General features: G+C 66.6%; 420 protein-coding genes, 7 tRNA genes, 3 rRNA genes, 2 pseudogenes and 1 riboswitch (2 of these 433 only partly in view). Of the genes and pseudogenes, 203 read left to right on the top strand and 229 right to left on the bottom strand.

Annotated elements, in window-relative coordinates:
* The 4 genes from ACI766_RS05030 to rocR form a co-directional block, all read right to left on the bottom strand.
* Positions 1-55: the 5' end (the start) of a GNAT family N-acetyltransferase gene (locus ACI766_RS05030; RefSeq protein WP_076938850.1), read on the bottom strand. It extends 524 nt beyond the left edge of the window; only the first 55 of its 579 coding nucleotides appear in the window; it begins with the start codon at positions 53-55; its stop codon lies beyond the left edge, outside the window.
* 26 nt (positions 56-81) lie between these two features.
* Positions 82-672, bottom strand: a complete 591-nt coding sequence (locus ACI766_RS05025; RefSeq protein WP_003106016.1) for a GNAT family N-acetyltransferase — start codon at positions 670-672, stop codon at positions 82-84.
* 214 nt (positions 673-886) lie between these two features.
* Complete coding sequence (locus ACI766_RS05020) at positions 887-4,525, bottom strand: transporter substrate-binding domain-containing protein (RefSeq protein ID WP_003106014.1); 3,639 nt, start codon at positions 4,523-4,525, stop codon at positions 887-889.
* A gap of 101 nt (positions 4,526-4,626) precedes the next feature.
* Positions 4,627-5,805: a two-component system response regulator cyclic di-GMP-specific phosphodiesterase RocR gene (rocR, locus tag ACI766_RS05015; RefSeq protein WP_003106013.1), complete on the bottom strand. Its 1,179-nt coding sequence runs from the start codon at positions 5,803-5,805 to the stop codon at positions 4,627-4,629.
* Positions 5,806-6,086: 281 nt separating this feature from the next.
* Between rocR and ACI766_RS05010 the strand changes: the two genes are divergently transcribed.
* Together ACI766_RS05010 and ACI766_RS05005 are read left to right on the top strand one after the other, a co-directional pair.
* Positions 6,087-6,716, top strand: a complete 630-nt coding sequence (locus tag ACI766_RS05010) for a response regulator transcription factor (protein ID WP_003106011.1) — start codon at positions 6,087-6,089, stop codon at positions 6,714-6,716.
* Positions 6,717-7,075: 359 nt separating this feature from the next.
* Positions 7,076-8,251: a TIGR03862 family flavoprotein gene (locus ACI766_RS05005; protein WP_031628444.1), complete on the top strand. Its 1,176-nt coding sequence runs from the start codon at positions 7,076-7,078 to the stop codon at positions 8,249-8,251.
* A 22-nt stretch (positions 8,252-8,273) separates the two neighbouring features.
* Here ACI766_RS05005 and ACI766_RS05000 read toward each other — a convergent pair whose 3' ends face one another.
* The 3 genes from ACI766_RS05000 to ACI766_RS04990 all read right to left on the bottom strand — a co-directional run bounded on the left by ACI766_RS05000 (position 8,274) and on the right by ACI766_RS04990 (position 10,983).
* Entirely contained in the window at positions 8,274-9,623 is a 1,350-nt protein-coding gene (locus ACI766_RS05000) for a DEAD/DEAH box helicase (RefSeq protein WP_023085948.1), read from the bottom strand.
* 77 nt (positions 9,624-9,700) lie between these two features.
* Entirely contained in the window at positions 9,701-10,204 is a 504-nt protein-coding gene (locus ACI766_RS04995) for an NYN domain-containing protein (protein ID WP_003093104.1), read from the bottom strand.
* 65 nt (positions 10,205-10,269) lie between these two features.
* A complete protein-coding gene (locus tag ACI766_RS04990) occupies positions 10,270-10,983 on the bottom strand; it encodes a DUF2076 domain-containing protein (RefSeq protein WP_019726682.1) in 714 nt (237 codons plus the stop codon).
* A 99-nt stretch (positions 10,984-11,082) separates the two neighbouring features.
* On the opposite strand from ACI766_RS04990, the gene ACI766_RS04985 reads away from it, so the two are divergent.
* The 4 genes from ACI766_RS04985 to ACI766_RS04970 all read left to right on the top strand — a co-directional run bounded on the left by ACI766_RS04985 (position 11,083) and on the right by ACI766_RS04970 (position 14,157).
* Positions 11,083-11,664 carry a cysteine hydrolase family protein gene (locus ACI766_RS04985; RefSeq protein WP_003106834.1) on the top strand — a complete coding sequence of 194 codons (582 nt, stop codon included), beginning with the start codon at positions 11,083-11,085 and terminating at the stop codon, positions 11,662-11,664.
* A gap of 157 nt (positions 11,665-11,821) precedes the next feature.
* Positions 11,822-12,916: a dimethylsulfone monooxygenase SfnG gene (gene sfnG, locus ACI766_RS04980; protein WP_003093107.1), complete on the top strand. Its 1,095-nt coding sequence runs from the start codon at positions 11,822-11,824 to the stop codon at positions 12,914-12,916.
* An 83-nt stretch (positions 12,917-12,999) separates the two neighbouring features.
* Complete coding sequence (locus tag ACI766_RS04975) at positions 13,000-13,656, top strand: hypothetical protein (RefSeq protein WP_003106831.1); 657 nt, start codon at positions 13,000-13,002, stop codon at positions 13,654-13,656.
* Between the two features lie 66 nt (positions 13,657-13,722).
* Positions 13,723-14,157, top strand: a complete 435-nt coding sequence (locus tag ACI766_RS04970) for a VOC family protein (RefSeq protein WP_003106829.1) — start codon at positions 13,723-13,725, stop codon at positions 14,155-14,157.
* Between the two features lie 6 nt (positions 14,158-14,163).
* Here ACI766_RS04970 and ACI766_RS04965 read toward each other — a convergent pair whose 3' ends face one another.
* Positions 14,164-15,000, bottom strand: coding sequence for an SDR family oxidoreductase (locus ACI766_RS04965; protein ID WP_003106828.1), 837 nt, complete (start codon positions 14,998-15,000; stop codon positions 14,164-14,166).
* A 61-nt stretch (positions 15,001-15,061) separates the two neighbouring features.
* Here ACI766_RS04965 and ACI766_RS04960 point away from each other — a divergent pair, with 61 nt between their 5' ends.
* From ACI766_RS04960 to ACI766_RS04950, 3 genes are all read left to right on the top strand, one after another.
* Positions 15,062-16,201 (top strand): endonuclease/exonuclease/phosphatase family protein, encoded by a 1,140-nt coding sequence (locus ACI766_RS04960; RefSeq protein WP_003106827.1) that lies wholly within the window; start codon positions 15,062-15,064, stop codon positions 16,199-16,201.
* A gap of 89 nt (positions 16,202-16,290) precedes the next feature.
* Complete coding sequence (locus ACI766_RS04955; protein ID WP_003093112.1) at positions 16,291-17,025, top strand: substrate-binding periplasmic protein; 735 nt, start codon at positions 16,291-16,293, stop codon at positions 17,023-17,025.
* A gap of 23 nt (positions 17,026-17,048) precedes the next feature.
* Positions 17,049-17,456 (top strand): hypothetical protein, encoded by a 408-nt coding sequence (locus tag ACI766_RS04950; RefSeq protein WP_003093113.1) that lies wholly within the window; start codon positions 17,049-17,051, stop codon positions 17,454-17,456.
* A 10-nt stretch (positions 17,457-17,466) separates the two neighbouring features.
* On the opposite strand, the gene hrpB is transcribed toward ACI766_RS04950, so the two are convergent.
* Positions 17,467-19,983 carry an ATP-dependent helicase HrpB gene (hrpB, locus tag ACI766_RS04945; RefSeq protein ID WP_023087007.1) on the bottom strand — a complete coding sequence of 839 codons (2,517 nt, stop codon included), beginning with the start codon at positions 19,981-19,983 and terminating at the stop codon, positions 17,467-17,469.
* A 141-nt stretch (positions 19,984-20,124) separates the two neighbouring features.
* Here hrpB and ACI766_RS04940 point away from each other — a divergent pair, with 141 nt between their 5' ends.
* Both ACI766_RS04940 and fieF read left to right on the top strand, forming a co-directional pair.
* Positions 20,125-20,541 (top strand): hypothetical protein, encoded by a 417-nt coding sequence (locus tag ACI766_RS04940; RefSeq protein ID WP_003093116.1) that lies wholly within the window; start codon positions 20,125-20,127, stop codon positions 20,539-20,541.
* An 88-nt stretch (positions 20,542-20,629) separates the two neighbouring features.
* A complete protein-coding gene (gene fieF, locus ACI766_RS04935) occupies positions 20,630-21,526 on the top strand; it encodes a CDF family cation-efflux transporter FieF (RefSeq protein ID WP_003093118.1) in 897 nt (298 codons plus the stop codon).
* On the opposite strand, the gene ACI766_RS04930 is transcribed toward fieF, so the two are convergent.
* A complete protein-coding gene (locus ACI766_RS04930) occupies positions 21,519-22,202 on the bottom strand; it encodes a DUF6515 family protein (RefSeq protein ID WP_087823831.1) in 684 nt (227 codons plus the stop codon). The genes fieF and ACI766_RS04930 overlap by 8 nt on opposite strands.
* A 447-nt stretch (positions 22,203-22,649) precedes the next feature.
* On the opposite strand from ACI766_RS04930, the gene ACI766_RS04925 reads away from it, so the two are divergent.
* From ACI766_RS04925 to ACI766_RS04915, 3 genes are all read left to right on the top strand, one after another.
* The gene (locus ACI766_RS04925; RefSeq protein ID WP_003119210.1) at positions 22,650-23,159 is read left to right on the top strand and encodes an Lrp/AsnC family transcriptional regulator; all 510 of its coding nucleotides are present in this window, start codon (positions 22,650-22,652) and stop codon (positions 23,157-23,159) included.
* A 201-nt stretch (positions 23,160-23,360) separates the two neighbouring features.
* Positions 23,361-23,570, top strand: a complete 210-nt coding sequence (locus ACI766_RS04920) for a DUF2788 domain-containing protein (protein ID WP_003093125.1) — start codon at positions 23,361-23,363, stop codon at positions 23,568-23,570.
* Between the two features lie 100 nt (positions 23,571-23,670).
* Complete coding sequence (locus ACI766_RS04915; RefSeq protein WP_003093127.1) at positions 23,671-24,063, top strand: globin; 393 nt, start codon at positions 23,671-23,673, stop codon at positions 24,061-24,063.
* Positions 24,064-24,096: 33 nt separating this feature from the next.
* Here the strand turns inward: ACI766_RS04915 and ACI766_RS04910 are convergent, their stop codons facing one another.
* Positions 24,097-24,666, bottom strand: a complete 570-nt coding sequence (locus ACI766_RS04910) for a pseudouridine synthase (RefSeq protein ID WP_003114324.1) — start codon at positions 24,664-24,666, stop codon at positions 24,097-24,099.
* A 138-nt stretch (positions 24,667-24,804) separates the two neighbouring features.
* Between ACI766_RS04910 and ACI766_RS04905 the strand changes: the two genes are divergently transcribed.
* Positions 24,805-25,890: an MBL fold metallo-hydrolase gene (locus ACI766_RS04905; protein ID WP_003118263.1), complete on the top strand. Its 1,086-nt coding sequence runs from the start codon at positions 24,805-24,807 to the stop codon at positions 25,888-25,890.
* Here the strand turns inward: ACI766_RS04905 and ACI766_RS04900 are convergent.
* The 6 genes from ACI766_RS04900 to ladS all read right to left on the bottom strand — a co-directional run bounded on the left by ACI766_RS04900 (position 25,848) and on the right by ladS (position 33,348).
* A complete protein-coding gene (locus tag ACI766_RS04900) occupies positions 25,848-26,414 on the bottom strand; it encodes an SEC-C metal-binding domain-containing protein (RefSeq protein WP_003106057.1) in 567 nt (188 codons plus the stop codon). The genes ACI766_RS04905 and ACI766_RS04900 overlap by 43 nt on opposite strands.
* A 150-nt stretch (positions 26,415-26,564) precedes the next feature.
* On the bottom strand, positions 26,565-28,064 hold the full coding sequence (amn, locus tag ACI766_RS04895; protein WP_003119204.1) for an AMP nucleosidase: 1,500 nt from the start codon (positions 28,062-28,064) through the stop codon (positions 26,565-26,567).
* 54 nt (positions 28,065-28,118) lie between these two features.
* Positions 28,119-28,550: a PaaI family thioesterase gene (locus tag ACI766_RS04890; RefSeq protein WP_003093139.1), complete on the bottom strand. Its 432-nt coding sequence runs from the start codon at positions 28,548-28,550 to the stop codon at positions 28,119-28,121.
* A gap of 11 nt (positions 28,551-28,561) precedes the next feature.
* Positions 28,562-30,211, bottom strand: coding sequence for an acyl-CoA dehydrogenase family protein (locus tag ACI766_RS04885; protein ID WP_003119203.1), 1,650 nt, complete (start codon positions 30,209-30,211; stop codon positions 28,562-28,564).
* Positions 30,208-30,855 (bottom strand): TetR/AcrR family transcriptional regulator, encoded by a 648-nt coding sequence (locus tag ACI766_RS04880; RefSeq protein WP_003093144.1) that lies wholly within the window; start codon positions 30,853-30,855, stop codon positions 30,208-30,210. Before ACI766_RS04880 ends, ACI766_RS04885 begins: the two co-directional genes overlap by 4 nt.
* A 105-nt stretch (positions 30,856-30,960) precedes the next feature.
* On the bottom strand, positions 30,961-33,348 hold the full coding sequence (gene ladS, locus ACI766_RS04875; protein WP_076938844.1) for a hybrid sensor histidine kinase/response regulator LadS: 2,388 nt from the start codon (positions 33,346-33,348) through the stop codon (positions 30,961-30,963).
* A gap of 210 nt (positions 33,349-33,558) precedes the next feature.
* Between ladS and ACI766_RS04870 the strand changes: the two genes are divergently transcribed.
* The 4 genes from ACI766_RS04870 to ACI766_RS04855 all read left to right on the top strand — a co-directional run bounded on the left by ACI766_RS04870 (position 33,559) and on the right by ACI766_RS04855 (position 37,074).
* On the top strand, positions 33,559-34,356 hold the full coding sequence (locus tag ACI766_RS04870; protein ID WP_003100335.1) for a hydroxymethylpyrimidine/phosphomethylpyrimidine kinase: 798 nt from the start codon (positions 33,559-33,561) through the stop codon (positions 34,354-34,356).
* A gap of 10 nt (positions 34,357-34,366) precedes the next feature.
* On the top strand, positions 34,367-34,996 hold the full coding sequence (gene thiE / locus ACI766_RS04865) for a thiamine phosphate synthase (protein ID WP_003093148.1): 630 nt from the start codon (positions 34,367-34,369) through the stop codon (positions 34,994-34,996).
* Between the two features lie 37 nt (positions 34,997-35,033).
* Positions 35,034-36,317, top strand: coding sequence for a glutamate-1-semialdehyde 2,1-aminomutase (gene hemL, locus ACI766_RS04860; protein ID WP_003093150.1), 1,284 nt, complete (start codon positions 35,034-35,036; stop codon positions 36,315-36,317).
* 208 nt (positions 36,318-36,525) lie between these two features.
* A complete protein-coding gene (locus ACI766_RS04855; protein ID WP_003093155.1) occupies positions 36,526-37,074 on the top strand; it encodes a tetratricopeptide repeat protein in 549 nt (182 codons plus the stop codon).
* Between the two features lie 15 nt (positions 37,075-37,089).
* Here ACI766_RS04855 and ACI766_RS04850 read toward each other — a convergent pair whose 3' ends face one another.
* On the bottom strand, positions 37,090-37,422 hold the full coding sequence (locus ACI766_RS04850) for a DUF1820 family protein (RefSeq protein WP_003093157.1): 333 nt from the start codon (positions 37,420-37,422) through the stop codon (positions 37,090-37,092).
* A 128-nt stretch (positions 37,423-37,550) separates the two neighbouring features.
* Here ACI766_RS04850 and miaB point away from each other — a divergent pair, with 128 nt between their 5' ends.
* The 5 genes from miaB (at position 37,551) to lnt (ending at position 43,111) form a co-directional block, all read left to right on the top strand.
* Positions 37,551-38,891 (top strand): tRNA (N6-isopentenyl adenosine(37)-C2)-methylthiotransferase MiaB, encoded by a 1,341-nt coding sequence (gene miaB, locus ACI766_RS04845; protein ID WP_003093158.1) that lies wholly within the window; start codon positions 37,551-37,553, stop codon positions 38,889-38,891.
* 168 nt (positions 38,892-39,059) lie between these two features.
* On the top strand, positions 39,060-40,082 hold the full coding sequence (locus ACI766_RS04840) for a PhoH family protein (RefSeq protein WP_003093159.1): 1,023 nt from the start codon (positions 39,060-39,062) through the stop codon (positions 40,080-40,082).
* The gene (gene ybeY / locus ACI766_RS04835) at positions 40,072-40,554 is read left to right on the top strand and encodes an rRNA maturation RNase YbeY (protein WP_003093160.1); all 483 of its coding nucleotides are present in this window, start codon (positions 40,072-40,074) and stop codon (positions 40,552-40,554) included. Before ACI766_RS04840 ends, ybeY begins: the two co-directional genes overlap by 11 nt.
* Entirely contained in the window at positions 40,551-41,390 is an 840-nt protein-coding gene (locus tag ACI766_RS04830) for an HlyC/CorC family transporter (RefSeq protein WP_003093161.1), read from the top strand. Before ybeY ends, ACI766_RS04830 begins: the two co-directional genes overlap by 4 nt.
* A gap of 185 nt (positions 41,391-41,575) precedes the next feature.
* Entirely contained in the window at positions 41,576-43,111 is a 1,536-nt protein-coding gene (gene lnt / locus ACI766_RS04825) for an apolipoprotein N-acyltransferase (protein ID WP_003118259.1), read from the top strand.
* A 49-nt stretch (positions 43,112-43,160) separates the two neighbouring features.
* Here lnt and ACI766_RS04820 read toward each other — a convergent pair whose 3' ends face one another.
* On the bottom strand, positions 43,161-43,922 hold the full coding sequence (locus ACI766_RS04820) for a YdcF family protein (protein WP_003093163.1): 762 nt from the start codon (positions 43,920-43,922) through the stop codon (positions 43,161-43,163).
* Positions 43,923-43,994: 72 nt separating this feature from the next.
* Entirely contained in the window at positions 43,995-44,426 is a 432-nt protein-coding gene (locus ACI766_RS04815) for a hypothetical protein (RefSeq protein ID WP_003114329.1), read from the bottom strand.
* A 170-nt stretch (positions 44,427-44,596) separates the two neighbouring features.
* On the opposite strand from ACI766_RS04815, the gene leuS reads away from it, so the two are divergent.
* The 6 genes from leuS to ACI766_RS04785 all read left to right on the top strand — a co-directional run bounded on the left by leuS (position 44,597) and on the right by ACI766_RS04785 (position 51,149).
* The gene (leuS, locus tag ACI766_RS04810) at positions 44,597-47,218 is read left to right on the top strand and encodes a leucine--tRNA ligase (protein WP_023087005.1); all 2,622 of its coding nucleotides are present in this window, start codon (positions 44,597-44,599) and stop codon (positions 47,216-47,218) included.
* Between the two features lie 66 nt (positions 47,219-47,284).
* Complete coding sequence (gene lptE / locus ACI766_RS04805) at positions 47,285-47,908, top strand: LPS assembly lipoprotein LptE (protein ID WP_003100322.1); 624 nt, start codon at positions 47,285-47,287, stop codon at positions 47,906-47,908.
* Between the two features lie 37 nt (positions 47,909-47,945).
* On the top strand, positions 47,946-48,983 hold the full coding sequence (gene holA / locus ACI766_RS04800) for a DNA polymerase III subunit delta (protein WP_003093168.1): 1,038 nt from the start codon (positions 47,946-47,948) through the stop codon (positions 48,981-48,983).
* A gap of 91 nt (positions 48,984-49,074) precedes the next feature.
* A complete protein-coding gene (gene arfA, locus ACI766_RS04795) occupies positions 49,075-49,227 on the top strand; it encodes an alternative ribosome rescue factor ArfA (protein ID WP_023087004.1) in 153 nt (50 codons plus the stop codon).
* 178 nt (positions 49,228-49,405) lie between these two features.
* A complete protein-coding gene (locus ACI766_RS04790; protein ID WP_153274348.1) occupies positions 49,406-49,810 on the top strand; it encodes a hypothetical protein in 405 nt (134 codons plus the stop codon).
* Positions 49,803-51,149, top strand: a complete 1,347-nt coding sequence (locus ACI766_RS04785) for a lytic murein transglycosylase (RefSeq protein ID WP_003118255.1) — start codon at positions 49,803-49,805, stop codon at positions 51,147-51,149. The genes ACI766_RS04790 and ACI766_RS04785 overlap by 8 nt, the downstream gene beginning before the upstream one ends.
* Before the next feature lie 109 nt (positions 51,150-51,258).
* Here the strand turns inward: ACI766_RS04785 and ACI766_RS04780 are convergent, their stop codons facing one another.
* Entirely contained in the window at positions 51,259-52,149 is an 891-nt protein-coding gene (locus tag ACI766_RS04780) for an alpha/beta fold hydrolase (protein WP_023087003.1), read from the bottom strand.
* A 105-nt stretch (positions 52,150-52,254) separates the two neighbouring features.
* Here ACI766_RS04780 and ACI766_RS04775 point away from each other — a divergent pair, with 105 nt between their 5' ends.
* A complete protein-coding gene (locus tag ACI766_RS04775) occupies positions 52,255-53,148 on the top strand; it encodes a LysR family transcriptional regulator (RefSeq protein WP_003119197.1) in 894 nt (297 codons plus the stop codon).
* A 144-nt stretch (positions 53,149-53,292) separates the two neighbouring features.
* Here ACI766_RS04775 and lipA read toward each other — a convergent pair whose 3' ends face one another.
* From lipA to ACI766_RS04715, 12 genes are all read right to left on the bottom strand, one after another.
* Entirely contained in the window at positions 53,293-54,276 is a 984-nt protein-coding gene (gene lipA / locus ACI766_RS04770; protein ID WP_003119196.1) for a lipoyl synthase, read from the bottom strand.
* Positions 54,273-54,926, bottom strand: coding sequence for a lipoyl(octanoyl) transferase LipB (lipB, locus tag ACI766_RS04765; protein ID WP_003093177.1), 654 nt, complete (start codon positions 54,924-54,926; stop codon positions 54,273-54,275). Before lipB ends, lipA begins: the two co-directional genes overlap by 4 nt.
* A complete protein-coding gene (locus ACI766_RS04760) occupies positions 54,926-55,207 on the bottom strand; it encodes a DUF493 domain-containing protein (protein WP_003100311.1) in 282 nt (93 codons plus the stop codon). Before ACI766_RS04760 ends, lipB begins: the two co-directional genes overlap by 1 nt.
* Positions 55,208-55,277: 70 nt before the next feature.
* Complete coding sequence (locus tag ACI766_RS04755) at positions 55,278-56,438, bottom strand: D-alanyl-D-alanine carboxypeptidase family protein (RefSeq protein WP_023087002.1); 1,161 nt, start codon at positions 56,436-56,438, stop codon at positions 55,278-55,280.
* Between the two features lie 65 nt (positions 56,439-56,503).
* A complete protein-coding gene (rlpA, locus tag ACI766_RS04750) occupies positions 56,504-57,532 on the bottom strand; it encodes a septal ring lytic transglycosylase RlpA (protein ID WP_003100310.1) in 1,029 nt (342 codons plus the stop codon).
* On the bottom strand, positions 57,529-58,551 hold the full coding sequence (gene mltB, locus ACI766_RS04745) for a lytic murein transglycosylase B (protein WP_003132500.1): 1,023 nt from the start codon (positions 58,549-58,551) through the stop codon (positions 57,529-57,531). The genes rlpA and mltB overlap by 4 nt, the downstream gene beginning before the upstream one ends.
* 8 nt (positions 58,552-58,559) lie before the next feature.
* Positions 58,560-59,663 carry a rod shape-determining protein RodA gene (gene rodA / locus ACI766_RS04740; protein WP_003114090.1) on the bottom strand — a complete coding sequence of 368 codons (1,104 nt, stop codon included), beginning with the start codon at positions 59,661-59,663 and terminating at the stop codon, positions 58,560-58,562.
* A gap of 31 nt (positions 59,664-59,694) precedes the next feature.
* Positions 59,695-61,635, bottom strand: a complete 1,941-nt coding sequence (gene mrdA, locus ACI766_RS04735) for a penicillin-binding protein 2 (protein ID WP_003093191.1) — start codon at positions 61,633-61,635, stop codon at positions 59,695-59,697.
* Positions 61,636-61,647: 12 nt separating this feature from the next.
* Complete coding sequence (gene rlmH / locus ACI766_RS04730; RefSeq protein WP_003093193.1) at positions 61,648-62,115, bottom strand: 23S rRNA (pseudouridine(1915)-N(3))-methyltransferase RlmH; 468 nt, start codon at positions 62,113-62,115, stop codon at positions 61,648-61,650.
* Between the two features lie 7 nt (positions 62,116-62,122).
* Positions 62,123-62,479: a ribosome silencing factor gene (gene rsfS, locus ACI766_RS04725; RefSeq protein ID WP_003100305.1), complete on the bottom strand. Its 357-nt coding sequence runs from the start codon at positions 62,477-62,479 to the stop codon at positions 62,123-62,125.
* Positions 62,480-62,501: 22 nt separating this feature from the next.
* Positions 62,502-63,146, bottom strand: coding sequence for a nicotinate-nucleotide adenylyltransferase (nadD, locus tag ACI766_RS04720; protein ID WP_003093199.1), 645 nt, complete (start codon positions 63,144-63,146; stop codon positions 62,502-62,504).
* Complete coding sequence (locus tag ACI766_RS04715) at positions 63,146-64,411, bottom strand: glutamate-5-semialdehyde dehydrogenase (RefSeq protein WP_003114089.1); 1,266 nt, start codon at positions 64,409-64,411, stop codon at positions 63,146-63,148. Before ACI766_RS04715 ends, nadD begins: the two co-directional genes overlap by 1 nt.
* A gap of 297 nt (positions 64,412-64,708) precedes the next feature.
* On the opposite strand from ACI766_RS04715, the gene ACI766_RS04710 reads away from it, so the two are divergent.
* On the top strand, positions 64,709-65,932 hold the full coding sequence (locus ACI766_RS04710; RefSeq protein WP_003118251.1) for an alpha/beta fold hydrolase: 1,224 nt from the start codon (positions 64,709-64,711) through the stop codon (positions 65,930-65,932).
* A gap of 7 nt (positions 65,933-65,939) precedes the next feature.
* On the opposite strand, the gene ACI766_RS04705 is transcribed toward ACI766_RS04710, so the two are convergent.
* On the bottom strand, positions 65,940-66,797 hold the full coding sequence (locus tag ACI766_RS04705) for a class I SAM-dependent methyltransferase (RefSeq protein WP_003093206.1): 858 nt from the start codon (positions 66,795-66,797) through the stop codon (positions 65,940-65,942).
* A gap of 63 nt (positions 66,798-66,860) precedes the next feature.
* Between ACI766_RS04705 and ACI766_RS04700 the strand changes: the two genes are divergently transcribed.
* On the top strand, positions 66,861-67,580 hold the full coding sequence (locus ACI766_RS04700; protein ID WP_003100299.1) for a DNA-3-methyladenine glycosylase: 720 nt from the start codon (positions 66,861-66,863) through the stop codon (positions 67,578-67,580).
* On the top strand, positions 67,577-68,890 hold the full coding sequence (locus tag ACI766_RS04695; RefSeq protein ID WP_003100297.1) for a bifunctional DedA family/phosphatase PAP2 family protein: 1,314 nt from the start codon (positions 67,577-67,579) through the stop codon (positions 68,888-68,890). Before ACI766_RS04700 ends, ACI766_RS04695 begins: the two co-directional genes overlap by 4 nt.
* A 10-nt stretch (positions 68,891-68,900) precedes the next feature.
* Here ACI766_RS04695 and ACI766_RS04690 read toward each other — a convergent pair whose 3' ends face one another.
* Genes ACI766_RS04690 through ACI766_RS04680 form a run of 3 tightly spaced genes read right to left on the bottom strand, consistent with a single transcriptional unit; the run spans position 68,901 to position 70,586 of the window.
* Positions 68,901-69,494: an LON peptidase substrate-binding domain-containing protein gene (locus ACI766_RS04690; RefSeq protein WP_003093212.1), complete on the bottom strand. Its 594-nt coding sequence runs from the start codon at positions 69,492-69,494 to the stop codon at positions 68,901-68,903.
* A 19-nt stretch (positions 69,495-69,513) separates the two neighbouring features.
* Positions 69,514-70,224 carry an LrgB family protein gene (locus ACI766_RS04685; protein WP_003093214.1) on the bottom strand — a complete coding sequence of 237 codons (711 nt, stop codon included), beginning with the start codon at positions 70,222-70,224 and terminating at the stop codon, positions 69,514-69,516.
* Positions 70,224-70,586 (bottom strand): CidA/LrgA family protein, encoded by a 363-nt coding sequence (locus tag ACI766_RS04680; RefSeq protein WP_003118250.1) that lies wholly within the window; start codon positions 70,584-70,586, stop codon positions 70,224-70,226. The genes ACI766_RS04685 and ACI766_RS04680 overlap by 1 nt, the downstream gene beginning before the upstream one ends.
* A 193-nt stretch (positions 70,587-70,779) precedes the next feature.
* Between ACI766_RS04680 and ACI766_RS04675 the strand changes: the two genes are divergently transcribed.
* The 3 genes from ACI766_RS04675 (at position 70,780) to ACI766_RS04665 (ending at position 73,853) form a co-directional block, all read left to right on the top strand.
* Complete coding sequence (locus ACI766_RS04675; protein ID WP_003093220.1) at positions 70,780-71,235, top strand: MaoC family dehydratase; 456 nt, start codon at positions 70,780-70,782, stop codon at positions 71,233-71,235.
* Between the two features lie 190 nt (positions 71,236-71,425).
* A complete protein-coding gene (locus ACI766_RS04670; RefSeq protein ID WP_010793417.1) occupies positions 71,426-73,165 on the top strand; it encodes a C13 family peptidase in 1,740 nt (579 codons plus the stop codon).
* Between the two features lie 46 nt (positions 73,166-73,211).
* Entirely contained in the window at positions 73,212-73,853 is a 642-nt protein-coding gene (locus tag ACI766_RS04665; protein WP_003100290.1) for an oxidoreductase, read from the top strand.
* Positions 73,854-73,872: 19 nt separating this feature from the next.
* Here the strand turns inward: ACI766_RS04665 and ACI766_RS04660 are convergent, their stop codons facing one another.
* From ACI766_RS04660 to eatR, 4 genes are all read right to left on the bottom strand, one after another.
* On the bottom strand, positions 73,873-74,121 hold the full coding sequence (locus ACI766_RS04660) for a YceK/YidQ family lipoprotein (protein ID WP_042159398.1): 249 nt from the start codon (positions 74,119-74,121) through the stop codon (positions 73,873-73,875).
* Positions 74,122-74,149: 28 nt separating this feature from the next.
* Positions 74,150-74,779 (bottom strand): flavin prenyltransferase UbiX, encoded by a 630-nt coding sequence (gene ubiX, locus ACI766_RS04655; protein ID WP_003093227.1) that lies wholly within the window; start codon positions 74,777-74,779, stop codon positions 74,150-74,152.
* Between the two features lie 8 nt (positions 74,780-74,787).
* On the bottom strand, positions 74,788-76,143 hold the full coding sequence (mpl, locus tag ACI766_RS04650; protein WP_003093229.1) for a UDP-N-acetylmuramate:L-alanyl-gamma-D-glutamyl-meso-diaminopimelate ligase: 1,356 nt from the start codon (positions 76,141-76,143) through the stop codon (positions 74,788-74,790).
* A 157-nt stretch (positions 76,144-76,300) separates the two neighbouring features.
* Entirely contained in the window at positions 76,301-78,232 is a 1,932-nt protein-coding gene (eatR, locus tag ACI766_RS04645; protein ID WP_003119186.1) for a sigma-54-dependent transcriptional regulator EatR, read from the bottom strand.
* 338 nt (positions 78,233-78,570) lie between these two features.
* Between eatR and ACI766_RS04640 the strand changes: the two genes are divergently transcribed.
* The 6 genes from ACI766_RS04640 (at position 78,571) to ACI766_RS04615 (ending at position 85,601) form a co-directional block, all read left to right on the top strand.
* Positions 78,571-80,091, top strand: coding sequence for an aldehyde dehydrogenase family protein (locus ACI766_RS04640; RefSeq protein ID WP_058132792.1), 1,521 nt, complete (start codon positions 78,571-78,573; stop codon positions 80,089-80,091).
* Positions 80,092-80,300: 209 nt separating this feature from the next.
* Positions 80,301-81,749, top strand: coding sequence for an ethanolamine permease (gene eat, locus ACI766_RS04635; RefSeq protein ID WP_003093230.1), 1,449 nt, complete (start codon positions 80,301-80,303; stop codon positions 81,747-81,749).
* Positions 81,750-81,807: 58 nt separating this feature from the next.
* A complete protein-coding gene (locus tag ACI766_RS04630; protein ID WP_003093232.1) occupies positions 81,808-83,202 on the top strand; it encodes an ethanolamine ammonia-lyase subunit EutB in 1,395 nt (464 codons plus the stop codon).
* 10 nt (positions 83,203-83,212) lie between these two features.
* Positions 83,213-84,034, top strand: a complete 822-nt coding sequence (gene eutC, locus ACI766_RS04625) for an ethanolamine ammonia-lyase subunit EutC (protein ID WP_087824006.1) — start codon at positions 83,213-83,215, stop codon at positions 84,032-84,034.
* Between the two features lie 162 nt (positions 84,035-84,196).
* A complete protein-coding gene (locus tag ACI766_RS04620) occupies positions 84,197-84,658 on the top strand; it encodes a GNAT family N-acetyltransferase (RefSeq protein WP_003093235.1) in 462 nt (153 codons plus the stop codon).
* Between the two features lie 49 nt (positions 84,659-84,707).
* The gene (locus tag ACI766_RS04615; RefSeq protein WP_003102782.1) at positions 84,708-85,601 is read left to right on the top strand and encodes a substrate-binding periplasmic protein; all 894 of its coding nucleotides are present in this window, start codon (positions 84,708-84,710) and stop codon (positions 85,599-85,601) included.
* On the opposite strand, the gene ACI766_RS04610 is transcribed toward ACI766_RS04615, so the two are convergent.
* Positions 85,494-87,077 carry a protein kinase gene (locus ACI766_RS04610; RefSeq protein WP_023104645.1) on the bottom strand — a complete coding sequence of 528 codons (1,584 nt, stop codon included), beginning with the start codon at positions 87,075-87,077 and terminating at the stop codon, positions 85,494-85,496. The two genes, ACI766_RS04615 and ACI766_RS04610, sit on opposite strands and share 108 nt — an antisense overlap.
* Positions 87,078-87,270: 193 nt before the next feature.
* Between ACI766_RS04610 and ACI766_RS04605 the strand changes: the two genes are divergently transcribed.
* From ACI766_RS04605 to ppa, 3 genes are all read left to right on the top strand, one after another.
* The gene (locus ACI766_RS04605) at positions 87,271-87,936 is read left to right on the top strand and encodes a DedA family protein (protein ID WP_003093241.1); all 666 of its coding nucleotides are present in this window, start codon (positions 87,271-87,273) and stop codon (positions 87,934-87,936) included.
* Between the two features lie 2 nt (positions 87,937-87,938).
* Complete coding sequence (locus ACI766_RS04600; RefSeq protein WP_003102787.1) at positions 87,939-88,769, top strand: zinc-dependent peptidase; 831 nt, start codon at positions 87,939-87,941, stop codon at positions 88,767-88,769.
* 79 nt (positions 88,770-88,848) lie between these two features.
* A complete protein-coding gene (gene ppa, locus ACI766_RS04595; protein ID WP_003093248.1) occupies positions 88,849-89,376 on the top strand; it encodes an inorganic diphosphatase in 528 nt (175 codons plus the stop codon).
* 91 nt (positions 89,377-89,467) lie between these two features.
* Here the strand turns inward: ppa and ACI766_RS04590 are convergent, their stop codons facing one another.
* Complete coding sequence (locus tag ACI766_RS04590) at positions 89,468-90,184, bottom strand: response regulator transcription factor (protein WP_003093250.1); 717 nt, start codon at positions 90,182-90,184, stop codon at positions 89,468-89,470.
* A 194-nt stretch (positions 90,185-90,378) separates the two neighbouring features.
* Between ACI766_RS04590 and mucE the strand changes: the two genes are divergently transcribed.
* From mucE to ACI766_RS04550, 8 genes are all read left to right on the top strand, one after another.
* Positions 90,379-90,648 (top strand): mucoid induction factor MucE, encoded by a 270-nt coding sequence (gene mucE, locus ACI766_RS04585; protein ID WP_003093256.1) that lies wholly within the window; start codon positions 90,379-90,381, stop codon positions 90,646-90,648.
* A 346-nt stretch (positions 90,649-90,994) separates the two neighbouring features.
* On the top strand, positions 90,995-91,684 hold the full coding sequence (gene aqpZ / locus ACI766_RS04580; protein WP_003102790.1) for an aquaporin Z: 690 nt from the start codon (positions 90,995-90,997) through the stop codon (positions 91,682-91,684).
* 165 nt (positions 91,685-91,849) lie between these two features.
* On the top strand, positions 91,850-92,851 hold the full coding sequence (locus tag ACI766_RS04575; protein WP_003102793.1) for a FecR domain-containing protein: 1,002 nt from the start codon (positions 91,850-91,852) through the stop codon (positions 92,849-92,851).
* A gap of 18 nt (positions 92,852-92,869) precedes the next feature.
* Positions 92,870-95,170 (top strand): CHASE2 domain-containing protein, encoded by a 2,301-nt coding sequence (locus ACI766_RS04570; RefSeq protein WP_004345887.1) that lies wholly within the window; start codon positions 92,870-92,872, stop codon positions 95,168-95,170.
* Positions 95,171-95,574: 404 nt separating this feature from the next.
* Positions 95,575-96,501 carry an ABC transporter ATP-binding protein gene (locus ACI766_RS04565; protein ID WP_003118243.1) on the top strand — a complete coding sequence of 309 codons (927 nt, stop codon included), beginning with the start codon at positions 95,575-95,577 and terminating at the stop codon, positions 96,499-96,501.
* The gene (locus tag ACI766_RS04560; RefSeq protein WP_003102804.1) at positions 96,498-97,232 is read left to right on the top strand and encodes an ABC transporter permease; all 735 of its coding nucleotides are present in this window, start codon (positions 96,498-96,500) and stop codon (positions 97,230-97,232) included. Before ACI766_RS04565 ends, ACI766_RS04560 begins: the two co-directional genes overlap by 4 nt.
* Before the next feature lie 9 nt (positions 97,233-97,241).
* Positions 97,242-99,044, top strand: a complete 1,803-nt coding sequence (locus ACI766_RS04555; protein ID WP_023085934.1) for a GldG family protein — start codon at positions 97,242-97,244, stop codon at positions 99,042-99,044.
* A gap of 1 nt (position 99,045) precedes the next feature.
* Positions 99,046-100,053: a DUF4340 domain-containing protein gene (locus tag ACI766_RS04550; RefSeq protein ID WP_003114913.1), complete on the top strand. Its 1,008-nt coding sequence runs from the start codon at positions 99,046-99,048 to the stop codon at positions 100,051-100,053.
* Between the two features lie 231 nt (positions 100,054-100,284).
* Here the strand turns inward: ACI766_RS04550 and ACI766_RS04545 are convergent, their stop codons facing one another.
* Positions 100,285-101,454, bottom strand: coding sequence for a mandelate racemase/muconate lactonizing enzyme family protein (locus tag ACI766_RS04545; RefSeq protein ID WP_010793421.1), 1,170 nt, complete (start codon positions 101,452-101,454; stop codon positions 100,285-100,287).
* A gap of 157 nt (positions 101,455-101,611) precedes the next feature.
* Between ACI766_RS04545 and ACI766_RS04540 the strand changes: the two genes are divergently transcribed.
* From ACI766_RS04540 to dxs, 3 genes are all read left to right on the top strand, one after another.
* The gene (locus tag ACI766_RS04540) at positions 101,612-101,854 is read left to right on the top strand and encodes an exodeoxyribonuclease VII small subunit (protein WP_003093283.1); all 243 of its coding nucleotides are present in this window, start codon (positions 101,612-101,614) and stop codon (positions 101,852-101,854) included.
* A complete protein-coding gene (locus ACI766_RS04535; RefSeq protein WP_003114915.1) occupies positions 101,851-102,738 on the top strand; it encodes a polyprenyl synthetase family protein in 888 nt (295 codons plus the stop codon). The genes ACI766_RS04540 and ACI766_RS04535 overlap by 4 nt, the downstream gene beginning before the upstream one ends.
* A 108-nt stretch (positions 102,739-102,846) precedes the next feature.
* Positions 102,847-104,730: a 1-deoxy-D-xylulose-5-phosphate synthase gene (dxs, locus tag ACI766_RS04530; protein WP_003102816.1), complete on the top strand. Its 1,884-nt coding sequence runs from the start codon at positions 102,847-102,849 to the stop codon at positions 104,728-104,730.
* A 237-nt stretch (positions 104,731-104,967) separates the two neighbouring features.
* Here the strand turns inward: dxs and ACI766_RS04525 are convergent, their stop codons facing one another.
* The 13 genes from ACI766_RS04525 to nrdR all read right to left on the bottom strand — a co-directional run bounded on the left by ACI766_RS04525 (position 104,968) and on the right by nrdR (position 114,689).
* On the bottom strand, positions 104,968-105,765 hold the full coding sequence (locus ACI766_RS04525) for a cobalamin-binding protein (RefSeq protein ID WP_003102817.1): 798 nt from the start codon (positions 105,763-105,765) through the stop codon (positions 104,968-104,970).
* The gene (locus ACI766_RS04520; RefSeq protein WP_003118238.1) at positions 105,765-106,184 is read right to left on the bottom strand and encodes a hypothetical protein; all 420 of its coding nucleotides are present in this window, start codon (positions 106,182-106,184) and stop codon (positions 105,765-105,767) included. Before ACI766_RS04520 ends, ACI766_RS04525 begins: the two co-directional genes overlap by 1 nt.
* The gene (ribA, locus tag ACI766_RS04515; RefSeq protein ID WP_003110510.1) at positions 106,181-106,798 is read right to left on the bottom strand and encodes a GTP cyclohydrolase II; all 618 of its coding nucleotides are present in this window, start codon (positions 106,796-106,798) and stop codon (positions 106,181-106,183) included. Before ribA ends, ACI766_RS04520 begins: the two co-directional genes overlap by 4 nt.
* Before the next feature lie 130 nt (positions 106,799-106,928).
* Entirely contained in the window at positions 106,929-107,573 is a 645-nt protein-coding gene (locus tag ACI766_RS04510) for a TIGR02281 family clan AA aspartic protease (protein WP_003093301.1), read from the bottom strand.
* A 2-nt stretch (positions 107,574-107,575) separates the two neighbouring features.
* Complete coding sequence (locus ACI766_RS04505) at positions 107,576-108,322, bottom strand: substrate-binding periplasmic protein (RefSeq protein ID WP_003102821.1); 747 nt, start codon at positions 108,320-108,322, stop codon at positions 107,576-107,578.
* An 8-nt stretch (positions 108,323-108,330) separates the two neighbouring features.
* A complete protein-coding gene (locus ACI766_RS04500) occupies positions 108,331-108,846 on the bottom strand; it encodes a phosphatidylglycerophosphatase A (protein WP_003093304.1) in 516 nt (171 codons plus the stop codon).
* The gene (gene thiL / locus ACI766_RS04495; RefSeq protein ID WP_023085933.1) at positions 108,839-109,807 is read right to left on the bottom strand and encodes a thiamine-phosphate kinase; all 969 of its coding nucleotides are present in this window, start codon (positions 109,805-109,807) and stop codon (positions 108,839-108,841) included. Before thiL ends, ACI766_RS04500 begins: the two co-directional genes overlap by 8 nt.
* Positions 109,808-109,825: 18 nt before the next feature.
* A complete protein-coding gene (nusB, locus tag ACI766_RS04490; RefSeq protein ID WP_003093308.1) occupies positions 109,826-110,305 on the bottom strand; it encodes a transcription antitermination factor NusB in 480 nt (159 codons plus the stop codon).
* Positions 110,302-110,778, bottom strand: a complete 477-nt coding sequence (gene ribE, locus ACI766_RS04485; protein WP_003093311.1) for a 6,7-dimethyl-8-ribityllumazine synthase — start codon at positions 110,776-110,778, stop codon at positions 110,302-110,304. Before ribE ends, nusB begins: the two co-directional genes overlap by 4 nt.
* 117 nt (positions 110,779-110,895) lie before the next feature.
* Complete coding sequence (ribBA, locus tag ACI766_RS04480; protein ID WP_003454181.1) at positions 110,896-111,993, bottom strand: bifunctional 3,4-dihydroxy-2-butanone-4-phosphate synthase/GTP cyclohydrolase II; 1,098 nt, start codon at positions 111,991-111,993, stop codon at positions 110,896-110,898.
* 26 nt (positions 111,994-112,019) lie between these two features.
* On the bottom strand, positions 112,020-112,679 hold the full coding sequence (locus ACI766_RS04475; protein ID WP_003093316.1) for a riboflavin synthase: 660 nt from the start codon (positions 112,677-112,679) through the stop codon (positions 112,020-112,022).
* A gap of 183 nt (positions 112,680-112,862) precedes the next feature.
* Positions 112,863-113,025: riboswitch (FMN riboswitch) on the bottom strand.
* An 81-nt stretch (positions 113,026-113,106) separates the two neighbouring features.
* Complete coding sequence (gene ribD, locus ACI766_RS04470) at positions 113,107-114,228, bottom strand: bifunctional diaminohydroxyphosphoribosylaminopyrimidine deaminase/5-amino-6-(5-phosphoribosylamino)uracil reductase RibD (RefSeq protein WP_003107179.1); 1,122 nt, start codon at positions 114,226-114,228, stop codon at positions 113,107-113,109.
* Positions 114,225-114,689, bottom strand: a complete 465-nt coding sequence (gene nrdR, locus ACI766_RS04465) for a transcriptional regulator NrdR (RefSeq protein ID WP_003107181.1) — start codon at positions 114,687-114,689, stop codon at positions 114,225-114,227. The genes ribD and nrdR overlap by 4 nt, the downstream gene beginning before the upstream one ends.
* 185 nt (positions 114,690-114,874) lie before the next feature.
* Here nrdR and ACI766_RS04460 point away from each other — a divergent pair, with 185 nt between their 5' ends.
* The 3 genes from ACI766_RS04460 (at position 114,875) to trxA (ending at position 116,945) form a co-directional block, all read left to right on the top strand.
* Positions 114,875-115,345 (top strand): YbaY family lipoprotein, encoded by a 471-nt coding sequence (locus ACI766_RS04460; protein WP_003113050.1) that lies wholly within the window; start codon positions 114,875-114,877, stop codon positions 115,343-115,345.
* Positions 115,342-116,004, top strand: a complete 663-nt coding sequence (locus ACI766_RS04455; RefSeq protein WP_003113049.1) for a class I SAM-dependent methyltransferase — start codon at positions 115,342-115,344, stop codon at positions 116,002-116,004. Before ACI766_RS04460 ends, ACI766_RS04455 begins: the two co-directional genes overlap by 4 nt.
* A gap of 71 nt (positions 116,005-116,075) precedes the next feature.
* Complete coding sequence (gene trxA / locus ACI766_RS04450) at positions 116,076-116,945, top strand: thioredoxin (protein WP_003105274.1); 870 nt, start codon at positions 116,076-116,078, stop codon at positions 116,943-116,945.
* Positions 116,946-116,969: 24 nt separating this feature from the next.
* Here trxA and ACI766_RS04445 read toward each other — a convergent pair whose 3' ends face one another.
* Positions 116,970-117,326: a hypothetical protein gene (locus ACI766_RS04445; RefSeq protein WP_003105273.1), complete on the bottom strand. Its 357-nt coding sequence runs from the start codon at positions 117,324-117,326 to the stop codon at positions 116,970-116,972.
* Positions 117,327-117,458: 132 nt separating this feature from the next.
* Here ACI766_RS04445 and ACI766_RS04440 point away from each other — a divergent pair, with 132 nt between their 5' ends.
* The 6 genes from ACI766_RS04440 to ACI766_RS04415 all read left to right on the top strand — a co-directional run bounded on the left by ACI766_RS04440 (position 117,459) and on the right by ACI766_RS04415 (position 121,914).
* A complete protein-coding gene (locus ACI766_RS04440) occupies positions 117,459-118,031 on the top strand; it encodes a DUF2796 domain-containing protein (RefSeq protein WP_003105271.1) in 573 nt (190 codons plus the stop codon).
* Between the two features lie 88 nt (positions 118,032-118,119).
* Positions 118,120-118,824 (top strand): ABC transporter ATP-binding protein, encoded by a 705-nt coding sequence (locus ACI766_RS04435; protein ID WP_003093325.1) that lies wholly within the window; start codon positions 118,120-118,122, stop codon positions 118,822-118,824.
* 2 nt (positions 118,825-118,826) lie between these two features.
* Positions 118,827-120,092: an ABC transporter permease gene (locus ACI766_RS04430; protein ID WP_023083302.1), complete on the top strand. Its 1,266-nt coding sequence runs from the start codon at positions 118,827-118,829 to the stop codon at positions 120,090-120,092.
* Between the two features lie 17 nt (positions 120,093-120,109).
* Positions 120,110-120,628, top strand: coding sequence for a DUF3299 domain-containing protein (locus tag ACI766_RS04425; protein ID WP_003105266.1), 519 nt, complete (start codon positions 120,110-120,112; stop codon positions 120,626-120,628).
* A gap of 147 nt (positions 120,629-120,775) precedes the next feature.
* On the top strand, positions 120,776-121,474 hold the full coding sequence (oprG, locus tag ACI766_RS04420; protein WP_003093337.1) for an outer membrane protein OprG: 699 nt from the start codon (positions 120,776-120,778) through the stop codon (positions 121,472-121,474).
* Between the two features lie 83 nt (positions 121,475-121,557).
* Positions 121,558-121,914: a SirB2 family protein gene (locus ACI766_RS04415; RefSeq protein WP_003093338.1), complete on the top strand. Its 357-nt coding sequence runs from the start codon at positions 121,558-121,560 to the stop codon at positions 121,912-121,914.
* On the opposite strand, the gene ACI766_RS04410 is transcribed toward ACI766_RS04415, so the two are convergent.
* The 6 genes from ACI766_RS04410 to ACI766_RS04385 all read right to left on the bottom strand — a co-directional run bounded on the left by ACI766_RS04410 (position 121,915) and on the right by ACI766_RS04385 (position 128,799).
* A complete protein-coding gene (locus ACI766_RS04410; protein WP_003093339.1) occupies positions 121,915-122,844 on the bottom strand; it encodes an NAD-dependent epimerase/dehydratase family protein in 930 nt (309 codons plus the stop codon).
* The gene (locus tag ACI766_RS04405) at positions 122,837-123,721 is read right to left on the bottom strand and encodes a dTDP-4-dehydrorhamnose reductase (protein ID WP_003113045.1); all 885 of its coding nucleotides are present in this window, start codon (positions 123,719-123,721) and stop codon (positions 122,837-122,839) included. The genes ACI766_RS04410 and ACI766_RS04405 overlap by 8 nt, the downstream gene beginning before the upstream one ends.
* Positions 123,722-123,989: 268 nt before the next feature.
* Entirely contained in the window at positions 123,990-124,940 is a 951-nt protein-coding gene (gene feaR, locus ACI766_RS04400) for a transcriptional regulator FeaR (protein WP_003105262.1), read from the bottom strand.
* A gap of 160 nt (positions 124,941-125,100) precedes the next feature.
* Positions 125,101-125,679, bottom strand: coding sequence for a DUF3156 family protein (locus tag ACI766_RS04395; protein WP_003105260.1), 579 nt, complete (start codon positions 125,677-125,679; stop codon positions 125,101-125,103).
* Entirely contained in the window at positions 125,654-127,144 is a 1,491-nt protein-coding gene (locus ACI766_RS04390) for an APC family permease (RefSeq protein ID WP_003113044.1), read from the bottom strand. Before ACI766_RS04390 ends, ACI766_RS04395 begins: the two co-directional genes overlap by 26 nt.
* A 167-nt stretch (positions 127,145-127,311) precedes the next feature.
* A complete protein-coding gene (locus ACI766_RS04385; protein WP_003113043.1) occupies positions 127,312-128,799 on the bottom strand; it encodes an aldehyde dehydrogenase family protein in 1,488 nt (495 codons plus the stop codon).
* A gap of 228 nt (positions 128,800-129,027) precedes the next feature.
* On the opposite strand from ACI766_RS04385, the gene ACI766_RS04380 reads away from it, so the two are divergent.
* Entirely contained in the window at positions 129,028-129,696 is a 669-nt protein-coding gene (locus ACI766_RS04380) for a helix-turn-helix transcriptional regulator (protein WP_003113042.1), read from the top strand.
* Here the strand turns inward: ACI766_RS04380 and ACI766_RS04375 are convergent.
* A complete protein-coding gene (locus tag ACI766_RS04375) occupies positions 129,693-130,529 on the bottom strand; it encodes a class I SAM-dependent methyltransferase (protein ID WP_003113041.1) in 837 nt (278 codons plus the stop codon). The genes ACI766_RS04380 and ACI766_RS04375 overlap by 4 nt on opposite strands.
* 106 nt (positions 130,530-130,635) lie before the next feature.
* On the opposite strand from ACI766_RS04375, the gene ACI766_RS04370 reads away from it, so the two are divergent.
* The 4 genes from ACI766_RS04370 to ACI766_RS04355 all read left to right on the top strand — a co-directional run bounded on the left by ACI766_RS04370 (position 130,636) and on the right by ACI766_RS04355 (position 135,176).
* Positions 130,636-131,010, top strand: coding sequence for a hypothetical protein (locus ACI766_RS04370; RefSeq protein WP_003142991.1), 375 nt, complete (start codon positions 130,636-130,638; stop codon positions 131,008-131,010).
* Positions 131,007-131,213 (top strand): helix-turn-helix transcriptional regulator, encoded by a 207-nt coding sequence (locus ACI766_RS04365; protein WP_003093358.1) that lies wholly within the window; start codon positions 131,007-131,009, stop codon positions 131,211-131,213. The genes ACI766_RS04370 and ACI766_RS04365 overlap by 4 nt, the downstream gene beginning before the upstream one ends.
* A gap of 208 nt (positions 131,214-131,421) precedes the next feature.
* Complete coding sequence (locus ACI766_RS04360; protein WP_023104648.1) at positions 131,422-134,397, top strand: non-ribosomal peptide synthetase; 2,976 nt, start codon at positions 131,422-131,424, stop codon at positions 134,395-134,397.
* 89 nt (positions 134,398-134,486) lie between these two features.
* Positions 134,487-135,176: an SDR family oxidoreductase gene (locus ACI766_RS04355; protein WP_003113039.1), complete on the top strand. Its 690-nt coding sequence runs from the start codon at positions 134,487-134,489 to the stop codon at positions 135,174-135,176.
* A gap of 14 nt (positions 135,177-135,190) precedes the next feature.
* Here ACI766_RS04355 and ACI766_RS04350 read toward each other — a convergent pair whose 3' ends face one another.
* The 7 genes and pseudogenes from ACI766_RS04350 to ACI766_RS04320 form a co-directional block, all read right to left on the bottom strand.
* Positions 135,191-135,835: a response regulator transcription factor gene (locus ACI766_RS04350; protein ID WP_003118222.1), complete on the bottom strand. Its 645-nt coding sequence runs from the start codon at positions 135,833-135,835 to the stop codon at positions 135,191-135,193.
* A gap of 644 nt (positions 135,836-136,479) precedes the next feature.
* On the bottom strand, positions 136,480-137,625 hold the full coding sequence (locus tag ACI766_RS04345; RefSeq protein ID WP_003118221.1) for a fimbrial protein: 1,146 nt from the start codon (positions 137,623-137,625) through the stop codon (positions 136,480-136,482).
* A 99-nt stretch (positions 137,626-137,724) separates the two neighbouring features.
* The gene (locus ACI766_RS04340) at positions 137,725-140,781 is read right to left on the bottom strand and encodes a GLUG motif-containing protein (protein WP_087823765.1); all 3,057 of its coding nucleotides are present in this window, start codon (positions 140,779-140,781) and stop codon (positions 137,725-137,727) included.
* 87 nt (positions 140,782-140,868) lie between these two features.
* Entirely contained in the window at positions 140,869-141,609 is a 741-nt protein-coding gene (locus ACI766_RS04335; RefSeq protein ID WP_003118219.1) for a molecular chaperone, read from the bottom strand.
* Positions 141,606-144,140, bottom strand: coding sequence for a fimbrial biogenesis outer membrane usher protein CupB3 (gene cupB3 / locus ACI766_RS04330; protein ID WP_003119109.1), 2,535 nt, complete (start codon positions 144,138-144,140; stop codon positions 141,606-141,608). The genes ACI766_RS04335 and cupB3 overlap by 4 nt, the downstream gene beginning before the upstream one ends.
* A gap of 321 nt (positions 144,141-144,461) precedes the next feature.
* A complete protein-coding gene (gene cupB2 / locus ACI766_RS04325) occupies positions 144,462-145,208 on the bottom strand; it encodes a molecular chaperone CupB2 (RefSeq protein WP_003159311.1) in 747 nt (248 codons plus the stop codon).
* Positions 145,209-145,238: 30 nt separating this feature from the next.
* Positions 145,239-145,808: pseudogene (locus tag ACI766_RS04320) on the bottom strand (fimbrial protein).
* Between the two features lie 470 nt (positions 145,809-146,278).
* Here ACI766_RS04320 and ACI766_RS04315 point away from each other — a divergent pair.
* The 6 genes from ACI766_RS04315 to hpaC all read left to right on the top strand — a co-directional run bounded on the left by ACI766_RS04315 (position 146,279) and on the right by hpaC (position 152,027).
* Positions 146,279-147,103 (top strand): molybdenum cofactor biosynthesis F family protein, encoded by an 825-nt coding sequence (locus tag ACI766_RS04315; RefSeq protein ID WP_034022841.1) that lies wholly within the window; start codon positions 146,279-146,281, stop codon positions 147,101-147,103.
* A gap of 8 nt (positions 147,104-147,111) precedes the next feature.
* Entirely contained in the window at positions 147,112-148,497 is a 1,386-nt protein-coding gene (locus ACI766_RS04310; protein ID WP_034022840.1) for an aspartate aminotransferase family protein, read from the top strand.
* On the top strand, positions 148,494-149,255 hold the full coding sequence (locus ACI766_RS04305; RefSeq protein WP_003104535.1) for an SDR family oxidoreductase: 762 nt from the start codon (positions 148,494-148,496) through the stop codon (positions 149,253-149,255). The genes ACI766_RS04310 and ACI766_RS04305 overlap by 4 nt, the downstream gene beginning before the upstream one ends.
* A 212-nt stretch (positions 149,256-149,467) precedes the next feature.
* Positions 149,468-149,758 (top strand): DUF2218 domain-containing protein, encoded by a 291-nt coding sequence (locus ACI766_RS04300; RefSeq protein WP_003093387.1) that lies wholly within the window; start codon positions 149,468-149,470, stop codon positions 149,756-149,758.
* A gap of 165 nt (positions 149,759-149,923) precedes the next feature.
* Positions 149,924-151,486 carry a 4-hydroxyphenylacetate 3-monooxygenase, oxygenase component gene (gene hpaB, locus ACI766_RS04295; RefSeq protein ID WP_003104533.1) on the top strand — a complete coding sequence of 521 codons (1,563 nt, stop codon included), beginning with the start codon at positions 149,924-149,926 and terminating at the stop codon, positions 151,484-151,486.
* Positions 151,487-151,514: 28 nt separating this feature from the next.
* Positions 151,515-152,027 (top strand): 4-hydroxyphenylacetate 3-monooxygenase, reductase component, encoded by a 513-nt coding sequence (hpaC, locus tag ACI766_RS04290; protein WP_003093392.1) that lies wholly within the window; start codon positions 151,515-151,517, stop codon positions 152,025-152,027.
* A gap of 43 nt (positions 152,028-152,070) precedes the next feature.
* Here hpaC and ACI766_RS04285 read toward each other — a convergent pair whose 3' ends face one another.
* Positions 152,071-152,862: a helix-turn-helix transcriptional regulator gene (locus ACI766_RS04285; protein WP_225030247.1), complete on the bottom strand. Its 792-nt coding sequence runs from the start codon at positions 152,860-152,862 to the stop codon at positions 152,071-152,073.
* Between the two features lie 173 nt (positions 152,863-153,035).
* On the opposite strand from ACI766_RS04285, the gene ACI766_RS04280 reads away from it, so the two are divergent.
* Together ACI766_RS04280 and ACI766_RS04275 are read left to right on the top strand one after the other, a co-directional pair.
* Positions 153,036-154,001: a PDR/VanB family oxidoreductase gene (locus ACI766_RS04280; RefSeq protein ID WP_023104654.1), complete on the top strand. Its 966-nt coding sequence runs from the start codon at positions 153,036-153,038 to the stop codon at positions 153,999-154,001.
* 28 nt (positions 154,002-154,029) lie between these two features.
* A complete protein-coding gene (locus ACI766_RS04275; RefSeq protein WP_003119104.1) occupies positions 154,030-155,142 on the top strand; it encodes a Rieske 2Fe-2S domain-containing protein in 1,113 nt (370 codons plus the stop codon).
* 9 nt (positions 155,143-155,151) lie between these two features.
* On the opposite strand, the gene ACI766_RS04270 is transcribed toward ACI766_RS04275, so the two are convergent.
* Both ACI766_RS04270 and ACI766_RS04265 read right to left on the bottom strand, forming a co-directional pair.
* Positions 155,152-155,568 carry a PaaI family thioesterase gene (locus ACI766_RS04270; RefSeq protein ID WP_019371452.1) on the bottom strand — a complete coding sequence of 139 codons (417 nt, stop codon included), beginning with the start codon at positions 155,566-155,568 and terminating at the stop codon, positions 155,152-155,154.
* Between the two features lie 47 nt (positions 155,569-155,615).
* Positions 155,616-156,575: a helix-turn-helix domain-containing protein gene (locus ACI766_RS04265; protein WP_003093398.1), complete on the bottom strand. Its 960-nt coding sequence runs from the start codon at positions 156,573-156,575 to the stop codon at positions 155,616-155,618.
* Between the two features lie 318 nt (positions 156,576-156,893).
* On the opposite strand from ACI766_RS04265, the gene ACI766_RS04260 reads away from it, so the two are divergent.
* The 6 genes from ACI766_RS04260 to ACI766_RS04235 all read left to right on the top strand — a co-directional run bounded on the left by ACI766_RS04260 (position 156,894) and on the right by ACI766_RS04235 (position 163,775).
* Complete coding sequence (locus tag ACI766_RS04260) at positions 156,894-157,427, top strand: 2,4'-dihydroxyacetophenone dioxygenase family protein (RefSeq protein WP_003113028.1); 534 nt, start codon at positions 156,894-156,896, stop codon at positions 157,425-157,427.
* A 70-nt stretch (positions 157,428-157,497) separates the two neighbouring features.
* Positions 157,498-158,757: an MFS transporter gene (locus ACI766_RS04255; RefSeq protein ID WP_003113027.1), complete on the top strand. Its 1,260-nt coding sequence runs from the start codon at positions 157,498-157,500 to the stop codon at positions 158,755-158,757.
* Positions 158,754-159,812, top strand: a complete 1,059-nt coding sequence (locus ACI766_RS04250) for a 2,3-butanediol dehydrogenase (protein ID WP_003118211.1) — start codon at positions 158,754-158,756, stop codon at positions 159,810-159,812. The genes ACI766_RS04255 and ACI766_RS04250 overlap by 4 nt, the downstream gene beginning before the upstream one ends.
* Positions 159,813-159,826: 14 nt before the next feature.
* The gene (locus tag ACI766_RS04245; protein ID WP_003093405.1) at positions 159,827-160,552 is read left to right on the top strand and encodes an SDR family NAD(P)-dependent oxidoreductase; all 726 of its coding nucleotides are present in this window, start codon (positions 159,827-159,829) and stop codon (positions 160,550-160,552) included.
* Positions 160,553-160,636: 84 nt separating this feature from the next.
* Positions 160,637-161,941 carry a carbohydrate porin gene (locus ACI766_RS04240; RefSeq protein WP_003093407.1) on the top strand — a complete coding sequence of 435 codons (1,305 nt, stop codon included), beginning with the start codon at positions 160,637-160,639 and terminating at the stop codon, positions 161,939-161,941.
* Between the two features lie 154 nt (positions 161,942-162,095).
* Positions 162,096-163,775 (top strand): GMC family oxidoreductase, encoded by a 1,680-nt coding sequence (locus tag ACI766_RS04235; protein ID WP_003113025.1) that lies wholly within the window; start codon positions 162,096-162,098, stop codon positions 163,773-163,775.
* On the opposite strand, the gene ACI766_RS04230 is transcribed toward ACI766_RS04235, so the two are convergent.
* Positions 163,776-164,036 (bottom strand): DUF2790 domain-containing protein, encoded by a 261-nt coding sequence (locus ACI766_RS04230; protein WP_003113024.1) that lies wholly within the window; start codon positions 164,034-164,036, stop codon positions 163,776-163,778. It lies immediately after the preceding gene.
* Positions 164,037-164,392: 356 nt separating this feature from the next.
* Between ACI766_RS04230 and bfmR the strand changes: the two genes are divergently transcribed.
* The 4 genes from bfmR to ACI766_RS04210 all read left to right on the top strand — a co-directional run bounded on the left by bfmR (position 164,393) and on the right by ACI766_RS04210 (position 167,734).
* Entirely contained in the window at positions 164,393-165,133 is a 741-nt protein-coding gene (gene bfmR / locus ACI766_RS04225) for a two-component system response regulator BfmR (RefSeq protein ID WP_003113023.1), read from the top strand.
* Positions 165,130-166,434, top strand: a complete 1,305-nt coding sequence (locus ACI766_RS04220; protein WP_003113022.1) for a sensor histidine kinase — start codon at positions 165,130-165,132, stop codon at positions 166,432-166,434. Before bfmR ends, ACI766_RS04220 begins: the two co-directional genes overlap by 4 nt.
* Positions 166,435-166,563: 129 nt before the next feature.
* The gene (locus ACI766_RS04215) at positions 166,564-167,193 is read left to right on the top strand and encodes a ferric reductase-like transmembrane domain-containing protein (protein ID WP_023085925.1); all 630 of its coding nucleotides are present in this window, start codon (positions 166,564-166,566) and stop codon (positions 167,191-167,193) included.
* A gap of 31 nt (positions 167,194-167,224) precedes the next feature.
* Complete coding sequence (locus tag ACI766_RS04210) at positions 167,225-167,734, top strand: DoxX family protein (protein WP_003113020.1); 510 nt, start codon at positions 167,225-167,227, stop codon at positions 167,732-167,734.
* Positions 167,735-167,986: 252 nt separating this feature from the next.
* Here the strand turns inward: ACI766_RS04210 and ACI766_RS04205 are convergent, their stop codons facing one another.
* The 3 genes from ACI766_RS04205 to ACI766_RS04195 form a co-directional block, all read right to left on the bottom strand.
* Positions 167,987-168,742: a DUF2063 domain-containing protein gene (locus ACI766_RS04205; protein WP_003118207.1), complete on the bottom strand. Its 756-nt coding sequence runs from the start codon at positions 168,740-168,742 to the stop codon at positions 167,987-167,989.
* Positions 168,735-169,565, bottom strand: coding sequence for a DUF692 domain-containing protein (locus ACI766_RS04200; RefSeq protein ID WP_003118206.1), 831 nt, complete (start codon positions 169,563-169,565; stop codon positions 168,735-168,737). Before ACI766_RS04200 ends, ACI766_RS04205 begins: the two co-directional genes overlap by 8 nt.
* Positions 169,566-169,639: 74 nt before the next feature.
* The gene (locus tag ACI766_RS04195; RefSeq protein WP_003119098.1) at positions 169,640-170,107 is read right to left on the bottom strand and encodes a hypothetical protein; all 468 of its coding nucleotides are present in this window, start codon (positions 170,105-170,107) and stop codon (positions 169,640-169,642) included.
* Between the two features lie 323 nt (positions 170,108-170,430).
* Here ACI766_RS04195 and ACI766_RS04190 point away from each other — a divergent pair, with 323 nt between their 5' ends.
* On the top strand, positions 170,431-171,675 hold the full coding sequence (locus ACI766_RS04190; RefSeq protein ID WP_023085924.1) for a cyclic di-GMP phosphodiesterase: 1,245 nt from the start codon (positions 170,431-170,433) through the stop codon (positions 171,673-171,675).
* A gap of 513 nt (positions 171,676-172,188) precedes the next feature.
* On the opposite strand, the gene ampR is transcribed toward ACI766_RS04190, so the two are convergent.
* A complete protein-coding gene (gene ampR, locus ACI766_RS04185) occupies positions 172,189-173,106 on the bottom strand; it encodes a LysR family transcriptional regulator AmpR (protein WP_023085922.1) in 918 nt (305 codons plus the stop codon).
* Positions 173,107-173,254: 148 nt separating this feature from the next.
* Between ampR and ACI766_RS04180 the strand changes: the two genes are divergently transcribed.
* Both ACI766_RS04180 and ACI766_RS04175 read left to right on the top strand, forming a co-directional pair.
* Positions 173,255-174,448, top strand: coding sequence for an extended-spectrum class C beta-lactamase PDC-5 (locus tag ACI766_RS04180; RefSeq protein WP_003119095.1), 1,194 nt, complete (start codon positions 173,255-173,257; stop codon positions 174,446-174,448).
* 64 nt (positions 174,449-174,512) lie between these two features.
* Positions 174,513-174,911, top strand: a complete 399-nt coding sequence (locus tag ACI766_RS04175) for a hypothetical protein (protein WP_003093424.1) — start codon at positions 174,513-174,515, stop codon at positions 174,909-174,911.
* Positions 174,912-175,074: 163 nt separating this feature from the next.
* On the opposite strand, the gene ACI766_RS04170 is transcribed toward ACI766_RS04175, so the two are convergent.
* The 3 genes from ACI766_RS04170 to ACI766_RS04160 all read right to left on the bottom strand — a co-directional run bounded on the left by ACI766_RS04170 (position 175,075) and on the right by ACI766_RS04160 (position 181,309).
* The gene (locus ACI766_RS04170) at positions 175,075-179,328 is read right to left on the bottom strand and encodes a CHASE domain-containing protein (protein ID WP_004351703.1); all 4,254 of its coding nucleotides are present in this window, start codon (positions 179,326-179,328) and stop codon (positions 175,075-175,077) included.
* Positions 179,329-179,455: 127 nt separating this feature from the next.
* Positions 179,456-180,646, bottom strand: coding sequence for a sugar transporter (locus ACI766_RS04165; RefSeq protein ID WP_003093428.1), 1,191 nt, complete (start codon positions 180,644-180,646; stop codon positions 179,456-179,458).
* A gap of 153 nt (positions 180,647-180,799) precedes the next feature.
* Complete coding sequence (locus tag ACI766_RS04160; RefSeq protein WP_003101282.1) at positions 180,800-181,309, bottom strand: GNAT family N-acetyltransferase; 510 nt, start codon at positions 181,307-181,309, stop codon at positions 180,800-180,802.
* Between the two features lie 419 nt (positions 181,310-181,728).
* Between ACI766_RS04160 and ppnN the strand changes: the two genes are divergently transcribed.
* The 4 genes from ppnN (at position 181,729) to ACI766_RS04140 (ending at position 186,680) form a co-directional block, all read left to right on the top strand.
* Positions 181,729-183,114, top strand: coding sequence for a nucleotide 5'-monophosphate nucleosidase PpnN (ppnN, locus tag ACI766_RS04155; RefSeq protein WP_003121931.1), 1,386 nt, complete (start codon positions 181,729-181,731; stop codon positions 183,112-183,114).
* Positions 183,115-183,231: 117 nt separating this feature from the next.
* The gene (locus ACI766_RS04150) at positions 183,232-183,819 is read left to right on the top strand and encodes a biliverdin-producing heme oxygenase (RefSeq protein WP_023090338.1); all 588 of its coding nucleotides are present in this window, start codon (positions 183,232-183,234) and stop codon (positions 183,817-183,819) included.
* Between the two features lie 27 nt (positions 183,820-183,846).
* A complete protein-coding gene (gene bphP, locus ACI766_RS04145; protein WP_087823767.1) occupies positions 183,847-186,033 on the top strand; it encodes a bacteriophytochrome BphP in 2,187 nt (728 codons plus the stop codon).
* A gap of 77 nt (positions 186,034-186,110) precedes the next feature.
* The gene (locus ACI766_RS04140; protein WP_003101275.1) at positions 186,111-186,680 is read left to right on the top strand and encodes a hypothetical protein; all 570 of its coding nucleotides are present in this window, start codon (positions 186,111-186,113) and stop codon (positions 186,678-186,680) included.
* Positions 186,681-186,803: 123 nt separating this feature from the next.
* On the opposite strand, the gene ACI766_RS04135 is transcribed toward ACI766_RS04140, so the two are convergent.
* Both ACI766_RS04135 and hpaA read right to left on the bottom strand, forming a co-directional pair.
* Complete coding sequence (locus tag ACI766_RS04135; protein ID WP_003121928.1) at positions 186,804-187,610, bottom strand: APH(3')-II family aminoglycoside O-phosphotransferase; 807 nt, start codon at positions 187,608-187,610, stop codon at positions 186,804-186,806.
* A gap of 51 nt (positions 187,611-187,661) precedes the next feature.
* Positions 187,662-188,573: a 4-hydroxyphenylacetate catabolism regulatory protein HpaA gene (gene hpaA, locus ACI766_RS04130; RefSeq protein WP_003118196.1), complete on the bottom strand. Its 912-nt coding sequence runs from the start codon at positions 188,571-188,573 to the stop codon at positions 187,662-187,664.
* A 219-nt stretch (positions 188,574-188,792) separates the two neighbouring features.
* On the opposite strand from hpaA, the gene ACI766_RS04125 reads away from it, so the two are divergent.
* The 8 genes from ACI766_RS04125 to hpaI all read left to right on the top strand — a co-directional run bounded on the left by ACI766_RS04125 (position 188,793) and on the right by hpaI (position 196,194).
* Complete coding sequence (locus tag ACI766_RS04125) at positions 188,793-189,452, top strand: fumarylacetoacetate hydrolase family protein (protein WP_003110133.1); 660 nt, start codon at positions 188,793-188,795, stop codon at positions 189,450-189,452.
* A 10-nt stretch (positions 189,453-189,462) separates the two neighbouring features.
* The gene (locus ACI766_RS04120; protein ID WP_003110132.1) at positions 189,463-190,242 is read left to right on the top strand and encodes a fumarylacetoacetate hydrolase family protein; all 780 of its coding nucleotides are present in this window, start codon (positions 189,463-189,465) and stop codon (positions 190,240-190,242) included.
* Positions 190,239-191,699 (top strand): 5-carboxymethyl-2-hydroxymuconate semialdehyde dehydrogenase, encoded by a 1,461-nt coding sequence (hpaE, locus tag ACI766_RS04115; RefSeq protein WP_003110130.1) that lies wholly within the window; start codon positions 190,239-190,241, stop codon positions 191,697-191,699. Before ACI766_RS04120 ends, hpaE begins: the two co-directional genes overlap by 4 nt.
* A 131-nt stretch (positions 191,700-191,830) precedes the next feature.
* The gene (gene hpaD / locus ACI766_RS04110; RefSeq protein WP_003093449.1) at positions 191,831-192,754 is read left to right on the top strand and encodes a 3,4-dihydroxyphenylacetate 2,3-dioxygenase; all 924 of its coding nucleotides are present in this window, start codon (positions 191,831-191,833) and stop codon (positions 192,752-192,754) included.
* 10 nt (positions 192,755-192,764) lie between these two features.
* The gene (locus tag ACI766_RS04105; protein WP_034007680.1) at positions 192,765-193,157 is read left to right on the top strand and encodes a 5-carboxymethyl-2-hydroxymuconate Delta-isomerase; all 393 of its coding nucleotides are present in this window, start codon (positions 192,765-192,767) and stop codon (positions 193,155-193,157) included.
* Positions 193,158-193,249: 92 nt separating this feature from the next.
* On the top strand, positions 193,250-194,554 hold the full coding sequence (locus ACI766_RS04100) for an MFS transporter (RefSeq protein WP_003101263.1): 1,305 nt from the start codon (positions 193,250-193,252) through the stop codon (positions 194,552-194,554).
* A 17-nt stretch (positions 194,555-194,571) separates the two neighbouring features.
* A complete protein-coding gene (hpaH, locus tag ACI766_RS04095) occupies positions 194,572-195,375 on the top strand; it encodes a 2-oxo-hept-4-ene-1,7-dioate hydratase (protein ID WP_003101261.1) in 804 nt (267 codons plus the stop codon).
* Between the two features lie 12 nt (positions 195,376-195,387).
* Positions 195,388-196,194 carry a 4-hydroxy-2-oxoheptanedioate aldolase gene (gene hpaI, locus ACI766_RS04090; RefSeq protein WP_003113007.1) on the top strand — a complete coding sequence of 269 codons (807 nt, stop codon included), beginning with the start codon at positions 195,388-195,390 and terminating at the stop codon, positions 196,192-196,194.
* Between the two features lie 81 nt (positions 196,195-196,275).
* Here the strand turns inward: hpaI and ACI766_RS04085 are convergent, their stop codons facing one another.
* Both ACI766_RS04085 and ACI766_RS04080 read right to left on the bottom strand, forming a co-directional pair.
* Positions 196,276-196,764, bottom strand: a complete 489-nt coding sequence (locus ACI766_RS04085; RefSeq protein WP_003093457.1) for a DUF934 domain-containing protein — start codon at positions 196,762-196,764, stop codon at positions 196,276-196,278.
* The gene (locus ACI766_RS04080) at positions 196,761-198,434 is read right to left on the bottom strand and encodes a nitrite/sulfite reductase (protein ID WP_019371445.1); all 1,674 of its coding nucleotides are present in this window, start codon (positions 198,432-198,434) and stop codon (positions 196,761-196,763) included. The genes ACI766_RS04085 and ACI766_RS04080 overlap by 4 nt, the downstream gene beginning before the upstream one ends.
* A gap of 105 nt (positions 198,435-198,539) precedes the next feature.
* On the opposite strand from ACI766_RS04080, the gene ccoG reads away from it, so the two are divergent.
* The 4 genes from ccoG (at position 198,540) to ACI766_RS04060 (ending at position 203,786) form a co-directional block, all read left to right on the top strand.
* The gene (gene ccoG / locus ACI766_RS04075; RefSeq protein WP_074235047.1) at positions 198,540-200,261 is read left to right on the top strand and encodes a cytochrome c oxidase accessory protein CcoG; all 1,722 of its coding nucleotides are present in this window, start codon (positions 198,540-198,542) and stop codon (positions 200,259-200,261) included.
* Between the two features lie 97 nt (positions 200,262-200,358).
* Positions 200,359-201,774, top strand: coding sequence for a GntR family transcriptional regulator MpaR (gene mapR / locus ACI766_RS04070; RefSeq protein ID WP_003101248.1), 1,416 nt, complete (start codon positions 200,359-200,361; stop codon positions 201,772-201,774).
* A 263-nt stretch (positions 201,775-202,037) separates the two neighbouring features.
* Complete coding sequence (ccoN, locus tag ACI766_RS04065; protein WP_003093467.1) at positions 202,038-203,465, top strand: cytochrome-c oxidase, cbb3-type subunit I; 1,428 nt, start codon at positions 202,038-202,040, stop codon at positions 203,463-203,465.
* Positions 203,466-203,543: 78 nt separating this feature from the next.
* A complete protein-coding gene (locus ACI766_RS04060) occupies positions 203,544-203,786 on the top strand; it encodes a hypothetical protein (RefSeq protein ID WP_003093468.1) in 243 nt (80 codons plus the stop codon).
* A gap of 15 nt (positions 203,787-203,801) precedes the next feature.
* On the opposite strand, the gene hpaR is transcribed toward ACI766_RS04060, so the two are convergent.
* Positions 203,802-204,224: a homoprotocatechuate degradation operon regulator HpaR gene (gene hpaR / locus ACI766_RS04055; RefSeq protein WP_003093470.1), complete on the bottom strand. Its 423-nt coding sequence runs from the start codon at positions 204,222-204,224 to the stop codon at positions 203,802-203,804.
* A gap of 85 nt (positions 204,225-204,309) precedes the next feature.
* Positions 204,310-205,518: a Bcr/CflA family multidrug efflux MFS transporter gene (locus ACI766_RS04050; RefSeq protein ID WP_010793444.1), complete on the bottom strand. Its 1,209-nt coding sequence runs from the start codon at positions 205,516-205,518 to the stop codon at positions 204,310-204,312.
* 364 nt (positions 205,519-205,882) lie between these two features.
* Between ACI766_RS04050 and ACI766_RS04045 the strand changes: the two genes are divergently transcribed.
* Positions 205,883-207,139, top strand: coding sequence for an OprD family porin (locus ACI766_RS04045; RefSeq protein WP_003118192.1), 1,257 nt, complete (start codon positions 205,883-205,885; stop codon positions 207,137-207,139).
* 28 nt (positions 207,140-207,167) lie between these two features.
* On the opposite strand, the gene tyrS (ACI766_RS04040) is transcribed toward ACI766_RS04045, so the two are convergent.
* A complete protein-coding gene (gene tyrS / locus ACI766_RS04040; RefSeq protein ID WP_003105684.1) occupies positions 207,168-208,406 on the bottom strand; it encodes a tyrosine--tRNA ligase in 1,239 nt (412 codons plus the stop codon).
* A gap of 758 nt (positions 208,407-209,164) precedes the next feature.
* Here tyrS (ACI766_RS04040) and ACI766_RS04035 point away from each other — a divergent pair.
* The 7 genes from ACI766_RS04035 to ACI766_RS04005 all read left to right on the top strand — a co-directional run bounded on the left by ACI766_RS04035 (position 209,165) and on the right by ACI766_RS04005 (position 217,920).
* Positions 209,165-209,464, top strand: coding sequence for a hypothetical protein (locus ACI766_RS04035; RefSeq protein WP_003093477.1), 300 nt, complete (start codon positions 209,165-209,167; stop codon positions 209,462-209,464).
* Positions 209,465-209,595: 131 nt separating this feature from the next.
* Positions 209,596-211,389: a cholesterol oxidase substrate-binding domain-containing protein gene (locus ACI766_RS04030; RefSeq protein ID WP_003454247.1), complete on the top strand. Its 1,794-nt coding sequence runs from the start codon at positions 209,596-209,598 to the stop codon at positions 211,387-211,389.
* Between the two features lie 308 nt (positions 211,390-211,697).
* Positions 211,698-211,997, top strand: a complete 300-nt coding sequence (locus ACI766_RS04025) for a hypothetical protein (RefSeq protein WP_003093484.1) — start codon at positions 211,698-211,700, stop codon at positions 211,995-211,997.
* 96 nt (positions 211,998-212,093) lie between these two features.
* The gene (locus ACI766_RS04020) at positions 212,094-213,350 is read left to right on the top strand and encodes an HlyD family secretion protein (RefSeq protein WP_004351723.1); all 1,257 of its coding nucleotides are present in this window, start codon (positions 212,094-212,096) and stop codon (positions 213,348-213,350) included.
* 9 nt (positions 213,351-213,359) lie between these two features.
* Positions 213,360-215,519 carry a peptidase domain-containing ABC transporter gene (locus ACI766_RS04015; protein ID WP_003105688.1) on the top strand — a complete coding sequence of 720 codons (2,160 nt, stop codon included), beginning with the start codon at positions 213,360-213,362 and terminating at the stop codon, positions 215,517-215,519.
* Positions 215,519-216,934 carry a TolC family protein gene (locus ACI766_RS04010; RefSeq protein ID WP_003118187.1) on the top strand — a complete coding sequence of 472 codons (1,416 nt, stop codon included), beginning with the start codon at positions 215,519-215,521 and terminating at the stop codon, positions 216,932-216,934. Before ACI766_RS04015 ends, ACI766_RS04010 begins: the two co-directional genes overlap by 1 nt.
* A gap of 95 nt (positions 216,935-217,029) precedes the next feature.
* Positions 217,030-217,920, top strand: coding sequence for a LysR family transcriptional regulator (locus ACI766_RS04005; protein WP_003093500.1), 891 nt, complete (start codon positions 217,030-217,032; stop codon positions 217,918-217,920).
* On the opposite strand, the gene ACI766_RS04000 is transcribed toward ACI766_RS04005, so the two are convergent.
* Both ACI766_RS04000 and ACI766_RS03995 read right to left on the bottom strand, forming a co-directional pair.
* Positions 217,907-218,518 (bottom strand): LysE family translocator, encoded by a 612-nt coding sequence (locus ACI766_RS04000; protein ID WP_003104796.1) that lies wholly within the window; start codon positions 218,516-218,518, stop codon positions 217,907-217,909. The two genes, ACI766_RS04005 and ACI766_RS04000, sit on opposite strands and share 14 nt — an antisense overlap.
* 204 nt (positions 218,519-218,722) lie before the next feature.
* The gene (locus ACI766_RS03995) at positions 218,723-220,600 is read right to left on the bottom strand and encodes a sigma-54-dependent Fis family transcriptional regulator (protein ID WP_003104795.1); all 1,878 of its coding nucleotides are present in this window, start codon (positions 220,598-220,600) and stop codon (positions 218,723-218,725) included.
* A 331-nt stretch (positions 220,601-220,931) separates the two neighbouring features.
* Here ACI766_RS03995 and ACI766_RS03990 point away from each other — a divergent pair, with 331 nt between their 5' ends.
* From ACI766_RS03990 to ACI766_RS03965, 6 genes are read left to right on the top strand one after another with little or no spacing between them, the layout of a single operon-like run.
* Positions 220,932-221,732 carry an SDR family NAD(P)-dependent oxidoreductase gene (locus ACI766_RS03990; protein WP_023089479.1) on the top strand — a complete coding sequence of 267 codons (801 nt, stop codon included), beginning with the start codon at positions 220,932-220,934 and terminating at the stop codon, positions 221,730-221,732.
* A complete protein-coding gene (locus tag ACI766_RS03985) occupies positions 221,729-222,769 on the top strand; it encodes an ATP-NAD kinase family protein (protein WP_003112999.1) in 1,041 nt (346 codons plus the stop codon). The genes ACI766_RS03990 and ACI766_RS03985 overlap by 4 nt, the downstream gene beginning before the upstream one ends.
* Before the next feature lie 22 nt (positions 222,770-222,791).
* Positions 222,792-223,766, top strand: coding sequence for a thiamine pyrophosphate-dependent dehydrogenase E1 component subunit alpha (locus tag ACI766_RS03980; RefSeq protein ID WP_003093507.1), 975 nt, complete (start codon positions 222,792-222,794; stop codon positions 223,764-223,766).
* A gap of 32 nt (positions 223,767-223,798) precedes the next feature.
* The gene (locus ACI766_RS03975) at positions 223,799-224,818 is read left to right on the top strand and encodes an alpha-ketoacid dehydrogenase subunit beta (protein WP_003104786.1); all 1,020 of its coding nucleotides are present in this window, start codon (positions 223,799-223,801) and stop codon (positions 224,816-224,818) included.
* Positions 224,815-225,927, top strand: a complete 1,113-nt coding sequence (locus tag ACI766_RS03970; RefSeq protein WP_003093511.1) for an acetoin dehydrogenase dihydrolipoyllysine-residue acetyltransferase subunit — start codon at positions 224,815-224,817, stop codon at positions 225,925-225,927. Before ACI766_RS03975 ends, ACI766_RS03970 begins: the two co-directional genes overlap by 4 nt.
* 43 nt (positions 225,928-225,970) lie before the next feature.
* On the top strand, positions 225,971-227,032 hold the full coding sequence (locus ACI766_RS03965; protein WP_003104781.1) for a 2,3-butanediol dehydrogenase: 1,062 nt from the start codon (positions 225,971-225,973) through the stop codon (positions 227,030-227,032).
* A gap of 83 nt (positions 227,033-227,115) precedes the next feature.
* On the opposite strand, the gene ACI766_RS03960 is transcribed toward ACI766_RS03965, so the two are convergent.
* The 3 genes from ACI766_RS03960 to ACI766_RS03950 all read right to left on the bottom strand — a co-directional run bounded on the left by ACI766_RS03960 (position 227,116) and on the right by ACI766_RS03950 (position 231,681).
* Positions 227,116-227,784 carry a TIGR04211 family SH3 domain-containing protein gene (locus ACI766_RS03960; RefSeq protein WP_003104779.1) on the bottom strand — a complete coding sequence of 223 codons (669 nt, stop codon included), beginning with the start codon at positions 227,782-227,784 and terminating at the stop codon, positions 227,116-227,118.
* A gap of 437 nt (positions 227,785-228,221) precedes the next feature.
* A complete protein-coding gene (locus tag ACI766_RS03955; protein ID WP_003104777.1) occupies positions 228,222-229,529 on the bottom strand; it encodes an NtaA/DmoA family FMN-dependent monooxygenase in 1,308 nt (435 codons plus the stop codon).
* Between the two features lie 67 nt (positions 229,530-229,596).
* Complete coding sequence (locus tag ACI766_RS03950; protein WP_019371438.1) at positions 229,597-231,681, bottom strand: TonB-dependent receptor; 2,085 nt, start codon at positions 231,679-231,681, stop codon at positions 229,597-229,599.
* Positions 231,682-231,936: 255 nt separating this feature from the next.
* On the opposite strand from ACI766_RS03950, the gene ACI766_RS03945 reads away from it, so the two are divergent.
* Positions 231,937-232,725, top strand: a complete 789-nt coding sequence (locus tag ACI766_RS03945; RefSeq protein ID WP_003119004.1) for an IclR family transcriptional regulator — start codon at positions 231,937-231,939, stop codon at positions 232,723-232,725.
* A gap of 6 nt (positions 232,726-232,731) precedes the next feature.
* Here the strand turns inward: ACI766_RS03945 and ACI766_RS03940 are convergent, their stop codons facing one another.
* The gene (locus ACI766_RS03940) at positions 232,732-233,529 is read right to left on the bottom strand and encodes an ABC transporter ATP-binding protein (RefSeq protein ID WP_003093530.1); all 798 of its coding nucleotides are present in this window, start codon (positions 233,527-233,529) and stop codon (positions 232,732-232,734) included.
* Positions 233,530-233,655: 126 nt separating this feature from the next.
* Between ACI766_RS03940 and fepB the strand changes: the two genes are divergently transcribed.
* From fepB to ACI766_RS03925, 3 genes are read left to right on the top strand one after another with little or no spacing between them, the layout of a single operon-like run.
* Positions 233,656-234,561 carry a Fe2+-enterobactin ABC transporter substrate-binding protein gene (gene fepB / locus ACI766_RS03935; protein WP_003093531.1) on the top strand — a complete coding sequence of 302 codons (906 nt, stop codon included), beginning with the start codon at positions 233,656-233,658 and terminating at the stop codon, positions 234,559-234,561.
* Between the two features lie 30 nt (positions 234,562-234,591).
* Positions 234,592-235,614, top strand: a complete 1,023-nt coding sequence (locus ACI766_RS03930; RefSeq protein ID WP_003118181.1) for a FecCD family ABC transporter permease — start codon at positions 234,592-234,594, stop codon at positions 235,612-235,614.
* The gene (locus ACI766_RS03925; RefSeq protein ID WP_023086946.1) at positions 235,611-236,642 is read left to right on the top strand and encodes a FecCD family ABC transporter permease; all 1,032 of its coding nucleotides are present in this window, start codon (positions 235,611-235,613) and stop codon (positions 236,640-236,642) included. Before ACI766_RS03930 ends, ACI766_RS03925 begins: the two co-directional genes overlap by 4 nt.
* 9 nt (positions 236,643-236,651) lie before the next feature.
* Here ACI766_RS03925 and ACI766_RS03920 read toward each other — a convergent pair whose 3' ends face one another.
* A complete protein-coding gene (locus tag ACI766_RS03920) occupies positions 236,652-237,368 on the bottom strand; it encodes an SDR family oxidoreductase (protein WP_003101310.1) in 717 nt (238 codons plus the stop codon).
* A 304-nt stretch (positions 237,369-237,672) separates the two neighbouring features.
* Here ACI766_RS03920 and ACI766_RS03915 point away from each other — a divergent pair, with 304 nt between their 5' ends.
* Both ACI766_RS03915 and ACI766_RS03910 read left to right on the top strand, forming a co-directional pair.
* Positions 237,673-239,382, top strand: coding sequence for an amidase (locus ACI766_RS03915; protein ID WP_003101313.1), 1,710 nt, complete (start codon positions 237,673-237,675; stop codon positions 239,380-239,382).
* A 61-nt stretch (positions 239,383-239,443) separates the two neighbouring features.
* Positions 239,444-239,770: a gamma-glutamylcyclotransferase family protein gene (locus ACI766_RS03910; protein WP_003093540.1), complete on the top strand. Its 327-nt coding sequence runs from the start codon at positions 239,444-239,446 to the stop codon at positions 239,768-239,770.
* 15 nt (positions 239,771-239,785) lie between these two features.
* On the opposite strand, the gene ACI766_RS03905 is transcribed toward ACI766_RS03910, so the two are convergent.
* Entirely contained in the window at positions 239,786-241,276 is a 1,491-nt protein-coding gene (locus ACI766_RS03905; RefSeq protein ID WP_003144559.1) for a PLP-dependent aminotransferase family protein, read from the bottom strand.
* A 131-nt stretch (positions 241,277-241,407) separates the two neighbouring features.
* Between ACI766_RS03905 and ACI766_RS03900 the strand changes: the two genes are divergently transcribed.
* The gene (locus tag ACI766_RS03900; protein WP_016252974.1) at positions 241,408-241,866 is read left to right on the top strand and encodes a GNAT family N-acetyltransferase; all 459 of its coding nucleotides are present in this window, start codon (positions 241,408-241,410) and stop codon (positions 241,864-241,866) included.
* A 66-nt stretch (positions 241,867-241,932) separates the two neighbouring features.
* On the opposite strand, the gene dkgB is transcribed toward ACI766_RS03900, so the two are convergent.
* Positions 241,933-242,751: a 2,5-didehydrogluconate reductase DkgB gene (gene dkgB / locus ACI766_RS03895; protein ID WP_016252973.1), complete on the bottom strand. Its 819-nt coding sequence runs from the start codon at positions 242,749-242,751 to the stop codon at positions 241,933-241,935.
* A gap of 342 nt (positions 242,752-243,093) precedes the next feature.
* Between dkgB and ACI766_RS03890 the strand changes: the two genes are divergently transcribed.
* On the top strand, positions 243,094-245,502 hold the full coding sequence (locus tag ACI766_RS03890) for a TonB-dependent siderophore receptor (RefSeq protein ID WP_016252972.1): 2,409 nt from the start codon (positions 243,094-243,096) through the stop codon (positions 245,500-245,502).
* A 64-nt stretch (positions 245,503-245,566) separates the two neighbouring features.
* On the opposite strand, the gene ACI766_RS03885 is transcribed toward ACI766_RS03890, so the two are convergent.
* The gene (locus tag ACI766_RS03885) at positions 245,567-245,995 is read right to left on the bottom strand and encodes an Rrf2 family transcriptional regulator (RefSeq protein WP_003115857.1); all 429 of its coding nucleotides are present in this window, start codon (positions 245,993-245,995) and stop codon (positions 245,567-245,569) included.
* 80 nt (positions 245,996-246,075) lie between these two features.
* Here ACI766_RS03885 and ACI766_RS03880 point away from each other — a divergent pair, with 80 nt between their 5' ends.
* The 3 genes from ACI766_RS03880 (at position 246,076) to xth (ending at position 248,530) form a co-directional block, all read left to right on the top strand.
* Positions 246,076-247,008, top strand: coding sequence for an NAD(P)/FAD-dependent oxidoreductase (locus tag ACI766_RS03880; RefSeq protein WP_003118999.1), 933 nt, complete (start codon positions 246,076-246,078; stop codon positions 247,006-247,008).
* Between the two features lie 135 nt (positions 247,009-247,143).
* The gene (locus tag ACI766_RS03875; RefSeq protein WP_017148481.1) at positions 247,144-247,707 is read left to right on the top strand and encodes a DJ-1/PfpI/YhbO family deglycase/protease; all 564 of its coding nucleotides are present in this window, start codon (positions 247,144-247,146) and stop codon (positions 247,705-247,707) included.
* Positions 247,708-247,729: 22 nt separating this feature from the next.
* Positions 247,730-248,530 carry an exodeoxyribonuclease III gene (gene xth, locus ACI766_RS03870; protein WP_003110540.1) on the top strand — a complete coding sequence of 267 codons (801 nt, stop codon included), beginning with the start codon at positions 247,730-247,732 and terminating at the stop codon, positions 248,528-248,530.
* A 31-nt stretch (positions 248,531-248,561) separates the two neighbouring features.
* Here the strand turns inward: xth and ACI766_RS03865 are convergent, their stop codons facing one another.
* Positions 248,562-248,960, bottom strand: a complete 399-nt coding sequence (locus tag ACI766_RS03865) for a RidA family protein (protein WP_003101334.1) — start codon at positions 248,958-248,960, stop codon at positions 248,562-248,564.
* Between the two features lie 140 nt (positions 248,961-249,100).
* Here ACI766_RS03865 and ACI766_RS03860 point away from each other — a divergent pair, with 140 nt between their 5' ends.
* Together ACI766_RS03860 and piv are read left to right on the top strand one after the other, a co-directional pair.
* Positions 249,101-250,024, top strand: a complete 924-nt coding sequence (locus tag ACI766_RS03860) for a LysR family transcriptional regulator (RefSeq protein ID WP_003101343.1) — start codon at positions 249,101-249,103, stop codon at positions 250,022-250,024.
* Positions 250,025-250,558: 534 nt separating this feature from the next.
* Positions 250,559-251,947 carry a protease IV gene (gene piv / locus ACI766_RS03855; RefSeq protein ID WP_087823677.1) on the top strand — a complete coding sequence of 463 codons (1,389 nt, stop codon included), beginning with the start codon at positions 250,559-250,561 and terminating at the stop codon, positions 251,945-251,947.
* 442 nt (positions 251,948-252,389) lie between these two features.
* On the opposite strand, the gene ACI766_RS03850 is transcribed toward piv, so the two are convergent.
* Entirely contained in the window at positions 252,390-252,671 is a 282-nt protein-coding gene (locus ACI766_RS03850) for a peptidylprolyl isomerase (RefSeq protein ID WP_003101349.1), read from the bottom strand.
* A 142-nt stretch (positions 252,672-252,813) separates the two neighbouring features.
* On the opposite strand from ACI766_RS03850, the gene ACI766_RS03845 reads away from it, so the two are divergent.
* From ACI766_RS03845 to ACI766_RS03835, 3 genes are all read left to right on the top strand, one after another.
* Positions 252,814-253,215 carry a GFA family protein gene (locus ACI766_RS03845; protein WP_003101352.1) on the top strand — a complete coding sequence of 134 codons (402 nt, stop codon included), beginning with the start codon at positions 252,814-252,816 and terminating at the stop codon, positions 253,213-253,215.
* A 99-nt stretch (positions 253,216-253,314) separates the two neighbouring features.
* Complete coding sequence (eftM, locus tag ACI766_RS03840) at positions 253,315-254,058, top strand: class I SAM-dependent methyltransferase EftM (protein ID WP_003112983.1); 744 nt, start codon at positions 253,315-253,317, stop codon at positions 254,056-254,058.
* Positions 254,059-254,295: 237 nt separating this feature from the next.
* A complete protein-coding gene (locus ACI766_RS03835) occupies positions 254,296-255,591 on the top strand; it encodes an OprD family porin (protein WP_003101355.1) in 1,296 nt (431 codons plus the stop codon).
* A gap of 42 nt (positions 255,592-255,633) precedes the next feature.
* Here the strand turns inward: ACI766_RS03835 and ACI766_RS03830 are convergent, their stop codons facing one another.
* A complete protein-coding gene (locus ACI766_RS03830) occupies positions 255,634-257,277 on the bottom strand; it encodes an acetolactate synthase large subunit (RefSeq protein WP_003101357.1) in 1,644 nt (547 codons plus the stop codon).
* Positions 257,278-257,577: 300 nt separating this feature from the next.
* On the opposite strand from ACI766_RS03830, the gene ACI766_RS03825 reads away from it, so the two are divergent.
* Both ACI766_RS03825 and ACI766_RS03820 read left to right on the top strand, forming a co-directional pair.
* Positions 257,578-258,297, top strand: a complete 720-nt coding sequence (locus ACI766_RS03825) for a B3/4 domain-containing protein (RefSeq protein ID WP_003144549.1) — start codon at positions 257,578-257,580, stop codon at positions 258,295-258,297.
* 27 nt (positions 258,298-258,324) lie between these two features.
* Positions 258,325-258,963, top strand: a complete 639-nt coding sequence (locus tag ACI766_RS03820; protein ID WP_003118993.1) for an FMN-binding negative transcriptional regulator — start codon at positions 258,325-258,327, stop codon at positions 258,961-258,963.
* 3 nt (positions 258,964-258,966) lie between these two features.
* On the opposite strand, the gene ACI766_RS03815 is transcribed toward ACI766_RS03820, so the two are convergent.
* Positions 258,967-259,434 (bottom strand): VOC family protein, encoded by a 468-nt coding sequence (locus ACI766_RS03815; RefSeq protein WP_003118992.1) that lies wholly within the window; start codon positions 259,432-259,434, stop codon positions 258,967-258,969.
* A gap of 25 nt (positions 259,435-259,459) precedes the next feature.
* Positions 259,460-260,482: a GlxA family transcriptional regulator gene (locus tag ACI766_RS03810; RefSeq protein ID WP_003118991.1), complete on the bottom strand. Its 1,023-nt coding sequence runs from the start codon at positions 260,480-260,482 to the stop codon at positions 259,460-259,462.
* Between the two features lie 306 nt (positions 260,483-260,788).
* Here ACI766_RS03810 and ACI766_RS03805 point away from each other — a divergent pair, with 306 nt between their 5' ends.
* The 6 genes from ACI766_RS03805 (at position 260,789) to pqsL (ending at position 268,216) form a co-directional block, all read left to right on the top strand.
* Entirely contained in the window at positions 260,789-261,517 is a 729-nt protein-coding gene (locus ACI766_RS03805; protein WP_003101372.1) for a GntR family transcriptional regulator, read from the top strand.
* A gap of 92 nt (positions 261,518-261,609) precedes the next feature.
* The gene (locus tag ACI766_RS03800) at positions 261,610-262,929 is read left to right on the top strand and encodes an NAD(P)/FAD-dependent oxidoreductase (RefSeq protein ID WP_003101373.1); all 1,320 of its coding nucleotides are present in this window, start codon (positions 261,610-261,612) and stop codon (positions 262,927-262,929) included.
* Positions 262,930-263,064: 135 nt separating this feature from the next.
* A complete protein-coding gene (locus ACI766_RS03795) occupies positions 263,065-264,393 on the top strand; it encodes an MFS transporter (protein WP_017001522.1) in 1,329 nt (442 codons plus the stop codon).
* A 64-nt stretch (positions 264,394-264,457) separates the two neighbouring features.
* A complete protein-coding gene (locus ACI766_RS03790) occupies positions 264,458-265,369 on the top strand; it encodes a dihydrodipicolinate synthase family protein (RefSeq protein WP_087823673.1) in 912 nt (303 codons plus the stop codon).
* Positions 265,362-266,852 (top strand): aldehyde dehydrogenase, encoded by a 1,491-nt coding sequence (locus ACI766_RS03785; RefSeq protein WP_017001524.1) that lies wholly within the window; start codon positions 265,362-265,364, stop codon positions 266,850-266,852. Before ACI766_RS03790 ends, ACI766_RS03785 begins: the two co-directional genes overlap by 8 nt.
* Before the next feature lie 167 nt (positions 266,853-267,019).
* Entirely contained in the window at positions 267,020-268,216 is a 1,197-nt protein-coding gene (gene pqsL / locus ACI766_RS03780) for an FAD-dependent monooxygenase PqsL (RefSeq protein WP_003101379.1), read from the top strand.
* Between the two features lie 40 nt (positions 268,217-268,256).
* Here the strand turns inward: pqsL and ACI766_RS03775 are convergent, their stop codons facing one another.
* The 7 genes from ACI766_RS03775 to bfiS all read right to left on the bottom strand — a co-directional run bounded on the left by ACI766_RS03775 (position 268,257) and on the right by bfiS (position 275,403).
* Entirely contained in the window at positions 268,257-269,261 is a 1,005-nt protein-coding gene (locus ACI766_RS03775; RefSeq protein WP_003101381.1) for an isopenicillin N synthase family dioxygenase, read from the bottom strand.
* A gap of 8 nt (positions 269,262-269,269) precedes the next feature.
* Positions 269,270-270,013, bottom strand: a complete 744-nt coding sequence (locus ACI766_RS03770; protein ID WP_003144541.1) for an amino acid ABC transporter ATP-binding protein — start codon at positions 270,011-270,013, stop codon at positions 269,270-269,272.
* Positions 270,010-270,714, bottom strand: a complete 705-nt coding sequence (locus ACI766_RS03765; protein ID WP_003101386.1) for an amino acid ABC transporter permease — start codon at positions 270,712-270,714, stop codon at positions 270,010-270,012. Before ACI766_RS03765 ends, ACI766_RS03770 begins: the two co-directional genes overlap by 4 nt.
* Entirely contained in the window at positions 270,711-271,409 is a 699-nt protein-coding gene (locus ACI766_RS03760) for an amino acid ABC transporter permease (protein ID WP_016562288.1), read from the bottom strand. The genes ACI766_RS03765 and ACI766_RS03760 overlap by 4 nt, the downstream gene beginning before the upstream one ends.
* Before the next feature lie 84 nt (positions 271,410-271,493).
* A complete protein-coding gene (locus tag ACI766_RS03755; RefSeq protein WP_003123961.1) occupies positions 271,494-272,324 on the bottom strand; it encodes an ABC transporter substrate-binding protein in 831 nt (276 codons plus the stop codon).
* 155 nt (positions 272,325-272,479) lie between these two features.
* Complete coding sequence (gene bfiR / locus ACI766_RS03750) at positions 272,480-273,124, bottom strand: two-component system response regulator BfiR (RefSeq protein ID WP_079389919.1); 645 nt, start codon at positions 273,122-273,124, stop codon at positions 272,480-272,482.
* Between the two features lie 2 nt (positions 273,125-273,126).
* Complete coding sequence (gene bfiS, locus ACI766_RS03745; protein ID WP_003123960.1) at positions 273,127-275,403, bottom strand: two-component system sensor histidine kinase BfiS; 2,277 nt, start codon at positions 275,401-275,403, stop codon at positions 273,127-273,129.
* Between the two features lie 245 nt (positions 275,404-275,648).
* Between bfiS and ACI766_RS03740 the strand changes: the two genes are divergently transcribed.
* The 3 genes from ACI766_RS03740 (at position 275,649) to ACI766_RS03730 (ending at position 280,244) form a co-directional block, all read left to right on the top strand.
* Entirely contained in the window at positions 275,649-277,271 is a 1,623-nt protein-coding gene (locus ACI766_RS03740; RefSeq protein WP_003093598.1) for an acyl-CoA synthetase, read from the top strand.
* 117 nt (positions 277,272-277,388) lie between these two features.
* On the top strand, positions 277,389-279,170 hold the full coding sequence (locus ACI766_RS03735; RefSeq protein ID WP_003159276.1) for an acyl-CoA dehydrogenase C-terminal domain-containing protein: 1,782 nt from the start codon (positions 277,389-277,391) through the stop codon (positions 279,168-279,170).
* A gap of 207 nt (positions 279,171-279,377) precedes the next feature.
* Entirely contained in the window at positions 279,378-280,244 is an 867-nt protein-coding gene (locus tag ACI766_RS03730; protein ID WP_003093600.1) for an MBL fold metallo-hydrolase, read from the top strand.
* A 39-nt stretch (positions 280,245-280,283) separates the two neighbouring features.
* Here ACI766_RS03730 and ACI766_RS03725 read toward each other — a convergent pair whose 3' ends face one another.
* A complete protein-coding gene (locus tag ACI766_RS03725) occupies positions 280,284-281,324 on the bottom strand; it encodes a D-alanine--D-alanine ligase (protein ID WP_023096430.1) in 1,041 nt (346 codons plus the stop codon).
* Between the two features lie 95 nt (positions 281,325-281,419).
* A complete protein-coding gene (gene nmoA / locus ACI766_RS03720) occupies positions 281,420-282,475 on the bottom strand; it encodes a nitronate monooxygenase (RefSeq protein ID WP_003104734.1) in 1,056 nt (351 codons plus the stop codon).
* A 107-nt stretch (positions 282,476-282,582) separates the two neighbouring features.
* Between nmoA and nmoR the strand changes: the two genes are divergently transcribed.
* The 6 genes from nmoR to opmD all read left to right on the top strand — a co-directional run bounded on the left by nmoR (position 282,583) and on the right by opmD (position 291,462).
* Positions 282,583-283,437 (top strand): LysR family transcriptional regulator NmoR, encoded by an 855-nt coding sequence (gene nmoR / locus ACI766_RS03715; RefSeq protein ID WP_003104733.1) that lies wholly within the window; start codon positions 282,583-282,585, stop codon positions 283,435-283,437.
* Positions 283,438-283,516: 79 nt separating this feature from the next.
* The gene (gene ppgL / locus ACI766_RS03710; RefSeq protein WP_003093604.1) at positions 283,517-284,683 is read left to right on the top strand and encodes a gluconolactonase PpgL; all 1,167 of its coding nucleotides are present in this window, start codon (positions 283,517-283,519) and stop codon (positions 284,681-284,683) included.
* Positions 284,684-285,333: 650 nt separating this feature from the next.
* Entirely contained in the window at positions 285,334-285,780 is a 447-nt protein-coding gene (mexG, locus tag ACI766_RS03705) for a multidrug efflux RND transporter inhibitory subunit MexG (RefSeq protein WP_003093607.1), read from the top strand.
* 7 nt (positions 285,781-285,787) lie between these two features.
* Positions 285,788-286,900 carry a multidrug efflux RND transporter periplasmic adaptor MexH gene (gene mexH / locus ACI766_RS03700; protein WP_003104731.1) on the top strand — a complete coding sequence of 371 codons (1,113 nt, stop codon included), beginning with the start codon at positions 285,788-285,790 and terminating at the stop codon, positions 286,898-286,900.
* Between the two features lie 12 nt (positions 286,901-286,912).
* The gene (mexI, locus tag ACI766_RS03695; RefSeq protein WP_003093610.1) at positions 286,913-290,002 is read left to right on the top strand and encodes a multidrug efflux RND transporter permease MexI; all 3,090 of its coding nucleotides are present in this window, start codon (positions 286,913-286,915) and stop codon (positions 290,000-290,002) included.
* Positions 289,999-291,462, top strand: coding sequence for a multidrug efflux transporter outer membrane subunit OpmD (gene opmD, locus ACI766_RS03690; protein ID WP_003104727.1), 1,464 nt, complete (start codon positions 289,999-290,001; stop codon positions 291,460-291,462). Before mexI ends, opmD begins: the two co-directional genes overlap by 4 nt.
* Before the next feature lie 10 nt (positions 291,463-291,472).
* On the opposite strand, the gene phzM (ACI766_RS03685) is transcribed toward opmD, so the two are convergent.
* Complete coding sequence (phzM, locus tag ACI766_RS03685; protein ID WP_003093617.1) at positions 291,473-292,477, bottom strand: phenazine-1-carboxylate N-methyltransferase PhzM; 1,005 nt, start codon at positions 292,475-292,477, stop codon at positions 291,473-291,475.
* 696 nt (positions 292,478-293,173) lie between these two features.
* Here phzM (ACI766_RS03685) and phzA point away from each other — a divergent pair.
* The 8 genes from phzA to phzM (ACI766_RS03645) all read left to right on the top strand — a co-directional run bounded on the left by phzA (position 293,174) and on the right by phzM (ACI766_RS03645) (position 300,841).
* Positions 293,174-293,662 (top strand): phenazine biosynthesis protein PhzA, encoded by a 489-nt coding sequence (phzA, locus tag ACI766_RS03680; protein WP_003114729.1) that lies wholly within the window; start codon positions 293,174-293,176, stop codon positions 293,660-293,662.
* Positions 293,663-293,691: 29 nt separating this feature from the next.
* Complete coding sequence (gene phzB, locus ACI766_RS03675; RefSeq protein WP_003123955.1) at positions 293,692-294,180, top strand: phenazine biosynthesis protein PhzB; 489 nt, start codon at positions 293,692-293,694, stop codon at positions 294,178-294,180.
* Between the two features lie 35 nt (positions 294,181-294,215).
* On the top strand, positions 294,216-295,433 hold the full coding sequence (gene phzC / locus ACI766_RS03670) for a phenazine biosynthesis protein PhzC (RefSeq protein ID WP_003460076.1): 1,218 nt from the start codon (positions 294,216-294,218) through the stop codon (positions 295,431-295,433).
* Entirely contained in the window at positions 295,430-296,053 is a 624-nt protein-coding gene (gene phzD / locus ACI766_RS03665) for a phenazine biosynthesis protein PhzD (RefSeq protein WP_003093625.1), read from the top strand. Before phzC ends, phzD begins: the two co-directional genes overlap by 4 nt.
* Positions 296,050-297,933, top strand: a complete 1,884-nt coding sequence (gene phzE, locus ACI766_RS03660; RefSeq protein WP_023090610.1) for a phenazine biosynthesis protein PhzE — start codon at positions 296,050-296,052, stop codon at positions 297,931-297,933. Before phzD ends, phzE begins: the two co-directional genes overlap by 4 nt.
* Before the next feature lie 13 nt (positions 297,934-297,946).
* Positions 297,947-298,783 carry a phenazine biosynthesis protein PhzF gene (phzF, locus tag ACI766_RS03655; RefSeq protein ID WP_003093628.1) on the top strand — a complete coding sequence of 279 codons (837 nt, stop codon included), beginning with the start codon at positions 297,947-297,949 and terminating at the stop codon, positions 298,781-298,783.
* 25 nt (positions 298,784-298,808) lie between these two features.
* A complete protein-coding gene (gene phzG, locus ACI766_RS03650) occupies positions 298,809-299,453 on the top strand; it encodes a phenazine biosynthesis FMN-dependent oxidase PhzG (protein ID WP_003112073.1) in 645 nt (214 codons plus the stop codon).
* A gap of 179 nt (positions 299,454-299,632) precedes the next feature.
* Positions 299,633-300,841, top strand: coding sequence for a pyocyanin biosynthetic protein PhzM (phzM, locus tag ACI766_RS03645; RefSeq protein ID WP_003142876.1), 1,209 nt, complete (start codon positions 299,633-299,635; stop codon positions 300,839-300,841).
* A 104-nt stretch (positions 300,842-300,945) separates the two neighbouring features.
* Here phzM (ACI766_RS03645) and ACI766_RS03640 read toward each other — a convergent pair whose 3' ends face one another.
* The 10 genes from ACI766_RS03640 to pchR form a co-directional block, all read right to left on the bottom strand.
* Entirely contained in the window at positions 300,946-302,190 is a 1,245-nt protein-coding gene (locus ACI766_RS03640; RefSeq protein WP_023121902.1) for a RhtX/FptX family siderophore transporter, read from the bottom strand.
* A complete protein-coding gene (locus ACI766_RS03635) occupies positions 302,183-303,688 on the bottom strand; it encodes a PepSY-associated TM helix domain-containing protein (protein ID WP_034041582.1) in 1,506 nt (501 codons plus the stop codon). The genes ACI766_RS03640 and ACI766_RS03635 overlap by 8 nt, the downstream gene beginning before the upstream one ends.
* 1 nt (position 303,689) lies before the next feature.
* Positions 303,690-303,971: a hypothetical protein gene (locus tag ACI766_RS03630; RefSeq protein ID WP_014602465.1), complete on the bottom strand. Its 282-nt coding sequence runs from the start codon at positions 303,969-303,971 to the stop codon at positions 303,690-303,692.
* Complete coding sequence (fptA, locus tag ACI766_RS03625) at positions 303,971-306,133, bottom strand: Fe(3+)-pyochelin receptor FptA (protein WP_003111969.1); 2,163 nt, start codon at positions 306,131-306,133, stop codon at positions 303,971-303,973. The genes ACI766_RS03630 and fptA overlap by 1 nt, the downstream gene beginning before the upstream one ends.
* Before the next feature lie 91 nt (positions 306,134-306,224).
* A complete protein-coding gene (pchI, locus tag ACI766_RS03620) occupies positions 306,225-307,949 on the bottom strand; it encodes an ABC transporter ATP-binding protein PchI (RefSeq protein WP_087823947.1) in 1,725 nt (574 codons plus the stop codon).
* On the bottom strand, positions 307,946-309,658 hold the full coding sequence (gene pchH, locus ACI766_RS03615) for an ABC transporter ATP-binding protein PchH (RefSeq protein WP_412828491.1): 1,713 nt from the start codon (positions 309,656-309,658) through the stop codon (positions 307,946-307,948). Before pchH ends, pchI begins: the two co-directional genes overlap by 4 nt.
* On the bottom strand, positions 309,655-310,704 hold the full coding sequence (gene pchG, locus ACI766_RS03610) for a pyochelin biosynthesis thiazoline reductase PchG (RefSeq protein ID WP_023091011.1): 1,050 nt from the start codon (positions 310,702-310,704) through the stop codon (positions 309,655-309,657). Before pchG ends, pchH begins: the two co-directional genes overlap by 4 nt.
* Positions 310,701-316,130 (bottom strand): pyochelin non-ribosomal peptide synthetase PchF, encoded by a 5,430-nt coding sequence (gene pchF, locus ACI766_RS03605; protein ID WP_412828490.1) that lies wholly within the window; start codon positions 316,128-316,130, stop codon positions 310,701-310,703. The genes pchG and pchF overlap by 4 nt, the downstream gene beginning before the upstream one ends.
* A complete protein-coding gene (gene pchE, locus ACI766_RS03600; protein WP_076938828.1) occupies positions 316,127-320,431 on the bottom strand; it encodes a pyochelin non-ribosomal peptide synthetase PchE in 4,305 nt (1,434 codons plus the stop codon). Before pchE ends, pchF begins: the two co-directional genes overlap by 4 nt.
* Before the next feature lie 193 nt (positions 320,432-320,624).
* Positions 320,625-321,515 (bottom strand): pyochelin biosynthesis transcriptional regulator PchR, encoded by an 891-nt coding sequence (pchR, locus tag ACI766_RS03595; protein WP_003106955.1) that lies wholly within the window; start codon positions 321,513-321,515, stop codon positions 320,625-320,627.
* A 229-nt stretch (positions 321,516-321,744) separates the two neighbouring features.
* Between pchR and pchD the strand changes: the two genes are divergently transcribed.
* The 4 genes from pchD to pchA are packed head-to-tail and all read left to right on the top strand — an operon-like array spanning position 321,745 to position 325,872.
* Positions 321,745-323,388 (top strand): pyochelin biosynthesis salicyl-AMP ligase PchD, encoded by a 1,644-nt coding sequence (pchD, locus tag ACI766_RS03590; RefSeq protein ID WP_016852424.1) that lies wholly within the window; start codon positions 321,745-321,747, stop codon positions 323,386-323,388.
* Entirely contained in the window at positions 323,385-324,140 is a 756-nt protein-coding gene (gene pchC / locus ACI766_RS03585) for a pyochelin biosynthesis editing thioesterase PchC (protein ID WP_003114687.1), read from the top strand. Before pchD ends, pchC begins: the two co-directional genes overlap by 4 nt.
* On the top strand, positions 324,140-324,445 hold the full coding sequence (gene pchB, locus ACI766_RS03580) for an isochorismate lyase PchB (RefSeq protein WP_003106950.1): 306 nt from the start codon (positions 324,140-324,142) through the stop codon (positions 324,443-324,445). The genes pchC and pchB overlap by 1 nt, the downstream gene beginning before the upstream one ends.
* Positions 324,442-325,872, top strand: a complete 1,431-nt coding sequence (gene pchA, locus ACI766_RS03575; protein ID WP_003114686.1) for an isochorismate synthase PchA — start codon at positions 324,442-324,444, stop codon at positions 325,870-325,872. The genes pchB and pchA overlap by 4 nt, the downstream gene beginning before the upstream one ends.
* An 88-nt stretch (positions 325,873-325,960) precedes the next feature.
* Here the strand turns inward: pchA and ssb are convergent, their stop codons facing one another.
* Both ssb and ACI766_RS03565 read right to left on the bottom strand, forming a co-directional pair.
* Entirely contained in the window at positions 325,961-326,458 is a 498-nt protein-coding gene (gene ssb, locus ACI766_RS03570) for a single-stranded DNA-binding protein (RefSeq protein WP_003114685.1), read from the bottom strand.
* Between the two features lie 16 nt (positions 326,459-326,474).
* Positions 326,475-327,863 carry an MFS transporter gene (locus tag ACI766_RS03565; RefSeq protein WP_003103910.1) on the bottom strand — a complete coding sequence of 463 codons (1,389 nt, stop codon included), beginning with the start codon at positions 327,861-327,863 and terminating at the stop codon, positions 326,475-326,477.
* Between the two features lie 213 nt (positions 327,864-328,076).
* On the opposite strand from ACI766_RS03565, the gene uvrA reads away from it, so the two are divergent.
* On the top strand, positions 328,077-330,914 hold the full coding sequence (uvrA, locus tag ACI766_RS03560) for an excinuclease ABC subunit UvrA (protein ID WP_034002818.1): 2,838 nt from the start codon (positions 328,077-328,079) through the stop codon (positions 330,912-330,914).
* A 71-nt stretch (positions 330,915-330,985) separates the two neighbouring features.
* Here uvrA and bfr read toward each other — a convergent pair whose 3' ends face one another.
* From bfr to tyrS (ACI766_RS03280), 56 genes are all read right to left on the bottom strand, one after another.
* The gene (bfr, locus tag ACI766_RS03555; RefSeq protein WP_003093668.1) at positions 330,986-331,450 is read right to left on the bottom strand and encodes a bacterioferritin; all 465 of its coding nucleotides are present in this window, start codon (positions 331,448-331,450) and stop codon (positions 330,986-330,988) included.
* A 130-nt stretch (positions 331,451-331,580) separates the two neighbouring features.
* Entirely contained in the window at positions 331,581-333,029 is a 1,449-nt protein-coding gene (gene katA, locus ACI766_RS03550) for a catalase KatA (RefSeq protein ID WP_003103909.1), read from the bottom strand.
* Positions 333,030-333,310: 281 nt separating this feature from the next.
* On the bottom strand, positions 333,311-333,700 hold the full coding sequence (gene rplQ, locus ACI766_RS03545) for a 50S ribosomal protein L17 (protein ID WP_003093672.1): 390 nt from the start codon (positions 333,698-333,700) through the stop codon (positions 333,311-333,313).
* A gap of 43 nt (positions 333,701-333,743) precedes the next feature.
* Positions 333,744-334,745, bottom strand: coding sequence for a DNA-directed RNA polymerase subunit alpha (locus ACI766_RS03540; RefSeq protein WP_003093675.1), 1,002 nt, complete (start codon positions 334,743-334,745; stop codon positions 333,744-333,746).
* A 22-nt stretch (positions 334,746-334,767) separates the two neighbouring features.
* A complete protein-coding gene (rpsD, locus tag ACI766_RS03535) occupies positions 334,768-335,388 on the bottom strand; it encodes a 30S ribosomal protein S4 (RefSeq protein ID WP_003093678.1) in 621 nt (206 codons plus the stop codon).
* Positions 335,389-335,404: 16 nt separating this feature from the next.
* On the bottom strand, positions 335,405-335,794 hold the full coding sequence (rpsK, locus tag ACI766_RS03530) for a 30S ribosomal protein S11 (protein ID WP_003093689.1): 390 nt from the start codon (positions 335,792-335,794) through the stop codon (positions 335,405-335,407).
* A gap of 18 nt (positions 335,795-335,812) precedes the next feature.
* Complete coding sequence (gene rpsM / locus ACI766_RS03525; protein WP_003093692.1) at positions 335,813-336,169, bottom strand: 30S ribosomal protein S13; 357 nt, start codon at positions 336,167-336,169, stop codon at positions 335,813-335,815.
* A 130-nt stretch (positions 336,170-336,299) separates the two neighbouring features.
* On the bottom strand, positions 336,300-336,416 hold the full coding sequence (gene rpmJ / locus ACI766_RS03520; protein WP_003093693.1) for a 50S ribosomal protein L36: 117 nt from the start codon (positions 336,414-336,416) through the stop codon (positions 336,300-336,302).
* Between the two features lie 28 nt (positions 336,417-336,444).
* Positions 336,445-337,773, bottom strand: coding sequence for a preprotein translocase subunit SecY (gene secY / locus ACI766_RS03515; protein WP_003093694.1), 1,329 nt, complete (start codon positions 337,771-337,773; stop codon positions 336,445-336,447).
* A complete protein-coding gene (gene rplO / locus ACI766_RS03510) occupies positions 337,774-338,208 on the bottom strand; it encodes a 50S ribosomal protein L15 (protein WP_015502295.1) in 435 nt (144 codons plus the stop codon). It lies immediately after the preceding gene.
* A gap of 3 nt (positions 338,209-338,211) precedes the next feature.
* Positions 338,212-338,388, bottom strand: coding sequence for a 50S ribosomal protein L30 (gene rpmD, locus ACI766_RS03505; protein ID WP_003093696.1), 177 nt, complete (start codon positions 338,386-338,388; stop codon positions 338,212-338,214).
* Between the two features lie 2 nt (positions 338,389-338,390).
* Positions 338,391-338,891, bottom strand: coding sequence for a 30S ribosomal protein S5 (rpsE, locus tag ACI766_RS03500; protein WP_003093697.1), 501 nt, complete (start codon positions 338,889-338,891; stop codon positions 338,391-338,393).
* 3 nt (positions 338,892-338,894) lie between these two features.
* Positions 338,895-339,245, bottom strand: coding sequence for a 50S ribosomal protein L18 (gene rplR / locus ACI766_RS03495; RefSeq protein ID WP_003093698.1), 351 nt, complete (start codon positions 339,243-339,245; stop codon positions 338,895-338,897).
* A 10-nt stretch (positions 339,246-339,255) separates the two neighbouring features.
* Positions 339,256-339,789, bottom strand: a complete 534-nt coding sequence (gene rplF / locus ACI766_RS03490) for a 50S ribosomal protein L6 (protein ID WP_003093699.1) — start codon at positions 339,787-339,789, stop codon at positions 339,256-339,258.
* A gap of 11 nt (positions 339,790-339,800) precedes the next feature.
* Complete coding sequence (gene rpsH, locus ACI766_RS03485) at positions 339,801-340,193, bottom strand: 30S ribosomal protein S8 (RefSeq protein WP_003093700.1); 393 nt, start codon at positions 340,191-340,193, stop codon at positions 339,801-339,803.
* A gap of 189 nt (positions 340,194-340,382) precedes the next feature.
* Complete coding sequence (gene rpsN / locus ACI766_RS03480) at positions 340,383-340,688, bottom strand: 30S ribosomal protein S14 (protein WP_003093701.1); 306 nt, start codon at positions 340,686-340,688, stop codon at positions 340,383-340,385.
* Between the two features lie 13 nt (positions 340,689-340,701).
* Positions 340,702-341,241 carry a 50S ribosomal protein L5 gene (gene rplE / locus ACI766_RS03475; RefSeq protein ID WP_003093703.1) on the bottom strand — a complete coding sequence of 180 codons (540 nt, stop codon included), beginning with the start codon at positions 341,239-341,241 and terminating at the stop codon, positions 340,702-340,704.
* A gap of 19 nt (positions 341,242-341,260) precedes the next feature.
* Positions 341,261-341,575, bottom strand: a complete 315-nt coding sequence (gene rplX, locus ACI766_RS03470; protein ID WP_003093711.1) for a 50S ribosomal protein L24 — start codon at positions 341,573-341,575, stop codon at positions 341,261-341,263.
* Between the two features lie 12 nt (positions 341,576-341,587).
* Entirely contained in the window at positions 341,588-341,956 is a 369-nt protein-coding gene (rplN, locus tag ACI766_RS03465; protein WP_003093714.1) for a 50S ribosomal protein L14, read from the bottom strand.
* Between the two features lie 23 nt (positions 341,957-341,979).
* Positions 341,980-342,246 carry a 30S ribosomal protein S17 gene (gene rpsQ / locus ACI766_RS03460; RefSeq protein ID WP_003093717.1) on the bottom strand — a complete coding sequence of 89 codons (267 nt, stop codon included), beginning with the start codon at positions 342,244-342,246 and terminating at the stop codon, positions 341,980-341,982.
* 2 nt (positions 342,247-342,248) lie between these two features.
* Entirely contained in the window at positions 342,249-342,440 is a 192-nt protein-coding gene (gene rpmC / locus ACI766_RS03455) for a 50S ribosomal protein L29 (protein WP_003093720.1), read from the bottom strand.
* A complete protein-coding gene (gene rplP / locus ACI766_RS03450; RefSeq protein ID WP_003093723.1) occupies positions 342,440-342,853 on the bottom strand; it encodes a 50S ribosomal protein L16 in 414 nt (137 codons plus the stop codon). The genes rpmC and rplP overlap by 1 nt, the downstream gene beginning before the upstream one ends.
* An 11-nt stretch (positions 342,854-342,864) precedes the next feature.
* A complete protein-coding gene (gene rpsC / locus ACI766_RS03445) occupies positions 342,865-343,551 on the bottom strand; it encodes a 30S ribosomal protein S3 (protein WP_003093727.1) in 687 nt (228 codons plus the stop codon).
* Positions 343,552-343,563: 12 nt separating this feature from the next.
* Entirely contained in the window at positions 343,564-343,896 is a 333-nt protein-coding gene (gene rplV, locus ACI766_RS03440) for a 50S ribosomal protein L22 (RefSeq protein ID WP_003103908.1), read from the bottom strand.
* Positions 343,897-343,908: 12 nt separating this feature from the next.
* Positions 343,909-344,184, bottom strand: coding sequence for a 30S ribosomal protein S19 (gene rpsS, locus ACI766_RS03435; RefSeq protein ID WP_003093734.1), 276 nt, complete (start codon positions 344,182-344,184; stop codon positions 343,909-343,911).
* A 16-nt stretch (positions 344,185-344,200) separates the two neighbouring features.
* A complete protein-coding gene (gene rplB, locus ACI766_RS03430; RefSeq protein WP_003103878.1) occupies positions 344,201-345,022 on the bottom strand; it encodes a 50S ribosomal protein L2 in 822 nt (273 codons plus the stop codon).
* An 11-nt stretch (positions 345,023-345,033) separates the two neighbouring features.
* On the bottom strand, positions 345,034-345,333 hold the full coding sequence (rplW, locus tag ACI766_RS03425; protein WP_003093736.1) for a 50S ribosomal protein L23: 300 nt from the start codon (positions 345,331-345,333) through the stop codon (positions 345,034-345,036).
* Positions 345,330-345,932, bottom strand: a complete 603-nt coding sequence (rplD, locus tag ACI766_RS03420) for a 50S ribosomal protein L4 (protein ID WP_003093737.1) — start codon at positions 345,930-345,932, stop codon at positions 345,330-345,332. Before rplD ends, rplW begins: the two co-directional genes overlap by 4 nt.
* A 13-nt stretch (positions 345,933-345,945) precedes the next feature.
* Positions 345,946-346,581, bottom strand: a complete 636-nt coding sequence (rplC, locus tag ACI766_RS03415; protein ID WP_003103877.1) for a 50S ribosomal protein L3 — start codon at positions 346,579-346,581, stop codon at positions 345,946-345,948.
* An 82-nt stretch (positions 346,582-346,663) separates the two neighbouring features.
* Complete coding sequence (gene rpsJ / locus ACI766_RS03410) at positions 346,664-346,975, bottom strand: 30S ribosomal protein S10 (protein WP_003103876.1); 312 nt, start codon at positions 346,973-346,975, stop codon at positions 346,664-346,666.
* A 156-nt stretch (positions 346,976-347,131) separates the two neighbouring features.
* Entirely contained in the window at positions 347,132-348,325 is a 1,194-nt protein-coding gene (gene tuf / locus ACI766_RS03405) for an elongation factor Tu (RefSeq protein WP_003115146.1), read from the bottom strand.
* A gap of 30 nt (positions 348,326-348,355) precedes the next feature.
* Positions 348,356-350,476, bottom strand: a complete 2,121-nt coding sequence (gene fusA / locus ACI766_RS03400) for an elongation factor G (protein WP_003093741.1) — start codon at positions 350,474-350,476, stop codon at positions 348,356-348,358.
* 30 nt (positions 350,477-350,506) lie between these two features.
* Entirely contained in the window at positions 350,507-350,977 is a 471-nt protein-coding gene (rpsG, locus tag ACI766_RS03395) for a 30S ribosomal protein S7 (RefSeq protein WP_003093742.1), read from the bottom strand.
* Positions 350,978-351,076: 99 nt separating this feature from the next.
* Positions 351,077-351,448, bottom strand: coding sequence for a 30S ribosomal protein S12 (rpsL, locus tag ACI766_RS03390; protein WP_003093744.1), 372 nt, complete (start codon positions 351,446-351,448; stop codon positions 351,077-351,079).
* A gap of 151 nt (positions 351,449-351,599) precedes the next feature.
* Positions 351,600-355,799, bottom strand: coding sequence for a DNA-directed RNA polymerase subunit beta' (rpoC, locus tag ACI766_RS03385; protein WP_003093745.1), 4,200 nt, complete (start codon positions 355,797-355,799; stop codon positions 351,600-351,602).
* A gap of 65 nt (positions 355,800-355,864) precedes the next feature.
* Positions 355,865-359,938 carry a DNA-directed RNA polymerase subunit beta gene (gene rpoB / locus ACI766_RS03380; protein WP_003093746.1) on the bottom strand — a complete coding sequence of 1,358 codons (4,074 nt, stop codon included), beginning with the start codon at positions 359,936-359,938 and terminating at the stop codon, positions 355,865-355,867.
* Positions 359,939-360,159: 221 nt separating this feature from the next.
* Positions 360,160-360,528, bottom strand: a complete 369-nt coding sequence (gene rplL, locus ACI766_RS03375) for a 50S ribosomal protein L7/L12 (protein ID WP_003093747.1) — start codon at positions 360,526-360,528, stop codon at positions 360,160-360,162.
* Positions 360,529-360,606: 78 nt separating this feature from the next.
* Positions 360,607-361,107 carry a 50S ribosomal protein L10 gene (gene rplJ, locus ACI766_RS03370; protein WP_003093748.1) on the bottom strand — a complete coding sequence of 167 codons (501 nt, stop codon included), beginning with the start codon at positions 361,105-361,107 and terminating at the stop codon, positions 360,607-360,609.
* A 198-nt stretch (positions 361,108-361,305) separates the two neighbouring features.
* A complete protein-coding gene (gene rplA / locus ACI766_RS03365; RefSeq protein ID WP_003093749.1) occupies positions 361,306-362,001 on the bottom strand; it encodes a 50S ribosomal protein L1 in 696 nt (231 codons plus the stop codon).
* Complete coding sequence (gene rplK, locus ACI766_RS03360; RefSeq protein ID WP_003093751.1) at positions 362,001-362,432, bottom strand: 50S ribosomal protein L11; 432 nt, start codon at positions 362,430-362,432, stop codon at positions 362,001-362,003. The genes rplA and rplK overlap by 1 nt, the downstream gene beginning before the upstream one ends.
* A 116-nt stretch (positions 362,433-362,548) precedes the next feature.
* Complete coding sequence (nusG, locus tag ACI766_RS03355; protein ID WP_003108028.1) at positions 362,549-363,082, bottom strand: transcription termination/antitermination protein NusG; 534 nt, start codon at positions 363,080-363,082, stop codon at positions 362,549-362,551.
* 9 nt (positions 363,083-363,091) lie between these two features.
* On the bottom strand, positions 363,092-363,460 hold the full coding sequence (gene secE / locus ACI766_RS03350) for a preprotein translocase subunit SecE (RefSeq protein WP_003108030.1): 369 nt from the start codon (positions 363,458-363,460) through the stop codon (positions 363,092-363,094).
* A gap of 45 nt (positions 363,461-363,505) precedes the next feature.
* A tRNA-Trp gene (locus ACI766_RS03345) sits at positions 363,506-363,581 on the bottom strand.
* Between the two features lie 55 nt (positions 363,582-363,636).
* Positions 363,637-364,830: an elongation factor Tu gene (gene tuf / locus ACI766_RS03340; protein WP_003115146.1), complete on the bottom strand. Its 1,194-nt coding sequence runs from the start codon at positions 364,828-364,830 to the stop codon at positions 363,637-363,639.
* Between the two features lie 84 nt (positions 364,831-364,914).
* A tRNA-Thr gene (locus ACI766_RS03335) sits at positions 364,915-364,990 on the bottom strand.
* Between the two features lie 19 nt (positions 364,991-365,009).
* Positions 365,010-365,083, bottom strand: a tRNA-Gly gene (locus ACI766_RS03330).
* Between the two features lie 26 nt (positions 365,084-365,109).
* Positions 365,110-365,194 (bottom strand) — tRNA-Tyr (locus tag ACI766_RS03325).
* Positions 365,195-365,341: 147 nt separating this feature from the next.
* Positions 365,342-366,046: an SPOR domain-containing protein gene (locus ACI766_RS03320; protein WP_003112013.1), complete on the bottom strand. Its 705-nt coding sequence runs from the start codon at positions 366,044-366,046 to the stop codon at positions 365,342-365,344.
* Positions 366,047-366,054: 8 nt separating this feature from the next.
* On the bottom strand, positions 366,055-366,801 hold the full coding sequence (locus tag ACI766_RS03315; RefSeq protein ID WP_003093768.1) for a pantothenate kinase: 747 nt from the start codon (positions 366,799-366,801) through the stop codon (positions 366,055-366,057).
* A complete protein-coding gene (birA, locus tag ACI766_RS03310) occupies positions 366,798-367,736 on the bottom strand; it encodes a bifunctional biotin--[acetyl-CoA-carboxylase] ligase/biotin operon repressor BirA (protein ID WP_023085899.1) in 939 nt (312 codons plus the stop codon). The genes ACI766_RS03315 and birA overlap by 4 nt, the downstream gene beginning before the upstream one ends.
* Before the next feature lie 161 nt (positions 367,737-367,897).
* Positions 367,898-368,013 (bottom strand): 5S ribosomal RNA (gene rrf / locus ACI766_RS03305).
* A gap of 143 nt (positions 368,014-368,156) precedes the next feature.
* Positions 368,157-371,047 (bottom strand): 23S ribosomal RNA (locus ACI766_RS03300).
* A gap of 225 nt (positions 371,048-371,272) precedes the next feature.
* A tRNA-Ala gene (locus ACI766_RS03295) sits at positions 371,273-371,348 on the bottom strand.
* 28 nt (positions 371,349-371,376) lie between these two features.
* A tRNA-Ile gene (locus ACI766_RS03290) sits at positions 371,377-371,453 on the bottom strand.
* A 64-nt stretch (positions 371,454-371,517) separates the two neighbouring features.
* Positions 371,518-373,053, bottom strand: a 16S ribosomal RNA gene (locus ACI766_RS03285).
* Together the 16S, 23S and 5S rRNA genes with 2 tRNA genes alongside form the textbook arrangement of a ribosomal RNA operon.
* Before the next feature lie 539 nt (positions 373,054-373,592).
* The gene (tyrS, locus tag ACI766_RS03280) at positions 373,593-374,792 is read right to left on the bottom strand and encodes a tyrosine--tRNA ligase (protein WP_003113167.1); all 1,200 of its coding nucleotides are present in this window, start codon (positions 374,790-374,792) and stop codon (positions 373,593-373,595) included.
* A gap of 188 nt (positions 374,793-374,980) precedes the next feature.
* Here tyrS (ACI766_RS03280) and ACI766_RS03275 point away from each other — a divergent pair, with 188 nt between their 5' ends.
* On the top strand, positions 374,981-376,420 hold the full coding sequence (locus tag ACI766_RS03275; RefSeq protein ID WP_023086836.1) for a peptidoglycan DD-metalloendopeptidase family protein: 1,440 nt from the start codon (positions 374,981-374,983) through the stop codon (positions 376,418-376,420).
* Positions 376,421-376,422: 2 nt separating this feature from the next.
* The gene (locus ACI766_RS03270; RefSeq protein ID WP_004352281.1) at positions 376,423-377,514 is read left to right on the top strand and encodes an anhydro-N-acetylmuramic acid kinase; all 1,092 of its coding nucleotides are present in this window, start codon (positions 376,423-376,425) and stop codon (positions 377,512-377,514) included.
* Between the two features lie 53 nt (positions 377,515-377,567).
* On the opposite strand, the gene erpA is transcribed toward ACI766_RS03270, so the two are convergent.
* From erpA to argC, 4 genes are all read right to left on the bottom strand, one after another.
* Positions 377,568-377,918, bottom strand: coding sequence for an iron-sulfur cluster insertion protein ErpA (gene erpA, locus ACI766_RS03265; RefSeq protein WP_003085254.1), 351 nt, complete (start codon positions 377,916-377,918; stop codon positions 377,568-377,570).
* 77 nt (positions 377,919-377,995) lie between these two features.
* On the bottom strand, positions 377,996-378,418 hold the full coding sequence (locus ACI766_RS03260; RefSeq protein WP_003120826.1) for a bactofilin family protein: 423 nt from the start codon (positions 378,416-378,418) through the stop codon (positions 377,996-377,998).
* Positions 378,419-379,138 (bottom strand): DUF6776 family protein, encoded by a 720-nt coding sequence (locus ACI766_RS03255; RefSeq protein ID WP_003085249.1) that lies wholly within the window; start codon positions 379,136-379,138, stop codon positions 378,419-378,421.
* Entirely contained in the window at positions 379,138-380,172 is a 1,035-nt protein-coding gene (argC, locus tag ACI766_RS03250; protein ID WP_023086835.1) for an N-acetyl-gamma-glutamyl-phosphate reductase, read from the bottom strand. The genes ACI766_RS03255 and argC overlap by 1 nt, the downstream gene beginning before the upstream one ends.
* Positions 380,173-380,462: 290 nt before the next feature.
* Between argC and hemJ the strand changes: the two genes are divergently transcribed.
* The 4 genes from hemJ (at position 380,463) to ACI766_RS03230 (ending at position 383,929) form a co-directional block, all read left to right on the top strand.
* The gene (gene hemJ, locus ACI766_RS03245; protein ID WP_023086834.1) at positions 380,463-380,885 is read left to right on the top strand and encodes a protoporphyrinogen oxidase HemJ; all 423 of its coding nucleotides are present in this window, start codon (positions 380,463-380,465) and stop codon (positions 380,883-380,885) included.
* A gap of 16 nt (positions 380,886-380,901) precedes the next feature.
* Positions 380,902-381,870 (top strand): NAD(P)H-dependent flavin oxidoreductase, encoded by a 969-nt coding sequence (locus tag ACI766_RS03240; RefSeq protein ID WP_023086833.1) that lies wholly within the window; start codon positions 380,902-380,904, stop codon positions 381,868-381,870.
* A gap of 121 nt (positions 381,871-381,991) precedes the next feature.
* Positions 381,992-383,068 (top strand): DUF805 domain-containing protein, encoded by a 1,077-nt coding sequence (locus ACI766_RS03235; protein ID WP_003459458.1) that lies wholly within the window; start codon positions 381,992-381,994, stop codon positions 383,066-383,068.
* A gap of 60 nt (positions 383,069-383,128) precedes the next feature.
* Entirely contained in the window at positions 383,129-383,929 is an 801-nt protein-coding gene (locus ACI766_RS03230) for an SDR family NAD(P)-dependent oxidoreductase (RefSeq protein WP_003113172.1), read from the top strand.
* 39 nt (positions 383,930-383,968) lie between these two features.
* Here ACI766_RS03230 and ACI766_RS03225 read toward each other — a convergent pair whose 3' ends face one another.
* A complete protein-coding gene (locus tag ACI766_RS03225) occupies positions 383,969-385,450 on the bottom strand; it encodes an AAA family ATPase (RefSeq protein WP_003101642.1) in 1,482 nt (493 codons plus the stop codon).
* A gap of 78 nt (positions 385,451-385,528) precedes the next feature.
* Between ACI766_RS03225 and ACI766_RS03220 the strand changes: the two genes are divergently transcribed.
* Together ACI766_RS03220 and coq7 are read left to right on the top strand one after the other, a co-directional pair.
* Complete coding sequence (locus tag ACI766_RS03220; protein WP_003085225.1) at positions 385,529-385,867, top strand: histidine triad nucleotide-binding protein; 339 nt, start codon at positions 385,529-385,531, stop codon at positions 385,865-385,867.
* A 99-nt stretch (positions 385,868-385,966) separates the two neighbouring features.
* Positions 385,967-386,614 carry a 2-polyprenyl-3-methyl-6-methoxy-1,4-benzoquinone monooxygenase gene (gene coq7, locus ACI766_RS03215; protein WP_003085224.1) on the top strand — a complete coding sequence of 216 codons (648 nt, stop codon included), beginning with the start codon at positions 385,967-385,969 and terminating at the stop codon, positions 386,612-386,614.
* A gap of 54 nt (positions 386,615-386,668) precedes the next feature.
* Here the strand turns inward: coq7 and speD are convergent, their stop codons facing one another.
* Complete coding sequence (gene speD, locus ACI766_RS03210; RefSeq protein WP_003101641.1) at positions 386,669-387,463, bottom strand: adenosylmethionine decarboxylase; 795 nt, start codon at positions 387,461-387,463, stop codon at positions 386,669-386,671.
* A 319-nt stretch (positions 387,464-387,782) separates the two neighbouring features.
* Positions 387,783-388,205, bottom strand: coding sequence for an OsmC family protein (locus tag ACI766_RS03205; protein WP_003085219.1), 423 nt, complete (start codon positions 388,203-388,205; stop codon positions 387,783-387,785).
* Between the two features lie 271 nt (positions 388,206-388,476).
* Between ACI766_RS03205 and crp the strand changes: the two genes are divergently transcribed.
* On the top strand, positions 388,477-389,121 hold the full coding sequence (crp, locus tag ACI766_RS03200) for a cAMP-activated global transcriptional regulator CRP (RefSeq protein ID WP_003085214.1): 645 nt from the start codon (positions 388,477-388,479) through the stop codon (positions 389,119-389,121).
* 61 nt (positions 389,122-389,182) lie between these two features.
* Here crp and trpC read toward each other — a convergent pair whose 3' ends face one another.
* The 22 genes from trpC to ACI766_RS03090 form a co-directional block, all read right to left on the bottom strand.
* Positions 389,183-390,019: an indole-3-glycerol phosphate synthase TrpC gene (trpC, locus tag ACI766_RS03195; RefSeq protein ID WP_003160838.1), complete on the bottom strand. Its 837-nt coding sequence runs from the start codon at positions 390,017-390,019 to the stop codon at positions 389,183-389,185.
* Positions 390,016-391,065, bottom strand: coding sequence for an anthranilate phosphoribosyltransferase (gene trpD / locus ACI766_RS03190; protein WP_003085203.1), 1,050 nt, complete (start codon positions 391,063-391,065; stop codon positions 390,016-390,018). Before trpD ends, trpC begins: the two co-directional genes overlap by 4 nt.
* Position 391,066: 1 nt before the next feature.
* Entirely contained in the window at positions 391,067-391,672 is a 606-nt protein-coding gene (locus ACI766_RS03185; RefSeq protein WP_003101640.1) for an aminodeoxychorismate/anthranilate synthase component II, read from the bottom strand.
* A 405-nt stretch (positions 391,673-392,077) separates the two neighbouring features.
* Positions 392,078-392,302, bottom strand: a complete 225-nt coding sequence (locus tag ACI766_RS03180) for a hypothetical protein (RefSeq protein ID WP_003459442.1) — start codon at positions 392,300-392,302, stop codon at positions 392,078-392,080.
* Positions 392,299-392,601: a hypothetical protein gene (locus ACI766_RS03175; protein ID WP_014602440.1), complete on the bottom strand. Its 303-nt coding sequence runs from the start codon at positions 392,599-392,601 to the stop codon at positions 392,299-392,301. Before ACI766_RS03175 ends, ACI766_RS03180 begins: the two co-directional genes overlap by 4 nt.
* On the bottom strand, positions 392,601-393,677 hold the full coding sequence (locus ACI766_RS03170; protein ID WP_023086832.1) for a pyocin knob domain-containing protein: 1,077 nt from the start codon (positions 393,675-393,677) through the stop codon (positions 392,601-392,603). Before ACI766_RS03170 ends, ACI766_RS03175 begins: the two co-directional genes overlap by 1 nt.
* A 41-nt stretch (positions 393,678-393,718) precedes the next feature.
* The gene (locus ACI766_RS03165; protein WP_023086831.1) at positions 393,719-394,429 is read right to left on the bottom strand and encodes a hypothetical protein; all 711 of its coding nucleotides are present in this window, start codon (positions 394,427-394,429) and stop codon (positions 393,719-393,721) included.
* Between the two features lie 334 nt (positions 394,430-394,763).
* On the bottom strand, positions 394,764-398,423 hold the full coding sequence (locus ACI766_RS03160; RefSeq protein ID WP_023086830.1) for a phage tail protein: 3,660 nt from the start codon (positions 398,421-398,423) through the stop codon (positions 394,764-394,766).
* Positions 398,424-398,481: 58 nt separating this feature from the next.
* Positions 398,482-399,084, bottom strand: coding sequence for a tail assembly protein (locus tag ACI766_RS03155; RefSeq protein ID WP_003118924.1), 603 nt, complete (start codon positions 399,082-399,084; stop codon positions 398,482-398,484).
* Between the two features lie 54 nt (positions 399,085-399,138).
* Positions 399,139-399,909, bottom strand: coding sequence for a C40 family peptidase (locus tag ACI766_RS03150; RefSeq protein ID WP_003129219.1), 771 nt, complete (start codon positions 399,907-399,909; stop codon positions 399,139-399,141).
* 2 nt (positions 399,910-399,911) lie between these two features.
* Positions 399,912-400,607, bottom strand: coding sequence for a phage minor tail protein L (locus ACI766_RS03145; protein WP_003118922.1), 696 nt, complete (start codon positions 400,605-400,607; stop codon positions 399,912-399,914).
* Between the two features lie 7 nt (positions 400,608-400,614).
* Positions 400,615-400,956, bottom strand: a complete 342-nt coding sequence (locus ACI766_RS03140) for a phage tail protein (RefSeq protein ID WP_003113186.1) — start codon at positions 400,954-400,956, stop codon at positions 400,615-400,617.
* Entirely contained in the window at positions 400,949-402,787 is a 1,839-nt protein-coding gene (locus ACI766_RS03135; RefSeq protein WP_023086829.1) for a phage tail tape measure protein, read from the bottom strand. Before ACI766_RS03135 ends, ACI766_RS03140 begins: the two co-directional genes overlap by 8 nt.
* Positions 402,788-402,833: 46 nt before the next feature.
* The gene (locus ACI766_RS03130; RefSeq protein ID WP_003113188.1) at positions 402,834-403,088 is read right to left on the bottom strand and encodes a hypothetical protein; all 255 of its coding nucleotides are present in this window, start codon (positions 403,086-403,088) and stop codon (positions 402,834-402,836) included.
* A gap of 29 nt (positions 403,089-403,117) precedes the next feature.
* Complete coding sequence (locus ACI766_RS03125) at positions 403,118-403,465, bottom strand: phage tail assembly chaperone family protein, TAC (protein ID WP_003113189.1); 348 nt, start codon at positions 403,463-403,465, stop codon at positions 403,118-403,120.
* Between the two features lie 11 nt (positions 403,466-403,476).
* Entirely contained in the window at positions 403,477-403,971 is a 495-nt protein-coding gene (locus ACI766_RS03120) for a phage tail tube protein (RefSeq protein ID WP_003113190.1), read from the bottom strand.
* Positions 403,972-404,286: 315 nt separating this feature from the next.
* The gene (locus tag ACI766_RS03115; protein ID WP_003118919.1) at positions 404,287-404,544 is read right to left on the bottom strand and encodes a hypothetical protein; all 258 of its coding nucleotides are present in this window, start codon (positions 404,542-404,544) and stop codon (positions 404,287-404,289) included.
* Entirely contained in the window at positions 404,541-404,903 is a 363-nt protein-coding gene (locus ACI766_RS03110; RefSeq protein ID WP_003121852.1) for a hypothetical protein, read from the bottom strand. Before ACI766_RS03110 ends, ACI766_RS03115 begins: the two co-directional genes overlap by 4 nt.
* Positions 404,900-405,529, bottom strand: coding sequence for a glycoside hydrolase family 19 protein (locus tag ACI766_RS03105; RefSeq protein ID WP_003459422.1), 630 nt, complete (start codon positions 405,527-405,529; stop codon positions 404,900-404,902). Before ACI766_RS03105 ends, ACI766_RS03110 begins: the two co-directional genes overlap by 4 nt.
* A gap of 15 nt (positions 405,530-405,544) precedes the next feature.
* On the bottom strand, positions 405,545-405,892 hold the full coding sequence (locus ACI766_RS03100) for a phage holin family protein (RefSeq protein ID WP_003117965.1): 348 nt from the start codon (positions 405,890-405,892) through the stop codon (positions 405,545-405,547).
* Positions 405,893-406,350: 458 nt separating this feature from the next.
* On the bottom strand, positions 406,351-406,710 hold the full coding sequence (locus ACI766_RS03095; protein ID WP_003118907.1) for a hypothetical protein: 360 nt from the start codon (positions 406,708-406,710) through the stop codon (positions 406,351-406,353).
* Positions 406,711-406,757: 47 nt separating this feature from the next.
* The gene (locus tag ACI766_RS03090; protein WP_003085132.1) at positions 406,758-406,958 is read right to left on the bottom strand and encodes a TraR/DksA C4-type zinc finger protein; all 201 of its coding nucleotides are present in this window, start codon (positions 406,956-406,958) and stop codon (positions 406,758-406,760) included.
* A gap of 457 nt (positions 406,959-407,415) precedes the next feature.
* On the opposite strand from ACI766_RS03090, the gene prtR reads away from it, so the two are divergent.
* Together prtR and prtN are read left to right on the top strand one after the other, a co-directional pair.
* Positions 407,416-408,186 carry a transcriptional regulator PrtR gene (gene prtR / locus ACI766_RS03085; protein ID WP_003113202.1) on the top strand — a complete coding sequence of 257 codons (771 nt, stop codon included), beginning with the start codon at positions 407,416-407,418 and terminating at the stop codon, positions 408,184-408,186.
* Positions 408,187-408,285: 99 nt separating this feature from the next.
* Positions 408,286-408,600 carry a pyocin genes transcriptional regulator PrtN gene (gene prtN / locus ACI766_RS03080; protein ID WP_003121843.1) on the top strand — a complete coding sequence of 105 codons (315 nt, stop codon included), beginning with the start codon at positions 408,286-408,288 and terminating at the stop codon, positions 408,598-408,600.
* 316 nt (positions 408,601-408,916) lie between these two features.
* On the opposite strand, the gene trpE is transcribed toward prtN, so the two are convergent.
* The 10 genes from trpE to ACI766_RS03030 all read right to left on the bottom strand — a co-directional run bounded on the left by trpE (position 408,917) and on the right by ACI766_RS03030 (position 421,060).
* The gene (gene trpE, locus ACI766_RS03075) at positions 408,917-410,395 is read right to left on the bottom strand and encodes an anthranilate synthase component I (protein ID WP_003085126.1); all 1,479 of its coding nucleotides are present in this window, start codon (positions 410,393-410,395) and stop codon (positions 408,917-408,919) included.
* Between the two features lie 72 nt (positions 410,396-410,467).
* Complete coding sequence (locus tag ACI766_RS03070) at positions 410,468-411,286, bottom strand: phosphoglycolate phosphatase (RefSeq protein WP_003099532.1); 819 nt, start codon at positions 411,284-411,286, stop codon at positions 410,468-410,470.
* Positions 411,286-411,960, bottom strand: coding sequence for a ribulose-phosphate 3-epimerase (gene rpe / locus ACI766_RS03065; RefSeq protein ID WP_003085122.1), 675 nt, complete (start codon positions 411,958-411,960; stop codon positions 411,286-411,288). The genes ACI766_RS03070 and rpe overlap by 1 nt, the downstream gene beginning before the upstream one ends.
* Before the next feature lie 123 nt (positions 411,961-412,083).
* Entirely contained in the window at positions 412,084-412,914 is an 831-nt protein-coding gene (locus ACI766_RS03060) for an ABC transporter permease (RefSeq protein WP_003099535.1), read from the bottom strand.
* A 105-nt stretch (positions 412,915-413,019) separates the two neighbouring features.
* Positions 413,020-414,267, bottom strand: coding sequence for an ABC transporter permease (locus ACI766_RS03055; protein WP_010793491.1), 1,248 nt, complete (start codon positions 414,265-414,267; stop codon positions 413,020-413,022).
* Positions 414,268-414,380: 113 nt separating this feature from the next.
* The gene (locus ACI766_RS03050) at positions 414,381-415,427 is read right to left on the bottom strand and encodes an ABC transporter substrate-binding protein (protein ID WP_003099539.1); all 1,047 of its coding nucleotides are present in this window, start codon (positions 415,425-415,427) and stop codon (positions 414,381-414,383) included.
* A gap of 55 nt (positions 415,428-415,482) precedes the next feature.
* Positions 415,483-416,592 (bottom strand): ABC transporter ATP-binding protein, encoded by a 1,110-nt coding sequence (locus tag ACI766_RS03045; RefSeq protein ID WP_003085109.1) that lies wholly within the window; start codon positions 416,590-416,592, stop codon positions 415,483-415,485.
* 233 nt (positions 416,593-416,825) lie between these two features.
* A complete protein-coding gene (locus tag ACI766_RS03040; protein ID WP_003085106.1) occupies positions 416,826-417,860 on the bottom strand; it encodes a polyamine ABC transporter substrate-binding protein in 1,035 nt (344 codons plus the stop codon).
* Between the two features lie 128 nt (positions 417,861-417,988).
* The gene (locus ACI766_RS03035) at positions 417,989-418,621 is read right to left on the bottom strand and encodes a response regulator transcription factor (protein WP_003085103.1); all 633 of its coding nucleotides are present in this window, start codon (positions 418,619-418,621) and stop codon (positions 417,989-417,991) included.
* 45 nt (positions 418,622-418,666) lie between these two features.
* The gene (locus ACI766_RS03030) at positions 418,667-421,060 is read right to left on the bottom strand and encodes a PAS domain S-box protein (RefSeq protein WP_003142788.1); all 2,394 of its coding nucleotides are present in this window, start codon (positions 421,058-421,060) and stop codon (positions 418,667-418,669) included.
* A gap of 151 nt (positions 421,061-421,211) precedes the next feature.
* Between ACI766_RS03030 and ACI766_RS03025 the strand changes: the two genes are divergently transcribed.
* On the top strand, positions 421,212-422,273 hold the full coding sequence (locus tag ACI766_RS03025) for an alpha/beta hydrolase family protein (protein ID WP_003099546.1): 1,062 nt from the start codon (positions 421,212-421,214) through the stop codon (positions 422,271-422,273).
* Here the strand turns inward: ACI766_RS03025 and ACI766_RS03020 are convergent, their stop codons facing one another.
* The 3 genes from ACI766_RS03020 to ACI766_RS03010 are packed head-to-tail and all read right to left on the bottom strand — an operon-like array spanning position 422,274 to position 424,721.
* Positions 422,274-423,032, bottom strand: coding sequence for a DnaJ domain-containing protein (locus tag ACI766_RS03020; protein ID WP_003099547.1), 759 nt, complete (start codon positions 423,030-423,032; stop codon positions 422,274-422,276).
* Between the two features lies 1 nt (position 423,033).
* Positions 423,034-423,708 carry an N-acetylmuramate alpha-1-phosphate uridylyltransferase MurU gene (murU, locus tag ACI766_RS03015; protein ID WP_003099549.1) on the bottom strand — a complete coding sequence of 225 codons (675 nt, stop codon included), beginning with the start codon at positions 423,706-423,708 and terminating at the stop codon, positions 423,034-423,036.
* Complete coding sequence (locus ACI766_RS03010; RefSeq protein WP_003099554.1) at positions 423,705-424,721, bottom strand: aminoglycoside phosphotransferase family protein; 1,017 nt, start codon at positions 424,719-424,721, stop codon at positions 423,705-423,707. The genes murU and ACI766_RS03010 overlap by 4 nt, the downstream gene beginning before the upstream one ends.
* A 126-nt stretch (positions 424,722-424,847) precedes the next feature.
* Here ACI766_RS03010 and lptD point away from each other — a divergent pair, with 126 nt between their 5' ends.
* From lptD to ACI766_RS02950, 12 genes are all read left to right on the top strand, one after another.
* Positions 424,848-427,640 (top strand): LPS-assembly protein LptD, encoded by a 2,793-nt coding sequence (gene lptD, locus ACI766_RS03005; protein ID WP_003459402.1) that lies wholly within the window; start codon positions 424,848-424,850, stop codon positions 427,638-427,640.
* Positions 427,621-428,913, top strand: coding sequence for a peptidylprolyl isomerase (locus tag ACI766_RS03000; protein WP_003109024.1), 1,293 nt, complete (start codon positions 427,621-427,623; stop codon positions 428,911-428,913). The genes lptD and ACI766_RS03000 overlap by 20 nt, the downstream gene beginning before the upstream one ends.
* Positions 428,910-429,896, top strand: coding sequence for a 4-hydroxythreonine-4-phosphate dehydrogenase PdxA (gene pdxA / locus ACI766_RS02995; protein WP_031643175.1), 987 nt, complete (start codon positions 428,910-428,912; stop codon positions 429,894-429,896). Before ACI766_RS03000 ends, pdxA begins: the two co-directional genes overlap by 4 nt.
* Before the next feature lie 115 nt (positions 429,897-430,011).
* A complete protein-coding gene (gene rsmA / locus ACI766_RS02990) occupies positions 430,012-430,818 on the top strand; it encodes a 16S rRNA (adenine(1518)-N(6)/adenine(1519)-N(6))-dimethyltransferase RsmA (protein WP_023113349.1) in 807 nt (268 codons plus the stop codon).
* Between the two features lie 36 nt (positions 430,819-430,854).
* Complete coding sequence (apaG, locus tag ACI766_RS02985; RefSeq protein ID WP_003085085.1) at positions 430,855-431,235, top strand: Co2+/Mg2+ efflux protein ApaG; 381 nt, start codon at positions 430,855-430,857, stop codon at positions 431,233-431,235.
* On the top strand, positions 431,235-432,086 hold the full coding sequence (locus ACI766_RS02980) for a symmetrical bis(5'-nucleosyl)-tetraphosphatase (protein WP_003113213.1): 852 nt from the start codon (positions 431,235-431,237) through the stop codon (positions 432,084-432,086). The genes apaG and ACI766_RS02980 overlap by 1 nt, the downstream gene beginning before the upstream one ends.
* Before the next feature lie 43 nt (positions 432,087-432,129).
* Positions 432,130-432,462: a thiosulfate sulfurtransferase GlpE gene (glpE, locus tag ACI766_RS02975; RefSeq protein WP_003099577.1), complete on the top strand. Its 333-nt coding sequence runs from the start codon at positions 432,130-432,132 to the stop codon at positions 432,460-432,462.
* A gap of 278 nt (positions 432,463-432,740) precedes the next feature.
* Positions 432,741-434,663 (top strand): PrkA family serine protein kinase, encoded by a 1,923-nt coding sequence (locus tag ACI766_RS02970; RefSeq protein ID WP_003085078.1) that lies wholly within the window; start codon positions 432,741-432,743, stop codon positions 434,661-434,663.
* A gap of 100 nt (positions 434,664-434,763) precedes the next feature.
* Complete coding sequence (locus tag ACI766_RS02965; protein WP_003099579.1) at positions 434,764-436,035, top strand: YeaH/YhbH family protein; 1,272 nt, start codon at positions 434,764-434,766, stop codon at positions 436,033-436,035.
* Positions 436,032-437,585, top strand: a complete 1,554-nt coding sequence (locus ACI766_RS02960; protein WP_003099581.1) for a SpoVR family protein — start codon at positions 436,032-436,034, stop codon at positions 437,583-437,585. Before ACI766_RS02965 ends, ACI766_RS02960 begins: the two co-directional genes overlap by 4 nt.
* Before the next feature lie 93 nt (positions 437,586-437,678).
* Positions 437,679-438,185, top strand: a complete 507-nt coding sequence (locus tag ACI766_RS02955; protein WP_003085071.1) for a DUF4136 domain-containing protein — start codon at positions 437,679-437,681, stop codon at positions 438,183-438,185.
* A gap of 43 nt (positions 438,186-438,228) precedes the next feature.
* Positions 438,229-439,461, top strand: coding sequence for a multifunctional CCA addition/repair protein (locus tag ACI766_RS02950; protein ID WP_003117955.1), 1,233 nt, complete (start codon positions 438,229-438,231; stop codon positions 439,459-439,461).
* Here ACI766_RS02950 and folK read toward each other — a convergent pair.
* Positions 439,434-439,976, bottom strand: coding sequence for a 2-amino-4-hydroxy-6-hydroxymethyldihydropteridine diphosphokinase (gene folK / locus ACI766_RS02945; protein WP_003099585.1), 543 nt, complete (start codon positions 439,974-439,976; stop codon positions 439,434-439,436). The two genes, ACI766_RS02950 and folK, sit on opposite strands and share 28 nt — an antisense overlap.
* Positions 439,967-440,320: a dihydroneopterin aldolase gene (gene folB, locus ACI766_RS02940; RefSeq protein WP_003099587.1), complete on the bottom strand. Its 354-nt coding sequence runs from the start codon at positions 440,318-440,320 to the stop codon at positions 439,967-439,969. The genes folK and folB overlap by 10 nt, the downstream gene beginning before the upstream one ends.
* Before the next feature lie 83 nt (positions 440,321-440,403).
* On the opposite strand from folB, the gene plsY reads away from it, so the two are divergent.
* Positions 440,404-440,973 carry a glycerol-3-phosphate 1-O-acyltransferase PlsY gene (gene plsY / locus ACI766_RS02935; protein WP_003085061.1) on the top strand — a complete coding sequence of 190 codons (570 nt, stop codon included), beginning with the start codon at positions 440,404-440,406 and terminating at the stop codon, positions 440,971-440,973.
* Positions 440,974-441,051: 78 nt separating this feature from the next.
* On the opposite strand, the gene tsaD is transcribed toward plsY, so the two are convergent.
* Positions 441,052-442,077 carry a tRNA (adenosine(37)-N6)-threonylcarbamoyltransferase complex transferase subunit TsaD gene (tsaD, locus tag ACI766_RS02930; RefSeq protein ID WP_003099590.1) on the bottom strand — a complete coding sequence of 342 codons (1,026 nt, stop codon included), beginning with the start codon at positions 442,075-442,077 and terminating at the stop codon, positions 441,052-441,054.
* A gap of 200 nt (positions 442,078-442,277) precedes the next feature.
* Here tsaD and rpsU point away from each other — a divergent pair, with 200 nt between their 5' ends.
* The 9 genes and pseudogenes from rpsU (at position 442,278) to ACI766_RS02885 (ending at position 453,094) form a co-directional block, all read left to right on the top strand.
* On the top strand, positions 442,278-442,493 hold the full coding sequence (rpsU, locus tag ACI766_RS02925) for a 30S ribosomal protein S21 (protein ID WP_003085057.1): 216 nt from the start codon (positions 442,278-442,280) through the stop codon (positions 442,491-442,493).
* 69 nt (positions 442,494-442,562) lie between these two features.
* Positions 442,563-443,012 carry a GatB/YqeY domain-containing protein gene (locus tag ACI766_RS02920; protein WP_087823930.1) on the top strand — a complete coding sequence of 150 codons (450 nt, stop codon included), beginning with the start codon at positions 442,563-442,565 and terminating at the stop codon, positions 443,010-443,012.
* Positions 443,013-443,094: 82 nt separating this feature from the next.
* On the top strand, positions 443,095-445,089 hold the full coding sequence (dnaG, locus tag ACI766_RS02915; RefSeq protein ID WP_087823929.1) for a DNA primase: 1,995 nt from the start codon (positions 443,095-443,097) through the stop codon (positions 445,087-445,089).
* 79 nt (positions 445,090-445,168) lie between these two features.
* Positions 445,169-447,022: an RNA polymerase sigma factor RpoD gene (rpoD, locus tag ACI766_RS02910; RefSeq protein WP_003085035.1), complete on the top strand. Its 1,854-nt coding sequence runs from the start codon at positions 445,169-445,171 to the stop codon at positions 447,020-447,022.
* A gap of 106 nt (positions 447,023-447,128) precedes the next feature.
* Positions 447,129-450,866 carry an EAL domain-containing protein gene (locus tag ACI766_RS02905; RefSeq protein WP_010793497.1) on the top strand — a complete coding sequence of 1,246 codons (3,738 nt, stop codon included), beginning with the start codon at positions 447,129-447,131 and terminating at the stop codon, positions 450,864-450,866.
* 16 nt (positions 450,867-450,882) lie between these two features.
* Positions 450,883-450,959 (top strand) — tRNA-Ile (locus ACI766_RS02900).
* Between the two features lie 153 nt (positions 450,960-451,112).
* A pseudogene (locus tag ACI766_RS02895) lies at positions 451,113-451,247 on the top strand (integrase); the annotation flags it as partial.
* 261 nt (positions 451,248-451,508) lie between these two features.
* Positions 451,509-452,630, top strand: coding sequence for a Fic family protein (locus ACI766_RS02890; RefSeq protein ID WP_003117952.1), 1,122 nt, complete (start codon positions 451,509-451,511; stop codon positions 452,628-452,630).
* Positions 452,631-452,722: 92 nt separating this feature from the next.
* Positions 452,723-453,094, top strand: a complete 372-nt coding sequence (locus tag ACI766_RS02885) for a nuclease-related domain-containing protein (protein WP_003142777.1) — start codon at positions 452,723-452,725, stop codon at positions 453,092-453,094.
* Between the two features lie 290 nt (positions 453,095-453,384).
* Here ACI766_RS02885 and ACI766_RS02880 read toward each other — a convergent pair whose 3' ends face one another.
* A complete protein-coding gene (locus tag ACI766_RS02880) occupies positions 453,385-453,528 on the bottom strand; it encodes a hypothetical protein (protein WP_152959728.1) in 144 nt (47 codons plus the stop codon).
* 99 nt (positions 453,529-453,627) lie between these two features.
* Here ACI766_RS02880 and impA point away from each other — a divergent pair, with 99 nt between their 5' ends.
* On the top strand, positions 453,628-454,401 hold the start of the coding sequence (gene impA, locus ACI766_RS02875) for an ImpA family metalloprotease (RefSeq protein ID WP_031628469.1). It continues 1,998 nt past the right edge of the window; 774 of the gene's 2,772 nt are visible here — the first part of the coding sequence; the start codon lies at positions 453,628-453,630; its stop codon lies off the right edge, out of view.

Raw genomic sequence — 454,401 nt, 5'->3', positions numbered from 1 at the left:
GCAGGCGCGGGCCATGCAGTTCGGAAATGGCGGAAGGGGGAAGGTTCGCGTTCATGGGAGGCCTTTTCGGAAACGGCCGACTCATCTGCGAAGCCAGTCCTCGCGCGTCAACCGGTACAGCACATGATGCCGCAAGCGGTGGCCGGGAGGCAGGTCGGGATGCTCGAAGTCGTCGGTGGGATCGCGATGCATCCCCAGGCGCTCCATCAGCCCCAGGGAGTTCTCGTTGGCCGGTACGGTGAAAGCCACCACCTGGTCCAGGCCAAGGGTATCGAAGGCGTAGCTCAGCGCCGCCTCGGCCGCCTCGTGGGCGAAGCCCTCCGCCCAATGCTCGGCGGCGAGACGCCAGCCGATGGCCACCGCGGGTACGAAGGGCGCATCGAAGTCCACGACCTCCAGCCCCACGTAGCCGATGAAAGGATCGCCGCCCTTGACCTGCAGCGCCCACCAGCCAAAACCGTGCTCGGCGAAGTGCGCGTCGATGCGGCGCAGCAACGCGTCGCTCTGGGCACGATCCAGGCAGGACGGAAAGAACTCCATCACCAGTGGATCGGCATTCAGCTCGGCGAACCTGGCCCGGTCCTGCACCAGCCAGGGCCGCAGGATCAGACGGTGGGTATACAGCCGTGGCGAGCGAAGATGCTCGATGCTCAGGCTGGTCAGGTCGGCCATCGCTTGGTTCCTTTCGTTCAACGCACTCCAGAAGGACTATCTGACCGCAGGAATCGGCTGGGGTGCCCGCGAGGGCGGTATTCCGATCTTTGGTCAGGCTCCGCGGAAAAGGCTCCCCAACCGGAGTGTAGTCTTTTCCGCGCCTGGACATGCCCGATCCTCGGGCAAAGCGATGACGATTGGTTTACCGCCCGGGCAACGGGCGCGGGCCACGTCAATCCGTGCACTCTTCCACCAGGCTCTCGTCCAGGGCGAGGATCGCCAGTTTCACCCCAACGGCGCACTCTTCCACCCAGGCGAACGAGGCGTTCGGGCTGAGGCAGGCATCCTCGAGGCGCCGGCAGCTTTCCACCAGTTGCTCGCCACGCACCACCCTCGCCGCGCCCTTGATCCGATGCGCCAGCTCGGCCAGTTCGCCGGTCTCCTGGCGTTGCACCAGTCCCTCGAGGGTCTCCAGGTCCTTGCGGTTGCTGGTCAGCAGTTCGTCGAGCAGCCGCCTGAGCATCGTCGGCTCGCCGCCGGTCAGCGCATGCAGGGAATCCAGGTCGTAGAGACGGGGGGCCGTCGGTATGGCGACGGGTTCGGCATCGATGGTGACGGGCAGCTCGTCGGCGGCGAAGCCCAGGGCCAGCAGGCGCTCCTCGAGGACATCGAGGCCGATGGGCTTGATCAGGCACTCGTTCATTCCAGCCTGGATGCAGCGCTCGATCTCCTCCGGCTGGGCGTCCGCGGTGAGGCCGATGATGACCACCGGCTCCTCGCCATTCTCGCGCTCCTCCTGGCGGATCGAGCGGGCAAGGTCGGAGCCGCTCATCAGCGGCATGTGGCAGTCGGTGATGACCATGTCGAACGGTTGCCCATGCCACAGGTTGAGAGCGCTCAGGCCGTTCTCCGCTTCCTCCACGTCATGACCGAGGAAGCTCAGCTGTTGATGGAGGATCTGCCGGTTGACCGCATGATCGTCCACCACCAGCACCTGCAACCGCCGCGCCTGGCGACTGCCGAGCGGGATCGCCCGCACGTTCTCGACGATCGGTTCCAGCACCTGCAGGCGCAGCTCGACGTCGATCCGCGTACCCTGCCCCAGCTCGCTGCTCATCACCAGGCGCCCTCCCATCATTTCGCACAGCGAGCGCGAGATCACCAGGCCGAGCCCGGTGCCCTCGGTGTTCTGCAGGTTGCGGTTGACCTGGGCGAAAGGCCGGAACAACTGCTGCTGGTCGCCCAGGGAAATACCGATGCCGGTGTCTTCCACACAGAGATTGACCTGCAACAGCGACGGCTCCACCTGGCGGCCATCGATGCGGATGCGGATCGAGCCCTCGTCGGTGAACTTGATCGCGTTGCTGACCAGGTTGGAGAGGATCTGCTTGAAGCGCATGGCATCCAGCAGTACGTCGCCGTTGATGCTCGAATCGATCTCCAGCACCAGGCTCAGGCGCTTTTGCCGGGCCAGGCCTTCGAATACCCGTGCCACCGATTCCACCAGCTCGCGCAGGTTGGCCCGTTTCGGCGACAGGCTGAGGCGACCTGACTCGATGCGGGCGATGTCGAGAATATCGCCGATCAGCTCCAGCAGGCTCTTCGCCGAGGCATAGGCGATCTCGATGCTGGAACGGTCCACCCGACCGGTCTCGGCACGCTTGAGCGCCAGTTCGAGGATACCGATCACCGCGTTCATCGGCGTGCGGATCTCGTGGCTCATGGTCGCCAGGAAGGTGGTCTTGGCCCGGCTCGCTTCGTCGGCCAGATTCTTTGCCTCTTCCAGCTCATCGATCAACTGGCGGTGCTCGGTGATGTCCAGCCAGCCACAGATGACACCGCGGATGGTCCCGCTGGAATCGCGGAACGGCTGGATCCAGTGATCGATCCAGCGCTCCCGACCGCCCAGCGCCACCGGGTAGACCGCCTCGATGGTCCTGCCCTCGCGCATGGCCATCAGGTAGCTGCGATGGAACTCCGGAGCGGTCTCGAAGTTTTCCATGGGCAGTTCGAGCACGGTGCGGTTCATCACCTCCTCGGAACTCAAGCCGACGCTCTGCAGGTAGCTGCGGTTGCAGGACAGCATCCGTCCGTTGACATCGCGCACATACAGCGGCGGAGGCATGCAGTCGGTCAGGGCCTCGACGAACCGCAACTGATCGCTGAGCGCCTGTTCGACCCGCGCGCGCACCCTGATCTGCCGGCGCTGATAAGTGACCCAGCCCAGGCAGAGCAGCAGCAAGGCCGCTGCGATCGCCAGGATCTCGGTGATCACCAGGATGTAGTCGACCCAGGTCTGGCCGCTCATTCCCGGCGGCGAGCGCCAGCGATTGACGATATCGCTCAGGTCGTCCGGCGAGATGCTCAGCAAGGCCTTGTCGAGAATCGACTGGAGTTCGGCGTCGCCTCGGCGAACGGCGAAGTGGGCGGTGGCCGCGCCGATGGGAACCAGGTCGGCGATCGCCAGCCTCTCGCGGAACAACCGGACGATGTAGTAGCGAGCGGTGACCAGGGGCACCACCGCCGCGTCGGCCCGTCCTTCGTAGACCAGGTTCATGGCATCCAGCGCGACGCCGACCTCCACCATCGAGGCCTGCGGATAGCGCTCGCGCACCTGTTGCATGCCCACATGGCCGGCGGGAATCGCTATGCGCTTGCCGTCGAGGCTTCCGGGGCTCTCCGCGCGTCCCTTGTCGTCCGCCCGGGTGACGAGGACGTACGAGGTGGACAGGAACGAGCGGGTGAAACGCAGCATTTCCTCGCGCTTGCTGCTGCGGCTCATGATCGCCAGGTCCGCCTCCTTCCTGGCCAATACGCCGATCTGCTCGGGGAAGCCGCCACTGCGAGGCGTGACCTGGAAATGCAGGCCGGTGCGGCGGGAAATCATGTCCAGCAGGTCGGAGGCGATGCCCGAGAAGGTCTCGTCGGAATTGAAGAAGGCCAGCGGCGCCAGGTCGTCGTTGATGACCAACCGCACCACCGGGTGGCGAGCGATCCAGCGACTCTCCTGCGGCGTCAGCGCGATACGCTGGCCCGTTGGCAGGGAACCGCTGCCGACCCAGCGCCTGGCGATGCTTTCGAGACGGTCCTGGTTGATCGCTCCGATGGCCGAGTTGACGACGCGCAACAGGTTCGTGTCGCCGCGACGAAGGAGGAAGCCGTAGCCCCCTTCCAGGCGGGCATCGGCAAACCGCTCGAACCTCACGTAGCCGTAATAGGACCGATTGATCCGGTGGTAGGCGCTGAGCACATCGTCGAGATACAGGTCGGTATGTCCGAAAGCCACCGCGGCAACGGCCTCGTCATGGCTGCCGAAGACCACGAAACGCGCCCGCGGGAAACGCTGGCGCAATTCCCCGACATGCTCCCGGGCCACCGCCACGCTGAGTCCGGCGAGATCCTCCGGCGAGTTGCGCTTTTCCCCCATCCGCTTGAACACCGCCAATCGATCACGGGCATAGGGTTGGCTGAGCACCAGGGAGGAATCACCCGCCGAGCTGTAATGGCTGCCAAGCAGGTCGATCTTTCCGGCAGCGAGCGCCGCCACGGCATCCGCATGGGTATCGAAGCTCACGACCTTGATGCGCATGCCGAGCAACTGCCCGACCAGCGTGGCGACGTCCGCCGTTATGCCTTCGTAGTTCTCGTCGTCGAGCCGGACGTTGAAGGGCGAGGTCTCGTCCAGCGCCGCGCCGAGCCTCAGGTGACCCTTGTGGCGCAGCCAGGCCCAGTCGTCCTCGGCGATCGCCATGTCCTCGTGCTCGATGCGCAACTGGCTGAACAGCGTCAGGGACGGATGCGCTTCGACGGCGAACAGGCGTCCGCCCGACAGCAGCAGGCAGAAGAACAGCAGGAATAGTTTTGATCGCATGAAAGGTCTGTGCGGCAGGGCCGGCAGTTGTTTAGAAAGGAAACGCGTCCGGCGCGAGGCCCGGCGTTCGGCTAGAGGCAGCCGAGGCCAGGGCGGCGGCGTCAGGATCCGGAGCAATAGTCGAGAAAGTGCTGTTCCGGCATCGGCCGGGCGAACAGGTAGCCCTGGGCTATGGAGCAACCGAGTTCGATCAGGCGTACCCGTTGTTCGTCGCTCTCCACCCCTTCCACCACCAGGGAAATTCCCAGCGCCTGCGCCAACGCCACGACACTGCTGATGACGGCGCAACTCCTGGGCTGGGTCTTCATCTTCTGGACGAAGGTTCTGTCCAGCTTGATCTGGCTGAAGGGAAACTCGCAGAGCCGGTCGAGGGACGAATAGCCGGCGCCGAAATCGTCCATCGCCAGGCCGCAGCCCATGATCCGCAGACGCACGAGGTTCTCCAGGCTGCTGGCAGGAGCGCTGATCAACCCGGTCTCGGTGATCTCGAACATCACCGAACTGGGCGGCAGGTGGAACTCGGTCAGCAACGCCGAGATGTTCTCGGCCAGGGCACGCGAACCCAGTTGCGAAGGATGGACGTTGAACGCCAGGTTGATCGGCTGCCCCAACTGCGCCAGCTTCCTGCGCGTCGCCAGCCCCTGGCTGAACAGTTGCCAGAACAGCTTGTCGACCAGGTTGTAGGTTTCCATCACATAGAGGAAATGCGACGGCGGCAATACGCCGAGATGCGGGTGGTTCCAGCGTGCCAGGACCTCGGCGCCGATCAGGCCGCCGCCATCCAGGGCCACCTTGGGCTGGTAGTAGGCTTCGAACTCGCCGTTGTCGAGGCCGCGCACCACGTCCGCCACGGAGGGCAGCTCGGCGACTTCGATCTGTCGCGGCAGGTCCTGGCGACGAGCGTTGTAGCGGGTCAACAGGGCGGTGATCCGCTCCAGGCTGAATGGCTTGCCGAGGTCGCCGAGAAAATTGAGGCCCAGGCACTCGATCATCGAAATGGTGGCCTGGCGCAGGATGGGATCCACCTCGCTGCTGAGGATCACCGAATGGACCTTGCCGCTCAGGCTTGCGTGGCGAAGGAACGCCAGGCCGTCCATGCCGCTCATCTGCAGGTCGCAGATGGCGATGTCGACGTGTCCGCAGGACTCCAGGATCGCCACCGCCTCCTTGCCGTCCGCCGCCTCGAGGATCGATCCGGGCACCACTTTCTTCAGGGCTGTGACGGCTACCAGGCGCTGAAAAGGCTCATCCTCCAACACCAGAACATTCAAATCATTCATCACGGTCCACACAGGGTTTCCAGGAAATACCGGCGATATACTGCTGTGTTTCCCTTACTAGACCTATGGGACAAGTCCCCATGTTTTGTGGGAATTTTCCTACTGATTTGGAGGTTCGGTTGGATTAGCATGGTTCCACATGAAAAACCGAGTCGCCCCGCCTTAACAGGCTATTCTGGACGGCGATCTCGGCCTAGCGCCCAACATGGATGACCACCGGCGGCAGCGCCCGGGAAATCGAATCCCGACCCTGTCCCGGTCCCTCAAGGTAAATCGAATTTATGCATACCGTCCTGATCGTCGACGACCACCCCGTCATCCGTCTCGCCGTGCGCGTCCTGCTGGAAAAGCATGGTCTGCAGGTGGTCGCCGAGACGGACAATGGCGTGGATGCCATCCAGTTGGTCCGGGAGCACGAACCGGACGTGGTGATTCTCGACATCGGCATTCCCAAACTCGATGGCCTGACCGTGATCTCGCGGATCAAGTCCCTGGGACTGCGTAGCCAGGTGCTGGTACTCACTTCGCAATCCGCAGAGGCGTTCTGCAAGCGCTGCATCCAGGTCGGTGCCCGTGGGTTCGTCAACAAGGAAGAAGACCTGAACAACCTGATCAACGCCCTGAACGCGGTGACCGCTGGCTACACGTTCTTTCCTTCGCTCACGTTCGATACCCTCGGCACCCCGCCGGAACGCATTTCCGAAAGCGAGCTTATCGGCCTGCTCTCCGACCGCGAGATGATCGTCCTCCAGCACCTCGCCATGGGCTATTCGAACAAGGCCATCGGCGAGAAGCTGTTCCTCAGCAACAAGACCGTCAGCACCTACAAGACCCGCCTGCTGCAGAAGCTCGGCCTGGGTTCGCTGGTCGACCTCGCAGAGTTCGCCAAGCGCAATTCGCTGATCCACTGACCTGGCGCTTGGCTGTCGAAGCCAAGGCCTAGCGCACCTTCGGGCAAGCGCGACCGGAAGCCGTTCCTGCCACGCGACGAGCGTCGGCGGATTTCCACAAAGCATGTGGAACCGCCTGTGGATAAGGTGCGAAAAACGCTTCGCGCAGCGCATCGTGCCTGGCCTTGCGACGGTTGATCAGTTCCTGACCAGGCGCACGGCGAGCGGACCAGCTGGCATCGACAAGGCTCGGAGGCGGTCTTCGCCTCGGTTACACTGCACGCCGGTTTCCCCAGGTCTCGCTCGTCGTCCACATGCCCAGTCAAGCATCCTCCCCTTCCCCCCAGGTCGCCATCGTCGGCGGCGGTCCCGCAGGCCTGATGGCCGCGGAGGTCCTGAGCCAGGCGGGCGTACGCACGGAAGTGTTCGACGCCATGCCCTCGGTCGGCCGGAAATTCCTCCTCGCGGGCGTCGGCGGCATGAACATCACCCATGCCGAGGCCAGGGAACAATTCCTCGGCCGCTATGGCAGGCGCCAGAAGGAAATCGCCGCACTGCTCGGCGAATTCGACGCGGATGCGTTGCGCGCCTGGATCCACGGCCTGGGTATCGACACCTTCGTCGGCAGTTCCGGCCGGGTGTTCCCCTCCGACATGAAGGCCGCGCCGTTGCTCCGTGCCTGGCTCGAGCGCCTGCGCGAGCAAGGCGTGCTCATCCACACCCGCTGCCGTTGGCTGGGCTGGAACGCGGACGGTACGCTGGACATCCAGAGCGCCGCCGAGCGCCTGTCGATACGCGCCGACGCCGTGATCCTGGCGCTCGGTGGCGGCAGTTGGCAGCGCCTGGGCTCCGACGGCGCCTGGGTGCCCCTGCTGCGCGCCCGTGGCATCGAGGTCGAGCCCCTGCGGCCAAGCAATTGCGGTTTCGAGATCGACGGCTGGAGCGAGCTGTTTCGCGACAAGTTCTCCGGCGCTCCGGTCAAACCGGTGGCCATGGGACTGGCGGGCGAAACGCCGCGCCAGGGCGAATTCGTCGTGACCCGCGACGGTATCGAGGGCAGCCTGGTCTATGCCCTCTCCGCCGCCATCCGCGAACGGATCGAGGCACGGGGCTCGGCCGAAGTATGGCTGGACCTGTTGCCGAACAGGCGTCGCGAGCAGATCGAGGCAGCCCTGGCTCGCCCGCGCGGTTCCAGGTCGATGGCCAATCACCTGCGCAGCCAGTTGGGCATCGATGGGGTTCGGGCCGGCCTCCTGCGTGAACTCACCCCCGCCGCCACCTATACCGAGCCGGCCCGCCTGGCGGCGGCGATCAAGCGCCTGCCGCTGACGCTGCTGCGCCCGCGTCCGCTGGACGAAGCGATCAGCAGCGCCGGCGGCGTACGCTTCGAGGCGCTCGACCACAACCTGATGCTCGATGGCCTGCCCGGCGTGTTCTGCGCTGGGGAAATGCTCGACTGGGAGGCGCCCACCGGCGGCTACCTGTTGACCGCCTGCTTCGCCAGCGGGCGCGTGGCCGGACTCGGCGCGCTGGCCTGGTTGCGCGGCAGGCGCTAGAGACCGGTACGCCAGCGCCTCGCTATTTGCCGGACGGCCGCTTCTTCGGCTTGCCCGCCGCACCCGCGCCGAAGCCCGGTGCCTTGCGCACCGCCTTGACCGTCGGCGCGCTGCTGTCGAACCAACTGCCCAAGTGGATCTTGCCGGGCTTGCCGACGCTCTCCGCGGCCTTGGGTTTCTTCGGCTTCTTCGGTTTCTTCAGCACCACGCCGCCCGGCGCGGTCTGCGGCACCCGGTGCTCCGGCTCGAAGTCGGGCTCCTCGCGGCGTTGCAGGGTCTGCCCGATCAGTGTTTCGATCGCCGCCAGCAGCTCCACTTCGTCGGCGCAGACCAGCGACACCGCCTGGCCGGAAGCACCGGCACGGCCGGTACGGCCGATGCGATGCACGTAGTCCTCGGCGACGATCGGCAGGTCGAAGTTGACCACCAGCGGCATTTCCTCGATATCCAGGCCACGCGCGGCCACGTCGGTGGCTACCAGCAGGTCTACCTCGCCGGCCTTGAACCGCTGCAAGGCGCGCAGCCGCGCCGGCTGCGGCTTGTCGCCATGGATCGAGTCGGCGGCGATACCCTGCCGCTGCAACAGTCCGACCAGTTCCTCGACGCTCTTGCGGGTCTTGGCGAAGACCAGCGCCTGATGCCAGCGATTGGCCTGCAACAGGTGGCAGAACAGCTCGGCCTTGCGCTTCTTGTCCACCGGCACCAGCCATTGCCTGACGCTCTTCGCCGCGGTATTGCGCGGACTGACCTCGATGGACAGCGGGTCGCGCAGCAGTTCACGGGCCAGCGTGCGGATGGCGTCGGAGAAGGTCGCGGAAAACAGCAGGGTCTGGCGCTTGCGCGGCAGCGCGGCGAACAGTTCGTCCAGCTCGCGGGCGAAACCGAGGTCGAGCATGCGATCGGCTTCGTCCAGCACCAACGCCTGGAGCTGGGCGAACTTCACCGCGCTCTGCCGATACAGGTCGAGCAGCCGCCCGGGAGTGGCGACGAGGATATCCACTCCCTTGCGCAGCTTCATCATCTGCGGGTTGATGCTGACCCCACCGTAGGCCACCGCGGTACGCAGCGGCAGGTGCTGGCCGTAGTCGCGGACGCTGGCGTGGACCTGCTCGGCCAGTTCGCGGGTCGGAACCAGGACCAGTGCACGCACCGAGTTCGCAGCGACCTGCGGCCCCTCCAGGGTCAGCCGCTGCAGCAACGGCAGGGCGAAACCGGCGGTCTTGCCGGTGCCGGTCTGTGCTGCGGCGAGCAGGTCGCGGCCCTTGAGCGCCGGGGGTATGGCTTGGGCCTGGATCGGCGTAGGCGTGCCGTGGCCGAGCCCTTCGAGGGCCTTGAGCAGGGGGTCGAGCAGACCGAGGGAAGCGAACGTCATGAGCGACTCGGAAAAAAGGAAACGGACGGCATTCTAGCGGATTCGCCGTCTCCCATCGTCCTCTGGAGCGCGGCCGGTCAGCCCTTGAGCAGCAGTCCGCCCTCGATCGGCACGTAGCGCGACGCCGCTCGGATCAGCGCGTTGGCGGTCAGGCCAGGCACCCCGTAGGCCGTAGCCACGACGCCGTGGGCGCGGATGACCTTCTCCAGCAGCAGATCGAAGTCGCCGTCACCGGACAGCAGCACCACTTCGTCCACCCGTGGCGCGGCATCCAGTACGTCGATGGTGATGCCGACATCCCAGTCACCCTTGGCCGAGCCGTCGGCACGCTGGATGTAGGGCTTCAGCTTCACCGTGAAACCGAGGTTGCGCAGAATCTGCTGAAACTGCTGCTGACGCGGGTCGCCGCGGTCGATGGCGTAGGCATAGGCCTCGACGATGCTCCCGCCGCGAGCGATGTCTGCCCACAGGGCGGCGTAGTTGAGATGGCAGCCGTAGGCCTGGCGCACGGTGTAGTAGAGGTTCTGCACATCGGCGAAGACAGCGATCTTCTTCGCCGCGGGCGACTCGGGACGACTCAAGGGGAACTCCGGAACGACGGCAGTGGGCCACCATTATCGCAGCCCACGGCCCGCAACCCTAACGGTCAGGTGAACAAATCGTCGTCGCCGAGGAAGCTGGAGTCGTCGTTGAAGTCGCTGTCGCTGAAATCGCCATCGGCGAAACCGCCGTCGGCGGGATAGTCGCTATCGGCGAAGCGCTCGGTCGCCGGCTCGGGATCGGCAAACTGGCTGGCGTCGAGGTTATCCACCGGGACGTCCTGGATCACCTCGACGATTTCCTGCGGCTGGCTGTGGCGGAACATGCCGGTGAGCAGGTCGGCCACCAGCATCCCGCCAGCGACCCCGGCGGCCGTCTGCAGCGCACCGCCGAGAAAGCCGCTGGCCCGCGAAGGCGCGGCCGCCGCGGCGGGCGCCATACCCGGACGCATGTCGCCGGCCGCCGCCGGATTGGAGAAACGCGTCTCGCCCCAGCCCGCCGGGCGCCCCGATTGGCTCGGCGCCGGCTCGTCGCGCGCGCCGCCGCCGAACAGGCCGGAGAGGAAGCCGCCGCTGCTCGGACGGCTCTGCTGCAACTGGGCGACCTGCGCCTCGAGCTCCTTCACCCGTTGGTCGAGGCGCTTCAGCGCGGCTTCCTGGATCAGCACCACCTGCGCCATGTAGTACGGCGCCGCCGGCTGCCGCACCAGGTGCTGGTTGATCTGCGCCTCGGCCTCGGCGTCACGCGGAGCGGACTGTCCCTCGGCCTCGCGCAGGCGGCTGAACAGGCCGTCGATCAGGGTTTTCTCATCGGATTTCATCGCACGCCTCGACTGCATTTCGAGAAGGAAGGATGTATTGCACCAAAGGGAAATATTGGAGCACCCTGCACGATCTCAAGTTCCTCCGGTGAATTCCCGATGAATGACGATGCCCAGCGCTCCGCACGGTCCCAGGTCGCCCTGCTGATCGTCGACCTGCAACGCGGCATGCAGCGCCACGACCTGCCGCCGCGCAACAATCCCGGCGCCGAGGCGCGCATCGTCGAACTGCTTGCCGCCTGGCGCGCCGCCGGCTGGCCGGTGGTGCACGTCCGGCACGTATCCCGGCAGCCCGGCTCGCCCTTCGCGCCCGGCCAGCCTGGCGTGGAGTTCCAGCCAGCGCTGGCGCCGCGCGACGACGAGGCGGTGTTCGAGAAGAACGTTCCCGACGCCTTCATCAACAGCGGCCTGCAACGCTGGCTCCATGTCCGCGACATCCGCCAGGTGGCGCTCGTCGGGGTAGCCACGGAGAACTCGGTGGAAGCCAGCGCACGCAGCGCCGGCAACCTCGGCTTCCAGACCTGGGTAGTGGCCGACGCCTGCTTCACCTTCGCCAAGCCCGATTTCCACGGCACCCCGCGCAGCGCCGACGAGGTGCATGCGATGGCGTTGGCCAACCTGCACGGCGAGTACGCCGTGGTTCTGCGCGCCGCCGAACTGTTGCAGCGCTTGCCGGCCTGACTGTCTGCCGGGCAACAGCGGGACAACAGGGCTGTCCGGCAGAAGACAGGCCGGTTCCGCCATATCCCCCATAAGCCATTGATTCGAAAACATGAATCCGGGATGGCACGGTTCCTTCATAGACACCGGACCACGCCCCTACCCGGAGATACCCCCGATGAGCCAAGAGCAACAGCCGATCCGCTTCGCCTACTGGGTCCCCAACGTCAGCGGCGGCCTGGTGGTGAGCAAGATCGAGCAACGCACCAGCTGGGACATCGACTACAACCGCAAGCTGGCCCAGTTGGCGGAACGCAACGGCTTCGACTACGCCCTCTCGCAGATCCGCTTCACCGCCGGCTACGGCGCCGAGTACCAGCACGAGTCGGTGGCCATCAGCCACGCCCTGCTGGCGGCCACCGAGAAGCTCAAGGTGATCGCGGCGATCCTGCCTGGCCCCTGGCATCCGGCGGTGGTGGCCAAGCAACTGGCGACGATCGACCAACTGACCAATGGCCGGGTCGCGGTGAACATCGTCAGCGGCTGGTTCAAGGGAGAGTTCACCGGCATCGGCGAACCCTGGCTGGAGCACGACGAACGCTATCGGCGCTCCGAGGAGTTCATCCGCGTGCTGAAAGGCATCTGGACCGAGGAAAACTTCACCTTCAAGGGCGATTTCTATCGTTTCCACGACTACACCCTGAAACCCAAGCCGATCCAGCAGCCGCACCCGGAAATCTTCCAGGGCGGCAGCTCGCGGGCGGCGCGGGACATGGCCTCGCGCGTGTCCGACTGGTACTTCACCAACGGCAACAGCATCGACGGCATCCGCGCCCAGGTCGAGGACATCCGCGCCAAGGCGGCGGCCAACGGCCATTCGGTCAAGGTCGGAGTGAACGCCTTCATCATTGCCCGCGACACCGAGGAGGAAGCGCGGGCGGTGCTCGACGAGATCATCGCCAAGGCCGACTACGAGGCGGTGAACGCCTTCGGCGACGCGGTGAAACAGGCCGGCAAGGCCTCGCCGGAGGGCGATGGCAACTGGGCCAAATCCACCTTCGAAGACCTGGTGCAGTACAACGACGGCTTCAAGACCAACCTGATCGGCACGCCACGGCAGATCGCCGAGCGCATCGTCGCGCTGAAGGCGGCCGGGGTCGACCTGGTGCTGTCGGCCTTCCTGCACTTCCACGAAGAAGTGGAGTATTTCGGCAAGCACGTGTTGCCGCTGGTCCGCGAACTGGAGCAGGCCCAGGCTCGCGAAGCGGCCTGAACGGCAACGGCGGCCGCCAGGCGTTGGCCTCGGCGGCCGGCTGGGTTAGAGTCGCGGGCTCGTATCCGATCTGCCGACCCGCGATGAATCCTCTGCTGCCGCTGCGTGACGCCTGGTTCTTCTTCACCCGCCACCTGACCACCCTGGTGCCGCTCTGCCTGCCCTGGATATTCCTCGAAAGCCTGCTCCAGCAGCAGATCGACGAAGCCGTCGGCCCCCAGCAGATGGGCGCCTGGAGCCTGGTCGCCGGACTGCTCTTCTACCCGCTCTACACCGCAGCCCTGATCCTGTTCATGGACGCGCGCGGGCGCGACGAGCGGCCTCGCGTCGGCCAGCTGTGGAGCGCCGCGCTGCGCCTGTGGCCAGCCTTCGCGCTACTCGCGGCGCTGACTTCGCTGCTGATCGTGCTCGGCCTGTCGCTGCTGATCCTGCCGGGCATCTTCGTCATGGTGAAGCTGTCCTTCGCCGAATTCTGCCTGGTGCTGCGCGGCCGTAGTCCGCTGCAGGCGCTGCGGGAAAGCTTCGAGTTCACCCGTGGGCGATTCTTCCTGATCCTCGCCTGTTCGCTGGTGATCCTGCTGCCGGTCTGGAGCCTGGAAGCCTGGCTCGCCGATTCGGCCGGCGACGCCGTCGTGCTGCGGGTCGCCCTGCATACGCTCAGCGGGTTCTTCCAGCTGCTGTTGACCATCGTCGCCTTCCGCATCTACAGCCTCGGTCCGGCGCCACGCAACGGGATGTGAACGGCGCCGCGCGCCGATTCGCCGCGCTGGCCTATGCTTGACGAGCCCTGCCTCGAGGAACGGACCATGAGCGACGAATCGGCCAACCCCAGCTGCATTTCCCACCTGTCCATCGGCACCAACGACTTTCCCCGTGCCCGAGCCTTCTACGACGCGGTGATGGCCGCCCTCGGCTGCAAGGTGATCCTCGAATACCCCGGCGCCGTAGCCTACGGCAAGCTCTATCCGGAGTTCTGGGTGCAGGCGCCGATCGACGGCCGTCCCGCCAGCGTCGGCAACGGCAGCCACGTCGGCTTCTTCGCCGACAGCAAGGCCCAGGTCGACGCCTTCCACGCCGCGGCCCTGGCCGCCGGCGCACGCGACGAGGGCGCGCCGGGCCCGCGTCCGCTGTACGGCGAGCCCTACTACGGGTGTTTCATCCGCGACCTCGACGGGCACAAGGTCGAGGCCTCCTACTGGGACATGAGCCAGGGCTTCGACGCCCACGACCACGCCCACTGAGCACCGTCAGGGTTGCGGCTTGAGTCCCGACAGGCGCGGCACCAGCAGCTTTTCGAAGAGACGCGGAAAGAAGCGCGCCAGCAGCCGCGCCCGCCAGTTGACGTTGGACAGCACCAGCAGGCGCCGGCGCCGCGCGGCGCCCTGGAAGATCGCCTCGGCGACCTCCACCGGCGATGCCACCTGGCTGCCCAGCACTTGCACCGGCTGGCGAGTCACCGAGCCATCGCCGACCAGCGCGTTCTTGCGCAGGTCGGTGGCGGTGAATCCCGGGCAGGCCAGGGTCACGCTGACGCCGGTGCCTTCCAGCTCCATCCGCAGGGTGTCGAACAGACCGTGCAAGGCATGCTTGCTGGCGTTGTAGGCGCTGCGGTAGAGCAACGGGGCGAAACCGGTCAGCGAACCGAGCACGACGATCTGTCCGCGCCGTTCGAGCAGGCTCGGCAGCGCCGCGCGGGTGCAATGCACGGCGCCGAAGAAGTTCACCGCCATGACCTTGCGGAAAACCCCCAGGCCGGTTTCGGCGAAGGTACCGCGGTGGGTGATGCCGGCGTTGTTGACCAGCACGTCGATGCCGCCGAAGCGCTCCACCGCCAGCGCCACGGCACGCTCCACCGCATCGGCGTCGGCGACGTCGCAGCGCAGGCCGAGCGCCTCGCCGCCGAGATGGTCGCGCAGGTGCTGGACCAAACTGTCCAGCGCCGCCTGGTCGAGGTCGAGGATCGCCAGTCGCGCACCGGCCCGGGCGAAACGCAGCGCCAGCGCGCGACCGATGCCGGAACAGCCGCCGCTGACCAGCACCACCTTGTGGCGGTAGGCCTGGCTGCTGAATACCTTGCGCGGCATGCGGTACCCTCCCGCTCGAAAAAACGCGAACCCTTGCGTCAATTCGACCTGCAAGGATGAAATGCGCGGCGGCAAGCTCTATGCTCTGGTCCTTTCCAGCATAGTCTCGATTGCGATGTCACTGCCCCGTCTACGCAACCTGCTGTTCGTCGGCCTGCTCCTGCTGGTCGGCGGTGCCCTGCTCGCCAGCTACCTGCTGAGCTGGCAACCCGCCGACCGCGAAGCCGCGCCCCTGCATTGCCAGGGCGCCGCGCCGGCGCTGAAGCCGGGGCAGGCCCTGAAGGTGATGACCTGGAACATCCAGTACCTGGCCGGCAAGCGCTACGTCTTCTGGGACGACCTGCCGGATGCCACCGGCCCGGACCAGCGCCCCACCGCCGAAGACCTGGCGTTCACCCTCGACGAGGTGGTCCGGGTGATCCGCGACGAGCAGCCGGACCTGGTCCTGCTCCAGGAGATCGACGACGGCTCCAGCGCCACCGACGATCAGGACCAACTGGCGCTGATCCAGGAGCGCATCAACGATCTCTACCATTGCAGCGCCCAGGCCTACGAGTGGAAGTCGGCCTTCGTGCCGACGCCGCACATCTTCGGCAGCGTCGGCCGCAAGCAGGCCACCCTGAGCCGCTATCGCATCGATAGCGCCGAGCGGCGCCAGTTGCCGCCACGCGATGGCGGGCTGTTCGACCGCCTGTTCGGGCCGCGCCCGGCGATCCTGGTCAGCCACCTGCCGATCGACGGCGGCGGCGAGCTGGCCGTGCTCAACGCCCGCTTCGACCGCCCGCAGGCGAACGACGACACCCTCGAGCGCCAGGTCGAGACCACCCGTACGCTACTCGACGAACTGCAGGCCAGGCGCACGCCCTGGCTGCTCGGCGGCGACCTCAACCTGCTGCCGCCCGGCCAGTATCCCTACCTGCTGGCGCCGCTGCGCGCGCCCTACCGGGAAGACAGCGAACTGGCCATCCTGAGCGGGCGCTTCCCGATGGTGCCGTCGCTGGAAGAGGCCAGTGGCGTCGACCAGGTTCGCTGGTACACGCACTTCCCCAACGACCCACGGGTCCAGGGGCCGGATCGGACCCTCGACTACCTGTTCCACAGCCCCTCGCTGACCCGTCTCGATGCCCGGGTCCGGCGCAGCGATACGCTGCAGATCTCCAACCACCTGCCGCTCGCCGCGCGCTTCCTGCTGCCCCATTGACCGGGCGCGCGCCGGGCTGGACAAGCGGCCCGGCGCGCCGCATGCTTCGCCCCCATTCATAACAACAAAAAACGGCAAGGCCGCACACCATGCCCCTACGCACCACAACGCCCCTGCTCGCGCTGCTGGCGTTCGCCCTGCTGGCCGCCCCGCAGCTCCATGCGCAGGACGCAAGGCCGTCGTTGAACGTCGGCTACTACGAATTCCCCCCCTACATCTATACCGCCCGGGATGGCCACGCCGCCGGTTCCGGCGCCCGCCTGGTCCGCCTGCTGCTGGAGCGGGCCGGCTATCGTCCGGCGTTCCGCGCCCTGCCCAGCGCGCGCCTGTACCTGGGGCTGCAGGATGGCAGCGTGGCGCTGTGGGCCGGCGCGGCCAAGCCGGAGCTGGCCGCCGACACCCTCCAGGCGCGGCGCGTGCTCGGCCACGTCAGCCTGAACCTGTACTACCCGGCGCACCAGCCGGCACCGCGGGTTCCCCAGGACCTGGCCGGACGCCGGCTGATCCTGATCAGCGGCTACAGCTACTGGAAACCGGTCACCAACTTCATCCAGGACCCCAACCTGCACCTGCGCCTGTACCGCACCGGCACCCACCACGCTGCCTTGCGCATGCTCGAACTCGGGCGCGGCGACTACCTGCTCGACTACCAGGCGCCGGTGGAAGCGGCCAGCCGCCAGGCGTTGGCGAGCCAGGAACTGTACCGCCTGCCGCTGCGGATGATCGTCTCGCGCCACATTCCCGGCGCCGAAGCGCTGCGCGACCGCCTGGACCAGGCCTACGACCAGTTGCGGAGCGACGGCGCCGACCTGTCCCTGCTGTGAACCGACCCCGGAGGAGGAGCCCGATGCATACCGCCATCCCCTGCTGCACGATCAACGGCGAACAGCCCGCCCTGCGCGGACAGGTCTGCCAGTCGCTGCTGATCCAGGAATGGTGGTGGGAAGGCCGTCCGGCCGATCCGGTGAACGTGGTCTACCTGCAGTTCGAGCAACGCTGGTATCGCCTCTACTTCGAGGGCGAGACGGTGTTCTGGCGCAGCGGCGAAGCGCCGCGGCCCTGCGAGAACGACGAAGGCCCGGGCGAGTACCGCCTGCACGACCTCGGCCGGCAGCGCGGCCTGGTCGGTGTGCGCCTGCTGGCCCTGGAGTTCGTCCTCAACGGCCCGACCCTGGACAGCCACTTCGACTTCGCCGACGGCCAGCGCCTGAGTTTCCGGCACTTCCTCGACGACGACCTGACCCGGGTGCTCTGAGCGCCGTCGACTACTTGCGTGGCTTGGCCCGGGCAGTGGCCTCGGCCACCAGCGGGTCGTCCGGCCAATAATGCTTCGGATAGCGTCCCTTCAGGTCCTTCCTGACTTCCGCATAGGTGCTGCGCCAGAAGTTCGCCAGGTCCTGGGTCACCTGCACCGGGCGATGCGCGGGAGACAGCAAGTGCAGCTTCACTGCCAGGCGGCCCTGGGCGATGCGCGGAGTGTCGCCGAGGCCGAACAGTTCCTGCAGGCGCACCGCGAGGATCGGCGGGGTTTCGCTGTAGTCCAGGCGGATGCGCGAGCCGGAGGGGACTTCCAGGGTTTTCGGTGCCCACTCGTCGAGACGCTGCGGTAATGGCCAGGGCAACAGCCCGGCGAGGATCGAAGCCAGGTCGAGGTTGGCGAAGTGAGCCAGGCGGGTGACCTTGCCGAGATAGGCCGGCAACCATTCCTCCAACCGTTCCAGCAACGCGGCGTCGCTGACGTCCGGCCACTCGCTCTCGCCCTTGTCTTCCAGGTCCAGCCGGCGCAGCAAGCCGATGCGCGCCTGCCACTGGCGCAGTTCCGGGGTCCAGGGCAACAACTCCAGGCCCTTGCGCCGGACCAGGCCGAGCAGCGCCTGGCTGCGCGCCGCTTCGTCGAGGCCGGGTAGCGCCTCGCTGGACAGCACCAGTTCGCCGACCCGGCGCTGGCGCTCGGCGCGCAGCACGCCTTCGCGCTCGTCCCACTGCAGCTCGTCGCGCTGGCTGACCTGCTCCGCCAGGACCGTATCGAACAACCTCGGATCGAGTTCGGCGGCCAGGTAGATCCGCTCTTCGCGCTGGCCCTGGCGGCTGCCCAGATCGGCGATCACCAGCCAGGGCTGCTTCATCAGGCTGTCCGGTTCGCCGAACTGCGCAGCGCGTCCATTGGCCAGCCGGTAGTCGCCGCCACCGGCGCGGCGCTGGCGAGCGATGCGGTCGGGATAGGCGAAGGCCAGCAGGCAACCCAGCCAACGCGGATGACCGGGATCGACGACCGCCTCGCTGGCGGCGCCGCGCAGGTAACCGCGGAACTGCCGGGCCAGTTGCCGGGCGCGCTGTACCGCGCCGCGCGAGGCGCCAGTGCGGGCCTCGCCGGCGAGCAGGGCGAGACGGCTGTGCAGGTCGGCGCCGCCGCCACGCTGTATGTCACGTTCGCCGAGCAGCGCCGCTACGTCGCAAGCCAGTTCGCCAAGGCCGAGGGCCTGGCCGCGCAGCAGCAGGTGGGCAATGCGCGGATGGGTCGGCAATTCGGCCATCGCCTGGCCATGGGCACTCAACGCGCCGCTGGCGTACAGCGCCCCCAGCCGCCCGAGCAGCTCGCGGGCCTGGGCGTAGGCCGCCGCGGGCGGCGCGTCGAGCCAGGCCAGCTCCTCCGGCGCCACGCCCCAGCGCGCCAGTTGCAGGGCCAGCCCGGCCAGATCGGCCTGGAGGATTTCCGCCGTGCCGTAGGCAGGCAACTGCTCATGCTGGCTCTCCGACCACAAGCGGTAGCATACGCCCGGCTCCAGGCGCCCTGCGCGGCCGGCACGCTGGGTAGCGGAGGCGCGGGAGATGCGCTGGGTCTCCAGGCGGGTCATGCCGCTACCCGGATCGAAGCGCGGCACCCGCGCCAGGCCGGCGTCGATCACCACCCGTACGCCGTCGATGGTCAGGCTGGTCTCGGCGATGTTGGTCGCCAGCACCACCTTGCGCGTGCCCCGCGACGCCGGCTCGATGGCGGCGCGCTGGGCGGCGAGGTCGAGCTCGCCATGCAGCGGGCAGAGCAGCACCTCGGGGCGACCGCCAAGGGCCTCGCGCAAGCCTTCGTGAACGCGGCGGATCTCGGCCTGGCCGGGAAGAAAGACCAGCACGCTGCCGCTTTCCTCCGCCAGCGCCTGGAGCACCGCCTGCTGCACCCGCGGCTCGATGAACTCGCCGGGTTGCGCCGCCCGTCCCCAGCGGATATCCACCGGGAACATGCGGCCCTCGCTGCGCACCACCGGCGCTTCGCCGAGCAGCGCCGCAAGACGCTCGCCCTCCAGGGTCGCCGACATCACCAGCACTTTCAGCGGCGGCTCGTCGCGCAACAGTTCGCGGCCATTGAGAGTCAGCGCCAGGGCCAGGTCGGCATCCAGGCTGCGCTCGTGGAATTCGTCGAAGATCACCAGGCCGACACCGTCCAGCGCCGGGTCGTCTTGCAGGCGACGGGCAAGAATACCCTCGGTGACCACTTCGATGCGGGTCTTCGGGCCGACCCTGCTCTCCAGGCGGATCCGGTAGCCGACGGTCTCGCCGACCTTTTCGCCCAGCTCGGCGGCCAGCCGCTCGGCCGCGGCCCGCGCCGCCAAGCGTCGCGGTTCGAGCATGAGGATGCGTTGGCCGGCGAGCCAGGGCTCGTCGAGCAGGGCCAGCGGCACCCGGGTGGTCTTGCCGGCACCCGGCGGGGCTTCCAGGACGGCCTGGTGTTGTGCACCAAGGGCCTGGCGCAGGGCGGGAACAACGGCGTCGATGGGTAGGGAAATCATGCTGGCTCCGGACTGACCGACGAAGTATACCGGCGAACCGGCAGGCGCTTTCGACGGTCTTATCGTCATCGTCGCGGCAGAAGATTGCCGAACGCTGGTCGATTGCTATAGTTCGCCGTCATGTTCACCCGGAGGTCATACATGCGCCTTGCCACCCGCGTTTCCTGTGCCGTTCTCAGTGCAGCCCTGCTGAGCCAGTTGTCGGCCTGCGGTACGCTGTTCTACCCCGAGCGACGCGGCCAGATCGACGGTCGCATCGATCCGGCCATCGTCGCCTTCGACGCCATCGGCCTGCTGTTCTATATCATCCCCGGCCTGATCGCCTTCGGCGTCGACTTCGCCACCGGCGCCATCTACCTGCCCGACGCCAAGTACTCGGTCGCCCCGGAAGTGCTCAAGGATGCCGTCGGCGCGGACGGCAAGGTCGACAACCGCAAGCTCAAGGCTATCCTCGAACGCGAGATCGGCCGTGAACTGCCGCTCGACGACCCGCGCCTCATCCGCCACAGCGGCAGCGTCGAGCAACTGGCGGCCTATGGCCTGAAGCCGGCCGCCTGATCCGCCCTCCGAGCGCGACCGTGCGTCAGTGCCCGGTCGCCGCCCGGTTGGTTTACAGTGGCGCCGTCCCTCCTGACAGAAGCGCCCCATGAGTCCCGATTCCCCCCACGCCCGCCTGCTGCGCCTGGCCACCCTGGCCTCGCTCGGTGTCGCCGTCACCCTGGTCATCGGCAAGGCCATTGCCTGGTGGCTGAGCGGTTCGGTGAGCCTGCTCGCCGGCCTCACCGACTCCCTGCTGGACAGTGCCGCCTCGCTGCTCAACCTGCTGGCGGTGCACTATTCGCTACGCCCGGCCGACGACGACCACCGCTACGGCCACGGCAAGGCCGAGGCCCTGGCCGGCCTGGCCCAGGCCATGTTCATCGGTGCCAGCGCGGTGCTGGTGGCTATCCAGGCGGTCGAGCAATTGCGCGACCCGCAGCCCCTCGGCGCGGCCACCTGGGGCATCGCGGTGATGCTGCTGTCGCTGCTGCTCACGGCCCTTCTCCTGGCCTTCCAGACCCACGTCATCCGCCGCACCGGTTCCACCGCGATACGCGCCGACTCGCTGCACTACCGCTCGGACCTGCTGCTCAACGCCAGCATCCTCGTGGCACTGCTCCTGGCCCGCTACGGCTGGCCACAGAGCGACGGCCTGTTCGGCCTGGGCATCGCCCTGTACATCCTCTGGAGCGCCCTGCAGATCGCTCGCGAGTCGGTGTCGATCCTGATGGACCGGGAACTGCCTACCGACATCAGCGAGCGCATGCGCGAACTCGCCTGCAGCGTGCCGGGAGTGCTCGGCGCGCACGACGTGCGCACGCGGATTTCCGGCAACCACTGGTTCGTCCAGTTGCACCTCGAACTGCCCGGCGAGCTGAGCCTGTCGGTGGCCCACGCCCTGACCGACCGCGCAGTGCTGGCGATCAAGCGCGAATACCCGAAGGCCGAGGTGCTGATCCATGCCGACCCGCAGGAAGTGGTCGGCAAGGAAACCGTCAGTTGACGCTGTAGCCGCGCCCGCTCAGGCAGGCGGCCATGGCCCGGCGGTAGCCGTTGGCGACCTCGGCGGCCGGCGCGTAGGTCGCCCCCGCCGGGTCGAAGCCGCTCTCGCCCACCGCCCAGCGGTGGCACTCGTAGCGGTCGCGGCCCTGCTGGTCGGGCCCCTGGCCGCGCGCGGGGTAGGCCACCACGTCGTAGCTGGCGGCCGGCCCGCTGACCGGATAACCGGGTCCCGCTGCCCGCGGCGGCGGGCTGACCACTTCGTACTCGCGGGTGTCGGCATGCCACAGGTAGTAAGTGCCGGCGGCAAGGAAGTACAGCACGCTGCCCAGCCAGACCTGCTCCGCATAGGGCGGCAGGCTGCGGACGCGCACCCCGCGGGGCGGCACGACCAGCACATAGCGCGGGCCGTCGGGTCGGTACCAGTAGCCGTCGTCGAAGAAATACTCGCCGCCGCGATAGGGCACCCGCAGGTGTCCGCGCGGCAAGGCCTCCACCACCCGGCCCGGACGCCAGTCGGGATGCGGTCCCCAACTGCCGCCATGCGCTTCGCCGCGGCCAGGTCCCGGTTGTCCGTGGGCAACACCGCGCTCGCCGCCGGCTCCACCGCGTCCCCCTCGGCCGTCGTCGGCCTGCGCCTGGACGCACAGGCTCAGCGAGAGAGCGCCCACCCCGAGCATTCGCCACCATCCACCGTTCATCGTCTGCCTCGCCCCGGACCTGGTCGCCCGGCCACGTTCGAATGATCCCGGGAACGACTTTCCGCCGTTTTCCGCCAAGGGTGGGTAAACGCCGGGTAAAGAATGGGTAAAAGCGCGGCACGGGCCGGATCGCGGGCAAAGAAAAAGGGAGGCCCGTCGACCTCCCTTCTGGGGTAACTGTCCTGGCTCGGCGCTGTTGGCGACGGCTCACCTCACTCCACCTTCTGGGCGGTGTGCAACCCGGAGGCCGGCGCAACCCTGTAGGGTCGGCGGCCACGGCTGGCCTGATTGGGCGAGCCGTGATGGACGAGATGTCCGGGCCGTGAATCTGGGTAAAAGAATACGTCGCCAGGCGCGACCAATGATTGCTAATATTGCTCACCAGAACCTTGATTGCGCAATAAATCACTCAAATTCGCCTTGCCAATGGCAATCAACCTGAAAGAAATCCTCGCCATGAACAAACTCGACCGCTACGACCTGCGTATCCTCGAAGAACTCCAGCGCGACGCACGCATCTCCAACCAGGAACTGGCAGAACGGATAGGCCTGTCGCCATCGCCCTGTTCGCGACGGGTCAAGCAGCTCGAGGACGACGGCTACATCGTCCGCCAGGTAGCCTTGCTGGACCGCAAGAAGCTCGGCCTGAGCCTCACCGCCTTCGTCCTCATAGGCATGGACCGACACACCCCGGAACGCTTCGAACATTTCCAGGAAGTCATCGGCAAATGCCCGGAAGTGCTGGAGTGCAGCCTGGTCACCGGGATGGACGCGGACTACCAGTTGAAGGTCGTGGTGCCGGACATGGACCACTACCAGAAGCTCCTGCTGGGTACCCTGACACGCATCGAGGGGGTCTCCAGCGTGCGCTCCAGCTTCGTCCTCAACCAGGTGCTGGCGAGTACCGAACTGCCGCTGGAGCACCTGCGCGATTGATCGTAGCGAGACCTGGGACATGACACGGAACAGGCGGCATGCCGTATAATCGGCAGCCTGTTTCAGTTGTCATGCCCGCGTGGCCCCCGCATATAAAGAGCAGCCTGCTCGTAGAACGATAAACGCCTTGCCCGCCCCCCATGGCACGCTCCGTCCGACCGCGAGCCGGACTTCGTTTGCTTGAAAATCCGGAGGTTGCCAATGGATCCCGAACTGTTCGAAGAGTGGATGATGACCGGTCTGGTGACCGTGCTTATCCTGTTCATGGCTTTCATCGTGTGGGACCTGGCGAAGAAGTCGAAAGCCGGCAAGTTCGGAACCCTGATCCTGTTCTTCGCCCTCGGCCTGGGCGTACTGGGCTTCATCATCAAGGGCCTGGTCATCGGCAGCCTCGAAGGCGCGGGCATGTAACCCCGGCGCCACGCGCGTCATCCAACCACTCGTAATCATCCGCCGGCCCCGGCCAACGGGGCCGGCTCGCCTTGCCATTGCCTAGAACAAGGGAGTCGCCATGAACGCCGCCGACCGCGTCATGCAGAGTTATGGACGCTGCTGTGCCAGCACCGGATTCTTCGATGATTTCTACCGGCATTTCCTTGCCAGTTCCCCGCAGATTCGCGCCAAGTTCGCCACCACCGACATGACTGCGCAGAAACACCTGCTGCGTGCCGGAATCATGAACCTGGTGATGTACGCCCGCGGCATGTCCGACAGCAAGCTGCGCGCACTCGGCGCCAGCCATTCGCGCGCCGCGCTGGATATCCGCCCGGAACTCTACGACCTGTGGCTGGACGCCCTGCTGATGGCGGTCGCCGAGCACGACCGCGACTGCGACGCCGAGACCCGCGACGCCTGGCGCGACGTGATGGGTCGCGGCATCGCCGTGATCAAGTCGTACTACTGATCGTTCCGCGCCCGCTGGACGACGCCCCTCTCGTCAGTCCAGCCGCGCCGGCACTTCCCGCCATTCCCCGAGGCCCAGGCCGTCCAGGCTCCAGGGGCCGATCCGCACCCGCACCAGCCGCAGCGTCGGCAAGCCCACCGCCGCCGTCATCCGCCGTACCTGGCGATTGCGCCCCTCGCGAATCACCAGTTCCAGCCAGTGGGTCGGCACCGACTTGCGAAAACGCACCGGCGGCACCCGCTCCCACAACGTCGGCTCATCCAGCAGACGCGCCTCGGCGGGCAGCGTCGGGCCGTCGTTGAGCGTCACGCCCTCGCGCAGGCGCCGCAATTGCTCCTCGTCCGGCGTGCCTTCGACCTGCACCCAGTAGGTCTTCGGCAGCTTGTGCCGGGGGTCGGCGATGCGCGCCTGCAGGCGACCGTCGTTGGTCAGCAGCAACAGGCCCTCGCTGTCGCGGTCCAGGCGCCCGGCCGGATACACGCCCGGCACCGGGATGAAGTCCTTGAGGGTCGAGCGCCCTTGCTCGTCGTTGAACTGGGTCAGTACGTCGAACGGCTTGTTGAACAGCAGCAGCTTCGGCTCGCTCGGCGGCGCCTTGGCCACCCGGCGTGGCGCAGGGCGGACGGGATGACGCGGGGAAGGACGCGGGGGACGGGACATGACTGGAAACGAGTTGGCTTGATCGGGGTACCGGGCGGCATGCTAGGTTGTCCGAGAGCCTGACCGCAAGAGCATCCCCTCATGCCCTCCCTGCGTCCCACCTGGCTGATCAGCCTGCTGACCCTGGCCGGCTGCGCTGGCAGCGCCTATCAGGGTCCGCCTTCGGACCATTTCGACGGCGAACGTTTCCGCAATATCCAGCCGACCGCGCACAAGAGCCTGCGCGACCTGCTCAAGTGGCAGTGGAACCGCCCGCCGCAACGCCCGTGGTTCGCCCTGCCGCCGACGGCAACGCCGCCAAGGGTGAACGAGCGCGCCCGCGGCGAAGAACTGCGGGTCACCTACATCAACCACGCCACCCTGCTGATCCAGCACCGCGGCCTGAACATCCTCACCGACCCGGTCTGGTCGCAACGGGTCAGCCCGCTCGCCTTCATCGGCCCGAAGCGCCACCATCCGCCCGGGTTGACGCTCGACCAGTTGCCACCGATCGACCTGGTGCTGGTGAGCCACAACCACTACGACCACCTCGACCTGGAAACCCTGCGCCAGCTCCACCGGCGCTGGCCGACGGCCAAGGTGGTCAGCGGCCTGGGCAACGCCGGGCTGATCCGCCAGACAGGTTTCGCCGACGTCGTGGAGATCGACTGGTGGCAGGCCGTGCCGCTGGGCGCTGGCCTGACGCTGCATGGCGTACCGGTGCAGCACTGGTCGTCGCGCACCCGCAGCGACACCAACCGCACGCTCTGGCTCGGCTTCGTCATCGACTCGCCGGATGGCCCGCTGCTGTTTCCCGGCGATACCGGGCTCGGCCCGGAGTTCGGGCTGATCAACCAGCGCTTCGGGGCGATGCGTTTCGCCGCCCTGCCGATCGGCGCCTACGAGCCGCGCTGGTTCATGCGCGACCACCACATGAATCCCGACGACGCGGTGCAGGCCCATCGCACGCTGCAGGCGCAGACCAGCATGGCCATCCACTTCGGTACCTTCAATCTCACCGACGAACAGCAGGACGACCCGCCCAAGGCGCTCCAGGCGGCACTGCGCAGCCAAGGCGTGGACCCGGCGACCTTCGGCACGCCGAAACCCGGCGAGCAGTGGCGCGTCGCACCGCGCAACGTCGCTCAGGAGGCCGAGGCCACCAGGCGGGAGCAGCAGTTGCGGTAGCGCTTGCCGCTGCCGCACGGACAAGCCTGGTCGCCACGGCCGCCCAGGGCCAGCCAGCTTTCCAGGCGCGCGGCCATCCCGGCCAGGCGCTCGCGGGCCTCGTCGTCCAGGCCGGCGCGGGCCAGTTGGCGCCGCAGGCCGAGATAGTCTTCCAGCAGGACATCGCGGCTGAGCGCCTGGTACTGGTCGGCCAGCGGCACGCCTTCGTAGCGCCGCTGCGGGTCGGCCAGGAAAGCGATGGCGCCCGCCTGCGGCAGGACATTCCACAGGTTGCCGCGCGGATCGCGCCAGCAAGCGCTGAAACGCGCGCGCAGGGCCAAGCCACGCCATTCTTCCAGGATCCAGCCATCGACCCGCTCGCCGCCGAGGGCCTCGACCGCCCGCCCGACCGAGAACCACGGTTCGCCGGCCAGGCTTTCCGGCATCGGCAACGGCGCTGCCACTTCCGGCGCGGCATCGGGCACCAGGCGACGGGCGAAGCGACGGAGCGGGTTGCTGAGATGAGTGGGGACGCTGAACGGCATGGGGCTCACATCGATGGCAGGCGTGGTCGTTCCGACCGGCAGAGGGCGCCGCGGTTCCACGCAGGGCGAAGGGCCATCATTGTAGGGCCTCGGCGCCGCGAGGCGTAGAAGCGCGCCGAGGTTTCCGCACGGAAACCGCGGCGCGTCCGATCAACGGAACGGCGGCTCGTCGAAACTCCGCAGCTTGCGCGAGTGCAGCGAGTTGAGCTGGCTGCGCAACAGGTCGAGGGCGGCGATGCCGATCCGCAGGTGCTGGTTCACCGCGCGCTCGTAGAAGGCGTTGGCCGAGCCGGGCAGCTTGATCTCGCTGTGCAGCGGCTTGTCCGAGACGCACAGCAACGTGCCGTAGGGCACCCGCAGGCGGTAGCCCTGGGCGGCGATGGTGCCGCTCTCCATGTCCACCGCGATGGCCCGCGCCAGGTTGATCAGTGGCCGCTCCTGGGCCCAGCGCAGCTCCCAGTTGCGGTCGTCGTAGGTGAGCACGGTGCCGGTGCGCAAGCGTCGCTTGAGCGACTCGCCGCGCTCGCCGGTGACTTCGGCGGCGGCTTCCTGCAAGGCGACCTGGACTTCGGCCAGCGCCGGGATCGGGATGTGCGGCGGCAGCGCGCGGTCGAGGATGCCGTCGCGGCGCATGTAGGCGTGCGCCAGTACGTAGTCGCCGATGGTCTGCGACTGCCGCAGGCCGCCGCAGTGGCCGATCATCAGCCAGCAATGCGGACGCAACACCGCCAGGTGGTCAGTGATGTTCTTCGCGTTGGACGGGCCGACCCCGATGTTGACCAGGGTGATGCCGTCGCCATCGGCGGCGATCAGGTGGTAGGCCGGCATCTGGTAGCGGTGCCAGACCACCCCGGCGACGATGGCGTTGGCCTCGCCTTCGTCCATCCCGCGTTCGATGATCACGTTGCCCGGCAGGACCATGCGCACGAAGCGCGGGTCCTCGCGCAGGCGGGTCAGGCCGAGGCGGATGAACTGGTCGACGTAGCGGTGGTAGTTGGTCAGCAGGATCCACGGCTGCACGTGGCGCCAGTCGCTGCCGGTGTAGTGCACCAGGCGGCGCAGGGAGAAGTCCACCCGCGCGGCGTCGAACAGCGCCAGCGGCAACTGGTCGGCGCGTTCCCATTCGTAGAGGCCGTCGGCGATGTCGTCGGAAGCGGCGGACAGGTCGGTGCTGGGGAACACCCGCGCCAGCTCGGCGGCGGTCACCCCGGAGCCGGCCAGCTCGTCGCCCTGCTCGACCACGTAGGGATAGGGGATGTCCTGTTGGCTCGGGCCGACCTGCACCTGCACGGTGAAATCGTCCATCAGCGGACGCAACTGTTCCAGCAGGTACTTGCGGAAGGCGTCGGGGTGGGTGACGGTGACGCTGTATTCGCCCGGCACCTGGACCTTGGCGTAGGCGCGGGTGGTGGACGGCACCTCGCCCTGGCAGCGGTAGCCGATGCGCAGTTGCGGGTAGTGGAAGTTCTGCCGCTCGGCCTCGCTTGGCTCGATGCGCTCCTTGATGTAGCGCTTGAGCGCCTGGCTCAGCGCCGCGGTGGCCTGGCGGTGCAGCTCGGCAAGACGGTCGACGGCCTCCTCGGCCGTGCGGGCGACGACGAACCCGTCGTCGGAATCGATACTCATGGTGGGCTTCCTGTCGGTTCGCATGGAAAACATCTTGCCTGTACCGACAGGAAAACACAGCGCTTTTCTCCCGTTACCTCATTCGGCCAGCGCCACCACCGCCATGGTCACGGTGGCCTTGCTGAACAGGTGCCGCCGACCGTCCCGCTCGGCGAACACCTCGGCCTCGACCACCGTCACCTGGCGCCCGGCCTTGAGCACCTCGGCGCGACACAACAGGCGCTGGCAAAGCGCCGGGCGCAACAGGTTGAGCTTGAACTCCAGGGTCAGCACCGTCTGCCCCTCCTCCACCAGGGTCGCGGCGGCGGCCCCGGCGGCATGGTCGGCCAGGGTCGCCTGGACCCCGGCATGGATGAAGCCGTTCTGCTGGGCGTGGCGGGGCAGGATGTCCAGCCCCGCTTCGACCCAACCCGGCCCGCAGTCCAGCGGACGGATGCCGAGGTCGCCGACGAAACTGGCCGCGGCGAAGCCCTGCTCGACCAGCTCCCGGTAGCGCGGATGCGCCTGCATCGCGACGCGCCTCAGGCCAGGTGCGGGGTGGCGCGAGCCAACAGCGCCTCGACCTCGACGCCGCGCGGCAGGGTGCCGTAGACCCGCCCGCCGTCCCCCAGGCGACTGCCGATGAAGGCGTCGGACACCGCGGAGTTGCCGGCTTCCAGCAACAGCTTGGCCTGCAGGGCGATCGCCACGTCCTCGGTGAGCTGGCGGGCGCGGTACTGGATGTCGGCGGTGTCGGCGAAGGCCGCCTTGAGGTTGCCGATGTGCGCGGCGAGACGGGCGTCGCCATGGCCGTCGCCCAGTTCGGCGAACAACGCGTCGAGCACCCCCGGCTCCTTCGACAGGGCACGCAGCACGTCCAGGCACTGCACGTTGCCGGAACCTTCCCAGATCGAGTTCACCGGGGCCTCGCGGTACAGCCGCGGCAGGATGGTTTCCTCGACGTAGCCGGCACCGCCCATGCATTCGGAGGCTTCGTTGATCATCGCCGGGGCACGCTTGCAGATCCAGTACTTGCCCACCGCGGTGACCAGGCGGGCGAACTTCTCCTCCTGCTCGTCGTGGCCACGGTCCAGGGCATGCCCCATGCGCAGGGTCAGGGCCAGCGCCGCCTCGCTTTCCAGGGCCAGGTCGGCGAGCACGTTCTGCATCAGCGGTTGCTCGGCCAGCACCCGCCCGCCGACCTTGCGGTAGGCACAGTGGTGGGCGGCCTGGGTCAACGCCTGACGCATCAGTGCGCTGGAGCCGATCATGCAGTCGAAGCGGGTCATGGCGACCATCTCGATGATGGTCGGCACGCCACGGCCCTCTTCGCCGACCATCCAGGCCAGGGCGCCGCGATACTCGATTTCGCTGGAGGCGTTCGACCAGTTGCCCAGCTTGTCCTTCAGGCGCTGGATGTAGAACTGGTTGCGGCTGCCGTCCGGCCGGTGGCGCGGCAGCAGGAAGCAGGTCAGGCCCTTGTCGGTGTAGGCCAGGGTGAGGAAGGCGTCGCACATCGGCGCCGAGCAGAACCACTTGTGCCCGACCAGTTCGTAGGCCTGCCCCGGCCCGGGAATCCCCACCGGGTAGGCCCGCGTGGTATTGGCCCGGACGTCGGTGCCGCCCTGCTTCTCGGTCATCGCCATGCCGATGGTGACGCCCGCCTTCTGCTCCATCGGCACGTTGCGCGGGTCGTACTCGCGGGAGAGGATCTTCGGCAGCCATTTCTCGGCCAGGTCCGCCTGCAGGCGAATCGCCGGCACGCTGGCGTAGGTCATGGTCAACGGGCAACCGGTGCCGGCCTCCGCCTGGCTGTGCAGGTAGGACAGCCCGGCCCGCGCCACCTGGGCGCCGGGGCGCGGGTCGGTCCAGGGCAGCGAGGGCAGTTCGTGCTCGATGGCGGCGCGCATCAGCTCGTGGTAGGCGGGATGGAACTCCACCAGGTCGACGCGGTTGCCGTAGCGGTCGTGGCTATGGAACTCCGGCTTGTGCTGGTTGGCCAGGAAGCCGGCCGCCATCAGCGGGCCGCCGGCCAGCTCACCGTAGCGCTGCAGGCGCTCCTCGGCCCAGCCGCCCTGGTAGCGACGCACCCACTCCTGGAGAGGCAGGTCGAGGCGGTAGAGGTTGGCGCCATCCAGCGACGGTACCTGGTTGGTCACTTCGTGGGTTTCGGCGTACTGGTGCAGGTTCATGAGGGTTCCTCGCAGACAGGCGCGCCCACCGCGCGCAGGCAGAAGTTCACCAGAGCCGTACTCACCGGCTCCAGACTCGGTTCCGGCTGGCCGCTGTCGCGAGCGGCGCGCGCCGGGGGAGACAAGGGGCCGACCAGCGCCTCGGCGATGGCCCCGACCAGGCAGGCCGCGGCAAGCGGCACCAGGGAAAGCTGGAATGCGCCACTGCGCCGGCCCTCCTCGAGCAGTTCGACGAACAGTGCGGCGTAGGCCTCGCGATAGCGCAGGCGCTGCTCGTCGACTTCAGGATCCACCGGCTCGGCGATCAGGGCGAAGGCCAGCCGCTGGCTGCTCCAGGCGCGCGCGGCGAAGCGCCGCAAGCCCTCGGCCAGGCGCCAGGCGGGCGCGCCGGGACCGCGCAGAACGACGGCCAGGGCATCGACCTCACGCTGGCTGGCGCGGCGGAAGATTTCCGCCGCCAGCTCGCCCTTGCCCCGGAAGTGGCGGTACAGGCTGCCGGTGGCGATCCCCGCGTCGTCGGCCAGGGCCTGCATGGTCAGCGCGGCGAAACCGCCCTCCGCGACACGCCGCAGGCCTAGCTGGAGGATGCGCTCGCGCAGCGCGGAATCGCGTTGCAGGCGGCGTTCGGTGACACGATAGACCATGACTGAATCCGGATTCACTTTTTCCCAGTGAATCACGCTTCAGGCTTTGCCTAAAGAGACATACAGGTCGCGCAGGCCGGCATTTCAGCCAGCCGCGGAACGGCTTCAGGCGGTCTTGGTGACGATCGGCTGGCACAGCAGCCAATCGTGCAGCAGGGTCTGCAACTCTTCGAACTTGACCGGCTTGGCCATGTAGTCGCTCATGCCCGCCGCCAGGCAGCGCTCGCGATCGCCGCTGTGGCTGTGGGCGGTCAACGCCAGCACCGGCAGTTCCGCGCAGCCGGGCAGCGCGCGGATCGCCCGACAGGTGGCGAAGCCGTCCATCACCGGCATCTGGCAGTCGAGCAGTACGCCGTCCGGCCGCTCGCGCGCCAGCAACTCCAGGGCTTCGCTACCGTTGTCGGCGGTGCGCACCCGGTAGCCGAGCTTGAGCAGCATGCCGCGAGTCACCAACTGGTTGATGGCGTTGTCCTCCACCACCAGCACCGTGCACTCCTCGGGACGCCGCACCGCCTGCCCGCCGGCGCGCCGCGGCGGCGGCGCCAGGCCCTGGGCCGGCTGGGTCAGTTGCAGGCGCAGGAGGAAGCGGCTGCCCTGTCCCGGCCGGGACTCGTGGGTCAGCTCGCCGCCAAGCAGCTCCACCAGCTTGCGGCACAGAGCCAGGCCGATGCCGAGGCCTCCGTAGCCACGGGTCAACGAGCTGTCGGCCTGGACGAAACGCTGGTAGAGGTCGCTGCCGGCGGCCATGTCGAAACCGATGCCGGTGTCGATCACTTCCACCCGCAGCGCCACCCCGTCATGGGTACGCCCGGCGGCGACGCGCAGGGTCACGCTGCCCTTGGCGGTGAACTTGATCGCGTTGTCGACCAGGTAGCCCAGCGCCTGGGCCAGCTTGCCGGCATCACCTTCGAGGGTATCCGGCAGGCTGTCGTCCAGTTGCAGGGCGAAGCGCAGGCCCTTCTCCTCGGCGCGCGGCGCGTACTGCGCGCGCAGGCTGTCGAACAGGCCGCGCAGGCTGAACGGCTCGCGGCGCGGGTAGAGCTTGCCGGCCTGCAGTTCGATGAGGGCGAGGATGTCGTTGACCATCCGCATCATGTCCCGCGCCGAACCGGCGGCGGTGCGCTGGTACTCGGCGAGTTCGACGTCCATCGGCACCGTCTGCATCAGCTCCAGCGAACCGATCACCCCGCTCATCGGGGTGCGCAGTTCGTGGGTGACGGTGGCGAGGAACTCGTCCTTCAGGCGGTTGCTGTTGGCCAGTTCCTGGTTCAGCGCTTCCAGCTTGCGGCTGGACTCCTGGAGGATTCGCGCGCGCTCCTCCTTCATTGCGTTGATCCGGTCGGCCAGTGCCAGCGACAGCAAGCCCACCTCCAGCGCCGAACCGATCTGGCTGGCATACATGGTGAGGAACATGTTCGGCAGGTAGCCGAGGACCATCAGGGTGTTGACGATGCCGCCGAGAAGGAAGGCGGTCCAGGCGATGATGAAATAGCGCGCCACGCGCATGCCGCGCAGCCAGGCGAGGATGCCGGCGGCGAAGATCAGGCCGGTGAAGGCCAGCGCCAGGTAGGTGGCCAGGCGCAGGGCCACGGCGTAGCTCATGGTCAGCGCCATCAGCATGACCAGCGCGCCGACCGCCATCAGCGCCAGCAGGCCGCGGTCGACCCACACGCTGTGGTCGCGGGTATGCAGGAAGCTGCGCGCGAACTGGCAGCCGAACAGCGCCGCCGAACCGATCAGGAATGGCGTGGCGGCGTTCGCCCACCAGGGGCTGTCGGGCCAGAAGTACTCGATGCCGGCGCCGTTCACCGAGACCTGGTAGAGCCCGAACGAAGCGATATAGAGGATGTAGTAGAGATAGCTGGTATCGCGGACGCTGAGGAAGATGAACAGGTTGTAGATCAGCATCACCAACAGCACGCCATAGATGATGCCGAGCACATAGATGCGTTCGGGCTGCTCCTCCAGGTAGGCCTTGGGCGACCACAGGGTCAGCGGCGCCTGGATCGACCCCTGGCTTTCCAGCCGCAGGTAGACACGCTGCGGCTTGTTCGGCTCGAGGCCGAGTTCGAACAGGTAGTTGTTCTGCCGGATCGGCCGACTGGCGAACGGCAATGTGTCGCCGGTGCGCTGGGCGAGGCGGTAGCCGCCCTGGCCATCGGGCAGGTAGAGGTCGAGCTTGTCCAGCGGCGGATAGGCCAGCTCCAGCAGCCAGGTGCGCGGATCGCTGGAGGCGACCGGCCGGTAGTCCAGGTCCAGGCGCAACCAGAACACCGAGCGCGAATAGCCGGCATTGAGCACGTCCTTGTCATGGCGGCGGAAGCTGCTGTCGATGGCCCGCGAGGTGATGTCGTTGATATCGGCGCTACCGCGCACGTCCTCGAACACGTCGATGGACTGCCCCAGCGGCAGGCGCTCGACCTGCTCGTTGAAGCTCACCGCACCCGCCAGGCACGGCAACGCAAGAAGAAAGAGAATCAGCCAGTGCCGCATGATGCCCCGCAGTGCTCCTCGAACGGACCGGGAGCCCCACCTCCCTCGTCATGGTCCGCCCTTGGCGAGCGTTGTATGAATATTCGCCGAACTTTAGCACACGCCACGCCACGTCAGGCCCGGGACGTGTCACGCAGGGCCCGGGCGCGGCGCCCGAAAGGTCGTCCGCGCAGCCGCCACGAAGCGCTTTTAGTGGTAAGCTCACGCGCCATGAAAACACCGACTTCCCGCCCCGTAGTGCTCTGCCTGTCCGGTCACGACCCCAGTGGTGGCGCCGGACTACAAGCCGACATCGAAGCCCTGCTCGCCCAGGGCTGCCACGCCGCCCCGGCGGTCACCGCGCTGACCGTGCAGGACACCGTCAACGTCAGCGACTTCCGCGTCCTCGACCGCGAGTGGGTGCTGGCCCAGGCCAACGCCGTACTCGCCGACCTGCCCGTCGCGGCGGTCAAGCTGGGTATGCTCGGTTCGCTGGAGATGGTCGACACGGTGGCCGAGATCCTCGCCGCCCACCCGCACTTGCCGGTGGTCTGCGATCCGGTGCTGCGCGCCGGCGGCGGCGGTGCGTTGGGCAAGGGCGACGTCGGCTTCGCCATGCGCGAGCGGCTGCTGCCGCGCGCCACCATCGCCACGCCGAACCTGCCGGAAGCGCGCCTGCTCGCCGACCTGCCCGAGGGCAGCGCCGACCAGTGCGCCGAGCGCCTGCTGGAACACTGCGAGCACCTGTTGATCACCGGCGGACACGGCGACGAAAGCGAAGTGCACAATCGCCTGTACAGCCGCGACGGCAGCCGCCGCACCTTCACCTGCCAGCGCCTGCCCGGCAGCTACCATGGCTCCGGCTGCACCCTGGCCAGCGCCCTGGCCGGTCGCATCGCCCTCGGCGAAGCGCTGCACGGCGCCGTGCAGAGCGCCCTCGACTACACCTGGCGGACCCTGCGCGACGCCGAGAGTCCGGGCCACGGCCAATACGTGCCGCGCCGCCTGCCCACCGACTTCTGTCACTGAGAGCCAGCCGATGAAACTGCGCGGCCTGTACGCCATCACCGATAGCCAGCTACTGGACGACGGCCGCCTGCTGCCCTACGTCGAAGCCGCGCTCCGCGGAGGCGCGCGCCTGCTGCAATACCGCGACAAATCCAGCGACCAGGCGCGGCGCCTGCGCGAGGCGGAAAGCCTGCGCGAACTCTGCGAACGCCACGGCGCGCAGTTGATCGTCAACGACGACGCCGAACTCGCCGCGCGCCTGGGCGTCGGCCTGCACCTCGGCCAGACCGACGGTTCGCTGTCGGCGGCGCGCGCCCTGCTCGGCCGCCAGGCGATCATCGGCGCCACCTGCCACGCCCAACTGGAACTGGCCGAGCAGGCGGTGGCCGAGGGCGCCAGCTACGTCGCCTTCGGCCGCTTCTTCAATTCCAGCACCAAACCCGGCGCCCCCGCCGCCAGCGTCGAACTGCTCGACCAGGCCCGGCCGCGCCTGCACCTGCCGATCACCGCCATCGGCGGCATCAGCCTCGACACCGCGCCCGGCCTGATCGCCCGCGGCGTCGATCTGGTCGCCGTGATCCATGCGCTGTTCGCCGCCGCGTCCGCCGCCGAGGTGGAACGCCGCGCCCGCGCCTTCAGCGCCCTGTTCGAACCTGCCTGACGCCTCCGCGCCTCGCCCGAGAGATAGAGAGCTAGCCATGTCCCGTTCCGAAACGCTGTTCAACAACGCCCAGAAACACATTCCCGGCGGGGTCAACTCCCCGGTGCGCGCCTTCAAGAGCGTCGGCGGCACCCCGCTGTTCTTCAAGCACGCCGAAGGCGCCTATGTACTGGACGAGGACGACAAGCGCTACGTGGACTATGTCGGCTCCTGGGGCCCGATGATCCTCGGCCACAGCCATCCGGACGTGCTCGACGCGGTGCGCCGGCAACTCGACCACGGCCTGTCCTATGGCGCGCCGACCGCGCTGGAAGTGGAAATGGCCGACCTGGTCTGCTCCATGGTGCCGTCGATGGAGATGGTGCGCATGGTCAGCTCCGGCACCGAGGCGACCATGAGCGCCATCCGTCTGGCCCGCGGCTACACCGGGCGCGACAGCATCATCAAGTTCGAAGGCTGCTACCACGGTCACTCCGACAGCCTGCTGGTGAAGGCCGGCTCCGGCGCCCTGACCTTCGGCGTGCCGAACTCCCCGGGCGTTCCGGCGGCCTTCGCCAAGCACACCCTGACCCTGCCGTTCAACGACATCGAGGCGGTGCGCAAGACCCTGGGCGAAGTCGGCAAGGAGGTCGCCTGCATCATCGTCGAGCCGGTTGCCGGCAACATGAACTGTGTGCCGCCGGCGCCGGGCTTCCTCGAAGGCCTGCGCGAAGCCTGCGACGAACACGGCGTGGTGCTGATCTTCGACGAAGTGATGACCGGCTTCCGTGTCGCCCTCGGCGGCGCCCAGGCCTACTACGGGGTCACCCCGGACCTGTCGACCTTCGGCAAGATCATCGGCGGCGGCATGCCGGTGGGCGCCTTCGGCGGCAAGCGCGAGATCATGCAGCAGATTTCCCCGCTGGGCCCGGTCTACCAGGCCGGCACGCTCTCGGGCAACCCGCTGGCGATGGCCGCCGGGCTGACCACCCTGCGCCTGATCAGCCGCCCCGGTTTCCACGACGAACTGACCGCCTACACCACGCGCATGCTCGACGGCCTGCAACAGCGCGCGGACGCCGCCGGCATCCCCTTCGTCACCACCCAGGCGGGCGGCATGTTCGGCCTGTACTTCAGCGGCGCCGACGCCATCGTCACCTTCGAGGACGTGATGGCCAGCGACGTCGAACGCTTCAAGCGCTTCTTCCACCTGATGCTCGACGGTGGCGTGTACCTTGCGCCTAGCGCCTTCGAGGCCGGCTTCACCTCCATCGCCCATGGCGACAAGGAGCTGGAAATCACGCTGAACGCCGCCGAAAAAGCCTTCGCCGCGCTGAAATGACCCTCTTCGCGGCGCCCTTCCCGGGCGCCGCCCTCCACCCCGCCGGAACGCCTTCCTAGCCGAAATGCATAAACGCGCCGACAAAGTTCCCGAAAAGACAGTAAAGACTTTGTAAGGAGGCGTCGGCTTATTTCATAATGTGAGGGTCAGCGCATTTCGTTGGCCGGGCAGCCCTTGCCCGCCCCGATCCAGGAGGTGTCTTCCCCTCATGTTCCGTACCGGCCGCACCCTCGCCCTGGGTTGCCTGTTGATCCTCCAGCCGCTGCTCGCGCAGGCGGGAGGCAACTCGTTGCTGATTCCAGCGACCGGCCGCTGCGCGCTGAACACCGTTCCCGAAGAATTGCAACAGGCGCTCGCCGCCTGCCAGCAGGTCGCCAATGGCGGCGACGCCGAGGCGCAATACGAACTGGGCGAATTCTTCTACGACGGCGAGCGCATCCCGCGCGACCTCCAGGCCGCCCTCAACTGGTTCGAGAAAGCTTCTCTACAGGGCCATGCCCAGGCCCAGTACCACCTCGGCACCATGTTCTTCCGTGGCGAAGGGGTTCCGGCGAACAACGTACAGGCCTACATCGTGCTGAAGATGGCAGCGGTGAACGGCGCCGAGGACGCCCTGGACAGCGCCGACCTGGTAGCCGAGCAGATGAACCGCGACGAACTGGACATCGCCACCCGGGTGCTGGGGCAGATCTTCCGCAACTACCTGATCGAACTGCAGACTGCCGGCGGCGTCACGCCCTTCGCGCCGCTGCCCTGACGTCCCTTTCGCGAATCAGTCGCTCTTGCCGGGCATCGGCATGGGGAACGGCATGACGTTGCCCGCGCCCTTGGCCTCGCTGATCTTCGGCGTACCCAGGCGCTCGACCTCGTCGATGCGGACGATCGCGTGCATCGGCACGAAGCTGCGCAGAACGCCTTCGAACTGCGCCTTGAGCTTCTCCTCGCTGGGGTCCACCACCACCTGGGTGCGCTCGCCGAAGACGAACTCCTCGATTTCCAGGAAGCCCCACAGATCGCTCTGGTAGATCTGCTTGGCATACATCTCGAAGACCTGGCCCTGGTTGAGGAAAATCACCTTGTAGATGGGGTTTTCGCGCTTGTTCATGGCGGGGAAAGCAATGCCGGAAAATGAAGGGCGCGAATCATAGCACAGCCTTTCGGCCAGCAACGCTAGGAACCGGGGGCCCCGCCCTCTATAATGCGCGGTCCTTTTCGAACTGTCCGACGAAGCGCATGGCCAAGAAGCTTTTCATCGAAACCCACGGCTGCCAGATGAACGAGTACGACTCGTCGCGAATGGCGGACCTGCTCGGTGAACACCAAGCCCTCGAGGTGACCGAAAACGCCGCCGAGGCCGACGTCATCCTGCTCAATACCTGCTCGATCCGCGAGAAGGCCCAGGAAAAGGTGTTTTCCAAGCTCGGCATGTGGCGCGAGCTGAAGCAGCAGAATCCCGACCTGGTGATCGGCGTCGGCGGCTGCGTGGCCAGCCAGGAAGGCGCCGCGATCCGTGAGCGCGCGCCCTATGTCGACGTGGTCTTCGGCCCGCAGACCCTGCACCGCCTGCCGGAAATGATCGACGCCGCGCGCAGCACGCGCAAGCCGCAGGTCGACGTGTCCTTCCCGGAAATCGAGAAATTCGACCGCCTGCCGGAACCGCGGGTCGATGGCCCCACCGCCTTCGTCTCGGTGATGGAAGGCTGCAGCAAGTACTGCAGCTTCTGCGTGGTGCCCTACACCCGCGGCGAGGAAGTCAGCCGACCATTCGACGACGTGATCGCCGAAGTGATCCACCTGGCCGAGAACGGCGTCCGCGAAGTCACCCTGCTGGGACAGAACGTCAACGGCTTCCGCGGCCTGACCCACGATGGCCGCCTGGCCGACTTCGCCGAACTGCTGCGGGTGGTCGCCGCCGTCGACGGTATCGAGCGCATCCGCTATACCACCTCGCACCCGCTGGAATTCTCCGACGCGCTGATCCAGGCCCACGCCGAGGTGCCGGAGCTGGTGAAATTCATCCACCTGCCGGTGCAGTCGGGCTCCGACCGCGTGCTGGCGGCGATGAAGCGCAACCATACCGTGCTGGAATACAAGTCGCGTATCCGCAAGCTGAAGGCCGCGGTACCGGACATCTGCATCAGCTCCGACTTCATCGTCGGTTTCCCCGGCGAAACCGAGAAGGACTTCGAGCAGACCATGAAGCTGGTGGAGGACGTCGGCTTCGACTTCTCCTTCTCCTTCATCTACAGCGCGCGGCCCGGCACGCCCGCCGCCGACCTCGCCGACGACCTGCCGGAAGAAGTGAAGAAACAGCGCCTGCAGATCCTCCAGAGCCGCATCCACCAGCAAGGCTACGAGATCAGCCGGCGCATGGTCGGCAGCACCCAGCGGATCCTGGTCACCGACTTCTCGAAGAAGGACCCGGGCATGCTCCAGGGGCGCACCGAGAACAACCGGATCGTCAACTTCCGCTGCGACAATCCACGCCTGATCGGCCAGTTCGCCCAGGTGCACATCGACGACGCGCTGCCGCACTCGCTGCGCGGCACCCTGATCGACAGCACCCTGCATTGAGGCCGACGACCGTACGGCGGGCTCGCTGAACCTTCCCGCCGCCACGGTGCACCAACGTTTCAGCGGGAACCGGGAAAGCGCCGCCGCGATACGGCAACTTTGCGCGACGATATCCAGCGGTTATTCTCTTCCCTATCAATCAGCCACTGGCGAGTACGACAGAACACCTTGAACGCCCCCCAGGAACTTCATCGCTTTATCCTCGAGCCGTTCGACGCCCGCAGCTTCGCGACACTTTGCGGGCAGTTCGACGAGCATCTCCACCAGATCGAGAAACGCCTCGACATCGAGATCCGCAACCGCGGCAACCAGTTCGAACTGGCCGGCGAACCGCGCCGGACCAAGGTCGCCGAACGCCTGCTGCAGCGTCTCTACCGCGAGGCGCAGAACGGCACCGATCTCACCCCCGACACCGTGCACCTGTACCTGCAGGAGTCCGGCCTGGAAGACCTCGAGGAATTGCAGAGCGCGCCGCAGGTCACCCTGAAGTCGCGCAAGGCGCACATCCGCCCGCGCGGCGCCAACCAGCAGCGCTACGTCAAGGCGATCCTCGACCACGACATCAACTTCGGCATCGGCCCGGCCGGCACCGGCAAGACCTATCTCGCCGTGGCCTGCGCCGTCGACGCCCTGGAGCGCGAGCAGATCCGCCGCATCCTGCTGGTGCGCCCGGCGGTCGAGGCCGGCGAGAAGCTCGGTTTCCTTCCCGGCGATCTGTCGCAGAAGATCGACCCCTACCTGCGCCCGCTCTACGACGCGCTCTACGAGATGCTCGGCTTCGAACACGTGGCCAAGCTGATCGAGCGCAACGTCATCGAGGTCGCGCCGCTGGCCTACATGCGCGGGCGCACGCTGAACAACAGCTTCATCATCCTCGACGAGAGCCAGAACACCACAGTCGAGCAGATGAAGATGTTCCTCACCCGGATCGGCTTCGGCTCCACCGCGGTGATCACCGGCGACGTCACCCAGGTCGACCTGCCCCGCGGCACCCGCTCCGGCCTCAAGCACGTGATCGAGGTCCTGCAGGACGTCCCCGGCATCAGCTTCACCCACTTCAAGCCCAAGGATGTGGTCCGCCACCCGCTGGTGCAGCGTATCGTCGAAGCCTACGAGCGTCACGAGAGCCGCCAGCAAGGCCAGGTGCGGCCGGTCGAGGGAACGGGCAAGGGCGGTCACGATGCCGCTTGAGCTCGACCTGCAGGTCGCCAGCGCCGCCCCGGACCTGCCCTCCGAAGCGCAGTTCCGCGCCTGGTGCGAACTGGCCCTGCGCCAGCGTCCGGAGTCGGAGCTGACCATCCGCCTGGTGGACGAGGCCGAAGGCCTGGAACTGAACAGCACCTACCGGCACAAGGACTACGCGACCAACGTGCTGTCCTTCCCCGCCGATGTCCCGGACGAGCTTCTCGATATCCCGCTGCTCGGCGACCTGGTGATCTGCGCCCCGGTGGTCGCCCGCGAAGCCCTGGAACAGCGCAAGCCGTTGCAGGCCCACTGGGCCCACCTGGTGATCCACGGCTGCCTGCACCTGCTCGGCTACGACCACATCGACGACGCCGAAGCGGAAGAAATGGAAACACTGGAACGTGAATTGCTGGCGGAACTGGGTCATCCCGATCCGTACGCCTGCGACGACGAAGAGCCACCGAGCAAGGAAAAATGAGCGAAGACCGATCGAGCAACGGGCACAAGTCCTGGCTGGACAAGATCACCCAGGCTTTTGCCCACGAGCCGAGAAACCGCCAGGAGCTCCTCGAGCTGCTGCGCGATGCCCACGACAACAAGCTGCTGGACAGCGAGGCGCTGTCCATCGTCGAGGGGGCGATCCAGGTCGCCGACCTGCAGGTGCGCGACATCATGGTGCCGCGCTCGCAGATGATGAGCATCCGCTCGACCCAGACGCCGAAGGAATTCCTTCCGGCCATCATCGAAGCCGCCCACTCGCGCTACCCGGTGGTCGGCGAAAGCCTCGACGACGTCATGGGCGTACTGCTGGCCAAGGACCTCCTGCCACTGATCCTGCACAACGACGAGCGTCCCTTCGACATCAAGGAACTGCTGCGTCCGGCTACCTTCGTCCCCGAATCCAAGCGCCTCAACGTGCTGCTCCGCGAATTCCGCGCCAACCGCAACCACATGGCTATCGTCATCGACGAATACGGCGGCGTGGCCGGCCTGGTGACCATCGAGGACGTGCTGGAACAGATCGTCGGTGATATCGAGGACGAGCACGACGTCGAGGAGGACAGCTACATCAAGCCGCTGCCCAGCGGCGATTTCATCGTCAAGGCGCTGACCCCCGTGGACGCCTTCAACGACTTCTTCGGCTCGGAATTCTCTGACGAGGAATTCGATACCGTGGGCGGCCTGGTGATGAGCGCCTTCGGCCACCTGCCCAAGCGCAACGAAGTGGTCGAGCTGGGCGAGTTCCGTTTCCGCGTACTCAACGCCGACAGCCGCCGCGTCCATCTGCTGCGCCTGTCTCCCCTGCAGAACTGAGCGCGCCCCCTCCGCCGCGGCGGAGGGGGCATCTTCCCGCGCCGTCCTTCTGGCGTCTCGCCAGCCCCTCCTTTACTCTTGCGCCTTGCGCCAGACTCCCCTGTCGCCGCGGACGTTGCCGTCCGGCAGCCGAAGGCGGCCCCGGTCTGCGCAGTCGGACATTGAACAGGCTCTAAGGACATTCGATGCGTTGGATTTCTCGTCCCGGCTGGCCCGGACACCTGCTGGCACTCGCCGCAGGCGCGCTCACACCCCTGGCCCTGGCGCCCTTCGACTACTGGCCGCTGGCGATCCTCTCGATCGCCCTGCTCTATCTCGGCTTGCGCGGCCTTCCCGGCAAGTCCGCCCTGTGGCGCGGCTGGTGGTACGGTTTCGGCGCGTTCGGCGCCGGCACCAGCTGGATCTACGTCAGTATCCATGACTACGGCGCCGCCTCGGTGCCGCTGGCAAGCCTCCTCATGCTCGGCTTCACCGCCGGCGTCGCCTTCTTCTTCGCCCTGCCGGCCTGGCTGTGGGCGCGCTGCCTGCGCCGCGACAACGCGCCGCTGGGCGACGCCCTGGCGTTCGCCGCCCTGTGGCTGGCACTGGAGCTGTTCCGCAGTTGGTTCCTTACCGGTTTCCCCTGGCTCTACGCCGGCTATAGCCAGTTGCAGGGACCGCTGGCCGGGCTGGTACCGGTGGGCGGCGTATGGCTGTCCTCCTTCGTCATCGCCCTCAGCGCGGCCCTGCTGGTGAACCTGCCGCGCCTCTTCCCGCACGGTGCCAGCCTGCTTCTGGGGCTGGTCCTGCTGCTCGGCCCGTGGGCGGCCGGCCTCTATCTCAAGGGCCACGCCTGGACCCATTCGGCCGGCGAACCGCTGAGGGTAGTGGCGATCCAGGGCAACATCGCCCAGGAGCTGAAATGGGACCCGAATCAGGTCCGCGCGCAACTCGACCTCTACCGCGACCTGAGCCTGCCGCAGCAGGACGTCGATCTGATCGTCTGGCCGGAAACCGCGGTGCCGATTCTCCAGGACATGGCCAGCGGCTACCTCGGCGCCATGGGCCAGGTCGCCGACGAGAAGAACGCCGCGCTGATCACCGGGGTCCCGGTGCGTGAACGTCTCGCCGACGGCAAGAGTCGCTACTTCAACGGCATCACCGTGGTCGGCGAAGGCGCGGGCACCTACCTCAAGCAGAAGCTGGTGCCGTTCGGCGAGTACGTGCCGCTGCAGGACCTGCTGCGCGGCCTGATCGCCTTCTTCGACCTGCCGATGTCCGACTTCGCTCGCGGTCCGGCCGACCAGCCGCTGCTCAAGGCCAAGGGCTACCAGATCGCCCCGTACATCTGCTACGAAGTGGTCTACCCGGAGTTCGCCGCCGCGCTCGCGGCGCAGAGCCAGGTGTTGCTGACAGTGAGCAACGACACCTGGTTCGGCACTTCCATAGGCCCTTTGCAGCACCTGCAGATGGCACAGATGCGCGCCCTGGAAAGCGGTCGCTGGATGATCCGCGCGACCAACAACGGCGTCACCGGCCTGATCGATCCCTATGGCCGGATCGTCCGGCAGATCCCGCAGTTCCAGCAGGGCATCCTGCGCGGCGAGGTGATTCCCATGCAGGGCCTGACGCCCTATCTGCAATACCGCGTCTGGCCGCTGGCCGGGTTGGCCGGCGTGCTGCTGCTATGGGCTCTGCTCGGCCGCCAGTTGCGTCCGCAGGAGCGACGCCTGTTCGGCTGAAACCAGCCCCTCCTGGAAAGACCGGCGCCCCTGCGGCGCCGGTTGCGTCTCAGCGGTAGAACAGGCGATAGCCGACCAGGCCGATCGCCTCGTTCAGCAGCATGCCGCTCTGCCAGAAGGCCTGCGCTTCCGGCAGCCAGCCGCCGAAGGGCCGCAGGTTGGCCCCGCCGAGGAAGCCGACCGGCGCCGGGATCACCTCGAACCCCTGGCGCTCGAAGCTCCAGCGTGCCCGCTGCATGTGCCAGGCCTGGGTCACCAGCACCACCCGGCGCACGCCGGCCTCGCGCAACTGCGGGGCGCTCAGGGTGGCGTTTTCCCAGGTGGTACGGCTGAGACCTTCCTGCCAGCGCGTCGGCACGCCGAAGTCCTGCAACAGGGCATTGGCCATCAGCGCCGCCTCGCTGGGCGGGCGTCCGTAATGCAACCCGCCGCTGATCAGTACCGGCAGCGCCGAGGTCTTGGCCAGCCGCGCGGCATAGCGCAGCCGCTCGGCCGCCAGCAGGCTCGGCGCATCGTCGCCCCAGGCCGGGTCGTTGGTCTGCCGGCCGGCACCGAGGATGACGATGGCGTCGGCGCGCTGCGCCAGGCCCGGCAGATCCTCCGCCAGCAGGGCCGGTTCGCTTTCGAGCCAGCGCCCCATCCACTCCACGCTGAGCGGCATGCTCATCAGCCACAGACCGAAGAACCCGCAGACACCGCACAGCCGCGCCAGCCGCGGTCGGCTGGTGCGCCACCAGAAAGCGAAAAACAGCAGCAGCAACAGGCCGCCCGGCGGCAGCAGCAGTTGCTTGAAGAAATAACGGATCGGCATCGCCCCCTCCCTGTCGGAAGAGGCAATCTAAAGGATTGCGCGACGCCTGGCGAAACTTCCCGGAAAGAGAACCTAGCGGCCGTTACCCGAACGGAACAGTTGCGAGCCGCAATGGCCGCACGGCAACACGCCATGCCCCTTGCTCCACTGCACCGGCGCACCGCAGAGCGCACAGAGCAGTTGCCGCTGTTTCAACGAGACGTGGCGACGGGGCGCCGGCGGTTGCGGCCGGGGCGGCCGGGGTGTCCTGCCGGGCTGGCGCTCGAGCAGCGCCAGCTCCTCGGCGGCCGCATGCCAGCCGCGCAACCAGTGCAGGTCCTGGTCGAGATAGGCGCGTATCAGCCCCATCTCCGCTTCGCTCAAACCACGCAACTCAAGCTCCGTGGGATGCTCGTCACGCAGGCGCTCGGCCGTATCCGCTTCATCCAGAGCCAGGGCGAGACGCTGCAGCAGCCTCTCGTACAGCCCACCTCCCGTCACACTCGCGCGTTGCAGCTCAGCCATCGAACACCTCTGAAGGTACCACTGGGCAGCCAGCCATCGACGGCCCATAGGGCAAGCTTAGCGTTCCCGTTCGGCTGAACCGCCCCCGGCGACAAACGGCGCGGGCTATCGACAGGAGTGGGGGTCATGTATGCTACGAGGCTTTCGAACAGTCACGTCTAAGTAGCGCCATGCACGAGCAATATCAGCCACTCGAGATCGAAACCCAGGCCCAGAACTACTGGAAAGAACACCAGTCCTTCCTCGTCAGGGAGCTACCCGACAAGGAGAAGTTCTACTGCCTGTCGATGTTCCCGTATCCGAGCGGCAAGCTGCACATGGGCCACGTGCGCAACTACACCATCGGCGACGTGATCAGCCGCTACCACCGCATGCAGGGCCGCAACGTGCTGCAGCCGATGGGCTGGGACGCGTTCGGCATGCCGGCGGAAAACGCCGCGATGAAGAACAACGTCGCCCCGGCGGCCTGGACCTACGACAACATCGCCTACATGAAGTCGCAGTTGGACAGCCTCGGCCTGGCGATCGACTGGAGCCGCGAGGTCACCACCTGCAAGCCGGACTACTACCGCTGGGAGCAGTGGCTGTTCACCCGCCTGTTCGAAAAAGGGGTGATCTATCGCAAGAACGGCACGGTCAATTGGGATCCGGTCGACCAGACCGTACTCGCCAACGAGCAGGTGATCGACGGGCGCGGCTGGCGCTCCGGCGCGCTGATCGAGAAGCGCGAGATCCCGATGTACTACTTCAAGATCACCGCCTACGCCGAGGAACTGCTGGAGAGCCTCGACAACCTGCCCGGCTGGCCGGAGCAGGTGAAGACCATGCAGCGCAACTGGATCGGCAAGTCGCGCGGGATGGAGATCGGCTTCCCCTACGACCAGGCCTCCATCGGCCACGCCGGCCAACTGAAGGTGTTCACCACCCGTCCGGACACCCTGATGGGCGCCACCTACGTCGCCGTCGCCGCCGAACACCCGCTGGCCACCCAGGCAGCGCAGAACGACCCGCAGTTGCAGGCGTTCATCGACGAATGCAAGCGCGGCGGCGTCGCCGAGGCCGACATCGCCACCCAGGAGAAGAAAGGCATGGCCACTTCCCTGTTCGTCGAACACCCGCTGACCGGCGACAAGCTGCCGGTATGGGTCGCCAACTACGTGCTGATGAACTACGGCGAAGGCGCGGTGATGGCGGTGCCCGGCCATGACGAGCGCGACTTCGAGTTCGCCAACAAGTACGGCCTGCCGATCCGCCAGGTGATCGCCAAGGTCGAGGGCGACAACGACTTCGAGTCCAGCGTCTGGAAGGAGTGGTACGGCGCCAAGGACGAGTCCGTGCTCACCGTCAACTCCGGCAAGTACGACAACCTCGGCTACCAGGCCGCCTTCGACGCCATCGGCGCCGACCTCGAGGCCAAGGGCCTGGGCCAGGCGCGCACCCAGTTCCGCCTGCGCGACTGGGGCATCAGCCGCCAGCGCTACTGGGGCTGCCCGATCCCGATCATCCACTGCGAGGCTTGCGGCGACGTCCCGGTGCCGGCCGACCAGTTGCCGGTGGTGCTGCCGGAAGACGTGGTACCGGACGGCTCCGGTTCGCCGCTGGCGAAGATGCCGGAATTCTACGAATGCAACTGCCCGAAATGCGGCCAGCCGGCCAAGCGCGAAACCGACACCATGGACACCTTCGTCGAGTCGTCCTGGTATTTCGCCCGCTACGCCTGCCCGCAGTTCGAAGGCGGCATGCTGGACAGGAAGGCGGCCGACTACTGGCTGCCGGTCGACCAGTACATCGGCGGCATCGAGCACGCCATCCTGCACCTGCTCTATGCGCGCTTCTTCCACAAGCTGATGCGCGACGAAGGCCTGGTCGGCAGCGACGAACCGTTCAAGAACCTGCTGACCCAGGGCATGGTGGTCGCCGATACCTACTACCGGACCACCGCCAACGGCGGCAAGGACTGGTTCAACCCGGCCGACGTCGAGGTCGAGCGTGACGCCAAGGCCAAGGTCGTCGGCGCGCGCCTGAAGAGCGACGGCCAGCCGGTCGAGATCGGCGGCACCGAGAAGATGTCGAAGTCGAAGAACAACGGCGTCGACCCGCAATCGATGATCGACCAGTACGGTGCCGATACCTGCCGCCTGTTCATGATGTTCGCCTCGCCGCCGGACATGAGCCTGGAGTGGTCGGACGCCGGCGTCGAGGGCGCCAACCGCTTCCTCCGCCGCGTCTGGCGCCTGGCTCACGCCCACGTCAGCGCCGGCCTCCCCGGCGCGCTGGACGTCGCCGCCCTGAGCGACGCGCAGAAGCAGGTCCGCCGCGCCATCCACCTGGCGATCAGGCAGGCCAGCCAGGATGTCGGCCAGCACCACAAGTTCAACACCGCCATCGCCGCGGTGATGACCCTGATGAACGTGCTGGAGAAGGCGCCGAACCAGGACGCCCAGGACCGCGCCCTGATCCAGGAAGGCCTGGAAACCGCGGTCCTGCTGCTGGCGCCCATCACTCCGCACATCTGCCACGTGCTCTGGGGCCAGCTCGGCCATGCCGAAGCGGTGATCGATGCGCGCTGGCCGAGCGTCGACGAGAGCGCACTGGTGCAGGACACCCTGCAACTGGTGGTGCAGGTCAACGGCAAGCTGCGCGGACACATCGACGTGGCCGCCAGCGCCAGCCGCGAGGATGTCGAGGCCGCCGCGCGCGCCAACGAGAACGTGCTGCGTTTCACCGAAGGCCTGAGCATCCGCAAGGTCATCGTGGTACCGGGCAAACTGGTCAACATCGTCGCCAACTGATACGCGATTCCATTGGACGCCCCCGGCCATCCGGGGGCGCTGATCAACAGGAGTGAGGGAAGCTTGATGAAACGTATCCTGACCAGCGCCGCGCTGATCGGTATGACCACCCTGCTGGCCGCCTGCGGCTTCCAACTGCGCGGCCTGGGCGATGCGCAATTCGCGCTCAAGGAAATCGACGTATCCGCGCGCAACGCCTACGGCCCGACCGTGCGCGAACTGAAGGAAACCCTGGAAAACAGCGGCGTGAAGGTCACCAGCAACGCGCCCTACCACCTGGTGCTGGTCCGCGAGGACAACCAGCAGCGCACCGTCAGCTACACCGGTTCCGCGCGCGGCGCGGAGTTCGAGCTGACCAACACGATCAACTACGAGATCGTCGGCGCCAACGACCTGGTCCTGATGAGCAACCAGGTACAGGTGCAGAAGGTCTACGTGCACGACGAAAACAACCTGATCGGTTCCGACCAGGAAGCCGCGCAGCTGCGCAGCGAGATGCGGCGCGACCTGATCCAGCAGTTGTCCATGCGCCTCCAGGCGCTGACCCCGGCGCAACTCGACGAAGCCCAGCGCCAGGCAGAAGCCAAGGCCAAGGCGGAAGCCGAAGCCCTGCGCGCCGCCGACGAGGCGGAGCGCCAGCGCCGCGCCGCCGAGCCGCAGCAGTCGCCGATCGAGTTCCCCACCCCGTGATGCCCCGGGGCCGGTTTCGCCGGCCCCGTCTTCTCCTATGAAGCTGACTCCCGCGCAACTCGCCAAGCACCTCCAGGGCCCCCTGGCGCCCGTCTATGTCGTCAGCGGCGATGAACCGCTGCTCTGCCAGGAAGCCTGCGATGCCATTCGCCAGGCCTGCCGCGAGCGCGACTTCGGCGAGCGCCAGGTATTCAATGCCGAAGCCAACTTCGATTGGGGCTTGCTGCTGGAGGCCGGCGCCAGCCTGTCGCTGTTCGCCGAGAAGCGCCTGATCGAACTGCGCCTGCCCTCCGGCAAGCCCGGCGACAAAGGCGCGGCGATTCTCCAGGAATACCTGCAACGGCCGCCGGAAGACACCGTGCTCCTGCTCAGTCTGCCCAAGCTCGATGGCAGCACGCAGAAGACCAAGTGGGCCAAGGCCCTGATCGATGGCAACGCCGCGCAGTTCATCCAGGTCTGGCCGGTCGACGTCCACCAGTTGCCGCAGTGGATTCGCCAGCGCCTGTCCCAGGCCGGCCTGTCCGCCAGCCCCGAAGCCCTGGAACTGATCGCCGCGCGCGTGGAAGGCAACCTGCTCGCCGCCGCCCAGGAAATCGAAAAGCTCAAGCTGCTCGCCGAGGGCAACCAGATCGACGCCGCCACCGTACAGGCCGCGGTCGCCGACAGCGCACGCTTCGATGTCTTCGGCCTGATCGACGCTGCCCTTGGCGGTGAAGCGGCCCACGCCCTGCGCATCCTGGAAGGACTGCGCGGCGAAGGCATCGAGCCGCCGGTGATCCTCTGGGGCCTGGCCCGCGAGATCCGCCTGCTGGCTGGCCTGTCCCAGCAATACGGCCAGGGCATCCCGCTGGAGAAAGCCTTCGCCCAGGCGCGTCCGCCGGTCTGGGACAAGCGCCGTCCGCTGCTGACCCGTGCCCTGCAACGCCACTCCAGCAGCCGCTGGAACCAGATGCTGAGGGATGCCCAGTTGATCGACGCGCAGATCAAGGGACAGGCACCCGGCAGCCCCTGGAGCGGTCTCTCGCTTCTCGCCCTGAGCCTCGCCGGCCAGCGTCTCGGCCTGCCGGCAGCCTGAAGGCGCAACCGGCACTGGACAATCCGCGGCGACAGGCAGATGATGCGCGCGCTGGCGAGCGCCAGCCCGATCACCTTCGAGGACCTATGCCATGGCAAAGAAAAGCAAGCGGCCGAACAAGGCCAAATCCCTGGTCGCCCAGCCACTGTTCCGCAGCCGCCAGGAACAGGTGAAGAAAGGCAAAGGCAGCTACCGCCGCGAAGCCTCCCGTAACTGGGAGGCTTCTTTCGTTATGGCGGCCTGAAACAGCCGCTGGTCCATCCTCCCGCAACGCCCTCCTCACCCACGCGCCCCGCCTACCCCGCCCGAAGCCCGTCGACAAGACCAACCCCACCGCCAGCCTGCCGCCCATGGGCACACTATCGTCGGCGCGCAAGCCCTGGCCCCATCGGGTTGGGCGAAAAGCCAATGGTTCCTCCATCATGATCCGCGGCCTCGACATCCCGCGCGGCCGACTGGCAACCCTCTGGCCATTGCAGCGCACGAACCAGGCTCGGGCGTTCGATGCCGACGCCGAAGCGGGTAGCCATGTCGCGCAGAACGAAGGCCAGGAAGAAGAAGTCGAAGGCCTCGAGCATGCCGCGCGACCCGTCGCCGATCCCGACTCGGGTGCGCCGCGAGGCTTCGACAGGCGGCGGAGCGGTACGGACGAAACCATTGGCCGCCCGACAGTGACCGAACATATGGCGAACGATATCCACCGCGCCGATGGAACCACATTGGCGAACCCGGGGCCCCGCCGGCGCGTCCAACGACGGCAGACGCGTCCTGGCCGGCGTGCTAAGGTGGCCCGTCCCGAGGACCCTGCTGAGGAGAGCAATGCGTAACCCCGAACGATCCGCCCTGCTGAAGGTGAGCGGGCTGCTGGGCAGCACCGTCGTCGCCATGGGGCTTGGCCTCTCCAGCGCCTGCGCGCAGAAGAATCCGACAGTCGAATACAACCAGCCTGCCGCTCCCCTGCAGACCAAGGCGCCCTTCTCCGGCGCCGGCCCGGCCGCCTCGGTGCCCGCTGGCGCGCCGAACGAGGCCCAGCCTGGGCAAAGCTTCGAACAGTGGCGCGACGCCTTCCGTCAACAGGCGCTGGCCGGTGGAATCGATGCGCAGACCTTCGATCGCGCCTTCGCCGGCGTCCAGCCCGATCCCGCCGTGGTCGAAGCCGACCGCAGCCAGCCGGAATTCACCCGACCGGTATGGAAGTACCTGGAAGGCGCCCTCGATCCGCTGCGCGTTCGCCAGGGCCAGGCGCGCCTGGCGCAGCATGCGCGCATCCTCGGCGAAGTCGACGCGCGCTATGCGGTGGATGCGGATGCGGTGGTGGCGATCTGGGGCATGGAGAGCAACTACGGTTCGCACATGGGCAACAAGAACGTGATCCGCTCCCTGGCGACCCTCGCCTATGAAGGACGCCGCCCGGAATTCGCCCACGCCCAGTTGCTCGCCGCCCTGAAGATTCTCCAGCACGGCGACGTTCCGGCCTCCTTCATGATCGGCTCCTGGGCCGGCGCCATGGGCCAGACCCAGTTCATCCCGACCACCTACAACCAGTATGCCGTGGACTTCGACGGCGACGGCAAGCGTGACATCTGGGGCTCGCCCGGCGACGCCCTGGCCTCCACCGCCAACTACCTGAAAGCCTCCGGCTGGATCGCCGGACAACCCTGGGGTTTCGAAGTCCGCCTGCCGGCAGGCTTCGACTATTCCCTGGCGGAACTCACCATCCGCAAGCCCCTGGGCGAATGGCAAGGGATGGGCGTACAAGGCGTCAACGGCGGCCCCCTGCCCTCCGGACTCTCCGGCGAACAGGCCTCGCTGCTGCTGCCGGCCGGGCACCGCGGCCCGGCCTTCCTGGTGCTGCACAACTTCCGCGCCATCCTCAAGTACAACAACTCCAGCGCCTACGCCCTGGCCGTCGGCCTGCTCGCCGACAGCTTCAAGGGCGGCGGCCGGATAGTCGGCGCCTGGCCGCTGGAGGATGTTCCGCTGAGCCGCTCGCAGCGCATCGAGCTGCAACGGCAACTGGCCGCCCGCGGACACGATCCGGGCGCGGTGGATGGCATCATCGGCGCCAATACGCGCAAGGCGATCCGCGCCTGCCAGCAGGAGTTCGGCTGGCCGGCGGACGGCTATCCGACCCCGGCGCTGCTCGACCGCCTGCGGACGCCATAGGGCCACCGGCGGAGCTTACGACCCCACGTCCGCCGCGACCGCTCGCGGCACACCGGTTCGTAGGGCGGATAACGCCATGGGCGTTATCCGCCGCTGCGGTGTCCAGGACCTAGTCATCCGCGCAGAACCGCAGGATAGCGTCCGCCACTTGGGTGGCCGCCTCGCGCTGCGGAAAATGGCCGACGCCCTCCAGCACCAGCCGCTGGTAACGCCCGCTGAAGTAGTGCTCGCGTCCGCGGGAGCCGTCGGGGTGGGTGCAGGCATCCGCGCCGCCGTGCAGCACCAGGGTCGGCAGCGCCAGGCGCGGTGCCGGGAGCAAGCGCTGTTCCGCCGCCCCGTAGCGCGGCTCCCCCGCGACGAAGCCCCAGCGATGCCGGTAATAGTGCAGCACCACGGCGACCCAGTCCGGCCCGGAGAAGGCCTGGGCGGCCTCCTGGAAATCGCGCTCGGCATACCATCCCGGCGGCGACCAGGTGTCCCACATCTGCCGGGCGAACGCCTCGCCCTCCTCGCGCAGCGCGCGCTCTCCGCGTGGCGTAGCCATGAACCACTGGTACCAGAAGCTACGGGCCTGCGGCAGGGAAAGAACTTGCTGCGGATCGTTGCTGGCGTACCCCACCGAGAGCATCACCAGGTGCGAGGCTAGGCCCTCGCGCAGTCCGCAGGCACTAGCCACCGCGCGAGCCCCCCAGTCATGGCCGACCAGCAGGGGACGTTGCAATGCCAGGCTGTCGACGAATGCCAGCAGATCGCAAGCCAGAGCCGCCAGTTGCCCGCTGCGCGGAGTAGACGCATCGCGGAAGCGGGTCGGGGCGAATCCCCGGAGGGCTGGTGCCAGCACCCGATAGCCGGCGTCCGCCAGGGACTCCGCCAGGTCTTTCCAGGCATGCGGGCTGTCCGGCCAACCGTGCAACAAGACGGCGCTGCGCGCCCCCTGCGGATTCCACTCCAGGTAGGCGATATCCAGGACATCGGTGGAAACGAAGGCATAGCGGCTCATCGGACCTCTCCAAGAGAAAGAAGGGACATCCTAGGACGCTTGCCAAGCGTGATTCATGAATAGTTAGCGTCTACTATTCATGAAACGAGATGAATGGAAGACCTCATGGAGCTTGCCGTCCCCACCTCCCAATCCCTGGATATCGTGTTGTTGCGTACCTTTCTCGAAGTGGTCGACAGCGGCGGTTTCGCCCTCGCCGCGGACAATCTCGCGCTCACCCCCTCCGCAGTCAGCGGGCATATCAAGCGCCTGGAACAGACAGCCGGCGTCAGCCTGCTCAGCCGCACCACTCGCCGCCTGGAGCTGACCCAGGCGGGCGAGACGCTCTACGCCTATGCCCGCAACATCGTCGAGCTGGAGCGCGAGGCCCGCGCCAGGCTGCACGGCACGCCGATCCGCGACCGCCTGCGCATCGGCGCTTCGGAGGACTTCGCCAGCGCCTGGCTGCCACGCGTCCTGCAACGCTTTCGCCGCTGGCACCCCGAAGCATCCATCGAACTCAAGGTCGGTATCACCACCGACCTGCTCCGCCAGCAGGCCCAGGGGCGCACCGACGTGGTGTTCGGCAAGCAGTGCCGGCGGGTAGGAGACGACGGCGAACTGCTCTGGGAGGAACCGCTGGTCTGGGCCGCGGCGACCGCGATCGAGCTGCCCGCGGGCGAACCGCTGCCGCTGGCGCTGTTCCCCGAACCCTGCGTCTACCGCGAAGCGGCGATTACAGCCCTCGGCGCCGCTGCGCGTCCCTGGCGCCTGGTGTTCGAGAGCGCCAGCATGGCCGGCTGCCTGTCCGCCGCGCTGGCCGGTTTCGCCGTGACGGTGGTGGCGCGCAGCCAGATGCGCGAGGGGCTACGCGAACTGGGCCCGGAACAGGGTTTTCCGACGCTGCCGGAGGCGCGTTTCTACGCCTTCTCGCGCCAACCCAGCCTGGCGGCCGATGCACTGATCGAGGCGGTGCGGCAGCTCGGCCAGCGCAGTCGCTTCGTTACCGCACAGGGATGAGAGCAAACGGTACTCACCTACGCGCCGGCGGATAACCGCAAGCGGTTGTTCGTCCTACGTCCGAAGAGGCTTCGTGGCTGCCCAATGAAAAACGCCGCGTCCCTGTGCAGGGACGCGGCGTCGGAGGCATTGGCGCGGCGTCGATCAGCCGATCTTGTTGCCGTGCGCCTGCTGGTCGGCATGGTAGGACGAACGCACCAGCGGACCGGACGCGACGTTCTTGAAGCCCATCTTCTCGCCTTCCTCGGCGAACCAGGCGAAGGTGTCCGGATGCACGAAGCGCTGCACCGGCAGGTGGTTGCGCGACGGCTGCAGGTACTGGCCGAGGGTCAGCATGTCGATGTCGTGCTCGCGCATCCGCTGCATGACCTCGATGACCTCGTCGTCGGTCTCGCCCAGGCCGAGCATCAGCCCGGACTTGGTCGGTACGTGCGGAACCATCTGCTTGAACTTCTGCAGCAGGTCCAGCGACCACTCGAAGTCCGAGCCCGGCCGCGAGGAGCGGTACAGGCGCGGTACCGTCTCCAGGTTATGGTTGAACACGTCCGGCGGCTCGTTGGCGGTGATCTCCAGGGCGATGTCCATGCGACCGCGATAGTCGGGCACCAGGGTTTCCAGCTGGATCCCCGGCGACAGCTTGCGGATCTCGCGCAGGCAGTCGGCGAAGTGCTGGGCGCCGCCGTCGCGCAGATCGTCGCGGTCCACCGAGGTGATCACCACGTACTTCAGCCGCAGGTCGGCGATGGCGATGGCCAGGTTGGTCGGCTCGTCGACGTCCAGCGGCTTCGGCCGGCCATGACCGACGTCGCAGAACGGGCAGCGTCGGGTGCAGATATCGCCCATGATCATGAAGGTCGCGGTGCCGCCGGAGAAGCACTCGCCCAGGTTCGGGCAGGACGCCTCTTCGCAGACGCTGTGCAGCTTGTGCTTGCGCAGCAGTTGCTTGATGCGGTCGACCTCGGGGGAAACCGGGATGCGCACGCGGATCCAGTCGGGTTTCTTCGGCAGTTCCTCGGTGGGAATGATCTTCACCGGAATCCGCGCGACCTTTTCCGCGCCGCGCAGCTTCACGCCGACTTCCACCTTGCCCGGCTTGGCTTCTCCGGACTTCTCCACAACAGTGCTCATGTCAGTTCGATCCCGCCCGTAAGGGTCTTCTGTTCAGCGTAGCCAAGGCGTGAGACGAGCTCAGCGCGCAATCGGGTACACACCTCGGCAAAATCCACCGGCCCAACCAGGTCGCGCAGTTGGGTCATGGGCATCCCGGCGTAGCCGCAGGGATTGATTCGTTGGAACGGTCGCAGGTCCATGTCCAGGTTCAGCGCCAGGCCATGGAAGGAACAGCCGTTGCGGATGCGCAGGCCGAGGGAGGCGATCTTCGCCCCGTCGACGTAGACACCCGGCGCGTCCGGCTTGGCCACGGCCTGCACGTCATAGGACGCCAGCAGGCCGATCAGGCTCTGCTCGATCCGGCTGACCAGCTCGCGCACGCCCAGTCCCAGGCGGCGGACATCGAGCAGCAGGTAGGTGACCAACTGGCCGGGGCCGTGGTAGGTCACCTGGCCGCCGCGATCTACCTGGATCACCGGGATGTCGCCGGGGAACAGCACATGCTCCGCCTTGCCGGCCTGCCCCTGGGTGAAGACCGCAGGGTGCTGCAACAGCCAGGCTTCGTCCATTACCGATTTGTCGCGTTCGGCAACGAAGCGCTGCATGGCATGCCAGGTCGGTTCGTAGGGAACCTCGCCGAGCTCACGGAAGCCCAGCTCGAGTCCCATCAGAGCACCATGTGCACGCGTCCGGTCGCGCGCAGGTCGTTATGGATGGCTTGCAGTTGGTCGACATCGGTGGCGGTGATCAGCACCTGCACCGAGAGGAATCGCCCCTTGCTGCTGTCACGGACCACCAGGGTCTCGACGTCGAGATCCGGCGCGTGGCGCTGGATGATTTCCACGACCAGGTCGGAGAAACCTTCGCCGGCGTCGCCGATCACCTTGATCGGATAACGCTCGCAGGGGAATTCGATTTTCGGGGGTTGAACGTCAGGGGTATCGGTCATGGCGGCGGCGGACCCGTGGTCCGCGGGGACGGGCGCCCGCTGGCCTCGTGAGCGGGCGGGCGCCGGTCGGTCAGTTGAACAAACCGTAGAAGAACAGGCGGATGCTATCCCACAGGCGGCGGAAGAAACCACCCTCCTCGACGGCGTTGAGGGCGACCAGGTCGGCGCTGCGGATGACCTTGTCGTCCAGCTTCACTTCCACCTTGCCGATCACCTGGCCCTGCTGGATCGGCGCCATCAGTTGCGGCTCCAGGACCATGCTGGCCTGCAGCTTCTGCATCTGGCCGCGCGGCAGGGTCATGGTCAGATCTTCGGCGAGGCCGGCTTTCACTTCATGCTCGGAACCCTTCCAGACCAGGCCCTTGGTCAGCTCGGTGCCCTTCTTGTAGAAGTTGCGGCTTTCGAAGAAGCGGAAGCCATAGGTCAGCAGCTTCTGGGTCTCGGCGGCGCGGGCCTGCTCGCTGTTGGTGCCGAACACCACGGCGATCATGCGCTGGCCGTCGCGTACCGCGGAAGCCACCAGGCAGTAGCCGGCTTCGTCGGTGTGGCCGGTCTTCAGGCCGTCGACGGTTTTGTCGCGCCACAGCAGCAGGTTGCGGTTCGGCTGCTTGATGTTGTTCCAGAGGAATTCCTTCTGCGCGTAGATCGCGTAGTGGCTCGGCTCACCGTAGATGATCGCGCGGGCCAGCACCGCCATGTCGCGGGCGGAGGAATAGTGGTCCGGGTTGGGCAGGCCGGTGGCGTCCATGAAGTGGGAGTTGGTCAGGCCCAGCTTCTGCGCGGTGGTGTTCATCATGTCGGCGAAGGCGTCTTCGCTGCCGGCGATATGCTCGGCCAGGGCGACGCTGGCGTCGTTGCCGGACTGGATGATGATGCCATGCAGCAGGTCGCTCACCGAGACCTGGCTGCCGACCTTGATGAACATCCGCGAACCGCCGGTGCGCCAGGCATGTTCGCTGACGGTGACCAGGTCGTTCTCGCCGATGCGGCCGGCCTCGATCTCCTTGGTGGCGATGTAGGCGGTCATCAGTTTGGTCAGGCTGGCCGGCGGCAGGCGCTGGTCGCCGTTGTTCTCGACCAGAACCTGGCCGCTCTCGCCGTCCATCAGGACGTACGACTTGGCGGCCAGTTGCGGCGGCGCCGGAATCATGGATTCAGCAGCCCAGCCAGCCGTAGGGGCGATGAACAGGACAAGCAGTGACAAGCGTTTCGCGATAGTGGTGATGTTCATCCGTCTCTCTGGTTCTACCAATGGTCAAACAATCCCTTGCGGGAATTCCCTGCGTGAGTAGGCGCTCAGTCGGGGCGTACCAGCGTCGGCTGGCCAAGGTTGGCCACGCGGATGCTGTCCTGGGTGCGGCTAACCTCGTCCGCCGAACCGATCGGTCCCAGCCGCACCCGGTGCAGAATCTGCTGGTTGCGCACGACCGAGCTGATAAACACCGGCGCAGCCGTCACGCCGCTCAGCTTGGCCTTCAGCAGCTCCGCCGCATCCGGGTTGGCGAAGGCGCCCACCTGGAGATACAGGCCATCGGCTGGTAATGAAGCGTTTTTTTTTGAGTCGATCTGCACCGGCAGCACGGCGGCCGCGTGCTGCGCCGGCGGCGGAGTGTAGGTCTCGATCGGCTGGGCCATCGCCACCGCCTGCGTCTGCGCCGCGGCGGGAGCGGCCTGGGCCACCGCCTGCTTGGGCTGCGCCAGGACCATCGGTGCCGGCCGGCCGCGCTGGGCCCACCACTGCACCGGGTCGATGCCTTCGACCTTGACTCGCGCGGTGCCGGTCTCGGCATAACCGAGCTTCTTCGCCGCGGCGAAGGACAGGTCGATGACCCGGTCGGAATAGAACGGGCCGCGGTCGTTGACGCGGACGATCACGCTCTTGCCGTTGTCCAGGTTGGTCACCCGCACATAGCTCGGCAACGGCAGGGTCTTGTGCGCGGCGGTCATGCCGTAGAGGTCGTAGGTCTCGCCGTTGGCGGTGGCCTGGCCGTGGAACTTGGTGCCGTACCAGGACGCGGTGCCGACCATCCGGTAGGCCCGCGCATCGTTCATCGGGTAGTAGGTCTTGCCCAGCACGGTGTAGGGGTTGGCCTTCACCGAACCGTTGTGCGGCATCGGTACCGCATCGGGGATCCGCGACACGTCGACGTCCCACCAGGGGGCGCCGTCGCGATGCGGACGGGAATAGTCGCCCGGCCCGGAAATGCCCGCCTGCCTGGCCGGCTGCTGGGGCGCCTTGCTGGAGCAACTGCTCAACAGCACGGCCGCCAGCCCGAGGCCGCAGACGGCGGGCAGGATCAGGGAGGAGCGGACACGCTTGCTCAATGGGCACCTCGCGCGCGGGCAATCTCGCCCGCCAGCTGATAAACCGCCATGGCATACATGGCGCTGCGATTATAGCGGGTGATCACGTAGAAGTTCGGCAAACCGACCCAATACTCGATGCCCTTGTCGCCGACGAAACGCATCGCCGTGACCTTCTGGTCGTCGCGCAGCGCATCGTGGGTGCGCCAGCCGCGGGCACGCAGCTCGCCCAGGCTCATGGTCGGGTCGACGCCCCTGGTCACCGCGCTCTCGGCGCTCTCGTCGTTGATCTCGGCCACCGAGACCACCGGCTCGCCGGTGACCCAGCCGTGCTGCTTGAAGTAGCTGGCGACGCTACCGATGGCGTCGGTCGGGTCGCTCCAGATATTGATGTGGCCATCGCCGTCGAAGTCCACCGCGTAGGCGCGGAAGCTGCTCGGCATGAATTGCGGCAGGCCCATGGCGCCGGCGTAGGAGCCGGTCAGGCTGAGCGGGTCGACCTGCTGTTCGCGGGCGAGCAGGAGGAACTCGCGCAACTCCTTGCGGAAGAAGTCGGCTCGCGGCGGGTAGTCGAAGCCGAGGGTGGACAGCGCGTCCATCACCCGGTAGCTGCCGGTGTTGCGGCCGAAGAAGGTTTCCACGCCGATGATCGAGACGATGATCTCGGCCGGCACGCCGTATTCCTTCTCCGCCCGCGCCAGGTCTTCGGCATGCTTGTTCCAGAAGTCGACGCCACGACTGATGCGCGCGTCGCTGATGAAGATCGGCCGGTATTCCTTCCACTGCTTGACCCGCTCGGCCGGGCGCGAGATCGCATCGAGGATCGACTGCTTGCGGTTCACGTCGCGGAACAGCCCCATCAGCTGCTCTCCGGCGAAGCCGTAGTCGCGGGTCATTTCGCTGACGAACTCGGCCACTTGCGGCGAGCCGTCGTAGTCCCCCGCCTGGGCCGCCCCGGACAGGCCAATGACGCCGGCTACGCCGACCCATTGGACGCCCCTGGCCGCCCATGTACGCAGTACTTGCATTGCGTTCTTCACTCTTGGTCTCAAACCTGGGCGATCCACTTCCGATGGGTATGGATCGACATCAGAACCCCGAACCCTGACAACAGGGTAACCAGCGAAGTTCCGCCATAACTAATGAAAGGCAGCGGTACCCCCACCACCGGCAACAACCCGCTCACCATACCGATATTCACGAAGACATAAACGAAAAACGTCATGGTGATGCCACCGGCCAGCAGTTTGCCGTAGAGCGTCTGCGCCTGGGCGGTGATCACCAGGCCACGACTGATCAGCAGCAGGTAGAGCACCAGCAGCAGGCAGACGCCGACCAGGCCGAACTCCTCGCCGAGGACCGCAATGATAAAGTCGGTGTGGCTTTCCGGCAAAAAATCCAGGTGCGACTGGGTGCCCAGCAGCCAGCCCTTGCCGAATACCCCGCCGGAACCGATGGCCGCCTTAGACTGGATGATGTTCCAGCCGGTGCCCAGCGGGTCGCTTTCCGGGTCGAGGAAGGTCAGCACCCGCTGTTTCTGGTAGTCGTGCATGATGAAGAACCACATCGCCACGGCGATCGGCACCGCCGCCGACACCGCGCCGACGATCCAGCGCCAGCGCAGGCCGCCGACGAACAGCACGAAGCCGCCGGAAGCGAGGATCAGCATGGCGGTGCCGAGGTCGGGTTGTTTCAGGATCAGCACGAACGGGGTGATGATGATCGCCAGGCTGATCACCATGTGCTTGAGCCCCGGCGGCAGGTTGCGCTTGGACAGGTACCAGGCCACCGTCATCGGCATCAGCAGCTTCATGAACTCCGAGGGCTGGAAGCGGATCACCCCGGGGATGTTGATCCAGCGCGTCGCCCCCTTGGCGTCGTGGCCGATCACGTCGACCACCACCAGCAGCGCGACCCCCACCAGGTAGCCCAGCGGCACCCAGCGGGCCATGAAGCGCGGCTCGATCTGGGCGATGACCACCATCATGCCCAGTCCCAGGCCGAACGAGGTGGCCTGCTTCATCAGCATGTCCCAGCTCTTGCCGCTCGCCGAATAGAGGACGAACAGGCCGGTGGCGCCGAGGATCAGCAACAGCAGCAGGAGAATCCCGTCGATGTGCAGGCGCTGCAACAGGCTGGCGCGCCGGCGCATCACGTCTTCGTTGGACAGGGTGCGGTCGAAGTTACTGTTCAAGGGCGGGCGCCTCCGGCTCGGCTGCCGTGGGTTCGGGCTTGGCCACCGCCGCCGCGAGCGGCGCGACGGGTTCCGCGTATTCGGCCTTGAGCTTGCCGTGCTCGTCGAGCAGCCAGGCGTCCATCACCTGCTTGACCACCGGGGCGGCGACGCCGGAGCCGGACTCGCCGTTCTCCACCATCACCGCCACCGCGATCTGCGGGTTGTTGGCCGGCGCGAAGCCGACGAACAGGGCGTGGTCGCGGTGCCGCTCGAGCAGCTTGGAGCGGTCGTAGCGCTCGTTCTGCTTGATCGCCACCACCTGGGCGGTACCGCTCTTGCCGGCGATCAGGTAGGCCGAGGTGGCGCCGACCTTGCGCGCCGTGCCGCGGGCGCCATGCACCACCTGCTGCATGCCGTAGTCGACGCGGTCCCAGTTGGCCGGGTCGCGCAGCACGATGTCGGGCATCGGGTCGGGGTCGACCGGCGGCTGGCCGTCGATGGTCTTGGCCAGGTGCGGGCGGATCCAGTGGCCCTTGTTGGCCAGCAGCGCGGTCATCTGCGCCAGTTGGATCGGCGTCGCCTGCATGTAGCCCTGGCCGATGCCGAGGATCAGGGTCTCCCCCGGGTACCAGACCTGGCGGCGGGTCTTGCGCTTCCATTCGCGCGAGGGCATCAGCCCGTCGGCTTCGCCGAACATGTCCAGGGCGACTTTCTGGCCGAAGCCGAAGCGGCTCATGAAGGCGTGCAGGCGGTCGATCCCCAGCTTGTGCGCGAGGTCGTAGAAATAGGTGTCGTTGGACCGGTAGATCGCCGACTCCAGGCTCACCCAGCCATCGCCGTAGCGGTTCCAGTTACGGTACTTGTGGTCGTAGTTGGGCAACTGGTAGTAGCCGGGGTCGAAGACCCGCGAGGTCGGCGTGACCACCCCGGCGTCGAGGCCGGCCAGCGCCACCGCCGGCTTCACCGTCGAGCCCGGCGGATAGAGCCCGCGCAGGACGCGGTTGTACAGCGGCCGGTCGATGGAGTCACGCAGCTCGGCATAGGCCTTGAAGCTGATGCCGGTGACGAACAGGTTGGGGTCGTAGCTCGGCTGGCTGACCATCGCCAGCACGTCGCCGGTGGACGGCTGGATCGCCACGATGGCGCCCCGCCGCCCGGCCAGGGCGTTCTCGGCGGCCTCCTGCAGGCGGCTGTCGATGCTCAGGACGATGTCCTTGCCGGGAATCGGGTCGGTGCGCTTGAGCACCCGCAGCACCCGCCCGCGGGCGTTGGTCTCGACTTCCTCGTAGCCAACCGTGCCGTGCAACTCGCTCTCGTAGAAGCGCTCGATGCCGGTCTTGCCGATATGGTGGGTGCCGCTGTAGTTGATCGGGTCGAGGTTCTTCAGTTCCTGCTCGTTGATCCGCCCGACGTACCCGACCGAATGGGCGAAGTGCTCCTTCAGCGGGTAGTGGCGGACGAACTGGGTCGCCACGTCGACGCCCGGCAGGCGGAACTGGTTCACCGCGATGCGGGCGATCTGTTCCTCGTTGAGTTCGAACATGATGGGAACCGGCTCGAACGGACGCCGCCCCTGCTTCATGCGCTTCTCGAAGATGGCCCGGTCGTCCTCGGTCAGGCCGAGGATCTCCACCAGCGTGTCGAGGGTCTTCTGCAGGTCCTCGGTGCGTTCGCGGGTGATGGTCAGGCTGAAGCTCGGCCGGTTGTCGGCGATGATCACGCCGTTGCGGTCGAAGATGATCCCGCGGGTCGGCGGGATCGGCTGCACATGGACCCGGTTGTTCTCCGACAGCGTCGAATGGTACTCGTACTGGGTCACCTGCAGGTGGTACATGCGCGCCACCAGCACCAGGGTCAGCAAGACCACCGCCACCGCCCCGACGATGACGCGCCGACGCACCAGGCGGGCGTCTTTCTCGTGGTCTTTCAGGTGGATCGGCTGCGGCATCGGGACTGGGGACTATTTGTGGTAGGGGTGCCCGGACAATACGGTCCAGGCCCGGTAGATCTGCTCGCCGACCAGGATCCGCACCAACGGGTGCGGCAGCGTCAACGGCGACAGCGACCAGCGCTGCTCGCTGCGCGCGCAGACCTCCGGCGCCAGCCCTTCCGGGCCGCCGACCATGAGATTCACGGTGCGTGCGTCGAGACGCCAGCGATCCAGTTCGCGAGCCAGTTGCTCGGTGCTCCAGGGCCGACCTTCGACCTCCAGGGTCACCACCCGTTCCCCCGGCTGGACGCGCGCCAGCATGGCCTCGCCTTCCTGACGGATCAGGCGCGCCACGTCGGCGTTCTTGCCGCGGGTGTTGAGCGGGATCTCCACCAGTTCGAGGGACAGCTCGGCCGGCAGGCGCTTGACGTATTCCTGCCAGCCTTCCTCGACCCAGCGAGGCATGCGCGAGCCAACCGCGATCAGGCGCAACCGCATGCCGGCGTCACTCTTCCGGCTGGTGCTGGGCGCGGCTCTGCTCGGCGCCCTGCCACAGGCGCTCCAGGTCGTAGAACTGGCGGGTCGCCGGGAGCATCACGTGGACCACCACGTCGCCCAGGTCGAGCAGCGCCCATTCGCCGGACTCCAGGCCTTCGCTGCCCAGGGGCTTGACGCCGTTTTCCTTGGCCTTGGTCAGGACGTTGTCGGCCAGCGACTTGACCTGGCGGCTGGAACTGCCGCAGGCGATCACCATGTAGTCGGTGACGCTGGTCTTGTCCCGCACATCGAGGGTCACGATGTCCTGGGCCTTGAGGTCTTCCAGGGCATCGATGGCCACTTGGACGAGTTGTTCGGTTTGCATTGAGTCGGTCTCTGTTTCTTTATCAGTGTGGCGCACGATACAGGTGGTGCGCCTCGATGTAGTTCAATACCGCGTCCGGCACCAGGAAACGCACGGAGCGCCCGGCACCCAGCAGCGCGCGGATCTGGGTGGCGGACACCGCCAGCGGCGTCTGCCAGACGAAGGTGATCTGTCCGCCCGGCCCTTTCAGGGCCTGCGGGTCGGCCACGCTCCGCGCCGCCAGCAGGTCGCGCAGCGACTCCGGCGGCTCGCTGTCGGCATCCGGACGCTGCAACACGACGATGTGGCAGTGATCCAGCAACGCCTCCCAGCGGTGCCACGTCGGCAAGCCGCAGAAGGCATCCCAGCCGATCAGCATGAACAACTGGTCGTCGGCCGCCAGCTCCGCCCGCACCGACTCCAGGGTGTCGATGGTGTAGGACGGCTTGTCGCGCTGCAGTTCGCGGGGATCGACCGTCAATCGCTCGACTCCCGCCACCGCCCGCTCGACCATCGCCAACCGCTGCGCGGCCGACACCTGCGGGGTTTCCCGGTGCGGCGGCCGCGCATTGGGCAGCAGGCGCAGTTCGTCGAGGGCGAACTGCTCGGCCATTTCCACGGCGCTGCGCATATGTCCGATATGCACGGGGTCGAAAGTGCCGCCGAACAGGCCGATACGTTTGCCCATCAGGTGCGCACGTGACCGTCGCCGAAGACGACGTACTTCTCGCTGGTCAGGCCTTCCAGGCCGACCGGGCCGCGGGCGTGCAGCTTGTCGGTGGAAATCCCGATCTCGGCGCCGAGGCCGTACTCGAAGCCGTCGGCGAAGCGGGTCGAGGCGTTGACCATCACCGAAGCGGAATCCACTTCGGCGAGGAAACGCCGCGCATCGCTGAAGTTCTCGGTAATGATCGCGTCGGTGTGCTGCGAGCCGTAGGTGTTGATGTGCTCGATCGCCGCGTCCAGCCCGTCGACGATGCGGATCGACAGGATCGGCGCGTTGTACTCGGTACGCCAGTCCTCCTCGGTAGCCTCCAGCACGTCTGCGCCGAGCAGCGCGCGGGTCGCGGCGTCGCCGCGCAGTTCCACGCCCTTCTCGCGGTAGATCGTGGCCAGCGGCGGCAGCACCCGCTCGGCGATACCGGCATGCACCAGCAGCGTCTCCATGGTGTTGCACGGTGCATAGCGCTGGGTCTTGGCGTTGTCGGCGACGCGAATCGCCTTGTCCAGGTCGGCGGCGACATCGATGTAGACGTGGCAGATGCCGTCCAGGTGCTTGATCACCGGCACCTTGGCCTCGCGGCTGATGCGCTCGATCAGGCCCTTGCCGCCGCGCGGGACGATCACGTCGACGTATTCGGGCATGCTGATCAGCGCGCCGACCGCGGCGCGGTCGGTGGTTTCCACCACCTGCACGGCGGCGGCCGGCAGGCCGGCCTCGGCCAGGCCCTGCTGGATGCAGCGGGCGATCGCCTGGTTGGAGTGGATCGCCTCGGAGCCGCCGCGCAGGATGGTCGCGTTGCCGGACTTCAGGCACAGGCTGGCGGCGTCGATGGTCACGTTCGGCCGCGACTCGTAGATGATCCCGACCACGCCCAGCGGCACGCGCATCTTGCCGATCTGGATGCCCGAGGGCACATAGCGCATGTCGCGGATCTCGCCGATCGGGTCGGGCAGCGTGGCGACCTGGCGCAGGCCCTCGATCATGTCGTCGATGCGCGCCGGGGTCAGCGCCAGGCGGTCCAGCATCGCCGGCTCCAGGCCATTGGCGCGGCCGGCGGCGAGGTCCTGCTCGTTGGCGTGGGACAACTCCGCGCGGGCGGCGTCCAACGCATCGGCCGCGGCCAGCAGGGCGCGGTTCTTCTGCGCGGTGGCGGCGCGCGCGAGCAACCGCGAGGCGGCGCGGGCATCGCGGCCAAGGCGGCTCATATAGTCGAGGACGGACTCGGTCATGGTCTCGGCATCTGGCGTCAGGGAAATGCGCGATTATAGCGAGCCAGCCCCGGCGCGCCCAGCCGCAACAGCCGGTCGGTAGACAGTGCGTTCCATCGCCCCCGGCGGTAACGCGGCAGCCCCGCTGCGCCTGGGGCTGTGCGCGAGACGGTGACACCCGGGCGCAGGCGCCGGCCGAAGGATAGGTAAACAAAATTGCTACCTCTGTTTACCTTCGAGGCGAGCCTGGCCACTGCCACCCACCGGCACCCGCTCGGCAGAACAACAATAACGACGCACACACCGCGGGGCCTCGCCATGCGCTACCGTACCGACTACAGCGCGCAGTCGCTGAGCAGCGAACCGGATATCCTCTTCCTAGACGGCTGGCAACTGCGCTACCAGGCCTTCGCCGCCCGCGCCGACGACCCGCGCCCGCCGGTGCTCCTGCTGGGCGGCGCCTTCCAGAGCTTCCGCTCGTTCACCGGCGAGGTCAGCGAACTGCTCGCCGAGCACCCGGTGATCCTGCTCGACCTGCCGAGCCAGGGCGGCAACCTGCAACTGGCGGCGGAACTGAGCCTGGAAGACCTCGCCGACCTGATCGCGGCCTTCGCCGAACAGCTCGGCCTGCCGCCGTTGATGCCCATCGGCCTGTCCTACGGCTCGGCCCTGGCCGCGCTGTTCGCCGCCCGCCATCCGCGCCGCTGCGCGCGCCTGCTACTGGCCGGCATCACCGCATTCGGCCGCCCCGGTGCGCGGCTGCTGCTGGAAGAAGCCCTGGCCCGGCTCGACGAGGGCGACCAGAGTGCCTTCGCCCACGGCGTACTGACCGGCCTGATCAACCCGCTACAGCTGGAACGTACCGGCGTCTCCCCGGTATTTCGCAAGGCCATGCTGCGCCAGTTGCAACGCCTGACCGCGGCGGAGATCGAACGCTACCGGCAGAATAGCCGGCGCCTGCTGGCCTTCGGCGGCTTCGAGCGGCACCCGACCTGCCCGACCCTGGTGCTCGCCGGCGAGTACGACCATTTCACCCAGCCCTGGGAACATGCGGTGTTCGCCCATGCCTGCGGGAACGCCGAGTTCGCCCTGATCCACGACGCCGACCATCTTGCCCAGTTCGAACGACGCGAGGCCTGCGCCCGGCTCTACGGCCCGTTCCTGCGCGGCGAGGCACTGCCGGAGCGCGCCGAGGGCAGCACGCGGATCCCGCGCACGCGCCTGCTCGGCCTGGAGCGACGCTTCGAGGTCCGCCATCGGCCAGCCCAGGGGCACGCTCGGCTGGAACATCCGCAGTTCGGCGTCTATGCGGCGGAACTGGTGGAACTCGGCTATTTCGGCGGGCGGCTGCACGCCGAGCTGCCCGAATCCCGCCCGCAACGCGGCTGGCGGTTGTGCTGCGACGGCCTGGCGGACTTGGACATCCTGCCCCTGCGCTCGACCGCCGGCGGCTTCGCCTTCATCTTCCCGCACTCCGATCCGGCGGCCAGCGCCGGACTGGCCGACCTCCTCGCCGCCTGGGAGCGAGCGGAGGTCGCCTGAGAGGCGGCTATGCCGTGCGGCTTTCGATCACCCGCACCAGGCTCGGCAGGCGTCCCTGCGGCAAGCCCAGGGCGGCGCCTTCGCGCTGCGGGTCGAGCACCAGGGTGGAGGCGAAGCCGCAGCGGGCGAAGGCCGCCTCGATTTCCGCGGCATTGCGGTAATGCAACGGATAGCTTCCCCGCGTCAGCCGCCCGATGATCCCCACTCCCCAGCGGATCTGCCGGTAGCGCGGGTGCTCGCGGAGATCGGGATAGAGGTCGGTCAGGTAGGTGCCCTGGGGGAAGCGTTTAAGTTCGGTCGCCAGGCGACTCCAGAAGGCCTCGATCACCGGGCGCTGGAAATAGTTCACCAACCCCTCGGTGATCACCACCAGCGGGCGCTCGCGATCGAGCCCGGCGAACAGCGCGGCGAGGCTGCGCTCGCCGTCCTCGGCGAGGATATCCACAGCCGCCACCGCGTGCTCCGGGCCCAGCCACCCCTGCTCGCGGAGCAACGCCGCCTTGCGCGCGGCCATCGGCGGCAGGTCGGCCTCCAGGTAGCGCAACTGTGGATAGCGTTGCCGGAAGCGTCGCCCACGCGGCGAGAGCCCGCAGGCCATTTCCACCACCTGGACCACTCCCTCGCGTTCGACGGCCTGGGTCAGGCGCGCGTCGATCATGAGGTGTCTTTGTAACAGGAAATCCTCGATGTTCAGTCCGAAACCGAGCTGCGCGCCCCAGTTGATCGGCGCGACGAAGCCGTGTACCCAGCGGCCGAAGACGGTGGCGAAGGCCGGTTCGGCGAGCCGATGGCGGAACCAGACGTACCCGGTGTAATGGGCGCTGGGCGTGATGTGGGCACTGTCGACACGCTCTCGTTCAACCATGATTCAGGCTCTTGTTGTTATCATTCGCCAGCCTATGACTGCCATGGTCCCAGCGACAATCCCATGTCCCGCGATCCCATCCTTAGTTTGCCCTGGCCCGACGCCCGGCCGCTCCCCGACACCTTCTTCGACCGCGATGCGTTGCTGGTCGCCCGCGAGTTGCTGGGCAAGGTGATCCGCCATCGCCAGGGCAATCTCTGGCTGGCGGCGCGAATCATCGAGACCGAGGCCTACTACCTGGAGGAGAAAGGCAGCCATGCCTCGCTCGGCTACACCGAGAAGCGCAAGGCACTGTTCCTCGACGGCGGGCACATCTATATGTATTACGCGCGCGGCGGCGACTCGCTGAACTTCAGCGCCGGCGGGCCGGGCAATGCGGTGCTGATCAAGTCCGGCCATCCCTGGCTGGATCGCATCAGCGACCACACGGCGCTGGAGCGGATGCAGAGCCTGAACCCGGACAGCCAGGGCCGGCCCCGCGAGATCGGCCGCCTGTGCGCCGGCCAGACCCTGCTGTGCAAGGCCATGGGGCTGAAGGTGCCGGAGTGGGACGCACAGCGCTTCGACCCGCAGCGACTGTTCGTCGACGATGTCGGCGAGCGCCCCAGCCAGGTGATCCAGGCCGCTCGGCTGGGCATTCCGAAGGGGCGCGACGAACACCTGCCGTACCGTTTCGTCGATGCCACCTTCGCCGCCTTCTGCACCCGCAACCCACTGCGCCGCGGCCAGGTCGCCGGGCGCGACTATCATCTACTCGGACATCAGGACCCGCACCTGCAATGAGTCTCGACAGCTTCAACGCCTGGATGGCCGCCAACCCCGAGTGGCTGGGGCTGGCCATCTTCCTCATCGCCTTCCTCGAATGCGCGGCCATCGTCGGTATCGTCCTCCCCGGCGTGGTGCTGCTGTTCGGCGTCGCGGTGATCGCCGGCAGCGGCGCCCTCGGCCTCGGCGAAACCCTGCTGCTGGCCTACGCCGGCGGGGTGCTGGGCGACCTCAGCTCGTACTGGATCGGCCGCCGCTTCCACCAGAACATCCGCCGCCTGCCCGGCCTGCGCAGCCATCCGCAGTGGATCACCGCCGCCGAGGTGTACTTCGAACGCTACGGTATCGCCAGCCTGCTGGTCGGCCGCTTCATCGGCGCCCTGCGACCGATGCTGCCGATGGTCGCCGGCATGCTCGACATGCCGTTCGGCCGTTTTCTCGGCGTTTCGCTGATCGCCGCCGCCGGCTGGGCGGTCGCCTACCTGTTGCCCGGCTGGGCCACCGGCGCAGCCCTGCGCCTGCCGTTGCCGGAAGGCTTCTGGAGCGAAGCCGGGATCGTCGCGGCCTGCCTGGCGGTGCTGGTCGGCGTGGTAGTCCAGGCCAGCCTGCGGCGCAAACGCTGGGCAACCGCTGTGGCGGCCGCGCTGAGCCTGGTCCTGCTGCTGGCGATGACCGTCGCCTGGCCGTACCTCCAGGACCTCGACCAGGGCCTGATGACGCTGGTCCAGGAGCATCGCAACGCCGACCTGAACCCGGTGATGGTGGTGGTCACCCGGCTCGGCGATTTCCGCACCCAGTTCATCGCCGGTGCGCTGCTCGGCGGTATCCTCCTGCTGACCCGGCAATGGCGTCCGGCCATCTTCGCCATCGGCACCCTGGTGGGTACCGCGCTGGCCAACCAGACCCTGAAGACCCTGTTCGCCCGCGCCCGCCCGGAAGTGCTGGCCGAACCGCTGAGCAGCTTCAGCTTCCCCAGCGGACACAGCTCGGCGTCCTTCGCCTTCTTCCTCACCCTGGGCGTCCTCGCCAGCCGCCAGCAACCGCCGCGCTGGCGCCTGACCTGGGTACTGCTGGCGGTGATCCCGTCGCTGAGCATCGCCCTGTCGCGGGTCTACCTTGGCGTGCACTGGCCGTCGGACATCGTCGCCGGCGCCCTGCTCGCCACTACGGTCTGCGCCGCCAGCCTGTGGCTGAGCCAGCGCCGCGAGTCGCTGCCGGCGCTGCCGCAACGGGTCTGGTGGCTGCTGTTGCCGGTCTGCGTGGCGACCCTGGCGATCGCCGCCGGCTGGGCCCTGCCGGAAGCCATTGCGCGCTACCGGCCGCTGTGAGGGTTGGCGCTCAGTCGATACCCAACTCGCCCTGCAGGTGCTCCAGCAGCACCTGGATCCGCGCCAGTTGCATCTGCGCGTCGGGCAGGGCGAGCAGTTCGAGCTTGCGTTCGGTATCGAACGGCAGCAGGTAGGCCAACTGGTTGGCCAGGTCCTGCTGGCCGCCGGGCTCGCCGCCCATCTCCAGCGCGGCCACCATCGGATGCTCGGCCAGCACGCTGAGCAACGCGGCGAGATCGTTGTGTTCGTAGGTCAGGGGTTGCTCCGGCAGGTCTTCGAACCACTCGATCTCGCCGACGCTGAGCTGGTCGGCCTGGACCTCCACCGACAGCACCTGGAAACGCCGACCGCCCTCCACGCGGATGCCCAGCAGGCCGTTCGGGCGCTGCTGCCAGTCGCGGACCGAGGCCTCGCAGCCGACCATCGCCAGGCGGCTCGGCGCTTCGCCGACCTCCCGCCCTTCGCCGATGGTCACCACGCCGAAACCGGTGCCCTGCTTCATGCAGCGGCTGATCATGTCCAGGTAGCGCGCCTCGAAGATCTGCAGGTCCAGGCGGCAACCGGGGAACAGCACGGCGTTGAGGGGAAACAACGGCAACTTCATCGCGACTCCTCGGGCATCGTCAGGCAACCAGCGCTACCGCCAACGGTAGCAGCACTGCGGTGGCAACGCCCATCAGGCTCATCGCCAGGGCGGCGAAGGCGCCGCACTCCTCGCCTTCCTGCAAGGCCCGCGAAGTGCCTACCGCGTGGGCCGTCATGCCCAGCGCCATGCCCTGCGCGGCGGGGTGCCGGACGCCGATGGCGCGCAGCAGCTCCGGCCCGAGGATCGCCCCGAGTACCCCGGTGATCAGTACGAACACGGCGGCCAGCGCCGCCACGCCGCCGATCTGGCTGGCCACCAGCATGGCGATCGGCGAGGTCACCGACTTCGGCGCCATGCTCATCAGCATCCGCGGCTCGGCACCGAACAACCAGCCGAATGCGATGCCCAGCACCGTCGCCAGCGTACCGGCGACCACCAGGGTCAGCAGGGTCGGCCAGAACAATTGGCGGATACGCCGCAGGTTGAGGAACAGCGGCACCGCCAGGGCCACCGTGGCGGGGCCGAGGAGAATGGTCAGGACCTTGGCGCTGGCACTGTATTCGTCGTAGTCGATGCCGCAAAGCAGCAGTACGCCGATCACCACCAGCATCGACACCAGCACCGGCTGCAGGAACACCCAGCGGGTCCGTTCATAGGCGGCCAGGGCCAACTGGTAGGCGCCCAGGGTCACGCCGACGCCGAACAGCGGATGGTGGATCACCGCCTCGAGGGCGGCCTGCCAGGCCATCAGGTCTCCTCCCGGCGACGTTGCTGGCGATCGATGAGCTTCTGCATCATCCAGCCGGCGAACAGGAACGACAGCACCAGCGACAATACCAGCGCGCCGACGATGGCCCAGAAGTCGGCGGCGATCTCCCGCGCATAGGCCATCACCCCGACCGCCGCCGGCACCAGCAGCAGCGGCAGGTAGCGCAGCAACGAGCCGGCCGCCTCGTTGACCGGCTTGCCGACCTCGCCACGCGCCAGGAAATAACCGAACAGCAGCACCAGGCCGATGATCGGACCGGGCAGCATGGGCAACAACAGAACGTTCAGACCTGTGCCGAGCAACTGGAACAGCACCAGCCAGGTCAGACCACGAAGCAACATGGGCACCTCCAGCAAGGGCCGACCATTATGCCCAGCCCGCCGGGACATTGGCACGCTCCTCGCCTATCCATCAGTCGCAGTCGCGGCACCGCATGACGCGATATTCGCCAGGCCGATGGTTTCTTGACCCGGTCGCCAACGCGTGCTGATCTTCCTGCACCATGAGAACAACAGCCATCCTCCCGGAGGACTTATGCCATTCGTACCCGTAGCAGCGCTCAAGGACTATGTCGGCAAGGATCTCGGCCATTCCGAATGGCTCACCATCGACCAGGAGCGGGTCGACCAGTTCGCCGAATGCACCGGCGACCACCAGTTCATCCACGTCGATCCGGAGAAGGCGGCGAAGACGCCCTTCGGCGGCACCATCGCCCACGGTTTCCTGTCCCTGTCGCTGATCCCGAAGCTGATGGAAGGCCTGCTGGTGCTTCCCGAAGGACTGAAGATGGCGGTCAACTACGGCCTCGATACGGTGCGCTTCATCCAGCCGGTGCGGGTCGGCTCGCGGGTCCGCCTGGGCCTGACTCTGCTCGACGTCAACGAGAAGAATCCCGGCCAGTGGCTGATCAAGGCGCGCGCCACCCTGGAGATCGAAGGCCAGGAGAAACCCGCCTACATCGCCGAGACCCTCAGCCTCTGCTTCGTCTGAGCCCGCCCCAGCGAGCGCTGCCGTTCGCTTGACGGCCAGGCGCCTTCGCGCCCCTCTCCCCCCTTCCAAAAGCCCCCGCTCGCGGGGGCGCTCTGGGCCGGCAGGGAAATACCCTACTGCCAGGCAACGATTTTTCCGCCACACTGTCTCCCCTCCACCCTCGGACCGAACCACTCATCGGGAACGCCGCATGCTTCGCCCCGCCAGGTCTCTCTCGCTCTGCTCCGTCCTGGTCATCCTGCTCGCCGCCTGTGGCGAGGGCGAACCGCTGCTCCCGGCCGATGCGCGCCTGCCTGACGGCGCGCGCTATCGCGGCGAGCTGGTGGACGGGCGCCTGGAAGGCCAGGGCCGGCTGGACTACGACAACGGCGCCTGGTACGCCGGCCGCTTCGAGCATGGCCTGCTGCACGGCCATGGCACCTGGCAGGGCGCCGACGGCAGCCGCTACAGCGGTGGCTTCGCGGCCGGCCTGTTCGACGGTCAGGGACGCCTGGCGATGGCCGATGGCAGCGTCTACCAGGGCGGTTTCCGCCAGGGCCTGTTCGATGGCGAAGGCAGCCTGGAACAACAGGGCACTCGCTACCGCGGCGGTTTCCGCAAGGGCCTGTACAGCGGCCAGGGCACGCTGGACGGCAGCGATGGCAGCCGCTACCAGGGCAGCTTCCGCCAGGGCCGCCTGGAAGGCGAAGGCAGCTTCAGCGACAGCCAGGGCAACCAGTACGCCGGTACCTTCCGCGACGGGCAACTGAACGGCAAGGGGCGCTGGAGCGGGCCCGATGGCGACCGCTACGTCGGCCAGTTCAAGGACAACCAGTTCCATGGCCAGGGGCGCTACGAAAGCGCCAGCGGCGATGTCTGGATCGGCCGCTTCAGCGAAGGCGCGCTGAACGGCCCCGGCGAGCTTCTCGGCGCCGACGGCAGCCGCTACCGCGGCGGTTTCCAGTTCTGGCGCTTCCATGGCCAGGGCCTGCTCGAACAACTGGACGGCACCCGCTACGAAGGCGGCTTCGCCGCCGGCGCCTATGCCGGCCAAGGCACCCTGGACCGCGCCGACGGCAGCCGTGAGCAGGGACTCTGGGCCGACGGCAAGCGCATCCGCGACGCCGCCGGCAAGGCCCTGCCCGACACTCTGGAAATCGGCCTGTTGGCCCAGGGTCGCCTGCTCGACGAAGAACTGCGCAAGATCCCGGCCTCGACGCCGGCCAGCGAACTCTATGCCCTGAGCCTGGGCGGCGATGGCCGCCAGGGCGTGTTCCTGCGCGAGGCCGATTACGCCGGTGACCTGCTCGGCCAGCGTTTCGCCGCTCGTGGCGTGATTCGCCTGGTCAACCACCGCGACCACTTCGGCGACCGCCCGCTGGCTACCCGGGAAAGCCTGTCCCGCGCCGTGCGCACCCTGGCCGAACGCAGCGGGCCGGAAGACCTGGTCTTCATCTACCTGACCAGCCACGGCTCCAGCGACCACCAGTTGGCCCTGGACATGCCCGGCCTGAACCTCGGCGACCTGCCGGCCGCGGAACTGGCCGAACTGCTCGCGCCGCTGCGCCAGCGCGACAAGGTGCTGGTGGTATCGGCCTGCTACAGCGGGGGCTTCATCCCGCCGCTGAAAGACGAACGTACCCTGATCCTGACCGCCGCGCGTGCCGACCGGGTCTCGTTCGGCTGTTCCGACGACGCCGACTTCACCTATTTCGGCCGCGCCTTGCTGGCCAATGCGCTGAACCGCACCGACGATCTGTCCAAAGCGTTCGAACTGGCGAAAGAGGAAGTGCGTCAAAGGGAGAAGGAGGAAGGTTTCGAAGCTTCGGAACCGCAAGCCTGGTTACCGGAACGCGTGCTCGCGCACTGGCGGACGCTGCGGGGGCAGCAAGCCGAGCGCGCGCTCGCGTTCCGGGAAGGAAAAACCGGCGAGGGCGCGGCGGGCAAATAGATACGCCGCGCACTACGCTCATTGGTGTGGAAGGGGAGAAACACACATGCACTCGACGCCCAAGCGCGTTCTGCTCGCCGGCGCGACCGGTCTTACCGGCGAGCACCTGTTGGATCGGATATTGAGCGAGCCGACCCTGGCCAAGGTCATCGCCCCTGCCCGCAAGGCGCTGGCCGAGCATCCGCGGCTGGACAACCCGGTCGGCCCGCTGGCCGAGTTGCTGCCGCAACTCGACGGCAGCATCGATACCGCCTTCTGCTGCCTCGGCACCACGATCAAGGAAGCCGGCTCGGAGGAGGCCTTCCGCGCGGTCGATTTCGACCTGCCGCTGGCGGTGGGCAAGCGCGCGCTGGAGATGGGCGCCCGGCATTACCTGGTGGTCAGCGCCCTGGGCGCCGACGCCAAGTCGTCGATCTTCTACAACCGGGTCAAGGGCGAACTGGAGCAGGCCCTGCAGGAACAGGGCTGGCCACAACTGACCATCGCCCGGCCATCGCTGCTGTTCGGCCCGCGCGAGGAATTCCGCCTGGCCGAGATCCTCGCTGCGCCGATCGCCCGCATCCTTCCCGGCAAGTACCACGGCATCGAGGCCTGCGACCTGGCCCGCGCGCTCTGGCGCCTGGCGCTGGAGGAAGGCAAGGGCGTGCGCTTCGTCGAGTCCGACGAACTGCGCAAGCTGGGGAAATGAGCCTGGGGCGGGTCTCGCCCTACATGCCGCCGCTGACGCCGAGGTTGAGGCCGATGGCGGTGGCCAGCGAGAACGGCAGCAACAGGGTGTCCAGCAGCGCGCTGCCCGGCAGGTCGAGCCCCGGATGGGCCGGCGCCTCCGCGCCGAAGCGTTCCATCGGGCAGCAGCCGCCGTGCAGGCTGTACCAATCCAGCCGGGTGCCGGCGTAGACCACCGGCGCCCCTGGCTTGGCCGCATCCAGGGTGCGCACGGTGGCGCAACCGCCCATCTGCACCGCCAGGACCAGCAGCAGCACCCTACTCGTCGCTGACAAGGTGCTGTTCCCCCCAGCGCGGCAGCATGTCCTGGGGAATCCCCAGGGTGTTGAGGATTCGCGCGACGACGAAGTCCACCAGGTCCTCCACCGATTGCGGCTGGTGGTAGAAGCCCGGCGCCGCCGGCAGGATCACCGCGCCGAGGTTGGACAGCTTGAGCATGTTTTCCAGGTGGATACTGGAGAACGGCGCCTCGCGCGGCACCAGCACCAGCGGCCGGCGCTCCTTCAGGGCGACATCGGCGGCGCGCTCGATGAGGTTGTTGCAGGCCCCCGTGGCGACCGCCGACAGGGTGCCGGTGGAACACGGGCAGATCACCATGGCATTGGGCGCGCTGGAGCCGGAGGCCGGCGGCGCCATCCAGTCGTTCTGGCCGAACACGCGGATCTGTCCGGCGGCGGCACCGCAATATTCGGTGAGGAAGGCCTGCATCGCCTGCGGCTTGGCCGGCAAGGCCACGTCGGTCTCGGTGGCCATCACCAGTTGCGCGGCCTTGGAGATCAGGAAGTGCACCTCGCGCTCTTCCTGCACCAGGCAATCGAGCAAGCGCAGGCCGTACTGGGCGCCGGAGGCGCCGGTCATCGCCAGGGTAATGCGTTCCGGACCGCTCATCGCGCCCCTCACTCGGCCAGCGCCGCGGCCAGCTTGCCGTGCAAGCCGCCGAAGCCGCCGTTGCTCATGATCACCACTTGCGCGCCGGGCCTGGCCTGCTGGCGCACCTGCTCGATGATCGCCTCCAGGGTATCGCAGACCTGCGACGGTATCGCGCATTGCGCGGCGGTGGCGGCCAGGTCCCAGCCCAGGTTCGGCGGCGCGTACCAGAGCACCTGGTCGGCCTGGCGCACGCTGTCCGGCAGGCCGTCGCGATGAGCGCCGAGCTTCATCGAGTTGGAACGCGGCTCGACGATGGCGATCACCTGGGTATCGGCGCCAACCTGCTTGCGCAGGCCGTCGAGGGTGGTGGCGATGGCGGTCGGATGGTGGGCGAAGTCGTCGTAGAGGGTCACGCCCCGGACCTCCGCGACCTTCTCCATGCGCCGCTTGACGTTGCGGAACTCGCTGAGCGCCGCCGCGCCCTGGCTGGGCATCACGCCGACATGGCGCGCCGCCGCCAGGCTGGCGAGGGCGTTGGCAACGTTGTGCAGGCCGGTCAGCGGCCAGTCCACCTCGCCCTGGACGATGCCGTCGAACAGCACCTCGAAGCGCGAGCCGTCCTCGGCGAGCAGGCGCGCCTGCCACTGGCCGCCTTCGCCGGTGGTCTGCACCGGGGTCCAGCAGCCCATCCCGAGTACGCGCTCCAGGGCTTTCTCGGCGCTCGGGCGAATGATCAGGCCCTCGCCCGGCACGGTGCGCACCAGATGGTGGAACTGCCGCTCGATGGCCGCGAGGTCGGGGAAGATATCCGCGTGGTCGAATTCCAGGTTGTTCAGGATCGCCGTGCGCGGGCGGTAATGGACGAACTTCGAGCGCTTGTCGAAGAAGGCGCTGTCGTACTCGTCGGCCTCGACCACGAAGAACGGCGTACCGCCCAGGCGCGCCGAAACCCCGAAGTTCTGCGGCACCCCGCCGATCAGGAAGCCCGGGCTCATACCGGCGTGCTCCAGGACCCAGGCGAGCATGCTGGTGGTGGTGGTCTTGCCGTGGGTACCGGCCACCGCCAGCACCCAGCGTCCTTGCAGCACGTGGTCGGCCAGCCACTGCGGGCCGGAAACGTAGGGCAGGCCCTTGTTCAGGACATGCTCCACCGCCGGATTGCCGCGCGACAGGGCGTTGCCGATCACTACCAGGTCCGGCGCCGGCTCCAGGTGGGCCGGATCGTAGCCCTGCATCAACTCGATGCCCTGGGCTTGCAGCTGGGTGCTCATGGGGGGGTAGACGTTGGCGTCGGAACCGGTCACCCGGTGGCCCAGTTCCTTGGCCAGCACGGCCAGCGAGCCCATGAAGGTCCCGCAGATGCCGAGTACGTGGATGTGCATGCAGACTCCTGCAGATCAAGCCGTCGAAGGCGCTGTGAATGGGCGGCAGATTAGCACAGCGGAGGCGCCGGCCGCCCGGCGTCGCGGCATCAGACGACGCGGCGTCGGCGGGGTTCCCGCCGGCCTCGCGGCGGCCCGCCTGGAGCCGTCCCGCCCGTCAGGCCTGGCCGCGCACCAGGCCGTGCCGGCGCAGCTTGCGATACAGGGTGTTGCGGCTGATCCCCAGTTGCTCGGCCACCCGGCTCACGTGCCAGCGCTGGCCGTCCAGCGCCGCCAGCAACGCGGCTCGCTCGGCGTCGTCCAGGCTGTTGCCCGCGGCCGGGGCGGGCGCCGCTGCGGCGGGCGGCAGCGCCGCCAGGGCCTGGCGGATATCCGCGGGCAGGTCGCGCAGGCCGACCCGGCCGTCCTCGCAGAGTGCCACCAGGGTCCGCAGCACCGTGCGCATCTGCCGGACGTTGCCCGGCCAGCGGTAGGCCAGCAGGCCCTGGCGAACCTCGCCGTCGAGCTGGATGCGCTGGCCCCTGGCCTCCTCGGCCAGCAGGTAGTCCAGCAGCTCCTCGCGGTCGCTGCGCTCGCGCAGCGGCGGCAGGCTCACGACCATGCCATTGAGGCGGTAGTAGAGATCCTCGCGGAAGCGTCCATCGGCGACCAGCCCGGCCAGGTCGCGGTGGGTAGCGCTGATCAGGCGCACGTCGACATCCTCCGGCTCGCCGCCCAGCGGTACCACCCGGCGCTCTTCCAGCACCCGCAGCAGGCGGGTCTGCAAGGCCAGTGGCATGTCGCCGATCTCGTCGAGGAACAGGGTGCCGCCGTCAGCCTGCTGCAACTTGCCGCGCATGCCCTCCTTGCGCGCGCCGGTGAAGCTGCCGCCGCGATAACCGAACAGTTCGCTCTCGATCAGGGTTTCCGGGATCGCCGCGCAGTTCAGCGCGACGAACGCCTGTTCCGCGCGCGGGCCGGCCAGGTGCACGGCCTTGGCGAAGGCCTCCTTGCCGGAACCGGTCTCGCCGTTGAGCAGCAACGGCACGTCGCGCGCGTAGACCTTCAGCGCCCGGCGGAAATCGGCGGCCAGCTCGGCGTCGCCCAGGCACAGGCCGGGCGCGGCAGGCGCCGGCTTCGCTGCCGTGGGCACCGCCAGGGCCTGGGGTATCGCCCGCGGCGCGCCGCGCAGCATGGCGTACAGGGTCCGTCCCTCGCGGGTGCGCAGCGGCCAGCTGGCGCTGGGTTGCGGCGAGGCGCGTCCGAGCAGGTCGTCGAGACGGCAATCGAAGAAGGTCTCCACCGGCTGGCCGAGCAGGCGCTGGCGCGGACAACCGAGCAGGTTCAGCGCGCTCTGGTTCACCGCGCGGATCCGCCCGTCTTCCTCGAAGGCCAGCAGCCCTTCGCTGAACAGGCCGACATAGTCGCCCTGGACATGGAAGCGCAGTAGCCAGGAGCCCTCGAAGCGACGGAGGAAATAGCAGCCCTCGATGATCTTCGCCGACAGGTTGACCAGCGCCATGGTGTGGAACTGGCTCTGCCGCGAGACTTCCTGGCGCGCCGAAGACACGTCGAGCACCGCCATCAGCTCGCCCTGCGGATCGAACACCGGGCTCGCCGAGCAGGTCAGGCCGGTATGGCGGCTACGGAAGTGCTCTTCCTGCTGGATGGTCAGGGCCTGCCGCTCAACCACGCAGGTGCCGATGCCGTTGGTGCCTTCGCAGGGCTCGCTCCAGTCGGCACCGAGCCAGAGGCCGGCGTGTTCGAAGGTCTGGCGCTGGGCGTCGGCGTTGACGCAATTGAGGATCACCCCGCGGGCATCGGTGAGCAGTACCGCGTGGTCGTTGCCGGAAAGCTGCTGGTAGAGGCTGTGCATCTCGCCATCGGCGATCTCCAGCACCTGTTGCAGGCGCTCGCGGCGTTCGAGCATGCGCGCGTGCTCCAGCACCATCGGCGCCATCGGCTGGCCGGGATCGAGATGGTGCTGTTCCAGGCAGCGCAGCCAGGAGCGGGCGATGGACGGATCGGTCGCAGGGCCGCCCGGCGGGATCTTGCCCTGGGCGACGGTCAGCACTTGCCGCGCGTGGCGGCTCATGGAACTGGCAGGCATTGTTATGGTTCTCCGCGAGGGACGAGCCGTCTCTTGCCTGGGCGCGGTGGATCGGTCCGCGACTCTCCGGACGGCTATCGGTGCAGCATCCAACAGGCCGGGGCGCAATGCAACGACGGACTGACCGATGAGTCATGCGCTGCGCCGAAAACGGTACAGAGTGTCACTCACGAGCGTCCCGCCCGCGTGACAGGGAGCGTTCGCAAGCTCCCCTGCGAAACCTCCAGGACGCTCTACTCCGGGCCTTTCGCCACTCTGGCCCGGCCCTTGCTCCAGGCTAACGACAAGCGCGACAGCGCGTCCTCCCCTAATAAGCACAAGAGCCAGGAGATACCATCATGCGTTACGCCCATCCCGGTAGCGAAGGCGCCATCGTTTCCTTCAAGGCCCGCTACGGCAACTACATCGGCGGCGAGTTCGTGCCTCCGGTCAAGGGCCAGCACTTCACCAACACCTCGCCGGTGAACGGCCAGCCGATCGCCGAGTTCCCCCGTTCCACCGCCGAGGACATCGACAAGGCCCTCGACGCCGCCCACGCCGCCGCCGACGCCTGGGGCCGCACCTCGGTGCAGGAGCGCTCGAACATCCTGCTGAAGATCGCCGACCGCATCGAGCAGAACCTGGAACTGCTCGCCGTCACCGAGACCTGGGACAACGGCAAGGCCGTGCGCGAGACCCTCAACGCCGACATCCCCCTGGCCGCCGACCACTTCCGCTACTTCGCCGGCTGCATCCGCGCCCAGGAAGGCTCCGCTGCCGAGATCAACGACAGCACCGTGGCCTACCACATCCATGAGCCGCTGGGCGTGGTTGGGCAGATCATCCCGTGGAACTTCCCGCTGCTGATGGCCGCCTGGAAGCTGGCCCCGGCGCTGGCCGCCGGCAACTGCGTGGTGCTCAAGCCGGCCGAGCAGACCCCGCTGGGCATCTGCGTGCTGCTGGAACTCATCGGCGACCTGCTGCCGCCGGGCGTGCTCAACGTCGTCCAGGGCTTCGGCAGGGAGGCCGGCGAGGCCCTGGCCACCAGCAAGCGCATCGCCAAGATCGCCTTCACCGGTTCCACCCCGGTCGGCTCGCACATCCTCAAGTGCGCGGCGGAGAACATCATTCCCTCCACCGTCGAGCTGGGCGGCAAGAGCCCGAACATCTATTTCGAAGACATCATGCAGGCCGAGCCGGCGTTCATCGAGAAGGCCGCCGAGGGCCTGGTGCTGGCCTTCTTCAACCAGGGCGAGGTGTGCACCTGCCCGTCCCGCGCGCTGGTCCAGGAGTCGATCTACCCGGCATTCATGGAAGAGGTGCTGAAAAAGGTCAGGGCGATCAAGCGCGGCGACCCGCTGGACACCGAGACCATGGTCGGCGCCCAGGCTTCCCAGCAGCAGTACGAGAAGATCCTCTCCTACCTCGACATCGCCCAGCAGGAAGGCGCCGAGCTGCTCGCCGGCGGCAGCGTCGAGAAGCTCGAAGGCAACCTGGCCAGCGGCTACTACATCCAGCCGACCCTGCTCAAGGGGCACAACGGCATGCGCGTGTTCCAGGAGGAAATCTTCGGCCCGGTGGTCGGCGTCACCACCTTCAAGGACGAAGCCGAGGCCCTGGCCATCGCCAACGACACCGAGTACGGCCTCGGCGCCGGCCTCTGGACCCGCGACATCAACCGCGCCTACCGCATGGGCCGCGGGATCAAGGCCGGTCGCGTGTGGACCAACTGCTACCACCTGTACCCGGCCCACGCCGCGTTCGGCGGCTACAAGAAGTCCGGCGTCGGTCGCGAGACGCACAAGATGATGCTCGACCACTACCAGCAGACCAAGAACCTGCTGGTGAGCTACGACATCAACCCGCTGGGCTTCTTCTAGTAGGACCCCGGACCGGCCGCGACCGCTCTTTCCCGGAGCGGTCGCGCCGGCTCGTGAAACACGCCGCCGAGGCTGACGGCGGCGCCCCTTCCACCTCCTCGCCAGGCCGATTGCAGAGCGGCTGGCATAGCTATTGCCTGCGTTCACCACGTACAGCACACCACCGGGAAAACCGGGGTCGATAACAACAAGATTGAGGTGAAAAACCCATGTCCCTCGAACAAACCGGCCATGCGCCCGCAACTTCCGGGGTCGACTTCGAAAGCGTCGACGCCGACTACTTCCAACACCGTCAACTGAAGAAAGGCGCCGCCGGCTGGGTCCTGCTGGTCGGGCTCGGCGTCGCCTACGTGATCTCCGGCGACTACGCCGGCTGGAACTTCGGCCTGGCCCAGGGCGGCTGGGGCGGGATGTTCCTCGCCACCCTGCTGATGGCCACCATGTACCTGTGCATGTGCTTCTCGCTCGCCGAGCTGTCTTCGATGATCCCTACCGCCGGCGGCGGCTACGGCTTCGCCCGCAGCGCCTTCGGGCCCTGGGGCGGCTTCCTCACCGGCACCGCGATCCTCATCGAATACGCCATCGCCCCGGCGGCCATCGCCTGCTTCATCGGCGCCTACTGCGAGTCGCTGTTCGGCGTCGGCGGCTGGCTGATCTACCTGGTGTTCTACATCGTATTCATCGGCATCCACATCCTCGGCGCCGGCGAGGCGCTGAAGCTGATGTTCGTCATCACCGCGGTGGCGGCCATCGCCCTTGGCGTGTTCATTGTCGCGATGGTTCCGCACTTCGACTCGGCCAACCTGTTCAACATCCCGCAGACCGCGGCGACCGGCGCCAGCAGCTTCCTGCCGTTCGGCTATGTCGGGGTCTGGGCGGCGATCCCCTACGCGATCTGGTTCTTCCTCGCCGTCGAAGGCGTGCCGCTGGCCGCCGAGGAAACCAAGAACCCCAAGCGCGACCTGCCGCGCGGACTGATCGGCGCCATGTTGGTGCTTCTCGCCTTCGCCGCACTGATTCTGGTCGTCGGTCCCGGGGCCGCCGGAGCCAAGGAGCTGATGGGCTCGGGCAATCCCCTGGTGGAAGCGCTGGAGTCGGCCTACAAGGGTTCGACCTGGATGAGCCAGTTCGTCAACCTGGTCGGCCTGGCCGGGCTGATCGCCAGCTTCTTCTCGATCATCTATGCCTACTCGCGGCAGATCTTCGCCCTCTCCCGCGCCGGCTACCTGCCGCGCAGCCTCTCGCTGACCAACCGCAAGAAGGCGCCGGTACTGGCCCTGGTGGTGCCGGGGGTGATCGGCTTCGGCCTGTCGCTGACCGGCCAGGGCGACCTGCTGATCCTGGTCGCGGTGTTCGGCGCGACCATCTCCTACGTGCTGATGATGGCCGCGCACATCACCCTGCGCATCCGCCGCCCGGACATGCAGCGCCCCTACCGCACCCCTGGCGGCATCCTCACCTCCGGCGTAGCCCTGGCGCTGGCCTGCGTCGCGGTGGTCGCCGGCTTCCTGGTCGACCCGCGGGTCGTGGTCGGCGCGGTGGCGATCTACGCTGTACTGATCGGCTACTTCGCCCTGTACAGTCGGCATCACCTGGTGTCCGGCACCCCGGAAGAAGAGTTCGCCGCGATCCAGGCGGCGGAACAGGACCTGCGCTGAGAGCGACAACGACAAAGCCCGGCCCGCCGCATGGCGAGGCCGGGCACTGGAGACACACATGGCACGTTTCACCCATAGCGTCGGCGGCGAAACCTACCGCTTCGACAGCCTCAAGGACGTGATGGCCAAGGCCAGCCCCGCGCGCTCCGGCGATTTCCTCGCCGGCGTCGCGGCGAGCAACGACGGCGAGCGGGTCGCCGCGCAGATGGCCCTGGCCGACATCCCGCTCAAACACTTCCTCGACGAGGCGCTGATTCCCTACGAGGACGACGAGGTCACCCGCCTGATCATCGACACCCACCAGCGCGACGCCTTCGCCCCGGTGTCCCATCTCACCGTCGGCGGCTTCCGCGACTGGCTGCTCGGCGACGCCGCCGACGAGGCCAGCCTGCGCGCCCTGGCTCCGGGCCTGACGCCGGAAATGGCAGCGGCGGTATCGAAGATCATGCGTGTCCAGGATCTGGTCCTGGTGGCGCAGAAGATCCGCGTGGTCACCCGCTTCCGCAACACCCTCGGCCTTCGCGGCCGGCTCTCCACCCGCCTGCAACCGAACCACCCGACCGACGACCCGGCCGGAATCGCCGCGAGCATCCTCGACGGCCTGCTGTTCGGCAATGGCGACGCGATGCTCGGGATCAATCCTGCCACCGACAGCATGGCCTCGATCTGCGCCCTGCTGGAGATGCTCGACGCGATCATCCAGCGCTACGAGATTCCTACCCAGGCCTGCGTGCTGACCCACGTCACCAGCTCCATCGAGGCGATCAACCGCGGCGTGCCGCTGGACCTGGTGTTCCAGTCGATCGCCGGCACCGAGGCGGCCAATGCCAGCTTCGGCATCAGCCTGAAGATCCTCCAGGAAGGCTACGAGGCCGGGCTCAGCCAGAAGCGCGGCACCCTAGGCAACAACCTGATGTACTTCGAGACCGGCCAGGGCAGTGCGCTCTCGGCCAACGCCCACCACGGCGTCGACCAGCAGACCTGCGAGACCCGCGCCTATGCGGTGGCTCGTCACTTCAAGCCGTTCCTGGTGAACACCGTGGTCGGCTTCATCGGTCCCGAGTACCTGTACAACGGCAAGCAGATCATCCGCGCCGGCCTGGAAGACCACTTCTGCGGCAAGCTGCTCGGCGTGCCGATGGGTTGCGACATCTGCTACACCAACCATGCCGAGGCCGACCAGGACGACATGGACATGCTCCTGACCCTGCTGGGCGTCGCCGGGATCAACTTCATCATGGGCATTCCCGGCTCCGACGACGTGATGCTCAACTACCAGACCACCTCCTTCCACGACGCCCTCTATGCGCGCCAGACGCTGGGCCTGAAGCCGGCGCCGGAATTCGAGGACTGGTTGCAGCGGATGGGAATCTTCACCCAGGCCGACGGGCGCATCCGCTTCGGTGACGAGTTACCGCCGGCGTTCCGCCAGGCCCTGGCGCAACTGGCCTGAGGAGATGCCGATGAACGACAAGTACCTGCCCGACGCCAGCGCCGAGAACCCCTGGCTGCCGCTGCGCCAGCTGACCCCCGCGCGGATCGCCCTGGGCCGCACCGGTACCAGCCTGCCGACCCGCCCGCAACTGGACTTCCAGTACGCCCACGCCCAGGCGCGCGACGCCGTGCACCTGCCCTTCGACCATGCGGCCATCAGCGACGGCCTGCGCCAGCGCGGCCGCGACAGCCTGCTGCTGCACAGCGCCGCCGCCGACCGCCACGTCTACCTGCAACGCCCGGACCTCGGCCGGCGCCTCGACGAGGCCTCGGTGCAACGCCTGCGCGAACACGCCGCCGGCTACGACGGGCAGATCGACCTGGCCATCGTGGTCGCCGACGGCCTCTCCGCGCTGGCCGTGCAGCGTCACACCCTGCCCTTCCTCGAACGCCTGGAGGAACAGGCGCTGGCCGAAGGCTGGTCGCTGTCGCCGGTGGTCCTGGTGGAACAGGGACGGGTGGCGGTGGCCGACGAGATCGGTGAATTGCTGCGGGCGAAGATGAGCGTGATCCTGATCGGCGAGCGTCCCGGCCTCAGCTCGCCGGACAGCCTCGGCCTGTACTTCACCTGGGCCCCGCGGGTCGGCCTCACCGACGCCTATCGCAACTGCATCTCCAACGTCCGCCTGGAAGGCCTCAGCTACGGCATGGCCGCGCACCGCCTGCTCTACCTGATGCGCGAGGCCTGCCGGCGGCAGCTTTCCGGGGTCAACCTGAAGGACGAGGCGGAAGTCCAGGCGCTGGACGGCGAGGCTCCGCGCACCGGCAACTTCCTCCTGGCGAGGGACTGAGCCTCCCGGCCGAAGGATGGGCCGGCGCGCGTCGCCCCTCCTTCGGCCGATTCAAACGTTCGCTTGGATTGCGCTTTCCAGGGAGATTGGGCAGCATCGAAGCGTTGCTGGCATGCAGCCTGCATCGTCCCGGCAGCCCCTTCCCGCAATGCGAGGCCCGTCATGCGAATCGTGCAAGCCACCCTCGAACACCTCGACCTGCTGGCGCCGCTGTTCGTCAAGTACCGCGAATTCTACGGCATGCTCTCCTACCCCGAGTCCTCGCGGAAATTCCTCGAGAAACGCCTGCGCCGCAAGGAATCGGTGATCTACCTGGCGCTGGCCGACGAAGAAGACCGGCTGCTCGGTTTCTGCCAGCTCTATCCGAGCTTCTCCTCGCTGTCGCTCAAGCGCGTCTGGATCCTCAACGACATCTACGTCGCCGAGGAGGCACGCCGGCAACTGGTCGCCGACCACCTGCTGCAACACGCCAAGCAGATGGCCCGGGAAACTCATGCGGTGCGCATGCGTGTCTCCACCAGCGTCGACAACGAGGTAGCGCAGAAAGTCTACGAGTCGATCGGCTTCCGCGAAGACCAGGAGTTCAAGAACTACACCCTGCCGATCAGCGACGAACTAAGCTGAAGACAAAGGCACGGCACCTCCCAACCGATCGCTCAGAGCAGAGGCATCCATGGGTTCGCGCACCTGGCACTGGCCCGGCGTCCTGCTCGGCCTGCTCCTCGCCACGGCCGGCGCGCAGGCCGACACCCTGCGCGTGGCGACCCTCGACTGGGCGCCCTACGTCGGCCCCGACCTGCCGGGCAAGGGCCTCGCCAGCCGCATCCTCGACGAAGCCCTGGCCCTCGACGGGCACCGCGCCGAACTGGTGTTCCTGCCCTGGCAACGTGCCCTGAAGGAAGCCGCCGAGGGGCGCTTCGACGCTCTCATGCCGGCCTACCTGTCGCCCGAGCGGCGCGAACTGTTCCACGCCACCATCCCCCTGCTCGACTCGCAACTGGGCTTCTTCCGCCAGCGCGAGCGCCTGCTGCCGGTCAATCCCGCGCATCTGGAAAGCCTGCGTCCGTACCGCATCGGCGTGGTCCGCGGCTACGTCAACCGGGAGGATTTCGACGCCGACCGCAGCCTGACCAAGGACGCGGTGACCAACGACTGGCAGAACCTCGAGAAGCTCCTGCGCGGGCGTATCGACCTGGCCGTGGTCGATCGCTACACCGGCTACCACCTGCTGGCGCGCAACGTGCCGGCGCTGAAGGATCGCCTGGTGTTCATCGAACCGCCGCTGGAGGTCAAGCCGCTCTATGTACTGGTGCCGAAAAGACACGCCCGCGGCGCCGCCCTTGCCGCCAGCCTCGACCGCAACCTGCGCCTGATGCGTCGCAGCGGCCGGCTGGAACAACTGATCGCCGAAGCACACCTCGAACGCAGCGGGCAGACCCGCACGCTGGCCGTCGATCCGTTAACCGGCCAGGCCGACCAGCAGCGCAGCCCCGGCCAGGAGCAGGACCAGGGCCAGCACGCCCCGTTGCAACCGGCGTGGCGCGAAGACCCGCTGGGGATGCGCTAGCGGCTTCTGCAAGGCCAGCCAGAATTCCGACAACGCTTCGAAGCGCGCCTCCGGACGCGGCGCCAGGGCCCGCGCCAATACCCCATCCCAGCCGACCGGCAGGTCCGCCTGACGCTCGCCCAGGGGCTCGTAGCGGCATCCGCCGTCGCTCTCCGGGCAGGCGATCGACGGCCAGCGACCACAGAGCAGCCAATAGAACAGCGCCGCCAGGGCGAACTGGTCGGCCCGGCCATCGATCGCCTCGCCGCGACGCAACTCCGGCGCCAGCGGCACGCTGTCCGCAGGCAGCGCCTGGCGCGCCACCCCCGGCAGGATCGCCGCCGCCTCGGGGAGGAACAGCAGGCGCCCGCCCTCGTCCAGCAGGATCTGCCGCGGCGCCAGCCACAAGCCCTGTACGCCGCGCCGCTGCAAGGCGCGAACCGCATCGATAAGTTGCTCCAGGAGGACCAGCGCGCATTGCGGTTCCAGCGGCAGGTGCGCTGGCGCCCAATCCAGCAGGCTGCGCATCGGCCAGCGCGGCGGAGCGAACAACTGGAAGGCATGACGACGCAACCGGGGCGACGACAATACTCGCGGCAGGCTCTCCGCACGGCAGCGCCGCAATGCCCATTCGCGCTGCCAGAACGCTTCGTCGGCATCGACCGCCGCGAGCAGCAGCAACGCCTCGCGTCCTTGCTCGTCGCAGGCGCGAAATAGCCGCCCGGGTGGGCCGAACGCGCAAGCTGCCTGCAAGGTCCAGCCATCCACGCAGTCGCCGGGGCACGCCGCGCCCAGCGCTGGCCAGCCGGTATGCCGTGGCGCCGCCGGGGCGCCCTCGAGCGCCCCCGGCAAGACCAGCGCCACCGCCCCCGGCGCATGCAGCAACGGCTGCAGCACGCCCTCCAGACGCCCCGTGGCCAGCCCCGCACAACGCTCTCCGAGGGCGCGCAGGTCGGCCACTTCGAGCAGCGGCTGGGGCGCCAGCAACAAGGGCTCGCCGGCCACCTGGGTCAGGTTGTGCTGGACCAGCGCCAGCTCCGCGCTGCTACCCAGCGGCTGGCCGCTCCCTCCCAGGCGCTGCAGGCTGCCCTGGCGATAACGCAGCAGGCCGACGGCGCCGCACTGGAGAAAGTGCACGCCTCCGGCATGGACCAGCAGCAACCCCGCCGCCAGCTCGAGCACGCCCGGCTCGCCTTCGCGGCGCCGGCGATAGAGCTGCATGTTCAGCGAAGCCAGGACCTGCCGCGCCGCCTGCGCTTCCGGCCAACCCTCGGGGGTACAGGCGTAGTCGGCGAACAGGGCGTCGAGATGGCCTTCGATGGCCTGCACCACGTTGGCGCAACCGCGTCCCCAGAGCAGCGCCAGGAGAAACGCCGGAGCCCGTCCGGGGCGAGGCGCGAGCCATTCGGCGCGAACCCGCGCGGCCTGCCCCGGGAGGTCGCGCCCGGCGCCCAGGGCGAGACTGAGCGGTGGCTGGGCAAAAGGCTGGAGTGTCATCGCACGCCCTTCCCTGCTAGAAATTTCTCCTGTTCTTGCAGACTTTATGCCGACCAATTTCGGAAAAATTACCGAAACATCCTGCAATCAGTGGTTTTGCCGGGATCGCGACAAACAGCCCCCCACCCATCCGGACGCCCCCCTATAATGGCGGCCCTCTGCCGCTCAACGCGTTGTCTCCGCAGGTTGCTCAATGGACTTCAACCCAATCGATCTGATTCTCCACCTGGATACCTACCTGGCCATGCTGGTCAGCAACTATGGCGTCTGGATCTACGCCATCCTGTTCCTGGTGATCTTCTGTGAAACCGGCCTGGTGGTGACTCCGTTCCTCCCCGGCGACTCGCTGCTGTTCATCGCCGGCGCCATCTGCGCCACCGGCGGCATGGACCCATGGCTGCTCGGCGGGCTGCTGATGGTCGCGGCGATCACCGGCGACAGCACCAACTACGTGATCGGCCGGACCCTCGGCAAGCGGCTGTTCAGCAACCCCGACTCGAAGGTATTCCGCCGCGACTACCTCGACCGCACCCATGAGTTCTACGAACGCCACGGCGGCAAGACCGTGACCCTGGCGCGCTTCCTGCCCATCGTGCGGACCTTCGCGCCCTTCGTCGCCGGCATGGCGAAGATGCACTACCCGCGCTTCGTCATGTTCAGCGTGGTCGGCACCGTGGCCTGGGTCGGCGGCCTGGTGACCCTGGGCTACTTCTTCGGCAACGTGCCGTTCATCAAGAAGAACCTGTCGCTGCTGGTGATCGGCATCATCCTGCTGTCGCTGCTGCCGATGATCCTCGGCTTCATTCGCCATCGCCTGCAGGCGAGCGCCGCCAAACAGGCCAAGGCCCAGAGCGACTGAGCATGTGGTCGTTCCGCGCCTGGCGGCGCCGGCGCCTGCTGGCACGCCACCCGGTGGCCGAAGAGTTCTGGCAGCGGGTACGCCGGCACCTGCCGATCCTCGACGGCCTGGACGCCGACGAGGACCGCCGCCTGCGCGAGCGGGCCGTGCTGTTTCTCGCCGACAAGCACCTGACCGCACTCGCCGGCGTCGATCTCGACGACTTCGGCCGCCTGCTGCTGGCGGCGCAGGCGCAACTGCCGCTGTTGCACCTGCCGGAGCTGAACTGGTACCAGGGCTTCCACGAACTGGTGCTGTATCCCGACGATTTCGTCAGCCCGCAGAAACACCGCGACGCCAGCGGCGTAGTCCATGAGTTCGACGACGAACGCAGCGGCGAGACGTCCCTGCAAGGGCCGGTGGTCCTGGCCTGGCCCGGCGTCGTCGGCGGGGGTGGCTGGGATGCCTACAACCTGGTGATCCACGAACTGGCGCACAAGCTGGACATGCTCAACGGCGACGCCAACGGCCTGCCGCCGCTGCACGCCGGCATGCGCATCGGCGACTGGGCGAGCGCCATGCAGGCCGCCTACGACGAGATGAACGCCCTGCTCGACCGCGACCCCGACGCGCAGACCGCCATCGATCCCTATGCGGCGGAAGATCCGGCGGAGTTCTTCGCCGTTACCAGCGAGTATTTCTTCACCGCCCCGGATCTCCTCCACGAGGCCTATCCGGCGGTATACCGGCAGCTCCAGTTGTTCTACCGCCAGGACCCACTGCAACGCCTGCGCCGCCTGCAGGCCGAGCATCCGGACTACCGCGAGGCGGCGGGCGACACGACTAACGGCTGAATGCCGGTACATGGCATCGACAACCGAATATGCCTATAATCGCGGCCTCTTTTTTGGCCAGAAACCTCTGGAGTCACCCATGAGCTACAGCAAGATCCCGGCCGGCAAGGACCTGCCGAACGACATCTACGTCGCTATCGAGATTCCGGCCAACCATGCGCCGATCAAGTACGAGATCGACAAGGACACCGACTGCCTGTTCGTCGACCGTTTCATGGCCACCCCGATGTTCTACCCGGCCAACTACGGCTTCATCCCGAACACCCTGGCCGACGACGGCGACCCGCTGGACGTGCTGGTGGTGACCCCCTATCCGGTCGCTCCCGGTTCGGTGATCCGCGCGCGCCCGGTTGGCGTCCTGCACATGACCGACGAGGCAGGCGGCGACGCCAAGCTGATCGCCGTGCCGCACGACAAGCTGAGCGTCCTGTACAAGGACGTGAAGGAATACACCGACCTGCCGGCCCTGCTGCTGGAGCAGATCAAGCACTTCTTCGAGAACTACAAGGATCTCGAGAAAGGCAAGTGGGTCAAGGTCGAAGGCTGGGGCAACGCCGACGCCGCCCGCGCCGAGATCACCAAGGCCGTGGCCGCGTTCCAGAAGTAAGCGCGCCTCGCCGAAAAGAAGCCCCGCAGCCGCGGGGCTTTTTCATTCTCCCTCGCCGACCGCCAAGGTCGGTCTCGCCACCCCGCTCCGCTCAGTCGACCGTCGCCACGCTCTCCAACCGATATCCGTAGCCGTAGATGGTCAGCAACTGCCAACCGCGCTCGGCGGTCAGGCCAAGCTTGTTGCGCAGGCGATAGATGTGGGTATCCAGCGGCCGCGAGGACAACACTTCCTCGTGGGGCCAGAAGCGCTCGTAGAGATATTCCCGCGACAACGGCCGTCCCAGGTTGGCGAACAGGCAGCGGGCCAGGCGGTATTCGCGTTCGGTCAGGCTGATCGGCGCGCCGGCCCGGGTCACGGTCAGCTCGGCATCGTCGAAGCTGAGGTCGTTGAAAGTCTGCACCTCATGCTGCGCGGGACGCGTTCCCCCGTGGCGACGCAGCACGGCGGCTACCCGCGCCTTCAGTTCGTTGGGTCGGAACGGCTTGCTGACATAGTCGTCGGCGCCGCTGTTCAACGCTTGCACGATGTCCTGTTCGGCGTCACGGCTGGTCAGCATGATCGCCGGCGGCGGCGCATCCAGATGCTCGCGGCTCCAGCGCAGCAATTGCAGGCCGCTGAGGTCCGGCAACTGCCAGTCGAGGATCAGCAGGTCGAAGGTTTCCCGCTTGAGCTGCTTGAGCAGGTCCTCGCCACGGGCGAAACGGTGCACCGTCCAGGCCTGTTCGCCCTGCGCGGGTATCTGCTGCAAGGTCTGCTCGACCCGGTCCAGTTCGGCCGACTCGTCGTCCAGTATCGCGACACGCATAAAAGCTGGTCCTGTTCAATCGGGCTAACGCCCCTTTTTCGCTCCAGGAACGGCGAATTACGTACAAATCTGAAGAATTGTGACGAATCTCTCTGGTCGCGACCAGCCCTTGATAGCCTGATTCCAAATAGCCATTAAGCGGGACGAAGAGCCCGTGAGCCAGCGCCAGCCTGACCTATCAAGGAGTCGTAGCCATGGGTTTCCGGCCAGTTAGCCAACGTTTGCGTGACATCAACCTGCAGGCCCTCGGCAAGTTTTCCTGCCTTGCCCTGGTCCTCGGCCTGGAATCGGTAAGCCATCCGGCCGGCCCGGTCCAGGCCCCGTCGTTCAGCCAGGGCACCGCCAGCCCGTCCTTCGCTACTCCGCTCGGCCTCGACGGCCCGGCCCGCGCCAGGGCCGAGATGTGGAACGTCGGCCTGTCCGGCGCCGTCAGCGTGCGTGACGAGTTGCGCTGGGTGTTTTGAACGCGACGAATCTGAAATAGCGCGGAAGAATCTGAAGAAATATGGCAAATCTCACAGCAGACAAATCGCGCTTGGTAGATTTCCAACCGCTGAGTAGGCCAAGGAGCAAATGGATTGCTCCGACACAGGGATGTGTAAACCCGCTCCGGCGGGCCGTGGAACGAGACCACTCGAACCACAGTCAGGGGTCGGTAACGGACGATCGCCCCAGGCAACCGAGCCAATCCCCCCAGGGCTGGCTTCGACACACGGATGTGTCATCTCCCCTTCCTTGTTCGAATCATCCCCTCCCGCTATCCGGACGCCTCGATCCGCGTCCCATCCTGGATCTGAAAAGGACCTCATCATGAAGCAATACGGAGCAGAGTTCTTCGGCACCTTCTGGCTGGTATTGGGCGGCTGCGGCAGCGCAGTACTCGCTGCCGGCGTACCGGAACTGGGAATCGGCTACCTCGGCGTGGCCCTGGCGTTCGGCCTCAGCGTGCTGACCATGGCCTATGCCATCGGCCCGATCTCCGGCGCCCATCTGAACCCCGCGGTATCGGTAGGCCTGTGGGTCGGCGGGCGCTTCCCGGCCAGCCAACTGCTGCCCTATGTCGTCGCCCAGGTCCTCGGTGGCCTCGCCGCCGGCGGCGTGCTGTACCTGATCGCCAGCGGCAAGGCCGGCTTCGACCTGGCCGCCGGCTTCGCCTCCAACGGCTACGGCGAACACTCGCCGGGCGGCTACTCGTTGCAAGCCGCGCTGGTCAGCGAAGTGGTACTTACCGGCATGTTCCTGCTGATCATCCTCGGCGCCACCTCCAAGCGCGCGCCGCAGGGCTTCGCGCCGATCGCCATCGGCCTGACCCTGACCCTGATCCACCTGATCAGCATCCCGGTCACCAACACCTCGGTGAACCCGGCGCGCAGCACCGCGGTCGCCCTGTACGTCGGCGACTGGGCGGTTTCCCAGCTGTGGCTGTTCTGGGTCGCGCCGATTCTCGGTGCGGTACTCGGCGCCCTGGCCTATCGCCTGATCGGCGACAAGAACGACTGAACCGAAGCGCCTGGCCCAACCGCCAGGCGCTGCGGCCGAGGAAACGACAAGGGAGCCTGCGGGCTCCCGATGTCGTTGCAAGGATTGCGAAACCGGCGCCCGATCAGGCAGATTGCAGCCTGACCGGACCGCCAGCGATACCTGACCCGCCGCCCAGTGAAGCCTATGACAGCCCTCGCCCTTACTTCCCGATCCCTCTTTCCGGCTTGCGCCGCCCTGGCGCTGGGCGGACTGTTGGCGCTGCTCGCCGGCTCCGTCGCGGCCGCGCCGGCCAAGACGAAACGGCCGCCGTTCATCGAGCAGGGCGAAACGTGCCTGCCCCAGCCGCTCCCCGCCAGCGTGCTCTATCTCGCCGGCGACGCCTGGAAGCTCGACGCCAAGGGCAACCAGACGCCCCTGGAAGAAGGCATGGACATCGACGAACTGGAAGGCGTCAAGACCTCTCCGACCGCCTTCGTCAGCCTGCTGCTCGGCGACGGCAGCCGCATCGTCCTGCCCTCCAGTTCGGAAGTCACCCTGCACCTCGACGAGGACACCGGCATTCCGCAGATCGCCCTGCGCGCGGGGCAGGTCGAGTCCTATGTCCTGAAGAGAAAGAGCGATCACGACCGCTTCCAGGTGCTGACCCCGGTCGGCGTACTGGGCGTGCGCGGTACCCACTTCCGCGCCCGCACCGAAGACGGCCAGGCGCTGACCGAAGTGCTCGACGGGCGCGTCGCGGTGAACCGCGAGCTGACCAGCGACGACCTGCCGCTCAACGGCAGGCGCCCGGCTCGCAAGGCGGCGCAGGCCGAGCCGGACGAGGACGTGCTGGTCGACGCCCGCCGCGGCCTGAAGGTCAAGCCGCAGGGCAAGCTGACGCCGGTGGACCTGCTACCCGCCCCGCAATTGCGCGGCCAGGGCGGCGAGCACGGCGAGTCTCCGGTTTGGAAGCTCTATCTTGCCCCGCTGCACGGCGCCAAGCGCTACCGTGCCCAGGTAGCCAGCGATCCGGACTTCCTGCGCATCCAGCAGGAGCGTTTCTCGAGCACCCCGGAAGTCAGTTTCAGCGGACTCAAGGCGGCCTTCTACCACGTCCGCCTCTCGGCCTTCGACAACGACGGACTGGAGGGCGAGACCAGCGTATACGACATTCTCTACTACCCGCGAGGCGGCAGTGCCCGATAGGGCGCCGGGGCCTCGCCGATGAAGGCGCTCGACCGCCAGGACGAGCCCAGCCAGGCGCAGCGGCTGTTCCGCGGCCTGGTGCGCGAATGGCTGCTGGTCAGCCTGCTGCTCCTTCCGCTCACCGCCCTGCTTTCGCTGAGCAGCGGCCTGCCGCTGAACAACCTGCTCTACGACCGCCTGCGCAACCTCGCCCCGCTGGCCGTCGATCCGCGCATCCTCGTCGTCGCCATCGACGACCGTAGCCTGGAAAGCCTCGGTCGCTGGCCCTGGCCGCGCAGCGTCCACGCCGAGCTGCTGGATCGCCTGGCCGCCGCCGGCGCACGCAGCGTACTGCTCGACGTGATCTTCAGCGAACCCTCCTCCAATCCGGACAGCGACCGCCAGTTGGCAAGATCGCTGTGCCGGGCCGGCAACGTCCTCCTGCCACTGCTGCGCGAAAGCGTGCCGCGCTACGGCGAACCGCCACGGGAGATACCGCCGACCGCGCCGCTGGCCGGCTGCGCCGCCGGCATCGGGCATATCAACGTCGAAGCGGACAGCGACGGCACGGTGCGCAGCGTCTACCTGCGCGAAGGACCGCTCGGCCAGCCGCGCCCGCTGCTCGCCTGGCAAGCATTCGCCGATGCCGGCGTCATGCCCATGCCCGGCCTCGACGACATGCGCAACCTGCCCGGCTGGCAGCGTGACCACGCCATCCGCATTCCCTTCATCGGTGCCGACGCGGGCTTCCCCAGCGTGCCCTACGTCAGCGTGTTGCGCGGCGAGGTGCCAGACAGCCTGCTGCGCGACCGCCTGGTCCTGGTCGGCGCCACCGCGCCGGGCCTCGGCGACCGCTATGTCACCCCGCTGTCGGCCAGCCTCGGCACCACGCCGGGGGTGGAGATCCAGGCCAACATTCTCAACGGCCTGTTGCAGCAGCGCACCGCCGTCGACCTGCAACCCTGGCTCGCCGCCCTGCTCTCCGCCGCCAGCGTAGCGCTGCTGCTCGGCCTGATGCTGTTCCGCTCGCGCCACGCCTTGCTCCTCACCCTGGCCTGCGCGGCCCTGGCCCTGGGTCTTTCCTGGGCGCTGCTGCTCAACGGCTGGTGGTGGTCGCCGCTGGCCAGCCTGGTCGGCCTGCTGCTGGCCTACCTGATCTGGAGCTGGCGCCGGCTGAACGCGGTGCTCGCCTACTTCGGCTGGGAACTGGCGCGCCTCGACCGCGAGCCCAAGGTGCTGCCCGAGCGGGCCAGCCCCCCGCGCGCCGGCAACGATCCATTGCAGAACCGCATCGCCGCCCTGGAGCAGGCGGTCAGCCGCACCCGCGACAGCCGGCGGTTCATGGCCGACGGCCTGGAAGGCCTGCCGGTGGCGACCCTGATCTGCGACCCGCAGGGGCAGATCCTGCTGGCCAACCGCAAGGCACGCGACCTGTTCGGCGGCGAGCTGCGCGGCGCCGAACTGCGCCAGCGCCTGGCCGAACTCGGCCATCCGAGCCTCGCCGGTGGCGCCCGCCCAACGCTGGAAACCCTGGAAGCCATCGAGTTCCGCGACCACCGGGAACGCGACCTGCGCCTCGACCTGGCGCGCCTGCTGCCGGTCGAAAGCGAAACCGCCATCGGCTGGCTGGTGAGCCTGATCGACCTGAGCGCCGAACGCGATGCCGAGCGCCAGCGCGCCACCCTCCTGCGCTTCCTCTCCCATGACCTGCGCGCGCCGCACTCGGCGATCCTCGCCCTGCTCGACGTCCGCCCCGCCGAGGACGAAGCCGGCCAGCAGGTCTACCGACAGATAGAGCAGCAGGTCCGTCGCGCCCTGGGCCTGACCGACGCCTTCGTGCAACTGGCCAAGGCCGAATCCGACGCCTACCGCTTCGAAGCGTGCATGTTCACCATGTTGGCGATGGACGCCGCCGACCAGCTCTGGCCCCTCGCGCAACAGAAAGACATCGACCTGCGGCGCGACTGGGACGACGAGCAGGAACCGATGGTCTGGGCCGACCCCGGCCTGCTCACGCGCGCGCTGTTCAACCTGCTGGAGAATGCGGTCAAGTACAGCCCGGCGGGGACCGTCGTCAGCCTGAGCATCCGCCTCGAAGGCGACTGGCTGAGCTGCCGGATCGTCGACCAGGGCAAAGGTATCGCGGCCGCCGAACTACCGCGCCTGTTCAGCCAGTACCAGCGCTTCGCTTCCGCCGAGGGCAGCGCCGGCCTGGGCCTGGGGCTGGCCATGGTCAAGACGGTGATCGACCGGCACGGCGGCAGGATCGGTTGCCAGAGCCAGGTTGGCCAGGGCACCACTTTCGAGATTCGCCTTCCGCTGCTGAAAGGCGAGGAATAACCGCTACTGGCGGAAGTCGGGTCTTCCTCCAACTTGCATTGGTCTCGAAGTTCGGAAGATCCAGGCGGCCGGGCTATTCCGCTTCCCGTCTATCGAAACGGCAACTGCCTTCCCTCGTGAAACTCCGCAGGGGGAATCGACGCGTCCCCAACATAGGCACCAGCGAGCGCGACATGGCCGCGTTCCCACAGCGGAACCAAGGCGCTGCGCCAGCTACAGGGCTGCCCTGGAAGTCTCGATAACTTCCATCTTTTAACGAGAGTTCGTAGGAAGTTTCCCAACAATATAAGTAACTAATCTCAAAAAGAGCCCACTGGAAAAACCAGCCAATAACTCCCGGTAATCTACCGCGCTCATGCGATCCCCTACGCATAACAGCAAACGGCTCAACTTCCAGTGAAACCATGATCGACATAGACAGACTGAGCAAACGCTTTTCCGGCCGGACGGTGGTAAACGACTTGAGCTTCCGCATCGACCGGGGAGAGATCGTCGGTCTCCTCGGCCCCAACGGAGCGGGCAAGTCGACCACCCTGAAGATGCTTTCCGGCTTCCTCGCGCCGAGCGCCGGCAGCGTACGCATCTTCGGCTTCGACATGCAGGACAAGGCGCGCCAGGCACAGAAGCTGATCGGCTACCTGCCGGAGAACGCTCCCAGCTACGGAGAAATGACGGTCGAGGGCTTTCTCGCCTTCGTCGCGTCCATCCGCGACTACAGCGGACGGGAAAAACGTCGGCGCATCGACAGCGCCATGGACTGCATGGAGCTGCGGGATGAGCGCAGGAGCATCATCGAAACCCTGTCCAAGGGCTTCAAGCGCCGCGTCGCGCTGGCCCAGGCGATCCTCCACGATCCCGAGCTGCTCCTGCTCGACGAGCCCACCGACGGCCTCGACCCGAATCAGAAGCACCAGGTCCGGCAACTGGTGAAGAACCTCTCGGAAAGCAAGATCGTGGTGATTTCCACGCACATCCTCGAGGAAGTCTCGTTCATGTGCAGCCGCGCCCTGGTGATCAACGGCGGCCGCCTGCTGGCCGACAACACCCCGGGCGAACTCAGGACCCGCAGCCGCTACCACCATGCCGTCAGCCTCAGCATCGAAGCACCGGTAGACCCGCTGGCCATCGCCATGCTCCCCGGCGTCGCCGGTATCGAAGGACGCCCCGACCGGGCCGGCACCCTGACCATTCTGGCCCGCCCCGGCGCGCAGATCCTTCCCGCGCTCAACCGCCTGATCCACGGCAGCGGCTGGCGGGTATCCGGGGTGCGTACCGAACACGGCCAACTGGAAGAAGTGTTCCGCCAACTGACCCGAGAAACCCCCGCATGACCGCCATCGGCACCATTTTCAGACGCGAGCTGGGCAGCTACTTCGCCACGCCGCTCGCCTATGTGTTCACCCTGGTATTCCTCGTCCTCTCCGGCGTGGCCACCTTCTACCTGGGCGATTTCTTCGAGCGCGGCCAGGCCGACCTGGCGCCGTTCTTTTCCAGCCTGCCCTGGCTCTACCTCCTGCTGATCCCCGCGCTGGCCATGCGCCTGTGGGCCGAGGAGCGCAAGTCCGGCTCCATCGAGATGCTGATGACCCTGCCCGTCTCCCGCGCCACCCTGGTCACCGGCAAGTTCCTCGCGGCCTGGTTCTGCGCCGGGCTGGCGTTGCTGCTGACCTTCCCGATGCCGCTGACGGTGAACTACCTCGGCTCGCCCGACAACGGCGCGATCATCGCCGGCTACCTGGCCGGCTGGCTGCTGTCCGGCGGCTACCTGGCCATCGGATCCTGCATGTCGGCGCTGGCGAAGAACCAGATCATCGCCTTTGCCCTGACCGTTCTCGTCTGCCTGCTATTCGTCGGCGCCGGCACTCCCCACGTACAACAGGCGCTCTCCGGCTGGCTTCCGCAATGGCTGCTGGACGGCATTGCCTCGCTGAGCGTGCTGGTCCGTTTCGAGGCGCTCGGCCGGGGCGTGCTCGACGTCCGCGACCTGGCCTACTTCTGCAGCCTGATCGTCGCCTGGCTGGTCGCCACCACCATCGTCATCGACCTGAAAAAGGCAGCGTAGGAAACATCCATGAAACGAACCCTGTACTCGGGCGTCGGCCTGCTGCTGGTCGGCCTGCTGTTCCTCGCTTTCAACCTGCTGTCCAGCCTGCTGCTGCGCGACCAGCAGTTCGACCTCACCCAGCAGAAGCTCTACACCTTCAGCGCCGGCACCCAGGAAGTCCTCGACAGTCTCGACGAACCGCTCAACCTCTACCTGTTCTTTTCGAAAAGCCGCGCCAGTGACCTGCCCGCCCTGCGCAACTACGCCCGCCGCGTCGAGGAAGTGCTGGACCTCTATGCACGGCGGAGCCATGGCAATGTCCGATTGTTCGTGATCGATCCCCTGCCATTCTCCGACGACGAGGACCGTGCCGCGCGCTTCGGCCTGCAGGCGCCGCCCATCGGCCCGAATGGCGAAGCCATCTACTTTGGCCTGGCGGCCACCAACCCGACCGACGGCCTCCAGGTGATCCCGTTCTTCTCGCCGGAAGAAGAGCCGCTTCTGGAATACGATCTCAGCCGCCTGGTCCAGGCACTCGCACAGCGGGAACGCACGGTAGTCGGCCTGATGAGCTCGCTGCCGATGACCGGGCAGGCGCCCACCGACGGGCAGCCGGGCAGCAGGCCCTGGGCGATGATGGACAAGCTCTACCAACAGTTCGACATCCGCACCCTGGGGCTCGCTTCGACGGAAATCCCCGCCGAAGTCTCGGTGTTGATGCTGGTGCACCCCAGGCAATTGTCCGAACAGACCCAATACGCCATCGACCAGTTCGTCCTGCGCGGCGGCAAGCTGCTGGCCTTCGTCGACCCTCTGAGTCTCGCCGATGCAGACGGCGGGAAAAGCTCCGACCTGGCCCCGTTGCTGCGCTCCTGGGGCGTCCAGTTGCGGCCGGATACCCTGCTGGCGGATGCCTCGTTCGCCATGATCAAGCCCAACGCCGAACGTCGTCCGGAGCGCAATCCGACCTGGCTACACCTCCCCGGCGACACGTTCCCCCACGACAACGTGCTGACCACCGGCCTGGAAAGCCTCAACCTCGCCAGCGTCGGCCTGCTCGAACCTCTCGGCGGAGCCTCGACGCGCTTCATTCCGTTGCTGCACAGCTCGGCGCACAGCATGCCGCTGTCGCTGGAACGCTTCCGCCAATCCTCGACGGAGCAGCTCAACGCCACCCTGGTCCCGACCGGGGAACGCTACGTGCTGGCCGCCAAGGTCGAGGGGCCGGCGACGAGTGCCTTCCCTGCGGACCGCGGGAAGCAAGGTGAAGGCCTGAGCGACAGCGCGAACATCCATGTGCTGTTGGTCGCCGATACGGACCTGCTGAGCAATCCGCTCTGGCTCCAGGAACAGCCCGGCCACAACGAGCCGCAGGTATGGGCGGACAACGACCTGTTCGTCGGCAATGCCCTCGACTACCTCTCCGGTTCGGACGCGCTGATCGACCTACGCTCGCGAGGCCATACGAAGCGCCCGTTCACCCGCGTGGAAGCGCTCCGCCGCGAGGCCGGGCTGCGCGCCCAGGAACAGCTCAACGCGCTGCAGCAAAGCCTCAACGACACCGACAGGAACCTGCGCACCTTGCAGCAATCGATGGACGCCGGCGACCAGGAGGTGACTCCGGAAATGGAAGCGACGCTGCGCCGCTTCATCGATGACAAATTGCGCATCCGCCAGCAACTACGTCAATTGCAGTTCCAGCTGAATGCCGATGTCGAGCGCCTGGGGGAACAGGTGAAACTGGCCAATACGGTCCTGCTGCCGGCACTGCTCACCCTGTTCCTCCTGCTACATTGGAGCTGGCGCAGCATACGCCGGAGGAGGGGCTGACATGCGCCTGCGTAACGTAGCGGGACTCGCTCTCGCCCTGGCGCTGTTCGCCGGAATCTTGGGCTGGCTCCACGAACGGCAGCAACCGCCCGCGCAACCGCCTGCGAGCCGCGCCTGGCTGCCAGGGCTGAAACCGCACCAGGTGACCGCGCTGTGCATCGCCACCCCCGGCCAACCGACGATCCGCGCCAGGCGCGATGGCAAGGACTGGATGCTCGCCAGCAAGGACGGCTATCCCGCCTCGGGGGAAACCATCCGGCAGCTGTTGCGCAGCCTGGCCGACGCGCGCCTGCTGGAGGAAAAGAGCGCCTCGCCGGAAAACCGCGAACGCATGGGACTCTCCGACCAGGGCAAGGGCCAGGCCAGCCGGATCACCCTGGAGCGCGGCGACGCGCCGCCGCTGGTCCTGTTGCTGGGCAAGCGCACCTCGCAGGGCGGGCAGTTGGTCAGGCAGGCCGACGATGAGGGGGCCTGGCTGATCGACCGAACGGTCGGCCTGCCGGTCAACGACCTGGCCCTGCTCGACCCTCGGTTGACCGACCTGCCATTCGAACAGTTGCGCGAACTGACCCTGTCCTATGGCAACGGCGTACGGCTGAACATTTCCCGAGCCAGTGAAAAGGACGATGGCATCCGCCTGCGACAGTTCCCATCCAGGCCACAGTTGATGGGCGAGGCGGAAGCCGAGCAGGCCGCACGCCTGTTCGCTGCGCTCAGGCTGCTGGAGGTCGCGCCGGCCAAGGCCTCGCGGCAAAAACCGCTGCTGACCTTCACGCTCAAGAGTTTCGCCGGCGGCACGCTGCAGGGCCAGCTTCTGGAACTGGAGCGCCAGTACTGGTTGCAACTGACCGACAGCAAGGGCTTCGCCGACGGGCAGGTCTCAGCCGTCAAGGGTTGGCGCTACCGCGTGGAGGGTCTGAGTCCGGATACCGCTCCCGCGCCCCAGCCACCCAAGGCATCGCCGGTGAAGCAAAGCAAGCCGGCCAAGCCCTCGTCGCCCAAGTGCTGAGCGCTCTCGCCAGGCGCCGCTCGCAGCCGGCGAAATAGAGCCCCGCGGGATGCTGGGCAGGACTGGCCGAGTTTGCTAGAGTAGCGCTTCCTTCACGAGCCCTCGGCTCGTCGATGCAGAATTCCTAAGGCAGGCGCGGCTTATCAGAAGTAAGCCAACCCCACCCCAGAAAAGCCGGCCACAAGCCGGCTTTTTTAATGCCTCCGCACAACCCCAGCCAATCACCGTTCTCTAGGCCTCCAGAAGCTTGCGGAACAGCCCGGCAAGTGTCGCCTGGCGCTCGAAGCCGATACCAGGCGATTGTGGCAATCCCGCCAATCCCGAGGAAAACGGCAGGGCACCGGCGAAATCGTCGAATGGCCGGAAAGCCGACGGCGTAGCCTCGGCCCAACCCAGGCGCAGGGCCGCCACCAAGTGCAGGCTGAACAGGTAGCCGGCGTGCGGGCGGAAGGCCGCGCGCGGCCAACCCCGGGCGCACAGGTGGTCGAGTATCGCCAGGTAGCCCGGCAGGCCATAGCAATGCACGGGGTCGAACACCAGCACGTCGCGCTCCCGCCGCACGCCGCCATAGAGATCCAGCAAGCGAGCCTCGGCCAGGGAGAACAAGGCCTCGCCGGCACCGATGGGCCCCGGATAGATATCCGCCACTTCGGCCTGGGTAGGGAAATCGTGGGGGTCGCAGATGTCCTCGAACCACCACAACCCCAGCGGCGCCAGGGCTTTCGCTGCGTCGACCGCGCCCTCCGCGTCGTAGCGGTTCATCGCGTCGACCGCCAGCCGCGAAGCGTCGCCGAGAACCCGCAGCGCCCTGTCGATACGGCGCCGGTCCTGGTCCAGCCCGGCCGCGCCGATCTTGATCTTGGCGTGGGTGTAGCCGAGATCGACGAAGCGCCGCAGTTCCTCTTCCAGGCGTCCCAGGTCGTCGTGCGGATAGGGGTAGCCGCCGCCGGCGTAGACCGGTACGCGCTGCGGATAGTCTTCCGCCAGCCCCAGGCGTCGCGCCAGGAAGCGATGCAGCGGCAGGCCGGCGGCCTTGGCCGCGGCATCCCACAGCGCCATGTCCAGGGCGCCCACCGCGACGCAGCGTTCGCCGTGGCCGCCGGGCTTCTCGTCGCGCATCATCAGGTCCCAGGCTCGCAACGGATCGATGCCACTGCCGTCGTCGCTCGCCAGGCTGTCCGCCGGAGCCCCCAGCAGGCGCGGGGCGAAACGCTCGCGGATCAGCCCGCCCTGGGCGTAGCGCCCTACCGAGGCGTGGCCGTAGCCGACCACACGCCGACCGTCGCGCACGGTATCGGTGAGCACCGCCACCAGGCTGGTGCTCAAACCACCGGTGGCAGCCGCCACGCCGGCGTAACGGGAAAGGGGAATACTGCGTTCCCGGACCTCCTGGATGCGCATCGCCTGTCGGCTCCTCCTCGCTGGACCTCTCTCCACCTTAGCCAATGCCGCCGCCATGGTCGTCCCGATCGGTCGTAGCGACCTTCCGCCGATTTGCCCGGCCCCCGCCCCTCTGCTAGTGTCGCGGGGTTTTGTACACCTCGCCGAGACTCCCCCGATGGCCCGCAAGAAAACCCTCGATTTCGAACAGTCCCTCACCGAGCTGCAAACCCTGGTGGAACGCCTGGAAAGCGGCGAGCTGTCGCTGGAAGAGTCGCTGGGCGCCTTCGAGCAGGGCATCCGCCTGACCCGCGAATGCCAGACGTCGCTGAGCCAGGCCGAACAGAAGGTACAGATCCTCCTCGAACGCGACGGCGAGCTCAGCGAAGCGCCGTTCGATGCGGAAGGCGACGAGGCATGATCGCGGCCTACCAGGCGCGCTGCCAGGCGCGCGTCGATGCCGCCCTGGACGCCCTGTTCGTCGCTCCCCGCGAAGAACTGCAACGCCTCTACGAGGCCATGCGCTACAGCGTGATGAACGGTGGCAAGCGGGTTCGCCCGCTGCTCGCCTACGCCGCCTGCGAGGCCCTCGGCGGAGCGCCGCAGCGCGCCGACGCCGCGGCCTGCGCGGTGGAGCTGATCCATGCCTACTCGCTGGTCCACGACGACCTGCCGGCGATGGACGACGACGACCTGCGCCGTGGCCAGCCGACCACCCACCGGGCCTTCGACGAAGCCACCGCGATCCTCGCCGCCGACGGCTTGCAGGCGCTGGCCTTCGAAGTGCTCGCCGACACCCGGCGCAATCCGCAGGAACATGCCGTCTGTCTGGAAATGCTCACCCGCCTGGCGCGCGCCGCAGGCTCCGCCGGCATGGTCGGCGGCCAGGCGATCGACCTCGGCTCGGTCGGCGTGGCCCTCGACCAGGCGGCCCTGGAAGTCATGCACCGGCACAAGACCGGCGCGCTGATCGAAGCCAGCGTGCGCCTCGGCGCCCTCGCCAGCGGTCGCGCCGAGCCCGCCTCGCTGGCCGCCCTGGAGCGCTACGCCGAAGCGATCGGCCTGGCCTTCCAGGTGCAGGACGACATCCTCGACGTGGAAAGCGACACCGCCACCCTCGGCAAGACCCAGGGCAAGGACCAGGCGCACAACAAGCCGACCTATCCCGCCCTGCTCGGCCTGGAGGCCGCCAAAGGCTATGCCCTGGAGCTGCGCGACCTGGCCCTGGCCGCCCTCGACGGTTTTCCGCCGAGCGCCGACCCGCTGCGCCAACTGGCCCGCTACATCGTCGAGCGACGCAACTGACCGACGGGTCGTCGGAAGTCCCCGGCAAAGGTAGGGGCTCCCTTGCTTGGGCGCGGCCGGTGCATCAGGTAAACTGCTGGCCTCTCCGGATTGCATAACGACAGCCTGATGCCCAAGACGCTCCATGAGATTCCCCGCGAGCGCCCCGCCACGCCCCTGCTCGACCGCGCCTCTTCGCCGGCCGAACTGCGCCGGCTGGGCGAGGCGGACCTGGAAACCCTGGCCGACGAGCTGCGCCAGTACCTGCTGTATACCGTCGGCCAGACCGGCGGTCATTTCGGCGCCGGCCTCGGCGTGGTCGAGCTGACCATTGCCCTGCACTACGTCTTCGACACTCCGGACGACCGCCTGGTCTGGGACGTCGGCCACCAGGCCTATCCGCACAAGATCCTCACCGAGCGCCGCGAGCTGATGGGCACCCTGCGCCAGAAGAACGGCCTGGCGGCCTTCCCGCGCCGCGCAGAGAGCGAGTACGACACCTTCGGCGTCGGCCACTCCAGCACCTCCATCAGCGCCGCCCTGGGCATGGCCATCGCCGCCCGCCTGCAAGGCAAGGAGCGTAAGTCGGTGGCCGTGATCGGCGACGGTGCGCTGACCGCCGGCATGGCCTTCGAGGCACTCAACCACGCCTCGGAAGTCGACGCCGACATGCTGGTGATCCTCAACGACAACGACATGTCGATCTCGCACAACGTCGGCGGGCTCTCCAACTACCTGGCGAAGATCCTCTCCAGCCGCACCTATAGCAGCATGCGCGAGGGCAGCAAGAAGGTGCTCTCGCGCCTGCCCGGGGCCTGGGAGATCGCCCGGCGCACCGAGGAATACGCCAAGGGCATGCTGGTCCCCGGCACCCTGTTCGAGGAGCTAGGCTGGAATTACATCGGCCCGATCGACGGCCACGACCTGCCGACCCTGGTGGCTACCCTGCGCAACATGCGCGACATGAAGGGCCCGCAGTTCCTCCATGTGGTGACCAAGAAAGGCAAGGGCTTCGCCCCGGCCGAACTGGATCCGATCGGCTACCACGCGATCACCAAGCTGGAAGCTCCCGGCAGTGCGCCGAAGAAGACCGGCGGACCCAAGTATTCCAGCGTCTTCGGCCAGTGGCTGTGCGACATGGCCGCCCAGGACGCGCGCCTGCTCGGCATCACCCCGGCGATGAAGGAAGGTTCCGACCTGGTGGCCTTCAGCGAACGCTACCCGGAACGCTACTTCGACGTCGCCATCGCCGAACAGCATGCCGTGACCCTGGCCGCCGGCATGGCCTGCGAGGGCATGAAGCCGGTGGTAGCGATCTACTCGACCTTCCTCCAGCGCGCCTACGACCAGTTGATCCATGACGTCGCCGTGCAGCACCTCGACGTGCTGTTCGCCATCGACCGCGCCGGCCTGGTCGGCGAGGACGGCCCGACCCACGCCGGTAGCTTCGACATCTCCTACCTGCGCTGCATCCCCGGCATGCTGGTGATGACCCCCAGCGACGAGGACGAGCTGCGCAAGCTGCTCACCACCGGCTACCTGTTCGATGGCCCGGCCGCGGTGCGCTATCCGCGCGGCAGCGGCCCCAACCATCCGATCGATCCGGACCTGCAACCGGTGGAGATCGGCAAGGGCGTGGTCCGTCGGCGCGGCGGCAGGGTCGCACTGCTGGTCTTCGGCGTGCAGTTGGCGGAGGCGATGAAGGTCGCCGAAAGCCTCGACGCCACGGTCGTCGACATGCGTTTCGTCAAACCCCTCGACGAAGCCCTGGTACGCGAATTGGCGGGCAGCCACGAACTGCTGGTGACCATCGAGGAAAACGCCGTGATGGGCGGCGCCGGCTCGGCGGTCGGCGAGTTCCTCGCCAGCGAGGGCCTCGAAGTCCCGCTGCTGCAACTGGGCCTGCCCGACTACTACGTCGAACACGCCAAGCCCAGCGAGATGCTCGCCGAATGCGGCCTGGATGCCGCGGGCATCGAAAAGGCAGTACGCCAGCGTCTCGACCGGCAGTAGCGCCAAACCCAGCGACAACGGCGGATAACCGCGTTGCGGTTATTCGCCCTACCCCCCAATTGCCGTAGGGCGAATAACGCCACCGGCGTTATCCGCCGATACACCACCATACCGACATACCCCGCCGACTGGCAGCGATAACCGCGTTGCGGTTATTCGCCCTACCCCCCAATTGCCGTAGGGCGAACAACGCCGCCGGCGTTATCCGCCGATACAGCGCGCGATACCGGCAAGCATTCAGCGCGCCCCGGCGAGCGAGCGGCAGAGTTTCTCGGTCGCCGCCAGCATGGCGAAGCTCGGCCGCTCGAGGTTCTTGTCTTCGATCCGGTACAGCTGTCCGCGCCGCGTCGCCGCCAGCGCCGGCCATTGCCGCCAGAGTTCGAGCTGGGCGTGACTGCCGGCGACGATGACCGCCGGATCGCGCGCCAGAACCGCCTCGACGCTGACCTGCGGCGCCGGCTGCGGCAGGTCGCCGAATAGGTTCTCGGCGCCGCAGACGCGCAGCGCATCGCTGATCACCTGGCGTCCGCCAATGGTGTACAGCGGCCGGTCCCAGACCTGGTAGAACACTTTCAGCGGCTTGTCCCGCCGGTAGCGCTCGGCCAGGCGCCGCATGCCTTCGCGGAACCTGGCCGACAACCGCTGGCCGGCCTCGGCCTCGCCCAATGCCTCGCCCAGCGCAGCCAGTTGCAGGGCCAGTTCGTCGAGGCTGTGCGGTTCGGCGATGAAGAGGGCGATGCCGAAGTCCCGCAGGCGCTGCAACTGCGCCTCGGGCACGCTGCCGGGCCAGACCAGGATCAGGTCGGGCTGCAGTTCCAGCAGGCGTTCGAGATTGACCTGGCCGTAGCGGCCGACGGAAGGCAGGTCGCCAATCGCCGCCGGACGCTCGCCGCCATCCAGCACGCCGACCAGGCGGCGCGCTGCGCCGAGTTCGAGGACGCTGTCGGTCAGCGAAGGCGCCAGGCTGACCACCCGCTGCGCCGCCCCGGCGGAAAGGCTGAGGAGCAGGCAGGCGAGCAGCCAGAACGAGCGCATCAACCGAGTTGACGCGGAATACGGTAGAGCCAGAACAGCACCAGGCTGGTGACCCCGAGCAGGATCAGCGCAACGCCGTTGAGCCCGGCGAACACACCCGGCACGCCGATCCAGGCCGGCAGGCTGGCGCCGAACAGGGCCTTGCGGCGCACCTGCGCCAGACGGGCCCAGGCGGCGGCTTCCTCCGCCGTATCCAGCGCTTTCTGGGTGGCGATGAGACCACGCTTGTAGGCACCGAACAGCGGCAGGTTGACGAACATCGACAGCAGCGCGGCGATGAACAGCGGCATCGCCAGGCCATGGGGAAGGGGTTGCAGTTCGCCGAGGAAGAACTCGACCAGGATCAGCGGCAACAGCGCCAACGCCAGTTGCAACCACCAGGCACGTCCCAGCGCGCCGCGGGCTTGCTGGCGACTCACGTGGTTTCCGCCTCGCCCTGGTGCAGGCTGCCGAGCATGTGCCCGAGCTTGCCGGCCTTGGTCGCCAGGTAGCGCCTGTTGTGCTTGTTCAGGCCCTTTTGCAGCGGCACGCGCTCCGCCACGGTGATGGCGTAGCTTTCCAGCGCCTTGACCTTGCGCGGATTGTTGGTCATCAGGCGCAGGGAGGAGACGCCCAGGTGCGCGAGCATCGGCTGGCACATGGCGTAGTCGCGCTGGTCGGCGCCAAAACCCAGTTGCAGGTTCGCCTCGACGGTGTCGGCACCGCCATCCTGCAATTCATAGGCACGGATCTTGTTCAGCAGGCCGATGCCGCGACCTTCCTGGCGCAGGTAGAGGAGCACGCCGCGGCCCTCCTCGGCGATGGCGGCAAGCGCGCCTTCCAGCTGGAAACCGCAATCGCAGCGCAGGCTGAACAGCGCGTCGCCGGTCAGGCATTCGGAATGCAGGCGACCAAGCACCGGCGCGCCATCGGCGATGTCGCCCATGCTCAGGGCTACATGTTCCTTGCCGCTCTCCTCGTCGAGGAAACCATGCATGGTGAATTCGCCGAAGGGAGTCGGCAGTTTGGAGGCGGCGACGAACACGACGGACACCGGGGAACTCCTAGGGAAACGGAAGTCCGCCATTGTACCAGCAGCGTCCGGCGCCCGGTCAGCTCGAAATGCCGCAAATACCTATCGAGATGGACGATGAATAGAACCCCGGGTTATGAGCGAGCGACATTCAATGCTTGGCCTCGATAAGCAGCATTCCCTGTTCCTCGCGCCAACGCACCCGGTTGAGGAAACTCATGCCGAGCAGGGCTTCGGTCGGATAGCCACCCTCGATCACCGCCGCCTCGACACCCAGCAACTCGATACCGCCGATCTTCACCCGGTCCAGGGTCACCCGCCAGCCGCGCGAGGTTCCGCTGGCAGTGGAGGCGACCATCGGCTTGCCGTCCACCCGGTAATCGATACCCAGGCGGCGCGCCTCGTTCTCGTTCATGGCGATGCTGGTGGCGCCGGTATCCACCAGGAACTGCATGTTCTGCCCGTTCACCGAGCCAGCCACCCAATAGTGCCCGCCCGTACCGCGGGCGATGCTGAAGCTTTGCCGCTGCGGCGCCGAATAGCCTGCCTCGTTGTATTCGCGGCTCAGTTCGTAGGTGCGCTCGACGCCGTCGATCCGCAGCACCGCCTTGCGGCTGTCGGCGCTGACCACCTGGACGCCCTGCGGGCCGGTCTGGCCGACCCTGACCAGCTTGCGCTGGCCATCGACGTTGAGTACCGCCGCGCCGGGGAACAGGCCGACCACGAACACCTGGGGCGCGGCCAGCGAGGACAACGCGAGAACGCTGGAAAACAGGGCGACGCACAGCCGCAGCATGATCACTCCTTGGGTGGCAGGATTGCCTTCAACGGCGCATAGGGCCAGTTCCAGCGGGCGAAGATCCGCTCCAGCTCGCCGCTGGCATGCAACTGCCGCATGCGCCGGTCGAACAGCGCCAGCAGCTCACGGCCCCTGGGGGAATCGGAGAAGCCAAGATACAGCGGCAACCGAGTGACGTCGGTGATGCGGTACTCAGCCGCCAGCGCTCCGGCCCCTGCGAGCATTTCCTCGAGTTCCGGACGCGAATCGATGAAATAGTCGACCCGGTGGTTGAGCAGCATCGGCAGCGCCGAGGTGCGGCGCTGCAACTCGCTGTGCGGGGTCAGGGTAGGGAAATAGCGGGCGAAGGCGTAGCCACGCATCCATGACAGGCGGAACCGGCTCAGGCCCTCCAGTGGCGGCGGCGGATTGTCTTTCAGGGAAAGCACGGCGATCGGATCGACGTCATAGGGCCAGCGAGGATAAAGCGCTTCGTCGATTTCCCCGCGGTAGGCGCCGACCCAGGCGTCGGCCTCGCCGCGCAGGACCAGGCCGACCGCCCGGGTATAGGGCTCGTTGGCGATCCGCAGGCGTACCCCGGCCGGCTCGTAGACGGCCCGCAACAGGTCCCAGGCCACCCCGCGACCGTCCTCCTGGGTGTAGCGCGTCCAGGTTTCGCTGACCACGCGGATCTCGCCCACGGAGGGGGCGGCGGAAGCGACGCCGGGCAGCAGCCACAGGCAGCAGAACAGGACGAGCAGACGCATGGGAGGCCTCAGACCAGCCAGTGTACCCATCCCCAGACTAGACCCTGCATGACCAGCCAGGCGAATACCCCGGCCAGGACGTCGTCGAGCATGATCCCGACGCCGCCGTGCACGTTGCGGTCCACCCAACTGATCGGCCAGGGCTTGAGAATATCCACGATGCGGAACACGACGAAGCCGATCAGCAGCCACCACCAGCCCTCCGGCACCAGCCAGAGGGTTATCCACATGCCGACCATCTCGTCCCAGACGATGCCTTCGTGGTCGTGCACGCGCAGGTCGTCGGCGACCTTGCCGCACAGCCAGAAGCCGAACAGCATGGTCACTCCCAGCATCAGCCAGTAGCCCCAGTCCGGCAGCATCTGCCACAGCGGGATGAACGGGATGGCCACCAGCGACCCCCAGGTGCCCGGCGCCTTGGGCAGGGTGCCGGAGCCGAAGCCGAAGGCGAGGAAATGCCAGGGATTGCGCCAGACCGACGGCGGCACCGGCTGCGCCGGCGCCTGATCAGGATGCTCAGTCACGTTGGGTTCCGAAATGTTGGTAACCGGCCGCGGCCGGTATGAGTTCCTTTCCGTCGGCGTCGAGCAGGTGCACCCCCTGTCCCGCCTCGACCCGGCCGATGACGGCCATGGCCGGCCACGCGGCGCGAATCTCGCCAAGGTACTCAGGCGGCAGGGTGAAAACCAGCACGTAGTCGTCGCCGGCGGCCAGTTGCTGGCGCAAGGCTTCCTCGCCGGCGAGCAGGCCGCTCAACGCGGCGCTTGCCTGCAAGCGCTGGCATTCGACCAACAGGGCAACGCCGGAAGCGCGGGCGATATGCCCGCAGTCGGCGAGCAGCCCGTCGGAGATGTCCAGGGCGGCGCTGGCCTTGCCGCGCAGGGCGAGGCCCAGACCGAATTGCGGGGCCGGCGTCCAGTAGCGCGCCAGCAGCGGTTCGGCCACCTCGGCGGGCGCCGATCTTCGCTCCAGCACCAGTTCCAGCGCCGCTCCAGCCTCGCCGAGCGGGCCCCCGACGCAGAGCAGGTCGCCCGGGCGCGCACCGGCGCGGGTCAGCGCCTGGCCGGCCGGCACCCTGCCGAATACGGTCAGGGTCATGCTCAGCGGGCCGCGCGTGGTGTCGCCGCCGACCAGGGCCAGGCCGCACTGCCGGGCCATGGCGTCGAGGCCGCGGGCGAAGCCCTGCAACCACTCGGCGTCGGCCTGCGGCAAGGTCAGGGCCAGGGTGAAGGCCAGGGGCGCGGCGCCCATCGCCGCCAGGTCGCTGGCGGAGACCGCCAGGGCGCGCTGGGCAAGAAGGAAAGGGTCGCAACCGGCGGGAAAATGCACGCCTTCCACCAGGGTATCGGTGGAGACCGCCAGTTGTTCGCCGGCTGGCGGCGCCAGCAGGGCGCAGTCGTCGCCGATGCCGAGGGCCACCTCCGCCGCCGGCGCCGCGCAGGCGGCCGCGGCGAAGAAGCGGCGGATCAGCTCGAACTCACCCATGACGCCGCCGGCGCGGGATCAGCGCTTGCCGCCGCGCAGCTCGGCGGCGCGCAGGCGCGGCGCCAGCTTGTCGAGCACGCCGTTGACGAACTTGTGGCCGTCGGTGGCGCCGAAGGTCTTGGCCAGCTCGATGCCCTCGTTGATCACTACCTTGTAGGGCACGTCGATGCGGTTGCGCAGCTCGTAGGTGGACAGCCGCAGGATGGCCAGCTCGACCGGGTCGATCTCGGCCAGCGGGCGGTCCAGGCAGGGCTCGAAGGTGGAGTCCAGCTCGCTCTTCTGTCGCGGCACGCCGTGCAGGATCTCGTGGAAGTAGGCGCCGTCGACCTCGGAGAAGTCGTTGTCGGTGCGGAACTGCGCCTCGATCTCGTGCAGGGGCTGGCCGGCGATCTGCCAGGAGTACAGGGCCTGGACGGCCAGGCTGCGGGCCTTGCGGCGAGCGGCGGTCTTGCCTTTCGGCGGCTTGGCTGCCGGGTTGCCGCTGTCTTGATTGCTCACTTGGCCTCCAACTGCGCCAGCAGGCTGACCATTTCCAGGGCCGACAGCGCGGCTTCGGCGCCCTTGTTGCCGGCCTTGGTGCCGGAGCGCTCGATGGCCTGCTCGATGGAGTCGACGGTGAGGACGCCGAAGGCGACCGGGATGCCGAACTGCAGGGACACCTGGGCCAGGCCCTTGGTGCACTCGCCAGCCACGTATTCGAAGTGCGGGGTGCCGCCACGGATCACCGCGCCGAGGGCGATGATGGCGTCGAAGCCGCCTTGCTGGGCGACCTTCTGGGTCACCAGCGGGATCTCGAAGGCACCCGGGGCGCGGATGATGGTGATCTCGCTTTCAGCCACGCCGTGGCGGACCAGGGCGTCGACGGCGCCGCTGACCAGGCTTTCCACGACGAAGCTGTTGAAGCGGCCGACCACCAGGGCGTAGCGGCCTTTGGGGGCAATGAAGGTACCTTCGATGGTCTTCAGGGTCATGAGCAGGTCTCATCTGTTAAAGAGCCGGGACGCCGTTGCGCCCCGAGCGAAAAGGGTCGAAAGGTCCGTCCAGCATAGCGCCCACCGCGATCTTGCACGCGGCGGGCGGGACAGGCCTTATTCGGCGGGCAGGTATTCTACAACTTCCAGGTCGAAACCGGATATCGCATTGAAGCGCATCGGCGCACTCAGCAGGCGCATCTTGCGCACGCCGAGGTCGCGCAGGATCTGCGAACCGGCACCGACGGTGCTGTAGGTGGTGGTGGCCTTGGGCGCCGGAGCCGGCGCCGAAGCGATCTCGCGGACATGGGCGAGCAGGTCGTCGCCGCCGATCTGGTGACCGAGCAGCAGCACCACGCCGCTGCCCGCCTCGGCGACCCTGGTCATCGCCGCGCGCAGGCTCCAGCGGCCCGGCTGGTTGACCTGCAGCAGGTCGCGCAGCGGGTCCATGTTATGCACGCGGACCAGGGTCGGCTCTTCCGCGCAGACCTTGCCGAGGGTCAGCGCCAGGTGCACGTCGCCCTCCACCGAGTCGCGGTAGGTGATCAGGTTGAAGTGGCCCAGTTCGCTGTCGAGCGGCTGCTCGGCGATGCGCTCGACGGTGCGCTCGTGGATCAGCCGGTAGTGGATCAGGTCGGCGATGGTGCCGATCTTGATCCCGTGCTCGGCGGCGAACGCCTCCAGTTCGGGCCGGCGAGCCATGCTGCCGTCGTCGTTCATCACCTCGCAGATCACCCCGGACGGCTCGAACCCGGCCATCCGCGCCAGGTCGCAGGCCGCCTCGGTGTGCCCGGCGCGAGCCAGGGTACCGCCCGGCTGGGCCATCAGCGGGAAGATGTGGCCGGGGCTGACGATGTCGGCGGCCACGGCGTTCTTCGCCGCCGCAGCCTGCACGGTGCGGGCGCGGTCCGCGGCGGAGATGCCGGTGGTGACGCCCTCGGCGGCCTCGATGGAGACAGTGAACTTGGTGCCGAAGCCGGAGCCGTTGCGCTGCACCATCAGCGGCAGGCCGAGGCGCTCGCAACGCTCGCGGGTCATCGGCATGCAGACCAGGCCGCGGGCATGCTTGACCATGAAGTTGATGTCTTCGGTGCGGACGCATTCGGCGGCCATGATCAGGTCGCCTTCGTTCTCGCGGTCCTCGTCATCCATCAGGATGACCATCTTGCCTTGGCGGATGTCTTCGATCAGTTCGTCGATCGTGTTGAGTGCCATGGGCACCCCCTTATGCAATTCGTGGGTTACTTGAGAAAACCGTTCTCGGCGAGAAACGCTTCGCTGATGCCGGAGGCGCTGGGCTCGGCGGCCTTGTCGCCAAGCAGCAGGCGCTCCAGGTAACGGGCCAGCAGGTCGACCTCGAGGTTGACCCGGCGTCCGGGCTGGTACTCGGCCATGATGGTTTCGCTGAGCGTATGCGGGACGATGGTCAGCTCGAACTCCGCGCCGTTCACCGCGTTCACCGTGAGGCTGGTGCCGTCGACGGTGATCGAGCCCTTGTGCGCGATGTACCTGGCCAGTTCGCGCGGGGCCCGCACGGTGAACTGGATGGCGCGGGCGTTCTCCTCGCGCTTGAGCACCTCGCCGACGCCGTCGACGTGGCCGCTCACCAGGTGTCCGCCGAGGCGGGTGGTCGGCGTCAGGGCCTTTTCCAGGTTCACCCGGCTGCCCACCTTCAGGTGCTGGAAGGCGGTGCGCGCCAGGCTCTCGCGGCTGACGTCGGCCCAGAAGCCATCGCCGGGCAGTTCCACCGCGGTCAGGCAGACGCCGTTGACCGCGATGCTGTCGCCGAGCTTGACGTCGCCCAGGTCGAGCTTGCCGGTGGCGATGTAGACCCGCAGGTCGCCGCCCTTGGGCGTCATTGCGCGGACGCTGCCGATCGACTCGATTATGCCGGTGAACATGCGACCTCCCGTTTTTCCGCCGCACAGGCGCGCAGCATGGCCGGCGCGACGCCGAGCGGCCTGCGTGCCATAGCGCGGGTATTCCAAGATGAAGACATATGACGAACTCCTGTTTCGTGAAAAACAGGGCTTTTTGGATCGAAGGGGATCTTGCGGGCGCACAGGGTACGCCCAGGCAGGCAATCCCGTTCTCTCTTTATCCGGACTATGACCGTCGGCCCCGGAATCGCACCGGGTCTGCTGACCTTGTCGTCCGGCGGTGGCCGGTCCGGCAAGCGCTCGCGGGCTAGGCGCCTTGCGCGCCATTACCGCCGGTGGGGACTTTCACCCCGCCCTGAGAACGTTACGGCCACCGAGATGGCCGTGTGGCGTTTTACCACAGTTGCGCCGCTTGTGCATCGTCCGCCGCGTCGCCGCGCAGCGAAGTTCAGGCGTCCCGCGGATGGGGCCGCGCGGTGACCAGCCAGTCGTCGCCCACCGCGCGGATGTCGTCGATCCGCAACTGCGCCGCATCGGCCATCCGCGCCAGCGGCCAGTCGAGCAAAGGACGGGCGCTGGAGCCGAGGAACTTCGGCGCGACGAACAGCCGGTACTCATCCACCAGCCCCAGCCGGGCGAAGGCGCCGGCCAGACGCGGGCCGGCCTCCACCAGCACTTCGTTGGCGCCGCGCGCCGCCAGTTCCAGGAGCAGCTTGTGCAAATCGACGTGGCCCTCGGCGGAGGGCAGCGCCAGCAGTTCGTGGCCGGCGTCCTGGAAGCGTTCGCGCGCCGAGGCGGCGGCGCAGGTCGCCACCAGCGCCGGACCGGCCTGGTAGAACGCCGACTCCAGCGGCACCCGCAGGCGCCCGTCGACCAGCACCCGCAACGGCTGGCGAGCCGCGGCGAGCGCGGTAAGCTCGGCGTTCAGGCCCAGTTCGTCGGGGCGTACGTTGAGCCGCGCATCGTCCGCCAGCAGCGTATCGGCGCCGGACAACACCACGCTGGAGCGAGCGCGCAAGCGCTGCACCGCCGAACGCGCGGAGGGCCCGGTGATCCACTGGCTTTCCCCGCTGGCCATGGCGGTGCGCCCGTCCAGGCTCATCGCCAGCTTGACCCGGACGAACGGCAGGCCATGTTCCATGCGCTTGATGAAACCGATGTTGAGTTCCCGCGCCTCGGCCTCGAGGACGCCGCTCTGCACCGCGATGCCGGCCTGCATCAGACGCAGCAGGCCGCGACCGGCGACCTCGGGGTTGGGATCCTGCATCGCCGCGACCACCCGCGCCACCCCGGCGCCCACCAGCGCATCGGCGCACGGCGGGGTGCGGCCGAAGTGGCTGCAGGGCTCGAGGGTCACGTAGGCGGTGGCGCCGCGTGCATTCTCGCCGGCCTGGCGCAGGGCATGGACCTCGGCGTGCGGCTCGCCGGCGCGGACGTGCCAGCCCTCGCCGACCACCTGGCCGTCCTTGACCAGCACGCAGCCGACGCGCGGATTCGGATGGGTGGAGTACAGCCCCTGGCGCGCCAGTTCCAGGGCGCGGGCCATGTACAGCGGGTCGGCGGCGTTCATTCCTTGGCCGGCTCGCGGGCGAGGCGTTCGATCTCCTCGCGGAATTCGTTGAGGTCCTGGAAGCGCCGGTAGACCGAGGCGAAACGGATGTAGGCGACTTCGTCGAGCTTCTGCAGCTCGGCCATCACCAGTTCGCCCAGCACCCGCGACTTGATCTCGCGCTCGCCGGTGGCGCGCAACTGGTGCTTGATGTGGCCGATGGCCGCTTCCAGGCGCTCGACGCTGACCGGACGCTTCTCCAGGGCGCGCTGCATGCCGGCGCGCAGCTTGTCCTCGTCGAACGGCTGGCGGCTGCCGTCCTGCTTGATCAGGCGCGGCATGACCAGCTCGGCGGTCTCGAAGGTGGTGAAGCGTTCGCCGCAGGCCAGGCACTCGCGGCGCCGGCGCACCTGATCGCCCTCGGCGACCAGTCGCGAGTCAATCACTTTGGTGTCATGGGCACCGCAGAAGGGACAATGCATGGTGCTGATACAGGCGTAGCTGAAGGAAGCCGCATGGTAGCGCATCCGCGCCCGACCGAGCACCCGCAGAATCGACCGGCGCCGGCACGCTGGGAAAGGCGAGAGGAATCGGACGTTGCGGCCTACGCGAAGCGCGACAAGAATCACACTTTGCGCTATACAAGCGCCGCCCGGATTCCACCGCTATGGAGCAGCCCATGACCCTGCGCCCGATCGCCCTGCTGGCCGTCCTTCTCCTCGCCGCTTGTTCCAGCGACAAGCCGAAGCCTGCGCCAACGCCGCAAGCTTCGCGCAGCGTGACCATGGTCGAGCCGGTGCTACCGGCCCACCTGCGCGAGCTGAGCGGAACGCTGAGCAGCATCCAGGGCAGCCTGCCACGCGGCAGCGAGGTGCAGATGGCACTGCTGGTGATCGACGAGCGCGACCGTCCACAGCGGCTGCTGGCCAGCGAGACGGTGCTGGCCACCGGCGAACTCATGCCCTTCCGCCTGCCGTTCAACCCCGAATCCTTCCCGCCGGCCGGTGGCGCGCTGCGCGTCGAACTGCACGCGCGGGTGATCCAGTCCGGCCAGTTGGCCTGGCGCCTGCATCCGTTGCGGATCGCCCAGCCGACCACCCAGTCCCTCGGCGAACTGCGCCTGGTACGCGCGCCGTGACGGCACCGCAAGCCCTGACCCAGGCGCTGGGCGAGCTGCTCGGCGACGCCCGGCTCAGCGCCACCGCGCTGCCCGGCACCGACCTGCGCCTGTGGCTGATCGACGCGCAGAACATGGACCGCCAGTTCAGCCCGGAGGAAACCCGCCGCATCCTCGAAGAGCCGCCGTACTGGTGCTTCTGCTGGGCCAGCGGGCTGGTCCTGGCGCGCTGGCTGGCGGCGCGCCCGCAGTGGGTCCGCGACAAGCGCGTGCTGGACTTCGGCAGCGGCTCCGGGGTGGCGGCGATCGCCGCGGCCCGCGCCGGCGCCGCCGAGGTGGTGGCTTGCGACCTGGATCCCCTGGCGCTGGCAGCGAGCCGGGCGAACGCCGAACTGAACGGAGTGGAGCTGAGCTATTCGGCGGACTTCTTCGCCGAGGACGATCGCTTCGACCTGATCCTGGTGGCCGACGTGCTCTACGACCGCGCCAACCTGCCGCTGCTCGACCAGTTCCTCAGCCGCGGCCGCCAGGCGCTGGTCGCCGACTCGCGGGTCCGTGACTTCCGTCATCCGCTGTACCGACGCCTGGACGTGCTCGAAGCCTGTACCTGGCCGGACCTCGCCGAGCCCGCCGAATTCCGCCTGGTCAGCCTGTATCACGCCGAACGCGGGCAAGCCTGAGGCACGGGCTTGTTTGCGCGCGGCGCGCCCCCACTTATAGTGGTCACCACCTTGCGTTTCCGAGAATCGACATGAGCGATACGCCCTACATCTTCGACGTCACCGGCGCCAACTTCGAGCAGCTGGTCATCGAGAACTCGTTCCACAAGCCGGTCCTGGTGGACTTCTGGGCCGACTGGTGCGCCCCGTGCAAGGCGCTGATGCCACTGCTGGCGCAGATCGCCGAGTCCTACCAGGGCGAATTGCTGCTGGCCAAGGTCAACTGCGACGTCGAGCAGGACATCGTGATGCGCTTCGGCATCCGCAGCCTGCCGACCGTGGTCCTGTTCAAGGATGGCCAGCCGGTCGACGGTTTCGCCGGCGCCCAGCCCGAATCGCAGATCCGCGCCCTGCTCGAACCCCATGTGAAAGCACCGGCGCTGCCCGACGAAGACCCGCTGGAAGTGGCCCAGGCGCTGTTCGCCGAAGGCCGCATCGGCGACGCCGAAGCGACCCTGAAAGCCCTGCTGGCGGAGAACAACGAGAACGCCGCGGCGCTGATCCTCTACGCCCGCTGCCTGGCCGAGCGCGGCGAACTGGAAGAGGCGCAGGCCATCCTCGACGCGGTGAAGAGCGACGAGCACAAGCAGGCCCTGGCCGGCGCCCGCGCGCAGCTGACCTTCCTGCGCCAGGCTGCCGACCTGCCCGACAGCGCAGAGCTGAAGAGCCGCCTGGCGGCCGATGCCGGCGACGACGAGGCAGCCTACCAGTTGGCCGTCCAGCAGCTCGCCCGGCAGCAGTACGAGGCGGCCCTGGACGGACTGCTCAAGCTGTTCCTGCGCAACCGCGGCTACCAGGACGACCTGCCGCGCAAGACCCTGGTGCAGGTCTTCGACCTGCTTGGCAACGACCACCCGCTGGTCACCGCCTACCGCCGCAAGCTGTACCAGGCGCTCTACTGAGTCGCCGAGCCCCGTCCGCGGGGCTCAGTCCTCCAGCCAGACGAACACCTGGGTGCCGTCGACCACCTCGACCTTGACCCGGGCGTCGTGCCGCAGGCGCACCAGCAGTTGCTTGGCGGCGCCGGCATTGCCGCTGAACCCCTCCAACTCCGCCAGCAACTGCGGCCCCTCGATCCGCCCGCTGCCGCGCAGCAGGTCCTGGGCGGTCTGCCATAGGCGATCCACCGGCGCTGCCGGCGCCGGCGCCCTGGCCGCCGCGACCTGCGGCTCGCCCAGCGGCGGCGGGGGCACGTGTTGCGCCAGCTGGCGCCAATCCTCGGCGTCCAGTTCCAGGGTCAGGTCCACCGGCCAGTCGCCGATGCTTCCGCGAATCCGCACCATCTCGTTTCTCCACAAGCGAATCGCGCCATGCTCCCACGTCGGCGCGTAGGGGCCAAATCGGCCAGGCTAGGCAGGCGGAAAAATTCGTTATAACGTAACAAACTCTTTTCCTTCCTTGCCGGAGTCCCGTTCATGCGCCCACTGCTGTTAGCCCTCGTCTTGCTGCCGTTCGCCGCCCAGGCCCATGACGACCACGACCATGACCACGCCCATGGCAGCCTGGGCAAGCACGAGCACGGCGTCGCCCAGTTGAACGTGGCGCTGGACGGCAAGACCCTCGAACTGGAGCTGGACAGCCCGGCGATGAACCTGGTCGGTTTCGAACACGCCGCCAGCACCGACGCGGACAAGGCCGCCGTGGCCAAGGCCCGCGCGCAGCTGGAAAAACCGCTGGAGCTGTTCGCCCTGCCGGTCACCGCCGGCTGCTCGGTGGCCAGCCAGGAACTGCGGAGTCCGCTGTTCGGCGACAAGGCGCCGGCCCACGCGCACAAGGAGAAGGCAGGCCACGAACACGAACACGGTCATGCCGATATCCACGCCCATTACCAGCTCAGTTGCGAGAAGCCCGAGCTGCTCAAGCTGCTGACCCTCGCCGAGTTCTTCAAGCGCTTCCCCGCCACCCAGAAAATTCAGGTACAACTGATCGGTCCCGACGGCCAGAAAGGCGCCGACCTGGCTCCGGCCAGCGCCGAGCTGAAGCTGTAGGATCGTTCCGGAGGCGCCGCGAGGGATTCGGCGCGGCGCCCCTCCATCCATTCTCGAGGCTCCGGCGGAGCGTTCCGCCCCTACCCCCATGAGCGCACTGATCACCCTGACCAACCTCGGCTTCGCCTGGCCCGGCCAGGCGGAGTTGCTGGACATTCCCAGCTTCCATCTCGAACGCGGCGAGAGCCTGTTCCTCAAGGGGCCTTCCGGCAGCGGCAAGACCACCCTGCTCGGCCTCCTCGGCGGCGTGCAGAAGCCCGGCCGCGGCAGCATCCGCCTGCTCGGCGAGGACCTGGAAAAGCTGTCCGCCGCGCGCCGCGACCATTTCCGCGTCGACCACACCGGCTACATCTTCCAGCAGTTCAACCTGCTGCCATTCCTCTCGGTACGCGAGAACGTCGAGCTGCCCTGTCACTTTTCCGCGTTGCGCCGTCAGCGCGCCCGCGAACGCCACGGTAGCCCGGCGCAGGCCGCCAGCCATCTGCTCGGCCAGCTCGGCCTCGGCGGCGAACTGCACGAACGCCGCGCCGACAGCCTGTCCATCGGCCAGCAGCAGCGGGTCGCCGCCGCCCGCGCGCTGATCGGCCAGCCGGAGCTGGTGATCGCCGACGAGCCGACCTCGGCGCTCGACGCCGACAGCCGCGAGGCGTTTCTCCAGTTGCTCTTCGCCGAATGCCGCGAGGCCGGCGCCAGCCTGCTGTTCGTCAGCCACGACCAGAGCCTGGCCGGGCTGTTCGACCGCAGCCTGTCCCTTTCCGATCTCAACCGCGCCGCCCGGCCGGCAGGACTCTGAGCATGTATCTCTTCCGACTGGCACTGGCCAGCCTGGCCAACCGCCGCTTCACCGCCCTGCTGACGATCTTCGCCATCGCCCTCTCCGCCTGCCTGCTGCTGGCGGTGGAGCGGGTCCGCACCGAGGCCAAGGCCAGCTTCGCCAGTACCATCTCCGGATCCGACCTGATCGTCGGCGCGCGCTCCGGCTCGGTGAACCTGCTGCTCTACTCGGTATTCCGCATCGGCAACGCGACCAACAACATCCGCTGGGACAGCTACCGGCACTTCGCCGAAAACCCGCGGGTGAAGTGGGCGATCCCGATCTCCCTCGGCGACTCGCACCGCGGCTACCGGGTAATGGGTACCGATGCCGGCTATTTCGAGCACTACCGCTACGGCCGCGGCCAGGAACTGCAACTGGCCGAGGGCCGCGCCTTCGGCCAGGACCTGTTCGACGTGGTGCTCGGCGCCGAGGTGGCCGAAGCCCTGCACTACAGGCTCGGCGAGAAGATCGTGCTGGCCCATGGGGTGAGCACGGTGAGCCTGGTCAAGCACGACGACAAGCCGTTCACCGTGGTCGGCATCCTCCAGCGCACCGGTACCCCGGTGGATCGCACCCTGCACATATCCCTCGCCGGCATGGAGGCGCTGCACGTCGACTGGCGCAACGGGGTGCCGGCGATGGGCGCCGGGCGCGTCAGTGCCGAGCAGGCGCGGCACATGGACCTGCAACCACAGGCGATCACCGCGTTCCTGGTCGGCCTGAAGAGCAAGGTGGCGACCTTCGCCCTGCAACGCGAGGTCAACGACTATCCCGGCGAACCGCTGATGGCGATCCTCCCCGGTGTCGCCCTGCAGGAACTGTGGGGCCTGATGGGCACCGCCGAGAAGGCACTGTTCGTGGTCTCGCTGTTCGTCGTCCTCACCGGCCTGATCGGCATGCTCACGGCGATCCTCACCAGCCTCAACGAGCGCCGCCGGGAGATGGCCATCCTGCGCTCGGTGGGCGCGCGCCCCTGGCACATCTTCGGCCTGCTGCTGGCCGAGGCCTTCAGCCTGGCGCTGGCCGGCGTCGCCCTCGGCCTGGGCCTGCTCTACCTCGGCATCGCCGCCAGCCAGGGCTACGTCCAGGCCAACTACGGCATCTACCTGCCGCTGGCCTGGCCGAGCGACTATGAGTGGAGCCTGCTCGGGGCTATCCTGGCGGCCGCCGTGCTGATCGGCTGCGTGCCGGCCTGGCGCGCCTACCGCCAGTCCCTGGCCGATGGCCTGTCGATCCGCCTATGACCCGGAGATATTCCCCGATGCTGCGCTCCCTGACCGTCCTCCTGCTGGCTTTCGCCCTGCTCCTGGGCAGTGCCGTGGCGCGCGCCGCGCCGCGCGAACTGACCTGGTCGCAACTGATCCCGGCCGGCGCCCCGCCCGCCCCGGCGCCGCTGCCGATCCACGACCTCGCCAACGCCCTCAGCGAAGCCGGTCCGGCGGCCAGCCAGCAGAGCCCCAACGCCCCGGTGGTGAAGGCACTGGACGGCATCGAGGCCAAGCTGCCGGGCTACATCGTGCCGCTGGAAATCAGCGAGGCCGGGCTGGTCACCGAGTTCCTCCTGGTCCCCTACTACGGCGCCTGCATCCACGTACCGCCGCCGCCGTCGAACCAGATCGTCTACGTGAAGACCGCCAAGGGCGTGCAGATGGACGAGTTGTACCAGCCATTCTGGGTCGAGGGCACCTTCAAGGTGGAGAACGCCAGCAGCGAGCTGGCGGCGGCCGGCTACCGCATGCAGGCGAGCAAGGTGACGCCCTACGAATACGAAGGTGGCTGAACGACATGCGACAATCCGCCGCGCCATTTACGTTGCGGCGGTCACATTTGCTCCTAGGATTGATTGAGCTGTGTCAAGGAAGGCAACTGTTAGCTGGCTGACCATTAGCAGCACCAACACTTTCTAATACAAGGAATGGAGCTCATCATGCGTAAGTCCTGGCTTACCGCTTCCCTGCTGGCCCTCACCGTCGCCTCCCCGTTCGCCGCTGCGGATATTCAAGGACACAAGGCCGGTGACTTCATCATCCGTGGCGGCTTCGCCACCGTCGATCCCGACGACAGCAGTTCCGACATCAAGCTGGACGGCGCCAAGCAGCGCGGTACCAAGGCGACTGTCGACAGCGACACCCAGCTCGGCCTGACCTTCACCTACATGTTCGCCGACAAGTGGGGCGTGGAACTGGTCGCCGCCACTCCGTTCAACCACCAGGTCGACGTCAAGGGCCTCGGCCCGGGCCTGGACGGCAAGTTGGCCGACATCAAGCAACTGCCGCCGACCCTGCTGCTCCAGTACTACCCCATGGGCGGTACCAACAGCGCCTTCCAGCCCTACGGCGGCCTGGGCGTGAACTACACCACCTTCTTCGACGAAGACCTCGCCAGCAACCGCAAGGCGCAGGGTTTCAGCAGCATGAAGCTGCAGGACTCCTGGGGCCTGGCCGGCGAACTGGGCTTCGACTACATGCTCAACGAGCACGCGCTGTTCAACATGGCCGTCTGGTACATGGACATCGACACCAAGGCCAGCATCAACGGCCCGAGCGCCCTGGGCGTGAACAAGACCAAGGTCGACGTGGACGTCGATCCGTGGGTCTACATGATCGGTTTCGGCTACAAGTTCTGAGTCGTAGACTGTCGCGGGGCTTGCGCCCCCAACGGGAAAAGGCGCCTTCGGGCGCCTTTTTTCATCCTGCGGAAACGGACCCCATGTACCTCTGGCTGAAGACCCTGCACATCACCTTCGCCCTCAGCAGCGCCGCCCTGTTCGTCTGGCGCCTGGCCTGGAACTGGTCGGGGCGCAAGGCCAGCGGCATCCGCCGCTGGGGACCGCACCTGGTGGACACCCTGCTGCTGCTCAGCGCGCTCGGCCTGGTGCACCTGGCGATGCCCTGGCCGCTGCCGCTCTGGCTGCTGGCGAAGCTGGGGCTGTTGCTGGGCTACATCGTCTGCGCGGCGTTCGCCCTGCGGATGGCGCGGGGCCCCGGCAAGGGCCTGCTCAGCGTCCTCAGCCTCACCCTGCTGGGCGGGATCTTCTACCTGGCGCTGAACAAGCCCTGGTGGTGATCAGCGTCCGAGCAGGCGCGCCAGGCCCACGCCCATCGGCGTCGGCTGGTCGAAGCGGAAACGCCGCAGCAGGCGCTCGTTGTTCGCCCGCGAATGCCTGATGTCACCGGCTCGCGCGTCGGCGTGGGTCACCGGCGGCAGGCCACCGAGCACCTGGCCGATCTCTGCCAGCAACTGCTTCAGGCTGATGCTGCGATTCAGGCCGACGTTCACCGCCCCGGGTTCCACCGCCGTCGCCTCCAGCGCCTGGACCAGGAAATCGACCAGGTCGGCGACGTAGATGAAGTCGCGGGTCTGCTCGCCGTCGCCGAACACGGTGATCGGCGTCCCCTTCAGGGCGCGCTCGGTGAATATGCTGATCACCCCGGAATAGGGCGAGGACGGGTCCTGGCGTGGCCCGTAGACGTTGAAGAAGCGGAAGATCGCCGGTTCCAGCCCATGCTGGCGGCGATAGAAATCGAGGTAGTACTCGCTGGCCAGCTTGTCCGACGCGTAGGGCGTCAGCGGCGACTTCGGGGTGTCTTCGTCGATCGCCGTGCCTTCGCCGTTCTGCCCGTAGACCGCTGCGCTGGAAGCGAACACCACGCGCTTCACGCCCTGCTCGCGCATCGCTTCGCAGAGGTTCAGGGTGGCGATGAAATTGCTCTGGTGGGTGGCGACCGGGTCGTCCACCGAGGCCTGTACCGAGGCGACCGCGGCCAGGTGGGCGACCGCCGCGCAGCCCTTCAGGGCGGCCGCCAGGGTCGCCGCGTCGGCGGCGTCGCCTTCGAGCAGCTCTACCCGTTCGTCGTCCAGGGGCAGGTTGTCGCGCTTGCCGGTGGACAGGTTGTCCAGCACACGCACGCGGTAGCCGCGCGCCAGCAGCGCGTCGGTCAGGTGGGAGCCGATGAAACCGGCGCCGCCGGTGATCAGGATGGGGCGTTCAAACATGCCTGTAGTACCTGTCCAATAGAGCCGGCAAACCTGCGCGCCAGGCGCGCGGCTTGATGCCGAAGGTGTGGAGGATCTTCTTGCAGACCATCACCGCGTGCTGCGGCTCGTCGAGCGCGTCCGGGCGCGCGGCATGGGCCTCCGCCGAAGGCTCCTGGATCAGGTTGGAGCGATAGGTACGCGCCTCGTTGAGGATCACCTGTCCCAGCGCCAGGGTGGTGGTCGCTTCCAGTCCGCCGTAGTGGTAGGTGCCCCACAGCGGCGCCTGGCAGTCGAGCTGCTTGAGCACCGAGAGCACCACCCGCGCGGCGTCGTCCACCGGCGTCGGGTTGCCGCGCCGGTCGTCGGCGAGGAACAGCGGCTGCGGTTGCTCGGCGCGGCTGAGGAAACGTCCCAGCAAGCCGTTCGGGCTTTCGTCCAGCAGCCAGCCGAAGCGGATCAGCACATGTCGCGGGCAGGCCGCGCGCACGCTCTGCTCCATGCGCCAGAGCGCCTGGCCACGCAGGCCCAGCGGAAGGGTCTCGTCCTTCTCGCTGTAGGCGGTGGCGCGGGCGCCGTCGAAGACCCGGTAGCTGGACGGCTGGACCAGCAGGATCTCGTAGTGCTGGCAGAGCTCCGCGAGGCGCTCGACGGCGCGCTCCTGGGCGCCCAGGCGCTCCGCCTCGACCTGCTCGGCCTGGAACCAGTCGTGGTAGAAGGCGAGGTTGATCACCGCGTCGGGGCGCGTTTCGTCCAGCAGGGTGGTGAGGCTGGCGGCATCCCAGCCCTGCTCGGGTGGTCTGGGCGCGAGGAAACCGATGTCTTCCTCCGCCCCTAGGCGGATCAGCGCCTGTCCAAGGGCATTACCGCCGCCCAAAAGCATCAGGCGCATTCGCATGGTGTAGGGGGGCACTCGAAATCTGATAGTGAATAGCGACGCGGCGCACGCCCCAAGGCAATGACATCCTGCGCCTCGCTGGCGACATGAAAGGTGCGGGCATCGGGTGCTGCTTGTCGCGGCAGGTACCCCGGACAGCGCCGCCGTTATTTTCATGCAACCTGACACGCCGCATTCTTGCTGTGCCTCCGGTGAAGCGTCAAGCATTCACCGGGCCAGCTCCGCCTGCGGCGCGGATCGGCGGGACGAATGGCAGCGCGCGGCGGCGTCAGGCCGGTAGCGCGCCGGCCCGATAGTCCTTGGGCGAAACCTCGAACTGCTTCTTGAACGCCCGGCTGAAATGCGCCGAGTCGCTGAAACCCCACTTGAAGGCGATGGAGGTGATCGATTCGCCGCGCAGCCGTGGGTTGCCGAGGTCGGCGGCGCTGCGGCTGAGGCGCTGGCGGAGAATGTAGCGGCAGACGCTGTCGCCCTGCTCCTCGAACAACCGGTACAACTGGCGCACCGAGATGCGCAGGCGGCCGGCGAGCATGTCCGGACTCAGGCGCGGCTCCTGCAGGGATTGCTCGATCAGACGCTCCGCGTGCCGGCGCAGACTGTAGCCATAGAGCCCGGCCAGCGGTCCCTCCAATTCCTCGCCGGCGTGCTGTAGCGCCGGCCCGAGCAGGGCGATCAGCGCCTCCTGCAACGCCCCGCCCTCGTCCGCCACCGCCCACGGCTGCAGTTCTCCGGCGCACACCTGCTGCACCAGCAGGCTCAGCAGGCGACCGCTGGCGCAGTTCGGCGAGAGTTTGCCGAAGGCCCGCTGGCTGGGTGGCAGGTGCCGGCATACCTCTTCGCGGGAGAGATGGAACGAGGTGTGTTCGATGAGTCCGTGGGGAATGATCTCGCAGCCGCCCGCGGAGTCCATCAGCGCCATTTCCCCTGGCGCCAGCTCTATGCTGTCCCCACCCTGGCGCAGTTGCGCATGGCCGCTGCGCTGGACGACCAGGAAGCAGTGGCGGTCGTCGTCATGATCGGCATGGGTGGCCTGGCGGGCGATGCGCCCTGCGTTGGTGCGGATCTGCGCCAACTCCAGACCGCCAAGGTCCTGCCGCGAGATATCGCCGATGAACAGCGTCCGGTTCAGCGCGGGCTGCGATTCGAAGCGCCCGCAGACCTGGCGCAACGCCTGGTTCCAGGCTTCGAAGCTGTTGTGTGCGGAAGACAGGGTATGCACCGGGCACCTCCTGACGGCAACGGCCATCGTTATTGTTGTATGGCGCGGCAATTACCGAGCCACGCAGCGCTGCCGTTATGATTAACATGTTATCGATATACCCACAAGCTAGCGCAAATGGACCGGCGGATACGCATCCGGGAGAGCCGGCAAGGGCCGTTCAGGCGGGAGAAAGCAGGCGCTGCAATTGGGCGAAGGCGCCCAGCAGGGCCAGGCGCTGCTCGGCGACCAGAGGGATGTAGCGGCGATAGGCGGGGAAGCGGTTGACCACCTCGCACGCCCCCAGGTGTTCCAGGCTCACGGTCCAGCCCCTGTCGTCGCGGCAGAGGCGCAAACTCCGGAAGTCCAGCGGCATGAGCTGCTCCAGCAAGACCCGGTCGCCCCCCTGCAAGGCCTCCCGCAACGGCTCGAGCCCGCTCCCGCTGCGTACCTTGCAAAGGATGCCGCGACGCCGCAAACAACCGGCGTGACGCAGCTCCAGGCTGGCCGGCGGCCCCCCGGGCGCCGCCACGAACAGGCTGAACTCAGTGCTGACGATATGCATGAACAGGTGCGCCTGGACCCGCTCGCGAACCTCGAGGCTCAGCTCTTTCGTACGCAGCAACAGCCTGCCGTCCTGCGCCTCGCCGTCGCACGCAGCCAGGTTGCGCCGCACCAGGGCCAGGGTGGCTCCGGGGCGATAGGCGGCTGGCCGCCAGTCGCGCCAGTGACGCTCATACCAGCGCGCCCAGGCGGACATGCGCCCTCTCCCGCTGCTGCTGGTCCTCTTCGGCGAATTCCTTCTCCAGCACCTCTTCCACCGCCAGCGGACGGAACGGATTCACCCGCTGTACGCACAGGGTCCAGAACAGGGCGTAGGCGGCCGCCAGGCCGAGCATCAGGGCGAACGGCAGGTAGATGTCGACGGGGTTCATCCCCGGCGGCGTGATGTAGAACATCCCCAGCAGGATTCCGGCGCTGGAGAATAGCTGCGGCAACGGGAACAGCGGCGAGCGGTAGGCGCGCGGCAGGTCCGGGCGACGGATGCGCAGCAGCACCACGGAGAGGGTCACCAGCAGGTAGGCGGTGCCCCAGGCGCAGACCGCAGCCAGGACCAGGTGGATGATCCCTTCGCTGTCGCCGCCCAGCCACCAGGCGTGCAGGCAGGGAATCGCCGCTGCCACGGCGATGCACAGCAACGGTGTCTTGAAGCGCGGGTGCAGGTAGGTGAAGGCCTTCGGCAAGGCGCCATCCAGCGCCATCCCGTAGAGAATCCGCGGCAGGCCGGCCATCAGGGTGTTGATGGTGGCGGCCCCGGCGAACAGCAGGCCCACGCCCAGCCAGATGCGTCCGAACGGTCCCATCACCTGCTCGGCGAATCGCGGGATCGCCATCGGCGTCTCCAGCAGGTGCAGGCCGCCGCCGAGGTCGAGGTTTTCCACCTGCCGGCGCATCGCCGCGCCATAGAGGAACATGCAGCAGGCCACCCCGATCAACCCCAGGGCCATCGCCCGCGGCAGGGTCCGCGAAGCGTGGCGCACCTCCGGCGCCAGCGGCGTGACGAATTCGCAACCGACGAACATGAACATCGCCATGCCCACCAGCGACAGCAGGGTCGGCAGGTCGTCGCCGACCATCGAGGCCCCGAACCAGCCCTGCAACTCCACCGCGGGCAGGCGCAACAGGCCGGCCACGGCGAAGATCATCAGGGTGCTCCACATGCCGAAGGTGAGGATCACTTCGGCGCGACCGAAGGCGGTGATCCCCAGCGCATTCAGCAGGCCGAAGCAGAGCACCATGCCGACGCCCACCAGCCAGGCGCTGCCGCCCGGCTCGGTGAGGGTATTCAGCGACTCGAAGTTGACCAGCGCCATGGTGCCGCTGAGCATGGTCTCGGCGGTGCCGGCGAACACATGGACGATCAGGTAGGCCGACAGCGTGCCGGTGATCGCGAAGAAGCGCCCGAGGCCGCACGACAGGTAGTCGTAGACCGAGCCACGGGTCGGCAGCAGGCAGGCGGCCTCGGCGAAGGTGGTGGATTGCGCCAGCATCAGCAGCAGCGCCACCAGCATCGCCACGGCGAAGGTTCCGCCGCCCAGGCCGAAGCCGGTGGTGGCGGTGAGGATCACCGGGCTGGCCATGATCAACCCGACCGAACTGGCCAGGGCGGTGGGGAAACCAACCCGCCCGCGGAGCAGGTGCTGGGTGAGTCTGGAGTTGGACATCGACGTATCCTCGACGGCAGCGTTGCTGTTGTTGTTCTTGCGTCAGGCCCTGCGGGACGCGCCGGCGTCCCGTACGCTCCGCCGGCAGGCGAGGCGTGTCGCACAAAAGGCTGCCGCGGAGGGCAGCGAAAGAGCCGAACGAATCGGCTCCCCCCGATTCATCGATATCAGTAGGCGATGCACACCGACTTGTTCTCGGTGTACGCCTCGATCGCCGCATGGCCCATCTCGCGTCCGATGCCGGACTGCTTGAAGCCGCCGAACGGCATCGACGGGTCGAGCAGGTTGTGGGCGTTCACCCATACCGTGCCGGCCTTGATCCTGGGTACCAGGTCCATGACCTGGCGCAGGTCGTTGGACCAGATGCTCGCACCGAGCCCGTAGATGCTGTCGTTGGCCAGGCGCACCGCTTCGTCGAGATCGTCGAAGGGCGTCGCCACCAGCACCGGCCCGAAGATTTCCTCGCGCACCACCTGCATCCCCGGGGTGACGTCGGCAAGGATCGTCGGCTGCACGTAGAACCCCGTCTCGCCCTGGCGCGCCCCACCGCAGACCACGCTGGCGCCCTCGGCCACCCCGCTTTCGATCATCCCCAGCACCCGCTCCTGCTGCCTGGCCGAGACCAGCGGGTTGATCTGCGTGGTCGGATCCAGGCCGGGGCCGATGCTCAGGTCGCCGGCGATGGCCGCCAGGCGCTCCAGCACCTGGTCGAAACGCTTGCGCTGCACATAGAGGCGCGAGCCAGCGGTGCAGACCTGCCCCTGGTTGAAGAAGATCGCGCCGGCGGAACCGGCGGCAGCCATGTCCAGGCTGGTGTCATCGAGGATGATCACCGGGGATTTGCCGCCGAGTTCGAGGGAAAAACGCGTCATGTTCTCCACCGCCGCATGCCCGATCAGCTTGCCCACCGGGGTCGAGCCGGTGAACGCCAGCTTGTCGATGCCCGGGTGCGCCGCCAGTGCCGCGCCGGCCTCGGCGCCCGTGCCGGTGACGATGTTCACCACTCCTGGCGGAATCCCCGCCTCCAGGCACAACTGGCCGAGGCGCAGGGCGGTCAGCGGGGTTTCGTCGGCCGGCTTGAGGACCACGGTGCAGCCGCAGGCCAGGGCCGGGACGATCTTCCAGATCGCCATCAGCAGGGGGAAATTCCACGGCACGATGGCTCCGACCACGCCCACCGGCTCCGGCACCGTGTAGGCCCGGTAGCGCGCGCCTGGGACCGCGGCGATCGACAGGTCGAGGCTGCGACCCTCGATCTTGGTCGCCCAGCCGGCCATGTAGCGGATGAACTCCACCGAGGCGCCGACCTCCAGGGCCCGCGACAGGTTGATCGACTTGCCGTTGTTCAGGGTTTCCAACTGCGCCAGTTGCTCGCCATGCGCCTCGATCCGTTCCGCCAGTCGCAGCAGCAGGCGCTCGCGATCGGCCGGGCGCTGGCCTGCCCAGTTGCCTTCGAACGCACGCCGCGCGGCGGCGACCGCCCGATCGACGTCTTCGGCGCCGGCGCGGGCCACGCGCGCCAGCTCGGCACCGGTCGCCGGGTCGTACAGCGGCATGTCGGCGCCGGAACGCGCCGGCCCGGACTCACCGTCGATCAGCAGGCCATGGGGACTGCGCAAGAAGGCGCTGACGGACGGGTCGATGGCAATACTCATGTGTGCTCCTCGGCTTGGCGACGGCGCTGCGTCATGCATGCGCCTACTACCCGGGAATACTCTGGACCCGCCGCTCCCCCGCTCGCTTGCTCCAGCCTGCCGGGTTTCTTGCCGCTGCCTGCCAAGCCAGGCAGAGAGAGACAAGACGGCGCGCCGGGGCATGGACATTCTGCCCGGCAGGCGGGACAGTGGACGTCCCGCCGCCTCGTCCCTCGGGAGTCCCGCGCCATGCCTTCGACCCTGTCGCCCGACCTCGGCCCGCGCTGCATGCAGGCCTTCACCCAGGTGGTACCGGCCAGCCTGTGCGTGTTCTATCGCATCGACGAGGACTGCCGCGCACACGATTTCCAGCTCCTGCGGATGCCGGCCGGCATGCACCGCGACTACCTGCGCCACTACCGCGACTACGATCCGCTGCAGCCGCGCCACTGCCTGGCCAGCGCTTCGCCGGTGGTGCCGCTGCGCCAGGGCATCGCCCGCCAGCCCGCGGAGGACAGCGCACTGTACCAGGGCTTCCTGCGACGCCACGGGATCTGCGACGTGGTCGAGGTGCTGGCGCATGCGCATCAGCGTCCGGTCGCGGCCCTGTCGTTGCTGCGCGACGCCCGCCTAGGGGCCTTCTCCGACCAGGAGCTGCGACAGTTGCGCGCCCTGCATGGCCTGATGGAGCTGGCGGCGCAGGCATGCGCCACGCCAACGGCCAGCGCCGAGCGCCTGCAAGGCCTGACACCGAGGGAACGGGAGATCGCCCTGCTGCTGCGCGACGGCGTCAGCAACAAATGCCTGGCACAGTGCCTCGGACTCGGCCTGCCGACGGTGAAGACCCACCTGCTCAACCTGTTCCGCAAGACCGGCGCGCGCAGCCGCACCGAGCTGGTGAAGCGACTCTTCCTCTAGCCGCGCGCGGCCTGGGGGCTGCGCGCCTCCAGCCAGAAGAGGAACTGCCGCACCGCCAGCGGCTTGCCGCTCTCGTGCAGGCCGCGCAGGCGCTCGCGGTGGCGCCTGAAGGAAAAACCGGGAAATACCCAGGGCAGGTTCAACAGGTACCAGGCCAGGGCGCCGACATCGGCGAAGTGCAACACCTCCCAACCTTCGCCGCCTGCCACCGGCGGCAACTCCGCGGCCTCCAGCTGGGCCCGGGCGAAACCCAGGTTCCAGTGCGGCGCCTCCGGCGTCGGCGCCGGTTCGCCGAGCAACGCATAGAACTCGCGGTTGAAGTCGCCGGCCACCTGCTGGGTGAGGAAACAGCCGCCGGGCGCCAGCACCCGCCGGACCTCCGATGGCAGATAGGACTCGTGGCGGTTGCCGACCAGGTCGAAGGTGCCATCGGCGAACGGCAACGCCCCGCCGCCATCGCCCTCCCGGCCCTGGCGATGGTTGTCCGGCGCGCCCTCCACCTCGACCACGCGGATGCCCAAGGGCTCCAGACGACCCCGGGCAATCTCCAGGTTGGGCGCCCAGCCCTCGGTAGCCACGGTGAGCGGCGGGCGATACGGCAGCCGGCTCAACCATTCGCCGCCGCCGGTGCCCATGTCCAGCAGGCTGGCGGCGGCCCGGCAGCGCTCCAGCATGCGCCCCGGGAAATCCCATGGCGGCGGTTCCAGGCGGATGCGTCCGCCATAGTCGTATTCCCAGCCGCGCATCGGTGTGCGGCCGGCTTCCGCCAGCAGCGCGTCGAATTCGTCGCCCGTCGCCATTTCGCCGTTCTCCCAGAGACCGCCCGCTACCATCCCCGAGTCTCCTCGCCAAGGCAAGCCCATAGAGAATGTAAAGCTTGCTTGACAAAGAAGAGCATTCCGGCCAATGTAAAGCCCCCTTTACATGGACGGTTCAACCATGACCCACAAACGTTTCTTCCTCGAACTGCTTCTCGCGCTGGTCGGCTATGCCGCTGCCGTTCTGATCAGCGGCCAGTTGCTGGCAGGCACGGAACCGGGCGCCGGCCGGGTCTTCCTCGCCCTGCTGCCGGTGCCACCGATGGTCGCCCTGGCGCTGGTGGTGATCCGTTACCTGCGGCGCCTCGACGAAATGGCCCGGCGCATCCATCTCGAAGCCCTCGCCCTGGCCTTCGTCGGCACCGCCCTGCTCACCTTCGCCTACGGTTTCCTCGAAACCACCGGCTTTCCGAAACTCTCGATGTTCTTCGTCTGGCCCCTGATGGGCGCGTTCTGGGTCATCGGCTGCGTCCTGGGACTGAGGCGCTACGCATGAGGAACCGCGTTCGCGAGTTGCGCGCGGAGCGCGGTTGGTCACAGGCGGAGCTGGCCGGAAAGCTGGAGGTATCGCGGCAGACGGTGAACGCCATCGAAACCGGCCGCTACGATCCAAGCCTGCCCTTGGCGTTCAAGCTCGCCCGGGTGTTCGGACTGGCCATAGAAGCGATCTTCGACGACCGGGAAGGCCAGCTGGACTGAGTCCGGTCCCGCTTCCGAAAACTTCCGGGGCGCCCCTGGCGACCCCGGCGGCAAGCCCCCTTACCCTGTACCAAATGGCAGTTGCCGCATTTCCCCTCGGGGCTAGCCTTGGACCAGGCCTATCGCCAGCCTTCCCCCTGGTCCCCGCTCGATACGCTGAAAAACCACGGATAACGTCTTTTCCACCGGCAAGACAGGAGTCTCAGCCATGTCGAAAGATTCTGTTCTTGGCTTATTCAGGCAACACGCAGATACCCATCCCGAACGCCCCGCCCTCGTCGATCGCGAGCGCTCGTTCAGCTACCGCGAACTCGACCGGCTCAGCGACCGGCTGGCCGCCCACCTGGCCAGGCGCGGCGTCGCCCGGGGCGAGCTGCTGCCCCTGCTGGCCGAACGCTCGGCCGAACTGGTCATCGCCATCCTGGCGGCCGCCAAGTGCGCAGCGGCCTACGTACCGGTGGACCGTCGGCAACCCGACAGGCGCAAGCGGGAAATCCTCCGCCAGTGCCAGGCCCCCTTGGCCCTCGCCACCCAGGCCGAGGACCTGCCGGGGCAACCGGTGGAGGCCATCGCACAGGCGCTCGCGACGAGTGCGGCGGGTGCCGCGCCGAGACCGGCGCTCGACGGCAGCGAAGCGCTGTATGTGATCTTCACCTCGGGCACCACCGGCGAACCCAAGGGCGTGGTGATCGAGAGTCGCTCCCTGGCCAACCTCGTGGGCTGGCACAACCGGCGCTTCAATATGGATCAACGGAGCCGCACCACCCTGATGGCCGGCGTCGGCTTCGACGTTTCCCAATGGGAAATCTGGTCCACCCTGTGCGCAGGCGCCTGCCTCCACCTGGTGCCCGACGAGGTGCGCCCAGACCCGGCGGCGCTGCTGGCATTCTTCGCCGAGCAGCGGATCAGCCACGCCTTCGCGCCTACCGTGATGGTGCCCGCGCTGGCGGAGCAGCCCGCCCCGCCGTCGCTGGCGCTGCGCTACCTGTTCTGCGCCGGGGAAAAACTGCCGCCGGTCGCAACCGGCGGGCTGCCCTATACCGTGGTGGATTACTACGGCCCGACCGAGGCCACGGTCTTCGCCACCTGCCGCATCGTCGACGCCGAAGCACATCGGCGACCCGCCTCGATCGGCACGCCCATCGACGGCTGCGAGGCATTCATCCTCGACGCCGACGACCGGACTTGCCATGGCGACCGACCCGGTGAACTGAACCTGGCGGGCGTCTGCCTGGCGCGCGAATACCTGCGCGACCCGGACATGACCGCCAGGCGCTTCCACTACTCGCAGGCACTGCGGCGTCGGCTCTACCGCACCGGCGACAAGGCCCGCTGGTTGGCCGATGGCAGCCTGCAGTTCCTCGGTCGGCTGGACGACCAGGTGAAGATCCGCGGCCACCGCGTCGAACTCGGCGACGTCGAGGCCGCGCTGTTGCGCCAGCCGGCTATCCACGGCGCGGTGGTGCTGGCGCATGCCGACCCACGCTCCGGTAGCCAGCAATTGAGCGCCTTCGTGGTCCCCCGCCAGCAGGACGGCGATGCCAGGGCCGTGCTCGCCGCCATCAAGACCGCACTGCGCCAGGAACTGCCCGACTACATGCTGCCCAGCCGCTACCTGTCGCTGGACAGCCTGCCGACCACGGTCAACGGCAAGATCGACCGCCAGGCCCTGCGTCGACACCTGGACGAACAATGCCAGGAACGACTCGACGAGCAACGCTTCGGCACCCCCGGCGAACTGCAAGTGGCCCTGTCCTGGCAGGAAGTGCTGGGGCATACCGACTTCGGCCTGGACGACAGCTTCTTCGAGGTCGGCGGCCATTCCCTGCTGGCCGCCGCCCTGGTGCGCGAATTGAGCCGACGCTTCGGCAACCGTGCCTACATCCACGACATCTACCGCACCCCGAGCGTGCGCCAACTGGCGGCCAGCCTGGCGCGGCGCGCCGGCGAAGCGCCGCCGGCGCTGGACAGCGAACCGGCCCAGGAGCTGCAACGGGACGTGCGCCTGCCCGCCGACGTGGATTTCAGCCGCCCCATGGACACCGCCCAATTGCTGGCGCCACGGCACATCCTGCTCACCGGCGCCAGCGGGCTGATGGGCGCCCACCTGCTCGCCGAGCTGCTGGCCAGCCGCGAGGCCGACCTGCATTGTCCGGTCCGTGCGCAAAACGACGCCCATGCCCTCGAACGCCTGCGCCAGGCCGCCCGGCAGCACCGCATCGAACTCGCCGAGACGGACTGGCGACGGGTCAGGGCCTACGCCGCCGACCTCGCAGAACCAGGTTTCGGACTACCGGCGGAAACCTATCGCGAGCTGGCCGGCAGCGTCGACCAGGTCTTCCATTCCGCCAGCGCGGTGAACTTCATCCAGCCATACAGCTACATGAAGCGCGACAACGTCGAGGGGCTCGGCCAGGTCCTGCGCTTCTGCGCCAGCGGCCGCTGCAAGCCGCTGATGCTGCTGTCGAGCATCTCGGTGTACAGCTGGGGCCACCTGCATACCGGCAAGCGCCTGATGCGCGAGGACGACGACATCGACCAGAACCTGCCGGCGGTGGTCACCGACATGGGCTACGTGCGCAGCAAATGGGTGATGGAAAAGATCGCCGACCTCGCCGCCGAACGCGGCCTGCCGCTGATGACCTTCCGCCTCGGCTACGCCACCTGCCACAGCCGTACCGGCGCCTACGCCGACTACCAGTGGTGGAGCCGGCTGGCGCGGACCTGCCTGGAGTACCGGGCCGTGCCGCTCCTGCGCGAGCTGCGCGAGGGCCTGACCACGGTGGACTACATGGTAGAGGCGATCAGCGTCATCGCCCGCCAGCCTTCGGCGCTGGGCAAGAAATTCAACCTGGTGCCGAGCATTCCGCGCTGCCTGACCCTGGACGAGTTCTTCGGCCGTCTCGGGCGACGCGCCGGGCGTCCCCTTCGGCAGATGCCGTTCGACGACTGGGTAAGTCTCTGGGAAGACAATCGCGACGCCCCGCTCTATCCCCTGCTGAGCATGTTCCGCGACAACATGTACGCCGGCCGCAGCACCGTCGAGTTGTACCAGGACACCTATCTCTGGGACTGCACCAACGTCGAGGAACACCTGCGCGGGAGCGCCGTGCGCGAGCCGGAGTTCGACGACCGCCTGCTCGACCTGTACCTCGCCGGCCTGGGCGGCAGCGCCATGCGGTAAGGTCGAGGCCGCCGCGGCCGGTCGCCGCGGCGGTTACCGCAGCGGGACGCGCTTGGGTATCCTGTCCGCTTTATCGCCCGGAGAACCTCATGCACAACGTTCTGATCGTCGGCGCCTCGCGCGGCATCGGCCTGGGACTGGCGGATGCCTTCCTGCAACGCGGCGCACAGGTATTCGCCGTCGCCCGGCGACCGCAAGGCTCTCCCGGGCTACAGGCACTGGCGGAGCGGGCCGGGGAGCGCTTGCAAGCGGTGACCGGCGACCTCAACCAACACGATTGCGCCGAACGCATTGGCGAGATGCTGGGCGAGCGGCGGATCGATCGCCTGATCGTCAACGCCGGCATCTACGGCCCGCAGCAACAGGATGTGGCGGAAATCGACGCCGAGCAGACCGCCCAGCTATTCCTGACCAACGCCATCGCGCCGCTGCGCCTGGCCAGGGCACTGTCCGGCCGGGTTAGCCGGGGTGGCGTGGTGGCGTTCATGAGTTCGCAGATGGCCAGCCTGGCGCTGGGCCTGTCGGCCACGATGCCGCTCTACGGCGCCAGCAAGGCGGCGCTGAACAGCCTGGTACGCAGCTGGGAGGGCGAGTTCGAGGAGTTGCCGTTCAGCCTGTTGCTCCTGCATCCCGGCTGGGTGCGTACCGAAATGGGCGGCGACAGCGCGCCGCTGAGCGTCGAGGAAAGCGCCGCCGGACTGGTCGCGGCGGTGGAGGATGCCGCGGGCGTGAATGCCTGTCGCTTCGTCGATTATCGGAACCAGCCGCTGCCCTGGTGAAGCGGGCCGATCCGTCAGGGCATCCGGCAATAGCCCTCGGCCGCATACCTGATGAGGTCGGCATCGCGCTTGATGCCGAGCTTCTTCATGGCACTGACCTTCTGCGTACTGATGGTCTGCACGCTGCGATGCGAGCGCTCGGCGATTTCGGTGATGGTCAGTCCGGAGCCGAACAGACGGACGATTTCCGCCTCCCGGGGCGTCAGCCGTTCGTTGTGCGAGGAAAGCACCTGGTTGACGAAGATGTCCCTGATCGACGGCGAGAAATACTGGTTTCGCGAATAGGCCGCGCTCACCGCCGCCAGCAGGTGACTGGTCGAGTCGGACTTGCTGAGGATGCAATTGATACCCTGCTTGAGAATGGCCCGGATAAGACCCGGATTGTTCAGCATGGTAAAGACAACCAATTGCAGATGCGGATAACGTCGCCGCAGCAATGACAACAATGCCAGTCCATCGCCATATTTCCCGCCCGGCATCGTATAGTCGACGATAACGACATCACAGTCGCCTTCGTTGAGCCGACCGATCAACTCGGTAGAATTGGAAACTTGACCGAGCATCTCCAAAGAACCGCACTGACTCAGTTCGTAGGAAATACCCAGCGAAATGGCGGGATGATCATCCGCAACCATTACGCGAATGCGATGTAGGGACATCCTTGCGTCTCCTTAAGCGGTACACGGCAGGCGAAAGCGTTACCAGGAAACCTGTGGTCTCGGTCATGCCTGCCGCAGGCAGGCGGCCGCCGCTCGGCCGGCAAGGAGGAAAGCGCGGTTCGGAATCCGCCGACGCCACTGCCCCGGTTCAAAGTGAACATGTGTATTTTCTAGTGAAACCGACGATATTTAATATAGTAAAACTACTATTTTTTCGCCTCGTAAACTAACAACAAAGACACTTGAAACAGCCCCCGAAAAACGCCTACGCAGACACTTATGAAAAATTATGAAATACGAAACGGACAAGCCAGAGCAGCAAAAAGTTTGAAAAAAGAGTTCCGCCACAACCTGAAACTATCGCCTGGAAAATAGCGTTCGTTTATTTGCGCGAAATCCTACCGAGGAAACTTGCATATCCCTCAGAAAGCCTCCGCCCATACGCAATATCGGTATTCCGCGTGCGGGAATGGCATGTGCGCACGAGACCCAGGACGAGCAGCGGAGCGATATGCAGAGCGCCTTCGGCGATCTGCAACCACTGGAGGTGAGGGGCCGAGCCTTCGCGAGGGCTGGCGCGAAAGCGGCCGACGGCGCTTCCCGAGGCGGGGCGGGAAACGCCGGGGAAAGAGCGGCGGCGCCGCTCAGGGGAAGGTAAACGTGAACTCGGCGGCGCCGTCGGCGACCCCGGCCTTCAATTCGCCCTCCGCGCCGATACGGATGTAGGCGGCACTCAGCGGGAGGTCGGCGCTGTCGCCGACACGCCGCATCGGGTAGGGCGTGCCGTCGAAACGTATCCGCTGCTGGTCCAGGCCGTTCTTCACGACGATGCCGAACCCCGCCGCGCCGCCGCTCTTCAAGCTGAGGATCGTCGGGTCCGCTTGCTGCGCCGAGACATACTTGTCGCGGAAAGCGATTTCCGGCTTGGCCAGCGCCGCACACTCGCTGAGAGAAATATCGAAGGAACGCTCCGTGGAGGTGTCGTTGACCCGCGGGAAGTTCTTCAACGCGACGCTACCCAGTTTGACGTTGATTTCCCGTCCCACCTCGACCTTGCATTTCTTCGGGATCGGCGGCGGCGGGGGACCGCCGCCGATCCCGATGGAGGCCGGGCCGATCAGCGAATAGGGCTTTCGGCAAACCCCGGTGGGGTAGTTGTCCGCAGGCACCGCCAGGACGCTGCCGAGGGACGCTTCGCCCTTCAGCCTGTCCACCGCCCAGAGATTCAGGGTGGCGCTGCCGGATACGCTGGTTACCTTCAGGTCCCCGGCAGGCAACTCGCCGGGGTCGACCGTCAGGACCAGTTCCTGTAGGTAGTCGCTGGTCGTGCTTCCGGAAAAGCTCGTGACTCGCTTGTCCAGCGCATGGGGCTGGTTGTCGACCGGAATCACCCGCTTGACGCCGTCCTGGGCATCCACCGAGATCCGATAGCCGATGCCTTTGACGTCGGACGCCACCGTGCCGTAGGGCCCCGGATAGCCCACCCCGGACCAGTTCCCCCCGATGACCAGCTCATGCGCCTCCTGGGAAGCCTGGGGCTTGTAGTTCAGGAACAGGCTCACCGGCCTGGCGAACAGCACCGTGCCTTTCGCCGTGCCGCTGGTCAGCTCGTTCACCACACGCCAGGGCAAGCCTTTGCCATTGCCGAACGAGCAGTTCAGGGCGACCTCGTTCAGGGCCCAGGCCTGGCCGCCGGTCAGGCAGCAGAGGCCGAGAACGAGCGCCTGCCGAGCCTGCGCGCCAGGCCGGCGGCGCAGGGAAACGCGGCCGGGAAATAACCTCATGCTCATGGAACTCTCCAAGATTGCGCCTGCGGAAGAGGGCCACACTCCAGGCGAGAGCGGCCCCGGCCGGGAAGGGAGGTCCGCCAGGGACCTCCCCTGCCGGCCTTACCAGATGTTGCCGTAGTCGATACCGGCAGGCGGCAGGAGCGCCGCCTCGCCGATCACGTAGTTGCCGCCCAGGACCCCATGGTTCTCGCCGACCTGCGCACCGTAGATCTGGCCGTAATGGGACTGAGGCTTGAAGTCGATCTTGCCGCTGACGCCGGAGTACTCGATCGATCCCAGGTTGACGCCGGCCAGCCCGCCCATGGAGACGTAGTAGTCGCCACTGACGGTGCCTTCCGACATGGACGAAACGATGCGTCCCTGGATCTGGTTCTCGCCGACCAGGCCGCCGATGCGGCTGCGCCCGCTGCCGTTGACGGTACTGCTGCTGCGCGCCGACAGGATCGAACCGGCGTTGCTGCCGACCAGGCCGCCAACCGACGCACTCGCAGCGGCGCTGACCCTGCCGCTGGCATCCACGTTGACCAGTTCGCCGCCGTTGTGGCCGACGAGCCCGCCCACCAGACTGTTGAACCCGCCGCTCACGTCGCCGCGCGAGATCGCATGGGCGACGGAACCGCCGAGGTTGTGTCCAATCAGCCCGCCGACGCGACTGTTGCTGCCGCCGCTGACCTTGCCCGTCGCCTCGGCGGTCTCGATGGCGCTCTGGCTATTGTTGCCGACCAGCCCGCCCAGATCCGCGCCGCCCTGGTCCGTGACGCTGCCACTGGCTTTCAGGTTTCCGAGCATGCCGTTGCCTTCTGCCTTGCCGATCAACCCTCCGGTCGCCAGGCCGCCCTTGCTGTACACCGACCCGCTCGCCTGCGAGCGGAATATCTCGCCGCCGGAACTCAGGCCGACCAGCCCGCCGGTATACCCCGCGCCGCCGGCCTCCACCTGGCCGCTGGCGCTACTATCGGAGACGTGGCCGAACATGTTGTAGCCGACCAGGCCGCCGACGTTCAGGCCGGCCCGGTAGGTCTCGACCTTCCCCTGGCTGCCGGACGCCCTGATCGTGGCCTTCGCATTCAGTCCGACCAGGCCGCCGACGCCGCCCAGGCTGTTGCGCTCGGTGGACTGTGCAGCCACATGGACGTTGCTGTGGGCGTTCTCGATGACCGCCTCCGGCCCCCAGGCGGTGGTGAAGTTCTCCCCCACCAGACCGCCGACCGCCGTGCTCGCCGCATAACCGGTGACGCCGCCGCTGACGGATGCGTTCGTGATCTGCCCGTTGATATTGCGCCCGACCAGGCCGCCCAGTGCGTTGGAGCGCAGTCGGCTGCCGACGACCGAGACCCCGCTGGCGCTGACGTTGGCGATACGCCCGCTGTTGATCCCGACCAGGGCGCCGAGCGAAGACGGACCGGAGCCGTAGGTGTTATCGGATACCCGCAGGTTGTTCAGTTTCAGGTTGCTCAGGGTGCCCGAGGAGCGGGCGAACAGCCCGACATTCGGCCCGGTGTTGCTGATCGAGAGATTGCCTATGCTGTTGCCGAGACCGTCCAGGGTGCCGCTGAAGACGCCGGCGGGCCCGCCGATGGACTGCAGTGCCGTGCAGTAATAGCTGCCGCCCAGGATATTGCCGCCGAGCACGTACAGGCCGTCCAGGTTCTTGTTGATCGCCTGCAACTGCGCCAGGTTCTGCACCACCGTGTAGTAATAGCCACCGGAGACGTAGGTCGCGTTGGCCCCGGCCAGGGAGACCGACGCCGTGCCGTTCACCCGGTGGCCTTCGCCGGCATCCATGGCCAGCGCGCTGCCAGCCCCGCCGAGAACGATCTTGTCATTGATATCGATAGCGCCTTCGGCCTTCAGCTCCAGCCCAGCCTTGGCGCCACTGGCATTCAGCCTGCCATTCAGCGTCAGGTCGGCCGCGGAGCCCAGCCCCAGCCGGTTGCCCGATGCCCAGCTCACCGAGCCGTCGAGGTCCAGGTCGCCCTTGGTCGAAACCAGTTCGATATTGGTGCTCGCCAGGTTCCGCGACAGGGTGTCGGCATGAACGGTGACGCCATCCGACACCGCCGACGGGCGCACGTCGATCTTGTCGGCAGCAATCTTCCAGGTACCGTTGAGGCCATTGCTGGCGAGCGTGTTCACCTGGGTGCCCAGGGCCACCTCCACCGCCTGCCCCCGGACCTCGACCGTCCCGCCGTGCCCCGGTCCGTTCAGCGCATTGGCGGACAAGGCGCCTCCCACCATGACCTTGCCGTCCGGGCCGCCATCGAGCACGATCCGCCCGTTCTTGCCGCGCAGCGAGCGGGCCTCGATGGCACCCTGGGTGTTCACCACCGTGTAGAGCAGCGCATTGGCGGTCCTGGCCGCCATCAGGACTCGCCCCCCGTCGGCCTTGAGCAGACCGCCGTTGCTTGCCAGCGCATTGGCGACCCCGGCGTCGACGCGGATGTCGAGCAGCTTGTTGCCGTCGAAATTCAGCGTCAGGTCGCTGCCCGCACCGAGCCCGACACCGCCCATCTGCGCCAGGACCGTCCCGCGGTTGTCGACCTGCGCGCCGAGCAGGGCGATGCTGCCGCCTTCCGCCGCGGTGATGGCGCCTCCCTGGTTGAGGACACCGTTGGTAGAGGGACCCGTGAAACGGTATCTGGAGGAGTTGCCGTTGAACTCGGCATCCGTGATGTCCAGCGTGGAAGCCACCAGGCCGCCGACATTGACCTGGGCGCCGCGACCGAAGAGCACGCCGTTGGGGTTGACCAGGAAGACCTGGCCGTTGGCATCGATCCGGCCCTGGACATCGCTGGCCTTGGTGCCGATCACCCGATTCAGGGCAATCGAGCTACTGCTCGGCTGGTTGAAGATCACCCGCTCGCCGGCGGCAACGCTGAAGGAGTCCCAGTTGGCGATGAGCTTGTCGACCTTCTGGTTGACCGACAGGCTGTTGCCGCCCGACAGGTGTATCTCCCCGTTCGCGCTCCCGCCGACCACCGTTCCCCCGCTTGGCAGCGCATAGGCCGGAGCCAGGGCCGTGGCGCCCAGCAGGGCCAGGACGGAGGCGATCGCCGCCTTGGCGCCGGCGGGCTTGCCGCGCCTGCGACTGCCTTCGCTGACGACGTTCCAGCAGCCCTGGGATACGTTCCAGACCAGTGCATAGCATTTGTTCATGTGCTTCCTTCCTCCAGTGAAACCCCGCGACCTATTCGCAGGGCCGTGCTACGGCAGGAGCCCAACTCCCCGGGCCCTGCCGAACTCCTACGGGTATCTCTCTGCCGGCGCGTCGCCGCGCTCGATCTGGCCGTCATCCCCCACCGCATCGAAATGGACCCGCGCCGCCTCGCCGGGCACGGCCGGCAGACTCAACGGGGTAACGGCGAAAGGCGGCAAGGTGACGCTGCCGAGGGACATGGCGAGGTCGCCCTCGCCCAGCTCCAGGCGCACCAGGGAAACGTGATAGGGACTGCGGTTGTCCGCCTCCAGCAGCACCCGCTGCCCCGGCCGTACCGCCGGACGCAGGCGCCAGACGACCTGGCGCGCGGCGGCTCGCGGATCGCCGGCCAGACCCTGCGGACGGAACAGGAGCTTCATCCGCAGGCGGTAGCTCACCAGCAGCAGGTTGCCGCTGCCGTCCTCCCGCCCCGGCACCTCCAGCAGGTTGACCCAGAACAGCGATTCCCGGTCGTCCGGCAGCGGCTCGCCGGTATGGCGAAGCTGGAGCGCCTGGGTCTCCTGCGGGTCCATGCGCAACAGCGGCGGCGACAGGATGAACGGCACCGTGACAGCGCTCGGGTCCGCCGTCTCGTCGCCGCGATCGAGCCAGGCCTGGACCAGGGCCGGGCGCGTCCCGACGTTACCGACGCGGATCGTCAGCGCGGAAACGCCCGCCGGATAGATGAAACGGGTCCCGATCACGGACAGCGAGGCGGAGGCATCGGCCACCAGCGCCACCAGCAGGACCCAGGCCGTGCCGCATCGTCCCAGGCCGACGCCGGTCACAGCGTGCGCTCCCGGTCGGCGGCCGACGCCGGGCGACATGCCAGTTGCAGGACGGGAGGCGTCGTCTCGCGCGGGCCCAGCGCATAGTCGACCAGGCACTGCTGCTGCGGCTCGTTGCCCCAGCGCACCCGAACCGAGCCGCGATCCTGCTCGACCCGCAGCACCAGGCGGCTGCCCTGGCCGACGGCGCCCACCGACTGCCCGCTGTGGGCATCAAGCACTTCCGCGGCGAACGGCAGGGGCTCGCCGCTGGGCATCCGGCTATCCACCAGCAAGGGCCTTGCCACCCGCGTCGGATAGTCGAGGCGCACCACCGCTCCGGCGGTGGGCGCCACGTTGCGCGAACTGGACCTCAGTTCGATCTCGTCGGCCATGCCGTTGGGGTCGAGGTCGACGCTGTTCAACTGGTAGGGCAGCAGGTTGGGAATCACCGCATAGCCGTGGCGGTCGATCCGGCTTCCCGAGTAGCCGGCAGCCGCGCCCCTGGCGTTTGGCGCGTGGACCAGGCCGATCGTCTCGCCCAGGGTTTGTGCCGCGGTGATCCCGCCGCTGTGCGCGACCAGGCCCCCCGCGGCCTTGACCGACAACTGCCGATAGCCCGGTCCCTGCGAGAGGCTGGAGCCGAGTTCGACCTGCGGCAGTCGATAGTCGAGGCTGGCGCTCTTCGAGGTCTGCCGGCTGTCGCGGTCATGGGAGGCCGACAGCGAGTAGGAGGCCTCGCCACGCTTGCCCAGCATGCCGGAAACCCCGCTGGTGAGCTGGGTTCCGCTGTTGCTGTCGCGGGTCAGGTAGCTGCTCAGGGTCGGCGACCCGCGTCCCGCGCCGCCCAGCGGAATGGACAGGTTCAGGCTGAACAGCGTGCTGGTCTCGCCGCGCTTGTCACCGCTGGAAAAGCCTTCGTAGTGGCTGCGCAGGCGTTGCGCGGAAATGGAGTAACTGACGTCGCGCCACTGGTTGCTGTAGCCGACGGAGAAGTTGACCGCCCGCCCGCCGCCGCTCCAGTAGCGCTGCGAGGAGCCGTTCAGGTACAGGTTGCCGCCGTTGCCCAGTTGCTGGCTGATGTTGGCGTCGAGACGGTTGCGCAAGCGCGAGAACGACTCCAGCGGCTCGCCTCGCTCTACCCGGTCCTGCATGAAGGCCGCGTCGCGCAGGCCGAGATAGCCACCGGTGGAGTAACGATAGGCGAGCAGCGAAAAGTTGGTGCCGGTGTTCGGCAGGTTCTTGCTGTAGGCGAGACGGTAGCTGGAGCCGCTAAGGCGGTCGTCGCCGGGAACCTCGGTACGCGCCAGCGTCACGTCACCGGAGAATCCGCCCACCGGCGTGTTCAGCGCCGCGCCCATCAACCCGGACATGTAGCTGCCGGTGAAGGCCCCGCCCGCGTATGCGGTGACGTCGTTGCCCAGGCCGCGCTGGTAGACGCCCTGCAGCATGTTCGGCCGACGCTCCAGGCTGGGATCGTTGAGCCGCCCGGCCGTCAGGCTGTAGCGCGTGGTTCCGGGGCGCAGCAGTTGCACGGTGGTGGCGAACGGCACGATGAAACTGCGGACTTCCCCGCTGGCTTCGGTCACCCGCACTTCCAGGTCCCCGCCATAGCTGGCGGTCTGCAGTTCGTCGAGAGCGAACGCCCCGGGTGCCACCGTGGTTTCGTAGATGAGGTAGCCGCGCTGGTAGACCGATACCCGCGCATTGGTACTGGCGGTCCCACGGACCACCGGAGCGTAGTAGCGCAGCGAATCCGGCAGCATCCGGTCATCGCTGGAAAGCTGCACTCCACGGAAGGACACCGCATCGAAGAACTCGCTGCTGGTGGAGTTTTCTCCCAGCAATAACTGCGCACGCCAGGCCGGCAGGTCGGTCTGCACATAGGTTGCGCTACGCTGGTAATGGCTGCCCATGCGGCGCGACCAGGTGGCCGTGCCGTTGTGGCGCAGGCGCGCCCGCCCGAAATTGAAGCCGGCGTTCATCCCGGCATAGCCGCTGGTGGCGCTCCTGCCGTGGTTTTCCCTGACGTGGAGATTGCTGTTGTAGTTGAGCAAGGCGGCGGAAATGCCGCTGTCCCAGCTCGCCGGATCGACATAGGTCTTCGAAGAATCCAGGCTCAGGTAATAGCTGGGCACCGAGACATAGACCGACTGCTCGGCGATATCGAGCTTGACCCGGGCCCCCGGCACATAGCGCTCGAGAGGGTCGCAGTGCAAACCTTCGGGCAGAGGATCGCGAGCCGAGGAACGGTCCTGGCCACGCGCGCTCTTCTCCAGGTCGATGCCCGCCCGCTCCAGCAGGCCCCGGTCGTAGCAGAAGACCGCGCTTTCCCGCCCCGGCTGGCGGCGCAGCTCGACTTCCTCGACGCCACGCCATCGGCTGTTGAGCAGCAGGTCGAGGCGATAGCGGCCTGGCTCGATGACGTCGCCGCGCTCGAAACGCGACGTATCGATCGAGCGTCCGCCCGGCCCCAGGGCCAGCATCTGCGCGTCGAAGACGATCCGCCGCGACGGTGCGTCCAACCCGCCGGCCGGTGACGCAACGGCCACCGCGGGCGCCTGCGGCTGTTTCGCCGGTGCTCCCGCCCTGGCCTCCTTCGCTTTCGCCCCGGCTACGCCGGCGGCGCCGACGGAGGACCAGGACTGGCAGGAGGACAGGGAAGGAAACAGTGCCAGCAGACAGGCGAATCGCAGGGAACGAACGGCGATCCCTCCCTGTATCGCCATTCGCAACAGGGCGACCTGCCCACCGTAAGCGGGAGCGGACAGGCACCTATGAAGAGAAACTTTGGGCATATGTAATCCCTGCAGCGATTTTAAAATCGCCACTCATATGTCGGGCCGTAAGTAAAAAGCGGGGAAACGGAGGGGTTATTTGCCGAGTGCCCTATCGAGGGTATTGCGGCCACCGTAATCGTTGATGACTTCGTATCTGACGGAAGCGGCTTCCATGTTCTTCGGATTTCCCTGCCAGTCGAACTCCTTCGTCGAGAATGGCGCGACCATTCCCTTTCCCACGGACATGACACGGCCATCGACAATCAATTCGACGCTGGCGAACGAAACGTAGTAAGGCGTCGGATTATTTACCTGTACTACGGTCTTTTTTCCTGCTCCCCCTGACTCCAGAAACTTCCATTGAAGTTTCCCGGCAGCCGAATCGACACTCTTCAACTGGCTGGGTCGAAAGAAGAGTTTGAAGCGCGAACGAAAGGAAAACTGCAATGCATTGTTTTCGTCTTCGTCCCTGGGCGGAACTTCCAGGATATTCAGCCAGAACAGCGATTCGCGATCCGTCGGCAACGGGGCCTTCAGGTAGGCGATGCGCAATACGGCGCCGCCATTGGGGTCCACTCGCGTCACGGCCGGCGTGACACTGAAGGGAACCTGCAGTTCCTCGGGGGGAACGTCCTGCCGGCCATCGTCGATCCAGGCTTGCGCCAGCACGGGAGTGCCGGAGGTATTGCTGATCCGCAAGGTGACCTCGCGCTCGCTGGCCGGAAAGACGACGCGAGTGCCCTGTGCGATCAGCCCGGCGTGAGCCGTTCCGACGCACAGGGCGATGGCCACGGCGCTTGCCGCCACGAAAGAATGAAAACGATGCATTAGCGGCGCCATGGCCTCACCTCTTCGTCCGTCGACCGCCGCTTACTCGTACGCCAGGAGGTAGCGGATATGGGACAGGCCGGTACCCGCGATCACGGTCTTCTCGGTGGACACATAGGAGGCCTTGTACTTCAGGGTCGCCGTGTTCTTGTCGATGGTTGCCTTCTGCGGGGCGGCCTCGACCAAGCCCAGCGGGATCTTCGTGGTGTTGGCCGCCGAATTGTTGAAGATCTGGATCTGCACGCCCTTGGCTTTCGACGGCCCCATCAGCATCAGGTTGCCGCTGATACGGTCGACGTTGGTGACCGTATCGAAGGCGATGGAAACCTTCTTGTCATTGGTGCAGCCGGCACCGGAGAGGACCAGATCGAACTCCTAGAAAGTGGAGTTGGTTCCGACGGCGGTGAAATGGGTCGGCGCCACGATACCCAGGTCGACGTTGGTGACGTTGCCCGCACCCGGCGCCTGGCCGTTGATATCGCACGCGACGTCGGTGATGTTGCCCGAGAAGTTGACGATCCCATCGACCGCATGGGCCACGGGGGACATCAGCGCGAGAAGGGTGCCCGACGCAACGAGGGGCGCAAGAATTGCACGTTTGAACTTGTTCATCTGATTTCCTTTGGAGTTGTGGAACATCCTGGCTGCTCCCTGGAGAGCCGATGCAGTACGAACCGGCCAAGGTAGCCAAGCCTTTGCGCGCAACCGGGACGGCCGCCTAGAGCGCCTCCGACCATTACGCGACAGCCGAAGATTGCGCCCTGATAAACGCAGACCCAAATACTAGAAAGAAAGACAGGATTTAAAAATAATAATCATACGAAAACATATGTAGTCCATTTCCGATAACAGCCAATAGGTACATAAGAATACATTCAGAAAATACTTATAGAAGAACAGGAACCCATTAACTAAAAAACCAAAAAAGAAGAAACGAAAACCCATCTAAGACTTCATCTTCGATAACTTTCCCTTCGCCGCTCCGTGCTATTTCCGTGGCATATCGACCTATCAACCATCCGGTCGATATCGGGATACTCGAAGACAGGCCAGCATGGGTTTCCCACGACGAGGAGAACCCTATGTCCGCCCACTCGCATTCCGGATGGATCACCGTCGGCGCCCTGGCCGACGGCTTCGCCCCGGACAACCACGTCCTTCCCGCCTGCGGCGATCTCGCCGGGCTCGAACGGGTCCTGCACTTCGCCAACGGCTGGGTCATCGAACATGCCTTCGACTCGCAGCGCCTGCGCTGGCGCCTGGCCGACGGCAGTGCCAGCGGCGAGTCGGACTACCGCGCCAGTTCACTGCGGGAAAACCTTTACCTGGTGGATTTCCTCAAGCAGGAAAACGGCCGGCCGGTCTCGGTCAGCCTGGTGCTGGACTTCGACAACCAGGCGTTCACCGCGGTGCTCGGCCATCTGCCCGACCGCACGGCCTGCGAACAGGGCCTGTTCGCCCGGGCCCTGGCCGGCCGGGAACTGACCGGCGTGAAGGCCGAGTTCCTGCATGGCAGCCTCGACCGCCCGTGGCAGCCCGACGCCTGCCCGCACGTCCCCAGCGACGAGTTGGTCGGCTTGCGCAACCGCTACGTCTACAGCGCCAGCGAGGCCTACGAACACGTCTACCTCAATCCCGACTTCTACACCTGGCAATGCCTGCGCGGCGCCGAGCGAGGGCTGGCCGATACCGACCGCTGCCACTGCTACCGACTGGCCGAACGCCTGTACCTGTTCGTCTGGCGCGAGAAGATCGTGCCGACCCTCGGCGTGCTGCTGATCGACCTGGAAGCCGGGCGCACCGACGGCAAGATCTTCGGCTACCAGGACGACGACTTCGCCACCCCGGTTAACTTCCCGGTCGGCGCCCTGGCCCAGGTGCTCAACCAGACCCGCCACGACCTGTGAGGACGCCCATGGACACCACCTTCGGCCTCGACCTGGCCCGCGTCGAAGCGCTGTTCAAGCGCGAGCTGCGACGCTTCGACGAACTGCATCCGCGCTCCGCCCAGGCCTACCGGGAAAACCGCCGCCACTGGCTGTACGGCGCACCGTTGCACTGGATGCAACAGTGGCCGGGCAACTGCCCGCTGCTGGTGAAGGAGGCCCAGGGCGCGCGCGTCACCGACATCGACGGCCAGCAGTACGTCGACTTCGCCCTCGGCGATAGCGGCGCCATGTTCGGCCACGCCCAACCGGCGGTGGCCGACGCCATCGCCCGCCAGGCGCGGCGCGGCTCGACCCTGATGCTGCCGACCGAGGACAGCCTGTGGGTCGGCGCCGAACTGGCGCGGCGCTTCGGCCTGCCCTATTGGCAGGTGACCACCTCGGCCACCGACGCCAACCGTTTCGTCCTGCGCCTGTGCCGGATGCTCAGCGGACGCGACAAGGTGGTGGTGTTCAACTGCAACTACCACGGCAGCGTCGACGAATCGCAGGTGGAATTCGACGCCGCCGGGCGCATGGTTCCGCGCGCGGGCGTTCACCCCAATGGCGTACGCCACGCCACCACCACCCGCCTGGTGGAGTTCAACGACCTCGACGCGCTGGAGGCCGCCCTCGCCCATGGCGACGTCGCCGCGGTGCTCACCGAACCCTTCATGACCAACGTCGGCATGGTCCCGCCGGCCGAAGGCTTCCACGCCGGCCTGCGCGAACTGACCCGCCGCCACGACGTGGCGCTGATCATCGACGAGACCCACACGATCTCCTGCGGTCCCGCCGGCTATAGCGGCGCGCATGGCCTCGAGCCGGACTTCTTCGTCCTCGGCAAATGCATCGCCGGCGGCATTCCCAGCGCCGTCTGGGGATGCAGCCAGGCGCAGGCGGAGCGGATCTGGGCGGTACTGCCGCACTTCCGACCGGGGCAGGCGATCAACCATTTCGGCTTTGGCGGCACCCTGGCCGGCAACGCGCTGCAACTGGCGGCGATGCGCGCGACCTTCGCCGAAGTGATGACGGAGGACGCCTATCGGCACATGTTCCAGCTCTCCGCGCAGCTCGAGGCGGGCGTCCGCGCGACGCTCGAGGAACTGCGCCTGCCCTGGCACGTGACGCGCATCGGCGCGCGCGTCGAGTACCTGTTCATGACCCGCGCCCCACGCAACGGCGGCGAGGCCCACCACGCACGCAACGGCCTGGTCGAGGCCTGCCTGCACCTCTACCTGCTCAACCGCGGCGTGCTCTTGACGCCATTCCACAACATGGCGCTGACCTGCCCGGCGACCCGCGCAGAGGACGTCGAACTGCACGACCGCCTGCTCCGCGATTGCCTGGGCGAACTGCTGGAGCGCCCATCGTGAGGCGCTTGGAGAACCGCGTCGCACTGGTCACCGGCGCCGGCCAGGGCATCGGCCGGGCCATCGCCGAATGCTTCGCCGCCGAAGGCGCCAGGGTTCTGCTGGCGACGCGTACCGCCAGCCGCGGCCAGGCCGTCCTGGAGGCGATCCGCCTGGGCGGAGGCACGGCCGAACTGCTGGCCGTCGACCTGAGCGAGCACGACGCCGCGAGACGAGCGGTGAGCGCGACCCTGGAGCGCTTCGGCCAGTTGGACATCCTCCTGCACAACGCCGCTGCCTTTCCCCAGTGCGCCCTCGCGGAACTGGACGAAGGCACCCTGGAACGGACCCTGGCGGTGAACCTGAAAAGCTGCTTCCGGCTGACCCAGGCCGCCCTTCCCGCCCTGCGCCGCAGCGTGGCCGGGCGCGTCCTGGTGACCTCCTCGGTGACCGGCCCGCGCACGGCGATCCCTGGGCTCTCGCACTATGCGGCGAGCAAGGCCGGGGTCAACGGTTTCATCCGCGCCGCCGCGCTGGAGCTGGCCGGCGACGGCATCACCGTCAACGGCGTCGAGCCCGGCCTGGTCGCGACTCCGGCGCTGGGCAGCCTCGGCGACGCCGCCGCGCTGGCCGCGCACATCCCCCTCGGGCGTGTCGGCCAGCCGCTGGACATCGCCCACGCCATGCTCTTCCTCGCCTCCGACGAGGCGAGCTACATCACCGGGCAGACCCTGGTTGTGGATGGCGGCGCGTTGCTGCCGGAAAACGGCGGGCTGGCCTGAAGCCGCTGGCGTTCGCCCTCTCCCTCCAGAGAGAGCGCCTTCCGACGTATCCGGCAAACACTTCCGCCGGCTCCGGTAGGGCGCTCGCCCTGTCCCACGGACAAGGGCCGACCATTTGCCGGGCGATTATCGAAAGCCGCTGCAAAATGGATGAATAAGAATGACTCTCAGCAGGTTAGTATCGGAAATCCCCAACCGAGAGGATTCGCTTCATGTTCCGCTCCACCTCCCATGTCCGTACCGAATCGGCGGCACGCTACGTCAATCGCCTGTGCAAGCACTGGGGCCACAAGTTCGAAGTCGAACTCACACCCGAGCGCGGCTTCATCGACTTCGGCGACTCCAACTGCGAGCTGCTCGCCCACCCCGACCATGTCCTGATGATTCTCAACAGCCCCGACGAGGACAGCCTCGCCCACATGCAGAACGTGGTCGCCGATCACCTGCAACGCATGGCCAACAGCGAAAGCCTGGAGATTGCCTGGCAGCCCGCCGAAAGCTGAACGCGCCGCCACCCGGCCGCCCTTCGCGGCCGGGCGCCGGGCGTCACGCGGGGCCATGGAAAGTGCAATTCATTCCCCGGAAAAGCCATTCAGCTCGCTCCGCCCCCGTCCCATCATCCCCTCCAGGCGCTCTCGCGCAGATAACAACAATGACTGGAGACGATGATGAAACCCGAAGATTTCCGTGCCTCTGCCACCCGTCCGTTCACCGGCGAGGAGTACCTCGCCAGCCTGCGCGACGACCGTGAGATCTACATCTACGGCGACCGCGTCAAGGACGTCACCAGCCACCCCGCCTTCCGCAACGCGGCCGCCTCCATGGCCCGGCTCTACGACGCCCTGCACGATCCGCAGAGCAAGGAAAAGCTCTGCTGGGAGACCGATACCGGCAACGGCGGCTATACCCACAAGTTCTTCCGCTACGCGCGCAGCGCCGACGAACTGCGCCAGCAGCGCGACGCCATCGCCGAGTGGTCGCGGCTGACCTACGGCTGGATGGGCCGCACCCCGGACTACAAGGCCGCCTTCGGCAGCGCCCTCGGCGCCAACCCGGGCTTCTACGGGCGTTTCGAGGACAACGCGAAAACCTGGTACAAGCGCATCCAGGAAGCCTGCCTGTACCTCAACCATGCCATCGTCAACCCGCCGATCGACCGCGACAAGCCGGTGGACCAGGTCAAGGACGTGTTCATCTCGGTGGACGAGGAAGTCGACGGCGGCATCGTCGTCAGCGGCGCCAAGGTGGTCGCCACGAATTCCGCGCTGACCCACTACAACTTCGTCGGCCAGGGTTCGGCGCAACTGCTCGGCGACAACACCGACTTCGCCCTGATGTTCATCGCGCCGATGAACACCCCCGGCATGAAGCTGATCTGCCGCCCCTCCTACGAACTGGTGGCGGGTATCGCCGGATCGCCGTTCGACTACCCGCTGTCCAGCCGTTTCGACGAGAACGACGCGATCCTGGTGATGGACAAGGTGTTCATCCCCTGGGAGAACGTACTGATCTACCGCGACTTCGAGCGCTGCAAGCAGTGGTTCCCCCAGGGTGGCTTCGGCCGGCTGTTCCCGATGCAGGGCTGCACCCGCCTGGCGGTCAAGCTCGACTTCATCACCGGCGCCCTCTACAAGGCCCTGCAATGCACCGGCTCCCTGGAGTTCCGCGGCGTGCAGGCGCAGGTCGGCGAAGTGGTGGCCTGGCGCAACCTGTTCTGGTCGCTGACCGACGCCATGTACGGCAACGCCAGCGAATGGCACGGCGGCGCCTTCCTGCCCAGCGCCGAGGCCCTGCAGGCCTACCGCGTGCTGGCGCCGCAGGCCTACCCGGAGATCAAGAAGACCATCGAGCAGGTGGTCGCCAGCGGCCTGATCTACCTGCCCTCCGGCGTTCGCGACCTGCACAATCCGCAACTCGACAAGTACCTCTCCACCTATTGCCGCGGCTCCGGCGGCATGGGCCACCGGGAGCGGATCAAGATCCTCAAGCTGCTCTGGGACGCCATCGGCAGCGAGTTCGGCGGCCGCCACGAGCTGTACGAGATCAACTACGCCGGCAGCCAGGACGAGATCCGCATGCAGGCCCTGCGCCAGGCGATCGGCAGCGGGGCGATGAAGGGCATGCTCGGCATGGTCGAGCAGTGCATGGGCGACTACGACGAGAACGGCTGGACCGTGCCGCACCTGCACAACCCGGACGACATCAACGTGCTCGATCGCATCCGCCAATGACGCCCGCGTCGCCTCGGAGGTTATCCCCATGTCCCAGCTCGAACCCAGGCAGCAAGCCTTCCGCAACGCCATGGCGCATCTTTCGGCGGCGGTCAACGTGATCACCAGCAACGGCCCGGCCGGACGCTGCGGGATCACCGCCACCGCGGTCTGCTCGGTCACCGACAGCCCGCCGACGCTGATGCTCTGCATCAACCGCAACAGCGAGATGAACACGGTGTTCAAGGCCAACGGTCGACTCTGCGTGAACGTCCTCAGCGGCGAACACGAAGAGGTGGCCCGCCACTTCGCCGGCATGACCGAGGTCCCGATGGAACGCCGCTTCGCCCTCCACGACTGGCGCGAGGGCCTCGCCGGGTTGCCGGTGCTGCACGGCGCCCTGGCCAACCTGCAGGGACGCATCGCCGAGGTCCAGGAGATCGGCACCCACTCGGTGCTGTTGCTGGAACTGGAGGACATCCAGGTCCTCGAACAGGGCGACGGCCTGGTCTACTTCAGCCGCAGCTTCCATCGCCTGCAGCGAGCCTGCCGAGCCGCCTGACCCCTCTCTCCGGAGCCGCCCCACAGGCGGCGTCCGGCCCTCCTCAGCCCTGCACCAGGGCGAAAAGCTGGCTGCGAAAATGGATGTCCAGGCGGGCAAAGGCGCGGTTGCGGTAGGTTTTCACCGTGCTTTCCTTGAGCCCCAGCTCGGCGGCGATACCGGCATGGCTCAACCCGCGCAGCAGGTACAGGCAGACCGCCAGCTCCTGGGGTGTCAGGTCCGTCGCCCGGTGCAACAGCGCCAGCCGCCACTCGTCGGTCGCGCTGCGTCCCCGGCGCAAGGCCAGGTGCCCCCTCAGCAGTTGCAGCAGGGCCGGCACCCACTGCTCGAAGGCGGCGATCTCGCGCTCGCTGAAATAGCCGTCCTCGCGGTGCCGGTAGAGATTGAACAGCAGCGGCCGGCCTTCCTCGTCCCAATGCAGGCTCGACAGCCGCTCGCTCAGGCCATTGTCCCGATAGATCGCCTCGCGGTAAGCATCGAACTCGATGTCCTCGGCCAGCAGGTGGCCCAGCAGCGGCACCGGGCCGCGGCGCTGGCGCTGCATGCGCAGGAACAGCGGGTCATGGCTGTGGTAGTACCGCGAATAGGCCTGCCAGCAGCGCCACACTAGTTGCGCGTCGCGATGGCGAGTGCCGGCCAGGAGCAGTTCGGGGCGCGGTGCACCGATGCGCAGCACGTTGAAATGACGGGCGGCAACCCAATGGCCAAGGGTTTCCAGCAGAGCGGCGGGGAAGCCTTCGCCACCCAAGGCGCAGGCCAGCTCGACGAAGGGGCGCAGGTCCGCCGACGGCGACCCCGGCGGGGCATTCCAGAAGCTGATCATGGTGGCGGGCACGCATCGTTGTTCTTGTTGTAATGGGTGAGGAAGGGCAGGTCCTGTCCAGGCCTCGACCGACACGTTAGCAACCGCGACGGACGCCGGTAAACCCGCTGTCCACCTCTGGGGGGACAGGCCGGCACTGGAGGAGCGCTAGCCTCGCTGCATGTCTGCCGAAGGAACCCCCGACAATGAGCGCATCGCCTTCCTCCCGCCTGCACCTGCAGGTCACCGATTTCCGCGCTGTTGCGCGCGACGTGGTGCTGGTCGAGCTGGCCGCCATGGACGGCACCGAACTGCCGGCCTTCACCCCCGGCGCGCATCTGGAGCTTCACCTGGGCAACGGCCTGATCCGCCACTACTCCCTGCTCAACGACTGCCGCGAACGCCAGCGCTACCAACTGGCGATAGGCCTTGGCGACGACAGCCGTGGCGGCGCCCGCTTCATCCACCGCCAACTGCGCACGGGCGACCGCCTGCACGCGGCGGCACCGCGCAACCACTTCATGCTGCGCGAAGACGCCGCGCGCTACTGTTTCGTCGCTGGCGGCATCGGCATCACCCCGATTCTCTCGATGGTTCGCTGGTGCCAGGCGCAGGGCAAGGACTGGCGCCTACTGTATGCGGTCCGCGAACGCCAGCGCGCAGCCTTCCTCACCGAACTGATGACGCTCGGTGGCGAACGGACGCGGCTGCATTGCAGCGACGAAGGCGACCCACTCGACAGTACCGCGCTGATCGCCGGCCTAGGTGCCGACGAAGAACTCTATTGCTGCGGACCCGACGGGTTGATGCAGGCCATCCGCGACGCCGGGAGCGACTGCGCGGAACGCCTGCACTTCGAACGCTTCGACGCTCCAGTAACGCCGGCGTCCTCGTCCGGCGGCACCGACGCCTTCCGCCTGGAGTTGCGCCGCAGCGCCCTGAGCCTGCGCGTCGAAAGCCACCAGAGCATCCTCGAAGTCCTCGAGGAACAGGGCCTGGAGCCTCCCTACGCCTGCCGCGCCGGGATATGCAGGACCTGCGAGACACGCGTCTGCGCCGGCGAGCCGGAGCACTTCGACCATGTGCTTTCCGACACCGAGCGGGCCAGCGGGGAAACCTTGCTGATCTGCGTATCACGCTGCCGCGGCAACTACCTGGAACTCGATCTCTGACCCCGAAGAACAACCACGGAGACGCCTCATGAGCCTGCCCAACGCCAATCTCATCGCCAGTTCACGCAAGGCCGCCGCGCAAATGGCCACGCGCGATACGTCGTTCATCTTCAACGAGTGGTACGTCGCCGCCTTCGCCGAGGAGGTCGGCCGCGAACTGCTCGCGCGCACTCTGCTCGGCAAGCGCGTGGTGCTCTATCGCACCCTCGCCGGCCAGGCGGTAGCCCTGGAAGATCGCTGCGCGCATCGCTCCTTCCCGCTATCGCGCAGTCGCCTGGAGGGGGACGGGATCGTCTGCGGCTATCACGGTTTCCGCTACGACAGCCAGGGCGAGTTGATCGAGACACCGTCGCAGAAAGCCTGTCCGCGCGGCGTCGGCATCCGTCACTACCCGCTTCTGGAGCGCGGCCCGCTGGTCTGGATTTGGCTCGGCGACCCGCGACTGGCCGACCCGAAGCGACTGCCGCAGCGGCCCTGGCTGGAGGATCCGGGCTGGGCCTGCTCCAAGGGCTACTTCCTACACCCGGGCAACTACGTGAGCATGCACGAGAACCTGATGGACCTGACCCATCTCACCTACCTCCACGCCAATACCATCGGCACCCCGGATTACGCCGGGGCGCCCTATGAGCTGGACCTGAAGGAAGGCCACTACCGGCTGGTACGGCACGTGCTGCCGACCACCCTGTCGCCGGTCTGGGGCCGCACCACCGGCCTCGACGGCTGTCCCACGGCGGCGCGCATCACCACCTCGGAGTTTCTCTCGCCAGGCCTGCACCAGGTCAGCGCGACCTTCTACGACACAGCCCTGCCCGCCGAGCGGCGACCGGAATTCCACATCCGCACGGCGCACATCCTCACCCCGGAGACCCACGGCAGCATGCACTACTTCATCGTCCACGGACGCGATTTCGCCCAGGACGACGAGACCGTCGGCGCTTTCATGCACGAGCAACTGTTCGCCGCCTTCGTCGAGGACGTGGAAGGCCTCGGCGCGCTGGAAAAGGTACTCGCGGAGGCCGATGAGGATAGCTACGAGATCTCCGTCGCCAGCGACGCGCCGGCGGTGGCCACCCGCACCTACCTCAAGCGCCGCGCCGATGAGGAAGCGCGCCAGCGCGCGGCGCACCGGGTGGCCTGAGCGCCGCCCTCAGCGGCGGTGCGCCGGCGGGATCGAGTAGGTGCCGACCACATGGGCGACCGGTTCCGCGTCGCCTTCGGAGAACAGCGAGACCTCGCCCATCGCCAGGGTCTTGCCGACCTTCATCAGGCGGCACTCGGCGACCACCCGGCGGTCCGCCGCGGGACGCCGCAGGAAGTTGATGGTCAGGCTGGTGGTCACCGCCAGCGGGACGATGCCGATCTCGCCCAGTACCGCCACGTACAGCGCGACATCGGCGATGGCCATCAGGGTCGGCCCGGAGACCGTGCCGCCGGGGCGCAGGTCGCTGGCGTCGACCGCCTGCCAGACCGTGGCGCTACGCTCGCTGACGGCTTCGACCACGACCCGGGTCTGGGGAAATTCGCGCTGGATGAAACGGGCGATCTGCTCTTTCTTGTCGGTCACGGAACGGGTCCTTGGCAGTAGGAGGAGGAAAGGTACGGTAGTCGGGTCTAGCGGCCACGCGCCTCGCTCGGCGTCATCCCGTAGCGCGCCTTGAAGGCCCGGGCGAAATGCGCCTGGCTGGAGAAGCCGTGGCGATAGGCGACCTCGGCGACATCCAGGCGCCGGCCCTGGGGCGAAGCGAGCAACTGGCGGGCCCGCTCCAGGCGCCGCTCCTGCAGGTAGCGCCCGGGCGAGCTGCCTTCCTGGGCGAACAGCCGCGCCAGGTGCCGGCTGGAGACGCCAGTGGCGGCGGCCACCCGCTCGCAGCTCAGGGCGGGTTCGTCGAGATGCTGCTGGATGTACTGCTTGGCCGCCAGCAGGTAGGACGCGCCCAGGGCGCTGGCACGGTGCTCGCCGGCATGGTCGCTGATGATGCTCGCCAGCAGGTCGTAGGCTTCCTCCTGGTAGCGCTCGGCATCCTCGCCATGGGGGCTGTCGAGGAAATCCCGGGTACGCTCGCCGAGGGTCCGCACCAGCAGGCGCTGCACCGGGCTTTCCGCGCCGATCTTCAGCGGTCCCTTGAAGTCGCGCAGGCAGCGCTCGGCGAAATCGTCCTGGGGAATGTCGAAGATGAACTGCCGCATCGGTCCGGAAAAACCGAACAGGTAGGGCTTGTCGGTCCGGTAGATCACCAGCTCGCCCGGTTGCAGGAGGTTGCAGCCGTTGTCCTGGTAGAAGAACGACTGGCTGCCCTGCACCAGGGAGACGAAGATCGACTCCTTGGGCACTGCGCGGATCATCGAGCGGTCGCGCTCCACCACGTGCTCGTTGCCGCCGATGCGGGCCAGCCGCAGGCGTTCGAGGCAGAGGTTGTCCTGGGTCGCGGCGAAGCCGGCCTGGGAATACGACGAACATTTCAGGCCAACCAGGATGGAAGCGTTGTAGTCCTCCCAGAACGCCAGCCGCTGCTCCAGGGGAATGTCCTGGGTGCTGGCCCGCCGGGTTTCGAGCAAGGCATGTGCGGGCATTTTTATTCTTCTCGTCGAACGCTGCGTGGACCTCCCGGACCTCAGGCAAGGCCTCCGGGGCCAGGCGCCGGGCCGCTCCGCCGACCTGTCGCGGTCGGTCGGCGAGGCGCCTGGCACCCCGTCATTAACATCTGAATCCTTTCCTCCGTCAATCGCCCTCCAGCCGGCTCCGACGCTGGGCAGGCCAGCTTGGCGGCGCGTCGCGGGTCGCGCCAGGCCATGTCCGAAAAGCGCAAGTTTCCTGGCCGCCAGGGTCAAACCCGAAGGCCCGCCCATGGCTAGAGTCGGCCCGACGATAACAACGACAGAGGCCGCCCCATGCCCGAACTCGCCACCCGTGAATTCTGGAAAGACCTGCAACCGATTCCCGACTGCTTCAAGCCGGACGCCAAGCCCGAGGTCTACCTGCGCAACGCGCCGACCGAGGACGAGCGCCTCTACGTGCCCTTCACCGAGACCGTGAAGTCGCGCCCGCTGTGGATCTCGCCAAGCGAAAACCGCTGGTGCGACATCCTGATGGCGACGAGCGCCGGCCTGGTCAACCGCCACTACCACCCGCACGAGGTGTTCGCCTACACCATCAGCGGCAAGTGGGGCTACCTGGAACACGACTGGACCGCCACCGCCGGCGACTTCGTCTACGAGACGCCCGGCGAGGGCCACACCCTGGTGGCCTACGAGCACGAGCAGCCGATGCGTGCATTCTTCATCGTCAAGGGACCGCTGGTCTGGCTCGACGAGAAGGGCAACGCGGACGGCATCTTCGACGTCCACGACTACATCGCGATGTGCCGTGAGCACTACGACAAGATCGGCGTCGGCGCCGCCTACATCGACTCCCTGTTCCGCTGACCCCGGGCGCGCGCCGCCCTGGCGGACGCGCGCCTCCCCGCCGGCCGGCCCGCCCGGCCTGGAGACCGACATGGCGCATAACAACAATTCCGCCAGTTACGAAAACGTCCTGCTCTGCGTGCTGTTCCTGACCTTCGGCTTCGTCTTCTTCGACCGCCTGGCGCTGTCCTTCCTGTTTCCCTTCATGGAACAGGAGCTGCAACTGAGCAACAGCCACCTGGGCATGCTCTCCTCGGTGCTGGCCCTGGCCTGGGCGGTATCCGGCGCGCTGGTCGGCGCCTGGTCCGACCGCCGCGGGCAGCGCAAGCCGCTGCTGATCGTGGCGGTGATCCTGTTCTCGCTGTGCTCGGCGCTGTCCGGGCTGGTCGGCGGCTTCCTCAGCCTGCTGCTATTCCGCGGCATCATGGGCCTGGCCGAGGGGCCGATCCTGCCGCTCTCGCAATCGCTGATGGTCGAGGCCTCCTCGCCGCATCGCCGCGGCCTCAACATGGGCCTGCTACAGGGCTCGGCGGCCGGCCTGCTCGGCGCGGTGATCGGCCCGCCGCTGCTGGTGGCCCTGGCCGAAGCCCTCGGCTGGCGTCACGCCTTCATCGTCTCGTTGCTGCCGGGTCTGCTGATCGCCTGGTTGATCTGGCGCCATGTGCGTCCCGACCCGCCCCGCGCGCAGCGCCCGGCGCCGCGCGCAGAAGAAGCGAAAGGCAAGCGCCTGGCACTGCTGAAGAGCCGCAACATCCTGCTCTGCACCCTGATCAGTTGCGTATTCGTCACCTGGTTCATCGTGCTGATTTCCTTTACCCCGACCTTCCTGGTCAACGCCCGCGGCTTCAGCCCGGCGACCATGGGCAGGCTGATGAGCTGCCTGGGCGTCGCCTGGGTGGTCTGGGGCTTCGCCGTACCGGCGATATCCGATCGCATCGGCCGTCGACCGACCCTGGTGGCGTTCTCCCTGCTCGCCGCGTGTTGCCCGCTGGCGCTGCTCTATGCGCCGAACGCGACCAGCCTCGGCCTGCTGTTGCTGCTGACCTACACCGGGCTCGGCTGCTTCACCCTGTTCATGGCGACCATCCCGGCGGAGACCGTCTCGCGCGGCGTCATCGCCACCGCCCTCGGCCTGATCATGGGCCTCGGCGAACTGGTCGGCGGTTTCCTCGCGCCGACCGTGGCCGGCTTCGCCGCCGACCGCTTCGGCCTGTCCATCGTCATGTGGATGTCCTGCGGCGGCGCCCTGCTCGCCGCGTTCCTCTCGCTGTTCCTGCGCGAAACCGCGCCCGCCGTGCTGGCGCGCCAGCGCAGCGCGCCTACCTCCGTCCTGCAAGGAAACCAACCATGAAAGCACTGCGCTGGCACGCTGCCCGCGACCTCCGCCTGAGCGAACTGGAACGCCAGGCGCCGCGGCCCGGCGAAGTCGAACTGGAAGTCGCCTACTGCGGCATCTGCGGCAGCGACCTGCACGAATACCAGAGCGGCCCGCACTCGATTCCCCAGGCCGAGGCGCACCCGCTGTCCGGTTGCCGCGCGCCGCTGACCCTCGGCCATGAGTTCTGCGGCGTGGTCGCCGCGCTCGGCCCTGGCGTGGAGGGACTGCGCATCGGCGACCGCGTCGCGGTGGAGCCGGAATACCGCTGCGGCGAATGCCGCTACTGCCGGGAAGGCCGCTACAACCTCTGCGAGTCGATGGGCTTCATCGGCCTGATGGGCGACGGCGGCTTCGCCGAGCGCGCGCGGGTGCCGGCCTACATGCTGCACCGCCTGCCGGACGCGGTGGGCTTCCGCCAGGCCGCCGTGCTCGAACCGGCCGCCGTGGCCCTGCACGCGCTGCGCCGCAGCAGCCTGGCGCCGGGCCAGCGCTGCGCGGTGTTCGGGCTCGGCCCGATCGGCCTGCTGCTGGTGATGCTCGCCCGCCTGCGCGGAATCGAGGACATCGTCGCGATCGACGTCAGTCCCGAGCGCCTCGCCCTGGCCGGGGAGTTCGGCGCCAGCCGGGCGCTCGACGCCCGCGACGGCGACACGGCGGCGCGCCTGCGCGAGGGCGGCGCGCTCGACTGCGCCTTCGAGGCCGCCGGCAGCCAGGCCAGCCTCGACGCCGCCCTGGCCAGCCTGCGCAAGGGTGGCGAGCTGGTGCTGGTGAGCCTGATGGGCGAGGTCCGGCTGGACGCCTTCGACCTGGTCAACCGCGAACTGCGCCTGCTCGGCAGCGTCGGCTACCGCGACGCCTACCCGGAGCTGATCGCCCTGCTCGCCGACGGCCGCCTCGACCTGGCCCGCGCAGTGACCCGCAGCGTGCCCCTGGAGCAGGCCGTCGAGCACGGTTTCGAGGCCCTGCTGCGCGACAAGTCGCAGGTCAAGGTGCTGGTCAATCCCAACCCGGCCCTGGCCGACGCCTGAAGGAACGATCGCCGATGGTTTTCCAACACGATATCTACGCCGGCCAGCAGGTGCTGGTCACTGGCGGCAGCTCCGGCATCGGCGCGGCCATCGCCATGCAGTTCGCCGAACTCGGCGCCGAAGTCGTCGCCCTCGGCCTGGACGCCGACGGCGTGCACGCACCGCGTCATCCGCGGATTCGCCGGGAAGAACTGGACATCACCGACAGCCAGCGCCTGCAACGGCTGTTCGAAGCGCTGCCGCGCCTGGATGTGCTGGTGAACAACGCCGGCATCAGCCGCGACCGCGAGGAATACGACCTGGCTACCTTCGAACGGGTGCTGCGCCTCAACCTGAGCGCCGCCATGCTCGCCAGCCAACTGGCCCGGCCGCTGCTGGCGCAGCGCGGCGGCAGCATCCTCAACATCGCCTCGATGTACAGCACCTTCGGTTCCGCCGACCGCCCGGCCTACAGCGCCAGCAAGGGCGCCATCGTCCAGCTCACCCGTTCCCTGGCCTGCGAGTATGCCGCCGAGCGCATCCGGGTCAACGCCATCGCCCCCGGCTGGATCGACACGCCGCTGGGCGCCGGGCTCAAGGCCGACGTCGAGGCCACCCGCCGGATCATGCAGCGCACGCCGCTGGCGCGCTGGGGCGAGGCGCCCGAGGTGGCCAGCGCCGCGGCCTTCCTCTGCGGTCCCGGCGCCAGCTTCGTCACCGGCGCCGTGCTGGCGGTGGACGGCGGCTATCTCTGCGCCTGAGCCGCCTTCGCTCCGGATGCACCTGTCCGCTTGGGGCGGACAGCGATTCGCACGACAGAACAACAACAAGACGAGTGCCTTGCCATGAAAACCCTCCGCACCTTGCCGGCGCTGCTCTGCGCCGGTTTCCTCGGTCTCTCCGCGCAGGCCGCCGAAGACAGCCGCAGCGGCCCGCTGGCCGGGTTCGGCGAACGACTCCAGCGCCACGGCGTGAAGACCCACGCGCAGTTCTGGAGCCTGTCGCTGAAGAACCTCGACACCGGCCCGCGCCAGCACAGCTTCGGCAACAGCGGCGACCTGTTCCTCGGCGCCGACCTCGACCTCGCCACCCTCGCCGGCCTGGACGGCGCCTCGCTGCACATCGAGGAAACCCTGTTCATCCTCGACCGCGGCACCGGTCAGCCCACCGGGCCGAGCTGGCAGGGCGCGGTGGGCAGCTACTTCGGCGGCGCGCCGCTGCACAACGACATCGGCGCCAACCAGCTGAGCCTGCTCACCTGGCAGCAGCAGTGGCTGGGCGGACGCCTCGACAGCCATCTCGGACGGACCAATGCGCGGCGCTATTTCCTGATCTACAACTGCGAGACCGTGGTCACCTGCAACGACCCGATCATCGACGCCTCCACCGGCATCCTGCCGCCGCCCTACGGCGCCTGGGGCGGCTACCTGAAGTACCGGGCGACCCCGACCCTGTACCTGCACGCCGGGGCCTTCGAGTCCAACCCGGTGGATTACCTGAAGAAGCGCCATGGCCTCGATTTCGGCACCGACGACGCCAGCGGCACCAGCCTGCTGCTGGGGATCGGCGACAAGCGCGAGGAAAGCCTCGATCCCTACCGCTCGCACTATGAACTCAACGCCTACCTGAACACCGCCAACCAGGTCGACCCGCTCACCGGCGCCAGCGACCACGGCAGCGCCGGCGGCTTCTTCAAGTTCCAGCAGCTGTTCTGGCGCGCCGACGGCGGCCGCCTCGATTCGCCGAGGGCGCTGGGGCTGTTCGGCTCGCTGTCGGTATCGGCCGACGACAAGCAGCCGTTCCGTCATTTCGCCGAGCTGGGCCTGACCTACCATGCGCCCTTCGACCGCACGCGGGACAAGCTCAACCTCAAGGCCAGCTACCTGCGCCTGAACGATCACCAGCTGGAGTTCCAGCGCCAGGCGCGGATCGCCGCTGGCGGCGATGCGAAACTCGGCCAGCGCGACGTGTACGCCCTGGAAACCAATGCGCACATCGCACTGACCCCGCACATCGCGCTGGAGCCGTCGGTGCAGTACATCTTCAACCCGGACAACTACTACAACCCCGGCGCTCGCGAACTGAGCGGAGACGGTTTCGTCGTCGGCCTGCAACTGATGGTCGACATGGGCTCGCTGCTGGGGCTTTAGCGCGCCGCCTGGCAGCCTCGGTCAACCCCGCCGGCAGGCTGGGACAAGCGGCCGGGCGCGCTTCCCCGTCCAATGGAGTAGCGTCGCGCCCATGGGCGCGGGGCGAAAAAGAACGCCGGGCGAGGCCCGGCAGCACACCCAGAAAGGTGCCGACATGACTTCCACTGCCCGCCGCTCGTTCGACTACATCGTGGTCGGCGCCGGCTCCGCCGGTTGCGTCCTGGCCAACCGTCTTTCCGCCGATCCCGCCGTCTCGGTCTGCCTGGTCGAGGCCGGCCCCAGCGACCGCACGCCGCTCCCCGCCGCCTACATCCGCACGCCGGCCGGGATCATCCGCCTGATCGCCAACCCGAAGTGGAACTGGATGCATCGCTTCGCCGCCCAGCCCGGCACCGCCAACCAGCCGATCGCCTGCCCGCGCGGCAAGGTCTGGGGCGGCTCCAGCGCGATCAACGGGATGATCTACATCCGCGGCGACCGCCACGACTACGACCGCTGGGCATCCCTCGGCAACCGTGGCTGGAGCTACGACGAGCTGCTGCCGTACTTTCGCCGCTCGGAACATTTCGAGCCGGGCGAATCGCCCTGGCACGGGCGCGGCGGCGAATTGAACGTCGCCGCGCAGCGCAGCCCGGGCCCGATCAACCAGGTGTTCTTCCAGGCCGCCGAGGAAATGGGCTGGCCGTACAACGCCGACTTCAACGGCGAGCGCCAGGAAGGCATCGGCCCGTTCCACGTCACCCAGGTCAACGGCGAACGCTGTAGCGCGGCGCGCGCCTTCCTGCACCCGGCCCTGGCGCGGCCCAACCTCACCGTGCTCAGCTCGGCGCTGACCCTGCGCGTGCTGCTGGAAGGTACCCGCGCCACCGGCGTGGAGATCAGCCAGGCTGGCGCGGTCGTGCAATTGCAGGCACGCCGCGAAGTGATCCTCAGCGCCGGCTCGATCAACTCGCCGCAGCTCCTGTTGCTCTCCGGCATCGGCCCGGCGGCGGAACTGGCGCGCCACGGCATCGTCCAGCGCCATGAGTTGCCTGGGGTCGGCGAGAACCTGCAGGACCACCAGGACATCGTGCTGATGTACCGCACCGAGGCCAAGCTCGGCTACGGCCTGGGCTTCTCGCCGAAGGGCTGGCTGCCGCTGCTGCGCTCGCCCTGGCAGTACCTGTTCGGCCGGCGCGGGGCGCTGACCTCGAACACCGTCGAGTCCGGTGGCTTCCTCCGCCTCGACCCGCAGGCAGAGACCCCGGAGCTGGGTCTGATCGTCGCCCCCGCGCTGAAGAACCAGCCGCAGCGCCTGGTCCCCTTCGGCCACGGGGTCAGCCTGCACGTCGCGGTGATGCACCCGCAGAGCCGCGGGCGGGTCCGCCTGAACTCGCCAGACCCGCACGACCGGCCGCTGATCGAAGCCAACTTCCTCAGCCACCCTGCCGACCTCGATACCCTGGTCCAGGGTTTCCAACTGGTCCGCAAACTGGCCGCCAGCCGCAGCTTCGCCCGTCACCTCAAGGGCGAGCTGGTACCGGGCCCGCAGGTTTCCAGCCGCGGCCAGATCGAGGCCTGGATCCGCGCCAACCTGGGCACCGTGTTCCATCCGGTGGGCACCTGCAAGATGGGCCACGACCAGCTCGCGGTGGTCGACGACCAGTTGCGCGTGCACGGCCTGCAAGGCCTGCGGGTGGCCGATGCGTCGATCATGCCGACGCTGATCACCGGCAATACCAACGCCCCGGCGATCATGATCGGCGAGAAGGCCGCCGACCTGATCCTCGGCAAGCCGGCGCCCCATGCACCGCCCGCGCGACAACCGGCCGTGCAGGCTCTGGCCGGCGCCTGACTAGCCGCCCTGGCTGCAGGCGCTGGCGTACTTGCGGTAGGCCAGCGAATGCAGCTTGCCGGCGGAGTCTAGGTAGTCCATCCGTGCATCGACGATCTCGCAGGTGGTCGACGCCTGTTCCTGGGTCGCCACCACCTTGTGCACATCCAGCGGCATGCCGTAGCGGTAGCTTTCGGTCGGTACCGGTGCGGCGGCCTGGGCGGCGAACGCGGGAAGCGCAAGCGCGGCGAGCAGGGTGGTGGCGAGCAGGGTGCGAGTCATGGGGGATCTCCTGGCGGCAGGACCGCGTCGGTGGAAGGCGACATGCCTTCGTCGAGGCCTATTCCAGGCCGCGGAGTTGTCCCGGATGTGTCGCTGGAATGCCCGATTCGTCAGCCGCTGTATCGCCGCTGCCGGCCGATACATGGCCGTACATTCGCCGCCCCGCTCCCGCCGGACGAATCGCGCCCGGCGCCATCCGTCGTCTCCCCCGTTCGCGACAGCGACAACCGGGCTTTTTTGCACGCCCCGGTATTCGCCCCGGCTCCGGATACAGTGCAATACAAACCCCGGCAGGCAAGCGCCGCGGGCGCGGATACACTGCTTGCAAGCACACCAACCGCCACGGGAGCCAGGCAATGGAGCATGTCGATCACATCCTGATCGTCGACGATGACCGCGAGATTCGCGAGCTGGTAGGCAACTACCTGAAGAAGAACGGCCTGCGCACCACCATCGTCGCCGATGGCCGGCAGATGCGCGCGTTCCTCGAAGCCAACACGGTGGACCTGATCGTCCTCGACATCATGATGCCCGGCGACGACGGCCTGCTGCTCTGCCGCGAGCTGCGCGTCGGCAAGCACAAGGCCACGCCGGTGCTGATGCTCACCGCGCGCAACGACGAGACCGACCGCATCATCGGCCTGGAGATGGGCGCCGACGACTACCTGACCAAGCCCTTCTCCGCCCGCGAACTGCTTGCCCGGATCAACGCCGTGCTGCGGCGTACGCGGATGCTGCCGCCGAACCTCACCGTGAGCGAGAGCAGCCGGCTGATCGGCTTCGGCCAGTGGCAACTGGACACCAGCGCCCGCCACCTGCTCGACGACGCCGGCACCGTGGTCGCCCTCAGCGGCGCCGAGTACCGCCTGCTGCGGGTGTTCCTCGATCATCCGCAACGGGTACTCAGTCGCGACCAGTTGCTCAACCTGACCCAGGGCCGCGAGGCGGACATCTTCGACCGTTCCATCGACCTGCTGGTCAGCCGCCTGCGCCAACGCCTCGGCGACGACGCCCGCGAACCGGAGTACATCAAGACCGTGCGCAGCGAGGGCTATGTGTTCTCGCTGCCGGTGCGACTGGTCGAGGCCCATCCATGAAGCTCGCCGTGCCGCGCCCGCGCAGCCTCGCCGCGCGCCTGGCGCTGATCCTCTTCGCCGGGCTGGTGCTGGCCTACGGGCTGTCCTTCGCCTCGCAGTTCTACGAGCGCTACCAGACCGCGAAGCACATGATGCTCGACAGCCTCGAACAGGACGTGGCGATCTCGGTAGCCATGCTCGACCGCCTGACGCCCGCCGAGCGCGAGGCCTGGCTGCCGCGCCTGGAACGACGCACCTACCGCTATCGCCTCGACGCCGGCGAGCCCGGCCAGCCGCTGGCGCTGGCCGACGCGCCGGTTGCCGCGCACTCCATCGAACGCGCCCTCGACGGTCAATACCCGCTGACCCTGCGCACGGTGGCCGACAGCCGTCCGCACTTCCAGGTCCTCCTGCGCCTGCGCGACGGCAGCCCGCTGACCATCGACGTCACGCCGGCCCCGGTGCCGCTGTCCGGCTGGCTGCCGCTGGTACTGCTGGTGCAGTTGCTCCTGCTGCTGCTCTGCACCGGCCTCGCGGTGCGCACCGCCATCGGTCCGCTGACCCGGCTGGTGAAGGCCGTGGAACATCTCGATCCGAATCGTCCGGCACAGCCTCTCGCGGAAACCGGCCCACGCGAAGTGGCGCATGCGGCGGCGGCCTTCAATGCCATGCAGGCGCGCATCGCCGACTACCTCAAGGAGCGCATGCAGTTGCTCGCGGCGATTTCCCACGACCTGCAGACGCCGATCACGCGGATGAAGCTGCGCGTCGAGTTCATGGACGCCTCCAGCGACAGGGACAAGCTGTGGAACGATCTCGAAGAGATGCAGCACCTGGTCCGCGAAGGCGTGGCCTATGCCCGCAGCATGCACGGCAGCACCGAAACCAGTTGCCGGGTGGACCTCGACGCCTTCCTCGACAGCCTGGTCTTCGACTACCAGGACAGCGGCAAGCAGGTACAACTCGACGGCCGTACCGGCGCGGTGATCGACACCCGTCCGCACGCCCTGCGCCGGGTGCTGGTGAACCTGGTCGACAATGCGCTGAAGTTCGCCGGCGCCGCGCGCCTGGAAGTGGAACGCCGTACCGATGGCGGCACGCGAATCCAGGTGCTGGACAATGGCCCGGGGATTCCCGCCGAGGAACTCGACGAGGTGCTCAAGCCCTTCTACCGGGTGGAAAACTCGCGCAATCGCGACACCGGTGGCACCGGCCTCGGCCTGGCCATCGCGCAGCAGCTGAGCCTGGCCCTCGGCGGCCGCCTGACCCTGGCCAACCGCGCCGGCGGCGGGCTTTGCGCGCGCATCGAGCTGGACCCCTGAGGCGCCCGTACAGAGCGATACATAACCGCCCTCGGCGGACACACTGCGGATAAACCCGCTTGCAACACTCCTGGCCACGGGAAGCGGCGGCACATCGCCGAGCCGCTCCCGGCAACCAGGAGCCCCACCATGACCGTCCCAACCTCTCAATCCGCCTGGCACGGCTGGCGACTGTTCGCCGTCCTCGCCGTCGCCGTGCTGTGCATGACCGCCCTCGTCCTGGCTCTCCAGGCGCAACCGGTGGAGGGCCTGCGCACCGCCATCCGCGCCACCGCGCGCAGTTCCTTCGCGCTGTTCCTCGCCGCTTTCCTCGCGTCCTCGCTGGCGACCCTGGTGCCCGGCCCGGGGACCCGCGCGCTGCTCCGTGAAAGGCGCTACCTGGGCCTGGCCTTCGCCTTCTCCCACGCAGTACACGCCTTGCTGATCCTGGCCTACTGGAAGCTGTTCCCCGAGACATTCTGGAGCGGCCGCTCGGTCGCGGCGAACATCCCCGGCTCGATCGGCTACCTGTTCATCCTGCTGCTCACCCTCACCTCCTTCCGCACCCCGGCCCGACTGCTCGGCCCACGCGCCTGGAAAGCCCTGCACTCGACCGGCACCTGGGTGCTGGCGGGCATCTTCTGCCTGTCGTTCTTCAAACGCATCCCCATGGGCGGCTGGTACGTACTGGCGTTCGCCACGATCTTCTCCGCCATCGTCCTCAAGCTCACCGCCAAGCTCGCCGTGCGCTTGCGTCGTCGCGACGTACAGCCGGCCTGACCCATCCACCGCCCTCAACGAGACATCGATCATGCAAGCATCCGACCTGCGCGCCTGGCGCCGACCCTTCGCCCTGCTCGACCGCTGCGGCGGCTGGAGCGCCGACCTGTCCCTGCGACTGTTCCTGGCCTGGGAGTTCTTCGAGTCCGGTTGGGAAAAGTGGAACGGCGAGAACTGGTTCGGCGATATCCAGTCGGCTTTCCCCTTTCCCTTCGACCGCCTGCCCGCCGCCTTCAACTGGGAACTGTCGCTGTGGGCCGAACTGCTCGGCGCGCTGTTCCTCCTGCTCGGCCTCGGTACCCGCCTGACCGCCCTGGTGCTGATCGTCGTCACCCTGGTGGCGACCGCCGCCGTACACTGGCCGGCGGAGTGGTCGAGCCTGGCGGAACTGGCCCGCGGCTACTCGATCACCGACCACGGCTTCGGCAATTTCAAGCTCCCGGCGATCTACCTGGCGGCGCTGCTGCCGCTGCTGTTGGCGGGGGCGGGGAAGCTGAGCCTGGACCACTGGCTCGGGCGGCGCCTGGGCCTGTCCCGCTAGGATTCGGCCAGCCACGGAAAAACCCCGGAACGCGATCGCCTCCGGGGGTTTTCACAGCAAGCCAGAACCATCCCACCCACCGCGTAGGGCGAATAGCGCCAACGGCGCTATTCGCCGATACACCGGACCCACCCCGGCGGATAACCGCAAGCGGTTATCCGCCCTACACCAAGACCGTCCCACCCACCACGTAGGGCGGATAGCGCCAAAGGCGCTATCCGCCGATGCATCGACTCCACAAGGGCTGCGTCGTCATCCGCCCGCCCAATCGCGTTCCAGGGTTCCGAGCACGACACCCTGGGTCCGCAACGCTGCCAGCAACTCCAGCCCCGCCGCGTCGAGCGCTCCGGGCGCACTCCGCGCCTCGAGCGCCAGCGCCGCCAGGTGCTCGCGCCCGCTCAGGCGCCGTCTCGCCAGCGACTCCAGCAGGCGGTAGGCCAGCGGAGTCAGGCGCGCGGTATGCACGCGATGCGAGGAATCGCGGTGCATCAACAGCAGGGTCGGTTCCGCAGGCGCTTCGGCGAGCGCGACGTCCTCTTCGAGCCGATGCACCGGCCAGCGATAGCCCAGCGGCAGCGCCAGGCTCGACAGCAGCGGCACCCCGTCGAGCAGGTCGCCTTCACGCCGATACGGCGGATCGTCGGGCTCGGCCAGGTAGAGGCGCGTTTCGCTCCATTCGAAGTGGGCCAACTCGGCTTGCCACGCCGGCCGATACTCGCCCCGCTGCCGCAGGTAGTCGACGAAGACCCCGGCGATACGGGTGAACAGGGGGGTATGGCTTCTCTCCTCGCGATAGAACTCGCGCACCAGGCCATGCCACTGCTGCTCGCCAAGCAGCCCGCGCAAGCGCGGGAAGCCGCTGGCAAGGAGGCCTTCGATGGCGTTGTAGAACAGCTCGCGGTAGACCCGCAGGCGACGTTCTTCGATGTCCGGCGGCGGCGCATTGCCAAGCGGGTCGCGCAGGTGCCGGGCGAGGCTGAACTGCTGTTGGCGCAGGCGCTCATCCATGACGGCGTCCCTCGTCGCGTTGCCATTGGCGGATCTGCTCCACTTCCAGCAGCAGTTCGCCCAGCGGCGGATAGTTGAAGTCCCGCTCGAGCAGGGTCGGGCGCACGCCGAAGCGACGATAGGCGGCTCCAAGCAAGGCCCAGACGCCGGGCTTCACGGCGGCACCATGGGTGTCGATCTTCAGGTCCGGCGCCTCGTCGTAGTGCCCCGCCACATGGTAGGCGGCGACCCGCCCGGGCGGCAGCCGGGCGAGGAAGTCGAGGGCGTCGTAGCCGTGGTTGCAGGCGTTGACGAACAGGTTGTTGACGTCCAGCAACAGGTCGCAGTCGGCCTCGTCGAGTACCGCGTTGACGAACTCGATCTCGCTCATCTCCCGGTACGGCGCTGCATAGTAGGAAATGTTCTCCACCGCGATGCGCCGCTCCAGGCGTTCCTGCGCCTCGCGGATGCGCGCCGCGACGTGACGCACCGCGGCCTCGGTGAACGGCAGCGGCAACAGATCATAGAGATGGCCATCGTCGGAACAGTAACTGAGGTGCTCGCTGTACAACGCGACCCGGTGGCGGACGAGGAAGCGTCGGGTCTGCTCGATGAAGGCGGCATCCAGCGGTGTGGAGCCGCCGAGGGACAGCGAGAGACCGTGGCAGGTCAGTGGAAAGCGCTCCACCAGGCGCTCCAGGTCGGCACCGAAGGCACCGCCGACGCCGATCCAGTTGTCCGGCGCGCATTCGAGGAAGTCCACCGCGCCGGGCGCCATCGCCAGCAGTTGCGGAAGCAGGCCGCGCCTCAGGCCGAGGCCGGCGGCGTTGTCGATCAGGGTCATGGGATCGCTCCGGAAACGGCGACGCCCCCGCTTTCCCAGGGGAAAGAGAGGGCGCCGCCAGGGTGTGGAAAGGCTCAGTGCCGGCCTTGCTCCAGCTTGCTGAACAGCCCGGCGGGCATCGGCTTGCCGTTGGCCTCGTAGGTCTTGCGCAGGTGTTCGTAGGCCTCGGCTTCGGAAATGAAGCCGTCATGGTCGCTATCGATGCTGTCGAACTCACCGGCACGGTCCTTGGCCACCGCGAGGAACTCGGCGCGCGAGACCTTGCCATCGTGATCGGTGTCGGTTCGGGCAAAGGAGGCGTCGCCGCACTTGCCCTCCCCGCACTTGCCCTCGGCGCCGGCCTTGGCCGGGGTCTTCGCGGAGCCGCCGCTACCACACTTGCCTTCTCCGCACTTGCCTTCGCCGGCGCTCGCCGCCGCCAGTTGCAGCCCCTGGCCCAGCGGCTCGACGGCGAACGCCGAACCGCCGAGCAGCATTCCCCCCACCAGTACGGCACCGAGCAGGCTGGCGGAAGTCTTTTGACGCGAATCGAAAACGGACATGCTTCTTCTCCACAGTAAACGCGGCCGGGCCGCAGGCGCGGCGCTGGTGGGCGCCGGTACGAACCGGGCGGCGGGACCTTCTGGGGTCGTCCCGGGCGCCGCGGTTCGGATGTGGCCATTTCGCCTGGGAGATGTATCGGGGGTGTATCGCCCGACACGTGGATTTGTACGCCGGAGGTATCGAAACCGCGCATGGATACAAAGCGATACGCAATCGAGCGCGGGCATGCCGACGAAGTGCCGGGCATCTCTCACTCCCGCCGGCCCATCTCGGCTACCGTTAGGAGACAGCCACCTGGCCCAGTCTCGAGGTCGAGCCCATCGTGCTGAAACGCATTCCGGTAACCCAGCTTCGCCTCGGTATGTTCGTCCAGAGCCTTTGCGGCTCGTGGCTGGACCACCCGTTCTGGAAAAGAGGTGGCTTCCTGCTCGACAGCCAGGCCGACCTGCAGCGCCTGCGCGAAAGCGCCGTGAAGGAAGTCTGGATCGATGCCAGCAAGGGCCTCGACCTCCCGGAGGAAGCGGCGGTCTCGGCCGCTGCGGTCCTGCCGGTCACCATGCCGGCCGGCCCTTCGCCGGCGCGGGTCGCCCTGGAGGAGGAAATCCGCCACGCCGCCCTGCTCTGCAGCCGTGCCAAGGCCGCCGTGGTCAGCATGTTCCGCGACGCGCGCATGGGCCAGGCCATCGATACCGCGCATGCATCGGAGCTGGTGGACGAAATCTCCGCCTCGGTGCTGCGCCATCCCAACGCGCTGCTCAGCCTGGTACGGCTGAAGACCTCGGATGAATACACCTACATGCATTCGGTGGCGGTCTGTGCGCTGATGATCGCCCTCGCCCGCCAGCTCGAACTGCCCGACCCGCTGGTACGCGAGGCGGGGCTGGCCGGACTGCTGCACGACATCGGCAAGATGGCGGTGCCCGATCCGATCCTGAACAAGCCCGGCAAGCTCACCGACCAGGAGTTCGGCCTGGTTCGCCGGCATCCGCAGAACGGCGCGCGGATGCTGCTCGATTGCCGCCAGGTCAGCGCCCTGGTGGTGGATGTCTGCCTGCACCACCACGAGCGCATCGACGGCACCGGCTACCCCTTCGGCCTGGCGCAGGAGCAGATCAGCCTGCTGGCGCGAATGGGCGCGGTGTGCGACGTCTACGACGCGATCACCTCCGACCGTCCCTACAAGAAGGGCTGGAACGCCGCCGAGGCGATCCGACGCATGGCCGAATGGAACGGGCACTTCGACCCGCAGGTGTTCCGCGCCTTCGTCAAGGCGGTGGGCATCTACCCGGTCGGCGCGCTGGTCAGGCTGGAAAGCGGGCGCCTCGGCGTGGTCCTCGAACAACACGGCCGCTCGCTGCTGACGCCACGGGTCAAGGTATTCTTCTCGGCCCGCTCGAAGGTGCCGATCCCGCAGCAGGTGGTAGACCTGGGTAGGGCCGGACAGACCGACCGAATCGTCGGCTTCGAGCCGGCGGAAACCTGGAACTTCCGCAATCTCGACGAGATGTGGACGGGACTGGCCAAGTCCACGGGCTCTTATTTCGACGCGGGAACCGGAAATCCGTAGACGCCTTCCGCCGGCAAGCCGAGCACCGCTCCCGTAGGGCGCATAACGCGAAGCGTTATCCGCCGTTTCGCCGCAACCGGCACCTGCTCCCGGTTGCTTTAAGCGCACCGTCGTCAATACTTCTAACAACCACCGGTACCCGAGAGGAGGCCCTATGGAACCGCTTATGGACACTATCAAGAGGCGCAGCGCACAGGGCTGTCGCCCCTCTATAGCCCTGCTTGAGCTATTGGCCGCTGAAGCCCGTCTGGTAATCACCAGGGATAATCCAGGCCGCTTGTGCGAACTGGCGGTCGTGGCGGAAACAGGCCGGAGAGGTATGCCTGAGAATGAAGTTGTAGCCGCTCGCCGAGCATATGCGGCCAGCTTGGGGGTGACGCTGTCCGGCCCGACCAAAGACTCAGACAAACCGGCCCATATCAGTCACGCCGTTGACCACTCCAATCACAATCCGAACGCCAGAAACCGTATCAATCTCGGAAACGCCAGAGCGTTCAGGCAGAACGGACGCTTCTACATCTTTATACCCGAACCGATATAACGCTGCGCCTCGCTCTCCAAGACGGCCTGGCCCAGCAACCACTCCCTGAACGCCAGCATCGCGCTGGTCTCCCCCCGCGACTGCAAGCGCGTCAGCCAGTAGCTGCCGGTACTCACTTCGGTGGCAAACGGACGCCGGATGCTCTCGCTGGCCAGTTGCCAGGCAAACATCGCCGCCGGCGCCAGGGCCACGCCGACACCCTGGCGGGCCGCCTCGAGCATGGCCAGCGAGGTGTCGAAGACGATGCTCCGGGTCAGTGGCGCGTGCGCCGGCAGTCCGGCCGCCTGGAACCACAGCGGCCACTCGTCGGCGCGGTAGGAGCGCAGCAGGGTGTGCTGCAGCAGGTCGGCGGGACTGTGCAACTGGGCGGCGACCTCCGGGCAGCAGAGCACCGTCAGCGGCGCCTCGAACAACGCCAGCGCCTCGGTGCCGTGCCAGGCGCCGCCGCCGAAGCGGATCGCGTAGTCGAGCCCCTCGGCGGCGATGTCGACGCGGTTGTTGTGGGTGGACAGGCGCAGATCGATGAAGGGATGGCGCGCCTGGAAGTCCTCCAGCCGCGGCAGCAGCCAACCGACCGTGAAGGTTCCGACCGCGCCGACGGTGAGCACGTCCCGGTAGTGGCCACCCTCGAAACGTTCCAGCAGGCCGGCGATGCGGTCGAAGGAGTCACACAGCACCGGCAGCAGGCTCTCGCCCTCGTGGGTCAGCATGAGGCCGCGCGGCAGACGCTTGAACAGGGCCACGCCGAGACGCTCCTCGAGGCTCTTCACCTGGTGGCTGACCGCCGCCTGGGTCACGCACAGCTCGATGGCCGCGCGGGTGAAGCTCAGGTGCCGGGCCGAAGCTTCGAAGGCGCGCAGGGCGTTCAGCGGCAAATGGGGTCGAACCAATCTCTGCTCCAAATTTTTCTAATGGCTGCCGCGAGTATTCGTCGTTTGCCGCAAATCCTGCGCAAGCCTAGATTTTCCCCGCCCGCCGATCAAGGAGCGCTCCCGGGGCGGTTTCTCATGCAGCCAACGACAAAGGACGCCAATCCTCATGCGCGATACCAGATTCCCCTGCCTGTGCGGCATCGCCGCTTCCACACTGCTGTTCGCCACCACCCCGGCCATTGCCGGCGAGGCCCCGGCGGATCGCCTGAAGGCACTGGTCGACGCCGCCGTACAACCGGTGATGAAGGCCAATGACATTCCGGGCCTGGCCGTAGCCATCAGCCTGAAAGGAGAACCGCATTACTTCAGCTATGGGCTGGCCTCGAAAGAGGACGGCCGCCAGGTGACGCCGGAGACCCTGTTCGAGATCGGCTCGGTGAGCAAGACCTTCACCGCCACCCTCGCCGGCTATGCCCTGGCCCAGGACAAGATGCGCCTCGACGACCGCGCCAGCCAGCACTGGCCGGCACTGCAGGGCAGCCGCTTCGACGGCATCAGCCTGCTCGACCTCGCGACCTATACCGCCGGCGGCTTGCCGCTGCAGTTCCCCGACTCGGTGCAGAAGGACCAGGCACAGATCCGCGACTACTACCGCCAGTGGCAGCCGACCTACGCGCCGGGCAGCCAGCGCCTCTATTCCAACCCGAGCATCGGCCTGTTCGGCTATCTCGCCGCGCGCAGCCTGGGCCAGCCGTTCGAACGACTCATGGAGCAGCAAGTGTTCCCGGCACTGGGCCTCGAACAGACCCACCTCGACGTGCCCGAGGCGGCGCTGGCGCAGTACGCCCAGGGCTACGGCAAGGACGACCGCCCGCTACGGGTCGGTCCCGGCCCGCTGGATGCCGAAGGCTACGGGGTGAAGACCAGCGCGGCCGACCTGCTGCGCTTCGTCGATGCCAACCTGCATCCGGAGCGCCTGGACAGGCCCTGGGCGCAGGCGCTCGATGCCACCCATCGCGGTTACTACAAGGTCGGCGACATGACCCAGGGCCTGGGCTGGGAAGCCTACGACTGGCCGATCTCCCTGAAGCGCCTGCAGGCCGGCAACTCGACGCCGATGGCGCTGCAACCGCACAGGATCGCCAGGCTGCCCGCGCCACAGGCGCTGGAGGGCCAGCGCCTGCTGAACAAGACCGGTTCCACCAACGGCTTCGGCGCCTACGTGGCGTTCGTCCCGGGCCGCGACCTGGGACTGGTGATCCTGGCCAACCGCAACTATCCCAATGCCGAGCGGGTGAAGATCGCCTACGCCATCCTCAGCGGCCTGGAGCAGCAGGGCAAGGTGCCGCTGAAGCGCTGAAGCGCGCTCGCGAGGGCGACGGAGCGTAGCGGCGCGGGACGCCGGTCCTGGCTATGATGGTGCCATGAGCGCTTCCCCGCCCCTCCGCCAGCCCTGCCCGCCCGGCGCCTGCGTCTGCGAACGCGAGCGCCTGGAGGCGCCCGGCGCGGACCGTCGCATCCTCCTCCTGACCCGCCAGGAAGAGCAGCGCCTGGCCGCTCGCCTGGAAGCCCTGCGCAGCCTGGAAGACCTGGAACACCTGCTGCGGCGCATGGAGGAACAACTGGGCATCCGCCTGCGGATCGCCCCGGCCTTCGGCGAGGTGCGCAGCATGCGCGGCATCCGCATGCGCTTCGAGGAGCAGCCGGGGCTCTGCCGCAAGACCCGCCAGGCGATTCCCGCCGCCATCCGCCGCGGCCTGGAGAAGCGCCCGGAAGTCGCCTACGCCCTGCTCAACGCCCACGACCTGCTGCGCGACGCCTGAAGGCATTGAACGACAGGAAGAGGATGTCGCTCAAGACCTGGGCGGGCTTCAGGAGTATCGGCGGATAACGCCCATGGCGTTATTCGCCCTACAGGCCGCAGCGGATGCAGGCGAGCCCCGGGTCCGCCTGAATTCTTGGCGGGACAGGCCACCGCGCCGGGGTTCAGCTCGCCGACTCCGCCTGCACGTCGCCGAACATCGCCTGCAGGCGGAGCAGGCAGGCATCGCACAGGGTGCGCAGTTCGTCGAGGCGGATGCCGGCGAGGATTTCCATACCGCGCCGCGGATCGGCGCGGCGCAGGGCCTGCTCCAGCTCGCTGGCACGGCCGGCCAGGGCGCTGGCGCCAACGGTGGAAGCGCTGCCCTTGATGGTATGCAGGGTCGCGGCGCTGCCCTGGACATCGCCCTCGCCGAGCTGGCGTTCGAGCTGGGCGAAGAGGTCCTGCATATCCGGAACGAAGCGCCGCAACACCTGGACGATCAGCTCCAGGCTGCCGCCGAAACGCCCGACGATATCGCCCCGCGCCTCGACCAGTTCGCCCGCGTCCGCTGCCGTTGCCGGCGCGCCCCTGGCGCCGCTCCTGCCGAGATGACCGAGCAGGCAAAGCACCAGGCGCTCCTTGTCGATCGGCTTCGCCACATGGTCGTTCATGCCCGCCGCCAGGCAGGCTTCGCGGTCGGCCAGCGAGGCGTTGGCGGTCATGGCCAGGATCGGCAGCCCGGCGAAGCGCCCGTCGGCGCGGATTCTCCGGGTCGCCTCGAGACCATCGATATCCGGCATCTGCATGTCCATCAGCACCGCGTCGAACGGCACGCTCGCCTCCAGCACCTGCTGAACGCCCGCCAGCCCGCCGTCGGCGAGGGCCACCCGGGCGCCCTCGCTGCTCAACAGCTCGGCGGCGACCTGGCGGTTCAGCGCGTTGTCCTCCACTACCAGCAGACGCACGCCCCGCAACCGCTGGGTGCGCTCCACCGGGCGCGGCGGCGGGTTGGCCGGGGCGCCCTGTTCGCCGTGCAACGCATGCAGCACCGAGTCGGCCAGTTGCTTGGGCGTGACCGGCTTGGTGAGAAAATCGACGAAGGGCGGCGCGCTGTGGTCGCGCGCATCGGCCAGCACCTCGCGGCCATAGGCGGTGATCATGATCACCATGGGCGGCGGCAGGTCGCCCTGCAACTGGCGGATCAGTTGCGCCGCGCTGAGGCCGTCGAGATCGGGCATGCGCCAATCCATCAGCACCACGTCGTAGCGACGGCCCTCGGCCATCGCCGCCTGGACCCGCGCCACCGCCTCGCTGCCGCTGCCGACGCAGTCGGCGCGCCAGCCGAGGGCGCCGACCGTGCGTTCGAGCAGCTCGCCGGCCACCAGGTTGTCGTCCGCCACCAGCAGCCGCAGCGGTTCGCCGGCCCCGGGGCAGGCCGCACGCAGCGGTTGGTCGTGGGCGACGTCGAGGTCCAGGTCGAACCAGAACCGGCTACCGCTGCCCGGCGCGCTCTCGACCCGCAATTCACCGCCCATCAGGTCGACCAGGCGTTTGCATATGAACAGGCCGAGGCCGGTGCCGCCGAAGCGTCGCGAGGTGGACGCCTCGGCCTGGGTGAAACCTTCGAAGATGCGCTGCTGCTGTTCCGCGCTGATGCCGATGCCGGTGTCCGCCACCAGCACCCGCAGGCGCACCAGGTGGGCGTCGTGCGCCAGACGCCGCAAGCTCACCAGGACGTGCCCGCGGGCGGTGAACTTCAGTGCGTTGCCGGCCAGGTTGATGAGGATCTGCTGCAGGCGCAGGCGGTCGCCGACCACCGCGCTGGGCAGCTCGGGATCGATGTCGAAGATCACCTCGACGTCCTTGTCGCCCTGGTTGCCGGAGAGCACCACGGCCAGGTCCTGCATCAGCGGCTCCAGCTCGAAGGGGAGCATTTCCAGGACCAGTTTGCCGGCCTCGATCTTCGAGTAGTCGAGGATGTCGTTGAGCAGGCCGAGCAACGAGGTTGCCGCCGAGCTGGCCTTGTCCAGGTAGTCGCGCTGGCGTTCGTTGAGATCGGTCTGCCGGGCCAGTTGCAGCATGCCCAGCACGGCATTCATCGGCGTGCGGATCTCGTGGCTCATGTTCGCCAGGAACGACGACTTCGCCGCGCTGGCGGCGTCCGCCTGCTCCTTGGCCTCGCGCAGGCGCGCCTGCAGTTGCTGGTCGCTGGTGATATCGATATTGATCCCGGTGACCTGCAGCGGGTTGCCGTCGGCGTCGCGCTCGACCTGCGCGCCGGCCTGGATGAAGCGGATGCCGCCGTCGGGCAGCACCACGCGGAAGATCACATCGTAGTTGCCGCGCCCCTCCACCGCCGCGCGCAGGCTGGCCTCGGTGCGCTCGAGGTCTTCCGGATGCAGGCGGCTGCGCCAATGCTCGTAGACCAGGCCGCCGTCGCGCAACGCCAGCGGCTGGCCATACAGCTCGCACATGCGCTCGTTCCACTGCAGGCTGTCGTCGGCCAGGTTCCAGCGCCAGATGCCCAGGCGCGCCACGTCGGCGGCCATTTGCAACTGGTCGCGCGCCGCGGCCATCTCGCGCTCGGCGTTGCGCCATTCGGTGACATCGACGGCGATGCCCAGGTAGCCGTTGATCGCCCCAGCCTCGTCGCGCAGGACGGTAACCGAAAGCGTCACGCTGAGCGGCGAGCCGTCCTTGCGCAGATAGGTCCATTCGCGGGTCTCGGCGCCCTCCTGTTCGGCCCGCGCCACCAGCACGCGGAAACCCTCCTCGCCCAGCTCCTGGCCGCGGGCGAGCAACTCCCGCTCGCTGTGCAGCAGGGTCGGCGAGGCCTTGCCGACCACCTCGTCGGCGCGGTAGCCGAGCATCCGCTCGGCACCGAGATTGAAGCCGCTGATGATGCCGTCGCGGTCGAGGGTGATGATCGACACCTCGGACGCCGCCTGCAGCACGCTGCCGAGCAGTACGTTCAACCGACGCAGTTCGGCGGTACGCTCGGCGATCTGGTGCTCCAGGCCGGTATTGAGCTCGCGGATGCGGGCCTCGGCGGCCTTCTTCGCGGAGATGTCGCGTACGGTCTTCGAGGCGCCGACCACGCCGCCGTCCGGACCGAGGATCGGCGAGACGGTCACCGCCACGTCGAGCAGGTGGCCATCCTGGTGCCGGCGCACGGTATCGAAGCTGACCACCTGTTCTTTACGGGCGATGCGGGCGAGGATGTCGAGTTCCTCGTTCTCCTTGGATGGCGGCACCAGCAGGTCCACCACCCGCCGCCCGACCGCCTGCTCCTCGCGGTAGCCGAACAACGCCTCGGCCCCGCGATTCCAGTCGCTGATGACGCCGTCGAGGCCGACGCCGATGATGCCGTCCGCCGAATTGCCGACGATCGCCGCCAGCCGCGCCTGGGTCGCCGCCTCCCGACGCCGGCGCAGGCGGCCGAGGGCGCTGGCGTTGACCAGCGCCGCCAGCAACAGGCTGACCAGGCTGCCGGCCAGGAACAGGATGCGCGGCGAAGGCTGGTGCAGGCGCTGGACGAACAGCGGCAGTGCGCTGAACGCCATCTGCCAGTGCCGACCGTAGATCTCCCGCCGCAGCATGTGGCCGAACAGGCGTTGAGCCGGCGCCGCGGCGCCGTTGACGAAGAAGGGCACGGCAGCGCCGTCGCCGGTGACGTCGCTGAGTTCGAGGTGGATCGCCGCGTTGTCGATGGGCAACCCGGCCAGCACCTCGCCGGTCAGCAGCGGCGCATAGCTCCAGCCGAAGCCTTCGAGTTCGCGCTGGGGCCCCGGCGGTGGAGTGATGCCGCTGCGGTAGATCGGCATCAGGATGAGGAACGATTGCTGGCGCAAGCCGCTGGCCTGGACCAGGGTGATCGGCCCCGTCAGGCGCACCTGCCCGGTCTCCAGGGCGGCGCGGGCGGCCTCCCGGCGATTGGCTTCCGAGGCGATGTCCAGGCCCAACGCCTGGCCGTTGCGCGCCACCGGCTCGATGTACTGGATGACGTAGCGCTCGCCATCGTGCGGAGTCAGTTGCTGGATGCGGAACTCCGGCTGGCCGTCGGCCCGCGCCTGGCGCAGGAACCCGGCCTCGTCGGCGGCCGCCACCCGGCGGATGAAGCCGAAGCCGCGGGCGCCGGGAAACTCGCGGTCGATGTCGCGGGTCAGGCTGTAGCGGCGGAACAGTTCGCGGTCGATGTGCGCCTCGCCCGCCGTCAGCAAGGCACCGCGCACCCCGCGCAAGCCATACTGGTAGAGTTCCACGCGGCGGGTCACCGCCTCGGCCAGCAGTTCCGCCTCGCGTTCCAGCGCCATCCGCGCCTGTTGCTCGTTGACCAGCGCCAGCCCCCAGGCGCCCAGCCCGGACAGCAGCAGTCCGAGCGCCAGTGTCGCGCCCGCCCAGCGGCTCAGCCTGAACTTGCTCTGTTGTACGTTCACCCGATATTCCGTCCCTGCGCCGGCCCGGCGCGGGGCAATCCCGCACTCCCTGCGCCTTTTCGTCACAGAAGACTAGATCAAGCGGGCGGATTCCTCCGCCGAATCATCCGACCCCAGGTATGACCGCTCACAACGACGTGCTTTTCAGCGCCTCCGCGTAGCGCAGTGCGGCGAACAGGGCGAGCAGCAGGCCGGCCAGCGCCAGCGCGGCGCCGACGTTGCCGATCGAGGCCAGGCCCATGCGTTCGCTGACCACGCTGCCGAGCAGCGCGCCGGCGCCGATGCCGACGTTGTACAGGCCGGAGAACAGCGCCATGGCCACGTCGGTGGCGTCCGAGGCGAGGCGCAGGACGCGGGACTGCTGGGCCAGGCCGAAGCACATGATCGACATGCCCCAGAGCAGGCTGAGCGCCATCAGCCAGGTCGGCTGCGCGGACAGCGGCAGCAGCAGCGCCAGGCTGCTGCCCAAGGCGAGGATCGCGGCCAGCAGGAAGCCTCGCGGGAAAGCCTCGCTGTAGCGGCTGAAGAGGATCGAACCGAAGATCCCGGCGCCGCCGAACAACAGCAGCAGCAGGGTGGTCGCCTCGCCGCTCATCTGCGCCACCTGCTTGGCGAAGGGCTCGATGTAGCTGTAGGCGGTGAACTGGGCGCTGATCACCACCACGGTCAGCACGTACAGGCAAACCAGCGCCGGGCGTCGGAACAGCATCGGCAGGCTGCGCAGGGAACCGGAGTTCTGGCTTGGCAGCAGCGGCAGGGAGCGCGCCAGGTAGAGCAGGGTCAGCACCGAGAGTCCGGCGATGGCCATGAAGGTGGTACGCCAGCCCAGGGCCTCGCCGACCACCCGCCCCAGCGGGATGCCCAGGACCATCGCCAGGGTGGTGCCGGTGGCCAGCAGCCCTAGCGCCTTGGCCTGCTGTCCCGGCGGCGCCACGCGCACCGCCAGCGAAGCGGTGATGGCCCAGAACACCGCGTGGGCGAAGGCAATGCCGATCCGGCTGAGCATCAGCACCTGGAAGCTCCAGGCCAGCCCGGACAGCACGTGGCTGGCGATGAACAGCAGGAATACCCCGACCAGCAGCTTGCGCCGCTCGATATTGCGGGTCAGCAGCATCATCGGCAACGAGGCCAGCGACACCACCCAGGCATAGATGGTCAACATCAGGCCGACCTGCGAGGTGGGCATCTCGAAGCTGTGGCCGATGTCGCTGAGCAGGCCGACCGGGACGAACTCCGTGGTGTTGAAGATGAAGGCGGCCAGGGCCAGGGCGATCACGCTCAGCCAGCTGCCGCTGCGGGTTTCGGAGGTGCTGTCCATGGGGCGTTCGGTTCCGGAGCAGGGGGCGGACGGGCAGGTCCCGCGACCCTCGCCACGCACGACGGAAAACGCCCCGGACGCAAGGGTCCGGGGCGGCGATGTGCGTTGGATGGTCGTTATAGGTATTGGAGGGAACTGCCGAATCCCGCGATTCTACGCCGGGACGCCGTGCGCTGCACGCCCGCCCGGCGCTCCGGCGACCTTCCCGGAGCGATGGGACGGCTCCGGCAGCATCAGGCAGGCCATCGTCTCGCCCCAGGGCGCGAGGCCCTGTTCGACGAAGCCGGCATCCCGATAAAGCTGGCGGGCCACATCGTTGTCGACGGCGTAGGCGACCATCAGGCGATCGCTGCGCCGCCTCGTCCGGCGCACGCTGGCGATGATCCGTTGCAGGGCGGCGCGGCCATGCCCCTTGCCCTGGTAGCGGCGGTCGATCATCAGGCGGTAGAGCCAGTAGTGGCCGTCGTCGGCGTCGGGGCCGTAGAGGGCGAAGCCGACCATGCGCCCGCCGTGGTGGATGCCGACCGCGCGGAACCCCGGCAGGAAGCGGCTCTGCGCCAGCGAATAGAGGTTGGAAGCGACGAAGTGCGCCTGGTGGCGGGCGACCTTCAGGTCAATGCAGGTTTCCCAATCGTCGCGGGTGATGGTTCTGAGTTCGATCATGGATGACAGGCTCTTGGAAAAAGGAGGAAAGAAAGTCGCTAGGTACGCTGCTGGACTGTTCATACGACATGCTTCGTTCCTCCCTTCGACTGGCCGAGCATCCGGCGGAAACGCAACGATATCAGGAGAAGAGTCGATTATCCCAGCCGATGCCGGATCTTTTCGTCCACGGCTAGTGGCAGGATTTCCCCGGTGCCAGGCCGGCGACAGATAAATTCGAGATTTTCCTTGTCAGATCAGTCAGGTTCTCGCTATTACATTTAACCAAGACCCTGGAGCCAAGCCCCAGCGCACGGTTGCCTCGTCGCCCCACTCCGACGGCTGATCGCCCTCTCCCCCGGCACGCAACCTGCCCGGCGCTCCCTTATCCGGATGCCGCGGCTCTTCTACGCCGCCGCATCCCCTGCATGGAATCGCACATGTCTCATCGCCCTGTGATCAACGCCTCGGTCAGTCCGAAAGGCACGCTGGAAACCCTCTCCCAACGCGAAGTGCAACAACTGAGCGAAACCGCCAACGGCAAGACCTACCAACTGTTCCGCCAGTGCGCCCTGGCGATCCTCAATACCGGCGCCCACAGCGACAACGCCAAGACCATCCTCGACGCCTACAAGGACTTCGAGGTGCGTATCCACCAGCAGGACCGCGGCGTGCGCCTGGAGCTGATCAACGCGCCGGCCGACGCCTTCGTCGATGGCGAGATGATCGCCAGTACTCGCGAGATGCTGTTCAGCGCCCTGCGCGACATCGTCTATACCCAGAGCGGGCTGGACAGCCAGCACGTCGACCTGGACAGTTCCCAGGGCCTCACCGACTACGTCTTCCAGCTGCTGCGCAACGCCCGTACGCTGCGCCCCGGCGTCGAGCCGAAGATCGTCGTCTGCTGGGGCGGTCATTCGATCAGCAGCGAGGAATACAAGTACACCAAGAAGGTCGGCCATGAGCTCGGCCTGCGCAGCCTGGACGTCTGCACCGGCTGCGGACCGGGGGTGATGAAGGGACCGATGAAGGGCGCCACCATCAGCCACGCCAAGCAGCGCATCGTCGGCGGTCGCTACCTGGGCCTGACCGAACCGGGAATCATCGCCGCCGAGGCGCCGAACCCGATCGTCAACGAACTGGTGATACTCCCGGACATCGAGAAGCGCCTGGAAGCCTTCGTCCGCGTCGGCCACGGGGTCATCATCTTCCCCGGCGGCGCCGGGACCGCGGAAGAGTTCCTCTACCTGCTGGGCATCCTCATGCACCCGGACAACCAGGACCTGCCCTTCCCGGTCATCCTCACCGGTCCCCGCAGCGCCGAAGCCTACCTGCAGCAGCTCCATGAATTCGTCGGGGCGACCCTCGGCCATGCGGCGCAGCGCCACTACCGGATCGTCATCGACGACCCGGCCGAGGTGGCCAAGCAGATGGCCCAGGGCCTGAAGGAAGTGAAGCAGTTCCGCCGCGAGCGCAACGACGCCTTCCACTTCAACTGGATGCTGAAGATCGATGAAAGCTTCCAGCGCCCGTTCGAGCCGACCCACGAGAACATGGCCAGCCTCCAGCTCAGCCGCAGCCTGCCGCCCCACGAACTGGCGGCCAACCTGCGCCGCGCGTTTTCCGGAATCGTCGCCGGCAACGTCAAGGACAACGGCATCCGCATGATCGAGCAATACGGGCCCTACGAGATCCACGGCGACCCGGCGGTGATGCTGCCGCTGGACCGCCTGCTGCAGGCCTTCGTCAAGCAGCACCGGATGAAGCTGCCCGGCGGCGCGGCCTACGTCCCCTGCTACCGGGTGGTGCAGACCGAGGCGGCCTGAGCGCGCCCGCTCCGGCATCCCTGCGCCGCGCGCGGGGATGCCCATTTATTCCGAGCCGGGCGTACGGCTTCCTGCTACTCTTTTCCGTTCATGCCTCGAATCGCTGGCCCTGACCTCATGTCCCCATCTCCATCGCCAGCCCTCGCCGCACTCCGCGACGCCACCCGTGACCTGCACGCAGAACTGGACCGCCGTTCGCCGTTGGGCGACGACGATCTCGACGACCGCGCCTACCTCGACCATGCCGGACGCATCCTTGGCTGGCTGGAGCCTCTGGAGCGCGCGCTGCGCGACAACCGCAGCGGCTGGCCGGCGGCGCTGCGGGCCGACGCGCGGCTGGTCAAGAGCACCTGGCTGGAAAGCGACCTGCTGGCCGGCGGCATGAGCCGCGCGCAGGTGGAGGCGCTACCGCGCTGCGCCGACCTGCCGAATGCGACACGGGCCGCGGAGGTCTTCGGGGTGGCCTACGTGATGGAAGGCGCGACGCTGGGCGGCGCGTATCTCTACAAACGACTAGCTCCACGCCTGCCCGGTCTGCCGCTACAGTGGTTGCGGGGCTACGGCCAGGCAACCGGGGTGCGCTGGCAGGAGTTTCTCGAACAGCTCGCCCGGCAGATCGACAGCCCCGAAGCCATCGGCCTTGCGCAGGATGCGGCACAGGCTACATTCCTTTCGTTTCGTCGATGGGTTCTCGACGAAGCCTGACTGCCTGGAGACCAGGCTGGACGATAGATGACGAGCATCACCCCGGTTACCCTGGCGAACTGCGAGGACGAACCCATCCACGTGCCTGGCGCGATCCAGCCGCACGGGGCGCTGATCGCCCTGCGCGCGGACGGCATGGTCCTCGCGGCAAGCGAGAACATCCAGGCGCTACTGGGTTTCGTCGCCTCGCCGGGTTCCTACCTGACGCAGGAGCAGGTGGGGCCGGAGGTCCTGCGCATGCTCGAAGAGGGACTGACCGGCAACGGCCCATGGTCGAACAGCGTCGAGACGCGGATCGGCGAACACCTGTTCGACGTGATCGGCCACAGCTACAAGGAAGTGTTCTACCTGGAGTTCGAGATCCGCACCGCGGACACGCTGTCGATCACCTCCTTCACCCTCAACGCCCAGCGCATCATCGCCCAGGTCCAGTTGCACAACGACACCGCCAGCCTGCTCAGCAACGTCACCGACGAACTGCGCCGGATGACCGGCTACGACCGGGTGATGGCCTACCGTTTCCGTCATGACGACTCCGGCGAGGTGGTCGCCGAGAGCCGTCGCGAAGACCTCGAAAGCTACCTGGGGCAACGCTACCCGGCCTCGGACATCCCGGCCCAGGCGCGTCGCCTGTACATCCAGAACCCGATCAGGCTGATCGCCGACGTGGCCTATACGCCGATGCGCGTGTTTCCCGCGCTGAACCCGGAGACCAACGAATCGTTCGATCTCAGCTACAGCGTGCTACGCAGCGTTTCGCCGATCCACTGCGAATACCTGACCAACATGGGCGTGCGCGCCTCGATGAGCATCTCCATCGTGGTCGGCGGCAAGCTCTGGGGACTGTTCTCCTGCCATCACATGTCGCCCAAACTGATTCCCTACCCGGTGCGCATGTCGTTCCAGATCTTCTCCCAGGTCTGCAGCGCCATCGTCGAGCGCCTGGAGCAGGGGCGTATCGCCGAACTGCTGCGCGTGTCCACCGAGCGCAGGCTGGCCCTGGCTCGCCGCGCGCGGGACGCCGACGACCTGTTCGGCGCACTGGCCCACCCGGACGATGGCATCGCCGCACTGATTCCCTGCGACGGCGCCCTGGTCATGCTCGGCGGCCGCACCCTGAGCATCCGCGGCGACTTCGAGCGCCAGGCCGGGAATGTCCTGCAACGCCTGCAGCGCGACCCGGAACGGGACATCTACCACACCGACAACTGGCCGCAGCCCAGCGAGGACTCTCCAGACGGCGGCGACTGCTGCGGTGTGCTGGCGATCCGTTTCCACCGCCAGGAATCGGGCTGGATCTTCTGGTTCCGCCACGAGGAAGTGCACCGCATCCGCTGGGGCGGCAAGCCGGAAAAGCTGTTGACCATCGGCCCCTCCGGCCCGCGGCTGACCCCGCGCGGCTCGTTCGAGGCCTGGGAGGAAGTGGTCCGCGGCCACTCCACGCCCTGGAGCGAAACCGACCTGGCGATCGCCGAAAAGCTGCGCCTGGACCTGATGGAACTGTGCCTCAACCATGCGGCCGAGGTCGACCGCATGCGCCAGCGCCTGATCGCGGTGCTCGGCCACGACCTGCGCAACCCGTTGCAGTCGATCTCCATGGCGGCGGCCCTGCTGTCCTCCAGCGACACCCGCACCACCGAACTGCGCCAACACATTTCCGCGTCCAGCAGCCGCATGGAACGGCTGGTCAGCCAGATCCTCGACATGAGCCGCCTGCAATCGGGCATCGGCCTCACCGTGAACCCGGTCGACACCGACGTCTCGCAACTGGTGCAGCAGATCGTCTGCGAAACCGACGTCGCCTATCCCGGCCTGGTGATCGAGATCGCCATCGACCCGCAGGTTCGTGCCGTGGTCGACCCGGACCGCTACGCCCAGGTCGCTGCCAACCTGCTGAGCAACGCCCGTCATCACGGCCTGCCCGGCCGGCCGGTGCTGGTCACCCTGACCCGCCAGGGCGGCGAGGTGTGCCTGAGCGTGCTCAACGAAACCAGCGGCCTCTCCGAAGCGCAGCTGGCCAACCTGTTCGAACCGTTCAAGCGCGAGTCGGCGGACAACCAGCGCAACCGCAACGGCCTCGGTATCGGCCTGTACATCTCCCAGGCCATCGCCCAGGCCCACCAGGGGCGTATCGACGTGGACTGCCGCGACGACGTCATCACCTTCTGCCTGCGCCTGCCGGTGCGCCAGGCGGAGACCGGCTCCTCGTCCTGACGACGAGGACCGTGCACAATGCAACGCTTGCAGGTATCTTCGGCAGCCATCGCCGTCTGACAGGATCGCCCCGTTCCATGCCCCGCCTCCGCCTCCGGACCGTCCTCGCCTGCCTCGCCGTGTTCTGCGCGGCTCCCGCACTGGCCAGGGTCGAAGTGCATTCGCTGCAACACAAGAGCATGGGGCGGGTGCTGACGGTCCGCGTCTCGGAGGAGATCGCGCCGGGCGACTACGAGACGCTGCTCAAGGGTTTGCGCAACAATCCGGGAACCTACTCGCGCAAGCTGCTCCTGCTGAACAGCATCGGCGGCAGCGTGCCGGAGGCGATCCGCATGGGCCGCCTGCTGCGCGAATCCGGCTTCGACGCGCTGGTGCCGTCGAGCAGCGTCTGCCAGGGCACCTGCGTCTACCTGCTGGCGGCCGGCAAGCGCAAGACCGTACGCGGCTACGTCGGCCTGCACCGTCCCTACTACGCCCACGGCGACTCGCTGCACTCGCGCTCGGCCAACGGCATGCGCTACGACTCCGCCGCCTACTTCCGCGAAATGGATATCCCCAGCACCTTGGTACAGGCCATGCAAAGCACCGATCCCAAACGGATGCGCGTGCTTTCGGCGAAGGAACTGGCGCAGTACCGGCTGAACTGAACCGGCGACTCCGCGGAACGAGCGAGGGCGCGCGGTGGCGTTGGCGATAGTGGCCGATGCCGTTGTACCTCGTTTTCGTGCAACGGCAGGCCGAATCCGCACCGGATCCGAACCGGCCCTACTCTAGAAGAACTCGTCCAGTAGCCTGAAGTACGCCAGCCGTTCGCCGTCGATATCGCCGCCGTATTCGACGAGGAAGGCCTCGGCCCAGGCCGCGCCGAGTTCGGCCTCGATGTCCCGCGCGGCCAAGGCCAGGTCCTGGTGCCGGTCGGCGACGCCGAGCCGGCCGCAATCGATGAAGCCGCTGAAGCGCCGCCCCTCCGCCAGCAGATTTGGCAGGCAGGCGTCGCCATGGGCGACCACCAGGTCTTCGACCGCCGGACGCCGGTCGAGCAGCAGGCGGTACAGCTCCGTGGCGCTGCGACCGCGATGGTCGTCGTCGAAGTCCGCCTCGTCCACCAGCCCGGCCTCGACCCGCTGGCGCACGGTGTCCAGGCGCCGTTCCAGGCGATGGTCGAAGGGACAGGCGGCCGGATCGAGATCGTGCAGCCGGCGCAGGGCGGCGGCCACCAGGCGCACCAGGCGCTCGGGCTCCAGCTCGCCGCGCTGCGCCAGCGCGGACAGCGTGTCCCCCGGCACGGCGCTCATCAGCAGCCATTGCCGGCCGTCGCTCTGGGTTTCGTTCAGCACCTGCGGGCAATCGATGCCGGCACCGTGCAGCCAGCGCAGGCGGGCGATTTCGGCGGGCAGCTCGGCATGTGCGGACAGCACTTCCTGCTTGACGAACAGGGTCGGCCGCCGCGCAGCCTCCAGGCGGTGGACAGTGGCCGCGGAACATCCTTCGCCCTGCCCTCGCCAGCGGTAGCCGGCAAGGTAGTCGGCCCAGGTAGCGGGAGCCTGCGGCGGCATGGAGGTGGCTGCATCATGCATGGAGAAACGCTTCCTGTTCGAGTGGGAGCGCGAGTATACCCGCCCACCCGCTCAGCGACGGGACTCCCCGTCGGCCTGTCGCTGGCGGTAAGCGCTGGGGGTGAGCCCCGCGTAACGCACGAAGAAACGACTGAAGTAGGCCGGGTCCTTGAAGCCGAGCTGGTAGCAGATCTCGTTCACCGAGCCGCCGGTGAACAGCAGCAGGCGCTTGGACTCCTGCATAAGCCGTTCGTACACCAGGCGCTTCGACGGCAGGTCGGCGATGCGCCGGCAGACGTCGTTGAGGCGCGCCTCGGTGACGCCGATCCGGCTGGCGTAGAGCGACAGCGGCCAGTGCTCGGCATAGCGCTCCTCGATCAGCGCGTTGAAGCGCTGGAATATCTGCAGGTCTTCGTGGCGCATCGGCCGCGCAGCCACCGAATTGGCCGAGAGACGCAGCAGGCTGATCATGACCAGGCGGGTCAGCGCCAGCAGCATCTGCTGGCGGCCGGGACGGCTGGCCATCGACTCGCTGCGCAACTGCTCGAAGAGCAGCGCCAGGCGCGCCGCCTCCTCGGCCGCGCCGCCCTCCAGGTTGCCCAGCGCCACGCAGGCCGGCGCCACCTGCGGGCCGGGCGCCAGGCCCGGCTCGGCCTCGGTGAGGCTCCACACCAGTTGCTGGCGCACGGTCAGCACATGGCCATCGGCGTCCGCCTCGGTGACGAAGGCGTGCGGCACGGTCGGCGGGGTGAGGAAGAACATCGGCCCCGACTCCAGGTACTGGCGCTCGTCGAGATAGACCCGCACCGCGCCGTTCTTCACGTAGTGCACCTGGAAGAAGCGGTCGTGCCGGTGCGCCGGCATGTTGCGACCGAAGAATCCGGCCAGGTTGCCCAGCGCATCGTAGTGCACCTCGGCGTCGGCATAGCGCTGGTCGTAGACCTGCCCGATGTTGATGTTGGGGATCGGCTGGCGCTCTGGCATGGCGATCTTCTCTTTGTTGTTCTTCCCGGCTGCGCACGCAAGCCGTCGCGGGCATCCGTATACCGCAGACGGCGCCTCTTGCCACCTCCCCGGGACGAATGGCGCAGCAACCGGGGTTGACGATCATTAACATGTTAAATATAACGTTAACACATTAACGAGTTTTCGCCAGGACGGCCCCCTCGCCGTTCGCTTATCGCGCCAGGAGACACCACCACAATGAGCCGCGCACTGAATGACGTCGCCGCCGGCACCCTGTTCGGCGTCGCGCTGAACTACAAGGGCCTGCTCGACAGCCGCCTGCCGGAGTTCCAGCAGCCGCCCTACCAGAAGCCGCCAGTGAAGCCGGTGTTGTTCATCAAGACACCGAATACCCGCAACGAGCACGACGCCCCGGTGCTCTTCCCGCGCGGCGTCGAGCGCCTGCAACCGGGCCCGGCGCTGGGCGTGGTGATCGCTCGCGACGCCAGCCGGGTGAAGGAGGAAGAGGCCATGGCGCATGTCGCCGGCTACGTGATCGTCAACGAGTTCAGCCTGCCGGAAGACAGCTACTACCGCCCGGCGGTGAAAGCCAAGTGCCGCGACGGCTTCTGCCCGTTCGGTCCGCAACTGGTGCCGACGCAGGAGATCGCCGATCCCCATGCGCTGGAGCTGAAGCTGTACGTCAACGGCGAACTGCGCCAACGCAACAACACCGCCAACCTGGTGCGCGACATCCCGCGGCTGATCGCCGAGATCAGCGAGTTCATGACCCTGCACGCCGGCGACGTGCTGATCACCGGCACCCCCGAAGGGCGCGTCGACGTGCATCCCGGCGACCGCGTCGAGGTCGAGATCGACGGCCTCGGCCGCCTCGCCAACAGCATCGTCGCGGAATGAGGAACCGACCATGAAACACGCACGCATCCGCTACCAGGGCCGGGTTCACCAGGTCACCGTGGAAGACGCCAACGCCGTCCGCCTGGCCGACGGCACCCTGCTCGCCGAGGACCGGGTGGAGTGGCTGCCGCCGGCCACCGGGAGCATGTTCGCCCTCGGCCTGAACTACGCCGACCATGCCGCCGAACTGTCGTTCAAGGCGCCCAGCGAACCGCTGGCGTTCATCAAGTCGCCGGGCACCTACACCGGCCACCGCCAGGTCAGCTGGCGTCCGGACAACGTCGACTACATGCACTACGAGTGCGAACTGGTAGCGGTGATCGGCAAGCCGGCGCGCAACGTCCGCCGCGAGGACGCCCTCGGCTACCTGGCCGGCTACACGGTGTGCAACGACTACGCGATCCGCGACTACCTGGAGAACTACTACCGGCCCAACCTGCGGGTGAAGAACCGCGACGCCACCACCCCGGTGGGGCCGTGGATCGTCGACGCGGCCGAGGTTCCCGAGCCGAACCGGCTGACCCTGCGCACCTGGGTCAACGGCGAGCTGCGCCAGGAAGGCAGCACCGCGGACATGATCTTCGACATCCCCTACCTGATCGAATACTTCTCCAGCTTCATGACCCTGCAGCCGGGCGACATGATCGCCACCGGCACCCCGGAAGGCCTGTCCGACGTGGTCCCCGGCGACGAAGTGGTGGTGGAGGTGGAAGGCGTCGGTCGCCTGGTCAACCGAATCGTCAGCGAGGCCGAATTCTTCCGCGCCCGCGCACAGGAGCACGCAGAATGATCAAACACTGGATCAATGGCCGCGAGGTCGAAAGCAAGGACGTCTTCGAGAACTACAACCCGGCCACCGGCGAGCTGATCGGCGAGGTCGCCAGCGGCGGCGCGGCGGAAATCGACGCGGCGGTGGCGGCGGCCCGGGAAGCCTTCCCGAAATGGGCCAATACCCCGGCCAAGGAGCGCGCGCGCCTGATGCGCCGGCTCGGCGAGCTGATCGACCGGAACGTGCCGCACCTGGCGGAACTTGAGACCCTCGACACCGGCCTGCCGATCCACCAGACGAAGAACGTGCTGATCCCGCGCGCCTCGCACAACTTCGAGTTCTTCGCCGAAGTCTGCACGCGGATGAACGGGCACAGCTATCCGGTCGACGACCAGATGCTCAACTACACCCTGTACCAGCCGGTGGGCGTCTGTGGCCTGGTCTCGCCGTGGAACGTACCGTTCATGACCGCCACCTGGAAGACCGCGCCGTGCCTGGCGCTGGGCAACACGGCGGTGCTGAAGATGTCCGAGCTGTCGCCGCTGACCGCCAACGAGCTGGGCCGCCTGGTGCACGAGGCGGGCATTCCGCCGGGGGTGTTCAACGTGGTCCAGGGCTACGGCGCCAGCGCCGGCGACGCGCTGGTTCGCCACCGCGACGTGCGCGCGGTGTCCTTCACCGGCGGCACCGCCACCGGGCGACGGATCATGGAGGCGGCCGGGATCAAGAAATACTCGATGGAACTGGGCGGCAAGTCGCCGGTGCTGGTCTTCGAAGACGCCGACCTCGAGCGGGCGCTGGACGCCGCGCTGTTCACCATCTTCTCGCTGAACGGCGAGCGCTGCACCGCCGGCAGTCGCATCTTCGTCCAGGAAAGCGTCTACCCGCAGTTCGTCGCCGAGTTCGCCGCGCGCGCCAGGCGCCTGATCGTCGGCGATCCGCAGGACCCGAAGACCCAGGTCGGCTCGATGATCACCCAGGCCCACTACGACAAGGTCACCGGCTACATCCGCATCGGCCTCGAGGAAGGCGCCACCCTGGTGGCCGGCGGCCTGGAGCGTCCGGCCGGCCTGCCGGCGCACCTGAGCAAGGGGCAGTTCATCCAGCCCACGGTGTTCGCCGACGTGGACAACCGCATGCGCATCGCCCAGGAGGAGATCTTCGGCCCGGTGGTCTGCCTGATCCCGTTCAAGGACGAAGCCGAGGCGCTGCGCCTGGCCAACGACGTGGAATACGGCCTGGCCTCCTACATCTGGACCCAGGACATCGGCAAGGCCCATCGCCTGGCACGCGGCATCGAGGCCGGGATGGTCTTCATCAACAGCCAGAACGTGCGCGACCTGCGCCAGCCGTTCGGCGGGGTGAAGGCCTCGGGCACCGGACGCGAAGGCGGGGAATACAGCTTCGAGGTATTCGCCGAGATCAAGAACGTGTGTATATCCATGGGCAGCCATCACATCCCCCGCTGGGGCGTGTAGGGCGCGCTCGTGCAGAGCGGCCGCCCGAGGCCGCCAGCAGCGCCGGCGTGCAGACACAATCAGAAGAATCCGGGCCAGCCGCCAACGGCCGCGCCCGCTGCCAGGCCCAACGGGCCACCAGGAGAATCGTCATGGGCAAAGTCGCTCTGGCTGCCAAGATCACCCACGTACCCTCGCTGTACCTGTCCGAGCTGCCCGGCCCGCGCCACGGCTGCCGCCAGCCGGCGATCGACGGGCACCGCGAGATCGGCCGGCGCTGCCGCGAACTGGGGGTCGACACCATCGTGGTGTTCGACACCCACTGGCTGGTCAACGCCGGCTACCACATCAACTGCGCGCCGCACTTCGAGGGGCTCTACACCAGCAACGAGTTGCCGCACTTCATCGCCAACATGGAGTACGGCTTCCCCGGCAACCCGGAGCTGGGCCGCATCCTCGCCGAGGGCTGCAACGCGCTCGGCGTGGAGACCCTGGCCCACGACGCCACCACCCTCGGCCCGGAGTACGGCACCCTGGTACCGATGCGCTACATGAACCAGGACCGCCACTTCAAGGTGGTCTCGGTCTCCGCCCTGTGCACCGTGCATTACCTGAACGACAGCGCGCGCCTGGGCTGGGCCATGCGCAAGGCGGTGGAAGAGCACTACGACGGCACGGTGGCGTTCCTCGCCAGCGGCTCGCTGTCCCACCGCTTCGCCCAGAACGGCCAGGCGCCGGACTTCTCCGACCGCATCTGGAGCCCGTTCCTCGAGGTTCTCGATCATGAAGTCGTGCAGATGTGGCAGGAGGGCCGCTGGGCCGAGTTCTGCGGGATGCTCCCCGAGTACGCCTCCAAGGGCCATGGCGAAGGCTTCATGCACGACACCGCGATGCTCCTCGGCGCCCTCGGCTGGTCGGCCTACGACGGCAAGGCGGAGGTCGTGACGCCCTACTTCGGCTCCTCCGGCACCGGGCAGATCAACGCGGTATTCCCGGTCACCGCCCAGGACGGCTCGGCGATCCCCGCCGCCCAGGCCGGCAACCCGGCCGGCGCCAGTTGCGCCAGCCGCCTCTGAGGACACCACCATGCCGCACTTCATCGCCGAATACACCGACAACATCGAAGCCGAAGCCGACCTGCCCGGCCTGTTCAAGAAGGTCCACGCCTGCCTCGGCGCCAGCGGCGTTTTCCCGCTCGGCGGCATCCGCAGCCGCGGCGTGCGCCTGGACACCTGGCGCATGGCCGACGGCAGGCACGACTACGCCTTCGTCCACATGACCCTGAAAGTCGGCGCCGGTCGCGACCTGGAGACTCGCCGGCAAGTCGCCGAGGCACTTTTCGAGGTGATCACCGCGCACTTCGCCGAGCTCCAGGCGCGACGCCTGCTGGCGCTGTCCTTCGAACTCACCGAACTGGACGCGGAGCTGAACTACAAGCGCAACAACGTGCATGAATTCCTGAACAACCCGGCGGACTGACCAGCCCGCCATAACGCTGCACTCACCCAGCTCGCCTCCCGGCCACCGTCAGGTCGCCGGGACGTCCGGGCGCTCACAAAAAGTACAAGATCATGAGCACAGCCAGCACCCTGAACAGCACCACCCTGCCTCTCAGCGACAGCACCCACGACCGCGTCACCTGGCGGCTGATGCCGCTGCTGCTGGTGTGCTACGTCTTCGCCCATCTGGACCGCATCAACATCGGTTTCGCCAAGTTGCAGATGAGCGCCGACCTGCACTTCAGCGACACCGTCTACGGTCTCGGCGCCGGGCTGTTCTTCATCGCCTATGCGCTGTTCGGCCTGCCCAGCAACCTGATGCTGGAACGGATCGGCCCGCGCCGCTGGATCGCCTGCCTGATGCTGGTCTGGGGCTGTCTCTCCACCGCCATGCTGCTGGTGGAGACCGCGCGCGGCTTCTACCTGCTGCGCTTTCTCCTGGGGGTCGCCGAGGCCGGCTTCTTCCCCGGTATCCTGGTCTACCTGAACCGTTGGTTCCCGGCGCGCCGACGCGGGCAGATCACCGCTCTGTTCGCCATCGCCGTGCCCATGGCCGGGGTGATCGGCGGACCGCTTTCGGGCTGGATCCTAGAAGGCTTCCATGACGCCCTCGGACTGCGCGGCTGGCAGTGGATGTTCCTGATCGAAGGCCTGCCGGTTGTGTTGCTCGGCGTGGTGGTCTGGTGCTCGCTGCCGGAAAGCTTCGAACGGGTGACGTGGCTCAGCGACGAACAGAAGCACCTGCTGCGCGAGGAACTGGCCGGCGAGGAGCAGCGCAAGACCATCACCTCCTTCTCCGGCATCTTCAGCAATCCGCAGGTGTGGCTGCTGGTGGCGATCTATTTCGCGGTGATGCTGGCGGTGAACACCATCGCGTTCTGGATGCCGAGCCTGATCCATGGCGCCGGCATCGCCCAGGACAGCCGCATCGGCATGCTCAGCGCGGTGCCCTATCTCGCCGGCTGCGCCTTCATGATCTTCATCGGCCGTTCCTCCGACCGCCTGCGCGAGCGCCGCTGGCACCTGGGCATTCCGTTGCTGATGGCCGCCGCCGGGCTCAGCCTGGCGGCCCTGGCACCGACCAGCGCCTGGCTGGTGATGGGCGGCCTGGTGATCGCCGGGATGGGCGCCAGCGCCGCCCTGCCGATGTTCTGGCAACTGCCGCCGGCCTTCCTTTCCAGCGCCACCCTGGCCGCCGGAATCGCCCTGATCAGTTCCTTCGGCAGCATCGCCGCCTTCCTCGCGCCCTACCTGATCGGCTGGATGCGCGACACCACCCAGAGCGCCAGCCTGGCCCTGTACCTGCTGGCCATCCTCATCGCCCTCGGCGCCGGCCTGGTCCTGCGGACCCCCGCCGCCGTGGTCAACCCACGCTGAACCGAGAGACCCCGACCATGCTCGATCCCCGTCTGATCCAGGAAGCCGCCAACCGCCTCGACGCCGCCGAACGCTCGCGCCAGCAGGTAAGGCAGTTCTCCCTCGACTACCCGGACATCGCCATCGAGGACGCCTACGCCATCCAGCGCGCCTGGGTCGAGCGCAAGATCGCCGACGGGCGCGTGCTCAAGGGCCACAAGATCGGCCTGACCTCGCGCGCCATGCAGGTCTCGTCGAACATCAGCGAGCCGGACTACGGCGCCTTGCTCGACGACATGTTCTTCGAGGAGGGCAGCGACATCCCCTTCCAGCGCTTCATCGTGCCGCGGGTCGAGGTGGAGCTGGCGTTCATCCTCGGCAAGCCGCTGAAGGGACCGGGCTGCACCCTGTTCGACGTGCTCGAGGCCACCGAGTGGGTGATCCCGGCGCTGGAGATCATCGATGCGCGCATCCAGCAGGTCGACCCGCAAACGAAAGTCACGCGCAAGGTCTTCGACACCATCTCCGACAACGCCGCCAACGCCGGCGTGGTGATGGGCGGCCGGGCCGTACGGCCAGGCGATATCGACCTGCGGCGGGTACCGGCGATCCTCTACCGCAATGGCGTGATCGAGGAGTCTGGCGTCTCCGCCGCGGTGCTCAACCACCCGGCCAAGGGCGTCGCCTGGCTGGCCAACAAGCTGGCGCCCTACGGCGTCTGCCTGGAGGCCGGCCAGGTGATCCTCGGCGGCTCCTTCACCCGCCCGGTGGCGGCCGCGCCGGGGGACACCTTCCACGTCGACTACGACCTGCTCGGCAGCATCTCCTGCCGTTTCGTCTGAGGAGGCATTTCCATGGACCTGCCCGTCAATCGCTTCAAGCAACGCCTGCGCAGCGGCGAGGCGCAGATCGGCCTGTGGCTCGGCCTGGCCGATCCCTACTGCGCGGAGCTGGCCGCCAACGCCGGCTTCGACTGGCTGCTGCTGGACGGCGAGCACGCGCCCAACGACCTGCGCAGCCTGCTCGGCCAGTTGCAGGCGCTGGCGCCCTACCCCGGCCAGCCGGTGATCCGCCCGGTGCAGGGCGACACTGCGCTGATCAAGCAATTGCTCGACATCGGCGCGCAGACCCTGCTGGTACCGATGGTCGACAGCGCCGCCCAGGCCGAAGGGCTGGTGCGCGCCGTGCGCTATCCGCCGGCGGGCGTACGCGGGGTCGGCAGTGCGCTGGCCCGGGCCTCGCGCTGGAACAGCGTGGCGGAGTACCTGAACCACGCCGACGAGCAGATGTGCCTGCTGGTCCAGGTGGAAAACCTGGAGGGCCTGGCCAACCTCGACGCGATCGCCGCCGTCGAGGGCGTCGACGGCGTGTTCATCGGTCCGGCCGACCTCAGCGCAGCCATGGGCCATCGCGGCAATCCAGGCCATCCCGAGGTGCAGGCGGCCATAGAGGACGCCATCCACCGCATCCGCACGGCCGGCAAGGCCGCCGGCATCCTCTCCGCCGACGAGACACTGGCGCGGCGCTACCTGGAGCTGGGCTGCGCGTTCGTCGCGGTGGGCGTGGACACCAGCCTGCTGATGCGTTCGCTGCGCGAGCTGGCGGGGCGCTTCAAGGGCGGCGCGCCGGCGCCGTCCGCCAGTTCCTCGGTCTACGGCTGAGGGGTGCGCCCCGCTCCCGCTGCGGGAGAGGGGCCAGGTCGGCGTTGCGGCAGGTATCGGCGTCGGTCCGGGGGCGTATGCCTAGCGTCGGCGGAACAACGGTCGCGGCTCGATCGCCGAGCGGCCGTAGAGCACGCTCAAGCCCGCCAGCCCCTTGAGCGCATCCTCGACGTTCTTGTCCTCGCGCACCGCGAAGGCATCGAAGCCGCACTGGCGCATATGGCTGAGCTGGTCGCGCAACACGTCGCCCACTGCGCGCAACTCGCCGCTCCACCCCAGGCGCACGCGCAGCAGGTAGGCCAGGCTGTAGCCACGACCGTCGCGGAAGCTGGGGAAGTCGACGGCGATCAGCGGCAGCTCGGCGAAGTGCGGCAGCAAGGCCTCCACCTCATCGTCCGGCGCCAGCCAGGGCGCGGCGGCTCCGGCCTCGCCGCGGCGCTCCAGCCAGGCCGCCAGAGGCAGCAGCAACGGCCCCGGCGGCAGCGCGTCGGGCAACTCGCGCAGGAGTTGCCAGGGATCGTCGCGGCAGACCTCGGCGACGCCATCGCGCAAACGGATCAGGTTGTTCATGCCGGTTCCTCCATCCTGGCGTAGACCCGGGCCTTGAACGGCTCCAGGCCGACCCGGTTGAAGGTGTCGATGAAACGTTCCGGGCCGACCCGCAGGTCGGTGAAGGTTTCGACGATCCGTTCGATCACCGCCGGCACCTCGGCAGCGCTGAACGATGGCCCGATCACCTTGCCCAGCGCGCTGTCCCTGCCCTGGGCGCCGCCGAGGGTGACCTGGTACCACTCGCTGCCGTTCTTGTCGACGCCGAGGATGCCGATGTTGCCGATGTGGTGGTGGCCGCAGGCGTTCATGCAGCCGGAGATGTTCAGGCTAAGCTCGCCGATGTCGTGCAGGTGGTCGAGGTCCTCGAAGCGCTGCTGGATACCCTGGGCGATGGGGATCGACTTGGCGTTGGCCAGCGCGCAGTAGTCGCCGCCGGGACAGGCGATGATGTCGCTGAGCAGGCCTTGGTTAGGCGTGCCGAGGCCGGCTGCGCAAGCCTCGCGCCACAGCGCGTGGAGGTTCTCCAGGCGCACGTCGGGGAGCACCAGGTTCTGTTCGTGGGCCACACGGATCTCGCCGAAACCGTAGCGCTCGGCCCAGTCGGCGACGCGTTCCATCTGCTCCGCGGTGACGTCGCCCGGCGGCGCGCTGGCGCCGGGCTTGGTCGACAGCACCACCGAGGCGTAGCCCGGCACCTTGTGCGCCTGGACGTTGCGCGAGGCCCAGCGGGCGAAGGCCGGATCGGCCGCACGGGCGCTGCCGTAGGCCAGCTCGCCGTCGGCCGGCGGCAGGTAGCGCGGCAATACGAAGCGCTCGGCGACCCGCTGGCACTCCTCGGCAGTCAGTTGCGCCGGGCCGTCGCGCAGGTGCTGCCACTCTTCCTCCACCTCGCGGGCGAAAGCCTCGATGCCCAGCGCCTTGACCAGGATCTTGATCCGCGCCTTGTACTTGTTGTCGCGCCGGCCGTAGCGGTTGTAGACCCGCAGGATCGCCTCGACGTAAGACAACAGGTGCTGCCAGGGCAGGTCGTCGCGGATCACCTGGCCGAGCATCGGCGTGCGTCCCAGGCCGCCGCCGACCAGGACCCGCAGGCGCAACTCGCCGGCGTCGGGGTGGCGGTAAAGGTACAGGCCGATGTCGTGCATCTGCACCGCGGCGCGGTCTTCCACCGCCGAACTGAGGGCGATCTTGAACTTGCGCGGGAGGAACAGGAACTCCGGGTTCACCGTCGACCACTGGCGCAGGATCTCGGCCAGCGGCCGGGGGTCGGTCCATTCGTCCGCGGCGACCCCGGCGAAGGCTTCGGTGGTGATGTTGCGCACGCAGTTGCCGGAGGTCTGGATCGCATGCATCTGCGCGCCGGCGAGGTGTTCGAGGATATCGCCGACCTGCTCCAGTTCGATCCAGTTGAACTGGATGTTCTGCCGCGTGGTGAAGTGCCCGTAGCCGCGGTCGTAGTGCCGGGCGACGTGCGCCAAGGCGCGCAGTTGCGGCGACGAGAGGGTGCCGTAGGGAATCGCCACGCGCAGCATGTAGGCGTGCTTCTGCAGGTACAGGCCGTTCTGCAGGCGCAGCGGGAGGAACTCCTCCTCGCTCAGTTCGCCGTCGAGGCGGCGGGCGATCTGGTCGCGGAACTGCGCCACCCGCTCGCTCACCAGCGCCTGGTCGTATTCGTCGTACTGGTACATCGCAAAGCCCTCATCGACAGGGTTTCTCCACCGATGACGGGCAGGGTGCGTGGCGAAGAAACCGGGGACCGGCTGCGCCCCTGTTTCTGGCGACAGGATGGGCCGGTGTTCACTGGCACCCACTATCGCCCGCGTACAGACAGCGAAACAGCGGCAGATTCCGCCGAAAAAAACACATCAGATGGCCGACGGCGGCGAATTCGTGCCGCCTGCGACCGGTTGCCACGGGGCGCATATCTGTACTGCCCGAGGTCGCCCGGCAACCCGCGGCAATGCTGGGCCGCTGCTTTCCGGAAGCATCTGATACGGTTTTTCCCGCTCGATCTGCCGCTGTTTCGCCCATCAGCCGGTTCCTATAGTCGCAACCGCCTCTCCAGCCTGATGGGCCTACGAAAAATGAGCGAAAGAATTCCCGCGATCCAGGTCGAGCCCGCCGCACCGGCCGCTCCGTCGAAACAGCCGCCCGCGCCCGGCAAGCTGCCGTCGGCGGTGAACGGCCCGATCTACACCCGCAGCTTCACCGGTCTGTTCCGCAACTTCCGCCGCCTCGGCGGCGGCCTGCTGTTCCTGCTGTTCTTCGGCACCCTGTGGCTGAACTGGAACGGCCGCCAGGCGGTGCTCTGGGACCTGCCCGAACGCAAGTTCTACATTTTCGGCGCGACCTTCTGGCCGCAGGACTTCATCCTGCTCTCGGCGCTGCTGATCATCGCCGCCTTCGGCCTGTTCTTCATCACCGTGTTCGCCGGCCGCGTCTGGTGCGGCTATACCTGCCCGCAGAGCGTGTGGACCTGGGTGTTCATGTGGTGCGAGAAGGTCACCGAGGGCGACCGCAATGCGCGGATCAAGCTCGACCAGGGTCCGGCGAGCGCCGCCAAGCTCTTGCGCAAAACGGCCAAGCACGCGCTGTGGCTGGGTGTGAGCCTGGTCACGGCGATCACCTTCATCGGCTACTTCACTCCGGTGCGGCCGCTGGTGGCCGACCTGTTCAGCTTCCAGCTGGACCTGGAAAGCCTGTTCTGGGTGCTGTTCTTCACCGCCGCCACCTATGTCAACGCCGGCTGGCTGCGCGAGCAGGTGTGCATCCACATGTGCCCCTACTCGCGCTTCCAGAGCGTGATGTTCGACAAGGACACCCTGATCGTGTCCTACGATGCCGCCCGCGGCGAGTCCCGCGGCGCCCGCAAGAAAGGCAGCGATCCGCGCGCCCAGGGGCTCGGCGACTGCATCGACTGCCAGCAGTGCGTGCAGGTCTGCCCCACCGGCATCGACATCCGCGACGGCCTGCAGATCGCCTGCATCGGCTGCGCCGCCTGCGTCGACGCCTGCGACTCGATCATGGACAAGATGGGCTATGAACGCGGCCTGGTGCGCTACACCTCGGAACGCGCCCTGGAAGGTGGCCAGACCCGCTTCCTGCGTCCACGCCTGGTCGGCTACGCGGCGGTGATGCTGGCGATGATCGGCGCCTTCGTCGTCGCCCTTGATGCCCGCCCGCTGGCCTCGCTGGACGTGACCCGCGACCGTGGGCTGTTCCGCGAGAACGCCGCCGGGCAGATCGAGAACATCTACACCCTCAAGGTCATCAACAAGACCCAGCAGCCGCAGCGCTATCGCCTGCAACTCGACGACGCGCCGGAGTTCCGCCTGCAGGGCGAGCACACCCTGAGCCTGAAGCCCGGCGAGATCCTCGACTTCCCGGTGTCGGTGGCCTCTACCGCCGAACGCGCCAGGGCCGGCTCGCAACCGCTGGCGTTCAGCCTGCGCGGCATCGACGACCCGAGCCTGGCGGTCGGCAGCACCAGCACCTTCGTTTCGCCGGCGCGCTGAGGAGGCCGCGATGAGGCATGACAACACGGTCCCGGCGCGCATAGAGTGGGCGCCAGCGGCCGTGCCCACGGCCAGCCAGGACAGCGGCCAGGACAAGATGAAGCGCTACGAGAAATTCGCCGACGAGATTGCCGAGCTGATCCGCACCGGCGTCCTCGCCCCCGGGCAGAAGGTGCCCTCGGTACGGCACGCCAGCCGTACCTACGGGGTCAGCGCTTCCACCGTGTTCCAGGCCTACTACCTGCTGGAAAGCCGTGGGCTGATCATGGCCCGCGCACGCTCCGGCTACTTCGTCTGCCAGCACGTGCAGCGGCCGCTGCCGGAACCGGAGATCAGCCCGCGCCAGGCCGACGCCACCGAGGTCGACGTCAGCGAGCTGGTGTTCTCCGTACTCAGTTCGATCAAGGACCCGGACACCGTACCCTTCGGCTCGGCGTTCCCCAGTCCGCAACTGTTTCCCCTGCCGCGCCTGGCGCGCTCGATGGCCCACGCGGTGCGCGACATGGACCCGCAATCGGTGGTCGCCGACATGACGCCGGGCAACCATGGCCTGCGCCGGCAGATCGCCCTGCGCTACATGGTCGGCGGCCTGCTGCTGCCGGTGGAAGAACTGGTCATCAGCAACGGCGCGCTGGAGGCACTCAACCTCTGCCTGCAGGTGGTCACCCGTCCCGGCGACCTGGTGGCCATCGAGGCGCCGGCGTTCTACGCCACCCTGCAGGTGCTGGAACGGTTGAAGCTGAAGGCGGTGGAAATCCCCGTGCATCCGCGCGAAGGCATCGACCTGGAAGTGCTCGCCGACAGCCTGGAGCGCCTGCCGATCAAGGCCTGCTGGTTCATGAGCAACTTCCAGAACCCGATGGGCGCGAGCATGGACGACGAGAAGAAACGCGCCCTCGCCGAGCTGCTGGCGCGCCACCAGGTGCCGATGATCGAGGATGACGTCTACGCCGAGCTGTACTTTGGCCAGCAGGCGCCGAAACCGGTCAAGGCCTACGACCAGGAAGGCCTGGTGATGCACTGCAGTTCCTTCTCCAAGAGCCTGGCGCCGGGCTACCGGGTCGGCTGGGTGGCCGGCGGACGCTACGCCGAGCAGATCGAGCGACTGAAGCTGATGACCAGCCTGTCGGCGTCGATCCCGGCCCAGGCGGCCATCGCCGACTATCTCCAGCACGGCGGCTACGACCGCCACCTGCGCAAGCTGCGCTACGCCCTGGAGACCCAGCAGAACGCCATGCTCGCGGCGGTGGCGCGTTACTTCCCCGAGCAGACCCGGGTCAGCCGTCCCAGCGGCGGCTACTTCCTCTGGCTGGAGTTGCCCGAGGCGGTCGACTCGCTGCGCCTGTTCCAACTGGCCCTGGCCCAGGGCATCAGCCTCGCCCCGGGGCCGATCTTCTCCGCCACCCGCCGCTTCGCCCATTGCGCCCGGCTCAACTACGGGCACCCGTGGAGCGCGCGGCAGGAGAAGGCGATGGAGACACTCGGGCGGATCGCCCAGTCGCTGGCGGGATGACGCCCCGCAGACGGAAAGCCACCCCGGCGTAGGGCGGATAACCGCGCGCGGTCATCCGCCATGATCGGCTCGCGTCCCCCATCCCGGTATGCGCCGCCGCCCTGCACGACCGCCTTCCCCCGCCCCATCTGATACCCAAATTCCATATCGACCTGAAGCTGTTTTACCCCCGCCCCAGCCCTTAGATTGCAGGCTCCGGCCGGCGCCCCGTCTCCCCCCTCGACGGCGGTCGCCGGCTGTTCATTTCTTTCGGGACTGTACAGATGAACAAAGCAACGACGGAACCTGCCTACAACTACAAGGTGGTTCGCCAGTTCGCCATCATGACCGTGGTATGGGGCGTGATCGGCATGGGGTTGGGCGTACTGATCGCCTCGCAACTGGTCTGGCCCCAGATGAACTTCGACCTGCCCTGGACCAGCTTCGGCCGCCTGCGGCCGCTGCATACCAACCTGGTGATCTTCGCCTTCGGCGGCTGCGCGCTGTTCGCCACCAGCTACTACACGGTGCAGCGTACCTGCCAGGTGCGACTGTTCTCCGACACCCTGGCCGCCTTCACCTTCTGGGGCTGGCAGGCGGTGGCGGTGATCCTGCTGGTCAGCCTGCCGCTGGGCAACACCACCACCAAGGAATACGCCGAGATCGAGTTCACCGGCGCGATCTGGCTGGCGATCGTCTGGGTCGCCTACGCGGTGGTGTTCTTCGGCACCCTGATCAAGCGCAAGGTCAAGCACATCTATGTCGGCAACTGGTTCTTCGGCTCGTTCATCCTGACCACCGCGATGCTGCACATCGTCAACCACATGTCGCTGCCGGTGAGCTGGTTCAAGTCCTACTCGATGTACTCCGGCGCCACCGATGCCATGGTCCAGTGGTGGTACGGGCACAACGCCGTAGGCTTCTTCCTGACCACCGGCTTCCTCGGCATGATGTACTACTTCGTGCCCAAGCAAGCCGGGCGCCCGGTCTACTCCTACCGGCTGTCCATCGTCCACTTCTGGGCGCTGATCACCCTGTACATCTGGGCCGGCCCGCACCACCTGCACTACACCGCGCTGCCGGACTGGGCGCAGTCGCTGGGCATGGTGATGTCGCTGATCCTCCTGGCGCCGAGCTGGGGCGGCATGATCAACGGCATGATGACCCTCTCCGGGGCCTGGCATAAGCTGCGCGACGACCCGATACTGCGCTTCCTGGTGGTGTCCCTGGCGTTCTACGGCATGTCCACCTTCGAAGGCCCGATGATGGCGATCAAGACCGTCAACGCCCTCTCCCACTACACCGACTGGACCATCGGCCACGTCCACGCCGGCGCCCTCGGCTGGGTCGCGATGATCACCATCGGCTCGCTCTACCACCTGATTCCCAAGGTCTACGGGGTCGAGAAGATGCACAGCGTCGGCCTGATCAATGCGCACTTCTGGCTGGCCACCATCGGCACCGTGCTGTACATCGCCTCGCTGTGGGTCAACGGCATTACCCAGGGCCTGATGTGGCGCGCGGTCAACGAGGACGGCACGCTGACCTACTCCTTCGTCGAGTCGCTGGTGGCCAGCCATCCGGGCTTCATCGTGCGCCTGGTCGGTGGCGGGTTCTTCCTCACCGGCATGCTGCTGATGAGCTACAACACCTGGCGCACGGTACGCCAGGCGCGCCCGGAAGGAATCCTCGCGGCGGCCCGCATGGCCTGAGCCGCGACAGCGCGTCCCTTCCCGAGCCTCGCCCGCCACGCTGCGGGCAAGGCTCGACAGCCGACGAGGAGAATCATCATGGAATTCAGCTGGAGCGAGATCCTGCTGGAGCTGCTGGCGGTCGCCGTGCTGTTCTTCGGCGTGCATTGGAGCCTGCGCCACGCCAAGACCCTGGACCAGGCGAGCATGCTGCCGTTCGCCGACGACGAGGAGGTGGCCCGCCGGGTCGAGCGGGAAACCGGCAGGAGCCGCACCGGCTGCGGCTGTCCCGGTCGCTGCCAGGGCGACTGCCGGCACTGGGACAAGAATTGGCCGGCATGACGCCGGCCAGTCGCTTCAGGGCTTTATCTTCTTCAGCTCGTTGAGCAGTTCCAGCAACTGCGCGAGCTTTTCCTCGCCGAACCGCTCCTGGATGCGCTGGTAGTTCTTCTCCATGTCGCCGCTCATGGAGACGAAGCACTGCTGGCCCTTTTCCGTCAGGTTCACGTAGACCCGCCGCTGGTCCTTGGGCGCCTTCCAGCGCCGGACGATGCCGTCGCGCTCCAGGCGCGCCAGCACGCCGGTCATGCTCGGGCGCAGGATGCAGGCCTGGTTGGCCAACTGGTAGCTCTCCATCTCGCCCTGCTGGCGCAGGATGCGGATCACCCGCCACTGCTGCTCGGTGAGGCCGTGCTGGTTGAGGGAGGGGCGGAAGAAACTCATCGCGGCTTCGCGAGCCTGCAACAGGGTCAGGGTCAGGGAGGGTCTTGGCGTTGACATAGGGTCCGAGCTTGGATGACTGGTTTCGAAAGTGCAGAAGAGTAGCGGAAAAAACACAGGCTGCATGCGGGTATGCAGAAGGAAATCAACGGTTTCCGCCGTGCAGGGCCAAGCCCAGCGCGAGCAGGCTGCCGACGCCGCAGACGGCCATCACCAGCGCCATCGGCAGCACGCCGGGCAGCGCCAGCCAGCCGACCGCCAGGCTGGCCAGGCAGCCGAGGCCGAACTGCCCGGACACCGCCACCGCCGAAGCCGCCCCGGCCTGTCCGGGATACAACGCCAGCAGGCTGGCGATGCAGTTGGCGCCGAGCAGGCCGGTGACGCTGACGAAGCACAGCAGGCCGGGCACCAGCGCCCACAACCCGCCCCGCTCGCCGAGCGCCGCATAGCCGAGGAGGAACAGCCCGGACACGCAGCCCAGCAGGCTGCCGGCCCGCAGCAGCGGCCGCGGACCGTGGCGGCGCACCAGGCGCGCGCTGCACCAGGTGGCGAGCATCACGCCGAGGATGTTCAGTCCGAAGAACCAGCCGAAGCGCTCCGCGCGCACGCCGAAATGCTCGATGAACACGAAGGGCGCGGCGCTGATGTAGGCGAACATCCCGGCGAACGCCAGCCCCATGCACAGCACGTAGCCCAGCGCGCGACGGTCGCCGAGCAGCCGCCCATAGGCGAGAAAGGCCTGGGCCAGGCTGCCGCCGCGGCGCTCCGGCGGGTGGCTTTCGGCGACCCGCCAGACCGCCAGCAGGCAGAGCCCGGCGAACAGCGCCAGGACCACGAACAACGCGCGCCAGCCGGCCCAGAGCATCAGGTAGCCGCCGAGCAGCGGCGCGGCCAGCGGTGCCAGCATGGTCACCATGTGCATCAATGCCAGCATCCGGGCGGCCTCGCCCAACGGATAGAGGTCGCGCACCATGGCCCGCGCCAGCACCGACGCGGCGCCGCCGCCGAGGGCCTGGAGCACCCTCAGCAGGACCAGTTGCCCCGCGCTGTCGGCCAGCGCGCAGGCCAGGCTGCTGAACAGGTACAAGGCGATACCGGCCAGCAGCACCGGGCGCCGGCCGAAACGGTCGGACAAGGGGCCGTAGAACAGCATGCCGACGCAGAAGCCGACCAGGAAGCCGCTGATGCTCCGCTGCACCTGGGCATCGCTGGCGCCGAGATCGGCGGCGATCGCCGGCAGGCTCGGCAGGTACATGTCGATCGACAGCGGGCCGAACGCCACCAGCGCCGACAACAGCAGCAACAGGCGTCGTTCGCCGCTTCCGACCTGAATCCTCGATGCACTCGCAGGCACGCTCGCCCTCCTCTTCTTCGCCTTTCGGTCCAGACGACACCGCCGTGCACGCGGATGCAAGTTCGCCGTCCGGGAAATCCTCGCGCCGCGACCTCGTTCACCCTGGCAGCGCGCGGGCCTGGCTCCTTTCGCGGGCCGACAACGTTAACAGATTAACCAAATGCGCAGAAGGCGAAAGATTCCAGGCTGGCTTCGCTCTCCAGCGCCTTACCGTCAATGCTCGATGAGCATGGAAAGGGGCAGAGGCTAGCGAAGCTTCCGGGAGGATCGCCAACACTTCATTAACAAGTTAACAATATGCTAAAACTCACCGTGCAATCGGCGTCACCCATACCTACAAGAACAACAACCAAGGGAAGAATCGATGATCACGGCATGCCCCCGCCCGTGCGCCTGGCGCAGCTATGCGCTTGGCCTCGGCCTCCTGCCCCTCGCCGCGCAAGCGGAATTCCTCGCGGACAGCAGCGCCCACCTCGACCTCCGCAACTTCTACCAGTTGCGCGACTACCGCCAGCACGATGCGCCCCAATCGCAGGCCGGCAACTGGTCGCAGGGCTTCGTCCTGCGCCTGCAATCCGGTTTCACCGACGGCCCGCTCGGCTTCGGCCTGGATGCTACCGGGCTGCTCGGCGTCAAGCTCGACTCGGGACGCGGGCGTAGCAACGATGGCACGCTGCCGTTCGGAGCGAATTCGAAGGAGCCGGTGGACGACTACAGTCACCTCGGCCTGACCGCCAAGCTGCGCTATTCGCAGACCCAGCTACAGGTCGGCATCCTCATGCCGCAACTGCCGGTGGCGTTCCGCGACGACGTGCGCCTGTTGCCGCAGACCTTCGACGGCGCGCTGCTGACCTCCAGCGAGATCGAGGGTCTCACCCTCACCGCGGGGCAATTGTGGAAGTCGCGCACTCGCGAGTCGGCCGGCAGCGACGACATGTACATCATGGGCCGCGACAAGGCCCACGCCAGCGACGAGTTCAATCTCGCCGGCGCGACCTACGCCTTCACCCCTCGGCTCAGCGCCAGCTATTACTACGGCCAGCTCAAGGACATCTACCGACAGCACTATCTCGGCCTGCTGCACACCCTGCCGCTGGGCGAAGGGCTGTCGCTGCGCAGCGACCTGCGCTACTTCGACAGCGGCGAAGACGGCGCGGCGATCTCCGGGCCGGTGGACAATCGCAACCTCAACGCCATGCTCACCCTGCGCGCCGGCGCCCACGCCTTCGGCATCGGTGTCCAGAAGATGATCGGCAACGACGCCTTTCCGGTGCTCAACGGCTACACCACGCCCTACGTGGCCAACCTCATGGCCTACCAGACCTTCACCCGACCGCAGGAGAAATCCTGGCAACTGCGCTACGACTACGACTTCGCCGGCCTCGGCCTGCCCGGCCTGAACCTCATGACCCGCTATGTACAGGGCCGCGACATCGACCGCGGCGCCGGCCGTGCCGACGACAGCGAATGGGAGCGCAACACCGACCTGTCCTACGTGATCCAGAGCGGACCGCTGAAGAGCGTCGCCTTGAAATGGCGCAACATCACCTACCGCAGCCGCTACGGTGCGGACCTGGACGAGAACCGCTTCATCGTCAATTACACGCTAAAGCTCTGGTGAAGCGCGGCCCCTTGGGGCCGCAGGCACCTCAATCCTCGAGTCGCAGGTGCAAATGCTGCTTCTTGCCCAGGCTCAGGCGCAGCCCGTCGACCTCGCCCGCCAGCGGCGCGTCCGGATCGCTGACCGGCGTGCCGTCCAGGCGCAGGCCGCCGCCGGCGGCGAGGCGGCGGACCGCGCTGCGGGAGGGCTGGATCGCGTGTTCCAGCAGCAGGTCGGTCAGCGACAGTCCCTGCGCCAGGCGCGCGCGGGATAGCTTCATCACCGGCAGGCCGCTGTCCCGCGTACCGTCGGCGAACACCCCGCGCGCGGCATCGGCGGCGGATCGCGCGGCGTGCTCGCCGTGCGCCAGGGCGGTGGCGGCATTGGCCAGGACCACCTTCGCTTCGTTCAGCTCGGCGCCCTGCAAGGCGCCCAGGCGGCGCACCTCATCCATCGGCAGTTCGCTGAACAGGGCGAGGAAGCGACCGACGTCGCGATCATCGCAGTTGCGCCAGAACTGCCAGAAGTCGAACGGCGCCAGGCGCTCGGCGTTGAGCCATACCGCACCCTGCGCCGACTTGCCCATCTTGCGCCCGTCACTGGTGGCCAGCAGCGGCATGGTCAGGCCGAACAGCTGGGCGCCGCCCTGGCGTCGCGACAGCTCCACGCCGTTGATGATGTTCGCCCACTGGTCGGCGCCGCCGAGTTGCAGGGTGCAGCCGCGCCGGCGCGACAGTTCGACGAAATCGTAGGCCTGCAGCAGGGTGTAGCCGAACTCGAGGAACGACAGCGAATGCTCGCGGTCCAGGCGCTGCCTGATGGCGTCGAAGGTCAGCAGGCGGTTGATCGAGAAGTGCCGGCCGACCCGGTCGAGGAACTCCAGGTAGCCGACGCCGTCCAGCCATTCGGCGTTGTTCACCAGGCTGTCGTCGTGCAGTTCGACGTAGCGCGAGAAAACCCGGGCGATGCCGTCGATATTGGCCTGGATCTGCGCCTCGGTGAGGATCGGCCGGCTCGAATCGCGGAAGCTCGGATCGCCGATCCGGGTGGTCGCGCCACCGATCAGCAGCAACGGGCGGTGCCCGGCCTTCTGTAGCCAGCGCATCAGCATCAGGCCCTGCAGGTGGCCGACGTGCAGGCTGTCGGCGGTGGCGTCGAAGCCCAGGTAGGCGGTTGCCGGACCGGCGGCCAGGTGCGCGGCGAGGCCGTCGCGGTCGGTGCACTGGTGGACGAAGCCACGCTCTTCGAGCAGGGCGATCAGGTCTTGCTGATGGGTCGGGACGGACACGGGTATCTCCTTTGGCACGGTGGATGCCCGAGGAGACAGGTTGGGAGGGAGTTCACCGGACCGCCGCCTCGGGCGGTTCGGGAATGCAGCGACGCATCTACCGCCTCAATGAGGGAGCAGATAGGCGTAATAGCGCTTGAAGGTCAGGGCTGCACGATTCATGCGCGGCACTCTACGCGCCTGTGCCGGGCTGTCAAGACTGGAAAGCGCCTCGACACGAACCGAAGCACTTCCCCGCAACAGAAGCGCAGCCTGGGAAAGTTTGCCCGCCAGTTATCCGCACAAATTTATGACGCCGGTTTCTCTACTTTGAAAAACAACGCAAGACCGGACATGGACTTCAATAACTCGACCGGAAGAAACCTATCAGCAAGGCAGTTGAATTTTTTCCGAAAGCAATAATTCGATACTTTTCTGGATTGGCGCATCATCTCATAAAAATAGCGAACCGCTTCCCAGTACCCACGAATATCAATGGATCAGCAATATCCAGATGCTTATCGCGGCATTCGAAAAAACATCGACCAATTCCACTGACAGAATATCGGCGTCATTTGCCTAGCATGGATATTCCAGGTTCACCCTATCAACTTCCCAGATTGACACTCTCGCCGGCAGATCAGTAATTTTCAGCGACCAGCCGGCAAAGTACTTTTCCAGAGCGGCTGGCAACCGATAGTCACTCTATCTTCGCAAACCGATGTTTATGCGAGAGGGCCGGCTATCGCTCAAAACTTGATTGATGAAGGAATAGCGCCATGCAACTCGCCACACTTCAGGAACTGAGCTTCGATGAAATCGACCAGGTATCGGGCGCCGGACTCTTCAGCTTCGTCGGCGATGCCATCGTCGATGTGGTCAAGGTGTCCAACGACCTGCTCAACACGTCGGTCATCTCTTCGGTCGGCAAGGTGTTCAACGCCGTCGGCCTGACCCCCATCCATCAACTGGCCGACACCCTCGGCTACGGCGTGTTCAAGGGCGTCGCCGCGGTCGGCGGCCTGCTCGGCGGCGACACCAGCCGCATCGATTACCACTACGACACCGAGTGGACCTGATCCCAGGACCTCGGCCCGCTCCCGTCGCGGAGCGGGCCTCCACCGTCGCCGGAGACCCGGACGCCCCCGGCGGCGACCCAGGACCCGGCAACCGGGAAGGGGCGACCAGCGCCCCGATCAGGAGAACCGCCATGCACGACCTCATCCAGCACGCCGACGCCTTCGTCGGCGATCCCGACCAGGAATCCGGCGGCCTGTCGCGCCGCAGCTTCCTCGGCAAGAGTGCCACGCTCGGCGCGGTCGGCCTGGTGGCCGGCTGGACCCCGGCCTTCGTCATCCAGCCCGCCGAAGCCGCCGCCAGCAGTTGTCCGGCGCCGGCAGGCTTTCCGGCCGGCCTCGAACTTTATCGGCGGGCGTTCCGCAACTGGTCGGGGGAAATCGCCGCCGACGACCTCTGGAGCTGCGCCCCGCGCACCAACGAAGAGGTTCTCGCGGTGGTCAACTGGGCCTGGCAGAACGGCTTCAAGGTGCGCCCGCGCGGCATGGGTCACAACTGGTCCCCGCTGCTGCTGAAAGGCGGCGAGAACTGCGAGAGCCGCATCGTGCTGGTGGAAACCAGCCGTTACCTGACCCGCGTACGGATCGACGCCCAGGGCGAGTTCGGCCTGTTCAGCGCGCAGACCGGCGTCACCATGGAAGCCCTGCTGAAACAACTGGAGCGGGTCAAGCTCGGCTTCGTCGCCACGCCGGCGCCGGGCGACCTGACCCTCGGCGGGGTGCTCGCCATCGACGGCCACGGCACCGGCATCCCGGCGCAGGGCGAAAGCCGCCTGCCGGGGCAGAGCTACGGCTCCCTGAGCAACAGCATCGTGGCGCTGACCGCGGTGGTCTGGGACGGCGCCGCCGGAAAATACGTGCTGAAGACCTTCCGCCGCGACGATCCGGCCTGCGCGCCGTTCCTCGTCCACCTCGGACGCGCCTTCATCGTCGAGGCGACCCTCCAGGCCGGGGTCAACAAGCGCATGCGCTGCCAGAGCTACGTGAACATCCCGGCGAGCGAGATGTTCGCCGCAGCCGGCAGCGGCGGAAGGACCTTCGACAGCTTCCTGCAGAAAAGCGGACGCGCCGAGGCCATCTGGTTCCCCTTCACCGACAAGCCCTGGCTGAAGGTCTGGACGCCGACCCCGCGCTGCCCGTTCGGCGCCCGCGCGGTCAACGGCCCGTTCAACTACCCCTTCTCCGACAACATTCCCAAGGCGCTGTCCGACCTGCTGGCGGCGATCAACACCGGCCACCCGGAACTCACCCCGCTGCTCGGCAAGCTGCAGTACGACCTGGTAGTGGGCGGCATGGCGCTGACCCTGGGCTACGACCTGTGGGGCTGGAGCAAGGACCTGCTGCTGTACATCAAGCCCAGCACGCTGCGCGTCACCGCCAACGGCTACGCGGTGCTGACCCGGCGTCGCGACGTGCAGCGGGTGATCAACGAGTTCTACCTGCAGTACCAGACGATGGTCGCCGCCTACCGCGCCAACGGCCACTACCCCATGAACGGCCCGGTGGAGATTCGCGTCAGCGGGCTCGACCAGCCCGGCGAGTCGATCGTTCCCGGCGCCCAGGTGCCCAGCCTGTCGGCGATCCGTCCGCGCCCCGACCAACCGGAGTGGGACACGGCGATCTGGCTGGACATCCTCAGCCTGCCCGGTACCCCGCAGGCCAATGCCTTCTACCACGAGTTCGAGGCCTGGCTGTTCGACCACTTCAGCGGCGACTACGCCTCGCTGCGGGTGGAGTGGAGCAAGGGCTGGGGCTACAGCCCCGCCGCCGCCTGGGACGAGCCGACGGTGGTCGACCAGTTGGTGGCGCAGTCGCTACGCCAGGGCCTGGTCGCAGACAACGATTGGGACAGCGCGGTGCGCCAGTTGAACGAAGCCGATCCGCATCGGCTGTTCAGCTCGCCGCTGCTCGACCGGCTGATGCCATGAAATGCCGCTATGCGAGGCCGTACTGACTCGGACGAAGAGCGGTTGGCCGGAGCCGATATGAATGAGCCCTCGATACGGCGTTGACTTGTTCAACAGGTCTTATCGAGGTGTCGCACGAACCGGCCTTAATCATTCGCAAAGTTTACCCGGAGTGGCAAACCTTCATCCGCCGAATATTGAAACTCATTGTCAAACGAATTATCGAGCCCATGAAAAACCGCTAATCCTGGCAGTTCATCCCACTCTTTCGGATTAGTACCATCGAATGGCTTTCCAGACTCATGGGAAGCCTAAAGGAGATATATGAAATGAAAGAACTCAATGACATTGAAGTCACCTGCGTTTCGGGTGGAACTCTTTCCGGCATGATCGTAGGCGCCGTCGACGGCGCCGCGACGGGCATGGCAATCGGCGGGAAATGGGGCGGTGCCGGCGGCTTCGGCTTCGGCGCTCTTTCCCAGTTGGTCGGCCTGATCGTGCCAACCGCAATGGGCGCTATTGCCGGGGGCACGGTCGGTCTCTTCACCAATGCAGAGACGGCTGTCGGTTACTTGGGCCAATACCGGGAAAACTTCGGTCCCGGTGATGTAGGCCGCACCACCATCTAATTAGAAAAGTCGCACTCCGGCACTTCATGCGTTTGAACTTTCGCAAGGGTGTCGGAGTGTCATGCAAGTATTATTCGAATCCAGGATCCAGCCACCATGTTTCGCCAGGAAGCCCTCGACGCCCAGCATGCCGGCGGCCTGGGCGAGATCGTGCTGATCCGCCCGGTCTCCTTCACTTTTCTCACCCTGCTGGCCGCGGCGATGGCGCTGCTGGTGGTGGGCTTCTTCCTGTTCGGCAGCTACACCAAGCGCAGCACCGTCAGCGGCCAATTGGTGCCCGCCAGCGGCCAGGTCAAGGTGCACGCGCCGCAGGCCGGCATCGTGCTGCGCAAGTTCGTCCAGGAAGGCCAGGCGGTACGACGCGGCGAGCGCCTGATGGTGCTTTCCAGCGAACGCTACGGCAGCGATGCCGGCCCGGTGCAGGCCGGCATCAGCAGGCGCCTGGAACAACGCCGCGACTCCCTGCGCGACGAACTGGAAAAGCTTCGCCGCCTGCAAGACGACGAGCGCGACAGCCTGACCAGCAAGGTCGCCAGCCTGCAGCGCGAACTCACCACCCTCGCCGCCCAGACCGACAGCCAGCGACGCCTGCTGGCGCTGGCCAGCGACGCCGCCGCGCGCTACCAGGGGCTGATGGACAAGGGCTACATCTCCATGGACCAGTTGCAGCAGCGCCAGGCCGAGCTGCTCGGCCAGCGCCAGACCCTGCAAGGCCTGGAGCGCGAACGCACGTCGCTGCGGCAGCAGTTGACCGAGCGCCGCAACGAACTCGCCGGGCTTTCCGCGCGCCAGGCCAACCAGCTCGCGGAAACCCGCCGCCAGCTCAGCGCGGTGGAGCAGGACCTGGCCGAAAGCGAAGCCAAGCGCACCTTGCTGGTCACCGCGCCGGAGAGCGGCATCGCCACCGCCGTGCTCGCCGAAGCCGGGCAGACCGTCGACAGCTCGCGTCCGCTGCTGAGCATCGTTCCCGCCGACACCCCGTTGCAGGCCGAACTCTACGCGCCGAGCAAGTCCATCGGTTTCATCCGGCCGGGCGACGCGGTGCTGATCCGCTACCAGGCCTATCCGTACCAGAAGTTCGGCCAGTACCACGGCAAGGTGCAGTCGATCTCCCGCGCCAGCGTCTCCTATGCCGAGCTTTCCAGCATGGTCGGCGGCGTACCGGGGCTCGGCCAGGATGGCGAGCAGCTGTACCGGCTGCGGGTAACCCTCGACGACCAGGCGGTGACCGCCTACGGCCAGCCGCGTCCGCTGCAGAGCGGCATGCTGCTGGACGCCGACATCCTCCAGGACACCCGGCGCCTCTACGAATGGGTGCTGGAACCGCTCTACAGCCTGACCGGCAAACTCTAGGAACGACCCATGGCCTTTCTCGACGCTCTCGCCCTGCGCCTGGGCCGCCGCCTGCCGCTGGTGCTGCAGACCGAAGCCACCGAATGCGGCCTGGCCTGCCTGGCGATGATCGCCGGCTACCACGGCCACCATACCGGCCTGATGGAACTGCGCCGGCGCTTCTCCGTATCGCTCAAGGGCATCTCCCTCAAGCAACTGATCCAGACCGCCCACCGCCTCGGCCTGGGCACCCGCGCGGTGAAGCTCGACCTCGGCGACCTCGGCAAGCTCAAGCTGCCCTGCGTGCTGCACTGGAACTTCAACCACTTCGTCGTGCTCAAGGCGGTCGACGGGCGCGGCGCGGTGCTCCACGACCCCGCCCACGGCCAGCGCCGGCTGGGCCTGGAGGAAGTCTCGCGGAGCTTCACCGGGGTAGCCCTGGAACTCTGGCCGGAGAGCGGCTTCGAGAAACAGGAGGCGCCGCCGCGGATCAAGCTGCTGGGCATGCTCGGCAAGGTCACCGGGCTGTACCGCTCGCTGGCCCAGGTGCTGCTGCTCGCCGGCGCGCTGGAAGTGTTCTCGCTGATCAGTCCGTTCTTCCTGCAATGGACCATCGACAACGTCATCGTCAGCGAAGACCGTGACCTGCTCAGCACCCTGGCCATCGGCTTCGGCCTGTTGCTGCTGATGCAGCAGGCGGTCAGCGGGGTGCGCGCCTGGGTGATGATGCACATGAGCACCCTGCTCGGCGTGCAGTGGCAGGCCAACGTCTTCAGCCACCTGCTGCGGCTGCCCGCGCAGTATTTCGAGAAGCGCCACCTGGGCGACGTGGTGTCGCGCTTCGGCGCGGTGAACAGCATCCAGCAGACCCTCACCGCGGCCTTCCTCTCGGCGGTGCTGGACGGCCTGATGACCGTCGCCACCCTCGGCATGATGCTGCTCTACAGTCCGCCACTGGCGGCCATCGCCATCGCCGCCATGAGCCTCTACGCCCTCGGCCGCTGGATCTGGTACCGGCCGTTGCGCAACGCCACCGAGGAGCAGATCGTCCACGCCGCGCGCCAGCAGAGCCACTTCCTCGAGACGGTGCGCGGCATCCGCCCGCTGAAGCTGTTCCAGCGCCAGGACGAGCGCCGCTCGGTATGGCTCGGCCTGCTGGTGGAACAGATCAACGCCGGCCTGCGTACGCAGAAGCTGCAACTGTTCTACCAGCAGCTCAACGGCCTGCTGTTCGGCGTGGAGAACCTGCTGGTGATCTGGCTCGGCGCGACCATGGTGATGGACGGCCAGTTCAGCGTCGGCATCCTGATGGCCTTCAACGCCTACAAGTCGCAGTTCGACAGCCGCGTCGGCAGCCTGATCGACAAGTTCTTCGAGCTGCGCATGCTCCAGTTGCAGGGCGAGCGCCTGGCCGACATCGTGCTCCAGGCCCCGGAGGTCAGCCACGGCGACATCCTCCCGGAGAACCTCCGCGAGCGCGAGGCGAGCATCGAGATCCAGGGCCTGCGCTACCGCTACGCGGAACAGGAGCCCTGGGTCCTCGACGGCCTCGACCTGCGCATCGCCGGCGGCGAGTCGGTGGCCATCGTCGGCCCCTCGGGCTGCGGCAAGAGCACCCTGTTCAACGTCCTGCTGGGCATCCTCCCGCCAGTGGAGGGACAGATCCGCATGGCCGGCCTGGACCTTGCGCAACTGGGCCTGGACGGCCTGCGCGAACTGGTCGGCACGGTGCTGCAGGACGACGTGCTGTTCGCCGGTTCGCTCAGCGACAACATCAGTTTCTTCGACCCGCAACCGGACATGCCCTGGCTGCTGCAGTGCGCGCAGATGGCTGCCATCCACGATGACATCCAGGCCATGCCGATGGGCTACAACACCCTGGTCGGCGACATGGGCACGGTGCTCTCCGGCGGCCAGAAGCAGCGGGTGATGCTGGCCCGGGCGCTGTACAAGAAGCCGCGCATCCTGTTCCTCGACGAAGCCACCAGCCACCTCGACGTACACTGCGAACAGCGGGTCAACGCCGCCATTCGCGCGCTGCGCATCACCCGCATCATGGTCGCCCATCGGCCCGAGACCATCGCCTCGGCGGACCGCGTGATAGTCCTCGGCCAGGGCAAGGTAAGCCTCGACGAAAGCACCGCGCGCCTGGCCGAACGCCAGGCCGCCGCGGCGCGGGAGCAGGCCTGATGCGTGCCCTCGCCGGCCTGTTGTGCGGCCTGCTCGGCCTGGTTCCCGGCGCCGCCGCCTACGAGCCGGACGTGTTCGGCACCGCCGGCCAGGTCGCCGGCCAGGCGGTCTACGACCTCGGCGGCAGCGGTTTGCCCTGCCGCGGCGGGCCGCCACCGACCGAGCTGAGCCTGGAGGAAGCCATCGAGCGGATCCTCTGCCACGACCCACAGACCCGCCTCGCCTGGGCCAATGCCAAGGCCCAGGCGGCCCAGGTCGGGATCGGCAAGTCCGCCTACCTGCCGCGCCTGGACGGCCGTCTCGACGCCAGTCGCGGCTACAGCGACATGGATTATCGCGATGCCCCCTACCTCTCCGGCGACGGCCATCGCCACCGGCGTGGCGCCAGCCTCCAATTGAGCTGGGTGCTGTTCGACTTCGGCCGCCGCAGCGCCGCCCTGCGCAACGCCCAGCAGTTGCTGCTGGCGGCCAACGCCAGCCAGGACGCGACCCTGCAGAACACCTTCGCCCTCGCCGCCCAGGCCTACTACGACGCCCTCGCCGCCCAGCGCAGCCTGGCCGCCTCGCGGCAGGTCGCGGAGCTGGCGGCGCAGAACCTGGAAGCCGCCGACGCCAAGTACCGGGCCGGCGCCGCCGCCCTTTCCGATCGCCTGCAGGCGCAGACCGCGCTGTCCCAGGCGAGCCTCGCCCAGGTCCGCGACGAAGGCGCCCTGAGCAACGCCCTCGGCGTCATCGCCCTGCGCATGGGCCTGGCGCCGGATACCCCGCTGCGCCTCTCCGGCGAGCTGGAGGCGCAACCCGACACCGGCTTCGTCAAGGCCATCGACGAGATGCTCGCCGAAGCCCGCCGCGAGCATCCGGCGCTGCTCGCCGCCCAGGCGCGGCTGAAAGCCGCCGCCGCCTCGGTGGAGGAAAGCCGCGCCGCCGGCCGGCCGAGCCTGGCGCTGAGCGCCAACCTGGCACGCAGCCATAGCGACCAGGCGATGGCGTTCAACGGCGATACCCGCGAACGCGACCGCAGCATCGGCCTGCAACTGAACATCCCGTTGTTCGAAGGCTTCGAACGCACCTACCAGGTCCGCAACGCCCTGGCCCGCCGCGAAGCCAGCGAAGCGGAGCTGGCCGACACCGAGCAGCAGGTTTCGCTGGAGGTGTGGAACAACTACCAGTCGCTCAGCGTCGAGACCCGCAGCCTGGCGCGCACCCGCGAACTGGTCGAACAGTCGCGGCAAAGCCTGGAGGTGGTGCAGGGCCGCTACCGCTCAGGGGTCGGCAGCATGATCGAGCTGCTCAACGCCCTGACCGCCTACGCCAGCGCCGAGGACCAGCACATCCGCGCCCTCGGCAACTGGCAGACGTCGCGTCTGCGACTGGCGGCGAGCCTCGGTCGCCTGGGTTTCTGGAGCCTGCGCTGAAAAGCCCGGGAAGCGCCGCCGCTCTCTACCTCTCGCGCTTGTCCGGCTGGCCGCCATCGCGCAGGATGCACCCAGCCCCCGCGACGAGAGACCGCATGATCGACGACATCCGCTACCTGATCGTATTCGCCAAGATCGCCGAGACCGGCTCCGTCTCCGGCGGCGCCGAGGCGCTGGGCCTGAGCGCCGCGACCGCCAGCCTGCACCTGTCCAGGCTGGAACGGAACCTGGGCCGTGCGCTGCTCTACCGCAACAGCCGCAAGCTGTCGCTGACCCAGGACGGCACGCAGTTGCTGGACACCGCCCGCTCCATGCTGGAACTCTACGAGAAGGGCTTCATCGAGTTCCGCCAGCGCGCCGTCTCGACCCGCAACAGCCTGCGCATCTCGATGCCCGCGGTGTTCGTCAACGGCGACTTCACCCGTCACCTGGCAGCCTTCATCGAGGAGCATCCCGACCTCGACCTCGGCATCGCCTGCGACGACAGCCGCCACGACATCATCGGCGACGGCATCGACATCGCCTTCCGCATCGGCGACCTGCCGGACAGCTCGCTGAAGGCCCGTCACCTGTTCCTGCTGCCGCGCCAGGTAGTGGCGGCACCGGCATTCCTGGCCCGGCACGCGCCGCTGGAACACCCGCGCGACCTGCAGCGGCTGGAATGGATCGGGCTCGGCATGCGCCCCGACAGCCGGCTATTCCGTCATGCGCGGGACGACGAGGAGGTACGCGTCGACTACACCCCGCGGGTGCGCGTCGACAGCGTCGAAGCCTCCTGCCGCCTGGCCCGCCTCGGCGTCGGCCTGGCCGCGCCGCCGACCTACCTGAGCGACGAGCCGATCCGCCGCGGCGAGTTGCGCGCGGTGCTGCCGGAATGGCGCCTGGAGCCGTTGAAGGTGTATGCGGTGTGGCCGCCCAACGTACCCGCCAGCAGCATCGCCTATACCCTCATCAATCGCCTCTACGAGGCCTTCAATCCGGGCTAGCGGCGAGCTGCAGGTAGAGCATGTAGCCAGCGGTCAGCACCAGGGTGCCGCCCATCGCCCGATTGAACAGGCGCACCCGCCGGGGGCTGTCGAGCAGCAGCGCCACGCGGTCACCGAGCAGTGCCCAGGCGGCCAGCGAGAGGTAGCAGACCACCAGGTAGATGGCCATGAAGACCAGCAGCGGCGCGTGCGTGCTCGGGCTGGCGAACAAGGCCACGCCGGAAGCGCAGGCGATCCAGGCCTTGGGATTGAGCCATTGCAGGAGCACGCCCTGGAAGAACCCGGGGACCCCGTTTTCCTCCAGGGCCAGGCGTGGATCCGCGGTGGCGATGCGGTAGCCCACATGAGCGATGAACGCCGCGCCGGCCATCCCCAGGTAGTCGAAGAAGCGCGGGTAGGCCTCGATCGCGCGGACGAACCAGAAGCCGACGAAGGCCAGCAGCAGGACGAAGCCGAGGGTGGCGCCGGTGACGAACGGCAGGGTCCGGCGGAAACCATGGTTGGCGCCGGAAGCGACGATGGTCAGGTTCACCGGACCGGGGGAAATCGACAGGCTCAGGGAGAACGCGCCCATGGCGAGCAGCAGGGCTAGCGGCATGGGTCGAACTCCCCGGTCGGATTGCGGGCTGGCTGGTGCGGGGCGGGCATGGGTTTCCTCCGTAGGCTCCTGGCGGGGCGCGACCGAACGGGTTGCGCCGCTGCCCGGAACGCTACAGGGAAAGCCCACCGGCATTAACGGGGCAAGGCTCAAGGCTGGTTTTGATTTTCCGCGCTTGACGACTGCGCCGGCCGCCGGCGCACCTCAGTCGTCCGCCTGGCCCGGCATGCGGATGCCATGCCGGCGCACCCGCCGATACAGGGTCGCTCGCGAGATACCCAGTTCCCGCGCCGCGGCCATGGGTTTCCAGCGATGCCGCACGAGGGCGTCGAGCAGGGCGTCGCGCTCCGGACCGCCGCCGCTCTCGCACGCACTGGCCGGTGTCCGGCCTTCGCCACGCAGCTCTGCCGGAAGGTCGGCGAGTTGCAGGGTGGCGCCGCCGCACAGCGCGCAGGCGTAGCGCAACACATGCCGCAACTGGCGGACATTGCCCGGCCAGCGATAGCCGAGCAGGCATTCCAGGGCTGCCTCGCCGAGTTCGATGCGTACGCCGCAGTGCGCGGTTTCCTCGTCGAGGATGCGCCGGATCAGCGCCAGCCGGTCGCTGCGTTCGCGTAGCGGCGGCAGTTCGAAGCGGGCGCCGCCGAGGCGGAAGTAGAGATCCTCGCGGAAGCCGCCGGCCGCCACCAGCGCCGCCAGGTCGCGGTGGGTGGCGCAGATCACCTGGATATCCACAGCCTGCCGGCGCGCAGCCCCCAGCGGCGCCACCTCGCCCTCGGCCAGCACGCGCAGCAGGCGGGTCTGCAGGCCCAGCGGCATGTCACCGATCTCGTCGAGGAACAGGGTACCGCCATCGGCCTGCTGCAGCAGGCCGCGCATCCCTTTCGCCGCCGCGCCGGTAAAGGCTCCGCCAACGTAGCCGAACAGCTCGCTCTCGATCAGGCTTTCGGGAATCGCCGCGCAGTTGAGCGCGACGAAGGGTTTGTCGCGACGGGCGCTGGCCTGGTGCAACTGGCGGGCGAAAACCTCCTTGCCGGCGCCGGTCTCGCCCTGGATCAGCACCGGCAGGTTGCGGTCCTTGACCCGCACCGCCAGGCGCAGGCTTTCGGCGATGCGCGGGTCGAGCGCAGCGTCGTCGGGCACCTCGCGCTCCAGCCGCCGCGCCTTGGCCCGCGGCGCGCTGAGACGCACGTGCAGCTCGCCGGCCTGGCCGCGCAGCAGGCACGGCGCCTGGTCGGCGGCGGCGTGCAGGGCGTCGAGGTCGAACACCTCGCCGATGTGGCTCGGCACCTGCCCCAGGCGCTGCCGCAGGTAGTGCCGCGCCGCCGGGTTCAACGCCAGCAGGCGCCCATCGGCGTCCCAGGCGAACAGGTAGTCCGGCTGGCTGTCGACGTAGCCCGGCGCACGGTGCGCGCGCAGCACCCAATGGCCCTGGGCGCTGTGCATGAAGAAGGCGTTTTCGATCTCCCGCGCGCTCTGCGCCACCATCTGCCGGATCAGATGCTGGCTGCGGCGGTCGTCCGGCGATTGCACGGCGGAAACGTCGAGCACACCGAGCAACTCGCCCTGCGGATCGAAGACCGGCGCCGCGGAACAGGTCAGGTCGATGAAGGCGGCGCGGAAGTGATCGCGCTTGTGCACCGTCACCGCAGTCCTGTCGGTGAGTACGGCGGCCACCCCGCAGGTGCCCTCCTCGCCTTCCGACCAGCAGGTGCCGAGGTACAGCCCGGCCTTGCGGCAGTCGTTGCGGATGGTCGACTCGACACGGTAGTCGATGGTCCGCCCCTGGGCATCGGTGAGCAGTACGCAGTAGTCGGCATCGCGCACCCGTCCATGCAGTCGCGCCACCTCTTCGCTGGCGATGCGCAGGAACAGTTCGGAACGCTCGCGACATTCGTCGAGGAGGGTCTGCGAGAGAATCCGCGGCCCTTGCAGGGACCCCGGGTCGAGACGGTGCTGCTCCATGGAGCGGCGCCAGGAGTCGAGGATCGGCGTCGGCACCGGCGCCTGCGGCAGGCGCGCGGCGTTCCTCAGGACACGGCTGACACAGTCCACATGGTCCTTCGAGTGTGCGGAAAGCATGGGGCCTCCGTTGCTCGGCATCTTGTTGTTGTGCCGCCCATTAAGCGCCCATCGGCGACCCTCGACAAGCGCCGGGCCGCCACAGCCGACGACTGAGACGGAGCGTCTCAGCGTCTCGCCGGGAACCCGTGCGCGATGACATGGGTTGTCTCGCCGGACGTCGCCCCGGCGGTCGCCGGCCTTCCCATGCCGGCGCTCTACGACGGGCCTTCCGGCCGCCACGCCGCAACCTGGCATCGGCCTTGCTCCAGCCACGGCGACGGCAGGGCGGACTGTCCGCTCCTCCCAACGCCCTGCCGCATACACCTACAAGAACAATCAGAGGTGAAGCATGCACGCTACGTCGTCCGACGATTTCTCCCTGTCTTCCCGGGTCGCGCTGGTGACCGGCGCCGGACGCGGCATCGGCCGGGGCATCGCCCTCGCCCTGGCGCGCGCCGGCGCCGACGTGGCGGTGGCCGACCTCGATCCGCAGGTCGCCGAGGAAACCGCCGCCGCGATCCTCAGCCTCGGTCGCCGCAGCCTGGCCCTTGGGGTCGACGTCAGCGACGGCGACAGCGTCCGGGCGATGGTCGAGCGGGTCGCCACGGAGTTCGGCCGGCTCGACGTGGCGGTGAACAATGCCGGGGTGATCAGCATCCGCAAGGTCGCCGAACTCAGCCTCGCCGACTGGGACCGGGTGATGAACGTCAACGCCCGCGGCGTGTTCCTCTGCTGCCAGGCCGAACTGCCGCTGATGCAGGCGCAGCGCTGGGGGCGGATCGTCAACCTGTCATCGATCGCCGGCAAGGTCGGTCTCCCCGACCTCGCCCACTACTGTGCCTCGAAGTTTGCCGTGATCGGTTTCAGCAATGCCCTGGCCAAGGAGGTCGCGCGCGACGGGGTGACGGTCAACGCGCTCTGCCCGGGAATCGTCGGCACCGGAATGTGGCGCGGCGAGGACGGCTTGTCGGGCCGCTGGCGGCAGGCCGGCGAAAGCGAGGCGCAGTCCTGGGAACGCCACCAGGCCAGCCTGCTGCCCCAGGGCGAGGCGCAGACCGTCGAAGACATGGGCCAGCTCGTCGTCTACCTGGCCTGCGCGCCGCACGTCACCGGCCAGGCCATCGCCGTCGACGGCGGATTCTCGCTATGACCCCGCCCTCGCCGATCGTCGGCATCATCGCCAACCCGGCCTCCGGTCGCGACCTGCGTCGCCTCACCGCCCATGCCGGGCTGCACTCCAGCACCGACAAGGCATCGGTGGTGCAACGCCTGCTCGCCGCCTTCGGCGCCACCGGCATCCGCCATGCGTTGCTGCCGCCGGACATGACCGGCATCGCCGCCGCCGTGCTCCGGGCCAGCCAGACCCGCCAGGCCCGCGACGGCCACTGGCCGTTCCTGGAGTTCCTCGACATGCCGCTGCGCCAGAGCGTCGAGGATACCCGCCTGGCGGCGCGGCGCATGGTCGAGCGCGGCGTGGCGCTGATCGCCGTGCTCGGCGGCGACGGCACGCACAAGGCAGTGGCCGCCGAGGTCGGCGACGTCCCCCTGCTGGCGCTGTCCACCGGGACCAACAACGCCTTCCCGGAGCTGCGCGAAGCCACCGGCGCGGGGCTCGCCGGCGGCCTCTGCGCCAGCAACCGGGTGCCGCCGGAGATCGGCCTGCGACGCAACAAGCGCCTGCTGGTGCGCGAGCCGCGCCGCGGGCTCTGCGAGTGGGCGCTGGTGGACGTCGCGGTGTCGCCGCAGCCGTTCATCGGCGCCCGCGCCATCAGTCGCGCCGAAGACCTCGCCGAAGTCTTCGTCAGCTTCGCCGAACCCCACGCCATCGGCCTTTCGGCGCTTTGCGGACTGTGGTCGCCGGTGAGCCGCGAGGAGCCCCACGGCGCCTGGATGCGCCTGCATCCGGACGCCCGCGAGAGCCTGCTGGTGCCGCTGGCGCCGGGCCTGCTGGTGGGCTGCGGGGTCTCTGCCGCCGGCTACCTGCAACCCGGCGTGGCCCACGCACCGAGCCTGTCCAGCGGGACCCTGGCGCTGGACGGAGAGCGCGAGATCGAGTTCAGCGCCACCGACCGCCCGAGCATCACCCTCGACCCTTCCGGCCCGTTCAGCGTCGATGTGCCGGCCACCCTCGCCTACGCCGCCCGCCATCGCCTGCTGGCCGGCCAGCGAACCCCGATGACCCCGTGAAGACAACCTGGAGAACAACAAGATGTCCACTCTGAGCACCGACCAACTGCTCCATGCCTACCGCGTGATGCGCACCATCCGCGCCTTCGAGGAACGCCTGCACGTCGAGTTCGCCACGGGCGAGATACCCGGCTTCGTCCACCTCTACGCCGGCGAGGAAGCCTCCGCCGCCGGCGTGATGGCGCACCTGCGCGACGACGACTGCATCGCCTCCACCCATCGCGGCCACGGCCACTGCATCGCCAAGGGCGTAGACGTGCACGGCATGATGGCGGAAATCTATGGCAAGAAGACCGGGGTCTGCCAGGGCAAGGGCGGCTCCATGCATATCGCCGACCTGGAGAAAGGCATGCTCGGCGCCAACGGAATCGTCGGCGCCGGCGCGCCGCTGGCCGCCGGCGCCGCGCTGGCGGCCAAGCTGAAAGGCAGCGATGCGGTGGCGGTGGCCTTCTTCGGCGATGGCGGCTCCAACGAAGGCGCGGTGTTCGAGGCGATGAACCTGGCCGCGGTGTGGAACCTGCCGTGCCTGTTCGTCGCCGAGAACAACGGCTATGCCGAGGCCACCGCGGCCAACTGGTCGGTGGCCTGCGACCACATCGCCGACCGCGCCGCCGGTTTCGGCATGCCCGGGGTGACCGTCGACGGCTTCGACTTCTTCGCCGTCCACGAGGCTGCCGGCGCCGCCATCGAGCGCGCCCGCGCCGGCGAGGGGCCGTCGCTGATCGAAGTCAAGCTGACCCGCTACTACGGACACTTCGAGGGCGACGCACAGACCTACCGCGATCCCGACGAAGTAAAGCACTACAGGGAAACCCGCGACTGCCTCAAGCAGTTCCGCGAACGCACCTGCCACGCCGGCCTGCTCTCCGCCAGCGACCTGGACGCCATCGACGCCGAGGTCGAGGCGCGCATCGAGGATGCCGTGCAGCGCGCGAAGAACGATCCCAAGCCGGAGCCGGACGACCTGCTGCGCGACGTCTACGTGTCCTATCCCTGAGCCGCCCGAAAACAAGAACGAGGAGAACCATCATGGCGAGAAAGATCAGCTACCAGCAGGCCATCAACGAGGCGCTGGCCCAGGAAATGCGCCGCGACCCGAGCGTCTTCATCATGGGCGAAGACAATGCCGGCGGCGCCGGCGCGCCCGGCGAGGACGACGCCTGGGGCGGCGTGCTGGGGGTCACCAAGGGCCTCTACCACCAGTTCCCCGGCCGTGTGCTGGATACCCCGTTGTCAGAGATCGGCTATGTCGGCGCCGCGGTCGGCGCCGCCACCCGCGGCATGCGCCCGGTGTGCGAACTGATGTTCGTCGACTTCGCCGGTTGCTGCCTGGACCAGATCCTCAACCAGGCCGCCAAGTTCCGCTACATGTTCGGCGGCAAGGCGGTCACCCCGCTGGTGATCCGTACCATGGTCGGCGCCGGCCTGCGCGCCGCCGCCCAGCATTCGCAGATGCTCACTTCGCTATGGACCCACATCCCCGGCCTCAAGGTGGTCTGCCCGTCGTCGCCCTACGACGCCAAGGGCCTGCTGGTCCAGGCGATCCGCGACAACGACCCGGTGATCTTCTGCGAGCACAAGCTGCTCTATTCGATGCAGGGCGAGGTACCCGAGGAGCTGTACAGCGTACCCTTCGGCGAGGCGAACTTCCTCCGCGACGGCGACGACGTCACCCTGGTGACCTACGGCCGCATGGTCCACCTGGCGCTGGACGCCGCCGCCAGCCTGGCGCGCCAGGGCATCTCCTGCGAAGTACTGGACCTGCGCAGCACCAGCCCGCTGGACGAGGACAGCATTCTCGAAAGCGTGGAAAAGACCGGCCGCCTGGTGGTGGTCGACGAAGCCAACCCACGCTGCTCGATGGCCACCGACATCGCCGCGCTGGTCGCCGAACGGGCCTTCTCCGCGCTGCGCGCGCCGATCCGCCGGGTCACCGCGCCCCATACGCCGGTGCCTTTCTCCGACGCCCTGGAAGACCTCTACATCCCCGACGCGGCGAAGATCGAGGCAGCCGTGCGCCAGGCCCTGGAAGGGAGGGACGCGGCATGAGCCGGATCCATACACTGACCATGCCCAAGTGGGGCCTGTCGATGACCGAGGGTCGGGTGGACGCCTGGCTCAAGGAAGAGGGCGCGCATATCGAGAAAGGCGACGAGGTGCTCGACGTGGAGACCGACAAGATCTCCAGCAGCGTCGAGGCGCCCTTCTCGGGCGTGCTGCGGCGCAAGGTGGCGCGCGAGGACGAGACCCTGGCGGTCGGCGCGCTGCTCGGCGTGGTGGTCGAGGGCGAGGCGAGCGACGAGGAGATCGACGCACTGGTGCAACGCTTCCAGGCCGAATTCGTACCCGCCGACGAGGACGCTGGGGATAGCGGACCGGCACCGCGGAAAGTCGAGCTGGACGGGCGCCTCCTGCGCTATTTCGACCGCGGCGAGGGCGATCCGGCGCTACTGCTGATCCACGGTTTCGGTGGCGACCTGAACAACTGGTTGTTCAACCACGAGGCGCTGGCCGCCGAGCGGCGGGTGATCGCTCTAGACCTGCCGGGCCACGGCGAGTCCGGCAAGGCCCTGGTGCGCGGCGACCTCGATGAACTCAGCGGCAGCGTGCTGGCCCTGCTCGACCACCTCGACCTGGAACAGGTACACCTGGCCGGTCACTCCATGGGGGGAGCGGTGGCGCTGAACTGCGCGCGCCTGGCGCCGCAGCGGGTGCTGTCGCTGAGCCTGATCGGCAGCGCCGGCCTCGGCGAGGAGATCAACGGCGACTACCTGCGCGGCTTCGTCGAGGCGGCCAACCGCAACGCGTTGAAGCCGCAACTGGTGCAGTTGTTCTCCGACCCCGCGCTGGTCACCCGGCAGATGCTCGAGGACATGCTCCGCTACAAGCGCCTGGAAGGCGTCGATGCGGCCCTGCGCCAGTTGCTGGACAACCTGTTCGCCGACGGTCGCCAGCGCAACGACCTGCGTGCCGTGGCGAGCGAGGGCCGCCAGCCGGTCCTGGCGATCTGGGGCAGCGATGACGCGATCATCCCGGCGCGGCATGCCGAGGGCCTGCCAGCCCAGGTGGAGATCATTCCCGGACAGGCGCACATGGTGCAGATGGAAGCCGCCGAGCAGGTCAACCGCCTGCTGCTCGACTTCCTCCGCCAGCATTGAGGAGACGACCGACATGAACAGTTCCCCGCAAGCCAACGCGGCGATGCGCGCCGCCGTCTGGCACGGCCGCCACGATATCCGCGTGGAAGACGTGCCGCTCCCGGCCGAGCCGCCGCCCGGCTGGGTGCAGATCCGTGTGCACTGGTGCGGCATCTGCGGCTCCGACCTGCACGAATACCTGGCCGGCCCGGTATTCATCCCCGTGGAGGCGCCGCACCCGCTCACCGGCCTCAAGGATCAATGCATCCTCGGCCACGAGTTCAGCGGCGAAATCGTCCGCCTCGGCAACGGCGTGACCGGCTTCGCCGTCGGCCAGGCGGTCGCCGCAGACGCCTGCCAGCATTGCGGCACCTGCTACTACTGCCGGCATGGGCTGTACAACATCTGCGAGAACCTGGCCTTCACCGGGCTGATGAACAACGGCGCCTTCGCCGAATACGTCAACGTACCGGCCAACCTGCTCTACGCCCTGCCGGCCGGATTTCCCAGCGAGGCCGGCGCGCTGATCGAGCCGCTGGCGGTGGGCATGCACGCGGTGAAGAAGGCCGGCAGCCTGCTCGGGCAGAACGTGGTGGTGGTCGGCGCCGGCACCATCGGCCTGAGCACCATCATGTGCGCGCGCGCCGCCGGCGCGGCACAGGTGATCGCCCTGGAGATGTCCTCGGCGCGCAAGGCCAAGGCCCTGGAGGTCGGCGCCAGCCAGGTGCTCGACCCCTCGCGGTGCGACGCCCTAGGCGAAATCCGCGCCCTCACCGGCGGGCTTGGCGCCGACGTCAGCTTCGAATGCATCGGCAACAAGCACACCGCCAAGCTGGCCATCGATGCCATCCGCAAGGCCGGCAAATGCGTGCTTGTGGGAATCTTCGAGGAGCCCAGTGAATTCAATTTCTTCGAGCTGGTTTCCACCGAGAAGCAGTTGCTCGGGGCCCTCGCCTACAACGGCGAGTTCGCCGACGTGATCGCCTTCATAGCCGACGGCCGCCTCGACATCGCACCGCTGGTGACCGGTCGCATCGGCCTGGAAGAAATCGTCGAGCGCGGTTTCGAAGAGTTGGTGAACAACAAGGAGCACAACGTGAAGATCATCGTCTCGCCGGGCGGCTGACGCTTCAGCCCTTGTCGCGCTTGCGACACAGCCCCGCGGCCGGCGGGGCTTGCTTTACGAAACGCAGAGACGCGGGCGGAGGCTCAGAACCACTTGTCGTTGCGCTTGCGCCGCACCCTCAGCAGCGACGGCAGGATCAGCCCGGCGAACAGGCCGGCGCCGGCGATGCTGCCGCCGTAGACCATGTAGCGCATCAGCACCTGCTTGTTCTCGTCGCCCAGTTGCGCCTGCACCGCACGCAGGTCGGAGCGGGCCTTGCCGAGCTCGGCGTCCAGGTTGCTGCGCGCCGCCTGCAATTCGTCGATCAGCTTCTTGCGCGTGTCGAGGGTTTCCTGCATGCCCTGCACGCGGGTCTTCCAGGTGTCGTTGATGCCGTCCAGCTCGGCGGTCAGGGCGGCCACCTTCTGTTCCAGTTGCGGCAGGCGCTCGGCCTGGCCGGGAACCTCCTGCAAGTCGCGGCTGGGAATCCACACGGTGCTGCCGTTCTCGCCGCGCACCTGGCTGTAGTTGCCCTGGGTGCCAAGCAGCTCGACCTTCTGCCCGGAGGTGAGGGTGCCGACGATGCGATAGCCATCGGTGGGGCCGCTGCGCACGAAAGTGGTCAGGCTGTCGCTCACCCAGCGCGCGTTGCCGGTCGCCTCCTCGGCCTGCGCCGGGGCGCCGGCCGCCAGCAGGCCGCCGAGCAGGCAGGCTCCGATGACGCGGTTCTGGAACGGGGAAAGAGCGGCGGGGATGCGACGGGATAGGGACATGGCAATCTTCACATGGCGAGAGAACGAAACCCGCAAAGGGGAGCGAAAAAGCCGGCCAGTCGAATTGTTATGGACAAGCGCGCGACCGGGGCGGGGCTACCGCATGGCCAAGGGCCATGCGCCCGGCCCGGTTGGGCCGACGGCTGACAGACAGCGCTCGGGGCGATTGAGTTCACTCGTTTCCGCAGGAATGGATGGATGGTTGTAACAGCAGAATGCCAGGCCTGCCGACGGCCAGCGCTGCCCAGGCTGCGACCTGTCCGGATGATCCCCGGGGTACGACGGTATCTACGCCAAGGCAGAGGCTCCCTCGCCTGTACCACGTCCCACCGGTCGGATGGCGTGCTGCGATACAGCGGGCCCGTCAGGCGGCCAATCCGCAGGCGGTCACTCGCTCGCCATCGCCGCCAGGACGCGGCCGTCGCCGGCCCTTTCCATCATTCCTCTGCCAGGTGCCCGGCGAAGGTAGTGGCGCTGTAGCGCTCGCGGAACAGCCCCTTTTCCACCAGGCGCGGCACCACCTGTTCGAGGAACAGCCGCAGCGAGCCGACCGAGCCTCCCGGCGCGGCGATGAAACCGTCCATGGCGCCGGCGGCGGCCCAGTCGACGATCTGCTCGACGGCATCGTCCACCGTACCGATGACCTGCCAGTGCGCCGCGGAAACCACCTCGGGGCGCAGCAGCAACTGGTCCAGGCGTAACGTCTCGCGCTCGATCAGGCGCCGCAGCAGGTCGGTGTGGGTGCGGCTGCCGGGGTTGGCCACCGGCGGCGGCAGGTCGGCCGCGGAAATCGGCCGGTCCAGCGGCCAGTCGCTGAGGTCGAGGCCGAGCATCTGCCTGATCGTGGCGAACTTGCGCGCGCGGTCCAGGCGCGCGTGGGTCTGCATGAAAATTTCCCGCGCCTCCTCGCGGCTCTCCGCCAGGTACAGGCTGAAGCCCGGCAGCAGGCGCACGTCGCGCGGCGAGCGACCGTGGCGTTCGGCGCGGCGGGAAAGGTCGCGGCGCAGTTCCAGGGCAGCCTCCTTGTCCGGGGTCGGCGCGAACACCAGGTCGGCCACCGAGGCGGCGAAGTCGCGCCCGCTCTCGGAGGCGCCGGCCTGCACCAGGGGAATCCGCGCCTCGCCGAAGGCCGGCAGGTTGAGCGGTCCCTTGACCTTGAGGAATTCGCCGTCGTGGTCGACCGGGTGCACCCGGGAAACGTCGGCGTAGCGGCCGCTCTCGCGGTCGACCAGGAGTGCCTCGCGGGGGAAGCTGTCCCACAGGTCGTGCACCAGCCGGGTGAACTCGGCGGCGCGCGCGTAGCGCTGCTCCGCATCGGGCATCGCGTCCAGGCCGAAGTTCTCGTGGCCCTGCAGCGCGGTGACGATGTTCCAGCCGGCGCGGCCGTTGCTGATCCAGTGCAGCGATTGCAGCTGCCGGGCCACCACGTAGGGCGGATAGAACGTGGTGGAGACCGTCGACACCAGGCCGATCCGCGAGGTTTCGCGGGCGACCGCGGCAAGCAGTACGGTGGGATCCAGGCTGGCGAAGCCGGAGCCGGTCTCCAGCACGTCCAGTGGCAGGCTGCTGACGTCCGGGCGAAACACGAAGTCGAGGTGGGCGGCTTCGGAGCGCCTGGCGATGTCGACGGCGAAATCGCTGCCGAAGATGCCTTCGATATTGCTGTCGGGGCGCCGCCAGGCATCGCCGCTGAGCCAGGTGGGGGCCAGCGACATGCCGATGTGCAGGCGTTTCGGGGTACTCATCGTGCCAATCTCCTGTATGGGCTCTGGGGCTGGGCCGGCCCTGCGCGGGGCCGGCTTCTCGGGGCGCCTAGAAGGTGCCCTTGATGCCGATGCCGAGGGTCCGCGGCTGCGTCATGCTCGCCTCGATGCCGCCGATCCCCCGGTTTTCCTGCATGTAGGTGGGCGAGCGGTCGTCGAACACGTTCTTCACGTAGCCATAGAGCTGCACCTGGTCGTTGAAGCGGTAGCTGGCGCGGGCGTCGGTGAGGGTGTAGGCCTTGATCGAGTAGGCCTTGGTGTTGGCGGTGTCCGAGTAGTAGCCGTCCAGGTAGCGCACCTGGGCGTTCAGGTTGAGGCGCTCGGTGAAGTCCCAGCTCGGTCCGAAGCTGAGGGTATAGCCCGGCGAGCGGGCGAACTCGTTGTGCTCGTAGCCGGTATTGCCGGACATCTCGTCGATCCGGGTGCGTAGCACGCCGGCGCTGGCCTTCAGCCGCAGGTCGTCGCGCAGGCGATAGTCGAGGTCCAGCTCCATGCCGTAGGCGTGGGCCTTCTCGGCGTTGATGGTGTACGACTGCGCCACCCCCGGCGAAACCACCACCGGGATGTTGTACTGGGCGTCCTTGAAATCCATGAAGAACAGGTTGCCGTTCAGCAGCAGGCGGCCGTCGAGCAGGCTGGCGCGGGTGAACAGTTCGTAGTTCCAGATGGTTTCTTCCTTGAAGTAGGCCCAGTTGCGGGTGGTCAGGTTGAGCGACACGCCCCCGGGGTTGTAGCCGCGGCTGACCAGGCCGCCGACGGTCCAGTCCGGGGTCGCGGCGAAGGCCAGGGAGACTTTCGGCAGGAAGGCCGAGAAGGTCTTCTGGTAGTCCAGCGGACGCGGCGCCAGCACCGAGTTGCCGCTGCGCTCGATGCGATCCTCCTGGTAGCGCAGGCCGGTGGTCAGGGTCCAGCGGTCGCTCAGGCGGTAGTTCAGCTCGCCGAACACACCGAGGTTCTTCTTCGTGTCGTCGAAGGCCGACAGCCCGCGCAGGTGCAGTGTCTCGTCGGTGCGGGTGCGGGCGTAGTAGACCCCGCCCATGCCACTGATCCGGTCCTCCTGCTCGCCGAAGCTGACCCGCGATTCGTTGGAGGCGTTCTTCTGGCGGATGTCGGCGTCGCCCTCGCCGCCCGCGCCGGTGGTGCGGTGCACCGAGGACAGCGAGTACTGCGCCTGGTTGAACAGGCGGATGCCGTTGTCGAGGTCATAGGCGACGTCGAGGATGCTGGTGTTGGTGTCCTGCTCCCAGCTGGGCATGGTGGTCGAGCGATGGTCGAGCTTGTCGAACGGGCGGGTCGCCGCTTCCTGGGTCGGGCGATTGCTGTCGTTGTGGGAGAAGGTGAACTTGCTCTCCAGGCCCGGAATTCCGCTGGGCAGCCAGAGCAGCTTGGCGCGCGCGTTGAGGGCGCGGAAGTCCTGGTCGGTGCCGCTGTCCTGGAACTTCGGGTTGTCGTAGTCGATGAAGGTGTCGCGACCCGCGTAGTCCACCGCCAGGCGCCCGGCGAAGTCCTGCGCCAGCGGGCCGGACACTGCGATCGAGCTGCGCCGCGAATGGTAGCTGCCGATCTCCGCCTGGTAGGCAGCCTCGGGGCTGAAGGTCGGGTCCTTGGTGTTGACGATGATCGCCCCGGCGATGGCGTTGGCGCCCTGGGAGGTGGTCTGCGGGCCGCGGAACACCTCGATGCTGTCGACGTCCCAGACCGAGGTCGCGCCGAAGAACATCTCGTTGTAGTTCAGGTAGTGGCCATCGAGGTTGATCGTCGCCCGCGGCACTGTGCCGCCCCAGAACACGTTCTGCCCGTTGTTCGGGCCCTGGGTGTCCTGGCCGCGGATGATCGGCGCGCCCACCGAGTCGGTGTAGACCACGTTGGGACTGCCATTGATCACCTCGGCGACCGAGGCGTTGCCGGTCTGCTTGCGGTCGATGTCGCGGGCGCTGATGAGCGATACCGAGGACGCCGTGTCCTTCAGCGAGCGTTCACGTTTCTCGCCGGTCACGACCAGCGCCTCGAGGGCGGCGGGTTCGTCCTCGGCGGGCGGGTTTTCCCGGGCCAGTGCCGATGGCGAGGCGAGCAGGGTGGACAGCGTGACGACGCCGATTCCCCGGTTGAGCGTGCGGTGTGTGCGGGCGTTCAAGGATCCTCTCCAAATGGGAATGACTCTCTTTTCCATTCAGGCTATCACGCCACCAGATCATTCCTCAATGGGGAATAGATTCCTCATTGCGAAATATTAAATCTCCTACGCCCGTCCCTTCCGCGGCGCCCCACCGCCCCGGGGAATCGGTATCATGGGCGCCGCCCGCGCCACCGCAGCGCGGACCGAAGCCTATGGATCAACCGTGGTGAGGAGACCGAGCCGTTGAATACTTCGCAGCCCCCGGCGGACGAGATGCCGGACGCCCCGGGCGAAAAGCGCTCCGGCACCATCCAGTCGGTGTCCATCGCCGCGCGCTTCCTGAAGACCCTGGCCAACGCCGAAGGCGAACTGGCCCTCGGCGAAGTGGCCCGGCGCACCGGCACCGGCGGCTCCACCGCGCACCGCTACCTGCAGAGCCTGGTGAAGGAAGGCCTGGCCCGCCAGGACCCGCTCAGCGGTCTCTACGACCTCGGGCCGGCGGCGCTGAGCATCGGCATAGGCGCGCTGAAGCGGATCGACGCGGTGGATATCGCCGCCCGCCACATGAAGGCCCTGGCCCAACGGCATGCCGCCAGCGGCGGGGTGGCGATCTGGACCGAGCGCGGCCCGACCCTGGTGCGCTGGTACCGCAGCGCCTATTTCTCGATCAACCCGCTGGCCCTGGGCGATATCCTGCCCATCGACAATACCGCTTGCGGCCTGGTGTTCCAGGCCTTCCTGCCGAAGGCCGTGGTCGACGCCGCGCGCAAGCAGCAACCGGCGCACTTCCGCGGCAGCCCGCCGAGCCGCGCGCTGCTCGACGAGGTGCGTGAGCGCTGCTGGGCCGAACTGACCAGCCACCTGCTGTCGAATGTCACCGGCCAGGCGGCGCCGGTGTTCGACGCCCAGCAGGAGATCGTCTGCGCCATGACCACGGTGACCGATCTCGGCCAGTTGCAGTCGGCGGAAGACCGCGACGCGCTGTTCCACGAGGCGCTGCAGGTCAACCAGTCCACCGGTGGCCTGGTACTCCACCCCGGCATGCGGCCGCCGCCGCGCTGAGCCACCTCAGCCCGGCGCGTCGGCGGCGATCCCGCGCGGCACCAGCAGCGGCGTGCCGCTGACCGGGTCGGCGATGATCAACGAGCGCAAGCCGAACACCTCCTCCACCAGACGCTCGGTGAAGATATGCGCCGGCGCGCCCTCGGCGAGGATCGCGCCGTCACGCATGGCGATCAGGTGCGAGGCATAGCGGCAGGCCTGGTTGAGGTCGTGCAGCACGGCGACGATGGTGCGCCCCTGGCGATTCAGCTCGGCGAGCAGTTCGAGCAATTCGATCTGGTGGACGATATCCAGGTAGGTGGTCGGCTCGTCGAGCAGCAGCAACGGGGTTTCCTGCGCCAGCACCATGGCGATCCACACGCGTTGCCGCTGGCCGCCGGAGAGCGCATCGAGCGGTCGCTCGGCCAGGCCGTCGACCCGCGTGGCGCGTAACGCCGCCGCTACCGCGCGCTCATCCGCCGGCGACCACTGGCGCAGGAACGACTGGTGCGGATAGCGCCCGCGCGCCACCAGCTCGGCCACCGTGATGCCATCCGGCGCCAGCGCGCTCTGCGGCAGCAGGCCGAGACGCCGCGCCACTTCCCGTCCCGGCAGGCTGTGGATATCCCTGCCGTCCAGCACCACCCGGCCCTCGGCCGGCGCCAACAGGCGCGACAATGCCGCCAGCAGGGTCGACTTGCCGCAGGCGTTGGGCCCGACGATCACACTGAACGAACCCTCGGGGATGGCCAGCGAGAGATTCCGCGAAACGGTCCGCGCGTCGCGGCGCAAGGTCACGGCGTCCGCGTGCAGGCGATGGGTCATGGGAGGTTCCTGGATAAGAATGGCTCGAATATGTGGAATCGATTCTACATTATGGAATAGACTGCATGAGAAGCATTATCATATGAATCCGTCCGCCCGGCTTCCCCTACAGCGAAAACAGCCTTCATGCCGACCCGCCGCCGCTCCGCCCTGCCGTTACTCGCCCTCGCCCTGAGCCTGTTCGCCACCCTCGCCGCGGCCGGGGAGCCGAAGCCGGCGCGGATCGTCTCCACCACCCCGAGCGTCACCGGCATCCTGCTGGCGATGGACGCACCGCTGGTGGCCAGCGCCGCCACCACGCCAAGTCGCCTGACCGACGCCAAGGGCTTCTTCTCGCAATGGGCGAAGGTCGCCGACCAACGTGGCGTCGAGGTGCTCTACCGCAACCTGCGCTTCGACATCGAAGCGGTGATCGCCCAGGATCCGGACCTGCTGGTCGCCTCCGCCACCGGCGCCGACAGCGCCGCGCCATACCGTGCGGAGCTGGAGGCGCAGGGCGTACCGACGCTGGTGGTCGACTACTCGAAACACAGCTGGCAGGAACTGGCTACCGAGCTGGGCCGGCACACCGGCCTGGAACGCCAGGCGCAGGCCGCCATCCAGCGCTTCGACGCCTACACCGCCGAAGTCGCCGCGGCCATCGCGCCGCCGCAGGGCCCGGTCAGCGTGGTCGGCTACAACATCGCCGGCAGCTATTCCATCGGCCGCCAGGCCAGCCCCCAGGCACGCCTGCTCGAGGCCCTCGGCTTCCAGGTGGCGGAACTGCCGGAGGCGCTGGCGGGCAAGGTGACGCGCGCCTCGGACTTCCAGTTCATCTCGCGGGAAAACCTGCCCGCCGCCATCGCCGGCGACAGCGTGTTCCTGCTCGGCGCCAGCGACGACGACGTGCAGGCGTTCCTCGCCGACCCGGTGCTGGCCAACCTGTCGGCGGTCCGCGAAAAGCGCGTGTACGCCCTGGGCCCCAGTTCCTTCCGCATCGACTATTACTCGGGACGGCAGATGATCGACAACGTCGCCCGCCATTTCCGCTGAGCCATGCGCCCGTTCGCCGGAAGTCCGCTCATGCAGGCGTCCCCGATGCGCCGCCGGCGCCTGCGCGCCTGGGGCCTGCTCGCCGGCGCGCTGCTGCTCGCGCTGGCGGCCCTGGCCAGCCTGGCGCTGGGCTCGCGGCCGGTGCCCCTGGCGGTCACCCTGGACGCCCTGCAAGCCGTCGATCCGCACGATGATCGCCACCTGGTGGTACGCGAACTGCGCCTGCCACGCACCCTGGTGGCGCTGCTGGCCGGCGCGGCGCTGGGAGTGGCCGGCGCGCTGATGCAGGCGCTGACGCGCAATCCGCTGGCCGAACCCGGCCTGCTGGGGATCAACGCCGGCGCGGCGCTGGCGGTGATCGTCGGGGTCGCGCTGTTCGACCTGGCGAGCATGGGCCAGTACCTCGGTTGCGCCTTCCTCGGCGCCGGCCTGGCCGGCATCGCCGTATTCCTTCTCGGCCAGGCCCGCGAGACCGGCACCAACCCGGTGCGCCTGGTGCTGGCGGGTGCCGGCTTGTCAGTGATGCTCGCCTCGCTGACCGGGATCATCGTGCTGAACGCCCCGCCGGAAGTCTTCGACCGCTTCCGCCACTGGGCCGCCGGCTCGCTTTCCGGCAGCGGCTTCGCCCTGCTCGGATGGCCGGGCCTGGCCATCGGCGCCGGGCTGGCCGCCGCCTTCGCCCTCGCCGCCAGGCTCAATGCCCTGGCCCTGGGCCAGGAGATCGGCCGGGCGCTCGGCGTCGACCTGCGCCTGACCTGGCTGCTCGCCTGCCTGGCGGTGATGCTGCTGGCCGGCGCGGCGACCGCCCTGGCCGGGCCGATCGCCTTCGTCGGCCTGGTCGCCCCGCACCTCGCGCGACTGCTGGCCGGACCGGACCAGCGCTGGATCCTGCCTTTCTCGGCGCTGATCGCCGCCGGCCTGCTGCTCGGCGCCGACATCCTCGGGCGGCTGCTGGCGGCGCCGGCGGAGATCGCCGCCGGAATCGTCGCTTTGCTGCTCGGCGGACCGGCCTTCATCGTCCTGGTCAGGCGCTTCCGCCTGAGCCGCCTGTGAACGGTCTCCACGCCCTGCGCCTGGGCTCCCTGTCGCTGCGTTGGCGGCCACGGGCGGCGCTGGCCTGCCTGGTCCTCGCGGGGGTCGGACTGGCGCTGGCAGCGGCGCTGCTGGGGACCGGCAGCCTGGCGCTGGGCCCGGCAGAGGTGTTCGCCAGCCTGCTCGGCCAGGGCCAGGACACCACCGCCCAGCGCATCGTCCAGCGCGTACGCCTGCCACGGGTGCTCACCGCCTGCCTGGTCGGCGCCGCGCTGGGCATGGCCGGGGCGATCTTCCAGTCGATCTCGCGCAATCCGCTGGGCTCGCCCGACGTCATCGGTTTCACCACCGGCGCCGCCAGCGGCGCCATCGTGCAGATCATCCTGTTCGATGCCGGCCCGCTGGCCACCTCGCTGGCGGCGCTGGCCGCCGGCCTCTGCACGGCGCTGGCGGTGGTGCTGCTGGCGCGCCGGGGCGCCACCGCCGGCGGCTACCGCCTGGTGCTGGTGGGCATCGGTGTCGGCGCCAGCCTGTCGGGCCTGAACAGCCTGCTGCTGGTCACCGGCAACCTCGACCAGGCGATGTATGCCCAGCTCTGGCTGGCCGGCTCGCTGAACACCCGGACCTGGTCGCACGTCGTCCCGGCAGCGCTGGGCCTGCTCGCCAGCGTGCCGCTGGCGCTGTACCACGGTCGTCGCCTGGAAGTGCTGGAGCTGGGCGATGCCAGCGCCGCCCAGCTCGGCGTGGCGGTGGAGCGCGTGCGCTTGCAGATGGTCCTGGTCGCCGTCGGCATGACCGCCATCGCCACCGCCGCGGCCGGCCCCATCGCCTTCATCGCCCTGGCCGGCCCGCAACTGGCCCGGCGCCTGACCCGCTCGGCCGGGGTGCCGTTGCTGTCCGGCGCATTGATGGGCGCGGTCCTGCTGCTGGCCGCCGACCTGCTCGGCCAGCGCCTGGCATACGTCGCCAACCTGCCGATCGGCCTGATGACCGGCCTGCTCGGCGGTTTCTACCTGCTCTGGCTACTGCTGCGCAGCCGCCGGATCTGAGCCCCGGCCTCAACGACCGCCCAGGCTGCCGCCGCCGTCGACACCGATCACCTGGCCGGTGACGAACGAAGCGCCCTCGCTGAGCAGGAACTCGATCAGCGCGGCCACTTCGTCCGGCCGCCCGAGCCGCTGCATGGGGATGGTCGAGAGAATCCGCCGTTCCTCCTCGCCGCCGACCGGGCGGGTCTGGCGGAACAGCTCGGTCTCGATCGGCCCGGGCGCCACCGCGTTGACCGTGATGCCCAGCGGCGCCAGCTCCAGCGCCCAAGTGCGAGTCACCCCGACCAGCGCGCTCTTCGCCGCGGCGTAGGCGGTGCGTTCGCGGGCGCCGTGGATCGCCCGGCTGCACAGGTTGACGATGCGGCCCGCCGGCGAACGCTTGAGCCCCGGCAGGCAGGCCTGGGCAAGCTGCACGGCGACCCGCACGTTGAGGTCGAAGACCTGTTGCAGAGCGGCCAGGTCGAGGTTCTCCAGGCTTTGCGGCAAGGCGATCCCGGCGTTGTTGACCAAGGCATCCACGGCGCTTTCCGAGAGCAATCCGCGCAGCGTCTCGGCGGTTTGCGCAGGATCGGCCAGGTCGCAGCACAGCAGACGTCCAGGAAAGTCGTCGCTCGCATGGCGGGCGATGCCCACTACACTCCAGCCGGAGGCCGCCAAGCGCCTGGCCAGGGCCAGGCCGATGCCACGGGTGGCGCCGGTGACCAGCGCGGTACGATGATTCGTCATGACGATTCCCCTGTGTGAAATGGTCCCCCCGACGCCGCACCTTACGCCTCGCCGGCGGCCGGCGACAGCCCGCGGACTTTCTCCGACGCCGCGCTTCGGCGGCAACCCCAGACACTGGCCAGGACCTGCGAGGCCGTTGCCGCGCCCCGCCAGGGAAGCCGCGAGCGCCGGCCAGGATGTACACTGCATCCCCTGTATCGACCCGGCCGCCTCGCGGCCCCCGTCGCAGCAAGCAGAGAACAAGAGGAACGATGATGAGCGTCGCTAACGGTCTCCCCGTCTCCATTCGCCAGGCGGTGACAGCATGATCGAGGTCACCGAGGTTTCCATCGCCGAGCTGCGTGACGCGCTCGAGTCCGGTCGTACCACGGCGGTCGAACTGGTCCAGGCCTACCTGGCGCGGATCGACGCCTACGATGCACCCGGCACGCCCACCGCGCTGAACGCGGTGGTGGTGCGCAATCCCGATGCGCTGGCCGAAGCGCAGGCCTCCGACGCCCGCCGGGCGCGTGGCGAGCCCCTCGGTCCGCTGGACGGCATTCCCTACACCGCCAAGGACAGCTACCTGGTCAAGGGCCTCACCGCGGCTTCCGGCAGCCCGGCGTTCAAGGACCTGGTGGCCCAGCGCGATGCCTTCACCGTCGAGCGCCTGCGCGCCGCCGGGGCGATCTGCCTGGGCAAGACCAACATGCCGCCCATGGCCAACGGCGGCATGCAGCGCGGCGTCTACGGCCGCGCGGAGAGCCCGTACAATGCCGCCTACCTCACCGCGCCCTTCGCCTCGGGGTCCTCCAATGGCGCCGGCACCGCCACCGCGGCCAGCTTCGCCGCCTTCGGCCTGGCCGAGGAAACCTGGTCGAGCGGGCGCGGCCCGGCGTCGAACAACGGCCTGTGCGCCTACACCCCTTCGCGCGGGGTGATCTCGGTGCGCGGCAACTGGCCGCTGACGCCGACCATGGACGTGGTGGTGCCCTATGCGCGGAGCATGGCCGACCTGCTGGAAATCCTCGACGTAGTGGTCGCCGACGATCCCGATACCCGCGGCGACCTCTGGCGCATGCAGCCCTGGGTGCCGATCCCCAAGGCCTCCGAGGTACGCCCGGCGAGCTACCCGGCCCTGGCCGCAGGCGCCGAGGCCCTGGCCGGCAAGCGCTTCGGCGTGCCGCGCATGTTCATCAACGCCGACCCCGATGCGGGCACCAGCGAGTCCCCCGGGATCGGCGGCCCGACCGGCCAGCGCATCCATACCCGGCCCTCGGTCATCGCCCTCTGGGAACAGGCGCGCAAGGCCCTGGAAGCCGCCGGCGCCGAAGTGATCGAGGTGGACTTCCCGCTGGTGTCGAACTGCGAAGGCGACCGACCCGGCGCGCCCACCGTGTTCAACCGCGGCCTGGTGTCGAAGGAATTCCTCCACGACGAGCTGTGGGAACTCTCGGCCTGGGGCTTCGACGACTTCCTGCGCGCCAATGGCGATCCGAAGCTGAACCGCCTGGCGGATGTCGACGGCCCGCAGATATTCCCCCACGACCCCGGCACCCTGCCCAACCGCGAGGGCGACCTGGCCGCCGGCATGGACGAATACGTGCGGATGGCCGAGCGCGGCATCAAGCCCTGGGACCGGATCGCGACCCTCCCCGATGGCCTGCGCGGCCTCGAGGAAACCCGGCGGATCGACCTCGAGGAGTGGATGCGACGCCTGCGCCTCGACGCCGTGCTCTTCCCCACCGTCGCCGACGTCGGCCCGGCGGACGCCGACGTCAACCCGGCCTCGGCCGACATCGCCTGGAGCAACGGTGTCTGGGTCGCCAACGGCAACCTCGCCATCCGCCACCTCGGCGTGCCGACGGTCACCGTACCGATGGGGGTGATGGCCGACATCGGCATGCCGGTGGGCCTGACCTTCGCCGGCCGCGCCTACGACGACTCGGCGCTGCTGCGCTTCGCCGCGGCCTTCGAGTCGACCGGCTCGCGGCGTATCGTGCCGCCGCGTACTCCACCGCTGGCAAGCAAGTGAAAGGCGCGGGCGGAAGGCTTCGCGTCTTGCGCCCACGCTCTTCCGTTCAAGGGAGTTATCGATGCAGCGACTCTTCGTCTACGGCAGCCTCGGCCCCGGCCGTCCCAACGAACACCTGATGCAGAAGATCGGCGGGCAATGGCAGGCGGCCAGCCTCCGCGGTCGCCTGCTGGAAAAGGGCTGGGGTGCCGGGATGGGCTTTCCGGGCCTGGCGATCGACGCCGACGGCGAGGAAATCCACGGCCATGTGTTCGTCTCCGACCGCCTCGCCGAGCACTGGCCCGCGCTGGATGAATTCGAAGGCACCGAATACCGGCGCGTGGCGACCCGGGTAACGCTGGCCGACGGCGCCCAGGTCGATGCCTACGTCTACGCCCTGCGCGACTGAGCGCTTGCCGGCGGCCTAGGGATTCGCACGCAAACCGCGCAGGGTCTTCGCGAGGACCCCGACCGCCGCCTCCAGCTCGTCCGTGGTGTAGGCGGCGAAGCCCATCAGGAAACCCGCTCGCGGTGGCGCGGCGAGATGCAGGGCGCTGAGCCCGACCAGCTCGACACCGGCGCGGTATGCCGCCGCGACGGCGCGCGTTTCGTCGATTCCCGCGCAAAGCAGCCCGGGCATCTGTAGCCCGCCGGCCGGCACGCGCGGCTCGACCAGGCCGCCCAGACGCTTGCCCACCCGCTCCGCGAGGAATCCCAGGCGCTCGCCGTAGAGATTGCGCATGCCGCGCACATAGGCGCCGAAATGGCCGCCGGCGATGAAGCGCGCCAGGGTCAGTTGCGCCAGCGAGGCGTTGTGCCCGTCCTGCAGGGAGCGGGCGACGGTCATCGGCGCCACCAGCGCCGGCGGCAGGACCATGTAGCCGATGCGCAGGCCGGGAAACAGCGACTTGGTGAACGTGCCGATGTAGAGCGTCCGCTCGTGGGCGTCCAGGCCTTGCACGCAGGCGGTGGGCCGGCCGGCGTAGTGGAACTCGCTGTCGTAGTCGTCCTCGATGATCCATGCCTGCTGCCGCTGCGCCCATTCGATCAGCGCCAGGCGGCGCTCCAGCGACAGGGTCACGCCGGTCGGGTAATGGTGCGACGGGGTCAGGCACAGCGCCCGCGCCGCCTGCGGCTGGGCGAGGATCGGCTCGGGCCGCAGGCCCTGTTCGTCGACCGGGACCGGCAGGCACTCCAGGCCTGCGGCCTCGAAGGCCTTGCGCGCGCCGTAGTAGGCCGGGTCCTCGACGAATATCCGCTCGCCGGCGTCGAGCAGCACGCTGGCGCAAAGACCCAGCGCCTGTTGCGAACTGGTCAGCACCAGTACCCGGTCGGCCGTGGCGCGTGCGCCACGCTCCAGGTTGACGTAGTCGGCGATCGCCTGGCGCAGCGGTTCGGCACCCTGCGGGTCGCCATGGGTCAGGGCGCGCGCGCCGTATTCCTTGAGGACCTGGCGCTGCAGGCGCTCCCAGGTCGCCAGGGGAAAGGTGCGGGTCTCCGGCACGCCGGGAGCGAAGGGGCGCGGGACGAGCTGCTCGCGAACCCCGCCGCCAGCCTGCATCGCCTCGCCACGCCGGCTCAGTCGCGGCGCGCCGCCGCCCCGTCGTGGAGCGCCCGCGCCGCGCCGGCCGGGGGACAGCCGGGTAGCCGCGGCGACCACGCTGCCGCTGCCGACCCGACGCTCGATGAAGCCCTCGGCATGCAGGTGCGAATAGGCCGCTTCGACGGTGTCGCGGGATACCCCCAACGACTGCGCCAGCGCCCGCGAGGCCGGCAACGGATTGCCCGGCGCCAGCGCACCGTCGAGGATCAGTTGGCGGATCGCGCGCTGGATTCGCGCATGCAGCGGCAGGGCCTGGAGCTGTGGATGGAGGAGGCGCGCCTTGACCGACTCGAGCAGTGACTGCCTGAACAAATGGTCTGCCCTCGATTATCTAATTGGTGGGGTATGGCAAGCCATTAGGCGGCTATAAAAACAGCCGGGTCAAGACCCTCGGTCCCGGCCTCCGCCGGATCGCCCCATCAAGCCAAAAAAGGAAGCACTGGATGCAATCCCTGCACACACTGGTATCGGTACGCCCCGTGGCACCCGAGGACTTCGAGCAGTGGCTCGAATACTGGAAGGCCTACCAGGCGTTCTATGAAGTCGAACTCTCGGCACAGGCCACCGAGGCCACCTGGCGGCGCTTCTTCGACGAGGGCGAACCGATGCACTGCGCCGTGGCCAGCGACGGTAGCCGCCTGCATGGCATCGTCAACTTCCTCTACCACCGCTCGACCTGGGCGGCACAGGACGTCTGCTACCTGGAAGACCTCTATGTCTCGCCCGACGTGCGCGGCCAGCAGATCGGCAAGCAGTTGATCGAGTACGTCCGCCGGCAGGCCGAGGAACGTCGCTGCGCGCGGCTCTACTGGCATACCCAGGAAAGCAACCACAGGGCACAGCGCCTGTACGACCGGGTGGCGGACAAGCCGGGTGTGATCGAATACCGCATCGAGCTCTGAACCGGCCGCGCGACCGGAGCCTCGGCCGCCCCGCTCATGCACCGCGGCGGACCTTCGACGCGGTTCTCAGTCCCAGGCCGGCGCCAGGCCCTGCGGACTGACCTCGCGGCCGTTACGCTCGAGGCCGGCGATGCGCGCCATGTCCTCGGCGTCCAGGCGCAGGTCGCGCGCCAGCAGGTTGCTGGCGAGGTTCTCGCGGCGGGTCGAGGACGGAATCACCGCGTAGCCCAGTTGCATCGCCCAGGCCAGCGCCACCTGGGCGACCGTGGCCCGGTGCCTGGCGGCTATCCCGGCCAGCGTCGGGTCCTTCAGTACCTTGCCGTAGGCCAGGGTCATGTACGAGGTGACCGCGATGCCCTGCTCCTCGAGGTAGGCGGTCAGCGCGCGGTTCTGCAAGTAAGGGCTGAGTTCGATCTGGTTGGTGGATATCTCGCCCGCACCGACCGCGGCGATGGCCTGGCGGGTCAGTTCGATGTTGAAGTTGGAGACGCCGATCCGCCGGGTCAGGCCCAGGGACTTGGCTTCCGCCAGCGCCGCCATGTACTCCGCCAGCTCGACGCCGTTGCCGGGTGCCGGCCAATGGATCAGGACCAGGTCCAACCGGTCGGTGCGCAGTTTCTCCAGACTCTCGCGCAGGCTGGCGAGCAGCTTTTCGCGGGCGTAGTTGTCGACCCAGACCTTGGTGGTGAGGAACAGCTCGGAACGCGGTACGCGGCTCTCGGCGATCGCGCGGCCGATATCCGCCTCGTTGCCGTAGATCTGCGCGGTATCGATGGCGCGATAGCCCAGTTCGAGGGCGCTGCGCACCGAGTCGACGACGACCTGGCCGGTAAGGCGGAAGGTGCCGAGACCGAAGGACGGGAGGGGGTGGATGGTGGACGACATGGCTGCGCTCCGTGGGCGGGATGGCTCGAATGAAGCGCAGTGTGGCGGCTTACATCTCTTCGATTAAGAGCCGAATCGAGCAAATTCATTTGCGCTGGAGTCACGAATCCAGACGGCCTTCACGGGAGGTATCCAGCGGAAATCCCCGTCAGCCGCTGGCAGGACGCAGTTCATCGGATTCCTGCGAATACTACTGATAACGATAATCTCTATCATTTACTCCATTTTTACATTTACATACACTTGCCCCGCCGCGAATTCCTACGCCGGTTTCCCACATAAACAAGAAACGCAGCCGGTCGCGCCAATGGCCTGCCTGCGCCGCCATCCAGGACACTGCAGATGAAACACGTCGTTTCCAGTGCGTTATTGCTCGGTCTCTCCTCGCTTTCCCTGGCCGCCCAGGCCGCTCCCATCGCCCTTGACCTTCCCGCCCAGCCCCTGGCCGCATCCCTCGAGCAATTGCAGGGCGCCAGCGGCCTGCGCATCCGTTTCGACCGCGCGGCCGTGGCCGACCGGCGCGCACCGGCCCTACGCGGCAAGCTGGAGCCAAGCGAGGCACTGCAGCGTCTGCTCGCAGGTTCCGGACTGAGCGGGGAGGTTCGGGGCGGCGACGCCTGGGTCGAGGCCGCGGCGACAGGTGCCGGCATCGCCCCCGGCGACAGCGTCGACCTCGGCGCGCTCAGCGTGGTCGCCACCCAGGACCCGGCCACCGCCGCCATCACCGAAGACAGCGGCTCCTACACCACGCGGGCGATGCGCACCTCGACCAAGCTGGCGATGTCGATCCGCGAGACCCCTCAGTCGGTCAGCGTGGTCACCCGCCAGCGCATGGACGACCAGGGCATGCGCGACCTCAACGACGCGGTGAAGGGCGTCACCGGCCTCACCGTGCAACAGTACGGGCCGGCCCGGGTGAAGTACGCGGCGCGCGGCTTCGACGTCGACAACATCATGTACGACGGCCTGCCGACGAGCATTTCCACCTATACCCAGGACGTCATTTCCGCCGCCGACCTGGCCATGTTCGACCGCGTCGAAGTGGTGCGCGGCGCCACCGGACTGATGCAGGGCGCAGGCAACCCGGCGGCGGCGATCAACATGGTGCGCAAGCGTCCGACCCAGGACTTCCGCGCCTCCCTGCAAGGCAGCGTCGGCACCTGGGACCGCTATCGCAGCGAGGCCGACGTTTCCGGCCCGCTGAACAGCGAAGGAACCCTGCGCGGCCGCGCGGTGGTCGCCTACCAGAAAGGCAACAGCTTCCAGGACCACGTCAGCAGCGAACGCGGCGTGTTCTACGGGATCGCCGAAGCCGACCTGAGCCCGGACACCACCTTCGCCATCGGCGCCTCGAACCAGAACGACAACCGCAACGACAACTGGGTAGGCCTGCCCAGCCCGCTGGGCGGCCGCCACCTGGACCTCAAGCGCTCGTCCTATTACGGCGCCGACTGGTCCTACTGGGATACCGACACCACCCACCTGTTCAGCGACCTGACCCACCGCTTCGCCAACGGTTGGCAGATGAAGCTGGCCGCCGACAAGCTGTGGGCGCGAATCAACATGCTCGGGCTGTACAACGACTGCTACTACTCGACCACCGGCTGCGCCAGCATGACCCAGAACCCCGGCGACTACAGCTACACCGACGACCACGACAGCTATGACGCCTATGCCAACGGTCCCTTCCAGTTGCTCGGCCGCGAGCACGAGCTGGTGGTCGGCGCCAGCTATCGCCAGGAACGCTTCGACGGCCACGGCGGCTGGGGCAGCCTGTTCAACAAGGACGGCACCCTCACCGGGCCGATGGACCCGACCCAGTGGGACCCGAGCTCGACTCTCAAGCCGAGGCTGAACACCAGCCTGTGGGGCATGAAGCTCGACCAGGAACAGAAAGGCGCCTACCTCACCACCCGGTTGAACCTCGCCGACCCGCTGAAAGTGATCCTCGGCGGGCGCCTGGACTGGTACAAGGCCGACGCCGATACCGACAGCTACAAGGTCACCCGCAACGTCACCCGCTATGCCGGGGTGATCTACGACCTGAACCAGACCTACTCGGTCTACGCCAGCTATACCGACATCTTCAAGCCGCAGAGCAACTTCGACGCCGGCGGCGGCCTGCTCGACCCGATCACCGGCAAGAACTACGAGATCGGCCTGAAGGGCGAACACTTCGGCGGCGCGCTCAATTCGCAGATCGCGCTGTTCCAGATCGACCAGGAAAACCGCGCCACCGAGGACGTCGGCGGCCCCTCGCCATGCCCCTTCAGCCCCACCTCGCGCTATTGCTCGCGCGCTTCGGGCAAGGTCCGCAGCCAGGGCGTCGACCTGGAGCTGAGCGGTGCGCTGAGCGACGACTGGCAGATGATGGCCGGCTATACCTACGTCGACGCCAAGTACAAGCACGACAGCAACAAGGCCAACGAGGGCAAGCCATTCGACGCGGCCAAGCCACGCCACCTGTTCAAGCTCGCCACCAGCTATACGCTACCCGGCGAACTGCACAAATGGCGCGTCGGCGGCGACCTGGCCACCCAGAGCAAGACCGAGGACAGCAGCACCGGTTTCCAGCAGGGCGGCTACACCGTGGTCAACGCCATGCTCGGCTACAAGGTCAACGAACGGATCGACACGCGGCTGAACTTCAACAACCTGTTCGACAAGTACTATTACAGCGGCATCGACTTCGGCAACCTCAACTACGGCGAGCCGCGCAACCTGATGTTCACGGTGAAGTACTCGCTCTGATCCCGGACCGCCGGCGTGCCTCCGCAGGCGCGGCGGCGGTGTCCGAACGGCCCTTCGAGGCGCCTCAGCAAGGCCGATAGCGGCGCTCGAACTCGCTCGCCAACTGCTCCAGCGTGACGCTCCCCAGGCGCTCCAGGAGCAACGCCTGCGCCGCCTCGAACGCCTCGCCGAGCGCTTCGTTGACCGCCTGCTCGACCAGGCATTCCGGATGATCGGTAGACAGGCCGATGGCGAAGATCGAGGACGCTCCCAGCGCCTGGTGGATATCCAGCAAGGTGATGTCCGCCAACGGCTTGGCCAGCCGCCAACCGCCGCGATGGCCCTTCTCCGAACTCACGTAGCCTTCGTTCTTCAGCAGCGCCATGGTCCGTCGCACCACCACCGGGTTGGTGCCGAGCATCTGCCCGATGGCTTCGGACGTCGCCGGCCCTTCGTGGCGGGCCATATGGATCAGCACATGGAGCATGCGCGAGAGGCGGGTGTCGTTTCTCATGAACGGCGGGCTCGTGACGGAAAGACCATGAGTATGTCTCGCTACAGAAAAAGTTACGAGAGCGTTGACAAGCGCATCTCATGAAACTTACGTTGTTTCGTGACTATCCGAATGGGAGATACGCCATGACTTTCGACGTGATCATCGTGGGTGGCAGCTACGCCGGCATCTCCGCGGGCATGCAACTGGCGCGGGCGCGGCGCAGGGTGCTGGTGATGGATACGGGACTGCGACGCAACCGCTTCGCCCGGGCCTCCCACGGCTTTCTCGGCCAGGACGGCCGCGATCCGGCGGCCATCGCCGATGACGCCCGCGCGCAGTTGCTGGCCTATCCCAGCGTCGAGTGGCTGTCCGAAGCCGCCGTCGCGGCGAAGAAGGAGGCGGACGGTTTCGTGGTGAAGGCCGCCAACGGAGAACGTTTCACCGCGCGCCGGCTGATCCTCGCCAGCGGGGTCGCCGACGAGCTGCCGGAGATCCCCGGTCTTGCCGAGCGCTGGGGACGGCACGTGTTCCATTGCCCGTATTGCCACGGCTACGAACTGGACGGCGGGCCGATTGGCGTACTGGCGGCCTCACCGCTGGCCATCCACCACGCCCTGATGTTGCCCGACTGGGGAGCGACCACCTTTTTCCTCAACGGCGTCTTCGAACCGGATGCCGAGCAAATGTCCAGGCTGGACCGGCGCGGCGTGACGATCGAGCGCGAAGCCGTGGTCGCGCTGGGCGGCGCGCGCGCCGACGTGACCCTGGCCAGTGGCCGCACGATTACGCTCGCGGGGTTGTTCACCCAGCCGCGTACGCGCATGGCCAGCCCGCTGGCGGCGTTGCTCGGCTGCGAGTTCGAGGACGGCCCGAGCGGGCCGTTCATCAGGACCGACGGCATGCGCGAAACCAGCGTTCCCGGCGTCTTCGCCTGCGGCGACGCGGCGCTGGCGGCCGGCAACGTCGCCATCGCGGTGGGCGACGGCGCGCGCACCGGTGGCGCGGCGCATCATTCGCTGCTGTTCCGCTGACGCCGGAGGCTGACAGGCCAAGGATCCGGCCCACCGCCCGGCAAATCTTTCGAACTCCCCGGCGCTCCAGCTTTCCACTCTCCTGCATGTCACGCCACGGTGCCCGCCACGGGCGCCCCAGCAGAGGAGAAAACCATGAGCGCGAAGCTGCAAGGCAAGAACGTCCTGGTCATCACCGCCAACACCGGCATCGAGCGCGACGAGCTGCTCGAACCGCTGAAGACCCTGAAGCGACAGGGCGCCACGGTCACCCACGCGACCATCGAGGGCGGCGAAGCGCAGACCTGGGTGCACGACAGCGAGAAGGACCTGATCGTCAATTCCGACGCCAGGCTGCAAGGCCTGCGCGCCGAGGACTACGACTTGCTGCTGGTCCCCGGCGGCACGGTGAATGCCGACACCCTGCGCCAGGACAGCGAGGCCCAGCGCCTGGTCAGGGAATTCAGCGACGCAGGCAAGACGGTCGCCGCCATCTGCCACGGCCCCTGGCTGCTGATCGACGCCGGTGTCGCCCGCGGCAAGACCCTGACCTCCTATTCCAGCGTGCGTATCGACCTGACCAACGCCGGCGCGGACTGGGTCGACACGCGGGTGAAAGTCTGCCCGGCGCACGGCTGGACCCTGATCACCTCGCGCAACCCGGGTGACTTGCAGGCGTTCAACGAAGCCATCGGCGAAGCCCTGCAGGCGGCCGCCTGATCGTCATTCGCGGAGACAAGCGGTGGACACCCTGAAGATCGCCACCTTCAACGTCAACGGCATCCAGACCCGGCTGGCCGCGCTGCTGGCCTGGCTGGAGCGGGAAGCGCCGGACATCGTCTGCCTGCAGGAACTGAAGACGCCCGACGCGCGCTTCCCCGCCGCGGCGCTGGAGAGGGCCGGATACGGCGCGATCTGGCAGGGCCAGTCGGCGTGGAACGGCGTCGCCATCCTCGCCCGCGACAGCCAGCCGCTGGAGGTACGCCGCGGCCTGCCGGGCAACGCCAGCGATCCCCACAGCCGCTACCTCGAAGCGGCCGTCGACGGCCTGCTGGTGGCCAGCCTGTACCTGCCCAATGGCAATCCCCAGCCGGGACCGAAGTTCGACTACAAGCTGGCCTGGTTCGAGCACCTCATCCGACACGCCGCCGAGCTGATGGAGAGCGGCCATCCGGTGGTGCTGGCCGGCGACTTCAACGTGGTGCCCAGCGACTTCGATATCTACGACACCCGCTCCTGGAAAAAGGACGCCCTGCTCCAGCCGGAGTCCCGCGAGTGCTTCGAGCGCCTCCTGCGGCAGGGCTGGGTGGACGCGCTACGCCAGCGTTTCCCCGACCGGCGCCTCTATACCTTCTGGGACTACTTCCGCCAGCACTGGCAACGCGACGCCGGGCTGCGCATCGACCACCTGCTGCTCAGCGCCAGCCTGGCGGACCACCTGGAAGACGCCGGGGTGGATCGCTGGGTGCGCGGCGAGGAGCACGCCAGCGACCACGCGCCGGCCTGGGTAAGCCTGCGGCGTCCCTCAGAGCCCCGGCGCTAGCCGAGCTGGCCCCGGCACTGCGCATCGGCTCTCACCGCCCCTCCGGCAACCTCGCGACCACCTTGATCTCGAAGCTGAAGCCATACAGCCAGTTCACCCCCACCGCCGTCAGCGTGGGGTACGGCGCCTCGCCCCAGTACTCCGGGACGATCTTCCAGATGCGCTCGAAGTTGGCCTCGGCGTCGACCATGAACACGGTGACGTCGAGCACATCGTCGAACCCGCAACCGGCCGCGGCGAGCACCGCATTCAGATTGTCGAAGGCGCGGCGGACCTGGGTCTCCAGCTCGGGTTCGGGAGAGCCGTCGTCGCGGCTGCCGACCTGGCCGGAGACGAACAGCAGGCCGTCGCTGCGGACCGCCGGGGAATAGCGGTTGCGCTCGTAGAGGGCCTGGCGGCCGGCGGGGAAAACCACGTCGCGTACAGTCATGCGATACCTCCATCCTGGGGCTCCCGGCCCCGTCATCGTCGATGGAAGAACGGTAAGGTCGTGCGCGCCGTGGATAAACGCGCAACCCTGGCCATGACTGTTTGTAGAATCCAAACAATCCCCGACGACCCGGAGTCCCGATGGACCGTTTCGATGCGATGCAGGCCTTTGCCCGTGTGGTGGATACCGGCAGCTTCACCAAGGCGGCGGAGACGCTGCACATGAGCCGCACCAGCGTCACCCAGTTGGTCCAGCAACTGGAAGCGCGGCTGCGGGTACGCCTGCTCAACCGCACCACGCGCAAGCTCAACCTGACCGCCGACGGCGCCGCCTACTACGAGCGGGTGGTACGTCTGCTGGCGGAACTGGACGATGCCGAGACCAGCCTCTCCAGCGCCGCCCTGGCGCCCCGCGGGCGTCTCCGGATCGACGTACCGAGCCCGCTGGCGCGGCTGCTGCTGATCCCGGCGTTGCCCGAGTTCCATGCGCGCTATCCGGAGATCCAGATCGACCTGGGCGTGAGCGATCGGCTCGTCGACCTGATCGACGAGAACGTCGACTGCGTCATCCGCGGCGGCGAACTGCGCGACCAGTCGCTGATGGCGCGGCGGGTCGGCGACCTGCAACTGGGGGTCTACGCGGCACCGGCCTACTTGCAGCGCGCCGGCGTGCCGAGCCACCCGCGCGAACTGGAGGACAGCCACCAGCGTATCGTCGGCTTCCTCTGGGCGCGCACCGGCAAGGCCCTGCCCTACGCCATGCGCAGGGGCGAGGAATGCCTGCGGGTGGCGGGCCGTCATGTGCTGGCGGTGGACGACGGCAACGCCTACCTGGCGGCCGGGCTGGCCGGCCTGGGCATCCTCTGGCTGCCGCACTACATGGCGCGCGAGCCCCTCGCCCGCGGCGAGCTGCTGCCGCTGTTCGAGGACTGGAGCCTGGAGCCGATGCCGCTGTACCTGGCGTTCCCGCCGAACCGCCACGTCAGCGGCAAGCTGCGGGTGTTCATCGAGTGGGTCGCCGAACTGATCGCGCGGCATGCGCCGCCGTTGCATCCGCCGCTCTGAAACAAGGGCGGCGGCGTATCCTGGAAAACCCTGGAGTAATGGTAAGCGGCCAGGGCTCTATATATGCCCCGCGATTATAGAGATGACTTATACGACCATAAGCCGGATATCCTGGAATTCAACCAAGCCAACATCGGAACGGTTTCCGAGCGGTGAATGGAAGATTCACCCAGCCTTATATTCGGCAGTGGTCAAACCGGATAACTTGAAAATCAGGATTTCGTTAACCCGATCACATCGACAGCCGCACCAGTAAAGCACTCACGCACTACATCCTGCACCTCTCTGAAGCAAACCGAAGGCTCTGCAGAACCACTCCAGACCAAACTTTAGTTGGTAGAGAGAGCAATCCAACATCAATGGCAAGTGAAGGAAATAGCTATCTATTCTGCTATCCATAAACGCTTCTTCATATTTAATAGCTAGCAGAAACGAATATAAAAAATATTTGAACGACTCCGTCACACCTGCATATCTTTCGCCACGCGAACGATTGAGGAAGTTGCCCTCCCAAAAAACTGAAGGAGTCGATTCATGCATAAGAGAACGTACCTGAATGCATGCCTGGTTCTGGCGTTGGCTGCCGGCGCGAGCCAGGCCTTGGCGGCGCCCGGTGCGAGCGAGATGACTGGCGACGTCGCCGTGCTCCAGGCCTCCCCGGCGAGCACCGGTCACGCCCGCTTCGCCAACCCCAACGCGGCGATCTCGGCGGCCGGCATCCACTTCGCCGCGCCCCCCGCCCGCCGCGTGGCCCGCGCCGCGCCGCTGGCGCCGAAACCGGGTACGCCGCTGCAAGTGGGGGTGGGCCTGAAAACGGCGACTCCGGAAATCGACCTGGCAACCCTCGAATGGATCGACACTCCGGACGGGCGCCACACCGCGCGCTTCCCGATCAGCGCTGCGGGGGCCGCCAGCCTGCGCGCCGCGATTCGCCTGGAAACCCGCAGCGGCTCGCTGCCCGACGACGTGCTGCTGCACTTCGCCGGCGCCGGCAAGGAAATCTTCGAGGCCAGCGGCAAGGACCTCTCGGTCAACCGTCCCTACTGGAGCCCGGTCATCGAGGGCGATACCCTGACCGTCGAACTGGTGCTGCCGGCCAACCTGCAACCGGGCGACCTGCGCCTGTCGGTACCCCAGGTATCGTATTTCGCCGACTCCCTGTACAAGGCCGGCTACCGCGACGGCTTCGGCGCCAGCGGCAGCTGCGAGGTGGATGCGGTCTGCGCGACCCAGAGCGGCACGCGGGCCTACGACAACGCCACCGCAGCGGTGGCGAAGATGGTCTTCACCAGCTCGGCGGACGGCGGCAGCTACATCTGCACCGGCACCCTGCTGAACAACGGCAACTCGCCCAAGCGCCAGTTGTTCTGGTCGGCCGCGCACTGCATCGAGGACCAGGCCACCGCCGCGACGCTGCAGACCATCTGGTTCTACAACACCACCCAGTGCTACGGCGACGCCTCGACCATCAACCAGAGCGTCACCGTGCTGACCGGCGGGGCGAATATCCTGCACCGCGACGCGAAGCGCGACACCCTGCTGCTGGAACTCAAGCGCACTCCGCCGGCCGGCGTGTTCTACCAGGGCTGGAGCGCCACGCCGATCGCCAACGGCTCGCTCGGCCATGACATCCACCATCCGCGCGGCGACGCCAAGAAGTACTCGCAGGGCAACGTCTCGGCAGTGGGCGTCACCTACGACGGGCATACCGCCCTGACCCGCGTCGACTGGCCGTCGGCGGTGGTCGAAGGCGGCTCGTCCGGCTCGGGCCTGCTGACCGTCGCCGGCGACGGCTCCTACCAGCTGCGCGGTGGCCTGTACGGCGGCCCCTCGTACTGCGGCGCGCCCACCTCACAGCGCAATGACTACTTCTCCGATTTCAGCGGCGTCTATTCGCAGATCTCCCGCTACTTCGCGCCCTGAGGCCAGCCAGGCTATCGATCGCGCACCGGCGGATAACCGCGCAGCGGTTATTCGCCCTACGCCCGGATTGGCGCCTGGAAGTGCGGCTTCTTTCGTCGTCCGGGACAGGTAGGGCGCATAACGCCAACGGCGTTATCCGCCGTTTATCCCGCGCAGCGGTTATCCGCCCTACGCCCGGATTGGCGCCTGGAAGTGCGGCTTCTTTCGTCGTCCGGGACAGGTAGGGCGCATAACGCCAACGGCGTTATCCGCCGTTTATCCCGCGCAATGGTTATTCGCCCCACGCCCGGATTGGCACCTGGAAGTGCGGCTTCTTTCGTCGTCCGGGACAGGTAGGGCGCATAACGCCAACGGCGTTATCCGCCGTCTATCCCGCGCAGCGGTTATTCGCCCTACGCCTGGATCGGCGCGTGGAAGAGGGGCGTTATGCGCCGCCGTACGTTCAGTCCTGGCGGCTGGTGACTTCCAGCAGGTGGTAGCCGAACTGGGTCTTCACCGGCCCCTGGACCACGTTCAGCGGCGCGCTGAAGACCACCTGGTCGAACTCGCGGACCATCTGGCCGGGGCCGAACGAGCCCAGGTTGCCGCCGTCGCGGCCGGAGGGGCAGGAGGAATGCTCGCGGGCGACTTCGGCGAAGTCGGCACCGCCTTCGATGGCGGTCTTCAGTTCGTTGCACTTGGCTTCGCTGGAAACCAGGATGTGGCGGGCAGTGGCTCGGGCCATGGGGAAATACTCCTAGGGTGAAACGGCAGAGCCTAGCAGACATCGACGCCCGCACCGACAGCCCGCGACCGGAGGAGGCGCTCGACAAGCGTGGCGAGGGCTGCTTGACTCGCCGCCTTTGCGAATGCGGGAACGCCCTCCGATGAGCCAGACCTTCCACGGCAGTTGCCTGTGCGGCGCGCTGCACTACCGACTGTCCTCGCCCCCGCGCGCACTCTCTCACTGCCACTGCGGCCAGTGTCGCAAGGCCCATGGCGCGGCATTCGCCAGCTATGGCAGCGTCCCCGTCGCGGACCTGCACATCGACCGCGGCGCCGACCTGCTCGCCGCGTTCCGCTCCTCACCCGCCGTGCTCCGGCGCTTCTGCTCGCGCTGCGGCTCGCCGCTGTTCTGGTCGAGGAGCGAAGGCGAGTTCGCCGACTGGGTATCGGTCGCCCTCGGCAGCCTGGACACGCCCTTCCCGGCGGCGAAACAGAAGCATGTCCAGGTCGCATCGATGGCCTGCTGGTGCAGGATCGCCGACGACTGGCCGCGTTTCGACTGAAGTCCGCCCGCGATCCGCCGGCCGGTGCCTGTTTTTTCGCCGGCAAGGCCCGGGCCTGGGGTACCATGCCGCGCCCTTCGCCGCCGGTCCTTGCCGCCCATGTCCGCCACCGCGCTGTACACCGACCTGTCCCACTATTACGACCTGATGTGCGCCGACATCGACTACCAGGCGCAGAGCCACTGCGTGCGTCGCCTGCACCAGTTGTTCGGCAACCAGGGCCGGCGGCACCTGGACCTGGCCTGCGGTACCGGCCCTCACGTGCGGCACTTCCTCGATTTCGGCTATCGCAGCGCCGGCCTGGACATCAACCAGCCGATGCTCGACCTCGCCCGACAGCGCTGCCCCGAAGCGCACTTCAGCCGGCAGGACATGGCCGGCTTCCAGGTGGACGAGCCGCTGGACCTGATCACCTGTTTCCTCTATTCGATCCACTACAACGCAGGGCTGGAGCGCTTGCGCGCATGCCTGGCCAGCGTGCATGGCGCACTGGCGGATGGCGGCGTGTTCTGTTTCAACACGGTGGACAAGGGGCAGATCGACAATCGCTCGTTCGTCCGCCATTCCGTGGAGCATCGAGGCAGCCGCTTCACCTTCGGTTCCGGCTGGTACTACAGCGGCGAGGGCGAGCGCCAGGCGCTGCGCCTCGGTATCGAGAAAACCACGGACGGAACGACCCAGACCTGGGAGGACGAACACCCCATGGTCGCCCTCGGCTTCGCCGAGCTGCAGCACCTGTTGCAGACGCATTTCGAGGTGCAGGTCTTCGAACACGACTACGAACGGATCACGCCCTGGGCCGGCAGCTCCGGGAATGCCCTGTTCGTCTGCGTGAAGCGCTAGCCTCCGGAGATCCTGGCGCAAACGTGACGATCAGGCTGGCACGGGCGGGGCAGCGTTTCACAGGGGGCTGCGGAGGATTCTTCGTCGCTTTCGGCACGCTGCGTCCGACCCGCTAGAGGCCTGCCTGGCCGACGATCCGTGCGCGCCTTCTCGGCTAGACCAAGGTCGCAAAGACCCCGCCGGCCATCTGTGACACCTTCGCGCGCTTTTTTACCCCCCGCTGTCGAGAGTCACCGCATGTCCTCCCCGTTTTCCCCCCGTTCGCCCCGCACCCTTCGCGGCCTGGGCGCCCTCGCCCTGTGCGGCGGATTCGTCGCCCCGGCCCCTGCCGCCTTCCTCGAGGACGGCAGCGCGCGCCTGGAAGCGCGCACCGTCTACTTCAACCGCGACTTCCGCGACGGCAGCTCGGCCAACCCGCAGGGCGCCTCCAAGCGCGAGGAAGCCGCGCAGGGCTTCATCCTCGACCTGCGCTCGGGCTATACCGAGGGCGCGCTGGGCTTCGGCGTGGATACCCTGGCGATGCTCGGGATCAAGCTCGACTCCAGCCCCGCGGACAGCAACAGCGGCCTGCTGCCTTCCAGCGGCCACGATCCGCGTCGCTCGGTCGACCAGTACGCCAAGGCCGGCGTTGCCGGCAAGATGCGCTTCTCGCAGACACAGTTCAGGTACGGGGCGATGCTGCCGGACATGCCGTTGCTGAAATACAACGACGGACGCCTGCTGCCGACCCTGTTCCACGGCGCCCAGCTGACCAGCGAGGAGATCGCCGGGCTCAGGTTCTCCGCCACCCGCCTGGAGCGCTACACCGCGCGGGACTCCAGCGACGCCCAGGACATCCGCCTGCACTGCAAGAACAAACGCTACGCCTGCGACACCACCGGCAACCGCTTCGACGCCTACCAACTCGACTACCAGGTCAACGACGGCCTGCTGCTGCAATACGCCCAGGGCGGCCTGCGCAACGTCTATCGCCAGCGCTACCTCGGTGCCGTGGGCAAGCGGCAGGTCGGCGCCGGCAAGCTGAGCGCCGACCTGCGCTGGTTCGACAGCGAGGACGCCGGCGCGGCCCGCGCCGGCAAGATCGACAACCGCGCCCTCAGCCTGCTGCTCGCCTACGCCCAGGGCGGCCACACGCTCAGCGCCGGCTGGCAGCGGATGAACGGCGCCAGCTCGATGCCCTACCTCGACGGCAGCAATCCGTACCTGGCCAACTACCTGCAGGTGAACGACTTCGCCAACCCCGAGGAACGCTCCTGGCAACTGCGCTACGACTTCGACCTGCGCAGCGTCGGCGTGCCCGGCCTGAGCTTCATGACCCGCTACGTCAACGGCGACCATATCCGCCTGGCCAACGGCGACGAGGGCAAGGAATGGGAGCGCGACATCGAGCTGAAGTACATCGTGCAGAGCGGCCGCTTCAAGGACCTCAGCCTGCGCCTGCGCAACGCCACCTACCGCACCGACTTCGAGCGCTCGGCGCGCGACGTGGACGAGGTGCGCCTGATCGCCAGCTACAACCTGTCGCTGTTCTGAGCCGTCGCGCCGGAACGCACGCCGGCGCGACGCTCCGGCGGTTCAGACCGCCAGGGCGCGTTCGCGCAGCTCGACGTTGAGGATGCGGTCGTTCTCCGAGTAATCCACCGGGCAATCGATCACATGCACCCCGGGCGTGCCCAGGCAGCGCTCCAGCAGCGGCAGGAAGCCCTCGGCACTGTCGACCCGGTGGCCGTGGGCGCCGTAGGCCTCGGCGTAGTGCACGAAGTCCGGGTTGCCGTAGTCCAGCCCGAAGTCGGCGAAGCCCATGTTCGATTGCTTCCAGCGGATCATCCCGTAGCCGTTGTCGCGCAGGATGATCACCGTCAGGTTCATCTTCAGCCGCACCGCGGTTTCCAGTTCCTGGCTGTTCATCATGAAGCCGCCATCGCCGCACACCGCGACGATCGGCCGGTCCGGGTAGACCAGGTGCGCGGCCATCGCCGAGGGCAGGCCGGCGCCCATGGTGGCGAGGGCGTTGTCCAGCAGCACGGTGTTGGGCATGTGTGCCTTGTAGTTGCGGGCGAACCAGATCTTGTACATGCCGTTGTCCAGGGCGACGATGCCCTGCGACGGCAACGCCCGGCGCACGTCGGCCACCAGGCGCTGCGGATAGAGCGGGAAGCGCGGGTCGTCGGCGCCTTCGGCGACCTGCGCCTCGTTGGCCTCGCGAATCGCCAGCAGGCGGGTGAAGTCCCAGTGCGCGGTATCGTCCAGCGCCTCGCCGATCTGCCAGATGGCGTTGGCGATGTCGCCCACCACTTCGATCTGCGGGAAATACACCGGGTCCACCTCGGCGGAACGGAAGTTCACGTGGATCACCTCGGTACCGCCGCGAACCATGAAGAACGGCGGCTTCTCGATCACGTCGTGGCCGACGTTGACGATCAGGTCGGCCGCCTCCACCGCGCGATGCACGAAGTCGCCGGCGGACAGCGCGGCGTTGCCGAGGAAGCGCGGGTGACGCTCGTCGACCACGCCCTTGCCCATCTGGGTGGTGACGAAGGGAATGCCGGTCTTGTCGATCAGTTGCTTGAGGACCTTGGCGGTCATCTTGCGGTTGGCCCCGGCGCCGATCACCAGGATCGGGCTGCGCGCGGCGCGCAGCTTCTCCACCGCGGCGCAGATCGCCTTGTATTCCGCCAGCGGCCGGCGGCTCAGGCTCGGCGGGATGGGCAGGCTGTCGGTCTGCTCGGCGGCGATGTCCTCCGGCAGCTCCAGGTGCACCGCGCCGGGCTTCTCTTCCTCGGCCAGGCGGAACGCCTCGCGGACCCGCGAGGGAATGTTGTCGGCGGAGGCCAGTTGGTGGGTGTACTTGGTCAGCGGCTGCATCATGCCGACCACGTCGAGGATCTGGAAGCGGCCCTGCTTGGACTTCTTGATCGGCTTCTGCCCGGTGATCATCAGCATCGGCATGCCGCCCAGGTAGGCGTAGGCGCCGGCGGTGACCAGGTTGGTGGCGCCCGGGCCGAGGGTCGACAGGCTGACCCCGGTCTTGCCGGTGAGGCGCCCGTAGGTGGCGGCCATGAAGCCGGCCGATTGTTCGTGGCGGGTGAGCACCAGCCGGATCTGCGACTTGCGCAGGGACTCCAGCAGGTCGAGATTCTCCTCGCCGGGAATTCCGAAGACGTACTGCACGCCCTCGTTTTCCAGGCATTGCACAACCACATCGGCTGCCTTGGCCATCTGCGTTCTACCTCGGGTGGTGGCGGTTCTGACCGCTCGAACACTGCGCCCCTCGCGTCTCGCTGTCCAGCCCCTCCCGGCCGGCGGAAGGCTCTGGCGCCGGCTTCGCCGGCAAGCGAACGCCGCTCCCGCCATTAGCGCAGCTGAACCCGACCACCCGATCATCAGCACAGCTAATAATTCATTCGCTGATTTCATGGTGAGGGCGGAGCCCGGATGGTAAAAATCCACCTACCGCTTTACGCGCCGGCCAAGCCGAATGCCCCGCCCCCTCCATCTCACCGAACCCTGAAGACGACCATGCCCGAGCACGCCCCGATCCTCCCCGTCATCGCCGCCGAGGTGGCCGCCCTCGCCCCCGGTTTCCGCGCCCTGAGCCTCACCGTCGAGGCGGCGCCGATCGTTCGTCCGGAAATCGCCGACCGCGCCGTAGAGCGCGCCTGCCAGGCGCTGGCGCGTGGCGAACCGGACTGGGCCGAGGCGCACCTGGCAGCCTGGGCCGAGGCGTTCCGCCGCTTCGGCGCCAAGCCGCAGCGCACCCCCTGCTCCGCCGAAGCCCTGCGCAAGCGTGCGCTGCGCGACGGTGGGCTGCCGAGCATCGACCCGGTGGTGGACCTGTACAACGCCATCAGCGTGCAATTCGCCATTCCGGTAGGCGGCGAGAACCTCGCCGCCTATGCCGGCACGCCGCGCCTGGTGGTCGCCGACGGCAGCGAGACCTTCGACACCCTGAAGAACGGCGAGGCGGTCGACGAATCCCCCGACCCCGGCGAGGTGGTCTGGCGCGACGACCTCGGCGTCACCTGCCGCCGCTGGAACTGGCGCCAGGGCGTGCGCACCCGCCTGGATGCCAGCGCCCGGCGCATGTGGTTCATCCTCGAGAGCCTGCCGGAAATGCCGCTGGCGGCCCTGCACGAAGCGGGCGGCCTGCTGCTCGACGAATTGCGCCTGATGATGCCCGGCATGCGCGCCGACTCGCGCCTGCTGTGCGTGGCGACGGAACCCACCGACAGCGTATAAGGGCCGAGTCCCCGAGGAGAACAGAACATGTACCTGCCTTCGCATTTCGAAGAGTCCGACCCGCAGGCGCTGCACGCGCTGATCCGGGACTATCCGCTGGGCCTGCTGGTCAGCCACGGCGAAGCGGGCCTGGACGCCAACCACCTGCCGTTCGAGCTGAGCCCGGAAAAGGGCGCGCAAGGCACCCTGGAAGCCCATGTCGCGCGCAACAACCCGGTTTGGAGCGAGCTGCGCGACGGCGACGAGGTGCTGGTGGTGTTCCGCGCCGGCGATGCCTACATCTCGCCGCAGTGGTACCCGAGCAAGCAGGAGCACCACCGCCAGGTGCCGACCTGGAACTACCGGGTGGTCCACGCCCACGGCCGGGTGCGGATCCGCGACGACGAACGCTATGTGCGCGGACTGGTGGCGCGCCTGACCCGCACCCACGAGGCGACCCAGGAAACGCCCTGGAAAATGACCGACGGCCCCGCCGACTACATCGACGAGATGCTCCGGCTGATCGTCGGCATCGAAATCGAGATCACCCGCCTGGTCGGCAAGTTCAAGCTCAGCCAGAACAAGGAAGCCCGCGATATCCGCGGCGCCAGCGCAGCGCTGCTGGCCCGCGGCGAACAGGCGATCGGCGCGGCCATGGACGATTGCGCCGCCCGGCGCGAGGGCTGAGGTTCAGGCCTCGCCCGGCTGCGGCCGGTGGTGGACGAACTCGACCACCGTGCCGTCCGGCAGCAGCGCATTGAAGCAGGCGCCGGTGGGCGCGCGCGCCGGCCCGAAGATGATCTGCGCGCCGGCAGCCAGCAACCGCCGGTGATAGGGCTCGATGTCGTCCACCAGCAGGGTGCCAGTGGTGCTGCGGAACGGCGCCAGCGCCTCGTCGCTGCCCTCCAGCAGGAGGAAGGCGCCGACCGCGGCGAGTGTCAGGCGTTTCTCGGGAAAGTCGAAGCGCATGTCGTGGGCGACGCCCTGCAGGTCTTCGTAGAAAGCGATGGCCGCATCGATGCTGCCCGGTTCCAGGTAGACACGGATGAACACCCGCGGCTCGGCGAAACCGGACGAGTCGTTGACGCGACGCCAGAGAAAAGGCTGGGACATGGCGCAGGACCTCCGCAGGCCAGGGCGAAAGGTCCGTTCTAGCATGCCGGCCGCGTCCGGCGAAACGCCCTCATTTCGTCGAGCGGACGTTGCCGTAGCGCACTTCTTTCGACGGTGGGTAGCCGTAGAAGGCGGTGTAGCACTTGCTGAAGTGGCTGGGCGAGACGAAGCCGCAGGCGACCAGGACCTCCAGCATGGTCAGGTCGGAATGTTGCAGCAGGCGCCGGCACTCGGTGATCCGCAACTCCAGGTAGTAGCGCACCGGCGTGGTTCCGAGCTGCTGCTGGAACAATCGCTCGATCTGCCGCCGCGAGCGCCCCACGTAGTGGGCGAGCTGCTCCTGGCTGAGCGGTTCCTCGATATTCGCCGCCATCAGGTTGATCACTTCGCGCAGCGGCTCGCTCATCTTCTCGTGCAGGGCGGGGCGCACCCGCCGGTAGCGCGACTCCTCGAAGGCGAGGATATCCACCACCGCCTCCACCAGGTCGCGCCCGTGGCGCCGGGCGATCCACTCCAGCGCCAGGTTGAAGGCGCCGGTGGGGCTGGCCGCGGTCAGGCGGTCGCGGTCGACCATATAGCTGTCGCTGGTCACCTGGCTGTTGCGGGCGATCTCGGCGAGGGCGGCGCGGTGCTCGGGATGGATGCAGCAGCGGTAGCCATCCAGCAGGCCGGCGTCGCCGAGGAACCAGGCACCGTTCCACAGCCCGGCCAGGGCGACGCCGCGCGACGCCACGTCCTGCAACGCTTCCCGCAGCGCGGCGGACGAGCGCAGGGGCGTGCGCAAACCGCCGCAGACCACCAGCAGGTCGAGTCCTTGCAGCGCCGCCGAGGCGAGCGCCAGGTCCGGGCAGATCAGCAACCCGAGGTCGCTGGTCACCGGCTCGCCGCTCAGGCTGAAGTTGCTCACCGCGAAGGACTCGCTGCGGATCAGGTTGGCGGTCACCAGGGTGTCCAGCGCCTGGGTGAAGGCCGGCAGGGAAAAGTGTTCGAGCAGCAGGAAGCCCACCCGCGCCCGTGCCGAGCCCCCCTCCCCGGCCCCGGTGAACCTGAGGTTCTGCCCTTGCAGGGCGGCGCTGAAACGCCTTCTTTCCATCGATTCGTGCCTCTTGTTCTTCTTGTTCCCGGCCAGCGGGCCGCGACGCCTGCCGTCACGGCGAAAACCCCGGGCGCTCCATCATATGCGCAAGCCATGTGACTTGGCGCCTCCCTGGCGCGCCGGGGGAATGTGCTCAAATACGCCCTCGGGGGGCTGCCCCTTTCACACGCCACGGCGTCAGCGGAAACAGCGCGGACGAACGGTGCGGAGACGCCCCGAAAACCTGTAGACATATTGACTAACAGAACCCTATAGTCATTATACAAACTGTAGACAAAGCCCATGACAAGTAGAAAGGCCTCCATGAAAGCCCAACCCGACGTCGACTCGAACAGCGCCGATGCCCCCTTCGACCGCAAGGCGGTGCTGGGCGATGCGCTGCGCCGGCGGATCCTGAGCATGGAACTGGCGCCCGGCGCGGTCGTCGACGAACTCGCCCTGTGCGACGAGTTCGGCCTCTCGCGCCCGCCGGTGCGCGAACTGCTGCGGCAGATCGCCGCCGAGGGCTACATCGAACTGGAAGCCAACCGTGCGCCGCGCGTCGCGGCCATGAGCCACGACTCGCTGCACGCCTTCTTTCTCGCCGCGCCGCTGATCTACATCGCCACCACGCAACTGGCGGCCACCCATGCCAGCGAAGCGGAGATCGAGACGCTCAAGGCGATCCAGGAAGATTTCCGCAAGGCCATCGAAGAGAAGCATGTGGAAAACCGCGTCATCCACAACGACGCCTTCCACCTGGAGATCGGCAGGATGGCCCACAACGACTACCTCATGCCGAGCCTGCGCCGCTTGCTGATCGACCATGCGCGGCTGGGCAAGATCTTCTACCGCCATCCGACCACCGACGACATGCAACGCGACCTGGAACTCGCCTGCGACCAGCACGACCAGATCGTCGATGCCATCCAGCGGCGCGATCCGGATGCGGCGGCGGACATCGTCCGTGCGCATTTCGAGCTGTCGCGCCGGCGCATGGCCGAGTACGCGGCACCGGCCGGAGTGGAGGTGGCGCTGGTCTACGAGGGTTAGCGAGCCCCCGCGCCACGGCCCCGCCCGAGAAGCGGAGGCGGTCACGCAGGGGATGGTTACCGGGTTCCAATAACAAGAGTCAGGTCCCTGCGATGACGAAAGTAACCCACCTTCCGGCCGACGACCGTTCCTGCGGCTGGTATCACCTCAGCCCGCCGCGGCGGCCGAAGCCGGCCCACTACGGCAGGAGCGCCGCCCGTTGGGTGGTGGTCGGCGCCGGCTTCACCGGCCTCGCCGCCGCGCGCCAGCTGGCGCTGCATTTTCCCGACGAGGAGATCGTCCTGGTCGAGGCCCAGGAAGTCGGCTTCGGTACCGCCGGGCGCAACGCCGGCTTCGCCATCGACCTGCCCCACGACATCGGCGCCGACGACTACATCGGCGACATAGCGACCGCCCGGATCGGCCTGAAGCTCAATCTCGCCGGCCAGTCGCTGCTCCGCGAACAGGTGCAGCGCCATGCCATCGACTGCCAGATGAAGGCCTGCGGCAAGTACCAGGCGGCCGTCGAGGCGCGCGGCGTGGCTGTGCTCGACGCCTACCGGCGCGGCCTCGATCGGCTCGGCCAGGCCTACGAGGTGATCGAGGCGGACGACCTCCCGGGACACATCGGCACCGCTTTCTATCGCAAGGCCCTGTTCACCCCCGGTACCCTGCTGGTGCAGCCCTCGGCCCTGGTCAAGGGCCTGGCCGACAGCCTGCCGGGCAACGTCAGCCTCTACGAACACACACCGATCACCGCCGTGGAATATGGCGACAGGACCCTGCTGAGCCATCCCCACGGCAGCATCCTGGCCGACCGCCTGGTCCTCGCGAACAACGCCTTCGGCATGAGCTTCGGCTTCCTCCAGGGGCGGATGCTGCCGATCTTCACCTACGCCAGCCTGACCCGGCCGCTCGATGCCGAGGAGCAGGCCCGCCTCGGCGGGCGCCCCTACTGGGGCCTGATCCCGGCCGACCCTTACGGCACCACGGTGAGGCGTACCCCGGACAACCGCCTGCTGATCCGCAACAGCTTCAGCTTCAACCCTGACGGACGCAGCGCCGGGAAGTACCTTGAGCGCTTCGCCGTACGCCATCGCGCCTCGTTCCGCCAGCGCTTCCCGATGCTCCCGGAAGTCGGCTTCGACTACACCTGGGGCGGCTCGCTGGCGCTGTCGAGGAACCACATGGGGCACTTCGGCGAGCTGGCGCCCAACGTCTATGGCGCCCTGTGCTGCAACGGCCTGGGGGTAACCCGCGGGACCGTCACCGGGAAGCTGCTGGCCGACTGGCTGGCGGGCGAACGCAACGAGCTGATCGACTTCCTGCTGCGCGCGCCCGGTCCCAGCGGCAATCCACCCGAACCACTCCTTTCCCTTGGCGTGAACCTCAACCTGAGGTGGGGGCAGTATCGAGCAGGTAGAGAAAGCTAGGCATCCCTAGTAACGCGCCCACGGGCGCCGACTTCGATTCAGACGGCCATTGAAGACCGGAGCTGGAGAGCGTTCCAGCCTCGCGGATTCGCTCGGCCCGAATTCACCGGCAGCGGTTAGAACCAGGAGACAATAATGACAAATCCTACGACCTCGATCGAAGACGTACCCCTCAACGCCTTCCACCGGCTGTTGACCCTGCGCTCCGGCGGCGGCTCCTTCGTCGACGGCTACGTGCTGAGCATCATCGGCGTGGCGATGCTGCAGATGACCGCGGCATTGCAACTGAACAGTTTCTGGCAGGGCATGATCGCCGCCTCGGCGCTGGTCGGCATCTTCTTCGGCGGTTTCCTCGGCGGCTGGCTGACCGACCGCCTGGGCCGCCGCAGGCTGTTCTTCGTCGGCCCCAGCCTGTTCGTCCTCGCTTCCCTGGCGCAGTACGGGGTCGACTCGGCGGCGGCGCTGTTCGTCCTGCGCTTCCTGATCGGCGTGGCGGTGGGCATCGAGTACCCGGTCGCCACCGCCTTGCTGGTGGAGTTCCTGCCGAAGAAGTATCGCGGACCGCGCCTGGCCACCCTGACCATCCTCTGGTTCGCCGGCGCCGCCTTCGCCTACCTGGTCGGCGACCTGATCCTGCGCAGCGGCGGCGAGGACGCCTGGCGCCTGGTACTGGCCAGCACCGCGGCGATCGGCGCCGTGCTGTTCCTGCTACGCATCGGCACCCCCGAGTCGCCGCGCTGGCTGCTGAGCAAGGGCCGCGACGCGGACGCAGAACGGGTCATCCGCCAGGTCTACGGCGAAGCCTTCTCGCTGGCGAACCTGCCCGAACAGGCGCTGGAACGGAAGGTCACCATCTGGCACCTGCTCTACGCCGGCTACGGCAAGCGCATGCTCTTCGTCACCCTGTTCTGGACCTGCTCGGTGATCCCCGTGTTCGCCGTCTACGCCTTCGCGCCCAAGGTGCTGCTGGCGCTGAACCTGAAGGGCGACTGGGCCTCCTACGGTTCGGTGGCGATCACCCTGCTGTTCGTCATCGGCTGCATCATCGCCACCCGCCTGATCAACCGCATCGGCCGGCGCTGCATGCTGCTGCACAGCTTCCTCTGGTCCGGCCTGGCGCTGCTCGGGCTGGGCGTCTTCCACGCCGGCTCGGAGGCGACCATCCTCGGCCTGTTCGGTGCCTACGCGCTGTTCATCGGCGGCGCCCAGGTGCTGCAACTGGTCTACCCGAACGAACTGTTCCCCACCGAGATCCGCGCCTTCGCGGTCGGCGTCGGCACCTCGTTATCGCGCGTCGGCGCCGCGGTGGGCACCTACCTGGTGCCGCTTTCCCTGGAAACCCTGGGTACCGCCCAGACCATGTACGCCGCCGCGCTGGTGACCCTGCTCGGGCTGCTCGTGACCTGGGCCCTGGCGCCGGAAACCCGTTCGCTGAACCTGCAGCAGGCGGCTTCGCTCACCTGAACCACCCGCCGCGGCAGCGTCCGCCGGGTGCGCCGCGGCCCAGCATCCCACAGGAGGAACCCCCGTGAAATTCGAAGGTATCTATACCCCCGCCATCACCCCGCTGAGCGCCGACGGCAGCATCGACACCCAGGCCTTCGCCGAGGTCCTGGAGTTTCTCGTCGAGTCGAAGGTGCACGGCATCGTGATCGGCGGCTCCACCGGCGAGTACTACGCGCACACCGCCGAGGAACGCCTGGCCCTCGCCGCCCACGCCAGCAAAGTCATCGCCGGGCGCCTGCCGCTGGTGGTGGGAACCGGCGCGATCCGCACCGAGGACTCGCTGGCCTACGCCGAAGCCGCCCGCGCCATCGGCGCCGACGCCATCCTGGTCGGCTCGCCGCCCTACGCGCTGCCGACCTCGCGGGAGATCGCCGAGCACGTGCTGGCGGTGGACCGCGCCGCCGGCCTGCCGATCATGCTCTACAACTATCCGGCGCGGATGGGCGTGGAGATGGACGAGGCGTTCTTCGCCGCCGTCGCCGGCTGCCGCAACATCGTCGCGATCAAGGAAAGCTCCGGCTCCACCGCGCAATTGCACCGCCTGGCCTGCCGCCACCCGCGGATCGCCTTGTCCTGCGGCTGGGACGACCAGGCCCTGGAGTTCTTCGCCTGGGGCGCGCGCAGTTGGGTCTGCGCCGGCTCCAATTTCATCCCTGGCGAACACCTCGCCCTGTACCAGGCCTGCGTGGTCGAGAACGACTTCGCCAAGGGCCGGCGCATCATGGCGGCGATGATGCCGCTGATGGACTTTCTCGAAAGCGGTCACTTCGTCCAGTCGATCAAGCACAGCTGCGAACTGGCCGGCCTGCGCGCCGGCGGCGTACGTGCGCCGCTGAAGGCGCTGGACGAGGCCGGCAAGGCGGCACTGGCGGAGATCGTCGCCAGGCTCAAGGGCGAGGTCGCGCGGATCGTCGAGGGTGGCCGCCATGACTGAGCTGCTGAGCCGGGAGGAATACGCGGCCATCGCCGCGACGCTGGACCTTCCCCAGCGCGCCTTCATCGACGGAGGGTTCCGCGATGCCTGCGGCGGCCGCACCTTCGCCTCGACCAACCCGGCCACCGGCGAGCTGCTGGCGCAGGTCGCCGCCTGCGACGCGGAGGACGTCGGGCACGCCGTGGCCAGCGCGCGGCGGGCGTTCGAGGACGGCCGCTGGCGCTCGCGCACGCCCGCCGAGCGCAAGGCGGCGCTGCTGCGCCTGGCCGAGCTGCTGGAAGAGCACCTGCTGGAACTGGCGGTGATGGAGAGCCTCGACAGCGGCAAGCCGATCCGCGAATGCCAGCACACCGACCTGCCGGAAACCATCAATACCCTGCGCTGGCATGCCGAACTGATCGACAAGATCTACGACGGCACCGCCCCGGTCGGTTCGGCGGCGCTGGCCATGGTGGTACGCGAGCCGATCGGCGTGGTCGGCCTGGTGCTGCCGTGGAACTTCCCGCTGCTGATGCTCGCCTGGAAGATCGGCCCGGCGCTGGCGGCAGGCTGCTCCGTAGTGGTCAAGCCGGCCCCCGAGACCAGCCTGACCGCCCTGCGCGTCGCCGAACTGGCCAGCCAGGCGGGGATCCCCGCCGGGGTGTTCAACGTGGTCCCCGGCGGCGGCCGCGAGGCCGGCGAACCGCTGGGCCGCCACCCGGACGTGGCGATGGTCAGCTTCACCGGCTCCACCGCGACCGGCCGCCTGTTCCTCAAGTACGCCGCCGAGTCCAACCTCAAGCGGGTGGTACTGGAGTGCGGCGGCAAGAACCCGGCGGTGGTGATGAACGATGTCGAGGACCTCGACCTGGTGGCGCAACACGTGGTCAACGGCGCGTTCTGGAACATGGGCGAGAACTGCTCGGCGTCCTCGCGGCTGATCGTCCACGCCGAGGTCCGCGAGGCGCTGCTCGAACGCATCGGCGCGCAGCTCCGCGAGTGGCGCATGGGCGACCCGCTGGATCCGCGTAATCGCCTCGGCGCGCTGGTCAGCCCGGCGCACTTCGAGAAGGTCCGCGCGTACCTCGACCAGGCCAGGACGGAGCGGTTGGCGGTGCGCTTCGGCGGCGCCACCGAGGCTGGCATCTTCGTCGAGCCGACCGTGGTCGATGGCGTCTCGCCGCACAGCCGGCTGTTCCGCGAGGAAATCTTCGGCCCGCTGCTCTCGGTCACCTCTTTCGACGACATCGACGAAGCCATCGCCCTGGCCAACGACACCGTCTACGGCCTCGCCGCCTCGGCCTACACCGGCAGCCTGCGCCACGCACTGCGCCTGTCGCGGGAGATCCGCGCGGGGATCGTCACCGTCAACTGCTTCGGCGAGGGCGACGCCTCGACGCCCTTCGGCGGCTACAAGGAGTCAGGCTTCGGCGGTCGCGACAAGTCGGTCTGGGCACACGACCAGTACACAGAGTTGAAGACCATCTGGATCGACGCTTCCTGAAGCTGTCCGGCCCGCAAGGGCCGGCACTCCCGCCTGGCGGCGAGACCGGACAACCGGGCCGGACAGGCGACCAAGTGCAGACAACACCCATTCTGCATAACGTTCCGTCGCTATGCTGCTGCCTCCACCCTTCCCTTTTCCGCCAGGAACGACACGGAGACTCATCCATGACGGACAACCATATCGATGTACTGATCAACGGCTGCGGCATCGGCGGGGCGATGCTCGCCTACCTGCTCGGCCGCCAGGGCCACCGCGTGGTGGTAGTGGAGCAGGCACGGCGCGAACGCGCGATCAACGGCGCCGACCTGCTCAAGCCGGCCGGCATCCGGGTGGTCGAGGCGGCCGGGTTGTTGGCCGAGGTGACCCGTCGCGGTGGGCGGGTCCGCCATGAGCTGGAGGTCTATCACGACGGCGAGCTGCTTCGCTATTTCAACTATTCCAGCGTCGACGCGCGCGGCTATTTCATCCTCATGCCCTGCGAGTCGCTGCGCCGCCTGGTACTGGAAAAGATCGACGGCGAAGCGACCGTCGAGATGCTGTTCGAGACCCGCATCGAAGCGGTGCAGCGCGACGAGCGCCACGCGATCGACCAGGTGCGCCTGAACGACGGCCGCGTGCTGCGTCCGCGGGTGGTGGTGGGAGCCGACGGTATCGCCTCCTACGTGCGCCGCCGGCTGCTCGATATCGATGTGGAACGCCGCCCCTACCCGTCGCCGATGCTGGTCGGCACCTTCGCCCTGGCGCCCTGCGTGGCCGAGCGCAACCGCCTGTACGTGGACTCGCAGGGCGGGCTGGCCTACTTCTATCCGATCGGTTTCGACCGCGCGCGACTGGTGGTGAGCTTCCCCAGGGAGGAGGCGCGCGAGCTGATGGCCGACACCCGCGGCGAGTCGCTGCGCCGACGCTTGCAACGCTTCGTCGGCGACGAGAGCGCCGAGGCGATCGCCGCCGTCACCGGCACTTCGCGCTTCAAGGGCATCCCCATCGGCTACCTGAACCTGGACCGCTACTGGGCGGACAACGTGGCGATGCTCGGCGACGCCATCCACAACGTGCATCCGATCACCGGCCAAGGCATGAACCTGGCCATCGAGGACGCCAGCGCCCTGGCCGACGCCCTCGACCTGGCCTTGCGCGACGCCTGCGCGCTGGAGGATGCCCTGGCCGGCTACCAGGCCGAGCGCTTCCCGGTGAACCAGGCGATCGTCTCCTATGGCCATGCGCTGGCCACCAGCCTGGAGGATCGCCAGCGCTTCGCCGGGGTCTTCGACACCGCCCTGCAGGGCAGCAGCCGTACGCCGGAAGCCCTGGGCGGCGAGCGCTCCTACCAGCCGGTGCGGTCGCCGGCGCCGCTCGGCTGAACCCGCCAGCGCGGCCGGAGCGTAGCGTCCGGCCGCGCGCCTAGAGCAGGTCGCGGCGCAACTGCGGGAATACCTTGGCCACCTTGTTCAGCAGGTAGTCGCCGTACTCGCCGTGGAAAGCGTGGACGTTGGCCTGGTCCCAGCGACGGGCGCTGTCATCCTGTTCCGGCACCTCGGGCAGCCCTTCGATGGGCTGCACGCGGGCATGGAAGTTCGGATCGAAGAACAGCGGGAACGACAGGCGGTCGCGCCCCGAAGTGTTGCGTGCCACCCGGTGCGGCGTGCTGCGGTAGAGGCCGCCGGTCATGCGTTCGAGCATGTCTCCGAGGTTGCAGACGAACGAGCCCGGTATCGGCGGAGCCTCCAGCCAACCCTGTGGGGTGCGCACCTGCAGGCCGCCGATGGCGTCCTGGTGGAGCAGCGTGAGCAGGCCGTAGTCGGTGTGTTCGCCGACGCCCCACTGCACGTCGAGGCCCTCCGGCACTGGCTGGCTCGGGTAATTGAACAGGCGGAAGAGGATCAGCGGATCGCCGGTATAGCGCGCGGCGAAGTAGTCGGCTTCCAGTCCCAGACCGAGGGCGATGCCCTCCATCAGCCGGTGGCCGACGCGGGTGGTTGCGTCCAGGTACTCCAGCAGCGTCTCGCGCAGGCCGGGCACCTCGGGGAACAGGTTGGCGCCATGCAGCGGCGTCCCGGCGCGCACTTCGGGATGCTCAGCGTCCAGTTCGCTGCCCAGGTACAAGCCTTCCTTCCAGTCCGGGCGGTTGGAGGTCAGTTCGCCGCCAAGAGGGAAATAGCCGCGCCAGGCGCGCCCGCCAAGCTCCATGCGCCAGCGCAGCTTGCTCGTCTCGTCGAGGGCGAAGAACTGCCGCGCCAGGCGCTCCAGGCGCTCGACCAGTTGCGCCTCGACGCCGTGCCCGACCACGTAGAAGAAGCCCTGCTCGCGGCAGGCGCGGTCGATTCGCACGGCGACCGACCGTCGCGCCGCCGGGTCGCTGCCGGCAAGGGCGGCGATATCGATGATCGGCAGACTCGGAGTGCTCATGGCGTTCCTCACAGGGGTTGGGCGAAGGGGGTGCGGATGTCGGCGAGGAACTTCCGCGCACGCGGGTGCTGCGGGCGGTTGAAGAAATCGTCGGGGCTGGCGCGCTCCAGCACCCGGCCGGCGTCCATGAACAGCACGCGGTCGGCGACGTCGTGGGCGAAGCCCATCTCATGCGTTACCACCACCATGGTCATGCCGTCGCGGGCCAGGTCGCGCATCACCAGCAGCACCTCGCCGACCATCTCCGGGTCGAGGGCGCTGGTCGGTTCGTCGAACAGCATCAGCGGCGGCTCCATCGCCAGCGCGCGGGCGATCGCCACGCGCTGCTGCTGGCCGCCGGAAAGCCGCGCGGGGAACGCCGCCGCTTTGTCCGCCAGGCCGACCCGCTCCAGCAGCGCCATGGCCTGGCGGCGTGCCTCCGCGGGTTTCAGGCCGCGCAAACGGAGCGGCGCCAGGGTGCAGTTGTCCAGCACGTTCAGGTGCGGGAACAGATTGAACTGCTGGAACACGAAGCCGATGTGCGAGCGGAAGCGATTGAGGTCCAGGCCGGGAGCGTGGATGTCCTGGCCATCGATCAGGATGCGCCCGCCCTGGATCGGTTCCAGGCGGTTCAGGGTACGGATCAGGGTGGATTTTCCGGAGCCCGAGGGTCCGCAGACCACCACCACCTCACCGCGGCCGACCTGTTCGTCGACATCCGCCAGGGCGTGGTAGGCGCCGTACCATTTGTTGACCTTTTCCAGCCGGATCATCGGGCCTCCTTGGGATTGCCGCGCTGCGCCTGGCGGCGTTCGAGCCAGAAGGCGAAACGCGACAGTCCGAAGCACAGGATGAAATAGGTGAGGCCGAGGATCAGGTAGACCTGGGTCGGCAGGGTGAATACCTGGGTATTGATCTGCGAGGCGATGAAGCTGACTTCGGCCAGGCCGATGATGTAGCCCAGGGAGGTCTCCTTGATCGTCGAGACGAATTGGTTGACCAACGACGGCAGCATGTTGCGCAGCGCCTGCGGGAGGATCACCAGGCGCATGCTCGCCAGGTAGCCCAGGCCGAGCGAACGCGCCGCCTCGAACTGGCCACGGTCGAGGCCCTGGATGCCGGCGCGGACGATCTCGGCCAGGTACACCGCGTCGAACAGCACAAGCGCCAGCAGCATGGTGGTGAACTGGTCGGTGCGCTGGCCGGTGAGTGTCGGCAGGAAGAAATAGGCCCAGAAGATCACCATCAGCAACGGCACCCCGCGCACCACGAAGACCAGCGCGGTGATCGGCCAGCGCAGCCAGCGCCAGGGGCTGACCCGCGCCAGGCCGAGCAGGATGCCCAGTGGCAGCGCCAGCAGCAGCGCCAGCGAGGCCAGGACCAGGGTCAGGGCCAGCCCGCCCAACGGCCCGTTGGGGTACTGGCCGACGAGGAAGTACAGCCAGTAGCTATCGATCAGTTCCAGGGTGGTCATCGCCGTTCGACTCCCGGATAGCGCTGCTGGTACCAGGCGGCGGCGCCGGTGATCAGCAGCGATACGCTGAGATAGGCCGCGGTGGCGAAGGCAAAGGACTCGAAGCTGCGGAAGGTCGAACTCTCCACCTGGCCGGCCTGGTACATCAGCTCGGCGACGCCGATCACCGTGGCGATGCTGGTGTTCTTCCACAGGTTGAGGGTTTGCGAGATCAGCGGCGGTACGGTGATCCGCAAGGCCTGCGGGAGGATCACCAGGCGCATGCTCGCCAGGTAGCCGAAGCCCAGCGCGCGGGCGGCCTCCAGTTGCACCGTGGGCACCGCGCGGATGCCGCTGCGCATGTCCTCGCTCATGAACGCGGCGGTGTACAGGGTCAGCGCGACGATAGCGCTGGCGGCCTCGATGTTGCCGGCGTAGAGCCAGGCCTTGAGGTCCTCGGGTAGCCATTCCGGCGCGGCGAAGTACCAGAACAGCATGTGCGCCAGCAGCGGTACGTTGCGGATGCTCTCGACATAGGCGAAACCGAGCCATTGCAGGGCGCGCAACGGCGCCAGGCGCAGCAGCGCCACCAGCATCGCCAGCGGCACGGCGAAGACCAGGGTGACGGCGGCCAGCTTCAGCGACAGCAGCAGGCCGGCGACCAGCATCTCATGGTACTGGCCGCGCAGCAGCAGGGAGAAATCGAACTCGAACATGGGAAAGGCGCACGCTGTCCGCGAGGACTCACAGGGGACGGGCGGCGACGCGCATGGTCGCCGTCACGCAGAGACGTCAGGCGCTCACTCGGGGATCCGGTCGGAATCGATCTTGAAGTGGCGCTCGCTGAGGTTGGACTTGGTGCCCGGCCCGTACCACTTGAGGTACAGCTGCTCCGCCACGCCGCTGCGCTCCAGGCCGGCGAGGGTCGAGTCGACCAGTTGCTTGAGTTGCGGATTGCCCTTGCGGAAGGCGATGGCCAGGGCCTCGGTACTCAGGTTCTCCGGCAGGATGGCGTAGCCGCCGGCCGCCGCGCCGAGCTTGCCGAAATCGTTGACCAGTGCCGACTCGTCGTCGACGAAGGCCTGACCCTTGCCCTGCTGCAACGCCAGCAGCGCCTGCTGGCTGGTCTCGAAGGTGACCACCTGGGCGTTGGGCAGCGCCTTGCGGATGTTCGGCTCCTGGGTGCCGCCCTTGACCGTCAGCACCTTCTTGCCGTCGAGGTCATGCAGCGAGGCGAAGCCGGCGTTCTTCTTCACCAGGGCCTTCTGCCCGGTGACGATGATCGAATAGGAGAAATCCACCAGCGCCTCGCGCTCCTTGTTGTGGGTCAGCGAGGCGGCGAGCAGGTCCACGTGGCCCTGCTGCAACTCCGGGATACGCGCCGCCACGGAAATCTGCTTGAACACCGGCTTGACCCCGATGGCCTTGGCGATCTCGGTACCAAGATCGACCTCGTAGCCGATGATCTGACGGGTCTTCGGGTCGATGAAGCTGTTCGGCTCGTCGGTGCCAAGGGTGCCGATGACGATCTCGCCCTTTTTGCGGATGTCGGCCAGGTCGTCGGCATGGGCAGCGCTGCCGATCAGGGTGAACACAGCCGCCACGGCTGCGCCAAGCAGGCGAATCTTCATGATGGGTATCTCGCGGAGGAATGGGGTTCGACGTCGGGCGCCGGGTGGGCCGCAGTCTATTAATAACCAAACATCCGGTGAAATATGGTTTTCATATAACCATATGAGATATCAAACTATGCCACTTCCCGCCCTGCGCCAGGGCCCGCGCGCGCTCAGGTGCCCTCGCGCAAGCGCAGCGGGTCCACCAGCCCGGCGGCGATGGCCATGCCCACCAGCTCCGGCAGGGTCTGGGCCTGCATGCGCTTCATCACCCGCGCGCGGTAGAGGTCGACGGTCTTCACGCTGACTTCCAGTTGCTCGGCCACCTCGCGGCTGGTATAGCCGCGCACCAGCGGCAAGAGCACGTCGCGCTCGCGCGGGGTGAGGCTGTCCAGGCGTTCGCGCAACCCGGCGTCGAGATCGCCGCGCCGGCGCCGACGGGCGTGGCGATCGAGGGCCTGCTGCACGCTGTCGAGCAGCAATTGTTCGTTGTAGGGTTTCTCGATGAAATCCACCGCACCGGCCTTGAAGGCGCGCACCACGATGGGCACGTCGGCATGGCCGCTGACGAAGATCACCGGCAGGTCGATGCCGCGCGCCAGCAGTTCGTCCTGCACGTTCAGCCCGCCCATGCCGGGCATCCGCACGTCGAGCAGGACGCAGGCATGGCGGCCGCCCTCGCAGGCATCGAGGAAGTCCCGGCCCTGGGTGAAGGGCCGTGCCTTGAGGCCGACCGATTCCAGCAGCCAGACCGTCGATTCGAGCATGCCCTGGTCGTCGTCGACCACGTAGACCAGCGCTTCGTCAGGCATAGCCATCGTTACCCTCCCGTGGCGCCGGCGGCGAGCGGCAGCCGGCAGTTCATGAGCAACCCGCCATCCGCCGGCAGCTCGGCTTCGAGGGTGCCGCCGAAGCCCTCGACGATGCTGCGGCTCATCGACAGGCCCAGGCCCAGCCCTTCCGGCTTGCTGGTGTGGAACGGCGTGAAAATGTGTTCCAGCTGATCCGCCGGCACTCCCGGTCCCTGGTCGCGAACCCACAGGCAGAGCAGCCCGCCGGGCTCGACGCGGCTACCGATGACGACCCGCGACGGCGAGCCGGGATGCGCCTCGCGGTTGGCTTCGATGGCGTTGCGCAGCAGATTGAGGAACACCTGTTCGAGCAGCACGCGGTCGGCATACAGCGGCGGCGGATTGTCGGTCATCGCCTCTTCCACCGCCACTTGCCAGTGCCCGGCTTCCCACGCGCAGAGGCCGATGGCCTCGCGTGCCACCTGGTTGAGGTCGAGCGCCTGCAGGCGCCGCTGGCCCTTGCGCAGGAAGGCGCGCAGGCGCTTGATCACCTCCGCCGCGTGGCCGGCGTGCTCGCCGATCCGCGCCAGCCCCTCGGCCACCCGCCCGGCGGCCTCGGGCTGGCTGCCGAGGACGGCCAGGTAACGCTGGCTGGCGCTGGCGTAGTTCATCACCGCCGCCAGCGGCTGGTTGATCTCGTGGGCGATGCCCGAGGCCAGTTCGCCGAGAGTGACCAGCCGCGCAGTGTGCGCCAGTTCGTCCTGGTGACGGCGCTGCTGGGCCTCGCGCAGTTCGCGTTCGGTCATGTCGCGGGCCACCAGCGAGTAATAGCGCTCCTCGCCGCGGCCGCGATGGGCCAGCAACACCAGCGAGACTGGCAGCGACGGACGCCCGTCCTGCGGTTGCAGGCGCCCCTCGCGGCTCCAAACGCCGCCATCGCGCGCCTGTCGCCAACCCTCTTCGGCCAGCCGCGCCGGAGTGTCGCCGGCCAGCAGGCGTTCCAGCGCCGGCGCCTCCTGCCCGTCGGCGATGCCGAGGGCGGCACGTGCCGAAGGATTGAGGTAGGTGACGCGGCCGCCATGCTCGACGAACAGCACCAGGTCGGTGTTCGCCTCGACCACTTCGGCCAGGCGCCGGCGGTTCTCCTCCGCCTCGACCCGCCGGGTGACATCGCGGGACACGCTGACCACCTCCACCACCGCCCCGGTGTAGGTCTCGCGGATCGCCCGGCTGGCGGTCTCGAACCAGCGGTAGCGGCCGTCGCGGTGGCGGATACGGTAGGTGATGGTCAGGTAGCCGTCCTGCTCCAGCGCTTCGCGCGCGCGCAGCGCCACCTGGCCGCGGTCCTGGGGGTGGAACAACGCCTGCGCCGGACGCCCGCGCAGTTCCTCCGGCCAGTAGCCGAGCAGGGTCCAGGAGGCCGGCGAGGCGTCGAGGAAAATGCCGTCGAGGGTATGCCGGGAAATCAGGTCGGTGGTGTTCTCGGTGATCAGCCGGTACAGCCGGCTGGCCCGCGCCGCCTCGCGCTCGCCGCGCAGGCTGGCGGTGGCGTCGCGGCAGCGCGCCAGCACCCGGGCCTCGGCGCTGTCGGGAATGAACTGCCAGAGCAGGATGCGTCCGTCGCACTCCGCCTCCACCTCGCCGAGGGCCCGCGCCTGCCCCAGGCTGGCGCGCACCAGTTGCCCATGGTTGGCCGGGAGGTAAGCGCGCCAGGCCTCGCGCGGCCGCTCGCCAAGCAAGGCAAGGAAGGCCTGGTTGAATTCCACCGCCTGCGCCTCGCCGTCGAGCAGCAGCGCCGGCTGCGGGTCGGCCGCGAGGAACGGTGCAGCGCGGGTGACGCCACGGGCGGCGGCGAGCAACGGTGCGAGGAGCAGGCCGAGCCAGTCCAGCGCAGCGCTCTGCGGCGTATCGCTGGCCACCAGCAGCAGGCCTTCGTCGCCGGCCTGCAGGTCGAGGGCGAAGGCCATGCCATGCTCCACGCCGGCACGCCGCAAGCGCGCGCCGAGCCAGGACGCGGAACGCCGCAATTCGTCCAGAGCCAGCCGGCCGTCGCGCACCAGCCGCTCGCGCAACGCCAGGTCGCTGGCCCGGTTCGGCTCGCCGGCGCCCGGCGGCAGCGCCGGCGACGGCGGCACCGGGGTATAGGTCTGCGCCTGCGGCTGCCAGGCCAGGTACCAGGCCTGGCGCGTGCCCGGATGTTCGAGCAGCAAGCGGCGCAGCGCACCGACCCGCTCGACCAGCGGCGCGCCCTCGCGCAGCAGGCGCAGGAGGCTGTTGAGGGCAGGCGAAGCGGGAAGCGGACTCATGGGCGGAAGATGATCCTGGGAACTTATATGGTATTTATACTATAAGCTTATGGTTTAACTTCCATATATTTTTCATCGTTGCTATAAATCGCCCCAACCCAAGGAGCGCTTCGCCTGGTCCTTGGAAGCTGTTCACGATCTGCCGAGCCAGAGAAACCAGCCGTTTTCGACGCAGTCTCTCCGCGCGCGGCAGATCGTGACCCTTACCCAGAACAGAGCTAACAATCAGCCACGGGGTACTCTTCATGTCGATCTTCGAACAGGGTCTCGCGCCCGCCGCCGTCAACCACATCGCCCTGACGCCGCTGAGCTTCATCGAGCGCACCGCCAGCGTCTATCCGCACTACCCCGCGGTGATCCACGGCAACATCCGCCGCGACTGGGCGCAGACCTACCAACGCTGCCGACGCCTGGCCTCGGCCCTGGCCGGGCGCGGCATCGGCCAGGGCGACACGGTGGCGGTGATGCTGCCGAACATCCCCGAGATGCTCGAGGCGCACTATGGCGTGCCGATGATCGGCGCGGTGCTGAACACCCTCAACGTACGCCTCGACGCCGAAGCCATCGCCTTCATGCTGCAACACGGCGAAGCCAAGGTGCTGATCACCGACTACGAATTCCACGAGGTGATCCATGCCGCCATCGGTATGCTCGACCACCCGCCGCTGGTGGTCGACGTCAACGACCCCGAGTATGGCGAAGGCCGCCCGGTTGGCGAACTGGACTACGAGGCGCTGCTCGCCGAGGGCGACCCGCAGTTCGCCTGGGAATGGCCCCGGGACGAGTGGCAGGCGATCTCGCTGAACTACACCTCGGGCACCACCGGCAACCCCAAGGGCGTGGTCTACCATCACCGCGGCGCCTACCTGAACGCGCTGGGCAACCAGATGACCTGGTCCATGGGCCAGCACCCGGTGTACCTCTGGACCCTGCCGATGTTCCACTGCAACGGCTGGTGCTATCCGTGGACGGTGACCGCGCTGGCCGGCGTCCACGTCTGCCTGCGGCGGGTCGATCCGCAAAAGGTCCTCACCCTGATCCGCGAGCACCAGGTCAGCCACCTGTGCGGCGCGCCCATCGTGCTCAACGCCCTGATCAACATGCCCGACTCGGCCAAGGCCGCCATCGACCACCCGGTGCATGCCATGGTCGCCGGCGCCGCGCCACCGGCCAAGGTGATCGGCGCGGTGGAAGAGATGGGCATCCGCGTCACCCATGTCTACGGCCTCACCGAGGTCTACGGCCCGGTCACGGTCTGCGCCTGGCACGGCGAGTGGGACGACCTGCCGCTGGAGCGACGCGCCGCGATCAAGTCGCGCCAGGGCGTGCGCTACCCGACCCTCGAAGGGGTGATGGTGGCCGACCCGAAGACCCTTGAGCCGGTGCCGCGCGACGGCCAGTCCATCGGCGAGATCTTCATGCGCGGCAATACCGTGATGAAGGGCTACCTGAAGAATCCCAGCGCCACCGAGGAAGCCTTCGCCGGCGGCTGGTTCCATACCGGCGACCTGGCGGTCTGCCATCCGGACGGCTACATCGAGATCCGCGACCGGCTCAAGGACATCATCATCTCCGGCGGCGAAAACATCTCCACCATCGAACTGGAGGGCGTGCTCTACCGCCACCCGGCGGTGCTGGAGGCGGCGGTGGTGGCGCGGCCCGACGAAAAGTGGGGGGAAACGCCCTGTGCGTTCATTACCCTGAAGAGCGATCATCAGGGGCTCGCCGAGAGCGAGATCGTCGCGTTCTGTCGCGAACACCTGGCCGCGTTCAAGATTCCGCGTACCGTGGTGTTCTCGGAACTGCCGAAGACCTCCACCGGCAAGATCCAGAAATACGTGCTGCGCGAGTGGGCCGCCGCCCTCTGAGCGCCGCCAGCCGAATTGCCCGTGCAACGGCCGTGCCACGGCGGCCGTAGGCAGGATGCGCACGGGCAACCCTGTACCTGCGGCCGTCCCGCCGGCCGTTCACCGACGAGGTGTGCAATGCCTGAATACAACGCCCCGCTGCGCGACATGCGCTTCCTGCTCAACGACGTGTTCGACGCCCCCGCCCTGTGGCAGCGCCTGCCGCGACTGGCCGAGCGGATCGACGCCGACACCGCCGACGCCATCCTCGAGGAAGCGGCCAAGGTCACCGGCGGCCTGCTCGCGCCGCTCAACCGCAGTGGCGACGAAGAAGGCGCGCAGTGGCAGGACGGCGCCGTGCGCACCCCGGCCGGCTTCCGCGAGGCCTACGCGACCTACGCCGAGGGCGGCTGGGTCGGCCTCACCGGCAATCCGGCCCATGGCGGCATGGGCATGCCGAAGATGCTGGCAGTGCAGTTCGAGGAGATGATGTACGCGGCCAACGCCAGCTTCAGCCTCTATTCGACCCTTTCCGCCGGCGCCTGCCTGGCCCTCGATGCGCACGGCAGCGAGGAGCTGAAGAACAGGTACCTGCCGAACATGTACGCCGGCACCTGGGCCGGCTCCATGTGCCTGACCGAACCGCACGCCGGCACCGACCTGGGCATCATCCGCACCAAGGCCGAGCCGCAGGCCGACGGTTCATACAGGATCAGCGGGACGAAGATCTTCATCACCGGCGGCGAGCAGGACCTCACCGAGAACATCATCCACCTGGTGCTGGCCAAGCTGCCCGACGCGCCGGCCGGTTCGCGCGGCATCTCGCTGTTCCTGGTGCCGAAGTTCCTGGTCGGCGACGACGGCGCGCTCGGCGCACGCAACGCGGTGCACTGCGGCTCCATCGAGCACAAGATGGGGATCAAGGCCTCGGCCACCTGCGTGATGAACTTCGACGGCGCCAGTGGCTGGCTGGTCGGCGAAGTCAACAAGGGCCTGGCGGCGATGTTCACCATGATGAACTACGAGCGCCTGTCCATCGGCATCCAGGGCATCGGCTGCGCCGAGATGTCCTACCAGAGCGCCGTCGCCTACGCCCGCGAGCGCCTGCAAAGCCGCGCGCCGACCGGCCCGGTGGCCAGGGACAAGGCCGCCGACCCGATCATCGTGCACCCCGACGTGCGCCGCATGCTGCTCACCATGAAGGCGCTGACCGAGGGCGGCCGCGCCTTTTCCACCTATGTCGGGCAGCAGCTCGACCTGGCCAAGTACGCCGAGGACCAGGAAGAACGCAGCCAGGCCGAAGCCCTGGTGGCCCTGTTGACCCCGGTGGCCAAGGCCTTCTTCACCGATACCGGCCTGGAGAGCTGCGTGCTCGGCCAGCAGGTGTTCGGCGGCCACGGCTACATCCGCGAATGGGGCCAGGAGCAACTGGTGCGCGACGTACGCATCGCGCAGATCTACGAAGGCACCAACGGCATCCAGGCGCTCGACCTGATGGGCCGCAAGGTGGTCGCCAACGGCGGGCTGTTCCTCTCCATCTTCAGCCGCGAGGTGCGAGCCTTCGCCGCCGGCGCCAACGCCGAACTGGCGGAGTTCGTCACCCCGCTGCTGACCGCCCTGGACCTGCTGGACAACCTCACCCAGGGCATCGTCGCCCGCGCCGGCAACGACCCGCGCGAGATCGGCGCAGCCTCGGTGGAATACCTGCATCTGTTCGGCTATACCGCCTACGCCTACCTCTGGGCGCGCATGGCCGCCGCCGCGCTGCGCCAGCGCGAGGTCGACCCGGCGTTCCACGACGGCAAGCTGGCCACCGCGCGCTTCTACTTCGCCCGCATCCTGCCCCGCGTGCACTCCCTCGCCGCCGCCGTCGAAGCCGGCAGCGAAAGCCTGTACGGCCTGGAGGCGGAACAGTTCTGAAGCTTCCGTCGAGCGTTGTCGCGCGGCCCGTGGGCCGCGTGTTTTTTCCGGGACAGCATGCAACGCGCTGTCCGCCGACAGCCCGCGATAACGGCGGATAACCGCGAAGCGGTTATTCGCCCTACGACGCCCGGGAAGCCGGCCAGGCATTCTTGAAAAACGACGCAACCGCCGGTTATTCGCTAGACCAGGAACAAGGACATATCCATGCGAACCCTCACCACCCTCCTCGGCAACAGCCAGAAACTCGACGGCGGCGCCATGTTCGGCAATGCCCCGCGCGCGCTCTGGTCACGCTGGATGCAGCCCGATGCGGAGAACCGCATCGACCTCGGCTGCCGTGCCCTGCTGGTGCGCGACGGCGAGCGCAACGTACTGGTGGAGACCGGCATCGGCGCGTTCTTCCCGCCCGCCCTGCGCCAGCGCTACGGCGTCCAGGAAGAGCGCCACGTACTGCTCGACAGCCTCGCCGCGGTCGGCCTGGACGACGCCGACATCGACGTGGTGCTGCTCACCCACCTGCACTTCGACCACGCCGGCGGCCTGCTCGCCGCCTGGGAAGAAGGCCAGCCGGCGCGCCTGCTGTTCCCCAACGCGCATTTCGTCAGCGGCCGCCGCCACTGGCAGCGCGCGCGCCAGCCGCACCCGCGCGACCGAGCCTCGTTCGTGCCGGAACTGCTCGACCTGCTGCAGGCCAGCGGACGCCTGGAGCTGCTCGACGACGGCGAGCGCTCGGCGCATCTGGGCGAGGGCTGGCGTTTCCATTTCAGCGAAGGCCATACCCCGGGCCAGATGCTCCCGGAGATCGCCATGCCCGACGGCCCGGTGGTATTCAGCGGCGACCTGATCCCCGGCGCACCCTGGGTACACCTACCGCTGACCATGGGCTACGACCGCTTCCCGGAAGGCCTGATCGAGGAAAAGGAACGCCTGCTGGACAGCCTCATCGCCCGCAACGGCCGACTGGTCTTCACCCATGATCCGTGCGTCGCCATGGGCCGGGTGCGACGCGACGAACAGGAGCGCTACAGCCTCTACGACACCCTCGAGCGGGTCGAGAACCTCGAGGCCTGAGCGAAAGGCGCGGCCCGCCCCGGCGGCGGGCCGCGGGAATCAGGAACGCGCCTTGCGCGCGCCCTTGCAGCGCTCGATGCCGAGCCGGCAGATCCGCTCGCAGAGTTCGGCGAAACCGATCCCGGCCGCCGCCGCGGCCTGCGGCAGCAGGCTGGTGGCGGTCATGCCCGGCAGGGTATTGACCTCCAGGCACCAGAGCCGGCCCTGTTCGTCGAGGCGGAAGTCGGTGCGGCTGTAGCCGCTCAGCTTCAGCGCCCGGTGTACCTTCAGCGCCAGACGCTGGGCCTCGGCGGCGATCGCCGGCGGCAGGTCGGCGGGAAACACCTCGCGCACCGCGCCGGCCTGGTACTTGTGCTCGTAGTCGAAGACCTCCTGGCCGCCGAGGAGAATCTCGCCCACCGGCAGCGCCTGGTCGTCGAGCACCCCGACGGTGACCTCGCGGCCGGCGACGAAGCGCTCCAGCATCACCTGGTCGCCATAGCGCCCGGCCAGCTCGATGGCCGGCTGCAATTCGGCCTGGGAATGCACGATGGACAGCCCCACGGTGGAGCCCTGGCTGTTCGGCTTGACCACCAGGGGGAAGCCCAGTTGCTCGCGCACAGCCTCTTCCGAGGCCGGCGCCATCAGCCAACTGGCGGTCTCCACCCCGGCGGCGAGGAACAGGCGCTTGGCCACGTCCTTGTCCATCGCCATGGCGCTGGCCAGGTGGCCGCTGCCGGTATAGGCGAAACCACCGGCATCCAGCAGCGCCTGCAGGGTGCCGTCCTCGCCGGTGCCGCCGTGCAGGGCGAGGAAGAACACGTCGACCCCAGCCAGTTCGCCGGCGCTCAGCAGGCTCTGCTTGCCGCTGCGGATGATCGCCAGCGAGTCGGAGTCCGGCGGGACCTCCTTGACCTTGCTCGCCAGCAGGCGGCGCTCTTCCTCCGCGCCGAGCAGGCCGCTGGCGGTATCCACCGCCAGCACCTGGTGGCCGGCGCTGCGCAAAGCCTGGATCACCTGCGCGCCGCTGGCGATGGAGACGTCCCGTTCCTCACTGCTGCCGCCGAAGAGAACGGCGACCTTCAACTTGTCCTGTCCCATGTTCCACCTGTCGTTCCAGTGCTGGAGGCAGAAAAGCACAACACAGGGGTAACTGAACAGAGACAGTCATCGTCGCGCGCAGCGAACGGCCTCCCTCAGCCGCGCAGTTCCTCGACCAGCGTGCGCAGCAGTTCGGCGGCCGGCAGCTCCCGCGCCAGCGCCGCGCCCTGGCCGGCCCACTGGGCGGCGAAATCATGGTTGCCGCGAGCCAGAGCGGCGGTCTGCAACGCTTTGGTCGCGTCGTAGACGAACGGATAGTCCGGCAAGGGCGGCACTCCAGGCGCGGCGGCATCGAAGAACATCCGGTTGGGCAGGCCGCGGGCGCTGCGCCCGGACATGGTCACGGTCAGCGCGGTGCGCGCCGCGCGCGGCCCCTTCAGCGCCTCGCGGTAGGCGGCGTTGGCCGAGGACTCCGGACAGAGGACGAAGGCGGTGCCCATCTGCACGGCGCTCGCGCCCAGCTCCAGGGCGGCGCGGATGCCCCGTCCGTCCATGATCCCGCCGGCAGCCACCACCGGTAGCGAACCGCGCGCCGCCAGCAGGCGGACCAGCGCCAGGGTGCCGATGGCGGCGTCGCCGCGCTCCGGCTCGAACACCCCGCGATGGCCACCGGCCTCGATGCCCTGGGCGACCACCGCATCGGCGCCGGCGGCCTCCACCAGGGCTGCTTCCTCCGGCGTGGTGGCACAGACCAGTACGCGGATGCCCGCCGCCTGCAACGCGCGAACCTGGTCGCGGGGCGGCGCGCCGAAATGGAAGCTGACCGCCGCCGGCCGCTCTTCCAGCAGCATCGGCAGCAGGGTCGGGTCTTCGAGGAAACTCAGGTAGATGTTGTTCAGGCGCGCCGGCGGCTCGGCGCCGAACTCGGCGAACAGCGGCTTCAGGTAGTCCAGCCAGGCGCGCTCGCGGGCCGGGTCGGCCTGCCCCGGGCGGTGGCAGAACAGGTTGACGTTGAACGGCTTGTCGGTCAGCCCGCGCACCTCGCGGATCAGCGCCCGGCCCTTCTCGGCGGCGCTACCGGTGATGGCGATCGAACCGAGCCCGCCGGCGTTGGATACGGCGGCGGCCAGCGCCGGCGTGGAGACGCCGAGCATGGGTGCCTGGATGATCGGCTGCTGGATGCCGAGCAGGCGCGTGAAGCGGTCAGTCATGGCGATTCCCTCTCCCGGTCGGACGACACCGCGTCGGCCGACGCTTGACCAATATATCTTCATAAAAGAATATTTTTAACAATTCATTCTCATAAAGAGATAGATCGATGGACCTTTCCTCCCTCGAAATCTTCCGCGCGGTCGCCCACGAAGCCAGCGTCACCCGCGCCGCTCAGCAGTTGCAGCGAGCGCAGTCGAACGTCACCACGCGGATCCGCCAGCTCGAGGAGGACCTGGGCGTCGAACTGTTCCTGCGCGACGGCAAGCGCATGAGCCTGACCGAACGCGGCAGCGAATTCCTCGCCTACGCCGAGCAGTTGCTGGCTCTCGCCGACGAGGCGCGTCAGTCGATGCATCCCGCCGAGCCCGGCGGGCGCCTGCGCCTGGGCAGCATGGAAAGCACCGCGGCCAGCCGCCTGCCGGCGCTGCTGGCGAGCTATCACAAGGCCTGTCCGCGGGTCGCCCTGGAAGTCTCCACCGGCACCAGTCGCGCGTTGTTCGATGGGGTGCGGGCGCGGCGCCTGGACTGCGCGCTGGTGGCCGCCGGCCCGGGCTGGGCCGGCGAACTCGATGGCAGCGGCCTGCGCGGCGAGCCGCTGTTCCGCGAGGAACTGCTGATGATCCTGCCGGCCGAACACCCGCCGGTCCACGACGTCGCCGAGGTGCGCCTGCGCACCCTGGCCGGCTTCGCCCGTGGCTGCACCTACCGGCAACTGGCCGAGGACAGCCTGGGCACGCCGCTGACGGTGCAGGAAGTCGGCTCCTACCATGCGATCCTCGCCTGCGTCGCCGCCGGCGCCTGTGTCGGCGTGCTGCCGCGCTCGGTGCTGCAACTGCTCGGCACGCCGCCGCTGCGCAGCCTGCCCCTTGCCGAAGTAGACACCTGGCTGGTCTGGCGCGAAGGCTACGCGACCGCCGCCTTCGAACGCTGGCGCGGCGTGCTGGGCCAGGCCGGCGACTGAGCGGCCAGGGGCGAACCCAACGGCCTGGCTCCGGTCCAACCCCGAGCCATCAGAACAATAGCGAGCCACGGAGTTGCCCATGAGAAGACTGCCCACCCTCTGCCTGCTGGCCCTCGCGCCGCTCACCGGCGTGGCGCCCCAGGCCCAGGCCGCCAGCCTCTACAACCTGCTGGTGGGGACCTATACCGAAGGCTCCAGCGAGGGCATCCAGGTATACCGCTTCGACGGCGCCGACGGCTCGGTGAAAGGCCCGCTGCGCGTGGCCCATACCAGCAACCCCTCGTACCTGACCTTCGCCCCGGACCAACGCACTCTGTTCGTGGTCAACGAGAACGGACGGGGCGGCAAGGGCGATACCGTCGGTCGCGCCACGTCCTACCGTTTCGATCCGATCAGCGGCCGCCTGCAACAGATCAGCCAGGTCCAGACCCTCGGCGATCATCCGACCTACAGCAGCCTCAGCCACGACGGTCGCTACCTGTTCGTCGCCAACTACTCGGTACAGCCGGAAGGCTCGGTGGCGGTACTGCCGGTGCGCGCGGACGGCTCGCTGGCGCCGGTGGTGCAGGTGGAGTCGCACCAGGCCAGCAAGGTGCATCCGCGCCAGGTTTCCGGTCATGTGCACTCGGTGGTGTCCTCGCCCGACGGCCAGTACCTGTTCGCCCCCGACCTCGGCGCCGACAAGGTATTCGTCTACCGCTACGCCCCGGAACAGGCCGAACGTCCGCTGCAGGCGGCCGATCCGGCATTCGTCCCGACCCCGCCCGGCAGCGGCCCGCGCCATCTGATCTTCAGCGCCGACGGGCGTTTCGCCTACCTGACCCTGGAACTGAGCGGCCAGGTGATGGTGTTCGCCCATGAGGGCAATGGCCGCCTGCGTCAGTTGCAGACCCACGACCTGGCGCCTGCCGGCTTCCAGGGCAAAGTCGGCGCCGGCGCCCTGCACCTGTCCGCCGACGGCCGCTTCCTCGGCGTGCTCAATCGCGGCGACGACAACCAACTGGTGACCTTCGCCGTCGACCCGGCCAGCGGCCAGTTGCGTTTCGTCGAACGGCGCTCGGTGGAAGGCACCGAGCCGCGCGAATTCGCCTTCTCGCCCGGCGGGCGCTTCGTCCTCGTGGCCAACCAGAACAGCGACCAGTTGCGGGTGTTCGCCCGCGATCCGCAGAGCGGCCAGGTGGGCAAGACGCTGCAAAGCGTCGAGGTGGGGTCGCCGAGCGATCTGCGCTTCGTGGCGGTGCCGTGACCTTGCGCTCGGCCATCCGCCGATATGCCGCTGGGCCGGCGGATCGGCGCTAAGCGGTCATCCGCACCACGGAGCCAGACCCGAAGCCCGCCCTGGCTCCAAGGCCCACAGGCATGGAGCTTCCGCCCACATACGGCAAGTCCTGCAGGGCGAATAACGCCAGGGGCGTTATCCGCCGCTGTCCCGGAGAACCGGCGGATAACCGCAAGCGGTTATTCGCCCTACGGAACCAGGATCCGCCACGTAGAGGTTTGTCATGCTTGCCCTCCAGACGATGGGGGAGCTAACTCGCCCCGGCAGGAGGTCGAATCGTCGCGCAGCGGGTCGAGCGACAGTGATGCCGCGAAGGCGTCTCGCTCCAGGGGGAACCGTCGCGACGGGTTGCCCGCAAGCTACACCCAGCCCCTCCCCCAATAGTCCCCGCGACCAATCGTCAGCCCCTCATCCCACCGTCCCGCGACACCAACGAATCCACCTTAAACCCACGCCCAGCAAGGCCTATAGCGCTAATCACAGACGCCCTTGACCTCAACTTAACTTGAGGTTTTATAGTCCCCGCTGCGGTCATACCGCCCCGTTTCCCCAGGACCACGAACCGCCCCCACGGCCGCTTCGCGGCGCCGGATGGCGACCAGCACAAGGAACGACCCATGCAGCGCTTCATCGATAACTCGCTCGAAAGCAACTGGCTCTGGCTGACCGCCCGGATCTGCCTGGCCCTGATGTTCGTCGCCTCGGGACTGGCGAAGCTGTTCGACTATCAGGCCAGCCTGGAGGAAATGCGCGCCGCCGGCCTGGAGCCGGCCTGGCTGTTCAACATCGCCACCGCCGTGACCCTGCTGGCCGGCTCCGCGCTGGTCCTGCTGGACCGCAAGCTATGGCTCGGCGCCGGGGCGCTGGCGGTGTTCCTGCTGCTGACCATCCTCATCGTCCACACCTTCTGGAGCAAGACCGGCGTCGAAGCCAAGCTGGCGATGTTCTTCGCCCTCGAACACATCGCGGTGATCGGCGGCCTGATCGCCACGGCCATCGCCAGCGCGCAACGTCAGCGGCTGCGCCAGGACGTCTCCGTGGCCGCCACCTACCAGAAGGCCTGAGGCGATCATGCAGAAACCCGTCCTGATCGCCAGTGCCGCGCTCATCTGCGCGGCGGTTATCGGCATCGCCGTCTACGCCACCGGCTCGGCGAAGAAAGACGCCGGCGGTTTCGCCGGCTACCCGCCGGTGAAGGTCGCCCTCGCCTCGGTGGAGCGGCGGGTGGTGCCGCGCGTCTTCGATGGCGTCGGCGAGCTGGAGGCCGGTCGCCAGGTCCAGGTGGCCGCCGAAGCGGCAGGACGGATCACCCGCATCGCCTTCGAATCGGGCCAGCAGGTGCAGCAAGGGCAGTTGCTGGTGCAACTCAACGACGCGGTGGAACAGGCCGAGCTGATCCGTCTCAAGGCGCAGTTGCGCAATGCCGAGATCCTCCATGCCCGTGCGCGCAAGCTGGTAGAGCGCAACGTCGCCTCGCAGGAACAGCTGGACAACGCCGTCGCCGCCCGCGACATGGCGCTCGGCGCGGTGCGCCAGACCCAGGCGCTGATCGACCAGAAGGCGATCCGCGCGCCCTTCTCCGGCCAGCTCGGCATCCGCCGCGTGCACCTCGGCCAGTACCTCGGCGTCGCCGAGCCGGTGGCCAGCCTGGTGGATGCGCGGACCCTGAAAAGCAATTTCTCCCTGGACGAAAGCACCAGCCCCGAGCTGAAGCTCGGCCAGCCCCTCGAGGTCCTGGTCGACGCCTATCCGGGGCGCAGCTTCCCGGCGCGCATCAGCGCCATCGACCCGCTGATCGGCAAGTCGCGCACGGTGCAGGTCCAGGCCTTGCTGGACAACCCCGAAGGCCTGCTCGCCGCCGGCATGTTCGCCAGCATCCGGGTCTCGCGCAAAGCCGACGCGCCGTCGCTGAGCGTGCCGGAAACCGCGGTCACCTACACCGCCTACGGCGACACCGTGTTCGTCGCCCACCAGGACGGCGACCGGCCGCTCAGCGCCAAGCGCGTCTCGGTGCGGATCGGCGAGCGCTGGGACGGTCGCGTGGAAATCCTCCAGGGCCTCGCCGAGGGCGACCGGGTAGTGACTTCCGGACAGATCAACCTGAGCGACGGGATGGCCGTGGAACCGGTCAAGGAAGACACCCTGAGCAGTGCCGCGCCCCCCGTGCCGGTCGCAGGCCGCTGAAGGAACCCCGCGATGACCTTTACCGACCTGTTCGTCCGCCGGCCGGTGCTGGCGCTGGTGGTCAGCACGCTGATCCTGCTGCTCGGCCTGTTCTCCCTGGGCAAGCTGCCGATCCGCCAGTACCCGCTGCTGGAAAGCTCGACCATCACCGTCACCACCGAGTACCCCGGCGCCTCCGCCGATCTCATGCAAGGCTTCGTCACCCAGCCGATCGCCCAGGCGGTGTCGTCGGTGGAGGGCATCGACTACCTTTCCTCGACCTCGGTGCAGGGGCGTAGCGTGGTGACCATCCGCATGCTGCTCAACCGCGATTCGACCCAGGCGATGACCGAGACCATGGCCAAGGTCAACTCGGTGCGCTACAAGCTGCCCGAGCGTGCCTACGACTCGGTGATCGAACGCTCTTCCGGCGAGACCACCGCGGTAGCCTACGTCGGCTTTTCCAGCAAGACCCTGCCGATCCCGGCGTTGACCGACTACCTGTCGCGGGTGGTCGAGCCGATGTTCTCTTCCATCGACGGCGTGGCCAAGGTCCAGACCTTTGGCGGCCAGCGCCTGGCCATGCGCCTCTGGCTCGACGCCGACCGCCTCGCCGGGCGCGGCCTGACCGCCTCCGACGTGGCCGAGGCGATCCGCCGCAACAACTACCAGGCGGCGCCGGGGATGGTGAAGGGGCAGTACGTGCTGTCCAACGTGCGGGTCAACACCGACCTGACCAACGTCGACGACTTCCGCGAGATGGTCATCCGCAACGATGGCAACGGCCTGGTGCGCCTGCGCGACGTCGGTACCGTCGAACTGGGCGCCGCGGCCACCGAGACCAGCGCACTGATGGACGGCGATCCGGCGGTGCACCTGGGGTTGTTCCCGACGCCCACCGGCAACCCGCTGGTGATCGTCGACGGCATCCGCAAGCTGCTGCCGGAGATCCAGAAGACCCTGCCGCCGGATGTCCGCGTCGACCTCGCCTACGAGACTTCGCGCTTCATCCAGGCCTCCATCGACGAGGTGGTGCGGACCCTGGTGGAAGCGCTGCTGATCGTGGTGCTGGTGATCTACCTCTGCCTCGGCTCGCTGCGCAGCGTGCTGATCCCGGTGGCGACCATTCCCCTGTCGATGCTCGGCGCCGCCGCGCTGATGCTGGCTTTCGGCTTCAGCGTCAACCTGCTGACCCTGCTGGCGATGGTGCTGGCCATCGGGCTGGTGGTGGACGACGCCATCGTGGTGGTGGAGAACGTCCACCGCCACATCGAGGAAGGCAAGTCGCCGGTGGCGGCGGCGCTGATCGGCGCCCGCGAAGTGGCCGGCCCGGTGATCGCCATGACCATCACCCTGGCCGCCGTGTACACCCCCATCGGCCTGATGGGCGGCCTCACCGGCGCGCTGTTCCGCGAGTTCGCCCTGACCCTGGCGGGCGCGGTGATCGTGTCCGGGGTGGTGGCGCTGACCCTGTCGCCGGTGATGAGTTCGCTGCTGCTCCAGGCGCACCAGAACGAGGGGCGCATGGGCCGCGCCGCCGAGTGGTTCTTCGGCGGCCTGACGCGGCGCTACGGGCAGGTCCTGGAGTTCTCCCTGGGCCACCGCTGGCTGACCGGCGGCCTGGCATTGCTGGTGTGCATCAGCCTGCCGCTGCTGTATTCGATGCCCAAGCGCGAACTGGCGCCGACCGAGGACCAGGCCGCGGTGCTCACCGCGATCAAGGCGCCGCAGCACGCCAACCTCGACTATGTCGAACTGTTCGCGCGCAAGCTCGACCAGGTCTACACCAGCATCCCGGAAACCGTGAGCACCTGGATCATCAACGGCACCGACGGACCGGCGGCGAGCTTCGGCGGGATCAACCTGGCGGCCTGGGAAAAGCGCGAGCGCGACGCCTCGGCGATCCAGTCCGAGCTGCAAGGCAAGGTCGGCGACGTCGAGGGCAGCAGCATCTTCGCCTTCCAGTTGGCAGCCCTGCCCGGCTCCACCGGCGGCCTGCCGGTGCAGATGGTGCTGCGCAGCCCGCAGGACTATCCGGTGCTCTACCGGACCATGGAAGAGATCAAGCAGAAGGCCCGACAGAGCGGGCTGTTCGTGGTGGTCGACAGCGACCTCGACTACAACAACCCGGTGGTCCAGGTCCGCATCGACCGCGCCAAGGCCAACAGCCTGGGCATCCGCATGCAGGACATCGGCGAGTCGCTGGCGGTGCTGGTGGGCGAGAACTACGTCAACCGCTTCGGCATGGAGGGCCGCTCCTACGACGTGATCCCACAGAGCCTGCGCGACCAGCGTTTCACTCCGCAAGCGCTGGCACGACAGTTCGTGCGCACCCAGGACGGCAACCTGGTGCCGCTGTCGACGGTGGTCCGGGTGGAGCTTCAGGTCGAACCGAACAAGCTGATCCAGTTCGACCAGCAGAACGCCGCGACCCTCCAGGCGATCCCCGCGCCCGGCGTCTCCATGGGCCAGGCGGTGGCCTTCCTCGACGACGTGGCGCGCGGCCTGCCGGCCGGCTTCAGCCACGACTGGCAATCCGACTCGCGGCAATACACCCAGGAAGGCAACACCCTGGTGTTCGCCTTCCTCGCCGCCCTGGTGGTGATCTACCTGGTGCTCGCCGCGCAGTACGAGAGCCTGGCCGACCCGCTGATCATCCTGATCACCGTGCCGCTGTCGATCTGCGGCGCGCTGCTGCCGCTGGCGCTGGGCTACGCGACGATGAACATCTATACGCAGATCGGCCTGGTCACCCTGATCGGCCTGATCAGCAAGCACGGCATCCTCATGGTCGAGTTCGCCAACGAACTGCAACTCCACGAGCGCCTCGACCGCCGCGCGGCGATCCTGCGCGCCGCGCAGATCCGCCTGCGGCCGGTGCTGATGACCACCGCGGCAATGGTCTTCGGCCTGGTGCCGCTGCTCTTCGCCAGCGGCGCCGGCGCCGCCAGCCGCTTCGGCCTGGGCGTGGTGATCGTCTCCGGGATGCTGGTCGGCACCCTCTTCACCCTGTTCGTGCTGCCCACCGTCTATACCCTGCTGGCGCGCAACCACGCGGAAGTCGACAAGAGCCCGCGCAGCCGGCAACTGGCCGAGGCCGATCTGCTGGTGAACAAGGCATGAAGCGCTCCTACCCGAACCTTTCGCGCCTGGCGCTGGCCCTGGCGGTCGGCACCGGCCTGGCCGCCTGCAGCGTCGGCCCCGACTACCAGCGTCCGCAGTCGCCGCCGCCACGCGTCGCCAGCGAGCACCTCGGCGAGTTCTCCGGCGAGCGGCGGGAAGCGCCCTGGTGGAGTTTCTTCGACGATCCGCAACTGGTGCGCCTGGTCGACCAGGCGCTGGCGCGCAACCACGACATCCGCGAGGCCCGCGCCAACCTGCGCAGCGCCCGCGCGCTGTTCGACGACCGCTGGCTCGACCAGTTGCCGCAGGTCACCAGCCAGGCCGGCTACAGCCGCAGCATCGAACAACAGCTGGACTACGACGGCGAGCCGCGCCGGCGCCTGGCGGAGAGCTACCGCGCCGGCTTCGACGCGCAGTGGGAAATCGACCTGTTCGGCCGCCTCGGCCGACTTTCCGACGCCGCCCTGGCCCGCGCCGAAGCGGCCGACGCCGACCTCCGGCTGGTACGCCTGAGCATCGCCGCCGACACCGCCCGCGCCTACTTCGAGATCCAGGGCTACCAGCGCCGGCTGGACGTGGCGCGCGCCCAGGTGCGCAGTTGGCGCGACACCCTGGAGCTGACCCGCAGCAGCCTGCAACTGGGCAGCGGCCTGCCGGAGGACGTGGAGAACGCCCAGGCCAACCTGCTGCGCAGCGAAGCGGCGATTCCGCCACTGACGACCGCGCTGGAGAGCGCCCGCTATCGCCTCGACGTGCTGCGCGGCGAGGCACCCGGCAGCGGCGCGCCGATCCTCGACGGCGGCGCCGCCGCGCCATTGGCGAAGAACCTGCCGCTGGGCGACGTCGACCGCCTGATCCTCCAGCGCCCCGACGTAGTCAGCGCCGAGCGGCAACTGGCAGCGAGCACCGAAGACGTCGGCGCGGCCACCGCCGAACTCTATCCGCGCCTCGACCTGGGCGGCTTCATCGGTTTCTTCGCCCTGCGCAGCGGCGACCTCGGCAGCGCCTCGCGCGCCTTCGAACTGGCGCCCAGCGTCAGTTGGCCGGCGTTCCGCCTGGGCAACGTGCGGGCCCGCCTGCGCGCCGTCGAGGCGCAGTCCGACGCCGCGCTGGCGCGCTACCAGCGCTCCCTGCTGCTGGCCCAGGAGGACGTCGGCAACGCGCTCAACCAACTGGCCGAACACCAGCGTCGGCTGGTCGCCCTGTTCCAGTCCGCGACCCATGGCGCGAACGCCCTGGAGATCGCCAACGAACGCTACCGCGCCGGCGCCGGCAGCTACCTGGCGGTGCTGGAGAACCAGCGCGCGCTGTACCAGATCCGCGAGGAACTGGCGCAGGCGGAGACCGCCTCGTTCGTCAACGTCATCGCGCTCTACAAGGCGCTCGGCTGGGGCAGCGGCGACCTGGCGCCGGGCGCCGGCCAACTGGCCGCCGGCGAAACCGCCGGGGCCAACCGTTGAAAGTTCCGATTCAGGCCCTGGCAGCGACGATCATGCGGGTTTCCATCGGCAGGTCGACGATCCGCTCCACCGCGAAGCCGCCGCGCCCGAGCAGGTCGACCACCTCCTCGGTGGTGCGGTGACGGCCAGCGCAGGCCATGAACAGGTGCACGTCCCAGAGCACCGACATCGGCGACGGCTCGCTGGCCGAGATGGTCCGCTCGATCACCACCACCCGGCCGTCGCCGGCCATCGCCTCGCGGCAATTGCCGAGCAACCGCAGGCTGGCGGCTTCGTCCAGATCGCCGATGATCCGCGACAGCAGGTAGATATCGCCGTTGGACGGCACCTCTTGCAGCATGTCGCCGCCCACCAGGCTGACGCGCTCCCCTGCCAACAGGCTGGAGAGGTTGTCGCGGGCCACGCCGAGGGAACCCTCGCGGTCGAGCATCACGCCCCGGGCGCTGGGCTCGGCCTGCAGGATGGCCTTGGTCAATTCGCCGGAACCGCCACCGACGTCGACGAAGCTACGCCCGCGGAAATCCAGGAGCCTGGGGATCTCGTGGAAGGCCAGGTTGCTCGCCTTCATCGCCAGCAGGAAGCGCCGGCCGGCATCCGGGCAGCGCTTCAGGTAGCTGTAGAAGTCTTCGCCGAACGCCAGCTCGAAGCCTGGGGTACCGCTGAGCAGCGCCTCGCAGGCGGGCGTCCAGGCGGCGTGGAACTCCTCGCCGTAGAACAGCACCATGTCGCGGAAGGAGCCCTCGACATCCCTCAGCAGGTGGCTGGTGGGGGTATTGGCGTAGCCGTCGCGGGTATCGCCCTGGAAGATCTCGAAGGCCACCAGCAGGCGCATCAGTCGATGGATGCGCTCGGCATCGGAACCGACCGCGGCGGCCAGCGTCTCGTCGCTGTCGATCCCGCTCTCGATCAGATCCGCCAGCCCGAGGCGCGTAGCGACGTAGACGCAACGGGACTTCCATTCCCCGGTAACAACTTGTATCAAATTACGCGCAGCAGCAAGATTCGAATTATTCATCTTTTATTCTCTCTCGTTACACATTTCCGTAACCCGAGAAGTACCCAAGCGCTCTATTTCGCACTTCTTGCCCGCTCGGCGAGAAATACCGCAGAACACCCCGGTTCATTCGGAACTTTGAGAAAAAATGCGCTCATCCCCCGGATCAGCGCTCCCTGGATCTCGTTGCGGAAACAACCCTGGAACTTTCCAACTGCCTGTTCCAGAGCCTTTTCCTGCGTACCGAAAGAATAAAATTACAACTTGGCTACAACCTCCGGCATTGCAGGAAGCATCAGCTTAGCAATCCCGCATACCCTGTCTGGCACCTACCAGATCTTGTAGTTGAGCCGGTACGAGCGTTCTGTGTTTTATGCAATCCACATCAGCGACCAGGGATGCTGGCTATTTGAAACACTTCACGGAATGACGCTGAAAGTCTTCGCGACCTCGTCTGTCGCACCTTAACGAAAGCATTGCGAATCAATTACCGACAGGTTTCCAAAAGAAACCCGGGATGAAACTCCTATTGCCTTTCGAAAATTGGAAACGACAGGCGAACATATGTAACGCGAAATTTCACCCTACGTATAAATAATGCGCCCAGCGAATATCGCTCCCTTACCGAGCGACGAACTCCTGCGCGCCAGCGAATAACCGATGCCGCGAGGGAAAAGTTTCTCCGGCATACCTGGAGAGCCCTCTCGGAGGCGGCGCATGAACGGTCAGCGGTACAGGGAAACACCCCTCGACATCGAGCGTCTGCGGCGCCTGAATCGCGCCACGGTGGAGCGCTACATGGCAATGAAGGGGGCCGAACGGTTACAGCGGCACAGCCTGTTCGTCGAGGACGGCTGCGCCGGCAACTGGACCACGGAAAGCGGCGAACCCCTGGTTTTCCGGGGCCATGAGAGCCTCAGGCGGCTCGCCGAGTGGCTCGAGCGCTGCTTCCCCGACTGGGAGTGGCACAACGTGCGGATCTTCGAGACCGAGGATCCGAACCACTTCTGGGTCGAGTGCGACGGGCGCGGCAAGGCGCTGGTCCCGGGGTATCCGCAGGGCTATTGCGAGAACCACTACATCCATTCCTTCGAACTCGAGAACGGCCGGATAAAACGTAATCGCGAGTTCATGAACCCGATACAGAAACTGCGTGCATTGGGAATAGCCGTTCCGCAAATAAAACGTGACGGTATTCCCACTTGAATGACATCTACCGCCAAGGAGCATTGACGATGCCTGATACGACAAATCCAATCGGTTTCACCGATGCCAACGAACTTCGCGAAAAGAATCGCGCCACCGTCGAGAAGTACATGAATACCAAAGGCCAGGATCGCCTGCGCCGCCATGAACTTTTCGTCGAGGACGGCTGTGGCGGTTTATGGACCACCGATACCGGCTCGCCCATCGTCATTCGTGGCAAAGACAAACTTGCGGAACATGCCGTCTGGTCATTGAAGTGCTTTCCCGATTGGGAGTGGTACAACATAAATATATTCGGAACCGACGACCCCAATCATTTCTGGGTCGAATGCGACGGTCACGGCAAGATTCTTTTCCCCGGATATCCCGAAGGCTACTACGAGAACCACTTCCTGCATTCCTTCGAACTTGAAGACGGCAAGATCAAGCGCAACCGCGAATTCATGAACGTCTTCCAACAATTGCGCGCCCTGAGCATTCCGGTCCCGGAAATAAAACGCGAAGGCATTCCCACTTGATCGAAACGATATCTCCTGCCGAAGGGGGACCCACCATGGACGATCTATTGCAACGCGTACGGCGCTGCGAAGCGCTGCAGCAACCCGAATGGGGCGATCCGTCGCGCCTGCGCGACGTGCAGGCGTACCTGCGCGGCAGTCCGGCGCTGATCCGCGCCGGCGACATCCTGGCCCTGCGCGCGACCCTGGCGCGGGTCGCCCGCGGCGAGGCGCTGGTGGTGCAGTGCGGCGACTGCGCCGAGGACATGGACGACCACCATGCCGAGAACGTGGCGCGCAAGGCCGCCGTGCTGGAACTGCTGGCCGGCGCCCTGCGCCTGGCCGGCCGGCGGCCGGTGATCCGCGTCGGGCGCATCGCCGGGCAGTACGCCAAGCCGCGTTCCAAGCCGCACGAGCAGGTCGGCGAGCAGACCCTGCCGGTCTATCGCGGCGACATGGTCAACGGCCGCGAGGCCCATGCCGAACAGCGCCGGGCCGATCCGCAGCGGATCCTCAAGGGCTATGCGGCGGCGCGCAACATCATGCGCCACCTGGGCTGGGACGCCGCGTCCGGGCAGGAGGCGAATGCCTCGCCGGTCTGGACCAGCCACGAGATGCTGCTGCTCGACTACGAGCTGTCGATGCTGCGCGAGGACGAGCAGCGCCGGGTCTATCTCGGTTCGACCCACTGGCCGTGGATCGGCGAGCGCACCCGCCAGGTCGACGGCGCCCATGTGGCGCTGCTGGCCGAGGTGCTCAACCCGGTGGCCTGCAAGGTCGGCCCGGAGATCGGCCGCGACCAGTTGCTGGCGCTCTGCGAGCGCCTCGACCCGCGCCGCGAGCCGGGGCGCCTGACGCTGATCGCGCGGATGGGCGCGCAGAAGGTCGGCGAGCGCCTGCCGCCGCTGGTGGAAGCGGTGCGCGCGGCCGGCCACCCGGTGATCTGGCTGAGCGACCCGATGCACGGCAACACCATCGTCGCGCCCTGCGGCAACAAGACCCGCCTGGTGCGCAGCATCGCCGAGGAGGTGGCGGCGTTCCGCCTGGCGGTGTCCGGCTCCGGCGGCGTGGCCGCCGGGCTGCACCTGGAGACCACCCCGGACGACGTCACCGAGTGCGTCGCCGATTCCAGCGGCCTGCACCAGGTCGGCCGGCACTACACCAGCCTCTGCGATCCGCGGCTGAACCCCTGGCAGGCACTCAGCGCGGTGATGGCCTGGTCCGGCGCAGAAGCGATCCCGAGCGCAACCTTCCCCCTGGAGACCGTGGCATGAGCGGCATTCCCGAAATCACCGCCTATCCCTTGCCGACCGCCCAGCAGTTGCCGGCCAACCTGGCGCGCTGGAGCCTGGAGCCGCGGCGCGCGGTGCTGCTGGTGCACGACATGCAGCGCTACTTCCTGCGCCCGCTGCCCGAGAGCCTGCGCGCCGGACTGGTGGCCAACGCCGCGCGGCTGCGCCGCTGGTGCGTCGAGCAGGGCGTGCAGATCGCCTACACCGCCCAGCCGGGCAGCATGACCGAGGAGCAGCGCGGCCTGCTCAAGGACTTCTGGGGGCCGGGCATGCGCGCCAGTCCGGCCGACCGCGAGGTGGTCGAGGAGCTGGCGCCGGGGCCGGACGACTGGCTGCTGACCAAGTGGCGCTACAGCGCCTTCTTCCACTCCGACCTGCTCCAGCGGATGCGCGCCGCCGGCCGCGACCAGTTGGTGCTGTGCGGCGTATACGCCCACGTCGGGGTGCTGATCTCCACGGTCGACGCCTACTCCAACGACATCCAGCCGTTCCTGGTGGCCGACGCCATCGCCGACTTCAGCGAGGCGCACCACCGCATGGCCCTGGAATACGCCGCCAGCCGCTGCGCGATGGTGGTCACCACCGACGAGGTGCTGGAATGAACGCCCTGCCCACATCGCTGTTGCAGCGCCTGCTCGAACGGCCGGCGCCGTTCGCCTTGCTCTACCGCCCGGAAAGCAATGGCCCGGGCCTGCTCGACGTGATCCGCGGCGAGGCGCTCGAACTGCACGGCCTGGCCGACCTGCCGCTGGACGAGCCCGGCCCGGGCCTGCCGCGCCATGACCTGCTGGCGCTGATTCCCTACCGGCAGATCGCCGAGCGCGGCTTCGAGGCGCTCGACGACGGCACGCCGCTGCTGGCGCTGAAGGTCCTGGAGCAGGAGCTGCTGCCGCTGGAACAGGCCCTGGCGCTGCTGCCGAACCAGGCGCTGGAACTGAGCGAGGAAGGTTTCGACCTCGACGACGAGGCCTACGCCGAAGTGGTCGGGCGGGTCATCGCCGACGAGATCGGTCGCGGCGAAGGCGCCAACTTCGTGATCAAGCGGCGCTTCCAGGCGCGCATCGACGGCTACGCCACGGCCAGCGCGCTGAGTTTCTTCCGCCAGTTGCTGCTGCGCGAGAAGGGCGCCTACTGGACCTTCATCGTCCACACCGGCGAACGCACCCTGGTCGGCGCCTCGCCCGAGCGACACATCAGCGTGCGCGACGGCCTGGCGGTGATGAACCCGATCAGCGGCACCTACCGCTACCCGCCGGCCGGGCCGAACCTGGCCGAGGTCATGGAATTCCTCGACAACCGCAAGGAAGCCGACGAGCTGTACATGGTGGTGGACGAGGAGCTGAAGATGATGGCGCGGATCTGCGAGGACGGCGGCCGGGTGCTCGGTCCCTACCTCAAGGAGATGGCGCACCTGGCGCACACCGAGTACTTCATCGAGGGCCAGACCAACCGCGACGTGCGCGAGGTGCTGCGCGAGACGCTGTTCGCCCCGACCGTCACCGGCAGCCCGCTGGAAAGCGCCTGCCGGGTGATCCGCCGCTACGAGCCGCAGGGTCGCGGCTACTACAGCGGGGTGGCGGCGCTGATCGGCGGCGATGGCCAGGGCGGGCGCACGCTGGACTCGGCGATCCTGATCCGCACCGCCGAGATCGAGGGCGACGGCCGCCTGCGCATCGGCGTCGGCTCAACCATCGTGCGTCACTCCGATCCCCTGGGCGAGGCGGCGGAAAGCCGGGCCAAGGCTTCCGGGCTGATCGCCGCGCTGAAGAGCCAGGCGCCGCAGCGCCTGGGCTCGCACCCGCACGTGGTGGCGGCGCTGGCCAGCCGCAACGCGCCGATCGCCGACTTCTGGCTGCGCGGCGCCAGCGAGCGCCAGCAGTTGCAGGCCGACCTGTCCGGACGCGAGGTGCTGATCGTCGATGCCGAGGACACCTTCACCTCGATGATCGCCAAGCAGCTCAAGTCGCTGGGCCTGACGGTGACCGTGCGCGGCTTCCAGGAGCCGTACTCGTTCGACGGCTACGACCTGGTGATCATGGGCCCCGGCCCGGGCAACCCCACCGAGATCGGCCAGCCGAAGATCGGCCACCTGCACCTGGCCATCCGTTCGCTGCTCAGCGAGCGCCGGCCGTTCCTCGCCGTGTGCCTGAGCCACCAGGTGCTGAGCCTGTGCCTGGGCCTGGACCTGCAACGCCGGCAGGAGCCCAACCAGGGCGTGCAGAAACAGATCGACCTGTTCGGCGCCGCCGAGCGCGTCGGCTTCTACAACACCTTCGCCGCGCGCGCCTTGCAGGACCGCATCGAGATTCCCGAGGTCGGCCCGATCGAGATCAGCCGCGACCGCGAGACCGGCGAGGTCCATGCCCTGCGCGGGCCGCGCTTCGCCTCCATGCAATTCCACCCCGAATCGGTGCTGACCCGCGAGGGTCCGCGCATCATCGCCGACCTGCTGCGTCACGCGCTGGTCGAGCGGCGGCCCTGAGCCAGGAGAGCCCATGCACAGATATGTCGTGATAGACGCCTTCGCCAGCGAACCGCTGCAAGGCAACCCGGTGGCGGTGTTCTTCGACTGCGACGACCTCAGCGGCGAGCGCATGCAGCGCATGGCGCGGGAGATGAACCTGTCGGAGAGCACCTTCGTGCTCCGCCCGCAACAGGACGGCGACGCGCGCATCCGCATCTTCACCCCGGTCAACGAACTGCCGTTCGCCGGCCACCCGCTGCTGGGCACCGCCATCGCCCTGGGCGCCGAGACCGACAAGGACAGGCTGTTCCTGGAGACCAGGATGGGCACCGTGCCCTTCGCCCTGGAGCGCCAGGACGGCAAGGTGGTGGCCTGCAGCATGCAGCAGCCGATCCCCACCTGGGAGCACTTCAGCCGCCCGGCCGAGCTGCTCGCCGCCCTCGGCCTGAAGGGCTCGACCTTTCCCATCGAGGTCTACCGCAACGGCCCGCGCCACGTGTTCGTCGGCCTGGAGAGCGTCGCCGCGCTGTCCGCGCTGCACCCCGACCACCGCGCGCTGTGCGACTTCCCGGACCTGGCGGTGAACTGCTTCGCCGGCGCCGGGCGGCACTGGCGCAGCCGCATGTTCTCGCCGGCCTACGGCGTGGTCGAGGACGCCGCCACCGGTTCCGCCGCCGGGCCGCTGGCGATCCACCTGGCGCGCCACCGGCAGATCCCCTACGGGCAGCAGATCGAGATCCTCCAGGGCGTCGAGATCGGCCGGCCGTCGCGCATGTACGCCCGCGCCGAGGGCGCCGGCGAGCGGGTCTCGGCGGTGGAAGTGTCGGGCAACGGCGCGGCCTTCGCCGAAGGCCGGGCCTACCTGTGAACGGGCAGAACGGAGGAACGCCGTGATGGGCGTCAACGCGAACATTTCCGAGTCCCTCACCGGGACCATCGAAGCCCCTTTCCCGGAGTTCGAGGCGCCGCCGGCGAACCCCATGGAGGTGCTGCGCAACTGGCTGGAACGCGCCCGCCGCTATGGCGTGCGCGAGCCGCGGGCACTGGCCCTGGCCACGGTCGACGGGCAGGGCCGGCCGTCGACGCGGATCGTGGTGATCGCCGAGCTGGGCGAGCGCGGGGTGGTGTTCGCCACCCACGCCGATAGCCAGAAGGGCCGCGAACTGGCGCAGAACCCCTGGGCCTCGGGGGTGCTGTACTGGCGCGAGAGCAGCCAGCAGATCATTCTCAACGGCCGCGCCGAACGCCTGCCCGACGAGCGCGCCGACGCCCAGTGGCTGAGCCGCCCGTACCAGACCCACCCGATGTCGATCGCCTCGCGGCAGAGCGAAACCCTCGCCGACATCCACGCCCTGCGCGCCGAAGCCCGGCGCCTGGCGGAAACCGACGGCCCGCTGCCGCGCCCGCCGGGCTACTGCCTGTTCGAACTGTGCCTGGAGTCGGTGGAGTTCTGGGGCAACGGCACCGAGCGGCTGCACGAGCGCCTGCGCTACGACCGCGACGAAGGAGGCTGGAAGCACCGCTACCTGCAACCGTGACGACACCGCTGCGCCGGCGTTTCACGGCGGATATGCGTCCCGCGGCCCCGGAGCCGGGCCGTAGGGCGAATAACGCCACCGGCGTTATCCGCCGCTGCGCCGACGTTTCATCGCGGTAAACGGTCATCCATCCCAGCCGAACCCCCATCGATTCGAACACTCGAGAAAAGGAAGCACCCATGAGCGAACCCATCGATATCCTCATCGCCGGCGCCGGCATCGGCGGCCTCAGTTGCGCCCTGGCCCTGCACCAGGCCGGCATCGGCAAGGTCACGCTGCTGGAAAGCAGCAGCGAGATACGCCCCCTTGGCGTCGGCATCAATATCCAGCCGGCGGCGGTCGAGGCCCTTGCCGAACTGGGCCTCGGCCCGGCGCTGGCGGCCACCGCCATCCCCACCCACGAGCTGCGCTACATCGACCAGAGCGGCGCCACGGTATGGTCCGAGCCGCGCGGGGTGGAAGCCGGCAACGCCTATCCGCAGTACTCGATCCATCGCGGCGAGCTGCAGATGATCCTGCTCGCCGCGGTGCGCGAGCGCCTCGGCCAACAGGCGGTACGCACCGGTCTCGGCGTGGAGCGTATCGAGGAGCGCGACGGCCGCGTGCTGATCGGCGCCCGCGACGGACACGGCAAGCCCCAGGCGCTCGGTGCCGATGTGCTGGTCGGCGCCGACGGCATCCATTCGGCGGTCCGCGCGCACCTGCATCCCGACCAGGGGCCGCTGTCCCACGGTGGGATCACCATGTGGCGCGGCGTCACCGAGTTCGACCGCTTCCTCGACGGCAAGACCATGATCGTCGCCAACGACGAGCACTGGTCGCGCCTGGTCGCCTATCCGATCTCGGCGCGTCACGCGGCCGAAGGCAAGTCGCTGGTGAACTGGGTGTGCATGGTGCCGAGCGCCGCCGTCGGCCAGCTCGACAACGAGGCCGACTGGAACCGCGACGGGCGCCTGGAGGACGTGCTGCCGTTCTTCGCCGACTGGGACCTGGGCTGGTTCGACATCCGCGACCTGCTGACCCGCAACCAGTTGATCCTGCAGTACCCGATGGTCGACCGCGATCCGCTGCCGCACTGGGGCCGGGGACGCATCACCCTGCTCGGCGACGCCGCCCACCTGATGTATCCGATGGGCGCCAACGGCGCTTCGCAGGCGATCCTCGACGGCATCGAGCTGGCCGCCGCGCTGGCGCGCAACGCCGACGTGGCCGCAGCCCTGCGCGAATACGAAGAAGCGCGGCGGCCGACCGCCAACAAGATCATCCTGGCCAACCGAGAACGGGAAAAAGAGGAATGGGCCGCCGCTTCGCGACCGAAGACCGAGAAGAGCGCGGCGCTGGAAGCGATCACCGGCAGCTACCGCAACCAGGTGGAACGGCCACGCTAGCAACACCGGGCAGGCCACCGCGCCTGCCCTCTCCCGCCTCTCCCGTCCGCGGGAGAGGCGGCATCCGTGCGGGTGCCGGGCGCTGCGCGCCTATCGGCAGCGCCTCAGGCCTCTTCCGCCCGCCCCTTCCACTCCCCGCGCCCCTCGCCGGCCTGCAGGCGCAGGGCGAGCAACAGGGCCAGCACCGCCAGGGCGCTGCCGGTGAGGAAACCGCCGGCATAGCCGATCTGCGCGGTGAGGCTGACCAGGAACGAAGACGCCAGCATCTCGCCGAGGTCTCGGGTGCTCTGCACCGCGGTGACATCGGTGCCGGCCTGGCCGCCCTGGCCGGCGAAGCGCATCGCCGCGGTGAGGATCGCCACCGAGGTGATGCCGGTAGCCAGCGAGCCGATCAGCACGCAGGTCCACGCCAATCCTTCGCTCAGTGCCAACCAGCGACCGGCCTGCAGATACCAGAGCAGCGCCGAACAACCGGCGAGCACCACGCCAAGGGCGAAACCGCGCCACAGGCCGATCCGCCTGACCAGCCAGGCGCCGCCGCCGCAGCCGAGGAATACCGTGACCAGGCCACCGCTCATGCCCAGCCGGCCGATGTCCTGCAAGGCCCAGCCGGCATCGCTGAGGTACAGCTTGGACAGGCCGAAGCCGGATACCGCGGTCATCGCCGACAGCAGTGCCAGTGCCAGCAGCGAAGGCGCCAGCGGCCGACGCAGGAAGCGCAGCAGGCTGGCCTTGGCGGCCGGTGCCGGGGGGAGTTCGTGGGGGTCGCCGCGCCCCAGGGCGAGCACGCAGCACAGGCTTGCCAGCGGCACGCAGGCCATGACCAGAAACGCCGCGCGCTGGCCGAAATGCCCGGCGAGGATCAGGCTGCCGGCACCGCCGCCGAAGAAGCCGATCATCACCCCGGCGATCTGTACCGCGTTGACCTTGGCCAGCAGCTCGCCGCTGAAGTGCTCCGCCGCCATGCCGTCGGTGGCGATGTCCTGGGTCGCGCTGGCCAGCGAAGCCAGCGCCAGCAGGCCAACCGCCCAACCGGCACTGGCCACGCCGAGGCCGAGCGTCGCCAGGCCGAGCAGGCAGGCGAGGACGATGCATTGCATCGGCAGGATCCAGCTACGCCGCCGGCCGAGACGGCGCGACCAATGGTTGTCGACCCAGGGCGCCCAGAGGAACTTGACCACCCAGGGCAGCCCCACCAGGGGCAGGAAGGCCAGCGCCTGCAATGGCGCGCCATTCTGGCGCAGGAGGGTGGGCAGGGCGTCCATGGCCAGGCCGATGGGAATGCCCTGGGACAGGTAGAGCAACGCCAGGGTGATGACCAGGCGGCGGTGGCGATACAGCTCAAGCATGGTGGTCTCCGGTGACACGGGGGTGGGCGGGTGGCGCGGCGGCGCGCGCCTGCATCCAGGCGTGCCGGATGAGCAGCGCGCCGCAGAGGATCAGGGTGAGGTCGGGGCCCAGGGCCGGCAGCCGGCCGCGCATGAGCCAGGGCGCCAGGTGCGCGACGGCGGCCGCCAGGCAGGCCAGCCCGGCGACGCCGAGCAACCCGCGCGCCAGCGGCCAGTCGCCCGGCAGCAGCAACGTCGCCAGGCCAGCGGCGGCCCACAGGACAAGGAACAGCCGCCCCGGCCAGGGTCCGGCGAGTAGCTCCGAGGGCACGAGTTGCAGCCCCAGCAGGAGCAACGCGGCCGCCGCCACCAGGCCGGCACAGAAACCCTGGCTCAGGCGCTGCAAGAGCCGTACGCGGGCGTCCGGCGCCGAGGCGCGTCGTTGCAGCCACAGGTACAGGCCGCTGGCGCAGAGCAGGCAGGCGCCGAGGCCCATCGCCAGGTGCAGGCCGCGCAACGCGGCGGACCAGCCCGGCCCGAGCCACTGGTACTGGGCGAAATGCAACGGCTGCACGGCGATGAAGGCGCGCAGCCAGAACCCGCGCTGCGCCGAGCTGCGCTCGCCGAGCAGGGCGCCGTCGGCCAGCCGATAGCGGTGCCGCTCGAAGTTCGCGGTACTCGGCAGGCCACGCTGGATACCGGCGATCTCCACGCTGCCGGCGACATCCCCGGCATGACTGAGGCTCAAGCGCTGGGCGACGAAGCCGGGCGCCCGCACGGCATCGCCGGCAAGCAGGCGGTCGAGATCGATGCGGGACGCCAATGGCCGCCCCTCGGCGGCGGGCGGCGGCGGTCCCATCAACTCGACGAACACCCGGTTCGGTTCCTGCGGGTAGGCCACCGGCGCCAGCAGCAGGGTCCCGAGCGCGCCCAGCCCGCTGAGCGCGCCGGTGAAACCGAACAACAGCAGCCAGGGCAGTCCCCAGATGCCGATCAGGCCGTGCAGGTCGAACAGCGCCAGGCGCAGCCCGCGGTCCCGCCGCCAACGCCGCAGGTCGCGCCAGCGGCGGCTGTGCAGCAGCACGCCGGCCAGGCACAGCAGCAACAGCGATACGCCGAACAGGCTGACCAGCACCCGCCCGGGGAAGCCGACGAACAGGCTCTTGTGCAGGTTCAGCAGGAGGTCCAGCGCCGGCGTCGGTGGCAGCACCCGGCCGCTGGCCGGGTCGAGGTCCAGCCGGCAGTCCAGGCGCGCATCGCAGACGCTGAAGGCGGCATGGCCGGGAGCAGGCAGCAGCAGGGTCGCATCGCGGATGTCGACGCCTTCCTCGCCCGCCCGTTCGAGCAGGCGCTCCAGCGCAAGGGCTTCTCCTCCCGCCTGCGCCGGGGCCCGCAGCCACTCGCGCAGGTCGTCGTGGCCAAGACTCCAGGCGCCACTGAACAGCACCACGAACAGCAGCACGCCGAACAGCGCGCCGGCGCCACCGTGCAGCGAGAGCAGGAGAGGACGCGCCGCCACTTCAACCGCGCCCCGCCAGCAGCCACAACGCCAGGCCCAGTGCCAGCAGGCTACCGCCCAGGCGCCAGGCGAAGTTGCCCGGATCACGCGCCACCAACCCGCCGACAAGCAGCAACAAGCCCACCCCGAGCGCGCCGAAGAGCCCGGCGTAGAGACGCTCGAGCGGGTCGTCCAGGGGCAGCCCGCGAGTCAACAGATAGCCGCTGGCGGTCGCCGCCGCCAGGCTGCCGGCGAGCGCCAGCGGAACCCGCCAGGCCCAGCCGAAGCCCGACTGGCGCGGCATCAGAACGCGCCCCGCAGGCTGACGTTGAAGCTGCGCGGTTCGCCGTAGCGGTTGTTCCAGTTGGGGTTGGACAGGCTCTGGTAGTAGGTCCGGTCGAACAGGTTGTTGACGTTGACCGCCGCCGTCCAGTGCTCGTCGATCTTGTAGCCCAGGCGCATGTTGACCAGTGCGTAGCCGCCCTGGCGCATGCTCACGCCGCGGTAGTCGACGCTGTAGTCGCTCTGCGCCTGGAGTCCGCCGCCGACGCTCCAGCGCCGGTCCTGCCAGGGCAGGTCGTAGTTGCTCCACAGGCGCAGCAGGTGCCTCGGGGTGAAGGTGGAGTAGCGCGTCCCCGAGTCGTTCTGGCTGTCCTTGAGGTACTCGGTGCTGGTGTAGGTGTAGCCGGCCGAGAGACTCCAGTAGGGCGTCAGGTAGCCGGTGCCTTCCAGCTCGAAGCCCTGGCTGCGCACCTTGCCGCCGCTGATGTAGAACGGATTGTTGGGCGGCCCCGGATGGTCCGGGTCTTCCTGCGGATTGTTCTCCAGGTCGATGCGGAACGCCGCCAGCGACAGGTTCAGGCGGCCGTCGGCCAGTTCGCCCTTGATCCCGGTTTCGTAGGTCTTGCCTTCCACCGGGCTCAGCGGCTCGCTGTTCCAGGTCTGGCGATCCGCCTGCGGCTGGTAGACCTCGGCGTAGCTGACATACCACGACCAGTCCCTGGCGAAGTCCCAGATCAGCCCGCCGTAGGGCGTGAACTGGCGACCGGGCTTGAAGCGGGTGGCCGGGGTGTCCTGGTCCCACCAGCTTTCGCGGCCGCCGACCACCAGGGTCAGCGGCTCGGCGAGCTTGATCCGGCCCAGGGCATAGAGGCCTTTCTGGGTGGTGGTGGTGGTGCCCGGCGAAGTGTACTGGCCGATCTGCGGGCGCGGCACGCCGTGCGGGTCCCAGCGGTAGACATTGACCGGGGTGTTCGGCAGGTTGAGGAAGCGTGCGGTGTCCTGGCGGGTCTCGCCCTGGGCGTAGGTGACCCCACCGAGCAGTTCGTGGGTCAGGCCGAACAGTCGCACCGGCCCATTGAGGTTGGCGTCGAGGCTGCGCTGGATGCTCTTGAACTTGTAGGCGGCGCCCATCAGCTGGCCACCGTCGCCGGTCTGCGGGTCGATGGCGCCGAAGGAGCCGGCGTAACGCAGGCGCGAATCGGCTTCCTGGTATTCGGCGCTGACCTTGCCTTTCCAGCCGCCGCCCAGTTGCTGTTCGAGGGAGCCGAAGGCGCGGTAGGTGTCCCACTTGAAGCGGTCCCAGTCGACATCGAGGTAGGTGTCGCGGGACAGTCCGAGATTGGACCCATCCTTGGCCATCGGTACCCCGGCCATGTTGGTGATCGAGTCGATGTGCTGGTATTGCGCACCGACGGTGAGCAGGGTGTCGGGGCTCAGGTCGAACTCGGTCACCCCGTAGAGCAGGCGGGTGCCCTGGTCGGCCACGTCGTAGAAGTAGTCGCGGTCCTCGTAGGCGGCCACCGCTCGGCCGCGCACGTTGCCGCTGGCGCTCAGCGGGCCGCCGACGTCGACCTCGGCGCGGTAGCGGTCCCAGCGCCCGGCGCTGAGGGTGGTGCTGGCGGCGAACTCGCGCTGCGGCCGCTTGCGCACCAGGTTGACGGTGGCCGCCGGGTTGCCGGTGCCATGCAGCAGTCCGTTGGAGCCGCGGAGGATCTCGACCCGCTCGTAGATCGCCATGTCCTGCGGCGAACTGGCGGTATTGCCGAGCAGTGCCGGCACCCCGTCCAGCTCGAAGGAGTCGACCTTGAAGCCGCGCACGTAGTAGGCGGTGGTCAGCAGCTGGAACGGCTGCACGGTGACCCCGGTGGCCTGCTGCATGGCTTCGTCGAGGCTGAACAGGTTCTGCTGTTCGAGGCGCTCATGGTCGATGACACTGGCGGACTGCGGCAGCTCGCGCGGCTTGAGCGGCACCTTGCCCAGGGTAGTCACCCCCGGCGGCTGGGTGGCAGACGTGCTTTCTCCGCTGATCACCATGTCCGGCAGTTCCGTCTCGCCGTCCTTGCGCGCGTCGGCCACGGCCGCGGCCAGCGGACTCAGCGCCAGCAGCAGGCCCAGGCACAACGGGGTGTGCCGATTGCGGGCGATGCCCTGGCGTCCCTTGATCACCTTCGTCTCCGTTTTCATCGTTCGAACAGCCTCGGGGGATATACGATTTGATAATGCTTATCATTATGAAGAAATCATCTCCGGGGCTTTTTCGATTGCCGGTCTTTCTCTATCGATCCACGGCCGTCGCGGAACTTTCCTCGCCCGCCAGCCCGACGAAACCGGCATACCAGTCGTCCCGGACGAGCAGATCGGCGTGACGTCCGCTGAGGCGCAGGCGCCCCTCCTCCAGCAGCAGTACCTGGTCGGCCTGACGCGCCAGCGCCGGGCGGTGGGTCACTACCAGCAGGGTGCGCCGGCCGCGCAACCCGAGCAGGCTGCGCAGCACCTGCGCCTCGCTGGCGGCGTCGAGGCTGGCGGTGGGCTCGTCGAGCAGCAGCAACGGCGCCGTCGAGAGCAGCCCGCGAGCCAGGCACAGGCGTTGCCGCTGGCCGCCGGACAGCAGCGCGCCGCCGGGACCGACGTCGCTGTCCCAGCCCTGCGGCCAGGCCTCGATCTCTTCCAGCAGGCCAACCGCCCGTGCCGCCTCGCGCAGCGCTTCGAGATCGGCGTCCGCTCGCGCCATGCGCAGGTTCCAGGCAACGCTGCCGCGGAACAGGCCGTTGTCCTGGAACACCAGGTTGCGACTGGCGGCGAGGGTCGTTTCGCTCAACCGGCGGATATCCACGCCACCCAGCAGGACACACCCGGCGTCGGCGTCGTAGAGCCGCCCGAGCAGCGCCAGCAGGCTGCTCTTGCCGGCCCCGGAGGGTCCGACGAGGACGTTCAGCGAACCCGGCTCCAGCCTCAGGGAAATGTCCTCGAGCAAGGCGCGGCCATCTTCCAGACGCAATTCCACGGCCTCGGCCGCCAGCCTGGCGTCGTGCGGCCGCTCGCCCGGCTCGGGGCTGCGCAGCGGAGCCAGGGCGAAAACCCGCAGCAGGGTATCCAGCGCCTGCCAGGCGCCGCGCAACGCCTGGTCGAGATGGGTGAGCTGGGCCAGCGGCTCGATGAAGCGCACCAGCAGCACCAGCACGGCCACCAGTCGCGCGCCGTCCAGCCATTGCCGCTCCACCGCCCAGGCGCCGCCGAGCAGGGCGAAGGCGAACGCCGCCTGCACCGCCAGGGCGAAGCCGAGGCCGCTGGGCAGGCTGCGCCGCAACAGATCCAGGGTGCTGCGGTGGAGACTGCGCAAGGCCTCTTCCAGCCCCTGGCGGGCGACGCTTTCGCGCTGCGCCGCGCGCAGCAGCGGCTGGCGTTCGGCGAACGCCTGCAACTGCCGTGCAGCGTCGCGCTCGGCGGCCAGCCGGGCATCCTCCGCCGCCAGATTGCGCCGCCCGCTCCAGCGCAACAGCGCAGCGAGGACGGCACCGGCAACGAGCAGGCCGAGGGCGATGGACGGGTCGATCAGGAACAGCCCGAGGATCACCCCGAGCGGCGTCACCAATGCGGCGATCAGCGGCCCCAGCAGGTGCGCCGGAATGCCCATCGCCTGCATCACCGGACCGCGCAGCAGGCCTTCGGCCGGCGCGACCCGGCGCAGCGCCGGCGGCGCCAGGCGCGGCAAGCGCGCCACCAGGCTGCGCACCAGTCCAGCCGCCAGCGAGCCGCCGGCGGCGAAACCGCGACGCAGGGCCAGGTACTGCAACAGCGCCTGCGCCAGGCTCAAGCCGAGCAACGCGGCGACCCAGCGCCAGGGCAACGCGCCTTCGGCGAACCAGGCCTCGACCAGCGGCACCAGCAATACGCCGCAAGCGGCGTCCAGCAGCGCCGCCAGGACCGTCCAGGCGCTCGCCCGGCGCAACGCGGCACGGCAGTCTTCGGGCAGCGCACGCATTCGTTCGAACAGGGTCATGCCGCCACCTCCGCGCCGTTCTGTTCACGCCACAAGCGCGCATAGGCGCCGTCCGCCGCCAACAGCGCCGCGTGCTCGCCGCGTTCGACCAGACGGCCAGCGACCAGCACCAGGATCAGGTCGGCATCGCTGACTTCGGCCAGACGATGGGCGACGATCACCCGGGTCCGGCCGCCGCCACGCTCGCGCAGGTCGCGCAGGACCTGCCGGGCGGTCTGCGGATCCAGCGCCGAGGTCGGCTCGTCGAGCAGCAACAGGCGCGCCGGCGATAACAGCGCACGGGCCAGGGCCAGTCGTTGCAGTTCGCCGCCGGACAGTTGCAGGTCGCGTCCCGGCACGCTGTCGTAGCCACGTGGCAGGGCCATGATGCGCTCGTCGAGGCAGGCGTCACGGGCCGCCTGGCGAATCTCCTGGAGATCGGCATCGGGGCGGAACAGGGCGATGTTGTCGGCCAGGGATATCTCCAGCGCCGCCGCCTGCTGGCCGACCAGCGCGATATGCCGGTGGCGCACGGCATCGGGCATGTCCTTCAGTGCCAGGCCGCCAACCTCCAGTTCGCCGCGCTGCGCGTCCATGTAGCGCGCCAGCAGGTGCAGCAGGGTGCTCTTGCCGGAGCCCGAGGGGCCGACCAGGGCCACCAGGCTGCCATCCTCCAGCTCCAGATCGATATCGGCCAGGACCTCCACGCCTTCATAGGCATGGCCCAGGCCGTGCAGCGCCACCGCGCCATCGACCGGCTCGCGGGTCGAGCGGCCCTCGGCCAACGGCGCCTGGTCGAATACCTGCTGCAGGCGCTCGGCGGCGGCGCGCGCGCCCAGCAGCGCGTCGCCGCCGTGGCCGAGCGCCTGCACCGGGGCGGCCAGGGCCCGCAGCAGGAGCAGGAAGGCACAGGCCTGGCCGAGCGCCAGCGGCACGCCGAGGGCATCCAGGACCAGCGCGCCGAGCAGGACCCAGGCCAGCAGCCAGGGCGTCGACAACTGCACGTAGACCAGCGCGGCGAGGTGGCCGACCCGCTTCACCCAGGCGCCGAACGCTTCGCCGAAGGCCGCCGCCGACGCCTCGGCGCCCTGTTGTATGCCGGCGCCGGGGTACTGTCGGGCCAGCAGCAGGTTGTGGGCGAATTCGCCATAGTCCGCCGAGAGCCTTTCCAGCGCGGCGTTGCGCCGCAGCACCAGGTCGCGGTAGCGCGCCGAGCGCAGCAGCAGGAAGCCGGCGGCGGCCAACACCAGCGGCAGCAGGCAGAACAGCAGCAGCCAGGGGTGCAGCCAGGCCAGCCAGAGCAACGCGACGAGCGGCACCACCAACAGGTTGCTGAGATCGTAGGGAGCGTGCGCGATCAGTTGGTGCAGGGCCCGCACGTCCTGCTCCACGAGGCGCGCCACGCCGTCCGGGCCCTGGCGACCGAACCAGTCCAGCGGCAGCCGTTGCAGGTGCGCCAGCAGGCGCAGGCGCAGGTCGTTGCAGAGGTCCGCGTCGACCCGGTGGGCCAGGTGCGCGGCCAGCGCCTGGCAGCCCAGCCAGGCCAGCACCGCCAGCAGCACCAGGGCCAGCAGGGCCGGCTGCGCCTGGCCGCGCGCCAGCGGCTCGGCGAGCCAGGCGAGAAGCATCCAGGGCAACAGCGAGCAGAGCCCGGCCAGGGCCTGCAACCCCATGGCCGCCGCCAGCCGCCAGCGATAGGTGCGCAGCAGGCGCCACAGCACCGGGGTCACGAGGCTTGCTCCAGCACCTGTTCCAGGCTCGCCGGCGCCAGCGACGCCGGCGGCGCCTCGGGGAAGCCAAGGCGCTCGCCGATCCGCTGCCACAGGGCGGCGACCTCCAGGCTGCGCTGGTTGCGCCGGCGCACCTCGTCGCCGTCGGCGAGCAGCGCCAGCGCCTCGGCCGCCGCCGCCGGCCACAGGCGCTGGTGCACCTGGGCCCAGCTGCACGGTTCGGCATACCAGAGCTGGGCGCTGGGCAGCGGTTCGCCGGCTATCTCGTCGAACAGCGCGAACAGGCCGTCGTCATCCTCTGCCGGTACCGCCACCGCAGGCGTCCACAACAACGGGCCATGGGGGCTGAGCAGGCTCAGCGTGCCGCGATCGGTGGTCAGGCTGACGCGCTGCAACAAGGTCATGCGCCCGTCGTCGGCGGCCGCCATTTCGTTGAGCACGTGCAGGCTCAACGGCACTTCCGCCAACACCAGGGACAGCCCGCGCATCGCCGACAGGTCGTTCGAGGGCGACTCCAGCGACCAGGGGCCGACGCCCTCCAGCAACGCGGCGAGGATGTCCAGGGTGGCGAAACCGACCTGCACCCCGCAGGCCGCGTCCAGGTGGCGGATGCCGCGCCGGCGATGCAACTGGCGGCCCAGCTCGATGAAACGCGCCACCGCCGGCAACTGCGGATAGAAGGTGTTGAGCAGGCAGCGCCGGCCCAGGCGCTCGGCGCTGCGCAGCAGGTCCTGCCATTCGCGCGGCAGCAACGGATGCTCGATCAGCACGTCGATGCCACGCGCCATCAGCGCCTCGGCCAGCGCCGGGCCCTGCTCGCCGCGTGCCGCGCCGCCGACCGCGACGCAGGCCAGGCGGACATCGTCCGGCAACGCCTCGACCTCGCACCAGGTCTCCACCCCGAGGCGCTCGGCCAACGCCCGCGAACGCCGGCTGCCCTGGCCAAGGATGCCGCGCAGGACGAAGCGCGGATCGGCGGCGACGCCGGCGGCATAGAACTGGCCGAACCGGGAACCGGCGACCACCACGGAACGGACGTCGCTCATCGGCTCGCCTCCTCTGGCATGGGTTTCGACAAGAATTGCGCCAGGGCTTCGCCCAGGCAGTCGAAGTGCCCGCCGGGCACCTCGTGGATGCCGCACGCGCCGAGCGCGGCGGCCCGCCATTGGGTCTCCAGGGCCTCGGCGTAGCGCGGCACCAATGGGTTGCCGGCGTCCGGCACGAACAGCCGCAGCGCGCCGACGTAGGGCTCCGGCGCCGCGGCCTGGCTGGCACGCACCGAGTGACAGAACAGTCGGTAGAGGGTGTCGCGTTCGACGCTGACGGCGTCGGCGCTACCGCTGGCCGCCTGTAGCACGCGGCCGCGCAGGGCGACGAGATCGGCCAGGCCCGGCAGCCCCGCCAGCGCCTCGGCGCCCAGGCGCTCCGGTGTCTGCGCGAGCGCCGCCTGCACCGCCTGGCCGAGACGCTCCGGCGCGGGGAAGCCGAGCGCCGCGGTATCCAGGCCGAGGGTCGCGGCGAAGCTGAACAACAGCAGGCGCTCGTCGTCCACCCGGTAGGGAATCCGGTAGCTGGAGACGATATCCAGTTGGCGCACGCGCACCCCGCACTGGACCAGGGACTTGGCGGTCTCCAGGGCGACCAGCCCGCCGGAGCAGTAGCCGAGCAGGTCGACCTCGCGTAGCCCGGCGCGATGGAGCGCCTCGGCGTAGCGGCGGCCGAGGCAGGCGTTGAGATGCTCGGCGGGGATCGCCAGGTAGGCGTCGCTGTCATGCACGGCCAGCCCCAGCAACGGCCGCCCCTCACCCAGGGCGCGAAGCAGCGGGCGGTACGGCAGTAGCGTGCCGAGGCCTTCGTGGACCAGCACCCGCGGCACGCCCTCGCCGGGCACCAGGCGCACCAGCGGGTCGAGCGCCACCGCGCCCTCGGCGAGCGGTGCGCGCGACATGCCGGCCGGCGCCGGGGCGACGCCGCGCGCCGCGGCCAGGGCTGGCCCACGGCCCTCGTCCGGCGCGCTGCGCAGGCGTTCGGCCAGGCCGCGCGGCGTCGGCTGGCTGAGCGCCCAGCGTAGCAGGCGATCGAACGGATGCCGGCGGGCGCTTTCCAGTCGTTCGCGCAAACGGGCGATCAACTGGGCGATCAACAGCGAGTCGCCGCCAGCCCCGAAGAAGTCTTGCTCGACGCCCAGCGACGGGTTGTCCAGCACCTCCCTCCAGAGTGCCAGCAGCGCATTCTCCAGTTCGTCGGCCGGTGCCTGCGCGACGCCATGCCGAAGGTCCGCCTGGGGCTGGCGGGCAAAGCCGGTCAGGGCCTTGCGGTCGATCTTGCCGTTGCCGGTGACCGGCAGGCGTTCGAGCACGCGCAACTGCGCCGGGAGCATGTAGCGCGGCACCCGCGCTTCGACGAAGGCCAGCAGCTCGGCCGGCTCCAGGCGGGCGCGGTCGGTCTTGCAGCGAGCCAGCAGGACATCGTAGCCAAGCAGGTCGAGAGCGCTGCCCGGCGGCACCACCCCACAAGCCAGGTCGCCACCCTGTGCCGCCAGCCACTCCAGCCATTGCCCGGTGTGGACGAACAGTTGGCGGCGCTCGTCGCGGAGGTCGCGCGGGTTCTCCATCATCAGGCTCTGGCTGACGCTGATCTCGTTGTGCTCGCGCGTCAGTTCCTGGATCACCAGCCAGGCGTCGGCGCTCAGCAACTCGCGCAGGCCGGCCAGCAGCGCCGGGGTGTCCAGCGCGTTGTTCAAGGCCCCGGAGCTGAGCAGGATATCCACCGAGTGCGGCGCCACGCCCTGGTCGAGAAGATCGCCGTTCATGTCGAAGCGGCCGAAGCGTACCCACGGCTGGTCGGCGAAGCGCTCGCGGGCGGCGGCGAGGAAGTAACTGGAAACGTCGGTGAACAGGTAGTCCACCTCCACCCCTCGCTGCACCAGCGGTGCCAACCGGGCGATCACCGTGCGGCTGGCGGCGGCGGTGCCGGCGCCAAGCTCCAGCAGGCGCCAGCGCCGTTGCGGCTGGCGCTCGACGATGGCGGCGATGGCCTCGGCCATGGCCTCGTGCAGCGCCTGGGCATGCAGGCCCTGGCTGTACATGGCCTCGGCGATGCGCGCCGAGCCCTGCGGGAACATCAGCGCCGCCGGGCTGATCCGCCCGGCCAGTTGCTCGCCGAGGGATTGCGCGCTGTCACGCAGGTAGGCGACCAGCTCGGCCGGCCAGAGCGCCGCCGGCGCGCAGCCGGCGAACGCCGTCCAGGCGTCCTCCGGACTCTGCGCGGGACGCTCGGCGCAGCCCAGCCAGCCCTCGCCCTCGGCGCGCAGGTAGCCGCCCTCCTCCAGCTGGCGCAACCAGTGGCGCAGCAGGCGCTGGCGCGCCTCGGCGATACCCAGGCGCTGGCACAGGGTGGCGAAGTCCAGCGGCGTCGCACTGGCGAACAGACCGCTGCCGGCCAGCCAGGCGGCCAACGAGGCGAGGCAGGCACGGTCGAGTGCGGCCACCGCCGCGGCGATGCCCTCCTCGCTGCCCCAGTCGCGGCGCAAGGCCTGGGCCGCCCGCTGGCGCACCGCGTCGAGCGCCGTACGCGGATCCTCGCCAGCCTCCACCGGCGCATGCAGGGTGACGAAGCTGGCCAGGCTGCGCTCGTGGGTCTCGCCGAGCACCACGGTGGCCGCCAGGTTGACCTGCGGATGGGCGCACAGCGCGGCGTCCAGCTCGGCCAGTTCGATGCGGTGGCCGCGAATCTTCACCTGGTCGTCCTCGCGACCGAGGAACTCGATGCTGCCGTCGGCCAGGTAGCGGCCGAGGTCGCCGGTGCGATACAGGCGACGGCCATCGGGGTGACGGACGAAGCGTTCGGCGGTGCGCTGCGGATCGCCGGCGTAGCCGAGCGCCAGGCCCACCCCGCCGATATGGATCTCGCCGCGCACGCCCGGCGGGCAGCGCCGCCCGCGGGCATCCAGGACTTCCACGCTCTGCCCGCGCAGGGCACGGCCATAAGGGATGCTGGCCAGCTCGGTGTGCTGCGGGCGGATCGGCTGCTCGATCGACCAGATCGCCGCCTCGGTAGCGCCGCCCAGGCTGAACAGCGCGCTGTCCGGCCAGCGCCGCCACCAGCGGGTCGGCAGGCTGACCGGAATCCAGTCACCGGACCAGAGCACGCAGCGCGGTCCCGGCAGGTGACGTTGCGGCTCGCTCTCCAGGTAATCGATGAGCATCTGGCCTTGGGCCGGCACCGAGTTCCACAGGGTGATGGCGTGGCGTTCCAGCAGTTCCGCCCAGTGCGATGGATCGCTGCCGCGCGCCGGGTCCGGGAGGACCACCTGGGCCCCCGCCGCGGTGGCGCCGAAGAAGTCGTAGACCGAGAGGTCGAAGCTCAGCTCGGCGAGGCCGAGGACGCGGTCGTTGGCGTCGACGCCGTAGCGCTGGTTGATGTCGAGCAGCGTGTTGCTCACCGCCGCATGGCTGAGCATCACGCCCTTGGGCGTGCCGGTGGAGCCGGAGGTGTAGATCACGTAGGCGAGGTCGTCCGCCGCCACCTCCGCCGCGGGCGGTGGCGGCCAGGCGCTGTCGGCGGCCAGCCGGTCGATGGCCACGCAGGCGCAGCCGACGTCCGGGACATCGCTTTCCAGGCAGACCAGCGCGACCACTTCGGCGCTGGCGAGGATCGCCTGGCGCCGCAGCGGAGGCTGGCGGATGTCCACCGGCACATAGGCGGCGCCGGCCTGGAGGATGCCGATCACCGCGACCAATTGCGCGGCGCTTTTCGGCAGCATCACCGCGACCCGCCGGCCACGGCCCGCGCCGTGCGCTTCCAGGACGCGGCGCAGGGCGCTGGCGTGCTGGGCGACCTGGCGGTAGCTGTAGCTGCCGGCGGCATCGTGGATCGCCGTGGCGTCGGGGGTCAGCAGGGCACGCTCGGCGAAACCGGCGGCGATGCTCCGGGCACTACCGGGCAACGCCTGCGGCGGCGCCTCGACGGGTTCCGTGGCATCGCCGTCGGTCCAGGCGCGCGGGCTCTGCGCCAGGCGCCGGAGCAGCCCGACGAAGTCGTCGAACATGGCTTCCGCCTGGCCCTCGGGGAACAACCCGAGGCGTACGTCCCAGCCGATCTCCAGGCCGCCGAACTGGTCGGTGACCTGGCAGTCCAGCCAGACCTGCGGGGTCTGGCTGATCATGTAGCGTGGCGCGCGCGGCGCCTCGCCATCGCCGAGCAGGCGCTGCACACTGCCGATGCCACTGGTGAACACCACCGGCATCAGATCGGCGCCGCGACCACGCCGGCGCGCCAGTTCGCGCAGCAGGTCGACGCCGCTGAAGGTCGGGTGGTCGAGGTCGTCGAACATCTGCTCGCCGATGCGTCGGGCACGCTCGACGAAACTGTCGCCGTGGCGGCTGTCCACTGCCAGCAGGCTGAGCGCGGTGAAGTCACCGAGCACCTGCGCCAGCTGCGGATGCAGCGGCGGCCGGTTGAGTACCGTCAGGTTGAGACAGAACGCCGGTGCCTGGCTCCAGCGACCGATGGTCTCGGCGAAGGCCGCCAGGGCCACGCCGGCAGCGCTCAGGCCGTGTTCGCCGGCGCGCGCGCCGAGCGCCTGCCAGGCGGCCTCGTCGAGGCGCGCGTGGAAGTGCCGGAAGCGCGTGGACCGGGTGTCCGGCTGCACCCGCAGCGGCAGGTCGGGACGCCCCGGTAGCGCGTCGAGACGCGCCAGCCACCAGTCGCGGTCGCGCTGCCAGGCTGGCGACTGGCGTCGGCGCTGCTCGACGCCGACATAGTCGCGGAAGGTCGCCTCCAGCGGTTCCGCCGTCCATTGCGGATCGAGATAGCGGCGGCGCCATTCGCCAAGCAGCAATTGCAGGCTGGCGTAGTCGACCAGGGTGAAATCCACCGAGCAGTGCAGTACGCAGGCATCCCGGCCGATACTCAGCTCGGGGCGCAGGACCGGCCACTGGTCGAGCGCCGCGCAGGCGTGGTCGAGGCGTTCGCGAACCCGCTCCAGGTGCGCCTGGAAAGCGGCCTCGTCGAGCCCCGCGCAGGCATGCACGGTCAGCCGCTGCCAGGGCACCTCGGGCAGCACGCGCTGCCAGGCGTTGTCCTCGATCACCGCGCGCAGCATCGGGTGGCGCTCGACCATGGCGTTCCAGGCCGCCTCCAGGCGCGCCGGATCGGTGTCGGCCGGCCAGTCGTACTCGGCGTACAGCTGGCAGGCGTTACCGCCGTAGTCGAAGGCCGCCTGGCGGCCCAGCACGTAGGCGGCCTGCACCGGGGTCAGTGGGAAGCGCTGGTGGGCCAGGTCGGGTTCGGCGCGCCAGCCAGGGCCGCCTTCCAGGTGTTCCAGCAGGGCCTCGCGCTCGGCCCGCAGGCGCTCGGCGAGGCCGGCGTCGAGGGCGCCCTGGGGGGCGCGATAGCGCAGGCGGCCCGCCTCGATCCAGAGGTCGATGCGCCGGCTGCGGCAGGTTTCCAGCAGTTCGCCGAGGCTCATAGCACGCCCTCTTCCACGATTTCGACGGTCTGCGCCTGCAAGTGGCGGGCAAGACCGGCCAGGGTCGGCTGGCGATAGAAGTCGGCCATGCCCAGGCGTACGCCGAAACGCTCACGTATGCCGGCCAGCAGGCGGGTCGCCAGCAGGCTGTCGCCGCCGAGGCTGAAGAAGCTCGCCTCGCGACGACACACCGAGCGTTTGAGAACCGCTTCCCAGCACTCGGCCAGCGCTTGCTCATGGGCTTCCAGCGGCTCCTCCGCCGAGGGCTCGTGACGACACTCGCCGAGTGCGCGGGTCATGCTCTCGGCCAGGCGGCGACGATCGACCTTGCCATTGCCGTTCAACGGCAGGCTTGGCAGGCACCACAGGCGTTCGGGCCGCATCGCCTGGGGCAGGCGTTGCTCCAGGCCGGCCTGGAGCGCGGCGGCGTCGAGCCCGAGTCCCGGTGCCAGCGCCTCGACCAGGGCGATCCGCTCGCTGCGCCACAGGCAACGCGGCGCCAGTCCCGCAGCGGCGAGATCGGCCAACAGGCTCGGCAGCTCCGCCAGGCGCAGCGGCCGGTCGTCGAGCAAGGCCGCACCGAGCAGCGCCAGTGGCGACTCGCATAGCAGGTCCACCAGCAACAGGCGGCCCTGCGGGCGCAGCAGCGCCGCCGCCAGCGCCAGGCCTTCGCGGCAGGCCTCGTAGGCGTGCAGCGCGGCGAAGCTGATCACCCGGTCGTAGCGACCGAGGTGCTCGGCAGGTAGCAGGCCGTCGTCCAGCGCCTGCACCACGATCCGTTCCGGCAAGCGGGTGGCGGCGGCGTCGAGGAGGACGCGACTGCGTTCGAAGAGGGTCAGTTCCAGCCCCGGGCGCAACAGCGAGGCCATGCCCTGGTCGAGCCAGAGCCCGGCGCGGGTATCCAGCACCGCCACCCGCAGGCGTTCGCCGGCAGCCGGCGTAGGCAGCGCTTCGAGCAGGCGCGCCAGGGCCTCGCGGCCGTCCGGCAGGCGCGCGGCCACCGCCTGCGGCGCCAGCCAGGGATCGAGGAGCAGCGCGGCCGGCGCCTGTTCGCCGGCGAGCAGGCCGCGCAGAGCGTTGCCCATCGCGGTCAGCCCCGCGGCCTGCCAGCCGAGCCGGCGCAACGCCTCGTCGAGCGGCGGCAGCGCGCTGGCGGCGGAGTCCGCTAGCCAGTCCAGCCAGCGCCGGCGCAAACCGTCGTCTAGCTCCAGCGGCGCCTCCAGCAGCGCGCCGAGGATTTCCCGGGTGAGTACCGCCTCGGCCTCTGCCAGGCCGGCGAAGGGCTGTGCGACCGGTAGTTCCATGGAGCCTTCGGCCCGTGGCGCCAGGCGCGGTACCAGCACCGCGCCGAGGCTCGCCACGCCACCGCCGAGCACCGCCGCGCAGGCGCTCTCCACGCCAGCCTGGGCGCACAGCGCGGCCTCCACCTCGCCCAACTCGATGCGCTGGCCGCGCACTTTCACCTGCTGGTCGACCCGACCGAGGAATTCCAGGGTACCGTCGCCCCAGTAGCGACCGCGATCGCCGGTGCGATACCAGCGGCCCTGGGCATCGTGGACGAAACGCCGGGCGCTGAGTTCGGGATCGTTGCGATAGCCGCGGGCCAGGCTGGCGCCGCCGATCCACAGCTCGCCGACCACCAGGTCCGGCACGTCGCGCCCGTGGGTGTCGACCACCCGGTAGGCCTGTCCCGGCAATGGCCGGCCGTAGGGAATCGAACGCCAGTGCGGCGGCACCGTATCGACGCTCTGCAGGTTCGACCAGATGCCCGCTTCGGTAGCGCCACCCAGCACATGCAGGCGGCAGCCTTCGGCACAACGTGGGCGCAGGCGGCCGGGCAGGTCCAGGGCCACCCAGTCGCCGGACAGCAGCACCGCCCGCAGACTGCGATAGTCGGCCTGGCTCGCCGGCAGGCTGAGGGCCATCTCCAGCAAGGCCGGCGCCGAGTTCCACAGGCTCACCGCATGCCGCTGGATAGCCTCCGCCCAGGCAGCGGCATCGCGCGCCTGTTCCTGGGCCGGCAGGACCAGGCTGGCACCGGCGCCGAGGCCGCCGAACAGGTCGAAGACCGACAGATCGAAGTCCAGCGCGGAGACCGCCAGCAAGCGATCCGATGCGTTCACCCGCAGCAGGTCGAGCAGCGCGTCGATGGTATTGATCGCCGCCGCGTGGCTGACCTCGACGCCCTTGGGCACCCCGGTGGAGCCCGAGGTGTAGATCACATAGGCACTCGCCTGCGGCGCCAGCGGCACGGGGGCGGCCAGCGCCGGGCCGCGCAGCAGGCGCTGGACATCCAGGCGCGGCGGCAAGGCCTGCGGATCGTCCTCCTCGGTGATCGCCAGGCATACCCCGGCGGCCTCTTCGATCAGGCGCCGCCGTGCGGGCGGCTGGTCGATGTCCAGCGGCACGTAGCAGGCGCCTGCGGCGAGCACGCCGAATACCGCCGCGACCTGCTGCGGTCCGCGCGGCAGGCTGACCTCGACCGCGTCGCCGGGGCGCACCCCGGCTTCGCGCAGGCCGCCGGCGATGCGCAGCGCACGCTCGGCCAGTTCGCCGCGGGTGACACGTTGGTCGCGATAGAGCAGCGCGTCGGCATCCGGCGCCTCGGCGGCGCGAAGGAAGAAGTCGCGATGCAGGGTGCGCGCCGTGGCGCATGCCGGCTGGCCGTTGAGCAGGGCCCGGCGCGCCTGCTGCGCCCAGGGCAACGGCAGATCGGCGGGCTGCTCCCAGGCGCTGTCGCAGAGACGCTGGAGCAGCCCCACGTATGCTTCGAACATGGTTTCCGGCAGGCCTTCGGGGAACAGGCCGACGACGCTGTCCCAGGCCAGCAGGATACCGTCGCCCACCCGGTAGAGCTGGTGGTCGAGCCAGACCTGCGGGGTCTGCGAGAGCATGTCGTGGAGATCGCCGAAAGCGTCGCGGAAGGCCGCCGGGACGAAGCCCTCCTCGCCCAGGTTGCTGGCGAACACCACCGGCGCCGAGCGTGGCTGGCCCTGCCGGCGCGCCTCGCGGAGCACCTCCAGGGCGGGGAATGCGGCGTGGTCGATGGCTCCGTGGAGGTTGCGCTGGAAGCTCTTCACCGCCTCGGCGAAGGACACCCCGGCCTGCATCCGGCACTCCAGCAGCAACAGGGTGGTGAAGTCGGCGATCACCTCGCCGATACGCGGGTCGTCGGCATGCCGATCGAACAACGGCACGTTGAGGAGAAATTCCGCGCTTTCGCTCCAGCGCGCCAGGACCAGCGCGAAGGCGCAGCCGAACACGCTGGACAAGGTCACGCCATGCTGCGCGGCAAGACGCTCCAGGCGCCGGCTCTCGCCGGCGGAAAGCTGGAATGCCAGGCGCCGGGTGCGCGGCTGGCGGATGCTTTCCGGCGCGCAGGCCAACGGCAGGGCCGGCGCGTCCGGCAAGCGCGGCAGGCGTTCCAGCCAGTAGTCGCGGGCCCGCGCCGCGGCCTCGGCGCGTTGCGCCGCACGGCGCGCCAGGTAGTCGGCGAAATGCAGCGCCGGCGGCTCCGCCAGGCGCTCCGGCGCCAGGTAGGCAACGCCCAGTTCGGCCAGCAGCAGGCGCAGGCTTTCGACATCGGCGGCAAGCAGGTCGAGACTCAGCCAGAGGCGATCCTCGCCGCCCGGCATGCGCACCAGCCCGAGCAGGAACACCTGGCCACGCTCCACCGCCAGGCATTCATGGGCGCGCCAGTCGCGCAGCGCCTGCCAGTCGCGCTCGGCCTCGTCCACCTGCAAGGTGCGCCAGTCCTGCAGGTCGAAGCAGGACAGCGGCGGCGTCGGAAGGATCTGCTGGCGACCGTCGAGGAAGCGCGCCCGCAACATCGGGTGGCGTTGACGCACGCACTCCGCCGCCGCGGCCAGGCGCTGCGGGTCGACATCCCGCGCGCGGAATTCCAGGAAGGCATGGCAGCTGACGTTGCCCAGCACCTCGCCGGCGCCACGTCCCAGCCAGTAGGCCTGCTGCACGGAAGACAGCTCGAACGGCTGGTCGCGATCCTGCGCCGCCGGCAGCGCGACCGTTGCCGGGGCGGACAGCCGGTCCGCGCAGGCCAGCAGGTCGAGCCAGGCCCCCAGGCAGGGGCGCTGCGCCAACTGGGCGAAGTCCAGCGTCGAGCCACGCGCGCGCAGGCGTTCCTGCAGGTACATCAGGCGGATCGAGTCGAGGCCGCAGCCCAGCAGGTCGTCGTCGTCCGCCAGGGCGCGCACGTCGGCAAGCGGTTCACCGAGCAGGTCGGCGAGCTGCTCGGTCAGCCAGTCGCGCAGGGCGGTACGGGAATCGGGGGGCAGATCCATGGGGGCTCCCTAGGGCAAGCATCTGAGGTCGGTTGCCAGTTCCTGGCAACGATTATCAAATGCGACCTTATCTCACTTGCCTGGGAGGCCTGGCCGGCAATGCTTTAGACAGCCGGACTGTTTCGTTAGATGCAGCGTCATCCCGCAGCGGCGACACCCCTCCCGTGGCCGGGTCGGGGGTCGTCGCGGAGACTCAGCGAATCTCGCTGGGGGAGATGCCGTAGCGCTTGCGGAAAGCGATGGAGAAATGCGCCGGGCTGTAGCCCACCCGGTAGGCCACCGTGGAGACGTTCGCCTCTTCGTCGCAGAGCATCCGGTGCGCCTCGCGCAGGCGGTATTCCTGCAGGTAGCCGAATACGCTGGCGCCGAACACCTTGCGAAAGCCGGCAGTCAGCTTGCGCGGGTTCATGCCCACGCGGCTGGCCAGCGTGTCCAGCGACGGCGGCTCCTGCAAGGCGCCGACCAGCAGGTCGCGGGCGGCGTGGATGCGCTCGACCTCCGAGCAGGTGATGCGCGGCTCCTCGACGGGGCGCCCCTCGCCGGAAAGGAACTGGGCGCTGAGCGCGGCCAACTCCAGGGCCTTGCCGCCGAGGTAGAGATCGCGGGTCGGACCGAGCATCTGGCAGGTGGCGATCTGCGAGGCCAACGCCTGCATCGCCCGCGGCGCCGGGCAGCTCATGATCCGCGGATCGCCGCCGGGGCGGCGTATCAGTTGCTCGGGCAGCCAGCCGAGGCGGCTGTCCAGGGCTTCGACGCCGAGCTGGACGATGGTGTAGCGCAACGGCTTGTCAGTGCCGTAGATCTGCGCCGAGGTGAAGTCGCCGTCGTTGGCGATGGTGCACAGGCTCGGCCCCTCGATGAGGTGCTCGGGCTGGCCGGGGATCCGGCAGCGCAACTGGCCGCTCTGCACGAGGATCAGGCGCAGGCCGCGCTCCAGCGGTTCCTCGAACCAGTCCTCGCTGGCCGAACAGAAGGTTCCGGTCACCAGCTTCATGTTCGGATCGATGTGCGCGACGCCGGGCCGGTTGCCCGGTGCCGGCGCGGCGGCATCGGCCTGTGGCGGAGCAATGATGGTGATGGTCATCAGGTTTTCCTGTAGCCCGGGCGCTGCCGACGCGGCGACGCCTTCCTGGATACGTGGGGGCAGGGGGACTTTTTAGCGGAGATGGACAAAGCGCCCTGCACTCCGCCCCTGCAGCGAATGAAAAAGCCCCGCAATCGAAAGGCGCGGGCTTGCGCGGTCCCTGCCGCCCGCCAATGATAATAAATCTCATTTCCCAGCAATGGCAATCGACCGCATCCACGGAGATCGCATGACTTCCTCGCCCGCCACCCCATCGGCCGTCGACGACGCCCCCGACTGGCCCGCCGCCTTCGTCCGCCGCTATCTCGACGCCGGCCACTGGCAGGACCAGAACTTCGCCGAAGCCCTGGCCGCCAGCGCCGCGCGCCATCCGCGGCGGATCGCGCTCTGCGACGACGACCAGCGGCTCAGCTATGCCGACCTGCTCCAGCGCTGCCGCCGCCTGGCAGCCGGACTGCGCCAGGCCGGCCTCGCACATGGCGACACGGTAGTGCTGCACCTGCCCAACGGCATCGCCTTCGTCGAGACCTGCTTCGCCCTGTTCCAGCTCGGCGTACGCCCGGTGCTCGCCCTCCCCGCCCATCGCCAGCATGAGATCAGCGGTTTCTGCCGCTTCGCTGAGGCCAAGGCCTACATCGGCGCCGAACGGATCGACGGCTTCGACCCACGGCCGATGGCCCGTGAGCTGCTCGCCAGCGGCGCCTGCCGGATGGCGCTGATCCACGGCGAGGCCGAGGCGCCGCTGCAAGCGCTGGCACCGCTGTACCAGGCCGACGCGCTGGAAGAATGCGCCGCCCGCGCCGAGGATATCGCCTGCTTCCAGTTGTCCGGCGGCACCACCGGCACGCCGAAGCTGATTCCCCGGCGTCATCGCGAGTATCTCTACAACGTCCGCGCCAGCGCCGAGGTCTGCGGCTTCGACGAGCACACGGTGTACCTCACCGGCTTGCCGATGGCGCACAACTTCACCCTCTGCTGCCCCGGAGTGATCGGCACGCTGCTGGCCGGCGGCCGCGTGGTGGTCAGCCAGCGCGCCGATCCCGAGCATTGCTTCGCCCTGATCGCCCGTGAACGGGTCACCCACACCGCCCTGGTACCGCCGCTGGCGATGCTCTGGCTGGATGCCCAGGAAAGCCGCCGCGCCGATCTATCCAGCCTGCGTCTGCTCCAGGTCGGCGGTTCCAGGCTCGGCAGCAGTGCCGCGCAACGCGTCGCACCGGTGCTCGGCTGCCAGTTGCAACAGGTGCTGGGAATGGCCGAGGGGCTGATCTGCTACACCCGCCTGGACGATCCGCCCGAACGCGTGCTGCATACCCAGGGCCGGCCGCTGTCGCCGGACGACGAAGTGCGGGTGGTCGACGCCGAGGGCCGCGAGGTCGGCCCCGGCGAGGTCGGCGAACTGACCGTGCGCGGCCCCTACACCATCCGCGGCTACTACCGCCTGCCCGAACACAACGCCAAGGCCTTCAGCGCGGACGGCTTCTACCGCACCGGCGACCGGGTCAGCCGCGACAAGGACGGCTACCTGGTGGTGGAGGGCCGCGACAAGGACCAGATCAACCGCGGCGGCGAGAAGATCGCCGCAGAAGAGGTGGAGAACCTGCTGATAGCCCATCCGCAGGTGCACGACGCCACCGTCGTGGCGATGCCCGACAGCCTGCTCGGCGAGCGCACCTGCGCCTTCGTCATCCCGCGCCAGCCGGCGCCCTCGGCGCTGAAGCTGAAGCAATACCTGCACGCCTGCGGGCTGGCCGCGTTCAAGGTGCCGGACCGCATCGAGCTGGTCCCGGCCTTCCCCCAAACCGGCATCGGCAAGATCAGCAAGAAGGACCTGCGCGAGCGCCTGCGCCGCGAGCTGGAGGCCCGCGCATGAGCGCCGCCTGGGTCCGGCCGTTCCGCCTGACGCCGATGCCGCGCCTGCGCCTGGCCTGCTTCCCCCATGCAGGCGGCAGCGCCAGCTTCTTCCGTAGCTGGAGCGAACGCCTGCCGCCAGACATCGACCTGCTTGCCCTGCAGTACCCGGGTCGCGAGGACCGCTTCAACGAGGCGCCGGCCACCCGCCTGGAGGACCTCGCCGACGGCGCCGCCCTCGCCCTGCGCGATTTCGCCGACGCGCCCCTGGCGCTGTTCGGCCACAGTCTCGGCGCGGCGCTGGCCTACGAAACCGCCCTGCGCCTGGAAAGCGCCGGCGCGCCGCTGCGCCACCTGTTCGTCTCCGCCCATCCGGCACCGCACCGGCAACGCGGCGGCGCGTTGCACCGCGGCGACGAGGCGGCGCTGCTGGAGGACGTCCGCCGCCAGGGTGGCGCCAGCGAGCTACTCGAGGACGCCGACCTGCGCGCGCTGTTCCTGCCGATCCTGCGCGCCGACTACCAGGCGATCGAGACCTACCGACGGGCGCAGCCCATCGCCCTGGCCTGCGCCCTCGACGTCCTCCTCGGCGAGCACGACGAGGAAGTCAGCGCCGCCGAGGCGCAGGCCTGGAGCGACGCCAGCCGGACTCCCGCCAGGCTGCGGCGCTTTCCTGGCGGCCACTTCTACCTGAGCGAGGGGCGCGACGCGGTGATCGAGCACCTGCTGCGCCGCCTCGCACATCCCGACGCCCTTTCCCGAGAGGTTGCATGATGAAAACTCCCGAAGACTGCACCGGCCTGGCGGACATCCGCGAGGCCATCGACCGGATCGACCTGGATATCGTCCAGGCCCTCGGCCGCCGCATGGACTACGTCAAGGCGGCGTCGCGCTTCAAGGCCAGCGAGGCGGCGATTCCGGCGCCCGAGCGGGTCGCCGCGATGCTCCCCGAGCGCGCCCGCTGGGCCGAGGAAAACGGACTCGACGCGCCCTTCGTCGAGGGACTGTTCGCGCAGATCATCCACTGGTACATCGCCGAGCAGATCAAGTACTGGCGCCAGACACGGGGTGCCGCATGAGCCGGCTGGCGCCCCTGAGCCAGTGCCTGCACGCCTTGCGCGGCACCTTCGAGCGCGCCATCGGCCAGGCGCAGGCGCTCGATCGTCCGGTCTTGGTGGCGGCGTCGTTCGAGATCGACCCATTGGACCCGCTGCAGGTATTCGGTGCCTGGGACGACCGGCAAACGCCCTGCCTGTACTGGGAACAGCCCGAGCTGGCGTTCTTCGCCTGGGGCTGCGCCCTGGAGCTGCAAGGCCACGGCGAACAGCGCTTCGCCCGGATCGAGGAAAACTGGCAATTGCTCTGCGCCGACGCCGTGGTCGAGGGCCCGCTGGCGCCGCGCCTGTGCGGCGGATTCCGCTTCGATCCGCGCGGCCCGCGCGAGGAACACTGGCAAGCCTTCGCCGATGCCAGCCTGATGCTCGCCGGCATCACCGTGCTGCGCGAGGGCGAACGCTACCGGGTACTCTGCCAACACCTGGCCAAGCCCGGCGAAGATGCCCTGGCCCTGGCCGCCTACCACTGCTCGGCGCTACTGCGCCTGAGGCAGCCGGCCAGACGCCGGCCCTCGGGGCCGACCGCTGGCGCGCAGGGCGACGCTTCGGCGCAGGAGCGCAGGCAATGGGAAGCCAAGGTGAGCGACGCGGTAAGCAGTGTCCGCCAGGGACGCTTCGGCAAGGTCGTGCTGGCCCGCACCCAGGCCCGGCCTCTCGGCGACATCGAGCCGTGGCAGGTCATCGAACACCTGCGTCTGCAACATGCCGACGCCCAGCTGTTCGCCTGTCGCCGCGGCAACGCCTGCTTCCTCGGCGCCTCCCCGGAACGCCTGGTCCGCATTCGCGCCGGCGAGGCACTCACCCATGCCCTGGCCGGGACCATCGCCCGCGGCGGCGATGCCCAGGAAGATGCGCGGCTCGGACAGGCCCTGCTGGACAGCGCCAAGGACAGGCACGAACACCAGTTGGTGGTGGAGGCGATCCGTACGGCCCTGGAACCCTTCAGCGAGGTGCTGGAAATCCCCGATGCGCCCGGCCTGAAACGACTGGCGCGAGTCCAGCACCTGAACACGCCGATCCGCGCCCGCCTCGCCGACGCAGGCGGCATCCTGCGGCTGCTGCAGGCGCTGCATCCGACCCCCGCGGTGGGCGGCTACCCACGCAGCGCGGCGCTGGACTACATCCGCCAGCACGAAGGGATGGACCGTGGCTGGTACGCCGCGCCGCTGGGCTGGCTCGACGGCGAAGGCAACGGCGATTTCCTGGTGGCGCTGCGCTCGGCCCTGCTCACGCCGGGCCGGGGCTACCTGTTCGCCGGCTGCGGTCTGGTAGGCGATTCGGAACCGGCCCACGAGTATCGCGAAACCTGCCTTAAGCTCAGTGCCATGCGGGAAGCTCTATCCGCCATAGGCGGCCTGGACGAAGTGCCCTTGCAGCGCGGCGTCGCCTGAAAACGAAGACCCCCTGCGGCCCGAGGGCGGCAGGGGGTCTTCGAAGGTCTGCCCGTGGCGCGGACGGGCCGCGCCGCAAGGGCGTCGCTTAGAACGGAATGTCGTCGTCGAAGCTGTCGTAGTCCTGGGCCGGTTGCGGCGCCGGTTGCTGCTGCGGGGCCGGACGCGACTGCTGCTGCGGGGCCTGCTGCGGGCGCTGCATGGGCTCGCGCGGGGCGCGCTGCGAATCGTCGCCGGAGGGGCGGCCGCCGAGCAACTGCATGTTGCCGTTGATGTCGACCACGATCTCGGTGGTGTAGCGATCCTGACCGTCCTGGCCCTGCCACTTGCGGGTGCGCAGGCTGCCTTCGACGTAGACCTGGGAACCCTTGCGCAGGTACTCGCCGGCGATCTCCGCCAGGCGGCCGAAGAACACCACGCGGTGCCATTCGGTGCGCTCCTGTTGCTGGCCGGTCTGCTTGTCCTTCCAGCTCTCGCTGGTGGCGAGGGTGATGTTGGTCACCGCATTGCCGTTGGGCATGTAGCGGGTTTCCGGGTCACCACCGACGTTACCAACCAGAATGACTTTGTTAACCCCACGGGCCATGACGTTCTCCTAAGGTTCAGCATCCGCCCGGCGCGGCCTGGGCCAGGCGCTCGAGGGCGGTGCGATCCACTTGTTGGGTATCCACTTTGACATAGGCGGCGGCCTCCTCGGCCACTACCACGGCGTCTGCCACACCGGGCAACGCCCTGAATCGCTGGACCAGCACCGCGTCCTGCAGCGCGGCGGGCGCGAGCGGCAGGCGAATGCTGGTCACATAAGGCGGTTCGCGCATGGTAACAGCAATCGCCAGCCAGAGGGCAGCGAGCACCGCGCATCCGATGAACACCATGCTCAGCCCGCCGTGCTGGAACATCCAGCCGCCGAGGATGCCGCCCAGCGCCGCGCCGAGGAACTGGCTGGTGGAATACACCCCCATCGCCGTGCCCTTGCCGCCGGCCGGCGAGACCTTGCTGACCAGCGACGGCAGCGAGGCTTCGAGCAGGTTGAAGGCAGTGAAGAACACCACCGTGCCGACCACCAGCATGGCCAGGCTGTGACCGAAGACCAGGAAGAACAGTTCGCAGGCCAGCAGGGTCGCCACCGCGCCGGTCAGCACGCGCTTCATGCGACGCTTCTTCTCGGCGTAGATGATGAACGGCACCATGCCGAAGAAACCGACCAGCAGCGCGGTCAGGTAGACCCACCAGTGCTGCTCCTTGGGCAGGCCACCCTCGTGCACCAGTGCCAGCGGCAAGGCGACGAAGCTGGCCATGAGGATGGCGTGGAGGATCAGGATGCCGGCGTCCAGGCGCAGCAGGTCGCCGTGCTTCAGGGTCGGCAGCAGGGCCTGGCGCGCCACGCTGGATTCGCGGTGCTGGGTCATGTGGTCCGGCTGTGGGACGAAGAACAGGATCAGCAGCAGGCCGACCAGCGCCATCCCGGCGGTGAACCAGAACAGCCCATGCAGGCCGAACAGATGGGTCAGCACCGGGCCGAGCACCATGGCCACGGCGAAGGAGACGCCGATGCTCATGCCGATCATCGCCATCGCCTTGGTCCGGTGTTGCTCGCGGGTGAGGTCGGAGAGCAGTGCCATCACCGCCGCCGAGATCGCCCCGGCGCCCTGCAGGACGCGGCCGGCGATCACCCCCCAGATGGAGTCGGCATTGGCCGCGAGGGCCGCGCCGGCGGCAAAGATCAGCAGCCCGACGACGATCACCGGGCGCCGGCCGATGCGGTCGGAAATGGTCCCGAAGGGAATCTGCAGGATCGCCTGGGTCAGGCCATAGGCGCCGATGGCCAGGCCGATCAGCGCCGGGGTCGCGCCGGCCAGGTCCTGGCCGTAGGTGGCCAGCACCGGCAGGACCATGAACATGCCGAGCATGCGGAAGGCGAATACCAGTGACAGCCCGACGGCCGCTCGCGTTTCGGTACCGCTCATCCGCTCAGTATGTGAGTCGTGCATAACACCCTCATGGAAGAAACCGCTGCAGGGCAAGGCCTCATGCCCCTGCCGATGGCGCCGCCGCCCGCTCCTGGGCGGCCAGGGCAATGCCCGCGCCGGAAAAATGCCGCGCATTCTACCAGTCCGCCCCCTCGCGGCACAGGCGCGCCACTTTGCCGCGCGCTAGCGGCCAGCCGTATAATCAGCGGTTTTCGCCCGCCATGCGAGGCCGCTGTGGATAAGATCCTGATTCGTGGGGCGCGTACCCACAACCTGAAGAACGTCGACCTCACACTGCCACGCGACAAACTGATCGTGATCACCGGTCTTTCCGGTTCCGGCAAGTCTTCCCTGGCTTTCGACACGCTCTATGCGGAAGGCCAGCGGCGCTACGTGGAATCCCTCTCAGCCTACGCCCGGCAGTTCCTGTCGATGATGGAGAAGCCGGACGTGGACACCATCGAAGGGCTGTCGCCGGCGATTTCCATCGAACAGAAGTCCACTTCCCACAACCCACGCTCCACCGTGGGTACGATCACCGAGATCTACGACTACCTGCGCCTGCTTTATGCCCGCGTCGGTACCCCGCGCTGCCCGGACCACGACATCCCGCTGGAGGCGCAGACCGTCAGCCAGATGGTCGACCAGGTCCTGGCCCTGCCGGAAGGCAGCAAGCTGATGCTGCTGGCGCCGGTGATCCGCGAGCGCAAGGGCGAGCACCTGGCGGTGTTCGACGAGATGCGCGCGCAGGGCTTCGTCCGCGCCCGGGTCGACGGCAAGCTCTACGAACTCGACGAAGTGCCGAAGCTGGATAAGCAGAAGAAGCACAGCATCGATGTGGTGGTGGACCGCTTCAAGGTTCGCGCGGACCTCCAGCAACGCCTGGCCGAGTCGTTCGAGACCGCCCTGTCCCTGGCCGACGGTATCGCCCTGGTAGCACCGATGGACGAGGACGAGGATGTCGAGGAGATCATCTTCTCGGCGCGCTTCGCCTGCCCGGTCTGCGGCCACTCTATCAGCGAGCTGGAACCCAAGCTGTTCTCCTTCAACAACCCGGCCGGCGCCTGTCCGACCTGCGACGGCCTCGGCGTGAAGCAATTCTTCGACGCGCGCCGGGTGGTCAACGGCGAGTTGACCCTGGCCGAGGGCGCGATCCGCGGCTGGGACCGGCGCAACGTCTATTACTTCCAGATGCTCGGTTCGCTGGCCCAGCATTACGGCTTCAGCCTGGAAGACCCCTTCGACGAACTCGGCGCCGAACACCAGAAGGTGGTGCTCTACGGCTCCGGCCGGGAAAACGTCGACTTCCGCTATCTCAACGACCGCGGCGACATCGTCAAGCGCTCGCACCCCTTCGAAGGCATCCTGCCGAACCTTGAGCGGCGCTACCGCGAGACCGAGTCGGCCACGGTCCGCGAGGAGCTGGCCAAGTTCCTCAGCACCCAGCCCTGCCCGGATTGCCACGGTACCCGCCTGCGCCGCGAGGCGCGGCATGTGTGGGTCGGCGACCGGACGCTGCCGGCGATCACCGCGATGCCGGTCGGCGAAGCCTGCGAGTATGCCGCCGGACTCAGCCTGACCGGCCGCCGTGGCGAGATCGCGGCGAAGATCCTCAAGGAAATCCGCGACCGCCTGCAATTCCTGGTCAACGTCGGCCTCGACTACCTGACCCTCGACCGCAGCGCCGACACCCTGTCCGGCGGCGAAGCCCAGCGCATCCGCCTGGCCAGCCAGATCGGCGCCGGCCTGGTGGGAGTGATGTACATCCTCGACGAACCCTCGATCGGCCTGCACCAACGCGACAACGAGCGCCTGCTCGGCACCCTCACCCACCTACGCAACCTCGGCAACACGGTGATCGTGGTCGAGCACGACGAGGACGCGATCCGACTCGCCGACTACGTCATCGACATCGGTCCGGGCGCCGGCGTGCACGGCGGCCAGGTAGTGGCGGAAGGTACGCCCGACCAGGTGATGAACCACCCCGACTCGCTGACCGGCAAGTACCTTTCCGGGCGCAAGAAAATCGCGGTTCCGGCCAAGCGCACCCCGCGCGACAAGAAGAAGCTGCTGAAGCTGAAAGGCGCCCGCGGCAACAACCTGCAGAACGTCAACCTGGAAATCCCGGTCGGCCTGTTCACCTGCATCACCGGGGTCTCGGGCTCCGGCAAGTCGACGCTGATCAACAACACCCTGTTCCCGATCACCGCCACCGCGCTGAACGGCGCGACTACCCTGGAAGTGGCGCCGTATGACTCGTTCGACGGCCTGCAGCACCTGGACAAGGTGGTCGACATCGACCAGAGCCCGATCGGTCGTACCCCGCGCTCCAACCCGGCGACCTATACCGGCCTGTTCACGCCGATCCGCGAACTGTTCTCCGGCGTGCCGGAGGCCCGCTCGCGCGGCTACGGTCCCGGCCGCTTCTCGTTCAACGTCAAGGGCGGCCGTTGCGAGGCCTGCCAGGGCGACGGCGTGATCAAGGTGGAGATGCACTTCCTGCCGGACATCTACGTTCCCTGCGATGTCTGCAAGGGCAAGCGCTACAACCGCGAGACCCTGGAGATCCGCTACAAGGGCAAGAGCATCCACGAGGTGCTGGAGATGACCATCGAGGAAGCCCGCGAGTTCTTCGACGCCGTCCCCGCCCTGGCGCGCAAGCTGCAGACGCTGATGGACGTCGGCCTGTCCTACATCAAGCTGGGCCAGAGCGCGACCACCCTCTCGGGCGGCGAGGCGCAACGGGTCAAGCTGTCCCGCGAGCTGTCCAAGCGCGATACCGGCAAGACCCTGTACATCCTCGACGAACCGACCACCGGCCTGCATTTCGCCGACATCCAGCAACTGCTCGACGTGCTCCACCGCCTGCGCGACCACGGCAACACCGTGGTGGTGATCGAGCACAACCTGGACGTGATCAAGACCGCCGACTGGCTGGTCGACCTCGGCCCCGAGGGCGGCTCCAAGGGCGGCCAGATCATCGCCAACGGCACGCCGGAGCAGGTGGCCGAGATGTCCCAGTCGCACACCGGCCACTTCCTCAAGCCGTTGCTGGAACGCGATCGCGCCTGATTGCCGGGCGCTCATGAAAAAGCCCCTGCGACCGTGAGGCGCAGGGGCTTTTTCGTATCCGCGGGGTAGGGTCAGATCTGCGATTGCAGGTAGTTCTCCAGGCCCATCCTGGCGATCAGGCCAAGCTGTTGCTCCAACCAGTAGGCGTGGTCTTCCTCGGTGTCGGCCAACTGGGCCTTGAGGATGTCGCGGCTGACGAAGTCCTTGTGCTGCTCGCAGAGGGCGATGCCCTTGGCCAGCGCGGCGCGGACATGGCGCTCGAGCTTGAGGTCGGCCTCGAGCATCTCCGGCACCGTGGTGCCCGGGTGGATATCGTCGGGACGCATGCGCGGCGTACCTTCGAGCAGGAGGATACGGCGCAGCAGAGCGTCGGCGTGCTGGGTCTCCTCCTCCATCTCGTGGTTGAGGCGCTCGTAGAGCTTGCTGAAGCCCCAGTCCTCGTACATGCGCGAGTGGATGAAGTACTGGTCGCGCGCGGCCAGCTCGCCGGTCAGCAGCGTGTTGAGGTAATCGATGACTTCCGGATGGCCTTGCATCGGGGGGCTCTCCCTGGAGAAAACTAGGAATCTAGCCGCATATGCTCCCGGCTCCGCCTGATCCGGGTCAAGCCAATGCAGATAAAAAAGCCCCCTTCCTAGGAAGGGGGCCGGGGGCCTCATCAGGCCATCAGTCCAGCTTCAGGCCGAGGGCGTCGGCGACGCCTTTGCCGTAGGCCGGGTCGACCTTGAGGAACAGGCCGATCTGGCGACGCTGGATCTGTTCCGGTACATCGCGGATGTCTTCGGCGATGTTGGCGAACAGCCGCTGCTTCTGCTCGTCGGTGAACAGATGGAACAGCGCGGCGGGCTGGCTGTAGTAGTCGTCGTCCACCCGGTGGTTCCAGTGGTCCGCCGCGCCCTCCAGGCTCAGCGGCGGCTCGGAGAAGTCAGGCTGCTCCTGCCACTGGTTGAAGCTGTTCGGCTCGTAGGTGACGCGCTGATGGGCGTTGTTGCCGTCCACCCGCATGCCGCCGTCGCGGTGGTAGACCTGGTGCGGGCAACGCGCGGCGTTCACCGGGATCTGGTGGTGGTTGACGCCCAGGCGATAGCGATGGGCGTCGCCGTAGGAGAACAGACGGCCCTGGAGCATCTTGTCCGGCGAGAAACCGATACCGGGCACCACGTTGGCCGGCGTGAAAGCGGCCTGCTCGACCTCGGCGAAGTAGTTGTCCGGGTTACGGTTCAGCTCGAAGAAGCCCACTTCGATCAACGGGTAGTCGCCGTGGGGCCAGACCTTGGTCAGGTCGAACGGGTTGTAGCGATAGGTGGCCGCTTCCTTCTCGGGCATGATCTGCACGTACATCTTCCAGCGGGGGAAGTCGCCTTTCTCGATGCTCTCGTACAAGTCGCGCTGCGAACTCTCGCGGTCCTGGGCGATCACTTCGGCAGCCTCGGCGTTGGTCAGGTTCTCGATGCCCTGTTGGGTCTTGAAGTGGAACTTGACCCAGAAGCGCTCGTTGTTCGCATTGATGAAGCTGAAGGTATGGCTGCCGAAACCATGGATGTGCCGATAGCTCTTCGGCAGGCCGCGGTCGCTGAAGTCAATGGTCAACTGATGCAGCGACTCGGGGAGGTGAGAGAAAAAGTCCCACTTGAAGGTCGCATTGCGCAGGTTGGTGCGCGGGTCACGCTTCACCACGTGGTTGAGATCGGGAAACTTGAGCGGGTCGCGCAGGTAGAACACCGGGGTGTTGTTGCCGACCAGGTCCCAGTTGCCCTGCTCGGTGTAGAAACGCATGGAGAAGCCGCGGATGTCACGCTCGGCATCCGCCGCGCCACGCTCACCGGCGACGGTGGAGAAGCGCAGGAACATATCGGTCTTCTTGCCGACCTGGGAGAAGATCTTCGCCCGGGTGTAGGGGGTGATGTCATGGGTGACGGTGAAGGTGCCGTAGGCCGCGGAGCCTTTCGCATGCATGCGTCGCTCGGGGATCACTTCGCGATCGAAGTGGGCGAGCTTCTCGAGGAACCACACGTCCTGCAGCAACATCGGGCCACGCGGACCGGCGGTCTGCACGTTCTGGTTATCGACCACCGGTGCGCCAGCGGCAGTGGTCAGGCGGGTCTTCTCTTCCATTTACTCTCTCCTCAACGGCTAACGTGCTATGAAGCGAAGCGGCTACACGGAAATCATCAGCGTGGACCAGGGATTGGCGGAGGACAACCTGTCGGCTGAACCAAGCGCCCTTTGCATTGATCTCGCTTATCCGAACGTAGCTTTTCGTAAAAGCAGGTTAAGGATGAATGACAGCCCTCCCGCAATCCAATTTATTAAAGAAAGCGATCCGATAGATAAAAACTTTAAGGCAGGTAATAAAAAAACCGGGCCTAGGCCCGGTTTCTTGTGCAGCAGATGCCTTATTCGGCAGCTTCTACGACTTCACCGCCGACAGGACGATCAACCAGCTCGACGTACGCCATGGGGGCGTTGTCGCCAGCGCGGAAACCGCACTTCAGGATGCGCAGGTAGCCGCCCGGACGGTTGGCGTAGCGCTTGCCCAGGTCGTTGAACAGCTTGCCAACGGCAGCTTTCGAACGGGTACGGTCGAAAGCCAGGCGACGGTTGGCGACGCTGTCTTCCTTGGCCAGGGTGATCAGCGGCTCGGCAACGCGACGCAGTTCCTTGGCCTTGGGCAGGGTGGTTTTGATCAGTTCGTGTTCGAACAGCGACACCGCCATGTTCTGGAACATAGCCTTGCGGTGCGCGCTGGTGCGGCTCAGGTGACGACCACTTTTACGATGGCGCATGGTTCAATTCCTTTCCAAACTTTACGTTCGGTAGTTACGACGATCAGGCAGTGGCCTTGTCGTCTTTCTTAAGACTTGCCGGCGGCCAGTTATCGAGGCGCATACCGAGGGACAGACCACGGGAAGCCAGAACGTCCTTGATTTCGGTCAGGGACTTCTTGCCCAGGTTCGGCGTTTTCAACAGCTCCACTTCGGTGCGCTGGATCAGGTCACCGATGTAGTAGATGTTTTCCGCCTTCAGGCAGTTGGCCGAACGTACGGTCAGTTCCAGGTCATCGACCGGGCGCAGGAGGATCGGATCAATCTCGTCTTCCTGCTCTTCAACGACGGGTTCGCTGTCGCCCTTGAGGTCCACGAACGCTGCCAGCTGCTGTTGCAGGATGGTAGCGGCGCGACGGATAGCCTCTTCGGGATCCAGGGTGCCGTTGGTTTCCAGGTCCAGGACCAGTTTGTCCAGGTTGGTGCGCTGCTCGACACGGGCGTTTTCCACCACGTAGGAGACACGACGGACCGGGCTGAACGATGCGTCGAGCTGCAGACGGCCGATGCTGCGGCTTTCGTCTTCATCGCTCTGACGTGCGTCGGCAGGCTCGTAGCCACGGCCACGAGCTACCTTCAGCTTCATGTTCAGCGCGCCGTTGTCTGCCAGGTTGGCGATAACGTGGTCACCGTTGATGATCTCAACATCGTGATCCAGCTGAATATCGGCAGCAGTCACAACACCCGAGCCCTTCTTAGCCAGGGTCAGCGTCACTTCATCACGACCGTGCAGCTTGATGGCCAGACCTTTCAGGTTCAGCAGGATCTCGATTACATCTTCCTGCACACCTTCGATCGCCGAGTACTCGTGGAGTACGCCGTCGATCTCGGCCTCGACCACTGCGCAGCCAGGCATGGAGGACAACAGGATGCGACGCAGCGCGTTGCCCAGGGTGTGACCAAAACCACGCTCGAGAGGCTCGAGCGTGATCTTGGCGCGGGTTTGACTGACCACCTGCACATCGATGTGGCGGGGGGTCAGGAACTCATTTACCGAACTCTGCATGGATGCACCTATTTTCTAGCCCTTACTTGGAGTAGAGCTCGACAATCAGGTTTTCGTTGATATCAGCGGACAGGTCGCTGCGAGCCGGAGCACTCTTGAAGGTACCAGCCTTCTTGTCGAGGTCGACTTCGACCCACTCGACGCGACCGCGCTGGCCACAGAGTTCCAGAGCCTGAGCGATACGCAGCTGGTTCTTCGATTTTTCGCGAACAGCTACGACGTCACCGGCCTTCACTTGGTAGGAAGGGATGTTGACGGTCTGACCGTTGACGGTGATGGCCTTGTGGGATACCAGCTGGCGGGATTCCGAACGAGTGGAACCGAAGCCCATGCGGTATACGACGTTGTCCAGGCGGCACTCGAGCAGTTGCAGCAGGTTCTCACCGGTAGAACCCTTGCGACGGGAAGCTTCCTGGTAGTAACCGCGGAACTGACGCTCCAGCACGCCGTAGATGCGACGTACTTTCTGCTTTTCACGCAGCTGCAGACCGTAGTCGGACAGACGGCCACGACGCTGGCCATGCTGGCCAGGAACGTTTTCAGCCTTGCACTTCGAGTCGAGGGCGCGGGCGCCGCTCTTCAGGAACAGGTCGGTGCCTTCACGGCGAGACAGTTTGCACTTGGGACCAATGTAACGAGCCATTTCTCACTGTCTCCTATTACACGCGACGCTTTTTCGGCGGACGGCAGCCGTTATGCGGGATCGGGGTTACGTCGGTGATGCTGGCGATCTTGTAGCCGCAAGCATTCAGAGCGCGAACGGCGGACTCGCGGCCCGGGCCCGGGCCCTTGACGTTGACGTCCAGGTTCTTCAGACCGTATTCCAGGGCAGCCTGGCCGGCACGCTCGGCCGCTACCTGGGCAGCGAACGGGGTGCTCTTACGCGAGCCGCGGAAACCGGAACCACCGGAGGTCGCCCAGGACAGTGCGTTGCCCTGACGGTCGGTGATGGTCACGATGGTGTTGTTGAAAGACGCGTGGATGTGGGCGATCCCATCGACCACTGTCTTTTTGACTTTCTTACGGGGACGAGCAGCAGGTTTTGCCATGACTAGATTCCTACGCGATTACTTGCGGATCGGCTTACGCGGGCCCTTGCGGGTACGCGCGTTGGTCTTGGTACGCTGACCGCGAACCGGCAGACCGCGACGATGACGCAGACCGCGGTAGCAACCGAGGTCCATCAGACGCTTGATGTTCATGTTGATTTCGCGACGCAGGTCACCTTCGGTGGTGATCTTCGCGACTTCGTTACGCAGCTGATCGATCTGCTCGTCGCTCAGGTCCTTGATCTTGGCAGCCGGGTTTACGCCGGTGGCTGCGCAGATGCTCTGAGCAGTAGTGCGACCAACACCATAGATGTAGGTCAGCGAGATAACAGTGTGCTTGTTATCCGGAATGTTGACGCCTGCAATACGGGCCATTCAGAAAAACTCCAATTGACAGCTACCCTGCGCCCAGGAAGCCAAGAAAGGGCGCGGATATTAGCGCTGTAATAGCAAATAATCAACCCGGCAGCACACTAGCTGCCGGGTTATCACGCGTGGATCACAATCAGCCTTGGCGCTGCTTGTGACGCGGTTCCGCGCTGCAGATCACCCGCACGATGCCATCGCGACGGATGATTTTGCAGTTACGGCACAGCTTCTTGACCGATGCACGAACTTTCATCACCAACTCCTCGAACCTTACGGGTCTATCAGCGCAGCATGCCGCTGCCGTAGCCCTTCAGGTTGGCTTTCTTCATCAGGGATTCATACTGGTGAGAAACGAGGTGAGATTGCACCTGGGCCATAAAGTCCATGACAACCACGACCACGATCAACAGCGAGGTCCCGCCAAGATAGAACGGCACGTGCGCCGCAACCACCAGGAACTGGGGCAGCAGGCAGACAGCCGTCATGTACAGAGCACCGAACATGGTCAAACGGGTCAGCACGCCATCGATGTAGCGAGCGGACTGTTCGCCCGGACGGATGCCCGGAATAAATGCACCGGACTTCTTGAGGTTCTCCGCCACGTCCTTCGGGTTGAACATCAGCGCTGTATAGAAGAAGCAGAAGAAAACGATCCCTGCAGTGAACAGCAAGATGTTCAGCGGCTGCCCCGGAGCGATCGCTTGCGCGACGTCCTGCAACCAACCCAAGCCTTCCGACTGACCGAACCAGGAGCCCAGGGACGCCGGGAACAGCAGGATACTGCTGGCGAAAATCGCGGGAATCACACCCGCCATGTTCACCTTCAACGGCAGATGGCTGGTCTGCGCTGCAAACACCTTGCGGCCTTGCTGGCGCTTGGCGTAATGCACCGCGATGCGACGCTGGCCACGCTCGATGAACACCACGAACGCGATGATCGCCACGGCCAGCAGGCCGACGCCGATCAGGGCGAAGATGTTGATGTCACCTTGACGGGCAGACTCGAAAGACTGACCGATGGCGCGCGGCAGGCCTGCAACGATACCAGCGAAGATCAACATCGAGATGCCGTTGCCGACACCGCGCTCGGTGATCTGCTCGCCCAGCCACATCATGAACATGGCACCAGCCACGAAGGTGGTGACAGCCACGAAGTAGAAGCCGAAGTCGTTGGAGAAGGCTACGCCCTGGCTGCCCAGGCCAACGGACATGCCGATGGCCTGGACCAGTGCCAGGACTACAGTACCGTAGCGGGTGTACTGGCTGATCTTGCGACGCCCAGACTCACCCTCTTTCTTCAACTGCTCCAGCTGCGGGCTGATAGCGGTCATGAGCTGCATGATGATCGATGCCGAGATGTACGGCATGATCCCCAGTGCAAAGATACTCATGCGCTCCAGCGCGCCGCCGGAAAACATGTTGAAGAGGCTAAGAATGGTCCCCTCGTTCTGCCGGAACAGTGCCGCCAAGCGATCGGGGTTGATGCCCGGAACTGGGATGTGCGCGCCGATCCGATAGACGATGATCGCCAGGAACAGGAAACGCAGACGTGCCCAGAGCTCGGACAGACCGCCGTTGCTTAGCGCAGAGAGAGCACCTTGCTTAGCCATTTAGTCCTCGAATTTACCGCCAACTGCTTCGATAGCCGCACGCGCACCCTTGGTGGCGGCGATACCTTTCAGGGTGACCGCACGACCAACTTCGCCGGACAGCATGACTTTGACGCGCTGTACGTGCTGGTTGATCAGGTTGGCATCCTTCAGGGTCTGCAGGCTGACGACGTCGCCTTCGACCTTGGCCAGCTCGGAGGTGCGTACTTCAGCACGATCCATGGCCTTCAGGGAAACGAAGCCGAACTTCGGCAGGCGACGGTGCAGAGGCTGTTGACCACCCTCGAAGCCCGGAGCGACCTTGCCACCGGAGCGGGAGGTCAGACCTTTGTGACCACGGCCACCGGTCTTGCCCAGACCGCTACCGATGCCACGGCCCGGACGGTGCTTTTCGCGACGGGCACCCGGCGCGGAACGCAGATCGTTCAGTTGCATGGATTAACCCTCCACACGCAGCAGGTAGTAGGCCTTGTTGATCATGCCGCGGTTCTCAGGAGTGTCCTGAACTTCGACGGTATGATTGATGCGACGCAGGCCGAGACCCTTGACGCAAGCCTTGTGGTTGGCCAGACGGCCGTTCAGGCTCTTGACCAGAGTGACTTTGACAGTTGCCATGGTTAGAGAATCTCCTCGACGCTCTTGCCACGCTTGGCCGCTACTGCTTCCGGAGCCTGCATGTTCTTCAGGCCCTTGAAGGTGGCGTAAACCACGTTCACCGGATTGGTGGAGCCATAGCACTTGGCCAGAACGTTCTGCACACCAGCCACTTCCAGAACGGCACGCATGGCGCCGCCGGCGATGATGCCGGTACCTTCCGAAGCCGGCTGCATGTACACCTTGGAGGCGCCATGGGCGGACTTGGTCGGATACTGCAGGGTGGTGCCGTTCAGATCGACTTGGATCATGTTGCGGCGAGCGGCTTCCATTGCTTTCTGGATGGCGGCCGGCACTTCACGCGCCTTGCCACGACCGAAACCAACGCGACCCTTGCCATCACCCACCACGGTCAGTGCGGTGAAAGCGAAGATACGGCCACCTTTTACGGTTTTGGCGACGCGGTTAACCTGAACCAGCTTCTCGATGTAGCCTTCGTCGCGCTTTTGCTCGTTGTTTGCCATAACTTAGAACTCCAGTCCGCCTTCACGAGCGGCATCAGCCAGCGCTTTCACACGGCCGTGGTACTTGAAGCCAGAACGATCGAACGCCACCTGGGTGACGCCGGCCGCTTTGGCGCGCTCGGCGACCAGTTGACCAACTTTCTTGGCTGCATCGATGTTGCCGGTGGCACCTTCGCGCAGGTCTTTGTCCAGGGTCGAGGCGCTGGCCAGGACCTTGCCGCCGTCGGCCGCAATGACCTGGGCGTAAATGTGCTGGGAAGAGCGGTACACGCAGAGGCGTACGGTTTCCAGCTCGCGCATCTTCAGGCGTGCCTTGCGAGCGCGACGCAGACGGGTTTCTTTCTTGACGCTCATTTGCTATGCCCTACTTCTTCTTGGCTTCTTTACGACGGACGACTTCGTCGGCGTAACGCACGCCCTTGCCTTTGTAAGGCTCCGGCGGACGGAAGTCGCGAATTTCGGCAGCAACCTGACCGACCAGCTGCTTGTCGATACCCTTGATCAGGATATCGGTCTGGCTGGGGGTCTCAGCGACGATGCCGGCCGGCAGTTCGTAATCAACCGGATGGGAGAAGCCGAGGGACAGGGACAGCACTTGGCCCTTGGCCTGCGCTTTGTAACCAACGCCGACCAGCTGGAGCTTGCGCTCGAAGCCCTGGCTGACGCCGACTACCATGTTGTTCACCAGAGCACGGGTGGTACCAGCCATGGCGCGAGTCTGCTGGTCGCCGTTACGCGCAGCAAAACGCAGCTCACCGCTGTCCTGGATCACTTCGACCGAAGGATGGACCTTGAGCTCCAGAGCACCTTTGGCGCCCTTGATGGACAGTTGCTGACCAGCCAGTTTGATTTCAACGCCGGCAGGCAGCTTGACGGGGTTCTTAGCAACGCGAGACATGCTGATTCCCCTTAGAACACAGTGCAGAGCACTTCGCCGCCAACACCAGCAGCACGGGCAGCACGATCGGTCATCACACCTTTGTTGGTGGAGACGATCGACACACCGAGGCCGCCACGAACTTTCGGCAGTTGCTCAACGGATTTGTACTGACGCAGGCCAGGACGGCTGATGCGCTTGACCTCTTCGATGACAGGCTTGCCTTCGAAGTACTTCAGTTCGATGGACAGCTGGGGTTTTACTTCCGAGCTGATCTGGAAATCCGCAATATAGCCTTCGTCCTTCAGGACTTTGGCTACCGCCGCTTTCAGTTTCGAGGACGGCATGCTTACGACGGTCTTTTCAGCCATCTGGGCATTACGGATGCGAGTTAGCATGTCTGCTAACGGGTCCTGCATACTCATGGGCTTAACGCTCCTGATACAAAAGAATAAGCCTTCAACTTCAATTCGCCCATAAACGCCAGGCGAAACAAACCCAGGCTCAGGGGAGCCGGGTATTCTAGAGATCACGCCAAAACGAATCAAGCCCCATGAGGGGCTTGATTCGATGTCGCGATCAACGGTGCCGACTGGCGACACCGTTCGCTGCGATTACCAGCTGGCTTTCACCAGACCCGGTACGTCGCCGCGCATGGCGGCTTCGCGCAGCTTGTTACGGCTCAGGCCGAACTTGCGGTAGAAGCCGTGCGGACGACCGGTCAGGCGGCAACGGTTACGCAGGCGGCTGGCGCTGGCGTCACGCGGTTGCTTCTGCAGGGCGACCTGGGCATTCCAACGCTCTTCCGCAGAGGAGTTCGGATTAGCGATGATCGCTTTCAGCTCGGCACGCTTCTTGGCGTACTTGGCTACCGTCAGCTGACGCTTCAGCTCGCGGTTCTTCATGCTCTCTTTAGCCATGTTCCTACTCCAATCAGTTACGGAACGGGAATTTGAAAGCACGCAGCAGGGCGCGACCTTCGTCATCCGTACGAGCGGTGGTGGTCAGGGTGATGTCCAGGCCACGCAGCGCATCGATCTTGTCGTAATCGATTTCCGGGAAGATGATCTGCTCTTTCACGCCCATGCTGTAGTTGCCGCGACCATCGAAGGACTTGGCATTCAGGCCGCGGAAGTCACGCACGCGCGGCAGGGAGATGGACAGCAGACGATCCAGGAACTCGTACATCCGGTCGCTACGCAGGGTGACCTTGACGCCGATCGGCCAGCCTTCACGGATCTTGAAGCCTGCGATGGACTTACGAGCGTAAGTCACGACCGGCTTCTGACCAGTGATCTTTTCCAGATCGGCTACGGCGTTCTCGATGATCTTCTTGTCACCGACCGCCTCGCCAAGACCCATGTTCAGGGTGATTTTGGTAACGCGCGGAACTTCCATCACGTTCGCCAGCTGAAGCTCTTCTTTCAGCTTGGGCGCGATTTCCTTCCGATAAATTTCTTTCAATCGTGCCATGGTGATCTACCTAGCAGCCTCAAGCCTGAACCGGTTTCTGGGTCGACTTGAAGACACGAATTTTCTTACCGTCTTCTACCTTGAAGCCAACGCGGTCAGCCTTGCTGGTTTCAGTATTGAAGATGGCGACGTTGGAGACGTGCAGAGGCGCCTCCTTCTCGACGATACCGCCCTGTTGGCCGAGCATCGGATTGGGCTTGGTGTGGCGCTTGATCAGGTTCACCCCGCCGACGACCAGACGGTCGTCAGCGAGAACCTTCAGCACCTTGCCACGCTTGCCCTTGTCCTTGCCGGCAATGACGATTACTTCGTCGTCACGACGAATCTTTTGCATGACGGCTACTCCTTACAGCACTTCGGGGGCGAGCGAGACGATCTTCATGAACTTCTCGGTACGGAGTTCACGAGTCACTGGCCCAAAGATACGGGTGCCGATCGGCTCCTGCTTGTTGTTCAGCAGGACGGCGGCGTTGCCGTCGAAGCGGATGATGGAACCGTCGGTACGACGTACGCCGTGCTTGGTGCGAACGACCACGGCAGTCATGACCTGGCCCTTCTTCACTTTGCCGCGCGGAATCGCTTCCTTGACGGTGACCTTGATGATGTCGCCGATGCCGGCGTAACGGCGGTGGGAACCGCCGAGCACCTTGATGCACATCACACGACGCGCGCCGCTGTTGTCAGCGACATCGAGCATGGATTGAGTCTGAATCATATAATTTCTCCGACCCCTAGTCCTTAGACTTCCACCGCGCGTTCAACGATATCAACCAGGGTCCAGGCCTTGGTCTTGGCCAGCGGACGGGTTTCGCGAATGGTGACCAGGTCACCAATGCGGCACTGATTGGATTCGTCGTGTGCGTGCAGTTTGGTCGAACGCTTGACGTATTTGCCGTAGATCGGGTGCTTGACGCGACGCTCGATCAGTACGGTGACGGTCTTGTCCATTTTGTCGCTGACGACGCGGCCGGTCAGCGTACGGACGGTTTTCTGAGCTTCAGCCATGATCACTTACCTGCTTGCTGATTGAGCACAGTTTTAACGCGAGCGATGTCGCGCTTAACCTGCGAGAGCAGGTGAGACTGCCCCAACTGGCCAGTTGCTTTCTGCATGCGCAGATTGAACTGGTCGCGCAGCAGGCCGAGCAGTTGCTCGTTCAGCTGCTCAACGGATTTTTCACGAAGTTCATTCGCTTTCATCACATCACCGTCCGCTTAACAAAGGAGGTGGCGAGGGGCAGCTTTGCAGCAGCCAGGGCGAAAGCCTCACGCGCCAGCTCTTCGGAAACACCCTCGATCTCGTACAGGACCTTGCCCGGCTGGATCTGGGCTACCCAGTACTCGACCCCACCCTTACCTTTACCCATACGAACTTCGAGGGGCTTCTTGGTGACAGGCTTGTCAGGGAATACGCGGATCCAGATCTTGCCGCCACGCTTCACGTGACGGGTCAGCGCACGACGCGCGGACTCGATCTGACGAGCAGTAAGGCGGCCACGGCTAGTGGCCTTCAGTGCGTACTCACCGAAGCTGACCTTACTACCACGATGAGCCAGACCACGGTTGTGGCCGGTCATTTGTTTGCGGAACTTCGTACGCTTGGGTTGCAGCATTTGCGTACTCCTTACCTAGCAGCTTTTTTACGAGGAGCGGGTGCTACCGGCTTCAGCTCTTCCTGGCGGCCACCGATGACCTCGCCCTTGAAGATCCAAACCTTGACACCGATAACACCGTAAGTGGTGTGCGCTTCGTAGGTGGCATAGTCGATATCGGCGCGCAGGGTGTGCAGGGGCACACGACCTTCGCGATACCATTCGGTACGGGCGATTTCAGCCCCACCCAGACGACCGCTGACCTGAATCTTGATGCCCTTGGCACCAATGCGCATGGCGTTCTGTACGGCGCGCTTCATGGCGCGACGGAACATTACGCGACGCTCCAGCTGCTGGGCTACGCTCTGCGCAACCAGCATGGCATCGAGTTCCGGCTTGCGGATTTCCTCGATGTTGATGTGCACGGGCACACCCATTTGCTTGGTCAGGTCCTGGCGCAGTTTCTCAACATCTTCACCTTTCTTGCCGATCACGATGCCGGGACGAGCGGTGTGGATGGTGATGCGTGCGGTTTGAGCCGGACGATGAATATCGATACGGCTTACGGACGCGCTTTTTAGTTTGTCTTGGAGGTACTCACGCACCTTCAGGTCGGCAAACAGGTAATCCGCATAGTTCTTGCGGTCTGCGTACCAAACGGAGGTGTGCTCCTTGACGATACCCAGGCGAATGCCATTGGGATGTACTTTCTGACCCATCTGTCGACTCCGTTACTTGTCCGCAACCTTGACCGTGATATGGCAAGACCGCTTCACGATGCGATCAGCACGGCCTTTGGCACGCGGCATGATGCGCTTGAGCGAACGACCTTCGTTGACGAAGACGGTGGAGACCTTCAGGTCATCCACATCGGCGCCTTCGTTGTGCTCAGCGTTGGCAACGGCCGACTCCAGCACTTTCTTCATGATCTCGGCGGCTTTCTTACTGCTGAAAGCCAGGAGGTTGAGCGCTTCGCCCACCTTCTTCCCGCGGATCTGGTCGGCGACCAAGCGGGCTTTCTGGGCGGAGATACGAGCGCCCGACAGCTTAGCGGCTACTTCCATCTTCCTTACCCCTTAACGCTTGGCTTTCTTGTCCGCAGCATGCCCGCGGTAGGTGCGGGTAGCGGCGAACTCGCCCAGTTTGTGGCCGACCATGTCCTCGTTGACGAGAACCGGTACGTGTTGACGGCCGTTGTGCACGGCGATGGTCAGACCAACCATATGCGGCAGAATCATCGAACGACGCGACCAGGTCTTGATCGGCTTGCGGTCGTTCTTTTCCACCGCGACTTCGACCTTCTTCAACAGGTGAAGATCGATAAACGGACCTTTTTTCAGTGAACGTGGCACTGTGGTATCCCTCTATTTACTTGCGGCGGCGGACGATCATGTTATCGGTACGCTTGTTCGAGCGAGTCTTCTTACCCTTGGTCTGAAGACCCCACGGCGATACCGGATGACGACCAGCAGAGGTACGGCCTTCACCACCACCATGCGGGTGGTCGACCGGGTTCATCGCCACGCCGCGAACGGTCGGGCGAACACCACGCCAGCGCGTAGCACCGGCTTTACCCAGCGAACGCAGGCTGTGCTCGGAGTTCGAGACTTCGCCCAGGGTCGCACGGCACTCAGCCAGGACTTTACGCATTTCACCGGAGCGCAGACGCAGGGTTACGTACGCACCTTCACGCGCGACCAGCTGGGCGGAAGCGCCAGCGGAGCGAGCGATCTGAGCGCCTTTACCCGGCTTCAGCTCGATACCATGAACAGTGCTACCCACCGGGATGTTGCGCAGAGGCATGCTGTTGCCTGCCTTGATCGGCGCACCGATACCGGAGATCAGCTGGTCACCTGCAGCAACGCCCTTGGGGGCGATGATGTAGCGACGCTCGCCGTCTGCATACTTCAGCAGAGCGATGTGTGCAGTGCGGTTCGGATCGTATTCGACGCGCTCAACGATGGCAGGGATGCCATCCTTGTTGCGACGGAAGTCGACCAGACGGTAGTGCTGCTTGTGACCACCACCGATATGACGGGTGGTGATACGACCGTTGTTGTTACGGCCGCCAGACTTGGATTTCTTTTCCAGCAGCGGTGCGTAGGGAGCGCCTTTGTGCAGCTCCTGATTCACCACCTTGACGACAAAGCGACGACCAGCGGAAGTCGGTTTGCACTTAACGATTGCCATGATGCACCCCTTTACTCAGCGCTGGTGGCGAAATCGAGATCTTGGCCCGGCTGGAGAGCGATGTACGCTTTTTTCCAGTCGTTACGCTTGCCCAGACCGCGAGCGGTGCGCTTGGTCTTACCCTTGACGTTCAGGGTAGTGACGCGCTGTACCTTCACGCTGAACAGGCTTTCTACGGCCTTCTTGATTTCCAGCTTGGTTGCATCGGTGGCAACCTTGAAAACGAATTGGCTCTTGCCGTCCGCGAGACCCGTGGCTTTCTCGGAGATGTGCGGACCAAGCAGCACTTTGAATACGCGTTCCTGGTTCATCCCAGCAGCTCCTCGAACTTCTTCACGGCGGACACGGTGACCAGCACCTTGTCGTAGGCGATCAGGCTGACGGGGTCGGAACCTTGGACATCACGTACATCGACGTGCGCCAGGTTGCGCGCAGCGAGGTACAGGTTCTCGTCGACACCATCGGTCACGATCAGCACGTCTTTCAGACCCAGGGTGTCCAGCTTGGCAACCAGGCCCTTGGTTTTCGGTGCATCGACAGCGAAGTCGGCAACGACGACCAGACGGTCCAGACGAACGAGCTCGGCAAGGATGGAGCGCAGTGCTGCGCGGTACATCTTCTTGTTCAGCTTCTGTTCGTGGCTACGCGGTTTAGCGGCGAAAGTGGTGCCGCCCCCACGCCAGATGGGGCTACGGATGGTGCCAGCACGAGCACGACCGGTGCCCTTCTGACGCCACGGCTTCTTGCCACCACCAGAGACTTCGGAGCGAGTCTTCTGCGCCTTGCTGCCCTGACGGCCGCCAGCCATGTAGGCCACGACTGCCTGGTGCACCAGGGTCTCGTTGAATTCGCCACCAAAGGTACGCTCGGAGACTTCGATAGCCTGAGCGCCGTTCACATTCAATTGCATCTCAGCTTCCCCCTTAACCGCGAGCCTTGGCTGCCGGACGCACGATCACATCACCGCCGGTAGCGCCGGGAACGGCACCCTTGACCAGCAGCAGATTGCGTTCAGCATCGACGCGCACGATCTCCAGGGATTGAACGGTTACCCGCTCCGCACCCAGATGACCGGACATTTTCTTGCCCTTGAACACTCGACCAGGAGTCTGGCACTGGCCGATGGAACCCGGGACGCGGTGGGAAACGGAGTTACCGTGGGTGTTATCCTGACCACGGAAGTTCCAGCGCTTGATGGTGCCCGCGAAGCCCTTACCCTTGGACTCGCCGGTAACGTCTACCATCTGGCCTGCCTGGAACAGATCGACAGTGATCTGGTCACCAGCGGCATACTGCTCTTCGCCCAGACGGAATTCCCACACGCCGCGACCGGCGGCGACATTCGCCTTGGCAAAGTGACCAGCTTGCGCTTTGGTAACGCGAGAAGCACGACGCTCGCCGGCGGTGACTTGCACTGCACGGTAGCCATCGGTTTCTTCAGTCTTGAACTGGGTGACGCGATTCGGCTCGACCTCGATGACCGTAACCGGAATAGAGACACCTTCCTCGGTGAAAATGCGGGTCATGCCGCATTTACGACCGACAACACCAATTGTCATGTTGTAAACCTCTTGAGTGTACGGGGCTTTCACCCGCTATGGCCGCCCATTTCAGAGCGTTACACGACCAATGCCGAAGGCATTAGCCGAGGCTGATCTGTACTTCAACGCCTGCAGCAAGATCGAGCTTCATCAGCGCATCGACGGTTTTATCCGTCGGCTGGACGATGTCCAGTACACGCTTATGTGTACGAATTTCGTACTGATCACGCGCATCTTTGTTGACGTGCGGAGAGATCAGCACGGTGAAACGTTCCTTGCGGGTCGGCAGAGGGATTGGACCACGCACCTGAGCACCAGTACGTTTCGCGGTTTCCACGATTTCCTGGGTTGATTGATCGATCAGGCGATGGTCAAAAGCCTTCAACCGAATCCGGATTTGTTGGTTTTGCATTTGACCTCAGACTCCAATTTACCATTCCCAACGGACGGACTACGCCCGTTAAAAGGAGGCGCAATTGTACGGATGCCCCCACAGGGTGTCAATATTTAACCAACGAACGAAAAAAGGGGCCCCGGAGGGCCCCTTTTCTGATGGCAGGATCAGCGATTACTCGATGATCTTGGCAACCACGCCGGCGCCAACGGTACGGCCGCCTTCGCGGATCGCGAAGCGCAGGCCATCTTCCATGGCGATCGGAGCGATCAGGGTGACAACCATCTTGATGTTGTCGCCCGGCATTACCATCTCTACGCCTTCCGGCAGTTCGCAGTTACCGGTCACGTCGGTGGTACGGAAGTAGAACTGCGGACGGTAGCCCTTGAAGAACGGGGTGTGACGACCACCTTCTTCCTTGGACAGCACGTACACTTCGCACTCGAACTTGGTGTGCGGCTTGATGGTGCCCGGCTTGGCCAGTACCTGGCCACGCTCTACGTCTTCACGCTTGGTGCCACGCAGCAGGATACCAACGTTCTCACCAGCACGACCTTCGTCGAGCAGCTTGCGGAACATTTCAACGCCGGTGCAGGTGGTCTTGGTGGTCGCCTTGATGCCGACGATTTCCACTTCTTCCTGGACCTTGATGATGCCGCGCTCTACACGACCGGTTACCACGGTACCGCGGCCGGAGATCGAGAACACGTCTTCGATCGGCATCAGGAACGGCTGGTCGATGGCACGAACCGGCTCCGGAATGTAGGAGTCCAGGGTCTCTACCAGCTTCTGCACGGCGCTTACGCCGATGCCGTTGTCATCCTTGCCTTCCAGCGCCATCAGCGCGGAACCGATGATGATCGGAGTGTCGTCGCCCGGGAAGTCGTAGGTGTTCAGCAGATCGCGAACTTCCATCTCGACCAGTTCCAGCAGCTCGGCGTCGTCGACCATGTCGGCCTTGTTCAGGAACACGACGATGTAGGGAACGCCTACCTGGCGGGACAGCAGGATGTGCTCGCGGGTCTGCGGCATGGGGCCGTCGGCAGCCGAGCAAACCAGGATCGCGCCGTCCATCTGGGCAGCACCGGTGATCATGTTCTTCACGTAGTCGGCGTGACCGGGGCAGTCAACGTGGGCGTAGTGACGAACAGCGGAATCGTATTCAACGTGCGAGGTGTTGATGGTGATACCGCGGGCCTTTTCTTCCGGCGCGTTGTCGATCTGATCGAAAGCACGAGCGGAACCACCCCAGGTGTCGGAGCAGACCTTGGTCAGTGCAGCGGTCAGAGTGGTCTTGCCATGGTCAACGTGACCGATGGTGCCGACGTTGACGTGCGGTTTGTTACGTTCGAATTTTTCCTTAGCCACGACAGTAAACCTCTTACTTAAAGGGCTGAATCAACCTTGTTTTTTAACCAGCGCTTCGACGATGTTCGACGGAGCTTCGGCGTATTTGGAGAATTCCATGGAGTAGCTCGCGCGACCCTGGGACATGGAACGCACGTCGGTCGCATAACCGAACATCTCACCCAGCGGAACCTCGGCACGAATAACCTTACCGGAAACCGTGTCCTCCATCCCCTGAATCAGACCACGACGACGGTTCAGGTCGCCCATCACGTCACCCATGTAGTCCTCAGGAGTCACCACCTCTACCTTCATGATCGGCTCGAGCACCTTGCCGCCGCCCTTCTGGGCCAGCTGCTTGGTCGCCATGGAAGCAGCGATCTTGAACGCCATCTCGTTGGAGTCGACGTCATGGTAGGAACCATCGAAAACGGTAGCCTTCAGGCCGATGAGCGGATAGCCGGCAACGACGCCGTTCTTCATCTGCTCTTCGATACCCTTCTGGATCGCCGGGATGTATTCCTTCGGAACCACACCGCCCACGACTTCGTTCTCGAACACCAGGCCTTCGGTGATGTTGCCCTTCTCGTCCACGTCCGCGGCCGAGAAACGGATCCAGCAATGACCGAACTGACCGCGACCACCGGACTGGCGAACGAACTTGCCTTCGATCTCCACGTTGTCCTTGGTGATGGTCTCACGGTAGGCAACCTGCGGCTTGCCGATGTTGGCCTCGACGCCGAACTCGCGCTTCATGCGGTCGACGATGATGTCCAGGTGCAGCTCGCCCATGCCGGAGATGATGGTCTGACCGGACTCTTCGTCGGTCTTGACACGGAACGACGGGTCTTCCTGGGCCAGCTTGCCGAGGGCGATACCCATCTTCTCCTGGTCAGCCTTGGTCTTCGGCTCTACAGCGACCGAGATTACCGGCTCGGGGAAGTCCATGCGCTCGAGGATGATCGGCTTCTCGATCGAGCACAGGGTGTCACCAGTGGTGACGTCCTTCATGCCGATCAGGGCAGCGATGTCGCCTGCGCGCACTTCCTTGATCTCTTCACGCTGGTTGGCGTGCATCTGCACCATCCGACCGACGCGCTCTTTCTTGCCTTTCACCGAGTTCAGGACGGAGTCGCCGGAACTCAGGACGCCGGAGTAAACGCGGGCGAAGGTCAGGGTACCGACGAACGGGTCGGTAGCGATCTTGAACGCCAGGGACGAGAACGGTTCGTTGTCGTCGGCATGACGCTCGTCTTCGACGGTCTCGTCGTCCGGGCTGACGCCCTTGATCGCAGGGATCTCGGTCGGAGCCGGGAGGTAGTCGATGACGGCATCGAGAACCAGCGGAACGCCCTTGTTCTTGAACGAGGAACCGCAGACGGCCGGAACGATCTCGCACGCCAGGGTGCGCAGACGCAGGCCTTCCTTGATCTCGGCTTCGGAGAGCTCGCCCTCTTCGAGGTACTTGTTCATCAGCTCTTCGTTGGCTTCGGCCGCAGCCTCGACCATGCTGGAACGCCACTCTTCGGCCAGGTCCTTGAGCTCCGCAGGAATTTCTTCCTCGCGGTAGGTCATGCCCTTGTCGTCATCGTTCCAGTAGATGGCCTTCATCTTGATCAGGTCGACCTGACCGACGAAGTTCTCTTCAGCGCCGATGGCGAGCTGGACCGGAACCGGGGTATGACCCAGGCGCTTCTTGATCTGCTCGACGACGCGCAGGAAGTTCGCGCCCTGGCGGTCCATCTTGTTGACGTAGACGATGCGCGGTACGCCGTACTTGTTGGCCTGACGCCATACGGTTTCCGACTGCGGCTCTACGCCGGAGGTGCCACAGAACACCACGACAGCGCCGTCCAGTACACGCAGGGAACGCTCCACCTCGATGGTGAAGTCTACGTGGCCGGGGGTGTCGATGACGTTTACGCGATAGTTGTCGTACTGACCGCGCGAGCCCTTCCAGAAGGTGGTAACGGCAGCGGAGGTAATGGTGATACCGCGCTCCTGCTCCTGCACCATCCAGTCGGTGGTCGCAGCGCCGTCATGCACTTCGCCCAGCTTGTGGTTGACGCCGGTATAGAACAGAACCCGCTCCGTGGTGGTGGTCTTGCCCGCGTCAACGTGGGCACAGATACCGATATTACGGTAGCGGTTGATGGGTGTAGTACGGGCCACAATAAGGTCCTCGGGGGTTGGGCAGCGCGATTAGAACCGGTAGTGCGAGAAGGCCTTGTTGGCCTCTGCCATACGGTGCACGTCTTCACGCTTCTTGACTGCTGCGCCCTTGCCTTCAGCGGCATCCAGCAGCTCGCCAGCCAGGCGCAGAGCCATGGACTTCTCGCCACGCTTGCGGGCGAAGTCCACCAGCCAACGCATGGCCAGGGCATTACGACGGGACGGACGGACTTCGACCGGAACCTGGTAAGTCGCACCACCTACGCGGCGGGACTTCACTTCGACCAGCGGAGCGATGGCATCGAGAGCTTTTTCGAAGGTTTCCAGGGGATCGGCCTTGCCGCGTTCCTTCACCTTGTCCAGCGCACCGTAAACGATACGCTCGGCAACGGCTTTCTTGCCGCTTTCCATCACGTGGTTCATGAACTTGGCCAGGATCTGGCTTCCGTATTTCGGATCAGCCAGCACTTCACGCTTGGCCGCTACACGACGTCTTGGCATTGATAAGCCCTCAAACGGTCTTCAGGTTAGCCCGGGACCATAACAGTCAAGTTACGCCCGACCTTACTCTTATCGACTCAGATAAATATAAAAACGCTATTACTTCGGACGCTTGGCGCCGTACTTCGAACGACCCTGCTTACGGTCTTTGACACCCGAGGTGTCCAGCGAACCGCGCACGGTGTGGTAACGCACACCCGGAAGGTCCTTTACACGACCGCCACGGATCAGCACTACGCTGTGCTCTTGCAGGTTGTGACCTTCACCACCGATGTACGAGGAAACCTCGAAACCGTTGGTCAGACGTACACGGCATACCTTACGCAGTGCCGAGTTCGGCTTTTTCGGCGTGGTGGTGTATACGCGGGTGCATACGCCACGACGTTGCGGGCAGTTCTGCAGCGCAGGCACGTCGCTCTTGTCGACCATGCGCTTGCGCGGCTTACGCACCAGCTGGTTGATAGTTGCCATCTATAGCTCCACTGATTGTCTTACGACACACAAACGAAATGACAGAGCATGCGCCCTGCCAATTTTCGGGGTACAAAATAGTAAAGAGGTTCTTGTACACCGTCAAGACAAAGCCCCGGCTATCGGGATAGCCGGGGCTTGTCGTTGATGCTTAGTTACCGCTCGAGTTCAGCGCTTCGGTCAGTGCGGCTTCCGCCTCGCTGGCACTCACACGCTGCGGCTTGCCGAGGTCGCGCTGACGCTTGCGCTCGCTGTGGTAAGCCAGACCGGTACCGGCCGGGATCAGGCGACCCACGACCACGTTCTCTTTCAGACCACGCAGGAAGTCGCGCTTGCCGGTGACCGCCGCCTCGGTGAGGACGCGGGTGGTCTCCTGGAACGACGCCGCTGAAATGAACGACTCGGTCGACAGGGAAGCCTTGGTGATACCCAGCAGAACGCGCTCGTACTTGGCCGGGAACTTGTCCTCGGTACCGAGCTGTTCGTTCTCTTCCAGCACCTGGGTGAGTTCCACCTGGTCGCCTTTGATGAAGCTGGAGTCGCCGGACTCGCTGACTTCGACCTTGCGCAGCATCTGACGCAGGATGGTCTCGATGTGCTTGTCGTTGATCTTCACGCCCTGCAGACGGTAGACGTCCTGGATCTCGTTGACGATGTACTTCGCCAGCGAGCTCACGCCCAGCAGGCGCAGGATGTCGTGCGGGTTGCTCGGACCGTCGGAGATGACTTCGCCGCGGTTCACCTGTTCGCCTTCGAACACGTTCAGGTGACGCCACTTCGGAATCAGCTCCTCGTACGGATCGCTGCCATCGTTCGGCGTGATGACCAGGCGGCGCTTGCCCTTGGTCTCCTTGCCGAAGGAGATGGTGCCGCTGATTTCCGCCAGGATCGAAGGCTCTTTCGGACGACGAGCCTCGAACAGGTCGGCAACGCGCGGCAGACCACCGGTGATGTCACGGGTCTTCGAGGTTTCCTGCGGGATACGCGCGACAACGTCACCGATGCTCACCTTGGCGCCGTCGGTCAGGTTGACCAGGGCGTTGGCCGGCAGGAAGTACTGCGCCGGTACGTCGGTACCCGGCAGCAGCAGGTCCTTGCCCGCGGCATCGATCAGCTTCACGGCCGGACGGATGTCCTTGCCGGCAGCCGGACGGTCCTTCGGATCCATCACTTCGATGTTGGTCAGGCCGGTCAGTTCGTCGGTCTGACGCTTGACGGTGATGCCCTCTTCCATGCCCACGAAGGCCACGGTACCGTCCACCTCGGTGACGATCGGGTGGGTGTGCGGGTCCCACTTGGCGACGATAGCGCCCGGGTCGACCTTGTCACCTTCCTTGACCGAGATCACCGCACCGTACGGCAGCTTGTAGCGCTCGCGCTCGCGACCGAAGTCGTCGGCAACCGCCAGTTCGCCGGAACGGGAAACCGCGACCAGCGCGCCGTCGGCACGAACCACATGCTTCAGGTTGTGCAGGCGGATGGTGCCGCCGTTCTTCACCTGGACGTTGTCGGCCGCGGAGGTCCGGCTGGCCGCACCGCCGATGTGGAAGGTACGCATGGTCAGCTGGGTGCCCGGCTCACCGATGGACTGGGCAGCGATGACACCGACCGCCTCGCCGATGTTGACGCGATGGCCACGCGCCAGGTCGCGGCCGTAGCACATGGCGCAGATGCCATGACGGGTTTCGCAGGTGATCGGGGAACGCACCACCACTTCGTCGACGCTCATCACTTCGAGGAAGTCGACCCACTTCTCGTCGATCAGGGTGCCGGCCGGCACGATGACCTCGTCGCTGCCCGGCTTGAACACGTCGCGCGCGATCACACGGCCGAGCACGCGCTCGCCGAGCGGTTCTACCACGTCGCCGCCTTCGATGTGCGGCGACATCAGCAGGCCGTGCTCGGTACCGCAATCGATCTCGGTCACTACCAGATCCTGGGCCACGTCGACCAGACGACGGGTCAGGTAACCGGAGTTCGCGGTCTTCAGCGCGGTATCCGCCAGACCCTTACGAGCACCGTGGGTAGAGATGAAGTACTGGAGTACGTTCAGGCCTTCACGGAAGTTCGCGGTGATCGGGGTCTCGATGATCGAGCCGTCCGGCTTGGCCATCAGGCCACGCATACCTGCCAGCTGACGGATCTGGGCCGCGGAGCCCCGCGCACCCGAGTCAGCCATCATGTACATGGAATTGAAGGACTCCTGGTCGACTTCCTTGCCCTCGCGATCGACGACCTTCTCTTTCGAGAGGTTGGCCATCATCGCCTTGGACACTTCGTCGTTGGCCTTCGACCACAGGTCGATCACCTTGTTGTACTTCTCGCCCTGGGTTACCAGGCCGGAGGCGTACTGGCTCTCGATCTCCTTCACTTCGTCGGTGGCGGCGTTGATGATCCGCGCCTTCTCGTCCGGGATGACGAAGTCGTTGACGCCGATGGACACGCCGGAAATGGTCGAGTAGGCGAAACCGGTGTACATCAGCTGGTCGGCGAAGATGACGGTGTCCTTCAGACCCACCACGCGATAGCAGTGGTTGATCAGCTTGGAGATCGCCTTCTTCTTCATCGACTGGTTGACCACGTCGAACGGCAGGCCGGCCGGAACGACCTGGAACAGCAGCGCGCGGCCGACGGTGGTGTCGACGATACGGGTATTGGCGGTCAGTTGGCCGTCTTCACCCTTGATCTTTTCGTTGATGCGCACTTTCACGCGAGCGTGCAGGGACGCCTGGCCGCTGCGGTAGGCGCGGTCGACTTCCTGCAGGTCGGCGAAGGCCATGCCCTCGCCCTTCGCGTTGATCGCTTCACGGGTCATGTAGTACAGACCCATTACCACGTCCTGCGACGGAACGATGATCGGCTCGCCGTTGGCGGGCGACAGGATGTTGTTGGTGGACATCATCAGCGCGCGCGCTTCCAGCTGGGCCTCGAGGGTCAGCGGAACGTGGACGGCCATCTGGTCACCGTCGAAGTCGGCGTTGTACGCGGCGCAGACCAGCGGGTGCAGCTGGATCGCCTTGCCTTCGATGAGGACCGGCTCGAACGCCTGGATGCCCAGACGGTGCAGGGTCGGCGCACGGTTCAGGAGAACCGGATGCTCGCGGATGACTTCGGCGAGAACGTCCCAGACCTCGGGCAGCTCGCGCTCGACCATTTTCTTGGCGGCCTTGATGGTGGTGGCCATACCACGACCTTCCAGCTTGCCGAAGATGAACGGCTTGAACAGCTCCAGGGCCATCTTCTTCGGCAGACCGCACTGGTGCAGGCGCAGGGTCGGGCCCACGGTGATCACGGAACGACCGGAGTAGTCCACGCGCTTGCCGAGCAGGTTCTGACGGAAGCGACCTTGCTTGCCCTTGATCATGTCGGCCAGCGACTTCAGCGGACGCTTGTTCGAGCCGGTGATGGCGCGACCGCGACGGCCGTTGTCGAGCAGGGCGTCGACGGCTTCCTGCAGCATGCGCTTTTCGTTGCGCACGATGATGTCCGGAGCGGCCAGGTCGAGCAGGCGCTTCAGACGGTTGTTACGGTTGATCACCCGACGATACAGGTCGTTCAGGTCGGAAGTCGCGAAGCGACCGCCATCCAGCGGAACCAGCGGACGCAGGTCCGGCGGCAGCACCGGCAGGACGGTCAGGACCATCCACTCAGGCTTGTTGCCGGAGCCCTGGAAGGCTTCCATCAGCTTCAGGCGCTTGGACAGCTTCTTGATCTTGGTTTCCGAGTTGGTCTGCGGAATCTCTTCGCGCAGGCGGCCGATCTCGTGCTCCAGATCGATGGCGTTGAGCAGTTCGTGAACGGCTTCGGCGCCCATGCGAGCATCGAAATCGTCACCGAACTCTTCGAGGGCCTCGAAGTATTGCTCGTCGTTCAGCAGCTGGCCCTTTTCCAGGGTGGTCATGCCCGGATCGATCACCACGTAGCTCTCGAAATAGAGCACGCGCTCGATATCGCGCAGGGTCATGTCCAGCAGCAGGCCGATACGGGACGGCAGCGACTTCAGGAACCAGATGTGGGCAACCGGCGAAGCCAGCTCGATGTGGCCCATGCGCTCGCGGCGCACCTTGGCCAGGGCGACTTCCACGCCGCACTTCTCGCAGATCACACCGCGGTGCTTGAGGCGCTTGTACTTGCCGCACAGGCACTCGTAGTCCTTCACCGGGCCGAAGATCTTGGCGCAGAACAGGCCGTCGCGCTCCGGCTTGAAGGTACGGTAGTTGATGGTTTCCGGCTTTTTAACTTCGCCGAAAGACCAGGAACGAATCATCTCGGGCGAAGCCAGGCCAATACGGATGGCATCGAACTCTTCGATTTGACCCTGGTTTTTCAACAGATTAAGCAAGTCTTTCAAGGCCTTTCCTCCTCACGGACCCGGTGCGACCGGCCTTGACCAGCCGCACCGTCTAGCGTCACGTGTTATTCGGTTTCCAGTTCGATGTCGATGCCGAGCGAACGGATCTCTTTGATCAGAACGTTGAAGGACTCGGGCATGCCGGCCTCCATGCGGTGATCGCCGTCCACGATGTTCTTGTACATCTTGGTCCGGCCGTTCACGTCGTCCGACTTGACCGTCAGCATTTCCTGCAGGGTGTACGCCGCGCCATAGGCTTCCAGCGCCCACACCTCCATCTCACCGAAGCGCTGACCACCGAACTGTGCCTTACCACCCAGCGGCTGCTGGGTAACCAGGCTGTACGAGCCGGTGGAACGGGCGTGCATCTTGTCGTCCACCAGGTGGTTCAGCTTGAGCATGTACATGTAGCCGACGGTGGTCGGACGCTCGAACTGGTTGCCGGTACGGCCGTCGAACAGACGCATCTGGCCGCTTTCCGGCAGGTCGGCCAGCTTCAGCATGGCCTTGATCTCGCGTTCCTTGGCGCCATCGAACACCGGGGTCGCCATCGGTACGCCACCGCGCAGGTTCTTGGCCAGCGCGAGGATCTCGTTGTCGCCCAGCTCGTCGAGGTTTTCCTCGCGACCGCCGATCTCGTTGTAGATCTCGTGCAGGAACTTACGCAGTTCGGCGACCTTGCGCTGCTCTTCGAGCATGCGGTTGATCTTCTCGCCCAGCCCCTTGGCCGCGAGGCCCAGGTGGGTTTCGAGGATCTGACCGACGTTCATACGCGACGGTACGCCCAGCGGGTTGAGGACGATGTCGACCGGGGTGCCGTTGGCATCGTGCGGCATGTCTTCCACCGGCATGATCACCGAGACCACACCCTTGTTACCGTGACGGCCGGCCATCTTGTCGCCCGGCTGGATGCGACGCTTGATCGCCAGGTAGACCTTGACGATCTTCAGCACGCCCGGAGCCAGGTCGTCGCCCTGCTGCAGCTTGCGCTTCTTGTCCTCGAACTTGTCGTCCAGGAGCTGGCGACGATCGCTGATGTAGGCCTGGGCCTTCTCCAGCTGTTCGTTCAGGGCGTCGTCGGCCATGCGCAGCTTGAACCACTGGCCGCGCTCGAGACCGTCGAGGTAGTCGTCGGTGATCTCCGTGCCCTTCTTCAGCGCCGGGCCACCTTCAGCCTTGGCACCGACCAGGGCGGCACGCAGACGCTCGAAGGTCGCGCCTTCGACGATGCGGAACTCTTCGTTCAGGTCCTTGCGGATCTGGTCGAGTTGCATCTTCTCGATGGACAGCGCGCGGGAATCGCGCTCGACGCCGTCGCGGGTGAAGACCTGAACGTCGATGACGGTACCCTTGGTGCCGGTCGGCACACGCAGGGAGGTGTCCTTCACGTCGGACGCCTTCTCACCGAAGATCGCGCGCAGCAGCTTCTCTTCCGGAGTCAACTGGGTCTCGCCTTTCGGAGTGACCTTGCCGACCAGGATGTCGCCGGCCTGCACTTCGGCGCCGACGTAGACGATACCGGCTTCGTCCAGCTTGTTCAGCGCGGCCTCGCCCACGTTCGGGATGTCCGCGGTGATTTCCTCTGGGCCGAGCTTGGTGTCACGAGCGACGCAGGTCAGTTCCTGGATGTGGATCGTGGTGAAACGATCTTCCTGGACCACGCGCTCGGACAGGCAGATGGAGTCTTCGAAGTTGAAGCCGTTCCAGGGCATGAACGCTACGCGCATGTTCTGGCCCAGGGCCAGTTCGCCCATGTCGGTGGACGGACCGTCGGCCAGGATGTCGCCGCGCGCGACCACGTCACCCTTGCTCACCAGCGGACGCTGGTTGATGCAGGTGTTCTGGTTGGAACGGGTGTACTTGGTCAGGTTGTAGATGTCGACACCCGCTTCGCCGGTCTCGACTTCGTCATCCGCCACGCGAACCACGACACGGCTGGCATCGACCGAGTCGATCACACCGCCACGGCGAGCCACGACGCAGACGCCGGAGTCGCGCGCCACGTTGCGCTCCATGCCGGTACCCACCAGCGGCTTGTCGGCACGCAGGGTCGGCACGGCCTGACGCTGCATGTTCGAGCCCATGAGTGCGCGGTTGGCGTCATCGTGCTCGAGGAACGGAATCAGCGAGGCAGCGACGGAAACGACCTGCTTCGGCGACACGTCCATCAGGGTCACGTCTTCCGGCGCCTTCACGGTGAATTCGTTCAGGTGACGCACGGCCACCAGCTCGTCCACCAGTTGACCCTTCTCGTTGAGGGTCGCCGAAGCCTGGGCGATGACGTGGTCGGCTTCTTCGATCGCCGACAGGAACACGATCTCGTCGGTTACCAGGCTGTCCTTGACCACGCGGTACGGGCTCTCGAGGAAGCCGTACTTGTTGGTGCGGGCGTAGGTCGCCAGGGAGTTGATCAGACCGATGTTCGGACCTTCAGGGGTTTCGATCGGGCACACGCGGCCGTAGTGGGTCGGGTGTACGTCACGAACCTCGAAGCCCGCACGCTCACGGGTCAGACCGCCCGGGCCGAGCGCGGAGACGCGGCGCTTGTGGGTGATCTCGGAAAGCGGGTTGTTCTGGTCCATGAACTGCGACAGCTGGCTCGAACCGAAGAACTCCTTGATCGCGGCAGCCACCGGCTTGGCGTTGATCAGGTCCTGCGGCATCAGGCCTTCGCTTTCGGCCATGGACAGGCGTTCCTTGACCGCGCGCTCGACACGCACCAGGCCCACGCGGAACTGGTTCTCGGCCATTTCGCCGACGCAACGGACGCGACGGTTGCCCAGGTGGTCGATGTCATCGACGATGCCCTTGCCGTTACGGATGTCGACGAGGGTCTTGAGCACATCGATGATGTCTTCCTTGCTCAGGACGCCCGGACCTTCGATCTCGGTACGACCGATACGGCGGTTGAACTTCATCCGGCCTACGGCCGACAGGTCGTAACGCTCGGCGCTGAAGAACAGGTTGCCGAACAGGGTCTCGGCAGCTTCCTTGGTCGGCGGCTCGCCCGGACGCATCATCCGGTAGATCTCGACCAGGGCTTCCAGCTGGTTGCTGGTGTTGTCGATCTTCAGGGTGTCGGAGATGAACGGACCGCAGTCGATGTCGTTGGTGTACAGGGTCTCGATGCGCACGACCTGGGCCTTGGCCACCTTGGCCAGGAGGTCGAGGGTCAGCTCGGTGTTGCACTCGGCGATGATCTCGCCGGTAGCCGGATGCACGATCGCCTTGGCGATGGTACGGCCGATCAGGTAGTCGAACGGCACTTCCAGCTGGCTCACGCCAGCCTTTTCCAGCTGGTTGATGTGGCGGGCAGTGATACGACGCCCCTGCTCCACGATCACCTTGCCGCTGCCATCCTTGATGTCGATGCTCGCGACTTCACCGCGCAGGCGCTGCGGGACCAGTTCCAGGTTCAGGGTCTCGCCCTTGATGTGGAAGACGTTGGTCGCGTAGAAGGCGTTGAGGATCTCTTCCGTGCTGTAGCCGAGCGCGCGCAGCAGTACCGAGGCCGGCAGCTTGCGGCGACGGTCGATACGGACGAACACGCAGTCCTTCGGATCGAACTCGAAGTCCAGCCAGGAACCGCGGTAAGGAATGATCCGCGCGGAGTACAGCAGCTTGCCGGAGCTGTGGGTCTTGCCACGGTCGTGGTCGAAGAACACGCCCGGGGAACGGTGCAGCTGGGAGACGATGACACGCTCGGTACCGTTGATGATGAAGGTACCGTTCTCGGTCATCAGGGGGATTTCCCCCATGTAGACTTCTTGTTCCTTGATGTCCTTGATCGCCTTGTTCGACGACTCGCGGTCGAAGATGATCAGGCGAACTTTCACGCGCAGCGGTACGGCGAAGGTCACGCCGCGCAGCACGCACTCCTTGACATCGAATGCCGGCTCACCCAGACGGTAGCCGACGTATTCCAGGGCAGCATTGCCGGAATAGCTGATAATCGGGAAAACGGACTTGAAGGCCGCGTGCAGACCGATATCGCGGAACTGCTCCTTGGTTGCGCCAGCCTGCAGGAATTCGCGATAGGAATCCAGCTGGATGGCCAGCAAATACGGCACATCCATGACGTCCGGCAACTTGCTAAAGTCCTTGCGGATACGTTTTTTCTCAGTGTATGAGTAAGCCATCAGCGTTCCCCAGCTTGGTCACCTGCTTGTTTGGCGTCTCCGACGGGAGCAGCCGGAAAATCTTGCAGACCCCTTGGCCTGCATTGCCCACTCGGGGCACTTTCACGTCTTGGGTGGAACGCCCGAGGCGAGTCCACCCAGAACGGAAAAAGGCCGGTGGCAAAAGCCACCAGCCATCAGCCTTTCGCTTGACGCTCGGGCTGTAGACGCAAGGTCGTCGCTTACTTGAGCTCGACTTTGGCGCCTGCTTCTTCCAGGGCTTTCTTGGCGGCTTCGGCTTCTTCTTTCGAAGCGCCTTCCTTCACCACGCCCGGAGCGCCGTCTACGACGGCCTTGGCTTCTTTCAGACCCAGACCGGTCAGTTCGCGAACGACCTTGATCACGTTCACTTTCTTGTCGCCAGCTTCGGCCAGGACGATGGTGAACTCGGTCTGCTCTTCGGCAGCGGCAGCAGCCGGGCCAGCAGCGGCAACGGTAGCGGCAGCAGCGGTAACGCCGAACTTCTCTTCCATCGCCTTGATCAGTTCGACCACTTGCATGACGGACATTTCGGATACGGCGTTGATGATGTCTTCGTTGGTCAGAGCCATGACTCTAATTCCTGTATTGGGGGACGGCCTGCGGCCATCGTATTAAACAAATAAGATTGAAAGCGCTTGCGAGCCGACTTAGGCGGCAGCAGCTTCTTTCTGGTCGCGAATGGCCGCCAGAGTACGAGCCAGCTTGCTGGTAGCGCCCTGAATCACGCTCATCAGCTGCGATACGGCTTCGTCGTAGGTCGGCAGGCTTGCCAGTACGTCGATCTGATTGGCTGCGAGGAACTGACCCTCGAAGGCAGCCGCCTTGATCTCGAACTTGTCCTGACCCTTGGCGAACTCACGGAAGATACGAGCGGCAGCGCCCGGATGTTCGTTGGAGAAAGCGATCAGGGTCGGGCCTTTGAACACGTCGTTGAGCACGTCGAACTGGGTGCCTTCAACGGCGCGCTTGAGCAGGGTGTTACGTACGACTTTCACGTACACACCAGCTTCGCGGGCCTCTTTACGGAGTCCGGTCATGGCGCCTACGGTCACGCCACGGGCATCGGCCACGACAGCGGACAGGGCAGCTTTGGCAGCCTCGTTGACTTCAGCGACGATGGCCTTCTTGTCTTCGAGTTTAATTGCCACGGGTTTACTCCTGGATGTTACCGTTTCGTCCAGCCGGGGCCGGACGTCGTTTTGGTGTCTGATTCGGTAACCGAATCGGGAGCACCATCTGCGTAGGCTTGTGGTTTAAGGCTTGCGCCACCTACGGTCTTGGATAGCCCCCGCCAGGCAGGGACCCCAATACCTGTGCAGCGGGCAGAACCCGCTGCACGATTTCACTTAGGCTTCCAGGGAAGCCAGGTCGATCTGCAGGCCCGGACCCATGGTGGTGCTCAGGGTCACGCGCTTGACGTACACGCCTTTCGACGAGGACGGCTTCAGGCGCTTCAGGTCGGCCAGCAGCGCTTCAACGTTCTGCTGCAGCTTGGCCGGCTCGAAATCGACCTTACCGACGGAGCTGTGGATGATGCCGTTCTTGTCGGTACGGAAACGTACCTGACCAGCCTTGGCATTCTTCACGGCGGTAGCGACGTCCGGAGTCACGGTGCCGACTTTCGGGTTCGGCATCAGACCACGCGGGCCGAGGATCTGGCCCAGCTGGCCGACGACACGCATGGCATCCGGGGAAGCGATGACGACGTCGTAGTTCAGGTCGCCGCCTTTCATTTCGGCAGCCAGTTCGTCCATGCCCACCTTGTCGGCGCCGGCAGCCAGAGCGGCTTCGGCAGCCGGACCCTGGGTGAAGACGGCAACGCGGACGCTCTTGCCGGTGCCGTTCGGCAGGACGGTGGCGCCACGAACGACCTGGTCGGATTTACGCGGATCGACGCCGAGGTTCACGGCAACGTCCACGGACTCCTTGAACTTGATGGTGGACAGCTCGGCCAGCAGCTTGGCGGCCTCTTCGAAGCTGTACTGCTTGCCGGCAACTACTTTCTCGGCAATCGCCTTCTGGCGCTTGGTCAGCTTAGCCATTACACACCCTCCACGTTCAGGCCCATGCTGCGCGCGGAGCCAGCGATGGTACGTACAGCAGCGTCCAGATCAGCAGCGGTCAGGTCAGCCTGCTTGGTCTTGGCGATCTCTTCCAGCTGGGCACGGGTAACGGTGCCGACTTTCTGGGAGTTCGGACGAGCGGAGCCGCTGGTGATGCCAGCTGCTTTTTTCAGCAGGACGGCAGCCGGGGTGCTCTTGGTTTCGAAGGTGAAGCTACGGTCGCTGTAAACGGTGATGATCACAGGAGTCGGCAGGCCCGGCTCTTGGCCTTGGGTCTTGGCGTTGAACGCCTTGCAGAATTCCATGATGTTCACGCCGTGCTGACCCAGGGCAGGGCCGACCGGCGGCGACGGGTTGGCCTGACCGGCCTTTACTTGCAGCTTGATATAAGCCTGGATTTTCTTAGCCATTTGCTACTCCAAATTCGGGTACAAGCGCCTGAAGGCTCCCCGGTTGCTTTCGCGTTTATCCCAGTGACGACAAAACCCCGCAGCCTTGGGCTGCGGGGTGAGGGATGCGTTTTCAGCTAGACCTTTTCGACCTGACTGAACTCCAGCTCCACCGGGGTAGAGCGGCCAAAGATGAGCACGGCCACTTGGATCCGGCTCTTCTCGTAGTTAACTTCTTCGACGACACCATTGAAGTCGGCGAAAGGACCATCGATGACACGAACGGTCTCGCCCGGCTCGAACAGGGTCTTCGGCTTGGGCTTGTCGCCGCTATCGGCCACGCGACGCAGGATTGCATCAGCCTCACGATCGGTGATCGGAGCCGGCTTGTCGGCAGTCCCGCCGATGAAGCCCATGACACGCGGGGTATCCTTCACCAGGTGCCAGGTACCTTCGTTCATTTCCATCTGAACCAGCACATAGCCAGGGAAGAATTTGCGCTCGCTCTTGCGCTTCTGGCCGTTCCGCATCTCCACCACTTCTTCGGTGGGAACCAGAATCTCGCCGAACTCTTCTTCCATGCCAGCAAGCTTGACACGCTCGATCAGCGAGCGCATGACATGCTTCTCGTAGCCCGAGTATGCATGCACAACGTACCAACGCTTAGCCACGGCGCACCCTTAACCTACAATCATGGAAACCAACCAACCCAGCAGGGAATCGAGCCCCCACAGCAGCAGCGCCATTACCAGCACTACCGCGACCACGATCAGCGTGGTCTGAGTTGTTTCTTGACGACTCGGCCATACGACCTTGCGAATCTCGACGCGCGCTTCCTTAGCAAGACTAAAGAAGGCCTGCCCCTTGGCCGTTTGCAGAGCCAGGAAGGCAGCGATCACCGCCAGAACGAGAATACCGAGAACGCGATACAGGATTGGTTGAGCCGAAAAGTACTGATTGCCCACAACGGCAACCACAACCAGAACGGCAACCAAGAGCCATTTCAAGAGATCAAAACGTGATTCTTTGGCTTCTGCCTTGGCATTCATCTGTTAGGAATCTCGTGAAGAAAAGCCAGATTTACTTGGGAAATCTGGCAGGCCAGGAGGGAATCGAACCCCCAACCTGCGGTTTTGGAGACCGCCGCTCTGCCAATTGAGCTACTGGCCTGAAGCAAAATCAGGCCGACCATTATGCCGGCCTGAGAGGGGAAGATCAACCGATATTATTCGATGATCTTGGCAACCACGCCGGCGCCAACGGTACGGCCGCCTTCGCGGATCGCGAAGCGCAGGCCATCTTCCATGGCGATCGGAGCGATCAGGGTGACAACCATCTTGATGTTGTCGCCCGGCATTACCATCTCTACGCCTTCCGGCAGCTCGCAGTTACCGGTCACGTCAGTGGTACGGAAGTAGAACTGCGGACGGTAGCCCTTGAAGAACGGGGTGTGACGACCACCTTCTTCCTTGGACAGCACGTACACTTCGCACTCGAACTTGGTGTGCGGCTTGATGGTGCCCGGCTTGGCCAGTACCTGGCCACGCTCTACGTCTTCACGCTTGGTGCCACGCAGCAGGATACCAACGTTCTCACCAGCACGACCTTCGTCGAGCAGCTTGCGGAACATTTCAACGCCGGTGCAGGTGGTCTTGGTGGTCGCCTTGATGCCGACGATTTCCACTTCTTCCTGGACCTTGATGATGCCGCGCTCTACACGACCGGTTACCACGGTACCGCGACCGGAGATCGAGAACACGTCTTCGATCGGCATCAGGAACGGCTGGTCGATGGCACGAACCGGCTCCGGAATGTAGGAGTCCAGGGTCTCTACCAGCTTCTGCACGGCGCTTACGCCGATGCCGTTGTCATCCTTGCCTTCCAGCGCCATCAGCGCGGAACCGATGATGATCGGGGTGTCGTCGCCCGGGAAGTCGTAGGTGTTCAGCAGATCGCGAACTTCCATCTCGACCAGTTCCAGCAGCTCGGCGTCGTCGACCATGTCGGCCTTGTTCAGGAACACGACGATGTAGGGAACGCCTACCTGGCGGGACAGCAGGATGTGCTCGCGGGTCTGCGGCATGGGGCCGTCGGCAGCCGAGCAAACCAGGATCGCGCCGTCCATCTGGGCAGCACCGGTGATCATGTTCTTCACGTAGTCGGCGTGACCGGGGCAGTCAACGTGGGCGTAGTGACGAACAGCGGAATCGTATTCAACGTGCGAGGTGTTGATGGTGATCCCGCGGGCCTTTTCTTCCGGCGCGTTGTCGATCTGATCGAAAGCACGAGCGGAACCACCCCAGGTGTCGGAGCAGACCTTGGTCAGTGCAGCGGTCAGAGTGGTCTTGCCATGGTCAACGTGACCGATGGTGCCGACGTTGACGTGCGGCTTGTTCCGTTCAAATTTTTCTTTAGCCATGGAGACCATCCCCTTCAAGGAATTGAGCGGATCACGCTACCATTAGAACAAGGGCAGATATTTTCATATCTGCCCCTGGATAAATGGAGCTCATGAGCGGATTTGAACCGCTGACCTCACCCTTACCAAGGGTGTGCTCTACCAACTGAGCTACATGAGCGAAACACAAGCAACTTGACTGGAGCGGGTAGCGGGAATCGAACCCGCATCATCAGCTTGGAAGGCTGAGGTTCTACCACTGAACTATACCCGCGGAGCCCGAAGCTCACGCTTTTAAACTGGTGGAGGGAGAAGGATTCGAACCTTCGAAGTCTATGACGTCAGATTTACAGTCTGATCCCTTTGGCCACTCGGGAATCCCTCCAAACTGGTGGGCGGCATTCTCTACGTCTGCCACCTTGCTGTCAAGAGTTTTCTCTTAAAAAACCTGAACTTAGGTTTCAACAGCAACTTCATGGTAGGAGTCTTTCAGCCTTCCCCCTGCGAAGCGGGCGCCATTCTATGCAAACCATCAGGGGGATGCAACACCTTTGCACGACATTATTTGATGCTGCAATCCCTTGAAGTCCCGAGCCAGCTCCTGGAGCAGTTGCTCATCCACCAGGCGCCGGCTGCCGGGGGCCACCCTTACCCAGAAATCACGCTGCCCGCGGGGCAATTCCTTCAGCTCCGCCTCGTAACCTGCCGTCTTGAGACGCACCTGCGCACTTTCAGCCGAATCCCGCGCGGAAAACATCCCCAAAGAAATGCCATTGGCCAGCACTCCCTCGCCAATCAGGTAGCTGTCGATATTGCGCGCCTGAAGCTCCTTCAACTGACGAAGCGCAGCCTCCCGCGAGGCTAGCGGAGGAAGATAGACCCAGTAATCGACGCTCATCTCCCCACGGGCCTCGACCTCCGCCTCGATATCCAGGCCCAACAGGCGCTGCTGCAACCTTCGGGCATCCGCCTCCTCACCGCCTCCGCCAAGATAGAGACAGGCCGACTCGGATGCGATCGACTCTTCGGCAGCCGGAGGCACACTCGGCGCCGGCACCTGCGATCCCGAGCGCGCCCTGGAAGCAAGGTTGCTCTCGGCCAACAGCAGAATGTTCTTCTGCCCATCCTTATAGAGTTCCAGCGGTGCGATTTCCTTGGCCCGTAGCGGGGATTGCTGCTGGTGCCAGACGTAGTAGAAGACGTTCAGGGCAAGGAGAAACAGGAAGAACCAGCGCATAGATCCTCTCACTCAATCGGGCAAGCCAGTGCCAGCCCTACGAAAACCAGGTCCGGCATGATCCGGGCGCCAGCCAGTTCGTCGCGAACCAGTTCGGCATCCCCACCCGTCAGGAATATTTCACAATCCGGACCGAGCAGCTCGCACGCCATGGCGTACTGCTCACGAACGAACCCCCTGAGCATGAGCAGACAACCCCGCTCAACCGCCTCGGCCGTGGCCTGCCCTGGCTGAAGACTGGCAAGCGCCCGCCGGGCCTCTGCATCGTCGTAGCGGATACGTCGGGTATGGGTGCGCAACTGGCTTCTCATCAGGGTCATGCCCGGGCATATGTAGCCCCCCAGATGCACACCATCCGCCGCGACCAGATCAGAGGTGACCGCAGTCCCCAGATCGATGACCAGGCAGGCCTTCTTAGCCAGGTGATGAGCCGCGACGAGGGCCAACCAGCGGTCGAGCCCCAGGCGCTGGTAGTCGAGATAGCCGTTGCGCACTCCCGCCAACTGCTTGCCGGATGATGCAACCAGCGCCGAAACCGGGAACAGCTGCTCCAACCGTGCGACCAGTTGCGAGGTTTCCTGCTCGCTGCGAACGCTCACCAGGCGACAGGCTCGCACTGGCAGCGCTTGCTGCGATGTTAACTGTTCGACCAGGGCATCATCGGACTCCGCAAGGCCACCGGCGACCGACCGTGCCGCGCCCTCGATGACCCGCCACTTGATCAGCGAGTTTCCACAGTCGAGCTCAAGAATCATTGACGCAACCTCAAACTAAGCTCCCCTCCACTGAACCCCTGCTCCACGCCATCCACCTCGAGGCGCAGCGCTCCTCGGCTATCGACACCCAGCACACGACCCTCGATGGAACTCAGAGCAGTCGAGAGAATGACCTGGGCACCCTGCCAGAGATTGCAGGACTCCCACTCCTCGCGACTTGCAGCAAAGCCTTCGCGCGAATGCCTATCGAGATAATCGGCCAACTGCCGATTGAGAGCAGAAAGCAGCCGCGAACGATCCACCAGCTCCCCCAGCGCTTCGCGCAGGGAGGTCCAAGGCTGGCCGATATCAGTGGCGGTCTTCATGTTGACGTTGATCCCTATGCCGATAACGACATGACACAGATCCGCGGGGTCGCCACTCAGCTCCAGGAGAATTCCGGCGATCTTCTTGCCTCCCTGCAGAAGGTCGTTCGGCCACTTCAACCCGGCGTCCCGGACGCCCAAAGACTCCAGGGCCCGGAGCACCGCGAGACCGACAACCAGGCTCAACCCTTCGAGCTCCCGAGCGCCCCCCCTGACAGTAATGGCCAGAGAATAATAGAGGTTCTCTCCATAGGGACTGACCCAGGCTCGGCCGCGACGTCCACGCCCGGCAGTCTGCTGCTCGACGACGATAACGAAAGGCGTCGAGGCTCCAGCCGCGAGCCTACGCATGGCCTCGCTATTGGTCGAATCGACGGTGGGCATGATCTCGACAGGCCAGAGGCTGTCGATCTTCCGCGGATCCAGGAGACTGAGGGGACTCGCCAGACGGTAACCCCGGCCACGCACCTTGTGGAACTGCAGGCCATGTTCAGCCTCCAGGTGCTGCAAGCGTTTCCAGACTGCACTGCGACTGATGCCCAGTACTGCCCCCAACTCCTCACCGGAGTGGAATCGCCCGTCTTGAAGTAGTTTCAGCAAGGTCTGCATAGACGCCCCACACTAGCCAGGCACGCATCATATAGAGGCACTTGCGCTTTGCCTACGAAAAGCCCTGCCGTATAGCTGCCTTTTCCCCGGATTTTCGCAGACTTTTCCGCGCGCAAAAGCAAAACCCCCGGTCATCGCTGACCAGGGGTTTTGGGATAGGAGCTTGACGATGACCTACTCTCACATGGGGAGACCCCACACTACCATCGGCGATGCGTCGTTTCACTTCTGAGTTCGGGAAGGGATCAGGTGGTTCCAACGCTCTATGATCGTCAAGCAATTCGGTTGGATATCCGTTCGCTTGGGCTTACGTCTATCCGGATTCAGGTATGTGATTTCAAGGTGTTTGCGGTTCATGCGAACTTTCGGTTCGTCGACTTCACCTTACAACACACAATCATCAGATTGTTTGGGTGTTATATGGTCAAGCCTCACGGGCAATTAGTACTGGTTAGCTCAACGCCTCACAACGCTTACACACCCAGCCTATCAACGTCGTAGTCTTCGACGGCCCTTCAGGGGAATCAAGTTCCCAGTGAGATCTCATCTTGAGGCAAGTTTCCCGCTTAGATGCTTTCAGCGGTTATCTTTTCCGAACATAGCTACCCGGCAATGCCACTGGCGTGACAACCGGAACACCAGAGGTTCGTCCACTCCGGTCCTCTCGTACTAGGAGCAGCCCCTCTCAAATCTCAAACGTCCACGGCAGATAGGGACCGAACTGTCTCACGACGTTCTAAACCCAGCTCGCGTACCACTTTAAATGGCGAACAGCCATACCCTTGGGACCGGCTTCAGCCCCAGGATGTGATGAGCCGACATCGAGGTGCCAAACACCGCCGTCGATATGAACTCTTGGGCGGTATCAGCCTGTTATCCCCGGAGTACCTTTTATCCGTTGAGCGATGGCCCTTCCATACAGAACCACCGGATCACTAAGACCTACTTTCGTACCTGCTCGACGTGTCTGTCTCGCAGTCAAGCGCGCTTTTGCCTTTATACTCTGCGACCGATTTCCGACCGGTCTGAGCGCACCTTCGTACTCCTCCGTTACTCTTTAGGAGGAGACCGCCCCAGTCAAACTGCCCACCATACACTGTCCTCGATCCGGATCACGGACCAGAGTTAGAACCTCAAGCATGCCAGGGTGGTATTTCAAGGATGGCTCCACGCGAACTGGCGTCCACGCTTCAAAGCCTCCCACCTATCCTACACAAGCAGGCTCAAAGTCCAGTGCAAAGCTACAGTAAAGGTTCACGGGGTCTTTCCGTCTAGCCGCGGATACACTGCATCTTCACAGCGATTTCAATTTCACTGAGTCTCGGGTGGAGACAGCGCCGCCATCGTTACGCCATTCGTGCAGGTCGGAACTTACCCGACAAGGAATTTCGCTACCTTAGGACCGTTATAGTTACGGCCGCCGTTTACCGGGGCTTCGATCAAGAGCTTCGCTTGCGCTAACCCCATCAATTAACCTTCCGGCACCGGGCAGGCGTCACACCCTATACGTCCACTTTCGTGTTTGCAGAGTGCTGTGTTTTTAATAAACAGTCGCAGCGGCCTGGTATCTTCGACCAGCCAGAGCTTACGGAGTAAATCCTTCACCCTAGCCGGCGCACCTTCTCCCGAAGTTACGGTGCCATTTTGCCTAGTTCCTTCACCCGAGTTCTCTCAAGCGCCTTGGTATTCTCTACCCGACCACCTGTGTCGGTTTGGGGTACGGTTCCTGGTTACCTGAAGCTTAGAAGCTTTTCTTGGAAGCATGGCATCAACCACTTCGTCATCTAAAAGACAACTCGTCATCAGCTCTCGGCCTTGAAACCCCGGATTTACCTAAGATTTCAGCCTACCACCTTAAACTTGGACAACCAACGCCAAGCTGGCCTAGCCTTCTCCGTCCCTCCATCGCAGTAACCAGAAGTACAGGAATATTAACCTGTTTCCCATCGACTACGCTTTTCAGCCTCGCCTTAGGAACCGACTAACCCTGCGTCGATTAACGTTGCGCAGGAACCCTTGGTCTTTCGGCGTGGGTGTTTTTCACACCCATTGTCGTTACTCATGTCAGCATTCGCACTTCTGATACCTCCAGCAAGCTTCTCAACTCACCTTCACAGGCTTACAGAACGCTCCTCTACCGCGTCACTTACGTGACACCCGCAGCTTCGGTGTGTGGTTTGAGCCCCGTTACATCTTCCGCGCAGGCCGACTCGACTAGTGAGCTATTACGCTTTCTTTAAAGGATGGCTGCTTCTAAGCCAACCTCCTAGCTGTCTAAGCCTTCCCACATCGTTTACCACTTAACCACAACTTTGGGACCTTAGCTGGCGGTCTGGGTTGTTTCCCTTTTCACGACGGACGTTAGCACCCGCCGTGTGTCTCCCATGCTCGGCACTTCTGGGTATTCGGAGTTTGCATCGGTTTGGTAAGTCGGGATGACCCCCTAGCCGAAACAGTGCTCTACCCCCCAGAGTGATACATGAGGCGCTACCTAAATAGCTTTCGAGGAGAACCAGCTATCTCCGAGCTTGATTAGCCTTTCACTCCGATCCACAAGTCATCCCCTACCTTTTCAACGGGAGTGGGTTCGGTCCTCCAGTCAGTGTTACCTAACCTTCAACCTGCTCATGGATAGATCGCCCGGTTTCGGGTCTATACCCAGCGACTAAACGCCCTATTAAGACTCGCTTTCGCTACGCCTACCCTATACGGTTAAGCTTGCCACTGAATATAAGTCGCTGACCCATTATACAAAAGGTACGCAGTCACCTAACAAGTAGGCTCCCACTGCTTGTACGCATACGGTTTCAGGTTCTATTTCACTCCCCTCTCCGGGGTTCTTTTCGCCTTTCCCTCACGGTACTGGTTCACTATCGGTCAGTCAGTAGTATTTAGCCTTGGAGGATGGTCCCCCCATGTTCAGACAAAGTTTCTCGTGCTCCGTCCTACTCGATTTCACTTCAAAGATCCTTTCGCGTACGGGGCTATCACCCACTATGGCCGCACTTTCCAGAGCGTTCCGCTAAAATCAATGAAGCTTAAGGGCTAATCCCCGTTCGCTCGCCACTACTAAGGGAATCTCGGTTGATTTCTTTTCCTCAGGGTACTTAGATGTTTCAGTTCCCCTGGTTCGCCTCTTGCACCTATGGATTCAGTACAAGATACCTAGGTTATCCTAGGTGGGTTCCCCCATTCAGAGATCTCCGGATCAAAGTCTGTTTGCCGACTCCCCGAAGCTTTTCGCAGGCTACCACGTCTTTCATCGCCTCTGACTGCCAAGGCATCCACCGTATGCGCTTCTTCACTTGACCATATAACCCCAAGCAATCTGGTTATACTGTGAAGACGACATTCGCCGAAAATTCGCGCTTGAACTCGCAAATTTTACCTTGACTTGAATGATCACCAGTGAAAGAGATCATTCAGTCTTACTTCTATCACATACCCGAATTTTTAAAGAACAGTTCTGGTGCAAAGACCAGAAATCAATGTTCATCTACGAACATTCATTTCTGAGCTTTCGACGATTGTTTGGATGGTGGAGCCAAGGAGGATCGAACTCCTGACCTCCTGCGTGCAAAGCAGGCGCTCTCCCAGCTGAGCTATGGCCCCGTATCGGATCACGCAGCACACCAACAATTGGTGGGTCTGGGCAGATTCGAACTGCCGACCTCACCCTTATCAGGGGTGCGCTCTAACCAACTGAGCTACAGACCCAATCGTCTAACCAGTGAATCAAGCAATTCGTGTGGGAGCTTATGAAGAAGCCGGGATCTTCGATTAAGGAGGTGATCCAGCCGCAGGTTCCCCTACGGCTACCTTGTTACGACTTCACCCCAGTCATGAATCACTCCGTGGTAACCGTCCCCCTTGCGGTTAGACTAGCTACTTCTGGAGCAACCCACTCCCATGGTGTGACGGGCGGTGTGTACAAGGCCCGGGAACGTATTCACCGTGACATTCTGATTCACGATTACTAGCGATTCCGACTTCACGCAGTCGAGTTGCAGACTGCGATCCGGACTACGATCGGTTTTATGGGATTAGCTCCACCTCGCGGCTTGGCAACCCTTTGTACCGACCATTGTAGCACGTGTGTAGCCCTGGCCGTAAGGGCCATGATGACTTGACGTCATCCCCACCTTCCTCCGGTTTGTCACCGGCAGTCTCCTTAGAGTGCCCACCCGAGGTGCTGGTAACTAAGGACAAGGGTTGCGCTCGTTACGGGACTTAACCCAACATCTCACGACACGAGCTGACGACAGCCATGCAGCACCTGTGTCTGAGTTCCCGAAGGCACCAATCCATCTCTGGAAAGTTCTCAGCATGTCAAGGCCAGGTAAGGTTCTTCGCGTTGCTTCGAATTAAACCACATGCTCCACCGCTTGTGCGGGCCCCCGTCAATTCATTTGAGTTTTAACCTTGCGGCCGTACTCCCCAGGCGGTCGACTTATCGCGTTAGCTGCGCCACTAAGATCTCAAGGATCCCAACGGCTAGTCGACATCGTTTACGGCGTGGACTACCAGGGTATCTAATCCTGTTTGCTCCCCACGCTTTCGCACCTCAGTGTCAGTATCAGTCCAGGTGGTCGCCTTCGCCACTGGTGTTCCTTCCTATATCTACGCATTTCACCGCTACACAGGAAATTCCACCACCCTCTACCGTACTCTAGCTCAGTAGTTTTGGATGCAGTTCCCAGGTTGAGCCCGGGGATTTCACATCCAACTTGCTGAACCACCTACGCGCGCTTTACGCCCAGTAATTCCGATTAACGCTTGCACCCTTCGTATTACCGCGGCTGCTGGCACGAAGTTAGCCGGTGCTTATTCTGTTGGTAACGTCAAAACAGCAAGGTATTAACTTACTGCCCTTCCTCCCAACTTAAAGTGCTTTACAATCCGAAGACCTTCTTCACACACGCGGCATGGCTGGATCAGGCTTTCGCCCATTGTCCAATATTCCCCACTGCTGCCTCCCGTAGGAGTCTGGACCGTGTCTCAGTTCCAGTGTGACTGATCATCCTCTCAGACCAGTTACGGATCGTCGCCTTGGTAGGCCTTTACCCCACCAACTAGCTAATCCGACCTAGGCTCATCTGATAGCGTGAGGTCCGAAGATCCCCCACTTTCTCCCTCAGGACGTATGCGGTATTAGCGCCCGTTTCCGGACGTTATCCCCCACTACCAGGCAGATTCCTAGGCATTACTCACCCGTCCGCCGCTGAATCCAGGAGCAAGCTCCCTTCATCCGCTCGACTTGCATGTGTTAGGCCTGCCGCCAGCGTTCAATCTGAGCCATGATCAAACTCTTCAGTTCAATACTGCTTGGGTTTTGAGAAAACCCTAAACTTGGCTCAGCAATCGCATTCTCTTAAAAAGAGATAAAACTCTCGAATTCACGAGTGTTACTTGCGTTGCTGATAATCTTGCGATCACCAGTCTTACATCACAAGCACCCACACGAATTGCTTGATTCGACTTGTTAAAGAGCAGTTGGTCAAGGCTTTCGTCTCAACCGAGGCCGCGCATTCTACAGCAACCTCTCGTTCCGTCAAGCGTTATTTTCGAAAATTTTCTTTTCTACTCAACCGCTTGCGCCGACCTTCAAACCATCTTCCGATCAGCGGGAGGCGCATTCTACAGCGTTCAAATTCGCTGTCAAGCACCTCGGTGAAGCTTCGTTTCGAGCCCCTTTCGGGACCGAACCGCTGCGGCGGACAACCTGCCGGAGCGCTTCACCACCCCTGGGAGAGAATCCGTAAATCCTTGATTTTCAAGCACTTACTCTTCGCCGTCGCCGGGAGTGGTGCGCATTATAGGGAGATAGAAACTGGCGTCAACACTTATTTGAAAGAATTATTCAGCCTTCAGCGTGATGCGCGCGAAAGCCTTCTTCCCTGCCTGGAACACACGGGTCTCACCCAGCGCCAGCATGAAGGTGCGGTCGACGACCTGCCCATCCACCTTGACGCTGCCGGCACCCAGGAGATCGCGAGCCGCAGCCGCATTCTTCACCAACCCCGCCTTATTAAGGACAGAGGCAACGGGCATATCCTCGGGGGACGACAGCTCGATCTCCGGCAGGTCTTCCGGCAGCTCGCCCTCCTTCAGGCGATTGCCGGCCGACTTGTGTGCGCTCGCCGCCGCCTCCTCGCCATGGAAGCGGGCGACGATCTCCTCGGCCAGCTTGATCTTGATGTCACGCGGGTTGGCGCCCGCCTCGACGTCCTTGCGGAAGCTATCGATCTCATCCAGGGAACGGAAGCTGAGCAGTTCGAAGTAACGCCACATCAGCGTGTCAGGAATGGAGACCAGCTTGCTGTACATGACACCCGGCGCTTCCTGGATACCAATATAGTTGCCCAGCGACTTGGACATCTTCTTCACGCCATCCAGCCCTTCCAGCAACGGCATGGTCAGGATCACCTGGGCCTCCTGGCCATAGGCACGCTGCAGCTCGCGCCCCATCAGCAGGTTGAACTTCTGGTCGGTGCCACCCAACTCGACGTCCGCCTTCAGCGCGACGGAGTCATAGCCCTGGACCAGCGGATAGAGGAACTCATGGATAGCGATGGGCTGATTGCTGGCATAGCGCTTGCTAAAGTCATCACGCTCCAGCATCCGCGCAACGGTGTACTGAGAGGCAAGACGAATGAAGTCAGCCGGGGTCAGTTGGTCCATCCAGGTGGAATTGAAGGCTACTTCGGTCTTGGCCGGGTCGAGGATCTTGAAGACCTGGGACTTGTACGTCTCCGCATTCTCCAGAACCTGCTCGCGCGTCAGGGGAGGACGGGTAACACTTTTCCCACTGGGGTCACCAATCATCCCAGTGAAGTCGCCGATGAGGAAGATCACCTGATGCCCCAGGTCCTGGAACTGGCGCAGCTTATTAATAAGCACGGTATGGCCAAGATGCAGATCGGGAGCGGTCGGGTCGAAGCCGGCCTTGATCCGCAAGGGCTGGCCACGCTTCAGCTTGGCCACCAGTTCCGCCTCTACCAGGATCTCGTCTGCACCGCGCTGGATCAGCGCCAGCTGCTCTTCAACCGACTTCATTTACAGGTTCTGCCCAATTGCCAAAATCGAAAGGGAACCAACCATACAAGATCGCAGACTAAAAACAAATTTTGCCGACCGTCAGGGGGACGGAGCCAGGCCAGACGCGACTTTTGGCTTGATTCAAGGAGATTTTGGTTATATTTTAGGCAGTTATTTATTCACAATCCAAAAACACCAATCACGCCATGACGCAATCCGATCAGAAAGCGCCGCCGTATTACCCGAAAAGCCACTTGTTGGCCGCCAGCGGTGTTGCAGCGCTCCTCAGTTTGGCACTACTGGTGTTCCCCTCGAGCGAAGTCGAGGCCAAGAGGACCACGCTCAATCTGGAGCTTGAAAGCAACACCGATCGCCTCCTTCAGGAGAAAGACGACCTCCTGCCGCAATCGGTCACCAATTCCAGCGACGAAGGCACGCCTTTCGCTCAGGTAGAAGGCGCCTCCGACGACAACACCGCCGAGCAAGACTCGGACAAGCCGGGCGCATCTGTAGCCGATGCCGACATCAAGCCCGTCGATCCCGAGTGGAAGACCATCAGCGTCGCCAGTGGCGATACGCTGTCGACCGTATTCACCAAGGCAGGCCTTTCCACCTCGGCCATGCACGACATGCTGACCAGCAGCAAGGATGCCAAGCGCTTCACCCATCTGAAGGTCGGCCAGGAGGTCAAGCTCAAGCTCGACCCCAAAGGAGAACTGCAGGCGCTGCGAGTCAAGCAGAGCGAACTCGAGACCATCGGCCTGGACAAGACCGACAAGGGCTACTCCTTCAAACGCGAGAAGGCCCAGATAGACCTGCATACCGCCTATGCCCATGGCCGCATCACCAGCTCGCTGTTCGTTGCCGGTCGTAACGCCGGCCTGCCCTATAACCTGATCACGTCGCTGTCGAATATCTTCGGCTACGACATCGACTTCGCCCTCGATCTGCGTGAGGGCGACGAGTTCGACGTGATCTACGAACAGCACAAGGTCAACGGCAAGCAAGTGGCGACCGGCAATATCCTCGCCGCCCGCTTCGTCAACCGCGGCAAGACCTACACCGCCGTGCGTTACACCAACAAGCAGGGCAATACCAGCTACTACCGCGCCGACGGCTCCAGCATGCGCAAGGCATTCATCCGTACGCCGGTGGATTTCGCCCGCATCAGCTCGCGCTTCTCCCTGGGCCGCCGCCACCCGATCCTGAACAAGATCCGCGCGCACAAGGGCGTCGACTACGCTGCCCCCATCGGCACACCGATCAAGGCCACCGGAGACGGCAAGATCCTCGAAGCCGGACGCAAGGGGGGCTACGGCAACGCCGTGGTGATCCAGCACGGCCAGCGCTATCGGACCATCTACGGACACATGAGCCGCTTCGCCAAGGGTATCCGCGCCGGTACCAGCGTGAAGCAGGGCCAGATCATCGGTTACGTAGGCATGACGGGCCTGGCCACCGGCCCGCACCTGCACTACGAGTTCCAGATCAATGGCCGTCACGTCGATCCGCTGAGTGCCAAGCTGCCCATGGCGGACCCGCTCGGTGGCGCAGATCGCAAGCGCTTCATGGCGCAGACCCAGCCGATGATCGCGCGCATGGATCAGGAGAAGAAAACCCTCCTGGCCCTGAACAAGCAGCGCTGATCGTGCCGCGCTACCTGGGGTTGATGTCCGGAACCAGCCTGGACGGCATGGACATCGTCCTGATCGAGCAAGGTGATCGCACCACCTTGCTCGCTTCCCATTACCTACCCATGCCGGCCGGGCTGCGCGAAGACATCCTCGCCCTGTGCGTCCCCGGTCCCGATGAAATCGCCCGCGCCGCCGAAGTCGAGCAACGCTGGGTCGCCCTTGCAGCACAGGGCGTGCGCGAACTGCTGCTCCAGCAGCAGATGAGCCCCGACGAAGTCCGTGCCATCGGCAGTCACGGTCAAACCATCCGACATGAACCCGCTCGCCACTTCACGGTGCAGATCGGCAACCCCGCCCTGCTGGCGGAGCTGACCGGCATCGATGTCGTCGCCGACTTCCGCCGCCGCGACGTCGCAGCCGGCGGCCAGGGCGCCCCGCTGGTACCGGCCTTCCATCAGGCGCTGTTTGGCGATGATGACGCCTCCAGGGCGGTCCTGAACATCGGTGGCTTCAGCAACGTTTCGCTGCTCAGCCCCGGAAAGCCGGTACGCGGCTTCGACTGCGGCCCGGGCAACGTGCTGATGGACGCCTGGATTCATCACCAACGCGGCGAACATTTCGACCGGGACGGTGCGTGGGCCGCCAGCGGCCAGATGAACCACGCACTGCTGGCAAGCCTGCTGGCGGATGAGTTCTTCGCCGCGCGTGGCCCCAAGAGCACCGGGCGCGAGCGCTTCAACCTGTCCTGGCTGCAGGAGCACCTGGCTCGTCACCCTGCCTTGCCGGCAGCGGATATCCAGGCAACCCTGCTGGAACTGAGCGCGCGCAGCATCAGCGAATCGCTGCTGGACGCCCAGCCGGACTGCAAAGAGGTGCTGGTATGCGGCGGCGGCGCCTTCAATACGGCGCTGATGAAGCGCCTGGCCCTGCTGATGCCCGAAGCTCGGGTCGCCAGTACCGACGAATACGGCATTCCCCCTGCCTGGATGGAGGGCATGGCATTCGCCTGGCTAGCCCATCGGTTTCTCGAGCGCCTGCCCGGCAACTGCCCTGATGTGACCGGTGCGCTCGGTCCCAGAACTCTGGGCGCGCTGTATCCCGCCTGAAACGAAAACGCCGCGCATATAAGCGCGGCGTTTTCGTAGCGGCCCCATCGACGTCAGATCGAGAACGACTGTCCGCAACCGCAAGTCGTGGCGGCGTTCGGGTTCTTGATGACGAACCTCGAACCTTCCAGGCCTTCCTGGTAGTCGACTTCCGAGCCCGCCAGGTACTGGAAGCTCATCGGGTCCACCACCAGGCCCACGCCATCGCGCTCGATCACGGTATCGTCATCGGCGATATCTTCGTCGAAGGTGAAGCCATACTGGAAGCCCGAGCAACCGCCGCCGGTGACGAATACACGCAGTTTCAGGCGAGGATTGCCCTCTTCGTCAATCAACGTCTTCACCTTGTTGGCTGCGCCTGGGGTAAAGAGCAGGGGCGTAGGGGTGAAGGTCTCGATGCTCATGTTTCCGAATCTCCCGGCTTGAGGCCGTGCGTTACAACATTACGCCCATTATCCTCTTGTCCCAGAAAAATGGTCAACTAATCCACAGTTTCCACGCTGGCAGGCAGTTCCAGGGGGCGCGGACTGGCCTCGGTCATCGGGCACAGGCGGCCCTCGATCTGGGCCCCCATGGCGGTTTCGATCAGCCCATAGTGAAGATTGCCCTTCACCCGGGCCTGGGCCCCCAGCTCCAGGCGTTCGATGGCATGGATGTCGCCATCCACCTGACCGTCGATGATCACATGGGGGGCCCGGATTTCGCCGTCGACACGACCGCCGGCGCTGACCCGCACCAGCCCTTCGTGCGCCTGCAACGCTCCGCGGACGGTGCCGTCGATCTGCACCGCGCCCTTGAGGTTCATGTCACCGACCAGTTCGGCGCCGCTGGCGATCAGGCTGGTCTGCCCGGTGAAACGCTGGACGTCGGCCCGGCCTTTGTTCTTGCTCCACATAATGCTCACTCACTGCTTCGGCCAATCGAAACGGCGCTGTAGCGGTTTGGACTGGCCATTCAGCTCCGCACGTACGTCGATCAGCTTCGGGATGAAGTTCTTCGGCAGCTCCAGCTCGGCGAAACGCCCCCCTTCTGGGATCGACTGGAAATGCCGGAGGGAAATCGACAGCCCTGTCTTGCCCAGTTCCGGCGAGAGCTGTTCGAGGTCGTAGGTAGCGTCCTTGCGCGCCAGCTTGCCGCTGATGCGGACTTTCAGCCGCCCATCCAGCTTGCGGTCGTCCCTGCCCAGGCGGCTGAGCATCACCTTATAGCGGAAGCGCTGCGGGTCGTCCGTGCCCTGCACCTCAAAGGCACGGATTTCCAGCGCATCCGCCTTGCTGGCCGGCGCGACTACCCCCTTGTAGAACGCGATGTCCTGTTGCTGCTTGAACACCTGGTCCTCAAGCAGCTTGATGGTCTGCCGGCTCTGTTCGGTGGCCTGCTGGCTGAGGCGTTCTCCGCTGCGCAACACCTCGATTTCGGTACGCAGGCGCTCCAGCTCGGCCTTCTGCTCGCCGATCAGGGTTTCCTGGCGTTGCGCATCGGCCTCGCTGCGAGCGGCGTCCGCCCCGGTCGACCAGCGACCGCCGAGAAACGCCAGCGGAACCGCCAGCAGCAGCGCACCCACCCCGAGGCGGACCAGCCAGGCCCGCCGTGGATCACGGAACTGGAGTTCCCAGCCGGACATCAGGGGAGCAGGGCCGCATGCGAGAGGCCCAGGCGCTCGTCCAGCCCGAACAGGATGTTCATGTTCTGGAGCGCCTGACCCGAGGCGCCCTTGACCAGGTTGTCGATCACCGACAGCACCACCACCAGGTCGCCGCCCTGGGGGCGATGCACGGCGATTCGGCAGACATTGGCGCCACGCACGCTGCGGGTCTCCGGATGGCTGCCGGCCGGCATCACGTCGACGAAGGGTTCGTCGGCGTAGCGCTTCTCGAACAACGCCTGGAGGTCGACCGAGCGATCCGCGACATGGGCATAAAGGGTTGCATGGATACCGCGGATCATTGGCGTCAGGTGCGGTACGAACGTCAGCCCGACCTCGCCGCCGGAGGCCCGACGCAGGCCCTGGCTGATTTCCGGGAGATGCCGATGCCCCTTGACCGCGTAGGCCATCATGCTTTCGCCCGCCTCGCAGAACAGCGAGCCAACCTTGGCACCCCGACCGGCGCCGCTGACCCCGGACTTGCAATCGGCGATCAGCCGCGAGGCGTCGGCCAGGCCGGCCTCCAGCAGCGGGATCAGGCCCAGCTGGGTCGCGGTCGGGTAGCAACCCGGCACGGCGATCAGGCGGGCCTGGCGGATCTTCTCGCGGTTCACTTCCGGCAGGCCGTAGACAGCCTCGTCGAGCAGCGCCGGAGCGCCATGCGGCTGGCCGTACCAGCGCGCCCACTCCTCGGCGTCCGCCAGGCGGAAGTCAGCGGACAGATCGATGACCCGGGTCCCGGCGTCCAGCAGTTCGCCAGCCAGCGCGTGCGCCACACCGTGCGGCGTGGCGAAGAACACCACGTCGCAGGCGCCGAGGCGCTGCGCGTCCGGCACGCTGAACTGCAGGTCGTCATAATGACCTCGCAGGTTCGGGTACATGTCGGCGACCTTCACCTCCGCCTCGGAACGCGAAGTGATCACTTCCACCCGGGCCTGCGGATGCTGCGCCAGTAGGCGCAGCAGTTCCACGCCCGTATAACCCGTACCGCCAACGATGCCGACCTTGATCATCTGTCCATCACTCCGCGCGCTGAGGCAAGCTAGCCAAAAGAGGCCAATGATAAGAGCCGAGCGCCGGCATGAACAGCGCTGGGCGTCCGGCTTTGCGACCGGTTCGGCCCTTCGGTCGGCAGTCTAGCCCCCGGGGTCGTCGGGCAGAAATTGCTGCGAGGCCCTATCCGAATGTTCCTACCTGTTATGCGGCCATATCTGCCGGCAAATCAGACAGCGGCAAGCCGCCAGGGTGACGCGTTCCAGCCATCCCTCTACTATCGGGGCACCGTGATCAAGAGGATGTCCTGATGTACCTGTGGCTCAAAGCCTTCCATATCATCGCCGTAGTCTGCTGGTTCGCCGGCCTGTTCTACCTGCCGCGCCTGTTCGTCTACCACGCCATGAGCGAGGACCAGACCAGCCGGGAACGCTTCTGCGTCATGGAGCGCAAGCTCTACCGGGGGATCATGATGCCCTCGATGCTCGCCACCCTGGTCCTTGGCCTCTGGATGCTCTATCTCACCCCCGGCTGGCTGAGCCAAGGCTGGCTGCACGCCAAGCTGACCCTGGTGGTCCTGCTGATCGGCTACCACCACGCCTGCGGCGCCATGCTCCAGCGCTTCGCCCGCGGCGAGCCGGGGCGTAGCCATGTGTTCTACCGCTGGTTCAACGAAGTGCCTGTACTGTTCCTGCTGCTGATCGTCCTACTGGTGGTGCTCAAACCTTTCTGACCCAGGAGTCCTGTCCATGTCCTTGCCCGCCCTGCTCGACCAACGCCTGCGACTGCCGATGGTGGCCGCGCCGATGTTCCTGGTATCCAACCCGCAGTTGGTGCTGGCCTGCTGCCGCAGCGGCATCGTCGGCAGCTTCCCGGCGCTCAACCAGCGCGAGAGCAGCGGCTTCGAGGGTTGGCTGGAGGAAATCGGGGCCGGCCTGCAAGCGCTGGACAATCCCGCGCCCTATGCGGTGAACCTGATCGTCCACAACACCAATCCGCGGTTGCAGGCCGACCTGCGGATCTGCGTCGAGCACCGCGTACCGATCGTCATCACCAGCCTCGGCGCAGTGCGCGAAGTGGTAGACGCTGTGCATAGCTACGGCGGCCTGGTGTTCCACGACGTCACCACCCGCCGCCACGCCGAAAAAGCCGCCGAGGCCGGGGTTGACGGCCTGATCGCGGTGGCGGCCGGCGCGGGCGGGCACGCCGGGACCTGGAGCCCTTTCGCGCTGGTCGCGGAAATCCGCCAGTTCTTCGACAAGACCCTGCTGTTGGCCGGCTGCATCAACCACGGCCACGAGATTCTCGCCGCACAGATGCTCGGCGCCGACCTGGCCTATCTCGGCACTCGCTTCATCGCCACCCGCGAGAGCAATGCCTCCGACGCCTACAAGCAGATGATCCTGGAGGCACGCGCCGCCGACATCGTGCACACCCCGGCGGTGTCCGGCGTACCGGCCAGCTTCATGCGGCAAAGCCTGGAGGCCGCCGGCTACGATCTGAAGCGCCTGACCGACAAGGCAGACATGAACTACGGCGAGAAGCTCAAGCCGGTGAACGACGAGGCCAAGGCCTGGAAGACCGTGTGGTCCGCCGGCCAGGGCGCGGGCAACATAGACGACTTGCCCGGCGTCGACGAGTTGGTCGCCCGCCTCGACCGGGAATATCGCGCCGCCCTGCGGAACATGGATCGCCTGGCCAACCGCTGGCCGCACTGAAACCGCCGGGTCACGGCGCCCCGGCTTGTGCGGGAGTTCTCATCTCGCGCTTGTGGGCGCCAAGGCCGCCGATTAGGCTGTCGGCTGCATTTCTCTCACCCCAGCTGACAAGGATGCCTGCATGACCGACCAACGCTTCAAGATCGTCTTCTCCGGCGAGCTGATGCCCGACGCATCGCTCGAAACCGTGAAGGACAATCTCGCCCGCCTGTTCAAGAGCGAACCGGGCAAGATCGACGCCCTCTTCGGCGGTCGCCCGGTGGTGCTGAAACGCGAACTTCCAGAGGCCGAGGCGGAGCGTTACCTGACCGCCTTGCGCCAGGCCGGCGCCAATGCCTACAAGGAAGTCGACCTGGCGGCCAGCCTGAGCCTGGTGGAAACGCCCGATCACAACCCCCAGGTCGCGGAGGAAACCCCGGCGCAAGACCTGCCTCCCATGACCTGCCCGAAATGCGGCCATGAACAGCCCAGCGGAGCGGAATGTTCGGCCTGCGGCGTCATCATCGAGAAGTACCTGGCACGCCAGGCGCAGCTCGGCGAAAACGCCGCGCCTGCGGCCACCGCGGCTGCGGGCGCGTCTCCCTACACACCGCCCAGCGCCCAGGTCGGCGACGCCCTCCCCGAGTTCGGCGAGCTGAACGTGTTCACCACCAACGGCCGGATCGGACGCCTGCGCTATCTCGGCTGGTCGATGGCGATGACGCTGTGCTTCCTGGTCATCATGGGCCTGGGCTTCCTGCTCGGCGAAACCGTCGGCGTGGCCGTCACCGCCCTGGCCTCGATCGCCTTCATCGTCATCGCCGTGATGATCGGCGTGCAGCGCCTGCATGACCTCGGCTGGTCGGGCTGGCTCTGGCTGCTCAACTTCGTCCCCTTCGTCGGCAGCGTGTTCGGCATCCTGATGCTGGTCCTGCCCGGCAGCACCGGCGCCAACCGCTACGGTCCGCCGCCGCCGGCGAACAGCACCGGGGTGAAAGTCCTGGCCAGTCTGATCATCCTGCTGCCGATAGTCGGTATCATCGCCGCCATCGCCCTGCCGTCCTACCAGGGTTACCTGGAGCGAGCGAACTATGACGGCGGCGCCAGCGCTCCAGCCGACCCGTACACCACCGACGAGCAGGCCGCCGCAGCGGCGGCCGAAGCCGATGAAGCCGCCACGGCGGCGGCAGAGGCCATGGAAGACGACGACCAACAGTAGCCACGCAACCCCTCGCGACGGGCGGGGTCCAATTCCCCGTCCGTTTCGGAGAAGTCTCGAATGCCCCGTTATGCCCTGATCACCGGCGCTTCCAGCGGTATCGGCCTGGCCCTAGCCGAAGCCCTGGCCCGGCGCGGTCGCGCCCTGATCCTGGTGGCGCGCCAGCGCGACGCGCTGGAGAGCATCGCCTATGAGCTGGCGCAGCGTTTCGGCGTGGAAGTGCTGTTCCGCACCTGCGATCTTTCCGAGCCGCTGCAACTGTCAGGGTTGTTGCACGAACTGGAACAGGGCGAACGACAGATCGACCTGCTGGTTAACAATGCCGGGATCGGTACCTCCGGCCCCTTCATCGACCAGGAATGGGCGCGGGAACAGGAGCTGATCGAACTCAACATCCTGGCCCTGGCCCGCCTTTGCCACTCCCTCGGCGCCCGCATGGCGGCACAGGGCGGGGGCCAGATACTCAATATCGCCTCGGTGGCCGCCTTCCAGCCCGGCGCCTGGATGAGCAACTACTACGCCAGCAAGGCCTACGTCCTGCACTTCTCGGAAGGCTTGCGGGAAGAACTGAAAGAGCGCGGCGTCAAGGTCTCGGTGCTGTGCCCTGGGCCAACCCGCACGGCATTCTTCCGGGAAGCCGGGATGCGGCTCGGCAGGCTCGACCGGAGCAAGCTGATGATGACCCCGGAGGAAGTCGCGCTGCTGGCCCTGCGCGGGCTGGACAAGAACCGCGCCCTGATCGTCCCCGGTTGGCGCAATCGCCTGCTGGCGCTGAGCCCACGCCTGGCGCCACGCTGGCTGGTACGCCGACTCGCCGCGCGGATCAACGCCTCGGCGGTACCCTCCGCCCCACGGGGTTGATCGGCCTCTCCTCGCAGGGCAACGAGGTTAGCCGTCGGCTCAGTCTGCCGGCACCGCCCGCCCCTTGGCCCAGGTCCGCAGCGCGGCGAGCTTTTCCGCCATCAGCACCGACAGCGGCGAGGTTCGCGACAGCTCCCTGAGCAACAGCTCCTGATCCACCGCCTGCTGTCGCGCCTGCCCGGCGTACAGTGCCGCCACCACCGCCTGCTCGATCTCCGCCCCGCTGAAACCCTCGCTGGCAGCCGCCAGCAGAAGGAGGTCGAACTGTGCCGGCTCCAGCTCGCGGCGTTGCAGGTGGATGCGGAAGATCTCGGCGCGAACCTCCGGCGTCGGCAGGTCGACGAAGAACAATTCGTCGAAGCGTCCCTTGCGGATCAGTTCGGGCGGCAGGCGGTCGATAGCGTTCGCGGTGGCGACCATGAAGACCGGCGCCTCGCGCTCGGCCATCCAGGTCAGCAGGGTACCCAGCACGCGCTGACTGACGCCGTTGTCCTGGTCGCCGCCAGAAATGCCCTTCTCCACTTCATCCATCCACAGCACGCAGGGCGCCATCTGTTCGGCCAGGCGCAGCGCCTCGCGCAGGTTGCGCTCGGTTTCGCCGAAGTACTTGTTGTAGAGACAGGCGAAATCCAGACGCAGCAACGGCAAGCCCCAGAGGCCGGCCACCGCCTTGGCCGCCAGGCTCTTGCCGGCGCCCTGTACGCCGACCAGCATCATGCCCTTCGGCTGGTCGCCAGGCGTGCCGGCGAGGAACGCCGACTGACGCTCGCCGAGCCAGCGCTTGAGCGCGGCAAGCCCGCCGACCTCGGCGAAGCGCGCGGTGTCGTACTCGAAGCTCAGCACGCCCTCCAGGTCGAGTAGCTGGAACTTGGTGCGGTTCAGCTCGGGCAGGTCCTCCTGGGTGATCGCTCCATCGTTGCAGATCACGTTGCGCGCCAGCAGTCGCGCCTCGGCATGGCTGAGCCCGCGCAGGTTCTTCACCACCTGCTGCAGGGTCCGGTTGTCGGTGCGCACGCGGGCACCACGGTTGCGCTCGCTCCAGCGCGTCGCTTCCTCGCGGACGATGCCGAGCAGTTCGTCCTCGCTGGGCAGGGACAGCGAGAACCGCGCGGCGAAGCGCTGCACCTCGGCCGGCAGCTTCAGCGCATGGGACACCAGCACCACGGTCGGTCGATGATTGCCTTCGGCCATGGCGATTTCCTTGAGCAGGCGCACCAGGGTCGGGCTGTCGCCAAGGAAAGGATGCAGGTCGCAGAGCACGTAGAGATTCGCCTGCTGATCGTGCTTGATCAAGCGCAACGCCGCGACCGGGTCGCGGCTCTCCTCCCCGCCCAGCGGCTCGCCGCCGAAGCCCAGGCGCTGCACGCCCTCGGTCACCGACCAGGCATACAGGCCAAGGCCGCGCCTGACCGCCAGGCCGGTGAGGGTTTCCATCACCTTCGGCTCGTCCCAGGACTCGATCAGGATCAGCTTGACCCGGGAATCCAGGACCAGGCCGAGGTCGTGTATGTCGTTCTTCACTGCGGCTCCTTCACGCTTGGGCGGTCGCGACGGGCACCGCTACACTCGGGAAAGCACCCGAGGCCGGAGGAATCGCCCATGGACTGTCTGTTCTGCAAGATCGTGGCGGGGGAAGTTCCCGCGCGCAAGTTCTACGAAGACGAGGAAGTTGTCGCGTTTCACGATATCGGCCCGCAGGCGCCGGTGCACTTCCTGGTCATCCCGAAAAGGCACATTCCCACCCTCGAGCACCTGACCGAGGCCGACCGGCCGCTGGCAGGCCATATCCTCTTCACCGCCCAGCGCCTGGCCCGGGAGCAGGGCTGCGAGGAAGGCTTCCGTGTGGTGATGAACTGCAACGACCTTGGCGGGCAGACCGTGCACCACATCCACATGCACGTGCTGGGTCAACGCCAGATGCACTGGCCCCCGGGCTGAATCCCTGCTGGCGCTGCGACATCGCAGCCCGTCCGCAACATCCTGCTATCAGCGCACTTCCGGTAAACTGGTGCGATCTTTCGTTTCCGGAGGTGCGCCATGTCCGCCGACCGCCACTATTCGCCCATCGACCGTTTCCTGCTGCAGGCCGACTCCGCCCTGCGCACCCTGCTGCCGTTCAGCGGCCAGCCGGCGCGACCGTCGCCGGCCATCGTGGAACCCGATGGCGAACTGAGCGAGGAAGACACCCGCCATATCGCCGGCCTGATGCGCATCAACCACACCGGCGAGGTCTGCGCCCAGGCGCTGTACCAGGGCCAGTCGCTGACCGCCAAGCTGCCCGAGGTCCGCGAGGCGATGGAGGAAGCCGCCGAGGAGGAGATCGACCACCTGGCCTGGTGCGAGCAACGCATCCGCCAGTTGGGCAGCCGTCCCAGCGTCCTCAATCCGATCTTCTACGGCCTGTCCTTCGGCGTCGGTGCCGCCGCCGGGCTGGTCAGCGACCGGGTCAGCCTGGGCTTCGTCGCCGCCACCGAAGACCAGGTGTGCAAGCATCTGGACGAACACCTGGCGCAGATTCCCCAAGAGGATCGGAAATCCCGTGCCATCCTCGAGCAGATGCGTATCGACGAGGAACAGCATTCGAGCAACGCCCTGGCCGCCGGCGGCCTGCGCTTCCCGGCACCGGTGAAGCTGGGCATGAGCCTGCTGGCGAAGGTGATGACCAAGAGCACCTACCGCATCTGAATCGCACGCATGAAAAAGCCCGCTCGAAGCGGGCTTTTTCTTTCTCGTGTACGATCAGCGCGGCATGTTGCGCGCGTAGAAGATCTCCAGCATTTCGTGCTTGAGCCGTTCCGTGACCTGCTCACGCTGTTCCGCCGAGAGCGTCCGGGTAGCGTCGCCGAACAGGTAGTTCTCCAGTTCGAAGTCCTTGAGCAGCATCTTGGTGTGGAACAGGTTCTCCTGGTACACGTTCACGTCGGTCATCTGGTAGGCCTCGCGCGTGTCGTCGGAGAGATAGTTCTGGATCGAGTTGATCTCGTGGTCGATGAAATGCTTGCGCCCCTCGATGTCGCGGGTGAAGCCGCGGACCCGATAGTCGACCGTGACGATGTCCGAGTCGAACTGGTGGATCAGGTAGTTCAGGGCCTTCAGCGGGGAGATCACTCCGCAGGTGGAAACGTCGATGTCCACGCGGAAGGTCGCGATGCCGTCCACCGGATGGATTTCCGGGTAGGTATGCACGGTGATGTGGCTCTTGTCCAGGTGCGCCAGGATGGTGTCCGGCAGCGGGCCCGGGGACTCTTCGATCTGGCTGTCGGTCGGAGTGACCGGCTGCTCGGAGATCAGGATGGTCACGCTGGCGCCCTGGGGGTCGTAGTCCTGACGCGCGATGTTCAGGATATTGGCGCCGATGATGTCGACAACATCGGTAAGAATCTGCGTCAGACGCTCCGCGTCATACTCTTCGTCGATGTACTGCACGTAGGCCTGGAGGTCTTCGGGCGTCTCGGCGTAGCAGATGTCGTAGATGTTGAAGCTCAAGGTCTTCGTCAGGTTGTTGAACCCGTGGAGCTTGAGTTTGCTTTTCACCGTGGGGAACTCTCTCGGTTGCTTGCGGCTCTGCCGCAGGGTTGGGGCATGCCCGTCAGATGCGAACGACGCACCTGCGTAGGACGGTTAACACCTCTTCGCGATGGCGATTGTGGTTTGTTGAGTTGCACGGGCGCCGGCTGGCGCCATTGGTCACCCGACCGGGATGGCTCGGGAAACGTCTATCAGAGCGGAAGAATCTTCCGAACTGAACGGCCGCCCGACGGAATCGCGCGGCACGAAAAAAGGGGCGCATTATGCAGAGCCAATCAAGCCTCCGCCAGAGTTTGCGCCCCTTTTATGATGACCGGATGTCGTCTCAGCCGAGTTCGACGATCTCGTAGTCGTGGGTGATCTCCACCCCGCCGCGACCGAGCATGATCGACGCCGAGCAGTATTTCTCCGCCGACAGCTCCACCGCGCGCTTGACCTGGGCCTCCTTGAGACCGCGGCCCTTGACCACGAAGTGCACGTGGATCTTCGTGAACACCTTGGGCTCCTCGTCGGCCCTTTCGGCCTCGAGGAAGGCTTCGCAGCTCTCCACCGGCTGGCGCGCCTTCTTCAGGATGCTGACCACATCGAAGTTGGTGCAGCCGCCGAGGCCGATCAGGACCATCTCCATAGGGCGCACCCCGAGGTTGCGTCCGCCATGGTCCGGCGGACCGTCCATGACCACCACGTGGCCGCTACCGGACTCGCCGAGGAACATCGCCTCGCCCGCCCACTGGATACGCGCTTTCATCGTTCAGACTCCCGCCGGCAAAGGGCGCCAGCTTAGCACAGGGCCCAAGGACAGTACGGGATCACAGTCCTGATAGCTGCGTCGCAAAATCACATCGACCTTCATGGCCCGTCTGTTAAGCTGGACGCGGTTTACTGGCACACTTCCTGATCTGCCCGGTTGGGGGGAGCTCTCCGCTGAGCTCCCGGGCCCTGGCAGGTCTCTCCATAAGAACTCAAAAAAACATCGCCTTGTACGTCAGGCATATTCTTTATTCTTTCGGGACTCGGGCATGGTAGCTATTACCCACACACCCAAACTCAAACACCTAGACAAGCTGCTCGCACACTGTCACCGCCGCCGCTACACCGCAAAGAGCACCATCATCTATGCCGGCGATCGCTGCGAAACGCTGTTCTTCATCATCAAGGGTTCGGTCACCATCCTCATCGAGGACGACGACGGCCGCGAAATGATCATCGGCTACCTCAACAGCGGTGATTTCTTCGGCGAGCTGGGATTGTTCGAAAAGGAAGGCAGCGAACAGGAACGCAGCGCCTGGGTTCGCGCCAAGGTGGAATGCGAAGTCGCCGAGATCAGCTATGCGAAGTTCCGCGAACTGTCGCAGCAGGACTCGGAGATCCTCTACACCCTCGGCAGCCAGATGGCCGACCGCCTGCGCAAGACCACCCGCAAGGTGGGCGACCTGGCCTTCCTCGACGTCACCGGACGCGTCGCCCGCACCTTGCTGGACCTGTGCCAGCAACCGGACGCCATGACCCACCCGGACGGCATGCAGATCAAGATCACCCGCCAGGAGATCGGCCGGATCGTCGGCTGCTCGCGGGAAATGGTCGGACGCGTGCTGAAGAGCCTGGAGGAGCAGGGCCTGGTGCATGTGAAAGGAAAGACCATGGTGGTCTTCGGCACCCGCTGAACAGCACCCATGAAAAAGGCCGGTCGCAACCGGCCTTTTTCATGGGATTCGACAGCGCGGATCAGTCAGGATCGGCGCCCAGCACCACGCCGCCACGCTCCTGGAAGAACAGGCGCTTCAACTCCAGGCCAGGATCGTCGGCCCGCATGAACGCCTCGCCAACCAGGAAGGCATAGACCTCGCTGACTTCCATCAGCTCCACGTCGGCCCGGTTGAGAATACCGCTCTCGGTGACCACCAGGCGGTCGCGGGGAATTTCCGGCAACAGGTCGAGGGTGGTTTCCAGGCTCACCTCGAAGGTGTGCAGGTTGCGGTTGTTGATGCCCACCAACGGCGTGTCCAGGGTCTTCAGCGCACGTTCCAGCTCGGTGCCGTCATGCACTTCGACCAGTACGTCGAGACCGACCGACTTGGCAGTCGCCGCCAGTTCGGCCATCAGCACGTCGTCCAGCGCCGAGACGATCAGCAGGATGCAGTCGGCACCGATCGCCCGCGCCTCGACGATCTGGTACGGATCGATCATGAAGTCCTTGCGGATCACCGGCAGCGCACAGGCGGCCCGCGCTTCCTTCAGATAGGCATCGGCGCCCTGGAAGAAGTCCACGTCGGTGAGCACCGACAGGCACGCCGCGCCACCCGCCTCGTAGCTGCGGGCGATCTCTGCCGGGACGAAGTGTTCGCGCAGCACGCCCTTGCTCGGCGATGCCTTCTTGATCTCGGCGATCACTGCCGGCTCCTTGCGCTTGGCCCGCTCCAGCAGGGCATTGGCGAAGCCGCGCGGCGCATCGGCCCTACGCGCCAGCCGCTCGACCTCGGCCAGGTTGACGCGCGCACGGCGCTCGGCGACCTCCTCGGCCTTGCGGGCGAGGATCTTCTGCAGAACCGTCGGCACACTCACTGTGCGTTCTCCTCTCTGTAAACGGCGGTGAAGGCCACCAGTTCGTCCATCTTCTCCCGTGCCAGCCCGGTGTGCAGGGCATCGTGGGCGAGTTGAATGCCCTCGTGCAGGCTGGTCGCCAGATCGGCAGCGTACAGTGCCGGGCCGGCATTCATCACGATCAGCTCGGCGGCCTTCTGCCCAGCCTCGGTCTTGCGCCGCCCCAAAGCGTCGCGGATCAGTTCCAGCGAGGCCTGCGGACTGTCGACCTCCAGCCCCATCAGGGTCTGGCTCTTGATCCCGAAGTCCTCGGGACGCACTTCGTACTCGCGTACCTCGCCGTCCTTCAACTCGGCAATGTGGGTCGCCGCGGCCAGACTGAACTCGTCCAGCCCGTCGCGCGAATGCACCACCAGCACATGCTCGCTGCCGAGACGCTTGAGCACTTCAGCCAGCGGCTTGCACAGTTCCTGGGTGAACACCCCGACCACCTGGTGCCTGACTCCCGCCGGGTTGGTCAGTGGGCCAAGCATGTTGAACAGAGTCCGCAAGCCCAGCTCGCGGCGCGGACCGGCGGCGTACTTCATCGCCTTGTGGTGGACCTGGGCGAACATGAACCCGACGCCGACGGTGTCGATGCAACGCGCCACCTGTTCGGAGGTCAGTTCCAGGTAGATGCCGGCGGCTTCCAGCAAGTCGGCGCTGCCGCTCTTGCCGGAGACCGCGCGGTTACCGTGTTTGGCGACCTTGCCGCCAGCGGCGGCGACCACGAAGGACGCCGCCGAGGACACGTTGAAGATGTTCGCGCCATCGCCGCCGGTGCCGACCACGTCGACCACATGCTTCAGCGTAGGCAACTGCACGCCGTCGGCCAGTTCGCGCATCACCGCCACCGCGCCGACGATCTCGTCGATGGTTTCGCTCTTCATCCGCATGCCCATCAGGAAGGCGCCGATCTGCGCGTCAGTGCACTGCCCGGTCATGATCTGGCGCATGACCGCCTGCATTTCCTCGGTGGTCAGGTCGAGCTGGTTGACGATGCGATTGAGGGCTCCCTTGATATCCATCTCAGTTGCCCTCCCCACGCACGCCGCCCTGCTGGCGGAGGAAGTTGGCCAGCAACTCGTGGCCCTGCTCGGTGAGGATGGACTCGGGATGGAACTGCACGCCCTCGACATTCAGGGTCTTGTGGCGTACACCCATGATCTCGTCGAGCGATCCGTCGGCATGTTGGGTCCAGGCGGTGATCTCCAGGCACTCCGGCAGGCTCTCTCGCTTCACCACCAGCGAGTGGTAGCGCGTCACCGTCAGGGGATTGGCCAGGCCGGCGAACACGCCGAGGTCCTTGTGGTGGATCGGGCTGGTCTTGCCATGCATCACCTGCCGCGCCCGCACCACTTCGCCGCCGAAGGCCTGGCCGATGCTCTGGTGGCCAAGACAGACACCGAGCAATGGCAGCTTGCCGGCGAAGCGCTCGATCACGGCCAGCGAGACGCCGGCCTCGTTGGGGGTGCAGGGACCGGGGGAAAGGACGATGCGCTCGGGCGCCAGGGCCTCGATCTGTTCCACGCTCAGTTCGTCGTTGCGCACCACCTTGACCTCGGCCTTGAGCTCGCCGAAGTACTGCACCAGGTTGTAGGTGAAGGAGTCGTAGTTATCGATCATCAGCAGCATGCTGGCTGTAACCTCTTGATTTCATTCTTATGCGAATCGCATCACCCGGCTTTCGCCACCCCCGTTTCCCGGCGCGCTCGCGGAGGAAGGGAGAGTGGAACGTCGGCATTATGCCTGTGGAAAACGGGGGACGCAGGGAGACGTGACCGGCCAGGCCGGCGAAAAAGAAGTCAGGCGCGCCAGCGCCAACGGGCGAATGCCTTGATGAGGGAGGTGATGATGCTGCTGAGGTGGATCACGATAGCGGTCTCACGGAGCCATGTTGGGGAACATAGCCCAGTGGAGAGGATGGGTGCAACAGCGGGATGTCGGGAAGAGCGCCGGCCGGAGCGGCCGACGCAGGGGATGCTACTGTCAAGACAGGCTTCGGGGTGGCGCTGAAGCCTGCTTACATGACGGGCGGGTTCAAGGAAGTGGATATCGCCCCTTGATCTCTTCTACCTTGGCGATCCAGTCAGAGTAGTCCGGCTCGGTGCCGGCCTTGATCGCATCGAATTCAGCCTCGGTCTTGAGCGGGTCACTCTCCAGGCGGTAGGCATTTGCCCGCGCCGCGGCTGCGGCATCGTACTCAGCCTGCCTGCGCTCCTGCGCCTGCTGTTCGGCGGTCTTTACCTTGCTCCAATCGATCATCGCGGCAACTCCACCGGGCCATCGGCCTTGATCAGCAACGGTTCAGGGAAGCGAGCGGCGGCACTGGCATCGACGGCAAGCGGGAACCGCAGGATCAGTTGGATGCGGCCGGCGCGTCGCACTACGGAACCAGCGAACCACTCCGATCCAATCGCCTCAGCCGGCAGTTCACCGCCCTCCGGTAGCGGTGTGAAGTCGAACGGCTGACCGTTCACGGTGAGCACATCGCCAGTCCTGCTCAGCGACAGGTGCTCGTCGCTTTCAGGGAGCGGTAAATACGGAGAAAGAGTGATGATCATCAGAACCACCTCCCCGTAGCGATAAAGCCCGGCAGCAATGCCGCAAGCGCAGATGTTGTCGAAAATCCGTACCACGCACAGCTTGTCGCATCTACCGAGTACACAGCTCCCCAACCACGCCCAGAGTATCCGGTATTTCTGATCGTAGCGTCGGAGACTACGGGCGCGCTAACGAACGCGGCCGGGAACGTCAGAGTCGTGCCGCCTGGAGTTATGAACAGGCTTCCGGATTGGTTGATTACGTCTAACGCAGCAGCGTACCGGCGCCAGCAGATTTGCGTACCATCCGCGAACCGGGCGTACTCTCCGTTCACGTTACTCCCGCGCTGGATGATTGCGCCGTTTGGCACTCCACTTCCGTCATTGCTCACGGTCCCGGAGAGCTGCCTATCGGTCAAGAACCGCATCCAGGTGGACCACGTACCGGCAGCCTTCCGGCGGAAATATGCGAGATCCGACGTGCGCGGGATGAACATTTGCACAGCGGTACTTGCATCGTAGGGTTGGTGGTAGAGCATCGAGCCAACCGGGTTCAGCGAATCAATGCCCGGCGGCAGGTTCGCCCAAGGGCCGACGCTGATACCGTAGAACCCGCATTCGTTCGGGACATTATTGGCGTCGCTGACAGCCCGCAGATTGGACATCGACTTCGGCATGCCACCAATAAAGCTCAGGGCATTCTCAGCAGTCGCTGCGGCGTTGAGTCCCCGCCCCACCGCCGTCATTCCCATGTCCGCCTGCGCTTGCGTGCCGGTATTGGACAGGGCCCACGGCTTTATGCCCGCAAGGGTCGCCCCCCAGTCCATCGCGATCTGGTTGAAACGATCTGATAGGTCCTTGTCGTAGCCCAGGATCGGCGCCACTGCATAGGGCTGGCCGCTGGCCGTGCTGCCCTGGTAGTTGGGTTTGATCGAGATGACCGTCGAACTGGCGACGTTTGTGACCTCGTACCAACAACCATCGGGGCCACGAAATGCATCGCCGACCCGGGCATTGGACGAGAACTGTGTGCCAGTACCGGTAACGGTCGGGCTATTTGCGGTCACCGCTACGGTGCCAGCGGAGTACCAAGACATTGGGAATATCCTCTTCGAAGGGAATGTAAAATTTAGAACCGCTACAAGCCAGTTACGTCAGCTACGGTCAATAGAGGACGACCACCCTGGTAATACCGTCCGGGAGCATTGCCCAGTTCCAGGCCATCAGAGGCGAAGAAGAACGCCACCTTCAGTATGTTGCCGTCAATAGAAACCATCTCTTCCAGAAGAGATGAGTGTGGGGAACCACCAGCAGGATATTCCTGTACATCGAGCCCCATACGTAGACTCGCGGTATTAACTGCATAAGTCCGCCCAGGAGGAAGAGTCCAAGTAGTTGTCGGCAGTTGCGCACTACCGTTACTATTTACAATAGCCGGAGGGCTGTACATGCCTGCAATACGTAGAGGTATCTGGTTCGTGTTGAAGGTTATATTGCCTGCTGTGTCGAAAGTTTGCAAGCCAAAATTACCACCAACCTGCATGCGGTCAAAGATGTAAACCATCAACTTACGAGTCATGCTCGGAATCCAGGCACAGTAGTATTGGAACCTCCACAAACCAGTCAAATACTCTACACGAGAATAGGCAAACTCTTTCGTGTACGGGTCGTTGTCCGAACGGTGCACGAAGAGCATCGGAGCTACCGGGGAAAACACATCCACAGTGAAGGTCAGAAAGCCAGTATGAGGATCGGCTACACCTAGAACCTCATGCTTTTCCCTGAAGCCATAAGACATCAGGTTAGCATCGAACTGGATGTTTCCGTTTTCATTGAAGCACTGGAACATATCAGTAAATCCCGTAGACGATCTTACAAGGCCAGCGAGTACCACCGCCTGTACCTGCGTAGAAGTCGTAGAAAACCCACTTCAGAGTTCCTCCACTAATTTCCACCATGGGATAGTTTGGGAAAGACCAATAGCCTGGGGGTGTGTAAGCAGACGGAAGTACAACAGCGAAAGGCTGACCACTTTCGAACATACTGACAGTCACCTGCCCGTTGTTTGTCCCCGTACTTTCGACGATGCCTAAGAGCTTAGCATAGGGAATATTGGTATCAACCATTACTCCCCCTGCACCATTAAACACTTGAAGACCAGCAAACATTTGGCAAGACCTCGCTCAAGACCAAATTCCAAGTCTAATTCTAAGAACACTATCACCGTCATAAACCTGAACCAGCTGGTTAGTTATAGTAATTCGCCCCTGCCCAGGGACAGTTCCATTAATTTCAAACTGCCCTGACTTCGTCAGCCTCCAACCAGTCTGACCCGCAACATAGTTGTCTGACTGAATTGAACTACCAATTTTGGCATTAGTGATTGACCCATCCTGAATCATCGCGTTGTTGATGAACATCTGGCCGCCAACGATCGAAACCGGCGCCACGGTCTGCCCGCTGGAACTGTTGAACCAGAGGAACCGATCAGCCTGGAACGCCATGGTCGTCACACTCGTACCGCTGTCGAAGCCCAGTTGCCAGCCAGCGGCGTACTTCTGCCCGTTGGCATGCGCCTGGAGCTTCACGCTGTAGAGCGCCTTCACGTTGCCATCCAGCGAGGTAACCGCTTGAGATGTGGTCTGGATGTTCGCCTCGTTGGTATCGGTGCGTGCGCTGACGGTATCCACCCGCTGTCCCAGGGCGCTGTCCGCGTTGGCGCGGACGGTCTGTTCGGTGCTGATGGCCGAGGCATTGCTCGCAACCTGTCCGGATAGCTGATCCAGGCGCTGGACGGTTACGGCATTGTTCGACGCAACGACCGACTCGACGGTGGCGATCCTGCCCTCCGCCGTCCCGGTCCACGCCTCAAGCAAGCTCGTCCGCTTCGCCTGCGCTTCGTCCTCGTTCGCCCGCACGGTGACTTCGGTGGCAGCTCGAGCAATGGTGTCCCAGCCCTTCAGCGCATCCGCCTTCTCTCCGGTCGCCGGTTCCCCGCGGGCGGCAGCTTGCAGCGCATCCAGATTCGATGCCGCTGCTTCGATCCTGCCGTCGAGTTCGCTGATTTCAGCGGTATGGCTCGCCACCTGCTGCGCCAGCCCGTTGGCGGTTTCCAGCGACTGGCCGATATCGGACCAGTAGGCCGCGTTCGGCGGCGCCGTCTTCGCCGGCACAGCCTTCAGTGCCTGGTACAACCGCTGCCCCTGTCGCACCATGTCGTTCTTCGCGTAGACCTTGGTCGGGTCGTACAGCAGAATGTCGGCGAGGTCGCCGACCTGCTTCTGCAAGCCCCCGATATCCACCTGCATCCGCTCGATATCGGAGAAGAATTGCTGGCCCAGCGCCGACTCGACGTACTCCTGGGTGATCAACTGGTTGTATTCGCTGGCGTCGCTGGAGCTGGTGCCGGTGACCCAGTTCGACCAGGCGCCGACGTTGCCGCTACGGTCGATCAAGCGACCGCGGAACGCCAGCCGTTCGCCGGCCGGTATCGGCGATACCAGGTGGGTATTGCCTGGGTAGGCGAACAGGCCCAGCGCCCGTGCGGTCTCCTCGCTGCCGCCGGGCGTGGCGGACTGCTGGATCTCGGTGTAAGCGGTGTCCGCCGCGCCGCTGGCCGGAAACCCCCACTCCAGGCCGATGCGCCAGGGGCCGGCCACGCAGCGCAGGTAGGCCAGCGCCGGCGGCGGTGTGGTCTTGCCCTCGAGAGCGGTTTCCACACTGCTGGCGTAGACCGAACCGACCTCCATCACGTTCAAGGCGCGTACCCGCACCAAGTAGCGACCGGCATAGATGCCCGGCACGTCGAAACCGAGCGCCGAGGTTCGCGGCACCCGCACCCAGTTGCCCGAGTCCTTGCGCCATTCGGCCTCGTAGGCCACCGCGTTCGGCGCGGCATCCCAGGAGGCCGACAGGCTGGTCACCGCCACCCCCTGGTCGACCTTGGTGAAAGCCTTGATCCGCACGTTCTGCGGCGGCGCCTGCACGCCCGGCGGAATGCTGGTGACCGGCGGCAGCTCGATGCGCGCGCCGTTGTCGATGGCGTCGAACTTGCTCGCGTTGTGTTGCAGCGCGGTGATCTCGAAAAGATTGTCCTCCGGCCGGGTGATGCTCATGATGCGGAAGCGCTGGGTGGTCAGGCTGTTGCTCTGCAGCGCCCACTGCCCCTGGGGCCGAGGCGTCTCCGAATAGGCGGCGGTCACGCTCAGCACGCGGCCTACCACCGACTGGACGCTGCGCGCCTCGGCCTTGCCGTTCGGCAGGTTGACCAGCAGGCGATCGCCGGGTCGGGCCTCGACGTCGCGGTCGAGGGTCAGCGCGCGGCCATCCACCGCGCTCAGGCGTCCGCCGATCTGCTTGCCGGACTTGACCGGGTCGGCTACGGCGATGATCTTCCCCGGCGCCAGCCCACGGCCATCCATGCCGGTGCGGAAGGTCACCGCGTCCTGCTCCAGCTCCTCGGTCAGCAGCGCCCACTGGCCACGCCGCTGCGCCTCGCCCTCGGAGGTGCAGCCGATCGCGGTGATCTCCAACTGGCTGATGCCGTAGCGGCGCTGCGCGCGATCATTGTTCACCGCTACCGGCTGGCTCTGGTAGCCGTTGCCCGGATTGTCGTAGTTGACCAGGGCCAGGGTGTGGCGATCGCGCTGGCGGCTGCTGCTGTAGTTGAAGTGGCTGCCGTCGTCGCCACGCACGGTGTTCGACGGCGAGAAGGTGTAGGCCTCGTCCTCCGGCATGTCGGAGACCGCCACCATTTCCGCGCCGGACCAGTAGGACATGCCGCGGAAGATCGCTGCCAGGTCGCGCAGTACTGTCCAGGCTTCGGCGCGACTCTGCAGGTACAGGTTGCAGCTGAAGCGCGGCTCCTGGCCGCCCTTGCCGTCGGGCACCGACTGGTCGCAGTACTGGGCGATGCGGTACAGCGACCACTTGTCGACCATGCTCGCGTCGATCCGCCGACCGAGGCCGAAGCGCTTGTGCAACACGATGTCGTACCAGTGCCAGGCCGGGTTGCTGGTCCAGGCCGACTTGAACGAGCCGTCCCAGGTGCCGCTGTAGCTACGGGTCTGCGGATCGTAGTTGCTCGGCACCCGCACCCGCCGGCCGCGCGCTTCCACCGATATCTGCGGAATGCTCTGGAACTGGCTGGCATCGAACTCGACGAACAGCAGCGCGGTGTTCGGGTAGCGCAGCTTGGCGTCGATCACCTCGGTGATCGCCTCGACCCGCATGGTGTCGGCGACGCGGTTGTTGTTCTGGTTCGGCGTCAGGCGGCGCACGCGCACCTGCCAGCCGCTCCGCGCCTCCGGCAGGTCGACACGGTGGGAGCGCTCGTAGCGGCTGGTGGACTTGTCGTCCAGCGAAGCCTTCAGCGCTTCCTGCCAGGCACCGCCGTCGACGGCGATGTCGATCGCGTAGTCGATGCGGTAGCCGACCACGTCACCGTTTTCCTGCTGGCGCTGGATGGCCGGCCAGGACAGGCGCAGGCGCACCGCCGAGAGCTGGGTGTTGCTTACCGCGCGGACCCAGGGCGCGTCACTCTTGAGCTCGACGCCGACCGCCAGTTCGTTTTCCACGGCGGGCACACCGGCAATGTGTTCCTGGTCCACCGAGCCCGGACGGAACTCCCAGGTCACTCCGGGGAAGTTCACCGAGCCGTCCGCCGCCAGCAGCGGCGTATCGTCCAGGTAGATCGAACGGCCGTCGACGCCACCGTCAAACTCGCCTTCGCCCAGTGCCAGGAGAATCTTCGCCCGCGCGATCGAGCGCACCGAGTCCGGCATCTCCACCGGCTGGCGCGGCTTCTTGCTGCCACCCTTGTGGCCCGTGATGGTCTTGTTCATGACGTTCCTTCAGGCAAAAAAACGCCCGCGCATGGCGGGCCTGTTACGGCGTTGCCGGCTACAGCCGGTCCTCGGCATAGATGCCGGCGCTGATCACCGCGCCGCCGATGCGGCGCTTGCCGTAGAGCACGCCGACCGGATGGCCCTGGGCGATGGTGTTGACCGGGCCGCCGAAGGCATAGCTGGGGGCGTTCTCGGGGGCCTCTCGGCCCTTCAGGCCCTTGGGTTGGGGGCTGAGCATCTGCATGACGCCACCGAGCATCATGCTGGCGCCGGCAGAGATCAGAAACGTGCTTGTCCCGAGCGTAAGACTCGTTGCGAAGACACCTACGGCAATGAGTGCAGCTCCTAATACCGTCTGAAACAATCCGGACTGCTTGCTCCCGATCACCAACGGCACGATGCGGATATCCTCGCGTCCGCGCATGTCCAGTTGCTCGCCGGACAGGTTGGTACGCCCACGGAACACGGCGAAGGTCAGCCCTTTCGATTCCGCCTCGCGCATGAACGTCTCGAATCCCTCCATGGTGTGCTTCAGGGCGCTCATCGCCTCGCGTACCGTGCCGCTTTCCAACAACCGGCCGTGCATGCGGCCGAAGCGCTTGCCCAGAACCCCGTACAGACGGATGGTGGTGAGGCCCTGACTCAGGGTGTCATTCATGGACCTGTTCCTCTCGTAAAGAGCCGATTCCGACGGCTCGCTTGAATATGTCGTTCACTGCGGCATCCGCGTGTGCCGCAAGACCAGGCGCGTGCGTTCGATCCAGGGTCCGCCGAACACGTCTCGGGTCGACAGCCGTCCGTACAGGTGGTGCAGCAGGAACGGTCCGTCGCCGCCGAGCGCCTGGACCGGCTCGCTGTCCAGACGCCAGTCATTGCCCAGGTAGATGCCCGCGTGGTTCGGGTGCAGCGCCCTCCCGACCTGCATCACCAGCATGTCGCCGCGGCGGATTCCGGCCAGCGGCACCGGCCGGAATCCAGCCGCCGCATAGTGCTGCTCGTAGAGGCTCTCGCCGGTTTCCCACCAACCGTCGCGGCGCGGATAGTCCGGAAGCTCCAGACCTGCCTCGCGGCGGTACCAGTCGCGACAGAGGCTCCAGCAGTCGAGCACGCCGTGGGCGAACTCGCGGCCGAGCAGCGGCGCCCGATAGCCCTCCGGCGCTAGATGCGCGACATCGCCTTCCGGCCAGGACAGGATCACCCAGGGCAGACCATGCAGTTCGCAACTGACCCGATCGGCCATGCTCGGCGTGGCCGGAACGTCCGGGTGGCTGTGGACGATGGCCAGGACCTCGCCCTGGTCCTCGGCGGCGCACCAGTCCTGGTGATCGATCACGAAGTGCTCGCTGGGCGATCCGGCTGCGTTGCGACAGGCCACGTAGCGGCGTTGACGCGCACCGCGAACGATCAGCCCGCAGCATTCGCGCGGATGCTCGCGGGCGGCGTGTGCGGCGATGGCCCGCTGCAGGCTGCGGCTCAGTTCCATGCTCACATCCTGACCAGGCCGGCGCCGGCGAAGCCGCCGTGGGACAGCGGGTTGTCCGCGCCGAAGCGCAGCTTGCAATCGCTGACCCGGCCGCCACAGCGGTCCAGCGCCGGATCGTCCACCGGATTGCCGTCGGCATCGAACATCGCCGTGCCGGTGTAGTTGCAGTCCTGCCCGCGGTACTCGTTGGTGATGCACCAGTGGCACAGCGAGGTGATCTGGCGCGCCGGGATCTGCTGGCCCTGGAAGTCCGGCGGAGCGGACAGCTCCCAGGTCACCTGGACGCTGTTCTCGGCGGTCTTCTGCTCGAGGAACCAGATGTTCAGGCGCTCCTGGGAGGGGTCGGCCTGCGGGTTGCCTTCGGCGAAGTTGGCCGCATCCAGGTAGTGCGCATAGGTCTCGCGCACGGTCAGGCGCGCGCCTACCAGGCCATCGAAGAACAGGCAGAGCGCGCTGATGCTGCCGTCGATGTTGCCCACGCTAAGGGTCGGCGAACTGGCCCGGCCGTCGCCGCGCTGCTCGAAGCCGCGCGCCTCCAGCGGCCAAGCTTGGTAGGCGTTGCCCTGCCAGTGGATCGGCCCCTGCTGCAGGTGGCCGTGGAAGCGCAGCATCTCGCCGCCGAACCCGGTGCAATCCAGGTCGAACAGGCGCACCAGCGCCCCAGGCTCGAGGGCCTGGTCATCGGCTGTGATGGTCATGCTTACCTCACGGATTGAAGACTTGCTGGAAGGTGGTGTTCAGGGTGAACACGCCGTTGCCGCGCGGCCGCAATTGCCAGCCCTGGGCGCGCACCCGTACCGGTTCGCCAGTGGGCAAGGTCCAGAGGAACGAGCGGTAGCCGCCGTGGCGCTTGAGGAAATCGCGGATCGGGCCGATCAGCGCGAGATCGCCGGTACGCGAAACCTGCCAGGTCTCGCTGAGGTTGTTCAGCCCGTCACCGAGCGCCTGGCTGTAGCCGCCGCCGTACTGCACCTGGCGTACCAGTTGGTTCGCCTGGCCGGCGGAATCGATCGAGATGTCCCAGGTAAAGCGTTCCAGATCAGCCATTCACCATCCTCCATACCAGGCCGCCGGGGCGCAGCTCCTGCGCCACCACGTTGCGCGCGGCATCGTTGATCATTCCCGCCAGCTGCTGTCCCGTACCGTCGTCGCCGCTGGCCGTCGCCGCGCCCTCGCGGCCGCCGCCCAGGCTGACGCTGGTGGAGAAATTGAAGACGTTGCCACCCTCGCCGCCGCCGAGCGCGCGCACGCCGAGCACGCCATCGGAACCGCGACTCAGCGGCATGATGGCTTCCGGCCCACGCTCGCCGATCAGCGCCGGACGACCGCCGGCCATGCTGAACAGCGCCGGCGCGCTCTGGATGCCATCGTTGAAGGCACCGCCCCTGGCGAACCCAGGCATGCCTCCGGCGCGTTGCTTGCTGACCCAATTGGCCATGTCCGAGCCGGTATAGTCGGAAATCCGCGAGCCCGCCGTTGCGCCGCTACCGAAGAACCCGCTGACCGCACCGACGATGCCGCCGATGATCTGCAGCGTCGCCTGCCGCGCGGCGATCCGCGCCATATCCTGGATCACCGAGTCGGCGAAATCCTTGAACGACAGCTTGCCCGTGGTGGCAAAGGTGAACAGGGCGTTCTCCATATTGGTGAAGGCGTTGGTAAACAGCATGTCCATCATTCCCGAGACGTCCTGCGCCTGGTCGCGCAGGCTCGCCCAGGAGGCGTCCATCTGTTCGACCCAACTGCCCACCGGCTTGCCAGCGCTCGCCGAAGCCCCTCCAGCCGATACCTTGGAACCGTCCCCGGTCTGCCCGGAAGCAGTGGCCACCATCGCGCCGACATCCATCGCCGCTGCCGGCATTGGCGCGGCACCCTGGGCCGCGGGAGCGCCCGCAGCCGCTTGTCCCGCATCTGCTCGGGCCTTTTCCAGTAGCGAGGTATAGGGCTTCTGGCTGGCCAGTTGCGCCTCGGTGATGCCGGCCTTGCCATTCATCCAGCCGAACAATCCGTCCAGGGCGAGCATTGAAAGCTGCCGCGCGGCGATCCGGGCGACATCGTCGATCACCGTCTTGGCGAAGTTGCTCAAGGACAGCTTTCCGCTAGTGGCGAAATTGAACAGCGACTTCTCGAGCTTCTCCGACGCATTCCTGAACAGCTCGTCGGTCATCCCGGAGATATCCTGCAGCGGCGCGCGGTAGGCGCCCCAGACACTGTTCATCTGCAACAGCCACTGCTTGAAGACCTGCGACTGGAGCGACGGCTGTTCCTTCTCGTCGTCGCCAGCCTTCGCCTGTCCCTTGCCCGCCTTGTCGTCGACCTTGGGCTTCTCGGTACCGACGCTGGCGACCCAGCCAAACAGCCCGTCCAGCAGCATCAGGGTCATCTGCCGCGAGGCGAGGCGCGCGGCATCGGCGTAGGCGGCCTTGCCCACGTTGGCAAGCGACAGCTTGCCGGTCTCGCTGAGATTGAGCAGCGCCTTGTCGAGCTTGTCGGAAGAGTTCTTCAGTAGTGCTTCGTTGAGCTTGGACAGATCCTGGAGTGGTTCGCGATAGCTCTTCCAGGCTTCGCCCAGCTCCTTCTGCCGGGTCTTCCACTCGGCCAGTACCTTGTCCTGGGCGCTCTGCACAGGCTTCTTGGCCTGCCCCACCTGGCGACTGGTCCTGCCCAGCATGTCCAGCGCCTGGTCCAGCACGCTGCTGGCAATCAGTGCCGAACTGTCCAGGCTTTTGCCGATAGCCTTGCCAGCCTTTTCCGCGCGCGCCTCCATGGCGCGCATTTTCTGATCGTTGATCCTGCCAACCTTGTCCATCCCGGCCCTGTACCCTTCGCTGCGAAGGACCAGGTCGAGCGTCAGGCTGCCGTCGGTATTCGTGGCCATGATTCATGTCTTCCAGAAAAAGACCCCGCCGCAGCGGGGTGGCCTGTCATGCCCATTGATCCATCGCCTGGTGCAGCGAAAGGGGCTGGAGAGCCATATGCGGACGGAACGCGTCGGGATCGGCGTCCGCTCCCAGCGCATGCCCGAGCAACGCAGCGATCCGAGCCAGCGCAAGCTCCAGCCGGTGTCCCGGATGGAGCGAGCCGCGCTTGTTCAGATAGGCGACCCAGGCGCGGTACTCGGCGTAGCTGAGCCGCTCCTTGGCCTCGGCAATGGTCGACCCGCCGACGCCGTTCAGCACCAGTTCGTGCCAAACCTCGTCGGCGGGGGTCAGTTTTTTTCCGCGTCCTCGACCCGGTTGACCTCACCGACCGCCTGCAGCAGCAGGAAGCCCAGCGCCGGGTCGAGGTCGTAGGCCTGTTCGTAGGTCAGGCTTTCCTCTCCCGTCTCGCCCAGGCGAATGCATTCGGCGAGGTAGCGCGCGTTGCGGCTCTGCTGGTCGCCTTCGGCGGAGAACAGGCGCTCCACCGCGCCAAAACTGTTGCGTCGGACGAACACCTGGAAGGTGTCGCTGACCGCCTTCTTCCTGCCGGCGGGAACGCGGGTCCAGGTAATCTCCTTGCGCACCAGCGCCGACTCGATGAAACCGCCCGCCGCACGAAGTTCGTTGAGATTCATCTACGCGCTCCTCAAGCCGACTTCGGCGTCCACTTGCCGGCGCCGGAACGCTGGATGGTGGCCTGGGTAGCGACCAGCGTGTTGCTGGCGAAATCGAAGGGGAAGTCGCTGACGTAGCCTTCGAAGGTGAACCAGGTGCGCGCCGGCGGCAGCACGAAATCGTCGCCTTCGGTGCTGACGGTCGGCTTTACGTCGATTCCGTCGGACCAGCCGATGGCCCACTTGACGCTCGTCTCGCCATCTTTCTCGGACAGTTGGAACAACCGAACGTGACTGGCCAGGCGTGGATCGGCGTTGATGCCGAGGGTCGCCTGGCCAGGGGTGCGCAGGCCTTTCTTGTACTTGCGCGAAGTGTCGCTCAGGCACGGGTCTTCGATCTGGTCGGCCGGATTGCCGCCCGGGTTGAACGAAGTCACGCCTTCGATCTCCAGGACGGTAGCGGCACCGGTACCGGATACCGGCGGAACCAGGGCGTAGATCTGGGTACCTTGAGTCAGGATGGACATGGAAAACTCTCCTTTATGCACATGAAAAGACCCGCACCAGGCGGGTCGTCTGGCCCCGTCCCCAGGACGGTCGGCCGTGGCGCGGTACGCGGTCGGCGAGGAGCCTCCACGTCCCGAGCCGTTGTCGGATGCAAACGAAAAAGCCCGGCACACTGGCCGGGCTCTGAGGTTGCAGGTGGCATCCCTGGGGGGACACACCTGTACAAGCATGACTACGTTGTACCGACCGATTCCCGGCTCGACAACGCTGCGGAATCAATACACGGCAATATGCGCCGGACACACGTCCATCGACGTCCATATGCGCCCAGTGTCTCAGCGGCAGGCACGCAATGCCGCCTGCAATTCGAGTTCGTAGCCCTGCCGCTGGCGGCGCTCGGCGAGCAATGCGCGAACCTTGGCCTGCAGCGAATCGCCGGCCTTCAGCGTGGCGCCGGCCCAGCTCGGCGGGCGCACGTCAGGTACACGGCAGGGCACTGCGAGGGGAACCTCGACGCGCACGGGGCGAGGTGTCGTCGGCGAGGCTGCGCAGCCCGCGAAAAGCAGACAAAGCCCCAGCAGGAGACGAGTCATAGTCCCAGCTCCCGGTCGATCGCCGCACCTGCCGCCTGGCAGTCCACACCAATGTCGGGTTCCTGGAGCAGACGCACGGCCGCGGCATACTGCTCCGCGGCCTGCGCCCTGGCCTCGCCGAGTGCCTGCTCGACGTCCTTCGCGCGCCTCTCGGCGCTCGCCCGCACCGCCGCCAGCGCTCGCTGCTGCTCATCGAGCAAAGCCTCGAGCTGGCCGCTGGCGACGCGGCTGGCAGTGAGTTGGCCCAGGGCCTCCTCCAGTTGCGGACGATAGTGGCGGGCAACCAGGCCGCCGCCGAGCAAGGCGCCGGCCAGCAGGACCAGCAACACGGCCGGCAGGAGCAGAGCGAGCCGGCTCATGACAGCACCGCCCTGGCCCGCTGCCACAACGCCAGGCGCTCCGCCTGCCCATTCAGGCCGCCGTTGATGCGGCGGGTGATGGCAGCGAACTCGCCGCGGTCGGCCAACTCGTTGAGCCCGTGACCGGCCCACCACCAGGCGGCGCTGCGGGCCGCCGGCACGGGCTGCTCCAGGCGCCAGGGCTCGGCTTCCAGCGGCTCGCCGAGGGCCTCGCCGACCAACCGGTAGTTGGCACGCCCGGTGATCTGTAGCAAGCCACGCCCACGGAAGCGCCAGCCATCGCCGGACGCTTCGTCGCCATTGCCGTTGCGCGTGGCGTAGGTGTTGTCGGCAATCGCCTGCGGATTGCGCGCCAGCCGCCAGGCCAACGCGTTGGGCTGCCCGTCGGGGCCGAGATAGCGGCTCGGCCAGGTCGCCGCCAAGCCTTGGGCACTGTAGTTGAGGTTCTCCACCAGCCGGTTCAACTGGCTGCTTTCGTGGCCGACCTGGGCGAGAAACGCGGCACGCCGCGCCGGTGTGTCGATCTCCCTCTCGTCCATGGCCCGTTGCAACGCCGCAACGAAAACGCCCGCGACGAGGCGGGCGTTGGGAAAAATGCGCAGCAATTGCTGCTCGGTCAGTTTCATCGATCCTCCTGGCGCTTATGTCCGCTCATGCGGCTCCTCCTCGGGCAGCTCGCAAACCCCCAGGCGCCGGGCGGCCCAGCGTTCGTAGAGACCGACGGCGATCTCCGCGCCGGCCGCGGCGGTCAGGCTGCCCAGCGCCGCGGCGAACAGCAGCGCGGCGCCGCAAGCCAATGCCAGCAGCATCACCGCCACGCCGCAGACAATCGACGCGCCGGAGCGCAGCGCCAGGCGCCGCAACAAGGCCCAGCCGCCGAGACCGGCCTTGTCGGCACGCCACATCTCGCCGCTGACGCCGCCCAGCGCGGCGAGCAGGATCAGTACCCAGAGCGGCATTTCCGTCAGTGTCTGCGGTTCGTTGCCCATGGGTCCCTCCTTGGCAGGCAGCGCCGGGCACGTCCGCACGAACGTTTTCCCGGGCAATAAAAAACCCGGCGCCAGGGCCGGGTTCCGGTGCTTCACGAGTGCCTCCCTGGGGACGCACCTTTACAAGAATGACTACTTTTTACCGCCCGATTCCCAGCCCGGCAATGCCTTCTCGACAATCCACTGCAATAGGAGGGAGACGCACCACGATATGAGGGTGATATACCGCCCTGGGAACCTTCGCCAGGCATCCGGGCAAGCGCATACCCACTTCCGATGTGGAAAGCCCGGCATCGACTGACGAAAAGGATGGCTACGCCAGCCCGAATCCGCCTCTACCGTGCAGGGTCCGCTGCTGTGCATGGGACTCACCGCCTCCATGGGCGACAGGCATAAAAAAACCGGCTCGAAGGCCGGTTGGAAAATTCCAGGGGGGACACGGTATCCGGTCCAGGAACTCAGGCCACCCGCCGCAGCAGGCCGTCCTGGATACCCTGGTGCGCCACATGCAGGCGCAGATAGAAGGTGTTGCGGCTGCAACCGCAGTGGCGGTACTTCTGCTCGGGGAAGCTGTCGCGATTGAGATAGTGCTCCACCACCACGTTCTTCAGTTCCTCGGGTAGGCGATTTACCAGGCGATCGACCTCCGCCACACGGTCGAGGATCACCCGGCTGCCACGGTGGCCGCGGACCACCTCGCCCTTGCTGGCGATCAGCATGGCGATCAGGTTGCCGCCGGCGTAGCCGCCTCCGTTGCTGCCTGGCGCGTGCATTTCCTCGGCCCAGAGCTTGAGCATTTCATCGATGGCTTTGATCACGGTCGTGTCTCCTTTCACTGCCCGCGAGGGCTCGGCATGAGGTCGGTTCAACGGCGCTCGTGGCGGTCCTGGCAGTCGATGCAGCGACTGCAGCCCGGTGCCGCCCGGCGGCGCGCCTGGGGAATGGGCTCGCCGCAGTCCTCGCAGTCTTCCGCGGACTCGCGGATGGCCAGCGCCGGGCGCGCCGCCAGGAGGCCGTCGAGGCGAGCCAGGACCAGTTCGTTGGCGTGATCGGCAAGGTCAGCCATGGAAAGCCTCCCTGGCGTGCCCGACGCCCGACGGCCGAATGGATGGAACATGACAGATGCGCGGCGCCGGTTCGGCGACCTGCGTTCCTCTGCGCGGAAATGGCGAGTGCGTATCTCGCGACATGGCAATGACTCCCTGTACGACGCCGCCGTACCTGAAGCAGGTCGGCGACAGAATGAATGAGCGGGACGGAGCGTCTGCATGGACGGCGCTCCGGCCCTCCAGGTGCCGGAGCGCTTTCCCATGGCCCCGGCACCCAAGCAGTCGGCACCTGCATCGTCGGTCGCCGACAACCGGGTGCGTCCTTGCACCCATGTGAAATCTCTGAAAGGCGGGTGGGAAGTTGTGGAACTCACCCCTTCCGCTTTCTGACGGAAGAGAAATTACAACCAAAGCTATTTATCGTCAACACCTAGGCTCTTTACAGAAAATCCATCGGTCTGTAGATTGCCGAGCATGGACAAGAGCACCCAGATCCCGCCCGACAGCTTCGCCGCTCGCCTCAAGCAGGCCATGGCGATGCGCAACCTGAAGCAGGAAACCCTCGCCGAAGCGGCAGGGGTTTCGCAGAACACCATTCACAAGCTGACCTCGGGCAAGGCCCAGAGCACCCGCAAGCTGATCGAGATCGCGGCGGCCCTGGGCGTCTCGCCGGTCTGGCTGCAGACCGGCGAAGGCGCTCCAGCCGCGCGCAGTGCCGTGTCCGTGGCCGATGGCAGCCCATTGGTGCTGGAACCGCTGCATCCGTGGGACAGCGACACACCGCTGGACGAAGACGAAGTGGAACTGCCGCTGTACAAGGAAGTGGAGATGTCCGCCGGCGCCGGACGCACTGCGGTACGCGAGATAGAGGGGCGCAAGCTGCGTTTTTCCTATGCCACGCTGCGTGCCTCGGGCGTCGATCCGTCGGCGGCGATCTGCGCCCAACTCACCGGCAACAGCATGGAACCGCTGATCATGGATGGCTCCACCATCGGCGTGGACACCGCCACCACCCATATCACCGATGGCGAGATCTACGCCCTCGAACATGACGGCATGCTGCGGGTGAAGTTCGTCTATCGCCTGCCCGGCGGCGGCATTCGCCTGCGCAGCTTCAACCGCGAGGAATATCCGGACGAGGAGTACTCGCCGGAGGACATGCGCAGCCGCCAGATCAGCATGATCGGTTGGGTCTTCTGGTGGTCCACCGTACGCCACCGGCGCGGCCCGTCCCTGGTGCGGTGAGCGCCTGGCGCTCGCCCGCTCTACAACTTCAGCTATTGAACAAGAAAACAACCTGAGCTATATTCCCCTCAACGACGTGTAGCCGCAGGAGGGAATACCATGCAGCCATCCATCGCCCCTAGCACTCCGATTCCACGCCAGGAAACCGTGGAATTGGTCTACCGCATCTTCGGCGACGTCCTGGTGCCGCTGGAGCAGGTTCGCGAACGCTGGTTTCGCAACCTGAACAAGGAAAACTTCAGCAAGGCCCTGGCATGCGGGCGGATCGCCCTGCCGGTGACGACCCTCGACGATAGCCACAAGGCCATGCAGTTCGTGGCCCTCGATCACCTCGCCGCCTACGTCGACCAGCGCGCGAACCAAGCCGGAGGCGCCCGTCGAGCACAGCCGGGCGCTGACAGCATCGCATCCTGAGCGGCCCGCCGTTGCCAGCATCGTAGGGAGCGACACCATGCTCCGCCTGGCGGATATCGCGTGGTGATGTCCCCCTACGAAAGCGCCTTCTGCGTGGGCAAGTAATGCCGAAGGCGTCATCCGCCAACCGGACATATCGATCACTTCACCTTGAGGCGGGTTCGGCGTCCTGCCCCCTGGCGGATATCGCGCCGCGATATTCGCCCTACGAAAGCGGCTCCGCGTAGGGCGAAGCCAATGCGTGGGTCCAGCCGGGCACAAAAAAGGCGGATGACGCAAACGCCATCCGCCTTCTTTTCTTCCGCCTCGCGCCGTCTTATTCGACGCTCTGCTCGGCCAGCGCCACGGCGCGGAACATCGCCCGGCGCTTGTTGATGGTTTCTTCCCACTCCAGCGCGGGCACCGAGTCGGCAACGATACCGCCGCCGGCCTGCACGTGGAGTTCACCGTTCTTGATCACCGCGGTGCGGATGGCAATGGCGGTGTCCATGTTGCCGTTCCATGCCAGGTAGCCGACCGCGCCGCCGTAGACTCCACGCTTGACCGGCTCCAGCTCGTCGATGATCTCCATGGCGCGGATCTTCGGCGCGCCGGATAGAGTGCCCGCCGGCAGGATCGCCCGCAGCGCGTCCATCGCGCTGAGCCCCTCGCGCAATTGCCCGGTGACGTTGGACACGATGTGCATGACGTTGGAGTAACGTTCGATCACCATTTTTTCGGTGACCTTCACCGCGCCGATATCGGACACCCGCCCCACGTCGTTGCGCCCCAGGTCGATCAGCATCAGGTGCTCGGCGATCTCCTTGGCGTCCGACAGCAGATCCTGCTCCAATGCCAGGTCGGCCTCTTCGTTGATCCCGCGCGGACGGGTACCGGCGATCGGGCGCACCGTCACCAGGCCATCCTCGACCCGTACCAGCACCTCCGGCGAGCTGCCCACGACATGGAAGTCGCCGAAGTTGAAGAAGTACATGTAGGGCGTCGGATTGAAACAGCGCAGCGCGCGGTACAGGTCGATGGGCGCCGCCTTGAATTCGATGGACATGCGCTGCGACGGCACCACCTGCATGCAGTCGCCGGCCAGGATGTAGTCCTTGATCCTTCCTACCGCGTTTTCATAGTCCTCGCGGGTGAAGCTGGCACGAAACGCCGGCTCACGACCCTGGGCCGCCTCGAGGTCGAGGCCGCGACGCGGGGTGATCGGCTGGCGTAGACGCTCCAGCAGCTCCTCCAGACGTGCCTGGCCGCGCTCGTAGGCATTTTCCTCGGAGGGATCGGCGAGGACGATGGCGTGGATCTTCCCGGCCAGGTTGTCGAATACCACTACGGCATCGGACACCATCAACAGGATATCCGGGTTGCCCAGCGGGTCCGGGTTCGGACAGGTGGCCAGGCGTTTTTCCACGTAGCGCACGCAGTCGTAACCGAAGTAGCCGACCAGGCCTCCATCGAAACGTGGCAAGCCGGGCACGGTGGGCACCTGGTAGCGCGCCTTGAACTCCTCGACGAAAGCCAGCGGGTCGGCGCAATCGAAGCGCTCGGTTTCCATGCCATCGATGCTGATCCGTACTTGATGGTCGTAGACCCGCAGCACCGTGCGGCACGGCAGGCCGATGATCGAATAGCGCCCCCATTTCTCGCCGCCCTGCACCGACTCCAGCAGGTAGGAGTTCGGCGCGTCGGCCAGCTTCAGGTAGATCGACAGCGGCGTGTCGAAGTCGGCAAGGGTCTCGAAGGACAGCGGGATGCGGTTGTAGCCATCGGCGGCCAGCCGCAGGAATTCTTCGCGATTCATGATCAGCCTCATCGGAGGAGAGAACGGTCAACAGGGTGCAAACGCGCGCCGGCTATCCGGCGGAGGATGATGTCAGGCGCGCCAGCGCCAACGCGCCAGGGCCTTGATGACCTTCATCCAGAGTTTGCTGACCGCCACGGCTTGATCTCGCTGGTCGGAGGGGGAAAGGGAGTCGTCCGGCAACACTATCTCAGCGGCCTGGTCGGCGCAAGGCAGCAGGTCGCGCAGGTTGTCGATGACCAGGGTGGGCGCTTCCTCGGCGATCGGCCGGCCGTGGTTGTAGCCATAGGTCAGCGCCGCGCAGCGCACGCCGGCAGCTTTGGCGGCGAGCACGTCGTTGCGCGAGTCACCGACGAACAACGCATCTTCGGGCTCGATGCCGGCCATCTTCATCACGAACAGCAGCGCCGCCGGGTCGGGCTTCTGCTGCGGCAGGGTGTCGCCGCCGATGATCCAGCGAAAATAGCGACCCAGCTTCATCTCATCCAGCAGCGGAGCGACGAAGCGCTCCGGCTTGTTGGTGATCAGCGCCATTTCCACGCCGTTGCGCTTGAGCCACTTGAGGGTGTCGACGACGCCGGGGTAGACCTCGGTGAGCGCATGACTGTCGGCATAGGCCTCCATGAACAACGCCAGCGCGGCTTCGGTTTCCTCCTCACCGATGCCGTCGTGCTCGATGCTTCCGGCCAGGGCGCGACGCACCAGGACGCGTGCGCCGTTACCGATCCACTGGCGGACCTTCTCGATGCCCGCCGGCGGCCGCCCGAGGCTGGCGAGCATGCTGTCGACCGCGGCGGTGAGGTCGGGAACGGAATCGACCAGCGTGCCATCCAGGTCGAACATCACCAGACGCGGCAGGCGCGTGGCGAAGAACGGCTCCGCAGCGCTCATTACTGGTGCGCCTGGGCCAGTTCGGCATGCATGGCGCGGATGACCTCGGCGTAGTCCGGGGCGTTGAAGATGGCCGAGCCGGCGACGAAGGTATCGGCGCCCGCCGCGGCGATCTCACGGATGTTCTTGACGTTGACGCCGCCATCGATCTCCAGGCGGATCTCGCGACCGGAGGCATCGATCAGGGCGCGTGCCTCGCGCAACTTGTCGAGGGTACCGGGGATGAATTTCTGCCCGCCGAAGCCGGGGTTGACGCTCATCAGCAGGACCATGTCGACCTTGTCCATCACGTACTTCAGCACCTCCAGCGGAGTGGCCGGGTTGAACACCAGGCCCGCCTTGCAACCGCCGTCGCGGATCAGTTGCAGGGAACGGTCGATGTGCTGGGAAGCTTCCGGATGGAAGGTGATGTAGGTGGCGCCAGCTTCGATGAAGTCGCCGATGATGCGATCCACCGGGGATACCATCAGGTGCACGTCGATCGGCGCGCTCACGCCGTACTTGCGCAGCGCCGAGCAGACCATCGGGCCGATGGTCAGGTTCGGCACGTAGTGGTTGTCCATCACGTCGAAGTGAACGATGTCGGCACCGGCGGCGAGCACCTTGTCCACGTCCTCGCCCAGGCGGGCGAAATCGGCGGAAAGGATCGACGGAGCGATGGCGAAGGGTTGCATGGCGCACCTCAAAGGGGATCACGGAAGGCGCGCATTGTAGCCGTTATCGGTTTTTGGCGGTGAAAATGACGACTTTTCGCCGCAGCAGCCGACGCCCGGACCAAGCCGGGCGCGCCCTGCGCCTCAGCCGCCGGGTTGTGCGGTACGCATCTTCTCGCTGCGCCCGCGCAGCCATTCCAGGGTCAGCAACAGCAGTACGGAGAAACCGATCAGCAAGGTCGCCGCGGCGGCAATGGTGGGGCTCAGGTTCTCGCGAATGCCGCTGAACATCTGCCGCGGCAGGGTGGCCTGCTCGGGACCGGCGAGGAAGAGGGTCACTACCACTTCGTCGAACGAGGTGGCGAAGGCGAACAGCGCGCCGGAAATCACTCCCGGAGCGATCAGCGGCAGGGTCACCCGGAAGAAGGTGGTCAGCGGCGGCGCGCCGAGGCTGGCGGCGGCGCGCACCAGATTGTAGTTGAACCCCTGCAGGGTCGCGGAGACGGTGATGATCACGAACGGCACGCCGAGCACCGCATGCACCACGATCAGCGACAGGTAGCTGTTGCCGAGCCCCAGCGGAGCGAAGAACAGGTAGCTGGCCACGCCGATGATCACCACCGGCACCACCATCGGCGAAATCATCAGGCTCATCACCAGTGCCTTGCCGCGGAACTCGCCGCGGGTCAGGCCGATTGCTGCCAGAGTGCCGAAGACCATTGCCAGCAGGGTCGCCGCCGGAGCGACGATCATGCTGTTGGTCAACGAGCGCATCCACTCGGCGGACTGGAAGAAGTCGGCGTACCAGCGCAGGGAGAACCCTTGCAGCGGGTAGACCAGGAAAGTGCCGGAGTTGAACGACAGCGGCACGATGACCAGCACCGGCAGTACCAGGAACAGCAGTACCAGGCCGCAGAGGATGCGCAGGGAGTAGAACCACAGGCGCTCGACCGGGGACATGTAGGGACTCAGCATGACTCGCTCTCCAATGTGTTTCGTGCGGATCCCCCTCTCCCCGCCCTCCGGGCAACCTTTTTTCCGAAGGCAGAGGGGAATCGGTTGGCCTTCTCGGAAGGCCCTCTATCCCAGGCGCAGGCGGCTGGCGCCCACCAGCCAGCTGTAGACGACGTAGAGCACCAGGGTAGCGAGCAGCAGCAGGCCGCCGAGGGCGGTGGCCATGCCCCAGTTGATGGTGCTGTTGGTATAGAAGGCGACGAAGTAGCTGACCATCTGGTCGTTCGGGCTGCCCAGCAGCGCCGGGGTGATGTAGTAGCCGATGGACAGGATGAACACCAGCAGGCAACCGGCGCCGACGCCCGCGACGGTCTGTGGGAAATACACCCGCCAGAAGCTGGCGAACGGGTGGCAGCCGAGGGAAATCGCGGCGCGCATGTAGCTCGGCGAAATGCCTTTCATCACGCTGTAGATCGGCAGGATCATGAACGGCAGCATGATGTGCACCATCGCGATGTATACGCCGGTGCGGTTGAACACCAGTTGCAGCGGCTGGTCGATCAGGCCAAGCTTGAGCAGCGCGCCGTTGATCAGGCCACCCGATTGCAGCAGGACGATCCAGGCGGCGACACGTACCAGGATCGAGGTCCAGAACGGCAGCAGGACCAGGATCATCAGCAGGTTGCTCTTGCGCGTCGGCAGGTTGGCCAGCAGGTAGGCCAGCGGGTAGGCCAGCAGCAGGCAGATGACGGTGATCACCGCACCCATCCAGAAGGTGCGGGCGAAGATGTCCAGGTAGATGGCCTGGTCCGGGGTGGCGCGCGCCACTTCGCCGAGATCGTCGATCCGGTGGTCGAGGGCTGCGAGCAGGTAATAGGGCGTATAGCTGCTGGCGTTGCGGCGGATCACCTGCCAGTAGGCGGGGTCGCCCCAGCGCTCGTCGAGCTGCTCCATGGCGTCCTTGTAGGAAGCGGGCTCCTCCTTGAACGGCAGCTTGCGCGCGGTCTTCGCCATCAGGCTGCGATAACCGGCCAGTTCCATGTTCAGGCGCTTGGAGAGATCGCCGATGGTCTGGTTGCGACGAGCCTCGGCGAGATCCTGGCTGAGCGCCTTGTAGACGGAGTCGGCCGGCAGCGACTTGCCGTCCCAGGCGGAGATGGCTTCTACCGTCAGCGGCAACGAGCGAACCACTTCCGGGTTGGACACGCTCTTGTAGAGCAGGGCGGCGATCGGCACCAGGAAGGTCAGGACCAGGAAGGCCAGCAGGGGCAGGATCAGCGCCTGGGACTTCAGGCGGTTCATCCGCTCGGCGCGCGCCAGGCGTTGCTTGAGGGTGCTGCCGGCGGCCTGGGACATGGGCACAGCTGTGGCCATAGCGAACTCCGGAAAAAAAGCGGGCCGTCGGGGCGACCCTGGAAAGTGTGGAACGGTAGGAGGAGCCGCCGCGCGGCGGCCCCTCCGGCCCTCTCTGGAGGGTCAGGCGAGGATTACCTGGCCGCCCAGGCGTTGAAGCGCTGTTCCAGTTGTTCGCCGTAGTCGGCCCAGAAGGTCACGTCCATTGCCACCTGGTTCTGGATGTTTTCCGGAGTGGTCGGCATGTCCTTCAGCAGGGCCTTGTCCAGCAGCGGCACCGCCTGCTTGTTGGCCGGACCGTAGGCGATGTTTTCCGAGTAAGTCTTCTGCTGCTGGGGCTGCACCGAGAAGGCGATGAACTTCAGGGTCTCTTCCCGTTTCTTCGCCCCCTTCGGGATGGCCCAGGCGTCGAAATCGTAGATGCCGCCGTTCCATACCACCTTCAGGTTGCTTTCCTTCTGCACCGCGGCGATCCGACCGTTGTAGGCAGAACTCATCACCACATCGCCGGAAGCCAGGTACTGCGGCGGCTGGGCGCCCGCCTCCCACCACTGGATGCTCGACTTGATCTCGTCGAGCTTCTTGAAGGCACGATCCTGGCCTTCCTTGGTGGCGAGCACGCCGTAGACGTCCTTCGGCGCCACGCCATCGGCCATCAGGGCGAATTCGAGGGTGTACTTGGCGCCCTTGCGCAGGCCGCGCTTGCCGGGGAATTTCTTGATGTCCCAGAAGTCCGCCCAACTGGTCGGCGCGCTTTTCAGCTTGTCGGCGTTGTAGGCGAGCACCGTGGACCAGACGAAGAAACCCACGCCGCACGGTTGGATGGCGCCGGGCACGAAGTCCTCGGTCTTGCCGAACTGCGCCGGGTCGAGTTCCTCGAACAGGCCTTCGTCGCAGCCGCGCGACAGCTCCGGCGACTCCACTTCCACCAGGTCCCAGGACACGCTGTTGGTATCGACCATGGCCTTGACCTTGGCCATCTCGCCGTTGTATTCGCCGGCGACGATCCTGTTGCCGGTGGCTTTCTGGTAGGGCTCGTAGAACGCCTTGATCTGGGCGCTCTTGTTGGCCCCGCCGAAGGACACCACGGTCAGGTCCACCGCCATGGCCTGGGCCGCGCAGGCCAGGCCGGCCGCCAGGGTGGCGAACTTCAGGCTGGCCGCTTTCAGGGATTTCGACATTATTGTTCTCTCCACAGTGCAGGGTTGCTTCGGTACGGTTCGGGACTGCCGGCGCTCACGCCGCCGGCAGAGGGTCGAGCGCCCTCACATGCTCGACCTGCCAGCCCAGCGGAACCACATCACCGACGCTCAGCGTCGGGTCCAGCTCGGCGATCGGCTGCTTGACGAAGAAGTCGTCGCGGCCGCAGACCTCCAGGCGCACACGCACGTGGTCGCCCAGGTAGACGAATTCGGCCACGCGGCCGGAGAAACGGTTGACGCAAGACTCGCTGGCACCGTTCAGGCGCACCCGCTCGGGGCGGATCGACAAGGTCACCGGCTCGCCCGGCTGGCCGACGTTGACCGCCAGCGCCTCAACCTTCTCGCCGCGCGGCAGCCCGACCACGCAGCGCTCGCCGTCGCAACTGAGAAGCTGCCCGGATAGACGGTTGTTCTCGCCGATGAAGTTGGCCACGAAGGTGTTGCGCGGCTGCTCGTAGAGATTGCGCGGCGGCTCGATCTGCTGGATTTCGCCCTGGTGGAACACCGCCACCCGGTCGGACATGGTCAGCGCCTCGCCCTGGTCGTGGGTGACGTAGACCACGGTGACGCCGAGGCGCTGGTGCAGATGCTTGATTTCCATCTGCATGTGCTCGCGAAGTTGCTTGTCCAGCGCTCCCAGGGGCTCGTCCATCAGCACCAGTTGCGGCTCGAAGACCAGCGCGCGGGCCAGCGCCACGCGCTGCTGCTGGCCACCGGAAAGCTGCGCCGGATAACGCCCGGCGAAGGCGTCGAGCTGGACCATCGACAACGCGCGCTTGACCCTTTCCTTCACGTCGGTCTTGCTCATGCCACGGACGCTGAGGGGAAAGGCCAGGTTCTCGGCCACGGTCATGTGCGGGAACAGCGCATAGTTCTGGAACACCATGCCGATGTCGCGCTTGTGCGGAGGGACATTGTTGATCGAGCGACCGGCCAGGAGGATTTCGCCGGCGGTGGGGGTTTCGAAACCGGCCAGCATCATCAGGCTGGTGGTCTTGCCGGACCCGGAGGGGCCGAGCAGGGTGAGGAATTCGCCCTTGCGAATGTCCAGGTTGAGATCCTTCACGATGAGGGTCTCGCCGTCGTAGCTTTTCTGCACGCCACGGAAGCTGACCAGCACATCGCCGCCTTGAGTCTCGGCCATAACCGCACCTTTGTTCGTTTTATGGATGCTGTGCGAACAGCCTAGAGAACCCGGCGCAGGACGCAAATCGGCCGGCAAGAGAGTTTTCTATCAGGGGAAAGGAAAGCTCTTTGTAGGAATCGCCCTACAAAAAAGATGCCCCCCGGAATGGGCCAGACCGCTCTGGGAAGGAGCTTTCGAGAAGAGCAAAGGTTTGCGCGCCAGCGCTCTCCGGCTGGCGCGCAACGGCCTCCTCAGCGCTTGGCCCAGTTCTGGAAACGCTGCTCCAGGGCCTCGCCGTGCTCCGCCCAGAAGGCCACGTTCATACCCACCGCGTTCTGCATGTTCTGCGGCGCGGTCGGCAGGTTGGCAGCCACTTGCGGATCGAGCAGGCCTACCGCCTTGCGGTTGGCCGGGCCGTAGGCGATGTTCTCGGCGAAAGCCTTCTGCTGCTCCGGCTGGCTGGCGAAACGGATGAACTCCTCGGCCAACTGCTTCTTCCAAACCCCGACCGGCAGCGCCCAGAAGTCGAAATCGTAGACGCCGCCGCTCCAGACCATTGCCAGGCGCTGCTTCTCGGCCTGCGCCGCGGCGATCCGCCCGTTGTAGGCCGAACTCATCACCACCGTGCCATCGGCCAGGTCGCGCACAGGGTCCTGCCCGGACTTCCACCAATGGATATAGGGCTTCAGCTCGTCGAGCTTGCGGAATGCCCGCTCGACGCCGGCGGGCGTCGCCAGCGTCTGGTAGACGTCCTTCGGCGCCACGCCATCGGCCATCAGGGCGAACTCCAGGCTGTACTTGGCGCCCCAGCGCAGGCCGCGCTTGCCGGGAAACTTCTTCACGTCCCAGAAATCCGCCCAGCCCTGCGGGCTGCCCGCAACCTTGCCGGGGTTGTAGGCAAGCAGCGTGGTCCAGACGAAGATGCCGACTCCGCAGGGCTGCACCGCGCCGGGAACGAAATCCGCGGGATCGCCGACCTTCGCCATGTCCAGCTTCTCGAACAGACCTTCCTCGCAACCGCGCGCCAGCTCCGGCGCCTCGACTTCCACCACGTCCCAGGAGACGTGGCTGATCTCCACCATGCGCTTGAGCTTGGCCAGGTCGCCATTGTAGGAGCCATGCACCACGCGATTGCCGGTGGCGCTCTTGAAGGGTTTGTAGAACGCGGTTTCCTGGGCTTCCTTGTTGGCGCCGCCGAAGGAAATCACGGTCACGTATTCCGCCCAGGCGGGCGCGGTAACTCCGAGAAGGGCGCACAACAGGCCCGTCCTCATGGCTGGCAACATCGTTTCTTCTCCTTATCGTGTTGGCCGGCAAGCATCATTCCCTGCCGCGCGGAAGCCAGGTAGACAGCAGATCGCGAAAACCGGACCTGGCGCACAAGCCGCGAGCAAAACCTGGGCGAACGCCCCTGTCAGAGCAGGCGGTGCTCCATCGCGTAGCGCACCAGGTCGGCTACCGAATGCGCGTTGAGCTTCTGCATCAGGCGTGCCTTGTGGGTACTTATGGTCTTGTTGCTGACCGCCAGTTGCTGGGCGATCTCGTTGACGTTGGCGCCCTGCACCAGCCGCTCGAACACCGAGAACTCGCGCTCGGAGAGCAGCGCATGGGGCGGACGCGAATCGGTCAGGCCGACCTCGAAGACCATCCGATCGGCAAGGTCCGGGTCGATGTAGCGTCCGCCGCCGGCGACCCTGCGGATCGCGGTGAGCAGCAATGCCGGATCGCTGTCCTTGGTGGCATAGCCGGCAGCACCTATCTTCAGGGCGCGGGCGGCCATCTGCGCCTCGTCGTGCATCGACAGCACCAGGATCGCCGGCGGCTCGTTCAGCGCGCGAATCCGCGGAATCGCCTCGAGGCCATTGACGCCGGGCATGGAGATATCCAGCAGGACCACCTCGCAAGGCGTTCCGCGCAGGGTTTCCAGCAACTGCTCGCCATTGGTGGCCTCGCCGACCACCTGCAGGTCCTTGGCCATGCCAATCAGTTGCTTGATGCCTTCCCTGACAATCGTGTGGTCTTCAGCGACCAGGACTCGGATCACCACTCTTTGCTGCCTCACGCTGTTCCGCCTTGCCGGCGGTTGTTCTTGTCACGGGCCCGCGACGCCCAGCGGAATCCTCACGCTGAGCGTGGTGCCCTCGCCGGGGGCACTGTCGATGTCCAGCGTACCGCCCATCATCAGCACCCGCTCACGCATGCCGACCAGGCCGAAGGAACTGCCACGCCCCACCGTGGCAACATCGAACCCGCGACCGTCGTCGCTGACGCTCAGGCACAGCTCGTCGCCCTCGCGCAGCAGACGCAGTTGCACAGTATGCGCCTCGGCATGCCGCATGACATTGGTCAACGCCTCCTGGAGGATGCGGAACAGGCCGATAGCCTTGGCGTCGACCAACTGCGGCGAGTTCTCCGGCACCTCCACCAGGCAGGGAATCTGCGTGCGCGCCTCGAAGCGCCGCGCCTGCCACTCCACCGCCGAGCCGATTCCGGCGTCGAGGATCGGCGGGCGCAGTGCGGTAGCCACGTCGCGCACCAGCTGGAACAACTGGGCGATCAGCTTTTTCATGTTGCCCAGGCGTTCGCGCAGGCCCTCCTGGGCATCGGCATAGGCCAGCTCGCACATCGAGGTTTCCAGCTTCAGCACCGTCAGCACCTGGCCCAGCTCATCATGGACCTCGCGGGCGATACGCGCCTTCTCCTCCTCCCGCACCGACTCCAGGTGCGCCGACAGCTCGCGGAGCTGGGCGCGCGACTCGCCGAGTTCGAGTTCGATCTGCTTGTTCGCGGTGATGTCCCAGACCACCCCATCCCAGACCGCACGACCATCCTCGAAACAGCGCGCCGAAGCCTTGATGTCGGCCCAGCGCAATTCGCCCTGGCGGGTGAGGATGCGGCCCTGCCAATGCCAGTCGCGATTCTCGTCGAGGGCAGCCATCTGGCTCGACCAGTAGCGCTCGCGGTCGTCGGGATGGACCAGGCCACGAATGCCGCGGCCGCTTTCGATCAGTTCGCGAGCGCTGTAGCCGACCAGCGCCTCGCTGCCCTCGCTGATATAGGCGAAGTCGGAAAACGCGCCGGCCCGCGGGCGCTCCAGGCGGAAGACCATGCCCGGCACGTTGGAGGCGATGCCCTTCATCCGCGCCTCGCTTTCCTGCAATGCCTCACGGGCACGGCGGCGCTCGGTGACGTCGCTGAGGAACACCACCAGATACTCGGACGTGCCGAAGCGCAGGAAGCTAAGCGAGACGTCGGCCGGCAGCCAACTGCCGTCGGCGCGCAGGCAGCGGGTCTCGAAGCTGAGCGGGCCCTCCTCGCTATTGCGCGCACGACGCCAAAGATTCAACCAGCGGTCCATGTCCAGGCCGGGCTCGAAGTCGGCCAGCGGACGGTCCACGAGTTGACCGTCGGCATGGCCGAGCATCTGTTCGGCGGCGCGGTTGGCGTAGCGTACGCGGCTGTCCCAGTTGACCCAGAGGATGCCCAGGGTGCTGTTGTCGATGGAGAACTGGGTCAGGCGCAGCGCCTCCTCGGCCGCCTGGCGCAGCTCCAGGTCGCGGCGGGCGCCGTACAGCCGGGCTTCCAGCGCATGCTGCTGGCGCCGCTGGAGGAACACCGCCGCCAGCGCGCCGGCCAGCAGCAGGCCGAGGAGGATCGACAGGTTCTGCCAGAACCCCGGCGACTCGCCGAGGCGCGGATACTTGGGTTGCAACCAGCGCTCGTGCAACTGGTCCAGGGACTTGCGCGGCAGCGAGCGCAACGCCTGGTCGACCACCATCGCCAGTTCCGGCCAGTCGCGACGGGTCGCCACCCGCAGCAGCTGCGGGTAGCCGATATCGCCAACCACCGCTAGCTCGGCGAACTCCGGTTCGCGGGTCAGGCGGCTGAGTTGCGCTTCGTCGATCACCGCGTAGCGTGCCTGTCCGGCGAGCACGGCGCGCAGCACCTCGCGTTCGGAATCGGCCGACACCCACTGCAGGCCGCTATAGGTGCTGCTGAGGTAGTCAGCTACCGAACTGCCGGCCCGCACGGCAACCCGGGTATCGCGCTCCAGTTGCTCCAATTCGACGCTGCCGCTGCCATCGCGCTTCCCCACCACCAGCCGGGAAACCCGCAGGTAGGGATCGGAGAACAGCCACAAGCGCAGCCCGGCTGGGGTCTGGCTGAGGCCGGGAGCGATATCCACGCGCCCAGCGCGCAGGGCATCGTCGAGCGCCGCCTGGTCGGGATAGCCCTGCCACCGCAAGGTCACCTGCATTGCCGTGGCCAGCCAGCCCATCAGCTCCACGTTGGCCCCGGAATACTGTTGCAGGCGGCGGTCGTACTGGGCATAGGGCGCTTCGGTGACCACCCCGACGCGCAATTCCCGATGCTCCGCCAGCCAGGTCCGTAACTCCGCCGCCAGCGGCAAGGCGACCGACTCCTCCGCTCGCACGGGCAGGCTCAACAGCAGACAGAAGAAGAGCAGACAGCAACGACGCAACATGCCGGCGACACTCCACGGAATACACCGCAACGGAAGGAAAAGCGGGCATACCTTACCGCGAGCGCGACCGGCGAACCATGCGAAGGCTCGGCCTGACAAAGAAGTGCTCTGGGTTTAGGCTGCCTTCTGGATTGTCTATCGGGAATTTCCAATGCCGGCCTTCTCTCTACTGCCGAAGCCCTCCGCCCTGCTGCCGCTGCTATTGGCCGCCGCTTTCCTGCCGCCGGCTTTCGTTCATGCCGAAGAGGAGGCCGCCAAGGACCAGCCGCAGGCCCCCGTGGAACGCCCGGCGGTCAGCGAGCGCAGCCAGGACGAGGCCAAGGGGCTGGAGCGCCAGTTGCCGGAGGACGGCCAGCAGATCCTCAAGGCCGGCGACGAAAGCTTCCTCACCCTCTGGTTGCCAGCCAACACCGCCGAGGCCGAAGGTGTGGTGATCCTGGTTCCCGGTGATGGCGAAAGTCCGGACTGGCCGCAAGCCATCGGCCCGCTAAGGCGCAAACTGCCGGATGCCGGCTGGCAGACCCTGAGCCTGGCCCTGCCCGACCCGCAGAGCACCGCGCCGGTTACCCGCCCTGCGGAATCCGCCGCCAGCGCCAGCGCCGACAAGGACGCCAGCGCCGCGGACAGCGCAAGCAAGCCTGACGTGAAAGGCGAAAGCGGCAACGCGCCGGCGCCGGAAAGCACCGCCGAAGCCGGCAGCGGCGAACCGGCGCAGAGCGAGGACCAGGCCCCTCCCCCAGCCATCGATCCGGTCGAGCAGCGCAAGGCGCACGCCGAACGGGTCATGGCGCGCCTGCAGGCGAGCATCGACCTGGCCCTGCAGCACGAACCGAAAAGCGTCGTCCTGCTCGGTCATGGCACGGGCGCCTATTGGGCGGCACGCTACCTGGCGGAGAAGGAGCCTGCGGAAATCCACAACCTGCTGCTGGTTGCCGCGGAGGTACCGCGCGATTTTCGCCCGGCGCTGGAAGATATGGTGCCGAAGCTGAAACTGGCGACCGGCGACTTCTATTACCGCGACGCCCGCGCCGACCGCGAGGCGGCCAGGCTGCGCATGCAGGCCGGCAAGCGGCAGAAACACCCGGCCTACGTACAAATCGCGATGCAGGCGCTACCGGCCGACCCCAAGGCGGAGCAGGAGCAACTGTACCGACGAATCCGCGGCTGGCTCAGCCTTCACCTGCAGGCCGATGCGCAGAAACCTGCGGAGTGATCAGCGGAACCCCTCACGCTCTCGGACCAGGGCGTAGGCCGCCTGCAATTCACGGGTTTTCTCGGTAGCCGCACGCACGCGCTCGACGCTGGCGCCGGCTCCCGCCAGTTTGTCCGGATGGTGCTGGCTGATCAGCTTGCGATAGGCGCGTTTGATCAGCGCCGGCTCGCTTCCGGCCTCCACGCCGAGCAGCAGCAGGGCCTCACGGTAGCTATCCCGGGCGACAGCGCGCGTCCGCTTCGGCATGACCCGCGCCGACAAGCGTTCCGTTCGCTCCGCCGACCAACCCAGCCAGCGCCCCCATTGCAACACCAGTTGTCGCGCCGACTGGCTGAGCACGCCGCCAGCCCAGGCCATCCGCCAGCAGGCGAGCAATACTGCCTCCGCACGTTCGCCCTTCAGACGCGCGACCTCCGCCTGCAGATGGGCGATGCCGGCCTTGCCCTTGCCGAAGGACGCGATGGCACGCCGCTGGGCTCGCCTATCGAGCTTGCGCAACGCCATCTCCTCGCGCGCCTGGCGGATATGCATCTCCTCCACCCGCCCGCCGCTCTTGGCCAGATAGCCGAGCAACTGAAACAGCAGGTCGTCCTCATCGTTCACCGCCCGCCCGCGCAAGCGCGCCAGCAGGCCGCGCCAGGACTCCAGGCGCAACCTGCGGTCCAGCAGTTGCCCCAGCAGGCCGCCGAGCAGGGCGCCGGGGATGCTGGCCAGGGCCCAGCCGGCTCCGGCTCCGATCAGCGTAGCGGGCCAGAGCATCTCAGGCGTGCTCCGCCAGCAATCGCTCGACTTCCGCCAGGCGCTCGTGGGTACCGACGTCGACCCACTGCCCACGATGGTGTTCGCCGCTGACCCGCCCCGCGGCGATGGCCTTGCGCAATAGCGGCGCCAGCTTGAAGGCGCCCGGCTGGCAGCCCTCGAACAGCGCGGGATGCAGTACGGCGATCCCGCTGTAGGTAAGGTTGCCGCCCGCTTCGCGGGTCTCGCCCACCCGTCCGCCGGCATCCAGGTGGAAATCGCCGGCGGGATGGTGCGCCGGGTTGTCGACCAGCACCAGATGCGCCAGGTCGCCGTCGGCAAGATGCAGCCGAGAGTAGTCGAAGTCGCTCCAGACATCGCCGTTGAGCAACAGGAACGGCTGCTCGCCGAGCAACGGCAGGGCGCGGAAGATTCCGCCACCGGTTTCCAGCGGTTCACCCTCCGGGGAATAGGCGATCCGCCCGCCCAGGCGCGAACCGTCGCCGAGATAGGCCTCGATCTGCTCGCCAAGCCAGGCATGGTTGATCACCCAGTCGTCGACTCCGGCCTGGCGCAGCGCCAGCAACTGACGCTCGATCAATGGCACGCCGGCGGCCTCGATCAGCGGCTTGGGCGTGTGCAGGGTGGTCGGCCGCATGCGCTCGCCACGCCCGGCGGCGAGGATCATCGCCTTCATGCCTCGGCTCCCTGCGGCAGCGAGGCCAGCAGCTCGCCCAGTTCGGCCAGCTCGGGACGGCGCGCCACGGCGGTTTCCAGATAACGGAAGAAGCGCGGCACGTCACCCAGGTAGCGCGGCTTGCCGTCGCGGTGACAGATACGGGCGAAGATGCCAATCACCTTCAGGTGGCGCTGCACGCCCATCAGGTCGCTGGCACGGAGGAAGTCTTCGAAGCTTGGCGGCAGCGGGATGCCGGCCCAGGTCGCCTTCTTCCAGTAACGGTTCAGCGCGGCATGCACGCGCGGCTCCGGCCAACTGACGAAGGCGTCCTTGTACAGGCAGGTGACATCGTAGGTGACCGGGCCGTGCAGGGCGTCCTGGAAGTCGAGGACGCCCGGGTTGGGCTCGCTGAGCATCAGATTGCGCGGCATATAGTCGCGATGGACGAACACCCGCGGTTGCTCCAGCGCGCTGCGTACCAGCAGGTCGCAGATCCGTTTCCAGCGGGCCAGCGTCTCGCCCTCCAGCTCCACGCCGAGGTGGCGGGCCAGGTACCAGTCGGGGAACAGCTGCAGCTCGCGGCGCAGCACCGCTTCGTCGTAGGCAGGCAGGACACCGGCGACATCGACCTTCTGGAAGGCGATCAGCGCATCCAGGGCCGGTTCGAACAGCTCGTCGGCATTCCCGGGATGAAGCACGTCGAGGTAGGTCTGCCGGCCCAGGTCACTGAGCAGCAGGAAACCGTTCTCCAGATCCTGGGCGAGAATCCTCGGCACATGCACGCCGGCTCCGGCGAGCAGTCCGGCGACCTTGACGAACGGTCGGCAGTCTTCCTGGGGCGGCGGCGCGTCCATCACCACCAGGCTGCGGTCCCCTCCCTGCCAGCGGAAATAACGACGGAAGCTGGCGTCGCTACTGGCCGGGATCAGTTCGGCGGGGGGCACTTCCCCCCAACCTTCGGCAACGAACAACTCGGGCAAACAAGAGTCCAACCAGCGATTCAGCTGCTGGAAACGGGCATCATCAGACATTTACGGGGTTCTCCACGGCCCTAGCCGTTGCGCAGGTCATGCTTTATTATCCAGCATCTTTTTCAGCCCATCGAGAGGCGTGCGGCCCACCGGGCCGATGGCGCGCAGGAAGCCCGGATTAACAAGATGGCAGTGAAATCCCTCGTGTTTCGAAGAAAGTTTCCCCTGCTGGTCACCGGCAGCCTGCTGGCTCTGCAGCCGGTCGCAGCATTGACTGTACAGGCCGCCGATCAGTTCGACTGCAAGGTGTCGGCCACCGGCGGCTGGGATTGCTCCCCGCTGCAGAACGCCAATGCCAACCTGCCACCGCGCCCGGCGCATACCGCGACCTCGGTCAGCACCGCCGCGGCGGGCAGCAGCGTGTCCGGCAGCGGAGGCGAAACCGTCGAGGCAGAGCCGACCCAGCGCCTGGTCACCGAGTCCGGCGGTCGCGCGCTGAAATCCCGCAGTGCGGACTATTCGCACCTCGACTGGATTCCTCGGGAAAAACTGACCGCCGCCCAGTTGGCGGAAATCGGCCCCTATTGCGGCGGCTCCTACATCGAGCCGGTGCGTCCGGGCATGGATGACGGCGCGCCCAGCGACGAGAGCCCGACCTACGTATCCGCCAAGGCTTCGCGCTACGAGCAGGAAAAACAGATCGCCACCCTCGCCGGTGACGTGGTCCTGCGCCAGGGAAGCATGCAGGTGGAAGGCGACGAGGCCAACCTGCACCAGCTGGAAAACCGCGGCGAACTGGTCGGCAACGTCAAGCTGCGCGACAAGGGCATGCTGGTGGTCGGCGACCACGCCCAGGTCCAGTTGGACAACGGCGAAGCCCAGGTCGACAACGCCGAGTACGTGATCCACAAGGCCCATGCCCGCGGCAGCGCGCTCTACGCCAAGCGCAGCGAGAACGCCATCATCATGCTCAAGGATGGCACCTACACCCGCTGCGAACCGAGCAGCAACGCCTGGACCCTGAAGGGCAACAACGTCAAGCTGAACCCGGCCACCGGCTTCGGCACCGCGACCAACGCGACCCTGCGGGTCAAAGACTTCCCGGTGTTCTACACCCCGTACATCTATTTCCCGATCGACGACCGCCGCCAGTCCGGCTTCCTGCCGCCGAGCTTCAGCAGCACCAGCGACACCGGCTTCACCCTGGTCACCCCGTACTACTTCAACCTGGCGCCGAACTACGACGCCACGTTGTACCCGCGCTACATGGCCAAGCGCGGCATGATGCTGGAAGGCGAGTTCCGCTACCTGACCCACAGCAGCGAAGGCACCGTCAACGCCGCCTACCTGAACGACAAGGACGATCACCGCGAGAACTTCCCGGACTACAGCAAGGACCGCTGGCTGTACGGCCTCAAGAACACCACCGGCCTCGATTCGCGCTGGCTGGCCGAGGTCGACTACACGCGGATCAGCGATCCCTATTACTTCCAGGACCTGGATACTGACCTGGGTGTAGGCAGTACCACCTATGTCAATCAGCGCGGCAGCGTGACCTACCGGGGCGATACCTTTACCGGTCGCCTGAACCTGCAAGGTTATCAACTGGCGACCACCACCGACGTGACGCCTTACAACCGTCTGCCGCAGGTCACCTTCGACGGTTTCTTGCCATACAATCCGGGCGGCCTGAAATTCGACTACAAAACCGAATTCGTCCGCTTCGACAGAGACCTCGATGACGGATACTACATCGCGGACGAGAACGACCCTATCGGTTCCCGAGTACCCCGTGTCGACAACAACCTGAAGGGTCTGGCCCGGGCCAATGGCGACCGGGCACACCTGGAACCCGGCATGAGTCTGCCGATGACCCGGAGTTGGGGTTATCTGACCCCGACCCTGAAGTTCCTCTATACGAAGTACGATCTGGATCTGGACAGCCAGGGCAAGCAAACCCTTACTGCATATGACGAAACATTCGATAGCAGTCAGGATCGCTCGCTTCCGTTGGCCAAGGTTGACAGTGGCCTGTATTTTGACCGTGATATGACCTTTGCCGGCACGCAGTTTCGGCAAACCCTGGAACCAAGAGCGATGTATCTGTACGTTCCGTACAAGGACCAGGACAATATTCCAGTATTCGACACCAGCGAACCGTCGTTCAGCTATGACTCCCTCTGGCGAGAGAATCGGTTCTCCGGCCGTGACCGTATCGGAGACGCCAACCAATTGTCGCTCGGCGTGACTACCCGCTTCATCGAACCCAATGGATTCGAGCGCGCCAGCTTGAGTGCTGGACAGATTTACTACTTCCGTGATCGTCGTGTACAACTGCCCGGCCTGACCGAAAAAGATTTGGATCGTCTGCGTGCGACCAATCCTGATCTGAAAGATCCGGATACCGATAGCTGGCGTTCTCCATATGCACTGATGGGGCAATACCGCTTCAACCGCGACTGGAGGGTCAGCTCCGACTTCAACTGGAATCCCAACACCAGTCGTACAGAATCTGGCAGCGCCATGTTCCACTATCAGCCAGAAGACAATCCAAACAAGGTGGTCAATGCTGGCTATCGCTACCGCGAAGATGCTCGCCGCTTCAACAGCTCCACGGGACGGTTCATGTACGGCCGCGAGGACGACATCATCAAACAGCACGACTTCTCGGTCATCTGGCCGATGGTGCCGCAGTGGTCCGTGCTCGCCCGCTGGCAGTACGACTACAACAAGAACCGCACCCTCGAAGCCTTCGGTGGCTTCGAATACGACAGCTGCTGCTGGAAGCTGCGTCTGATCAACCGTTATTGGCTGGATGTGGACGACGATGCCTTCCTTACGCAGAACGCAAAGGCCGACCGCGGCGTCTTCCTGCAGATCGTCCTGAAGGGCCTCGGCGGCATCGTAGGCAACAAGACGGAAATGTTCCTCGACAAAGGCATCCAAGGTTATCGTCAACGTGAAGATCAAGCTATGTAATCGGCTGCGCCCCCTTGCATTGGGCGCAGCACTCCTTTGCTCCTTCGCGCATGCCGAAGTGGTACCACTGGACCGGGTCGTCGCCATCGTCGACAACGATGTGATCATGCAGAGCCAGCTCGACCAGCGCCTGCGTGAAGTGCACCAGACGCTGCTCAAGCGCGGCGCGCCGCTGCCGCCCGAGCACGTGCTGACCCAGCAGGTGCTGGAACGCCTGATCATCGAGAACATCCAGCAGCAGATCGGCGACCGCTCCGGCATCCGTATCTCCGACGAGGAGCTGAACCAGGCGATGGGCACCATCGCCCAGCGCAACGGCATGAGCCTGGAGCAGTTCCAGGCCGCCCTCACCCGCGACGGCCTGTCCTACGCCGACGCCCGCGAGCAAGTCCGTCGCGAGATGGTGATCAGCCGTGTGCGTCAGCGCCGGGTCGCCGAGCGCATCCAGGTCAGCGAGCAGGAGGTGAAGAACTTCCTTGCCTCGGACATGGGCAAGATCCAGCTTTCCGAAGAGTACCGCCTGGCCAATATCCTGATCCCGGTGCCGGAAGCCGCGTCCTCGGACGTGATCCAGGCCGCCGCAAGGCAGGCCCAGGAGCTCTACCAGCAGCTCAAGCAGGGCGCCGACTTCGGCCAACTGGCGATTTCCCGCTCGGCCGGCGACAACGCCCTGGAAGGCGGCGAGATCGGCTGGCGCAAGGCTGCCCAGTTGCCGCAGCCGTTCGACAGCATGATCGGCTCCCTGGCCGTCGGCGACGTCACCGAGCCTGTCCGCACCCCCGGCGGCTTCATCATCCTCAAGCTGGAAGAGAAGCGCGGCGGCAGCAAGATGGTCCGTGACGAGGTGCATGTCCGCCATATCCTGCTCAAGCCCAGCGAAATCCGCAGCGAAGCGGAGACCGAGAAGCTGGCGCAGAAGCTGTACGAGCGCATCCAGTCCGGGGAAGACTTCGGCGAACTGGCGAAGAGCTTCTCCGAAGATCCGGGTTCCGCCCTCAACGGCGGCGACCTGAACTGGATCGATCCGGAAGCCCTGGTGCCCGAGTTCCGTCAGGTGATGAACGATACCCCGCAGGGCGAGCTGTCCAAACCGTTCCGCTCGCAGTTCGGCTGGCACATCCTGCAGGTCCTCGGCCGTCGCGCCACCGACAGCAGCGAGAAGTTCCGCGAGCAGCAGGCGGTAAGCGTACTGCGCAACCGCAAGTATGACGAGGAACTGCAAGCCTGGCTGCGGCAGATCCGCGACGAGGCCTACGTGGAAATCAAGCAGTGAGCCTGCGCTTCGCGCTCACTCCCGGCGAGCCGGCAGGTATCGGACCCGATCTGTGCCTGCTGCTCACCCGCTCCGCCCAGCCCCACCCCCTGATCGCCATCGCCAGCCGCACGCTCCTGCAAGAGCGCGCCGGCCAACTGGGCCTGGCGATCGACCTCAAGGACGTTTCCCCGGCCGCCTGGCCAGAGCGACCGGCCAAGGCCGGCCAACTGTACATATGGGATACGCCCCTGGCCGCCCCGGTCCGGCCCGGGCAATTGGACCGAGCCAACGCCGCCTACGTCCTGGAAACCCTGACCCGCGCCGGCCAGGGCTGCCTCGACGGGCACTTCGCCGGGATGATCACCGCACCGGTGCACAAGGGCGTGATCAACGAAGCCGGCATCCCCTTTTCCGGCCATACCGAATTCCTCGCCGACCTCACCCACACCGCCCAGGTGGTGATGATGCTGGCCACTCGCGGCCTGCGCGTGGCCCTGGCGACCACCCACCTGCCGCTGCGCGAGGTCGCCGACGCCATTAGCGACGAGCGCCTGTCCCGGGTCGCGCGCATCCTCCACGCCGACCTGCGCGACAAGTTCGGCATCGCCCATCCGCGCATCCTGGTCTGCGGACTCAACCCGCACGCCGGCGAAGGCGGTCACCTGGGCCGGGAAGAGATCGAGGTGATCGAACCCTGCCTCGAGCGCCTGCGTGGCGAAGGCCTCGACCTGGTCGGCCCGCTGCCGGCCGACACCCTGTTCACTCCCAAGCACCTGGAGCATTGCGACGCGGTGCTGGCGATGTACCACGACCAGGGTCTCCCCGTGCTCAAGTACAAGGGCTTCGGTGCCGCCGTGAACGTGACCCTCGGCCTGCCGATCATCCGCACCTCTGTCGACCACGGTACCGCGCTCGACCTGGCCGGAAGCGGCCGCATCGATAGCGGCAGCCTGCAGGTCGCCCTGGAAACCGCCTACCAGATGGCGGCCAGCCGCTGCTGACGGCGGTCGGCCATCGTTTAGCCCTGCCGGCCCGACGCTTCGCTGTTAAAATGGCGCCCTTTCGCATCCGCGCCTCCCGCCTTGGCCTGGGGCCCGCAGCCTGGAACCGTTTCCAATGTCCGAGCTTTACCAACACCGCGCGCGCAAGCGCTTCGGCCAGAACTTCCTGCACGATGCCGGGGTGATTCACCGCATCCTCCGTGCCATCCATGCCCGCGAGGGTCAGCGCCTGCTGGAGATCGGCCCGGGCCAGGGCGCCCTGACCGAGGGACTGCTGGGCAGCGGCGCACGCCTGGACGTGATCGAGCTCGACCAGGACCTGATCCCCCTGTTGAAGCTGAAATTCGGCCTCGAGTCGCGCTTCAGCCTGCACCAGGGCGACGCCCTCAAGTTCGATTTCGCCTCGCTGGTGGAGAGCGGCGAGAAGCTGCGAGTGGTCGGCAACCTGCCCTACAACATCTCCACGCCACTGATCTTCCATCTGCTGGAGTACGCGCCGGTGATCGAGGACATGCACTTCATGCTGCAGAAGGAAGTGGTCGAGCGCCTGGCGGCCACGCCGGGCGGCGGGGACTGGGGCCGGCTTTCGATCATGGTCCAGTATCACTGTCGGGTGGAGCACCTGTTCAACGTCGGCCCCGGCGCGTTCAACCCGCCGCCCAAGGTCGACTCGGCCATCGTCCGTCTCACCCCCTTCACCGAGCCGCCCCATCCGGCACGCGATCCGAAACTGCTCGAGCGGGTGGTCCGCGAGGCCTTCAACCAGCGCCGCAAGACCCTGCGCAATACCCTCAAGCCTCTCCTGAGCGTCGAGGACATCGAGGCCGCAGAGGTCGATCCGACCCTCCGTCCCGAACAACTCGACCTGGCCGCATTCGTCCGCCTGGCCAACCGGCTGGCCGAGCTGCCAGGCAATCGTTAGTCTGGTGAGACACTCGTCAGGAATCAGGCAAGCCGTATGAGCGATACCCAGCACCAGGTCAACGTCAGGGTCGACACCCGCTACCTTCCGGAACAGTCCGCCCCAGAGCAGAACCGTTTCGCCTTCGCCTACACGGTGACCATCGAGAACCAGGGCGAGGTTCCGGCCCAACTGCTGTCGCGCCACTGGATCATCACCGACGGCGACGGCCGTACCCAGGAAGTTCGCGGCGCCGGCGTGGTCGGCGAGCAACCGCTGATCGCCCCCGGCGCGCAACACACCTACACCAGCGGCACGGTGCTGGCGACCCGGGTCGGCAGCATGCGCGGCAGCTACCAGATGCTCGGCAGCGACGGAATCGCCTTCGACGCCGCGATCCCGGTGTTTCGCCTGGCCGTACCGGGAGCGCTGCACTGATGGCGGTCTACGCGGTAGGCGACCTGCAGGGTTGCCTGGATCCCCTGAAATGCCTGCTGGAGCGCGTCGCCTTCGACCCGGCCAAGGACCGCCTGTGGCTGGTCGGCGACCTGGTCAACCGCGGCCCGCAGTCCCTGGAGACGCTGCGCTTCCTCTATGCCATGCGCGAGTCGGTGGTCAGCGTTCTGGGCAACCACGACCTGCACCTGCTGGCGGTGGCGCACAAGTCCGAGCGCCTGAAGAAGTCCGACACGCTGCGGGAAATCCTCGAGGCGCCGGACCGCGAGCCACTGCTCGACTGGCTGCGTCGCCTGCCGCTGCTGCACTACGACGAACAACGCAAGGTCGCCCTGGTGCATGCCGGCATCCCCCCGCAGTGGAGCCTGGAAAAAGCCCGCCTGCGCGCAGCCGAGGTGGAGCAAGCATTGCGCGACGACCAGCGCCTGCCGCTGTTCCTCGACGGCATGTACGGCAACGAGCCGGCCAAGTGGGACAAGAAGCTGCATGGCATCGACCGCCTGAGGGTGATCACCAACTACTTCACCCGCATGCGTTTCTGCACCGAAGATGGCAAGCTCGACCTGAAGAGCAAGGAAGGCCTCGACACCGCGCCGCCCGGCTACGCCCCCTGGTTCAGCTTCCCTTCGCGCAAGACCCGCGGTGAGAAGATCATCTTCGGCCACTGGGCGGCCCTCGAAGGCCACTGCGACGAGCCCGGCCTGTTCGCCCTGGACACCGGCTGCGTCTGGGGCGCGCGGATGACCCTGCTGAACGTCGACAGCGGCGAACGCCTGAGCTGCGATTGCGCCGAACAGCGCGCGCCGGCCAGACCCGCCGCCACGCCCGCATGAATCCCCGGCGTCCGGTGGACGCCCTGTACACAGGTACCCCGACATGAGCGACACCTTCCAGCGCATCGCCCCCGAACAGGCCCGCCAGCTCCGCGAAAACGGCGCCCAGGTGGTCGACATCCGCGACCCGCAGAGCTTCGCTGTCGGCCATATCAGCGGCTCGCGGCACATCGACAACCACTCGGTGGCGGACTTCATCGCCGCCGCCGACCTCGACGCTCCGCTGGTGGTGGTCTGCTACCACGGCAACTCCAGCCAGAGCGCCGCCGCCTATTTCATCCAGCAGGGCTTCAGCGACGTCTACAGCCTCGACGGCGGCTTCGAGCTATGGCGCAGCGTCTATCCCGCGGATACCAGCAGCGGCGAAGCGGAGTAGGCCGCGCCGCTACCCCGCCAAAAAAACTGTAACTTCTCTCGCCTTTCTTCCTTTACTCCGTCCAGAACGAACTATTCTTTTCCTCAGGCCATCCAAAACAGGGGAGAGCCGGCACACCGGCTTCCGGGCCATCGGCTGTGACCGTTAGGAGCGCTGGCGGAAAGGGAAGCACCGTGCAGCGACGGAGTCTGGGGGATTCTCGCCGGCCTGGCTGGCGGCCCCCCCGCACCCGCACGACCGATCCCGCGCCGGCTCACTGCATCGAGCGAGGAGACGTCATGAGCATTTTCAGTCACTTCCAGGAACGCTTCGAAGCGACCCGTCAAGAGGAATATTCCCTCCAGGAATATCTCGACCTCTGCAAGCAAGACAAGACAGCCTATGCCTCCGCCGCCGAGCGCCTGCTGATGGCGATCGGCGAGCCGGAGTTGCTGGACACCTCGGTGGACTCCAGGCTGTCGCGGATCTTCTCCAACAAGGTGATTCGCCGCTACCCAGCGTTCGCCGACTTCCACGGCATGGAGGAATGCATCGACCAGATCGTCGCGTTCTTCCGCCACGCGGCCCAGGGCCTGGAGGAGAAGAAGCAGATCCTTTACCTGCTCGGCCCGGTCGGCGGCGGTAAATCCTCCCTGGCGGAAAAACTCAAGCAACTGATGGAGAAGGTGCCCTTCTACGCGATCAAGGGCTCGCCGGTCTTCGAGTCGCCGCTGGGCTTGTTCAACCCCGACGAAGACGGCGCCATCCTCGAGGAGGACTACGGCATCCCGAGGCGCTACCTGCGCTCGATCATGTCGCCCTGGGCAACCAAGCGCCTCAACGAGTTCGGCGGCGACATCAGCCAGTTCCGCGTGGTCAAGCTGTACCCCTCGATCCTCAACCAGATCGCCATCGCCAAGACCGAACCCGGCGACGAGAACAACCAGGACATATCCGCGCTGGTCGGCAAGGTCGACATCCGCAAGCTGGAGGAATACCCGCAGAACGACGCGGACGCCTACAGCTATTCGGGCGCCCTCTGCCGGGCCAACCAGGGCCTGATGGAGTTCGTCGAGATGTTCAAGGCCCCGATCAAGGTCCTGCACCCGCTGCTGACCGCGACCCAGGAAGGCAACTACAACAGCACCGAAGGCCTCGGTGCCCTGCCCTACAGCGGCATCATCCTGGCTCACTCCAACGAGTCGGAATGGCACAGTTTCCGCAACAACAAGAACAACGAGGCCTTCATCGACCGCATCTACATCGTCAAGGTGCCGTACTGCCTGCGCGTGGCGGACGAGATCAAGATCTACGACAAGTTGCTGGTCAACAGCTCGCTGGCGCATGCCCACTGCGCGCCGGACACCCTGAAGATGCTCTCGCAGTTCTCCGTGCTGTCGAGGCTGAAAGAGCCGGAAAACTCGAATATCTACTCGAAGATGCGGGTATATGACGGCGAAAACCTGAAAGATACCGATCCCAAGGCCAAGTCGATCCAGGAATACCGCGACTCGGCCGGGGTCGACGAAGGCATGGCCGGGCTTTCCACCCGCTTCGCCTTCAAGATCCTCTCCAAGGTATTCAACTTCGACCCGCACGAGGTAGCGGCCAACCCGGTACACCTGCTCTACGTCCTCGAACAGCAGATCGAGCAGGAACAGTTCCAGCCGGAAACCCGCGAGCGCTACCTGCGCTTCATCAAGGAATACCTGGCGCCGCGCTACGTCGAGTTCATCGGCAAGGAAATCCAGACCGCCTACCTGGAGTCCTACAGCGAATACGGTCAGAACATCTTCGACCGCTATGTGCTGTACGCCGACTTCTGGATCCAGGACCAGGAATACCGCGACCCGGAAACCGGCGAGATCCTCAACCGCGCCGCCCTCAACGAGGAACTGGAGAAGATCGAGAAACCCGCGGGCATCAGCAACCCGAAGGACTTCCGCAACGAGATCGTCAACTTCGTGCTGCGCGCCCGCGCCGGCAACAACGGCAAGAACCCGAGCTGGCTGTCCTACGAGAAGCTGCGCGTAGTGATCGAGAAGAAGATGTTCTCCAACACCGAGGACCTGCTTCCGGTCATCAGCTTCAACGCCAAGGCCAGCAAGGAGGACCAGCAGAAGCACAACGACTTCGTCAAACGCATGGTCGAGCGCGGCTACACCGAGAAGCAGGTCCGCCTGCTGTCGGAATGGTACCTGCGGGTTCGCAAGTCGCAGTAGTCTGCCATCGGTACGGTCGCTGCGACCGTACCGGTCGCCGTCGCATTCGGACCTCGGCGCCTCCGCTCCGGCGGGGCGCCACAGGCCCTGAGGAGCATTCATGAGCTACGTCATCGACCGGCGTCTGAACGGCAAGAACAAGAGCACGGTGAACCGCCAGCGCTTCCTGAGGCGCTACCGTGAACACATCAAGAAGGCCGTCGAGGAGGCCGTCAGCCGGCGTTCCATTACCGACATGGAGCACGGCGAGCAGATCAGCATTCCCGGGCGCGATATCGACGAACCGGTGCTGCACCATGGCCGCGGCGGGCGGCAGACCGTCGTCCACCCCGGCAACAAGGAATTCACCGCCGGCGAGCACATCGCCCGCCCATCCGGCGGCGGGGGCGGCCGCGGCGGCGGCAAGGCCAGCAACAGCGGCGAAGGCATGGACGACTTCGTCTTCCAGATCACCCAGGAGGAATTCCTCGACTTCATGTTCGAGGACCTGGAGCTGCCCAACCTGGTCAAGCGCCACATCACCGGCACCGACACCTTCAAGACCGTCCGCGCCGGCATCAGCAACGACGGCAACCCGTCGCGCATCAACATCGTCCGCACCCTGCGCTCGGCCCATGCGCGGCGCATCGCGCTGTCCGGCGGCAGCCGGGCCAAGCTGCGCGCGGCGCTGAAGGAACTGGAGCGGATCAAGCGCGAAGAGCCGGACAACCTCGGCGATATCCAGGAACTCGAGCTGGAAATCGCCAAGCTCCGCGCGCGCATCGACCGGGTGCCGTTCCTCGATACCTTCGATCTCAAGTACAACCTGCTGGTCAAGCAGCCCAACCCCACCTCCAAGGCGGTGATGTTCTGCCTGATGGACGTCTCCGGCTCGATGACCCAGGCGACCAAGGACATCGCCAAGCGCTTCTTCATCCTGCTCTACCTGTTCCTCAAGCGGAACTACGAGAAGATCGAAGTGGTGTTCATCCGCCACCACACCAGCGCCCGCGAGGTCGACGAGGAGGAGTTCTTCTACTCCCGCGAGACCGGCGGCACCATCGTCTCCAGCGCGCTGAAAATGATGCAGGAGATCATGGCCGAGCGTTATCCGACCCATGAGTGGAACATCTACGCCGCCCAGGCCTCGGACGGCGACAACTGGAACGACGACTCGCCGGTGTGCCGGGACATCCTCCTCAAGCAGATCATGCCGTTCGTCCAGTACTACACCTACGTCGAGATCACCCCGCGCGAACACCAGGCCCTGTGGTTCGAGTACGAGCGCGTGCGCGAAGCCTTCGAAGACAGCTTCGCCCAGCAGCAGATCGTCTCGGCATCGGACATCTACCCGGTGTTCCGCGAGCTGTTCCAGAGGAGGCTCGTCGCATGAGCAAGCGCCAGCCCATCGCCACCGGCTCGGAATGGACCTTCGAGCTGATCCAGCAGTACGACCGGGAAATCAGCAGGATCGCCGAGCGCTATGCCCTGGATACCTATCCGAACCAGATCGAGGTGATCACCGCCGAGCAGATGATGGACGCCTACGCCTCGGTGGGCATGCCGATCGGCTATAACCACTGGTCCTACGGCAAGCACTTCCTCAGTACGGAAAAGAACTACAAGCGTGGCCAGATGGGCCTGGCCTACGAGATCGTGATCAACTCCGACCCCTGCATCGCCTACCTGATGGAGGAAAACACCCAGTGCATGCAGGCGCTGGTGATCGCCCACGCCTGCTACGGGCACAACAGTTTCTTCAAGGGCAACTACCTGTTCCGCACCTGGACCGATGCCAGTTCGATCATCGATTACCTGGTGTTCGCCAAGCAGTACATCATGCAGTGCGAGGAGCGCTACGGGATCGACGCGGTGGAAGACCTGCTCGACTCCTGCCACGCCCTGATGAACTACGGTGTCGACCGCTACAAGCGTCCCTACCCGATTTCCGCGGAAGAGGAGCGGCAGCGGCAGAAGGAGCGCGAGGAACTGATCCAGCGCCAGGTCAATGACCTCTGGCGGACCATCCCGCGCGTCGGCGGCAAGGACAAGGAACAATCCATGGCGCGCTATCCGAGCGAGCCGCAGGAGAACATCCTCTACTTCATCGAGAAGAACGCGCCGCTTCTGGAGCCCTGGCAGCGCGAGGTGATCCGCATCGTGCGCAAGATCGCCCAGTATTTCTACCCGCAACGCCAGACCCAGGTGATGAACGAAGGCTGGGCGACCTTCTGGCACTACACGCTGCTCAACGACCTCTACGACGAAGGCCTGGTCAACGACGGCTTCATGATGGAGTTCCTGCAATACCACACCAGCGTGGTCTACCAGCCGTCCTTCGACAGCCCCTATTACAGCGGCATCAACCCCTACGCCCTGGGCTTCGCCATGTACCGCGACATCCGCCGCATCTGCGAGGAACCTACCGACGAGGACCGCCGCTGGTTCCCGGATATCGCCGGCAGCGACTGGCTGGCCACGCTGAAGTTCGCCATGAAGAGCTTCAAGGACGAAAGCTTCATCCTGCAGTTCCTCTCGCCCAAGGTGATTCGCGACCTGAAGCTGTTCAGCATTCTCGACGACGACCAGAAGGACGACCTGCTGGTCGCGGCGATCCACGACGAAGCCGGCTACCGCACCATCCGCGAGACCCTGGCGGCGCAGTACAACCTCGGCAACCGCGAGCCGAACATCCAGATCTGGAACGTCGACCGTCGCGGCGACCGCTCGCTGACCCTGCGCCACCAGCAGTTCGACCGCCAGCCGCTGAGCGACTCCACCGCCGACGTGCTCAAGCACCTGCATCGCTTGTGGGGCTTCGATATCCACCTGGAGACCCTGCAGGGCGACCAGCTCGTGCAGACCCACCACATGCCGCCCAAGGGCGCCAGCGAGGGCGAGGAAGGCTACCCGCGCCTGGACCTGATCATCCCGCCCATTTGATCGGTTGACGTCCGCCCCGACCGCCGGCCAGCATGCCGGCACGGTCGGGCCGCCCACAGCAGAACAAGAAGCCGGCCGTCCACGGGAGCCGCCATGCGCCTGTTCGCCATCGTCCTGCTCTGCCTCGTCCTGGCCACCTGCGCCAGCCACATCCCCAGCGCCCGGGTGACCCATCCGGCCAGCGCCGGACTGCCCGGCCTGCAAGGTTTCCAGTTGATGCCGCCGGAACAGGCGGTCGACGCCCTGCCCTACCGCAACCGCTATCCGCTGATAAACGCAGAGCTGCGCCAGGGACTGGCGGCCCACGGCTACCACGAGAGCGCTACCCCGCAATTCCGCGTCTACTACTGGCTGGCGCTGCGCGACGCACCTCTGGAATTCCGCCCCGACCTTCCGCCCACCTCCGGCATGGGGCCTTATCTGGCGATCCACCGCCTGCGCGACGAAACCGGAACATTGCGCGTGCGCCTGGTCGACCTGGAGGAGCGCGTTCTTTGGGAAGGTATGGTAAGCACCGGCCTCAGCCCCGCCAGGGCCAATCCGGAACAGCTCGAACTGGCGGTCGGCGCCCTGCTCCGGCAGCTTCCACGCGCCCGCTAGGACACCCTGGGGTAGACTTCCGCCTATCACGCGGAGGATTCCCATGCAGATTTACAAGGTCGGCGGCGCCGTGCGCGATCGCCTTCTCGGCCGTCCGGTCACCGATATCGACTGGGTGGTGGTCGGTGCCAGCAGCGACGAGATGCTAGCCCGCGGCTACCGCCCGGTGGGCGCCGACTTCCCGGTCTTCCTTCATCCGCAGAGCGGCGAGGAATACGCCCTGGCGCGCACCGAGCGGAAGAGCGGGCGCGGCTACGGCGGCTTCACCTTCCATGCCAGCCCCGAGGTGACCCTGGAGGAAGACCTGACTCGCCGTGACCTGACCATCAACGCCATGGCCGAGGACGAACAGGGCCGTGTAATAGATCCCTACGGCGGCCAGGCAGACCTCGAGGCGCGCCTGCTGCGCCACGTTTCCCCGGCGTTCGCCGAGGATCCCCTGCGGGTCCTGCGCGTAGCGCGCTTCGCCGCCCGCTACGCCGGCCTGGGCTTCCGGATCGCCGCCGAAACCCTCGCCCTGATGCGCCAACTGGCGGAATCCGGCGAGTTGCAGGCGCTGACCCCGGAGCGCAGTTGGAAGGAAATTTCCCGAGCCCTGATGGAACCCAACCCCGAGGTCTTCATCCAGGTCCTGCACGACTGCGGCGCCCTGGCCGAACTGATCCCGGAAGTCGAGGCGCTATTCGGCGTACCGCAGCCGGCGGCCCACCATCCGGAAATCGATACCGGCGTCCATGTCCTGTCGGTATTGCAGCAATGCGCCCGCCACCGGCAGCCGCTCAGCGTACGCTGGGCCTGCCTGCTGCACGACCTGGGCAAGGGACTCACCAGCGAAGCGGACTGGCCCCGCCATATCGCCCACGAGGCTCGCGGCGTGCCGTTGATCGATGCGGTGAACCAGCGCTTCAGGGTGCCGCGCGACTGCCAGGAACTGGCGCGCCTGGTGGGCGAGTACCACACCCACGCCCATCGGGCGCTGGAGCTGCGCCCGAATACACTGCTGGAGCTGTTGCAGAGCTTCGACGTGTATCGCCGCCCGCAGCGTTTCGAGGAGTTCGTCGCCGCCAGCGAGATGGACGCGCGCGGCCGCCTCGGCCTGGAACAGCGGGACTATCCGCAGGCCGCCTACCTGCTCGGCGCGGCGCAGGCAGCGCGGGCAGTCAGCGTGAAGCCGCTGGTGGAAAAGGGCTTGAAGGGCGCGGAACTGGGCGAGGCGCTGAAGCGTGCGCGCCTCGCCGCACTCAAGGCCTACAAGGAAGAACGCGGAAAGGCCTGAAGCAGCGCTTCGGGAGTCAACGCCTGGCCACGCCATTCGAATGGCGCCGGCCAGAGCTTCTGCTGGATCCTCGTCTCGCGCCAGAGATCGCCCAGCGGCTGGCGGGCGACCGGATGCTCCAGGTTCGGCGCCAGCTCGGACAAGGGCCAGAGCACGAAAGCGTTCTTCAGCACTTCGGCGCGCGGCAGCACCAGGCCATCGAAATCGCCCACCAGGTCGCCGTAGAACAGCACGTCGATATCCAGCGGCAGCCCCTTGCGCTCTGGCGCATAGCGGCCATTGTCGGCCTCGATGTGCTTGAGTCGCAGGCTCAGTTCGGCCAGCGGCAGATCGGTGCGGGCAGACACCACCAGGTTGAAGAACGGCCCGCTCTTGATACCCACCGGCTCGCTCTCGAATACCGGCGAACAACGCAGGTCATGAAGGAAAGCGGCCAGCGCATCGAGGCCGGCATGCAGATGGCGCTCACGCTCGACATTGCTGCCGAGGCCGAGGTAGACCGGGATCAGCGACATCCGCGTTCGATCTCCACGCCAACGCCACGGGCCGCCGGCACCGCGCCGGGCTTGGTCACGCGGATGCGCAGCCAGGGAATGCCGCGCTCGCCCATCAGTACCTCGGCGAGGCGCTCGGCGAAGGTTTCCACCAACTGGAAATGCGATTCCCGGGCGAACTCCTGCACCCGCTCGGACAACGCGGCATAGTCCAGCGCCAGGGCGAGATCGTCGCCCGCGGCGGCCGGTCGGTTGTCCCAGCCCAGGGTCAGGTCCAGGCGCAGGCACTGACGGATGCCGCGCTCCCAGTCGTACACGCCGATGACGGTATCGACCTCCAAGCCTTCGATAAAAACTCTGTCCACTTCGCTACCCGCTCCAAGGGATGCCACGACAAGCGTGCGCCGCCCCGTTAGAATCGAGGACATCCTCGTCCTCGGTGGAATCCATGGTCTGGCTACTGGCGATCCTCGCCTACCTGCTCGGTTCCCTCTCCTTCGCCGTCCTGCTCAGCCGCTGGTTCGGCACCCAGGACCCGCGCGCCAGCGGTTCCGGCAACCCCGGCGCGACCAACATGCTGCGCGTCGCCGGGAAGAAACTCGCCATCCTGACCCTGCTCGGCGACGTCGGCAAAGGCCTGCTGCCGGTGCTGGTCGCCCGCTGGCTGGGGCTCGGCGTGATGGAGGAGGCCTGGGTCGGCATCGCCGCCGTGATCGGCCACCTGTACCCGCTGTACTTCAACTTCCGCGGCGGCAAGGGTGTCGCCACCGCCGCGGGCATGCTCCTCGGCCTCTATCCGCCGGCCGTACTGCTGGCCGCGGCGGCCTGGCTGCTGACCTTCAAGCTGTCGCGCACCAGCTCGCTCGCCTCGCTGGTGGCCACCCCGCTGACCCTGCCGTTGCTGGCCTGGCAGCAGCCCGGAGCGCTGCTGCCGATGACCGTGCTGACCGGCCTGATCGTCTGGCGGCACCGCGCCAACTTACGCGATCTGTTCGCCGGCCGCGAACGGCATTTCTAATCCATAAAAGGAAAAAACTTCATGCAGTCTGGCCCAGCTGCGTCATCGACACCTGCCTGACTGCGACCTGGCGGCCACTCAGACCGCCGGCAGCGACTCCATCGGCCAGCGCGGCTGGACGCTGATCGCCGGGCCGTCATGCTGGCCGGCGAGCAGGCGCTGGCAGCCGGCGTAGGCGATCATCGCGCCATTGTCGGTGCAGAAGCGCGGGCGGGCGTAGAACACCTGCCCCTTCATTTCGCCGAGCATCTTTTCCAGGCCGCTGCGCAGCGCCTGGTTGGCGCTGACGCCGCCGGCGATCACCAGGTTCTTCAGGCCGGTCTGCTTCAAGGCGCGACGGCACTTGATCAGCAGGGTCTCGACCACCGCGGTCTGGAACGCCAGGGCGATGTCACAGCGGGTCTGCTCGCTGTCGTCGCCGGCCTCGACGCAACGCTGCCAGGTGTTCAGGGTAAAGGTCTTGAGCCCGCTGAAGCTGAAGTCCAGGCCGGGGCGATCGGTCATCGGCCGCGGGAACACGAAGCGGCCAGGAGTGCCGAGCTCCGCCAGGCGGGCGATTTCCGGACCGCCGGGATAGCCCAGGCCGATCAGCTTGGCGGTCTTGTCGAAGGCTTCGCCGGCGGCGTCGTCCATCGATTCGCCAAGCAACTGGTAGCGACCGATGCCGTCCACCCGCACCAACTGGGTGTGACCGCCGGAAACCAGCAAGGCGACGAACGGGAACCGCGGCGGCTGCTCTTCCAGCATCGGCGCCAGCAGGTGCCCTTCCATGTGGTGCACGCCGACCGCCGGCACGCCCCAGGCGAAGGCCATCGCCTGGGCACAGGAAGCCCCCACCAGCAGGGCGCCGACCAGGCCGGGACCGGCGGTATAGGCGATCGCGTCGATATCCGCCGGCGTGCAGCCGGACTCGTCGAGCACCTGGCGGATCAGCGGCAGCATGCGCTTGACGTGGTCGCGCGAGGCCAGCTCGGGCACGACGCCGCCGTAGACGCGATGGAGGTCGATCTGACTGAACAGCGCGTCGGCCAGCAGGCCGCGTTCGCTGTCGTAAAGGGCGACGCCGGTTTCGTCGCAGGACGTTTCCAGTCCCAGCACGCGCATGGGCTTGAGCCTTAGAGCTTGGCAAATACGAAGCCGCGCATGATAATCGGCGGCTTTGCGCCAGACCAGTGTTTTTCGATCGGAGGCTTTGCATTCCTCCGGCCGAACCGTTAATATCCGCAACCCTTGAAAACCGACGTATCCGCGCCACCTTGCCGGAGTACGTTCAACCCCCGGTAATCAGTGAAGGTACGACCTGGATGCCAGCCGTCAAAGTAAAAGAGAACGAACCCTTCGACGTAGCCCTGCGTCGTTTCAAGCGCTCCTGCGAAAAAGCAGGTGTACTGGCTGAAGTTCGCAGCCGCGAGTTCTACGAGAAGCCCACTGCCGAGCGCAAGCGCAAGGCCGCTGCCGCAGTGAAGCGCCACGCGAAGAAAGTACAGCGCGAACAGCGCCGTCGCGAGCGCCTGTACTGATCCACTCGACGCCCACGCGTCAGTGATCGTGCCTCAGCCCGGCCCCGGCCGGGCTTTCGGCTTTCCGCCATGAGCGAAATCAAATCCCGCCTCCTCGACGCCGTCAAGGTCGCCATGCGCGCCCAGGACAAGCCGCGGCTGACCACGTTGCGCCTGGCCCTCGCGGACATCAAGCGCGTCGAAGTCGACGAACGCATCGAGGTGGATGACGCCCGAGCCCTGCTGATCCTCGACCGGATGATCAAGCAGCGCCGCGACGCCCAGCGCCAGTTCAGCGACGCCGGCCGCCAGGACCTCGCCGAGGTCGAGGCTGCCGAGATCCTCGTGCTCCAGGACTTCATGCCCAAGCCCCTGGACGACCATGAGATCGACGCCCTGATCGAGCGCAGCATCGTCGACAGCGGCGCCCAGGGTCCGCAGGACATGGGCAAGGCGATGAACCTGCTGCGACCGCAGGTCCAGGGTCGCGTCGACATGGCACAGGTCAGCCAGCGCCTGAAGGCGCGCCTCCCCTCCTGAAACACCGCGCCGGCCTGATCGGCCCGGCGATAATTGCTATGCTGCCGCTCTGCGCCCACGCGCCGTCGTTTTCGAGAACACCATGGCCGGCCTGATACCGCAAAGCTTCATCGATGACCTGCTGAACCGCACCGACATCGTCGAGGTGGTGAGTTCACGCATCCAACTGAAGAAAACCGGCAAGAACTACAGCGCCTGCTGCCCGTTCCACAAGGAAAAGACTCCCTCGTTCACCGTCAGCCCGGACAAGCAGTTCTACTACTGCTTCGGCTGCGGCGCCGGCGGCAACGCGCTCGGCTTCGTCATGGACCACGACCAGCTGGAGTTCCCCCAGGCGGTCGAGGAACTGGCCAAGCGCGCCGGCATGGACGTGCCGCGCGAGGAACGCGGCGGACGCGGGCACACGCCGCGCCAGCCGACCGACTCGCCGCTCTACCCGCTGCTCAGCGCCGCCGCCGAGTTCTACAAGCAGGCGCTGAAAAGCCACCCCGCGCGCAAAGCCGCGGTGAACTACCTGAAGGGCCGCGGCCTGACCGGCGAGATCGCCCGCGACTTCGGCCTCGGTTTCGCCCCGCCCGGCTGGGACAACCTGCTCAAGCACCTGGGTGGCGACAACCTGCAACTCAAGGCCATGCTCGACGCCGGCCTGCTGGTGGAGAACAGCGACACCGGCAAGCGCTACGACCGCTTCCGCGATCGCGTGATGTTCCCGATCCGCGACAGCCGCGGGCGGATCATCGCCTTCGGCGGCCGGGTGCTCGGCGACGACAAGCCGAAGTACCTGAACTCCCCGGAGACTCCGGTCTTCCACAAGGGCCAGGAACTCTACGGACTCTACGAGGCCCGGCAGAAGAATCGCGACCTCGACGAGATCATGGTGGTCGAGGGCTACATGGATGTCATCGCCCTGGCCCAGCAAGGCATCCGCAACGCGGTGGCGACCCTCGGCACGGCGACCAGCGAGGAACACATCAAGCGCCTGTTCCGCCTGGTACCGAGCATCCTGTTCTGTTTCGACGGCGACCAGGCCGGGCGCAAGGCGGCCTGGCGCGCCCTGGAGTCGGTGCTGCCGAACCTGCAGGACGGCAAGCGCGTGCGCTTCCTGTTCCTCCCCGAGGGCGAGGACCCGGACAGCCTGGTACGCGCCGAGGGCGAGGATGCCTTCCGCGCACGCATCACCCAGCAGGCCCAGCCGCTGGCGGAGTACTTCTTCCAGCAACTGATGCTGGAGGCCGACCCCGCCACCCTGGAAGGCAAGGCCCACCTGGCGACCCTCGCCGCGCCGCTGCTGGAGAAGATTCCCGGGAACAACCTGCGCCTGCTGATGCGGCAACGTCTGTCGGAAATCACCGGCCTGTCCGGCGAAAACATCGGACAACTGGCGCACCACAGCCCGCCGCCGTCGTCCATGGACCACGGAGCGAGCGGCGTCTTGGACGGCGACGACTATTTCGCCGCCAGCGCCTACTACGAGAACGAGCCCTCCCATGCGCCGTTCGACGCTGCGCCAGGCTATGGCGAGGCGCAACCGCGCAAGAGCTGGAACACGGACAAGAAGCCCTGGGACGGCAAGAAGTGGGATGGCAAGAAGAAGTGGGACAAAGGCGGCCGCGGCGACTTCAAGGCTCCGCAACGAACGCCGGTCAGCGTGGAGTCCACCACCCTCAACGCCCTGCGCACCTTGCTGCATCATCCGCAGTTGGCCTTGAAGGTCGACGATGCGGGCACCCTCGCCAGGGAGCAGGATACCTACGCCCAGTTGCTGGTGTCCCTGCTGGAAGCCCTGCAGAAGAACCCGCGGCAGAGCTCGATGCAACTCATCGCGCGCTGGCACGGCACGCCCCAGGGCCGCCTGCTGCAGGCCCTGGGCGAGAAGGAGTGGCTGATCGTCCAGGAGAACCTTGAAAAGCAGTTCTTCGACACCATTACTAAACTCTCCGAGAGCCAGCGTTTCGGCGAGCGGGAGGAGCGTTTACGCAGCGTCATGCAGAAGAGCTACAGTGAACTGACCGATGAAGAGAAAGCCTTGCTCAGAGAGCACTACAGTGTTGCCGCTTCATCGCCTTCCCAGAGCTGAACTGGCGCCTCAGCCCAGGCATCAGGTATAATCCTCTGCTTATTTTTTGCCCGCCAAGACCTTCAGTGGATAGGGTGTTATGTCCGGAAAAGCGCAACAGCAATCTCGTCTGAAAGAGTTGATCGCCCGAGGCCGTGAGCAGGGATACCTGACTTACGCGGAGGTCAACGACCACCTGCCGGAGGATATTTCCGATCCGGAACAGGTGGAAGACATCATCCGCATGATCAACGACATGGGGATCAACGTATTCGAGACAGCCCCGGATGCGGATGCCCTGTTGCTGGCCGAGGCGGATACCGACGAAGCCGCAGCGGAAGAAGCCGCAGCGGCCCTGGCCGCGGTGGAAAGCGACATCGGTCGCACCACCGACCCGGTGCGCATGTACATGCGTGAAATGGGTACCGTGGAACTGCTGACCCGCGAAGGCGAGATCGAAATCGCCAAGCGCATCGAGGAAGGCATCCGCGAAGTGATGAGCGCCATCGCCCAGTTCCCGGGCACGGTGGACAGCATCCTGGCCGACTACAATCGCATCGTCGCCGAAGGCGGTCGCCTCTCCGACGTCCTCAGCGGCTATATCGATCCCGATGACGGCAGCCTGCCCGCCGAAGAGGTGGAGCCGGTCAACCTGAAGGACGATTCCGCCGACTCGAAAGAGAAGGACGACGAGGAAGAAGAAAGCGACGACAGCAGCGACAGCGACGACGAAGGCGACGGCGGTCCGGATCCGGAAGAAGCCCGCCTGCGTTTCACCGCGGTCTCCGAGCAGCTCGACAAGGCCAAGAAGGCCCTGAAGAAGCACGGTCGCGGCAGCAAGCAGGCCACCGCCGAACTCACCGGCCTGGCCGAGCTGTTCATGCCGATCAAGCTGGTGCCCAAGCAGTTCGACGCCCTGGTCGCCCGCGTGCGCTCCGCCCTGGAAGGCGTGCGCGCCCAGGAACGCGCCATCATGCAGCTCTGCGTGCGTGACGCGCGCATGCCGCGTGCCGACTTCCTGCGCCTGTTCCCGAACCACGAGACCGACGAGAAGTGGGTCGACAGCGTCCTGAAGAGCAAGCCGAAGTACGCCGAGGCCATCGAGCGCCTGCGCGACGACATCCTGCGCAACCAGCAGAAGCTGGCGGCCCTGGAAAGCGAGGTCGAGCTGACCGTCGCCGAGATCAAGGAAATCAACCGCGCGATGTCGATCGGCGAAGCCAAGGCTCGCCGGGCGAAGAAGGAAATGGTCGAGGCCAACCTGCGCCTGGTGATTTCCATCGCCAAGAAGTACACCAACCGCGGCCTGCAATTCCTCGACCTGATCCAGGAAGGCAACATCGGCCTGATGAAGGCGGTGGACAAGTTCGAATACCGTCGCGGCTACAAGTTCTCCACCTACGCCACCTGGTGGATTCGCCAGGCGATCACTCGTTCGATCGCCGACCAGGCACGCACCATCCGCATCCCGGTGCACATGATCGAGACGATCAACAAGCTCAACCGCATCTCCCGCCAGATGCTCCAGGAAATGGGTCGCGAGCCCACCCCGGAAGAGCTTGGCGAGCGCATGGACATGCCTGAGGACAAGATCCGCAAGGTACTGAAGATCGCCAAAGAGCCGATCTCCATGGAAACCCCGATCGGTGACGACGAAGATTCGCACCTGGGCGATTTCATCGAGGACTCCACCATGCAGTCGCCGATCGAGATGGCGACCAGCGAGAGCCTCAAGGAATCCACCCGCGAAGTCCTCGCCGGCCTCACTGCCCGGGAAGCCAAGGTGCTGCGCATGCGCTTCGGCATCGACATGAACACCGACCACACCCTCGAGGAAGTCGGCAAGCAGTTCGATGTGACCCGCGAGCGGATCCGCCAGATCGAAGCCAAGGCGCTGCGCAAGCTGCGCCATCCGTCGCGAAGCGAGCACCTGCGCTCCTTCCTCGACGAGTGACGAACGAACCCCCGGCCTGAAAAACCGGGGGTTTTTCTTTGCCGCTTGCCCCGCCGCCCGGCGTCTACACTTCCGCTTATATTCCCGTCCACCGCGAGACCGCCTCATGCAGCGTCTACAGGCCGTGCTTCTCCTGTGTCTGGCCTGCTGCTGGCCGGGGCTGGCCGACGCACTCACGCTCACGCCCGAGGAACGGGCCTGGCTGGCCGAGCACCCGAGCATCCGCCTGGGCGTGGACACCTCCTGGCCGCCATTCGAGTTCCGCGACGAACAGGGCCGCTACCAGGGACTCGCCGCCGGCTACGTCAGCCTGCTGCAGGAACGCCTGGGCGTCAGCCCGACGCCTGTCGAACCGAAGACCTGGACGCAGGTCCTGGAGCAGGCCAAGGACGGTCGGCTGGACCTGCTGCCCGGCATCATGGCTACCCCGGAGCGCCAGGAGTACCTGAGCTTCACCCGGCCCTACCTGGACTTCCCGATCATCATCCTGGCACGCAAGAACGGCACGATGCCGAAGCGCATCGACGAGCTCTACGGACTCAAGGTCGCGGTGGTCGACCACTATGCTCCTCACGAACTGCTGATCGCCCAGCATCCCGACCTCACCCTGCTGCCGCTGCCTTCGGTAGCGGCAGCCCTGCAGGCGCTGGCCACCGGCCAGGCCGACGCCTTCGTCGGCGACTTCGCCTCCAGCGTATGGAACCTCCGCCAGCTCAAGCTCAACGGCCTGGAGATCAGCGGCGAGACGCCATACCGCTACCAACTGGCGATGGCCGTGCCGCGCGGACAACCGATCCTCGCCGGGATCGTCGACAAGGTCCTCGCCGACCTCAGCGCCGAGGAGATCGAGCGACTCCAGGCCCCCTGGGTCGGCGGCCTGCTCGACCGACGTCCGGCCTGGCGCGAGATGGCGACCTACGGTCTTCCCATCGTCCTGCTGATCCTGGTCTCGGTCGCCATACTGCTGGCCATGAACCGCCGCCTGCGCCGCGAGGTGAGTCGCCGGCGGCAATTGGAGCGCGAACTGCGCGACAGCGAACAGCACTACCGGGGACTGGTGGAAAGCCTGAATGCCATCGCCTGGGAAATGCGCCTCGAGGAGAACCGCTTCACCTACGTCTCGCCCCACGCCGAACGCCTGCTCGGCTATCCCCTCGGCGAATGGCTGCAGCCGGGCTTCTGGCAGCGGACCCTGCACCCCATGGACGCCGAGTACGCCATCCACTACTGCATGAGCGAAAGCCAGGCCGGACGCGACCACAGCTTCGACTACCGGATGCTCGCCGCCGACGGCCGGGTAGTCTGGATTCGCGATCTGGTCACCCCGATCACGCAAGGCCGGGACCTGCTCCTGCGCGGTCTGATGATCGACATCACCGAGGCCAAGCTCACCGAGCAGGCCATGCGCCTGTCCGAACAGAAGTTCGCTTCGGTGTTCCACCACTGCCCGGACATGGTGGTACTGGCCAACGGCGCCGACGGCCGCTTCCTCGCGGTGAACAGCACCTTCGAGCAGCAGATCGGCATCGCCGCCGACGACGCCATCGGCAAGACCGCCACCGAACTGGGCATCTGGGCACTCCCCGGCCTGGGCCCGCAGGTCCTGGAAAAGCTCGGCCACGGCAACCTGACCAACCTCGAGGTGCCCCTGCGGCGCCGCAATGGCAGTACCTTCAGCGCGCTGCTCAGCGCCCAGCACGTGGCCCTCGACCAGACCCCGGCGCTGGTGGTGGTGATCCGCGACATCACCCACCTGGTGGAGACCCAGGAACTGCTGCGGATCTCCGAGGAGAAGTTCGCCAACGCCTTCCATGCCTACCCCGACGGTCTGCTGATCAGCCGCCTCGAAGACGGCACGCTGATCGACGTGAACGAAGGCTTCACCCGTCTCACCGGCTACCGCCGCGACGAGGTCATCTCCCGCTCCACGCTCGAACTCGGCCTGTGGGTCGACACCGAGGACCGCAAGCGCCTGATCTCGCTGGTACGCCACCACACCCTGACCCAGGGCTTCACCGCCCCTGTACGGGACCGCAACGGTGGCATCCGCCAGTGCGAGATGTCCGCCCACCGGATCAGCATCGATGGCGAGGACTGCGTGCTGACCATCGCCCGCGATATCACCGAGCGCCAGCTCATGCAGGAGAAGCTGCAGCAGGCCGCCACCGTCTTCGAAAGCACCGCCGAAGGCGTGATGATCACCGATACCCGCCAACGCATCACCGCGGTCAACCGCGCCTTCAGCGAGATCACCGGCTACAGCGAGCAGGAGGCGCTGGGACGCTCGCCCAGCCTGCTCTCCTCCGGACAACACGACTCCAGCTTCTACCTCGCCATGTGGAACCAGCTGGAGCGCGACGGGCACTGGCAGGGCGAGATCTGGAACCGACGCAAGACCGGCGAGCTGTACCCCGAATGGCTGACCATCAGCGCGGTACACAATCCGCAGGGCGAGATCACCCACTTCGTCGGCGTCTTCGCCGATATCTCCACCCTCAAATACGCCCAGGCCCGGCTCGACTACCAGGCCCACCACGATCCGCTCACCGGCCTGCCCAATCGCCTGCTGTTCGAGAGCCGGCTCAATCACGCCCTCGACGAGGCCCGCGAAGAGAGTCGTCCCGGCGCCGTGCTGTTCATCGACCTGGACCGCTTCAAGCACATCAACGACAGCCTCGGCCATCCCATCGGCGACCTGCTGCTCAAGGCCATCGCCGAACGCCTGCGCGACCAGTTGCGCGACGTCGATACCGTGGCCCGCCTGGGGGGCGACGAATTCATCATCCTGCTCCCCGGCCTGCACCAGGAAAGCGACGCCGAGCACGTCGCGCGCAAGCTGCTGAATGCCTTCACCGCGCCGTTCCAGGCCGACGGTCATGAATTCTTCGTCAGCGCCAGCGTCGGCATCGCCCTGTTCCCCAAGGACGGCGACGACGCCCCGACCCTGGTGAAGAACGCCGACGCCGCCATGTACCGCGCCAAGTCGCGGGGCCGCAGCCGCATCGAGTACTACACCCGCGAACTGACCTACCTGGCCACCGAGCGCATGGCGCTGGAAACCGAACTGCGCCGCGCCCTCGAGCGCGACGAGTTGCAGCTCTACTACCAACCCAAGCTGAGCCTGGAGAGCGGCTTGCTGGTCGGCGCCGAGGCACTGGTGCGCTGGTACCATCCGCTGTTCGGGGAAATTTCCCCGGAGCGCTTCATCCCCCTCGCCGAGGATTGCGGCCTGATCCTGCCCCTCGGCGACTGGGTGCTGGAACACGCCTGCCAGCAGATGGGCGAATGGCAAAAGCTGCACGCGCCGTTCGGCCCGCTGTCGGTCAACCTCGCCGGCGCCCAGCTCGGCCAGCCGCAACTGATCGAACGCCTCGAGCAACTGCTGGAGCAGTCCGGCCTGGAACCGTCGCGGCTGCAACTGGAAATCACCGAGAGCTTCATCATGAACCAGACCGAGGAGGCCCTCGCCGTCCTCCACGGCCTCAAGCGCCTCGGCGTACAGCTGGCGATCGACGACTTCGGCACCGGCTACTCCTCGCTCAGCTACCTCAAGCGCCTGCCGCTGGACATCCTGAAGATCGACAAGTCGTTCATCCGCGGCCTTCCCGACGATCCCCACGATGCCGCCATCACCCGCGCCATCATCGCCCTCGGCCGCAGCATGCAGCTCACGGTGATCGCCGAAGGCGTGGAAACCGAAGGTCAGCAGAGCTTCCTCACCCACGAAGGCTGCGAGCAGATCCAGGGCTTCGTCCTCAGTCCGCCGCTGCCCGCCGAGCTGTTCGCCAGCAAATTCCTCAAACCGCGCCAGCCGATTGGCGCTCCCCGAGAAGCGCCGGTATAATCCGCCGACCTTCTGGGGGCCTATAGCTCAGTCGGTTAGAGCAGAGGACTCATAATCCTTTGGTCCACGGTTCGAGTCCGTGTGGGCCCACCACCTTCAAAGCCGCGCACTGCGCGGCTTTGCGCTTTCTAGGGTAGTGGCCTCATAAACGACTCCATGGCCAAAAGGTACAAAGTCGGTACAGTACTGGTTAGCCAGTCTGCCTTTGGAGTCCTTATCTGATGGCAACAGTCGTCCCCCCTTCCCGTGGGCCGCAAAACGGATTGGCCGACCAACGAAAAAACCTTCCGCACCAAGCGCGACGCCGAAGACTGGGCACGCCGCACCGAAGACGAGATGGTACGCGGCGTGTACATCCAGCACTGCGGCTCCGAGCGCATGTGACCTGCCCCCATTTTGTAGCCCGAGAGCTACATGTCCCTGCATCAAATTTTATCGATGCCCAAGGGGTACGGCCGACCTCTGCCCACAAGGTTTTTGACGTGCTGAAACAGGCGCTTTAGCTGACTCAGTCACCCTGAACAGGCATGCTCATCAAGCTATCAACCCAGCTTGAGAATTAGACAGTGAGCCGAATAGTTGCCATTATCGGCTCACAAAATGAGCCGAATAGGCTCTCTAATCGGCTCATGAATATCCCTTATGAACGACCCACTCTGGATCTGGCAGCAGCCCGACTGGCCGCAGTTCAACTGGCAAGCCGAAGCGCTTGCACCACTGCTGCGCTCCTGTAGCCAGGCTCAGGGTCGTTTGTTAGGAATGCTCGGTGCCGTGGGGAGTGACACCGAAGTGCAGAGCAGCCTGGATGCCATGCTGCAGAACATCGTCACCTCTTCAGCCATTGAGGGAGAGCAACTGAATGTCGGTTCGGTGCGCTCATCACTGGCACGGCGACTGGGATTGCACGAAGAAGGTCGAACCACCTCTCGCTCCGAAGGCCTGGCGGAACTGCTGCTCGATGCCACCCACGCACATCAAGAGCCGCTAGACGAACAGCGACTGTTCACCTGGCACCGTTGGCTATTCCCCACTGATGAGCAACTGCTGACTCGACCGCTACACATCGGTGCACTGCGTGGCGAAGAGCCCATGCAGGTGGTTTCCGGTCGCATCGACCGCCCGACAGTCCATTTCGAAGCCCCTCCCCGCGCGGGGCTGGAAGCGCAACTGGCGGACTTTCTCGCCTGGTTCGAGAGCAGCCGCCGCGATGCCAGCCTCGATCCCTTTCTGCGCGCCGGCATCGCCCATTTCTGGTTCGTGACCCTGCACCCCTTCGACGACGGCAACGGTCGCCTCACCCGCGCTATCACCGATCTGGCATTGGCTCAGGGTGAGCAGCAAGCCATTCGCTTCTACGCCATGTCTGCGAGCATCCTCGACGACCGCGCCGGCTATTACCGCATCCTAGAAGCCAGTCAGAAAGGCGGGCTGGATATCACCAAGTGGCTGCAGTGGTTTCTCGAAACCTTGCTCAAGAGCCTGGAGCAAGCCCTTGCCCGTATAGACCGCGTGCTGGTCAAGGCGCGCTTCTGGCAGGCACATCGCAGCCAAACGCTATCGGCGGAGCAGATCAAAGTGCTTAACCGCCTGCTCGATGGCGGCGAAAGGGGGTTCGAGGAGGGCATCAGTGCGGCGCAATACCAAGCTGTGGCCAAGGTTTCCAAAGCCACAGCGACCCGCCACCTGAGCGACCTGCTGGAAAAGGGCTGCATCGAGCGACTGCCCGGCAGAGGGCGTAGCACCCGTTACCAGATAGCACGCTGAGCGCCTGCACCGGGCTCATCAGTCCTTGATGCGTCATCGCGCCATAGGACAATGGTCGCCTCTCCATTAAGCAGCTCGGCTCAAGGAAGAAAGTGGATTACAGCCCGATAGTCGCCCAGGTCTGGGGCATGCTGACCTGGTTTATCCCGGCAGCCCTGCTGATCGGCCTGCTCAAATCGCCTTGGGCCAAGGGGCAGATCGGTGAACTGCTGGTGCGCCTGTTCGCCCATTGGCAACTGGACAGGCACACCTACCGCCGCCTGCACAACGTCACCCTGAACACGCCGGACGGCACGACACAGATCGACCACGTATTTCTCTCACCCTACGGCATCTTCGTGCTGGAAACGGCAGGTTTCCAGCACCTGCCGATAGGTCTCTACCGTTGCACCGGAGAGCCGTGCTGCAGGTCACAGGCTTCGGTGTCAATCGCCACCCACTGCGCGATCAATCGCAGGGTGTAGGCGGCAGCAGCGCAAGTTTCGGCGAAGGCGAACTGGCGCTGGCGGAGCGGAATCAGATGGACGTGGCGGCTCTGTTCGCCGCCTGAGCGTGGGAAGGCACTTATCAGGCACTTCCGAAGGCACTACCGGACGATATCGATTCCATCGCCAACGCGGTAACTTCGAAGTACTTAAACCTTCATGAAACTGCAACTTCCAACTCGATCGACAGCTCTGGAAATACATCCTCGGTATTTTCCAAGACCCTAACCAAAGTCTGGATCGTTTCGTCACAGGAAACGCTGGAGCGCCTATTCCAGAGCGCTTCGAACAATCGGTAAAAATAAAATCAAAATAATCAGACGCAGTTCAAAAACAACCAGAACAGATAGTTTTTCCGCCTTTCCCAACATGCTCCTCTCGCCTTGACTCGTTCGATGCAGCGGATCGCCCATGCGTATTTCCGGCATTGTCCGAGGCCCATTCCCTGTTCGACGCGATACCCGGCGCACCCATAACAATATGCCGCCCTCCACGGGCCGATAGCGCCAGTTGTGAGCCTGTCCACCACTGCATTTCCCTCACTGCAAGGAGAGAACATGAGTCGCTCACCCATCCCTCGCCACCGAGCGTTGCTGGCCGGTTTCTGCCTGGCTGGCGCGCTGTCCGCCCAGGCGGCCACCCAGGAAGAAATCCTCGATGCGGCACTGGTCAGCGGGAATTCCTCGCAACTGACCGACAGCCACCTGGTCGCCCTGCGCCTGCAGCAGCAGGTCGAGCGCATCCGCCAGACCCGCACCCAGTTGCTCGACGGTCTCTACCAGAACCTCAGCCAAGCCTATGATCCTGGCGCCGCCAGCATGTGGGTCCTGCCGGCAAACCCGGACAATACCCTGCCCTTCCTCATTGGCGACAAGGGGCGCGTGCTCGCCAGCCTGAGCCTGGAGGCCGGCGGCCGCGGGCTGGCCTATGGCACCAACGTGCTCACCCAACTGAGCGGGGCCAATGCCGCCCACGCACCGCTGCTGAAGCGGGCGGTGCAGTGGCTGGTGAACGGCGACCCGGGCGCGGCTACTGCGAAGGACTTCAAGGTCAGCGTGGTCGGGGTGGACAAGACCGCCACTCTCAACGGCCTGAAGAGCGCCGGCCTGCAACCGGCGGACGCCGCCTGCAACGCGCTGACCGACGCCAGTTGCGCCAGCACCAGCAAATTGCTGGTACTGGGCAACGGCGCCAGCGCCGCTAGCCTGAGCGCCACGGTGCGCGCACGGCTACAGGCCGGGCTGCCGATCCTCTTCGTGCACACCAATGGCTGGAACCAGAGCAGC

It is taken from the genome of Pseudomonas sp. DL (genome assembly GCF_047199225.1).
Lineage (GTDB): Bacteria > Pseudomonadota > Gammaproteobacteria > Pseudomonadales > Pseudomonadaceae > Pseudomonas > Pseudomonas aeruginosa.
Note: the sequence above shows the minus strand (reverse complement) of the source record. Positions and strands in the feature narration are given on the sequence as shown.

Coding starts and splice junctions, on each gene's coding strand:
- ACI766_RS05025 (WP_003106016.1), bottom strand. CDS start 672: ATGGCCGACCTGACCAGCCTGAGCATCGAGCATCTTCGCTCGCCACGG.
- ACI766_RS05020 (WP_003106014.1), bottom strand. CDS start 4,525: ATGCGATCAAAACTATTCCTGCTGTTCTTCTGCCTGCTGCTGTCGGGC.
- rocR (WP_003106013.1), bottom strand. CDS start 5,805: ATGAATGATTTGAATGTTCTGGTGTTGGAGGATGAGCCTTTTCAGCGC.
- ACI766_RS05010 (WP_003106011.1), top strand. CDS start 6,087: ATGCATACCGTCCTGATCGTCGACGACCACCCCGTCATCCGTCTCGCC.
- ACI766_RS05005 (WP_031628444.1), top strand. CDS start 7,076: ATGGCCGCGGAGGTCCTGAGCCAGGCGGGCGTACGCACGGAAGTGTTC.
- ACI766_RS05000 (WP_023085948.1), bottom strand. CDS start 9,623: ATGACGTTCGCTTCCCTCGGTCTGCTCGACCCCCTGCTCAAGGCCCTC.
- ACI766_RS04990 (WP_019726682.1), bottom strand. CDS start 10,983: ATGAAATCCGATGAGAAAACCCTGATCGACGGCCTGTTCAGCCGCCTG.
- ACI766_RS04985 (WP_003106834.1), top strand. CDS start 11,083: ATGAATGACGATGCCCAGCGCTCCGCACGGTCCCAGGTCGCCCTGCTG.
- sfnG (WP_003093107.1), top strand. CDS start 11,822: ATGAGCCAAGAGCAACAGCCGATCCGCTTCGCCTACTGGGTCCCCAAC.
- ACI766_RS04975 (WP_003106831.1), top strand. CDS start 13,000: ATGAATCCTCTGCTGCCGCTGCGTGACGCCTGGTTCTTCTTCACCCGC.
- ACI766_RS04970 (WP_003106829.1), top strand. CDS start 13,723: ATGAGCGACGAATCGGCCAACCCCAGCTGCATTTCCCACCTGTCCATC.
- ACI766_RS04965 (WP_003106828.1), bottom strand. CDS start 15,000: ATGCCGCGCAAGGTATTCAGCAGCCAGGCCTACCGCCACAAGGTGGTG.
- ACI766_RS04960 (WP_003106827.1), top strand. CDS start 15,062: ATGCGCGGCGGCAAGCTCTATGCTCTGGTCCTTTCCAGCATAGTCTCG.
- ACI766_RS04955 (WP_003093112.1), top strand. CDS start 16,291: ATGCCCCTACGCACCACAACGCCCCTGCTCGCGCTGCTGGCGTTCGCC.
- ACI766_RS04950 (WP_003093113.1), top strand. CDS start 17,049: ATGCATACCGCCATCCCCTGCTGCACGATCAACGGCGAACAGCCCGCC.
- hrpB (WP_023087007.1), bottom strand. CDS start 19,983: ATGATTTCCCTACCCATCGACGCCGTTGTTCCCGCCCTGCGCCAGGCC.
- ACI766_RS04940 (WP_003093116.1), top strand. CDS start 20,125: ATGCGCCTTGCCACCCGCGTTTCCTGTGCCGTTCTCAGTGCAGCCCTG.
- fieF (WP_003093118.1), top strand. CDS start 20,630: ATGAGTCCCGATTCCCCCCACGCCCGCCTGCTGCGCCTGGCCACCCTG.
- ACI766_RS04930 (WP_087823831.1), bottom strand. CDS start 22,202: ATGCTCGGGGTGGGCGCTCTCTCGCTGAGCCTGTGCGTCCAGGCGCAG.
- ACI766_RS04925 (WP_003119210.1), top strand. CDS start 22,650: ATGGCAATCAACCTGAAAGAAATCCTCGCCATGAACAAACTCGACCGC.
- ACI766_RS04920 (WP_003093125.1), top strand. CDS start 23,361: ATGGATCCCGAACTGTTCGAAGAGTGGATGATGACCGGTCTGGTGACC.
- ACI766_RS04915 (WP_003093127.1), top strand. CDS start 23,671: ATGAACGCCGCCGACCGCGTCATGCAGAGTTATGGACGCTGCTGTGCC.
- ACI766_RS04905 (WP_003118263.1), top strand. CDS start 24,805: ATGCCCTCCCTGCGTCCCACCTGGCTGATCAGCCTGCTGACCCTGGCC.
- ACI766_RS04900 (WP_003106057.1), bottom strand. CDS start 26,414: ATGCCGTTCAGCGTCCCCACTCATCTCAGCAACCCGCTCCGTCGCTTC.
- amn (WP_003119204.1), bottom strand. CDS start 28,064: ATGCGAACCGACAGGAAGCCCACCATGAGTATCGATTCCGACGACGGG.
- ACI766_RS04890 (WP_003093139.1), bottom strand. CDS start 28,550: ATGCAGGCGCATCCGCGCTACCGGGAGCTGGTCGAGCAGGGCTTCGCC.
- ACI766_RS04885 (WP_003119203.1), bottom strand. CDS start 30,211: ATGAACCTGCACCAGTACGCCGAAACCCACGAAGTGACCAACCAGGTA.
- ACI766_RS04880 (WP_003093144.1), bottom strand. CDS start 30,855: ATGGTCTATCGTGTCACCGAACGCCGCCTGCAACGCGATTCCGCGCTG.
- ladS (WP_076938844.1), bottom strand. CDS start 33,348: ATGCGGCACTGGCTGATTCTCTTTCTTCTTGCGTTGCCGTGCCTGGCG.
- ACI766_RS04870 (WP_003100335.1), top strand. CDS start 33,559: ATGAAAACACCGACTTCCCGCCCCGTAGTGCTCTGCCTGTCCGGTCAC.
- thiE (WP_003093148.1), top strand. CDS start 34,367: ATGAAACTGCGCGGCCTGTACGCCATCACCGATAGCCAGCTACTGGAC.
- hemL (WP_003093150.1), top strand. CDS start 35,034: ATGTCCCGTTCCGAAACGCTGTTCAACAACGCCCAGAAACACATTCCC.
- ACI766_RS04855 (WP_003093155.1), top strand. CDS start 36,526: ATGTTCCGTACCGGCCGCACCCTCGCCCTGGGTTGCCTGTTGATCCTC.
- ACI766_RS04850 (WP_003093157.1), bottom strand. CDS start 37,422: ATGAACAAGCGCGAAAACCCCATCTACAAGGTGATTTTCCTCAACCAG.
- miaB (WP_003093158.1), top strand. CDS start 37,551: ATGGCCAAGAAGCTTTTCATCGAAACCCACGGCTGCCAGATGAACGAG.
- ybeY (WP_003093160.1), top strand. CDS start 40,072: ATGCCGCTTGAGCTCGACCTGCAGGTCGCCAGCGCCGCCCCGGACCTG.
- ACI766_RS04830 (WP_003093161.1), top strand. CDS start 40,551: ATGAGCGAAGACCGATCGAGCAACGGGCACAAGTCCTGGCTGGACAAG.
- lnt (WP_003118259.1), top strand. CDS start 41,576: ATGCGTTGGATTTCTCGTCCCGGCTGGCCCGGACACCTGCTGGCACTC.
- ACI766_RS04820 (WP_003093163.1), bottom strand. CDS start 43,922: ATGCCGATCCGTTATTTCTTCAAGCAACTGCTGCTGCCGCCGGGCGGC.
- ACI766_RS04815 (WP_003114329.1), bottom strand. CDS start 44,426: ATGGCTGAGCTGCAACGCGCGAGTGTGACGGGAGGTGGGCTGTACGAG.
- leuS (WP_023087005.1), top strand. CDS start 44,597: ATGCACGAGCAATATCAGCCACTCGAGATCGAAACCCAGGCCCAGAAC.
- lptE (WP_003100322.1), top strand. CDS start 47,285: ATGAAACGTATCCTGACCAGCGCCGCGCTGATCGGTATGACCACCCTG.
- holA (WP_003093168.1), top strand. CDS start 47,946: ATGAAGCTGACTCCCGCGCAACTCGCCAAGCACCTCCAGGGCCCCCTG.
- arfA (WP_023087004.1), top strand. CDS start 49,075: ATGGCAAAGAAAAGCAAGCGGCCGAACAAGGCCAAATCCCTGGTCGCC.
- ACI766_RS04790 (WP_153274348.1), top strand. CDS start 49,406: ATGATCCGCGGCCTCGACATCCCGCGCGGCCGACTGGCAACCCTCTGG.
- ACI766_RS04785 (WP_003118255.1), top strand. CDS start 49,803: ATGCGTAACCCCGAACGATCCGCCCTGCTGAAGGTGAGCGGGCTGCTG.
- ACI766_RS04780 (WP_023087003.1), bottom strand. CDS start 52,149: ATGAGCCGCTATGCCTTCGTTTCCACCGATGTCCTGGATATCGCCTAC.
- ACI766_RS04775 (WP_003119197.1), top strand. CDS start 52,255: ATGGAGCTTGCCGTCCCCACCTCCCAATCCCTGGATATCGTGTTGTTG.
- lipA (WP_003119196.1), bottom strand. CDS start 54,276: ATGAGCACTGTTGTGGAGAAGTCCGGAGAAGCCAAGCCGGGCAAGGTG.
- lipB (WP_003093177.1), bottom strand. CDS start 54,926: ATGGGACTCGAGCTGGGCTTCCGTGAGCTCGGCGAGGTTCCCTACGAA.
- ACI766_RS04760 (WP_003100311.1), bottom strand. CDS start 55,207: ATGACCGATACCCCTGACGTTCAACCCCCGAAAATCGAATTCCCCTGC.
- ACI766_RS04755 (WP_023087002.1), bottom strand. CDS start 56,438: ATGAACATCACCACTATCGCGAAACGCTTGTCACTGCTTGTCCTGTTC.
- rodA (WP_003114090.1), bottom strand. CDS start 59,663: ATGCGCCGGCGCGCCAGCCTGTTGCAGCGCCTGCACATCGACGGGATT.
- mrdA (WP_003093191.1), bottom strand. CDS start 61,635: ATGCCGCAGCCGATCCACCTGAAAGACCACGAGAAAGACGCCCGCCTG.
- rlmH (WP_003093193.1), bottom strand. CDS start 62,115: ATGCGGTTGCGCCTGATCGCGGTTGGCTCGCGCATGCCTCGCTGGGTC.
- rsfS (WP_003100305.1), bottom strand. CDS start 62,479: ATGCAAACCGAACAACTCGTCCAAGTGGCCATCGATGCCCTGGAAGAC.
- nadD (WP_003093199.1), bottom strand. CDS start 63,146: ATGGGCAAACGTATCGGCCTGTTCGGCGGCACTTTCGACCCCGTGCAT.
- ACI766_RS04715 (WP_003114089.1), bottom strand. CDS start 64,411: ATGACCGAGTCCGTCCTCGACTATATGAGCCGCCTTGGCCGCGATGCC.
- ACI766_RS04710 (WP_003118251.1), top strand. CDS start 64,709: ATGCGCTACCGTACCGACTACAGCGCGCAGTCGCTGAGCAGCGAACCG.
- ACI766_RS04705 (WP_003093206.1), bottom strand. CDS start 66,797: ATGGTTGAACGAGAGCGTGTCGACAGTGCCCACATCACGCCCAGCGCC.
- ACI766_RS04700 (WP_003100299.1), top strand. CDS start 66,861: ATGTCCCGCGATCCCATCCTTAGTTTGCCCTGGCCCGACGCCCGGCCG.
- ACI766_RS04695 (WP_003100297.1), top strand. CDS start 67,577: ATGAGTCTCGACAGCTTCAACGCCTGGATGGCCGCCAACCCCGAGTGG.
- ACI766_RS04690 (WP_003093212.1), bottom strand. CDS start 69,494: ATGAAGTTGCCGTTGTTTCCCCTCAACGCCGTGCTGTTCCCCGGTTGC.
- ACI766_RS04685 (WP_003093214.1), bottom strand. CDS start 70,224: ATGGCCTGGCAGGCCGCCCTCGAGGCGGTGATCCACCATCCGCTGTTC.
- ACI766_RS04680 (WP_003118250.1), bottom strand. CDS start 70,586: ATGTTGCTTCGTGGTCTGACCTGGCTGGTGCTGTTCCAGTTGCTCGGC.
- ACI766_RS04675 (WP_003093220.1), top strand. CDS start 70,780: ATGCCATTCGTACCCGTAGCAGCGCTCAAGGACTATGTCGGCAAGGAT.
- ACI766_RS04670 (WP_010793417.1), top strand. CDS start 71,426: ATGCTTCGCCCCGCCAGGTCTCTCTCGCTCTGCTCCGTCCTGGTCATC.
- ACI766_RS04665 (WP_003100290.1), top strand. CDS start 73,212: ATGCACTCGACGCCCAAGCGCGTTCTGCTCGCCGGCGCGACCGGTCTT.
- ACI766_RS04660 (WP_042159398.1), bottom strand. CDS start 74,121: ATGGGCGGTTGCGCCACCGTGCGCACCCTGGATGCGGCCAAGCCAGGG.
- ubiX (WP_003093227.1), bottom strand. CDS start 74,779: ATGAGCGGTCCGGAACGCATTACCCTGGCGATGACCGGCGCCTCCGGC.
- mpl (WP_003093229.1), bottom strand. CDS start 76,143: ATGCACATCCACGTACTCGGCATCTGCGGGACCTTCATGGGCTCGCTG.
- eatR (WP_003119186.1), bottom strand. CDS start 78,232: ATGCCTGCCAGTTCCATGAGCCGCCACGCGCGGCAAGTGCTGACCGTC.
- ACI766_RS04640 (WP_058132792.1), top strand. CDS start 78,571: ATGCGTTACGCCCATCCCGGTAGCGAAGGCGCCATCGTTTCCTTCAAG.
- eat (WP_003093230.1), top strand. CDS start 80,301: ATGTCCCTCGAACAAACCGGCCATGCGCCCGCAACTTCCGGGGTCGAC.
- ACI766_RS04630 (WP_003093232.1), top strand. CDS start 81,808: ATGGCACGTTTCACCCATAGCGTCGGCGGCGAAACCTACCGCTTCGAC.
- eutC (WP_087824006.1), top strand. CDS start 83,213: ATGAACGACAAGTACCTGCCCGACGCCAGCGCCGAGAACCCCTGGCTG.
- ACI766_RS04620 (WP_003093235.1), top strand. CDS start 84,197: ATGCGAATCGTGCAAGCCACCCTCGAACACCTCGACCTGCTGGCGCCG.
- ACI766_RS04615 (WP_003102782.1), top strand. CDS start 84,708: ATGGGTTCGCGCACCTGGCACTGGCCCGGCGTCCTGCTCGGCCTGCTC.
- ACI766_RS04610 (WP_023104645.1), bottom strand. CDS start 87,077: ATGACACTCCAGCCTTTTGCCCAGCCACCGCTCAGTCTCGCCCTGGGC.
- ACI766_RS04605 (WP_003093241.1), top strand. CDS start 87,271: ATGGACTTCAACCCAATCGATCTGATTCTCCACCTGGATACCTACCTG.
- ACI766_RS04600 (WP_003102787.1), top strand. CDS start 87,939: ATGTGGTCGTTCCGCGCCTGGCGGCGCCGGCGCCTGCTGGCACGCCAC.
- ppa (WP_003093248.1), top strand. CDS start 88,849: ATGAGCTACAGCAAGATCCCGGCCGGCAAGGACCTGCCGAACGACATC.
- ACI766_RS04590 (WP_003093250.1), bottom strand. CDS start 90,184: ATGCGTGTCGCGATACTGGACGACGAGTCGGCCGAACTGGACCGGGTC.
- mucE (WP_003093256.1), top strand. CDS start 90,379: ATGGGTTTCCGGCCAGTTAGCCAACGTTTGCGTGACATCAACCTGCAG.
- aqpZ (WP_003102790.1), top strand. CDS start 90,995: ATGAAGCAATACGGAGCAGAGTTCTTCGGCACCTTCTGGCTGGTATTG.
- ACI766_RS04575 (WP_003102793.1), top strand. CDS start 91,850: ATGACAGCCCTCGCCCTTACTTCCCGATCCCTCTTTCCGGCTTGCGCC.
- ACI766_RS04570 (WP_004345887.1), top strand. CDS start 92,870: ATGAAGGCGCTCGACCGCCAGGACGAGCCCAGCCAGGCGCAGCGGCTG.
- ACI766_RS04565 (WP_003118243.1), top strand. CDS start 95,575: ATGATCGACATAGACAGACTGAGCAAACGCTTTTCCGGCCGGACGGTG.
- ACI766_RS04560 (WP_003102804.1), top strand. CDS start 96,498: ATGACCGCCATCGGCACCATTTTCAGACGCGAGCTGGGCAGCTACTTC.
- ACI766_RS04555 (WP_023085934.1), top strand. CDS start 97,242: ATGAAACGAACCCTGTACTCGGGCGTCGGCCTGCTGCTGGTCGGCCTG.
- ACI766_RS04550 (WP_003114913.1), top strand. CDS start 99,046: ATGCGCCTGCGTAACGTAGCGGGACTCGCTCTCGCCCTGGCGCTGTTC.
- ACI766_RS04545 (WP_010793421.1), bottom strand. CDS start 101,454: ATGCGCATCCAGGAGGTCCGGGAACGCAGTATTCCCCTTTCCCGTTAC.
- ACI766_RS04540 (WP_003093283.1), top strand. CDS start 101,612: ATGGCCCGCAAGAAAACCCTCGATTTCGAACAGTCCCTCACCGAGCTG.
- ACI766_RS04535 (WP_003114915.1), top strand. CDS start 101,851: ATGATCGCGGCCTACCAGGCGCGCTGCCAGGCGCGCGTCGATGCCGCC.
- dxs (WP_003102816.1), top strand. CDS start 102,847: ATGCCCAAGACGCTCCATGAGATTCCCCGCGAGCGCCCCGCCACGCCC.
- ACI766_RS04525 (WP_003102817.1), bottom strand. CDS start 105,765: ATGCGCTCGTTCTGGCTGCTCGCCTGCCTGCTCCTCAGCCTTTCCGCC.
- ACI766_RS04510 (WP_003093301.1), bottom strand. CDS start 107,573: ATGCTGCGGCTGTGCGTCGCCCTGTTTTCCAGCGTTCTCGCGTTGTCC.
- ACI766_RS04505 (WP_003102821.1), bottom strand. CDS start 108,322: ATGCGTCTGCTCGTCCTGTTCTGCTGCCTGTGGCTGCTGCCCGGCGTC.
- thiL (WP_023085933.1), bottom strand. CDS start 109,807: ATGGGTGAGTTCGAGCTGATCCGCCGCTTCTTCGCCGCGGCCGCCTGC.
- ribE (WP_003093311.1), bottom strand. CDS start 110,778: ATGACCCTGAAGACCATCGAAGGTACCTTCATTGCCCCCAAAGGCCGC.
- ribBA (WP_003454181.1), bottom strand. CDS start 111,993: ATGGCACTCAACACGATCGACGAACTGATCGAAGACATCCGCCAAGGC.
- ACI766_RS04475 (WP_003093316.1), bottom strand. CDS start 112,679: ATGTTCACCGGCATAATCGAGTCGATCGGCAGCGTCCGCGCAATGACG.
- ribD (WP_003107179.1), bottom strand. CDS start 114,228: ATGAACGCCGCCGACCCGCTGTACATGGCCCGCGCCCTGGAACTGGCG.
- nrdR (WP_003107181.1), bottom strand. CDS start 114,689: ATGCATTGTCCCTTCTGCGGTGCCCATGACACCAAAGTGATTGACTCG.
- ACI766_RS04460 (WP_003113050.1), top strand. CDS start 114,875: ATGGAGCAGCCCATGACCCTGCGCCCGATCGCCCTGCTGGCCGTCCTT.
- trxA (WP_003105274.1), top strand. CDS start 116,076: ATGAGCGATACGCCCTACATCTTCGACGTCACCGGCGCCAACTTCGAG.
- ACI766_RS04445 (WP_003105273.1), bottom strand. CDS start 117,326: ATGGTGCGGATTCGCGGAAGCATCGGCGACTGGCCGGTGGACCTGACC.
- ACI766_RS04440 (WP_003105271.1), top strand. CDS start 117,459: ATGCGCCCACTGCTGTTAGCCCTCGTCTTGCTGCCGTTCGCCGCCCAG.
- ACI766_RS04435 (WP_003093325.1), top strand. CDS start 118,120: ATGAGCGCACTGATCACCCTGACCAACCTCGGCTTCGCCTGGCCCGGC.
- ACI766_RS04430 (WP_023083302.1), top strand. CDS start 118,827: ATGTATCTCTTCCGACTGGCACTGGCCAGCCTGGCCAACCGCCGCTTC.
- ACI766_RS04425 (WP_003105266.1), top strand. CDS start 120,110: ATGCTGCGCTCCCTGACCGTCCTCCTGCTGGCTTTCGCCCTGCTCCTG.
- oprG (WP_003093337.1), top strand. CDS start 120,776: ATGCGTAAGTCCTGGCTTACCGCTTCCCTGCTGGCCCTCACCGTCGCC.
- ACI766_RS04415 (WP_003093338.1), top strand. CDS start 121,558: ATGTACCTCTGGCTGAAGACCCTGCACATCACCTTCGCCCTCAGCAGC.
- ACI766_RS04410 (WP_003093339.1), bottom strand. CDS start 122,844: ATGTTTGAACGCCCCATCCTGATCACCGGCGGCGCCGGTTTCATCGGC.
- ACI766_RS04405 (WP_003113045.1), bottom strand. CDS start 123,721: ATGCGAATGCGCCTGATGCTTTTGGGCGGCGGTAATGCCCTTGGACAG.
- ACI766_RS04395 (WP_003105260.1), bottom strand. CDS start 125,679: ATGTCCGCCTGGGCGCGCTGGTATGAGCGTCACTGGCGCGACTGGCGG.
- ACI766_RS04390 (WP_003113044.1), bottom strand. CDS start 127,144: ATGTCCAACTCCAGACTCACCCAGCACCTGCTCCGCGGGCGGGTTGGT.
- ACI766_RS04385 (WP_003113043.1), bottom strand. CDS start 128,799: ATGAGTATTGCCATCGACCCGTCCGTCAGCGCCTTCTTGCGCAGTCCC.
- ACI766_RS04380 (WP_003113042.1), top strand. CDS start 129,028: ATGCCTTCGACCCTGTCGCCCGACCTCGGCCCGCGCTGCATGCAGGCC.
- ACI766_RS04375 (WP_003113041.1), bottom strand. CDS start 130,529: ATGGTAGCGGGCGGTCTCTGGGAGAACGGCGAAATGGCGACGGGCGAC.
- ACI766_RS04370 (WP_003142991.1), top strand. CDS start 130,636: ATGACCCACAAACGTTTCTTCCTCGAACTGCTTCTCGCGCTGGTCGGC.
- ACI766_RS04365 (WP_003093358.1), top strand. CDS start 131,007: ATGAGGAACCGCGTTCGCGAGTTGCGCGCGGAGCGCGGTTGGTCACAG.
- ACI766_RS04360 (WP_023104648.1), top strand. CDS start 131,422: ATGTCGAAAGATTCTGTTCTTGGCTTATTCAGGCAACACGCAGATACC.
- ACI766_RS04355 (WP_003113039.1), top strand. CDS start 134,487: ATGCACAACGTTCTGATCGTCGGCGCCTCGCGCGGCATCGGCCTGGGA.
- ACI766_RS04350 (WP_003118222.1), bottom strand. CDS start 135,835: ATGTCCCTACATCGCATTCGCGTAATGGTTGCGGATGATCATCCCGCC.
- ACI766_RS04345 (WP_003118221.1), bottom strand. CDS start 137,625: ATGAGCATGAGGTTATTTCCCGGCCGCGTTTCCCTGCGCCGCCGGCCT.
- ACI766_RS04340 (WP_087823765.1), bottom strand. CDS start 140,781: ATGAACAAATGCTATGCACTGGTCTGGAACGTATCCCAGGGCTGCTGG.
- cupB2 (WP_003159311.1), bottom strand. CDS start 145,208: ATGGCGCCGCTAATGCATCGTTTTCATTCTTTCGTGGCGGCAAGCGCC.
- ACI766_RS04315 (WP_034022841.1), top strand. CDS start 146,279: ATGTCCGCCCACTCGCATTCCGGATGGATCACCGTCGGCGCCCTGGCC.
- ACI766_RS04310 (WP_034022840.1), top strand. CDS start 147,112: ATGGACACCACCTTCGGCCTCGACCTGGCCCGCGTCGAAGCGCTGTTC.
- ACI766_RS04300 (WP_003093387.1), top strand. CDS start 149,468: ATGTTCCGCTCCACCTCCCATGTCCGTACCGAATCGGCGGCACGCTAC.
- hpaB (WP_003104533.1), top strand. CDS start 149,924: ATGAAACCCGAAGATTTCCGTGCCTCTGCCACCCGTCCGTTCACCGGC.
- hpaC (WP_003093392.1), top strand. CDS start 151,515: ATGTCCCAGCTCGAACCCAGGCAGCAAGCCTTCCGCAACGCCATGGCG.
- ACI766_RS04280 (WP_023104654.1), top strand. CDS start 153,036: ATGAGCGCATCGCCTTCCTCCCGCCTGCACCTGCAGGTCACCGATTTC.
- ACI766_RS04275 (WP_003119104.1), top strand. CDS start 154,030: ATGAGCCTGCCCAACGCCAATCTCATCGCCAGTTCACGCAAGGCCGCC.
- ACI766_RS04265 (WP_003093398.1), bottom strand. CDS start 156,575: ATGCCCGCACATGCCTTGCTCGAAACCCGGCGGGCCAGCACCCAGGAC.
- ACI766_RS04260 (WP_003113028.1), top strand. CDS start 156,894: ATGCCCGAACTCGCCACCCGTGAATTCTGGAAAGACCTGCAACCGATT.
- ACI766_RS04255 (WP_003113027.1), top strand. CDS start 157,498: ATGGCGCATAACAACAATTCCGCCAGTTACGAAAACGTCCTGCTCTGC.
- ACI766_RS04250 (WP_003118211.1), top strand. CDS start 158,754: ATGAAAGCACTGCGCTGGCACGCTGCCCGCGACCTCCGCCTGAGCGAA.
- ACI766_RS04245 (WP_003093405.1), top strand. CDS start 159,827: ATGGTTTTCCAACACGATATCTACGCCGGCCAGCAGGTGCTGGTCACT.
- ACI766_RS04240 (WP_003093407.1), top strand. CDS start 160,637: ATGAAAACCCTCCGCACCTTGCCGGCGCTGCTCTGCGCCGGTTTCCTC.
- ACI766_RS04235 (WP_003113025.1), top strand. CDS start 162,096: ATGACTTCCACTGCCCGCCGCTCGTTCGACTACATCGTGGTCGGCGCC.
- ACI766_RS04230 (WP_003113024.1), bottom strand. CDS start 164,036: ATGACTCGCACCCTGCTCGCCACCACCCTGCTCGCCGCGCTTGCGCTT.
- bfmR (WP_003113023.1), top strand. CDS start 164,393: ATGGAGCATGTCGATCACATCCTGATCGTCGACGATGACCGCGAGATT.
- ACI766_RS04220 (WP_003113022.1), top strand. CDS start 165,130: ATGAAGCTCGCCGTGCCGCGCCCGCGCAGCCTCGCCGCGCGCCTGGCG.
- ACI766_RS04215 (WP_023085925.1), top strand. CDS start 166,564: ATGACCGTCCCAACCTCTCAATCCGCCTGGCACGGCTGGCGACTGTTC.
- ACI766_RS04210 (WP_003113020.1), top strand. CDS start 167,225: ATGCAAGCATCCGACCTGCGCGCCTGGCGCCGACCCTTCGCCCTGCTC.
- ACI766_RS04205 (WP_003118207.1), bottom strand. CDS start 168,742: ATGGATGAGCGCCTGCGCCAACAGCAGTTCAGCCTCGCCCGGCACCTG.
- ACI766_RS04200 (WP_003118206.1), bottom strand. CDS start 169,565: ATGACCCTGATCGACAACGCCGCCGGCCTCGGCCTGAGGCGCGGCCTG.
- ACI766_RS04195 (WP_003119098.1), bottom strand. CDS start 170,107: ATGTCCGTTTTCGATTCGCGTCAAAAGACTTCCGCCAGCCTGCTCGGT.
- ACI766_RS04180 (WP_003119095.1), top strand. CDS start 173,255: ATGCGCGATACCAGATTCCCCTGCCTGTGCGGCATCGCCGCTTCCACA.
- ACI766_RS04175 (WP_003093424.1), top strand. CDS start 174,513: ATGAGCGCTTCCCCGCCCCTCCGCCAGCCCTGCCCGCCCGGCGCCTGC.
- ACI766_RS04165 (WP_003093428.1), bottom strand. CDS start 180,646: ATGGACAGCACCTCCGAAACCCGCAGCGGCAGCTGGCTGAGCGTGATC.
- ACI766_RS04160 (WP_003101282.1), bottom strand. CDS start 181,309: ATGATCGAACTCAGAACCATCACCCGCGACGATTGGGAAACCTGCATT.
- ppnN (WP_003121931.1), top strand. CDS start 181,729: ATGTCTCATCGCCCTGTGATCAACGCCTCGGTCAGTCCGAAAGGCACG.
- ACI766_RS04150 (WP_023090338.1), top strand. CDS start 183,232: ATGTCCCCATCTCCATCGCCAGCCCTCGCCGCACTCCGCGACGCCACC.
- bphP (WP_087823767.1), top strand. CDS start 183,847: ATGACGAGCATCACCCCGGTTACCCTGGCGAACTGCGAGGACGAACCC.
- ACI766_RS04140 (WP_003101275.1), top strand. CDS start 186,111: ATGCCCCGCCTCCGCCTCCGGACCGTCCTCGCCTGCCTCGCCGTGTTC.
- ACI766_RS04135 (WP_003121928.1), bottom strand. CDS start 187,610: ATGCATGATGCAGCCACCTCCATGCCGCCGCAGGCTCCCGCTACCTGG.
- hpaA (WP_003118196.1), bottom strand. CDS start 188,573: ATGCCAGAGCGCCAGCCGATCCCCAACATCAACATCGGGCAGGTCTAC.
- ACI766_RS04125 (WP_003110133.1), top strand. CDS start 188,793: ATGAGCCGCGCACTGAATGACGTCGCCGCCGGCACCCTGTTCGGCGTC.
- ACI766_RS04120 (WP_003110132.1), top strand. CDS start 189,463: ATGAAACACGCACGCATCCGCTACCAGGGCCGGGTTCACCAGGTCACC.
- hpaE (WP_003110130.1), top strand. CDS start 190,239: ATGATCAAACACTGGATCAATGGCCGCGAGGTCGAAAGCAAGGACGTC.
- hpaD (WP_003093449.1), top strand. CDS start 191,831: ATGGGCAAAGTCGCTCTGGCTGCCAAGATCACCCACGTACCCTCGCTG.
- ACI766_RS04105 (WP_034007680.1), top strand. CDS start 192,765: ATGCCGCACTTCATCGCCGAATACACCGACAACATCGAAGCCGAAGCC.
- ACI766_RS04100 (WP_003101263.1), top strand. CDS start 193,250: ATGAGCACAGCCAGCACCCTGAACAGCACCACCCTGCCTCTCAGCGAC.
- hpaH (WP_003101261.1), top strand. CDS start 194,572: ATGCTCGATCCCCGTCTGATCCAGGAAGCCGCCAACCGCCTCGACGCC.
- hpaI (WP_003113007.1), top strand. CDS start 195,388: ATGGACCTGCCCGTCAATCGCTTCAAGCAACGCCTGCGCAGCGGCGAG.
- ACI766_RS04085 (WP_003093457.1), bottom strand. CDS start 196,764: ATGAACAACCTGATCCGTTTGCGCGATGGCGTCGCCGAGGTCTGCCGC.
- ACI766_RS04080 (WP_019371445.1), bottom strand. CDS start 198,434: ATGTACCAGTACGACGAATACGACCAGGCGCTGGTGAGCGAGCGGGTG.
- mapR (WP_003101248.1), top strand. CDS start 200,359: ATGAAGCGCTACGAGAAATTCGCCGACGAGATTGCCGAGCTGATCCGC.
- ccoN (WP_003093467.1), top strand. CDS start 202,038: ATGAACAAAGCAACGACGGAACCTGCCTACAACTACAAGGTGGTTCGC.
- ACI766_RS04060 (WP_003093468.1), top strand. CDS start 203,544: ATGGAATTCAGCTGGAGCGAGATCCTGCTGGAGCTGCTGGCGGTCGCC.
- hpaR (WP_003093470.1), bottom strand. CDS start 204,224: ATGTCAACGCCAAGACCCTCCCTGACCCTGACCCTGTTGCAGGCTCGC.
- ACI766_RS04045 (WP_003118192.1), top strand. CDS start 205,883: ATGATCACGGCATGCCCCCGCCCGTGCGCCTGGCGCAGCTATGCGCTT.
- ACI766_RS04035 (WP_003093477.1), top strand. CDS start 209,165: ATGCAACTCGCCACACTTCAGGAACTGAGCTTCGATGAAATCGACCAG.
- ACI766_RS04030 (WP_003454247.1), top strand. CDS start 209,596: ATGCACGACCTCATCCAGCACGCCGACGCCTTCGTCGGCGATCCCGAC.
- ACI766_RS04025 (WP_003093484.1), top strand. CDS start 211,698: ATGAAAGAACTCAATGACATTGAAGTCACCTGCGTTTCGGGTGGAACT.
- ACI766_RS04020 (WP_004351723.1), top strand. CDS start 212,094: ATGTTTCGCCAGGAAGCCCTCGACGCCCAGCATGCCGGCGGCCTGGGC.
- ACI766_RS04015 (WP_003105688.1), top strand. CDS start 213,360: ATGGCCTTTCTCGACGCTCTCGCCCTGCGCCTGGGCCGCCGCCTGCCG.
- ACI766_RS04010 (WP_003118187.1), top strand. CDS start 215,519: ATGCGTGCCCTCGCCGGCCTGTTGTGCGGCCTGCTCGGCCTGGTTCCC.
- ACI766_RS04005 (WP_003093500.1), top strand. CDS start 217,030: ATGATCGACGACATCCGCTACCTGATCGTATTCGCCAAGATCGCCGAG.
- ACI766_RS04000 (WP_003104796.1), bottom strand. CDS start 218,518: ATGCCGCTAGCCCTGCTGCTCGCCATGGGCGCGTTCTCCCTGAGCCTG.
- ACI766_RS03995 (WP_003104795.1), bottom strand. CDS start 220,600: ATGCTTTCCGCACACTCGAAGGACCATGTGGACTGTGTCAGCCGTGTC.
- ACI766_RS03990 (WP_023089479.1), top strand. CDS start 220,932: ATGCACGCTACGTCGTCCGACGATTTCTCCCTGTCTTCCCGGGTCGCG.
- ACI766_RS03985 (WP_003112999.1), top strand. CDS start 221,729: ATGACCCCGCCCTCGCCGATCGTCGGCATCATCGCCAACCCGGCCTCC.
- ACI766_RS03980 (WP_003093507.1), top strand. CDS start 222,792: ATGTCCACTCTGAGCACCGACCAACTGCTCCATGCCTACCGCGTGATG.
- ACI766_RS03975 (WP_003104786.1), top strand. CDS start 223,799: ATGGCGAGAAAGATCAGCTACCAGCAGGCCATCAACGAGGCGCTGGCC.
- ACI766_RS03970 (WP_003093511.1), top strand. CDS start 224,815: ATGAGCCGGATCCATACACTGACCATGCCCAAGTGGGGCCTGTCGATG.
- ACI766_RS03965 (WP_003104781.1), top strand. CDS start 225,971: ATGCGCGCCGCCGTCTGGCACGGCCGCCACGATATCCGCGTGGAAGAC.
- ACI766_RS03960 (WP_003104779.1), bottom strand. CDS start 227,784: ATGTCCCTATCCCGTCGCATCCCCGCCGCTCTTTCCCCGTTCCAGAAC.
- ACI766_RS03955 (WP_003104777.1), bottom strand. CDS start 229,529: ATGAGTACCCCGAAACGCCTGCACATCGGCATGTCGCTGGCCCCCACC.
- ACI766_RS03945 (WP_003119004.1), top strand. CDS start 231,937: ATGCCGGACGCCCCGGGCGAAAAGCGCTCCGGCACCATCCAGTCGGTG.
- ACI766_RS03940 (WP_003093530.1), bottom strand. CDS start 233,529: ATGACCCATCGCCTGCACGCGGACGCCGTGACCTTGCGCCGCGACGCG.
- fepB (WP_003093531.1), top strand. CDS start 233,656: ATGCCGACCCGCCGCCGCTCCGCCCTGCCGTTACTCGCCCTCGCCCTG.
- ACI766_RS03930 (WP_003118181.1), top strand. CDS start 234,592: ATGCAGGCGTCCCCGATGCGCCGCCGGCGCCTGCGCGCCTGGGGCCTG.
- ACI766_RS03920 (WP_003101310.1), bottom strand. CDS start 237,368: ATGACGAATCATCGTACCGCGCTGGTCACCGGCGCCACCCGTGGCATC.
- ACI766_RS03915 (WP_003101313.1), top strand. CDS start 237,673: ATGATCGAGGTCACCGAGGTTTCCATCGCCGAGCTGCGTGACGCGCTC.
- ACI766_RS03910 (WP_003093540.1), top strand. CDS start 239,444: ATGCAGCGACTCTTCGTCTACGGCAGCCTCGGCCCCGGCCGTCCCAAC.
- ACI766_RS03900 (WP_016252974.1), top strand. CDS start 241,408: ATGCAATCCCTGCACACACTGGTATCGGTACGCCCCGTGGCACCCGAG.
- dkgB (WP_016252973.1), bottom strand. CDS start 242,751: ATGTCGTCCACCATCCACCCCCTCCCGTCCTTCGGTCTCGGCACCTTC.
- ACI766_RS03890 (WP_016252972.1), top strand. CDS start 243,094: ATGAAACACGTCGTTTCCAGTGCGTTATTGCTCGGTCTCTCCTCGCTT.
- ACI766_RS03885 (WP_003115857.1), bottom strand. CDS start 245,995: ATGAGAAACGACACCCGCCTCTCGCGCATGCTCCATGTGCTGATCCAT.
- ACI766_RS03880 (WP_003118999.1), top strand. CDS start 246,076: ATGAAACTTACGTTGTTTCGTGACTATCCGAATGGGAGATACGCCATG.
- ACI766_RS03875 (WP_017148481.1), top strand. CDS start 247,144: ATGAGCGCGAAGCTGCAAGGCAAGAACGTCCTGGTCATCACCGCCAAC.
- ACI766_RS03865 (WP_003101334.1), bottom strand. CDS start 248,960: ATGACTGTACGCGACGTGGTTTTCCCCGCCGGCCGCCAGGCCCTCTAC.
- ACI766_RS03860 (WP_003101343.1), top strand. CDS start 249,101: ATGGACCGTTTCGATGCGATGCAGGCCTTTGCCCGTGTGGTGGATACC.
- piv (WP_087823677.1), top strand. CDS start 250,559: ATGCATAAGAGAACGTACCTGAATGCATGCCTGGTTCTGGCGTTGGCT.
- ACI766_RS03850 (WP_003101349.1), bottom strand. CDS start 252,671: ATGGCCCGAGCCACTGCCCGCCACATCCTGGTTTCCAGCGAAGCCAAG.
- ACI766_RS03845 (WP_003101352.1), top strand. CDS start 252,814: ATGAGCCAGACCTTCCACGGCAGTTGCCTGTGCGGCGCGCTGCACTAC.
- eftM (WP_003112983.1), top strand. CDS start 253,315: ATGTCCGCCACCGCGCTGTACACCGACCTGTCCCACTATTACGACCTG.
- ACI766_RS03835 (WP_003101355.1), top strand. CDS start 254,296: ATGTCCTCCCCGTTTTCCCCCCGTTCGCCCCGCACCCTTCGCGGCCTG.
- ACI766_RS03830 (WP_003101357.1), bottom strand. CDS start 257,277: ATGGCCAAGGCAGCCGATGTGGTTGTGCAATGCCTGGAAAACGAGGGC.
- ACI766_RS03825 (WP_003144549.1), top strand. CDS start 257,578: ATGCCCGAGCACGCCCCGATCCTCCCCGTCATCGCCGCCGAGGTGGCC.
- ACI766_RS03820 (WP_003118993.1), top strand. CDS start 258,325: ATGTACCTGCCTTCGCATTTCGAAGAGTCCGACCCGCAGGCGCTGCAC.
- ACI766_RS03815 (WP_003118992.1), bottom strand. CDS start 259,434: ATGCTAGAACGGACCTTTCGCCCTGGCCTGCGGAGGTCCTGCGCCATG.
- ACI766_RS03810 (WP_003118991.1), bottom strand. CDS start 260,482: ATGGAAAGAAGGCGTTTCAGCGCCGCCCTGCAAGGGCAGAACCTCAGG.
- ACI766_RS03805 (WP_003101372.1), top strand. CDS start 260,789: ATGAAAGCCCAACCCGACGTCGACTCGAACAGCGCCGATGCCCCCTTC.
- ACI766_RS03800 (WP_003101373.1), top strand. CDS start 261,610: ATGACGAAAGTAACCCACCTTCCGGCCGACGACCGTTCCTGCGGCTGG.
- ACI766_RS03795 (WP_017001522.1), top strand. CDS start 263,065: ATGACAAATCCTACGACCTCGATCGAAGACGTACCCCTCAACGCCTTC.
- ACI766_RS03785 (WP_017001524.1), top strand. CDS start 265,362: ATGACTGAGCTGCTGAGCCGGGAGGAATACGCGGCCATCGCCGCGACG.
- pqsL (WP_003101379.1), top strand. CDS start 267,020: ATGACGGACAACCATATCGATGTACTGATCAACGGCTGCGGCATCGGC.
- ACI766_RS03775 (WP_003101381.1), bottom strand. CDS start 269,261: ATGAGCACTCCGAGTCTGCCGATCATCGATATCGCCGCCCTTGCCGGC.
- ACI766_RS03770 (WP_003144541.1), bottom strand. CDS start 270,013: ATGATCCGGCTGGAAAAGGTCAACAAATGGTACGGCGCCTACCACGCC.
- ACI766_RS03765 (WP_003101386.1), bottom strand. CDS start 270,714: ATGACCACCCTGGAACTGATCGATAGCTACTGGCTGTACTTCCTCGTC.
- ACI766_RS03760 (WP_016562288.1), bottom strand. CDS start 271,409: ATGTTCGAGTTCGATTTCTCCCTGCTGCTGCGCGGCCAGTACCATGAG.
- ACI766_RS03755 (WP_003123961.1), bottom strand. CDS start 272,324: ATGAAGATTCGCCTGCTTGGCGCAGCCGTGGCGGCTGTGTTCACCCTG.
- bfiR (WP_079389919.1), bottom strand. CDS start 273,124: ATGGCTATGCCTGACGAAGCGCTGGTCTACGTGGTCGACGACGACCAG.
- bfiS (WP_003123960.1), bottom strand. CDS start 275,403: ATGAGTCCGCTTCCCGCTTCGCCTGCCCTCAACAGCCTCCTGCGCCTG.
- ACI766_RS03740 (WP_003093598.1), top strand. CDS start 275,649: ATGTCGATCTTCGAACAGGGTCTCGCGCCCGCCGCCGTCAACCACATC.
- ACI766_RS03735 (WP_003159276.1), top strand. CDS start 277,389: ATGCCTGAATACAACGCCCCGCTGCGCGACATGCGCTTCCTGCTCAAC.
- ACI766_RS03730 (WP_003093600.1), top strand. CDS start 279,378: ATGCGAACCCTCACCACCCTCCTCGGCAACAGCCAGAAACTCGACGGC.
- ACI766_RS03725 (WP_023096430.1), bottom strand. CDS start 281,324: ATGGGACAGGACAAGTTGAAGGTCGCCGTTCTCTTCGGCGGCAGCAGT.
- nmoA (WP_003104734.1), bottom strand. CDS start 282,475: ATGACTGACCGCTTCACGCGCCTGCTCGGCATCCAGCAGCCGATCATC.
- nmoR (WP_003104733.1), top strand. CDS start 282,583: ATGGACCTTTCCTCCCTCGAAATCTTCCGCGCGGTCGCCCACGAAGCC.
- ppgL (WP_003093604.1), top strand. CDS start 283,517: ATGAGAAGACTGCCCACCCTCTGCCTGCTGGCCCTCGCGCCGCTCACC.
- mexG (WP_003093607.1), top strand. CDS start 285,334: ATGCAGCGCTTCATCGATAACTCGCTCGAAAGCAACTGGCTCTGGCTG.
- mexH (WP_003104731.1), top strand. CDS start 285,788: ATGCAGAAACCCGTCCTGATCGCCAGTGCCGCGCTCATCTGCGCGGCG.
- mexI (WP_003093610.1), top strand. CDS start 286,913: ATGACCTTTACCGACCTGTTCGTCCGCCGGCCGGTGCTGGCGCTGGTG.
- opmD (WP_003104727.1), top strand. CDS start 289,999: ATGAAGCGCTCCTACCCGAACCTTTCGCGCCTGGCGCTGGCCCTGGCG.
- phzM (WP_003093617.1), bottom strand. CDS start 292,477: ATGAATAATTCGAATCTTGCTGCTGCGCGTAATTTGATACAAGTTGTT.
- phzA (WP_003114729.1), top strand. CDS start 293,174: ATGAACGGTCAGCGGTACAGGGAAACACCCCTCGACATCGAGCGTCTG.
- phzB (WP_003123955.1), top strand. CDS start 293,692: ATGCCTGATACGACAAATCCAATCGGTTTCACCGATGCCAACGAACTT.
- phzC (WP_003460076.1), top strand. CDS start 294,216: ATGGACGATCTATTGCAACGCGTACGGCGCTGCGAAGCGCTGCAGCAA.
- phzD (WP_003093625.1), top strand. CDS start 295,430: ATGAGCGGCATTCCCGAAATCACCGCCTATCCCTTGCCGACCGCCCAG.
- phzE (WP_023090610.1), top strand. CDS start 296,050: ATGAACGCCCTGCCCACATCGCTGTTGCAGCGCCTGCTCGAACGGCCG.
- phzF (WP_003093628.1), top strand. CDS start 297,947: ATGCACAGATATGTCGTGATAGACGCCTTCGCCAGCGAACCGCTGCAA.
- phzG (WP_003112073.1), top strand. CDS start 298,809: ATGGGCGTCAACGCGAACATTTCCGAGTCCCTCACCGGGACCATCGAA.
- phzM (WP_003142876.1), top strand. CDS start 299,633: ATGAGCGAACCCATCGATATCCTCATCGCCGGCGCCGGCATCGGCGGC.
- ACI766_RS03640 (WP_023121902.1), bottom strand. CDS start 302,190: ATGCTTGAGCTGTATCGCCACCGCCGCCTGGTCATCACCCTGGCGTTG.
- ACI766_RS03630 (WP_014602465.1), bottom strand. CDS start 303,971: ATGCCGCGCCAGTCGGGCTTCGGCTGGGCCTGGCGGGTTCCGCTGGCG.
- fptA (WP_003111969.1), bottom strand. CDS start 306,133: ATGAAAACGGAGACGAAGGTGATCAAGGGACGCCAGGGCATCGCCCGC.
- pchI (WP_087823947.1), bottom strand. CDS start 307,949: ATGACCCTGTTCGAACGAATGCGTGCGCTGCCCGAAGACTGCCGTGCC.
- pchG (WP_023091011.1), bottom strand. CDS start 310,704: ATGAGCGACGTCCGTTCCGTGGTGGTCGCCGGTTCCCGGTTCGGCCAG.
- pchF (WP_412828490.1), bottom strand. CDS start 316,130: ATGAGCCTCGGCGAACTGCTGGAAACCTGCCGCAGCCGGCGCATCGAC.
- pchE (WP_076938828.1), bottom strand. CDS start 320,431: ATGGATCTGCCCCCCGATTCCCGTACCGCCCTGCGCGACTGGCTGACC.
- pchR (WP_003106955.1), bottom strand. CDS start 321,515: ATGACCATCACCATCATTGCTCCGCCACAGGCCGATGCCGCCGCGCCG.
- pchD (WP_016852424.1), top strand. CDS start 321,745: ATGACTTCCTCGCCCGCCACCCCATCGGCCGTCGACGACGCCCCCGAC.
- pchC (WP_003114687.1), top strand. CDS start 323,385: ATGAGCGCCGCCTGGGTCCGGCCGTTCCGCCTGACGCCGATGCCGCGC.
- pchB (WP_003106950.1), top strand. CDS start 324,140: ATGAAAACTCCCGAAGACTGCACCGGCCTGGCGGACATCCGCGAGGCC.
- pchA (WP_003114686.1), top strand. CDS start 324,442: ATGAGCCGGCTGGCGCCCCTGAGCCAGTGCCTGCACGCCTTGCGCGGC.
- ssb (WP_003114685.1), bottom strand. CDS start 326,458: ATGGCCCGTGGGGTTAACAAAGTCATTCTGGTTGGTAACGTCGGTGGT.
- ACI766_RS03565 (WP_003103910.1), bottom strand. CDS start 327,863: ATGCACGACTCACATACTGAGCGGATGAGCGGTACCGAAACGCGAGCG.
- bfr (WP_003093668.1), bottom strand. CDS start 331,450: ATGCAAGGCCATCCGGAAGTCATCGATTACCTCAACACGCTGCTGACC.
- katA (WP_003103909.1), bottom strand. CDS start 333,029: ATGGAAGAGAAGACCCGCCTGACCACTGCCGCTGGCGCACCGGTGGTC.
- rplQ (WP_003093672.1), bottom strand. CDS start 333,700: ATGCGCCATCGTAAAAGTGGTCGTCACCTGAGCCGCACCAGCGCGCAC.
- ACI766_RS03540 (WP_003093675.1), bottom strand. CDS start 334,745: ATGCAGAGTTCGGTAAATGAGTTCCTGACCCCCCGCCACATCGATGTG.
- rpsD (WP_003093678.1), bottom strand. CDS start 335,388: ATGGCTCGTTACATTGGTCCCAAGTGCAAACTGTCTCGCCGTGAAGGC.
- rpsK (WP_003093689.1), bottom strand. CDS start 335,794: ATGGCAAAACCTGCTGCTCGTCCCCGTAAGAAAGTCAAAAAGACAGTG.
- rpsM (WP_003093692.1), bottom strand. CDS start 336,169: ATGGCCCGTATTGCAGGCGTCAACATTCCGGATAACAAGCACACTGTT.
- rpmJ (WP_003093693.1), bottom strand. CDS start 336,416: ATGAAAGTTCGTGCATCGGTCAAGAAGCTGTGCCGTAACTGCAAAATC.
- secY (WP_003093694.1), bottom strand. CDS start 337,773: ATGGCTAAGCAAGGTGCTCTCTCTGCGCTAAGCAACGGCGGTCTGTCC.
- rplO (WP_015502295.1), bottom strand. CDS start 338,208: ATGCAACTGAACGATCTGCGTTCCGCGCCGGGTGCCCGTCGCGAAAAG.
- rpmD (WP_003093696.1), bottom strand. CDS start 338,388: ATGGCAACTGTCAAAGTCACTCTGGTCAAGAGCCTGAACGGCCGTCTG.
- rpsE (WP_003093697.1), bottom strand. CDS start 338,891: ATGGCAAACAACGAGCAAAAGCGCGACGAAGGCTACATCGAGAAGCTG.
- rplR (WP_003093698.1), bottom strand. CDS start 339,245: ATGAGCGTCAAGAAAGAAACCCGTCTGCGTCGCGCTCGCAAGGCACGC.
- rplF (WP_003093699.1), bottom strand. CDS start 339,789: ATGTCTCGCGTTGCTAAGAACCCCGTCAAGCTGCCTGCCGGCGTTGAA.
- rpsH (WP_003093700.1), bottom strand. CDS start 340,193: ATGAGTATGCAGGACCCGTTAGCAGACATGCTAACTCGCATCCGTAAT.
- rpsN (WP_003093701.1), bottom strand. CDS start 340,688: ATGGCTAAAGAGAGCATGAAGAACCGCGAGCTGAAGCGTCAGCTGACG.
- rplE (WP_003093703.1), bottom strand. CDS start 341,241: ATGGCACGATTGAAAGAAATTTATCGGAAGGAAATCGCGCCCAAGCTG.
- rplX (WP_003093711.1), bottom strand. CDS start 341,575: ATGCAAAAGATTCGTCGTGACGACGAAGTAATCGTCATTGCCGGCAAG.
- rplN (WP_003093714.1), bottom strand. CDS start 341,956: ATGATTCAGACTCAATCCATGCTCGATGTCGCTGACAACAGCGGCGCG.
- rpsQ (WP_003093717.1), bottom strand. CDS start 342,246: ATGGCTGAAGCTCAGAAAACCGTCCGTACGCTGACCGGCCGCGTCGTC.
- rpmC (WP_003093720.1), bottom strand. CDS start 342,440: ATGAAAGCGAATGAACTTCGTGAAAAATCCGTTGAGCAGCTGAACGAG.
- rplP (WP_003093723.1), bottom strand. CDS start 342,853: ATGCTGCAACCCAAGCGTACGAAGTTCCGCAAACAAATGACCGGCCAC.
- rpsC (WP_003093727.1), bottom strand. CDS start 343,551: ATGGGTCAGAAAGTACATCCCAATGGCATTCGCCTGGGTATCGTCAAG.
- rplV (WP_003103908.1), bottom strand. CDS start 343,896: ATGGAAGTAGCCGCTAAGCTGTCGGGCGCTCGTATCTCCGCCCAGAAA.
- rplB (WP_003103878.1), bottom strand. CDS start 345,022: ATGGCAATCGTTAAGTGCAAACCGACTTCCGCTGGTCGTCGCTTTGTC.
- rplW (WP_003093736.1), bottom strand. CDS start 345,333: ATGAACCAGGAACGCGTATTCAAAGTGCTGCTTGGTCCGCACATCTCC.
- rplD (WP_003093737.1), bottom strand. CDS start 345,932: ATGCAATTGAATGTGAACGGCGCTCAGGCTATCGAAGTCTCCGAGCGT.
- rplC (WP_003103877.1), bottom strand. CDS start 346,581: ATGACAATTGGTGTTGTCGGTCGTAAATGCGGCATGACCCGCATTTTC.
- rpsJ (WP_003103876.1), bottom strand. CDS start 346,975: ATGCAAAACCAACAAATCCGGATTCGGTTGAAGGCTTTTGACCATCGC.
- rpsG (WP_003093742.1), bottom strand. CDS start 350,977: ATGCCAAGACGTCGTGTAGCGGCCAAGCGTGAAGTGCTGGCTGATCCG.
- rpsL (WP_003093744.1), bottom strand. CDS start 351,448: ATGGCAACTATCAACCAGCTGGTGCGTAAGCCGCGCAAGCGCATGGTC.
- rpoB (WP_003093746.1), bottom strand. CDS start 359,938: ATGGCTTACTCATACACTGAGAAAAAACGTATCCGCAAGGACTTTAGC.
- rplL (WP_003093747.1), bottom strand. CDS start 360,528: ATGGCTCTGACCAACGAAGACATCATCAACGCCGTATCCGAAATGTCC.
- rplA (WP_003093749.1), bottom strand. CDS start 362,001: ATGGCTAAGCTGACCAAGCGCCAGAAGGCGATTGCCGAGAAAGTAGTT.
- rplK (WP_003093751.1), bottom strand. CDS start 362,432: ATGGCTAAGAAAATCCAGGCTTATATCAAGCTGCAAGTAAAGGCCGGT.
- secE (WP_003108030.1), bottom strand. CDS start 363,460: ATGAATGCCAAGGCAGAAGCCAAAGAATCACGTTTTGATCTCTTGAAA.
- tuf (WP_003115146.1), bottom strand. CDS start 364,830: ATGGCTAAAGAAAAATTTGAACGGAACAAGCCGCACGTCAACGTCGGC.
- ACI766_RS03320 (WP_003112013.1), bottom strand. CDS start 366,046: ATGCGCTGGTTCTTCCTGTTTCTCCTTGCCCTGAACGTCTTCTACTAC.
- ACI766_RS03315 (WP_003093768.1), bottom strand. CDS start 366,801: ATGATTCTTGAGCTCGACTGTGGAAACTCGCTGATCAAGTGGCGGGTC.
- birA (WP_023085899.1), bottom strand. CDS start 367,736: ATGCAGACCTTGCTGAAACTACTTCAAGACGGGCGATTCCACTCCGGT.
- tyrS (WP_003113167.1), bottom strand. CDS start 374,792: ATGAAGTCGGTTGAAGAGCAGCTGGCGCTGATCCAGCGCGGTGCAGAC.
- ACI766_RS03275 (WP_023086836.1), top strand. CDS start 374,981: ATGACGCAATCCGATCAGAAAGCGCCGCCGTATTACCCGAAAAGCCAC.
- erpA (WP_003085254.1), bottom strand. CDS start 377,918: ATGAGCATCGAGACCTTCACCCCTACGCCCCTGCTCTTTACCCCAGGC.
- ACI766_RS03255 (WP_003085249.1), bottom strand. CDS start 379,138: ATGTCCGGCTGGGAACTCCAGTTCCGTGATCCACGGCGGGCCTGGCTG.
- argC (WP_023086835.1), bottom strand. CDS start 380,172: ATGATCAAGGTCGGCATCGTTGGCGGTACGGGTTATACGGGCGTGGAA.
- hemJ (WP_023086834.1), top strand. CDS start 380,463: ATGTACCTGTGGCTCAAAGCCTTCCATATCATCGCCGTAGTCTGCTGG.
- ACI766_RS03240 (WP_023086833.1), top strand. CDS start 380,902: ATGTCCTTGCCCGCCCTGCTCGACCAACGCCTGCGACTGCCGATGGTG.
- ACI766_RS03235 (WP_003459458.1), top strand. CDS start 381,992: ATGACCGACCAACGCTTCAAGATCGTCTTCTCCGGCGAGCTGATGCCC.
- ACI766_RS03230 (WP_003113172.1), top strand. CDS start 383,129: ATGCCCCGTTATGCCCTGATCACCGGCGCTTCCAGCGGTATCGGCCTG.
- ACI766_RS03220 (WP_003085225.1), top strand. CDS start 385,529: ATGGACTGTCTGTTCTGCAAGATCGTGGCGGGGGAAGTTCCCGCGCGC.
- coq7 (WP_003085224.1), top strand. CDS start 385,967: ATGTCCGCCGACCGCCACTATTCGCCCATCGACCGTTTCCTGCTGCAG.
- ACI766_RS03205 (WP_003085219.1), bottom strand. CDS start 388,205: ATGAAAGCGCGTATCCAGTGGGCGGGCGAGGCGATGTTCCTCGGCGAG.
- crp (WP_003085214.1), top strand. CDS start 388,477: ATGGTAGCTATTACCCACACACCCAAACTCAAACACCTAGACAAGCTG.
- trpD (WP_003085203.1), bottom strand. CDS start 391,065: ATGGATATCAAGGGAGCCCTCAATCGCATCGTCAACCAGCTCGACCTG.
- ACI766_RS03185 (WP_003101640.1), bottom strand. CDS start 391,672: ATGCTGCTGATGATCGATAACTACGACTCCTTCACCTACAACCTGGTG.
- ACI766_RS03180 (WP_003459442.1), bottom strand. CDS start 392,302: ATGATCGATTGGAGCAAGGTAAAGACCGCCGAACAGCAGGCGCAGGAG.
- ACI766_RS03175 (WP_014602440.1), bottom strand. CDS start 392,601: ATGATCATCACTCTTTCTCCGTATTTACCGCTCCCTGAAAGCGACGAG.
- ACI766_RS03170 (WP_023086832.1), bottom strand. CDS start 393,677: ATGTCTTGGTACTCCGCTGGCACCGTAGCGGTGACCGCAAATAGCCCG.
- ACI766_RS03165 (WP_023086831.1), bottom strand. CDS start 394,429: ATGTTCCAGTGCTTCAATGAAAACGGAAACATCCAGTTCGATGCTAAC.
- ACI766_RS03160 (WP_023086830.1), bottom strand. CDS start 398,423: ATGAACAAGACCATCACGGGCCACAAGGGTGGCAGCAAGAAGCCGCGC.
- ACI766_RS03155 (WP_003118924.1), bottom strand. CDS start 399,084: ATGAATGACACCCTGAGTCAGGGCCTCACCACCATCCGTCTGTACGGG.
- ACI766_RS03150 (WP_003129219.1), bottom strand. CDS start 399,909: ATGGAACTGAGCCGCAGCCTGCAGCGGGCCATCGCCGCACACGCCGCC.
- ACI766_RS03145 (WP_003118922.1), bottom strand. CDS start 400,607: ATGACCATCACAGCCGATGACCAGGCCCTCGAGCCTGGGGCGCTGGTG.
- ACI766_RS03140 (WP_003113186.1), bottom strand. CDS start 400,956: ATGGCTGATCTGGAACGCTTTACCTGGGACATCTCGATCGATTCCGCC.
- ACI766_RS03135 (WP_023086829.1), bottom strand. CDS start 402,787: ATGGCCACGAATACCGACGGCAGCCTGACGCTCGACCTGGTCCTTCGC.
- ACI766_RS03125 (WP_003113189.1), bottom strand. CDS start 403,465: ATGAATCTCAACGAACTTCGTGCGGCGGGCGGTTTCATCGAGTCGGCG.
- ACI766_RS03120 (WP_003113190.1), bottom strand. CDS start 403,971: ATGTCCATCCTGACTCAAGGTACCCAGATCTACGCCCTGGTTCCGCCG.
- ACI766_RS03115 (WP_003118919.1), bottom strand. CDS start 404,544: ATGACTCGTCTCCTGCTGGGGCTTTGTCTGCTTTTCGCGGGCTGCGCA.
- ACI766_RS03110 (WP_003121852.1), bottom strand. CDS start 404,903: ATGAGCCGGCTCGCTCTGCTCCTGCCGGCCGTGTTGCTGGTCCTGCTG.
- ACI766_RS03105 (WP_003459422.1), bottom strand. CDS start 405,529: ATGAAACTGACCGAGCAGCAATTGCTGCGCATTTTTCCCAACGCCCGC.
- ACI766_RS03100 (WP_003117965.1), bottom strand. CDS start 405,892: ATGGGCAACGAACCGCAGACACTGACGGAAATGCCGCTCTGGGTACTG.
- ACI766_RS03090 (WP_003085132.1), bottom strand. CDS start 406,958: ATGGCTGACCTTGCCGATCACGCCAACGAACTGGTCCTGGCTCGCCTC.
- prtR (WP_003113202.1), top strand. CDS start 407,416: ATGGACAAGAGCACCCAGATCCCGCCCGACAGCTTCGCCGCTCGCCTC.
- prtN (WP_003121843.1), top strand. CDS start 408,286: ATGCAGCCATCCATCGCCCCTAGCACTCCGATTCCACGCCAGGAAACC.
- trpE (WP_003085126.1), bottom strand. CDS start 410,395: ATGAATCGCGAAGAATTCCTGCGGCTGGCCGCCGATGGCTACAACCGC.
- ACI766_RS03070 (WP_003099532.1), bottom strand. CDS start 411,286: ATGAGCGCTGCGGAGCCGTTCTTCGCCACGCGCCTGCCGCGTCTGGTG.
- rpe (WP_003085122.1), bottom strand. CDS start 411,960: ATGCAACCCTTCGCCATCGCTCCGTCGATCCTTTCCGCCGATTTCGCC.
- ACI766_RS03060 (WP_003099535.1), bottom strand. CDS start 412,914: ATGCTGAGTCCCTACATGTCCCCGGTCGAGCGCCTGTGGTTCTACTCC.
- ACI766_RS03055 (WP_010793491.1), bottom strand. CDS start 414,267: ATGGCCACAGCTGTGCCCATGTCCCAGGCCGCCGGCAGCACCCTCAAG.
- ACI766_RS03050 (WP_003099539.1), bottom strand. CDS start 415,427: ATGTCGAAATCCCTGAAAGCGGCCAGCCTGAAGTTCGCCACCCTGGCG.
- ACI766_RS03045 (WP_003085109.1), bottom strand. CDS start 416,592: ATGGCCGAGACTCAAGGCGGCGATGTGCTGGTCAGCTTCCGTGGCGTG.
- ACI766_RS03040 (WP_003085106.1), bottom strand. CDS start 417,860: ATGTTGCCAGCCATGAGGACGGGCCTGTTGTGCGCCCTTCTCGGAGTT.
- ACI766_RS03030 (WP_003142788.1), bottom strand. CDS start 421,060: ATGTTGCGTCGTTGCTGTCTGCTCTTCTTCTGTCTGCTGTTGAGCCTG.
- ACI766_RS03025 (WP_003099546.1), top strand. CDS start 421,212: ATGCCGGCCTTCTCTCTACTGCCGAAGCCCTCCGCCCTGCTGCCGCTG.
- ACI766_RS03020 (WP_003099547.1), bottom strand. CDS start 423,032: ATGCTCTGGCCCGCTACGCTGATCGGAGCCGGAGCCGGCTGGGCCCTG.
- murU (WP_003099549.1), bottom strand. CDS start 423,708: ATGAAGGCGATGATCCTCGCCGCCGGGCGTGGCGAGCGCATGCGGCCG.
- ACI766_RS03010 (WP_003099554.1), bottom strand. CDS start 424,721: ATGTCTGATGATGCCCGTTTCCAGCAGCTGAATCGCTGGTTGGACTCT.
- lptD (WP_003459402.1), top strand. CDS start 424,848: ATGGCAGTGAAATCCCTCGTGTTTCGAAGAAAGTTTCCCCTGCTGGTC.
- rsmA (WP_023113349.1), top strand. CDS start 430,012: ATGTCCGAGCTTTACCAACACCGCGCGCGCAAGCGCTTCGGCCAGAAC.
- apaG (WP_003085085.1), top strand. CDS start 430,855: ATGAGCGATACCCAGCACCAGGTCAACGTCAGGGTCGACACCCGCTAC.
- ACI766_RS02980 (WP_003113213.1), top strand. CDS start 431,235: ATGGCGGTCTACGCGGTAGGCGACCTGCAGGGTTGCCTGGATCCCCTG.
- glpE (WP_003099577.1), top strand. CDS start 432,130: ATGAGCGACACCTTCCAGCGCATCGCCCCCGAACAGGCCCGCCAGCTC.
- ACI766_RS02970 (WP_003085078.1), top strand. CDS start 432,741: ATGAGCATTTTCAGTCACTTCCAGGAACGCTTCGAAGCGACCCGTCAA.
- ACI766_RS02965 (WP_003099579.1), top strand. CDS start 434,764: ATGAGCTACGTCATCGACCGGCGTCTGAACGGCAAGAACAAGAGCACG.
- ACI766_RS02960 (WP_003099581.1), top strand. CDS start 436,032: ATGAGCAAGCGCCAGCCCATCGCCACCGGCTCGGAATGGACCTTCGAG.
- ACI766_RS02955 (WP_003085071.1), top strand. CDS start 437,679: ATGCGCCTGTTCGCCATCGTCCTGCTCTGCCTCGTCCTGGCCACCTGC.
- ACI766_RS02950 (WP_003117955.1), top strand. CDS start 438,229: ATGCAGATTTACAAGGTCGGCGGCGCCGTGCGCGATCGCCTTCTCGGC.
- folK (WP_003099585.1), bottom strand. CDS start 439,976: ATGTCGCTGATCCCGGTCTACCTCGGCCTCGGCAGCAATGTCGAGCGT.
- plsY (WP_003085061.1), top strand. CDS start 440,404: ATGGTCTGGCTACTGGCGATCCTCGCCTACCTGCTCGGTTCCCTCTCC.
- tsaD (WP_003099590.1), bottom strand. CDS start 442,077: ATGCGCGTGCTGGGACTGGAAACGTCCTGCGACGAAACCGGCGTCGCC.
- rpsU (WP_003085057.1), top strand. CDS start 442,278: ATGCCAGCCGTCAAAGTAAAAGAGAACGAACCCTTCGACGTAGCCCTG.
- ACI766_RS02920 (WP_087823930.1), top strand. CDS start 442,563: ATGAGCGAAATCAAATCCCGCCTCCTCGACGCCGTCAAGGTCGCCATG.
- dnaG (WP_087823929.1), top strand. CDS start 443,095: ATGGCCGGCCTGATACCGCAAAGCTTCATCGATGACCTGCTGAACCGC.
- rpoD (WP_003085035.1), top strand. CDS start 445,169: ATGTCCGGAAAAGCGCAACAGCAATCTCGTCTGAAAGAGTTGATCGCC.
- ACI766_RS02905 (WP_010793497.1), top strand. CDS start 447,129: ATGCAGCGTCTACAGGCCGTGCTTCTCCTGTGTCTGGCCTGCTGCTGG.
- ACI766_RS02890 (WP_003117952.1), top strand. CDS start 451,509: ATGAACGACCCACTCTGGATCTGGCAGCAGCCCGACTGGCCGCAGTTC.
- ACI766_RS02880 (WP_152959728.1), bottom strand. CDS start 453,528: ATGGGCGATCCGCTGCATCGAACGAGTCAAGGCGAGAGGAGCATGTTG.